The sequence below is a fragment of the Nocardiopsis sp. M1B1 genome (assembly GCF_052466615.1).
Map to the genome: position 1 here is coordinate 2,463,908 of NZ_CP196194.1, position 461,373 is coordinate 2,925,280.

Sequence of the window (461,373 nt, forward strand, 5' to 3'; positions counted from 1 at the left end):
ACGAGTTCAGCGAGCTGCTGGCCGCCCACCGCGACTTCATGGACCTGTTCGTCATGATCGGCCGCCTGGGCCGCAGCCTCGGCGTCCACCTGCTGCTGGCCTCCCAGCGCCTGGACGAGGGCCGCATGCACCAGCTGGAGGGCCACCTGTCCTACCGGATCGCGCTGCGCACCTTCTCCGCCATCGAGAGCCGCGGCGTGCTCGGCGTGCCCGACGCCCACCAGCTCCCCTCCGCCCCGGGCAACGGCTACCTCAAGACCGACACCGAGACCCTCACCCGGTTCAAGGCCGCCTACGTCTCCGGGCCCTACCGCGTCAAGCGCCGCGCCACCCGCAGGAGCACGGTCGGCGGCGAGGTGGTGCTCTTCGCCGACACCGCCGTGGCCGCAGCCGCCCCCGAACCCGAGGAGCCCGAGGTCCAGGAGGAGGAGACCAGCGAGTCCCTCCTGGCGACCGCGCTGGCGCGGATGGACGACCTCGGCCCCGCGGCCCGCGAGGTGTGGCTGCCCCCGCTGGAGGTGCCGCTGCTGGTGGACGAGCTGCTCGCCATGGTCGGCACCCGCCTGCCCGAGGGCGGCCTGGCCTGGAGGAAGGAGACGGTCCTGCGCGTGCCGCTGGGGATCATCGACCGCCCCTTCGAGCACAAGCGCCTGCCCCTGGTCGCGGACCTGTCCGGAGCCGGGGGACACGTCGGCATCGCGGGCGGCCCCCAGAGCGGCAAGAGCACCATGCTGGCCTCGCTCATCCTCACCCTGGCGGTGTGCAACACCCCCGCCCAGGCCCAGTTCTACGGGATCGACTGCGGCGGCGGCGTGCTCACCTCGCTCAAGGACCTGCCGCACATGGGCAGTGTCGTCACGCGCACCGACGAGCGGCGCATCACCCGCACCATCATGGAGATGAACGAGATCCTCACCAAGCGTGAGGTCTTCTTCGCCGAGAACGGCATCGACTCCATGGGCACCTACCGCAGGCGCCGCGCCGCCGGGGAGTTCGCCGACCAGCCCCACGGCGACGTCTTCCTCGTCATCGACGGCTGGGGCACCATCCGCCAGGACTACGCGGACCTGGTGGGCTCCATCGTCCAGATCGTGCAGCGCGGCCTCAACTACGGCGTGCACGTCGTGGTCGCCTCCCCGCGCTGGGCCGACTTCCACACCGGCGTCCGCGACCTGATGGGCACCCGCTTCGAGCTGCGGATGGGCGACCCCGTGGACTCCATGGTCCACATGCGCGCCGCGCAGACCGTGCCCCGCGTGCCCGGACGCGGCATCACCGACACCAAGCACCACTTCCTCACCGGTCTGCCCCGCGCCGACGGCCACGCCGACTCGGTCACCCTGTCCGAGGGCATGAACGAAATCGTCAACCGCGTGCGCGCGGCCTGGGACGGGCCCTCCGCCCCGGCGGTGCGCACCCTGCCCGCGATCCTGCACGCCCGTGAGCTGCCCGGGTCCGAACTCACCAAGGCCAACGGCCTCAAGGTGCCGATGGGCCTGGAGAGCCGCCGGATGCAGCCGTTCTGGCACGACTTCGGCGTCACCCCGCACATGCTCGTGGTCGGTGACACCGAGACGGGCAAGACCACGCTGCTGCGCCACATCACCAACGCGATCCGCAGCCACTACGGCCCCACCACCGCCCGGGTCGTGCTGGCCGACCAGCGCCGCCAGCTCTACGACGCGGTCCCCAAGGAGATGCAGCTGGGCTACGCGGTGTCGGGCGAGAACGTCAAGGAGATGATGGCCGCCGCCGCGCAGGCCATGAAGGCGCGCCTGCCCGGGCCCGACATCACCCCCGACCGCATTCGCAAGCGCGACTGGTGGACCGGTCCCGAACTGTTCATCCTCATCGACGACTTCGAGATGGTCTCCGGAAGCGGGCCCAGCCCGCTGGCCCCGCTCCTGCCGATGCTCGGCCAGGGCGCGGAGATCGGCCTGCACGTGGTCCTCGTGCACGCCGCGGGCGGTTTCAGCCGGGCCTCCAGCGACCCCGTCATCCGGACGCTCATCGACTCCAACACGCCCAGCATCCTGCTGTCCGCCCCGCCCTCGGAGGGCATGATGTTCGGCAGTGTCCGGGCGAGGACGATGCCCGCGGGACGCGCCCTGTGGATCGCGCGCCGCGACCCGATCGAGGTGCAGTTGGCCATCGCCGAGGGCGCCGAGGAGTGATACGCCGGGCCCGCCCGCGCCGCGCGGGCGGGCCCCCGAACGGGTTGGGGGGCGTCCGGTGCGCCGGACGCCCCCTTCCGCGTCGGTCCGGTGTCAGCGCACCGGTTCGTCGGAGCGCATGGGCACCGGCTCGCCCGCGGCGGCGGGTCGCCACCCGCGCGCGCGTCCGAGCTTGAACACCGCTCCGCCCAGGACGCACAGCACGATGAGCAGGAGCCCGACGGACACCACGACCGCCGTGGACGGCGCGTCCACCGAGCCCTCGGGGGAGGGGTCGGGGACGAACCCCTCGCCCACCACTCCGGCGGGGGCGCCGCCCGGGGCGATGGCCATCGCCGCCAGCGGGTCCACCCTGCCGTGCCCCGACAGCGGGTCCGCGTCCCCCCGCGGCGACGCGTAGGCCGTGGTGGTCAGCCGCTCGCGCACCTGTTCGGCGCTCAGGTCCGGCTCCCGCGCCATGAGCAGGGCCGCGGTCCCCGCGACGAAGGCCGCGGCCACGCCGTCGCCCGCCGTGGCCACGTGGCCGTCGCCCGGGCCGGTCCCCACCACCCGGTCGCCCGGCGCGGTCAGGTCCACGCGGGCCAGGTCCCCGCTGGGCAGGACCAGCGGACCCTGGGCCACGGGCAGGCCCTCCACGTCGTGCGCGGCCACGCTCAGCACCGACGCGTGCTGGGCGGGCTGGCCCGGCAGCGGCCCCCGGGAGGTGGGGACCGTCGCGGGGGCCACGACCACGGCGCCGGCCTCCTCGGCGGCGGCCACCGCCGACTCCAGGGCTGAAGACGCCTCCCACGTGCCGGTGCCCACCAGGACCACGCGGGCCCCCGCGTCCACCGCGCTCCCGATCCCGGCGGCGATCTCCTGGGCCGAGGCCAGGCCGGTCTGCGGGCTGCCGGTGGCCACTGCCGTCACCGCCGAGTCCGGAGCCACCCCGACCAGGCCGCTGCCCTCCACGGACCGGGCGGCGACCACTCCGGCCAGCGACGTGCCGAACCCCAGGCAGTCGGCGGACTGCCCTCCCTCCACGGCGTCGGCCAGCGCGGGGACGCCGCCGTCCACCTCCGGGGCCAGCAGCGCCACGCCCACCCCCTCGCCGGTGCTCAGGTCGTGGGCCCGCGACAGGCCCAGGAAGTGGTGCGTCCAGGGCCTCTGCTCCACGACGTCCCCGCCGGTGGCCGCGCACGGCTGGTTGTCGGCCTTGAAGGGGTGGACCTGCGCGAGCGAGACGGGGTCCCGGGGGGCCTCGGCCGCCGCCGGAGCAGCCGGGAGGGGGGCGAGGAGCCCGAGGGCCAGCGCCGCGGCGGCGGTGCGGCGGCGCCGGGACCGGGCGGTCCCCGGATCGGTGTGTGCGGTCACCTGACGTGTGCTCCAGACTCTCTGGGGGTGTCCTGGGGGCGCTTGGCGCCCGGCGGTGCGGCCGGGGCGGTGGCGTCCTCCCGTGCGGATCCCCTCTCCAGTCCCGACGGGTGCGTCCCGGCGAACCCCTGTGGTCATCGCGCGGGCCGCCCCGGGACGTTCCGGGCCCCGGGCGGCAGCCGTTCGGGGCCGTCTGCCGGGGCGGGGTCGCCCGTCGCCGTGCCGTGGGGGCCTTCCGCGCGGGGGACGGGGCCGCGACCGTCGTCGTGGGGGCCGCCGTCCGTGCGGCCGGGGCCTCGGACGGGAGGGCCGACTGCGGTAGCGTACTCGGTTTCCCGTGTACGTTCCATGAGCGTCCGGTGACCGGTCCGCGTCGTTTCCTCCGGAGCGGGCTCCACGGAGGCGGGTACGCGGCTCCGCGGCCCCGGTACGGGAGCCCCGCCGCGCCTTTCAGAGCCAGGGGGCGGGGTGCTCCCGGCCGGTTTCGGGGTCGCGGGCCAGGCGTGCGGGGGGTCTGCGCTCCTCGCGGGCGATGTTTCCGGCCTCGTCGAGTTGGCGGACGATGATGCGGTTGCCCAGGGCGTCGTGGACGACCTCGCGGAGGAGGCGTCCCTGTTCGTCCCACTGGTGCCAGGGGCCGACGGGGCCGTGGGGGCGCTGGGTGATTCCCTGGATGACGAGTTTGCCGCTGGGCGCCCAGGTCAGGGTGGGGCCGTCCTCGACGCCCTCGACGAAGGTGTGCATCTCGGTCCTGCCGTGGCGGTCGCGGGTGACGGCCTCCCCGGTGAAGGGCGCGCCGTCGTACAGGACCCGGCGGCCGAGCCCCTCCACGTCTTCGACGGTGAGGTCGTTGACGTCGGGCACGACCAGGAGTTCCTGGTGGGCGGGGTGGCGCATGGCCGAGGAGACCCGTAGTCGGTGCCAGGCCAGGAACACTTTCCGGCCGGTGCGGGGATCGTGGGAGGCGAACAGCCTCTGGTGTCGTTCCTCGCTGATGAGGCGGCCTGAGGTATCCCAGTTGCGGATGACGCGCTGGTTCGCGAACGGGTCGTTGACGTGTTCGTACGTGAGTCTGCCTTCGGTGTCCCAGTGGTGCAGTGGTCCTACGGGCATCCCTCCGGGGGAGGTGTGGTTCAGGGAGAGGAGCTGTCCGTCGTTGTGCCAGGAGAGTTCGGGTCCGCTCTCGATGCCCTCGATGAACGTCTGGGCGCTGGTTCCGGTTGTTCCTTCGGTGATGGCTTGTCCGGTGAAGGGACGGCCGAGGAGCGTTGTCCTTCCTCCTTCCGGGAATTCGAGTTCCCTGTGGTCAACCCTGCGCATAAGGGGGAGTCCAATCGGTGTCCACCACTCTGCGGTCGGGGTGGCCGGAGGCGTAGGTGGATTTTCCGGAGCGCGGTGCGGGTGCTCCCCAGGTGATCCGGGTGCAGTTCGCGCAGCACGGGCAGCCCTCGCGCTCCCAGGGGTCCATTTTGAGGGTGAACAGGTTGTCGATCTGGAAGTCGCTGATCCTGGCGTTGTTCCTGGCTCTGAGCAGTGCGTTGATCGCCTTGATCTCGGCGTGGCGATGGGGGGCGTCCGCCATGGGGTGGGGGTTCATCTGTCCGGTGGGCCTCTTGTTCCTGTATATCTCGTAGGGCCCGGCTTCACGCATCGCGTTGATTCTTCTGGTGATTTCTGAGTGCAGTCTGTTCGTCGGGATGAGCGAGGCGCCCTTCCTTCCGTTCATGCCTTCTGCGACGAGTCCGCTCACTCTGTCGACGACGATGGAGTTCACCGCTCCCGCTTCTCCTCCCAGATCGTTTTCGTTGAGGGTGGTCATGCCGTCGCGTCCGGGTTTCCACCATGGCTGGTTGGCGAGGTCGAATTTGACCTTGGTCTGGTTTTCGAGTAGGTCACGGACCTCTTGGGCGCGTGCGTCCACGAGATTGAACTGGAATTCTTCCAGGGGTTTCCCGTCGACGGTGACGATTTTTCCTGTGCTGTCTTTTGTGACGCGTGAGTCGGGGATTTTTCCGAGGATTCTTCCGTCTGTGAGGTTACGGGAGAGGAGGTGGTTCTCCGTGGTCGTGTTCTCGAGACCGAAGCGGTTGATGGCCGAGTCGGGGTCGCCTCTGAGGGCGGGAGTGCTGCTGCTTCGGGCGGCCGGTGGTGGGTCGGCCATCGGTCCGGGGCGCTGGGCGCCGGTGTCGCCGAAGAGGTTCTTGGAGGTGTTGCCGCCGCCCCAGGCGGGGCGCGGGGGCGCGCTGGCGGGAGGCTGGTCGCCGCCTTGGGAACTGGTGGGGGCGGGCGCGGTGGGCTGGTCGCCGCTGGGCGCCGCAGGGGTCTGGGTGGTCTTCGATGTCGGGTTCGGGGGCGTGCCGGTGGGCTGCGGGGTGCCGGTGTCGCCGAAGAGGCGTTGGGAGGCGCCGCCGCCCCAGACGGAGCGCGGGGGCGCGCTGGCGGAGGGCTGGTCGCTCGCGCCCGCCACGGGGGGCCGGGGGGCGTCGCCGCTCCGGGCGGGTGACTGTGCCGGTCCGGACGCGGGCGGAGGACCGCCGCGCCCGCCCCGGTCACGGAAGGGGAGGCTGCCGCCGCGCCCGCCCCGGCTGGTCCCGCGTTCGCCGCCTCGGCTGCCGCCGCGTCCGCGGGGTCGCTCGTCGCCGTCCCGGTCGGCGGAGTCGGCGGGTGTGCTCGAAGGCGCCTGGTTGTTTCCCCACGGGTTGCGGGGCGGGTCACCCTGCGGGTCCCCCGAGCGGCCGTTGTCCCCGAACACGGGCATGACCAGCAGGTCGGTCATCGAGCTGGGCAGCGGCTGGTCGAAGCCGGACTCGGGGTTGAGCAGCCCCGGGAAGTCGTAGGGGAAGGGCTTGGCGCCGAGGGCGTCGGGGGAGCCGTTCTCCTTGTCCGGGGACTTCGGGTCCACGGAGTCGGAGGGGGAACCGTCCTCGTCACGCGGCGGTCGGACCCGCGGTTCGTCGAACGTCGATCCGCGGGGCCGCTGTACCGGTGTGTCGGGGACGTCGTACAGGGGCAGGTCGTCGTCGCTGTCGTAGCCGTCCGAGTCGGTGTCCGGGATCAGGTCCGGAACCGGGTCCGCGTCGGGGTCGGTCTCGGGACGGGCCGGGTTCCCCCCGCGGCCGTGGTTCGTGCCGCCCTGTCGGCCTCCATGCGGGGAGCGGTCCTCCTCCTGCTTCCCGCGGTCCTTCTCCTCGGAACGGTCCCGGTTCCCGGAGCGGTCGGCCGAACGGTCACCCTCACCGGTCCTGTCGCTGCCACCGCTGCCGCCCTGCTCGCCTCCGCCTCCGGAGCGGTCCTGGCCGGAGCCTCCGTTGCCGCCGGTCCGGTCTCCGCTCCTCCCCCCGGAGCCGTCCTTGTCGGGACCGCCGTCGTCGCCCTCGTCCTTGCGCTGGTCCTTGGTGTCGGTGGGGGCGTCCTCGGTCTCCTCCTCGGTGTCCTTCTCCTCCTCCTTCTTCTCGTCCTGCGTGTGATCGGGGTCCTTCGCCGTCTCCCCGTCCTCGGGCTCGGGCTGCTTCCGGGACGGGGCGGGCTCGGTCACCGCGGGCGCTGTCTCGGGGGCCGGGGTCTTCTGGCCCTCGTCGTCGGCGGCGGTCGGGGCGGGACCGGTGGCCGTCTCCTGCCCGGAGGGGGTGTGCGTGGTGTCCTGCGCGGAGCGGTCGTCGCCGCTGTTCGCGGGACCGTTCAGCTCCTGCTCGAAGAACGCGAACAGGTCGGACGCCGGATCGGAGGCCGGGGGAGTCTGTTCCGCCGGGGGCGCGGTTCCCTCCTGCCGGGAGGTGTCCGCGCGGTCCCGGGGCGGGGTGGAGGAACCCTCGTCGTCCCGGTTCCGGGTGAGGGGCTGGGGGGCGGGGGTCTGTTCGGGTGCCGGTTGGGTCTGGGGGCTGGAGGTTTCCTCGGTGGCCGGTCGGGTTCGGGCGGTGGGGGTCTGTTCAGGGGACGGTCGGGTCGGTTGCGTGGTCGCCTGGCTCTGCGGCGGGCTGTGGGGATCCGGGTTCGTCTCGGCCTGGGCGGGGGAGCGCGGTTCCTCCCCGGCAGGGGCGGTCTCCGTTCTCGGGGCTGGCTGGCTCTCCGGGGCGCGATCCGCCTCGGTCTGGCCAGGGGAGCGCTGGGGACTGTGGCCGTCCGTCGGGCCGGTGTCGTCCTGGGAGGTTCCGTTCCCGCTCGGCCGAGTCGTCGCCGGTAGCGACCACTTGGCCCTCCAGTCCTCTCGTAGACGCTCCCTCTCCTCCGGTGTCCGCGCCTCGTGCTCCCAGTTGGTCCGCCAGTCCTGGATGGCCTGGAGCCGGTTGTTCCACTCGTTCCGGTCCGGGTTTGCGGAGGGGACGCGCAGGACACGGGGCTGCGGACGGCGGAGGGCGGGCCGGTCCTCGGGAGCGCGGTCGGTCTCGATCCGGTCGGGGGAGCGCTGTCCCTCCGGTGCGGGGTCGGTCTCCGGCGGCTGGGGAGCGCGTTCGTCTCCGGGGCCGGTGGATGACGCCTCGGGGTGACGGTTCAGCTGGCTGACGTGTATCACGCTCTGCGGCGCCTCGGTGGACAGCGGCTGCTGTCCGTCCTGGTCCCTACGTGTACGGAGCCAATCCTCCAGCCCCTGCGGCTCCGTCTGGTCGGGGGAGCGCTGCTGGACGCGGTCGCCCGTCAGACCGGTGGCGGCTGGGGACGGCTGGTCGCCCTCGGAGGGGGCCGGGTCCGACGACATCAGCCGCTCCAGCCGCAGCCGCATGTCCCTGAGCGTGTCCGAGTCCACTGAGGACACCTCGGAGAGGGTGTCCTGGTCCGGCTGGGGGAGGGTGTCGTGGTCGGGTTCGGTCCGCGTGTGGAGGGGGAGGCGCTGCCCGTCGAAGGTGGACACCGCGTCCTCGGCGCCCTGGGCCAGCGCGTCCTCTTCGGACGGCGTCGGCTGCGGCCGCTGGTCCTGGCCTTCGACGGGCCGGTCCTGTTGCTGCGGTGCGCTCGGGACCGTTGAGGGCCCGGGCGGGACGGTGGTGTCGGACTCCCAGGGAAAGCCCTGTGCTCTCTGGGTTTGGAGCCAGGCGACGTCGTCGGGCCCGCCCAGGTCCATGTCGTACCGGAACCCTTCGGGGACGGGCGGGCCCACCGCCAGGGACCGTTCCATGAGCGACCGCATCAGCTCTGTGCGCTCCTCCTCGCTGAGCGAGGCCGCCTCCGGGTAGTGCCTGTCGAGCCAACGGACGCGCGGCGCCTCCTCCTCGTCGCTGGACTCCTGGTCGGTGGCGTCGTACAGGTTCTCCTCGTCGTTCGCCGTGTACCTGTCGGCGGGGTCGTCGACGCGCTCCGGGGCGGGGCCGCGACGGGTCCCGGTCAGCTCGGTGGTCGCGGTGTCCGGGGTGTTCCGCTGCGGGGTCTGGGGAGGCGCTTCCTCCGGCGCGGCCTCCCGCGGCCGGATGTTGAGGTCCGCGCCGAGGGTGTCCATGAGGTTCGGGGCGGTGCCGGGCTGTCGGGTGCCCCGCTCGGGCTGTCGGCCCTCCTGCCCGGGCTGCCGGTTGTTCCGTTCGGGCAACTCGATGGCCTCGGGGTCGGCTGCGGGGTCGTCGGCGTTCCGCTGCGGAGCCGGGGGAGGAGGCGGTTCCTCCTGGATGGTGTCGAGGTCCGGTGCGGTCGCGGTGCGCGGCCTGGGCAGGGACGACAGGTCGCCCAGGCCGTCACGCAGTTCCCGGAGCGCCGTCACCCAGTCGCGTACCGCCTCCTCGAAGTCCTGCCGCCGGTCCTCGTAGGCGTCCTCCAGGTTCCTGTAACGATCCCGGACCTGCGGGTCGTCGGGTGCGGCGATACGGTCGGAGGCCGCCTGGTCCAGAGGCCAGCGCGCGTCGAGGTAGGCCTTCTCCGCGTCTCCGAGCGCCTTCTGGATCCGGGCGAAACGCTCGGTCAGGGGGGCCATCCGGGTGGCGTGGTCGGGCGTGATGACGCCCATCCTCACCGCGTCGCCGTGGGAGACCCACCGGGTCGTCTTCACGGTGGTCTGGCCCTGCTGCCACCGGGCGGGGCGGGTCGGGACGGACGAGGGGGTGCTCCGTCCGCCGAAGGCGCCGCGCACCGCCCGGCCCGCGGACGCGGCCTTGTCCCCGACGTAACGCGCTGAGCGCTTGTACCAGGGGCCGCTCAGCTCGCTCCTGGCCCCGATGAACACGTCGGTGTCCATCTCCACCAGGTAGCCGGGGCCGGTTCGGACGCGGTCGGAGTGGGGAGGCTCCTTCGGCCTGCTCCCCCGTGCGGTGTCGCCTCCCGAGGTGGACGATCCCGTGTTGTTGGCCGCGCCGTAGTGGGTGGCCGTCGTCGGGGGTCCCGTTCCGGTGCGTCCGGAGGGGCGCGCCTCGAAACCCATGGTCGTCGTGGACGACTCGTTGTGGAACGGGGAGAAGGTCCTGCTCGTCTCCGAGGAGTCGGTCAGGCGCATGCTCGGGTTGTAGTCCTTGATCTGCGCCGTCTCCGGGTGGGGTATGGCACGCATCATCCACGTGGTCGCGCCCAACTCGGGCAGTTCGGCGCCCGTCTCCGAACTGGCCTCGGCGAAGGAGGCCTTGATGCCGAGTTCGGTGAGCGCGTGGTCGATGGCGTTGTTGCGGGAGTTCAGTTTGAGCTTGTCCGCCGCGTAGCCGGCCGCCTTCTCGATGGCCTCCTGGGTGTAGCGCCCGTCGTGGACCGAGTCCGCGGGCGGGTTCCAGCCCAACGACTTCGCCAGGACGATCCGGCCGAGGTCGAGGACGTCCTTGCCCTTGTTCTCCACGGAGGCGAGCAGGGTCACGGCGTCGTTGAAGGCGTCTCGGGTCCGCGGATCCATGTCGCGTGTCAGGGAGCGCGCCATGTCGGTCAGCGAGGCGTGGTTGTCGTTGGAGGGGTTCTCCGGCGCGGGCTGGTTCCCCGTCCGCTGCCCGCCGGGCTGTCTGTTGTTGCCCTGAGCGGTCGTCTGGGTGGTGTTGGCGGCCTCGGGAGTGGTGCGGGGGACGCTGTTTCCGTCGGTGGTCGTCTGGGGGGCGTTGTTTCCCTCGGGAGTGCTGCGGGTGGTGTCGCTGCCCTCGGGTGTGGCGCGGGGGTTGTTGTCGCCCTCGGTGGTCGTCCGGGGGGTGTTGTTTCCCTCGGGGGTGGTGCGGGGGTTGTTGTTTCCGTCGGTGGAGGTCTGGGGGTTGTCGTTCCCCCGGGTCGTGCCCGCCTCGTTGCCCAGGTCGAGGGAGAAGGCCGGGTACATCTCCTGCGCCCGGCCCGAGTTCCCCGTGCCGGTGAAGTCGCGCGTGCGCGAGCCCGGGGTCTCCCCCAGGAGGGAGTTGGCCGTGCCCTGCTTCTCCGAGATGTGCAGGTCGAGCGTCAGCATGGTGTCCGACGACACCCGCGCGTAGGGCGTCTCCATGGTCAGCTGGGTGGAGCGCTTGTCCGTGTCCCGGACGACCCCGCCCTCGCCGTGAGCGTTCGTCGTGGTGCCGTCGCCCTGCAGGCCCATCAGGTAGGGGCGGCTCGACGGGGGGGTGCCCCCGGGCTGGTCGCCCCCCGACTGGGGCAGCGGTGTCAGGAGTGAGCCGTGGGCTCCCTGGAAGGCGGAGCTCTCGTTGCCCTGCTGGAGCCTGTCCCCTTCCTCCGAACCCTGGCGCTGGCGGTACTCCGTCTTACCGCCCAGGTACTCGACCTTCGCGTTGCTCCTGTCCAGCCGCAGCTTCACGGTGGCGTCCAGGGACAGCGGCGCGGTCGTCGGGGCGTTGAGGTTCCCGATCGAGTGGTCGATGGGGCTGATCTTCACCGTCACCGGCACCCCGGTGTTGGGGTTGAGCCCGGTGTGGGAGTCGAGGGCCTTCAGGATGATCTCCCGGCTGCCCTTGGTCAGCTGCCAGCCCTGCGAGGCCAGGTCGTCGACGAGGCTCTGGATGGCCTCGTCGGGGTTGACCGGGTCGAGCATCATGCCGGAGTCCTCGAAACCCGGGCGCGGTCTCACGGACCCGGGCGTCTCCGGCTCCGGCTGGGGAGAGCGGACCAGCCCGCCGTCGACCTCCTCAACCTTGTCCTCGACCATGCCCGACGCGTGGGCGTCGCGGATGTGGATCAGCCCGGTCTCCAGGTTGTCGGAGTCGGCCTGCCACCCCCGGTAACGCGCGGAGCGGGGGAAGGTCGGCCCGATGCTCCAGTTCTTGACGAACTCCAGCGCCTGCGTGATGCGCCCCGAGGCCGAGTAGGAGTACGACATCGGGATCTTGGGGTGGAACTCGACCGACTCGTTGAACCTCGACGTGGGCTTGGTCATGGTGTAGCGGTCGAACAGGCTCTTGCCAGCGGAGGGGCCGAGCTGGATCAGGGGGGCGCTCGCGGAGTTGGGCGCGGGCGCGGTCCCGCCCGCGGGCTGCTCGGCAGGCTGGATGGGGTTGGGGTTGACCCGGCCGCCGCCCGTGGCCAGGAGGGTCAGGTCGGTCCTCTTCCCGTCCCTGGAGAACGTCTCCAGGGTGTTCTTGCTCTTGAAGACGACCGCGCCGTCGGACTGCTCGAAGCGGTCGACCGAGTCGATGTCGAACCGGGTGGACGACGTCGTGCGGAGGTGCATCGGGGAGAGCAGGCCACCGCTCGTCTCCGTGCGGGTGCGCGCGCCGCCGGAGGAGCGCGCCGCCGGGTTGTCCGCGAGATTCTCCGGGGAGAGCGCGTTCTCGTAGAACCGTCGGCTTCCCTCGCCCCGCCTCAGGAAGTGCCGCAGCTTGCGCTCGAAGCCGAGTCCCCTGGAGGGGCGCTGGCCGCCCGTGCCCCTCTCCCAGGGCGCGATGGAGGAGAAGCTCTCGTAGGTGGCTTCGAGCAGGCTGCTCACCCGGTTGCCGTCGCCCGTGTTGAACCGGGTGTTGACGTTCTCGACGGTGGTGGGGGTGTCGCGGAGCTTCTCGGCACGGCGCTGTTCGACGGGGCGGGTGTCGGGGGCGTTCTCCGCGGGGTTCTGCTGTCCGCTGGTGGTCTGCGCGGTCTCGGTGTTCGGCGCCGGGGCGGTGTCGGTGTTCTGCTGTCCCGTGGTGTCGCCGGTGGTTTCCGTCGCCGGTGGTGTCCGGACGTCGCCGTTGGTTTCCGTCGTCGGCGGTCTCCGGACGCCGTCGTTCTGGGAGCCGGTGTCCTGTTGCCCGGTGGTGTCCGCAGCGGTGTCGGTGTTCTGTTGGCCGGTGGTGGTCTGCGCGGCCTCGGAGGTCTGCGCGGTTTCCGTGTTCGGCGCGGTCTCGGTGTTCGGCGCCGGGGTGGTGGTCTGCGCGGTTCCGGTGTTCGGCTGGTTGGTGTTGGTGTTGGTGTTGGTGTTGGTGTTGGTGTTGGTGTCGGGGGCGGGTGTCCGCTGACCGTCACCGGTCTGGGAGCCGGTGTTCTGCTGCCCGGTGTTGTTCTGCTGGCCGTTGGTCTGCGCGGTCTGCGTGTTCGGCGCAGGGGTCGTGCCCTCTTCGGCCCGGGGGCGCTGGCTCTGCCCTCCGCCGAACAGCCTCTTGACACCGCCGGTCAGGTCGCGCGTCTTGCGGACCCTGTCCGGCGTCGGCCTCGTGGGGCCGTCGATCATCTCCTGGGCCCGGTCGACCGGTATCGGCCGGATCCGGGTGACCTGCGGCGCGGAGGCGGTGCCGTTCCTGCCGCCGCGTTCCCCGCCCGGCACCGCCTTGGCCGTGTCCATCGTGGCCATCGCGTGGATCGGTCCGCTGAGCAGGTCCTGTCCGCGTTCGGCCAGCGGTGTGTCGCCGCCCAGGACCATGCCGAGGTCGTCGTCCTGGTAGAGCCTCGCCTTGAACCGGACCCCGGAGTTCCAGACGCTGGAGTCCTCCGCGTACTGGATGGTCCTCTCGCTCTGGGTCTTCATGCCCAGGCCCCGGCTCTTCCCCTTGGTGTCGTTCAGCTGGAGGGAGACCGAGAACACGCCGCCGTCGCTCGGGTTGTCGGCCGCGTCGACGGCGTCGATCCGGCGGATGTAGCCGCCGGAGGAGAACCGGACCGTCTTGCGCTTCTGCGAGCCGTCCGCGGTGCTGATCTCGGACGAGCCCGAGTACTCGCCTCCGGTGCCCCTCGTGGTCTCTCCCGCGTGCCTGAGCGAGGAGAAGTCCGCGCTGACGCGTACCGCGACGAACGGCGAGCGCATCACCTTCTGGCCGGACTTGAAGAGCGCGCTGGGGTCGAACCTTCCCGTGTCGATCAGGTGGACGGGCTGGCCGTGCAGTGTCAGGCCGTCCGTGCCGCTCTTGAACTCGGACGCGGCGATCGCGTCGATGATCCTGTGCGTGTTGAAGACGGCGATCTCGTGGTCGCGCCGGAAGGGGCGGTGCTCGCGCGTGGAACCGGTGAACGGGCCGCTGTTCTCGTGGCCGGGCCGTTTGGCGAAGTTCTTCGGGTCGCGGGCCATGTCGGGCAGGACTATGCCGGGCAGCTTGTCGGCCAGCCCGGTCAGCACCTGGTGCGCGATGTGCTGGTAGATGCTGCGCTGCTGCCCGTCGACGTCGCGGTACTGGCTGCCGTCGGGCCAGGTGAAGTCGCGGGGCACGGCCCCGTGGAAGGTGACCGGGTTCTCCTGGGCCAGGTTCGGGCGGGGAGGCCGCAGGGTCTCGGGGCGCCCCTCCGGGGGCTGTTGCCCGGGCGGTCGTTCCTGTTCCGGGGCGTTCTCCCGCTGCTGGCCGCGCTCCTCGGTTCCGGTGTTCCGGTTCCGGTCCTCGCCGTCCGGTGCGTTCCGGTTCCCGTCGGTCCCGGTCTGCTGGCCCTCGGTGGTGTCGGGCTGCCGGTCCCCGGTGTTCCCGGGCTGCTGGTTCCCCGTGGTGCCGGGAGGGTTCACCGTCCCGGGCGCCGTGCCGCTCCCCTCGGTCCGAACGGGGGCCGGGGGCGCGGGCACCTTGTCCGAGGGCTCGTCCCCGTTCAGGATGCGGGCCTCCTGGACGGTGAGGATCTCGACGGTGTCGCCCTGGAAGCGGTACACCTCGGATTCGCCGTCGAAGTGCACGTAGTAGTTGCGCTGCACGTCGTAGGCGGACGACTCGGTCTTGCCGTAGTTCATGCGGTTGACCGCTCCCGACGACACCTGCGCACTCTCCGCGGTCGACCGGCCCCGCACACCCCCCTCCACGGCGAACGCGTCCACACGGGCCTTGTGGGTGCCGCCCACGGCCCCCGCGTCGACGCTGACGCCCGCGCCCAGGGTGCCGCCGAGGAAGTCGCTGTGCCGGACGGAGCTCCCGCTCTCGCGTTCGGCCTTGTTGCCCTTGATGTACTTCGCGGGCGGGATGGTGTGGGACTTGGCGTCGTAGGCGGTGGGCACGGACTGGATGCTCACCAGCCGGGGCCTGCCCGAGGGGTCGGTGACCGTGAAGACCGCGGGTGCCGAGGTCATCTCCGGCAGGTTGTTGCGGACGGACTTCTTGGAGAAGGTCCCCCCGACCTGGTCGTGGAAGGCGTCCAGCTTCTGCTGCCTGCGCCTGTCGACGAACCCGGGCGTCACCTTGTCGACCGCGGACTTCCACCACCCGCGGTCCTGCTCCGGGGACCACAGGTGGTCGGCGATCCAGTCGGAGAAGGACTTGTCGGAGGACCCGTCGCTCAGTCGGATGTCGCCCACCGACACGGGGTGGCCCTTGTCCGCGTGCGGTCCCACGGGCCTGTGGTCGTTGTTCCGGCCGCGCTGGTGGTCCTGGGTCGCGAATGGGTCGCGCAGGCGGATCGTCTCCGGACCGGTGTTGGCCGAGACCTCGCCCGGAAGGACCAGGATCACCCCGTTGTCGGACTCGGCCCGGGAGTTCACGGGCCGGTCCGGCGGGGTGGTGTTGTTCGGGGTGGTGTTGGTGTTGTCGGCGGGGACGGTGTTGTTCGGAGCGGTGTTGGTGTTGTCGGCCGGGGTGGTGCCGCTGGCCGGGGCCTGCCTCGGGGGGACGTGGACGGGCGTCAGCTCGAAGGACATGGTCAGGTCGGAGGCGTAGACCTCGGGCTTGCCCTTGATCTCGTAGCTGCTGTAGCCGTCGTGGAGGCTGACCGCCGTGTCCACGGTCTGCCGTTGGCGTGTTCCCCCCGAGAAGCTGAACGTGAAGCGGGGGCCGATGTCGGCGCCGCCCACCGTCCCGAGGAGCAGGGGGGAGACCTGGAACCCCATTCCGATGAACTTGGTGCCGCCGTGGCTGCCGCTGCCCTCGGCCGGGTTGGCCTCCCCGGCCTCGTCCACCAGCTTCAGGTCCGTGGGGGCCGAGCCCTCCTTCGGCTGGGTGGGCGCGTGGTGGAAACCCCCACGTGAGGGGTTCAGCCGCAATTTCGCCTGCCACGTGGAGCCGTCGGCCCCGTTGACCGTCGTGGAGAACCCCTCCGGCTGGAAGAACACGCCCGTCTGCTCGCGCACCTGGGCGTCGATCCGTTCCCTGACCGTGTCGCGCACCGTGGCGTCGACGTGTCCGGCGTCGTTGGTGAGGGTGTCGTCCACGAACGAACGCAGGTGCTCGGCGTGGATCATGCTGGAGTTGACCAGGTTGGACGTCAGCAGGTAGCCGAGGTCGTAGGGGTTGTCCGTTCGGACCGGCTGCACGGTACCCGGGTAGTTCCGCGGCGGGGGCTCCTCGCGTCGCCGGGTGTCGCCGGTGTCGGTCTGCGGGAGCTCCGTCTCCGTGCCGTCGGTGGTGGTGCGGGAGTCCTCCTCCGGAAGCGGGGGAGGGGGCGTGCGTTCCGTCTCCTCGGTGCGCGTGGTGTGCGTGATTACGTCGGTGTTCTCCTGCTGGGGCGGCGGAGGTTGTTCCGTGCCCGTGGTGTCCACCGTCTCGACGTGCTCTGTGGTGGTGTCGTGCTCGTGCTGCGGGGACGGTGGTGGCGCGTGCTCCGTGTCCTCGATGTGCGTGGTGGCGTCGGTGTTCTCCTGCTGGGGCGGCGGAAGCTGCTCCGTGCCCTCGGTGTGCGTGCCCTCGGTGTTCTCCCGCGGGGACAGCGGAGGTTGTTCCGTGCCCTCGGGGTTCGCGGTGCGCGTGGTTGTGTCGGTGTTCTGCTGCTGGGGCGGCGGAAGCTGCTCCGTGCCCTCGGTGTGCGTGGTGGTGCCGGTGTCCTCCTGCGGGGACAGCGGAGGCTGCTCTGTGCCGGTGGTGTCCACCGTCTCGACGGGTTCTGTGGTGGTGTTGTGCTGTGGGGACGGCGGTGGTGCCTGCTCCGTGTCCGTGACGTCGGTGTCGACGGGCCGCACCGACGGCTCCTGTTCGGTGCCGTCGTTCTCGGTCGGAGCGGGTGCGGGAGGCGGGGGAGGCGCGCCCTCCTCGTGTTCTCCGCTCCTGGTCCGCGCCTCCTCCGTGGGCACGCGCGTCTCGGCCTCGGGCGGCGCGGGCGGGCGCACCGTCTCCTCCGTCGTCTCCCCGGTGCCGGTGGTCAGCGGGTCCGGCGGTGTCTCCTGTTCCCGCGAAACGTCGGTGCCGGCAGGGGCGGCCCCTGTGGTCTCGGTGCCCGTGTTCGGTTCGGGCGCCGACTGGGTCGGAACCGGTTGCGGGGACGGTTCGGCCGCGGATTCGGAGGACTCCTCCCCGGTCACCGGTCCGCTCCGGACGGGCGGGGTCTGCGTGTTGGGGGTGCTGTGGAACGTTTCCGGGAGCGAGTCCGCCGCGGGGTCCGCCCCCGGCTTCCGCTCTGTCCGGTCGCTCTGGGGTGTGCCGGTCACGGGGCCGGGTGCCTCCGACAGGGCCGACTCCGTGTCGTCGGTGCCGGTCAGCCCCAGGCCGCGGGCCAGGGAGCCGAGGTCGGCGCCGCTCGTCCCGGTGTCGTCCCCGTCGGGGTCCCGTACCTCTCCGGCGATGTCGGTCAAGGCGAAGACGAAGGGGTTGTTGGAGCCGGCCGGGCCGGAGAGCCCCATCGCGTTCATGCGCATGTTCAGTCTCGCGCGCGCCGTGGAGCCCGGAGGGGTCAGGTCGGCGATGGATCGTGCCCGGTCGAGTGCGGCCGCCCTCGCGGCGGCGTCGCCGCGGGAGGCGGCCGCGTCGCTGAGGGCGATACCGACGGCGATGCTCGCGGCCACGTTGACGTCGTGGACGAGGCGCCCGTGCCGGTCGGCCGCTTCCTCGGCGGCCGTGATCGCGTCGCGGCGGTGGGTGTCCGCCCTCTGGGCGGCCGCGCGGGCCTCCTCGGCCCGGGGTCCGGTGTCGTGCCCGGTGGTCCGTGCGGTGCGGGCGGCGGTGTCGGCGGCCTCGTAGGCGATGTGGGAGGCGCGTTCGGCGTCGGCGCGCGCGGCGTCGGCGTCCGAGACCCCTGTGAGGGCCGTGTCTCGCTCTCGCGCGGCGTCGGCGATCCGGTCCGGGTTCTCCGGGTCCACCTCGGACGGCTCGGGGACCCCGTCCCGGGCCGCGGCCGCGTCGGCGGCACCGCGCGCGGCGACGCTCTCCGCGGCGGCGGCGAGGTCCGCGGCCAGGTCGACCGCGGCCGCGACCGCCTCCGGGGCGGTGTCGGCGATCTCCGAGGCCCGGTCCGCCAGATGCTCGGCCGCGTCCCGTAGTTGTTCGAGGCGGCCGATCGTCGCGGTCCGGTCGGGGCCGTCGGCATCCCGGAGAGTGGATGCCAGGTCCTCGGTGAAGCGTTCCGCCGCCCCGCGTATCCCGTCCAGGGCCGCTGCCGTGTCGTCCGCGTCCAGGGCCCGGTCGATGCGGTCCAGCACCTCGCCCGTCCAGGCCGGGGGCGCCGCGGCGCCCCCGTCGTCGTGCGCGGGGGGCAGGATCTCGGCGTGGAAGAGGTAACCGTGCCTCCCCCAGGGCTCGACCGAGGTGATCCGGTAGCGGGTCCCCCGGGCGAGGATCACCTCGCGCTCGTGGGGGTGGTGGCTCCGGTCGCCGACCCACAGCCCCCGGGAGCCTTCCGGCACGGTCAGCCGCATCAAGTCGATGGGGGAGCCGCCCGACGCGGACGGAACGGTACCGAGGGAGGCCGAGAAATACCCCGGGCTCACGTGCGTGGTCCCCGCGAGGGTGCGGGGATCGGTGTTGCCCTCGCCCAGTAGGTGCTGGTACTCGTACGTGCCGCGCACGGCCTCGAAACCCTCGGGGAAGGGCTGGCCGGTGGCGCGGTCCAGGCGTCGGAACAACGCCAGGGCTTCCGAGGCGTCGGGGAAGTGCGCCGGTTCCCCGCCCAGGGCGAGGGATTCGGCGATCCGGCCCGCGCGTCCGGCGTGTTCGCGGAGGTTCTCCAGCGCCGCCTCCGGGTACGGGTTGCCGAGGACGCCTCGCACGATCCGCTCCTGCTCGGGACTCAGACCGCCCCGCTCCACGGCTTCCTCCAGCCGTGCCAGGTCGGGCCACCGGCCGCCGCCGATCTCGTAGACCTGCCATCCGGGGTGGGACCGGCTCTCCTCCCGGATCCGGTCCAGTTCGGCCTGCACCGTCGCCTCGTTCAACGGGTGCAGGCGCGCGAAGCTGTTCAGCCAGGAGGACCTGGTGTAGGAGAAGACCGCGTCCTGGGTCGCGATGGGGAGCGTGTCGAAGGCGTTGGGGTTGTAGTCGGGGTCGTGCAGGAGGTCGCCGTAGCGATTGGTTTCGGCACCGGTCGGCAGTCGGCGGATCGTCCCGGTCCCGGACGCGGCGGGGCCGTCGGTGTCCGTCGTTGTCCGGACCGGCGCCGACGACTCCCCGGACCGTCCTTGCGAGGCCGATGCGTCTCCGTCGCCGTCCACCAGCGCCATGTTGACGGTCTGTACCGTGTCCGGTGCGCCGTAGGGGAAGGGCCCCCGGTCCGCGGGGTCCTGCATCGCGTAGCGGACGTAGTCCGTCGTGAGCTGCCCGCCGGGCTGCCAGAGCCGGGCGCGGACCGGGTCGTGGCGGTCCCGGAGATGGCGGTCGATGCCGCGGGCCAGGACCTCGGCGTCCTGGACGCGTTGGGGAGGGGCGGACTCGCTGCTCAGCGGGACGCGCCTGTCCGACGGGTCGGAGACGGTGTACACCAGTGCCTGCGCCAGCTCGCGTGCATCGCGGATGGAGCGGTTCTCCGGGGTCGGACCGTCGACCGGTCGCAGCAGCCTCCAGAACTCGGCTCCCAGCGCCCGCGCCCTGGGAATGTCCTTGTCCGCGAGGGCCCGGGTGAGTTCGGGCAGGCGGTCCAGGACCGACGCGGCGCGGGCGTCGGCCCTCGGATCGATCCCGGAAGCGGTGGGGTCGGTGCGCGTCCCTCCGGGGGTGCCGGAGCCGCTGTCCGCCGCGCGCTCGGGTCCGGCGGCGGACGGTGCCGGAGGCGCGTCCGCGTCCGCGGGAGCGTCTGTGTCCGTGTGCTGCGTGGGGACCGGCGTGCCCTCGGTCGTGTCGGGCGTCGTGACCTCGGCGGCGGGCGGGGCGTCCCCGGTGCCCGGTACCGGCGCCCCGCTGTTCTCCGTCGGCGGGGCTGGGGTCTCCCGGCTGTCGGCCGTGGCTGAGGGCTCCACGGTGGAGGGAGAGGGAGAGCCGTTCCGCTCCGGACCGGCCTCCCCGTCGGGGAGCGGTTCCGGCCGGGGCCGCGGCGTCTCCTGATCCTGCGGGACACCGTCCGTGTTCCGGGGCAGGGCCGCTCCGGACGTCTCGGCCTCGGGCGGCGCGGGCGGGCGCACCGTCTCCTCCGCCGTCTCCCCGGTCCCGGTGGTCAGCGGGTCCGGCGGTGTCTCCTGTTCCCGCGAAACGCCGGTCTCGGCGGGGGTGACCTCGGGGGCCTGCTCACCGCCCTGCTCCTGGCCGTCCTTCGCGTCGGTGGACTCCTCCTCGGGCGCGGACTCGGCGTCGTCGTCCGCGCGTTCGCCGTCCTTGTCCTTGCCGTCGGATCCGTCGCCCTTCTCCTCCCCGGAGCGGTCTCCGTCGCCCCGGTTCCCGCCGTCTCCGGAGCGGTCGCCGCTCTCCTCGCCCGATCGCTCGTTTCCGTCGCCGGACCGGTCCCTCTCGCCGTCCCGGGAGCGGTCGTCGTCGCGGGAGGTGTCCTCGTCGCGGCCCTCGGGCCGTTCGCCGTCACGTTCGGACGGGCTGTGCCCGGTGTCCTCCGTGTCCTGGGGCTGCCCGCTCTCGGTGACGGGGGGCGGGGGCAGCGGGACGTCGGCAGGGGAGGGCGCGCCGGAGGCGGTCGGGGTGTGGGGGGTCGCCCGCTGTTCGTCCGTCGAGGTGACCTGGTCGTCCTGCCCGGTGGTGTCGCCGGTGGTCGCGGTCTCCGTGGCGGGAGGCGCGCTCTCCGTGGAAATCTGGGGGCCGTTGCCGGTCGTCTGTCGGGTGGACGGGTCCTGGGTGCGGGCGTCACCGGTGCTCGGGGACGGACGTCCACCGCCGCTGCGTTCGGTGGGTGCGGAGCGCTGGCCGGTGTCGGGGGCCGGGTTCTGCGGGGCGGACGCGGGTGGCGGAGTCGCCTGGCCGACCGGGGGCGCCACGGCGGCGGGAGCGGGGTCGTGCTGCCGCTCCGGTCCGGGAGCGGAGCGGTCGGCCGGGTTCGCGGTGTCGCGGTCGCCGGTGTTCCCCGTGTCCGATGCGGCCTGTTCGGCGCCGGGGGGCACGGCTGCCATGGGGTTGTCGGGGACGATGGCGTTGAGGAAGTTGACGCTCAGGGGGCCGTCGTTCATGCCCGGCGGGAAGGGGTCGTCGCCGGATCTGGGGGCGGGGGAGTCGGCTCCTCGCGGCTCGTCCCTCGGCCCTGGGACGGAGGGCGCGTCGGGGCCGGGTTCCTTGTCCGCCTTGGTGGCGGTGGTGTCCTGCTGGGGGGCGGTCTCGTCGGTGTCGAACAGCGAGGTCTCGTCGTCGCTGTCGTAGGGCGAGGAGTTCTCGTCCCGGTCGAAGACGGACGATGTGTCGCTGTCGTAGTCGGAGTCGCTGTCGTACAGGGACTCCGTGTCCGCTGGCCTTTCCGGCGGGGGCGTGGTGCGGACGTTCGTCTGGTCGTCCGCGCCGTTGCTTTCGGTCCGGGGCTGTGACGGCGGTGTGTCGAGGTCGGGTTTGTCCTTGTCCTTGAACAGGTCGGCGCCGTGCAGGATGCCGTCGGTGGCCCCCTGCTGGATACCCGCCTGGGAGGCGCCCGCGGTGGCGGACCAGACGGAGGCCTCCCAGCCGCGTCCGTCGGCCATGCTGCCCAGGCCCTCGCCGAGGTAGCCCTCCAGGGCTCCGGTGCCGATGCTGCCGCCGGTCTGCTGGGCGTAGGTGCTGGCCTTGGAGAAGTAGTCGTTGAGGGGTTGTTGCAGGGTGACCGGCACATCGGAGAGGTGATCGCGGGTGGTGGGGGGCAGGCGGTCGCCGATGGTGTCGCGCAGGTGCTGGCCCAGGTTGGGGTCGGTCCAGTTGCGGGCGAGGGTGTCGGCGTAGTCGCGGCCCAGATCGCGTGCTGCTGTTTGGCCGATGTGGTCGCCGAAGTGGCGGGCGAACAGGTCACCGAACTCGTTGCGCGCGGCGGCTGCTTTCGCGGCGTTGTCGAAGACACCCGCGCCGATGGGGCTGGCGGGGTTGTAGGGGACCAGGAACTCGTCCTTGTGGCGGACGAAGACCTCGGCCAGGTCCTTGTTGAGCGAGGGCCCGGGCAGATCCGCGCCCGGTGTGTCCTTGGGCGCGGGGGAGTCCGGTCCCCGGTCGGGGTTCGTCGCCGGCGGGTCGTCCTTGACCGGTCCGGTGGGCGGCCCGTCGGGTCCTCCGCCGGGCGGTGGTGGCGTGTCGGTGTCGCGGTTGGGGTTGCCGGGGGGCGGGGTGTCGTTGACGGGCCCTCTGGGGTCGGGCGGGGGCCCGGTGGGCGGTCCGGTGGGCGGCCCGTCGGGGGTCTCCCGGGTGGGGGGTCCGGTGGGGGGTCCGCCGGGCCCTGGTTCGGGGTCGGGTCTGGTCAGGGGCGGGGGGTCGGGGAGGTCGGTGATGCGGGCGACGCGGTCGCTGAACAGGTCGGTGAGTTGTTTGCTGAAGAGGCCGTCGAGTCCGGCGGAGAAGACGGCGGACAGGGCGCCTTCGATGGTGGCGCCGATGTGGGCGCTGCGGGTGAGGTTGGGGTCTTTGTGGTGGCGGGTGCCGCGTCCGATCTGGATGCGTTGGATGATGCTGTCCATGCTGGCGAAGATCTGGCTGATGATCTGGTGGCCGGGCACGGTGATGAGGAGCCAGGTGAGGATGCGGCGCATGGCCAGGCTGCGGATGGCCTTGAAGATGGGGATCCACTTCAAGGAGGCGCCGAAGGTGAACTTGGCGGTGGCGATGGCCCAGGCGATCTCGGCCAGGAGTTGGACGAACTGGCCGATGACCATCATGTGCATGTACTCGACGTTGGCGCGGGCCTTGAAGAGTTCGCTGGACATGGTGGCGGCGTTGGAGCGGGCGGAGCCGACGTAGTCGTTGTCGCCGGTGGTGAACTGGTCCAGGGAGCGTTCGTAGTTTCGGGCGGTGCGGCCGTCGAAGTGGCGTCGGGCGTGGACGCGGCTGAGGTCGAACAGGTCGTCCAGGGCCTGGATGCGTTTTTCGAGGGCGGCGTAGACCTCCGAACCGCGACCCAGCGTGGCCAGTCCGGCTTTGGGGACCTCGATGCCGGTGAGGACTTTGATCGCGCCGCGTGAGGAGTCGGACATGTTGTGGTCCAACGGCATACGCGTCTCCCCCTCTACCCCCTGGTGCCGCTGCGCGGCCACGAAGGTAACACCGGAGAAAACGCGCGAATCGGTGGTTCGTTACCCGGAACGGAACCCTCGTCCAAGGGTTCCCCGGTGAATTGCCGGAGGTCACGGGCGGGCTATGGGGGTGGCGGAAGTTTTCTGTAACATGTTCCACCCCGTTGGCGCGCTGAGTATTTCCGCAACGGTTCTCCTGGAGCCGGGTGGATATTCTCTTCCCGTTCCCCTCGCGTCGGGGGTCGGCTCGCGGGGAGGCCGCTCCGGCGCGCGGACGCGAGGCCTGGTGGGGGCGGGTCGAAGGCCCGGCGCCGCCGACCGCGAGCCGGTGCCGACCGGCCCGGTCCACCGCGTTCGCGGAAGGGTTTCCGTGCCCGGAAAGGGGTGGCGGCGTGCGGAGCGGATCGCGCGAGGGCATGGGGCCCGCGATCGGCCCCGGGGAAAGGGGTGTTCATTCCCTGTTCTGCGGGAATTCGCCTCCTGCTTTCGAGGAGTACATCCATTCCTGTCGGAGCCGAGCCCGGTCACTCCGGTTCTTCGAAGTAGCGGACGTAGGCGTTGGACTGCGCGGCGCACTCGTCGAATATCCGCTCGCCGGACCAGCCGCGCGTGGCGCGCAGGCGCGGGATCGCGTCGGCCGTCTCCGGGTCGTGGGCGGTGAGGGTGCCGTCGTCGTGCAGTGTCAGAAACGGCCGTGTCCGCTGCGTGCGGCGGTCCTGGGCGTAGAGCACACGGGTCACCGGCGTCCCCCTGAGAACAGGCCGGTGGTTCCCCGCGCGTTGCGGGCCAGCATGTCGAAGCGCTCCATCATCTCGTCGAACCAGTCGGACCGGCCCAGGCGGGCGAACTCGCCGGAGAGCCCGGCGAGTCGGGACCGCAGGAACCGGATGTCGGCCCGGGTCAGCGGGTTGGCGATCCACGCGTTGGCGTCGAAGTCGTAGAAGGGCCGCATGCCGTTGGTGTAGGCCAGCCCCTCCAGGTCGGTGGGGTCCTCCGGCGTGTACTCGTACTTGAACCAGGCCTTGCCGTGGTCGATGCCCGCGACGCGCCCCCGGCCCTGGTCCAGCCAGTTGCCGGGGTTGCGGTCGCCGTTGGCGATCAGCAGGTCCAGCAGGCCCAGCACGTGTCCGTCCCGTGTGTTCAGGAGCGGGGATCGCGGGTTGTCCAGGTGGGCGAACCCGGATTCGCCGTTCATGAAGTGCATGAACACCTCGGTCTCACCGATGCGCAGGACACCGGGCACGTTGGCGCCGATGGCGCGTCCCACCAGCGAGGCGAGCTGTTCGGCGTCGGCGCGGTCACGGGCGAAGGTGGCCCCCTCGGTGTCCTTGTAGACCGCCTGCGCGCCGTTGGCGAAGCGCATGAGCGTGGTACTGCCGTCGGAGCCGTCCTCGACGAGCGCCTGCTGGCTCACCACGTCGAATCCGGTGGTTTCGGCGAGGTCCTCGACACCGGCGAAGGTCCCGTTCCACAGCGTGAGCGCCGCGATCCGCTCGTCCCGGTCCCCGTCCCGGTCCTGCGCGGCCTCCTCGGCCGAAGCCACGGGCTGCTCGTCGTACGCCACCGCGGAGGGGTCCTGGAACCCGGTGCCGTACTGGTCGTCATCACGGGGGTCGGCGGAAGCGCTCGCGGAAGGCTGGCCGTCCTCCCCGTCCACGGACGTGTTCTCCCACCGGCCCGAGCCCCCGATCACGGGGTAGGCCACGATGTCGGTCAGCGAGCTGGGCAGGGGGCGGTCGCTTCCGAAACCGGGGTCCAGGAGGCCCAGGGGGGTGTCCAGGGATTTGGGGTTGAGGAAGCCGAGGGGATCGCTTCCGTAACCGGGGTGCTTGGGGTGCAGGGAGTCGAAGCCGTGGTCGTCCCGGGGCCACGGGGGCTTGAACGGGTGGTCGTCGTCGAACGGGGTGCGGAAGGGCCGGTCCTGGACCGGTGTGTCGGGGGAGTCGTACAGGGACAGGTCGTCGTCGGAGACCAGGTCCGGAACCGCGTCCAGGTCCGGGGCTGAGTCCGTGTCCGAATCGGTGTCCGAGTCCGAGTCGGAGAACGGGTCGCGCCGGTCCGTGGGCGCGCTGTCGCGGGGGCCCCGGCCGCCCTGGCCGCCTCGGCGCGAGGAACGGCCGTCGTCCCCGCCTCTTCCGCGGTTCCCGCCGTCGCCCCCGGAACCGCGCCCGGTGCCGGAGCCGCCCCTGCCGTCGGAACGGTCGTCGCCGCTGCCGGACCGGTCGCCCTCGCCGCGGGAGCGGCCGCTTCCGCCGTCTCCGGTGCGGCCCTTGCCCGAGCCGCCGCCGGTGCCGTCCTCGTCCCCGCGCCCGTCCTTCGGGGGGCCGTCGTCGGAGGACGTCCTCCCCGGCTCCACGGCCGCGTTGATCCTCTCCAACAGCCTCCGTACGCTGTCGGCGCGCTTGCGGGCGCTGTCGGCGATCTTCTCGGCGTCGTCGCGGGCCTCCCGCGCGGTCTCCGCGGCCTCCTCCGCGCGCTCGGCCGCGGTCTCCGCCTTCTGGGCGGCCTGCTGCGCGTACTCATGGGCACGGCGGGCGTCGGCGGCGGCCGAGTCGGCCGTCTTCACGGCCGCGTCGGCGGCGTCCCGGGTGCTCTGGGCGATCCCGCCTGCCTCGTTCGCGCGTACGGCGGCCTCCCGGGCCTCCCGTGCGGTGGTCTCCGCCCTGGTGCGCAGGTCCTGTGCCTGCCGGGCCAGCCGGTCCGCGTCGTCGGTGGCCCGGGCGGCGCGCTCCGCCGCGTCGCGCGCGGTCTGCCGGGCCTCCTGGGCCCGTGCCCGCGCGTCCTGCGCGGCCCGGCGGGCGGCGTCCTGCCGGGTGTCCGTCGCCCTCGCGCGGTCGTCGGCCGTGTTCGGCGCGGTCCGCGTCCCCGTGTCGCCGGGGGCCCTGTTCGGCGGGTTCGTCGTCCCCCGGGTGCCGGTGCCGACCGGCGCGGTCCGCCCGCCGGAGGAGGTCCGGGAGGCGTTCGCGGCCTGGGACGCGAGGTCCGCGGTGGTGCGGGCCGTGCGGGCGTCGGTCTCGGCCCGCGCCGCGTCCTCAGCGGCGTCCGCGGCGCGGGTGCGCACCTCGTCGGCCCTGGCCGCCGCCGCGTCCGCGGCGGTGCGGGCCTCCCCGGCCGCGCCAGCGGCTCGCCGGGCCGTCTCATGGGCGTTGCGCGCGTCCCGGACGGCCCGGTCCGCGCTGTCCCGGTGGTTGGACGCGCGGGTGTTGAGCCCCTCGGCCCAGGACCGCAGGCTCTCGGCGTCCGCGGTGGTCCGGTCGGCCTTCGCCTTCGCGGCGTCGGCCTCCGACTTCGCCGTCCCGGCGTCGGTCCGCGCCGTCTCCGCCGCCTCACGGGCGGTGTCGGCCCGCTCGGCGATCCCCACCAGGTCGGAGATCAGGCTGTCGGCCTCCTCGCGCGCCTCCCGCGCGGCCCTGTCCCGGGCGTCCTGGGCGGCCGGGTCGCCGCCGACGGGCCGGTCCCGCCCGGACAGGCCGTCCACGGCGGTGTTGAGTGCCTGGTACCGCTCGGGGGTCTCGTCGAGTTCGTCCACGAGATCGGCGACGGCGTCCTCCTGCTCGCCTGCGGCCTCCCGGGCGCTGGTCGCCGAGGTGTCCGCGTCCGCCGCCTCGGAGACGGCCGTCCGGACCCGTTCGATGAAGGCATCACGGTCGGGTTCGGGCATCCTCGCGCGGGCGTCGTCGCGGTCGGTGGTGAAGGCGTCGCGGGCGGCGGTGGCGTCGGTGTGCGCCGTGTCCGCCGCCGTGCGCGCGTCCCGTACTTGCCGTTCGGCCCCTGGCGAGGGGGCGCCGTCGGTCCCGGAAGCGGGGGCCCCTCCTTCCGTCCCGGCGGCGGGTGTTTCGCCGTCGGAGCCGGTGAGGACGCGGGTGCCCTGCTGGATGTCGGCCCTGCCGCGGTCCAGGGAGGTGGAGAGGCCGTTCGCGGCGTCGCGTGCGTCACGGGCCTCCCGGGCCGCCGTGTCCGCGGCGTCGGAGGCCTGCTGGGCCCGCGCGTCCACGGTGTCCGTGTCCTGCTCCCGGCCGTCCCGGAGTCCGCTGGAGCCGCCGGGGTCCCGGACGGGGGTGTCGGGCTCCGGCGCACGCAGGTTCAGCTCCGACATGAACCGGTCGACCAGCGCCTGGCTCGGCCCCGCGGGTGCGGGCGACGGGTCCGGCGGGGTCACGGTGACGGTCGGCCGGGGCTCTCTCGCGGTCGTGGTGGTGCCATCGGTGTCGCCGGTGGTCGTGGTGCTTCCGGAGGTGACGCCCGCGTCGCCGGTGGTCGTTTGGCCAGCGGTCGTGTTTCCGGTCGTGCCCGTGGTCCTGTTTCCGGTCGTGCCGGTCGTCGTGCTCCCGGTGTTCCCGGTGGTCGTGTTCCCGCTGCCCGGTGTGCGGGCGGTCGTCCCGTCGCCGCGCCCCGCGCGCACGGGGGGAGTGGTACCGCCGTCCGGTCCCTGCCCGGCCTCCCCCAGCGTGGTGCGCGTGGTGTTCACGGTCTCGACCAGGGAGTCGATCCGGCGGTCGAAGTCGCGCAGCGCCTCCTTGTACCTGTCCTCCTGCTCCTTGTAGGCGTTCTCGGCGCTCTCATCGTCCGGCTCGGCGGCGAACCTCTCGGCCAGGCCCTCCAGCGGTGCCCGGGTGTCGGCGTACGCGGTCTCCGCCTTGCCGAACTCCTCCCGCGCCTGGTTGAGCCGGTCCATGGCGGGGGCCATGCCCTTGGCCTGGTCCGGCGTGAGGAAGCCCATCGCGACGGCGTCGGCCTCCGAGAACCAGCCGGCCATCCTGACCGTGACGTCGTCCACGCCCCAGCGGGTGGGCCGGGAGTAGAACGGGGCCGGCGCCAGCTTCGGGTCCTTCTGGTGGAAGACGGAGGGCGCCCTGAGCTTGCTGCCCGCGGCGAACGCCCAGGTGGCGTCGTACTCCACCAGGTAGACGGGACCCTGGCGGAGCTTGTCGGACTCCTGGTAGCCCTTGACGGCCTGGTTGGAGCCCCTCTCGGTTCCCTGGGACGAGCTGGTGTTCACGGCCGCCGAACCGGTGTGGATGCCCTCGTGGCTGTCGTAGGGGATGCCGCCGGTGGTCAGCCCGGACGGGCGGAACTCCCCGCCGCGGCCCTGGCTCCCGCCGTGGGAGTCGCCGGCGCTGTTCGTCCGGGGCTGGACGCGGGAGTCGCTGAGCTGGCTGCCCGGCAGCGCGTCCAGGATCTTCGCCCCGCGGCTGCTCGGCACGACCTTGGCGCCCCACTCCGTGCGGCTGATGTCGGTGAACCGCACCCCGTCGGAGTTGCGCGAGGCCGACGGGTACACCCCCTTGAGGGCCTTGTCGCTGAGGCTGTGGTCGATCTCGTTGTACACCGGGTCCTGGCCGTAGACGTCGGCGAGGTAGGCGCGCGCCGCGTCCGCCGCGGCCCGGGTGGGCTGTCCCCCTTCGTCCGTGCCGTGGGGCGGCTGCCAGCCGAGGGACCGCGCGATGACGACGTTGGCCTTGTCGCGCAGCGCCTGTCCGCCGTCCTGCACCATGGCCGGTTTGGTGACGGCGCCGTCGTTGCCGGGCCGGGGACCGGCGTCGTTCGTCCAGGCGCGAAGGGCCTCGGACACGGACGCGTGGACGGGGGCTTCGGGCTGCCGCGTGGTGCCGCCGTCCTCCGCGGGCGCGGGGGCGCGGTCGTCGCCGGTCGTGTCGGTTGCGGTCCGGTCGCCGGTGGTGCCGGTGGTGTCGCCGCCCTCCGGGGCCGGAGCGGTGCTCCGGTCGGCGGGGGCGGTCCCGGTGGAGCCGGTGCCGTCCGTGGACGTGGTGACGGTGGGGGGAGGCGCCGACAGGCCGGTGCCGGTGCTCCGCGCGCCGTCCCCCGTGGTGGTCGTGGTGGTGGTCGTCGCCGGGGGGTCGAAGGTCATGTACGCGAACGGGTACAGCGTCTCGACCCGCCCGCTGTCGGCGGTGCCCGTGTACGTCGATCTCGGCGGGTTGCCGTTCTCCCCGCCCTTGGGTTCGCCGAGTTCGAGGGTGAGGGTCAGCCTCGTGTCCGCGCCGACCTTGGCGTACGGGGTGTTCAGGTGCAGCTCGGTGGTGCGGGCGTCGTCCTGGGACTGCCCGGAGGAGCGCCCGTCGTTGCTGGAGGAGGACACCGCCCCGGCGGGGGCGCCGAACAGCGGGCGGTGCTCCGGCTGCCCCTCCGAGCCCTGGTCGTCCTGGGCGTAGGGGAGGGGTTGCAGCAGCACGCCGTCCGCGCCCACCGTCGTCCCGGTCCCCCTGCTCCGGGAGTCCGCGTCGGTCGCCTTCCACGTGTGCGACTCGATGTAGTAGCCGGACTGGCCGACGTACGAGACCTCGGTGCGGCTCGGGTCCCTGGTCAGGTTCACGTAGACCTTCGCCGGGGTGGCCGAGCGCATGGCGTGCGGATGCGTGTCCGGGCCGGGCTCCGGACCCAGCGCGCGGACCTTGACCGGCACCGGGACGGTGGAGTCCGGGTTCTGGCCCAGGTGCGTGGTCAGCTTCTGGAGCAGGGCCTCCCGGCCGCCGCCCGTCAGCTCCAGCCCGTTGCGGGCGAGGTCGTTCACCAGCTCCTGGATGGCGGCCTCGGGGTCGGCGGGCTGGATCTGCCTGCCGTTGTCCTCGAAACCGGGCCGCACCCGCGCGGTGTCGGGCTTCTTGGGGTTGGGCTGCGGGCTCAGGTCCACCCCCGTCCCGCTCTCGTCGCGGGTCGCCCGGTCCATCACCAGCCCCTCCTGCTGGGCGTCGCGGGAGTGCACGTAGCCCGCGAGCAGGTTCTGGACGGGAGCGGTCCAGCCGTGGAACAGGGTCTTCCAGTTCAGGGGCGGGCCGATGCTCCAGTTCTTCGTGAACTCGATCGCCTGGGTGAGGCGGCCGGAGGCGCGGAAGGCGTACACCCTCGTGTTGTCCGGGATGAACAGCACCGACGACGTGAACGAGGTCGACTGGGTGTGCGAGGTGCCGCGGGAGAAGAACGTGCGGGAGAGGGAGGTTCCGAACACCGGGATCGGTCTGACGGCCTCGTTCGGCAGTGAGTTGTCGGAGGGGTGCGGGTTCGGGTTGCGGGTCCCGCTCCCGCCGAACCTGAGTCCGAGGCCGCCGGTCAGGGAGGAGACGGTGGACAGGGTCACCTCGCTGCCGCCGTTCCACCGCATCTGGGCGCCGACGGGCCGGAAGTCGGTGACGCTGTCGATGTCGACCCTGGTGGCGACGGTGGCGCGGACGTCGTGCGGTGACCAGAGGCCGCCGCTCATCTCCTGGCGGATGCGGGAGCCCGACGGCGTGGTCGCGCTCCTGCTCGCGGCCAGTTCCTCCGCCGACAGGTGGTTCTCGAACTGCCGACCGCCCCCGGAGGACTGGGAGAGGAACGTCTCCAGCTTGCGCCGGTATCCGTCGTGGAGGCCGCTGCGCGTGTCGGAGAAGGTCCGGTAGGTCTCCTCCAGCAGCCCGCGCATGCCCCGGCTTCCGGCGTCGAAGTGGGTGTTCACGCGTTCGAAGGTGCCGCCGATGCGGCGGATCGCCTGGGCGCGGGCCTGGTCCAGGGTCAGCGGGCCCTGCTGGGGACGGTTGGACGGGGCGCCGTCTCCGTTCCGGTCGCCTCCTGCCGGGGTGTTCTCCGGTGTCGTCCCGGTGGCGGTGTTCGTGGTGCCGCCGGGGGGAGGCGGTGAGGTGAGCGCGGCGGGCTGGTCGGTGCCGGTGGTCGTGTCGGCGGTGTTGCCGGGGGGAGCCGGTGCGGTCAGGGTGGCGGGCTGGCCGGTGCCCGTGACAGTGGTGGTGCCCGCGGGAGGCGCGGTGGTGGTCTGGGAGGTGGTGACGACCTCGGTGCCCCCGCCGAACAGGCGTCCCCAGGTCTGCACGACCCCGTCCCGCACGACGGTCCACCGGCCTCCCCGGTCGTCGCCGGCCGTACCGTCGGCGGTGGTCCGCGGGACGAAGTTCCGGACGATCATGTCCCGTGCCTGCTCGGGCGTGAGCGGTTGCCGCACGCCCGTCGTGGCGGGCGCTGTGTTCCCGGTGGTGTCCGTCCGCGCGGAGTCCCCCTCCCGTGTGGCGGTGGTGGCGGTGGTCTCGGGGGCGTCCCGCGTCTCCCGCCCGTCGGAGGAGGCGGCGGTCTCGCCGTCGCGGGTCGTGCCCGTGGGGTCGGACACGGTGGGCGGGGAGTCGGAGGCGGTCGGCGGCATCTTGGGGGTGAGGAGGACCGTCTGGGCGTCCACCCCCTTGCCCAGGAGCGGGATGCCGTGTTCGCGCTGGGGCCGGTCGTCGCGCGCCATACCGATGTCGTCGTGCTCGAACAGCCGCGCGGTGAAGCGGGTGCGGGACGTCCACACGTCGGAGTCCCCGTTGAACAGCACCGTCTCCTCGGAGCTGTGCGAGAGCCCCTGGCTGGACCCCTTGCCCTTGTTCAGGGACGCGTTCAACGAGACCGAGGGGTTCCCCATCACCCGGGGGACGCCGCGTGCGTCGGCGCCCGCGTCGGTGCGCACGCTGGCGCCGACGTTGACGCCGACCGAGTGGTTGACGCTCGACCCCTTCGTGGTGGTGATCCCCGCCGAGCCCGCGAACCGGGCGCCTCCGCTGGCGGTCGTGTCGAACTGGTGCTCCAGGCGGTCGAAGTCGCCGTAGACGCGCACGGTCACCGTCTCGGGGCGGCCGCCCCTGTCCTTGCGGATCATCTTCGGGTCGATGACGGCGGATTCCTTGAGGCGGACCGGGATGCCGTTGCCGGGCAGGTCGGACGCACCGCTCCTGAGCCCGGACTCGGAGAGCGCGTTGATGACCTTCAGGGTGTTCTCCCGCGCCACGTCCACGTTGCGGCGCAGGCCCCAGCGCTCGCGGAAGCTGCGGACCGCGTCCGGGGCCGTGTGACTGGGGCGGAGGGCGTAGTCCTTGCCGGTCCGCGCGAGGTCCGGGATGACCATGCCGGGACGCTTCTCGGAGATGCCCTTGAGTACTCCGTACGCCAGGTCGTCGTAGAACGGGTCCCGTGGTGCGGGAGGCGTCCGGGTGTCGCCGTCGGCGCCGCTGTCCCCGGTGGTTCCCGTCGTCCCGCTGTTGTCCGCCGGAGCGGGTGAGGGGAGGTGGCCGAAGCCGCGTACGGTGGCCCCGCTCAGGTCCGTGGGGTGGTCCACCGCGAGGTTGGGGAACGGGGGGCGGGGCGGCGCGGTCGGGCCGTCGGTCGAGGACGGGGGCTTGGGGAGTCCACCTTTGAGCTGGCGGGCGTCCTCGACCGTGAGCAGTTCGACGGAGCCGCCCTCGAAGCGGTGCGGCCGCGGCTCGCCCTGGATGTGGACGTAGTAGTCGCGCTTGACGTCGTAGGCCGCGTGGCCCGACGGGGCGTGCACGACGTGGCTGCTCGTCCCCGAGGTGTTGAGCGTGGTCCCCGTGCTCTTCTCGAAGGCCGCCGAGTACTCCACGAAGGGCACGTCGAGCCGGACGCTCTTGCCGCCCGGCAGTTCGAGCCAGATGCCGAAGCCGCCGCCGATCGAGCCGGACGCCACGCTGGAGTGCTTCACGCTGGAGGAGTCGCTCTTGACCGCGGTGTTGCTGTGCACGAAGTCGGCCAGGCCGGGGGCGAAGTCCTTGCGGTCGTACTCGGTCGCCACCGACCACATCCGCATGATGCGGGGGTGACTGCCGGGGATCTCGATCCGGATGTGCGCGGAACTGTTGGACATCTGCGGCAGGTACTGCTGCAACCGGTCGTTGTCGAAGGTGGCCTCGATCCGCGCGCGGTAGTCGTCGTCGCGCCGTTCCCTCCGGGAGGGGGTGTGGTCGCCGCCCCGGTTCCCCTTGGGGCGGGGGAGGAGGTGGTCGGCGAGCCAGGTGCCGAGGGTGCTCCCGCCCGGCCTGCCGCCGCCTCCCGTCGTGGCGGTGGTGGTGCCGTCTTCGCGGTCGCCTCCGCCCCTGCGGTCGGTCCCGTTCCCGCGTTCGCCTTCACCGCCGCGGCCGGTTCCGCCGTCGCCGGACGCGGTGCTCCCGCCGGTTCCGGTGCCGGACACCGCCGGGACCGGGGAGAAGCGGGTGATCTCCAACGGGTGGCCGGTACCCGTGAACGGCCGGTTCACTGGCTTGTGGTGTCCGTTGGCGTCCGCCCTTCCGTTGTCGGGCACGATGCGCAGGGGGGCGTCGGAGGTCACCACCTCGCCGGGCAGGTTCATGGCCAGCCCGTTGTACGCGGTCCCCTCCTGGACGCGCGGCGCGGTGAGGCCGGGCCCGGTGACCGACGCCCTCATGCCCAGGTCACCGACGTAGACGTTCGGGGCGCCGAGCAGTTCGATGCCGCTGGCGGCGTTGGCGCTGGCCGAGGCCGACCCGGAGGTGCCCCGGACCCTGGCGCCGCCGCGCCCGCCGACGGCCGCGATCGGTCCGGCGTCGTTGCCGTCGACACCGGTCATGTAGAAGGGGCTCATCGTGAACTTGCCGCCGACGGTCTTGCCCGCGCCGCGCGACCCGCCGTCGCTGGAGTCCACCCCGGGCCCCGCGTCGTTGAGCCGCAGGAACCTGGAGTCCCCGCCGCCGCTCAGGGCCTCGGCGTCGACGTGGTAGAAGTCGTCGCCGAGGGAGCGCAGGTCGATGTCGGCGCTCCACGTCTGCCCGTTGTGGGTGGTGCTGACGGTGCGCCCGCCCTCGCGCAGGAAGGGCCGCGGCCCCTCCCTCGTGAGGATGGCGGCCACGCCGTCCACGATCCCCCGCCGCGCGGTGTCGGGCATGCCCGGCGTGTTGGTCAGGACGTCGTCGACGAACCCGGGCAGGTGCTCGGCGAAGAGCATGTGCGGTCCGAGGAGGTTGGACGTGGTCAGGTAGCCCAGGTCGTAGCTCTGACCGCTCCGGTCCGGCACGAAGCCGCCGTCGTAGGTGAGGGTCGGAAGCGGCCGCGGGGGTGGCGGTGCGCCCTCCGGCGGGGCTCCCTCCGGTGATGCGTCCTCCCGGCGGACGGGTGGGTCGGTGTTGAGGGGGCCGAGCGGAATGTCCCTGCTGGTCCCGCCCAGGGGGACGGGGCCGGTGTCGCCGCTCGGGCCCGCGGGGTCCGTCATGACGGTCATGACGGTGATCGGGTTCCTGGGGCGCAGCAGGTCGGCCTGCATCCGGGCGAAGTCGTGGTAGTTGAGGTAGGCCTCGTTGGCTTCGCGCTGCGTCTGGTAGGCGCGGGCGCGCAGGTCGGCGGCGTCGGGGCGGCCCTGGCTCTCGGCCGCCCGGCTCTGGCCGACCAGCTCCTGGGCGCGCTGGTAGCCGCTGAGCGCCTCCTTGATGCTGGCCGAGGCCAGCTCCTGGAGCCGGGTGGCGGCGGCGATCCCGTCCGACACGGCCCGGGGGGAGGGGCGCCCCCGACCACCGGTGTTCGCGGGAGCGGAACCGTCCTGGTCGCCCCCGCCCCGGGAGCGGTTGCCGTGGTCCGGTTCCGTGCCGCGGCCCCTGTCACCGCCTTCGGTGCCGGAGCCGTCCTGGTCGTCGGAGCGGTCACTGTCCTGGCCACTCCGGTCGCCGCCGTCGGCGCTGTTGCCGCTGTCGCCCGAACCGTCCTCGCCCTGGCTGCCGTCCTCGTCGTCGTCCTTCTTCCGGCCGTCGTCGGAGGAGGTCCTCCCCGACTCCACGGCCGCGTTGATCCCCTCCAAGAGGTTCCGTACGCTTTCGGCGCCTTCGCGGGCGCTGGTGGCGATGCTCGCTGCGTCGTCGCGGGCCTTCTCAGCGGTCTTCGCGGCTGCCTCGGCGCCCTCGGCCGCTGTCTGCGCCTTCTGGGCGGCCTCTTGGGCGGACTCGTGTGCGCGTCGGGCGTCGGCGGCGGCCGAGTCGGCCGTCTTCACGGTCGCGTCGGCGGCGTCGCGGGTGCTCTGGGCGATCCCGCCTGCCTCGTCCGCGCGGGCGGCGGCCTCCTCAGCCTCCCGTGCGGTGGTCTCCGCCCTGGTGTGCAGGTCCTGTGCCTGCTTGGCCAGTCGGTTCGCGTCCTCGGTGGCCCGGGTCGCGGTCCGCACCGCCTCGCGTGTGGTCTGCCGGGCCTGCTGGGACCGGGCCCGTGCGTCCTCCGCGGCCCGGCGAGCGGTGTCCTGCCGGGTGTCCGTCGTCCCCCGGGGATCAATGCCGTCCGATGTCGTCTGCCCGCCGGGGGAGGGCTGGGGGGCGTTCACCGACGCCCGGACCGCGCGGTCCGCGGCGGCGCGGGCCGCGCGGGCGACGCCATCGGCCTGCTCGGCCTTACCGGTGACGTCCGCGGCGCGGGTGCTCACCTCGGCGGCCCTGTCCGCGGCGGCACGGGCGTCCTTGGCCGCGCCGGCGGCCCGCTGGGCCGCCTCATGGGCGTTGCGCGCGTCCCGGGCGGCCCGGTCAGCGCTGTCCCGGTGGTCGGACGCGCTGGTGCTGAGCCCCTCGGCCCAGGTCCGCAGGGCCTGGGCGTCCGCGGCCGTCCGGTCGGCCGTCGCCTTCGCGGTGTCGGCGTTCGCCTTCGCGGCGTCGGCGTCGGTCCGCGCTCTCTCGGCGTCGCTCCGCGCGGTGTCGGCGCGCTGGGCGATCCCCTCCAGGTCGGAGACCAGGCTGTCGGCCTCGTCTCGCGCCTCCCGCACGGCCCTGTCCCGCGCGTCCCGGGCGGCCGGGTCCCCGCTGGCGGGCCGGTCCTGCCCGGACAGGCCGTCCACGGCGGTGCTGAGCGCCCGGTGCCGTGCCAGGGCCCCGTCGAGGTCGTTCCCGAGCCCGGTGACGGTGTCCTTGTGCTTGCCGGCGGTCTCCTGAACGGCGGCGGTCGCGCTCTCGGCCACCGTGGCGGCCGCCTCGGCCTGTTCGACGGAGGCGTCCCCACGGGGTTCGGGTCTCTTGGTGAGGGCGTCGTCGCGGGTGGTGGTGAAGTTGTCGCGGGCGGTGGTGGCATCGCCGTGCGCCGTGTTCGCCACCTCCCGCGCGTCACGCGCCTGCCGTTCGGCCCCCGGTGAGGGGGTGCCGTCGGTCCCGGCGGCGGGTGCCCCGCCGTCGGTGCCCGTGAGGACGCGGGTGCCGTTCCCCAGTTCGGTCGTGCCGCTCTCCAGGTCGGTGGAGAGGCTGTTCGCGGCATCGCGTGCTTCACGGGCCTCCCGGACAGCGGTGTCCGCGGCGTCGGAGGCCTGCCGGATCCGCGCGTCCACGGTGTCCGTGTCCCGGTCGGGGGTGTCGGACTCCGCGGCGACGAGGTTCAGTTCCGCACGGAAGCGGTCGGCCAGCGCCTGGCTCGGCCCCGTGGGCGCGGGCGCCGGGTCCGGCGGCGGGGGCGGGGCGTTGGTCGGCTGGGGCGCGCTGGTGGTCGTGGTGGCGCCATCGGTGGTGCCGGTGGTCGTGGTGTTCCCGGAAGTGTCACCCCTGTCGCCGGTGGTGCCGCTGGTGCCGGTGGTCGTGTTTCCGGTCGTGCTGGTGGTCGAGGTGGTGTTGGCGGGGGCCGGTGCACGGGACGTCGTCCCTCTGCTGGTGTCGCCGCTCGGCGTACGCCCGGGGGGAACGGTGCCGCCGTCCGTCCCCTGGCCGACGCCCTCCAGGGCGGTGCGCGTGTCGTTCAGGGTCTGGACCAGGGCCCTGATCTTCTGGTTGAAGCCGGCCAGCGCCTTCGTGTACTCCTTCTCCTGGTCCTCGTAGGCCTTCCTGGCGCTCTGCTCGTCCGGCTTGTCGGCGTACTTCTGGGCCAGGCCCTCCATCGGGGCCCGGGTGTCGGCGTACTCGGCCTCCGCCTTGCTGAACTCCTCCTGCGCCTTGTTGATGCCGTCCTTGACGGGGCCCAGGCCCTTGACCTGGTCCGGAGTGAGGAAGCCCATCGCGATCGCGTCGGCCTCCGAGTACCACTTGGCCATCCGGATCGTGGCCTGGTCCACGATCCAGCGGGTGGGCCGGGAGTGGAGCGGGGTCTGCGGAAGGCTCGGGTCGTTCAGGTGGAAGGCTGCGGGCGCCGTGAGCTTGCTGCCCGCGGCGAACGCCCAGGTGACGTCGTGCTCCACGAGGTAGAAGGGCCCCTGGCGGAGCTGGTCGGACTCCTGGTAGCCCTTGACCGCCTGGTTGGAGCCCGACGCGGCCCCGTGGGACGGGCCGGTGCTCCCAGACGCCGCACCGGTGTGGATGCCCTCGTGGCGATCGTAGGCGGGACTCTCGGTGGTGATCCCGGCGGGGCGGAACCCGCCCCCGAAGCCCTGGCCCCCGCCGTGGGAGTGTCCGGAACTGTCCGTCCGGGGCCGGGCGCGGGAGTCGCTGAGCTGGCCGTCCGGCCGCGCGTCCAGGATCTTCGCCCCGCGGCTGCTCGGCAGGGCCTTGGCACCCCACTCGGTGTGGTTGCTCCGCACGACCCTGTCGATCCAGTCGGGGAGTTCGATGTCCTTGAAACGCACCCCCTCGGGGTTGAGCGAGGCCGACGGGTCCATCGCCTTGATGGCCTCGTCGCTGAGGCTGGCGTCGATCTCGTTGTAGACCGGGTCCAGTCCGTAGACGTCGGCGAGGTGGGCCCGCGCCGCGTTCGCCGTGTCCTCGGCCGACCGCCCCTCGGGCGGCTTCCAGCCGGCGGACCGCGCGATGACGATGTTGGCCTGTTCGCGCAGCGCCTTTCCGTAGTCCTGCACCATGGTCGTCAGTGCGAGGGAGGAGTCGCTGCCGGGGCGGGGACCCGCGTCACGGGTCCACGTGCGCAACGCGTCGGCCTGGGAGGCGTAGATGGGGGCTCCGGGCCGCCGCGTGGTGCCGCCGTCCTCCGCGGGCGCGGGGGCGCGGTCGTCGCCGGTCGTGTCGGTGGTGTCGCCGTTTCCCGGGGCCGAAGTGGTGTTCCGGTCGGCGGGGGCGGTCCCGGTGGAGCCGGTGCCGTCCGTGGACGTGGTGACGGCGGGGGCGGGCGGAGGCGCCAGCGTGTCGGTTCCGGTCCCCTGTGTGTCGCCTTCCGGGGTGTCCGTCGCCGGGGGGTCGAAGGTCATGTACGCGAGCGAGTACAGCGTGTCGACCCGTCCGCTGTCAGCGGTGACCTCGAAGGTCGATTTCGGCTTGCTGCCGTTCTCCCCGCCCTTGGGCTCGTCGAACTGGAGTTTGAGCTTGAGGGACGTGTCCGTGCTGACCTTCGCGTACGGGGTTTTCAGGTGCAGCTCGATGGTGCGGGCGTCGTCCTGGGACCGCCCGGAGGAGCGCCCGTCGTTGCTGGACCCGGAGATCTCCCCGGCAGGAGTGGTGAACAGGGCTCGGTGTCCCGGCTGTCCGTCCGGCCCCTGGTCGTCCTGGGGGTAGGGCGGAGGTATCAGCAACGCGCCGTCCGAGCTCACCGTGCTTCTGGTCTCGGTGCTCCGCGAGTGCGCGTCGGTCGCCTTCACCGTGTGCGACTCGATGTAGTAGTCGGCCTGGTCGACGTGCGAGACCCTGGTGCTCTTCGGGTCCCTGACCAGTTCCACGTAGAGCTTCCCCGTGGAGCTCGAACGCTGCGACCGCGGCTTCGAGTCCGGGGCGGGCTCCGGCCCCAGCGCGCGGACGTTGAGCGGCAGCGGGGCGGTGGGGTCCGGGTTCTGGGCCAGGTGCGTGGTCAGCTGCTTCAGCAGGGCCTCCCGGCCGCCGCCGATCGTCAGCTCCAGTCCGTTGCGGGCGAGCGTGTCCACCAGGGCCTGGGCGGCGGCCTCGGGGTCGGCGGGCTGGATCTGCCTGCCGTTGTTTTCGAACCCCGGGCGCACCCGCGCGTTCTCGGGCTTCTCCGGGTTGTCGTGGGGGCTCAGGTCCACCCTGTCGCCGTTGCGGGTCGCCCGGTCCCGGACCATCCCCTCCTCTTGGGCGTCGCGGGAGTGCACGTAGCCCGAGGCCAGGTCCGTGACCGGACGGGTCCAGCCGCGGAACAGGGTCTTCCAGTCCAGGGTCGGGCCGATGCTCCAGTTCTTCAGGGACTCGGTGAGGAGGGTGAGGCGGCCGGAGGCGCGGAAGGCGTACGCCTTGGTGTTGTTCGGGATGAACAGCACCGACGAGGAGAAGGTGGACGCCTGGGTGTGCGAGGTGCCGCGGGAGAAGAACGTGCGGGAGAAGGAGGTTCCGAACACGGGGATCGGTTTGACGGCCTCGTTGGGCAGGGAGCCGTCGGAGGGGTGCGGGTTCGGGTTGCGCGTCCCGCCTCCGCCGAACTTGAGTCCGAGGCTGCCGGTCAGGGAGGAGGTGGCGGACAGGACCGACTCGCTGCCGCCGCCGTACCGCATCTGGGCGTCGACGGGGCGGAAGTCGGTGACGGCTTCCAACTCGGCTCTGGTGACGCTGGTCATCCGGACCTTGTGCGGTGACCAGAGACGGCTGCTCATCTCGGTGCGGAAGCGGGAGCCGAACCGGCCGGTCGTGCTCCTGTCCGCGGAGATCACCTCCGACGACAGGGACTGCTCGATCCGCTGACCGTTCCCGGGAGACCGGGAGAGGTGCGACACGCGCTTGCGCGTGAATCCGTTCTCGGAGAGGGTCCGGTACACCTGCTCCCGCAGCCCGGGACTCTGGTCCCTGGCGCCGAAATGGGTTCTCATGTGCTCGATGAAGGCACCGGCGGGGCGGAGCGCCTGGGCGCGGCGCTGTCCCAGGGTCGGCGGCGGGTCCTGCGACGACCCGTCGTTCGGGGAGTCGTCCCCGCCCCGCTCGCCTTCGGGAGGAGCGGTCTCCGGCGTCGTGCCGGTGGTGGTGTTCGTGGTGCCTTCGGCGGGAGGCGGTGGGGCGGGGAGGGCCGTCTGGTCGCCGTCGGTGCCCGTGACCGTGGTGGTGCCGGCGGGAGGCGCGGTGGTGTTCTGGGAGGGGGTGGCGGTGTCAGCGCCTCCGCCCAACAGGCGTCCCCAGGTGTGCACGGCCCCGTCGCGGACGGAGGTCCACAGGCCGCCCCGCCTGCCGCCCGCCGTGGTGGACCTCAGGGTGAGCATGTCCCGTACCTGCTGGGGCGGGACCGCCTGCCAGTCGCCGGTCGTGTCGGTGTCCGTCTGTGCGGGGTCCGAGGCCGTCGGGGTCGCCTTGGGCGTGAGGAGGACCATCTGGGTGTCCATCCCCCCGTCCTTCAGGAGCGGTGTCCCGTGTTCGTGCTGGGACCTGCCGTCGCGCGTCATCCCGAGGTCGTCGTTCTCGAACAGCCGTGCGGTGAAGCGGGTGCGGGACGTCCACACGTCGGAGTCCCCGTTGAACAGGACCGTCTCCTCGACGCTGTGGGAGATGCTCTGGGCGGATTCCCTGCCGAAGCCCAAGGAGGTGAGCAGCGCGACCATCGGGTTTCCCATCACCCGGGGGACGCCGCGTGCGTCGGCGTTGGCGTCGTCGCGCACGCTGCCGCCGACGGTGACGTTCAGCGAGTGGTTGAGGTTCGACCCCTTCGTGGTGGCGGTGCCGGACGAGCCCGCGATCCGGACGCCGCCGCTGGCCGTCGTCTCGAAGCGGTGTTCGAGTTTTCCGAATTCGCCGTAGACGCGCAGGGTCACGTGGTCGGGGCGCAGACCCTTGTCCGTGAGGACCGTCTTCCCGTCGATCACGGCGGTTTCCTGGAGGGAGACCGGGATGCCGTCGTAGGGCAGGTCGAACTTGCTGCTCTTGATGCGGGACTCGGAGAGCGCGTCCCTGACCTTCTGGGTGTTCTCCCGTGCCACGTCCGCGTTGCGGCGCAGGCCCCAGCGCTCGCGGAAGCTGCGGACCGCGTCCGGCTCCATGTGGCTGGGGCGGAGGGCGTAGTCCTTCCTCGTCCGCGCCAGATCCGGGATGACCATTCCGGGGTGCTTCTCGGAGATGCCTTTGAGTACTTCGTACGCCAGGTCGTCGTAGAACGAGCTCTCCGGTGAGTCGTACGTCCTGGTGTCGCCGTCGGTGCCGTCGTTCCCGGTGGTGTCCGTCGTGTTCGTGGTCCCGGTGTTGCCGGTCCCTGTGTTTCCAGTGGTGTCGCTTGTGGTGTTGGTGTTTCCGGTGGTGTCAGTGGTTCCACCGTTGTTCGCCGGGGCGAGCGGGGGGACGTGGCCGAACCCGAGCACGGTGGACCCGCTCAGATTCGTGGGGCGGTCCACCGCGAGGTTCGGGAACGGGGGACGGGGCGGCGCGGTCGGGCCGTCGGCCGAGGACGGGGGCTTGGGGAGTCCGCCTTTGAGCTGGCGGGCGTCCTCGACCGTGAGCAGCTCGACGGAGTCGCCCTCGAAGCGGTGCGGCCGCGGCTCGCCCTGGATGTGGACGTAGAAGTCGCGCTTCACGTCGTAGGCCGCGTGGCCGGAGGGGGCGTGCACGATATCGCTGATCGTCCCCGAGGTGTTCAGGGCGATGCCCGTGCTCTTCTTGAGCGTCGCCGAGTACTCCACTGCGGGAGCTTCGAGCCGGATGCTCTTGCCGTCCGGAAGTTCGATCCAGATGCCGAAGCCGGAGCCGATCGAACCGGACACCGTGGTGGCGTGCTGCACGTTGGAGGAGACGCTCTTGACCGTGGTGTTGCTGTGCACGAAGTCGACCAGGCCGGGGGCGAAGTCCTTGCGGTCGTACCGGGTCGACACCGACCACATCCGCATGTACCGGGAAGGGCTTCCGGGGATGTCGATCCGGATGTGCGCGGAACCGTTGGACATCTGCGGCAGGTACTGCTGCACCTGGTCGTTGTCGAAGGCGGCCTTGATCCGTGCCCGGTAGTCGTCGTTGCGCCGTTCCCTCCGGGACGGGGTGTGGTCGCCGCCCCGGTTCCCCTTGGGAGGGGGGAGGAGGTGGTCGGCCAGCCAGGCGCCGAGGCTGTTCTCGTCCGATCGGCCGCCGCCCGTCGTCGCCGTGGTGGTAGTCCCGTCGGACGTGGTGTTCCCACCGGTCCCGCCGTCGGACGCCGGTGGGACCGGGGAGAAACGGGTGATCTCCAGCGGGTGGCCGGTACCCGTGAACGGGCGGTTCACCGGCTTGTGGTGCCCGTTCGCGTCCGCCGTTCCGTTGTCGGGCGTGATCTGCCGGGGGCCGTCGGAGGAGACCACCTCGCCCGGCAGGTTCATGAGCAGCCCGTCGTACGCGGTCCCCTCCCGCACGCGCGGCGCGGTGAGGCCGGGCCCGGTGACGGACGCCCGCATGCGCAGGTCGCTGACGTAGACGTTCGGGGGGCCGAGCAGCTCGATGCCGGTACCGGAATTGGCGCTGACCGAGGCCGATCCGCCGGTGCTCCGGACCTGGGAGCCGCCGCGTACGCCGATGGAGAAGATTGGCCCGGCGTCGCTGCCGCTGATGTTGCCCAGGTAGACGGGGCTCGCCGTGAACTTGACGCCGAAGGACCCGCTCCCGTCCTGTGAACCGGCTTCGCTGGAGGCCACCCCGGGACCGGCGTTGTTGAGCCTCAGATACCTGGAGTCCTCGCCGCTCAGGGACTCGGTCTTGAAGTGGTAGAAATCGCCGTCGAGCAGGCCCAGGTCGATGTCGACGTTCCAGGTCTGCCCGTTGTGGGTGGTGCTGACGGTGCGCCCGCCCTCGCGGAGGAAGGGCCGCGGCCCCTCCCTCGTGAGGATGGCGGCCACGCCGTCCACGATCCCCTGCCGTGCGGTGTCGGGCATGCCCGGCGTGCCGGTCAGGACGTCGTTGACGAACCCGTGCAGGTGCTCGGCGAAGAGCATGTTCGGACCGAGGAGGTTGGACGTGGTCAGGTAGCCCAGGTCGTACGGCTTGTCCCGGTCCGGGGTGAAGGCGCCGTTGTAGGTGGGGGCCGAGGGCTGCTGCGGCGGGGCTCCCTCCGGCGGTGCGCCCTCTGCCGGGGTCTCCTCGGGTGGTGCGCCCTCCGGCGGGGTCCCCTCCTGCTGGACTGGGGAGTCGGTGTCGATGGGACCGAGCGGTATGTCCCCGTCGGCCCCGCCGAGGGGGACGGGGCCGGTGTCGTCGCTCGGACCCGCGGGACTCTCCCGGACGGTCATGACGGTGACCGGCTGGTCGGTGCGCAGCAGGTCGGCCTGCGTCTGGGCGAGGAAGTCGTAGGTGCGGTAGGCCTCGTTGGCCTTGCGCTGCGCCTCGTGGGCCTGGGATCGCAGGTCGGCGGCGTCGGGGCGGCCCTGACTCTCGGCCTCCCGGGTCTGACCGACCAGGTCCTGGGCGCGCTGGTAGCCGCTGATCGCCTCCTTGATGCTGGCCGAGGCCATCTCCCCGAGCCGGGTGGCGGTGGTGATCCTGTCCGGCGCGGTCTGGGGGGAGGGGGTCCTCTGCCCGTTGGCGGGAGCGGGGGTGGACGGATCGCCCTGAACGGGCGGGGTCGGCGGGACGGGCGCGGTGGGAGGAGCGCCGTCCTGCTCCTCCGCGCGGGGCGGCGGAACGGCGTCCTTGTCGTCCTGGGAGTCGACCGGAGGGGCGGGCTCGGGGGAGCGGTCGTCCAGCGCCCCGGAGAGGGGGGCGATGTCCTGGGCCTGCGGCGGCGGCCCGCTCTCCGTCCTGACGGCGGTATCGCTGTGGTCGGCGCGTTCTTCGGCGGCGGGCGGTGAGGGCGGAGGGCCGTCCTCCGACTCCGTCCGCTGCTCGGAAACGCTCACGGTGTCGGGGTTCGCGCGCTGTTCGTCCGTCGAGTCGTCGTGGTCGTCCTGCCCGGTGGTGTTCCCGGCGGTCTCGGTCTCCGTGGCGGGAGGCGCGCTCTCGGCGGCGCTGCGCACGTCGTCGCTGGCCGACGGGTCGGCGGCGGTGTCCGGGGTGGTGGTGTCGTTGGTGCGCTGGGGTGAGCGTTCGCCGCTGTTGCGCTCGGTGGGTGCGGAGCGCTGGCCGGTGTCGGGGGCCGGGTTCTGCGGGGCGGACGCGGGCGGCGGAGTCGCCTGGCCGATCGGGGGCGCCACGGCGACGGGAGCGGTGTTCTGCTGCTCCTGTTCGGGGACGGAGCGGTCGGCGGTATCGCGGTCGCCGGTGTCCCCCGTGTCCTGTGTGGTCTGTTCTGTTCCGGGGGGCGCGGCCGCCATGGGGTTGTCGGGAGCGATGGCGTTGAGGAAGTCGGCGGTCAGAGGGTCGTCGTTCGCGCCGATCCGGAAGGGGTCGTCGCCGGACTCGGGGGCGGGGGAGTCGGTTCCCCGCGGCTCGTCCCTCGGCCCCGGGACGGAGGGCGCGTCGGGGCCGGGTTCCTTGTCCGCCTTGGTGGCGGTGGTGTCCTGCTGGGGGGCGACCTCGTCGGTGTCGAACAGCGAGGCCTCGTCGTCGCTGTCGTAGGGCGAGGAGTTCTCGTCCCGGTCGAAGACGGACGATACGTCGCTGTCGTAGTCGCTGCCGTAGTCGGAGTCGCTGTCGTACAGGAACTGCTCGTCGTCCTGTGAGGACGGGGCCGGTCCGTCGTCGCGGTCGTCTCCCCGCTGGGACCCGTCGCCGCCGCGCTCGGAGGTCCGGTCGCCGGACACGGGCGAGGGGGAGCTGTCGACACCGCGTTCGGGGGTCCGGCCGCCGCCCTGACCGGGGTCGTCGTCCCCGCGCCACCAAGGGTCGGTTTCGTCGGGGTCGGTGCGGTCGTCGGTCCGGTTGCCGGAACCGTTGCTCTCGGTCTGGGGCGGGGATGTGTCGAGGTCGGGTTTGTCCCTGTCCTTGAACAGGTCGACGCCGTGCAGGATGCCGTCGGTGGCGCCCTGCTGGATGCCCGCCTGGGTGGCGCCCGCGGTGGCGGAGTAGCCGGAGGCCTCCCAGCCTTTGCCGTCGGCCATGCTGCCCAGGCCCTCGCCGAGGTAGCCCTCCAGGGCTCCGGTGACGATGTTGCCGCCGACCTGTTGGGCGTAGGTGCTGGCCTTGGAGAAGTAGTCGTTGAGGGGCTGCTGGAGGGTGACCGGCACATCGGAGAGGTGGTCGCGCATGTGCGGCGGCAGGCGGTCGCCGATGGTGTCGCGCAGGTGCTGGCCGAGGTTGGGGTCGGTCCAGTTGCGGGCGAGGGTGTCGGCGTAGTCGCGTCCGAGGTCGCGTGCCGCGCTGTCTCCGATGTGGTCGCCGAAGTGGCGGGCGAACAGGTCGGCGAAGTCGTTGCGCGCGGCGGCTGCTTTCGCGGCGTTGTCGAAGACGCCCGCGCCGATGGGGCTGGCGGGGTTGTAGGGGGCCAGGAGTTCGTCGTTGTGGCGGCCGAAGACCTCGGCCAGGTCCTTGTTCAACGAGGGCGGGGGCAGCGGCCCGTCCTTGGGGGCGGGTGTGGTTTCGGGTGTGGTTTTGGGCGCGGGGGAGTCCGGTCCCCGGTCGGGGTTCGTCGCCGACGGGTCGTCCTTGACCGGTCCGGTGGGCGGCCCGTCGGGCCCTCCGCCCGGCGGTGGTGGTGCGTCGGTGTCGCGGTTGGGGCCGCCCGGGGGCGGAGTGTCCTTGACGGGCCCGGTGGGCGGCCCGTCGGGTCCGCCCCCGGAGGGGGGCCCGGGCGGCGGAGCGTCGGGGGTGTCGTTGAGGGGGCCGCTCGGGGGCGGACCTCCACCGTCGGGACCGGTCCGGACCAGAGGGGGCGGATCGGGCAGCAGGTTGAGGTCTTTGAGGCCGTTCCTGAACAGGTCGGTGAGTTGTTTGCTGAAGAGTCCGTCCATGCCCGCGGAGAAGACGGCGGACAGGGCGCCTTCGATGGTGGCGCCGATGTGGGCGCTGCGGGTGAGGTTGGGGTCCTTGTGGTGGCGGGTGCCGCGTCCGATCTGGATGCGTTGGATGATGCTGTCCATGCTGGCGAAGATCTGGCTGATGATCTGGTGGCCGGGCACGGTGATGAGGAGCCAGGTCAGGATGCGGCGGATCGCCAGGCTGCGGATGGCCTTGAAGATGGGGATCCACTTCAAGGAGGCGCCGAAGGTGAACTTGGCGGTGGCGATGGCCCAGGCGATCTCGGCCAGGAGTTGGACGAACTGGCCGATGACCATCATGTGCATGTACTCGACGTTGGCGCGGGCCTTGAAGAGTTCGCTGGACATGGTGGCGGCGTTGGAGCGGGCGGAGCCGACGTAGTCGTTGTCGCCGGTGGTGAACTGGTCCAGGGAGCGTTCGTAGTTTCGGGCGGTGCGGCCGTCGAAGTGGCGTCGGGCGTGGACGCGGCTGAGGTCGAACAGGTCGTCCAGGGCCTGGATGCGTTTTTCGAGGGCGGCGTAGACCTCCGAACCGCGACCCAGGGTGTTGATGCCCGCCTTGGGGATGGGGATGCCGGTGAGGACCTCGATCGCCTTGCGCTGGGAGCCGCTCATGTTCTCGTCGAACGGCATGCGAGCCCTCCCCCCTCCACGACCGCTCCCCCAGGAGAGATGAAAATAACACCATTGCGGTCAGATGTGGAAGCAGTTGCACTTATGTTTCCGTTCCCGTCCGTGTGCGTTGCCTTGTGTCCTCTTCGGCTGTGGTAGGCGGCCCTGTTGCGGATTCCTCTCCGTCCCGCCGCCGCTCCGCCGCCGCCGCGGTGCCCGACCCGCAGGTCGGCGGCTCCCGTGCGAGGCCCGCACCCAGGGTGACGTTGCCATTTCGCAACGGTTTTCCCCGAACAGCGGGGGTATTCGCATACCGTTCCCCTTCGGCCGGGATGCTCTCTTCGTGAGGAAGCAGAGGACCCGATCGAATTCACTCGCCGGGCCGGGGCCCGTCGCCCCCTCGGCCAAGGGGTTGACCATCGACGGATCGGAGGACCTTGTGAGTGGTCTCAGCGGTGGCGCCACGGTTGTCAGGCAGACAGCGGGAGTGAGCGCCACGACGACACCGTCCGGAACGGGGCGGCTCTCGGCCGCCGAGGGCAGGATCGCCAGGGCCGCCCTGGCGGAACTGCCGAGGGACGGGGTGATCATGCTCGACGCCGGGCTGATGGCGGAGCGGATCGCGTGGTTGCTGCCCGCCGGGTGCGGGCTGAGCGTCCTGACCAACTCGGTCCCGGCCGCGCTGGGGCTGGCCTCGCGCCGCGACCTCTCCGTGCACCTCCTGGGGGGCCGGGTGAGCGCGGCGGCCGGGACCACTCTCGCCTCCGTGCGCCTGCTGGAGCAGCTCCACGTCGACGTGGCCTTCATCGTCGCCGACGGCGTGTCCCCCGGGCGGGGCCTGACCTGTGCCGACCCCGCGGAGGTGATGACCAGGCAGGCCATGGTGCGGGCCTCGTCCAGGACCGTGCTGCTGGCCGACCACACCAGGATCGGCGGCGACCGCATCTCCCGCTTCGCGCGGCTGCACGAGGTGGACTGCCTCATCACCGACACCGGCACCGACCCCGAGGACGTCCGGAGGCTGCGCGGACGCGGACCGCGCGTGCGCGTGGTCTGAACCCCGTCCGGGGCCGGACACGTCCGGTGACGAACGCGTCGGCCGCCGGACGCGTCCGGCGGCCGACGGATGTGTCGCGCTCCACACCGCGGCGCCCTCCCCGCCCCGTCTCCGACCAGTTCCGCGGGTCGGAGGCGGGGGAACCGGCTCCGAAAGCGGTGTCGTTCAGATGTTGTTTTGCGTGTGTTTGTCGCAGGGCTGCGGATGCGTGGTCTTCTCGGGTTGCTGTGAGGCTGATGTCCGGAAGCTCCGCCGGTCCACAGTCACAGAAGGGGCACGGGGGGTTGTTACGGCAGGCGACTTCTCTATAAGCTCACGCAAGGACAGATAAAACCCAACCAATACCACGTGGTTTCGGTCAGTCCTCGGGCTCCGCCCCGCGCGACCCAGGTCACGCCGGCCCGCGGCGGACCGCAACCCGGGCGAGGGGTCCCCTCCTCCGCCCGTTCCACTCAACGGCCTCCGCGTCCGGTCCCGTGACCTCCCGGCGCAGGAGACCGCCCCCGCCCCTCGTCGGAAGGGAAAGGGCCCGTTCACCGGGTCGGTTCCGCCATGCTGCACCACCCCTCCCCCTCCCCGGCAGTGGAGAACGCACCGATGACGACAGCCGCGAGAAGAACCGGCGCCGTCCCGCGCGCGGCCGCGATCGCGGGATTCTGCGCGGTCTTCGCCTTGACAGCGGGCTGCTCATCCTCCGGAAGCGGGGTCTCCGAGGGCGCGGTCTCCGGGGCGGAGGCCGCACCGAGCTCCCCGGCAGCCCCGTCCGGCGACGAGGAGGCCGCGGCGCTCGCCGCCTACACCGGCATGTGGGACACGGTCGTGGCCGCCTCCCACGAGGGCGGCGAGGTCCCCTCCGAACTCCGGGACTACGCCGTGGGCGGCGCCTACGCCCTCATGAGCGCGGCCCTGGAGGGGGCCCGCACCTCCGGTGCGCAGGTCACCGGCGAACCCGTCCTCCAACCCGTCGCCGCGGTCGAGGGACCCGACAGCGCGACGGTCGAGGACTGCCTCGACGACTCCGGCTGGAACCTCGGCATGGGCGGCTCCTCCTCCGGGCAGGGCCCGCGCCTCGTCGAGGCCACACTCGTTCACGACGGACTCGCCTGGCGCGTGTCCGACCTCAGGATCTGGGAAGCGGGATCATGCTGAGACTCGTACGACCCGCGGCCACGGCCGCGGTACTGACCCTGCTGGCGGCCGGAGCCGTCGCCACCCCGGCGCAGGCCGACGAGGGCTCCTTCCTCGGCCAGGTCGAGTGCGGCAGCTCGGGCGGCCTGGGCTGCTCGATCCTGCTGCGCTGGTGGCAGACCCACGCCGGTCAGCAGGGCTCCGGCGGCTCGGGGGGCTCCGGCGACCCGGGCGCCCCGGCCGCCCCCTCCGACGGCGTCGACTGGAACGCCATCGACTGGGACGCGATCGACTGGTCCCAGGTGGACTGGGACGCCATCGACTGGGAGGCGATCGACTACACCGGCGAGGGGGAGACCCCCACCGACCCGGTCACCCTCATCCAGGAGTCCATGGCCGACTTCGAGCTGCCCCCGCCCCGGATCGAGACCTCCCCGGGCAGCGACTCCCTGGTCCTGGTCAACACCCCCGTGTGGCTGTGGGTGGAGTCCCAGGACTGGGAGGCCGCCGAGGCCTCCGCCGAGGTCCAGGACTGGTCCCTCACGGTCACCGCCACGCCCACGGCCACCGTCTGGAACCTGGGCGACGGCACGCAGATCCGCTGCGAGGGCCCCGGAACCCCCTTCGACCCGGCCGTGCACGACCCCGAGTCGGCCTCTCCCGACTGCGGGCACGTCTACACCCTGCCCTCCGCCAGCCAGCCCGGCGGCGTCTATCCCGTCTCCGTCGAGGTCGGCTGGGACGTGGGCTGGGAGCTCTCCGAGGGCGAGTTCGCCGGGGGCGAGACGGGCGCGCTCGACTCGGTCACCACGACCTCGCAGGTCGAACTCCAGGTGGACGAATCCCAGGGCCTGGTCACCGGCACCGGCAACCGCTAACACCGAAAGAAGACGACAGACGTGGTGGACACGAAGACGGCACCGGCCCCCGCGGCCTCCCCGCGGCAGGGGGAGACCCCTCCGGTGCGGCTCCTGGGCAGCGGACCCCGCCGCTGGCGGTGGCTGGTCCTGGCCCTGGGCATGATGACCGCGGGCGGCCTGACCGGAGTGGTGGCCCTTGAGCAGATGGACGACCGGCAGGGTGTGCTCGTCGCCGACACCGACCTGCCCGCGGGCCACGTGGTGACCGCGGAGGACCTGCGGGTCGCGCGGATCTCTGTCGCCGACGGGGTCTCCTTCGTCGGCGCCGACCGCCTGGAGGCGACCGTCGGCCAGACCCTCACCGTGCCCGTCACCGAGGGCGGCCTCCTCCCCGAGGCGGCCCTGGGCACCGAGGCCGCCTTCCCCGAGCGCGACCGCGCCGTGCTCGGCGTGGCCCTGCGCGTGGGCCGCTTCCCCGCCTCGATCGGCCCCGGCGCCGCGGTCTCCGTGGTGGTCCACCCCGAGGAGGGCGCCACGGGCGGCGGCGTGGAGGCCTACCGCGCGCTCGTGCGCGACGTCCAGCCCTCCGCCGCCGAGGACGGCTCGGTGGAACTCGAACTCGTCGCCTCCTCCGCCGACGCCGCCGCCATCGCCTCGGCCGCCGCCGTCGAGCGGGTCAGCGTCGTCCAGGTCAACCCCCGGGGAGGCGCGTGATGCCCCGGACCGTGGCGCTCTTCTCCCTGGGCGGAGCACCCGGCGTCACCTGCGCGGCCATGGCGCTGGCCGCGGTCTGGCCCGACGGGGCCGGAGCCGTCCTGGTGGAGACCGACGCCTCCGGCGGCGACGTCGCCACCTGGCGCCGCCTCCAGCCCGACCCCGGTCTGACCGGCCTGGCCGCCGCCGCCCGGCACGGCGGGGCCTCCGCCGACCTGGCCGCGCACACCCAGGTCCTCCCCGGAGGGCTGTCGGTGTGCCACGCGCCCGTCACCGCCGACCGCGCCGAGGGCGCCGTGCGCCTGCTCGCCCAGAACCCCGGCGTGCTCGTCTCCGCCGACGGGCCCGCGGTCGTCCTGGACCTGGGCCGCCTGACCCCCGGCGCGTCCGCCGCCGCACTGGCCACCTGGGCCGACGAGGCCCTGCTGCTCGTCGCCGACGACCTGGCGCAGCTGCGCCGGGCCAAGGAGGCCTCCGAGGCCCTGACCCGCAGCCTGCCGCGCCTGCGCACCGTCGTCGTCGGCGGCTCCGGCAACGTCCGCGAGATCGAGGGCGCGCTGGGCCCGGGCGTGTGGGGGCGACTCCCCGACGACGCGCGCTCCGCGGCCTTCCTGCGCGGGGAGACCAACCTCCGCAAGCCGCAGCGCAGGCCCCTGCTCAAGGCGGCGGCACGCCTGGCGAAGGACCTCGCCGAGGGCGTGCGCCCCGCTGAGCCGGCCGACGGCACCGGAGTCCCGGTGCCCGCGCCCGAGGCGACGGGGGTCCACGCATGAGCAGCGGACACGACGCCGGATACGACATCACCGACGGCTACTTCCTGGACACCGACCGGGCCCGCACCGTGGCCGACCGCGTGGAGCGGACCGTCACCGAGGCCACCCGGCGGCTGAGCGAGGAGACCCGCGGCCAACCCGAGGACACGCCCGAGGAGTACCGCGCCCGCGCCGAACGCGTCATCGCCCAGATCCTCGACGAGGACGCCAGCCGCGCCCTGTCCGAGGGCAGGCAGGTGCTCGACGCCACCACCGAGGCCTCCGTCGCCGCCGGTGCCCTGGCCCGGGTGTGCGGGCTCGGCCCCCTCCAGCCGCTCCTGGACGACCCCGGGATCGAGAACATCAACATCAACGGCGTGCACGTGTGGGTGCGCCGCGCCGACGGCAGCCGCGAGCGGCACGACTCCCTCTTCGCCGACCCCGACGAGGTCGTCGCCCTGGTCCGGCGCCTGGCGTCGGAGTCCGCCACGGGCGAGCGCCGCTTCGACCCGGGCGCGCCCATCCTCGACATGCAGCTGCCCGGCGGCGAGCGCCTCAACGCGGTCATGGAGGTCGCCCGGCAGCCCTCGGTGTCCATCCGCCGCCACCGCTACGGCCGCACCACCCTCGAACAGCTCCACGGACTGGGCACGATCGACGACATCCTGGTCGCCCTGCTGCGCGCGGGGGTGCGCTCCCGCCGCAACATGGTCATCACCGGCGGCACCGGCGCGGGCAAGACCACCCTGCTGCGGGCCCTGGCCGCCGAGATCCCCGTGGACGAACGCCTCGTCACCATCGAGGACGTCTTCGAACTCGGGCTGGACCGCGACCGCGACGCCCACCCCGACTGCGTCGCCCTCCAGGCCCGACCGGCCAACGTCGAGGGCGTCGGCGAGATCACCATCGCCGACCTGGTGCGCACGGCCCTGCGCATGTCGCCGGACCGGGTCATCGTCGGTGAGACGCGCGGCCACGAGACCGTTCCGCTGCTCAACGCCATGAGCCAGGGCAACGACGGCAGCCTCACCACCCTGCACGCCGCCAACTCCGCGGGCGCCTTCACCAAGCTGGGCGCCTACGCCGCCCAGTCCGCCGAGCGCCTGCCCCTGGACGCCACCGCGTCCCTGGTGGCCGCCGCCGTGCACCTGGTCGTGCACGTGTCGGCGCTGCCCACGGGCGGGCGCATGGTCACGAGCGTGCGCGAGGTGGTGGGCGCCGAGGGGCAGAACGTGGTCTCCAACGAGGTCTACCGGCGCGACCGCAACGGGCCCCTGCCCGCGGCGCCGCCCAGCCCCAACACGCTCGACGCCCTGGCCGAGGCCGGGTTCGACCCGGCGATGCTGAGCCCGGACACGGTGGGGTGGGCGCGGTGACGACTCCTGTTCTGCTCGTCGCCGCAGCGGGCGTCCTGCTCGGCGCGGGGCTGTGGCTGGCCCTGGCGTCGCTGGCGGCGTCCGGCGGCTCGCGTACCTCGCGGGTTCCGCAGTGGCGGGCGCTCCTGTTCGGCCAGCAGCGGCCGTTGAGGTTGGTCGCCGCGATCGTCGGCGGCCTGCTGGTCTGGTTCGTCACCGGGTGGCCGGTGGCCGGTGTGCTCGCCGCCGCGGGCTGCTGGTGGGGCCCGGCGGTGCTGGGTCCCGACCGCGGTCATGAGAAACAGGTGGCGGGGGTCGAGGCCGTCGCGGCCTGGACCGAGATGCTGCGCGACCTGATGGCCGGTGCGGCCGGTCTGCACCAGGCCGTGGCCGCCACGGTGCCCATCGCGCCGGAGCCGGTGAGGGAACCGGTCGCCAGACTGGCGGAGCGGCTGCGGGCCGGTCAGCCCACGCAGGGTGCGTTGCGGGCCTTCGCGGACGAGGTGGACAACCCCACTGCGGATTTGGTAACCGCAGCGCTGAGTACGGCTGCTACAAGGCACGCCACCGATCTGGGGACGCTGCTCGGCAGCTTGGCCGAGGCCGCACGTGAACAGGCGGCGATGCTGGTGAGGGTGGCCGCCAGCCGCGCACGTTTGCGTACGTCCACCCGGATCATCGTTGGCACGACTCTGGGTATGGCCGCGCTTCTGCTGGTGTTCAACCGCGAATACATGGAGCCCTTTGACGGGTTCATCGGTCAGACGATGCTTGCGGGTGTCGGCGTGTTGTGGGCGTCCGCGCTTGTGTGGCTGCAACGCATGTCTCGCTTCGACCTGGGGCCTAGGGTGCTCGCGCCCGCCTCTTCCCCTGCCCGTGCCTCGGAGGCCGTCCGATGACCCCCGTCCTGGCCGCAACGCTCGCTGGTGCTGCACTTGGGCTTGCCCTGTGGGCGCTCTTCGCTGCCCGCTGGGCTCGGCCCACTCTCGCGGAACGCCTGGCTGCCCCGCCCCCGCCTCGACCCGTCATGGTGGCGAGCCCTGATACGGGGGTACTGACACGCCTGGGAAGGATCGGTGTTCCGATCCTGGATGGATTCGGCATGCCGGGCCCTCGCGTTCGCCGTGACCTGCGTGTATGCGAGCGCGATTCTGCGTCCTACCTTGCCGAGAAGTTCACCGCGTTACTCCTAGGCCTGGCTTTTCCCCCGTTGCTGGGTGGCATGCTTTCCCTGCTTGGATTCTTTCCGTCCACCGCCTTGGCTGTTGCGCTATGGGCGCTGTTCGCCGTGGTCGCCTGGTTCGCCCCTGACTTGTCTCTGCGCGATGAGGCGAACAAGCGTCGAGAGCAGATGCGCCGAGCCTTGGCGAGTTTCGCTGATCTGGTCGTGGTGTCCCTGGCTGGGGGAGCAGGCGTCAACGGTGCTCTTGCCGATGCTGGGGCTGCGGGCAATGGGTGGGCCATGGTCCGAATCCGGGACAGTCTGCGCGAAGCGGTGCTCAGGAGGCAGCCGCCCTGGACCGCCTTGCGCGACCTCGGTGAGCGCTACGACACTTCTGAGTTTGCCGAGCTTTCAGCCAGCCTTCAGCTCGCAGGAGCGGACGGCGCGCGCATTCGTAGTTCTCTGGCTTCTAAATCCAAGACACTGCGCACTCAGTTCCTGTCTGAAATGGACGCCGAGGCACAGTCCGCCACCGAGCGGATGAGCCTGCCGGTGGTTCTGCTCTTCGTTGGTTTCCTGGCCCTGCTGGGTTACCCGGCGATGAGCCACATCCTGTTCAGCTCATGAGATATCAACACGATCTGGAGAACTCTGATGCAACGCATCACGGCCTACCTCAGTTCCCTGCTGCTCAGTCGAAGGGACGATGGCTACTCCACCGAGACCGTCATGATCACCGCAGTACTGATCGGCCTCGCCCTTGCTGCGACAGTTGCCATCGGTGGTTTCGTGAGAGCCGAGATCGACAAGATTCCCACGGGCTGAGCGTGCAACCTCCTCGGGACGACCGCGGCAGTGCAGAGTTGGCCGTGGCCGCTCCTACGCTGCTGCTCTTGGTCCTGCTTGTCGTCCAGACGGCCCTATGGATGCACGGCGACCATGTCGTGGCCGACATCGCACGCAGGACCGCTGAGCAGTCTCGGACAGCGGGAGGTGGCACGTCGGTGGCTGAGGTAGGGGGAAGCTCTTTCCTCTCCGGCCTCGACGTGTCCGTCAACCGTAGTGCGGAGGAGGTACGCGTGGTGGTGGACGCTGAGGTGCCCAGCATCGTCCCCGGCTTCAGCTGGCCGGTGGGCCATGAGGTCACCGCGCCCGTGGAGCGTTTCGTCCCCTCGGAGGCAGCTCCGTGAACCTTGTTCACCCGGCGGAGTCCGGACGTGCCGACCATGGCTCAGCGTCGGTGGAACTGGTACTCCTCACCCCCGCCCTCCTGGCGTTCGCACTTCTCATGGTGCTCGCCGGGAGGGTGGCGGACGCCAACTCCACCGCCGACCAGGTGGCGCACTCCGCCGCCCGGGCGGCCTCCCTCGAACGCAGTGTGGCCGCTGCAGAGGGGGCTGCATCGAGCACCGCCGCGAGTTCCCTCGCCGAGAACGGCCTGGCCTGCGGCGACCACTCCGTCAGCCTCGACCACGGCGGCCTGACCCCCGGAGGGGCGGTCACCGCCGTGGTCGAGTGCCGCGTCGGACTGAGCGATCTGACCGGACTAGGTGTCCCTGGGACGCTCACGGTCACCGGAGATGCCACCGTCGTCGTCGACACCTTCAGGGGGCAGCCGTGAGACGCACGGACGACAGGGGCCAGACAACAGCGTTCGTCGCCATTCTGGCCTCGGCCTTCATCCTCTGCCTGGGTCTGGTCACCGACGGCGGCGGCCTGCTGCGTGCCCGCAACGAGGCCGCCACCCTGGCCCAGGAGGCCGCCCGGGCGGGCGTGCAGCAGCTCGACTGGGCCTCCTACCGCGAGGGCACGAGCGAGGTCGCCCTCGACCCCTCGGCGGCCTCCGCCGCCGCGCAGTCCTTCCTCAGCGCCGCCGGTGCCACCGGGACGGTCGCGGTCAGCGGCGACACCGTGACCGTGACCTGTTCGGTGGACTACTCCTTCACCCTCCTACCGATGGGCTCGACCACCGTCGACGCCACGGCCACCGCACGTCCCCACACCCAGCCGACTCCCTAGCTCCAGTGAGGCGGACATGACCCAGATCCGACGGCTGAGCGCCCTCCTGCTCGCGGCAGCGATCCTGCTCGGCATCCCCTACCTGCTCCTGTGGCATCTGCCCTGGCCGGAGCTGCCGGACTCCTGGGCCGTGGCCGCGGCCCACCTGCGCGGCTGGCGCCTGCCGCCGGGTGTGTTCACCGCCCTGCTCATCACCGTGCTGTGGGCCCTGTGGGGCCTGTACGCGGCCGGACTGGTCGTGGAGACCTTCGCCCGCCTGCGCGGCATGCCCCGCAGGCTGCGCCCCCTCGGACCGCTCCAGGTGGTGGCGGCGGCCGCCGTGGGAACCGTGGCGGTCGCCCCGGCCACCGCGTTCGCCGACACCGTCACCACGCAGGAGGACCGCGAGGCGGACGGCGAGCAGGACGCCGACGCGCCCCCCGCTCCCGAGGAGGCCCCGTCCGCGCAGCCCGTCGAGCGGGTGCGCACCGTCTCCGGCTTCGGCGTCGGCTCTGCCGAGCTCACCGAGCAGATGCGCGACGACCTCGCGCCGGTCGCGGACATGATCGACTCCTACGGCGACACCGAGACGCCCGTGCGCATCACCGGTCACACCGACCCCAGCGGGAACGCCCAGGTCAACCAGGAGCTGTCCGAGCGCCGGGCCCAGGCGGTCGCGGACCACCTCGACGAGGTCCTGGGCGAGGAGGCCCCGGAGATGACGGTGGAGGGCGTCGGCTCCGAGCAGCCCCGCGAGGGCGGCGCCGCCGCCCAGCGCAGGGCCGAGGTCGCCTACACCGTCGTCCCGCAGCCGACCTCCCTCCAGTCGCGTGTGATGGCCGCCGAGACGCCGGACACCGGTGCCGGGGAGACCGCTGCCCCCGTCGAGGAGGATGACCCCGTGGAGGCGGCGGCCGTTGCCGCGGCCGAGGCCGCCGAGGACGGCGAGAACGTGCTGGTCGTGGAGATCCCCGACGGCGCCGTCACCGGAGCGGTGGCCTTCGCTGGCCTGGCCGGGGGATACCTGCTGGGCAAGCGGGGCGTCCGTATGCCCGGCGTCAGCCTGAGCCTGCCCCGCCTGCCGCGTGCGCCCCGCCGCCTGGCCCTGACCGCTCCGCCGCCCCGGCCCACCCCCGGGGACGAGATCGACGAGCGGGTGACGGTGGAACTCGACCACGTGCCCGGCCTCGGCATCACCGGCCCGGGCGCGGCGGGTGCCGCCCGGCGCCTCATCGTCAACGCGCTCGACCGCCTCAACGACGACTCCGTGCGCGTGCTGCTCACCGAGGCCGAGGCCGCCCGCCTGGTGGGCGACCGGGGCCGAGACCTGCTGCGCGCGCACCCCTGCGAGCCCGTGCGGATGGTCGGCACGATGGAGGAGGCCCTGACCGTCCTCCAGCGCGAGCTGCACCAGATCGTCGAGGAGCCGGGAGAGCGGCCGCACACGCCCCTGGCCCTGGTGACCTCACCCACCTCCGAGCACGAGACCGCGCTGTCGGGTCTGCTGCTGCACGGGCAGCAGCAGGGCATCACGGCCGTGGTCCTCGGACGCTGGCCGCTCGGCGGAAGCTGCGTCATCGAGGAGGACGGCCTCATCACCGAGACCAGTCCTCCGCTCAACCCGGTCTTCCACTGCTCCTGGCCCGGCGCGACAGCCGAGGAGGTCATGGACGCCGTCCGCGCCTACCGCCACTCCTCGCCCGCCCTGGAGGAGACCGGCGAGCGGGTGCCGAGCCAGGGGGCCGCCGAGGCCGTGGAAGAAGAGGCCGTCGAAGAGGAGGCCGGTTCCTTCGCGGAGCCGTTCCTCGGCGCCCTGGGGGAGCAGGTCGCCGCTGAGACGGCGGAGACGAACGAGGCGATCGAGACGGCTGAGCCGACCGAGTCGGTCGATACGGTCGATGCCGCTGTGAGCGAGGAGAAGGAGCGCAAGGCCGAGACGGCCGCGAAGCCCAGGAGGACCAAGGGGATCAGGAAGGCCAAGGCGGCCGACGCCTCGGAGGAGAGCTTCTGGGACGCCGACGTCTGGAACACCGACTTCTGGGAGACCGACGCGCCCGCGGCCGGGAAGGCCGACACCGCCCGGTCCGCGACCGAGTCGGCTGACGCCGCGCCGTCCGTACCCGAGCGGGCCGGTGCCCTGTGGTCCGGGGCCGAGCCGGACGACACCGCGCTGACCACGGCCGCGTCGGAGGTTTCCGCGCGGTCGGACACCCGGTCGGACGGTTCCGTCATCGGGCGGCCCGCCGTGGAGGAGGGCGCGACGCGGCCTTCCCCGTCCGCACCGTCCGTTTCCGAGGAGGCGGTTTCCGGGTCGTCCGCAGTTGCGGAGGCCGCGCCCGAGGCGGCGGTTTCCGCGCCGCCCACCGCCGCCCATTCCGTTCCGGAGGCGGCGGAGTCCCGGAAGGAGGCGTCCGAGCCTTCCGAGTCCGAGCGCGCGGCCACCGCGCGGACGGACGCGGAATCCCCGGACACCGGGGCGGGCCGCTCCACCCCCGAGCCGTCCGCGGCCGAGGAGGCCGTGCCCGACCTGTCCGCGTTCGAGCAGCTCGCCTCCGAGGCACGGGTCTCCCGGGAGACCGCGCCGGAACCGTCCGGGGCCGCGCGGCCCGCCGTCTCCGAACCCGCTCCGGAGAAGGCCGCCGCCGAGGAGGCCGTGCCCGGGCAGCGTGCGCCGGAACGGGCAGCCCAGGAGGAGGGCGCTCCCACGGCGGACGCCTCCGAACGGCCCTCCGCCGAGCAGTACGCCTCCGAGCTGTCCGCGCCCGCGCCGTCCGCGGCCCGGGAGCAGCGCGCGCCCGAGGAGACCGCTCCCGAGCCCGCCGCGGCCCGGGCCGACGCCTCCGCTCAGGTCACCGCCCCGGCACGGACGGAGCAGCCGAAGGAGAACGCACCCGCGGAGCCCGCAGCCCAGCGCCCCGCGTCCGAGGAGACAGCCCCCGCGAGGCCCGCCGCCGAGCACCCCGCACCCGAGCAGCGTGAGCCCGAGCCCGAGCCCGAGCCCGCCAGGCCCGCCCCCGGGCGTCCGAGCACCGGCACGGTCCCGTCGGTGGTCGCCTCTCCCGCTCGCGCTCAACGCCCGTCCCAGCAGACGCGCACGGCGCCCGCCCAGCAGGAGCGGACCCCCGAGGAAGAGGCCGCCCCCGTCCGCAAGGCCGCCAAGCGCGCCGTGCGCTCCCGTCTACCGAAGCCGAGCGGGACCGCGCCCGCTTCGCCTGCCCCGTCCACCCCGTCCGCTCCGGCGGCGCGGTCCGAGCAGCCCGCGCCCCCGGACCAGCCCGCACGCCCCGAACGGGCCCGCGCCCGTGCCCAGAACGCGGCCGCGTCCGGCGCGGACCCCCTCACCAGCCGCGCGGAGCGCCTGGAGAGGCGCACCAGGGCCGAACGCAGGAACGCCACCGCCCCCGCCGGAGCCGTCGCCGAGCACCCCGTGCCGAACGCCGAGGGCGGGGAGTCGGACGAGTCCCAGCCGTCCCGGCCCCTGCTCCGCAAACCCAAGAAGGCGGGGCGCGGAAGGACCTGGCGTCCCCGGGACAACTCCTGACCCGGGGCCCGACCCCAGGTGTCGTGGCGCGGACGGCCGGAGCCGACTCCGTACACTGCACGGACAGTGTGCGCGGCTCCGGCCGCGTCCCGCCAGCGTGACGAGGGGGTCGCAGATGAGGGCCAACCAGATGCCCACCGAGGAGATCACCCGCGACCCGGCGGCCTTCGCCGACCGGGTCACCGCAGACGGCCGCTTCGGCCGCCGGGCCGAGCCCGGCCGCTATCGCCTGGTCGTCAGCCGCGCCTGTCCCTGGGCGCACCGGGTCGTCATCACCCGCAGGCTCATGGGCCTGGAACAGGCCGTCTCCCTGGCGGTCACCGACCCCCGCCAGGAGGTCATCGAGGGCGACCCGCACTGGGTGTTCACCGAGGCGACCGGCAGCCCCGGCGACAGGGACCCCGTCCTGGGCATCCACGCCCTGCGCGAGGCCTACCTGGCGCGCGACCCCTCCTACGACGGCGGGGTCAGCGTCCCCGGCCTGGTCGACGTGGAGAGCGGCCACCTGGTGACCAACGACTTCGACCAGCTGGTCCGGGACATGGACACCGAGTGGGGCGGCCTGGTCAGGGACGGCGCCCCGGACCTGTACCCGTCCGCGCTGCGCGACGAGATCGACGCCCTCTCCCGGGAGGTCTACACCGACCTCAACAACGGCGTGTACCGGGCCGGGTTCGCCCCCGACCAGAGGCGCTACGACGCCGCGGTCGCCGCCGTCTTCGCCAGGCTCGACGCGCTGGAGGAGCGCCTCTCCGGTCGGCGCTACCTGGTCGGGGACTCGATCACCGAGGCCGACATCAAGCTCTTCCCGACCCTGGTGCGCTTCGACGCGGCCTACCACGGCCACTTCAAGTGCAACATCCGCAAGCTGTCGGAGTACCCGGCGCTGTGGGCCTACGCCCGCGACCTGTTCCAGACGCCGGGGTTCGGCGACACCACGAACCTCGATCACGTCCGGATCCACTACTACTGGGTCCACACGGGGATCAACCCCACGCGGATCATCGCCGCCGGGCCCGATCCGCGCGGCTGGCTCACCCCGCACCACCGCGAGGAGTTGGGCGGCAGCCCCTTCGGCGTCGGGACCGCCCCGGGGCCGGTCCCGAGGGGCGAGCGCGTCCCCGACATCTCCTGACCCTCGCGCCCCGGCCGCGCCCCTCCTGATGCGCCCCTGCCCGCTGGCGGACCGGCCGGAACCGTTGCTGGTGTGACGCCAGGGTTCCGGCCTGGGACGAGCTTGTGCTTATAGTGCGTCTCGACCGTCCAACCTCGCTATAAGCACAAGTTCACGGCGGAGGGAGTGGGCCACCGCCCCTACCGGCCCACCACTTCTACCGGGTCGCGCGTGCGGGGCCGCGGCGGGCGAAGCCCGGTATGTGCTCGGGGCGCAGGCCCTTGCCGATGAGGTAGGCGGGCACGAAAGACAGCCAGGGCGCGCGGTCCAGGGCCGCCAGCACGGGCTTGGGCGGGCCCTGCCGCTCACCCCTGATGATCGGTTCGGCCAGCCCCCGGTGCATGATGCGCTGGAGCGTCTGGACGGCGACCGTCGGCACGATCCGCCGCCTGCGCACCGCGGCCAGGTCGCGGGAGGTGAGCGAACGCCCCTTCAACGGCCGGGCCAGCAGCGTCGCGGCGGCCACGGCGTCCTGCACGGCGAGGTTGATCCCCACACCTCCGAGGGGGGACATCGCGTGGGCCGCGTCGCCGATGCACAGCAGGCCCTCCACGTGCCAGCGGCGCAGCCGGTTGAGCCGCACGTCCAGGTGCTTGACCTCGTCCATGGACCGCAGAGCCCCCACCCGGTCGGCCAGCTCCGGCATGAGTTCGGCGAGGTCGCGCCGGAAGGCCCCGATCCCGCGTGCGCGCAGTTCGCGGTCGGCGCCCTTGGGTCCGATGTAGGCGATCTGGAGGTAGCCCTCACGGGGGATGACCACGGCGAACCTGCCCGGGGCCGCACGCGGGGTCAGGGTCGCGAGGTCCCCCGCCTCGCGGGGCAGACGGAACCACCACGCGTCGATTCCCACCGGGAACTCCCGGGACACCAGGCCCGTCTCGCGGCGGGCCAGCGACCACCGCCCGTCGCAGGCCACCGTCAGGTCGGCGCGGATCTCCCCGTCGCCGTCGAGGTCCCGGTAGCGCACGCCCGCGACCCGGCCGGACTCGTGCAGCAGCCCCGTCACCTCGGTGTCCATCCGCAGCGTGAAGGCCGCCTCCTCGCCTCCCGCCTCGGCGATGAGGTTGAGGAAGTCCCACTGCGGGACCATCGCGATGTAGGGGTGGGCGAGCCCCCGCAGCCTGCGGAAGTCGGCGATGGTCACCGTACGGCCCCCGCCCAGCGGGAAGGCCACCTCGTCCAGCCTGCTGTGCGGCAGCCGGGCGAACCGCTCGTACAGGCCCAGTTCCTCCAGCAGTTCCAGGGTGGAGGGGTGCACGGTGTCCCCGCGGAAGTCCCGCAGGAAGTCGGCGTGCTTCTCCAGCACGGTGACCTCGACGCCGGCCCTGGCCAGCAGCAGGCCCAGCACCATTCCGGCGGGGCCGCCGCCGACGACCACGCAGGTCGTACGCTCGCTCGTTCGTTCATTCATCTGTTTGTTGGGCGTGGATACCCCGTCCTTCAGGGCGGGGAGGAAACGCCCGCTCCCTTCTCGTGACTTTCTGTTGGATTTCCCTCACGCGACCACAGTGCGGTCGCTACGGTGTGTTCCATGACCAGGAAGAGCGTGAAGCGGGCGTTCAAATACCGCTTCTACCCCACCGATGCGCAGGCGGCTGGGCTGTCGCGCACGTTCGGGTGCATACGCCTGGTCTACAACCGTGCTTTGGCCGAACGCAGCACCGCCTGGCAGCAGCACCAGGAGCGGGTGGGCTACTCCCACACCTCGGCCATGCTCACCGCGTGGAAGAGGACGGAGGAACTGTCCTTTCTCACCGAGATCTCTTCCGTCCCGCTCCAGCAGACACTGCGCCACCTGCACACGGTCTTCCGGAACTTCTTCGACCAGCGTGCGCGGTACCCGCGGTTCAAGTCGCGTAAGAAGTCCCGGGCCTCGGCGGAGTACACCGCGAGCGCGTTCCGCTACCGCGACGGCCACCTGACCCTGGCCAAAATGAGCGAACCCCTGGACATCGTGTGGTCGCGCCCCCTGCCCGAAGGGGCACGGCCGTCCACGGTGACGGTCTCGCGTGATGCCGCCGGGCGCTGGTTCGTCTCGCTCCTGTGCGAGGACGCCGTCGAGTCGACTCCAGCTGCCAACGATGCGGTCGGTGTCGACATGGGTGTGACGTCGCTGGTGGCGTTGTCCACGGGGGAGAAGGCGGCCAACCCCCGCCACGAGCGGCGCGACCGGACGAAGCTGGCTCGGGCGCAGCGGGCGCTGTCGCGTAAGGCCAAGGGCAGCGCCAACCGGGACAGGGCCCGCCGCAATGTGGCGCGGGTGCACGCCCGCATCACCGACCGCAGGCGCGACTTCCTGCACAAACTCACTACTCGACTCGTCCGCGAGAACCAAGCGGTCGTGATCGAGGACCTGTCCGTGAGCAACATGGTCAAGAACAGGAGGCTGTCCCGGGCGATCTCGGACGCGGCCTGGCGGGAGCTGCGCACCATGCTGGAGTACAAGTGCACCTGGTACGGGCGAGACCTGGTCGTGGTGGACCGATTCTTCCCCTCTTCCAAGTTGTGCTCGACGCCCGGGTGCGGGTACGTGCACGCGTCGTTGCCGCTGCGTGTACGGATGTGGACGTGCCCCAGCTGTGGGGTGGCCCATGACCGTGATGTGAACGCGGCGAACAACCTCAGGGCCGCCGGGCTGGCGGCATCTGCCTGCGGAGCTGGTGTGAGATCTCAACGGGAGTCCTCCCGGACGGGGCGACCGGCGACGAAACAGGAAGGCCACGGGGCGACCCGTGACGAGGCGTTGGCCTCGAACCACCGGTAGGTGGTTCCGGAATCTCCTGCCTTCGGGCAGGGAAGGAAGTCAAGGCAACTCCGCTCACTCAGGGCGATTCCGGTGACGTGTCGGCGATGTTCGGATCGGTCGCGACGGCGCGCAGGAAGGACTCGGCCAGCACCGCGCCGACGTCCTCGATCGGGGGGAACGCGATCTCCTCCACCTTGTCCAGCGCCGGGCGCAGCATGCAGTGCACGGCGATCGGGGCGAGCATCTGCTGGGCCAGCAGGGGGACCGGCAGGTCGCGGACGCGGCCCGCGGCCACCTCCTCGGCCAGCCACCCGCCCAGTCCGGCGAGCATGCGGGGCAGGAAGAGCCGGATGAGCAGGTCGGAGGTGGGGCCCTCGGGGCGGGCGAACACGTCGGCGAGTATGGCGGGCAGCACCCGGGGTTCGCGGCTGAAGGCGTCGCCCATCAGGCGGTAGATCGTCCGGACCCGGTCGGCCAGGTCCCCCGCCGGTCCGCTGAGCACCGCCTCCAGGTCCAGGATCGGGCCGTAGCGCTCGAAGACCGCGCGCAGCAGCTCGTCCCGTCCGCCGAAGGTCGCGTAGAGGCTGTGCACCGAGCACCCGGCGGAGGCGGCGACCGCCTCCAGGGTCGCCGCGGCCAGGCCCTGTCCACTGATGAGGCCGCCCGCCGCCTCGACCGCGCGCTCCCGGACGGGGCGCTGCCCGCCCGGGTCCACGCCCGAGGCGCGCACCGCCTCGTCCAGGGCCCGGCGCGAACCCCCCACGCGGCGCAGGAGGGTGCTGCGGGAGATCCCCGCCTCCTCCGCGATGGCGATCAGGGGCACGTCGGCCACGTCCTTTCCGAGGTTCTCCGAGGCGCGGACCGCCGCGCTCACGAGGTCGGCCGGAATCCGGGGACTGTTGAACTCTGACATCGCGACAAAGGTAACACGTAATCGAGTGTCAGAAAAGGGTGGAACCCCGTCGTCCTCGGAGCGCAGGAGCCGGTCCGACCCGCGTCCCCGGCGGGCCCCGGTTGAGGGATCGACCGGAAGCGCCACCGGTGTGCTCCGCGAACCCCGAGCCGCGGTGCGGCCCCGTGCCCGTGCGGCGGGTCCGGGGCCGCGGCCTTCCAGCCCGTGGCCGTGAACGGCCACCGCCCGCACCCGCCGTCGGAGAACCGGGTGTGCGCGGGGGCCCCGCGCGCGGGCAAGGACGCGTCGCCGGACCCCCTCGGGTGGACGTGCCCTAGTGTTGGCCGCTGGGGGAGGTCCCGTGCGCGGGGGCCGGTGCGGACACCGGCGACCGCCGCCCTCGCCCCGCCGGTCGAGCGGCCGGTCCGACGCCGACAGGGAGAGAGAAGTGAGCGGCCGGTGCTGAGACTGCGCGGTCGGGAGTACGACGCGGACACGACGCTGGTCATGGCGATCGTCAACCGCACCCCCGACTCCTTCTACGACAGCGGTGCCACCTGGGACGACGGTCCCGCCTTCGAACGCGTGCGCAGGGTCGTGGCCGAGGGCGCCGACATCGTGGACATCGGCGGCGTCACCGCGGGCTACGGCCAGCCGGTCGGCGCCGACGAGGAGAAGCGCCGCGTGGTCGACTTCGTGGCCGCCGTCCGCGCCGAGTTCCCCCAGCTGGTGATCAGCGTGGACACCTGGCGCGCGTCCGTGGGCCGGGCGGTGTGCGAGGCGGGCGCCGACCTGCTCAACGACGCCTGGGGCGGGTACGACCCGGAGCTGGCCGAGGTCGCCGCCGAGTTCGACGCCGCCCTGGTGTGCACCCACACCGGCGGCATGGCCCCGCGCACCCCGCCGCACCGCACGCGCTACGAGGACGTGGTGCGCTCGGCGGTCGAGGACACGGTCGCCCTGGCCGAGCGCGCGGTCTCCCTCGGCGTGCACCCGGCGTCGGCGATCATCGACCCCGCGCACGACTTCGGCAAGAACACCTGGCACTCGCTGGAGCTGACCCGGCGCCTGGACGAGATGACCGCCACCGGCCGGCCGGTCCTGGTGTCGCTGTCGAACAAGAACTTCGTCGGCGAGACCCTGGACCTGCCCGTCGGTGAGCGCCTGACCGGCACGCTCGCCGCGACCGCCGTGTGCGCCTGGCACGGGGCGCAGGTCTACCGCGTGCACGAGGTGGCCCAGACGCGGCAGACGCTGGACATGGTCGCCAGCATCCGCGGAGTCCGTCCCCCCGCGCGGGCCGTCCGGGGACTGGTGTGAGGGAGGGGAAAGCGTGATCGTCGCGACCGCCGTCTGTCCGCACCCGCCGCTGCTCCTGCGCGAGCTCGGCGGCGGCCTGGACCCGCTGGCCGAACTGCGCAAGGAGTGCGCTTCGGCGGTGGAGGCCCTGGCCGCGGCCGAACCGGACGTCCTCGTCGTCGTCGGCGGGCACGACGTCTCGGCGGAGCACGCTGAGGCGCTCGTGCCGGTCCGCGAGTTCGGCGGAACGGGGGAGCGGGTGCCCCGGGAGCGGACGCTGCCGCCCAGCCTGGGCGTGGCGCGGCGCCTGCTCGACACCGTCGGCTACCGGGGGCGCGTGGAGATGCTCACCGTGGCCTGGGACGCCTCCGCCGCCGAGGTGGAGGAGCTGGGGCGGCGGATCGCCGCCCGCACCGGACGGATCGGCCTGCTCGTGCTGGGCGACGGCAGCGCCCGGCGCGGCGACAGGGCCCTCGTGCGGCCGGACGAGCGCGCCTTCGCCTTCGACGAGGAGGTCCGCCGCTGCCTGTCCGAGGGCGACTGGCGGGGACTCGCCCGGCTGGACCCGGCCCGGGCCGCCGAGCTGATGGCGCAGGGCCGGGCCGCACTCCAGGTCATGGCGCACGCGCTCACCCCCGACGCCGCTGCCGATGCCGCCGACGACGGCCGCGGCGGCGGACCGGCGCGGCCGCGGGTGCTCTACGCCGACGACCCCTTCGGGGTCATGTACTTCGTGGCGGTGTGGCCGTGCGACTGCTGATGAACGACGCCGCCCCCGGCGCCGCCTCCCCGGGCGACGCCCTGGACGCCTCCGCCCTTGAACGGCTCTACGCCTACCCCGACCGGCCCTGGCTGCGCGCCAACATGGTCGCCAGCCTGGACGGGGCGGCGGCCGGGAACGACGGCCGCACCGAAGCCCTCAACACCCCCGCCGACCTGGTGGTGTTCACGCTCCTGCGCGACCTGGCCGACGTGGTCCTGGTCGGAGCCGGAACCGCGCGCGAGGCGGGCTACCGCAGGACGGGCCCGCGCACCGGCGACCGGGCGGCCCGCGCCGTCGCCGAGGGCCGCGCGGACCGGGCCGAGATCGCCGTGGTCAGCGGCAGCGGACGCGTTCCGCCGCTGCTGGCCGAGCCGGCCGGGGACGGCGGCGGAGTGCTGCTGGTGACCTGTGCGGCGGCCGGGGACGAGGCCCTGGACCGGGCCCGCCTCGCCCTGGGCGAGGACCGGGTGCTGGTGTGCGGGCGCGAGCGCGTGGACCTGCGCGCGGCGGTCGGGGCCCTGGCACGGCGCGGCCTGCCCCGGATCCTGTGCGAGGGAGGGCCCCGGCTGCTGGCCGACGTGGCCGCGGCCGGTCTGCTGGACGAGATGTGCCTGACGGTCGTTCCGCTGATGGCCGGGGGAGTCCAGCAGCGCGTCGCGGTCGGCACGGCGGCCGACGCGCCGCTCGTGCCCGGTGTGCTCATCGAGTCCGAGGGCACCCTGCTCCAGCGCTGGCTGCGCCCACCGGGCTGACCGACGGGCGGTCCCTGCGCGGGACGGAGCCCGTCGCGCTCGCCTCCCTCGCGGTCGGCCGGCCGGGGCGCGGCCGCCCGGTCACCGGCCTTTCCCGCGGCCGGTGGTCCCCGCCCCGCCCCCGGAAGCGCCTCCGGCCGCGTCCACCAGCGGGGCCAGCACGAAGTCGGCCAGCGGGAACGCGTGCTCGTCCACGTGCTCGCGGGCGCGTTCGCGCTGGCCGGGGCCCATGGTCAGCGCGTGCACCAGGACCGTCCCGTACAGCGCCTCGCTGAAGGGCGCGGTGTCGGCGCCCGGCGCCAGTTCGCCGCGTTCGACGGCCCTGCGCACCATGTCCGCCATCCCGTCGCGGTGCACGCGCACCAGCCGTTCCTGGAGGCCCACGAAGGTCTCCATCCCCGTGGTGGCGTCCACGGCCACGCGCAGGGTGACCCAGCCCGACGGGGCCAGGAAGTGGCCGAGCAGGGCGGAGGCCAGCGCGCGGGTGTCGCCGCGCAGGCTGCCGGTGTCGGCCGCGGCGGGCGGCCGGGTGTGCTGCTCGATGGCGTCGGCGAGCAGGCGTTCCTTGGTCGGCCAGCGCCGGTACAGGGCGGCCTTGCCCACCCCCGCCCGGCGGGCCACCGCGTCCAGGGTGAACGCGGCCCAACCCGCCCTGCCGTACTCGGCCAGCGCCGCCGCCATCGCCCGCGGCGTGAGGCTGGGGTCGCGTGTGCGCCCCCGCCCGGTCCTCGGCGGTGTCGTTCCCGTGCCCCTCCGTGCTCGCTCACCCATGGGGCACGTTATGCCCAGGTAACGGCCGATGAAAATCCGCGGTGCCGTCCGCGCGGGCGTTCGCGGCGGGACCGCCGCCGTCCGCGTGCTCCACGGCCCGCCCGACATCCGGTCGGCCCGCTGTCGGATCCGCCCCGTCCGGTCGGCCCGTGCCCGCCGGTCACGGCGTCCGGCGCACCGCCCGGTCCTCGGCGATCGCCAGCATCTGCTCCTGGCGCCTCTCCACGGCGGGCCGCTCCGGTTCGGCCACGTGGCGCAGCTCCCCGACGCGGCCGCGCCGGTCGGCCAGGGCCACCGCCGCCGACCGCCGCATGCCCAGCGCCCCGCCCTCGGAGGCCAGCGTCGCGCGCACCCGGCGCCGGTAGGCGTGCCGGACGGTGAAGTACACGGCCATCGTGGTCAGGAAGACCACCGCGACCTTGAACACGACGCCGCCGAACCCGCCGAACAGCGGCGAGTCCAGCAGCCAGTGCAGCGCCATCGCCAGGACCACCAGCAGGACGGCGGCCACGGCCCTGCGCCTGCCGGGCCGCCACGCCACCGCCGCCAGCAGGCCCACGGCGGTGCCCGCGACCGCCGACATCGCCCAGTGCGAGCCCAGCCCGGTCAGGACCAGCCGCACCACGGTCGTCTGCACCACCGGCACCAGCCCGCCGGTGCCGCCCGACTGGACGATCGCGTTCATCGAGTAGACGAAGTTCTCCGTCACCTCGAAGCCCAGACCCACCAGTGACCCGATCACGAACCCGTCCACCGGGCCGCGCACCGCGGCGGGGAAGGCCACCGCCACCAGCACGATCCCGGCGAGCTTGAGCACCTCCTCGTTGAGCGGCGCGGTCATGGCCGCCCCCCAGACCTCGGAGAAGGGCAGCCCCAGGCTCTTGGACCAGATCGAGCCCAGGCCCGCGTTGGCCACGACCCCGCCCGCCGTCGCGGCGGTCAGACCCCAGGCCACCGCGGCCACGGAGGCGTCCAGGGCGGGGTCGCGCACCGGACGGATGCGGCGCAGCACCCAGAACCCGAAGGCCAGGGTCACCAGCCCCAGGAACACCGCCAGCGCCGCCTCGGAGAAGAAGACGCGCACCAGCCCGGTGAACCGCACCGCCAGGTAGCCCAGGCCCACCGCGCACAGAACCCCGATCAGGACGAGCGCGGCCAGCGCGGGCAGCCGCTGCCCGCGGGCGTGCCCGCCCCCGGTCGGCCGTTTCCACGCGTGCCGGGGCTCGGAGTCCTCCTGACGGGCGCGGCGCGGCGAGGGCACGGAGCCCCGGTCGGTCGCGGCCGGACGGTTCTCGGGTTCGGGGTTCACGAGCCCTCCCGGGTGAAGGAGACCGAGCGCACGACGTCGGCGACCGCGCTGAGGTCGGCCGGGGTGGCCTCGCGCCCGGCCAGGGTCATCTCCACGGCCAGCTGTCCGTCGGGGGAGGGGTAGACCACCGCGGAGCCGTCCCCCTCCCGGCTCTCCAGGGCCCCGGCGAGCCCCTCGACGCCGCCCCGGGTGGAGATGGCCTCGGGGTCGCCCAGCCTCGCCGTCGCCTCACCGGCGCGCACGATACGCCGCAGGCCCGCCCACAGTTCCTCCAGACTGGGCGGCGGCGAGGTCACGGGGGTGACCGAACTGAGCGTCAGCTCCACGGGCCCCCGGGTGAAGCGGTAGATCTGCCCGGCCTGGCTGGAGCCGGTGTTGAGGTGCCAGCCCTCCTGGGGGAAGGTGAGGGAGGCCCGGTAGCCGCCCGCGGACCCCACGGGCACCGGTTCGCCGGAGGGGACGGACTCCGAGCCGGGCAGGAGCGCGTTGACCAGCGGCCAGGCCACCACCAGCAGCGCGATCGCCGCCGCGGCCACGCCCAGTGGCACCCAGTTGCTGCGGGGGCCGCGCCGCCGTGCGCGCGCGTCCTCCCCGGTCGCCTCCGCCATGGCGTTCCCCCTCGTCGCCCACGGTGATGCCCTGTCACGGCAAGCGAAACATCCGGGGGTGCGTGCGTTGGTGGAGCGACGTCGACTTGGCACACGTTTACGGTGATTTCACCAATCCGAGGGATCGGTGCGGGGGCGCGGTGACCGGCCGGGAGCGCTCAGAGGCCGGTGGGCATCAGGCCCCCGTTCCACTCGACGGCGTCGGACAGTGCCGCCACCAGGTCCATGTCGGTGCCGGTGAGGTCGGCGTGGGCGCGGTGCAGGTTGAGCACGATGCGCTCGGCGTCGTCCCAGTCGCGGAACCCGCCCAGGTCGCAGGCCCTGGCGTTCTCCAGCGGGGTGAGCCCCCGGGCGACCCCGTCCCTGGCGGTCTCCAGCACGAACCTGTAGTAGCGCTCGTGGTCGCCCAGGACCGCGTCCAGGTCGGCGGCGCCCAGCAGCGGGCCGTGCCCTGGGACCACGTGATCGGGGCCGAACGCGTGCAGCCACTCCAGCGAGCGCAGCGCGCCCTCCAGCGAACCCATGAACACCAGCGGGGTCAGCCCGTGGAAGACCAGGTCGCCGGTGAACAGCACCCGCTCCTCGGGCAGCCAGGCCACCACGTCGCCGGGGGTGTGCGCCGTGTGGCCGGGGTGGCGCAGCTCCACGCGCCGCCCGCCGACGTGGACGGTCAGCTCCCGGTCGAACACGATCGACGGCAGGCGCCGGGTGACGTCCCCCCAGTCCGGCGGGGGAGACCAGAACGGCGGGCAGGCGTCCATGATCGGGTCGCGCGCGAGCGCCTCGCGCATGGTGGCATGTCCGATGAGCACGGCGGACCCGGGCAGCAGGCTGTTGCCGTACGCGTGGTCGCCGTGGTGGTGCGTGTTGACCGCCCACCGGACGGGCGCGCCGCCGGTGGCGCGCGCCAGGGCGCTGAGGAACGCCCGGGTGCGGGCCTCGGACGCGCAGGTGTCCACCACCAGGAGCCCGTCGTCCCCGGCGACGGCTCCCGCGTTGTTGACCCACCAGGTGCCGTCCGGCTGCACCCAGGCGTACACGCCGTCCACGACCTCGGTCAGGCTCGCCGCCTCCGGCCCGGTCCGGTCCATGGGGGACCTCCCTCGCGCTTGCTGACTCCAGGGAAAGAAAGAAGGAAGAGGGTACAGCGTCCCCGGGGTCGTCACCGCCTACGACCGGGACGAGGGCACCACCGTGTACGGCCTGGTGCCCTGACCCGGCACCTCCGCCACCCCTCCGGAGCTTCGTCGGAACCGGGCCCGCCCGCCTCCTCGGGGAACCCCCGAAAGCATGTACGGGCCTCCAGGGGCTCGTGTAGCGTCGCGGGCCATGGACACCTCCCACTACATCTCCGCCCTCCGCGAGAACGGCGCCGCCCTCGCCGACGCGGCCGAGGGCGACCTGGACCGCCCCGTCCCCAGCTGCCCGGAGTGGAACGTCGCCGACCTGGTGTGGCACACCGGCGAGGTCCACCGCTTCTGGCTCGCGATCACCGTGGGCGACATCAGCGGCCCGCAGGACTACACCGAGCCCGACCGGCCCGCCGACGACGACCTCCTGGGCTGGTACCGCGACGGCCTGGAGGAGACGGCCCGGGCCCTGTCCGGGGTGGACCCCTCCGCCGAGCGGTGGACGTGGGCCGCGCAGAAGAACGCCGGGTTCATCCAGCGGCGCATGGCCCAGGAGACCCTCGTGCACGCCTGGGACGCCCGCAACGCCGTGGGACGGGCACCCGAGCTGCCCGCGGACCTGGCCGCCGACGGGGTGGACGAGTTCCTGGCGTTCATGCTGGCCCTGGGCGACGGACCGCCCGAGGGCTTCGAGGCGGTGGTGTGCCTGCGGGCCGCCGACTCCGGGCGGGCCTGGACGGTGGACCCCTCGGCGGGAACCTGGCGGACGCGGCCCGTCGCTGAGCACGGTGCGACGACCACGGTCGAGGGCACAGCCTCCGACCTGCTGCTCCTTCTGTGGGGGCGCACCGACACCTCCCGGGTGCGGGTCTACGGGGACGGGGACGCCCTCGCGACCCTCCTCGCCGCCGCCGGAACCGAGTAGGCCGAGCGGTCCGAGGGCGCCGCGCCCGGGCGGAAACGCGGCGGTCCGCTCATCCCTCCCCGGTCCGCGCCCCGGGAGGCGCCCCCGAAACGGGGGTCCCCGGGGAGGAGGTTCCCGGCCGCGGCGCGGACCGGCTGGTAGTTTCGCCGCATGCGCGAACGGCTGACGAACCTGGAACCACGCCTGCACGACGCGCTGGCGGCGTGGGGCATCCACGCGACCGCGATCGACCACGTCCCCCTGGGCTTCGGCGACCACCACTGGAGCGTCACCGACACCGCGGGCCGCCGCTGGTTCACCACCGTGGCCGACCTCGCCCACAAGTCCTTCCTCGGCCCGGACCCGGCCGCCGTGCGGCGGCGCCTCACCCGGGCCATGGACACCGCCGCCCGGCTGCACGACGACGAGGGGCTCGGGTTCGTCGTCGCGCCCCTGCGCACCCCGGGCGGGGACACCGTCGTCCCGGTCGGCGACGGGTACGCGCTCAGCGTCTTCCCCCGCGTGGAGGGCGAGTCCGGCGACTTCGGCCAGGGGCTGGCCGCCGACCGGCGGGCCCGGCTCCTGGACACCCTCGCCCAGCTGCACCGCAGCGCACCGGGCGACGCGCCCGCCGTCGAGACCCGCCTCCCCGGCCAGGACCGGCTCGCCGCGCTGCTGGACCGCCCCGCCGCGGTCGGCGACGCGGGCCCCCACGCCGCGCCCACCGCCGACCTGCTCGCCGAGCACGCCCCGGTGCTGCGCGAGCGCCTGGCCGAGTCCGACCGGGGCGCGGCCGCCCTGGAGGGCGCGCCGGCGGTCCTCACCCACGGCGAACCCCACCCCGGCAACCTGCTGTGGCACGGCGACCGCCCGCTGCTGGTCGACTGGGACACCGTCGGCCTGGCCGCCCCCGAACGCGACCTGTGGCTGGTCACCGACGACCCCGCCGAACTGGACCGCTACGCCCGGGCCAGTGGGCACGAGCCCGACCGCGCCCTGATGGACCTGTACCGGCTGCGCTGGGACCTGCGCGACGTGGTCGAGTTCGTCGACTGGTTCCGCGCGCCCCACGAGGGCGGCCCCGACACCTCCCAGGCCTGGCGGGACCTGGTCCGCATCGTCGAACGCCTCGGCGCGGGGGAGCGGTCCGGCACCCGCTGACACCGCCCGGATCCGGGCGGCCCGGCGGGTCGCGGCCCGCCCACGCGGTTATCGGTCGGTAACATCTCCCTGACTCTTGGCGACCGGAAAAGACCTGTTGCCGGTGCGGCCGGGCCGGAACCGGCCGACCGGGCACGCCACGGACCCGACCAGCTGTTGGAGCGACATGAACCTGCCCCTGAGCACCCGCGACCTGCCGCTGCGCGTCATCACGGGGGCGTTCGTCCTCAACTCCGGGCTGGAGAAGCGCGGCGCCGACGAGGAGGCCGCGCAGGGCCTGCACGGGATGGCGGCGGGGACCTACCCCTTCCTCAAGGACGTGGACCCGGTCACCTTCGCCCGGCTGCTGTCGGCCGGTGAGATCGCCCTGGGCGCCGCCCTGCTGATCCCCGTCGTGCCGAGCCGCGTCGCGGGCGCGGGCCTGACCGCGTTCGCCGCCGGTCTGCTCGGCCTGTACCTGCGCACCCCGGGCATGCGGCGCCCCCAGAGCCTGCGCCCGACCGAACAGGGGCTGCCCCTGTCCAAGGACGCGTGGCTGCTGGGGGCGGGGCTCAGCCTCCTGCTGGGCGGTGACACCGGTCGGGAGCCCTCCCGCGGCTCCCGGCGGTGCCGCCGCTGACGGTCGGGCCGACGCCGCTTCCGGGTTTCACCGGTTGGTCTCGACAGCGGGCACGAACACCCGCAGGGCCGCGTGCCGCTTGGTGAAGACCACCGTGCGCGAGCCCTCCACGACCTCGCCGTCCACGGCCAGCAGCCTGGGCTCGCCCGGGATGGTCAGCGTCAGCCCCGTGGTCAGCCGCTCGGAGTAGCCCTCGCCGTGCGCGAACTTGCCCAGCAGCACGTCCGCGACGGCACGCAGCCTCGGGAAGGGCGCCCGCGCGGTGAGCACCCGCACGTCCAGCCGCCCGTCGTCCAGCTGCTCGCGCAGCGCGGGCACCCGGCCGTGCGTGCGGTACTGGCAGTTGCCCACGAACGCCCACCACACCTTGGTGGGCTCGCCGTCCACCACCGCGGAGATCGGGCTCACCTCCCGCAGGTCCTGCCACAGGGCCAGCGCGAACGCGGGCCACTTGCCGATCCGCTCGGCCCACTTGTCGCGCCGGTCCACCATGCGCGGGTAGGAGCCGAAGGAGGACGTGTTGAGGAAGATCCGGCCGTCCACCTCGCCCACGTCCACCCGGGCCAGCCGTCCGTCGTCGAAGGCCCGCAGCGCGATGTCCACCGAGGACAGCCCGAGCGTGCGGGCGAAGTTGTTGAGGGTGCCGTCCGGCAGCACCAGCAGCGGGCGGTCGTGGTCCAGCGCCGCCTGCGCCCCGGCGTTGACGGTGCCGTCGCCGCCCGCCACCGCGAGCACGTCGCTGGTGCGCGCGGCCTGGTCCATGACCCCGACCACGTCGTCGTCGGCGGACAGCGGGATGATCCGCGCCTTGGGCAGCGCCCGCGCCACCCTGCTCGTGACGTCGGCCGCGGTCAGCCCGGGCATCGTGCCCGAGGCAGAGCGCGGGTTGACGACCACCGTCACCCCGGAGCCCTCGCGGTCCACGTCGGTCTCCCCGTCGGCGACGGTGCGCGCGCCGAAGACCAGTTCGGGTCGGGGCGGCACCACCGTCCCGGCGAGCAGGGCCGCGCCGCACCCGATGGCCACCCCGGCGAGCACGTCGCCGGGGTAGTGGACGCCGCTGTGCACGCGTGAGAACGCCACCCCGCCCGCCAGGAGGGCGACCAGCCCGGCCAGCGGCTTGGGCGCGTCGGTCATGACCCCGGCCGCGTAGGCCGCGGCCGCGGCGGTGTGCCCGGAGGGGAAGGAGGTGCTGGGGTAGGAGCGGTAGGGGCTGCGCGCGGTCGGGACGGCCGAGTTGTCCGGGCGGGTGCGCCCCGAGAGCTGCTTGATCCCCGCCGAGACCAGGTTGGCGGTGCCCGCGGCCAGGATCGCGCGCAGGGCGGTGCGCCGCAGCCTGGGGCCGCCGGTGGCGGCGAGGGTGGCCGACATCAGGAACCACGGCGCCATGTTGTCCGTCGCCTGCACGAACTTGGGGGTGTAGGCGTCCAGGGACGGGGGCCCCAACCCCGTTACGTGGTCGTAGACCTTCTTGTCAGCCCGTTGGAGTCGACTCATAAGGCTCATTGCCCCAGATTGGGCAAAGCGCCGTCAGATGTCCATAAGGGCGCGCCCGCAGGAGAAGCTTCAGTGTGTTGATGACATCACACACGATGTTGGTTTTGGCCGGACGCGGTCGCCGGTTCGCCTGGGCGGCCGGGCCCGGTGCACGCGGGTCACGGTCGACGCCGGGGCGCTCGGACCCCGGTCCTCACCTCCTCTCTTTCGAGACCTTTTCGTGATTTTGCGGACCAATCCGCCTGGTTCCCGGTACCGAATCACCTCCGCCACACAACCCCCGGAAGTGAAGAGGACGCATTGGGTACAGGGCAGCACACCCTCCGTCGGCGCAGGGTCGCGGTCATCGGCTCCGGCGTCTCCGGACTGACGGCGGCGCACGTCCTGCACCGGGACGACGACGTCACCCTGTTCGAGGCCGACGACCGCCTGGGCGGACACGCCCACACCCACCGGATCGACGGCGGACCGGGCGGCGAGCTGGGGGTCGACAGCGGCTTCATCGTGCACAACAGGCGCACCTACCCCCACCTGCTGCGCCTGTTCGACGAACTCGGCGTGCACACCCAGCCCACCGAGATGAGCATGTCGGTCAGCTGCCGGGGCTGCGGCCTGGAGTACGCGGGCGCGCGCGGCATGCGGGCCATGCTCCCCAACCGGTCCCGGCGCAGCCCCGCCTACCTGCGCATGCTCACCGAGATCCCCCGCTTCCACCGGGCCGCCCGGCGCCTGCTCGCCGCGACCCCGCCCCCCGGCGCGGCCGAGCCCACCCTCGGCGCCTTCATCCGCCACCACCGGTTCACGCCCTACACGGTCGCGCACTTCCTGCTCCCGCTGGTGTCGGCGGTGTGGTCCTGCCCGCCCGGCACCGCCACCGACTACCCCGCCCGCTACCTGTTCTCCTTCCTGGCCAACCACGGCATGCTCAGCGTGTGGGGCTCGCCCCGCTGGCGCACCGTCACCGGCGGCTCGCACACCTACGTCGAGCGCGTCGCCAAGAACCTGCACGCGGTGCGCACCGGCACCCCGGTCACCTCGCTGGCCCGCACGGCCCAGGGGGTGCGCCTGCGCGCCGGGGGAGAGGCCCTGGACTTCGACGCCGCGGTCGTGGCCACCCACGCCGACCAGGCCCTCGCCCTGCTCGCCGACCCCACCGACGCCGAGCGCGAGGTCCTCGGCGCCTTCGGCTACTCGCGCAACCGCACCCTGCTGCACACCGACGCCTCCGTCCTGCCCGCCGACCGCGACGTCTGGGCCAGCTGGAACCACCGCCTGGCCTCCTGCGAGCCCGACACCGAGCCCGTGCGCGTGAGCTACCACATGAACCGCCTCCAGCGCCTGGACGCCGACGAGCAGTACGTGGTCACCCTCAACGGAGCCGACGAGGTCGACCCCGACCGGGTCGTGGCCGCCATGGACTACGCGCACCCCGTCTACACCCCCGCCTCCCTGGCCGCGCAGCGGCGGCTGCCCGAACTCAGCGACCGGGCCGTCGCCTTCGCCGGGGCCCACCACGGTTGGGGCTTCCACGAGGACGGGTGCCGCTCGGGCGTCCGGGCCGCCGCGAGCCTGGGGGTGCACTGGTGACGCCCTCCCCGGCGCCCGCGCTGTACGAGGCCACCGTCCGCCACGTCCGCTCCGAACCCGTCCGCAACGCCTTCGCCTACGGCACCTACTACTGGCTGGTGGACCTGGACGACCCGCCGCGCCTGCGCTGGCCGCTGCGCGCCCTGGCCGGGTTCCGCGCGAAGGACCACGCGGTGGACGGCGACCGCTCACCGGCCGTCACCCGCGCCTCCGCCGAAGCCGGGGCCCCGGCCGACACCCGCGTTCCGACAGTCGCCTGCGCTTCTGCTGACACTGGAGCCCCGACCAGCACCCGCGCCTCTGCTGACACCGGAGTCCTGGCTGACGCTCATGCCTCGGCGGACACCCGGGCCTCCGCTGAAGCCGGTGCCCCGACCGGCACCTGCACCTCAGCTGACACCGAAGCCCCGACCGGCACTCGCGCCCGCACCGCGCGCCGCGACCGCGCCGACGGCTGGGCGCGCGAACTGCGCGCCGACATCGACGCCCTCCTGGCCGAGCACGGCGTGGACCTCGACGGCGGCCGGGTGCTCATGCTCGCCCACGCCCGCGTCCTGGGCCACGTGTTCAACCCCCTGACCGTCTACTGGTGCCACCACCGCGACGGCCGCCTCAGCCGCGTCGTCGCCGAGGTCCACAACACCTACGGCCAGCGCCACCGCTACGTCCTGGACGTGGACGGCCGCGGCCGGGCCGAGGCGGACAAGGCCATGTACGTCTCCCCGTTCAACGCGGTGGACGGCCGCTACCGCCTCAGCCTCCCCGAGCCCGGTGAACGCCTCGCGCTCACCGTCGCCCTGCACCGCGACGGGCGCCCGCCCCTCACCGCCTCGGTGCACGGCCTCCGACGCCCCGCCACCACCGCGTCCCTGCTGCGCAGGGCGCTGCGCCACCCCCTCGCGCCGCTGGTCGACGCGCTGCGCATCCGGCGCCAGGGCATCGGCCTCTACCTGCGCGGGCTCCCCGTCCAGCCGCGCGGGCACACGCACACACCAGCGACCGAACGGAAGACCAGGACACGGCCATGACCACGACCAGCCCCCACACCCATCCGCCCCTGGACGCACGGCGCTGGCCCGACGTGGCCCGGGTGCCCGGCGGACGCCTGCGCGCGGCCGTCGCCCGCGCCATCGTCCGCCACGCCACCGCGCGTTCGGGCGTGCGCGTGCGAACCGGCTCCGCCGCGCCCGCCGCCGACGACGGCGCGCCCACCCTGGAGTTGCGCGACCCCGACGCCTTCCACCGCCGTCTGGCCGCGGGCGGCCTCATCGGCTTCGGCGAGTCCTACATGGCCGGGGAGTGGGACTCGCCCGACATCGTCGCCCTGCTCACCCGCCTGGCCGCGGACTACGAGAACCTCGTGCCGCGCCCCCTCCAGCCCCTGCGCCACGTCACCCTGCCCCGCAGGCCCGCCTCGGACCGCAACACCCGCGCCGGGTCCAGACGCCACATCAGCCACCACTACGACCTGTCCAACGACCTGTTCGGCCTCTTCCTCGACCGGACGATGACCTACTCCTCCGCGCTGTTCGAGGACGGCGAGGCCCGCGACCGCGACACCCTGCCCCGCGCCCAGGAGCGCAAGATCGACCGCCTCCTGGACGCCGCGGGCGTGGCCGAGGGCGTCGAGCTGCTGGAGATCGGCACCGGCTGGGGCGAGCTGGCCGTGCGCGCCGCCCGCCGCGGCGCCCGCGTCACCACCGTCACCCTCTCCGCCGAGCAGCGCGACCTGGCCGTCGAACGCGTCGCCGCCGCCGGGCTCTGCGACCTGGTCGACGTCCGCCTGTGCGACTACCGCGACGTCACCGGAACCTACGACGCCGTGGTCAGCGTGGAGATGATCGAGGCCGTCGGCGAACGCTACTGGCCCGCCTACTTCGCCGCCCTGGACCGGCTCGTGCGCCCCGGCGGACGCGTGGGCCTCCAGAGCATCACCATGGAGCACGCCCTGATGCGCGCCTCGCGCGGCTCCTACACCTGGATGCACAAGTACGTCTTCCCCGGCGGACTCATCCCCTCGGTCACCGCCGTCGAGGAGCAGCTGCGGGCGGGCACCTCCCTGCGCGTCACCGACCGCCTCTCCTTCGGCCGCGACTACGCCGACACCCTGCGCGTGTGGCGCGAGGACTTCACCGGCGCCGCCGAACAGGTGGAGGCCCTCGGCTTCGACGCCACCTTCCGCCGCATGTGGTCCTTCTACCTCGCCTACTGCGAGGCCGGTTTCCTGTCCGGAATCATCGACGTCGAGCAGATCACCATGGAGAAGGCCCGATGAGCACCACCGCGACCCCCGCCCCGCCCCGCGGGGCCGCCCACTTCCTCGCGCCCCTGGCCGCCGGGCTGTTCAACGGCGTGCTCCCCGTCCGGCTGCGCGCCTGGGACGGCAGCGAGGCCGGTCCCGCCGACGCCCCGCTGGCGGTGATGCGCGACCGCGACGCCCTGCGCCACATCCTGGCCCGCCCCGGCGAGCTGGGCCTGGCCCGCGCCTACGTCACCGGATCGCTGGACGTGGAGGGCGACCTCACCGACGCCCTGAGCCGGGTGTGGGCGAGCGTGCGCGAGAACGGCACCTCGCTGCCCGGCCCCGCCGAGTGGGCCCGCGCGGCCCGCACCCTCCTGGCCCTGGGCGTGGTGGGCACCCCGCCGCCCGTCCCGACGGCCGAGGCGCGCCTGCGCGGACGCCTCCACTCCAGCGAGCGCGACGCCGCGGCCGTCTCCCACCACTACGACGCCGGGAACGACCTGTACGAGCTGCTCCTGGACGAGTCCATGGCCTACTCGTGCGCCTACTGGACCAGCGACGACCCCGGCTACACCCTCGCCGACGCCCAGCGCGACAAGCTCGACCTGATCTGCCGCGAACTGCGCCTGGACGAGGGCGACCGCCTGCTCGACGTGGGGTGCGGCTGGGGATCGCTCACCCTGCACGCCGCCCGCCACCACGGCGCGCGCGTCACCGCCGTCACCCTCTCCGCGCGCCAGCGCGACCACGTCGCGGCCCGCGTCCGCGAGGAGGGCCTGTCCGACCTGGTCGAGGTGCGCCTCCAGCACTACCGCGACGTCACCGACGACGGCTTCGACGCCGTGGCCTCCATCGAGATGGGAGAGCACGTGGGCCACGACGAGTACGCGCCCTTCGCCCGCCGCCTGTACGACCGGCTGCGCCCCGGCGGGCGCCTGCTGGTCCAGCAGATGTCGCGGCGCGGCGCCCAGCCCGGAGGCGGTCCCTTCATCGAGCGCTACATCGCCCCCGACATGCACATGCGCCCCCTGGGCGAGACGGTCGGGCTGCTGGAGGACGCCGGACTGGAGGTGCGCGGCGTGCGGGCCATGCGCGAGCACTACGTGCGCACCGCCCGCGCCTGGCTGGAGGTGCTGGAGAGCCGCTTCGACGAGCTGGTGGCCCTGGCCGGACCCGAGACCGCCCGCGTGTGGCGGCTCTACCTGGCCGGGGGCGCGCTCGCCTTCGAGGAGGGGCGCATGGGCGTGGACCAGATCACGGCCGTGCGCCCGGACCGCGCCGGGAGCCGCTGATGGACGCCTCCGCGCTCGCCCTCACCCTGGGGCTGTCCGCCCTGGCCGTGCTGGCGCTCATGCTCGCGACCTTCGCCCTGGCGCTGCGCCTGGGCAGGCACAGCGTGGTGGACGCGGCCTGGGGGCTCGGGTTCACCGCCGTGGCGGCGGTCGGCGCCCTGACCGCCTCGGGCGACCCCGCCCGCGCCTGGCTGCTGGCCGGGCTCACCGCCGTGTGGGGGCTGCGCCTGGCCGTGCACATCGGGCTGCGCTCCCGGGGCAAGGGCGAGGACCCCCGCTACGAGCGCCTGCTGGCCGGGGCGCCCGGGAACCGGAACGCCTACGCCCTGCGCGTGGTCTACCTGCTCCAGGGGTTCCTGGTGTGGCTGGTCGCCATGCCGGTCCAGGTGGCGGTGCACGCCGGTGCGCCCCTGCTCGGCTCCCCGCAGGTGTGGCTCGCCGTCGCCGGTGCGGCCGTGTGGCTGCTGGGGTTCGTGTTCGAGACGGTGGGCGACGCCCAGCTGGCCCGGTTCAAGCGCGACCCCGCCAACAGCGGGCGGATCATGGACCGCGGCCTGTGGGCGTGGACCCGCCACCCCAACTACTTCGGCGACGCCTGCGTGTGGTGGGGGCTGTTCCTGGTCGCGCTGTCGGGGTCGTGGTGGGTGCTGCTCACCCTGCCCGCGCCCGTGGTGATGACCTGCCTGCTGACCCGGGGGTCGGGCCAGCGGCTGCTGGACGAGCACATGTCCGGTCGGCCCGGCTGGGCGGAGTACGCCCGGCGCACCAGTGCGTTCGTGCCGATGCCGCCCGGCAGGGGCTGAGGACCCCGGGCACGGGTTCCCGTCCCGGGGCCCTCGCGGAAGGGGGAGGGCCCCGGGGCGGTCCGCACACGGGCACGGCGCCCCGGCGGCCCGCCGCTTCCATCGCGCCTTCGCGGTCGGCCCCGGCGCGCCACCCGGAGGCCCGCCGGTCGCGCGAACGCCCTGAGCGGTCGGCCCCGGTGCGCGTCGCGCTGGCCCGCCGCCCGCGCGGAGGCGCCCGGGGCGGTCAGCTCTGGTGCGGCACGACCACGGCGCGGCCGAAGACCTCCCCGGCCTCCAGCCTCCGGTAGGCCTCCAGGGCGTCCTCCAGACCGAACCTCTCGACCTCCGGACGGATCTGCCCCGCCTTGTACATGTCCACCACCTCCCACAGCTCTCCCACCGTCCCCCAGTAGGTGTTGGTGATGTAGGACTCGTAGGGGTTGGTGAAGAACGAGAACTCGTGCGTGCCGCCCGCGATCCCGACCACGGTCAGCCGCCCGCCCCGGGCCATCGACGCCGCCGCGGTCGCGATCGTGGGGGTCACGCCCACGAAGTCGAAGGCCGCGTCCACGCCCCGGCCGCCGGTGATCTCGCGGATCTCCTCGACCTGGTGCGCGCCCGCCCCCACGGTGACCGCGCCGTTGCGCTCGGCCCAGGCCCGCGGCTCGGCCTTGACGTCGGTGGCGATCACCGTCGCGCCGGTCAGCGCCCTGAGGATCTGCACGCCGATCTGCCCCAGCCCGCCCAGGCCGATCACCAGGGCGTGCCGACCGCCGCCCTCCAGGTGCGGCAGCGCCTCCTTGATCGCGTGGTACGGGGTCAGACCCGCGTCCGACAGCGGCGCGGCCTCCACCGGGTCGGCGTCGCCCAGCGGAACCAGGTGGTGGGCGGGCACGGTCACGTACTCGGCCATGCCGCCGTCGCGCCCCAGGCCCACCGCCAGGTAGGGCATGGTCGCCGCGTTCTCGCAGTAGGTGTCCTGGCCCCGGACGCACATGCGGCAGTGTCCGCAGCCGATCGGGCCGTAGGCCATGTAGGCGTCGCCGACCCGTACGCGCTCGCTCACGCCGTCGCCGAGCGCCTCCACCCATCCGGAGTTCTCGTGCCCCAGGACGAACGGCGGTTTCTGGGCCCCGGTCTGCCCCTCCTTGAAGTGGCGGTACACGCTGACGTCGGAATGGCAGGCGCCCGCTCCCGCCACCCGCAGCAGGACTTCGCCCGGTCCCGGTTCGGGCTTGGGAACGTCGGTGAGTGACGGGAACCGCTCGTAGTTCTCGAAGACCACTGCTCGCATGGAGTACCCCCAGGCTCTCGCGGAGAGCGGGCACCGGCGCGCGACGACCGCGTTCTTGGCGCCCGTATGGCCGCTCGACACTGTCCGTCCAGTTCACGGCTGTCCGCCCACCACCTACCCGAAAGCCTTTCGTCTTATTTGTCGCTTTAGTCGGAATTTGACCGTGCGCCGTACGGCCGGGAGTGGTGCCACCACTACCGAACCGGGTGGTCAACGCCAGACCCGGTTCGGGGGGACAGCGCCATGGAGGCCGACCCCGCCGCGGACCTAGCGTGAAAAGGGTCCGTTTCCCCCACCTGTCGGCACTCGAACTTCCCCAGGAGAGTCATGATCGCGGCGGGCCCACGTCACGCTTCGCCCCCCACCCCCCTGCGCTACGAGGAGCGCGAGTGGCACGGCCTGCGGCTCCTGGCCCACGACGAGACCGGAGACGGGCGCATCGTCGAGGCGCTGGGGGACGTGGCCGCGGCCGACCACATCGTGGTCCTGGTCCCGGGCAACGACAACTACCTGGGCAACTACTTCGACGCCAACCGCCCCACCCGGCCCCGGGTCAACGGGGGGACGGTCCTGCGCACCATGCGGGCCCTCGCCCCCGAGGAGCGCTCCGCCGTCGTGGTCTGGGTCGGCTACGACACCCCGCGCGGCTTCGCCGAGGCCGCCTTCCGGGGACCGGCCGAACGCGGCGCCGAGGACCTGGCCCGCCTGACGGCCTTCCTGCCCCGCACCGCCCGCATCACGCTGGTGGGGCACAGCTACGGCACCGTCGTGTGCGGGCTGGCCCTGCGGCACGGGCGCGTGGACGAGTGCGTGGCCCTGGGCAGCCCCGGCATGGGCGGGAACTCCGTCGCCGACCTGGGCTTCACCGGGAACCTGTGGGCGGCGCTGGGCCCCGCGGACTGGATCCGCTTCTTCCCCCGGGGACGCTGGCGGGACCTGGGCCACGGGCCCTCGCCGCTGCGCCCCGGGTTCGGCGCCACCGCCTTCGCCACCGGCCCCATCCCCGGCCACTGCTCCTACTACACCGAGGGCAGCGAGTCGGTGCGCAACATCGCCCGTATCGGCCTGGGCCGCCACGCCGAGGTCACCCGGCCGGACGTGCCCGCCCAGCGCACGCGCCCGGGCTGGCTCCCGGCCGCCGGGGCCCCGGTCGAGGAGGCCGCGCCGTGAGACCCGCTCCCGCCGTCGACGACCGTGTAACCGAGCACCGCACCGCCGACCCGGTGATCCTGGCCCGCGACGTGCGCAAGGCCTACCCCGGAGCCCGCGGCCGCGCCGCCCTGGACGGCTTCGACCTGGAGGTGCCCCCCGGCGCGGTGCACGCGCTGCTGGGGCCCAACGGCGCGGGCAAGACCACCGCCGTGCGGGTCATGTCCACCCTGCTGCGCTTCGACTCCGGACAGGTGCGCGTCGCCGGGTTCGACGTGGCGCGCCAGAGCGCGCGGGTGCGCTCGCGCATCGGCTTCGCCGGACAGTACGCGGCCCTCGACGAGGTCCTCAGCGGGCGGCGCAACCTGGAGATGTTCGCCCGCCTGCACCACCTGCGCGCGCGGGCGGCGCGGGCGCGGGCCGCCGAACTCCTGGAGCGGTTCGGCCTCACCGACGCCGCCCACCGCCCGGTGCGCGAGTACTCGGGCGGCATGCGCCGCCGCCTGGACCTGGCCGCGAGCCTGATCCCCGACCCCGCCGTGCTGTTCCTGGACGAGCCCACCACGGGCCTGGACCCGCGCAGCCGCGCCGAGGTCTGGCGGGCTGTACGCGACCTGGCCGAGGGCGGCACGACCGTGCTGCTGACCACCCAGTACCTGGAGGAGGCCGACCGCCTGGCCGACCGGATCTCGGTGGTCGACGCCGGAAGGATCATCGCCGAGGGCGCCCCCGAGGAGCTCAAGTCCCGGGTCGGGGGCGGCCGGGTGGAGGCCGTGGTCGCCGACGCCGACGCGCTCCCGCCGGTCGCGGAGGTCCTGGGCCGCGTGGCCGGGGCCCTGCCCGAGGTGGACGCCGACGCCCTGCGGGTGTCGGTGCCCTTCAACGGCCGGGGCGCGGGACTGGCCAAGGCGGTGCGCGCCCTGGACGAGGCCGGGCTGGACGTGGAGGACATCGCCCTGCGCCGACCGACCCTGGACGACGTCTTCCTGGGGCTGACCGGCCGTCAGGGCACGCGCGGGGAGGGGTCATGATGTCCGTGACCGAGGCGGGGCCGTCGGCCCCGGAGGAGGGAGGCGTCATGGCGTCCGTGACCGAGGCGCGACGTCCGGTTCCGGAGGAGCCCGGACCCCTGGCGCGGGCACGCTGGGCGGTGGCCGACACCTGGGTGGTGGCGCGCCGCTACCTGCTGCACCTGGTCTACAAGCCCGACGAACTCGTCGGCACGCTGATGGTCCCCGTCCTGGCCGTGCTGCTGTTCGGCTTCGTCTTCGGCGAGGCCATGGGCGCGGTCATGGACGCTCCCGGCGAGGAGTACCGCGAGTTCCTGATGCCGGGGCTGTTCGCGCTGACCATGGCCTTCGGGATCGGCAACACCACGATCGCGGTGGTCACCGACGCCGGACGCGGCGTGGTGGACCGGTTCCGCACGCTGCCGATGGCCCCCGCCTCGCTACTGGCCGGGCGCAGCCTGGCCGACGTGCTCTCCGCGGTGGTGGACCTGGCGGTGCTGGCCGGAATGGGGCTGCTGGTCGGCTGGCGGTGGCACGAGGGCCCGCTCTCCGCGCTGGCGGCCCTGGGGCTGCTGTTGCTGCTGCGCCTGGCCTTCACCTGGATCGGCATCTACCTGGGACTGGTGGTGCGCAGTCCGGAGGCGGCGATGAAGTTCTTCTCGCTGGTCTTCCCGCTGGCCATGGTCGCGGACACCTTCGTGCCCACCGACACCATGCCGGACTGGCTGGTGCCGGTGGCCGAGTGGAACCCGCTGTCGGCGACGGTGATCGCGGCCCGCGACCTGTTCGGCAACCCGGTGGCGGCCAACGACTCCTGGATCGCGCAGAACGCGCTGCTCATGGCGGTGGTGTGGCCGCTGGTGCTGATGATGGTCTTCGTGCCGCTGGCGCTGCGGCGCTTCCGGAGGCTGAGCCGCTGAGGCACCGGACGGGGCCGATTCCCGCGATGCGCGGGGCCCGGCCCCACCGGCGTGTCCGGCGCCGACCGCTCCGGTGACCGGGACGGGGCCCGAACGGGCCGAGGGGCGGTCCCTTCCACCGCCCCGCGCCACGGCGCCGCCCGGAACATCTCCGCTTCTCCGGTCCGGGCCGATGATTTCCCGCCGCCTTCGGAGTCCGTACACACGAACGAACCGCACCGTGCGGATCCAACGGACGAGGAAGACCACGATGAACGGCGCGAAGCCGACCCCCGCACGCGCGGGAGGGCGCGAGTGGCTCGGGCTCGGGGTGCTGGCCCTGCCCACCCTGCTGCTCTCTCTCGACATGAGCGTGCTCTACCTGGCGCTGCCCCACCTGGCCGCCGACCTGCGGCCCTCCGGCAGCCAGCTGCTGTGGATCATGGACGTCTACGGCTTCATGATCGCCGGGTTCCTCATCACCATGGGCACCCTCGGCGACCGCATCGGCCGCAGGCGCCTGCTCATGATCGGCGCCGCCGTCTTCGGCCTGGCCTCCGTGGCCGCGGCCTTCGCGCCCAGCTCCGCCGCGCTCATCGCCACCCGCGCCCTCATGGGCGTGGCCGGAGCCACCCTCATGCCCTCCACCCTGGCCCTGATCAGCAACATGTTCACCGACCCGCGCCAGCGCGCGGTGGCCATCTCGGTGTGGACGAGCTGCTTCATGGGCGGCACCGCCATCGGCCCGGTCGTGGGCGGACTCCTCCTGGAGTGGTTCTGGTGGGGGTCGGTGTTCCTGCTCGGCGTCCCCGTCATGCTGCTGCTCCTGGTGTGCGCCCCCCTGCTGCTCCCCGAGCACCGCGCGCCCGAACCCGGTCGGCTGGACCTGGTCAGCGTCGCCCTGTCCCTGGCCGCCATCCTGCCGGTCGTCTACGGCCTCAAGGCCGTCGCCGAGGGCGGGCCGCTCCTCGGGCCGCTCGCCTCCCTCGCCTTCGGGCTGGTCATGGGCGCGGTGTTCTCCCGCCGCCAACTGCGCCTGCCCGACCCGCTGCTGGACCTCACCCTGTTCCGCCAGCCCTCCTTCGGGGTCGCGCTGGGCGTGATGATGGCGGGAGCGGTCACCATGGGCGGCACGTTCCTGCTGATCAGCCAGTACCTCCAGATGGTCGCCGGGCACTCCTCGCTGGTCGCGGGGATGTGGCAGGTGCCCCCGGCGCTGGCGATGATCGCCGCCACCATGGCCGGAGGACCGCTGGCCGCGCGCGTGGGCCGGGCCAACGTCATCGGCGGCGGCATGCTGGTGACCGCGTCGGGGTTCGCCCTGCTGTTCCTGGTCCCCGTCGAGGGCGGAACGGCGCTCGTGGTCGCCGGGCTGCTGCTGGCCTCGGTGGGACTGGGGCCCGGCGCCGCACTAGTCACCGACATCGTGGTGGGCTCCGCGCCCCGGGAGAGGGCCGGGGCCGCCGCGTCGATGTCCGAGACCAGCGGGGAGTTCGGCGTCGCCATGGGCGTGGCCCTGCTGGGCAGCCTGGCCTCGGCGGTCTACCGCGCCGAGGTCAGCGTTCCCGAGGGCCTGCCAGAGGAGGCGGGCCAGACCCTGCCCGCCGCCGTGGCCGTGGCCGCGGAGCTGCCCGCGGGCCCGGCCGAGAGCCTGCTCGGCCCGGCGCGCGAGGCCTTCACCTCCGGCATCAACCTGGTCGGGGTGATCGGCTGCCTGGCCATGGCCGTGTTCGGGGTGGCCGCCGTGGTCCTGCTGCGCCCCGCGCCGTCGGGGACACCGCCGGAGCGCGAACCGGCGGAGGCACCGGTGGACGCCGAGGGGGAGGGCGCCGCGGACACGCCCGAGGCCGGGGCCGAGAGCGCCCCGGCGCCCGGACCGGCGGGCGGCTGACGGGAGGGGAACCGGTGGCGGCGGACCCCGCCCGGAAAACGGTGGCATGAGAACCGCCGAAGGCCGATGAGTCCGCGCACGCCGGCGAGTCGGTACGGGTGAGCGGCACAGGGCACCGGACCGGGGACCGCCCGGGACCGGAGGCCCCCGGCAGGGGCCCCGGACCCGGCGGGCCCGGGACCGGCGGTGCCGACCGGCACTGGGGCCCGCACCCGATGACGCGGACCCGGACACCACACCACCCGGAGGACACCATGGAACGCCCCAACCTCGACGGCATGCTCCTCGCCACCACCGACCCCGACCGCCTGCACGACTGGTACGCCGATGTCCTCTCACCCCAGGACGACATCGACATGGACGGCTACCGCGTCCTGCGCCTGGGCACCTTCCACCTGCTGATCGACCGCCGTGACGACGTCGCGCCCAAGGCCGGCGACCCGACCCGCATGATCCTCAACGTCGACGTGGACGACGCCCGCGCCGTCGCCGCCCGCGTGGACGCGCGGGGCACCGGATGGCTGGCGCCGCTGGAGGACCGCGACGGCAGCCTGTTCGGCACCGCCGTCGACCCCGACGGCAACCACGTCCAGATCATCCAGCTCAGCGACGAGCACCGCGCCGCCATGGCGCGCGAGAGTTAGGAGAGGACCGTGTTCGACACCACCAGGGCCTTCGGCTCCTTCGCCGTCCGCGACCCCGACCGGGCCAGGGAGTTCTACGGAACCACCCTCGGGCTCACGGTCGGGCCCGTGGAGGGCATGGAGGAGCACGGCCTGCTCAGCATCGACCTGGGGGAGGGGCGGGCGGTTCTCGTATACCCCAAGCCCGACCACGAGCCCGCGGGCTTCACCGTGCTCAACCTCCCCGTGGACGACATCGACGCCGTCGTGGACGAGTTCGCCCGCCGCGGCGTCGGGATGCTCCGCTACGAGGGCTTCGACCAGGACGGCAAGGGGATCTCGCGGGGCGTCCCGACGGTGGCGTGGTTCGCCGACCCGTTCGGGAACGTGTGTTCTGTCATACAGGAGGCGTAACGTGACGGTCGTGGTGGAACACGCGTCCGACCAGGACTTCATGAGTCTCGCCGACCCCTACCGGCGCGAGCTGTTCGCGCACTGCTACCGCATGCTGGGGTCGGTGCACGACGCCGAGGACCTGGTGCAGGAGACCTATCTGCGCGCCTGGAAGGCCTACGACCGGTTCGAGGGCCGCTCCAGCCTGCGCACCTGGCTCCACCGGATCGCCACCACGGCCTGCCTGACCGCCCTGGACAGGCGTCGGCGGCGGCCCCTGCCCACAGGGCTCGGCGGGCCCACCGCCGAGCCCGAGGGCGAACTGGCCGACCGCCCGGAGCTGCCCTGGCTGGAGCCGGTGCCCGACGCCCTGGTCGGCGCGGACGACCCCGGCGCGGTCGTGGCCGCGCGCGAGAGCGTGCGCCTGGCCCTGGTCGCCGCGCTCCAGCACCTGCAACCCAGGCAGCGGGCGGTGCTGATCCTGCGCGACGTGCTGCGCTACAGCGCGGCCGAGGTCGCCGACACCATCGGTGTCTCCGTCCCCGCGGTCAACAGCCTGCTCCAGCGGGCCCGCGCCCAGCTGGCCCGGGTCACCCCCACCGAGGAGGAGGTGGCCGAGCCCCGGCCGGAACAGCGCGAGGTCCTGAACCGCTACGTCGACGCGTTCGAGTCCTACGACATCTCGGCGATCACCGAGCTGTTCACCGCCGACGCGGTGTTCGAGATGCCGCCCTTCGCCACGTGGGTGCGCGGCGCCGAGCACATCGGCCGCCTCATCGCCGCCCACTGCCCGGCCAGCGGTCCGGGCGACATGGCGCTGGTGCCGACCGGGGCCAACGGACAGCCCGCCTTCGCGCTGTACATGCGGGGCGGCGACGGCGTCCACCGGGCGTTCGGCATCCAGGTGCTGGAGCTGGCGCCCGGGGCGGGCGCGGTCGCCCACACGGTGATGTTCTTCGACACCTCGCTCTTCCGGCACTTCGGGCTGCCCGCCGTGCTGTCCCCGCGCCGCTGAGGCGGCGGGGCGCGCGTGCGCCCGTCGCGGCGGTCGCCGGGGCCGAGGACAGGGGCCGGGACCAACGTGTTTTCCGGGTGGATCCTTACCACGTTTTCCGGTGCCATGTGACACACGGTATTTCTGTGGCGCAGGGGAGAAGGTGTGCTAGGTTCAGTGGAGTTGCAGTCGTGATTCCCGTTGGATGTACATCTTTTTCGGGTTATTGCCGCAGTGACGGGAAAATCGTCAGACCGCGGTTTTCTTCATACTCCCGAACGAGAGGAACACCCATGGCGACCGGCAAGGTCAAGTGGTTCAACGGCGAAAAGGGCTTCGGCTTCATCGAGCAGGACGGCGGCGGCCCCGACGTCTTCGCCCACTACTCCGCCATCCAGGGCAGCGGCTACCGCGAGCTCGCGGAGGGCCAGGCCGTGGACTTCGACATCACCCAGGGTGCCAAGGGCCTCCAGGCCGACAACATCACCCTGATCTGACCCAGCTCAGACTTCTTCCGGGGCAGGGGCCCGCCCTCGCGGCGGCGGCCCCTCCCCGGTTCTGCTTTTCCCGGACCGTTTCTCTGGCCGTCGTTCTCCGACAGGCGCTGGTCCGGCTACTCCGCCACGACCCCGGGTTCTCCGTGCCGGCCGTGGATCCTCGAAGACTCTTTCCGGCGCACACCCGGTGTCACACGCCGAAGCCCCCGAGGGCTTCCCGCCAGGCACGCGTCGGCGGCGAAAGGCCCCATATGAACCAACCCCGTACCGACGCGCGCCGCGGCCGCCCCTCCGGCGGCTACGGCCGTCAGCGGCCCCGCCCGTCCGGCGGACGCCCCCAGCGCGGCGGCTCCGGCGGGCGCCAGGCAGGACGCTCCTCCGGAGAGTTCGCGCTCCCCGTCTCGACCACCCCCGCGCTCGACCCGGTCCACGCCTTCCAGGACCTGGAGATGCCCGCGCCGCTGAAGTCGACGCTGGCCCGCCAGGGCCTGACCACACCGTCGGCCATCCAGGCGGCGACGCTGCCCAACTCGCTGGCCGGACGCGACGTCCTGGGCCGCAGCCAGACGGGTTCGGGCAAGACCCTGGCCTTCGGGCTGGCGCTGCTCGCCCGGCTGGAGGGTCGCGTGGCCGAGCCCCGCCACCCCCTGGCCGTGGTGCTCGCGCCGACCCGCGAACTCGCCCAGCAGGTGAACGACTCGCTCGCCCCCTACGCCCGTTCGCTGCGCGTGCGCACGACGACCGTGGTGGGCGGCATGCCCATCGGCCGCCAGTCCCGCGCCCTGGGGCAGGGCGTGGAGCTGGTCGTGGCCACCCCGGGCCGTCTGCGCGACCTGATGGAGCGCGGCGACTGCGTCCTGGACCAGGTGGACGTCACCGTCCTGGACGAGGCCGACCAGATGACCGACATGGGCTTCATGCCGCAGGTCACCGCGATCCTGACGGAGGTGCCGACCGGGGGCCAGCGCATGCTGTTCTCGGCCACCCTGGACCGCAACGTCGACACGTTGGTCCGCCGGTTCCTGGACGACCCGGTGGTCCACTCGGTGGACCCGTCCGAGGGCGCCGTCTCCACCATGGAGCACCACGTCCTGCACGTGTCGCACATGGACAAGCAGGACACCGCCACCCGCATCGCGGCCCGCGAGGGGCAGGTCATCCTGTTCCTGGACACCAAGCACGCAGTGGACCGGATGGCCAAGCACCTGCTCAACAGCGGCGTCCGGGCGGCGCCGCTGCACGGCGGCCGGTCCCAGCCCCAGCGCACCCGCACCCTCAAGCAGTTCAAGGACGGCACGGTCACCGCGCTGGTCGCCACCAACGTCGCCGCGCGCGGCATCCACGTGGACGGGCTGGACCTGGTGGTCAACATCGATCCGCCCACCGACCACAAGGACTACCTGCACCGGGGCGGGCGCACCGCGCGCGCGGGCGAGACGGGCAGCGTGGTCACGCTCGTGCTGCCCAGCGAGCGGCGGGACATGGCCAGGCTGATGCAGCGGGCCCGGATCGACGCGCACGTCGCACAGGTGAGCGCCGACGACCCCGAGCTGGCCCGGGTGACCGGCGCCCGCGAACCCTCCGGCGTTCCGGTGACCCTGCCCAGCGCTCCCCGGGAGGAGCAGCGCCGCCAGGGCGGTCGCGGAGCGGGCTCGCGCGGCGGATCGCGTGGGTCGGCTGCGCGCGGCGGGTCGGCTGGCCGTGGTGCGGCCTCGGGTGGTGGGTCGGCCTCGCGCCGCCGCGGTCCGCGCCGTCCGGCCTGAGGACCGCTCGTGTGCGCCGGGCCCGGGACCTGATGCTCCGGTCGCTCGGGACCTGATGCCCAGGTCGCTCGTCCCCGGGAGCCTGTCCCCGGTCGTTCGTTCCCGGGAACCCGTTCCGGGAGTCCGTTCCAGGGGTCCTGTCCCCGGTCGCTTGTCCCTGGGAACACGTTCCGGAAGCCTGTCCCCGGTCGCTCTTCTCCGGGAGCTAGCCCCCGGGCGTCTGTCCACAGGGACGGATCGGGGCTTGGCCGGGTAGGGCGGGCCGGGGGACACTGGATTCGGGGGCGCGTGGCGCGCTCATGGGCGGCGCGACAGCCCCCGAATTCGAGCCTACGTCCCCCGGTCGTCACCCCACCAGTCCGTACCATCCGCCTGTGCAAAAGCGTCCGCCCCGCCCACGAGCGTCCGCCCCACTCACGCGGGGCGTGACCGGGCTCCACGAAACGACGGATCGTCCGGGCGATATCCGCCCCGCTCATGAGGGTCCGCCCCGCTCACGCGAGGCTTGATCGGGCACCGTGCCGCCCGGCCGCGCGACTCCCGGTCGGGTGCGCGGTCCTCGGCCCACGACGACCGGACACGCGGTACGGGCCGCGGACCGATTGGTCTGCACTAGCGTTCCCGGTGGAGCGAAGGTCGCCGGACCGTGAGCGCGGAGGGAACGTCATGGCGTGGAGCACCCGTCAACTGGCCGAACTGGCCGGAACGACCCTGCGGACGGTGCGGCACTACCACGAGGTCGGTCTGCTGGCCGAGCCCGAACGCGGCGCCAACGGCTACAAGCGCTACAAGGTCGAGCACCTGGTGCGGGTCCTGCGCGTCAAACGGCTGTCGGACCTGGGGTTCTCCCTGGTGCAGATCGCCGAGATGGGGGAGGCCGACGCCTACCCCGAACAGGAGCTGCGGGCCCTGGACGACGAACTCGCCCAGGCCATCGAACGCCTGCGGCGGATGCGCGAGGAGCTGGCCCTGGCACTGCGCGGGTCCGGGCCGACCGAACTACCGCCCGACATGGCCCTGGCCACCGCCGGGATCGCCATGACCGAGGCCGACCGCTCGCTGGCCGCGGTCATGGCGCGCCTGTTCACGCCGCAGACGCAGCGGGCCCTCACGGAGTTGGCGCGCGCCTACGGCTCCGGTGCCTCCGACGAGGAGTTCGACAACCTGTCGGCCGACGCCGACGAGCGGACCCGGCAGGAGCTCACCGAACGGCTGTGGCGCGCCTCCCGCGACCTCCTGTCCGACCGTCCGGAGCTGCGCATCTCCCAGGCCACGACGGCCATCGACCGGCACAAGGCCGCGCAGGCGTTCACCACGGCGCTGAACGACCTGTACAACCCCGCCCAGCTCGACGTCCTCAACCGCCTCTCCCGCGCGGCGATGGCGGACCAGCAGGCCGAAGAGCGGACGAGCCAGCAAGCCGGCCAGCAGGCCGAAGAGCGGACAGACCAGCAAGCTGATCGGCAGGCCGAAGAGCAGGCCGACCAGCGGCCCTGACCGGTCGGGTGGCCCGCGGGGTCTGCGATCGCCGCTCCCGCCCGACCGGGACACGGTGGAGGGCTGGGCCCCGGCCGCACCCGTGCGGCCGGGGCCCAGCCTGGCTCAGTCCCGGCGTCCGCCGAGGTGGCGGGCGAGGAAGCGCTCGGCCGTGCGGTGGAGGTCGAGCTGGTTCTCCGGGTTGACGAACCCGTGCCCCTCGTCCTCCTTGAGCAGGTACTCCACGTCCACTCCGCGCTCGCGCAGCGCGGCGACGATGTTGTCGGACTCGGCCTTGACGACCCGGGCGTCGTTGGCCCCCTGCGCCACCATCAGCGGCGCGGTGATCCGGTCCACCCGGCTGATCGGTGAGCGGGCGAGCATGTCGGCCTCCTGCTCGGGGACGGCCGGGTCGCCCACGTAGCGGTACCAGTTGTTGGCCAGCGCGGGCCGGACGAACGCCGGTTGGTTGCGCATGAAGTTGGCCAGGTCGGAGATGCCGACGTAGTCGACGGCGGCGGCGAAGCGGTCGGGGGTGAAGGCGACCCCGACCAGGGCGGCGTAGCCGCCGTAGGAGCCGCCGAAGATCGCGACCCGGTCCGGGTCGGCGTAACCCTGGGCGGCGGCCCAGTCCACGGCGTCGATGAGGTCGTCGTGCATCTTCCCGGCGAACTCGCCGATCGCGGCCTTCATGTGGGCCTTGCCGAATCCGACGGAGCCGCGGAAGTTGACCTGGAGCACCGCGTAGCCCCGGTTGGCCAACAACTGGACGGTCGGGTCGAAGCCCCAGGCGTCCCTCGCCCACGGGCCGCCGTGCACCATCAGCACCATCGGCAGGTTCTCGGGCTCCACGCCCACCGGCAGGGTCAGGTACGAGGGCATTTCCAGCCCGTCCCGGGCGGTGATGGTGACCGGCCGCATGGGGGCCATCGCCTCGGGGGCCAGGTGCGGGTGGGGGCGGAACAGCAACCGTGACTCCCCGGTGGAGTGGTCGTAGAACCAGGTCACGCCCGGGTCGCGGTCGTGGGTGAAGCCCACGATCCACCGCCGCCCGTCGGCGTCGGATGACAGTCCCGCCACATCCCCCTCGGACAGCTTCTCCAGCTCGGCCAGCACCTCGGCGAAGTGCGGGTCCAGGGCGTGGATGACCTGGCGCTCGCCCAGGTAGCGCACGCCCAACAGCTCGCCCCGGTGGTCGAGGATCAGCGGCGGGGGAAGGGTGGAGACCTGCGCGCGCGTGTCGATGTCGAAGTCCGGGTGGCTGTCGACCTCGGTCTCCTCACCCGTGGCCATGTCGGCGCGTACCAGGCGGGTGCGGTCGGTGCCCCGGCTGGAGCCGACCCACATCCCGGTCCCGTCCGGTGTGACCTGTGCCGGGAAGACGCCCAGCGGATAGTCGGCGCCCTCGTACACCAGGACGCTGCTCGTGGTGCCCGTCGCGGAGTCGTGACGGGAGATCTCGAAGTCGTTGTTCTCGTTGAGAGTGGTGGAGAGCAGCTCGCCCTCCCTGCCCCGCGTCCAGATCCTCGCGGCGCCGGGGCTCTGGGCCAGCATGGTGAGCTCGCCGGTGGCCACGTCCAGCTCGTGCAGGTCGAACTCCGCGATGTCGCGGGCGTTGAGCGAGACGGTCATCCTCCCCGGCCGCCCCCGGGAGGGCTCGAAGCTCACCACCCGGGCGCCGGGGAAGGGGGTCAGGTCCACCGCCGTGGGTTCGGCGGCGTCCAGGTCGACCCGGAACAGGTGCCAGTTCTCGTCCCCGCCGCTGTCCTGGAGGTAGAGCAGCCAGCGCGGGTCGTCGGTCCACTGGTAGCTCTGCACGCTGCGGGTCTCGTCTGCGGTCACGCAGCGCGGTTCGCCGTCGAAGTTCCCGGCCGGGTCGAGGTCCTGGACCCAGACGTTGAGCCGTTCCTTCCACGGCGCCAGGTAGGCGATGCGGGTTCCGTCCGGCGAGATCGTCGCATCAGAGCGCTCCGGTGGGCTGAAGAAGTCCTCGACCGGGATCAGGTCGGGCAGTGCCATGTCGTTCCTCTCGTTCGTGCCCGGTGAGACCGGGGAGCCGAAGATCATGAGAAACCATGCCGACACGGCACACTCAAGAATCCGCGAGTGTGACGGGGGACACTTCTCGCGCGTGCGGGGGACGTTCGCCGGGAGCGGTGTCGAGGTGAGGGCCAGCCGAAGGCCGGGGGACTGCGGTGGTGACGAGCCCTCTGCGCGGGGCGCGGCCGTTCACCGCGTGCTCGGTCCCGGGGCTTCCGGCCGGGTACACGGCTCTCGGCCCGTAGCGACCGGGCACGCTGCCCGGTTCACAGCGATCGGGCGAGCCGGAATCCCAGGTCGTCGACGCGCAGGGTCGGGTGGCTCTTGCGGCGGCATGAGGCCCGGCAGCCCCGGGGGTGGTCGTTCCACCCTCCGCCGCGGAACACGCGGTACGGGCCGTAGACCGCGGGATCGTAGACGTCCCAGCACCACTCCCACACGTTGCCGATCGTGTCGTACAGCCCCCAGGCGTTGGGCGCCCGCGTCGCGACGTCACGCGCCCCGTCGCCGGAGTTGGCCCGGTACCAACCTGTGTCGTCGAGTTCTCCGTAGCGAACGTCGCGGCTCCCCGCCCGGCACGCGTACTCCCACTCCGCCTCGGAGGGCAGACGGTAGCCCCCGGCGTTCCAGTCGCAGACCACGTCCAGCGCGTCGGGGTCGTCGCCAACGGAGTAGCAGGGCCCGAGCCCCTCCGCCCGCGAGAGCAGGTTGCAGAACCGGACGGCGTCCAGCCAGGAGACCTCGGTCACCGGCGTCCTCGGTCCGGCGGCGCCCGCAGTGCCCGCCTCGTTCGCGACACCTGACCCACTCGCGGTACCAGCCGTACCTGCGACACCCGCGGACGCTCCACCGTCACGCGTCCCACGAATCCCAGTGCTCCCGAACACCCCTCCCACAACAGCGGCGTACAGATCGCGGGTCACGGGATACGGCGCCAGCCGGAAGGCGGCGACCTCGACCTTCCATTCCGTCCTCGTTCCCTCGTCCCGCAGAACGATCTCTCCGGCGGGGATTCCGATCATGTGCTCCGCGAACGCGTGGTAGGGGGCGGTTCCAGGACTCGTCACAGGGTCCTTCCTACACGACCGCCGTGCGTCGGCGGCCAGCAGGTACGTCAGAGGCGACGGCCGGACCCGACCGACCCTTCCCCGGTCAGGTCCGCTCCGGAGCGGCGCTCGTTCCCGCTCCGGCGCCGGTCCGCGGTCGCGGTCGGGTCGTGCGTCGGGCCCCGGCCTTCCCCCGCCGGGGCCCGTCCGCCAGCCCGCCTCCAGGGCCGGTCCGCGTGCTCGTCCACCGGCCCGCCTTCGGGTCCGGTCGGCGCGCCCGTCCACGAGCCCGCTTCAGGGCCTGGTCCGCGCGCCTGCCTCCGGACCCGGTCACCGCGCCCGTCCGCGAGCCCGGCCCCGGGCCCAGCTCCAACCCGGGGCCCGAACCGCCTACGCCGCCACCCGGCGCGGGCTCCACCGCGGCGCGAGGTCGAACTCGGCCCAGATCACACGGCCCCCGTCCTCGCCCGGCGCACCGGCCCGACGGGTCCCCCAGCGGGCGGAGAAGTGGCCGATGAGCAGCAGCCCCTGCCCCAGCGCGAGTTCCCGCCAGTCCTGGTCCGCCTCCGGACCCGGCACGCTCGCCAGGGCTCCCGGAATCCACCGGTCCGCCACCGACAGCCGCAGGACGCGGCGGCCGCCGGGGTCATGGCGCAGCACGAGCGTGCGCACCACCTCCGCCCCGCTTCCGCTGGGCAGGACACGCCCCATGGTGCTGGTCAGCATCTCGCTGGCGCACAGCACCACGGCCGCGACCAGTTCCTCGTCGGCGCCCGAGACCCGCGACAGGTCGGCGCGCAGGTCGGCCCGGGCTCTTCGGATGGCTGCCAGGTTGGCGGGGTAGCTGCGGCGCTTCCAGCGCCTGTCCAGGTCGAGCGGTCGCCGCGGGCGTGGTAGGACGGTCATCTGTCTTCTCCTCGGTTCGTGCGACGGCCGCACGGGCGGTTCCCACGGGAACGGCCTCCGCGGTCCGTCGGGTCCTGGTGTTCTCTCGTGTCTGTGTGCCTTCATGCCTCGGCGTCCTCGGAGGCCCCGGGAGCACGCGGCCCCGGCGCTCCGCCCGCCCCGTCACCTCATCGCGGCGAAGATCGTGGCCTCGTCGTCCAGCCACACCAGCTGGTGTTCGGCCGACACCGTCAGTCCGAACCGGGTGTGGACGGGACGCCCCGCCTCCACCCACAGCAGGTGGGCCGCCTCCAACTCGTCGAACAGCCTGCGGGGGCCGTGCTGGCGCACCTCGTAGCCCTGGTCCCGGTGCCCGGGGTCGATGTGCCAGGAGGCCCACGACCAGGTCGAGGAGTCCAGCAGGTACACCGTGAACCGCGGGTCCTCGGGGCCGCCCCCGAGCCGGACGATCCGGTGCACGTCCGGCATCTGCAACCCCACCGCGAAGGCTCCGTCGGAGTCGCCGACCACCTCTCCCGGGTGCAGCCGGGAGCACGTCGTGGTGTGCTCGTCGTCGTCCGGGCGGACGTAGGTCTCCAGCAGGTGGCGCGGGGTGCGGTCCGCGCGCGCCCACATGCGGTCGGTGTGCCCGGTGAACCGGCCGTGCGCCGTCCCGTGCGGGCCGACCACGAGATCGGCCGTTACCCCGTGGTGGAAGGCGGTGCCCCACGGAGTCAGGACGCGTCCGCCGGGCTGGCACTGCGCCACCCAGGCGTAGGGGACGCGCTGCACGGTCACCGCGCTGACCACCCGGTCGTAGGGCGCGCGCCCGGCCCAGCCGCGCATGCCGTCCCCGCTGACCACCAGCGGTGTGAGCCCCGCGCTCATCAGCCGCACCCGCGCCTGTTCGGCCAGCTCGAAGTCGATCTCCACCGAGGTGACGGCGTCGTCGCCCAGGAACCGCGCGAGCAGGGCGGCGGTGTACCCGCTGCCGGTGCCCACCTCCAGCACCCGCATACCCGGCGCCAACCGCAGCCGCTTCACCGTCTCGGCCACCGAGGACGGCGCCGGGGACGAGGACGTGGGCTCTCCGGGGCCGTAGCGGGCACCGTCGTCGACCTGGGTGACGACGGGAACGTCGGCGTAGGCCGCCTCCAGCCACCGCAGTTCGCCGCGGTAGCGGTCCACGGGCACGCCCGTGTCGGGGTCGGCGATCTCGTCGGGCAGGAACAGGTGCCGCGGCACCGCCGCGAAGGCCCCGCGCCACTCCGCGGCCAGAGCGCCCTCCTCGACGAGGCGTTCGACCATCCTCTCGTGCGGGGGGATCATCTGCCGCACCTCCCGCACCGTCTGACGCACTGTGCGCTGACGCCCCGGGCACGCCGGGCGTGCCAGGCGTGCCCGACGCGTCCGCCGTACCTGATGCGCTCGCCGTATCTGACAGGTCCGGAGTGTCCGGCGGACGGAGCACGCCCGGCGTGCCCGGGGTGTTCGACGTTCCCGACGCGGCCGGGACCATCAGAGGTTCTGGTGTGGCTGATTCGCCCAACAAGCCCGATGTGTCCGGGCTGCTCGACGTCTTCGACGTGTCCGGGGCGCCCGCTCCGGTCGTGCCTTCCGCGCCGCCGGACGGGCCTATCACTCGTGTGAACAGCACCGACACCGGCTCCGGACCCGTGGCCCGTGCCGCCGCCGTGCCCTGCCTGTGGGGTGGAGGTCACCGCTCTTCTCCTCGGGGGTGCCCCCGGCATGGACGAACCAGGGTCTTGCGTCCATTACGGGGACGGGAGTTTCCGGGTAAGGATTACTACGGAAGATGTAACGCCGTTCGTCCACGAGGACGGAATTCCGTGCCGATATACACCGGCGGTATGCATGACGAAATCCCAGGTCGGTCCACGTCTTTCCCCGTCACGGGCTTTCTGGGCCCGTGCCGACGTCCTGCGGTCGCTGGCCGAGCACGACGCCGGAGCCCTGTTCGGGCTCGTCCGACAGCACACCGGTGCCAGCCAGCAGACGATCGGCTCCGCCGTCGACATGGCCCAGCCACACGTGAGTGCGATCATGGCGGGAAGACGCCTGGTCACCGCGCTCAGCACGTGGCAGCGCATCGCCGACGGCCTGGCCATGCCGTCCGAGGCCCGCCGGACCCTCGGCCTCGCGGATTCGGGTGACGAGTATTCGAAGGGCGTTTCCTGGACAGAATCCTCTCTGCAAGAAGGCGATTTATGGTCCGCGTCCAGAACGGCGCAGGACATCGTCGACATCACGCTGAAGGACCTGATGAAACGCAGAGACGCATTCGCGGTCGGCGGCGCGCTCCTGATGGGCGCCGCGCTGACGGAGACGCTGGAACACTGGCTGCTGCCCGGCCCGGCCGCCCCCGGCCTGGTCCGCGGCACCATCGGAGAGGCCGAGCTGGGGCGCATCGAGGCCGCCACCGTGGCGCTGCGGCACTGGAACGACCGGTGGCGCCTGGGCGTGCGCCGCAAGGCCGTCGTCGGACAGCTCTCGGAGGTGTCCGAACTCGTGGAGACCCCCCAGCCCGCCTCCGTGCAGAACCGGCTGTTCGCGGTGATGGCCGAACTGTCCAAGACCGTCGCCTCGATGTCCTTCGACGCCGGGGACCACCCCACCGCGCAGCGGTACTACACCCTCTCCCTGCGCGCGCTCCACCAGGCCGGACCCGAGCACCGCCCCTACGGCGTCGGGGTCCTGGCCGACATGGCCCGGCAGATGCTCGACCTGCACCGGCCCGAGGACGCCCTGGACATCTCCCGCCTCGCGCTCGACAGCGCGGACTCCACCGGCGCGCCCGCGCTCGTCCGGGCGATGCTGCGCACGCGCGAGGGCTGGTCCTACGCGCGGATGGGCAGGTCGGAGGCCTACCGCCGCACCGTCATCCAGGCCGAGGACCTCCTGGAGGGCGCCAACGGCGAGGAGGTGCCCGACTGGGTGGGCGGCTTCGACCACGCCGAACTGGCCGGGGTGGTCGGCGCCCGCTACCGCGACCTCGCGGTGCTCCAGGAGGACCCGGGCGCGCGCCGCAGGCACGCCGAGTCCTCCGCCGCCTACATCACCAAGGCGCTCCAGCTGCGCGCGCCCTCCGGCAAGCGCGGCCGCGCCTTCGACCTCATCGGGCTGGGCCGCACCTACCTGCTGCTCGACGAGCCCGCCGAGGCCGCCCGGGTGGTGCGCCAGGCCGCGGCCCTCGAACCCTCCCTGGGCTCGGGCAGGGTACGCAGACGCCTGCGCGACTGGTACACCGAGTCCGCCACGCACCACCGCGACCCGCACGTGGCCGCGGTCCGCGATGAGTTATCACATACGCTGCTGCACCATCAGCGAAATGTGAAAGGGATGACGTGACTCGTATCGGAATCACCGGTCATTCGAATCTTTCCGGCGACAGCGTCACTTTGGTGCGCAAAGCGCTGGTGGCGGCACTCGATCCCCACGCCGACGACAGGCTGGTCGGCGTCTCCTGCCTGGCGCGCGGCGCGGATCAGCTCTTCGCCGAGGCCGTGCTGGATGTCGGGGGCAGACTGGAGGTGGTGCTGCCCTCGGCCGACTACCGCGAGGCCAAGGTCAAACCCGCCAACCTCGACCGCTTCGACGACCTGCTCGTACGCTCCTCACTGGTGCGCTACATGCCGCACCGGCGGGCGGGCCGCGCCGCCTACGAGGACGCCAACGAGGCCGTCCTGGACTGGGTGGAGCTGATGTTCGCGGTTTGGGACGGCCAGCCCGCCGACGGCAGAGGCGGGACCGCCGACGCGGTCGAGGCGGCGCGGGTGAGGGGCGTGCCCGTGGAGGTCATCTGGCCGGAGGGAGTCCGGCGGGACTGAACCCGGCGCCTGGCACACCGCCCCGCCTTGCGCGTGGAGTGGCGTGGCGCGGCGGGGCGGCACGGGCCGGTTCCGGGGCGCGTGCCGGAGCGGACAGGCCGGACCACCCGGTCGTGTGCGTCCGAAACCCCGGTCGGTGTCGGGAGAGGGCGTGGTCGGGACCGGGCGGTCCCGACCACATCCGGCCAACTTCACTCCGGTCGGCCGGTGTTTCCCCGGTCGGTCAGCGCCGCTCCGGTGCGCCGTCCAGCGCGCCGTGCAGTGCTTCGGCGAAGGCGCGGGGATGGGTTCCGAAGCCCGTGTGGTCACCCGGGAAGGCGACCGGCTCCGTGCCCAGGAGCCGCACCAGCGCGAGCCCGATGTCGTGGATGGGCTTCCCGGCGGAGGCGTCGCCCAGACCCACCGTCACCGGGACCCCGCCCGCCCGCAACGCCTCCACGTCCGGCCGGTACAGCGACAGCGGCATCAGCCCGTGGGCCAGGAAGTACCCGAAGTTGCCGCTGACCCGCTCGAAGGTCTCGGGGTCCTCGTGCATCGGCCCTTCCGTCGCGGCGCCCTCCGGCTCCCGCCCGTCATCCTCCTGTGCCTCCCCGTCCTCCTCGTCCAGGCCGTTGAGCGTCATGAACTTGTCGATCGCCGCCTCCACGCCCTCGCGCCGGTAGGTGTCGTAGACGTCCCTGTCGCGGGCGAGCACCTCGGAGGGGTCGTCCAGCAGCATGAGGCAGGGCGGCTCGTGTGCGAGCAGCGCGCGCACCGCCTCGGGGTGGCGCACGGCCATGTCGAGCCCGATCTGGGCGCCCGCGCTGTTGCCGAACACGTAGGCCGGGCCCCCGCCCACCTCGGCGACCAGCCTGGCGGCGTCGTCGCTGTGCACCTCCACCCGCTGGTCCTCGGGTTCGCCGTCCAGCGTGCTGCGCGAGTTGCCGCGGGGATCGTAGGCCACGGTCGTGTAGCGGTCGGCCAGGTGCTCGGCCAGGGCGGTGTAGACGCCCGCGTCCTGCGGGCCGCCGGGGATCATCAGCAGCACGGGGCCCGAACCGCGGACCTCGTAGTGGATGCTGGCGCCCGGCACCTTCAGCGTGTGCGCTCCCGGTGAGTGGCGCGAGTGGTGCGACATGTCTGCGTCTCCCTGCCTCTTCCGTCGTGTCCGGCGGTCAGCTGTCGCTGAGCACCATGCGGTTGCCCTCGCTGTCGCGGAACTCGGCGGCCGTGACCCCCGGCTGCCACATCGCCTCCCCCGGTTCGGTGACGATCTCCACGCCCGCGGCGCGCAGGGCCTCGACCGTGCCCTCGACGTCCTCCGTCACCAGGACCATGACCGGCTCCGCGGACGGGTTCTCGTCCGCGCGGCGCTGGAAGTGCAGGCGGGTCCGCGAGCCGGGGAAGCCGAGCTCGATCCACCGCCACCCGTCGTCGGACATGGGCGCGTCGGTCGCCACGGTGCAGCCGAGGCGGTCGGTGTAGAAGGCCTTGGCCCGCTCCTGGTCGAAGACGGGGAGTTCAGCGAACTTGACGTACATGTGGTTTTTCCGTTCCCTCTGACGCGCTACCGCGTTCGGTCCGACTTCAAACTGGACCGTCCAGTACCGCATGTGGTGTGGAACTAGACCGTACGGTACCCATAGGACAAAAGGGTCGAAACGAAACCTGGAACCACGAAGACGAGGTGTTGAACAGCGTGAACCCGCCAGCGGAGGAGGAGCTGAGCCGCTCGGCCCGCAAGCGCCGGGCCATCCTGGGCGCCGCGGAGGAGGTCTTTCTGAGGGGCGGTTACCTCGGGACCAACATGGACGAGATCGCCGCGCTGTCGGGGGTGTCGAAGCAGACGGTCTACAAGCACTTCGGCAGCAAGGAGGGGCTGTTCGTCGAGATCGTCACCAGCATGACCTCGGGCGCGGGGGACGCGGTGCGCGACGAGACGCCCGAACCCGACCGGATCGAGGACGTGGAGGCCTACCTGCGGGACTACGCGCGGCGGCAGCTTGCCGTGGTGCTCACGCCACGGCTGATGCGGTTGAGGCGGATGGTGATCGGTGAGGTCGCGCGGTTCCCGGAGTTGGCGCGGGTGCTGTACGAGTGCGGGCCGCAGCGGGCGATCGAGGGGCTGGCGGAGAGCTTCGCCCGGCTGGGGGAGAGGGGGCTGCTGGTGGTGGAGGAGCCACTGCGGGCGGCGTCCCACTTCAACTGGCTGGTGATGTCGGAGCCGGTGAACCGGGCGATGCTGCTGGGGGACGAGGCCATTCCGACGGAGCGGGAAGTGTGCCAGCATGCGGAGGAGGGCGTGCGGGTGTTCCTCGCTGCTTATGGGGTCGGCGTTCGTTAGGGGAGTCGTGGGTCTTATGGGTTTTATGGGTCCGTTGTCTGTTTTTCGAGAAGTTGGAAAAACGGCTGCTTGTCGCTGGTAAGTTTGCAGGTCGCTGACTGTGCTCCCCGCGCACGCGGGGATGGTCCGCAGAGGACGGAGAAAAGGCCCTAATCGCGGAGGTGCTCCCCGCGCACGCGGGGATGGTCCTCGACCTGGGGTCCGCACCCATCGTCGGCCTGGGTGCTCCCCGCGCACGCGGGGATGGTCCCCAAGGAGAACCCTCGAACCGGCTTCTCGGCACGTGCTCCCCGCGCACGCGGGGATGGTCCCCACCAGGTCCCCGACACCACGTGCGAGGGCGAGTGCTCCCCGCGCACACGGGGATGGTCCCAGGTCCTCGTCCAGGCGCGCATCCACGGGGATGTGCTCCCCGCACACGCGGGGATGGTTCTGGGTCACAAGCTTTTGACGTGACCCGCCGGGAAGGTGAAGAACCACGCCAGATTGACGTCTTTTTAGGGCCTGACGGAGAACATGAACGCCGACACCAGCCATACGCAAGAACTGTCTGTGACCGAGGCTCGCAATCACTTCTCCGAACGCGTCAACCGCGCCGCCTACGGCGGAGAGGTCACCTTCATCACTCGCGGATGTCGTCACCAACGGGCCGCTGCAATCGTTCCGGCTGACATGGTCGATCACTACGAGGAGCTGTTGGACGAGCGCGACGCCCGTATCGCCGCCGAGCGCTTGGCTGACATCGAAGCGGGACGATCGACGGTCGTTCCCTTCGATGAAGCGATGCGCCAGCTCGGGCTGACCGAAGGCGAGCTGGGCCGGTGAACGAGCCCTACGCTGTTTCCTTTGCTGCCCCAACGCTTCAGTAGCTCGGCAAGCTCGACGAACCGATCCGCCTTCGAATCGCGCGCAAGGTCCGAGAGCTGGCAGTGGACCCACGCCCGGCCGGGAGTATCCCGCTCAAGGGAGATACCGAATCCTGGCGCATACGGGTAGGCGACTACCGGATCGTGTACGCGATTCACGACGGTCGGTTGGTGGTCCTTGTGCTGAGTGTCGCTCATCGCCGTGAGGTCTACCGGGACCTGTAACATCTCTCCCCGCGCACGCGGGGATGGTCCCGAGCACCGGCCCGCCTGGGAGGCGCTTGTTGCATGCTCCCCGCGCACGCGGGGATGGTTGCAGTTCACGCCGCTTTACGGGAGCGAAGCCTTCTCAGCCGCACCGCGGTTCGCCTTCTCCAAGGCCGCGTCGATCAGTACCTCGGCGGCCTCGCGCGCCCGGTCGGCCGCTTCCGCCTGGCCGGTGATCGCGGCGGTGGTCTGCGCGCCCTCCGCCAGCAGAGCGAGCTGCGCGGCCAGGGAGGAGTCCACGCCGATCCGTTCCACCAGTTCGCCCAGGTAGCGCTGGAAGGACAGTTTGTGCTCGCGGGCGATATCGGCGACGTCGGAGTTGACCGCCCCCAGTTCGGCGAAGGCGTTGATGAACCCGCACCCCCGGAAGTCCTCCTCGCAGAACCAGTCGGACAGGAACGCGTAGACCGCCAGCAGCTTCTCCCGGGGTGTCCCGGCCGCGTTCACGTGCTCGTCCAACCCCTCGGCCCATATGCGCCTGCGCCTGCGCAGCACCGCCATGACGATGTCGTCCTTGGAGGGGAAGAGCTGGTAGAGGCGGCGCAGCGAGACCCCGGCGGCGTCCCGGAGCTGGTCCATGCCCACGGACGAAAAGCCCCGCGTGTAGTAGAGCTGGTCGGCCGCCGCGACGATCTGCTGTCGGTACTCCTCGTTGTCCATGCCACCAGTGTACTTGCGCCGAGAACGATCGTTCTCTATGGTGTGGAGCAGGCGAGAACGATCGTTCTCGCACACGGCTTCGGATGAGAACGACCGTTCTCGTCGAAGGAGGGAGTTCACCATGGGCCGCATCACCATCGGGACTGAGAACAGCACCCCGATCGAGCTGCACTACGAGGACCAGGGCAGTGGCCAGCCCGTCGTCCTCATCCACGGCTACCCGCTCGACGGTCACTCCTGGGAGAAGCAGACCGCCGCCCTGCTGGACGCCGGTTACCGGGTCATCACCTACGACCGCAGGGGTTTCGGCCAGTCCTCCCAGCCCTCCACCGGCTACGACTACGACACTTTCGCCGCCGACCTCAACACGGTCCTGCAGACCCTCGACCTCACCGACGTCGTCCTGGTCGGCTTCTCCATGGGCACCGGCGAGGTCGGTCGCTACCTGGGTACCTACGGCTCCGCCCGCGTCGCCAAGGCGGCCTTCCTGGCCTCCCTTGAGCCGTTCCTGCTCCAGACCGAGGACAACCCCGCAGGGGCCGCGCCCCGGGAGTTCTTCGAGGGTGTCGTCGCGGCGGTCAAGGCGGACCGGTACGCCTACTTCACCGACTTCTACAAGAACTTCTACAACCTGGACGAGAACCTGGGCACCCGCATCAGCGAGGAGGCCGTCCGCAACAGTTGGGACGTCGCGGCGGGCTCGGGCGCGGTCGCCTCGGCGGCGGCCCCGCTGACCTGGTTCACCGACTTCCGCGCGGACATCCCCAAGATCGACGTCCCCGCGCTGATCCTGCACGGCACCGCGGACAACATCCTGCCGATCGACGCCACCGGCCGCGCGTTCTCGGCGCTGCTGCCCTCGGCGGACTACGTCGAGATCGAGGGGGCGCCGCACGGCCTGCTGTGGACGCATGCGGAGGAGGTCACCGAGGCCCTGCTGGCCTTCCTGGCCAAGTAAGGCGGGAGGCTGTCAGGGGGCATGCCGTGCCCCACGACGAGCAGTGCGCAGATCCTGTGGATCGGACTCGGGAGCACGTACCTTCCCGGGGGCGATCGATAGGCCACCTCGTCGAAAGCCCTGAGACGCTCTCGGCGTGAGCAGCCTCAGCCGATCCGCGGAAGCCGGGAGGATCTTCAGGCACTCATGCGCCGTATGTGCAGGTGGCCATCGCGGGGGAAGGAGGGCGGTGCCGCGGGCAGGATGGTGGCGAAGTCGTAGCGGCTCTTCCGCGCGACCCGGCACGATGCCAGATTGTCCACCTGGTGCAGGAGTTCGAGACGCTCCAGCCCGTCGGCGCCGAAGGTGTCGAAGGCCCAGCTGGTGAGTGCCTCCAGAGCACGGGAGGCCACTCCCCGCCCGCGAGCGTGCGCCGCGGTCCAGTAGCCCACTTCGGCCGCAGGTTTGCCGGGGGCGACTTCCTTGAGGACCACATTGCCCGCCAACTGTTCGCGAGCCGAACCTGGTCGTACCTCAAGGACGGCGAAGCCGAAGCGGTTCCCAGCTGCCCAGCCCCGCTGCTGGGCCCGCACCCAGCGTGCCCCGTCGGCATCGTTGTCCACGACGGAGTTCACCCACTGGCGCAGCGCGGGATCTCGGCTCACCTCGACCAACGCGGCAACGTCCCCCATGTGCCAGGGACGAAGGAGGAGGGCGGGAGAGACCGGCGACGCGGCTACCTGGAGTTCGATCGGGGCACCCATCAACCGATCATATGGGGCGGCGTTTTCGCCCGATGCCGACCACGTCCGCCCCATACCGCCTTGCGGCCGCCCCGCCATTGCTGTGCCCGGACCCGCAGAGCTTGGACGGACCAGTTGAACAGCCGGAGCCAGACTCTCCGGGGCAGGCCAGTCGTCTACTACTGTGAGTAGCTGAAGGTAGCGCTCTTAGCGGAGGTCGTTCACGCTCTCCAGTCGGGTCGCCAGGCGGCGGCGAAGCTCCACGTCTTGACAATTCCTCCCTCACGATCTCGGGGGCGCGTTAACGGGGGCGCTCCCGAGGGCGTCATCTGTGTCAGGACCGATAAACCGCGTTATGTTGCTGTGGGGCGAGGCTGCTGTGGGATGACAAAGTGACACGGTTCGTCTCATGGAACGTGGCTTGTTGGCTTTTAAGGTTTTTGTACCCTATGGGATTTTGGTGGCTAGTGTCTGTTTTTCAAGAAGTTAGAAATTCGGCTGCTTGCCGCTGGTAAGTTCGCAGTTCGTTGACTGTGCTCCCCGCGCACGCGGGGATGGTCCCGGGTCGCACCGTCGCTCGCGACCACGGACACGGTGCTCCCCGCGCACGCGGGGATGGCCCCCCGGCAGGGGCCCCGTCCCCGCGCGGTCGTGTGCTCCCCGCGCACGCGGGGCTGGCCCCGGATATTCGGATATCTGATTCGGTACAGAGTTGTGCTCCCCGCGCACGCGGGGATGGCCCCATCGACCTGCCCGACAGCGCCCTGGCCGCGGTGTGCTCCCCGCGCACGCGGGGATGGCCCCCGCTGCACCGGGCCGGGGAACACTCCCCCGTTGTGCTCCCCGCGCACGCGGGGATGGTCCCTGGCCCGGGATGTACGTCGACAGCGTGGAGGAGTGCTCCCCGCGCACGCGGGGATGGTTCAAGACCAGACGAAGAGAGAACGTCATGAGCGCGATGTCCATGGAACCTGAGAACGGCCCCGGAATCGGTCACGACCTCAGCGGATACGTGCTCGTTCCTGCAAGATGGGTCGAACACTACGAACGACTTCGCGAAGAGCATGACGACGCCGAAGCAGCCCAGATCTTGGCAGACGTCCGAGCAGGTCGGGAACAGGTCTTCGCTCATGACGAGGTGTGGGGAAACGACGATTGAGCCGCAGCTACGAGCTTCAGCGAGCGCGGCCAGCCAGCGCTCTGCACGCACGCGGGGATGACCCCGTCGGCTGACGAGCCCTGCCGCCCGCTGGTTCCCCAGCCCGTCCGGGCCCAAGGGAAAAGCCCCCGCGCGACAAGAGCTGTCGCGCGGGGGCTCCCGCGTCTCGCCGGACCGTCGCGGATCCCCCGAACCGCCGGTCCGGCGCGGGTCGTGCGCGCTCACCCCCGAGAGGCGCCGACCCGGCACCTGCGCCGCGTCATCCCGGGCCGTACGGCCGTGGAGGCCGTCCCCGCGGCCCGAGGAGCGCGCAGGTGCACACCCACCTCTCTACCCGCCCAACGGCGGGTAAACATGGTCAATCCCGACCCCGGCCGGGCGCACGGTATGGCCAAACCCCCCATCAAAGGGGGACGGTACCGCTGAAGAACACCGCGTCGTCCCCTTCGGGTTCGACCGCGATCAGCACCTGCTCGTGGTCGGGATCCACGTTGAACCCGTAGGTGAGTGTCGCCTCCTCGCCGTCGGGAAGCGGTTCGTCGAAGTGGGCCGAGCGCCCGGAGCCGTTCTCGTCGAACTCCAGGATGGTCGGAGGCGCCTCCTGGGTGTCGGGGCCGTGGAAGGCGAACACGGCCACGCGGGTCGCGTCGAAGGTCTGGCCGGTGGCGTTGGTGAGCGTGAGGTCGAAGGTCAGCGCCGGTTCCCCCTGGGCGTCCTGGGTGCGCTCGAAGTTCTCCACGGCCACGGTGAGTCCTTCGGTGATCTGGGCCCGCGTGGTGCCTTCGGGGTCCAGGCCGGTGACCCGGGAGGAGGACTCGCTGACACCGGTACCGGCATCGGCACTGGCACTTGCGCTGGCGGAAGGCGTCGGCTCGCTCGCGGCGGGGCGCTGTTCCTCCTGCGGAGCGGAGGGGGAGCAGGCGCCGACCGCCAGGACCGCGGCGGCCGACACCAGGGTCCGGGCCACGCTGACGGGGCGGAGGGCAGGCGTGTCGTTCATGGGTTCCAGCATGGATCACGACTCGACCGGTGTCCCTGGAAAACGAACACGATCCTACGCGGGAACGCGTCGAGCTTCCGCGTACGCCGAGGCGGACCGCCCGACACTGTCGGCGGCCCGGGAAGGGGCCCGTCGCCGGGTCACCGCCTCCGGCTTTCCGTCACCTTGTCCTCACGATCCGTGTTACTGGTCTTGACAGGTCTAGACCACCCTTGCTTTGGTGACGGCACCCCCAGCGGCGCGCGGTCGGACGACGCGCCGCACCCTAGGAGTGTGAACACGTGATCCGTCGTCTCCTGAGCAAGCTGGCCGCGCTCGGCGCGCTCGCGGCTGTGCTCGTCGTCCTCCCCGTGACCGTCGCGCAGGCCGCCGCCACCTGCGCGCCGGCCTGGAGCTCCTCCGCCGTCTACACCGGCGGCGGGCAGGTCTCCTACGACGGCCGCAACTACACCGCCAGGTGGTGGACGCAGAACGAGCGTCCCGGCACCTCCGAGGTCTGGACCGACCAGGGCCCCTGCGGCACCGACGGTGGCGGTGAGGAGCCCGGCCCCAGCGGGTTCGTCGTCACCGAGGCCCAGTTCAACCAGATGTTCCCGAACCGGAACCCCTTCTACACCTACAGCGGCCTCACCGCCGCCCTCAGCTCCTACCCGGCCTTCGCCAACACCGGCAGCACCGAGGTGAGGAAGCGAGAGGCGGCCGCCTTCCTGGCCAACGTCAGCCACGAGACCGGCGGGCTGGTGCACATCAGGGAGACCAACGAGGCCAACTACCCGCACTACTGCGACTGGAACCAGCCCTTCGGCTGCCCGGCCGGTCAGGCCGCCTACTACGGGCGCGGCCCGATCCAGCTCAGCTGGAACTACAACTACAAGGCCGCCGGTGACGCCCTCGGCATCGACCTGCTGAACAACCCCTACCTGGTCGAGCAGAACGCCTCGGTCGCCTGGCGGACCGGCCTCTGGTACTGGAACACCCAGTCCGGACCCGGCACGATCACGCCGCACAACGCCATCGTCAACGGCCACGGCTTCGGCGAGACGATCCGTGCGATCAACGGCTCGATCGAGTGCAACGGGGGCAACCCGGCGCAGGTCCAGAGCCGCATCAACAAGTTCACGCAGTTCACCCAGATCCTCGGCACCACCACCGGATCGAACCTGAGCTGCTGATCCCCGGACGCGGCTGAGCGCCCGCCGGACACATCCGGGCGGGGGCGCGCCCGGCCATCGCGGCCGGGAGCGCCTCCGCCCGGCGCTCCGTGAGCGCGGGGCCGGGTCACGACGGCCTCAAGCAGCCGAAGCGCGGGAAGTCAGCCGCGCGAGGAACTCACCGAACGATCGCGCTATCCGCCGGGGGACGCGGTCTTCGTCGATGTAGGCGATGGCGGGTTCTCCCGCGGGACCACAACCGGAGTAGTCGAGCATGACCGTGTCATGGCCACCGGAAGGCGTGTCGCAGACCACCACGCCGATTTCCGGATACCCCCATTCGGTGACGAGGTACGGGCTTCCCCCGTCGGACGCGGAGTCGATCCCCCAGTCTCCGCCGATTCCACGGATCCCGCTGATCTCGAAATGGTCGTCGGCCCAGGACGTCGGAAACGGCGTGGGGTAGCAGCGGCGTCGCGGGGTCCCTCCGTTCCGTAGCAGCAGCACCTCCACGTAGCCGCGAGGAAGCCGCACGCCGAGGTCCGCCTCGGCACGGCGGACCATTTCCCCGTCGAGAGGAGGGCCGGTGTAGTAGTCGCTGTCCTCGAACAGCTCTGTCATCAGCAACCTCCGGTGTGTCCGGTGCCGACACGGACTCGCCCCTCGACGAGTTGCCCAGGCCCGGGGTATCGATGATGCCGGTAGGACAGCCGGAACCCCCGTCCGGGGTTGTGGCAGTGCCCGTCCTTCGGCTCACGTACTGCGGATCCTGGCGCGGCGGCTCCTCCCGTCCACGCGGACCGTAATCGAAGGCTGTCCGGCGGGCCGTGCGCACACTAGGCTCCAGCGATGGACCGAGTCACCGATGTACCCCACACCCCCGCCCAGGCCGTGGATGCGGCCCGGACGAACGACTACGACAGCTTCGCCGAGGCGTACGCGGCGGACAACGAGAACAACATCCAGAACGCCTACTACGAACGGCCCGCGATGCTGGCCCTGGCCGGGGACGTGACCGGCCGCCGCATCCTGGACGCGGGCTGCGGCGCGGGCCCCCTGTCCGCCGCCCTGCGCGACCGCGGCGCCGACGTCACCGGTGTCGACGCCAGCGCCGGAATGCTGGCGTTGGCCCGGCGGCGGCTCGGGGACGACGCGGACCTGCGCGTGGCCGACCTGAGCGATCCCCTCCCGTTCGAGGACGGCGCGTTCGACGACGTGGTCGCGTCTCTGGTGCTGCACTACCTGGAGGACTGGGGCCCGACGCTGGCCGAGTTCCGGCGCGTGCTCAGGCCCGGCGGTCGGCTGATCGCGTCGGTGCAGCACCCGTTCACGGACTACGCGATCCAGGACCCCCGGCCCGACTACTTCGCGACCACCAGCTACAGTGCCGAGTTCGCGTTCGGCGGGCAGACCGTTCCGCTGAGGTTCTGGCGCAGGCCGCTGCACGCGATGACCGACGCCTTCACCGCCACCGGTCTGCGCCTGTGCGCCATCAGCGAGCCGCAGCCCGATCCGGCCGCCCGTGAGCTGTTCCCCGACGAGTTCCACGCCCTGTCGACCAGGATCGGCTTCCTCTTCTTCGTCCTGGAGGCACCGCCGTCGCCCGCCGGTGCGTGACGACCGCGACCACCGCGCGGCCCCGGCGCGGGTCAGCCGACGCGTAGCGCCTCGATGACCGGACGTTCGACCGGAGTGGGCCGCCGCGCGTCGAGGTCGAGTTCCCCCATGGGCAGCAGCGGCGGCTGGGCCAGAAAGCGCGGGGCGGCGCCCCGGTGCGGCTGGGCGGCGTGCACGAGGAACGGGTGGCACAGGAAGACGTCTCCGGCCGCGCCGGTGGCCAGCGCCTCGGGGCGGCCCTCGCTGGCCGGGACAGCGGCACCGCACAGGTCCATGAACTCGCGGCCTTCGTCACCGGCGTCGGCCAGCAGCGGCGGCACGTCGCGGTGCGAGCCCACCCGGATGCGGGTGGGCGCGTCGTCGGGGCCGACGTCGGAGAACAGGAAGAGCATCAGCAGGGCGCGCCCGCGCGAGCGGAGGTTGACGCGGGGCTCCCCCCGGGTTCCGGCGAACGAGGCGTCGAGGTGCCACCCGGCGTCGCCGGGGTCCTCATCGCTGGGGAAGCGTACGGGGAAGGTGCCGAGCCCTCCCGGGCGCTGCCAGCGGCCCTCGCCCACCAACTGGTCGAACGCCTCGTGCAGCGCGGGGGCGGTGGCGGCCTCCCGGAACGGCGGATCGTGGTAACCGCCGAGGCGGACGACCGGCCGGGTCCAGGTGGCGGGGTCGTCGGGGTCGCAGCCGAGGTCGGCCCACAGCCGTTCCCGGCCCCGGTCGGCGAGTTCGCGCGGAAACGCCCCGCGCAGGGCGACGAACCCGTCCTCGACGAAGGACCTGATGTCGTGATCGGTCAGCATGAACCGGTTCCCCTCTCGTTCACCGGCCACGTTAGGGAGCCTTCCGGGGGAGCGGCCCGACAGTTGCGGTTCGCCTTCGGTCGGGAACTCCGGCCTCCGGCCGCTCGCGACGCACGGAGTCCGCCCCTGCCCCGGTGGAGCCCCGGGTACGGCCCGGCGTCAGCCGAGCTTCTGCGTTCCGATGACCGACAGCATCTGGAGCTTCTCGTGGCTCTCGCTGCCGGGAACGGCGGTGTAGACCCTCAGCGAGTGGGCCTGGCCCGGATCGACCAGCCGCTGGCAGGTCAGCTCCAGCGCGCCGACCTCGGGGTGGACGAAGTGCTTGACCTCGTGGGGACGTATCCCGATCTCGTGGTCGCTCCACACCCGCCGGAACTCCTCGCTGCGGGTCAGCAGCAGGTCGGCCAGTTCGGCGGCGCGCGACCGCGGACCGCGCAGGGTGACGAGCCCACGCAGCCCCGCGGCGTAGGTCCGGGTCAGGAACGGGTGCTCCTGCGGCGCGTAGATCCTCCGGGAGGCGGGGTCGGTGAACCACCGGTACCCCGCGCTGCGGGCGGGCCCCGTGAACCGCGTCGTGTCCCCGGTCAGCGCCACGCCCATCCGGGACTGGCGCAGGGTCTCGCCCAACTCGGTGGTGATCTCGGCGGGAGTGTCGTCCAGGCGGTCGAGCACACGCAGGAGACCGGGGCCTATGTGCTCGTTGGACCCGCCCCGGGGCGGCGGGTTGTGTCCGGCGAGGCGGAACAGGTGGTCGCGCTCGTCGAGCGACAGGTGCAGCCCCTGGGCGATCGAGGCGAGCATCCGGTGCGAGGGCTGGGGGCCGCGTTCGCGCTCTAAACGGGAGTAGTAGTCGGTCGACATGTGGCACAACGACGCGACCTCCTCGCGCCGTAGCCCGCTGGTCCTGCGGCGCTGCCCGCGCGGCAGGCCGACGTCCTCCGGTTGCAGGGCCTGACGCCGGTTGCGCAGGAACTCCGCCAGCCCGGTGCGATCGATCACGACGTCCCTCTCCTCGGGTGCTGCCTGGTCCGTAGGGCCTGTCTACCGCCCGCGGACGGCGCCAGCCACGACCCGCCGATCCCCCCGTGAACGGCGCAGAGGCGGCCCGGCGAGCCTGTGATCGGGAGGTCCTGGATAGGTCCGCGCCGTGCGCCCAGGATCGGTGCCAAGGCCCGAGCGGGACCCCGGAAGGCGAGCGGACGCATGCTCGCCCACCGCCCCGACGTGCCGTCGCCGACCGCCCCGCAGCGGTCACCGGCGAACGCGACCGGCGCCCCCGCCGGTGGCACGACCACCCGCACGACCGCCCGCTCCGGGACCAATCCGCACCGTGACCAACCCGCTTCGGGGCCACCCGATCCGAAACCGCCCGCACCGGGACCACCCGCGCGGACCGGGGACACCGGATCGGCCCGGCGACGGGCCTCCGGTGACGGGGACCCGGCGGCCGACATCCAGACACGACATGAGGGAGAACGACCATGCCACGTCGAACCATCGACATCACCGTGCCCGACCTGACCGGCAAGCGCACCGTCGTCACCGGCGCCAGCGACGGGATGGGCCTGGCGATGGCCAGGCGGCTGGCCGCCGCGGGCGCCGAGGTGATCATGCCCGTCCGCAACGAGCGCAAGGGCGAGGACGCGATCGCCACGATCCGGCGGACGGTGCCCCGAGCGAACGTCTCGCTGCGCCGCCTCGACCTGTCCTCCCTCGCCTCGGTCGCCGCCCTCGGCGACACCCTGCGGGAGGAGGGCCTGCCGATCCACATCCTCATCAACAACGCGGGCGTGATGAGACCCCCGAACCAGCAGACCACCACCGACGGCCACGAGCTCCAGTTCGGCACCAACCACCTCGGCCACTTCGCCCTGGTGGGCCACATCCTCCCGCTGCTGCGCGCGGGCCGGGCACGGGTGACCTCTCAGATCAGCGTCTCCGCGCGCCGCGGCTCCATCAACTGGGAGGACCTGAACTGGGAGCGCTCCTACAACGAGATGCGCGCCTACAGCCAGTCCAAGATCGCGTTCGGGCTCTTCGGCCTCGAACTGGACCGCCGCAGCACGGCGCACGGGTGGGGCATCACCAGCAACCTCTCCCACCCCGGGGTGGCCCCGACCAGCCTCCTGGCCGCCCGCCCCGAGATCGGCCGCGGCGAGGACACCCCCTACATCCGCCGGATCCGGGCCCTGTCTGCCCGCGGAATCCTGCTGGGCACCCTCGAAACGTCCAAGCTGCCCGCGCTCATGGCCGCGACCGACCCGGCCGCCAAACCCGGCGCGCTCTACAGCCCCAGCGGCCTCGGGAGGCTGGGTGGCCCGCCGTCCGAGCAGCGGCTGTACCCGCCGCTGCGCAGCGCGCTGGAGGCCGCGCGCGTCTGGCAGGTCTCCGAGGAACTGACCAGGGTCTCCTTCCCCGCCGCCGTCTGACCGCCGTCGTCCGTCCGCCACCGCCTGCCCGACCGCCCCACGACCCACGGAGACCGCATGAGTACAGTCGCCCCCCGCACGCCCAGACCCAGGAGCCCCTGGTGGGTGCTTATCGGCAGCGGCACCGCCAACGCCGTCGGCCCCCAGATGTACCTGGCCACCATCGGCCTGTTCGTACTGCCGATCGTCGAGGACACCGGCTTCAGCCGCACGACCGTCACCGGGGCCTTCTCGGTCGCGGCGGTCGGTATGGCGATCGGCCTGGTCATCGTCGCCCAGCTCGTGGACCGCTTCGCCGCGCGGTACATCCTCGTGCCGGGGTTCGTGCTGTTCGCGGCCTCGATGGCGCTGATCGGGCTGGTGCCGCCGGTCGAGTGGGTCTACCTCATCCCGTGCTTCTTCGTGGGCTTCTTCGGGGCCGGGACGGCCGTGCCCGCCACCAGGGCGGTGGTGAGCTGGTTCGACAACAACCGCGCCCTCGCCGTCGGAGTGGTGACGGGCATCATCGGGCTGGGCTCGGCCCTGGCCCCGCTGCTGGCCGGAGCGCTCATCGAAGGCGTCGGATGGCGGACGGCCTACGGCCTCATGGCGCTGATCTCGGTCCTGGTGTCGGTCACGATGGTCACCCTGTTCGTGCGCGCCCGCGCCGAACGGCACGTCCGCGGACGACTCGTCCGGGAGACCCGGGTGGAGGGTCGCGAGGTCAGCCTCGAACTCCCCGGCCTGACGGTCGGCGAGGCGGTCCGCACCCGGCAGTTCTGGGCCATCGCGCTCGGACTGGGACTGGTCGGCGTCGTCGTCTACGGTCTCCAGGTCCACCTCGTGCCGATGATGACCGACCGCGGGCTGAGCGCCGACCAGGCCGCCACCCTGCTGGTCGTCTTCGGCCTCGCCTCGCTGGTGGGCCGGGTGGCGGGCGGCCTCATCCTCGACCGGGTGCACGCGTGCGTCATCGGTCCGATCGTGATGATCGCCCCCATCGCCGGGATGTTCTTCCTGGAACCGCCGTTCGGTGGCGCCGCCGTCGCGGTCGCCTTCATCGGCGTCGCCTTCGGCATCGAGGGCGACCTGCTCGCCCTGCTCATCACCCGCTACCTGGGCACGCGCTACTTCGGCCGCATCCTGGGCCTGGTCCAGGCCGCGTTCCTCCTGGGCAGCGCGCTGGGGCCGCTGCTCCTCGGGCTGGGGTACGACCTGCTGGGCTCCTACGACCCCGTCATCCCCGTCCTGATGGGCGTCCTCGTCGTCGGCGCGGTCCTCATCGCGACCCTGGGCCGCTACGTCTACCCCGCCGTCAACGGCTTCGACCGCCTCGCCGCCCGCGACGAACTCGCCGCCTCCGAGGTGCTGAGCGACATCGCCGGGAGCGGCGACACCCACGGTTCCCCGGGCAGGCCGCGGGCCGAGGCCCACGGCTGAGCCGCCCCGGACCCGTACACCACCGGGCCGTCGCGGGCCCGGGGACCACGGTCCCGTTCGCCCGGGTCAGAACCCGTGGGCACACCACCTGGCCCGGGCGGACGGCCGACACCGGAGCGCCGGGCGGCCGAGCTCCTCCAGCCCCGTCCGCAGCAGAACCATGTCAGCCGTACCTGGCACTACCGGGGGCCTTCCGGCCCCACGGACGGTCAGGGACGAATTCTCAGAAGAAAGGTGAGGAGACCATGACCGAGCAGAACCCGTGGCCGACGCGCAGGGCGGGGCGGTCGACCGTCCTGGCCCAGTTCGGCCAGGCCCGAGCCGACCTGATGCAGTGGGCGCTGACCACCGGTGACGTGCTCGCCGACGCGGTCGTCGCCGAGATGCACGAGATCGGGATGCGGCAGGCCAGGCCGGTGGTGAACCAGGGCATCCGGGAGGGCCTGGCCTCCCTCACCGACCCGCCTCCGGCACTGGCGGCGCTGCTGCGGCAGGCCGAGAGCCCGCCCGACTACGTGGACGACGCCCTGCTCGACCAGGGCCCCATGCCGTTCTACACCTCGCCGCCGCCGGTGCACATCATCGCGCTCAACGCGGGCTCCCTGATCCGGGTCTACGAGTCGCCGTCGATCTCCAAGGTGCTGACGACGACGGGACGGCTGGTCGAGTCCGCGCAGCGGCGCATCCAGGAGACCGGGGCGTGGCTCACCCAGACCATGCTGCCCGGCGGCCTCCGGGTCGGACAGCCGGGCTACGTGGCGACCCTGGAGGTGCGGATGCTGCACGCGCACATGCGAAGGCTCGCGCTGGAGCGCGGCTACGACAGCTCGGCGGACGGCTGCCCGATCAACCAGGTCGACCTGGGGCGGACCTGGATGGACTTCACCCTGACCGCCTACACCGCCGAGGGGCTCCTGGGGTTCGGACTGAGCAGCCGCGAGCAGGCCGACCTGTACCGCTACTGGTGGTACGTCGCCCACCTGCTGGGGATCGACGCGCGCCTGGTCGAGGGGATCACGGGCAACGAGGCCGCCGCACGCCTGGACGCCGTGTTCCAGACCGTGACCGGACCGGCCACGGAGGAGTCGGCCGTGCTGGCGGACGCGACGCTGGCCTCGGCGACCTCCGCCCTGCACGCGATGCTCAAGGTCCCCGGCGAGCTGGCCCGACCGGCGCTGAACGCGATCGCCCGCCGCATCCACGGCGACGGAGCGTGCCAGGACCTGCGGATACCTCCGGCCCCGATCGCCGACGCGTGGCTGGGACCGGTGCTGTCCGGGCTCGCGCTGGCGCGCGAACGCCGCCGCCGGGACCCGGGGCGGTGGCAGGCCGCGATCGACCAGAACCTGGCGGCCGCCCGCGAACTGGCGGCCAGGCCAGGACAGCCGACCGCCTACCAGCGCGGCGCGACCGGTTCCGAGGACTGAGGGGCCGAGGCCGTGCCCGCACACCGGCCCCGCCGGAACCGGAACGCCGACCCTGCCGGGCAGTCGACCCACCAGAGCAGCCGAGCAGCAGAAGGAACCCGATGCAGACCAACGGCTACACGAACATGTTCTATGTCAACGGGCGCTGGATCCGCTCGCACAGCACGCGACAGGTCGTGGTGACCAACCCGGCCACCGAGGAGAGCCTGGGCCAGGTGACGCTGGGGGACGTCACCGACGTCGAGGCGGTGGTCGACGCCGCCCGCCGGGCCGCGCCGGGCTGGGCCCGGACTCCCGTGTCCGAGCGTGCGGCGCTGCTGCGGGCCGTCGCGGCCGAACTGACCCTGCGCCAGGAGGAGATCGCGCAGATGGAGACGGCGGAAGTCGGTTCCCCGATCACCCTGTCCCGCCGAGCGCACGCGCAGAGCCCGATCGACCTCTTCACCGCGGCCGCCGACCTGATCGAGCAGGCCGGACCGGACGAAACGATCCCCGGCGCGACGGTGCTGCGCGAGCCCTACGGGGTGGTCGGCGCGATCACCCCGTGGAACTACCCGCTGCACCAGAGCGCGGCCAAGACAGCCCCGGCACTGGCGGCCGGGAACACCGTCGTGTACAAGCCCAGCGAGGTCGCCCCGCTGGGGGCCTACGCCCTGGCTGAGGCGATCGACTCGGTGAGCCTGCCGCCCGGTGTGTTCAACATGGTCATGGGTGACGGGACGACCGTCGGAGCGCGCGTCGCCGCTCACCCGGACGTCGACCTCGTGTCGTTCACCGGTTCCACCCGGGCCGGTGTCCAGGTCGCGACCGCGGCGGCGGCCACCGTCAAGAAGGTGTCCCTGGAACTGGGCGGCAAGAGCCCCGCCGTCATTCTTCCGGACGCGCCGCTGCGCCCGGCCTTGCGGCGGGCACTGCGCTCGGGTTTCCTCAACTCCGGCCAGACGTGCATGGCCCTGACCCGGATCCTCGTGGATCGGGCGCGCCTGGCCGAGACCGAGGAGATCGTCCGCGCCACGGTCGCCGACTACGTCGTGGGCGATCCGACCGACCCGGACACCGAGTACGGCCCGCTCGTCTCGAAGGCGCAGCGGGACCGCGTGCGCGACTACGTCCGCCGGGGACAGCGGGAGGGCCTGCGCCTGATCACCGGTGGCCCCGACCGCCCGGCCGCGCTGGAGCGCGGCTACTACCTGCCACTGACGGTCTTCTCCGACGTCCCGCCCGCCTCGGCCCTGGTGACCGACGAGATCTTCGGTCCCGTGCTGGTGATCCAGGTCTACGACTCGGTCCACGAGGCCGTCGACCTGGCCAACCGCACGCCCTACGGTCTGTGCGCCGGGGTGTGGGGCGCAGACCGCGCCGAGGCCGTCGAGGTGGCGGGGCGGCTTCAGGCCGGTCAGGTCTTCGTCAACGGTGCCGGGTTCAACCCTGCCGTCCCCTTCGGCGGCTACAAGCGGTCGGGGGTCGGCCGCGAGTACGGACGCTACGGGCTGGAGGAGTTCCAGCAGACCAAGGGGCTGGTGTTCGGCGCCGACACCGCCGGTTCCGGTTGAGGCCGCTGACGGAGGCGGTGCGGTCAGGCGGCCGCCGTCGGGACACGACAGGAAGGGCGGTCCGTCCCGCCCCGTCTCCTGGAGGCCGTGCGGCCCCGGAACCCAGGGATCCGACTCCGCAGAACGCGGAACACACCGCTCACCAGGAGGACAGCGGGCCCGGCCGCCCGCGCGGGGTGGCCGGGCCCCTGCCGTGCTCGGCGCACGCACCGACACGCCACGGACTACTGCTGGCGGGGGTACTGGTCCCAGGAGCCGTTCTGCGGCGGCTGCTGCTCGAAGCCCTGCTGCGGATACTGCTGGGGCGGGTAGTAGCCCTGGTTCATCTGGTGGTGCGGGTCATAGGCCGCGTGCTGCTGCGCGTACCCCTGGTTGGCGGCCTGGTCGCGGACCGTGAAGAACCACTGGGACAGGGGCCGGTGCAGCAGGACCACTCCGGTGACGGCCAGCGGGAGCAGGAACAGCGCCCAGAGGACACTGGTCCCGCTGAACAGCATCAACGACTGCAGGACGATCTGAATGATGAGGACGACCTTGGCCATGGTCCGCGCCCAGGAACGGCCACGGACGACCGGGATCGCCACCACGGCCAGGAGCGCGCCGATGAAGGTATGGGGCAGCGAGTAGCCGAACGCGTACCCGGGCTCGACGCCGAACATGGGCGCGGTGGTCATGTTGAGGACGAGCACGGCCAACGAGATGGCAGCGGAGATCCAGAGCACCACGGCCAGGCCACGCACCGGTCCGGGAGCGCGGAGCTGTTCCGGGTGGGCGGTCGGGCCGGGCTGTGGGGGGTGGGGTTGCATGGAGGCCTTTTCGGTGGGGAGGAAGGGCGGGCCGAGAAACGGCCGGGGAAGGAGTTTCGCCACGGTCGGCTCGTACCGTGCCCGGCAGGACCGAAACCAACGGGGACGGAACAGCCGAAGCGGAACCAGGACGCAGTTTAGTGGCCGTTCGGACACGCATCGTGTCGGATTGTCTGGCCACATGTGGCCGTGTGTGTTTCCCGGGGACGGCAGGGGTTGTCGCCCGCCTCGCCGAATGCCTGTGCGTTTGCCCGGGCGAACTCCGAGGTCCGAACTCGAACAGTGCGCGAAGGCAAGGGATTGTTGTTTTACCGATGTGCCCGACACGTGCGGTGCAGGAATGTGCTGCCCCGGAGCCGAGTGTTTTCGAGGAGCTGTTGAGAACGCGTCACACGGACTCCGGAGGAGTGGTGGATGCGGTCAACGAGGCCCGCGTCGAGCCAGGGCGGATCGACGCCCCTGATCATGCTCGACGCGGCTTGCCCGGTAGGAACCCCGCCGGCAGGAGGCGGATCGCCGTTCGGTCGAACCCCTCGTGCGACGACCGTACTCCGTGGTGTGCTGGAGGCTCTGGTGGCGCGGGGACCGCCTCCCACCACGAACCAGAGCCTCCGTCATATCCGGGCCGCGGGTGCGGGGCGGCCGCTGCCCCCGCTCCACCGGCGATCCGTCGAGCGCGGACCCGATACCAGCACCGGACCGCCCTGGGCGTCACCGCGTGCGAAGGGTCACCTCGCAGCCGGGGTCGGCGGGGACGGAGGCGTGTCCAGTCCCGGTTCCTTCCCCCGATCCGGGTCGAGACCGGGCTCGGCCCCTGAACCGGTCCCGGGCCCGGTATCAGGGCTCGGAGCACTGGAACGGTATCTGTCGTCCTCGCGGAGCCAGCGCACCAGGGAGGCGGCGACCAGGCTCAGGATGAAGATCAGCGGGAAGGCGGTCACGACCGACAGGGTCTGCAAAGCGTCGGTGCCTCCGGCCGACATCACCGACACCGACACCGCCGCGAGGACGACGGCCCAGAGCACGCGGTTGGACCGGGAGGGCTCGACCTCGTTGGGCAGGTCACGGGAGGTTGCCGAGCCCATGATGTAGGACGCGGAGTCCAGCGTGGTGGCCAGGAAGACCAGCAACAGCAGCAGGAACAGCGGGGTGATGATCCAGCTGAGCGGGAACGCCTCCAGCGTGGCGAAGATGGCCGAGACCGCGCCCTCGGACTCCAGGGTGTCGACGATGGGCGCCTGCCCGCTCAGCTCGAAGGCCATGCTGGAGTTGCCGAGCAGCGCGAACGAGAGCCAGCAGCCCAGGCTGCCGAAGCCGCACATGCCCACGATGATCTGCCGGACGGTGCGCCCCTTGGAGATCTTGGCGCAGAACATGCCGACGAAGGGTCCGTAGGAGATCCACCAGCCCCAGTAGAAGACCGTCCAGATCTCCTCGAAGCCGGACCCGCCGACCGGGTCGGTGTAGGTGCTCATCCGGACGATGTTCTGGGCGAGCATGCCGACGCTGTTGGTGAAGGTGTCGATGACGAAGACCGCCGGGCCCAGCACCAGGACCAGGACGCCCAGGGCGGCGGCCAGGTAGAGGTTGAGGTTGGCCAGGCGCTTGAGGCCGCGGTGCAGGCCCAGGGCGACGCTTCCCCCGAACAGTACGGTCCACAGACCGATGACGATGGTGTTGAGGGTGGCGCCCGGCTCGAAGCCCAGCATGCGGGAGGCGCCCTCGGCGACGGTGGGCACGGCCAGGGCCAGCGAGGTTCCCGCAGCCCCGATCATCCCGAGGATGAAGAAGACGTCGATCAGGCGCCCCGGCCAGCGGTCGACGCGGTCGCCGAGCACCCCGCGGCAGGCCTCGCTCAGGCGCAGTCGGCGGATCCTGCGCACGTGGTAGGCGTAGGCCAGGGCCAGGGTCGGGACGCAGAAGACCGCCCAGGCGGTGGGGCCCCAGTGGAAGAGGGGGTAGGTGGCCGACCACTCGGCGGCCTCGGCGCTGTGCGGTTCGAGTTGGAACGGGGGATCCACGTGGTAGTGCGCCCACTCGATGATCCCCCAGTACATGAGGCCGCCGCCGATCGCGGCGGTGAAGATCATCGCGAGCCAGGTGGGGGTGGAGAACTCGGGGCGGTCGTCGGGGCCGCCCATCCTGATGCGGCCGTACCTGCTGAAGAGCAGCCAGCCGAGCAGTACCGCGAGTCCGACGACGAACCACATGTACACCCAGCCCAGATCGGACTGGAGCCAGGACAGGACCTCGCCGAGCAGGCGTTCACCCGTCTGCGGCGCGATCACGAACGGCGCGCTGAAGCCGATCACCATGATCAGCGCGGGCCAGAAGACTTTGTTGTCGATGTTCCAGCGGATAGCTCGGGTCACCTCCGGGGTCGAGGGCGTGGACCATCCAGTTACTACTGTGTTGCGCTTGACTAATCAACCAGTCAGAATCGCCTCACCGCTGTTCTCCGCCCGCTGCCGTGCGCTGCTGTTATGAGGAAAAGCGTTTGGTAGCAAGGGTTTCCCGGGTAGTGGGGCGCTCGGGACGATGCCTGTGTAACGAAGTGACAACCACGTCCGCGTTGCGAAAATCGCCATCGTGCTGTTACGTTCCCACCGTGAGCGACAACGTGGCCGACGACGTGCGCGGCAGGGCCCGCGAGGCGATCCGCCGATCCGGCCTCTCCCAGCGCCAGTTCGCGACCAGACTCGGCATCGACCCCAGCAAACTCTCCAAGTCCCTGACCGGCACCCGGCGCTTCACCGCCCTGGAACTGGCCGGTATCGCCGACGAGACCGGGGTGACGGTCAACTGGCTGCTCAACGGCAAGGACGACGCCGAGACGGTCTCGGCGGTACCGCGCGACTCGTCGGCGGTGCGGCCGACCTCCGCGAGCCTGGCGGACCACCCCACGGCCGCCCGGGAGCACAGCCGCAGACTCCAGATCATCGAGGCGGCGTGGACCCTCATCGCCGAACGCGGCTTCCACTCGGTCCGCGTCGCCCAGGTCGCCCAGGCCTGCGGGACGTCCAGCGCCACCGTCCACTACTACTTCCCGACCCTCAACGACCTGCTGGTGGAGGCGCTGCGCCACTCGGTGAAGCAGGCCTTCGACCGCCAGGTCGCGGGGCTGCACACCATCGAGGACCCCTACGAGCGCCTCCTGCGGCTCATCGAACTCCAGCTCCCCGACTCCGAGCGCCTGCGGTTGGAATGGTCGATCTGGCTCCAGGTCTGGACGGCGGCGGCGCTGGACCCGGGGATGCGCGGGCTACACACCGACTCCTACCTGCGCTGGCACGAGACCATCGCCCGCACCCTGCGCGAGGGCCGGGAGAGCGGGGTCTTCGCCGACTTCGACGTCGAGGAGATGACCAGGCGCCTCACCGCCCTCATCGACGGCATGGGCATCCAGGTCATGACCGGGATGCCCGGGCGGTCGGTCGCCCACATGCGTGACACCCTGCGCTCGGTCATCGACAGCGACGTCCTGGGCCGTCGCGACACCCCGGGGGACAGCGACGCCCCGAGGGACTGAGCCGGCCCGCACCCGACCCAGCCCGCACCCGATCCAGACCCTTCCGGAGCCCCGACCTCGGTTCCGCGCGCCCGAAAACGCCCCTGAGACGCCCGACGGCCACCCGTTCACAGAACCCGCGACGCCGCACACACACGGAGACGGAGCACCGCCATGAGCGACACCATGAACCCCAAACCCATCCTGACCTGCGCCCTCACCGGCGCCGGGGACACCGTCGGCCGCAGCGAGCACGTGCCGGTGACACCCGAGCAGATCGCCGCAGCCGCGGTCGAGGCCGCCGGGGCCGGCGCCAGCGTGGTGCACATCCACGTCCGCGACCCCGAGACGGGCGCCCCCTCCCGGGACAACGCCCTCTACCGGGAGGTCGTCGACCGCATCCGCCAGACCGGCGTGGACATCGTCATCAACCTCACCGCGGGCATGGGCGGCGACCTGGTCATCGGCCAGGAGGACCCGCTCAAGTTCGAGGAGGGCACCGACCTCGTCAACGGCCTGGACCGCCTGCCGCACGTGGAGGAACTGCTGCCCGACATCTGCACCCTGGACTGCGGCAGCCTGAACTTCGGTGACGGGAGCCAGGTCTACATCTCCACCCCGGACATGCTGCGCGCGGGCGCCAAGCGCATCCAGGAACTCGGGGTCCGCCCGGAGCTGGAGATCTTCGACACCGGCCAGCTGTGGTTCGCCAAGACCATGCACGCCGAGGGCCTCATCGACGACCCGTCGCTGTTCCAGCTGTGCACCGGCATCCCCTACGGGGCGCCGTCGGACCCCGGTGTCCTCCAGTCGATGGTGAACCTGCTCCCCGAGGGCGCGCAGTGGGCGAGCTTCTCCATCGGCCGCAAGCAGATGCCGTGGGTGGCGCAGTCGGTGCTGCTCGGCGGGCACGCCCGGGTGGGGCTGGAGGACAACCTCTACCTCAGCCGCGGGGTGAAGGCCACCAACGGCCAGCTCACCGAGAAGGCCGTCAACATCATCGAGCAGCTCGGCGCCCGGGTGGCCACACCGGCCGAGGCCCGCACCATGCTCGGGCTCCGCAGCGCCGCCTAGCCGCAGCCCCACACGAACCGCCGACCACACGAGGAGCACGATGACGGAGAACGCGAGAACCATCCCCGAGGCCGTGCGCACGGTCGCCTGCGTCGGAGCGGGTGTCATCGGGGGCGGCTGGGTGGCCCACTTCCTGGGCCGCGGCTACCGGGTGGTGGCCTGGGACCCCGCCCCGGACGCCGAGAGCAAGCTGCGCGGGCTGGTCTCCTCGGCCTGGCCCGCCCTGGAGGAGTTGGGCCTGGCCGAGGGGGCCGACACGGCGAACCTGCGGGTCGTGGACACGCTGGCCGAGGCCGTAGCCGACGCGGACTTCGTCCAGGAGAGCGCCCCCGAGCGCCTCGACCTGAAGATCGACCTGCTGGCCGAGATCGACGCCGCCGCCCCCGAGGGCGTGGTCATCGCCTCGTCCACCTCCGGCTACAGCATGAGCGAGATGCAGGTGGGGGCCCGCACGCCGGGGCGGCTCGTCGTCGGGCACCCGTTCAACCCGCCCTACCTGGTGCCCCTGGTCGAGGTGGTCGGGGGCGAGCGCAGCGAACGGTGGGCCGTCGACTGGGCCTCGGACTTCTACCGCGCCGCGGGCAAGTCGGTGATCACCATGGAGCGGGAGCTGCCGGGGTTCATCGGCAACCGGATCCAGGAGGCCGCCTGGCGCGAGGCCCTGCACATGGTCGCCGAGGGGGAGGCGACCGTCGAGCAGATCGACCTGGCGATGACCAGCGGACCCGGGCTGCGCTGGGCCTTCTTCGGCCCCTGCCTGACCTTCCACCTGGCCGGGGGAGAGGGCGGCATGGCGCACATGCTCGACCACTTCGGCCCGTCCCTGAAGTCCCCGTGGACCCGCCTGGAGGCGCCCGAACTCACCGCCGACCTGCGCGACCGCATGGTCGCGGGCACGGACGAGGTCGTGGCCGGGCGCTCCACCGCCGAGCTGATCGCCCAGCGCGACCGTCGCCTGATCGCGGTGGCCCGCGCGCTGGAGGAGGTCGAACGCGCCGAGGCCGCCGAGGCCGCCGAGCGGGCGGGGGCGGACGCGTGAGCGCGACGCTCACCCAGCGGCTGCGGCCCGAGTGGATCGACTACAACGGCCACCTCAGCGAGGCCTACTACGTCTTGGTCTTCGGGTTCGCGACGGACGCGCTGATGGACCGGGTCGGTCTGGACGCCGCCTACCGCGAGCGGTCCGGCTGCTCGCTGTACACGGTGGAGGCGCACGTGCGCTATCTGCGCGAGGTCGCCGCGGACGACGAGGTCGAGGTCCGCACCCGGGTGGTCGGTCCGGGCCCGGACCGACCCGGCGCCAAGAAGGCGCGGATCTGCCACGAGATGCGGGTCGGCGAGGTCCTGGTGGCGACCGAGGAGCTGATGGCGCTCCACGTCGACCAGGCGCTGGGCCGGGCGGTCCCCTTCCCCGAGGAGGCCGCCGCACGCCTGGCCGCCCTCGCCGAACCCGCGCCCGACTACGCGGGCCGCGCCGTCGGGGGGTAGTCCGCCGTCGGGGCGCGGGCGTCGAGGACGACGACCATGCCGCGTCCGGCGTCCGGGAAGCCGTCGCGCGGTGTGGTCCGGCGTCCCCTGGGGCGGCCGCGTCCGGCGTCCGGGAAGCCGTCGCGCGGTGTGGCCCGGCGTCCCCTGGGACGGCGGGGACCGGCTCGGCGGCACCGACGCGCGAGCACCCGGTCGCCGTGGGCGGCCGGGTGCTCCGCTGGTGGTCCCCCGTCCCGCTGACGCTCCGGGATCAGCCCGCGAGCATGCGGGGGACGAGGTAGACGAGCTCGAAGGCCTCGTAGGCCGCGCCGACGACGAGCAGCGCCAGCGCGGGCAGGCTCAACCAGCCGGCCTGCCGGAGGCCGTGGAGGTAGCCGCGGCGGCGGTCGGGGGCGCCGACCGCCGCGGGGTGCAGCCAGGCCCTTCCGACGAGGTAGGCGCCGAGCATGAACAGGGCGTAGGCCTGGAACTCGATGAGGACCGCCAGCGAGTGCGGGATCATCAGCGTGGCCGTGGCCGCGTCGACGGGGGCGAGGATCACGCCGGTCTCGTACGCCTTGTAGGCGAAGAGGGGTATCCCGGCGAAGGGCACGATCATCGAGGGCAGCAGAATCCTCAGCACGGCGACGGTCAGCACGTTGACCCCGAGGATGATCAGGCCGAACAGCCAGGGGTTCGCGAACAGCTCACCCACCAGGTCGGCCGTCCCGTCCTCCTGCTGGGAACCGACCTGGGCGGCGTTCAGCTCGGGGAAGGCCAGGGCCGCCCCCATGCCGACGAGGAACACGCCGTAGGCGATCGCGTTCATCACGAGGTAGGCGCCGAGGTTCGCGCGGATGATCCGGAAGGGCTTGCGAAGGCTTCGCATGTGTCTGGCTCCGTGTTCGACGGGGTCGGTTCGATGGGGTCGGGTGAGCCGCCGGGGCTCGCGGTACTCGGCGCCGCGCCGCGCGAACACGCGCCCGCGGCGTCGGCGGTCAGCCGCTGCCGTCCAGCAACGCGTTCCAGCGCAGCCGGGTCGCCCGCTCCACGCTGGAGGTCGAGGCGCACAGCCCGAGCGCGACGTTGAGCCATAGCGGCAGGTCGACGGGTGAGGTGAAGGTGCCGAAGCGCTCGGCCACCGGCGGCACCCGCGAGACCGCCTCGGCGATCTGCGGGACGACGAGAAGGATCGGCACGACCAGCAGGACCAGCGACACCGCCCTGACCAGGTGGCTCAGCGCCGGGTGCTCGCGGTCCAGGCGGGCGCGGCGGCCCTCCGCCGAGCGTTCGTCCGGAACGAGCTGGCGCTCGTCGCCCCCGGCGGTCACGTAGTGGCAGCGTTTGAGTCCGAAGGCCGTCGACTCCACCTCGACCGCCCCTCCCGGCACCGGGAGGACCGCCGGGAGCGTGGACTCCAGGTGGTGCCTGCCGTCCAGGTAGAGGTGAGCCCTGCCCTTGCCGTCCTCGGTCATGACCCGCTGCCAGTAGGGCACGTCGACGGAGTAGACCGCGCGGTGTCCGTCTCCGTCGGTCAGGTGCAGGTGGAACAGGGCGCGGGAGAGCGGCTGCCACCAGCGGAAGCGTTTGAGCGGACGGCCGTTCCCGTCCTTGACCCGCTTGGCCGCCTCGCGCCGTCGGCGTTCCTTGATCACTTCGGGCTCCCTGTCCACTCGTGAGGGCCGGTGGCCGACCTGGCGCGGAACCGGGACCGCCGCATGCCCGTCGCCGCTGGAGGCGCACCCGGCATGCTCGGTCGCGAACCGGTCACGATCGGCGTTCGTCCCCATTCCAGAGGCTGCCCTCGGGGCAGGGTCAAGCCGGGGAGCCGTCCGGTGTCGGGGACGGCGGACGAACGGGGGCGAACGAGGGGACGCCGCTTGACCCTGCCCCCGGGGCAGGGTGTGGACTGTGTGTCCGCGTGGGGCGCGGCGCCGCCCGCGGTCGCGGCGGAGGAGGAGGCATCGCGTGGCCTGGAGTACTCAGCAGCTCGCCGAGCTGGCCAACACCACGGTGAAAGCCGTCCGGTACTACCACGAGGTCGGCCTGCTGGACGTGCCGGAGCGGACGGCGAACGGCTACAAGCAGTACCAGGTCCCGCACCTGGTCCGTCTGCTCCAGATCAAGCGGTTGAGCGATCTGGGCGTCCCGCTGTCGGAGGTGGCGTCGATGGGACGGGCGGACGAGGACCCGGACGAGGCGATCCGCGTGCTGGACAAGGAGCTGGAGGCGACGGTCGACCGGCTCAACCGCGTGCGGGCGGAGCTGGCCGTCATCCTGCGCCACCGCGCACCGGCCTACGTTCCCCCCGCGTTCGCGCCGGTCTCCCACGAGTTCTCCGACCGGCAGCGGTCGTTGCTGATGGTCTACTCGACCGTTCTCAGCGAGAAGTCCGTCGAGAAGTTCCGCGAACTGATCAACGACCCCGACGAGACGGACGAGGAGTTCGAGGCCCTTCCCGAGGACGCCGACGACGACGCGATCGACCGCCTCGCCGCGCGCATGCTGCCGGTCGTGCGCAGACGGAGTGAGGAGAACCCGTGGTCGGCCGACCCCGCCGGTGACGCGCCGGGCGGCGCGGAGCGCGCCGAACGCACGATGGCCGAGGCCATGGTGCAGTTGTACAACCCCGCGCAGCTGCGGGTGCTGAAGCGTCTGAGCGACCTCCTCCGGGAGGAGGCTCCGGGCGGGGGCGGCGACGCGCCCTGACGCGGTGTCGGGGGTGGCCCGGAGCCCGGGGCGGTCAGCGCTCGTGCCCGTACCCCTGGCGGGTCCGGGCCGGAGCGGACCCGTTCGCGGCCGGCCGTCGGACCCTCACCAGCTGCGCGAGCAGGGCCAGCACGGGCAGCTCCACCAGCGGTCCCACCACCAGCGCGACCGCGATCAGGGGCCGGTCGGGGAAGGCCGCGACCGCGATGGCCAGCGCGATGGGCGAGTTGCGGGCCGTGGTGGTCATGACCAGGGTGACCCCCTGGTCGGCCGGGAGGCGCAGCAGCCGGGACAGGCCGGTGGCGATCAGGGGCAGCGCCACGAAGAAGACCGCCAGCGGCGGTAGCAGGGCGAGCAGGTCGGCGCCGTGTTCCAGGACGGTGCGGGCCTGCCAGGCGAACATCGCCAGCACGGCCGCGTACAGCAGCGGCAGGACCAGGCGCGAGGCCGGTCCGGTGACGTACCGCTCGCGCCAGGCGGCCCCCTTGAACCGGTACGAGACCCACCGCAGCACCGCGGCCAGGGCCAGCGGGACGACGAGGACGAGCAGGACCGACTCGGCCAGGGTGGCGGCGTCGACCATGGCGGCCCGCCCGCCCAGCAGCAGCACGTACACCGGCAGCAGCGCGAGCTGGAGGACGAGGTTGACCGGCAGCAGTGCGGCGGCGATGCCGGTGTGCCCGCGCGCCATGGCGGTGAAGACCAGGTACCAGTCCGTGCACGGGGTCACCAGCAGCAACAGCAGACCGATGCGCAGGTCCGGTTCGCCTCCGAGCAGCCCCGCTCCCAGGGCCCAGGCCAGGGCCGGGGTGAACACGAAGTTGAGCACCAGGCTGACGGCGACCAGGGTCCTGGCGCGCCCGACCTCGCCCACGTGCGCGGCGTCCATCTGCACGAACACGGCGGTGAGCATGGCCAGCAGGGCGGGCAGCACCACGTGCTCGGCCGCCGGGCCGACGGGCAGCAGCAGGCCCGCGGCCAGTCCCGCCACGGCTGCCACGGCCACGAACAGGCTCTGGAGGCGTTCGGCCAGCGACATCGGGTCAGTTCTCCTCGACGGGGACGAGGGCGCCGAGCAGGCGGGCGGCCTGCCCGGCCGGGGTGTCGGGGGCGGGGCGGTGGCCGGGGTGGACCCCCACGTGCAGGTGCACCCGCTGCGGGGTGAAGTCGATGCGCAGGTCCAAGAAGGCGCAGCACTGCTGTTCGGCCGCGGCCAGCTCGGCGACCTGTCCGGCCCGCTCCGAAGGCAGGCTCCAGGAGCTGCCGTGGGTGCGTTGAGTGTGGGCGGCCCCGGTCAGTAGCCCGCGCCAGGCGTCCAGGCGGCGTTCGTGGTCGCCTGTCCCCAGCAGGCAGATGGCACCGCTGGTCTGGGCCAGGGGCAGGGCGCGCGGGTGCGTCGCCCGGCTCGGCGGTGCCAGGTCGGCCAGGAAGGCGCACCCCGGATCGCAGGGGGCTTCGCGGTCGGGGAGCTGGTGCAGGCGGGTGTGCGCGGCGCGCAGCAGCGCCTGGAAGTCCGCCAGTTCGGCGGCTTGGGCGCGGGCCTGTTCCAGGCGTTGCTCCAGGCGCGGGCTCAGAGCGGCCTTGACGCGCGAGCAGGGGTGGGCCGCCCACAGTGCGGTGAGCTCGCCGATCTCCTCCAAGGCCAAGCCCAGGTGTTTGGCGGTGGTGATGAACGTGAGCCGGTCCAGGGCGCGCTCGTCGTAGAGGCGGTACCCGGCCGAAGACCGCTGCGCCGGGAGCAACCCGCGCTCCTCGTAGTAGCGCAGGGTGGTGGCCGCCACGCCGGAGCGTTCGGCCAGTTCGGAGACCCGCATCAACACCATGGGCACACGGTAGACCTTCGAGTCGACTCGAAGGTCAAGCCCGGGACGCGCACGTGCCGTGGACGGCGCTTCCCGTGGCCGGACCGCCGTCCGCTCCGGCCACGGCGGTGGCCGCGTCCGCCGACCCCCGGGTGCGGGTGCCGGGGCCGCGCGCCGCATCCGTGTCGCCTCGCCCCTCAAGCGCCCGGGGCAGCGGGCAGCGGACACGCGCGGGCCTGCTTCAGGCGCGTCCTGAGTGCGACCGACAGCAGTACGACGCCCGCGACCGCGAGCAGTGGTTGCAGGGGCGCGAACCAGGACAGGGCGCCCGAGGTGCCCAGGGCCAACAGGACGAGTTTGTTGCACACCGGGCAGCCGATGGCGAACCACGTCAGGACGACGCCGGTGACGCTCCTGGCCTCATCGGCCCTCTCCGGGGAGTTTCCGTTCCTGACGTAGGTGGCCGCCAGGAGGCCGCACAGCACGGCGGTGACGCCCCACACGGGATAGGACCACCACGTCGGTTCGATCTCCCTGGTGAAGAGGCTGTTGGGCAACAGCACCGTCGGCACTCCCAGCAGTACCAGCGCCCCCAGGGAACCGCCTGCCGCCACCAGCCACTGCCTGTGCGTCCACCGCGTCATCGCTTCGTCATCCTCTGCTGAACAGTCCGCCCGCCGGTCAGCGCGTTCACGCTCCTCCTCCGGCGGTCTCGGAGCGCGTGCCCCGGGCAGGCCCCTCCTGCCCCTCCTGAGCGGGGCCCCTCCCCTCGGAGCCCTTCGGCCCGCGCGACCGGCTCCACTGCCAGACGCCCGCCGAGAGCAGGGCGATCCCGGCCGCGGCGAGGACGAACACGTCGATCCCCGCCCCGCCGACGGCGAAGAGCCACTCCTGGACCCGGTAGCTCTGGTCGTCGAACGCCCCGACGCCGCCGAAGAGGGACGCCGTTCCGTCATAGCGCAGGAACACGATGCCGATGGCGACGAACAACAGGCCCGACAGCGTGCTCGTGGTGTGGACGCGTACGGGGCCGAGGGAGACGGCGCGTCCGCGCAGCCAGCGCTTCTCTCCCAGGTCGTAGCGGTCCCACAGCAGCGCCAGCACGAACAGCGGACCGGCCATCCCCAGCGCGTAGACCGCCAGGAGCACGGCACCGCGCAGGGGCCCGCCGGTGGCCGCGACGGTCAGGACCGCGCCGAGGATCGGCCCGGAGCAGAAACCGGCGAATCCGTACACCGCGCCCAGCCCGAAGACCGAGACGGTGTTCGTGCGCCCGGAGAAGCGCCCCTGGAGGCGCTGGGCCAGCCGCGAGGAGAACCCGAAGCCCACGATCTGCGCCACGCCGAAGGCGATGACGAGCGAGCCCGCGACGGTGATGAGGAGTTCGCGCTCTCCGTAGAACAGGCGGCTGACCGCGGCCGACCCCGCGCCGAGCGGAACCAGCGTGGTGCACAGGCCCAGGTAGAACACGCCGGTGCGGGCCAGGAGGCGGCGCGGGTCGCGGAACGCGTACCCGAAGAAGGAGGGGAGCAGCAGGGCGCTGCACGGGCTGAACAGGGCGAGCACGCCGCCCGCCAGGGCCGCGACGAGACCGACGTCAGCCATCGCCGTCCCTCCCGGCGTCCGCCAGCGCGTCCTCGACCGCCGACACGAACACGGAGAGCGGCTGGGCGCCCATGAGGGGCTGGCCGTTGACGAGGAAGGCGGGGGTGGAGGTGACCCCGATCCTCTGCGCCTCCGCGAAGTCGCGGCTCACCATCGCGGCGGCCTCGTCGCCGTGCCGGTCCTCCTCGAAGCGCCCGGGGTCCATGCCCAGCTCCGCGACGATCCCGTCCAGCACCTCTTCGAGGGCCTCGCCCTCGAACTTCTCCCCGTGGGCGAAGTAGGCCTCGTGGAACTCCCAGAACCCGCCCTGCATCCCGGCGGCCCGGGCGGCGTGGGAGACCGTCTCCGAGGAACCGGTGATGATGGGGAAGTCCCGCCACTCGATGCGCAGGTCCCCCCGTTCGACGTAGTGCATCAGCTCGGGTTGGGTCTCCCGGGCCCAGCGGCCGCAGTAGGGGCAGTTGTAGTCGGAGTAGGCCACCATGACCACGGGGGCGTCGACCTCGCCCATCGCGGCGGGGTCCCCGGGGTCCCGGCGGGCCAGCAGGGCCCCGAACTCCCGCTGGTCGGGGGTCTGGCCGTCGGCTCCGGCGGCGTGGGGAGCGGAGTCGGCCGCCGGCTCCCGCGCCGCCGGTTCCCGCGCACGGTCGTCCATGGCCCGGTTGGCCACGAGCAGACCCGCGACGACCACCAGGGCGAGGCCGGCGAACAGGAGGCCCCGCCAGGAACCGCCGCCGCCCCCGTCCGGGGTGCGCCCCCGCCCGCGCTCCGCGCCCGGCGAGGGCCGGGCGTTCACCTGCTTCTTCCCGTGGCCGGGTACGGACCCGGATGAGCTGGACATGTGGGTGCCCCTCGGTCGACTCACGCTGTTTCTATCCAGCTTAGTACAGTTTCTATGCCGGATAGAAGAAGCGTGCGGGGAACGGTGAGCGGTGTCTCCTCGGGGGCGGGCCCGCGGCGGTGGCCCCGACCGGGAAGCACGTGGACCGCCCCCAGAGAGCCGCGCGCGGGGACGGGCACGGCGCACCGGGTGTGCTCCGGTCGGGGCGGCCGGGGCGCCTTCCGGTGCGGACCGCGGACGGAGGAGTCAGTAGGCCGCGCAGTCGCAGTACGGGAGGAGGACCCCGGCCAGCGCCGAGGCGACCGTGATCACCAGGGGAGCCGAGACCAGGGCGGCGACCAGCGCGGTGCGCGCACGCGTCCTCCACCGTCGGCATCCGGCGAGCGGTGCGACCTGGCGCCGGACCCGGTCGACCGGACAGGCGCCGCCGATGGACAGGACCTGCGGGGAACGGCTCCGACCGGCCTCCGCCAGGGCTCCCAGGGCGTGCACCAGCGGGCGCACGCCGACCTCGCGCACGGCCCGGTCGTCGGCGGCCCACTCCACGAGGACGGGCACCTCGGACGCCGCCGCCCGGAAGAGGGGGACCCGGGGGAAGGCGGAGTCGAGCAGGCGCACCCACCCGACCACGAGGTGGTGGCGTTGGCGCAGGTGGGCCCTCTCGTGGGCCAGGACGGCGCGTACCTGGGGCCCGCTCAGCACCGCCAGGGCGCCACGGGTGATGACCACGCCACCCCGCGCGCCGGGGACGCAGTAGGCCCCGCTCTCGGCGGAGTCGACCAGCCACACCCGCTGACCGTGCAGGAGGCGGCGCCGCGCGCGGGAGAGCAGGTCACGGTGGTGGGAGCGCCTCCAGGAGCTGCCCGCCCTCCCGCGCCGCACTCCCGTCCACAGCAGGCGCAGCGCCGCCGCCAGGACCAGCGCGGCGCTGACGCCCACGCCCCACCCGGCGTTGCCGCGCTCCAGGGCCTGCAACACGCTCAGGCACGCGGCCAGGACGGCCTTGACCGAGGGCCCCAGGAGTTCGGCTGCGAACACGGCTGCCAGAGCCGCGCAGGAGGCCGTCCAGACCGCGGTCGCCAGGGTCCACAGCGCCAGCATCGCCCCCGGCCCGGGGCCGCAGGAGCGGGAGGCGCGGCGCAGGAGGTCCGGCCCTCTGACGCCGAGTGCGACGACAGAGCAGACGGCGGCCAACGGCCAGATCACGCCTCCTCCTCGGGAGGGAGGCCGTCGAGCAGGGTGCGCAGGGCGCGCACGTCCTGGGGGCTCATGCCGTCCACGAACCGCAGCAGCGTGGCCTCGGAGTCACGGCTGCCGGTCAGCGCCTCGTGCATCACGTCGGCGGCGTGCGCCGAACGGTCCCGCACGGGGCGGTAGAACCACACGCGGCCGAGCTGTTCGCGGTCGACCCACCCCTTGCGCCTGAGGTTCTCCAGAACGGTGGAGATGGTGGTGTAGGCGGTCGCGTGGTCGGTGAGGCGCTCGCGCACCTGCCGCACCGCCAAGGGTTCGGACGCCTCCCACAGGACCTCCATGACCGCCGCCTCCAACGGTCCGAGTCCAGGAATCATGACGACCGTGTCCCACCTTTCGCCGCGCGGATCGGGTTCAGCATAGTGGTGCCCCCTCTCAGTCCCGTTCGGCCTCGGAGCGGGCCACGGCGACGTAGGAGCCGTCGCCGTCGCCCGCCTCCACCAGTACCGGGCCGCGCTCCGGCCCCGCCACGGGGATCTCCCACGCTCCCTCCTCCAGGGGCCGCCCGTCGGCCGTGGACAGGACGCGGTTCCCGTCGTCGGCGGCGGTGTACAGCAGGCCGCCGACGACGCGCACGGGGCGTTCGCCGGAACGGGCCCCCACCGACCAGAGCTCTTCCTGGGAGGGTCCCCCGCGGCCCAGGAGCACGGGCGCGTTCGTCGCCGCGGAGACGCCCGCGACCGCCGCGCGCCCGGAGCCGTCCCCGATCGTGACGGGTTCGGTGTGCGAGGACAGCTCCGCCAGGAGGCGGCCGTCGCGTATGTCGTGCACCGTGTACACCGCCGCCCCGCCGCGTTCCCAGCGCAGGGTCACGAGCCCGGCGGAGTCGCTCGCGGGACGGCGGCCGTAGGTCAGGGTGCTCTCTCCCGGCTCGTGGGCCAGGGAGTCGGGGACGGGGAGTCCGGCACCCCGCCACAGCTGTTCGCCCGAGGAGGTGTCGATCGCGCGGAGCCCGCCGTCGCGGTGGACCAGGAGGGTTCCCTGGTATTCGTGGAGCACCGCGTCACCGTCCTCCTCGTCGGCCGCCACCGCCCCGGTGTCCGCGGCCAGGGCGACCTTGGGACCGGTCTCCTCGCTCATGACCGTGTGCGAGACCCGGGCGAAGACCAGGCCGGGGCCCACCCACGTGCCCGGCACCTCGGTGGGCCCCCAGACCCTACGCCCGGTGGAGGGGTCGTAGGCCGCGGCGGTGACCGTGGCGGCCAACAGGCCGCGTTCGGGCGCGGCGTCGCTGTCCAGGAGTACGACCAGCTCCCCGCCCCGGCCGTCGCGGGTCGTGGTGAACCCCGTGCAGCTCGGGTTGCGCGGCGTCGACCAGCGGGTGCGCCCTCGGGCGTCCACCCCGAGGAAGCGCAGGTCCCCGCCCCCGTCGTCGGCGACCAGACCGACGAAACCGTCGTCGGTGGCCTTGGGCTCGGAGGAGTAGGGGGAGGTCCACAGCCCCCGGTCGCCGAGCACGCCGGGGACGCGCGCGGCGTCCACGGCCACCGGGGGAGCGGGCGGTTCGTCCAGGGGCCGTGCGTCCCGGGGAGCGGCGAGTTCGGGCCTGCCGCAGGCGGTGAGCACCAGCAGCAGGCACGCCGCGGCGGCCGTGCGCACCGGGTTGCGTGACCGTCGCGTTCGGCCCGGTCCGGGGGCGTTCCGGCGGGGCAGGGGCCGTCCGGGAGTCTGGAGGGGGGTCATGGTCACCGCCCGGCCGCGCGCAGTGCAGCGTCGATGCTGTCGGTGAAGGCCTCCAGGGGCTGGGCGCCCAGCACGGGGTCGCCGTTGACGAGGAAGGCCGGTGCGCCGCTCATCCCCATGTCCTGCCCCTCGGTGAAGTCCCGTTCCACGGCCGCCGCGGCCCCGGCGGAGTCCAGGTCGCGGGCGAAGGCGTCGGTGTCCAGGCCGATTTCCCCGGCGGCGCCGCGCATGCTCGCGCGCACCTCGTCCGCGTCGCCGGTGAAGTCCTCCGGGGCGGCGTAGACGCGGGCGTGGTACTCCCAGAAGCGGTCCTGGTTCCCGGCGGCGACCGCCCCCCGGGCGAGCAGGCGGGAGCCCTCTCCGAGGTAGGGGAACTCGCGCCATTCGATCCGGACCAGCCCCGGGTCGACGTAGGCCCCGACCAGTTCGGGCTGGGTCCGGTGGACCCAGTCGGCGCAGAACGGGCAGAGGTAGTCGGAGTAGACGATGAGCACCACCGGGGCGTCGGCGGCCCCCATCGCGTGCGGGTCGGCCGGGTTCCGGCGGGCCAGTTCCTCTCCCGCGGCCCGTGTCTCCTCGCTGACCGTGTCGGCGGCGGTCCCGCTGGGAGAGCCCGCGGCCCCGGAGCCCTCGGCGTTCACGAAGAGGGCCGTGAGCAGTAGCAGCGCACAGGCGGCCCCGGCCAGCAGGAGGGCCGGGGCGCTGTTGCGTCGGGATGGCTCGGACATGGTCGGGGGCCTCGCACGCGGTAGCTTCTATGGACGATAGTTTTTATTCTATTCAGGATAGAACAACGTCCGTCGGCGGGCCGGGCTCCGGTGCGCGCCGAGCCGCGGGCGGGGCGGGGACCGGTCGACGGGGACGCCGACGCCCGGGGCGCTGCTCGGGGCGCTTCGGCCCGCGCCCGCTCCGGTCCGGGGTGAGCGCGCCCGCGCGTGCTTCCCCGCCGCCGTGACCGTCGGGGAAGCCCCCATTCGTGCGCGTTCGGGATGCCCCTGTGGACGTCAGGCGTCGTCGAGATCGACGGTGGGCAGGGGCGTGACCGCCGGGCCGTTGAGCACGCTGCCGTCGGTGTCGTACCGGGAGCCGTGGCAGGGGCAGTCCCAGCTGGTCTCCGCCGCGTTCCAGGCCAGTCGGCAGCCCAGGTGGGTGCAGTTCAGGCTGACGGCGTGGAGCCCGCCCCGCTCGTCGCGGTACGCGCCTACGGAGTCGCCGTCGATCTCGATGACGCCGCCCTGACCCCGGTCCAGGTGGCTGCCGTGGTGGGGGCGCAGTCGGCCCAGGTGTCCGCCGACCATGTCCGCACCGACCTTGAGGTTGTCCTTGATCAGCCGTCCCACGGCCTTGGCGTCACCGACGCGGGTCGCGTCGAACATCGCCAGCCAGGGGTTGTCGCGGCCCTGCAGGAGGTCGCTCAGGATGACGGCGGCGGCGGTGCCGTTGCTCAGGCCCCACTTGTTGAACCCGGTCGCCACCAGGATCCGGTCGTTCATCGACGAACGACCGATGTAGGGCACCTGGTCGGCCGTGGTGTAGTCCTGGCCCGACCAGCGGTACTCCACCGCATCCACGTCGAAGGTGGACCTGGTCCACTGTTCCAGGTCGTCCCACAACGCCCGGGTGTCCTGCCCGGTGCCGACCTCGTGACCGCCGCCCACCACGATCAGCCCGTTGGGGCCGCGGTCCAGCCACGGGCGTGTGGACCTGCTGGGCGAGTCGATCGAGATCGCCATCTCCTGGGGCGCCGGACCGTGGAGCCGAGCCGCCAGCCCGAAGGACCGGAAGGGGCGCGTCCTGGCGAAGTACCCCCCGATCATGTTGATCGGCAACAGCGTCGCCACCACCACGGAGCCTGCGCGGACCGTCGCGTCGTCGGTGCGCACGCGCACGGTGCCGTCCCGGTCCTCATCCACCTCCAGCACGCGGGTGTGCTCGAACACCTGACCGCCGGCCGCCGAGAGCGCCTCGGCCAGCCCGGCGACGTAGCGGCCCGAGTGGAAGTGCAGCTGGTGGTCGAACCGTACCGCCGCCTCGATCCCGAAGGGCAGGTCGGTCGTCTCCACCAGCGACGCCGGAAGGCGCAGGCGCTGGGCCGCGGCCGCCTCCTCCTCCAGGGTCCGGCGCTGCTCGGGGTCACGGGTGTAGGCCACGGCGGGCGCGCGGGTGAGGTCGCAGTCGATGCCGTACTCACCGGCCAGTTCCGCGACCAGTTCCACCCCGGCCTGGTTGGCGTCGGCGTACACGCGGGCCCGATCCTGGCCGTAGCGGTCGACCAGCCCCGCGTAGACCAGCCCGTGCTGGGAGGTGACCTTGCCGGTGGTGTGCCCCGTCGTGCCCTGTCCCAGGCGCCCCGCCTCCAGCACCGCGACGCTGCCCGCACCGGCCCGCCGCGCCAGCAGCGCCGTGGTCAGCCCGACGATGCCGCCTCCCACCACCGCTACGTCGACCTCCACGTCTTGGTCCAGACGGGGAAACTCCGGTCGGTTCTCCACGACCGTCCACACGCTCCTGTGCTGCATCCTCTGCCCCTCCCGTTCAGGTCCAGACGCCGTCGGCCCCCGTGCGACGGACAGCGCCTACACCAGCTACCCAGCGTTCCCGGTCGCTACCGCCGGGGTCCTGGGAAGGGCGTTGGCCCGTGCCACTTTCAGAACCGGGGGAGGGAGGACGGCGAACCAACCGGAATCCATTCCGGAGAGTCCCCCGGCGACACCGCTGAAGCCGACCGGGCGGTGTCGCCGCCGAAGCCGCGGTCCGGGATGTTGGTGTGACCAGTGCCCGGGACCCCGTGTTGGGGAAGGCCGTCTGGTCAGTCACCGAGTGCGTCGGCCATGGCGTCGAGGTCGGTGAGCAGCGTCGCCAGGCGGCCTGCGGGAACACCGCTGATCATGCGTTCCTCGACGGCGTAGACGGCTCTGCGGGCGGAGTGCAGGCGTTCCCGACCCGCCGGGGTCAGGTGCACGGGCAGGGTGCGGCCGTGTTCCGCGGACACCGGCCGGGTGACCAGACCGGAGCCCTCCAGACCACGCAGGACGACATTGGCGGACTGCCGGGTGACGAAGGTGCCGCGGGCGAGGTCGGCGTTGGACAGTCCGGGCCGCTGGTCGAGGAGTTCCAGGCAGGAGTACTGCGGAACGGTCAGCCCGTGCTCGCGCAGCGCCTTGTCCATGGCGTTGCGCAGAGCGGACGAGGTGCGTTTGAGGCGGTATCCCACATGTTCGGTGACGTCCCGGGCCGGATGCGGCGGCGGGACGGGTGTCCGATCTTCCATGTCAGTATTTTGACATAAGCGGCGGCGGTCGCCTACAGTCGCCTATGTCAAAGTCCTGACATAAGAATCCCTGGAGGAGTCATGACCGCCACCGTCGAGGGCCCCGACTTCGTCGCCCTGCAAGTCACGGACGTGCCCGCCGCCGCGGCCTTCTTCGAGGAGCACCTCGGCCTGCGCCGCGCCCCCGTCTCCCCGCCTCACGCGGTGGTCTTCGCCACCGCTCCGATCCCCTTCGCCGTCCGGGAGCCGCTCCCGGGCACCGACCTGACCGGCGACCGTGCCCCGGGCCTGGGCGTGGTGCTGTGGCTGCGCACCGACGACGCCGTCGAGTTGCACGCGCGGCTCGTCGAGGCGGGGGTCGAGGTGGCCGGTCCGGTGCAGGACAGCCCCTTCGGTCCGAAGTTCACCTTCACCGGCCCCGAGGGTTACCAGCTCACCGTCCACGGAGGCTGACCGCGTTCGATGTCCGGCCCGGCTGTGTCGGCGATGGGTGGTGCGCTCCCCGTGCGCGGGGATGGGGCGCGACCACTGCTGACTTCCGCGTTCGGCGGCCACGGAAAACCGCTCGACGGCTTCGCGGCGTCCTGACACAGTGGCGCACCATGACGAGTTCCGAACTTGTGACCGCCGCGGACGTGCGGCTCATGCAGGGGCTGGCGCAGCGCGTCACCGCGATCCGCCCGGACCTGGTGAACAGCGACGCCTCGTTCGGTGAGCTGGCCTGGAACTGGGGCAGGGGGCACGCCAGCGACGGCGCGACCTGGCCGCGTCGCCTGTGGTTCTCCGGCGGGGAACTGGTGGCGTGGGGCTGGGTCCGCCTTCCGCGCCGGGTGAGGCTGAGCGACGGCTCGGTCAGGGACGTCACCGGCGCCTACCTGATGCACCAGGTCCACCCCGACCACGCCGAACTGGTCGACGAGGTGATCGCCTGGTACGACGCCACGGCGGCGGGCCTCGAACGCACGGTGCTGCCCAGCGCCGCCGACGGGTTCGCCCTGGAACGGTGGGCGGCGCACGGCTACGGGACCGACCCCGAATCACTCGGCGACGACGGGACCTGGACCCAGCTCAACGAACGCGACCTCACCGACGTGGAACAGCCGGTGCTGCCGACCGGGTTCCGGTTCCGCACCGCCGACGAGGCCGGGCCGGAAGCCGCGGTCCGGGCCCATCTGGACGCCTGGGCACCCTCGGCGTACACGGCCGAGGCCTACCGGGGCGTCCGGCGGACGCCGGGGTACCGCGGCGACCTGCACGTCCTGGTGGAGGCGCCGGACGGGACGATGGCGTCCTCGACGATCATGTGGCTCGACGAGGCCAACGGGGCCGTCGAGTTCGAGCCGGTCGGCACGCATCCGGACTACCGGCGCCTGGGGCTGGGCAGGGCGATGCTGCTGCACGGGATGCACCTGGCGAGGGCGGCCGGGGCCACCCACGCGACGGTCGCCTGCCTGGGCGCGCCGGGGCACCCCGAGGCGCGCGGGCTGTACTACGGCGTCGGGTTCCGGATGCTCGTGCGCGACGCGCCGCTCGCCAAGGCCGCGACCGAGAAGTGACGTCCGTGTGACTCCTGATGCATGAGATGGGCGTGTGGTCCCTGGTGTCCTCGGGTAGGGGCGGGCCAGTCATCCGACAGGGAGGAGACCGGACATGAGCGTTCCGGAGGAGTCCAGGCCCAAGACCACGGACACCGACCAGGTCGTCGACGCCGATCACAGCGACGACGCCCGCGAGCCGGACACCCGAGGAGAACTGGAGGCCGAGCTCCAGGACAGGATGGAGGAGCAGGACCTCAGCCGCGAGGACTTCGGCAGGGAGTGAACCGGCCACGGTCCCGGGGCCGCACCGACCGACGGCGGCTCCGGGACCGGCCTGTCCGCGCGGCGAATGGATAGGCTCCCCGAATGAGCGACCCCTCCGCGCACGCCGCTCCCGAACCGCGGGACCCCCTCACCCGTCTCCGCCTCCGCGCCAACCGGAGCGAACGCAGCAGGAAGGTCTTCTACGGTCTCTACCAGGGCCTTTCCTTCGGCTGCGTCATGGGCCTCGCCCATTTCCTACTGCGCGATTCCGACCCGTGGACCTCGCTCCTGTACGGGGTCGGCTTCGGCGCGTTCTTCGGCTCGTCCATGGCCCTGTTCACCACCCCGCCGCGACCGCGGGTGTCCCGCGACCCGGCGGTGCAGGCCGCCATCGCCCCCGAGACCCTGCGCGCCGCCACCGAGCGGCTGATCCTCGGTCGGCCCGGCGCCGACCCCGAAACCAACCGTGTGGCCGCCCTCCAGGCCGAACAGGTGCTCAACGCCCCCTCCGTGAAGATCCCGGTGGCGGTGGCGGCCCTCGTCGCGGCCGCCTGCGCCCTGGGCGCCCTCGCGCTGCCCTCCGGTGGGACACTGGACTTTCCGCGCGCACTGCTGGGGACGATCGCCCTCGCCTGTGTCCTGATCCCGTGCCTCATGTTTCCGGCGCGGCTCCTCCACCGGCGGCGCAGCAGGGAGTTCCTGGCGCTGCACACCCCGCCCGACCGCGACCGCTCCGACTCCGGCCGCGACTGACCCGAGGCCCCGTCCGGGACCGCGCGTCGGCCCCGACCGACCCCGCCCACAGGCGGATACGCTGTCCCGGTCCGCGCGAGGCGCGCGCGGACCCGCGAACAGCGAAAGCGAGAAGATGAGCCCTTCGATCGCCACCAACACCCGTGTCGACCTCGATGGCCTGCTGGAGTTCGTGCGCCCCCGCCACCACGCGCTCCTCATCACCCGCCGCGCGGACGGCGGGCCCCAGGCCTCCCCGGTGACCTGCGGCGTCGACACCCAGGGCCGGATCGTGGTCTCCACCTATCCCGAGCGGGCCAAGACCCGCAACGCCCGGCGCGACCCCCGGGTCAGCGTCGTGGTCCTGTCCGACGACTTCGACGGCGCCTGGGTCCAGGTCGACGGCGAGGCCGAGGTCATCGACGGGGAGGACGCGGTCGAGCCCCTGGTCGAGTACTTCCGCGTGATCTCCGGCGAGCACCCCGACTGGGACGAGTACCGCGAGGCGATGCGCCGCCAGGGCAAGTCCCTCGTCCGCGTCACCCCGAAGCGGTGGGGCCCGGTCGCCACCGGCGGCTTCCCCGCCGACCGGGTCTGAGCCCGACCGCCGAGCGCGGCCCCGGCCCGGGACGGGGTTCCGCCGACCGGACCCGGGCCCGAACCCGGCAGCCCGGCCGCCGCGGCCTCCGGGTCACCGCCCCGCGGGCGGCGGCCGCCAGTCGTCGTCCGGAGGCGCGGCCCCGCGGTCCGGCGGATCCCCGCCCTCGGGCGGCGGCTTCCAGTCCTCACCGGAGGAGGCTCCCGTGGTTCCCTCCCCGGGCCGGGCGGTCCCCAGGCCAGGCATGCTGCCCCTGTCCCAGCCGGTCGGGTACCGCCTGCCCTCGGGCCGCTCCTTCCAGTAGTCCGGCGAGCGCACGGCCTCCTGCTTGCGGATCGTGTCCCTGCGGATGATCCACAGCACGAGGAGGATCACCCCGATCGGGATCACGAGGGCCATCAGGATTCCGAACAGCGCGCCGGGTGACGTCCACTCCATCGCCTTCCTCCTTCAGTTGGGGGTGCGGCCCTCACAGGGCCGCGAGAAGCTCGCGGCACGCGCACTCGCAGCGGCGGCACGCCTCGGCGCACACCCAGCAGTGCTCGTGCCGGGCGGCGTGCCGGTCGCACTCCTCGCCGCACAGGCGGCAGGCCTCCGCGCACGCCTTGACCAGCGTCCGGACGAGGGTGTCGTCCTCCCCGGTCCGGCGCGAGAGCACCCGCTGGGTGGACTCGCACACGTCGGCGCAGTCCAGGTCCAGGCGCACGCAGGCGACCAGGTCGGCCACCGCCCGTTCGGCCAGGCAGGAGTCCGCGCACAGCACGCACGCCTGAGCGCACGTCCCGCAGGCCTCGATGCAGGCCCGCACCTTCTCCTCGACACCGTCGCCCCGGCGGCCGGAGCGGGTGTCCAGCATCTGTTCGACGACGCTCATGACTCCTCCTCGAACGTTTCCGGTCCGGACCCGGGGCGGGACCGGACCGGGACCTTCAGAGCGTGAACCGCAGTGCGAAGTGGTTCAGCGAGGCGGGAAGTCCCGACGCGGGCAGCGGCCCGCCCGCGTCCACGCGGGTCAGGTCCCGGCCCCGGAGCAGGGCGCGCAGGAACAGCGACACCGTCAGCGGCACCAGGTCGCGCGCCGCGCACCCGGCGGGGCCGTAGCTGAAGGGCACGATCCCCGGTTCCGCCTCGGCGCGCCCGTCGAGCCAGACCTCCGGCTCGAACGCGTCCGCGTACGGAAGCCGGGAGGAGTCCCGGTGGAAGTAGGAGCTCGCGATGAGGAAGGCCGTTCCCGCCTCGAACACCTCCTGCCGCCAGGCCGTCTCCCGCGTGCTCTCCCGGATCACCATGAGCGTGGTCGGCCACAGCCGCACCGACTCGCGCACCGTCGCCCGCAGCAGCGGCAGGTCGAGCCCCTCACGGCCGTCCGCCTCCTCGCGGGCCGCGTGGGCGCCGGGGCTGAGCGAGGTCAGCAGCGCCAGGGAGCGGAACGCGGCGACGGCGGCCGCGTCGAAGGCGAACAGCCAGTGCGCCACCTGGTCCTCCGGGTGTACGTCCCCGCCCTTACCGTCCGCGCCCTGGCCCTCCCCGCCGGGCCCGCTCCCGCCGGGGGCCGTCGCGCCGCGCTCCCGCCCGCTCTCCCCGCCCCCGCCGTGAGGGCACCCGGCGGACGACTTCGCGGCGGCCGATCCCGCGACCAGACGGGCGGCGAGGCTGCCAGGTTCGGCGCGTTCGATGTTGGCGCGCACCCGCCCGAGGAACTCCTCCCTCGCCGCGTGGTCGGTCGGGGCCGCGTAGGCCCAGTTCGCGCGCGAGCGCAGGGCGTGCAGGAGTTCGGTCGTGCGGCGGTCCTCCGCGGCGAACGAGCCGAAGACCACGCGCCTGGCCATGGCGTGGAAGGAGTCGGCGAACCTGCGCCAGTCCAGGACCTCCCCGCCGCGCAGGGCCAGCCTGAGCGCCAGCGCCTCGTCGTCCGCCTGCCCGGCGACGACGTCCCCGTCGGGGTGGATCGTCTGGCCCGGCACCAGGGCGGCGACGTTGGCCGCGCGGCGCCCGGATCGGGCGTCGTGATCGGAGACCAGCACCCCGTGCGGCTGGAAGTGGGAGAGCGCGCCGTGCTTCTCCATGCCGCCGGGGGAGAAGGGTTCGGGCGTCTCCCGCAGGAGGCGGCCCACGTCCTCCGGGGACAGGACCAGGGCGAGCCGCCGTCCCGCCAGGCGCAGCGGCAGCGGGTCGTCGCCGTGGCGCTCGCGCAGGCCCCGCAGGAGCGAGACCGCCCTGCGGTCGGCGTCCAGACCTGCGACCAGGCCCGTCATCAGCGGGCGGCGCACGATCACGCCCCGCGCCAGGTTGGGCAGCAGAACCGAGGACAGCACGCGCGCCGCCTCCGCGGCGGTGGGGCGGCGCGCCCCCCGCCGGAGTTCCGCCTCCGGCCGGGAGCCCGCGTCCTGCGGCGGGTGCGCTCCCTGTCGCCGGTGCGCCTCCTGGTGTTCTGTGGGCATCGAGACCGTCCCCTCGATCGGTTCGCTCCGGTGGATCGCTGTTCTCGGCTTCGGGCCCTTGCGGTTCCGGCTCCGTACCGGTCCCCGCAGCTCTCATGGCTCCCGCGGGTCCCACGGCCCTCATGAGTGCCGGTGATCCGGTTACCGTGTTCCCGGCCCGGGTGAGGTGCGGGCCTTCCGGACCCGGTTTTCTCCGCCTTGGCCGCTCACTTGCCGGTTCCAGGCTCTACTCCGTCCCCTGCCCCGGTCCGGGCGTGTCCGAACGGGGACGCATGGGACTTCTGTGACTTACGGGGTCGCCGTGCGCCGTTCGGCCCCACCGGTCCGGCCGTTTCGGGGCCGGGACGCCCCCGCGCACACGGGCGCCCCGGTCCGCACAGGACCGGGGCGCCCGCCGTTCCCCGACCGCGAACGGCCGCGGGTCACCGGCCGCGGATCACAGGTGGTCCCGGGGCAGAGTCTCGGTCCACTGCCGGGAGAAGACCCGCTCGTCGTTCTCGAACGCGTCCAGCGTCGCGTACACCCGGAACTCGGTCTCGGTGCACTCCAGCGACGTGTGGGTCTCGGTCCGGGTCCGCCACCCGTCCCGCACGAAGCGCATCGTCCACGTCGACTCACCGCGCGCGGACGTGAAGTCGCCAGCCACCGACTCGTAGTACTCGTAGGCGCGCCGACCGACGTCCAGGTCGATGTCGTCGAAGTGCAGGATGCCGCCGTCCTTGACGATCTCCAGGGCCGACCGGGTGTCCACCAGGTCCCTGTAGACGGTCCAGCTGTGGTCCGGCTTCTCCCGGCGCGTGGTGGAGATCTCCGGCGAGCCCTCCGGCTCCCCGAAGGGCTCCGGGTGCGGATCGTCGGCCTCCGAGCGCGGACGGACCGGCAGCAGCAGCCTGCTCTCCTCCGGGTGCACGGTCAGCAGGGCGGGCTTGGGCGGCGGCCAGGCCAGAGGCCAGTAGGAGGTGGACAGCGACAGCCGGATGCGGTGCCCCACCGGGAACGCCTGCGCGACACCGTTCATCGTCACCCTCACCCGGTAGATCTCACCGGGTTCGAGCTTCTCGGGGTGTTCGTGGCTGTCGCGGTGGGTGAGGTTGAGCAGCCCGTAGGTCACCCGCGTGGCGCTGCCGTCCGGCGCGACGTCCACCAGCCGGGCGGCGACCATGGCCACCGGTTCGGTGACCGACACGTCCAGCTCCACCTCGGCGGCGCCCAGGATCTCCACGTCCTCCGACAGCACGTCGCTGTCGAAGACCAGGGAACCGCCGTCCTCCTCGCGCTGGTCGTAGGGCAGGTCCGGCGGGGCGTTGTAGGAGGCCCACTTGCCCGCGAACTGGCCCACGGTCAGCGGCGACCGCACGGTCAGCGACTCCGAGTGCACCTCCTCGCCGGGGCGGCCGATCCGGTACTTGGCCAGCGGGTACCCGCGGTACTCCACGTTCGGCGAGGGCCACTCGTCCTCGCGCACCCACCGGCCGGGGCGCTCGGTGTAGGCGGTGGAGGGGGGCACGCTGTCCTGCATCCACGCCCACAGGGACGGGCCCTCGTCGACGCCGTTCTCCTTGCCCTTGAGCCAGCGGTCCAGCCAGCGCACGACCTCCTGGAGGTAGCCGATCGCCGGGCCGGGGGCTCCCATGTGCGGGTAGCGGTGCGACCAGGGGCCGATCAGCCCACGGCTGGGCGCCTGCAGGTTCTCCAGCAGCCGGAAGACGGCGTTGGAGTAGCCGTCCGCCCACCCGCTGGAGGCCAGCACCGGGCAGCGCACCTCGGAGTAGTCCTCGCTCACCGACGCGTGCCGCCAGTAGTCGTCGCGCCGCTGGTGGCGCAGCCACTCCAGGACCCACGGTTCGGTGGCCTCCAGCCTCTCGTGCCACATCCGCCGCCAGTCGTCGCCGACGGTCACCGGGTCCGGCGGGCAGGTGCCCGCGGAGAACATCGTTCCCGCCTCGGCGAGGTTGTCCGACAGCAGACAGCCGCCCATGTAGTGGAAGTCGTCGCCGTACCGGTCGTCGGTGAAGGAGCTGATGACGATCGCGCCCAGGCTCGGGGGCTGGCGGGCGGCCACCTGGAGCGCGGCGAACCCTCCCCAGGACAGCCCCATCATGCTGGTCTTCCCGTTGCACCAGGGCTGCTCGGCCAGCCAGGCCAGCACCTCCTCGGCGTCCAGCTGCTCGCGCTCCAGGTACTCGTCGGTGAGCACGCCCTCGGAGTCACCGGTGCCCCGCAGGTCCACGCGGACGCAGGCGTAGCCGTGCCCCGCGATGTAGGGGTGGTGCATGGAGTCGCGCACCGACGTCAGGTCGCGTCTGCGGTAGGGGATGTACTCCAGGACCGCGGGGACGGGGGACACGTCGGAGGAGGTCGCCCGCCACACCCTGGCGGCCAGGTGCACACCGTCCGACATCGGTATCCACAGGTGCTCGTCCTCCTGGACGGCGTTGGGCAGGTTGTTGACCACGTGCATGGACCGGGGCCCCTCCTAGTGTTCGGCCAGCTTGTCCTTCGTGCCGTGCTCGTCCTCGAACTCGAACGCGAGTTCGTCCACGCAGCGCTCGTACTTCGCGCGCATCTCGGTCTCGTCCTCGGCGCCGATGGTGATCTTGGCGAGCTCGTAGCTGTAGCTGTCCTGGGCGGTCATGTCCGAGAGCCGCTGCCCCCGCTTGGGGACGATCTCGATCGTCACGCCGGGCAGGGACTCCTCCAGCGCGGACACCTCCTCGGGGGTGGGCACGCGCGCGGCGACGCCGTCCTCGAAGCGGCGGTGGTACCACTCCGCGGCCACCCGGTACTCGCCCCGGGCGTCCTCGTCCAGGGCGGGATCCTGCCCGAAGCCCAGCCGCAGCATGCGCTCGTGGTTGGCGACCCCGTCCACCAGCTCGAAGAGCTCGGCGTGGGACTGGGAGTGGCGCGTGTTCACCTCAAGCAGGCCCAGCTTCTCCTCCACGGGGTCGTAGAAGAACTCGACGCTGAACGTGGAGTTGTCCATCCCCACCCGCTCGATGACCTTGACGGCCACCTCGGACATCCACCGGCACACGTTCTCGGGGAGGCCGGAGGGGTACTGGTGGCGCAGGAACACCGAGCTGCCCGGGTAGTCGACCGAGTCCAGGGCGCCGTAGACCACGACCTCGCCCTTGTACACGTAGCCCTCGACGGCCGCCTGCACGCCCTGCATCGCGGCCTCGGCGAGGGCCGTGCGCCCGCCCACGGAGGAGACCTCGGGAGGCAGGTCCACCATCTCCAGGATCTGCTCGAAGGGGCGGCCGATGCGGTCGACGCCGTCGCGGAGCAGGGACACCGCCTGCTGGAACGCCTCGTCGTCGCCGACCTTGTAGGCCAGCTCGGAGGAGGCCGACTTCACCGGCTTGAGCCACATCGGGTACTCCGGGCTCTCGGGGGGAGTCGGGTCGTCCTCGGACAGCTCGACCAGGCCGAAGGCGGGGTACTCGTCGATGACCTTCTGCTGTTCCAGCCTGCTCCAGTACTTGTGCTCACACTTGACGAAGGACTCCAGGGAGGACGAGGGGAGGCCGCGGCGGGAGCAGAGGATGGGCACGAACAGGGTCACCGGGAAGTCCCAGTAGCCCACGATCGCGTCGACGCTCCCGTCGAAGTCGTCCAGGATCCTCTCCGCCTTGGCCAGGAGTTCCTGGATGTCGACCTCGCCTACCTGGAGTTCGTCCAGGTTCAGCAGCTGGTGGAACTCACAGTGCCGACCTGTGGGGGTCCTGCGCAGGATCTCCAGGTTGTGCTCGTCCAGGCCGACCACGAACACGTTCTTCACGGCTACCTGCACCGCCTTCCTCTTCTGGTGCTCTTCCGAGCGGGGATGCATACGCATCGCCTAACCCGTGCCGGGTGCTCCAAACGCGGGCGTGTCGCGCCTCACGCCGCGGAATCGCTGGTCGTCGCGCCGCGACGGCGCGCGGCGCGCACGCGCGGGCCCCGCCGCGGACGGTCGGAAGTCCGCGGCGGGGCCGGTGGTGCGGTGGGAGAGGTCAGCGCGTGCGGGGGGCGTACCGGTCGATCTCGGCCAGCTCCTCGGCGTCGAACTCCAGGTTGGCGACCGCCGCCACGTTGTCCTCCAGCTGCGCGACGCTGCTCGCGCCGATGACGGCGGAGGTCAGCCTGCCGCCGCGCAGCACCCAGGCCAGCGCCATCTGCGCCAGCGACTGCCCGCGCCGCCGGGCGACCGCGTCGAGCCCGCGCACCCGCTCCAGCACCTCCTCGGTGATGCCCTCGGCGTTCAGGAACGGGCTGCTCCCGGCTGCCCGCGAACCCTCCGGCACTCCGTGGAGGTAGCGGTCGGTCAGCAGCCCCTGCGCCAGCGGGGAGTAGGCGATGGAGCCCGCGCCGACCTCGTCGAGCACGTCGAGCAGCCCGTCCTCCACCCATCGGTTGAACATCGAGTAGGAGGGCTGGTGGATGAGCATCGGCGTGCCCAGGTCGCGCAGGATCGCCGCGGCCTCGCGCGTCTGCTCGGGCGAGTAGTTGGACACGCCCGCGTACAGGGCCTTGCCCTGGCGCACGGCCGTGTCCAGCGCCCCCATGGACTCCTCCAGCGGGGTGTCGGGGTCGGGCCGGTGGTGGTAGAACACGTCCACGTACTCCAGGCCCATGCGCTCCAGGCTCTGGTCCAGGCTGGACAGCAGGTACTTGCGCGAGCCCCACTCGCCGTAGGGGCCGGGCCACATCAGGTACCCGGCCTTGGTCGAGACCACGATCTCGTCGCGGTAGCGGCGCAGGTCCCGGGCCATGACCCGCCCGAAGTTCTCCTCCGCCGAGCCGGGCGGGGGACCGTAGTTGTTGGCCAGGTCGAAGTGGGTCACCCCCAGGTCGAACGCGCGCAGCAGGACGGCGCTCTGGTCCTCGATGGCGCGCTCGTGGCCGAAGTTGTGCCACAGTCCCAGGGACAGGGCGGGCAGCCGCAGCCCGCTGCGTCCGCACCGCCGGTAGGGCATCGTCTCGTACCGCTCGGGGGCGGCGACGTAGGTCATGGCATCTCTCCCTCGTGTGGCTGTGCGCCGGGCCGTCGCGCGGGGGCGGGCCGACCGGCGTGCGGAGAGTACAGCGCGCGGGGCGGGCGCACCAACAGCGCCCCCGCCTCGGCGGTTCGGGGCGTCCGGGGCTGTGTCGGCCACGACCGTCCCCTGTCGCCCCCGCGCGTGCCGAGCAGTCCCGCCGCCAGGGGCCTGAACCCGCCCCCGCCACGGCCACCTGCGGTTTCGCGTGGGGGCTCACGGGTAGCCCGTACGCCTGTCACCCCGGTTCCGTACCGACAGAAGAGGGAGTGAACGTCGATGCACCACGAGACCCAGCCCCCGATCGAGGGCTACGAGGGCCTTCCGCTGGGGACGCTCCAGCACCGTGTCCGCTCGCTCGACGCCGACCAGATGCGCCAGCTCATCCACTACGAGTCCGAACACGCCAACCGGATCAACGTCCTGGAGATCCTGGAGCACCGCCTGATGGAGCTGGAGCAGGGCGCCGAACCCTCCGGGGGCTCGCAGGACTTCCAGCCCGAGCGCCCGGGTCCGCCCACCGGCGGCTCACCGGTGAGCGAGGACACCGCGGCTCCCGCGTTCAGCCCGCCGCCGAACGGCGTCCCCAACCAGCCCGCCAAACCCAAGGGCGACTACCGGCCCGGCGGCCAGTGAGGCGGTCCCCGGCCCCGTCGGGACACGGGGGCGCGCGACACCGTTCCCGTGTTCGCGGCGGTGCCCGCCGTCCCCGCCGCCGTTGACGGGGACCCGGCCCGGGGAGGCGGACCGGAGTGCGGCCACCGGCCGTTTTCGCTCCGCCGCCTCGGGTAGCCGTACACCCACATCCCCCTGGAACGCTCTTCTCCGACGCACAGGGAGTGACATGGCGCTGGCATCCACCGCGGGCCCGGCCCGCGGCCACGGCGGACGGGGCGGCCGGTGATCCGCGGCAGGGCGCCCCTGGTCCTGGCCGGTGCGGGCTGGGCGGCGTCCCGACTCCGGGACAGGCGTGACCGGTGGGACGAACCCGAACCGCGGCGGCGCCGTCGACGCGGAGGGACGGTCCCCTGGATGGTGGCCGGTGTCGCCCTGGGCCTGGGGGCGGCGGCGCTGGCCGGTCCGCGGCGGCCCGCCCTGCTGGACGGCAGGGTCGCGCTCATCACCGGCGGCTCGCGCGGGCTCGGCCTCCAGTTGGCCCGCGAGTTCGGCCAGCGCGGCGCGTCCGTCGTGATCTGCGCCCGCGAACAGGACGAGATCGACCGGGCGGTGGCCGACCTGGAGAGGCGGGGCGTGCGGGCGCGCGGCGTCCGCTGCGACGTCCGCGACCCCGAGTGCGCCGAGGGCCTGGTCGAGGAGGCCACCGCGGCCTTCGGCCACCTGGACTTCGTCGTCAACAACGCGGGCATCATCCAGGTGGGGCCGCACGAGACGCTCTCGGAGGACCACTTCCGCGACGCCATGGAGACCATGTTCTGGGCGCCGCTGCGCATCTCGCGGGCCGCGATCGGCCCGCTGGAGCGCACCCGCGGCTCCCTGGTCACCATCACCTCGATCGGCGGCCACCTGAGCGTGCCGCACCTGCTGCCCTACTCCTGCGCCAAGTTCGCCGAGGTCGGCCTCTCCGAGGGGCTGGGGGCGGAGGTCGCGCGCCGGGGCGTGCGGACCACCACGGTGGTCCCGGGGCTGATGCGCACCGGCTCCCACAAGGCCGCCGTCTTCTCCGGGGACCCCGAACACGAGTACACCTGGTTCTCCCTGGGCGCCGGGCTGCCCCTGGTCTCGGTGAGCGGGGAGCGCGCGGCGCGCCGGATCGTGGAGGCGGCCGCGCGGGGGCGCAGCTACCTGGTGCTCACACCGCTGGCCCGGGCGGCCATCGCCGCGCGGGGGCTGTGCCCCTCTTTCGTCCAGGGCGCCATGCGCGTCATGGACCGGGTCCTGCCGGACCCCGGCGGACCGGTGGAGCACAAGCCCGGGCGCGAGGCGGACGACACCGCGGTCAACCGGGTGCTGAAGCTGCCCACGGCGCTCAACGAGCGCGCGGGCAGGCGCCTCAACCAGAGGGACGACGAGGGCGGCGGCGCCTCCGGGGACCGGGGGCCGGACGCCGACGGACCGGAGGGACCCGGGTCGGGACCGGGCGGGCCCGGCCGCTGACCGGAGGCCGCCGCTGCGGACGGCGGCCCGCGACCGCGAATCGGGAGAACACGACGTGACGCGTTTCGGATACTTTCTCGCCAGCGAGGAGCACGGGCCCCGGGAACTGGTCCGCCAGGCGCGGGCCGCCGAGGAGGCCGGGTTCGACTCCCTGTGGATCTCCGACCACTACCACCCCTGGCTGGACGCGCAGGGGCAGAGCCCCTTCGTGTGGTCGGTGGTCGGCGCCATCGGGCAGGTGACGTCCCTGCCGGTCACCACGGCGGTGACCTGCCCGACCACGCGTGTGCACCCGGCGGTGGTCGCGCAGGCCGCGGCGACCGCCGCGTCGATGGTCCGGGGCGGGTTCACCCTGGGAGTGGGCACCGGCGAGGCGCTCAACGAGCACATCCTCGGCCAGCCCTGGCCGCCCGCGGCCCGGCGCCTGGAGATGCTGGAGGAGGCCATGGAGGTGATGCGCAAGCTGTGGACCGGCAAGCTCGTCACCCACCGCGGCCGCCACTACGAGGTGGACACCGCGCGCCTGTACACGCTGCCCGAGGAGCCGCCGAGCATCTACATGTCGGCGTTCGGCCCCAAGGCCACGGGGCTCGCGGCCAGGGAGGCCGACGGCCTGATCCAGGTGGCGCCCAGCGACGAGACGGTCGAGAACTTTCGCTCCTGGGGCGGCGACGGCAAGCCCGTCCAGGGCGGGCTCAAGGTCTGCTGGGCGCCGAGCGAGGCCGAGGCCCGGCGGGTGGCGCACGAGCGCTGGCCCAACGAGGCGCTGGCGGGGGAGGCGCCCCAGCTGCTGCCGCTGCCCCGCCACTTCGAACAGCTCACCCAGGGCCTGGTCACGGAGGACATGGTGGCGGAGGAGATCGCCTGCGGACCCGACCCGGAGGTGCACGTGGCGGCGATCCGCCCGTACCTGGAGGCCGGTGTGGACGAGGTCTACGTCTGCCAGGTGGGCGACGACCAGGACGGCTTCTTCGCGTTCTACGCGGAGGAGGTTCTGCCCCGGCTGCGGGCCGGGGCCTGACGAGCGGTGCGGCGCGCGGGCGGCGTAGTCCGCGGGCCGCGCCCGTGAGGAGGACAGATGCACACCCGTACCCGTGACGGCACCCTGCGCGAACCGGGGCCGATGCCGCCGGATCCGTTCCCTCCGACCCCGATGCCGCCTCCCTCACCGCCCGAGCCCGTGCCCGAGCCGGAACCGCCCGGCCCGGGGCCGCTCCCCGAACCGCCGGGACCGGAGCCCCAGCCCGAACCCGCCTGAGACACCCGCCGGACCTCCGCGCGGGTAGGACCGTGGGGCGCGCACCGCGGGTGACCCGCGCGCCCCACGGGTTCGACGTGCGCGGGGAGGGGTCGCCCGGCCCGCGTGCGCCGCCGGGCGAGTCCGCTGGGCGGGACGACTGAGCGGGACCACTGGGCGGGTCCGCTGAGCGGGGCCACCGGGCGGGGGACACCTACCGGACGCCCGGCGCGGGCGTGCGCGGATGTGAATCCGTGGCGTCAGGGGGATTGTCCCGTGCGTGACGGTCGGCCTAGGTTGCACGGGAAAGACTCCTTCCGGTCCGGACCGCCCGCCCGGGCGGCTCCGGGCCGCCACCTGCTGGAGGAACCACAGTGGCGCAACCCCCCGCCCCCGCCCGACGGCGACCCGCCCCCGTCCGCACCGCCCTCGCGGGCGCGCTCCTGCTCGCACCCCTCGCGCTCGTCGCCGCGCAGGGCCCGGCCGCGGCCGCCCCCGCCGCCCCCGCCTCCGCGGTGGCCGAGGCGCCGGCCCGGGCCGCCGCCAGCCCCGTCGAGACCCACGGCCAGCTGCGGGTCTGCGGCCTCAAGCTCTGCGACGAGAGCGGCGAGACCGTCCAGCTCACCGGGATGAGCTCCCACGGCCTCCAGTGGTACAGCGACTGCCTCACCGACGGCTCCCTGGACGCGCTCGCCCACGACTGGAACGCCGACGTCCTGCGCGTGTCCATGTACATCCAGGAGGGCGGCTACGAGACCGACCCGCGCGGTTTCACCGACCGGGTCCACGAGCTGATCGAGGAGGGCACCGCGCGCGGCATGTACGTCATCGTCGACTGGCACATGCTCACGCCCGGCGACCCGAACCACAACACCGACATGGCACGCACCTTCTTCTCCGAGATCGCCTCCGTCCACGCCGACAAGGACAACGTCCTGTACGAGATCGCCAACGAGCCCCACGGGGTCTCCTGGGACGCGATCCGCGGCTACGCGGAGGAGATCATCCCGGTCGTGCGCGCCGGGGACCCCGAGGCCGTCGTGCTCGTCGGCACCCGCGGCTGGTCCTCCCTCGGCCTGTCCGAGGGCTCCGACCACACCGAGATCACCGCCGACCCGGTGGACGCCGACAACATCATGTACGTCTTCCACTTCTACGCCGCCACGCACGACGACTTCCACCGGGAGGGCCTGCGGGCCGCGGCGCGGGACCTGCCGCTGTTCGTCACCGAGTTCGGCACCCAGGAGGCCACCGGCGACGGGCCCAACGACTTCGCCTCGGCCCAGGCCTACCTCGACCTCCTGGCCGAGGAGCAGATCAGCTGGGTGAACTGGAACTTCTCCGACGACTTCCGCTCCGGCGCGGTGTTCGAGACGGGCACCTGCGCCGCCGACGGCCCCTGGACCGGGACCGAGTCGCTCAAGCCCGCGGGGGAGTGGATCCGCGACCGCATCCGTGAGAGCGGGGTCGCCCCGACCGACCCCACCGACCCGACGGACCCCGCCGACCCGGACGCGTGCGAGACCCCGGCCTGGTCCTCGGGAGAGGTGTACACCGGCGGCGACCAGGTCAGCCACGGCGGACGCCTGTACCGGGCCCAGTGGTGGACGCGGGGGGAGGAGCCCGGGACCACGGGTGAGTGGGGCGTCTGGAGGGACCTCGGCGCCTGCTGACCGACCCGGGTCCGGCGGTCGGACCCGGGCCCTGAAGCGGATACCCTTCCGGCCCGGCCGGAGCCGCGGACACCCGCCCCCAGCCGGAGCCGCGGCCCCGGCACCGGCGCCCGGCCCGTCCACGGAGAACACGGGGGCCGCCCGCGCCGAGTGCGGGCGGCCCCCCGCCGTCCCTGGACGAGGCCCCCACCGGAGTCCGGTCGCGGGCGGGTCCGCCCCCTGGGGGCCGTCGTCCGGCCGCGAAGAGCCCGCCCAGGCCCCGCCGTGCACGGCGGGGCCCTCCGTCAGTACGACTGCACGGTGGAGATGCGCAGCTCACCCTGTTCGTCCACGTCCACCAGCACGTGGTCGCCCGCCACGAGCTGCTGGTCCAGCACCATGCGCGACAGCCTGTTGCCGACGTTGCGCTGGATGGTGCGCGCCAGCGGCCGGGCGCCGTAGGCGGGCTGGTAGCCGCGCTCGGACAGCCACCCCACCGCCTCGTCGGTGAACCGCACGGTGATGTCCTGCGCCTTGAGCCGCTCCTCGGTGCGCTCCAGCAGCAGACGGGTGATCCGGCCCAGCTGCTCCTCGCCGAGCTGCTTGAAGACGATGACCTCGTCGATGCGGTTGATGAACTCGGGGCGGAACTCCTCGCGCAGCCGCCGCATCACCCGCTGCTCGGTGTCGGGGTCCATCTGGCCGTCGGCGGTGAAGCCCATCGGCGCGCCCCCGGTGATCGCCTCCGACCCCAGGTTGCTGGTCATGATGACCACCGTGTTGCGAAAGTCCACGGTCCGTCCCTGCCCGTCGGTCAGGCGCCCGTCGTCCAGCAGCTGGAGCAGCAGGTTGAACACGTCCGGGTGGGCCTTCTCCACCTCGTCCAGCAGCAGCACCGAGTACGGGTGGCGGCGCACCGCCTCGGTGAGCTGGCCCGCCTCCTCGTAGCCCACGAACCCCGGGGGCGCCCCGGTCAGGCGGCTGGCGGTGTGCCGTTCCTGGAACTCGCTCATGTCGATGCGGACCATGGAGTCCTCGGACCCGAACAGGGCCTCGGCCAGCGCTCGCGCCAGCTCCGTCTTGCCCACGCCGGTCGGACCCAGGAACAGGAAGCTGCCCACCGGCCGGTCGGGGTCGCCCAGACCGGCCCGCGAGCGGCGGATCGCCTCCGAGACGGCCGTGACCGCCTCGTCCTGGCCGATCACCCGCTCGTGCAGCACCTCCTCCAGGTTGACCAGCCGGTCCCGCTCCTCCTGGGTCAGCTGGGAGACCGGGATGCCGGTGCTGCGGGAGACGACCTCGGCGATGTCGGCGCTGGTCACCTCGGGAACCGACGAACCGGTTCCGCGCGCCTGGTGGATCGAGCCCCGGGCGGCGGCGATCTCGTCGCGCAGCGCCGAGGCGCGCTCGTAGTCCTCCTGCTGGACCGCCTTCTCCTTCTCCTCCTCCAGGCCCTTGAGCCTGCCCTCCAGCTCGCGCAGCCCGGAGCTGGAGGACTTCAGGCGCAGGCGCACCCGCGCGCCCGCCTGGTCGATGAGGTCGATGGCCTTGTCGGGCAGGAAGCGGTCGGTGACGTAGCGGTCCGACAGCTCGGCCGCCGCCACCAGGCTCTCGTCGGCGAACCGCACCTGGTGGTGGGCCTCGTAGCGGTCGCGCAGCCCGCGCAGGATCTCGACGGTGTCCTCCACCGACGGCTCGGGCACCTGGATCGGCTGGAAGCGGCGCTCCAGGGCCGCGTCCTTCTCGATGTTCTTGCGGTACTCGTCCACGGTGGTCGCGCCGATGATGTGCAGCTCGCCGCGGGCCAGCGCGGGCTTGAGCATGTTCCCGGCGTTCATGGACCCCTCGGCGGCGCCCGCGCCGACGATGGTGTGGATCTCGTCGATGAAGACGAGCAGCTGGTCGGACTGGGCGCGGATCTCGTCCACGATGGCGTTCAGGCGCTCCTCGAAGTCGCCCCGGTAGCGCGTGCCCGCCACCACCCCGGCCAGGTCGAGCTGGACCAGGCGGCGCCCGAGCAGGGTCTCGGGGACGTCCTCGTCGAAGATGCGCTGGGCGATGCCCTCCACGATCGCGGTCTTGCCCACGCCCGGGTCGCCGATGAGCACCGGGTTGTTCTTGCGCCTCCTGGCGAGCACCTCGATGCACTGCTCGACCTCGTCGTCGCGGCCGACCACCGGGTCCAGGCGGCCCTCGCGGGCCAGCCCGGTCATGTCGGTGCCGTACTCGTCCAGGGTCGGGGTGGCGGAGGGCTCGCCCTCGCCCTGGTCGGCGGCGGGCGGCGCCCCGGCGGCCTTCTGGAGCGACTGCGGGGTGATCCCCGAGCCGCGCAGGAGCTGGCCGACGGCGCTGTCGGTGTTGACCGCCAGCGCGAAGAGCAGGTGTTCGGGAGTGATGCTGGAGCTGCCCGTGGCGCGGGCGATCTGGAGGGCGTCGAGGAGGGCGCGCTTGGCGGCGGGGGTGAGCCGGGCGGACCCGCGCACCGACCTCGGGGTCTGCGACACCGCCTGGTCGATCACGTCGATGATCTGCTGGGTGTCGGAACCGCTGTTCTGCACCATCTCCCGCGTGGGCGGGTAGCGCAGCAGGGCCCACAGCAGGTGGACCGTGTCGACGTCGGCGCTGCCGGCCTCCAGGGCGCGGCGCACCGCGGCGTCTGCCACCTGCTGGGCCTCGGGGCTCATCAGCTTGGACAGGTCCACGCGGCGTACCGGTCCCCGGGCCCCCAGGAAGCGTGCCAGGAACTCGTCGAAGGAACCCGGGTCGCTGCCGCGGTCGTCGGGAAGGTCGTGTGTCATGTCGTCTTCGTCCCCCGTGCGTGCGGTAGTGGCTTGTTCACTCTAAGTGAGTGCCCGGAGTTTGTTCGGTAGCGGTGGTCGGCGTGGGGACCGAACACGCGCGGGGCGGCCGGTCCGCCCCGGCCGCGCTGAATGCTCCCGCCGAGGGCCGCTCCGGGCCAGGTCGTCCTCCGTCCCGGCCCGCTACCCGGCCCGGCGCGGGGATAACACCCGGCGAGGGGACGCGGGAGGCCCGTCACACCCGGTGAGTGGCCCGTTCCCGCCGACCCCGCACGGGCCCCGGCACGTGTGCGCGCCGGAGCCGCGCACGGGCCCCGGCGCGCACACGCGCCGACCGCCGGTCAGTCGGGGCGGTACCGCCACAGCCGCACCGACACCACGACGACCGTGCAGGCCAGCACCACCGCGCCGACCACGGAGACCGTCTGGAGCGCGTCGCCCAGCGCCGTCTCGGCGGCCTCGCGCAGCGCGGCCCCCACCGCGCCGCCCAGGTCACCGGCGACGGCCGCGGCGGCGCCGACGCCCTCACCCGCGGTCTCGGCCGCGTCCGAGGGGACACCGGCGGGCAGGGAACCCTTCAGGACGCCCCGGTACACCGCCAGCCCCAGCCCGCCCAGCAGCGCCAGGCTCAGCGTCTGCCCCATGCCCGAGGCCACGTCCGTCACCGCCGAGGCCGTCCCCGCCCGCTCCCGCGGCGCGGAGGACAGCGCCAGCTGGCTGCCCAGCGTCATCGCCGGGCCGCCGCCGAGGGAGAGCAGGACGGTACCCGTGACCAGCCCCCACAGGGAACCGGGACCGGCGGACGCCGCCATGGACACCAGCCCGACGAAGGCGACGGGCATCGACAGCGCCAGTACCTGGCCCGCGGTCGCCCACCGCAGCAGCAGCGGGGTGAGCATGGTGCCCGCCAGGCCCGCCACGGCGGGAAGGACCAGCAGCAGGCCCACCAGACCCGGCGGCACCTCCAGGGCGGACTGGAGGAACTGCACGAGGAACAGGTTCGGGCCGCCCGCGACCAGCAGCATCAGCAGGGACAGGGACACCGCCGCGCCGAACCCCCGCGCGGAGAACAGGCCCGGGGGCAGCAGCGGGTCGTCCAGCCGCCGCTGGCGGCGCCAGAACAGCCAGCCCAGCGCCAGACCCCCGGCCACGGCGGCCAGCAGCGGCGGCTCCGGCCCGCGCGACACGGCCTCCTGGAGGCCGAACACGGTCAGCACCAGGGCGGCCGTGGACAGCAGGACGCTCGCGGGGTCCAGCCGCCCCGCGCCGGGGTCGCGGAACTCCGGCAGCAGGAACGGCAGGGTCACCAGCGCGAACAGGGCCACGGGCACGTTCACCAGGAACACCGACCCCCACCAGAGGAACTCCAGCAACAGGCCGCCCAGCGGAGGGCCCAGCGCCATCCCCACCGAGAACGCGCTCAGGTACAGCGCCACGGCGGTGGCGAACTGCCGGGAGTCGGGGAACATCTGCCGCAGCAGCGCCAGCGCGGACGGCGAGATCACCGCCACGGACGCGCCCAGCACGGCGCGGGCCGCGATGAGCGTCACGGGATCGGGGGCGAAGGCGGCCGCCGCCGAGGCGACCGCGTACACGGCCAGGCCGGTCAGGAGCAGCAGGCGCCGCCCCACCCGGTCGCCCAGGCGCCCCATGGTCAGCACCAGCCCGGCGCCCAGCAGTTCGCCCACGTGCAGGATCCACAGCGACTGGGCGGCCGAGGGCAGCAGGTCGGCGCCGATCCGAGGAAGCGCCAGGTAGAGCACCGACACGTCGTTGGCCATCATGAACACGGGCAGGGTCAGGATCGTCAGCCCGAGCCACTCGCGCCACGTCGCGCGGCGGTGCGGGGCCTGGATGGTCATGGGTTCTCCGTGGGTCGTCGGGCGGCTCGGAGGGGTCGGCCGCGGGTGTGGGGTCCTCCGCCCCGGCGACGGCGGGGGATCGGCCGCTCGTGCCGGGGCGGAAGTGCGGGCTTCAGGCCGGGTAGGGGACGGCCGCGCGGTGGGCGCGCAGGGCCCGCGCCCACCAGGTGAGCTCGTCGAGCATGCGCGCGGCGGCCTCCTCGGCGGCCTTGGGCTCGGAGGGCCAGCCGCCTTCGGCGTCGAACCGGTCCCAGAAGTCGGCGAAGGACACCGAGTCGCGCACCGTGACGGCACGCAGCTCGGCGAAGACCTGGCGCAACTGCTCCACCGCACGCAGGCCGCCGGAGACGCCGCCGTAGGACACGAAGCCGACCGGTTTGGCCCGCCACTCGGCGACGAACCAGTCGATCGCGGTCTTGAGCGGGGCCGGGAAGCTGTGGTTGTACTCGGGGGTGACGACGACGAACGCGTCGGCGGCGGCCAGGCGCGGCGCCAGCGCCGCCACGGCGGCCGGGGGCTCGCCCTCCGTCAGGCGTTCGGGCAGACGGGTCCCGGCCAGGTCGACCGGGTCCACCGCGACGCCGCCGTGCTCGCGGGCGCGCTCCCGGAACCACGCGGCGGCGGTCGGACCGAAGCGGCCCTCCCGGGTGCTGGCGACGATGACGCACACGCGGACGGGCGCGTCACCGGGAACGTTGGCGGTGGTGTCGGCGGACACGGGAACCACTCTCCTTCGGGGTCGGTGTGTCGTCGGGTCCCACGCTCGCCGCCCCCGCACTCGGTCCGGCCCCGGTCCGCACTCGGTCCGGCCCCGGGCGGCCCCGGTCAGGGCGTTCGCGTATACGGCCGGTATCCGGCCGGGGGTTTCCGGGCCCGGCCCGTACCGGGTCGGCGTCCGCGCCCTCGGCTACGGTGAGGCCATGCGCTTCGGTGTCCTGGGTCCCGTCCGCGCGTTCACGGACGGCGGCCGGGCCGTGCCGATCCCCGAACGCAAGGCCCGCGTCCTGCTGGCGGCCCTGCTCGCCCACCGGGGCTGGCCGGTGTCGGCGGACCGGCTCGTGGAGTGGCTGTGGGCGGACGGGCCCCGGCCCGGCAGCCCCGAACGCGCCCTGCAACGCAAGGTGTGGGCCCTGCGCCGGGCACTGGAGGAGGCCGAACCCGGCGCCCGCGACCTGGTCCGCCACCGCCCGCCCGGCTACCTCCTCGACGTGCCCCCCGCCTCCGTGGACGCCGAGCGCTTCCACCTGCTGGCGGACGCGGCCCAGGGCGCCGCCGGTCCCCGCGAACGGGTCCGGCTGCTCAGCGAGGCCCTGGAACTGTGGCGAGGCCCCGCCTACGCCGACGTGGCCGACGAGGAGTTCGCCCGGCCGACGGCCGCACGGCTGGAGGAGCGCCGCCTGGGCGCGCTGGAGGAACACGCCCTGGCCCGGCTCGACCTGGGCGAGCACCGCGGGGTGACCGGTGCGCTGGGCGCCCTCGTGGCCGAGCACCCCCTGCGCGAGCGGCTGGTGGCCGCGTACATGCGCGCCCTGTACGAGGGCGGACGCCAGGCCGAGGCATTGGCCGCGCACACGGCTCTGGCCGGGCGCCTGCGCGAGGAGCTGGGGGTGGACCCCGGCCCCGAGGTGGCCGAGCTGCACGGCCGCATCCTGCGGCACCAGCCGACCCCACCGGTTTCCGGGGGCGTCTCCGGGCCCGGAACACCGGCGGAACCCGCGTCCGCGACGGCACGCGCCTTCCGAGTTCCGACGGAACCCGCGCCGCGCGCGGGGGCCGTCCGTGCGACGCCGGGAGCGCCTGTGCCAGGGGCGGGAGGCGCCGCCGTGGCACCGGGGGAACCGTTCCCGAAGGCGGGGAGCTTCCACGGGACGCCGGAGGAGCCCTTTTCCGCGCCGGGGATCGCCTCCGGAGTTCCGGGGGAGCCGTTCCCGCAGGCGGGGAGCGGCCACGGAACACCGGAGGCGCCTGCCTCCGGTACGGGGAACACGCCTGGAACGGTTTCGAACGTTCCTCCCCGAGCGGGGAACGCACATGGAACACCGGAGGTGTCCGCCCCCGGACCGGGGACCGCGCCCGGAACCCGGGTCGCGCCCTCCGCCGGTGCAGCCCCGGCGCACGCGGTCACCGGCCGGGCCTTCCCGCCGCTGCCGCTGACCGCGCTCGTGGGCCGCGAAGAGGAACAGCGGCGGGTGGCACGGCTGCTGGCCGAGGTCCGGCTGGTCACCCTCACCGGGATCGGCGGGGTCGGCAAGACCCGCCTGGCCCTCGCTCTCGCGCACCAGCTCGCCCCCGGCTTCGGCGGCGGGGCGCACGTGGTGGAGTTCGCCGCCCAGCGGGCCGTGCCGGGCTCCTCCGCCTCCGAACCGGACCCGGTCACGGCCCTGGCCCGGGCGCTCGGAGTCCGCGACGGCGGCGGCGCGGACCCCCTGCGCCACGTGCTGGGCGCGCTGGAGGGCAGGCACGCCCTGCTCGTCCTGGACAACTGCGAGCACATCGCGGGCGAGGTCGCCGACCTGGTCGGAGCCCTGCTCGGCCGCCTGCCGGACCTGCGCGTCCTGGCCACCAGCCGCGAACCCCTCGGCGTGCCCGGTGAGGTCCTGTTCGGCGTCGAACCCCTGCCCGTGCCCTCCGCCGACACCCCGGCCGACCGCGTCGGCGACTCCGGGGCGGTGCGCCTGTTCGCCGAACGCGCCGCCGCCTCCGCCCCCGGGTTCGCCCTGACCCCGGACAACGCCGCCGACGTCGCCCTGCTGTGCCGCCGCCTCGACGGCATCCCCCTGGCCCTGGAGCTGGCCGCCACCCGCGTGCGCGCCCTCGGCGTCACCGGTGTGCTCTCGCGCCTGGACGACCGCTTCCGGCTGCTGGCCACCGCCCGCCGCCACCTGCCCCCGCGCCAGCGGACCCTGCGCGCCATGGTCGACTGGAGCTGGGAACTGCTCGACGAGCGCGAGCGCGTCCTGCTGCGCCGCCTCGCCGTGTTCACCGGCGGGTGCGCCCCCGAGGACGCCGAGGCCGTCTGCTCGGGCGGGGGCATCGACGCCGCCGACGTCGTCGACCTGCTCACGAGCCTGGTCGACCGCTCCCTCGTCGTGGCCGTGGACGACCCCCTCACCGGCCGCCGCCACCGGCTCCTGGAGTCCATCGCCGACTACGCCTGCCAGCGCCTGTCCGAGGCCGGGGAGGCGCACGTCCTGCGCGGGCGCCACCTGGACCACTACACCGCCCTCGCCCGCCGGTACGCGGGGCGGATACTGGGCTCCTCCCAGGGGGAGGCGCTCCGGCGCCTGGACGCGGAGGCGTCCAACCTGCGCGCGGCCCTGGACGAGGCCGTCGGGCGCGGAGCCGCGGGGCACGCCGCCCGCCTCGTCAACTCCCTGGGCTGGTACTGGTACATGTGCGGCCGCTACCGGGAGGGCCGCCGCCTCACCCGGCGCGTGCGCGACGCGGTGCGCGGGTCCGCCTCCGCGGAGGCGGCCATGGCCGGGGCGACCGCCGCGGTGTTCGAGATCCTGGCCGGGGACGGGGACGACCACACCGCCCTGGCCCGCACCGCGCTCAGGGCCTTCGACGACCTGCCCGGGGCGTCCGGCGACACCGTGCTCGAACGCGCCCGCGCCGCCTGGACGATCGGGTTCGTGCTGTACAGCCGCGGGGACCGGGCCGTCAGCGAGGACCTGGTCGCCCAGGCGCTGGCCGTCTTCCGCGAGCGCGACGACCGCTGGGGGCTGGCCGCGGCCCTGACCGCGCGGGCCTCGCACGCCCTGGGACGCGGAGACCTGGACGCGGCGGGCGTCCGCGCGCGTGAGGCGCTGGAACTCTTCCGCGGGCTCGGGGACCGCTGGGGCCAGCTCAACGCCCTGTCCGTCCTGGCGATGCCCGCCGAGGCCACCGGCCGCCTCGCCGACGCGGCCCGCTTCCGCGCCGAGGCCCTGGGCATGGCCGAGGAGCTGGAGCTGTGGTCCGAGGCCGCCGGGGCGATGGCCGGGCTGGGCCGGATCGCCCTGTTGGAGGGGGACCTCGACCGCGCCGACGAACTCCACCGCAGGGCGCTGGAGCTGGTGCGGGGGCAGGGCGACGTGCCGGGGGAGCAGTACGCCCAGCTCGGTCTGGGGCTCAGCGCGCGGCGCCGGGGAAGGCTGGAGGAGGCCGAGCGGCACGTGCGCCCGATCGCGGAGTGGTCGGCCCGGGTGGGCTGGCTGCCGGGCGCCGCCCTGGCCCTGGCCGAACTGGGCTTCTCCGCGGAACTGCGGGGCGATGCGGCCGAGGCGCTGCGCCTGCACCGGGAGGGGCTGGCCGCGGCCCGCCTCAGCGGCGACCCGCGCGCGCTGGCGCTGGCCCTGGAGGGCGTGGCCGCCGCGCACACGCTCACCGGCCGCCACGGCGAGGCCGCCGGGCTCCTGGGCGCCGCCGAGGCCCTGCGTGAGGGCACGGGCGCGCCGGTGCCCGCCGGTGAACGGGGCGACGTGGACCGCGCGGCGGCGCGCGCACGGGCGGCCCTGGGCGAGGCGGAGTTCGCGCGGGCGTTCGCCCGGGGTCGGACGCGCCCGCCCGCGGACCTCCTCGCCGGCGGGGAATCGCGCCCCGACCCGGCCTGAGCGCCTGAACACGCGCGCGGCGGGGACGGCCCGAGGGCCGGTTCCCGTACCCCGGGGCGGTGCGCGTGCTCCTTGACCGACCCGCTCCCGCGCGGCCGCGGCCTGTGTCCGTCCCCGCCGGCGCGCCCGTCTCCGGGCTCCCTCCGCGTCGCCGCCCCCTGCCGCCGTGACCTTCTCCAGACGGCCGCAACGCCCTGTCCGCAAGGGATGCGGTGTGCCCCGCGCCACTCGAAAAATAATTAATTACTATTTATTCTTGACGTTACCTGAGTCACTCTGGCATGCTCTCCTGCAGTTGAGGAAGGCGTCCGCGCAGGTGAGCGCGTACGCCCTACGCCAAGGAGGACCCCATGGGCAGACGACCGCCGCGCCCCCCGGGCCGCGCGCTCGCCGCTCTCACCGCCGCCCTGTGCGTGCTGCTGCTCGCCGGATGCGGCGCCAGGCTCGGCGAGGACGGCCGCATCGGCGTCGTCTACATGGACGCGCAGGGCTTCTACGCCGGAGTCCGCGAGGGCATGCAGGACTACGCCGAGGACTCCGGCCGCGAGCTCCAGCTCCTTGAGCTCAACGCCCGCGGCGACGCCTCCGAGGAGAGCACCTTCGTGGACGTCGTCTCCTCGGCCGACGTCGACGCCCTGGTGCTGTCCCCCGTCTCGGCCACCGCCTCGGTCCCCGCCGTGCGCTTGGCGCACGAGAGCGGCATCCCGGTGATCTGCTACAACACCTGCATCGAGGACGAGGCCGCCAAGGAGTACGTGACCTCCTACATCCTGGGCGACCCCCACGAGTTCGGCCACCTGCTCGGCGACGCCGCCGCCGACCACTTCGAGGACGAGGGAGTCGAGGACCCCCGGATCGGCGTCCTCAACTGCGAGTTCGTCGAGGTCTGCGTGCAGCGCCGCGAGGGCTTCGAGGAGGCGCTCTTCGCCCGCCTGCCCGACGCCCGGATCGTCGCCAACCAGGAGGGCGCCACCATCGACGAGGCCGTCAACGTGGGCGAGCGCCTGCTCACCGCCCACCCCGACCTCGACGCCTTCTACGGGGAGGCGGGCGGCGCCACCATGGGCGCGGTCCGCGCCGTCACCAACCGCGGCCTGGCCGGGGAGGTCGTGGTCTTCGGCAGCGACATGTCCACCGACGCGGCCCGCGCCCTGTCAGACCACCGCATCCTCAAGGCCAACGTCGACATCTCCGGAATCGCGGTCGGCCTGCTGGCCGGGGAGACGGTCGAGCGCATCATCGCGGGCGAGGCGCCCGAGGAGTTCGTCACCGAGGCGCCCATCGACCTCTACACCACGCCCGAGGACGGCGAGGAGTGGCTGGAGGAGCACCCGGACGGCGTCCCCTAGACCGGCCGTCCGAGCACGTCCGCCCCCTTCGTCCCACCTGTGGAGTACCCATGAGCGACACCTCCGCCCCGGCACCGGCCGACACCGACGTCGTGGCCCGCGTCCGCGGCGCGACCAAGAGCTACCCCGGCGTCCGGGCGCTGGACCACGCCGACTTCGAGATCCGCGCCGGAGAGGTCCGCGCGCTGCTCGGACGCAACGGCGCCGGAAAGTCCACCCTGATCCGCCTGCTGTCCGGCGTGGAGGCGCCCGACGAGGGCGAGATCGAGATCGGCGGCCAGCCGCTCGGCCAGGGCGGCATCCGCCGGGCGGCCAAGCTCGGCGTGGGCACCGTCTACCAGGAGCTCAGCCTGGTCCCGGAGCTGTCGGCGGCCGAGAACCTCTACCTCGGCACCTGGCCCAAGGCCGCCGGGCGCATCGACTACGGCCGGATCAGGGCCGGGGCCGAGGAGGTCTTCGCCGAACTCGGCGTCGACATCGCCCCCGACACCCGGGTCGGCGAACTGCCCCTGGCCCAGCAGCAGCTCGTGGAGATCGCGCGGGCCTTCCGCGCCCGGCCGCGCCTGCTCATCCTCGACGAACCCACCAGCGCGCTCGCCGCCGGTGAGGCCGAGACCGTCCTCAAGGCCGTCGAGCGCGTCGCCTCCCGAGGCGTCGGCGTCATCTACGTCAGCCACCGCCTGGACGAGATCCGCCGGGTCGCCGACACGGTCACCGTCATGCGCGACGGCGCCGTCGTGGAGACCACGCCGGTCCGCGGCGCCACCACCCGGCACATCGTCTCCCTCATGCTCGGAGGCGAGGCCAAGGAGGAGAACAGGCCGGTGCGCCGCGCCGCCGCCTCCGGAACGCCGCTCCTGTCGGTCCGCGACCTGGCGGTCCCGCCCAAGGTCGACGGCGTCTCCTTCGACCTGCGCCCCGGCGAGGTCCTGGGCCTGGGCGGCCTCATGGGCTCGGGCCGGACCGAGATCCTGCGCGCGCTGGCGGGCTTCACCCCCTCCCGGGGGACCGTGGAGGTGGACGGCTCGCCGGTGGCCCGCCCCACCCCCCGCGCGATGAAGCGCCTGGGCGTGGGCATCACCCCCGAGGACCGCAAGGGAGAGGGCGTCGTCCCCCTCCTTGGCGTCTCCGAGAACATGGTCATGACCTGGTTCGGCGGCGCCTCCAAGGCGGGGACCGTGCTCCCCTCCCGCGTCTCGGGCATCGGCCGGGGCCTCATCGACCGGCTCTCGATCAAGGCCGCCGCGACCGACACCCCCATCGTCAACCTCAGCGGCGGCAACCAGCAGAAGGCCGTCATCGGCCGCTGGCTGCACGCCGGGAGCCGCATCCTGCTGCTGGACGAGCCCACCCGGGGCGTGGACGTCGAGGCCAAGGCCCAGATCTACGCCATTGTGCGCGAGCTGGCCGAGCAGGGGGCCGCGGTCCTCTTCGTCTCCAGCGAACTGGAGGAACTGCCGCTCGTGTGCGACCGCGTGCTCGCCCTGCGCGGAGGACGCCTGCAAGGCGAGTTCACCGGCGACGACATCACCCTGGACAACATCATGGCCGCCGCGATGGCGGCGTGAACGGCGAGGTAGAGCAATGACCACCACCACCAAGGTCACCGGCGAGGCGGTCCCCGCCCGCGGCGACCTCATCGGCCGCTACGGCCACCGCCTCAACGAGATCGGCCTCCTGGCCGCCATCCTGATCCTCTACGTCGTCCTCGGGCTCTCCGCCTCCGGGTTCCTGAGCCTGGACAACCAGCTCGGCCTGCTGCGCAACGCCGCCACGATCGGCATCGCGGCCTGGGGCGTCACCCTGGTGATCATCGCCGGGGAGATCGACATCAGCATCGGCCCGGCCGTCGCCTTCGCCTCGGTCATCGTCGCCAAGGGCGCCACCGAGTGGAACCTGGGCGTGATCGGCGCCATCATGCTCACCCTGGCCATGGGCGTGCTGTGGGGCGCCCTCGCCGGCTGGCTCCGGGCCCGGTTCAACGTGCCCTCCTTCATCACCACGCTGGGGCTGTGGAGCGTCCTGGGCGGCCTGGCGCTCTACATGACCGACGCGCTCCCCGTGCCGCTGCCCGAGAGCGGCCTGCTCGACGTGCTCGGCGGCTCCGTCCTGGGCATCCCCACCGCCGCGCTGGTCATGCTCGTGCTCTTCGCGGTCTTCGCCTACGTCGCCAAGTACACCGCCTACGGCCGCTCGGTCTACGCCACCGGCGGCAACGCCGCCGCCGCGCAGCTCGCCGGGCTCAACGTGGCCCGGGTGCGCGTGCTGCTGTTCGCCACCACCGGCCTGCTCTCCGCCATCACCGGCGTGCTGCTCGCCGCCCGCCTGGGCTCGGGCAACGGCGGCGCCGCCGCGGGGCTGGAGTTCGACGTGATCGCCGCCGTGGTCATCGGCGGTACCGCCCTGGCCGGCGGACGCGGTTCGCTCGGCGGTACCTTCCTCGGGGTCGTCTTCATCACGGTCATCGCCAACGGCCTGGTGCTGCTCGGCGTCAACTCCTTCTTCCAGGACGTGGTGCGCGGCCTCATCATCGTGGGCGCCGTCCTGATCAACGTCGTCATCAGCAGGCGCAGCGCCGCCAACCGCCTCGCCTAGCCGCTCCGAACGGGGGAAACACAGTCATGAACACCACGGACGCCGCCACCGCACTCCCCGAGACCATGCGCGGGGTGCGCCTGCCCGGGGACTCGACCGCGGTCCTGGACACCCTGCCCGTGCCCGAGCCGGGCCCCGGACAGGTGCTGATCCGGGTCGGCGCGTCGGGCATCTGCGGCAGCGACATCGGCTTCATCTACCACGAGCACAAGACGCACCGGGGGGTCGAGGGCCCCGCCTACCAGGGCGTCGTCGCGGGCCACGAGCCCTCGGGCACGGTCGTGCAGGCCGGGCCGGGGTGCCGCAGGTTCGGCCCCGGCGACCGCGTCATCGTGTACCACATCGCCGGGTGCGGGCTGTGCGACAACTGCCGCCGCGGCTTCATGATCAGCTGCACGGACCCCTCCCGGGCGGCCTACGGCTGGCAGCGCGACGGGGGCCACGCCGAGTACCTGCTGGCGGAGGAGTCCACCTGCGTCCCCCTGCCCGACGAGCTGTCCTTCGTGGACGGCGCGCTCATCGCCTGCGGGTTCGGCACCGCCTACGAGGGGCTGCGGCGCATCGGGGTCAACGGCGACGGCGACCTGCTCGTCGTGGGCCTGGGCCCGGTGGGGCTGGCGGCCGGGATGATCGGCCGGGGCATGGGCGCGGCCCGCGTGATCGGGGTGGAGCCCAACCAGCGCCGCCGCGAGTGGGCCGCCGGCCTGGACGTCTTCGACGCCCTGGCCTCGCCCGAGGAGGCGGCCGACGAGATCGCCCGGGTCACCTCCGGCCGGGGCGCGGCCACGGCCATCGACTGCTCCGGGTCGCGCCCGGGCCGCTCCCTGGTCCTGGAGAACGCCGCCGAGTGGGGCCGCGTCTCCCTCGTCGGCGAGGGCGGCACCCTGGAGACCGAGGTGTCGGACACCCTCCTGCACAAGCAGCTCACCCTGTACGCCTCCTGGGTGACCTCGCTGCCCGCCATGGCGGAGCTGTCGGTGAACCTGGTGCGGTGGGGCCTGTCCCCGGAACGGGTGGTCTCCGACCGCTTCGACCTCGCCGACGCCGACGCCGCCTACCGCCTGGCCGCGGGCGAGAGCCGCGGCAAGGTGTGCCTGGTCAACGGAGCCGAGCGGTGAGCCGCCCCGTCGAGGTGCGGCGCGACGCCTCCGGGGCGCACGAACTCGTGGTCCTGGACAACGGCGTGCTGCGGTTGACCGCCGCCCCCGCGCTGGGCGGGCGGCTCCTGTCGGTGCGCCACCGCGGCCGCGAGCACCTGTACCGCAACCCCCGCCTGCTGGGCGACGACCTCCAGCCGGTGGAGGGCGTGGTCCTGGGGCCGGTGGACGGACCCATGAGCGCGTGGAACAACGTCGGCGGCGACAAGACCTGGCCCGCGCCCCAGGGGTGGGACGGACCCGACGAGTGGGCGGGGCCGCCCGACTCCGTCCTGGACTCGGGCCCCTACACCGCCGAGACCTCGACCGACCCCGACGGCTCCGCCGTGCTCACCCTCACCAGCGGGGACGACCCGCGCTCGGGGCTGCGGCTCACCCGCCGCCTGACCCTGGCGCCCGACAGCGCCGCCTACCGGCTGGACCTGGAGGCGGTCAACGTCTCCGGCACCGCGCGCCGGTGGGCGCTGTGGAACGTCACCCAGCTCGACGGCGGTCCCGGAGAGACTGGCGGCCCCGGCGGCCCCGGCGGGCAGCAGGACGGGCCTGACGGACCGGACGGAGCACGCGGGGTCTACGTGGGCGTCAGCGGCCCGGGCCCGCACACGGTTCCGCTCGTCGCGGGCAACGGCCGCCCCCGGGTGGTGGAGCACACGCCCTCCGTGGTGCGGGTCCCCCTCCAGGACGTGGTCGGCAAGGTCGGCTTCCCCACGGCCTCCGGATGGCTGGCCGACGTGGGCGCCGAGGGCACCCTCACCCAGCGCTTCGCCGTGCGGGAGGGTGCCGAGTACCCGGACGGCGGCTCCCGGGCCGAGGTGTGGCTCGAATGCCCCGTGGACCGGCCCCTGGAGCACCTGGGCGGGCTGCGCCCGGTGGACCGCGTCACCGAGGTCGAGGCGCTGGGTCCGCTCACCGGGCTCGAACCGGGGCAGTCCACGTCCCTCGCCGTCGAGTTCGGCTTCGGCACGGGCACGGGGCCGGTGGCCGAGGTGACCCCCGACGGCTTCTGGAGCGAGGAGCCCCGCTGGGGCGCCCCCGAGCCGGGAGGGCAGCGCCTGAGCGGGGTCTTCACGTCCTCGCGCGCGGGCGCGCTGGTCCACCGGGAGTCCGGCCGCACGGTCGCGCGGACCCTGCCGGGCGAGCCCGCGCGCTTCGACGCCGTGGTCCCCGAACCCGACACCGACACCGCGCCCGCCGTCGTGTTCGCGCCCGACCGGGCCTGAGCACCACGGCGCCGCAGAGCGACGACGCTCCCCGGCCCGGCCGGGGACGCAGCAGAGGACGGAACGATATGACACACACCAGGCACCGCGGAGTCACCGCCGTGGTCACCGGCGCGGCCCGCGGCATCGGGGAGGCCACCGCCCGCCGCCTGGCCGCCGAGGGCGCCTCGGTGGTGCTCACCGACCTGTCCCCGAGCCTGGAGGAGGCCGCCGAACGCATCCGCGCCGAGGGCGGGCGCGCCCTGGCGGTGCGGGCCGACGTGAGCGACGAGGCCTCCTGGGACGGGGTCGTGGCGGCGGCCCGGGACGCCTTCGGGCCGGTGGGCGTCCTGGTCTCCAACGCCTACACCTTCGAGCAGGCGCCCGCCCACGAGACCACGCTCGGTTCCTGGGAGCGCCAGCTCGCCGTCAACCTCACGGGCGCGTTCCTGGGGGTGCGCGCCTGCCTGGACGACCTGTCCGCCAGCGGCGGCAGCGTCGTCATCACCTCCTCGGTCCACGCCTGGTTCGGGCTCCCCGGCCGACCGGCCTACGCCACCACCAAGGGCGGGCTCACCGCCCTGACCCGCCAGCTCGCCGTCGAGTACGGGCCGCGGGTGCGCGTCAACTGCGTGCTGCCCGGTCCCATCCTCACCGCCGCCTGGGAGGGCGTGGGCGAGGAGGACCGCCGCGACAGCGTCGCCCAGACCGCCGCGGGCCGCTTCGGCGACCCCGACGAGGTGGCCTCCGTCATCTCCTTCCTCGCCTCCGAGGAGGCCTCCTACGTCACCGGGACGAGCCTGCCGGTCGACGGAGGGTGGAGTATCTACAAGGCGTCGTCGTGACGGGACGCCCGGAACGGAGGAAGTGATGGCGGCCTACTCGGGGCGCGGTGTGCACGGCCAGACGGTGCGGTTGCTGGGAGAACGCGTGCTCTCCGGACGGATCGGCGAGGGGGAGACGATCGACCTGGCCGCGCTCAGCGGCGAACTCGACCTGAGCCTGACCGCGATCCGCGAGGCGATCAAGGTCCTGGCGGCCAAGGGTCTGGTCGGCTCCCGGCAGAAGAAGGGGACGTTCGTGCGCCCCCGCGGTGACTGGAACCTGCTCGACCCGGACGTGGTCCGGTGGCGGATCGCCGCGGGCGCGGGGGACGTCTTCTTCGGCGAGCTGGCCGAACTGCGCGACGCCCTCGAACCCGCCGCGGCGCGCCTGGCCGCGCTGCGCCGCACCGACGCCGACGTCGCCGAACTGCGCGCGGCGCTCACCGACATCGCCGACTCCGGCCGCGGCCCGGCCGAGGAGGCCGCGCGGGCCGACCTGCGCTGGCACCGCGCGCTGCTGGCGGCCACGCACAACGAGCTGTTCACCCGCACCGACGTCTTCTTCGCCGCGGGGCTCTCCGAACGCGACCGCCTGGTCCACGGGGGCGCCCACGACGACCCGGTGCCCACCCACGGCGCGGTCACCGAGGCCGTCGCCGCGGGCGACCCGCGCGCCGCCGAGTCCGCCATGCGCTCCCTGCTGGAGCAGGCCCGGGAAGACCTCCTCCGCGTCACCGAGGACGACGCGGCCGTAGACGATCTGGAGACACCTCAGTGAGAATCACCCGTATCGAGACCTTCCTGGTCCCGCCCCGGTGGCTGATGTGCCGGGTGGAGACCGACGACGGCGTCGTGGGCTGGGGCGAGCCCGTGGTGGAGGGGCGCGCGGAGACCGTGCGCGCCGCGGTCGAGGAGCTGTCCGAACTCCTCCTGGGCCAGGACCCCGCGCCCATCGAGTACCACTGGCAGCGCCTCACCAAGGCCGCGTTCTACCGGGGCGGGCCCATCCTGTCCAGCGCCGTCGCGGGGCTGGACCAGGCGCTGTGGGACATCGCGGGCAAGCGCCTGGGCGTCCCCGTCCACCGGCTCCTCGGCGGCCCCGTCCGCGACCGGGTGCGCGTGTACGGCTGGGTCGGCGGCGACGACCCCGCCGAGCTGTCGGAGGCGGTCGCGGCCCGCGTGGAGTCCGGGCTCACCGCCGTGAAGATGAACGCGTCCGGGGTGATGGGGCGCTCGGCCACCGTGCGCGAGATCGACGGCGTCGTGGAGCGCCTGGCCGGGGTGCGCGACGTGCTCGGCCCGGACCGGGACGTCGCGGTGGACTTCCACGGCCGCTTCAACGCGGCCACCGCCCGCCGGGTCCTGCCCCTGCTGGAGCCCCTGCGCCCCATGTTCGTGGAGGAGCCGGTCCTGCCCGAGTACGGGCACCTGCTCGGCGACGTCGTACGGTCCAGCCCGGTGCCCATCGCCACCGGCGAGCGCCTGTTCGGCCGGAGCGAGTTCCTGCCCGCGCTCCAGGCGGGGGTCGCCGTCGTCCAGCCCGACCTCTCCCACGCGGGCGGGGTCTCCGAGGTGCGCCGGATCGCCTCCCTGGCCGAGACCTACGACGCCCTGCTGGCACCGCACTGCCCGCTCGGCCCCGTGGCCCTGGCCGCGAGCCTGCAGGTCGCCTTCGCCACGCCCAACTTCCTCATCCAGGAACAGAGCATGGGCATCCACTACAACCGGGACGCCGAACTGCTCGACTACGTCCTGGACACCGAGGTCTTCGCCTTCCCGGACGGGCACATCCACCGCTCCGAGGCCCCCGGCCTGGGCGTGAGCGTGGACGAGGACGCCGTGCGCGCGGCGGACCGGATCGGCCACCGCTGGAGGCCGCCGGTGTGGAGCCACCAGGACGGGTCCTTCGCGGAGTGGTGAGGAAGGAAGTGACGCGCATGCTGTGCGAACCGTGGAGCACCGACCGCTTCGAACTGGGTGAGGGGCTGCGCCTGCGGGGCCGCGACCTGCTCATGGTGGACATCCTCACCGGCCGCCTCCTGCGGCTCGACCCCCGCACACCGGGCCCGGCCCAGGTGGTCGCCGCCCTCGACGTCCCCCTGGGCGCGGTCGCCCCCGTCCGGGGCGAACCGGGGAGGTTCGTCGCGGCGGCGGGCACGGGCGTGGCGCTGCTGTCCGAGGGCGGCGCACCGGAGTGGCTGGCCAGGCCCGAGGACGGCGCGGCCACGCCGATGCGGATGAACGACGGCTGCTGCGACCCCGACGGGAGGTTCTGGGCCGGGACGATGGCCTACGACGGCACCCCCGGGGCCGGTTCGCTCTACCGCGCCGACCCCGACGGCCGGGTCACCCGGGTCCTGGAGGGCTACACCGTCCCCAACGGCCCCGCCTTCACCGCCGACGGCGCCCGCATGTACCTCGCCGACAGCGCCGAGGGCCGCATCGACGCCTACGAGATCTCCCCGGACGGCACCCCCGGTGCGCGGACCGTCTTCGCCCGGGTCGGGGAAGGCAGCCCCGACGGGATGCAGGTCGACGCCCGGGGGCACCTGTGGGTCGCGGTCTGGGGCGCGGGGAGGGTGCACCGCTACGACCCGGACGGAACCCTGGAGCGCGTGGTGGAGCTGCCCGCCGCCCAGCCCACCAGCGTGTGCGTCGTCGACGCCCCCGACCCGCGGCTGTTCGTCACCTCAGCCGCGACCGGCCTCGACCGCCCCGGGCCCGGCGACGGCGCCCTCTTCTCGGTTCCCGTGGACGTGTCCGCCCCGGCGGCCCAGCCCTTCGGAGGAAACCCGTGACGCCCCAGGTCGCCTGTGTCGGCGAGACCATGCTGCTGCTCACCGCGGCCGAACCGGCCCCCCTGGACGGCGCCCCGCTCCTGTCCATGGGCACCGCCGGCGCGGAGTCCAACGTCGCGTGCGCCCTGGCCGCCCTCGGGCACCGGGCCGCCTGGCTCAGCGGCGTGGGCGACGACCCCTTCGGGCGGGTGGTCACCCGGAGCCTGCGCGAACGCGGCGTGGACGTGTCCGGCGTGCGGACCGACCCCGACCGGCCCACCGGCCTGCTGTTCAAGGACCCCTCGCCCTCGGGCAGCGCGGTCCACTACTACCGCGCGGGGTCGGCCGCCTCGGCCCTGGGCCCCGAACTGGCCGCGCACCCCCTCGTCCGGACGGCGCGGGCGGTGCACCTGTCGGGGGTCACCCCGGCGCTCTCGCCCGGCTGCGACGCCCTCGCCGAGCGCCTGCTGTCCGACCCCGCCCTGACGGTGAGCTTCGACGTCAACCACCGGCCCCGCCTGTGGAAGGAGGGGCAGGCGGCACCCCGCCTGCTGGAGCTGGCCCGGCTCGCCGACGTCGTACTCGTCGGCAGGGACGAGGCCGAGGAGCTGTGGGGCACCCCCACCGCCCGCGACGTCCGCGCCCTCCTGCCCGACGTGGACCGCCTCGTGGTCAAGGACGCCGAGCACGGCGCCACCGAGTTCCGCGGCGGCGACGAGGCGTACGTGCCCGCTCCGGTGGTGGAGGTGGTCGATCCGGTGGGAGCCGGGGACGCCTTCGCCGCCGGGTACCTGGCGGGAGGGCTGCGCGGCCTCGACGCGCGGGGCCGCCTGCGGCTGGGGCACCTGTGCGCCGGGCGCGTCCTGCGCGTGGTGGGCGACCTGGCCGACCCGCCCCCGGCGGAGTCGGTGGACGAACTGCTCGCGGTCCCCGACGACCGGTGGACCGACCGGGCTTCGGCGGCCGTGGCCGCAGTGAGAGGAGACGGACATGAGTGACCAGGGACTGGACGGACTGTTCGGGGGGCAGCGCGTACTGGCGATCCTGCGGGGCATGCCCGTGGACACCACGGTCGCGCTGGCCGAGCGCGCGTGGGACCTGGGCGTCACCGCGGTCGAGGTGCCCGCCCGCGACGCCCTCGGCCTGGAGGCGCTGCGCGCGACCGTCAGGGCCGGGGCCGAGCGCGGCCACCCCGTGGGCGCGGGCACGGTGATCACCCCCGAGCAGGTGCGCGACGTGGCCGGGGCCGGTGCCGCCTTCACCGTCGCGCCGGGCTTCGACGCCGAGGTCATGGCCGCCTCGGAGGCGGCGGGGATGCCCCACCTGCCAGGCGTGGCCACCCCCAGCGACATCCAGGGCGTGCTCAGGGCGGGCGGCCGCTGGGTGAAGGCCTTCCCCGCAACGTCGCTCGGCTCGGCGTGGTTCCGCGCCATGCACGGGCCCTTCCCCGACGTGCGGATCGTGGCCACCGGCGGCATGGACGCCCGCAACGCGCGCGAGTACCTCGACGCGGGGGCGCGGATGGTGGCGGTCGGCTCGGCGCTGGCCGACCCCGAGCAGATCCCCCTGCTGGCCGAACTCGTCTGACCGCGCCCGGAACCCGGAACCCGGAGCCCCGGGGCCCGGTGGGCCCGAAGCCCCGGCCCGCTGACCAGCGGGCCGGGGCCTGTGGAGTCCCGGGACTCAGGCGTCCTCGGGCGGCTCCGGGTCGGTGGCCCTGGTCAGCAGGGCCGCGGACTCCTCGTCCAGCCGCAGGTGGTTGGCGGGCAGGAGGTCGGCCAGCTGGCCGGTGTCGCGGGCGCTGGCCAGCACCGAAGCCACGGACGGCCGGTCCGCCAGCCACGCCAGCGCCACGGCCGCAGGGGAGGCCCCGCACCGCTCGGCGACCGTGTCCAGGGCGTCCAGCACCCGCCGGCCGCGCGGTTCGTCCAGGTAGGCGCGGGCCTTCCCGGCGCGCGGGCTGTCCACGTCGGTCGAACCCGGCCGGTACTTGCCGGTGAGGAAGCCCCGGGCCAGGCCGAAGTAGGGCAGCAGCGCCAGACCGCGCTCGCGCGCCAGCGGCACCAGATCGGCCTCGATCCCGCGTTCCACCAGGTTGTACAGGGGCTGGACGCACACCGGGGCGTGCAGCCCCCGCTCCTCGCACACCTCCAGCCACGCCCGGATGCGGCCGGGCTTGTGGTTGGACAGCCCCACGTGGCGCACCACGCCCTCGTCCACCAGCTCGGAGAAGGCCTCGGCGCTCTCGGCCAGCGGTGTCTCGGCGTCGTCGAAGTGCGCGTAGTACAGGTCGATGGTCTCCACGCCCAGCCGTTCGAGCGAGGCCTTCGCGGCGGCCTTGACGTTGGACGCGGACAGGCCGCGAAAGTCCGGGTGCTCGCTGACCTTCGTGGCGATCACCATGTCGTCGGGGCGTCCGCGCGAGGCGAGCCAGCGGCCGATGACCGTCTCGGACTCGCCGCCCCGGTGCCCCTCGACCCACGCGGAGTAGGAGTCGGCGGTGTCGAGGAAGTTCCCGCCCGCCGCGGTGTAGGCGTCCAGGATCTGGAAGGAGGCGTGCTCGTCCGCGGTCCAGCCGAAGACGTTCCCGCCCAGGCACAGGGGAGACACGCGCAGGGATGACTCCCCCAGTTGGCGAAGCCGTACGTGGTCCATGTTCGCCCCGCTTTCGTCGAGTGGTGGATGCGCCGACAGGCTAGACCCGAGGGTGCCGGAGAACCGGTGTTTCCTCCCTTCTCGGGGTGTCACACCCGGCGGCCGTGGCCGGAACCGGCCACCTTCCGGCCGCGCGGCCGGGTCGTCCGCGGGCCGCTGGGTAGGCTTCCCGTGCCCCAGCAGCGACGCGGCCGTGAGGTGTGACCCTTGAGCGACGACAGGCGTGACGACGAGCGGTCCGAGGGCACCCGCAGCACCGCGGGGGGCGTCTCCGGCCACGGGGCGCTGCTCCAGGGCAGGGACTTCTCGTTCACCGTCCTCCAGGGAGGGGAGCGGGGAGGGGCCGGGGCCGCGGCTCCGCCGCGCTACGCGGTCCCCGCCCCGCCGCTGTTCGTCAACCGCGTCCGCCAGCTGTCCCGGGCCCGCGCCTTCATCGCCGACGGCGGCGCCCACGCCCGGGTCCTGGTCGTCCAGGCCTCGCACCGGGGCGGCGGGGCCAGCGCGTTCGGGCTCAAGGCCCTGCACGACTCCTACTCCGAGGACCCCCACCGGTTTCCCGGCGGCTACTTCTTCGCCGACGTCGAGCGCGATGGGGTCATGGAGTCCGTCAGCGAGATCCTGCGCCGGGCCGAGGTCCCCGAGGAGGAGATCCCGGCCGCCCAGGACCGGCGGCGCCAGCGGTTGCGCGGCGAGTTCGACCGGCGCGGCGCCGTCGCCGTCATGGTCGACGGCCCCGGTTCGGTGAACGACGTCCTGCCCTTCGTCGCCACCAGCCCGGGGAGCATGACCCTGGTCGCCACCGCGCACGACCTCGACCTCGGCGAGGTCCTGCCCCACGTCCACGACGAGCTGGTCGAACTCGACGCGCTGGACGAGGAGCACTCCGCCGAACTGCTGTGCGCGAAGGCGCGCCTGACCCCCGGCCGCGACGACGAGCGGGCGGCGGTGGCCGCGCTGGTCCGGCTCGCCGGAGGAAGGCCCGAACTGCTGCTGCGCTACGGGCGCAGGCTCTTCCGGGCCCGCCGACGGATGGGCGTACCGGAGGCGCTGGAGGCCGTGTACCGGGAGGCGGTCGGGGAGGAGGCCCTGCCCGGGAATCCTCCGGGTCCGGGGCCGCGCGGCCCCGAGGAGGGGTGGGGCTGGCCCCGGCCGGTCGGGGCGGGGAACGACGCCGGTCCGGGGCGGCCGTCCGGTGGCGCGACCTCCGGCAGGGGACCGGAGACGGGGCACGGGGGTCCGTCCGGGGACGGAGCCGTTCACAGGTGGACGCACAACGCGGACGCGGTTCCGGGCACACCGTCCGACGAGGCCTCCGGGGACGTCGTGGACCGCGTGGGGCCCACGACAGAGGTGGCCCCCGGGGCTCTGGCCGTCGCGCTGGCCTGCCACCCCGACACCGACTTCGGGGAGGCGCTCGCCCTGCGGCTGGCCCGCCTCGGACCTCCGGCGGAGTGGGGTCGGGAGCCCGCGACGCCGCGCGGGAGCGGCCCCGGGGCCGACGTCGACGCGGTGCGCGAGGCGCTGGCCGCGCTGGTCGAGGAGGAGGTCCTGACCGTGTCCGGGGAGGGCTCCGGGCGCCGCCACCGGTTCCTGTCCGCGCGCGTGCGGCGGGCCTGCGCCGCGCGGGCGCTCGACCGGGACCGGTTCCTCCGGGAGGTGCTCACCCACTACTTCGAGCGGGCCGCAGCGGCGCACCGGCTGCTGCTGCCCGGCCGCTGGCTCCAGGCCGACCTCGACGGACGGTCGGCCTTCCCGGCGGGCGCCGCCACCGCGCACGCCTTCGCGGACAGGGAGGCCGCCCGCGCCTTCCTGGACGCCGACCGCGCGGCCCTGCGCGCCACCGTCATCGAGGCGGCCGTGCGCGGCGAGTACGAGCGCGCCGCCGAACTGTGCGAGCACCTGTGGGCCCTGTGGTTCACCTCCGGCCGCTTCGCCGACGTGGTCGACACCCACACCGAACTCCTCGACCAGACCCTGGGCACCCACCGCCTGTCCCCGGCCCGGCTCTCGCGGCTGTGCGTGCAGCGCTCCATCGCCTACCGGCGCGACGACAGCCTCGCGCGGGCCCGCGAGGACGCCGAACGGGCCCTGGAGCTGGCCCGCGCCGTCGCGCCGCCGCAGCCGCTGGTGCTGCTCACCGCGCTGGAGGCGGTCGGCGACGCGGCGCTGCGCGGCGGCGGGACCGAGGAGGCGGCCGACCGCTTCGCGGAGGCGCTGGAAGTCGCCGGGACCGCGGGCGACCCGCGTGCGGTCCGCAACGCGCTGCGCAAACTCGGCGGGGTGCGGCTGGAACAGGGCAGGGAAGCGGAGGCCGAGGAGCTGCTGGTCCGGGCGCTGGAGCTGGCCGCCGGGGACCCGGTGGACGACCTCCAGAACCGGGCGCGGCTCGGCGCGGCCCTGGGCGACCTGCTGCTGCGGCGCGGCCGCCGGGACGAGGCCCTCCACCGGTGGGCGCGGGCCGCCGAACTGCACGGGCGCCTCGGTGACCACCGCAGGGTCGGCGACATGCACCTCAGGCGGGCCGACGCCCTGGAAGCGGTGGACGCCGCGGCGGCGCGCGCCGCGCTGGAGGAGGCACTGGCCGGATACGAGGCGGCCGAGGACCGGCGGCAGGCCGAGCGGGTGCGCGCCCGCCTGGAAGCGGGATCGGGGCGCTGAGGGCCGCCGGTCCCCGCAGCGGAACGGGAACGCCGTACCTCAGCGGGACTGCTCCCGCACCGCCCGGACCCGGACGGCGCGGTCGCCCAGCAGCACGGTGAAGACGAACCCTTCGGCGGGACCGGTTCCGGCGGCCCGGAGACGGGGATCGCGCCGCAGCCGCCAGAACGCCGAGGCGAACACCGCCGGGTCCACGTCCCGCGCGTCCTCCTCGGGGGAGAGCCGGTGGCGCAGGGCGGCGCGGTCACCCACCAGGCAGTCGGCACCGTCCACGGCCGCGGCCAGGCGGGCGCCGGGATGGGCCTCCAGCGCCTCGCCGATCCGCCGCCACGGATCGCCGCGGTCCGGCCCGCACACCACGACGTCCGCGGCGTCGCGCCAGCGGGTCTGGGGTTCGTCGGCGTGCGTGACCGTGTGCGGTCGGCGCAGGGACAGCCGGCCCGTGACCGCCGGTTCGGCCGGGTGGCGGGCCACCCGGATGCCGCCGTCCTCCTCCTCGGCGGTGGCCAGAAGCGGGGCGCAGTCGGCCGTGTCCGGCCATCCGCGCCGGTGGGGGACCGGCGGGTCGGGCGGGGCCACCCGCACCTCGTGGACGGGTTCGGGCAAACCGAGGACGCGATAGAACGCGGACCGGAGAACGGCTCCGGATCTCCCGGGAACGGAGGTGAGCATTCGCGTGGTGTGCGCGAACCTTTCCGCGGTGTGCTTCTCCGCGTCCGCCGCGATCTGGGAAAGGAGCGGTTCGTCCGGGCGCAGGAGCGTCGCGTTCCTTCCGAAGGCGGCGATGGGGGGAGTCGCTGGCCATTTCGTGGTGGGGGAACGCGCCGAGAACCGTGTGGGTGCCCAGGGCGGCACCGTAGAAGGTGACCGAGCCGTGGTCGCCGACGACGTGGTCGGCCGCGACGAGGGCCGCCTGCCAGCCCTGCCGGGGCGGCAGGACGCGCAACCCGGCGCGTTCGGCGTCGGCGAGCCAGGCACGCACCTGCCAGGGGCCGTGGCCGTGCCAGACGTTGGGGTGCAGGGCCAACGCCACCCGGTACTCGTCCACCGGGAGTTCCTCCAGCAGGCGGAGGGGCAGGTCGGGCCAGCGGCCGAGCAGGGAGGTCGGACCCCAGGTGGAGCTGATCAGCACGAGTCTGCGCCGTCCGGTCTCCAGGTGGTCGCGGTAGCGCTCACGCCAGGGGAGCCCGGCCAGGACGCGGTCGTAGGTGGGGTCCCCGGCGACGAGGGCCGCGCCCACCGCCTCGGGGCAGGCGGCGTTCAGCCGGTCGAGCTGCTCGGTGTGGGAGAGCACCAGGGTCTGCGGGACGAGTGCGCCGTCGCGGAGCAGGGTCTGGCGTGAGAGGCCGAAGACCGCCTCGTCCTCCGGTGGGAGCTCGGCCGCGGGCGCGCCCGCGGTTTCCGGTTTCGCCAACTTGTTGTATCCGGCGCCGTGGGAGAACACCACCATGGGTGCTTTGATCCGGTGCAGATCGTCGCCGTAACTCGCGGAGAGGGCGAGGTCGAACTCCTCCTCCACGGCCTGCTCCCACGGCGCGACGACGGCGCCGATGTCACTGAGGAACTCGGTGACGCCCTCACGGAAGTTGGAGGTCCGCGCCCGGGTGAAGACGACCTGCACGCGGGGGTCGGACTCCAGCAGGGGGAGGATGTCGAGCAGCCGGGTCAGCGCGGTCACGGTGTGGGCCACCACGAGGACCCGGCGGCTGTCGGGAGCGGTGGACCAGGCCGGTGCCGACCCGATGGGCACCCGCAGCCGCTCCTCCACCGACATGCGCCCTCCCGACACCGCTCGCGTCTATTCCGCCCCGCCCCGCGACGGGACAGCGTACCCAAGGGCCCCGCCCGCCCCGCGCCCCGGTACCGTCCGCCAGGGGCGGCCGCGGGGACGGCCCTGCCACCGGTGTCACCGCCGGTCCACAGCGGCACCGGCGGCGGGACCACCGGTGGGGGAACCCCGTGCGTCACACCGTCAACGGTCCCGGTCAGTGCGCCGGAGCGACGGCGGCGGGCACGCGCCTACCGCGGCCCGTTCCTGCCGCCCGGTGTTCGTCGTCCGCTCCTCCTGCCCGTCGCCCGCTCGCCGGGGCGATGCGCGCGACCCCGGCGATCCCTGTCCGTAAGCGGACTCGGTGCCTAGAGGCCGTGGGCGGAGCGGCGCGCCTCGGCGTAGCGTTCGCGCACGTGCGGCGCGTCCACGGGCTCGGCGGAGGCCTCCGGCTCGCCCAGGTCCCAGGTCGGCGCCTCGGCGGTCCCCGCCAGCGCCCACGCCGCCTGCCGGGCCGCGCCCACGGCCACGTACTCGGCGGGCCGCGGCACGACCACCCGCGCGCCCAGGACGGTCGGCGCCACCGCGCGCACGGCGGCCGACTGCGCCGCCCCGCCCACGAGCAGCACCCGGTTGACCGGGATACCGGTGTCGGTCATCGCGGACAGCCCGTCGGCCAGTCCGCACAGCATGCCCTCCACCGCCGCGCGGGCGATGTTCTCCGGGCGCATGTTGGACCGGCGCAGCCCGTGCAGCGACCCCGCGGCGTCGGGCAGCACCGGCGTGCGCTCGCCGTCCAGGTAGGGCAGCAGCACGACGCCCTCGGCGCCCGGCTCGGCCGCCAGCGCCAGCTCGTCCAGCCCCGCCAGGTCCACGCCCAGCATCGCGGCGGTGGCGCCGAGCACCCGCGCCGCGTTGAGGGTGCACACCAGCGGCAGGTACCGGCCGGTCGCGTCGGCGTACCCGCAGATGATGCCGCTGGGGTCCTGCGTGGGGCCCTCGCTCACGGCGAACACGGTGCCGCTGGTGCCCAGCGAGACCACCGCGTCCCCAGGGCGCAGACCCAGGCCCAGGGCGCTGCCCATGTTGTCCCCGGTGCCCGGGGCCACCAGCGCGCCCGAGGGCGTGCGCCCCACGGCCTCGGCCGGTTCGGCCACGCGTGGCACCCGGATCTCGCGTCCGAACGCCCGCGCCAGCAGGTCGGGGCGGTAGGCGTTGTCGGTCGCCGACCAGTAACCGGTGCCCGAGGCGTCGCCGCGGTCCGTGGTGGGCTCGGACCCGGCTCCGGTCAGCCGCCAGGTGAGCCAGTCGTGGGGGAGCATCACCGCGGTCGTGCGGTCGGCGTGCTCCGGCTCGTGCCGGGCCAGCCAGCGCAGCTTGCTCACGGTCAGGCTGGCGTTGGGCACGTTGTCCACGGCCTTGGCCCACTCGGCGGGGCCGCCCAGCTCCTCGATCAGGTCCAGGGCCGTTCCGGCCGAACGGGTGTCGTTCCACAGCAGCGCCGGGCGGACCACCGCGCCGACCTCGTCCACGGCGACCATGCCGTGCTGCTGTCCGGCGACGGAGACGGCGGCCACGTCGTCGAGCAGGCCGGAGGAGGCCTGTTCCAGGGCCGACCACCAGGCGTCGGGGTGGACCTCGGTCCCGTCGGGATGCGGGGCGCGGGCCTCGCGCACCACCGCGCCGCTGTCGGCGTCGCAGACCACGACCTTGCAGGACTGGGTCGAGCTGTCGATTCCGGCGACCAGGGGCATGGTTCTCGCTCCGTGAGGGCAGGGTGGGGTGGCAACTCCCACAACCTAGAGGATCGGGGCCGGTGCTGGAAAGCGTTGTCACTGTCCGTTGTCCCGTTGTGACCGTTTTCCGCCGCGGTGCTCGGCGGCGCGTCGGCCTTAAGGTAACTAAACAAGTAGGGAATGTGGTTAACTGCGGTCATGGCAGTCAGCGCACCACCACCGCACCCGCGGGCGACCGTCTTCGACGAGCGGTGTCAGCGGCCCGTGTGACCGACCGGGGACCGCTCACGACCTTCCGAAGGACCACGCCATGACCGACACCGCAGCGGCGCCCGCCGCGGCGCCCACCCCGCTCACCCTGGACCGCCTGTCCGAGCTGACCGCCGAGGTCGCCCGGGAGGTCCGCGAGGGGCTCCACGAGGTCCGCTTCGACGCCGGGAACCGCTGGTCGGTCCGGCTGCGCGCCGACGACCACACCGACGTCTGGCTGATCTCCTGGACCCCCGACCAGTCCACGCGCCTGCACGACCACGCGGGTTCGCTCGGCGCGCTCACGGTCGTCGCCGGAGACCTGGTCGAGCGGTACTGGGACGCCGGGCTGCGCGAGCGCGCCCTGCCCGACGGCGGGGGAGGCCGCTTCCCGCTCGGCCACGTGCACGACGTCGTCAACGCCTCCGAATCGCCCGCCGTGAGCGTGCACGCCTACTCGCCGCCGCTGACCGCCATGCATTACTACGAGGTGGGCGGCGACGGGGCGCTGCGCCGGACCCGGAGCGTCCTGACCACCGCCCCCGAGCCGGACGCCCCCGCCCTGGAGGACGTGTCCGCCGGGGGAGGCCGCCGGTGAGCGCCGTCGAACGGCTCCTGGAGAGGGGGCGCGCCCGCCTGGACCGGCTCTCGCCCGCCGAGGCGCTGGCGGCCCAGCGCGCGGGCGCCCTGCTGGTCGACACCCGCCCCGCCGCCAACCGCGAGGCCGAGGGGGAGATCCCCGGCGCGCTGGTGATCGACCGCAACGTGCTGGAGTGGCGGCTGGACCCCACCAGCCCGGACCGGGTCCCCGAGGCCGACTCCGCCGACCGGCTCGTCGTGCTCTTCTGCAACGAGGGCTACGCCTCCAGCCTGGCGGCCGTCCAGCTCCAGGAGCTGGGCCTGTCCCGGGCCACCGACATGGTCGGCGGCTACCGCGCCTGGCGGGCCCGGGGGCTGCCCGTCACCGGGCCCGCGCTCGGCGGCTGACGCCCCGGACCCCGGCCCGGAACGCGCCGCGCGGCCCCGCTCCCGGGGCCGCGCGCGGGCGTCTCAGCCTCCGGCGGCGGACACCGACGCCGGAGGCCCCTCGTAGACGTAGCCGACCCTGCGCACGGTGGTGATGAGACCCCCGGCGGGGCCGAGCTTGCGGCGCAGCCGGTGGACGTGCACGTCGATCGTGCGCGTGCTCTGTCCCCTGCGCGCGCTCCACACCCGCTCCAACAGCTCCTCGCGGGGGATGGCGCGCCCGGGCGAGGCGGTCAGGCAGTCCAGCAGCTCGTACTCCTGGTACGTCAGCTCGATCTCCCGGCCGCCGGACCAGACCCGGCGGGCGCCGCGGTCCACGAGCAGCCCGGCGCGCACGCGGGGCAGCGGCCGGTCGGGTGCGCGCGGCTCGTCCACGACGACGCCGTAGACCAGCATGTACCTGTCGCCGTCGGGCAGCGGCAGCACGCCGAGGAGCGAGTGCTCGGAGCCGGGTTCACCGGCCGGGGGCGGCGGGTTCCAGGGCGGTGCGGGGGCGGGTGGTGCGCCGAGAGGGCTGTGTGCGCTGGGCATGCCACCATGATGCGCGCATAACCCTATAATTTCTACCGCTTTAGTAGGTAATATCGCGCGTGTGGCCGATGCCACGTGTCCGGAGTCCCAGAAGTGATAATTCCTACCAATTCGGTGGATTAGGCTCTGATCAGCCCCGCGGTACCCCACAGGGTCCGCGGAGCCGCACCCTCGCCGGCACCCGTACCGGCCGCCGCGGGGCCCGTCCCCGCGATCCTCCATCCACGATCACGAAGGAGCGCACCATGCGCACGACTCCAGCCGCACTCGGAGCAGCCGCCCTCACCCTGGCGCTCGCCGCCTGCGGCGCGCCCAGCGAGCAGGCCGCCGAGTCCGGCGGCGAGGGGGACGTGCTGCGGGTGGGCGTCAGCCCGGTGCCGCACGGCGACATCCTCGCCTTCATCGAGGAGAACCTCGCCGAGGAGGCCGGACTGAACCTGGAGATCGAGGAGATCTCCGACTACAACATCCCCAACACCGCCCTGGTCGAGGGTGAGCTGGACGCCAACTACTTCCAGCACCGCGCCTTCCTCAACGAGTGGACGGCCAACGGCCCCGACGCCGAGCTGACCTACCTGACCGACGTCCACATCGAGCGGCTCGGCCTGTACTCCGAGAGCGTCGAGAGCATCGACGACCTGCCCGACGGCGCCGAGATCGCGGTCCCCAACGACCCGGCCAACCTCGCCCGCGCCCTGGGCATCCTGGAGGCCGAGGGCCTGGTGACCGTCGACCCCGAGGCCGGGGAGTCCGCCACCGAGAAGGACATCGTCGACAACCCGCGCGACATCACGGTGACCCCGCTGGAGGCCGCGCAGCTGCCCCGCTCGATCTCCGACGTGGACGCCGCGGTGGTCAACGGCAACTACGCCATCGAGGTCGACCTGCCCGAGCAGTCCAACGTCCTGGCCTGGGAGCCCGAGGGCGACGACTACGTCGAGTCCTACGCCAACGGCCTGGTGACCCTGGCCGAGAACGCCGAGGACGAGCGCGTCCAGCTGCTCGCCGAGCTGCTGCACGACGAGCGGGTCCTGGAGTTCATCCAGGAGTCCTGGCAGGGCGTGGTCCTGGCCGTGGACGCCGAGGGCAACATCGTCGAGACCGCCGCCGACGACGCGGCCGAGAGCCCCGAGGCCAGCGCTGACGACGCCGCCGAGGAGAGCCCCGAGGCCGACCAGGAGTAGCCGGGTCCACGGGTACCGGCGGACCCCCGACGGGGACCGCCGCCCGCACACCCCGTCCGTTCGCGAGGGCGGTGGAGCAGTCGGCTCCGCCGCCCTTCGCCGTGTCCGGCCGCCGGGGCCGGGGTCAGTGTCCCCGCGCGGTGCGCTCCGTGCGCTCCCGCACCGGGTTCCACCCGTCGTCCCCGGCCAGGTAGGCCTCGGCGGTGTGCCGGGCCGCCTCGGCCGGGTCCATCTGCGGCCGGTCCGCGGTGACCAGCGCGCCTGGACCGGAGTTGCGGTACTCCAGCATCCGGAACCGCCGCCAGTCGTGGCCGGAGGCCATCGCGATCCAGCCCTGCCCGCGGAAGTGGCGGTCCATCCAGGAGTCGCGCACCAGCACCCGCGGCTCGGCGTCCGGATGCGAGCTGGGCACCCACGGGCGGCCCAGGTAGACGGTCCCGGCGGGAGCGTCACCGGTGAAGCGGCCGCGGGTGACCAGGAAGCCGAACTCCCGGCCGGGCCGGGTGCTCGGCGCGGTCACGTAGCCGTTGTCGGTGTCGCTGCCCCGGTCCAGGGAGTGGAACACGCACCCGTCGAACACGGCCGTGGCCCGGCCGAAGACGAAGTCCACGTCGCCCTCGGCATAGCAGCCGCGGTAGTACTGCCGCGCGGGGGCGTCCGCGTCCGGCGAGTCCGCGTACAGCGTGTCCTGGTGGCCCAGGAAGCGCACGTTGTCGAAGACCAGCCGGTCCCCGGTGGCGCGCACCGCGACCGCCTGGGTCCCGGTGACGCCGGGGTGCTCCTCGCGCAGCCAGGAGTTCTCGAAGGTCAGGTCGCGGACGTGCGTGTCATCCCCGCGGACGAGGACGCTGGCGCTGCCGGACGTGCCGTAGGTTCCTCCGCCGGGCCTCGGGGTGCCCGCCGCGCGGTCGTGGGTGAGGACCACGTCGCGGGGGTCGCCGGTCGCGCCGAGCAGGGTGATCCCGGGCCTGTCCTCGGGAAGCACCACCGGCCCGCGGTAGACGCCCGCCCCGACGCGGATGGTGACGCGTTCGGCGCCGCCCGGGGGAACGGAATCGACCGCGGCCTGGACCCCGGTGTGGTCGCCGGAGCCGTCGGCGGCCACGGTGATCACCCTGCCCTCCGCTGAGGATGGCCGGGCGCCCGACCCGGGGTCGGCGGGGGAGCTGCGGCGGACCATGGGGAGGCCCCTCTCCTGTGGTAAGCGCTTGCTTCAAGGGCGCGATGGTGCTGCAACCGATTGCAGAACTGTCCCCGACCCGGCCGCGCCCCGTCAACCCCCGAGCGCGTCGAGGGGTCCGGCGCGACCGCCGGACCCCTCGTCACGTGTGTTCCGTCCTAGGTGCGCACCAGCGGGGTGTCCACCAGGTGCTCTGCCACGAACCAGGCCTGGAGCTCGTTGGTGCGGATCACGTCCGACACCAGCAGGTCGTTCGTGCCGTCGTCCCCCAGCTCCTGCGTGCGCGCGGCGGCGTCGTGGCAGTCCTCCAGGATCGTCTCGTGCGCCTCCAGCAGGCGGGAGAGCATCGCGGGCACCTCCTCTGCGCCGTTGGGCGGGCGCGGGATGTTGGTGATCTCCGCGACGTGCCTGGGGTCGCCGACCGCCACGCCGCCGAGGGTCTGCACGCGCTCGGCCAGGTCGTCGATCAGCGCGGTCTGCTCGCCGGCGTGCTTGTCCATCAGCAGGTGCAGCTGGTAGAAGGTGTGCCCGCGCATGAGCCAGTGGTGCTTCTTGTACAGGTCGTGCAGGATGCGCGTGTCGCACAGCACCTGGTTGAGCCGCTGGCACGAGTACATCCGGGTGTCGTAGGACAGCCCGACCGGGAACTGGCGGACCGTCCCGAACTCCTGGATCTCCTCGCCGCTCTGGTGCAGCCACGGCTGGCTGCTCCTGGGCTTGGGCGCTCCGGTCTTGCGCTCTGCGGTCGTCACTCTGGTCCCCCTCCAGTCGCTGTGACCCGTGTCGCGGGGAGCGCGCGCGGTGGTCGCGCTCCGCCTGCCAGTCTCGGCTACCCACCGCTCCCGGGGGCCTAACCCCGCGCCAACCGAGGGTAAGTTTCGTGTGCTTTCGCCGGTCGGAGTGCTCCGACGGACCCGGGGCGGCGCGCGCCGGGCCCCCGGTGCGCCGGGACCGTCGCAGGCGCCCGCTAGTGTCCGGCCCGAGCACCCCCGTGAGAGAGGAGTCCCATGAGCTGGGACGTGCTGCTGACGCCGGCGCCCGCGGACGCGAGGTCCGTCGACGACATCCCCGAGGGCCCCGGGACCGGGTCCATAGCGCCGCTGGCCCGGCTCCTGGAGACGCTGCGCGAGGCCTTCCCCGAGGCGGACCTGTCCGATCCGGCCTGGGGCCACCTCCGGGACGAGGAACAGGGCTGGGACATGGAGCTCAACATCGGTACCGGGGACCCGGTCACAAGCGTGATGCTCCACGTCCGCGGCGGCGACCCCGTGCCCGCCATCCTCCGGATGGCCGGGGTGCTCGGCTGCCGCGCCCTCGACTGCTCGACCGGCGACTTCCTGAGCGAGGACGGCGGCGACGGATGGGAGTCCTTCCAGGAGTACCGCGACCAGGTCCTGCTCCGGGCGGCACCGGAGGAGACCGGGCCGTCCGCGGCGCCCTGAACCCGTCCGTGCGGGAGCGGGTCAGGGCGCGATCGCGCAGGCGGTCTCCAGCACGAACCGCTGCCAGGGCCGGTGCGGGTCGTGCCCGGTCAGCTCCCGCACCCGGCGCAGCCGGTAGCGCAGCGTCTGGGCGTGCACGTGCAGCGCCTGCGCGGCGGTGGTCGCCGCGCCCTCGCGCAGGTAGGCCCGCAGCGTCTCCAGCAGGTGGGCGTTGCCCTCGGCCAGCAGCGGTCCCAGTACGGTGCGGCGGACCGCGGCCGGGGTGACCGGGCCGCCGTTGAGCAGCGCCAGCACGCACGCGTCGGAGGTCCCGAGCAGCCCCCGGGAGTCGAAGGCGTGCGGGGGCGCGGTCTCCAGGGCGTCGTCGGCCAGCCGGTAGGCGGCCGACATGTCGGTCAGCGCCCGCGGCTCCAGCACGCACCCGCGCCAGGGGCGTGTGCCGAGCACGGAGGCCACCCGGTCGGCGTCGTCGGGGCGGACCAGCAGCACCACCCGTCCCGAGCGCGTGGTGACCAGCGGGTCGCCGCCCGCCGGTTCCACCAGGCCCAGAAGCTCCATCCCGGCGGCGAGCGCGGCCGACCGCGGCGCCCCGTCGGAGGGACCGCCGTCGGCCTCGGCCACCACCAGCACAGCCGGGTCGGGCGGGGCGATGCCCAGGGTCCGCGCCCGGTCGCGGATGGCCCCGCGCGAGGCCTGTCGGCCGATCAGCAGGTCGTCCAGGAAGGCCCTGCGGGCCCGCTCCAGGTCCGCGTCCAGGCGGTGCGCGGCCTCGGCGTGGCCCGCGGACAGGCTCTCGGAGATCTGGTCGATCGAGGTCAACCACAGTTCGCCCAGAGCGAACACGTCGGCGGCGTCGAGCCGGTCGGAGGCCAGTTCGGCGACCAGGCGCACCGCCGCCGCCGAGCCCACCCGGTGCGCGCGCACCACCGCGCCGATCGAACGCCCGTCGGCCGCCCGCGACCGGCCGATCCCGCGCAGCCGCTCCACGTCCTCCGGCGGCAGCCGCGTCGCCCCGGCCGCCCACAGCTCCAGCGAACGGCCCATCAGCCACCCGGTGATCGCCCGCACCTCGGTGAGCTGGGACCCGTGCAGCGCGCGGTAGGCCGGGACCTCGGCGTGCACCTCGGCGACGATGCGCTCGACCAGCCCGGCCCGCTCCCGCGCCAGCTCGGCGCCGACACGGGCACGCTGTTCGTGTCCCATCGCCCCACCTCCGAAACGGCCAGGGCAGCCTATCGGCGGCGGCCCCTCGGGCACAGGGGAGCGAAGGGCGTGTGGGCACGACCGGTTCCACGGGGTAGGGGGAGAGAAGAGAGAGCACAGTGACGCGTGGGAGGTGCCGCCAAGGTGGAGAGGAAGAAACCGGAGGGAACCCCGCGCCGCTCCCGCCGGGGCTCCCTCCGTCCGTGCGGCGACCTCGGTGTCCGGGATGTCCCCACACGTCGGCTGTCACCGGGCGTGAACGGTAAAAAGCCCGCACAGTCACGGCGCATCTGGGACCGCGACCCGCGCGGACGTGGCAGTATGCGACTGCGGTGGGGGAAGACCGCACGCTGGAAGAGCAAGGCAGACCGTTCGGCGCTGACGGGGGATGAGACAGATGCAGCAGATGACCGTTCCAGAACTCACTCTGGGTAATGGCCTGCGCATTCCGCAGCTGGGCTTCGGCGTGTGGCAGGTGCCCCAGGAGGAGGTCGTGGCGGCCGTCTCCACCGCACTGGAGACGGGCTACCGCAGCATCGACACCGCGGCCGCCTACGGCAACGAGGAGGGGGTGGGCGAGGCGCTGCGCCGCTCCGGCCTGGAGCGCGGCGAGCTGTTCGTGACGACCAAGCTGGCCAACCCCGACCAGGGCTACGACGCCACCCTGCGCGCCTTCGAGGCCAGCCTGGGCCGCCTGAACCTGGACACCGTGGACCTGTACCTCGTGCACTGGCCCATGCCCCGCAGGAACCTGTACGTGCCGACCTGGAAGGCGCTGGAGCGCCTCTACGCCGAGGGCCGCGTCCGCGCCATCGGCGTGTCCAACTTCCAGCGCCCGCACCTGGAGCGGGTCATGGAGGAGGGCGGCATCACGCCCATGGTCAACCAGATCGAGCTGCACCCGCTGCTCACACAGGCGGACATGCGCTCCTTCGACGCCAAGCACGGCATCGTCACCGAGGCGTGGAGCCCCCTGGGGCAGGGCAAGCTGCTCGGCCACCCGACCGTCGTCGCGGTCGCCGAGGAGCACGGGCGCACGCCCGCCCAGGTGCTGCTGCGCTGGCACATCCAGCTCGGCAACGTGGTGATCCCCAAGTCGGTGACCCCCGAGCGCATCCGCTCCAACTTCCAGGTCTTCGACTTCGAGCTCTCCCGCGCGGAGATGGACCGGATCAGCGGGCTCAACACCGACAGCAGGTTCGGCCCCGACCCCGACGACTTCGACGGCGCCTGAACCTCCCCGTCGCCCGCCGGGGCGCCCGGACGGGCCCTCCTAGCCGCGCAGCTCCCGGTGCCTGCGGGCCCCGGCCAGGACGGCCTCGGTGCCGTTGCGGCGCACGCGGCCGACGTAGACGGCGCCGCCGACGAAGATGGCGGCGAAGACCCCCAGCGCGGCGACGAGGGCGAGGGCGGACAGCAGCACAGTGATCGACATGCGCTCATCGTAGCCGCACGCGCGGCGGGTTCCCAAGGGGGCCGTCCGGGACGGGCGGCGGGCGCGACACGGGCAGGAGGGGCCGCCGATGGGCCGCACACCGCACGAGATCGTCAACCCGCTCACCCTCGCCGAGCCGACGGGCTCCTCCCACGCGCTCGTGGTCAGCCCCGGGCGGGTGGTCCACGTCGGTGGGCAGCGCGCGTACCGTCCCGACGGCAGGATCGTCGGGACGGGCCTGGCGGAGCAGTTCGACCGCGCGCTCGCCAACGCGGTGGAGGCGCTGCGCGCGGCGGGCGCAGCGCCCGCCCACGTGGTGGACATGCGCGTCTTCACCACGTCCATGGCGGCCTACCGGGCCCAGAGCCAGAGCGTCGGCGCGGTCTACCGGCGCCACATGGGCCGCTTCCACCCGCCGATGACGGTCCTGGGGGTGGTCGACCTCCTGGACCCCGACGCCGTGGTGGAGGTGGTGTGCACCGCCGTGGTCCCCGACGCGGCCGGGAGCGGGCCCCCGCTCGCGGAGCAGGTGTGGAAGCCGGTCGAGGAGGGCGGACGGCCCGGGGTCACCGTCTCCGCGGACGGGGTCGGCCCGCTTCCGGCCCGGGAGCGTCCGTAGCGTCACCGGCCCCGCGTTCCGGCGCCCCAGCGGGAGCACCGGCGGCGGCCTCGGCCCGCCGTTCCGGTCCCCGGTCGGGGGTGCTCGTGGTGGTCGCGGCCGTGTGCTCCGGTTCCCGGCCGGGAGCGCCGGTAGCCTTCGCGTCCGTCCGGGCGGCGCGGCTTCCGGTTCCCCCGGCGCTCACCAGCACCACGGCCACCGCGCACACCGCCATCCCCGCCAGGGCGGCCGGGCCCACCGGGTCGCCGAACATCAGCCACGACCACACCAGCGTGGTGGGCGGGGTCAGGTACAGCAGGGCCGACACCCGGGCCACGCCCGAGCGGGCCAGGACGGCCCAGTACAGGCCGTAACCGCCCAGGGTGGAGAGCCCCACCACCCACGCCACCGCAGCCCAGAAACCGGGGTCGGCGGGCGGGGCCAGCGTTCCGGTGGCCGCGGCCAGCCCCGTGAACAGCACCGCGCTCACCGCGCACTGCACCGCCAGGGCCTGCACCACCGAACCCCCGGGCCGCGCGCGGCGCTCCAGCAGGGTCGCGGCCACCAGGGACAGCATCGCCCCGAACGGCAGCAGGTAGCCCCACCACGGCGCCGCGCCCGACCGGAACAGGTCCGCGCCCACCACCAGGCCGACCCCGGCCAGCCCCAGTGCGAGGCCCGCCAACTGGCGCGGCCGCACCCGCTCGCCCAGCAGCGGGACGGCCAGCGCGGTCGCCACCAGGGGCTGGAGGGCGGCCACCAGCGCGCTCGTCCCGGCGGCCACACCCGCCTGCGCGGCGGCGAACACCCCGTACAGGTACCCGGACTGGGCCAGCAGGCCCAGCACGGCGTGCGCGGCCAGGTCCCGCCGCGGCATCCGCGGGCCGCGCCACAGCCACCACCCCGCCAGCAGGGCGGCCACGACCAGGAAGCGCCAGGCCAGCAGCGTGGTCGCGGGCGCGTGCCGGGTGCCCAGCTCCGCGCCGACGAAGCCGGAGCTCCACATCACCACCAGTCCGGCGGCGAGCAGGAGGAACGGTACGGAACGGGAGGTGCGTGTCTCTGTGTGTTCCATGCGGGCAGGTAAACACACCGGTCGGTATACTCACAATGTAGTCCGAACGATGCGCCCCCGACGGCGGGGCGCGAAGGAGGGGGTGGGCACCGTGCCCGGTACCGCGACGAGACCGCTGACCCCGGCCGCGCGCCGCGTCCTGGACGTGGCGACCGAGCTGTTCTACACCCGCGGGATCAACACCGTGGGCATGGAGCTGGTCGCCGAGCGGGCGGGGGTGACCAAGAAGACCATCTACGACCGCTTCGGCTCCAAGCAGCAGCTCGTCGTCCACTACCTGCGCGCCCGCGACGCCCGCTGGCGCGCCTACCTGGACGGCTACCTGGAGCGGGCCCGGACCCCGAGGGAGCTGGTGGCCGCCACGTTCGACGCCCTGGACGCGTGGATGGGCGAGGAGAACCCGCGCGGCTGCGCCATGGTCAACGCCTACGCCGAGCTCTCCGACCCCGAGCACCCCGGCCGCGCCGTCGCCGAGGAGCAGAAGCGGTGGCTGCGCGGCCTCTACGCCGACCTCGCCGAGCGGTCGGGGGCACGGGACGCGGGGGCGCTCGGCGACGCGCTGGCCATGCTCCACGAGGGTGCCGTGGTGGCCCGCAACGTCACCGGGGTCGCCGACGCCGCGCGCACCGCCCGCGCCGCCGCGGACGCCCTGATGACCGTGCACGGTGCCGACTGAGGGCGCCGGGGTCGGGGCGTGTTCAGCCGCTTCGGACGGGGGCCGGGGCCCGAGGGGTGGTGCCGGAGCCCGTCCGGGCCCGCGAACAGGGGACCGGGGCCGCCATGGGCGCGCGCCGGTCCCGCCGGGGCTCAGGTGTAACCGAGCCGGGACAGCTCCGTGCCCGCCACCTCGCGCACGTCGCCGTACTGGTCGCGGGTCAGGCGCTCGCGCCACGACCCCACGCCCCAGGACTCCGAGGTCAGCAGCTCCGAGGCCGACACCCGCGCCCCGGTGAACTCCCGCAGCCGCTCGGCCGCCTCCACCTCGCCGCCGTGCACGTCCTCGTAGCGCAGGGTCAGCAACTGCTCGGCGCCGATGGAGCGGCGCAGCAGCGCCGACATGCGGATCGCCCCGCGCCAGCGCATCGCGCACTTGGCGGCGGTGGAGCCCTCGGTGAACGAGGACAGGTCCGACTCCTCCTCCAGGCCGAAGAAGTGGTTGGGGAACTCGTGGTCGAGCTTCATGAAGCTCGGCTTGAGCCAGGCCAGCGAGCGCTCGTCCTCCATCATGTCCGCGATGACGTCGCGGCCGTCCCGGATGACCTGCACGAACAGGGCGTCGGGGAAGGCCGCGTGCAGGGCGGTGGCGCAGAACAGCAGGTCGGGGCTGGCGTCGCCGTAGCGGCGCACCTCCGCGCTGTGCTCGCACGGCTCGGCGGCGGCGTTGGCGGGCACGCGCGCCCACGGCCCCGGACAGCGCGGGCAGGTCAGCGGCGTGAGCTGCCAGGCCTCGGCGTAGGCCTCGCGCAGCAGGCTCGCCGTCCCGGCGACCTTCTCCAGCGCGAGGGAGGGGCGTCTGGCCACGGCGTAGACGGCGTTGAGCACGCCCGACGAGCCCGCGCCCAGGTGCAGGCCGGGCACGCGCGACAGGGCACGGGCGACCTCGGCCACTCCCGAGTGGGGAGCGCCCAGGACGAACACCGGGCGCTCGACCTTGGTCCCGTTGACCACGAGGATGTAGGACGGCTGCTTCATGACGGTGTCGATTTTCGCACCCTTTGCCCACCTCGTGTGCATCGGCAGGGATGTGGCCCCCGTGCCCTTCCTGTACCCCCGAGATTACGCCCCGGGTCGGACCGGCGCCGCGCGCCGTTCCGGCCCGGGGCGGGGCCGGGCGGGGCGGCACGGCACCGGCGGGCGGGCGGCACGAGGCGGCGGGGCGGAGCGCCGCGGGGCGCGCCGCACGGAGCGGTGGGCGCGGTGGGGCGAACGGTGCCCCGACCGCGTAAGAATGGGGGGTATGGCCTCGACGACCACCGAATCAGCGCCCTTCTCCGACCCGGCGGAGTTCGAACGGGCCGCCGAACTCCTGGAGTCCGCCGAACGCGTCACGGTCCTCACCGGGGCGGGGGTGTCCACCGACTCCGGCATCCCCGACTTCCGCGGACCGCACGGGGTGTGGACCACCGACCCGGACGCGCAGGCCCTGTCCGACATCGACATCTACATGGGCGACGCGGACGTGCGCCGCCGGGTGTGGGCCCAGCGCCGCACCCACCCGGTGTGGCGCGCCCGGCCCAACGCCGCCCACCGCGCCCTGGCCGACCTGGAGGCCACCGGACGGCTGCGCGCCCTGATCACCCAGAACATCGACGGCCTGCACCAGCGGGGCGGGACGTCCGAGGACGCGGTCATCGAGGTGCACGGCACCATGCTGCGGGTGGTGTGCATGGCCTGCGGCCTGCGCACGCCGAGCGGGACGGTGCTGGCGCGCCTGGACGAGGAGTCCGACCCCCGCTGCCCGGAGTGCGGGGGCATCCAGAAGTCGGACACCATCTCCTTCGGGCAACGGCTCGACGCGGAGGTCGTCGACGCGGCCAGCCGGGCGGCCCGCGAGTGCGACGTGTTCCTGGCCGTGGGCACGTCGCTGACGGTCCACCCGGTGGCGGGGCTGTGCGACGTGGCCATGATGGCGCGGGCCGCCCTGGTCGTCGTCAACGCCGAGCCCACGCCCTACGACGACTTCGCCGGCGCCGTGGTCCGCGACCCCATCGGCACGGCGCTGCCCGCCCTGGTGGAGCGGGTGCGCGCGGCCGGGTAGGGGCGGCGAAGGCCGTCTCGGCCGTGCCGGAATCCGGCACGGCCGGTGGTCGGGGCGGCGCTCAGCCGCCGCTGTTGTACTGGCCCGTCGGGGAAGGCTTCCGGCGCAGCCCGGGGACGGTGTCGGCGGCCTGTTCCCCGATTTCCCCGATCCGCCCGACACCGCCGACGGCGCGGGGGCCGTGCTCCGTTGCCCACGAGGCCCGGGCGAGTCCGAGGACCCGCTCGAAGACGTCCTCGTGCGTGTGCGGGGCCAGGACCCGCAGGACCGGCACGACCGTCTCCTCCCGGAGCTGGGGTCCGACCACGACCGTCCGCACACCGTTGAGGTAGAGGTTGACGATCTCCACGAGTTCGGTGCCGAACGCGGACGCCTCGGGCACGAGGGCCAGGTCCTCCGCCGCCTGCCTGAGCACCACCAGTTCGAGGCGTCCGAGGGCCCGCTGCGCGAGCAGGCGCCGGTAGGTGTGCAGGCGCTCCCCGGGGCGTTCGGCGGCGGGCTCCAGCCGTAGCCGCATGACCTCGTGGGCCTCCGTCCACGCCGCCTCGGAGTGGACGTCCGAGTACCAGGTGCCCAGGTCCTCCGACACGTGGTTCAGGTAGGGCAGAAGCCCGAACATGAAGCGCGCGGCCGTGCCGTTGACGCGCATCGCCATGGACCGGAGCAGACGGGAGGCGACCGTGTCGTAGGACACGGAGATGTCGTAGGGGTCGGTCACGGAGGGCACGGCGTCGTTGTTCTTGCGCAGTTCGAACCCCATGCACTCCCCGACGTTGACCGGTGTGCCGTCCTCCCTGCCGACGACCGTCACGGGGCCGTCGGCCTCCCAGCCGTCCAGGTGGCGGACGCGGAGCACGGACACGATGCTGAACCACTCGGCGCCGGGCAGGGTGCGCCACATCGTGGTGGTGCCCTGGAGGGTCTGGTCGGGCTCGTGCGCCTCCGGGAAGAGCTCGCGCGCGTCCACCGGCTCCTCGCGCACCAGGCACAGCAGGATCATGAGGTTGCTGGTGTAGTTGGCCTCGCGCTGGGTCAGCGGCAGCCGCGTGGGCTCGTAGGCACCGTAGGAGCGGTTGGGGGCGGGGAAGGGCGCCTCCTGGAACAGCTCCACGAGCAGCCGCGCGTAGTCCTCGCGGGCCTCCGGTTCCTCGGTGAACCGCCGCTCCAGGAGTTCGGCGAGGAAGTCCACGACCTTCTCCCTGCCCGCGTAGCTGGCGAAGGAGGACAGGGCGTACAGCTCGCCGTCGTCGGGACGCGTGCTCCGCACCCGGCGCCGCGAGGAGCGCGCGCGTGAGGCGTCCAGCTCGTCCAGGGCGACGATCACCGCCCTGGCCACCAGGTACTCGCCGAAGGTGGCGTGCAGGAACTCGAACACGCTCGCGGTGCCCTCGCCGCGCCTGGCCCGGGACTCGTGGACGAAGAAGAACCTGCCCAGCACCTGGTGGGCGGGGTCGATCCGTCCGTGCAGGTCGGTCTCGGTCGCGCGCACCGCGGCGTCGGGCATGAGGACCGCGAGGTCCCGGTCCAGCTCGTCGGCGCCCACACTCTGCTTGCGCCGGGTGAACATCGCCAGCGCGGCGATCTCCAGGCGGCGCAGCTCCTCCTCGACCGCGTCGTCGAAGTCGTTCCTGCCCAGGCCGGAGTGGTGCTTGTCCACCTCGCGCCTGGCGAACATCGTCAGCAGCCGTTCGTACAGCTCCCCGTGGGACAGGGCGTGCGAGGCGCGCCGCAGACCGTTGTCCCCGGCGTCGTAGATGAGCAGCATGAGCAGCAGCAGGGGCTGCTCGGCCAGCTCGCGGTAGGGCAGGAGGGAGTCGACGGTCAGCGGTTCGAGGCCCCGGGAGGCCAGGGTCCGCGCGTTCGCTTCGTTCCACACCCGGACCATCTGCCCGATCTGGGCCTCGGTGAAGGGTTCCAGCCGGACCACGGTGGTGCCCTCGGGGAAGCGCGCCCGGTCCGCCACGACCGTGCGGCTGGTGACGATGACCGCCACGGGTTGACCCAGGGCCTCCTGCTTGTGCTGGAACTCCTGCACCCGCTCCAGGTAGTCGGAGCGGTCCACACCGGTCGCCTGGAGGAGCTCGTCGAAGCCGTCCAGGATGATGACGGGCAGCGCGCCGTCCGCCGACTCGGCGAGTTCACGCCAGGACACGCGGGTGTGGAGCGTCGCGGCGAGGCCTTCCTCGATCTGCGCGTGGATGGGCGCGTTCGGCTGGACCGAGCGCAGCTCCACCCGGATGGTGAGGAAGTCGGCGGCGGGCAGATTGGCCGCGAGCATCTCGGTGAACTTGGACTTGCCCGCGCCCGGGTGGCCCAGGACGACCGTGGGCGCCTCGGCGGAGCTCGAATGGATCAGGTGCAGGGCGAAGAAGCGCCGGAGGTCGTCCACGAGCACGGCCTCCTGCCACGCCTCCTCCGTGGAGGGGGAGCCGTGTGCGCCGGCCCTCAGCACACGGCCGCACGGCGCAACGTAGGCGTCCTCCAGCGCGGGCAGGACCAGCCCCGACGACGCCTCCTCCGAGCGCAGCACGGGCTGGCGCAGCACCGCCCGGTAGGAGGCGGCGAGTTCCCGCCTGCGCTGGTCCACCGGTCGGCCGGAGCCCGCCAGCTCCAGCAGTCTGCCCAGCTCCCCGAACCCGTGGGCGAGGGTCTGGCGGGTGCGGTCGTGCTCGTACAGGTGCACCCACATGCCGAACTCGGGGACCTCGGCGGCGAGCTGGCGCAGGTACTCGGTGAGCCGCCGGGCGGCGTCCTCGGGGACCTCGTCGACCAGCCGCGTCATGAGGGGGTGATCGTGGTCCACACCGTGTTCGACGGCCTCGGGGTGGCTCACCAGGATGTCGCTGAAGCTGCCCGTGAGGAGGTGGAAGACCTGGAGGATCTCGTAGGGGGCCACGGCCTCGGTGTGCACCTCGGTGGGGGAGGGGAGCGCCCCCAGGTCCTGGAGCGCCGAGTCGAAGTACGTGAACGGTTCGGCCTCGGTGAGCCTGAGCGCGTCCAGGGAGAAGGGCGCCTCGGCCCTGGCCATGCACTCCTCCACGGCCTCGAAGAACGAGATGACGACCAGTACCTTGTGCGCCGCCTCGATCTTCTCCGTCCGGGACAGGCGGCTCTCACCGCTGATCTTGTCCCGGATGCCCTCGATGGCCTGGCGGCCCTTGCTCACCAGGAACCCGCGCAGCCCGAAGAGGTCGGGCACCCCCACCAGCCCCAGTCCGCCGTCCGTGAGCCTCTCGGCGAGGTTCATCACCTCCGAGTCGTTCTGGCCGAGGATCTTGAGCGCGTCCGCGTAGGTGAGCCGTTTCGCCATCGGGGGTGCCTCTTCCCGCTTCGAGGGAGGTTGTGGAAACACGGTCGGACCCGGCACCGGGAGCGGTGCCGAGTCCGCAGGTCAGCATGGGTGTCGGGGGTCGGGGAGGAGTGAGCGTGCTCCCGTGGTGGGATCCGCTAGGGCAGCTCCCAGTCCACCAGGTCGGAGTTCTGCTCCTTGAGCATCTCGTTGGCGCGGCTGAACGGCTTCGAGCCGAAGAACCCGTTCCGTGCCGAGAGCGGGCTCGGGTGCGCGGACTCCACGCACGGCACGCCCGGCATCAGCGGGCGCAGGTTGCGGGCGTCGCGCCCCCACAGGATCGCCACCATCGGCTTGTCGCGCTCGGCGAGCGCCCGGATGGCCTGCTCGGTGACGGCCTCCCAGCCCTTGCCCCGGTGCGAACCGGCCTTGCCCGGCTCCACCGACAGCACCCTGTTGAGCAGCAGCACGCCCTGCCGGGTCCACGGGGTCAGGTCGCCGTTGGAGGGCATGGGCACGCCCAGGTCGTCGACCATCTCCTTGTAGATGTTGCGCAGGCTCGCGGGCAGGCGCACGTCCGGGGCGACCGAGAAGCTCAGGCCCACAGCGTTGCCCGGGGTCGGGTAGGGGTCCTGGCCCACGATGAGCACGCGCACGTCCTCGAAGGGCTGCTTGAAGGCGCGCAGGACGTTCTCGCCGGCGGGGAGGTAGGTGCGGCCCTCCGAGACCTCCTGGCGCAGGAAGTCGCCCATCGCGGCGATCTGCGGCGCGACCGGCTCCAGGGCCTCGGCCCAACCGCTGTCCATGATTTCTTTCAGGTCCTTCGGCATGGCCAGAACACTAGCGGCAGCGGGCGACATCCACGTCCGCTTCGGGCCCGTCCCGCTCCCGGGAGCCGGGTTTCTCACCCGAGGACGCGGAGCCGCGAGCCCGTCTCGTCCATCCGACCGGCCGATCGCCGACACGGCGGCGCGGGTGGCGGAGCCGTCCGGAGCGCCGGCCTCACGCGTCGGGGACGAGCACGACCTTCCCGACGACGGTGCGGGACTCGGCGAGGGTCATCGCGCGGGAGGCCTCCGAGAGCGGGACGCGGGCGGCCACCCGCGGCGCCAGGACCCCGTCGGCGAGCAGCCGCAGCACCTCGGTCAGGTCCTCGCGCAGGCGGGCGCGGAAGGCGTCGGCGCGGCGGCCGCGTCCGGCCCAGAAGTTGTAGAAGTGGGCGCCGCGGCCGTTGGGCAGGGCGTTCCACACCAGGAGACGGCCGAAGAGCGCGAGCACGGGCAGCCGGGAGTCGCCCTCGACGTCCTTCGTCGACGCCGTGCCGTAGGAGACGAGCGTGCCGCCGCGCCGCAGCAGGCGCCACGAGCGGATCAGGCCGCCGCCGCCGACGTGGTCGAACACCGCGTCCACGCCCTCGGGTGCCAGGTCCCGGATCCTGTCGTACACGTGCGGGTCGCGGTAGTCGACGGGGGTCGCGCCGAGCGCGCGCACGGCCTCGTGGTGGCGCGGCGCGGCCGTGCCGATCACGGTGATCCCGGCGTGCCGGGCGAGCTGCACCAGGACCGTGCCGACGCCGCCGTTGGCGCCCAGCACGACGACGGTGCCGCCCCGTCGCACGCGGGCCGTGCGGTGCAGCATCTGCCAGGCGGTGATGCCGTTGACGAGCAGCGCCTCGACCTCCGCCGGGTCCGTCCCCTCCGGCACCGCCACGAGGTCGCGCGCGTCCAGCAGCAGGTGGCTGGCCCAGGCGCCGGTCTTGGTGACGGCGGCGAAGCGGCGCCCGACGAAGGAGGCGTCCACGCCCGGACCGGCGGCCTCGACGGTGCCGACGACGTCGTAGCCCGGCACGAACGGGAACGGGGGCTGGTCGAAGTACTTGCCCCGGCGCATCTGCTGCTCGGCGAACGAGACCCCGGTCGCCTCCATCCGCAGCAGGACGTGTCCGGGTCCGGGAGCGGGCAGGGCTCGGGTCCGCACCCGGAGGCCGGAGGGTTCGACCCTGCCGGGCAGCAGGACCTGGGTGGCGGTGGTGGCGGCGACGGCGTTCATGGGGCCTCCTGTCGGAGCAGTCTTGGTAACACTCGTAAACTTACACGCGTAAACTCAAGGGTGCAAGACGGGCCCGTCGACTTCCAGCCGTAAGGTGACACCTTGACTTCCTCTCCTGCCTGAAGGCGGGAGATTCCGGAACCACCTACCGGTGGTTCGAGGCCAACGCCTCGTCACGGGTCGCCCCGTGGCCTTCCTGTTTCACCGCCGGTCGCCCCGTCCGGGAGGACTCCCGTTGAGGTCTCACACCAGCTCCGCAGGCAACAACCGCCAGCCCGGCGGCTTCGAGATTGAGCGCCGCGTTCACATCACGGTCATGGGCCACCCCACAACCGGGACACGTCCATTCCCGTGCAGGCAGCGGCAACGACATGTGCACGTACCCGCACCCGGGGGTCGAGCACAACTTGGAGGAGGGGAAGAACCGGTCCACCACGACCAGATCGCGTCCGTACCAGGCGCACTTGTACTCCAGCATGGTGCGCAGCTCACGCCAGGCCACATCGGAGATCGCCCGGGACAGCCTCCTGTTCTTGACCAGATTGCGCACCGTCAAATCCTCGATCACGACCGCTTGGTTCTCGCGGACGAGTCGAGAGGTGAGCTTGTGCAAAAAGTCCCGACGCCGGTCGGTGATACGGGCGCACACCCGCGCCACCCTGCGACGCGCCTTGTCCCGGTTGGCGCTGCCCCTGGCCTTACGGGCCAGCGCCCGCTGCGCCCGGGCCAACTTCTTCCGGTCGCGTCGCTCGTGGCGGGGATTGGCCACCTTCTCCCCCGTCGACAAGGTCACCACCGAGGTGATTCCGACATCGACGCCAACCGCGTCGCGAGTGGCCGGGACCTGCTCGATGGTGTCCTCGCACAGCAGCGAGACGAACCAGCGCCCGGCCGCGTCGCGCGAGACCGTGACCGTGGAGGGGCGTGCTCCTTCGGGCAGGGGGCGCGACCACACGATGTCCAGGGGTTCGCTCATTTTGGCCAGGGTCAGGTGGCCGTCGCGGTAGCGGAACGCGCTTGCGGTGTACTCCGCCGAGGCCCGGGAGGTCTTCTTGGACTTGAATCGCGGGTACTTCGCGCGGCGGTCGAAGAAGTTGCGAAAGGCGGTGTGCAGGTGGCGCAGCGTCTGCTGGAGCGGAACGGAAGAGACCTCGGCGAGGAAGGACAGCTCCTCGGTCCTCTTCCAGGCGGTGAGCATGGCCGAGGTGTGGGAGTAGCCCACCCGCTCCCGGCGCTGCTGCCAGGCGGCGGTGCGTTCGGCCAGGGCGCGGTTGTAGACCAGGCGCACGCACCCGAACGTGCGCGACAGCTCAGCCGCCTGCACATCGGTCGGGTAGAAGCGGTACCGAAACGCCCGCTTCACGTTCTTCCTGGTCATGGCACACACCGTAGCGACCACTCTGCGATCGCGTGAGCCAAATCCAACAGAAAGTCACAGAAAGGAGAGGGCGTGTTCTTCCCGCCCTGAAGGACGGGGTGTCCACGCCCAACAAACAGATGAAGGACACGAAGGAGGCCTCCGCGCCGCGCACCCGTAACCGCCGGGGCCAGGGCGGCCGCCTGCGCGAGGAGATCGTCGACGCCGCGGTGGAGATGCTCGACGAGACGGGGGACGAGCGCGCCATCACCCTGCGCTCCCTCGCGCGCCGCGTCGGGATCGCGGCGCCGTCGATCTACCCGCACTTCGCGGACCAGCCCGCCATCATGCTGGCCGTGGTCCGCCGGGCCTTCGACGAGCTGGAGGCGGCGCTGAACGCGGCGGTGGCGCAGGCGGGCGACGACCCCCGCGCGCGCCTGTACGCCACGTGCCACGCCTACCTCGGCTTCGCCCGCTCACGCCCCGAGCGCTACCGCACCATGTTCGGCGGCCTGTGGATGCCCACGCTCGGAGACTCCTCGGTGACCGAGCAGGACCTCGTCAGCCTCGGGGACGCGAGCCTGCGCGTGCTCGGTGAGGCGCTCGCCGCCTGCGTCGAGGCCGGGGTCTCCACCAGCACCGACCCCGGCGCCGACGCGGTCGGGCTGTGGCTGGGCCTGCACGGGCTCGCCCACCAGCGCGCCGTGACCCGGGTGTTCCCCGGACCGGAGGACATCGGCGAGCGGATGATCCCGGCGCTGGCCCGCCTCCGCGAGGACTGAAGACCCCCGCGTACCGGTCCCGGGAACTCGGGACAGGAGCGCGGGGGCGTGCGTCCGCTCTGGTGCGCGTCCGCTCCGGCGGGGACGGGAGCGGACGGGGGGAGGGCGTCGGGGGAGACGGATCGGTGCGGGGGCGGCCGGGCGGCGCGGTCTACTCGGCGCGCCATCCCCCCTGGCGGGTGGACAGGTTCAGCGCGGTGGTCACCAGCGGCACGTGGCTGAACGCCTGGGGGAAGTTGCCGACCTGGCGGTTCTCGCGCGGGTCCCACTCCTCGGCCAGCAGGCCCACGTCGTTGCGCAGGGACAGCAGCCGCTCGAACAGCTCGCGGGCCTCGTCCTGGCGGCCGATCGACAGCAGCGCGTTGGCCATCCAGAAGCTGCACGCCAGGAACGCGCCCTCGTTGCCGGGCAGCTGGTCGGCGGAGTCGTCCAGGTCGGTGCGGTAGCGCAGCACGAACCCGTCCACCATCAGGTCCTTGCGCACCGCCTCGATCGTGCCGACCACGCGCGGGTCGTCGTAGGGCAGGAAGCCCACCTCGGGGATCAGCAGCAGCGCCGCGTCCAGCTCCTTGCTGCCGTAGTACTGGGTGAACGTGTTGCGCTGGGGGTCGTAGCCGTACTCGCACACCTCGGCGTGGATCGTGTCGCGCAGGGCCTTCCAGCGTTCGATGGGCCCCTCCTTGCCGAACTCCTCGATGCTGCGCACCGCGCGGTCGGCCGCCACCCAGGCCATCACCTTGGAGTGCACGAAGTGCTGGCGCGGCCCGCGCACCTCCCACAGGCCCTCGTCCGGCTCGTCCCAGCACCACTCCAGGTAGTTGACCAGCGAGCGCTGGAGGCCCCACAGGTAGTCGCCGCCGCGGATGTTGTGGCGGCGGGCCAGGTGCAGCACGTCCATGACCTCGCCGTAGACGTCGAGCTGGTACTGGCCCACGGCGGCGTTGCCGATCCGGACCGGGCGGGAGGCCTCGTAGCCCGGCAGCCACTCGGCCTCCCACTCGGTGAGCCTGCGCTCGCCGCGGATGCCGTACATGATCTGCATGAGCTGGGGTTCGCCCGCGATCGCCCGCACCAGCCACTCGCGCCAGGCCAGCGCCTCGTCCTTGTAGCCGGAGCGGATCATCGCCTCCAGCGTGATGGTGGCGTCGCGCAGCCAGCAGTAGCGGTAGTCCCAGTTGCGCACCCCGCCGATCTCCTCGGGCAGGGAGGTGGTGGGGGCGGCGACGATCCCGCCGGTGGGGCGGTAGGTCAGGGCCTTGAGCACGATGAGGGAGCGGATCACCGCCTCGCGGTAGGGGCCCTCGTAGGTGCACTGGTTGACCCACTTCTCCCAGAAGCGCTCGGTGCGCGAGAGCGCCTTCTCCGCGTCCAGGTGGTCGGACTCCTCCACCTGGGAGGGGTGCCAGGTCATCACGAAGGGCACCCGCTGGCCCGCGGTGACGGTGAAGGTGGCGTCGTGGGTGAAGTTGTGGCCCTGGAGGGGGATGGGGGTGCTGAGCCAGATGGCGTCGGGTCCGGCGATGGCCACCAGTTCGGCCCCGGTCCGGTGCACCCACGGCACGACGTGGCCGTAGTCGAAGCGGATGCGCATGGTCGTCTCCATGCGCACGGAGCCGCTCAGCCCCTCGACGATGCGCACGATGTGCGGGGCGCCGCCGCGCGGCGGCATGAAGTCGATGACCCGGACCGATCCGGAGGGGGTGTCCCACTCCGACTCCAGGATGAGCGTGTCGCCCCGGTAGCGGCGGCGGGTGGCGCGCGGATCGCCCTCGGCGGGGCGCAGGGTCCAGCAGCCGTTCTGCTCGTCGCCCAGCAGCGCGGCGAAACAGGCCGAGGAGTCGAAGTCGGGAAGGCACGCCCAGTCGATGGACCCGTCGCGCCCGACCAGCGCGGCGGTCTGCATGTCGCCGATCATTGCGTAGTCCTCGATCCAGCCGGGCACGCGGCTCACCCCCATCAGGTCGTCATGGTCTCTGCGGTCGGCGCCTCGTGGGGTGCGCGGTGTCCTGCGACGGCCGCCCGCGCGCGCACCCGTGTGCGCGTCCCGCCGGGGTCCCGTCTCCTGCCCGTCATGGGGGGCGGCACCGCCGCCAGGCGCCGTTCGGGCCACGTTCCGCCTCCGCACCAGCCGCCGCTCGCCTTCCACCCGGTAATGTGCCCAGGTGAAGGCAGCCGAAAAGGCCGGTGCCCAGGAACCGTCCCGAACACGGTCCTTTCCGTTCACCGCGGTCCCCATCTTCCCTTCTCCTCCGGAGGGGCGCCACCCGCAGTTGCACGTGCACCGGCAGGTGCAGCGAAGTATGTGGCGGAATGGGGGAGTTTGTTGGACCAGAAGTTATGACGCGGTGATCAAGATCCGGTGACGGGAAGGCCAAGGTCAGCCGGAATGGGCATACTCGGCGCGTCCACAACCCCTCCGGGCCGCCGGAGCCGCGCGCCCGGCGGTACCGTGCGGTACCGCCGCCCCTCCACACGGGTCCGCTCTCGGGCGGCTCACTCCCGGGCGGCTCACTCCGGGTGGACGGCTCCCGGCGCACTCCCGTGTTCCGCTCTTGGGGACCGGCGGGGACCTGGCCGCCCGGCGACCGGATCGGGCACGCGCATCAGGGGCAGGAAGACCTGGGCCAGCGGCCCGATCGCCACCGCGAACACCAGCGTGCCCACCCCCACGGTTCCGCCCAGGAGGAAGCCGGTGACCACGACGGTCACCTCGATCACGGTCCTGGCCAGGCGCACCGACCACCCCCGGGCCGCCAGGCCGGTCATCAGCCCGTCCCGGGGGCCCGGGCCCAGCTGGGCGCCGATGTAGCAGCCGGTCGCGACCGCGCACACCACCACCCCGAGCCCCAGCAGCAGCACCCGCACCAGCAGCGAATCCGCATCGGGCAGCAGCCACAGGAACAGGTCCACCGTCATGCCCACGACGACCACGTTGCTCAGCGTGCCCAGGCCCGGCTTCTGGCGCAGCGGAATCCACAGCAGCATCAGCATCGCGCCCACCAGCACGCTCCACGTGCCGATGGACAAACCCGTCTGGCGGGACAGCCCCTGGTGCAGCACGTCCCAGGGCATCGCGCCCAGCCCCGCGTGCACCAGCAGCGCGCCGCTCAGTCCGTAGAGGACCAGGCCCGCGTACAGCTGCGCCAGGCGGCGCCGCCGGGGCCGGGGCAGGGCGGGGGTGACCAGCACCCGGCCCAGCAGGGCGGCGGCCGCGTCACGGGCGGGACGGGGCTGTGCGGTCACGGAGACACCTGTCTTTCCTGGGATCATCGGACGAGAACCCGCGCGGAGGCACGGGCACGCGGTCCCGGCGGGGCGCGGCCGGTGGCGGCGGCCCGGGGCGGGAGCGTACGCGGCACCCGGCCGGACCGTCCGCCGTCCCCCGTGGCTCCCGCGCCGGGCGCGGGTCCAGTAAGGGGGCCACCTGGGTATCGTGGCGGATGTGGCGCCTGGAATGAAGAGCCAATCCAGGTAACTGGCCCTTTCAACGCGGCGGCAGGGGACGGCATGGCGAGACAGAGCGCTCACCGCGCGGCGGAGCGTTCCGGGGGCGGCACCCGGCGGATCAACGGGCGTCTGCTGGCGCGCCTCATCGGTGAGGCGCCCGTGGAGCGCCCCTTCTACCTGGCCATCGCCCGCGCCGTCAGCGGACTGGTCCTGGACGGCCGCGTGCCCACCAACACCCGCCTCCCGGCCGAACGCGACCTCGCCGCCGCCCTCGGGGTCAGCCGCAACACCGTCACCGCCGCCTACGCCTGGCTGCGCGACAACCGCTTCCTGGAGAGCAGACAGGGCGCGGGCAGCTGGACCGTCCTACCCGACTCCGCGACCAGCGAGCCCTCGCCCTTCGTCCCCACCGCCGAGCACATCGACCTGGGGGTGGCCGCGCCCCCGGCGGTGGAGGGGCTGCGCGCCGCCGCGTTCCGGGCCGCCGAACAGCTCGCCGCGCACGTGGGAGGGCTCGGCTACTACCCCTACGGGCTGCCCGAGCTGCGGCACGCCATCGCCCGGCGCTACGTCGAGCGCGGGCTGCCCACCACCCCGGAGCAGATCTTCGTCACCAACGGCGCCCAGCAGGGCGTGGCGCTGGCCGTGGACATGCTCGTGCAGTCCGGCGACGAGGTCCTGGTGGAGTCGCCCACCTACCCGCACGCGCTGGACGCCATCCGGCGGGCCGGGGCGCGGGTGCGCACGGTCGGGGTGACCCCGCAGGGCTGGGACATGGAGTACCTGGTCGACGCGTTCCGCCAGTGGAAACCCCGGCTGGCCTACCTGATCCCCGACTTCCACAACCCCACCGGCGCCCTGATGGACGACGAGGAGCGCCGGGTCCTGGTGCGCGAGGCGCGCCGGGCGGGAACCCATCTGATCGTCGACGAGACCGTCGCCGAACTGGCCATCGACTCCGGCGACCTGCCCGCGCCGGTGGCCGCCCACGACACCGACGGCCGGGTGCTGACGGTGGGGTCGGTGGCCAAGCTGCTGTGGGGCGGCCTGCGGGTGGGGTGGGTGCGCACCACGCCGCCGATGGTGGCCCGGCTCATGGCCACCCGGCAGCGCTTCGACCTGGCCGGGGCGGTGCTGGACCAGCTCACCGCCACCCACCTGCTCGCCGACGTGCTGCGCATCCGGGCCGAGCGCAGCCGCCAGCTGCGCCGCAACCGCGACGCGCTGCTGCACGCGCTGCGCGAGCGCCTCCCCGACTGGCGGCCCAGCGTGCCCGGGGGCGGGATGGTGCTGTGGGCGACCCTGCCCCACCCCGTGGCCAGCGCGCTGGCCACGGCCGCGATCCGGCACGGGGTGCACCCGGCAGCCGGGCCGGTGTTCGGCGCCGACGGAACCCTGGAGCGCTACCTGCGCCTGGCCTACACCCAGCCGCCGGACGTGCTCGTGGACGCCGTGGAGCGCCTGGCCGCCGCCTACACCGAGACCCTGGTCCACCCGGCGCAGCCCCGGGGGCAGCTGTACGTGTGAGGGCACACCGAGGGGAGGGGAAGGTACGAGGTCCCCTTGCCAACAGCTCACCACGCCCGGCCGCCCCGGCACCACCCTCGATCCGCGCCTGTGGACAAGTCGGTGCCGGGTTACCGTCCGCTCCGGCACGCCCCTCAGGCGTCGCCCGCGGGCACGGCGAAGCGCTGGGCGAAGCGGACCACCTCGCCCAGCACCTCGTCCCGGTTGGTCTCGTTGAACACCTCGTGCCGGGCGCCGGGGAAGACCCGCGCGGTGAAGTCCTCGCCCATGATCGCCATCACGCCCACCCGGGTGCCCTCCAGCGGTACCAGCCGGTCGTCGGAGCCGTGCACCCACAGCAGCGGCAGCGGCCCCACGCTCCCGGCGGCCAGGCCCCGCTCGATCTCGGTGAGCATGGCGTTCACCGTGGCGCGCTTGAAGGGTCCGTGCCAGACCAGTTCATCGGCCACGTACGCCTCGCCCACGGCCGGGTCCCGCGAGAGCGTGGACGGGTCGATGGGGGCGTCGGGGATCTCCTCGGCGGCGGCGATCCGCTCCAGGGCCTCCCACCGGCCCAGCACCGGCCCGGACAGCACCAGCGCGCTCAGCCGCTCGGGGTGGGTCTGGGCGTAGCGGGAGGCGATGAGCCCGCCCATGGAGTGGCCGATGAGCACGAGCGGCAGCGTCCGGTAGGCGGTGCGCGCCTGGGTGATGAGCCGGTGCACGTCCTCGACCACGCCCGCGTAGTCCTCGATCAGGACCCGCTCACCGGAGGAGCCCCCGTGTCCGCGGTGGTCGGCGCCGTAGACCACCGCGCCCGCCCGGACCAGGTCCTCGGCCACCGCGTGGTACCTGCCCAGGTGTTCGCCGTAGCCGTGCACCAGCACCGCGAGCCAGGTCGGCTCGCCCTCGGCCGGGGCCCACGCCCGCGCCGCCAGCTTCCCCGAACCGTCCGGTCCGCCCGCCAGGGCCCACTCGCGTGTGGTGATCACCGTGTCCCGCCTCCTCGCCCGAGCCTTCGTCTGCGACGATCGAAGCCGTGTACGACCGTCGGATGGTCACCCTACGGCGGGCCGGGGCCGGTGCGCAGCAGGGCGGAGCGGGTCCGCGCGGCCCGTGGCCCCGGGGGAGTGTGGGATCAGCCGATACGCCGACCGGTTTCTCGTGTCAGCCCACGAAAAACGGCATATGGCACGATCGGGACTGCCCGCCGCTTAAAGGGATCTTCTACGCTTATCTATGGGTACCCCTCGGGCCGGGTACACCTCCGTACACGGACCGCCCGACAACCCGGACTGGAGAGGGTGACGCCCGTGCTGGCCGACTCCTACGGACGAGTGGCGACCGACCTGCGGGTCTCGCTCACCGACCGCTGCAACCTCAGGTGCACCTACTGCATGCCACCGGAGGGGTTGGAGTGGTTGCCCAAGCCGGAACTACTCACCGACGACGAACTCCTGCGCCTCATCCGCATCGGTGTCACCCGCCTCGGTATCACCGAGGTGCGCTTCACCGGCGGAGAACCCCTGCTCCGCCGAGGCCTGCCCGGCCTCGTCGCCGGGACCACCGCGCTGGAGCCCCGCCCCCAGACCGCCCTGACCACCAACGGCATCGGGCTGGCCCGGATGGCCCCCGCCCTCGCCGAGGCCGGGCTCGACCGGGTCAACGTCTCCCTTGACACCCTGCGCCCCGACGTGTTCGAGACCCTCGCCCGCCGCCGCAGGCTCGACGACGTCCTCGACGGCCTGGCGGGCGCCGCCCGGGCCGGGCTCACCCCCGTCAAGGTCAACGCCGTGCTCATGCGCGGCGTCAACGACGACGACGCCCCCGACCTGCTGCGTTTCTGCGTCGAACACGGCTACGAGCTGCGGTTCATCGAGCAGATGCCGCTGGACGCCCAGCACGGCTGGCGGCGCGACACCATGATCACCGCCGAGGAGATCCTCGCCACCCTCGAAACCGAGTTCACCCTCGACCCGGCCGACGCCGACACGCGCGGCAGCGCCCCGGCCGAGCTCTTCCACGTGCGCGGAGCCCGCTTCCCCAACGGGGAGCAGGCCACCGTCGGCGTCATCGGATCGGTCACCCGGCCCTTCTGCGGCGCCTGCGACCGCGTCCGCCTCACCGCCGACGGACAGGTGCGCAACTGCCTGTTCGCCCGCGAGGAGTCCGACCTGCGCTCCCTGTTGCGGGGCGGCGCCACCGACGACGAGATCGCCCGGAGCTGGACCGCCGCGGTGTCCGCCAAACTGCCCGGACACGGCATCAACGACCCCAGCTTCCTCCAGCCCTCCCGGCCGATGTCGGCGATCGGCGGCTGAGCCCCGGCCGGGGCAGGTCACCGGTGCGCCCTGATCCCGCGCCCGCCCCGGCCGAAAACCCGTTGCCTCCTCCGGCCGGCTCTGGCTTGATGTTCCGGGGGCGCGACCGCGTACGCGCCCCGTACGAACGAATCCACAGGCCGTGCCGGGAAAGGGAGGTGGCCTGAACATGTCCTACACCGAGGTTTCCGGGGAACGCGTCCCCATCCGCATGTGGGCCGCACCCGACGGGGTCGAGGCCGCGGCCATGGAGCAGCTGCGCAACGTCACCCGCATGCCGTGGGTGCACGGACTGGCCGTCATGCCCGACGTGCACTACGGCAAGGGCGCCACCGTCGGGTCGGTCATCGCCATGCGCGACGCGGTCAGCCCCGCCGCCGTCGGCGTGGACATCGGCTGCGGTATGACCGCCGTGCGCACCGACCTGACCGCCGAGCGCCTGCCCGACGACCTCCGGCGGCTGCGCTCCGCCCTGGAGGCCGTGATCCCGGTCGGTTACCACGCCCACGACGAACCGGTCGACCCCGCCGCCGTCCCCACCCTGCGCGAGGCCGACTGGTCCGGCTTCTGGGCGGGGTTCGACGCCCTGGCCGACGCCGTGCACCCCCGCCGCGAGCGCGCCCTGCGCCAGATGGGCACCCTCGGCGGCGGCAACCACTTCCTGGAGGTGTGCCTGGACGACGGCGGCGCCGTGTGGCTGGTGCTGCACTCCGGGTCGCGCAACATCGGCAAGGAACTGGCCTCCCACCACATCGAGCGGGCCCAGGCGCTGCCGCACAACCAGGACCTGCCCGACCGCGACCTGGCGGTGTTCGTCACCGGCACGCCCGAGATGGACGCCTACCGCCGGGACCTGTTCTGGGCCCAGGAGTACGCGCGGCGCAACCGCGACGTCATGATGGGCCTGGCCTGCCGCACCCTGGCCGAGCAGGTCCCGGGCACCCGCTTCGAGCAGTGGATCTCCTGCCACCACAACTACGTGGCCGAGGAGACCTACGACGGGGTGGACGTGCTCGTCACCCGCAAGGGCGCCATCCGCGCCGGTGCGGGCGACCTCGGGATCATCCCGGGTTCCATGGCGACGGGCACCTACATCGTCCGCGGACTGGGCAACCCGGCCTCGTTCAACTCCGCCTCGCACGGCGCCGGGCGGCGGATGAGCCGCAACAAGGCCCGCAAGACCTTCACCGAGGCCGACCTGGTCGAGCAGACCAGGGGAGTGGAGTGCCGCAAGGACCGGGGCGTCGTGGACGAGATCCCCGCCGCCTACAAGGACCTGGAGTCGGTGATCGAGGCCCAGACCGACCTGGTCGAGGTGGTCGCCCACCTGCGCCAGGTGGTGTGCGTCAAGGGCTGAGGCGGTGCGCGGGACCGGCCCCCGGGGTGCCCGCTCCCGGAGCGCTCCGTCCGCACGGACGGAACCCCGGGAGCGGCGTACCCTTCCCTGCATGGGACACCGACACCCGAGCAAACTCAAGAACTCCGAGGTGAGCCACGCCCGCGCCCGCTGGCTGCTGCGGGCGGAACTGGACGGCTGCGACGAGTGCCGCCGGGAGGGGGACCGCGAGGCCCTGGCCGACCTCGCCACCGGCGGCGTGTTCGACTCGCTCCTCACCGGGTTCGTGCTGTCCCGCACCCAGCACTGGTACTCCCCGAGCAGGCCGGTCACGTACCCGGCCACGGTGTACCGCATCGCCCCCGTCGACGAGCGCGACTTCTGGCGCCAGCCCACCCAGCACTGCATGCGGGTGTGCACGGTGCGCGGCTCGGAGGGCACCAGCGTGGACACCGTCCCCGCGCTCAAGGAGCTGCGGCTGATGTCGATGGACCACCGCCGGACCGTCCTGGACGACGTGATGGACGGGCTCGCCGAGACGGAGGGGTGAGCGCGCCGCCGGCGCCGTGGTCCATGCTGGGACCATGAACGAGACCCTGGACGCCGTCGTCCTCGCCGGGGGCGCGGCCCGCCGCATGGGCGGCGCCGACAAGCCCGGCCTGTCCGTGGCCGGACGCACCCTGCTGGAGCGGGTCACCGACGCCGTCCGCGCCCACAACGCCGAAGCGGGGGACGGCGGACGGGTGATCGTGGTCGGCCCGCCCCGCGAGAGCCCGCGCGCGCTCTACGTCCGTGAGGACCCGCCCGGCTCCGGCCCCGTCCCCGCGCTGCGCGCCGGTCTGCCGCACGTGCGCACCCCCCGGTTCGCGCTGCTGGCCGCCGACCTGCCCCACCTGGACCCCGGACACCTGGCCGCCCTGAGCGCCGCCGCCGACCAGGACGCCGACGGCGCGGGCGCGGTGTTCGTGGACTCGACCGGACGCGAGCAGTGGCTCACCGGCGTGTGGCGCACCGAGGCCGTGCGCGCCGCCCTCGCCGACCACCGGGGGCGCTCCCTGTACGGGCTGCTCGGCCCCCTCGCCCCCCGCGCGGTGGCCCTGGCCGACGACCTGGCCGTGGCCGACTGCGACACCCCCGACGACCTCGACCGCGCCCGCCGGATCCTGGAGCCGCCGACCGGCTGAGGGCCGCACCGGGGTTGCGCGGGCGCGTCGCGGTGGTCCATGATGTGCGCCATGACGATCAGGAAGGGCGGATTCCGCCCGGGCCGTTGAGCCCCACCGCGCCGACGTACGGGTCGGCCACCTCACTCCTCCGCTCCGTGGAGGACCGCGCCGTCTCCCGGCGCATGCGCGCTCTGGCGCTCCACGCCCGCGACCACGCGGGCACACCCCACCTCACCGGAATCCTCCGGCAGCTCGAAACCTCCGGTCACGGGCGCCTCGCCGTGCACATGGCCGCGGCCGCGCGCGACACCGACACCCTGGCCCTGCATCTGGCCGGACCCGACCCCGAACTGCGCCGGGCCGCCCTGCGTGCCCTTCGCGAGCCCTCCCTGCCCGACGAGGCCGTGCCGCCCGTTCTGGACGACGCGCCCACCGGTCTGCGCCGGGCCCTCTACCGGACCCTGTACCACACACGGCGCACCAGCCTCGCCGACTCCCTCCTGTCCCGGGTGCGCGCGGAGTACGGCGACGCCGAAGCCGCCGCCCTCCTGCCCGCGTGCTCACCCGGCCGGGTCGCCGAACACCTGCCCGGCCTCCGCCACGCCGTGCGCTCCTGGCGTCGGCTGGCCCGGCGCCACCCCGACGCACTCCTGGACCTGCTCCGAAGGACGCACGCCCGGGGCGGGTGGACCTTCGAGCGCTTCCGCGACCTGAGGCGCGTCCTCCAGGCGCTCGACCCCGTCCGACCGGCCGAACTCGGATCCCTGCTCGGCGAACTCGGCGAGGAGCGCCGCGACCTCGCGCTCCTCGCACCCCACACCCACCGACTGCTGTACCGCGACGGCGACGAACGCCGCTACTCCACCCGCTATCCCGCCGGACCCGGCGGTACCCGCGACACCCGTCGCCTGCTCAGGCACGCCAGGCACACCCCCGCGCAGGTCCTGCCCGTCCTGCGGGCCATGCCCCGGCCCGTGCGCACCGCCCACCTGGACCGGATCGCCCGGCGCGGGGACGGCCGCGGGGCGCTGCTCCTGCTGCCCTACCTGGACCTGCTGCCCCGCGACCGCGCCGAGGCCGAGGCCCGCCGCGCGCTGGCGGAGATCACCGCCTTCCAGAGCCGCAGCGCCCGCTACGGCGACCCCGACCAGGACCTGGACGCGATCGCCCACCTCCCCTACGGGGAGGCGGTCGGACCGCTGGAGGATGCCGCCTCGGCCGGAGACCCCGTCCGCCGTGCACGCGGCCTGGCCCGGCTGGTGGAGGCCACCGCCCGCACCGGCGACCCGCACCTGCTGGCCCGCGTGCTCACCGAGCGGGCCGAGCGCTCCCGGGCCGAACGCGACCCGGTCCGCCGCTCCCTGTTGTGCTCCCTCTCCCGGGTCGCCCCCGCGCTGCTCGCTCGGGCGTCCCTGCCCGCCCTGCACCGCGTGCTCGCCGACACCCTGGGCTCACGCGACACCTCGGCCGACACCCGCCGCGCCCTGCGCGACCTGGCCGCCGCCCTGCTGCGCCACCCCCTGACCAGGCGGGAAGCGGAGGCGACGGACTGGGCGCTGGAGGCCTACACCGGCCTGGTCGCGCGCTTCGGCGCGCGGGGGCTGGGCGAACCGGGCCGTCCGCGCTCGCTCCCCCCGTGGTGGAGCGCGCCGCGCCACCGGGCCGACCTGGACCCCGCCCTGGACCAGGTGCTGCCCCGGGGGCTGGAGCGGGAGCTGTACCGGCGGCTCGCCCCGGCGCTCGACGACGCCCGCGCCCGGGACGACTTCGGCCCCGCCGTCGCCCTGGCCCGCGAACTCGGCCGCCGCGTGCACGGCGTTCCGGAACTGCGCGAGCACCTGGCGGCCGCCCTCGGCCACGACGCGTCCGCTACGGGTTCCACAGACACCACGGGCCCTTCCGGTATCAGGGGTGCCGCGCCTCCCAGCGGGACCGGGGACACCACGGTCCCTTCCGGTATCAGGGGCACCGCGGCTCCTACCGGAACCGAGGACACCACGGGCCCTTCTGGTATCAGGGAAGCTGTGGTTCCCGGCGGGGCAGGGGGCACTACCGGCCCTTCCGGTATCAGGGGCACCGCGGCTCCCACCGGGACCTGGGGCACCACCGGCCCCTCCGGTCTCCGGTTCACCGGCGCCCCCACCACCGCGGAGGCCGAGGCCACCGCGCGCGAGGCGGCGCGGCTGTACCTGACCGGCCCCGGCGCCCGCGCCGACGCGCGGGCGCTGTTCGGTGCCGACCCGTCCGCGGCCCGCGTTCCCCGGGTGTGGAGCCTCCTCGTGCGCCACGCAGAGCCGTCCGCGCTCCGCGCCGCGTTCGACGCGGCCGGGGAGCGCCGCGCCGCCGACGCGGGTGCCTGGGTGCCCGACCTCGACCGGCGGATCGTGCGGGACTGGCCGGAGGCACTGCGGGCCCGGGCCGCCGACCACCTGGCGGGGATCGCCGACGACCCCTCCCAGGCCATCGACGACCGCGAACGCGCCCTGCGCGCCCTGGCCGCGCTGCCCGGCGCGGCCGACCGACTGGCCCCCTACCTCGACGGTCCCGACACCGTCCTGCGCGAGGCCGCCCTGGGCGCCCTCGGCCGCTGCGACGAGCCCGAACGCGCCCTGGACCTGGTCCTGGCGCACGCCGACGGCCCCCGGTCCCGGACCGCCGGACCGGCGATGTCGCGCTGCGCGATGGGCGTCGCCCCCTCCCGCCTCGGTCCGGCGCTGTGCCGGGTCCTGGACGGTCCGGCCAAGGTCACCGTCCGCAGGACGGCCGCCCGGCTGCTGGAGCACCACCGCCCGCCCGGCGGGATCGAGCACCTCGCCCGCGTCCTGGACACCGGCGACGGACTGCACCGGGACGTGCGCGCGGCCGTGGCGGGCGCGCTCGTGCGCGCCCTGGACCACCCCGCCGCGCTGCCCGCCCTGACCCGTCACGCGCCCGGGTTCACGCCGGTGGAGATCCAGTTCGCCGTGTTGCGGGTCTCTCCGCTCGCCTGTCCGCCGTCGCGGAGGAAGGGGGCCGCCAGGGTGGTGGCCTCGCTGCCGGAGCCCTCCCGCGACCACTGGCGGTTCCCCGGCTGGACCGGCCGCTGGGCGCCCTGGACCGACCACGACCTCGACGCGCTGGCCGAGGCCGTGTGCGACATGGAGAGGGACGGCGAGCGGGCGATCCGCGCCTTCGAACAGCTGATCGCGGACGGGCGGGGGACCGGCCGGATCAGCGGGATGCTGGCCCGGCTCCTGTCGGCCCTTCCCGGGCCCGGGCACGGGGTGCCCGCACGCGGGCCCCTGCGCACGTCGGAGGACTCCGCCCACCGGAGGGTGCGCAGGCTGGTCGGGCTCCTCCAGAGCCGGATGTCGTGGGACGGGGACCGCGACCCCGTGCTCCGGGAGCAGGTGGACGCGGTGCTCGGCATGCTCGGAACCCGTAAGGAGTTCGCCCCCGAGGCGCTCCTCCTCGTCCAGCGCAGGATCGCGAACGAGTGCGAGGCACCGGACGGCGCTCCCCGGGCGCGGCGGCTCGTGGACCTGCTCCTGGCCGGTGCCCACCTGCTGGCCCGGGGGACCGTCGGCCGGTGGGAGCTGGACGGGCTCCTCATGCCGGTCCAGTCCTCCTACGGCGAGTCGGATATCGAACCGCGGACGCGGGAGGAGGTGGTGCGCCGCCTGTTCGCCGCGGCCTCGGTGACCCAGGGCGCGGCGGGGGAGACGGCGGCCCTCGTGGGGCTGCGCCTGGTGGAGAGGGCGGGCGGGGAGACCGGCTGGGCCGGGCCCTGGCCGGAACTGCTCTCCCGCGCGGGCGACCTCGGCCACGAGAGGGTGCGCGACGCGGCCTGGCGGATGGTGGTGTAGCGCGGTCCTTCCGGGCAGGGCGGGCGCGGTCTCCGGCCGTCCCGCCCGGAGGGCGACCCGCCGCGGAGGCTTCCGCCGGGCCCGGTCCCCGGAGGGCCGGACGACGGGTCCCGGCGGCCGGTCAGCCCTCGAACTCGTCCATGGGGACGGTCTCGCGCAGGAACCCCCGCATGTCCAGGAAGGAGGACAGGTACTCGCGGTGCTCGTCGCAGGCCGTCCACACCTTGCGCCGGTCGGGGGTGTGCAGCTTGGGGTTGTTCCACACCAGCGCCCACGTCGCCTCGGCGCGGCACCCGCGCCGCGAGCACTGCGCCTCCACCGGTTTGCCCAATGCTGACCCCCAAGCCGGGAAACTGCCTCCATGGTCAAGCCAGGGGCACGTTCGGGTCTTCGCCTCCGGCCGCCCGCGCGGGCGGCCCGGGGCCGGACACAAGGCGACGCCGGGTGGTTACGGGGGCAAACCACCCGGCGTCGCAGGCGGTGCTCCAACGGGGGCTCGGAACACCGCTCCCGCGCTCCGACGGGGGACCGAAGCGCTAGACCCAATGTACACCGATGCCCCCCGGTGTACGTCAAGAGTCAGTTACGACGTTGTCTCGGGAGAGTCCCGCCGATAAGAGGCCTTAAGTCCCATATCAGTACTCACCTGGCTTTTCGCTCATAACTCCTGGCTCGTGGGGCGCGACCACGGGTCAAGCCGGTCCCAACGGCGTCCCCCGAGAGCCCCCGCCGACGGCAAAGCGCCCGGCCCCCGCACGTCGGCGCGAGGCGGGTGCGCCGGGAGGGCTCCGTGTGGCTCCAGGGGATTAAGGGGAGGCAGAAAGCGGGGGGTCGCGCTCCGCGCGGCCGAGAACCGACCACGCAGGGGGTCCCGCATGTCCCACAACACCTACCGCGTCACGGAGATCGTCGGCACTTCGCCGCAGGGAATCGACCAGGCCATCCGCAACGGCATCGACCGCGCCTCGGCCACGCTGCGCGCACTCGACTGGTTCGAGGTCACCGAGATACGCGGCCACATCGAGGAGGGCGACGTCGCCCACTTCCAGGTCGGCCTCAAGGTGGGCTTCCGCCTGGAGGAGTGAGGACGGGCGGCCGCGGTCACGGCCCGTGTCCGCCGTGACCGCGGCCGCCTCACCCCCGTGCCGACAGCGGTTTTCCCCGCCGCCCTCCCCCGAGACCGCGCCGGGTCCGGGGCCGCCTCACCCGCCCTCGGGGGCCTCCCGCCCGCGCTGCACGTCCACGTGCACGTGGTCCAGGTGGCGCAGGATCTCGTTGTCGGGGTCGGCCTCGTAGTCGCGCCACCCCAGCGACGGGAAGCTCGTGCTCCAGATCCGGTCGTCGAAGATGATCACGTCGATCTCGTAGTCGGGCGCGTGCGCGATCAGCCAGTGCGCCATCACCCAGCCCGCGCGGCGGTTGTCCTCGTTGACCGGCCGGTAGAAGACGTCGATCGCGCGGCCGTCGTAGTGCGCCGAGTCGTCGCCGTGGCCGGTGTCGAAGCCGCCCGGCTCGTAACCGCCCAGGCTCAGACCGGAGAAGTGCTCCTCCATGCCCTCCAGCAGGCGCTGGGCGCGCGGCCTCAGGCCCGAGGGCTCAAGCCCCTCCTCCACCGCGAGGTCCGGGTTCTTGGTGGAACGGCAGGTCAGCGAGGGCCCGGCGTCCTCCTCCGGTCCCTCCTCCAGCAGCGTCATCGCCGTCTCGGGGATGTCGCTGGTGTCGGGCGCCCCGATCGGGGCGCTGTCGCCCTGCACGGCGACGGCGGCCGCGGTGGTCGCCCGCCGGGCCTGGTCCCGGTCCAGGCGGACGTCCACCTCGCCCGTCCACACCGAGCACTCCGGCCCCCAGGGCGTCGAGGCGGGGAACAGGTCGGTGTTGCGCGCCACCCAGCGTGCGCTCACGACGGCGACGACGGCCAGCACCAACAGAACGGCCACGGCCATGAGCGCGCCGGTCCACCGGCGCTCGGGCCGCGAGCTGCTGTGTGTCATGCCCCGCTCCTCCGTGTTCGTGCCGGGCGGTGCCGTCACCGCCGACGCGTTTTCAGAGAGACAACTCCCGGGAGGACCCCCGGGTTTCCGGCACCGCGGACATTTTTCCCCCTGCCGGGGCGGCTCTACCGTCCCCGGAGGCCGTCGTCGCGGGTCACCGGATCGACCACAGGACGAACAATCCGCCCAGGACCAGGGTCAGCGCCCAGATCCGGTCCATGGTCACACCGCGCCAGCGCAGCGCGTGCACCCCCAGGAAGTCGTGCGCGAGCAGCGCCGCGACCCCCGCCGCGCCCAGCATCGCCAGCGTGTGCACGCCGGTCGCGGCCAGGCCGACCAGCGTCGCGTCCCAGAGGGTCCAGGCCCCCTCGGCCACCGCCCCGCCCGCCGCCTCCGCGCCGGCGCCTCCGGCCGCCTCCGCCGCCGGGCCCTCCCCGCCGCCGACCGGGGCCGCGCCCTCCTCCACGTCCTCCGCCGCGGCCCCCTCCGCCCCGGCGCCGTGTCCTCCGTGCCCGCCGGAGTGCGTGTGCGCGAGCTGCCCCGCCAGCACCGGCAGCACCATCAGCCCGGCACCGTGCGCCGACGACATCAGGAACGACCACGCCGACAGCTGCCACAGCGGCAGCCGCACCTCGCGCCACTGGAAGTGCCGGTGCGACAGCAGCATCACCAGCCCCACCAGAACGATCAGCGTGCCGCCCGCCACCGGGAAGAGCACCGAAGCGGTGACCGAGCCGGTCGCGGTGACGGCCACGGCCGCCACCGCCACGCTCGCGGCGTGCCCGGCGGCGATGGCGGGCAGCGACCGCAGCACTTCCGCGCGACCGCCCTCCTGGAGGCCGCGGCCCACGGCCAGCAGCCAGCCCATGCCCGGGTGCAGGCCGTGGAAGGCGCCCAACGCGACGAGGGTCCAGATCTGCGCGGGGGTCACCGCGTCAGGGTCACACGGCGGTGAGCGGCCCGCAACGGTCCGCGTTCTTCTGACCGACACCGGTCACGCGGGGTTGCGCGCGGCCCCCGCGGGGGAGCGGGGGCCGCGCACCGGGTTCAGCGCCCGGTCAGGGGCACAGGGCCTCCAGGCTGCTGGGCTCCTCGCCCACCTGGCGGCCCGGCTCCTCGGGCTCCTCCTCGTCGAGGCCCGTGTACTCCTGCCACTCGGTCAGCCCGTCGTCCTCCGTGGGCTCGGCCGGCTCCGAGGGCGCGGCGGACTCCTCCGCGGAGGGGGCGCCGGAGGGCTCGGCGGCCACGTCGTCGCCCTCGGACCCGCTGCCGGCGATCGCCTCGGCGACCAGGGCCTTGACCTGCTCCCAGTCCGGGTTGGCCGTGTTGACCTGGGGCGGCGACAGCTGGAACGTGCTCATGCTCCCGGTGTCGGTGACCCTGTCGGCCAGCTCGACGAACGCGGGCACCTTGGCCTGGGGGATGTCCGTGCTCAGGGTGCGCTCGGTGGCGCCCGCGAGCCTGCGGTAGCTCGTCAGGACGGTCATCGGGTCGACCTGCTCGGCCACGTACTTGATCAGGCAGCCCTGGCGGCCCATCCGGCCGTAGTCGTCGCTGTTGGTCCGCGAGCGGCCGTACCAGAGCGCGTCGTGGCCGTCGAGGCGGCGCAGGCCCGGCTCCAGTACCCCGCCGTGCACGCCGTAGGGGATGGGCTCCTCGATGAGCACCTCCACGCCGCCGATCGCGTCGATCAGGTCGCGGAAGCCCATCATGTCGACCATCGCGTAGTAGCCGATCTCCAGGTCGAGGTTGTACCCGATGACCCTCTTGAGGGTGTCGGCGGAGGGGTCGGCCGCGTCCGGGTTGAGCGCCAGCTCCTCGGGCTCCTCGGCCACCGTCTGGTACACGTCGTTGAGCAGCAGGTCGAAGCCGTAGGGCTCGGGGTAGCGCTCGGCCAGGGCGCTGTCCTCGGGGAAGTGCACGTTCTCCAGGTTGCGCGGCAGCCCCACCAACACGGTGTCGCCGGTGGCGGTGTCCATGCTGGCCACCATCATGCTGTCGGTGCGCACCCCGTAGCGGTTGTCCGCCGAGTCCGAGCCGATCAACAGCACGTTGACCCGCTCCTGGCCGTTCCACGGGTCGGCCTCGTCGTGCGGGGGCAGGAGGGGGTCCTCCTCGGCGTGGAAGACGCTGTTCAGCGTCTGGTAGGCGGTGTAGCCGCCGTGCAGGGCCAGCGCCGAGGGCGCCGCGACGGTCAGGCACAGCAGCAGCACCACGGCCGCGCCGAGCACCCGCGAGTTCCGGGGCGCCCCCGCGGGCCGGGTGATCACCCACGAGTGCACGATCACCGTCAGCCACAGCACCGCCACGACGAACACCACGCCCATGGCTCTCAGTAGCCACTGGTCCTGGAGCGCCATCGTGGCCAGCCGCGCCATGGTGTTCGCCTCGTCGGCGCCCAGCCGCCACGCCCACACGACCAGCCCCACGATCGCAGCCAGGTAGACCCCCAGGATCACGGCGCCCGCGACCCTGCGGCGCATCCGCAGGTGGGCCAGCCCGGGGAGGGGAACCGACGCCGCGGTCCACAGCAGCGCCCGGCCCGTACCCGGGCGCGCGGGCGCCTCGTCCCGCTGATCGTCCTCCGCTGTCACCGGTGGTTCCTCTCAAGCCGCGGGGCGGGACCGCCCCGTTGTCTTCGCCGTTCCCGCCGCGGTCGCCGTGCGGTGCCACGCCGCGGGCACGGACTCGTGTCCGAAACCTCTGATATGTACACGCCGGAGAAGGGTCGTTCGATTCCCCTACGGGCCTACCCGTGCTTTTCGGACGTACCGTGCGGGCCGTCCTCCTCCGGGCGTGGAGAGCCCGCGGGGTGCGTGTGCGGGCCCGACAGTTCTCAGTGTGGCGCTTTGCGCGGGTTTGTGTGCACCGCTACTCAGTCATGAGGGATGTTCTATACAAGTCTGTTATGTGTCTCGCACGCGGCGGATGGGGCGTTGGTCGACCCCTCCCACGACGCCAAAGGGGGAGATCAACCGATTTCTTTGGCGATCAGTAGTGCGAGCACGCCGCAGCTGCGATGATCTGGCCGCAGGAGGGGGCGTCGTCCGGGGGAAGGGCGGCGTCATGGGAACGAAAGGCAAGCCATCGTGCTCGATGCGGTTGACACCGCGCTCATGCGCGCGCTGCAAGGGGACGGCCGAGCGACGTTCCAGGCACTGGCCGACGGGGTCGGTCTGTCGAGGACCGCGGTACGCGCCAGAGTGCGCCAGCTCGTGCAGTCCGGGGCGATCAGGATCGTCGGGGTGCTGCACGCCGGGGTCGTGGGAATGGAGGTCCTCAGCCACGTGTCGTTCCGCGTCAGCGGCCCCGTGGGGCCGATGCTGGACGCGCTGGGGGAGAGGGAGGCGGTGACCTTCGCCGCGCACTCGGCCGGGCGTTTCCCGGCCGTGGCGCAGGTGCGGGTGGCCGACGACGCGGCCCTGACCAAGGAGCTCTCGGAGCTGCGCGCGCTGCCCGGTGTGGACGGCGCGGAGGTCTTCCGCGCCAACTCGGTGTTCAAGGACGCCCACAGCAGCGTCCGGGAGCTGCGCGACATCGAACTGGACGCCCTGGACTGGCGCCTGGTGCGGCAGCTGCTCAGGGACGGCAGGTCCTCCTACGCGGACCTGGCCCGCCAGGTGGGGCTGTCGCAGGCCGCGGCCCGCTCGCGGGTGGTGCGGCTGCTCGACTCCGGAGTGGTGCACGTGACCGCCTTGGTGGAGCCCACGGCGGTGGGGGCCAACGAGCGGCTGGGCTTCGGCCTGCGCTGCCGGGGCGACGCCGAACTGCTGGGGGCCGCGCTGGCGAACATGCCCAGGATCTCCTTCCTGGCCAGCGGTTTCGGGCGCTACGACGTCATCGGCACCCTCACCGCGCCCGACCGCTGCCAGCTGGTGGAGGCCCTGGAGGGGGTGCGCGCCACCCCGGGGGTCGGCTACGTGGAGTCCTGGGACCACCTGTCGGTGCGCAAGGAGCGCAAGGGGGGCGACCGTCCCCTGGAGTGGGTCGCGCCCTAGAGGGACCGGTGATCCGCGGCGCGACGGACGGAGAGGAGCGCGCCGCGGACCGGCGGTCCCCGGCGGCGGGCACGCTGGGTAGGCGCGGGCGGCCTCTTCCGTCCGTATCTGTAACCAGCGGTAGCATTTTTACGTGTTTCCGGCGTGCATGGCTTGCGTCACGCTTAAGTTACCGGTGAGTATGGGAAGGGGTCGGTCCGTACCGGCCGCACCGGGCGCGGGTGTAGTGGGAGGCTGACGTGGCACTGGCGGATACGTTGACGGCTGTGGGCACGGTGGCGCTCGCGCGGTGCGGCGGCCGACCGTTCGGGACGCACCTGTTCTCCGTCTGGCCGGGGGCCGCCTTCGCGGCGACCGCCTTCCCGGTCCGCTGCACGCCGGGGGACAACCTCGCCATCCACGTTGCCGTGGCCCAGGCTCCGCCCGGCTCCGCCCTGGTGGTGGACGTGGCGGGGGAGGCCGAGTACGGCTACGTCGACGAGATCCTCGCCGTGGCCGCCAGCACCCGCGGGGTCGCGGGCATCGTCCTGGACGGCTGCGTCCGCGACATCGCGGCCATCGCCCGCTGCGCGCTGCCGGTCTTCGGGGCCGGGGTCGCGGTCCGCGAGGCCGCGCACGAGGCGGGCGGCTCGGTGGGCCGCCAGATCAGCATGACGCCGGGCGGCCCCGCGCCCCTGCCGGTGCGCCGGGGCGACTGGATCGTCGCCGACGACGACGGCGTGGTGTGCCTGCCCCGGGGGCAGGTCGGCTCCATCATCGCCGCGACCGTGGACAGCGTCTCGCGCGAACGCGAGATCATCGACGCCGTCTACGCGGGGGAGAGCACCCTGGACCTGCTCGGCCTGGACCCCTCGCGGGTCGCGGGCTGGGAGGACCACTCCGAGCACCGCTCGCGGCGCTCCGGGCGCCCGCGGACCCTGGGCGCCCTGCGCGACACCGCCGCGCGCGGCGCCGAGGGCCACCCTGCGGCCCGTTCGCGGGTCTGGCCGCGCTCGGCCGTGGGCGACCCCCGGGAGTGAGCCGTGGGCCCTCTCGGCGGCGGCCGGAGGCGGAGCCGGAAGGCGTCGCCCGGACCCGGGGCACCGCGGTCGCGCGGCGCACCCGCAGGGCCCGCACGGACTCCGCGGCGGCGGGCCGGACCCGGCGCGTGCGCACCGGCCCGGAAGCGTGTGGGAACGCTCCCAGGCCTTCGAGGCGCCGCTCGGCCGGACCGGGTCCGACGCGGGCCGCTCAGTCCTCGGTGAACGAGAGCAGCTCGTCGATGTAGCAGGTGGCCTCCCGCGCGGCCCCGGCCGCGTCGGCGTCGCGGATCGCCTCGGTCAGCTTGGAGTGGTCCACGCCGTCGGTGGCCGAGGAGGGCCGGTCGGTCGCCTCGGCGCCCTGCTCGTAGGCCGTGTGCGCGATGCTCGCGTACACCACCTGCGCGATGTCGTCGTACAGGTCGATGAGCAGGGTGTTGTGGGTGGCGTTGACCACCGCGCGGTGGAACGTGAAGTCCGCCTCCACGAACGCGCCCATGTCGCGCTCGCGCCAGGCGGCCTCGCGCAGCGCCATGGCGCGGTCGATGTCGGCCATGTCCTCGTCGCTGTGGCGCAGCGCGGCCAGCCGGGCCGCCTCCACCTCCAGCGCGCGGCGCACCTCCAGGTTCTCCCGCAGGCGGGAGCGCTCCAGACGGCGCCGCAGGGCGCCGCCGAGTTCGCTGGAGGCCCGCACGAAGGTGCCCGCCCCCTGGCGGATCTCCAGCAGCCCGGCGTGGGCCAGGGCGCGCACCGCCTCGCGGACGGTGTTGCGGCCCACCTCAAGCTGGTCGGAGAGCTCCGACTCGGTGGGGATGCGGTCGCCCACGCCCCACTCGCCCGAGTCGATCTGTGCTCGTAACTGACTGATGACCTGGTCGACGAGACCGGTCCGGCGTGTCGAGGCGAGGGGCACGCGTATACCTCCTAGGGGCGGGTCGCCGGATGACTGGGCCAGCGCACAGGTACGGAACGGTTAAGGCCGGAGCTTAGACCAGTTACCGTCGGGAATTGGCTTTGAAGGGTAATGCGTTATCCTCATGAAGTACATCGGGTCATCCTATGAATTTATGCGAGTCGCCTCCATGAGCGCCGGACCAGCCCCCCGCACACCCGTGACGAGCGGCCCCGCCGCAGGCCGGACCGCCCCGAGCCGTCCCCCGCGCGCGGCACTGCTGCTGCTCGCCGCCGGGATCGCCCTGGCGGCCCTGAACCTGCGCACCGCCATCACCAGCGTCGGCCCCGTGCTCGACGAGGTGACCGCCGGGTTGGGCATGACCGCCGTCGGCGCGGGGATCCTCACCACCCTGCCCGTGCTGTGCTTCGCGCTCTTCGGCGGCCTGACCCCCGTCCTGGGACGCCGCCTGGGCGAGCACCACCTGCTGGTCTACGCGCTCGTCGCCCTAACCGTCGGCCTCGCCGCCCGCGCCGCGGCCCCCGAGCCGTGGATGTTCCTGGCCCTGAGCGTGGTGGCCCTGTCCGGTGGCGCGGTCGGCAACGTCATCCTGCCCGCCCTGGTCAAGGAGCACTTCCCCGACCGCGTGGGCCTCATGACCACCGTGTACACCACCGGCCTGGCGCTGGGCACCACCATCGCCGCCGCGGCCACCGTGCCCCTGGAGCAGTCCACCGGGGAGTGGCGCGCGGCGCTGGGCGCCTACGCGCTCTTCGGCGTCGTGGCCGCCGTCCCCTGGCTGCTGGTGCTGCGCCACGAGCCCGCGCGCGGCGACGCCTCCCAGGCGCTGGGCTTCGGCCAGGTGCTGCGCACCGGCCTGGGCTGGCAGTCCGTCCTCTACTTCGGCACCCAGTCCTCGGTCGCCTACATCATGTTCGGCTGGTACGCGCAGATGCTGCGCGACCAGGGCATGGACGCCCAGACCGCGGGCCTGGCGCTGTCCTACCTCACCGTCCTGGGCATCCCCATGTCCCTGGTGCTGCCCACGCTGCTGACCCGGACCAGCGACCAGCGCCCCTTCGTGCTGGCCTTCTCCGCCGCCTACCTCGCGGGGCTGGCCGGGCTGTGGTTCGCCCCGCTGTCGGGGGTGTGGGCCTGGACCACGCTCGTGGGGATCGGCATGGGCAGCTTCGTCTTCGCCCTGACCGCCTTCGCGCTGCGCACCCGCACCGGGGCGGGTACGGCGGCGCTCTCGGCCGTCAGCCAGAGCCTGGGCTACCTCATGGGCGGGGCGGGGCCCTTCCTGTTCGGGCTGCTGCGCGAGGTCAGCGGCGGCTGGCACGCGCCCCTGCTCCTGCTGGCGGCGCTGGTCGTGGTCAACCTGGCCACGGGCCTGTTCCTGGGCCGCCCCCGCTACCTGGAGGACGCCATCGCCGCCCGCGGCCTCACGAGGGCAGCCAGTCCAGACGGCCGATGAGGTAGACCGAGCCGACGAAGGCCACGACGTCGATGACCGTGTGCGCCACCACCAGGGGCATCACACGTCCGTGGCGCAGGTAGAACCAGCCGAAGACCAGCCCCATCACCAGGTTGCCGAAGAACATCCCGACGCCCTGGTAGAGGTGGTAGAAGGCGCGCAGCACCGAGCTGGCCAGCACCGCCTTCCACGGCGTCCACCCCAGCTGCCCCAGCCGGTGCAGCAGGTAGCCGACCACGATCACCTCCTCCAGGATCCCGTTCTTGGCCGCCTGGAGCACCAGGACGGGCACGTCCCACCAGTTCCCGGCCAGGGTGCTGGGCCTGATCGTGACCGTCAGCCCCAGCTGCCAGGAGACCACGTACAGCGCCAGGCCGCTGAAGCCGATCAGCGCGGCCAGCAGGGCGCCGGTGCCCAGGTCGAAGCCGGGACGGCGCACGTCGAAGCCGATCGTGGCTGAGGAGTCGCCCGAGCGGCGCAGGAGGTAGGCCACCAGCAGGACCGGGACCAGGGCGCTGGCCAGCGCGAACAGCTGCCAGGACAGGTCCAGCCAGGGGCGCTCCTGTTCCGCGCGGGGGCGCACCAGGCTGGCGGTCTGCTCGGCCAGGGACTGGGGCTCGGTGAGCACGCCGAGGAAGGAGATGGTCGCCGAGACCGCCGCGGCGCCCAGGGACAGGGCGAGCACGCACAGGATCTCCCAGCGCAGCAGGCCCCGCTCGACGGGGGCGGAGGGGGCGGGCGGCGCCCCGGAGGGCAGTCCGGCGTCCGGGGTGTGGGTCTTGTCGGTCACGCGTTGCAATGTACGCGCTGTCGGCGGGGGCCGGTGGCCTGGGGGAGCGGGGCGGGCCGAGGACGCGCCGGGGCGGGCCCTCGGGCCGCGCCCCGGTCCGGGCGGTCGTGCCGACGCCGACGCCGGGGGCGGTCAGTCGGTGTCGTTGTTCTCCATGTCGCCCTCGCCGCCGTTGTCCTCGTTCCCGCCGTCGTCGTCCTCGCCGCCGTCCTGGTTGTTCTCCTGGCCGCCGTCGTCCTCGTCACCCTGGTCGTCGCCCGGGGTGTCCACGGTCGGGGCGTCGGCCCCCTCGGGGTCCTCGCAGGCCGCGACGCCGAACACGGCCACGGCGGCGATCGCCGAGCCCGCCAGCGCCCGGCGCAGGGCGGTCATGGTCTGCCTGCTGATGTCCTCGAAGCTCATCGCTGACTCCCTCGGGTCGCGGCTGGTGCCGGGGGACCGCCCGATTCAGGGCGGCGGGCACGAGCCGGGTGTTATCCGTCCGTGACCCACCCTAGGGTGTGCTCCGCGTCCGTGGCCAGGAAAGCGCGGAGAGTGACGGGCCGCGGTGCGGCGCGGGTGCGCCGTCCGGTGGGTGGTGGGAGGGGGCGGATGCGCGCGGGGGAGGAGGGGGAGACCGACCCGCGCCGCCGTCCGGGGCGTGCCCGGCGGCGGCGCGGGTCAGCGGGGCGCGGGCTCAGTCCTCGCCGTCGTCGCCACCGTCATCGTCGCCGCCGTCATCGTCCCCGTCGTCGCCGTCATCACCGCCGTCGTCTCCGTCGTCCCCGCCGTCGTCGCCCTGTTCGACGTCCACGTTCGGCATGAGGTCGTCGCAGGCCGCGGTGCCCAGGACCACGACGGTGGCCAGGGCACCCACGGCGAGCACCCGACGCAGTGCGGCCAGGGCGGTGAGGAGCGGTTCGAACATCTTCAAGACCAGACCTCCGGATCTGCGGGCGGGCCGCGGGGGCGCGGCCCCGTGCAGCGGCCAGCCTAGGGCCCGGCCGCGCGGGCGGGCAGGGCGCCCCCGTCCCTCCGGGGGCCGGGCCCGCGCCCGGGGCGGCCGGGGGCGTCCGGGGGCGGACGCGGCGGACACCGCGCACGGGACAAGCCGCCGGCCATGCGCGTGTGACACGGAGCGCGCATGGCCGACGGCTAGGGGGCGGAGGCCGCCCGCCCCGCCCCAGCCACGAAAGCGGGGAGGGACGGCCTCCTGGGAACGAAGACCAGTGTCAGTGAGCCGCTGAGAACTGGTCTTCCTCGGTGGAGCCGGTGAGAGCCGTGGTGCTGCCCTCGGGGGAGATGGTCGTGCTGATGGAGTCGAAGTAGCCGGTGCCGACCTCGCGCTGGTGGCGGGTGGCGGTGTAGCCCCGCGACTCGGCCGCGAACTCGGCCTCCTGGAGCTCGACGTACGAGGTCATCCCGTTCTGGGCGTAGCCCTTGGCCAGGTCGAACATCGAGTAGTTGAGCGAGTGGAAGCCCGCCAGGGTGATGAACTGGAACTTGTAGCCCATGTGGCCCAGTTCGCGCTGGAACTTGGCGATGGTCGCGTCGTCCAGGTGGCGCTTCCAGTTGAAGGACGGCGAGCAGTTGTAGGCCAGCATCTGGTCCGGGTACTCGGCCTTGATCCGCTCGGCGAAGTCGCGGGCCACCTCCAGGTCCGGGGTGGCGGTCTCCATCCACAGCAGGTCCGAGTGCGGGGCGTAGGCCAGGCCGCGCGCCACGCAGGCCTCGACGCCGTTGCGGAAGCGGTAGAAGCCCTCGGCGGTGCGCTCGCCCGTGATGAAGGGCTGGTCGCGCTCGTCGACGTCGCTGGTGATCAGGGTCGCGGCTTGGGCGTCGGTCCGCGCGATGACCAGGGACGGGACGCCGGCGACGTCCGCGGCCAGGCGGGCGGCGTTGAGCGTCTTGACGTGCTGCCCGGTGGGGATGAGGACCTTGCCGCCCAGGTGGCCGCACTTCTTCTCGGAGGCCAGCTGGTCCTCCCAGTGCACGCCCGCCGCGCCGGAGGCGATCATGCCCCGCATCAGCTCGTAGGCGTTGAGGACGCCGCCGAACCCGGCCTCGGCGTCGGCCACGATCGGCGCGAGCCACTCGGGCGCGCTGTCGTCGCCCTCGGCCCAGGTGATCTGGTCGGCGCGCATCAGCGCGTTGTTGATGCGGCGGACCACGGCCGGGACCGAGTTGGCCGGGTACAGGCTCTGGTCGGGGTAGGTGTTGCCCGAGAGGTTGGCGTCGGCCGCGACCTGCCAGCCGGAGAGGTAGATGGCCTTCAGCCCGGCGCGGACCTGCTGGACCGCCTGGTTGCCGGTGAGGGCGCCGAGGCTGTTGACGTAGTCCTCGGTGTGGAGCAGGTCCCACAGGCGCTCGGCGCCGCGACGGGCCAGGGTGTGCTCCTCGGTGACCGAACCGCGGAGCTTGACCACGTCGTCGGCGGAGTAGGTGCGCTCGATACCGGCCCACCGCGGGTTGGTCTCCCAGTCGCGCTGGAGTTCGGCGCTGGCTTCCTGTCGTCGAGCGCTGGTGCCCATGTTCGATCCCGCCTTACGTGTAGTCCCCAAGTGTTCACACCGGTCGAGAAGGCCGGGTCAGAGCCAGGGGGTGAGCCCTGAGCGGTAAGTTCCCCGCCGGTAACTAGATTCTTGGGCAACTTCCGAGGCTTTTCCACTCGAAATCTTGTGAAGATCGACGTTTCTTTCCGTACTATGAAGCCATGGCGTACTTTGGTGCTGAAGAAATACCGTCTTTGACGGGTGACCTGGATCTCGTCACCTTTGGTCAGCGGCTCCGCCACCTGCGGCGGGCGCGCGGCCTCACCCTCTCCGACCTGGGCGAACGCGTCGGCCGGGCCCCCTCCCAGCTCTCCCTGCTGGAGAACGGCAAGCGCGAGCCCAAGCTCTCCCTCCTCACCTCCCTGGCCTCGGCACTGGGCGTCTCGGTGGAGGAGTTGCTGTCCAAACAGCCCCCGAGCCGCCGCGCGCAACTGGAGATCGCGGTCGAGGAGGCCCAGCGCGACACCCTCTACCAGGACCTGAACCTGCCGCACCTGAGGATCGGCAAGCGGGTCCCCAACGACGTGCTCGAACACATCGTCGGCCTGTACGGGGAGCTGCGGCGGCGCACCGCCAAGCCGACGGCCACCCCCGAGGAGGCCCGCCGGGCCAACGCCGACCTGCGGCGCCAGATGCGCGAGCGCGGCAACTACTTCGAGCACATCGAGAAGGCGGCGGCCCAGACCCTCGATGCCGTCAACTACACCGCGGGCGCCCTGTCCCAGGGGCAGATCCTGGCCATCGCCACCCACCACGGGTTCTCCCTCAAGTACGTGCAGGACCTGCCCCGCTCGGTGCGCTCCCTCACCGACCACGTCAACCGGCGCATCTACCTCAAGCGCGAGACCACGCTGGGCATGCACAGCCCGCGCACGATCCTGCTCCAGACCCTGGGCCACGTCGTGCTGGGCCACGGCAGGCCGCGCGACTTCGGCGACTTCCTGCGCCAGCGGGTGGAGGCCAACTACTTCGCCGCCGCCGTCCTCATCCCCGAGACCACCGCGGTGCGCTACCTCCAGGAGGCCAAGCAGGCCCGCGACCTGTCGGTGGAGGACCTGCGCGACGTGTACTCGGTCTCCTACGAGATGGCCGCGCACCGGTTCACCAACCTGGCCCACCGCCACCTGGACCTGGTCTGCCACTTCATCCGCAACGACGAGACCGGCATCATCTACAAGGCCTACGAGAACGACGGCCTCGTCTTCCCCACCGACGACACCGGGGCCATCGAGGGCCAGCGCATGTGCCGCCAGTGGTCGGGGCGCCAGGTCTTCGCCTCACCGGACCGCTACTCGATCTACTACCAGTACACGGACAAGCCCAACGGCACCCACTGGTGCGTGGCGCACGTGGACCCCAGCCGCGAGCGCAACTTCGCCATCACCCTGGGCGTGCCCTACAAGGAGTCGCGCTGGTTCCGCGGGCGCGAGACCACCAACCGCACCAAGTCCAACTGCCCCAGCGGCGAGTGCTGCGTGCACCCGCCCGCGGACCTGGCCGCGCGCTGGGAGGGCAACGTGTGGCCCTCGGCCCGCGCGCACTCCCACGTGCTCTCGGCGCTGCCCTCGGGGAGCTTCCCGGGCGTGGACGAGCACGACGTCTACACCTTCCTGGAGAAGCACAGCGTCGACTGAGCGGCGGGTCCGGCGGGGTACGCCGAGGAAGGGGGTCGGCGCGCGCCGACCCCCTTCCTCCGCGCGTGCCGCCGCACGGCGGCACACCGGTGCGTCAGCGCACCGGCAGGCCGGTGACGGCGCGGCCGATGATGAGCTTCTGGATCTCGCTGGCCCCTTCGAAGATCGTGAAGATGGTGGCGTCGCGGTGCCAGCGCTCCACGGGGTACTCCCTCGTGTAGCCGTTGCCGCCCAGGATGCGCACCGCGTTCTGGGTGACGAACGTGGCGGTCTCGCTCGCGTAGAGCTTGCTCATCGAGCCCTGCGCGCTGTCGAAGTCCTTGTCGTTGCGCGCCATCCACGCCGCGCGCCACACCAGCAGGCGGGCCGCGTCGATGCGGGTGGCCATCTCGGCCAGGGTGAAGGCCACGCCCTGGTTCTCGCCGATCGGGCGGCCGAACTGCTCGCGCTGGGTGGAGTAGTCGCGGGCGTACTCGTAGGCCGCGCGGGCGCAGCCCACCGCCATCGCGCCGACCGTCGGGCGGGAGGCCTCGAAGGTCTTCATGGCGGCCTGGCCCTTGGACCCCCTGCCCTCGCGGGCGCGGGCCAGGCGCTCGTCGAGTTTCTCCTTGCCGCCCAGCAGGCACGAGCCGGGCACGCGCACGTCGTCCAGGACCACCTCGGCGGTGTGCGAGGCGCGGATGCCGTGCTTGGCGAACTTCTGCCCCTGGCTCAGCCCCGGCGTGTTCGGCGGCACGATGAACGTGGCCTGCCCGCGCGAGCCGAGCTCGGGCTCCACCGAGGCGACCACGACGTGGATGTCGGCGATACCGCCGTTGGTCGCCCAGGTCTTGGTGCCGTTGAGCACCCACTCGTCCTTGGCCTGATCGTGGACGGCGCGGGTCCGGATGGCCGAGACGTCGCTGCCCGCGTCGGGCTCGGAGGAGCAGAACGCGGCGAGGCGGATGTCGTCGGGGGTGCCGAACATCTGCGGTGTCCACTCGAAGAGCTGCTCCTGGGTGCCGTTGGCGGCGACGGACACAGCGGCCAGTCCGGTGCCGGTGATGGCCAGGGCTATGCCCGGGTCGCCCCAGTACAGCTCCTCGAAGGCCACGGGGATGCCGACGCCGCTGGGCTCCAGCCACTGGTTGGCGAAGAAGTCGAGGGAGTACAGGCCGATCTTGGCCGCCTCCTGGATGATCGGCCAGGGGGTCTCCTCCCGCTCGTCCCACTCGGCGGCGGCGGGGCGGATGACGTCGGCGGCGAACCCGTGGGTCCAGTCCCGGACCTCGCGGACGTCCTCGCTCAGTTCCAGGCTGAAGCCGGGCGCGGTGGCCTCGCTCATGCGCTCACATCCTTTGTCGGGGGCCCTCCGGGGGAGGGGGCCAGTATGTGTTACCAACGGTAACAGCTGGCTTCGCCTGCCACAACGCCGTGCCCGCGCGCGGGGCGCCCCGGGCGCCCGCCGGTGCCCGCCTGGCCCTGACGGCGGCCGGTGGCGGATCGGCCCTTCCGGCCCGGGTGCCCTCCGGTGCGCTCCGGAGCGTGACCGGGCGGTTTCGGCGGCCGAAACCCCTGCACCGGCGGGGGTTCGCGGCCTAGACTGAGGGCATGGACCTACCCTTCCCCCGGGTTCGAGTTCCTTCCACGCCCCCTCGGACGGCCCCCGTCCGCCTCCTCCTCGCGCTCCCCCTGTTCCTGTGCCTGGGCGCCTCCTGCCTCCCCTCCGCCGACGACGGGACCGCGGACGCCCCGCCCCGCTCGGTGTCGGACCTGGACGCCGGGGAGCGCGAGCGCCTGGCCGACGCCCTCGCCGCCCGCTCCCTCGACACCGCGGCCGAGGACCCCCGGCTGTCCAGCGCGCTCGCGCTGGAGGCGGCGGGCCTGGCCCGCACCGACACCTCGGCGGCGGCGATGGCACGCCTGGCCGAGCCGCACCAGATCATGGAGTTCGACAGCGGTGGCGAGGGCCTGACCTCGCTGCTCTTCTCCGCCCATGGCCGGTTCCTCGCCGGGAGTACCGAGCGCGGACGGGTGCTGGTGTGGGACGTCTACACGGGCGACACCGTGTTCGACGAACAGGCTCCCGGACCCGTCCAGGAGCTGACCCTGGACTGGCGTTCGCTCCTGGTGGCGGCGCGCACCGGGGATGACGTCATCGTGTGGGACGTCGACTCCGGCGAGGAGGAGGCGCGGATCGACGCGGCCGGGGGGCGGGGAACGGCCTTCGTCAGCAGCATTCGGAGTTCGCTCATCGAAGCCCATTTCCTGGCGCTGGGGTCTGAGACGGGAGAGGTGGCCCTCTGGAACACCCAGGGCTGGGAGTTCGACGCCGAGATCACCGTCGCGGAGGAACCCGTCTCCCTGATGGCGTCCTCGTACTCTGCCGCGCTGGCCACCCTGACCGACGAGGGAACACTCGGACTGTGGGACGTCGCCACCCGCCAGCCGCTCGGCAGAGCCGACCTGCGCGACAGCGGCCTGACAGGACGTGACTTCCGGTTCGCCCCCTCCGCGTTGGGCCCGGAGGACATCGCCGTGGCCAGCGACGAGGGAGTCTTCATCGTCTCCTCCGACGCGGTGCGGTCCGGAGACGGTCCGGTGAACATGCCCCAGTACTGCTCGGGCGTCTTCTGCGACAAACCCTCGACCCGGCCCAGCGCCCACCAGAGGCTGGACACGCCCCCGGGCCCGGCGGCGCAGGGCAACGTCCGCTTCCTCGTCACCGCGGACCGCGAGAGCGGTTTCGAGGAACTGACCCTGTGGGAGACGCCTCCCGGGACGGTCGCGGACTACCGGCCGGTGGAGAGCCTGCCCACGGCGCGCGCGGTGGAGCTGGTCGCGGCCGCCAGCACGACCACGGGCCTGCACGTCGTGGCGGTCGCCTCATCCGGCTCGGGCCCCGCGCTGTGGGATCTGAGCCGCGACCCCTACGCCCCCTACCTGGACGAGGGGTCGCTCACCATCGCGCTGGAAGCGCGCTGTGTGGGCGCGCCCGTCCTCCTCGGGCCGCGGGAGTGGGAACGCGAACTCCCGGACCTGGCCTACGAGCCCGTGTGCGTCAGGATCCGGGACGAGCAGACCACCGACACGCACGGGACGACCACCGGCCCTACCCCGCCGACCCCGGGCCCCGCGGCGCCGACCGCCGACTGAACCCGCCCCGCACCGGGGCACACCGATCCGGCGGCCGGGAGCCGCCCTCAGACCGGGAGCGCACATGGCACCGACCGACGGGCAGGGCGCCTCCGCGGGCCGCGGACGGCGCGGGCGCGGCGGAGCGCGCGACTGGAAGCAGCACGCGCAGGTCGTGGGCTGCCTGGCGGGCGTCCTGGGCGCCCTCCTGGCGGCCGTCCCCCTCATCTGGGGCGGGGGCGCCTGGTTCGGCCGGGGAGCCTTCGAGGTCGTTGAGCTGTCCGCCGACGGCTCGCAGGTCGTCGACGGTCAGGCCACCGACCCGCTCCAGGGGGCAGCCCAGGACGTGGAGGTGCACGCCACCGTGCTCACCGTGGTCCTCAAGAACGACTCCGACGACCTGAAGGTGTTCGAGCGGATCACCGTCGAGACCGAGGACTTCGTCCCGGTCACCGACTGCGTCGACGGCGTCGGCGGACCCGTCGGGGTGACGGGCTCCTACGAGGTCGACCTGCCCGCCGTGGGCGAGGAGTCCTCCACCGACATCGCCTACGCCCTGGAACCCAAGAAGGCGGAGGCGCTCGAACTCCCCGTGGGCGGCAACGACCTGGGCGGCGGCGTGGCCCTCGTCCGCGTCACCCTGCACGAGAGCGGGGGCGACGCCGAGGAGGTGGGCAGCATCGCCGTGCTGACCGTCCCGGGCACCTGGAACCTGTATCCCCGCCCCCTGCACCGGCTCGACATGGGGAGTATGCCCTCGCCCCGGTGCGTGCACGAGACCCACGACGGCCTCCTCGCCCTCATCGAGGACGCCCCCGAGGTCGCCGACAACGTCCGCACGCTCACCGAGAACGTCGGCGAGACCTCCCGGCAACTGGGCGGCTGAGCGGCCCGGACACCGGCCCCGGGGCGTCCCGGAGCCCGATCCCACAGCCGGGCGCTCGATCTCCGCGGCACCCGCCGACCGGGGCCGAGGCGGGAGGCGGACCGCCCGGTCTCCGCCTCCACGGCACACGCCGACCGGGAGGGGCGACGGCGGCGGAACGGGCCGCCCCGACCGGTCCGAACGTGCGACCCCTACCCTGGCTCGCATGGACACCACCGCGGGCAACGGCGCCCCCACCCTCACCATCCCCACCGGATACAACGGCCCCGACGGGTCGGGCAACGGCGGCTACACCGCCGGACTGCTCGCCGCGCGGCTCACCTCCGTCGGCGGACCGGCCGTCCAGGTCACCCTGCGCACCCCGCCGCCCCTGGGCCGCCCGCTGATGGTGGAGAGCGGCCCCGGGGGCGCCCTGCACCTGACCGACCCCGACGCCGGGGAGGGCGCCCGCCTGGTGGCCGAAGCGGTGACCGCCGACCTCCCCGGCGCCTCCACCGTCCCCGGCGGTCCCGTCACCGTGCCCGAGGCCCGCGAGGCCGGGGAACGCTACGCGGGCCTGACCGACCACCCCTTCCCGCGCTGCTACAGCTGCGGCCCCGAACGCGCCGAGGGCGAGGGCCTGCGCCTGTTCGCCGGTTCCGTGCGCCCGGGCACCGGCCCCGACGGGATCGGCAACACCGTCGCCTGCGCCTGGACCCCGCACCCGTCCCTGGACGAGGGTTCCGGCATGGTCGACCCCGCCCAGGTGTGGGCCGCCCTGGACTGCCCCGGCGGCTGGTCCAGCGCCATCTCCGGCCGCCCCGCCCTCCTGGGCCGCATCACCGTCCGCGTGGACGGGACGCCCCGGACCGGTGAGGCCCACGTGGTGACGGGGTACCTGGAGGCGGTCGACGGCCGCAAGATCACCACCGCCAGCGCCCTCCACGACGGCGCGGGCCGCCTCCTGGCCCTGGCGAGGGCCACCTGGATCGCGCTCCGGGCCTGATCCGGGGCTCCGCGAGCCGCTACGGTGAACCCTTGTGGCACTCGAACGCGCGCGGCCGACCGCGCTGACCGACAGCAGTGACGCCTCCGGCGCGCCCGTGCCGGAGGCCCCGGCCGCCCCGCGCGGGGGGCGGGGCGCGCGCGGGCGCGACCCCGAGCGGCGCCGCGCCATCCTGGACGCGGCCGACCGGGTGATCCAGCGCGACGGACCGGACGCGTCGATGGTGGTCATCGCGGCCGAGGCCGGGATCAGCAAGCCGATCCTGTACCGGCACTTCGGGGACAAGGGCGGCCTGTACCGGGCGCTCGCCCGCCGCCACGTGGACCCGCTCATCGAGCGCATCCGCGAGGAGCTGCACCAGCACACCGGGTTCGAGGTCCGGGCCCGCGCCACGGTCGGCGCCTACCTGTCGATGATCTCCCAGAACCTCAACCTCTACCGGTTCCTGATGGACCGGGCCACCTCCGAGGACTCCCGGACCCGCGGCGACCTGGGCATGATGGTCCGCCGCCTGGGCGAGGAACTCGCCGACCAACTCGTCGCCGAAGGGCGCGTCGGCGACCGCCCGCGCTCCCAGATCGTCGCGCACGCCGTCGTGGGCATGGTGCAGGCGGCGGGGGAGTGGTGGCTGGAGCACCCCGGGGTCGGGGAGGAGGAGATCATCGACGACCTCACCGCCGCGGTGGTCGGCGCGATCCGCGCCAGCGAGACCTAGACGGCTTTTTCCCTTTCTCCCTTGACCTGGAGTGCGCTCCAGGTCCCATGCTTGCTGTCCATGAGGGACTACTACACGCCGGGTCAGGTCGCGCAGCGCTTCGACCTCACCCTGGACACCCTGCGCTACTACGAGAAGGCGGGGCTGCTGCGCCGGGTCGAGCGCTCCCCCAGCGGGCACCGCCGCTACCGGGCCGACGACGTCGAGCTGCTGGACATGATCCGGTGCCTGCGCGAGACCGACATGCCCATCGTCCGGCTGCGCGAGTTCGCCGAACTCATCCGCGAGGGCGAGCACACCGTTCCCGACCGCCTGGACCTGCTCCAGGGCCACCAGGAGCGGTTGGACGAGCGCATGGAGGAGATGCGCCGGTGCCAGACGGTGATCCAGCACAAGATCGACCACTACCGCGGCGTGCTCGCCGCCCGCGCCCCCGAACCCCTCAAGGAGACCTCCTGATGCGCTACACCACCATCGGCGACCGCCGCGTCAGCGCCCTGTGCCTGGGGGCGATGAAGTTCGGCAGCGAGACCGACGACGCCACCTCCGCCGCGCTGCTCGACCGCTTCGTGGCGGCCGGGGGCACCTTCGTGGACACCGCCGACTGCTACCAGTTCTGGGTGGAGGGCTTCGAGGGGCACGAGAGCGAGACCTTCCTGGGCCGGTGGCGGCGCGAGCGCGGCGTCACCGACGAGGTGGTCATCGCCACCAAGCTCGGCGCGCAGCCCACCGTGCCCGGCACCGGGATGGAGACCAAGGAGGGGCTGTCGGCGCGGGCCGTGGCGACGGCCGCCGAGCGCAGCCGCGAGCGCCTGGGAATGGAACGCCTGGACGTGCTCTACGCCCACAACGAGGACCCCGGGACCCCGCTGCCGGAGACCCTGGAGGCCTTCGCCGCGCTGGTCGACGGGGGCGCCGTCTCCCACCTGGGGCTGAGCAACCACCGCACCTGGAAGCTGGAGAGGGCCCGCGCCGTCACCGAGGCCCGGGGCTGGCCGCGCCCCCGGGTGCTCCAGTACCGGTACAGCTACCTCCAGCCCCGCCTGGACGTGCCGCTGCGGTCCGCGGGCCACATGCACGCCACGCCCGAACTCCTGGACTTCGTCCGCGCCGAGACCGCCGAGGGCCGCGACTACACGCTGGTCGCCTACACCTCCCTGCTGTGGGGCGCCTACACCCGGCCGGAGAAGGCCGCCGGGCTGGACCGGGCCTACGACCACCCGGGGACCCCCGCACGCCTGGCCGTCCTGGACGAGGTCGCCCGCGAGACCGGCGCCACCCGCAACCAGGTCGTGCTCGCCTGGCTGATGGGCGGCGACCCGAAGGTGGTGCCGCTGGTGGGTGTGAGCTCCCTGGAACAGCTGGACGAGGCGATCGAGGCCACCGACCTGGTGCTCAGCGACGAGCAGTGGAGGCGCATGGCCGAGGCGGGGTAGCTCGGCGGAGGGCGTGGCCGGGGCCGGTCACCAGTCCCGGACAAACCACGTGTAACACCTCATATGTATTCATGCGCGGTTTTCACCATCCTTTGACCGGATACCTTCCCTAGTGGCGGCGGAGCGGCCGCGCCGCATCGGTCCGCGAACCCGTGGGAGGGGCGACTTGCCCGACAGCACGTACCACCAGATCCACTTCGCCTGGGCCGAACCCACCCTCCTCGGCCGGTTCGGCCCCGGGCCGGCCGCCTCCTCCCTCCCCGAGGCCGAGCAGCCCGTCCTGCGCTCCTGGCGTGACCGCCTCCTCCCCGCGCTCACCGCCGACTACCGCTCCGCGCTGCCCGACACCGACCCGGGGGAGTACCCCGAGACCCTCTGGGCGCGCGCCTACCCCGACGGGCAGGCCGCACTGGTCTACCGCTGGCCCGGCGACGTCCGGTCCGCGCACGCCTGGGCCATCGTGGGGCCCGCGCACGGCCTGACCCCGCCGCGGCTGCTCTCCCTGCACGAGAACCCCCACACCCGCCCGGCCTCGCGCCGCCCCCCGGAGCCGGGCTGGGCGACCATGGACACCCTGCCCACGCCCGAGCCCTGGGAGCGCACCGCCGCGCCCGGGGCCGTGCGCACCCGCGACCGGCGCGCCGCCGAGACCACCGTCGGGGACGAACCCCTCCTGGTGGGCGCGGTGGCCGCCGCCCTGTACCGGCCCGACGCGCCGATCCACATCGCCCTGGCGCCCGAACGGGCCGACCTGTGGCAGGCGGTGCAGCTGCGCTTCCTGTGGGGCGTGCACCGGGTGCTGCACGACGTGCTCACCCCGCCCCGCGCCATCCCCGCGGCCGGGTGGAGCTGGTCGTTCTCCACCTACGACCCGGTGCTGGGCACCTCGGACGGCCAGCACCTGGCCTTCGGCCCGCCGGTCGCCGACGCGCCCGGGCCCTTCCTGCGACCCCCGGCCCCCGACTACCGCGCGGTCGCCGAAGGGCTCGTGTCCGTCCTGCGGGAGGAGGGCGGGGACGCGCTCGCCCGCCACCTGGCCGAACGCGGCATCGCCGAGGCCCCGACCTTCGCCGACCGCCGCGCGCTGCTGCGCGACTGGCTCGACCCGCGGCCCCGGCGGTTCGACGACGTCCCCGTCCCCGAACGGCTGCCGGACGAGGACGCCGTCTACGGCGGGGAGCCCCTGCCCGACCTGCCCGAGGCCGAGGCCCCGGGGGAGGAGGAGACCGGCCCGTGGCCGCTCCCCGTGTCCCGCGTCCCAGTGGGCCGCCCGGGCCTGGAGGCGGAGGCGGTTCCGGGTGTGCCCGGCGGCCAGCGCTCCCTGAAGGGGATCACCGACGAGGGCGTGGAGTCCTCCGCCGCCGGAGCGGGCGGCGGACGGTTCGGGGACGGCCGCGCGGACCCCGCCGTACCCGGGGCCGAGGGGACCCACGGAGGCGACGGGGCACACCGGGAGCGCGGGACACGCGGGGGCGGTGAGCCGCACGGGGACGAGGAGGCCCACGGACGGAGCCGGACGCGCGGGGACGGCGGGGCGGACGGGGACAACGAGGCGCTCTGGCCCGAACCCGCGTCCGAACCCCCGCCGCGGGAACCGCAAGGCGACGGCCCCGGTGACGCCCCGCCGCGCCCGCACCCGCGCATCGCGCCTGCCCGGGGGCAGGCGTCCGCGGCCCCAGAGGCCCCCTCCGCGCGGTCCGGTGTCTTCGGGGCGCCCGAACCCCACCGCAGGCCGCGTCTGGTCCCGGACACCGGCGGACCGGCTGACCGTGCCTTCGAACCCGGTGACCCCGGGCCCCGCCGGTCCGCCTCCGCGGGCGAGGAGGCGGAGCGGAGCGGGTTCCGGTCCGCCGGTGCGCCGATGCCGGACGGACCGGAGGAGGAACCGTCCCGCGAGGGCGGACAGCCCGCCTTCCGGAGCGGCCGGGAGACCTTCCGGTTCCTCGGCCGCGGCAGACGCGCCGTTCCGGAGCCGGACGAGCCCCCGACCCGGGATGAGGAGCCACGGGACGAGGCCGCGCCCGCCCACGGAGCACCCGAGAGCGGGCCCGTTCCCGCGTCCCCGAGCGGGACGCCGGGAGACCACGCCGCCCACCCGTTCGAGTTCGCGGGCGGAGCGGAACGGAACGGGGACGCGGAGGAGGCCGCGTCCCGGAGCGGGTCGCGGGAGGACGCGGTCGCGACGGCGCCCCTGTTCGCGGACGGAGCGCGGCCGGAGGCGGCCGTGCCCGCGCCCGAGGACGGAGCGCCCCCGGGCGGGTCCGGCCCCCGGGCCGGAGCCCCGCGCGAGGAGAGCGCGCAAGCGCCACCGGCCCCGGCCCAGGACACCTTCGGAACGGGCGGCACGGTGAGCCTCGCCGGCGAGTCCGCCCCGCCCCCCGAATCCCTCCTCCAGCCCCCCGCCCCCGCGGACGAGTGGACCATCGCCGCCTCCCCCAGAACGCGGGGGACGTCACCGGACCGAAGGACCGCGGACCCCGACCCGGCTCCGGGGCCCGGCCTCACGGACGGCCCCGAGGACCGCGCCCCCGCCGACGCGCCGCCCCTGCCCGTGGTCCCCGACCCGGAGACCGGACCCCCACCGCCTGCGCCCCTCGACTACGCGACCGAGACCGAACCCGACCCGGAGCACTTCCCCGACGGCGAGGTCCCCGAGGACAACTGGCCCACCCAGTACGTCGACCTCCCCCTGGCCCGGCTGGAGCGCTGGCACTCCCGGCACGGACCCGAGGGCGCCCGCGTCGACATCCTCGACGCCCGCGCCGCCGTCCGGGCCGAACGCTCCGAACTCCAACGGGTCCGCGAGGAGCGCGACCACTACCACGCGGAGGTCCAGGACCTGCGCCGCGAGGTGGCCCGCCTGGACCGGCCCTGGCTGGACCGGGCGGACGAGGAGGAGGACGCCCCCGAGGCGCCCCGTCCCCGCCGCTGGCCCTCCCGCGCCCTGGCCCTGATCCTCCTGGCGGCCTTCCTGGCCACCGGACTGGAGGCGGGAGCCCGCTTCGGCCTGGGCACCCTGGACCTGTTCGGGCTGCTGGGCGCCGCGATCACCGGCGCCTCCTGGTGGCCCCTCTGACCAACTGACCGGCGTCACCGGAGCCCGGCCCGCCGGCCGGGCTCCCCGCGTGCCCGCCACCGTGCGCGGGTCCGTCCCGGCGCGCCCGCCGCCGGGTGCGGACCGCCCCGGCCTCACCCCTCGGCGGCCCCGGCCAGGCGTCCCAGCACCCGCGGGAGCTCCCCGGTGTGGGCCACCGCCAGCCGCCGCGTGGCCCGGGTGACCGCCACGTACAGGTCGTTGCCGCCGCGCGGCTGCGCCATTACCGCCCCCGGTTCCACGACCACCACCGCGTCGAACTCCAGCCCCTTGGACTCGGTCGCGGTCAGCACCACCACCACCGCCTCCTCCAGGGGGTCGCGCACTCGCCCCGGGGCCGCCGTCCCCGGCCGCGCGGCCCCCGGCAGCGCCGCCGCCACCGCGTCCGCGTGCCGGTCCGCGGTGACCACCGCGACCCGGCCGTCACCGACCGCGGCCGCCTCCTCGGCCACCAGCGCGGGCAGATCCGCCAGCGACGCCAGCCGCACCGCGCGCGGCGGGTCGCCCTCCTCGCGCACCGACTCCGGCACCTCCTCGCCCGGAGCGGCCACCCGCAGCACGTCGGCGGCCACCGCCATGATCGGCTCCGGCGTCCGGTAGTTCACCCGCAGCCGCTCCACGTGCACCTTGCCGGGCGCGTAGGGTTCCAGCGCCTCCGTCCACGAACGGGCCCCCGACGCGCTGCCGGTCTGCGCCACGTCCCCCACCACGGTCAACGACCGGGTCGGCACGCGCCGCATCACCGTGCGCCAGGCCATCGGAGACAGCTCCTGGGCCTCGTCCACGATCACGTGTCCGTACGTCCACTCCCGGTCCATGCCCGCCCGGTCCGCGGTGGTGCGCGCGGCCCCGGCGTCCCGGTGGCGCGCCGCCAGCGCCGCCGCGTCCATCATCCGGTCCTCGAACAGGCCGGTGAACTCCAGCACCCCCTGCGCGTACCGCTCCTCCTCGGCCCGCTCGGCGTCCTCGCGGCGCTCGCGCGCCCGCGCGGCGCCGTCGTCCTGCCCGAGCAGGTCCGCGGCCTCGTCCAGCAGCGGCACGTCCTCCACGGTCCACGGCTCCCCTGCGGAGCGCGCCAGGAGCGCGCACGCGTCCCCGCCGAACCCGGCCCGCGCGCCCACCCGCTCCAGCGCGGCCGGGTCGGCGAACAGCTCCCGCAGCAGCCGCTGCGGGGTCAGGTGCGGCCACAGGGCCTCCAGCGCCTCCCGCACCGGGTCCTCCGACCACAGCCGCGCGCCCGCGAACTCCAGGTCCTCCTCGTCCGCGGGCCGCCCGAGCAGGCGCGACTCGGCCCGGGCCAGCTCCGTGAGCAGGGAACCGACCGCGTACTTGCGCGCGGTGTTGTGCGGCAGGCGCAGCCCCCGAGCGGTCCGCAGCACCCGTTCGCACAGCGCCCCCGGCACGCGGAGCGCGCCCGCGTCGGTCTCCACGACCAGGTCCGCGCCGCCGAACGCCTCCAGCGGCGTGCGCTGGCGGTCGGCCACGGCCGCGTGCAGCAGGTCGGCCATCGCCAGGCAGCCCTTCACCGCCGCCGCGGCGTGCGCGTCGCGGCGGGTGGCCGCCACCCCCGGGAACAGCTCCCCGACCGTGCGCATCACCGCGTCGGTCTCCCCGAGGGAGGGCAGCACGTCGCCCACGTAGCGCAGGAACGCCGGGTTGGGCCCCACCACCAGCACACCGCGCCGCTCCAGCACGGCGCGGTGGGTGTAGAGCAGGTAGGCGGCGCGGTGCAGGGCCGCCACGGTCTTGCCGGTGCCGGGCCCGCCCTGGACCACCAGCACCCCGGCCAGCCGGGCGCGGATGACGCGGTCCTGTTCGGCCTGGATGGTGGCCACGATGTCGCCCATCCGCCCGGTCCGGCCCCGGCGCAGCGACGCCAGGAGCGCGGCCTCCCCGACCAGTTGGCGGCGGTCGGTCTCGCTCAGCCCGTCGGGGTCGAACACCTCGTCGTCGAGCCCGAGCACCCTGCGGCGGCGCACCCGCAGGTGGCGGCGGCGGGTGACCCCGTGCGGGTCCCCGGGCGTGGCGGCGTAGAAGGGGCGTGCGGCCGGCGCCCGCCAGTCCACCAGGATGGTCTCGTACTCGGCGTCGCGCAGCCCGATCCGGCCCACGTACCGGGTCTCGGGCCCGTCGCCCTCAGGGGAGAGGTCGACGCGGCCGAAGCACAGGCCCTCCTCGACCGCCCCCAGCTGGGCGCGTCGGCGCGCCTGCTCGTAGGAGCGGGTCTCGCGCTCCACGAGGGCCGCGTACCCCCCGCGCTCCTGGAGGTGGGCGGAGGCGAGCTGCTCGGAGGTGTGGGCGCGCAGGGCGTCCAGGCGCTCGTACATCGCGCTGACCCTGGCCTGTTCCGCGGTCAGGGCCGACGATGCGCCCCCGTCGGCGCCGGTTTGACAGAACTCCATCGGCTTGCTATGCTCCATATGTTGGATTTTTTGTGGGCGAATCCAAAAAGCGACAATGGGCTACGCACCCTAGCACAGCGCCGCGCGCCCGCGCGAGAGCGCTTTCGCGTCATCCCCCTCGACGCGCCGCCGCACGCCCCCACCCTCCGCTCCGCGCGAGTTCCCCGCACGTCGCGACCGGAAAACCTCCGCGTCGGCCTCCCCAGCACACACCGCACCCGCTACACTCGTGCCCATGCGACAGACGACCACCCAGGCTCAGTGGTGGCGCCGCCCCTAGGCGGTGCTCCGAGTTCGCATACCCATGCAGCGACCGCCCCGGACCGGCGGTCGTTTCGTGTTCCACGGCCCCGGACGGTGCGGCCCATCCGACCGCGCAGCCAAAAGGACCGGCCGTGAACCCCAGCGACGCACAGACCAGCACGTACCTCACCGAGGGCGGCGTCACCGTCCACCGCAGCGCCACCGCCTGCGACCCCGAGATCCTCACCGAGCTCGTCCGCTCGGTCGAGCTGCGCCGCGGCGGAGTGCTCTCCTCCGGCATGGAGTACCCGGGCCGGTACGACCGCTGGCACCTGGGCTACGTCGACCCGTGCCTGGAGATCACCACGCGCGGGCGCCGCGTCACCGCCACCGCCCTCAACGCCCGCGGCCGCGTCCTGCTGCCCGTCCTGGCCGGGGCCCTGTACTCCGTCGGCCTGCCCGACCCCGACAGCACCCTTGCCGACCTCCGGCACGGCAGTGTCGCCGTCACCGTCCCCGAACCCGACCCGGGGGAGTTCTTCACCGAGGAGGAGCGCAGCCGCCGCCCCAGCGTCTTCACCGCGCTGCGCGCCGTCATGGCCGCCCTGCGCAGCCCCGAGGACGCCAACCTGGGCCTGTACGGCGCCTTCGGCTACGACCTGGCCTTCCAGTTCGAGCCCATCGAGCAGCACATCGACCGCGACCCCGATGACCGCGACCTGGTCCTGCACCTGCCCGACGCCGTCATCGTCCGCGACCGCAAGCGCGAGACCTGCGTGCGCTACACCTACGACTTCACCGTCCCCGCCGACGGCGACCGCGCCGAGGCCACCACGCGCGGCCTGCCGCGCGAGACCGAACCCACCCCGCCCGTGGTCGCCGCCGAGGTGCCCGAGGGCCCCGAACCCGGCTCCTACGCCCGCGTCGTGGCCGAGGCCAAGGAGAAGTTCCGGCGCGGCGACCTGTTCGAGGTCGTCCCCGGGCACCGCACCTACGCCCGCTGCTCCTCGCCCGCCCGCTTCTACGAGCTGCTGCGCGAGCGCAACCCCGCCCCCTACGAGTTCTTCTTCAACCTCGGCGGGGGCGAGTACCTGGTCGGCGCCTCCCCGGAGATGTTCGTCCGCGTCACCGGCGAGCCCGGCACCGGCCAGCGCGTGGAGACCTGCCCCATCTCGGGCACCATCCGCCGCGGCGAGGACGCCCTGGGCGACGCCGAGAACATCCAGGAGCTGCTCTCCTCGGTCAAGGAGAAGTCCGAGCTCACCATGTGCACGGACGTGGACCGCAACGACAAGTCGCGCGTGTGCGAGCCGGGCAGCGTCCGCGTGATCGGCCGCCGCCAGATCGAGATGTACTCGCGCCTGATCCACACCGTGGACCACATCGAGGGCACCCTGCGCCGCGACTTCGACGCCCTGGACGCCTTCCTCACCCACATGTGGGCGGTCACCGTCACCGGCGCGCCCAAGACCTGGGCGATGCGGTTCATCGAGCAGCACGAGACCAGCCCACGCCGCTGGTACGGCGGCGCCGTCGGCGTGCTCAACTTCGACGGCTCCATGAACACCGGCCTGACCCTGCGCACCGCGCACATCCGCGACGGCGTGGCCGCCGTGCGCGTGGGCGCCACCCTGCTCTACGACTCCGACCCCGAGGCCGAGGAGCGCGAGACCTTCCTCAAGGCGCGCGCCCTGCTGGAGACCCTCGCCCTGGGCGAGCGGGAGGACTCCCCGGCGCGGGCGGACAGTGAGACCGCGGCCGGGCCCGCCCAGCTCCCGGGGGAGGGCATGCGGGTGCTCCTGGTCGACCACGAGGACTCCTTCGTCAACACCCTCGCCGACTACGTGCGCCGCCACGGGGCCGAGGTGACCACGGTCCGCTACGGGTTCGACCCGGCCCTGCTCGACCGGCTCGCCCCCGACCTGGTCGTGCTCTCGCCCGGACCCGGCCTGCCCGAGGACTTCGGGATGTCGGCCCTGCTGGACGCGCTCGCCGTCCGCGGCCTGCCGGTGTTCGGGGTGTGCCTGGGCCTCCAGGGGATGGTGGAGCACGCCGGGGGAGAACTGCGCACCCTGGACGAGCCGGTGCACGGCAAGCCGGGCCGTGTGCGGGTCCACGGCGGACGGCTCCTCAGCGGTCTGGACGAGGCGGACGCCTTCCCGGCCGCCCGCTACCACTCCACCTACACCCTCCCCGAGCTGGTCAAGCACTTCGAGGTCACCGCCGTCCTGGAGGGCGGGGCGGACGAGGAACCCGTCGTCATGGCCGTGGAGGACCCGGCCGCGCGGTGGTACGCGGTCCAGTTCCACCCCGAGTCGATCCTCACCGCGACGGTCGGCGAGGGCATCGTGGCGCGGGTCCTGCGCCTGGCCCGCGGCTGAGGGCCGCGGCGGCGCCCCGGGGACCGTCCCCGGGGGCCGCGGACCCCCGCGCCGAGGTCGTGTGCGGAGGGTCACGCGGGCATTTCGAGGAGTGCGGAGATATCCGGTGCACGGGCACCCACCTGCACCAAGACGCCTTTCCCAAATCACATCCAACCGAAAAGTTTGATCAACCCGTTACGGGACAGTGGTTGTGTATGGGTATTCTGCTGACAATCCTCGGAATCATTCTCATCGTCGCCGGTGTTCTCGGGGTGCTGCGCGGGCAGCTCCTGTGGGGCATCATCGCCATCGTCGTCGGGCTCTTCGTGGCCCCCGGCTACTTCTACGGCTTCTAGCGGGTTGTCCCTCCTCTCCACGACAGGAACGCACGACCAGGAAGCACGCACGGCACAGATCGCGGGCCGGGCGCCCGACCGGGAACACCCGGCGGGCGCCCGGCCCGCACCCTGTCCCCGGCCGACCCCCGCCGACCCCGTGTACCCTCGGGGAGGGCTGGTCAGCCCCCGCCCCCGTCACGCCCTCCGCGCCCCGCGCCGCCCGTCGGCCGCGGTGCTCAGGCGTGCGCACGGGGAGCCGGGAACACGAACGGGAGGCATGCTGTGAAGAGGGTCGAGCCGCAGGTCCGTCTGGTGGCGCGTCCGCAGGTGGACTACGACGCCGTCGCCGACTACCTCAAGGAGGTCGGCGGGGAGGCGTGGCTGGAGCGGTTCGACCGCGGTGAGCTCGACGCCCACCTCAACGACCCCCAGAATCTCGCCGAGTTCGCCGGGCGGCTGTGCTACCGCTCCTGGGAACCGGGCCTGAACCCCAACGTGACCCGGGTGCGCACCGACCAGGACGCCTACCTCGGCAACATCCTGGCCAGCATGCACGGCTCCGTCCTGGAGCACATCAGCTTCAGCTTCGTCCTGCACAACGTCTCGCGCGTGCTCACCCACGAGCTGATCCGGCACCGTCCGGGCGTGGCCGTCTCCCAGGAGTCCCTGCGGTTCGTGCGCCTGTCCGACCTGCCGTTCTGGTTCCCCGACTGGGCCGAGGAGGACCCCGAGCTGATGGAGCGCGCCACCGCGATGCTCCGCCAGATGGAGGAGTTCCAGCTCTGGATGGCCGACCACTTCGGCCTGGACGACGAGGGCGTCAAGTTCGCGGAGAAGAAGCACAAGACCTCCTTCATGCGCCGCTTCGCCCCCGAGGGCGTGGCCACCGGCCTGGTGTGGACCGCCAACGTGCGCACCCTGCGCCACACCCTGGAGGCGCGCACCGCCCCCGGCGCGGAGGAGGAGATCCGCCTGCTGTTCCACCTCATCGGCCGGACCCTCCAGGAGGAGGCCCCGGCGCTCTTCGGCGACTACGAGGTCCAGGACGGCGCCTGGGTGCCCAGGTACCGCAAGGTCTGAGCGCCGTGCGACACTGCGGCCCGCCCCTCGGGGCGGGCTTTTTTGTGCGCGCAGGAAACCGGGACTTCTCCCCTTCCGGCGGGTGCGCGGCCCGCCGCGCCCGGCGCGGGGCGGGGGAGCGTCCGGGCAGCCGTTCCCGCGCCTGACCCGCCGTCACAGAGGGCTTCCCGGCCTCTCGTGCCCCCTGCGCACCCCGGAGAAACCGCCCGTTCCGGACCCCCTCCCTTCCGGAGAACGCACCTTTTCTTCGATAACGCTATCTAAGCCGCGAGCGGTACACATCTCAGCGAAGGCATGGAAAGCATTCTTTTCGGTATTTTCCTCCCCTGATGCTTTCTCTCCGGTTCGGCTCCGGGTAGCGGCTGCCCGAAATCCTCCGCTGGACCGCACCGGCTCTGGCCTTTGCGGTGACGACGGGCCAGGATGTCCGGGTCGGCTTCGCCGTATCGGTGATATGCGCGGGCCGATCCTTCGGAAAAGGTGCGGAACGAAAATGGAGGCAATCGGAATGAGGGCTCTCGTGTCCGCCGCGGCGGCACTCGCGTTCGCGGCGGGCGGGTCCGTGGCGGGCGCCGCTCCGGCCCACGCCGCGACCGGTGAGGTCGTCGTCTTCACGACCGAGTTCGAGGAGCTGCGCCGCTACCCCGAACCCCCGTCGGGCACCTGCCAGCGGCTCCCCGAGACCGCACACGTGCTGGTCAACCTCACCGACGCGGACGTGCGCATGCACGCCGGCACGACCTGCTTCGGGCCGTCGGTCCTGGTCGCGCCGGACCACGGCTGGCACGCTCCGCCCAGCGGGCTGTTCAGCTTCTCGGTGGCCTGACCCCGACCGGTCCCGCGGCTCCCTTCCGGCGGTCGCGGGGCCGTCCGGTGTTCCGGCGGCGGTGTGGCCGCCGGGGAGAAAACACCACGAAAGTACGCATTTCCTTCTCGCAGTGCGGACGGCAACATGTCCGTTTCCGAGTTTTCGGACCCAGGGACATGTTCTCTGCTTTGACGCTTTCGGCGCGATGTCCCAGTGTGGTCGGAAAGCGCGTGGCCGCTGCGCCCCGGGATTCGGCAGCGCACCGCCGTGAAAGCAGAAGGGAAAGGTGCCCGTACGTTATGCTGCACACCCTCATCGTCGGCCTGGGCAGATCGGGAGAAGGGCTGCACCTGCCGTCCCTGGCCAAGGCACGGGCCCAGGCCCCCGCCCTGTTCGCCCCGGGGCCGGTGATGGGGTTCGACCCGTTCCGGGGCCCCGTCGAGGGGGTCCTCACGGCCGACTCCCTGGAGGAGGCGACCCGCTGCGCGCCGCCCCCGCGCACCGTGGTCCACCTGTGCACGCCTCCGCACCTGCGCTCCGGCCCGCTGGAGCATCTGGCCCGCCTCGGCTACCGCATGGTCGTCGTGGAGAAGCCGCTGGCCTTGGACCTGGTGGAGCTGGCCGCCGTCGCCCGGCTGCGGCGGCGCTGGGACCTGGACCTGACCGTCACCACCCAGTGGCTGGACAGCGCGCTCACGCGGCGCCTGCGCGCCGCGGTGCGGGGCCGCGTCTTCGGCGACCTGCGCGCCATCACGGTCCTGCAGAACAAGCCCCGCTTCACCCGCACCGCCCAGACGCCGGGCCACCCCACCGCCTTCGACGTGGAGGTCCCGCACGCGCTGGCCGTGGTGATCAGCCTGGCCGGGGGAGCGGACGTCACCGCGGCCTGTCTGGAGGACATGGTCACCGAGCAGACCCGGCTGCCCGGACTGGGCCGCGCCCGCCTCGACCTCGCCCACCACGGCGGGGTGCGCAGCCGGATCGACTCGGACCTGACCTCCCCCGTCCGCGAGCGCCGCATCGCGCTGGAGTTCGACCGCGCCGTGCTCACCGGCCACTACCCGTGCAGCGCGGCCGACCACACCGCCCAGCTGTCGGTGGACGCCACCGGACACCGGGCCTCCCACTCGGTCTTCGCCGACGACGCCCTCCCCGCCTTCCTCCGCGCCGCCTACGCCCGCTACGCCCGCTCCTTCCGCGGTCCCGGCACGCTCCCGGTCCAGGTCGAGGCGGTCCGGCTGCTCACCGAGGCCAAGCGGATGTGCGCGGCCCCCGGCCGCAGGCAGGAGGTGGGCAGTGCCGTCGGCGCCTGAACACACCGCTCCGCCGCTCGCCGGGATCGGCGACGAGGCGGCACCCGACCTCGACGGACAGCTCGCCGCCCTCGCCGAACTCGGCTGGAACCGCCTGGAACTGCGCACCGTCGACGGGACCGCGCTGGCCGCCCTGGACGAGCGGACCTTCGACCGCGCCGCCGGACGGATACGCGAGGCCGGGACCGACGTGGTCGCCGTCGCCTCCCGAATCGCCGACTGGTCCAGGCCCGCCACCGGCGACTTCGCCCCCGACCTGGCCGAACTGGACGTCCTGGCCCGGCGCTGCGCGGCGCTGGGCACCCGGATGGTACGGGTCATGTCCTACCCCCGCGACGGGCTCCCCGAGGTCGAGTGGGGGCGGCGCGTCCGCGCCCGCCTGCGCGAACTGGCCCGCCGGGCCGAGGACGCGGGCCTGGTGCTGGTGCACGAGAACTGCGCGGGCTGGGCCGGGGACCGCGCCGACCGCGCCCTGGAACTGCTGGCCGAGGTGGACAGCCCGGCCCTGCGGCTTCTGTTCGACACCGGCAACGGCGTCGCCCACGGCTACCGGGCCCCGGAGATGCTGCGCCACCTCCTCGACCACGTGGAGCACGTGCACGTCAAGGACGCCGTCACCGCGCCCGACGGCGGGGTCGACTACGTCCTGCCCGGTCAGGGGGAGGCCGGAACCGCCGAGTGCCTGCGGCTGCTGGCCGCCGACGGCTACACCGGAACGCTGTCCATCGAGCCCCACCTGCACCTGCGCCCGCACCTGCGGGTCTCGGGCGCCGACCCCGGCCGCGGCGACCGGCCCGCCTTCGTCGCCTACGGGCGCGCACTGGAGGACCTCCTGGCCCGCACCTGGCACACCGGGGACGACCCCCACAGCGGCGGGGACACGGACCCCCACGTCGCGACCGGGGCCGCCCGTACCGCTGACGGTCTCCGCCGCACCGAGGGGGTCCGGTGACCGCCGTGCTCAACCCCGCCGACCACGACCTGCTGCTGCGGCTGCTCGAACTGCCCACCGCGGGCCCGCTGGAGACCGGCCCCGACGGGCCCCCGCCGCTGCTGCGCGAGGCCCAGCTCCTCTACGCCCGCGCCGCCGCCGAAGCCGGGTTCGACGTCGTGCACCACGCCCCGGCCCGGCCCGCCGACATGGACCGGCCGGACGTCCCGGCCCCGGTCCGCGAGGCCCTGGCCCGCCCCGGCTTCCTCGGCTGCCAGCCCAGCCTCGTGCTCCGGCTGGGCCCCGACCTGCCCGCCGAGCGCACCGTGATGTTCAACGTGCACCTGGACACGGTCGCCGGGCGGCAGCCGGTCGGCTTCGACGGCGAACGCTTCCACGGGCGCGGCGCCATCGACGCCAAGGGCCCGGCGGTGGCGCTGCTGGCCGGGGTGCGGGCCGCCCGCGAACGCGACCCGGCCGTCGGCCGCGACGTCGCGGTGCTCGTCCAGGCCGTGGCCGGGGAGGAGGGCGGAGCCATGGGCACCCTCGGCACCCGGCCGCTGGTCGAACGCGGCCACACCGGCCGCCTCAACATCTTCTGCGAGCCCACCCGGATGCGGTTCCTCACACGCAGCACCGCGGCGATGACCGCCCGGATCTCGGTCCGCGGGGACGACGCCATCGACGACCGCCCGCACACCGGGCACAACGCCTCCGTCCTGCTGGGCCACCTGGCCCGGCACCTGGGCCGCGCCCTGGACGCGTACGCCCGATCCGGCGCGGTGTGCCTGGCCGGGCTGCACACCGGCACCCTGCACAACAGGGTCTACGGCAGCGGGTCGCTGCTGCTCAACCTCGCCTACGCGGACGCCGCCGCCGGACGCGCCCTGGAACGCGCCCTGACCGACGCGCTCGACGCGGGACTGGACGCCTTCACCAAGGACTTCGCCGACACCGCGCTGTTCGCCCGCACCGCCGCCGACGCCCGCGCCCTCACCCGCCTGGAGTGGACCAAGCGCGGCCTGCCCGCGCTGGACGACCGCGACCCCTGGGGGCCCGCCCTGCTGCGCCGCGCCGGAATCGCACCGTGGCCCGCGGACGAACCCGCCTTCACCTGTGACGCGATCTGGATGTCCGGGGTCGCCGGAGCCAGCACCGCCGTGCTGGGCCCCGGCGACCTGGCCGCCAACAACGCGCACGCCGACGGCGAGTTCGCGCGCGTCGACGAACTCGACGGGTTCGCCGACGCGGTCGCCCGCGTCCTGGCCGCCTTCACCGACCAGATCCCGCGTCGGGCCCCCGGGCCCGACGACCCGCCCGAGGCCCGAGAGCCGCACACCGACGAAGAGCCCCACACCACCGACGAGGAAGGCGACGAGGACATGCGCGCACACCACAACCCCGCCCGGGAGGCCCGGTGACCACCGCGGCCCCCACCCAGGCCCCGCCGGAACACGAGGCCGTGCGGGTACGCCACGACGACCTGGTCGCGTTCGCCGCCGGGGTGTTCGCCGACCGAGGCCTGCCCCCCGACCGGGCGGCCGAGGCGGCGCGCGCCCTGTGCCACGGAGACCTCGCCGGTCCGCGCTCGCACGGCCTGGCCAACCTGACCCGCCTCTACCTGCCGCTCCTCGACGAGGGCAGGGCCGACCCCGCCGCCGAGCCGCGCGTCCTCGCCGACCTCGGCGCCGCCGTGCTCTGGGACTCCCGGAGGGCCCTGGGCCTGTGGGCGGCCAGCGAGGCCATGGACCTGGCCGCCGAGCGCGCCGCGCGCCACGGCATCGGACTGGTGTCCGTGCGCGGCGCCACCCACCTGGGCTGCGCCGGGTACCACGCGCTGCGCGCGGCCGAACGCGGCATGGTGGGCCTGGTGGCCAGCAACTGCGGACGCCAGCGCATCGCCCGTCCGCCCGGCGGCGCGGTCGCGATGCTGGGCACCAACCCGCTCAGCGTCGCCGCCCCGGCGGGGGAGCACCCCCCGTTCCTGCTCGACATGAGCACCACGGCCGCGCCCACCGGCCGGGTCCGCCAGGCCGCCCGCGAGGGCCTCACCCTGCCCGAGGGCCTGCTGTGCGACGACACCGGCGCGCCCGTCACCGACCCCGCCGCCTTCGACGCCGGGCGCGCGCACCTGATGTGGCTGGGCGGCGACGCGGGACGCTACAAGGGCTTCGGCCTCGGGCTCATGGTCGAGGTGCTCTCCGCGCTGGTCCCGGGGGCCGGGACGGGCCCGCACCCCGACGCCCTGGACGGGGACGGCGGCCCGAGCGGACGCGACGACGACATCGGCTTCTTCGTGGCCGCGATCGCGCCCGACGCCCTGCGGCAGGGGGCCGAGGACGACGCGCGCGAGCTGTTCGGCGCGCTGCTGGACTGCCCGCCCACCGACCCGGACGCGCCGGTGCGCTACCCCGGCTGGCACGAGCACCACCGGGCGCGGGAACTGCGACTGACGGGCGTGCCGCTGGAGGCGGAGCTGTACGCCGAGCTGGCGGAGCTGGCCGACCGGACCGGCCTGCCCCTCCAGGCGATGCGGGAGGAGACCCGATGAGCGCCCCGCTGCGCACCGGGCTGGTCGGCCTCGGCGTGATCTCCCGCTTCTACCTGGAGGCCCTGCGCACCGCGCCCGGCCTGGACCTGGTCGCGGTGTGCGACCGCGACCCCGGCGTGCTCGCCGCCCACCCGGTCGGGGCGCGGGGCTACACCGACCACGTCAGGATGCTCGACGAGACCGGACTGGACGCGCTGGTGGTCACCGCGCCCAACGACGCCCACGCTCCCATCTGCGCCGACGCGCTGCGGCGCGGGGTGGCCGTGTGCGTGGAGAAGCCGCTCGCGCTGGACGCCGTCCAGGGGGAGGCGCTGGCCGCGCTCGCCCGCGACCGGGACACGGTGCTGTTCACCGCCTTCCACCGCCGGTACAACTCCGCGCTCGCGCGGCTGCGCCGGGACCTGGCCGGACGGCGGGTGGAGGAGCTGACCGTGCGCTACCTGGAACGGATCGAGGAGCACGCCGGGACCGACACCTGGTACCTGGACCCGGCCCGCTGCGGCGGCGGGTGCGTGGCCGACAACGGACCCAACGCCTTCGACCTGGTGGAGTGGCTGCTCGGCCCCGCCGAGGCCGAGTCGGCGCGCGTCACGCGCGACGCCGCGGGCACCGACCGCCGGGCCGAGGTCGTGCTGCGCGCCGCGGGGGCGCGCGCACGCGTCCTGCTCGACTGGTCCCACCCCGGCGAGCGCAAGGACGTCGAGGCGCGCACCGCCGACGGGGAGGTGCTCACGGCGGACATGCTGGAGGGCCACCCCGGGTTCAAGGACTCCCTGTGGCACGAGTACGTGGGCGTGCTCGCCGAGTTCGAGCGGCGGGTGCGCGGCGGCGTGGTCGAGGACCCCGGCGGGCCGTCCGCGCTGCGGCTGGTCGGGGACGCCTACCGCCTGGCGGAGGCCGCGGAGCCGACGAGGGAGGGGGCGCGGTGAACCCCCGTGAGGACGGTCCCAAACGGGACGTCACCGCGACGCTGGTCAAGGTCCTGGTGCACCGCAGGAGCGAGCGGGGCATGCGGCTCGAACCCCACGCCAGCCGGTGCGTGCGCGCTGGGGAGGTGCACGAGCTGGTCGCCACCGACCACACCGAGACCGCCGAGGGGGCCCGGATCGACCGGGTGGGCTTCCTCGGGTTCGCCGAGATCACCGGCGCCGGGGTGGTGGACCGGGGCGACGAGGTGTGGATCGGCCCGCGCCGGGTGGGGACGGTGCTCGGCTTCGACGCCTGCCACATGCCCAACCACTACAACGTGCTCGTCCACGCCGACCCGCTGCCGACCGGGCGGGACCTGGGTCTGGCCGCGGGTGAGTGTCTGGTGTTCCGGCAGGGGGAGCCGGTCGGCGCCGACCCGGCCGCCGCAACGGTTTCCGAAGAATCTGGCATTTGCTGAAAGATGTCCGATATAAAAAATCAATTACCCCCGTGGATTCTTCTGAACCCCTTTTGTGGGACACGCTCGCAGGCTAATGTTCTGGGTGTGGGGAGGGTCCGGCCGGACTCGGCCGGAGGGTCCTTTCCTGTGCTCGGAGAGAGCATCGTACGTCTGTTTTTCCATGGGAACTGAGAGGGAAAATAAATGACGACCGCAACCAAGGCCAACAGCCGCCTCGAAGAGCGCTTCCGCCTCTGGGACTCCAACGGCAACGGGACCATCGAGCGCTCGGACTTCGAGACCGAGGCGAACGACATCGTCTCGCGCCTGGGAGCCGAGGGCACCGCTCAGGGCAACGAGCTCAAGACCGCCTACCTGGCGATGTTCGACCACCTGGCCGCCGCCGCCGGCACCCAGGAGATGAGCCAGGAGCAGTTCGTCCAGGCCGCCGAGCAGGAGATCATCAGCAAGGGCGACGCCGGCTTCGCCTCGGTCGTCCAGCCGACCATCCAGGCCATCGTCAACGTGCTGGACACGAGCGGCGACGGTGAGATCAGCCCCTCCGAGATGCAGAAGTGGTTCGCCGCCATCGGTCTCCAGGGCGCCGAGGCCGACCGTGCCTTCGCCGAGCTGGACACCGACGGCAGCGGCAAGCTGTCCACCACCGAGCTGGTCGACGCGGTCCGCGACTACCACCTCGGCCGCAACGACATCCCCCTCCTCGGGAGCTGAGACCCCTCGTCCCGGCCGCGGCCGACCGCCGCGGCCGGGACCACTTCCCGCCCCTCTCCCCTCCGCGGTGCGAGAAGGCGGGAAAACGAAGTGCACCGGCCCTCCCGTTCCGTCTTTCCCGAGGCGCACGGGAAGGGCTTTATTCGGCGTGGAAAACGGTCGGAGTCCGGTTTGCGGCGCCCTTTTCGAATGCCGGTATGACGTCGTGCTTCTGTTGTTCCACGGAAGTTGTTCCACAGAAGAAGTGAGGGAAAGCCCATGACGACCGCGACCAAGACCGCCAGCCGCCTGGAGGAGCGTTTCCGCCTCTGGGACGTCGACGGCAACGGGGTGATCGAGCGCTCGGACCTCGCGGCCGAGGCCGACGGCATCGTCTCGCGCCTGGGGGCCGAGGGCACCGCCCGTGGCGACGCGCTCAAGGCCGCCTACCTGGGCATGTTCGACCGCCTGGCGGCGGCCGCGGGCACCGACCGGATGAACCGCGACCAGTTCATGGAGGTCGCCGGGCGCGAGATGGTCGGCAGCGAGGACGGCTTCGCCGAGATCGCCCGGCCGACGCTCCAGGCCACCATGGACGTGCTCGACACCGACGGCGACGGCGAGGTCAGCCGGAGCGAGATGCGCCAGTGGCTCGACGCCGTCGGCGTCAGTGCGCGGGACGCCGACCGCGTCTTCGACGAACTCGACACCGACGGCAGCGGCACGCTCTCCGCCTCCGAACTGGTCGACGCGGTCCGCGACTACCACCTCGGCCGCAACGACATCCCCCTCCTCGGCGGCTGAGCCCCCGATCCGGCCGGGGCCCGCCGCCCCGGCCGCCGACCGCCCCCCTCCCGCAGCGTAGAAACGTGGAGAAGTTGAAGAGAACGCTCCAACCCCCCGAGGCGGCGCCCCCCGGCAGAACACGCCTCCCCGTCCCCTTCTTCGACCAGTCCCGGAGCTTCGCGCAACTGTGGCCGCGCATCCGGGAGAACTGCCTCCGGGTCATGGACCGGGGCAAGTTCTCGCACGGGGCCATGGTCGCCGAGTTCGAGGACGCCCTGGCCCGCTGGACCGGCGCCCGGCACGTGGTCGGCGTCAACTCCGGAACCGACGCCCTCGTCATCCTGCTGCGCGCCGCCGGGCTGCGCCCCGGCGACGAGGTGATCGTCCCCGCCTACTCCTTCGTCGCCACCGCCAGCTCCGTCGTCCTCGCCGGGGGCGTCCCGGTCTTCGCCGACATCGAGGAGCACGGGTACGGCATCGACCCGGCCTCGGTGGACGCGGTGGCCACCTCCCGCACCCGGATGGTCATGCCGGTCCACCTGTTCGACCGCTTGGCCGACATGGAGGGCGTGCGCGAGGTCGCCCGGCGCCGCGGCCTGACCGTGCTGGAGGACAGCGCCGAGGCCATCGGCATGCGGCTGCGCGGCGTGCACGCCGGACTGCTCGGCACCGGCGGCGTGCTGTCCTTCTTCCCCTCCAAGACCCTCGGCGCCATCGGCGACGCGGGCGCGCTGCTCACCGACGACGACGCCGTCGCCGAGACCGCGCGGGCACTGCGCCACCACGGCCGCTCCGGGCGGACCCTGGACGACTTCCCCGGCATCGCCAACCCGACGGTCGTCGCGGGCTGCAACAGCAAGATGGACGACATCCAGGCCGCCGTGCTGCTGGCCAAGCTCTCCCGGCTCGACGCCGACATCGCCCGCCGGGCCGAGCTGTCCGCGCGCTACGACGCCCGCCTGCGCGACCTGCCCGGGATACGCGCCGTGCCCGGCGCCGTCGCGCCCCATCCCGGCGGCGACCGCGTCGTCTACGTCCACCTCGTCGAGGCCGACGACCGCGACGCCCTGGTCGCCCACCTGGCCGGGGCCGGGATCGGCACCGAGACCTACTACCCGATCCCGCTGCACCTGCAGCCCTGCTTCACCCACCTGGGATACGCGCCCGGCGACTTCCCGCGCGCCGAGGCGGCCTGCGAGGCGGCGGTGGCCCTGCCGCTCTACCCCGACCTGACCGACGCCCAGGCGGACCGGGTCTGCGAGGAGATCGAGGACTTCTGCGTTCGGAGGCACCGATGACCACGGCGACCGGGCAGCGCATCCCCTTCTTCGCCCCCGACCTGTTCGACGCCGACCGCGACGTCCTGCTGGAGGCCGTCCACGCCACCGGCACCGGCGGCGCGCAGAAGTTCATCCTCGGCGAGCGCACCGCCCGCCTCGAACGCCAACTGCGCGACCGCCTCGCCGCCGCCGACGTCGTCGCCTGCTCCAGCGGCACCTCCGCGCTCACCCTGGTCCTGGCCGCCATGGAGATCGGCCCCGGAGACGAGGTGGTGGTACCGGCCTTCGGCTGCGCGCCGCTGGCCAGCACCGTCGTCGAACGCGGCGCGCGCCCGGTCTTCGCCGACATCGACCCGGTCTCCCTGACCCTGGACCCGGACGCCGCCGAGGCCGCCCTCACCGCGCGCACCCGCGCGGTCATGCCCGCGCACGTGTTCTCGATGATGGCCGCCATGCCCCGGTTCCGGGACCTGGCCGACCAGTACGCGCTGCGCCTGGTCGAGGACTCCGCGCTGGCCCAGGGCGGAACCCTCGGCGGCCGCCCCGCCGGGCTGTGGGGCGACGCCGGGGTCTACTCCTTCGTCCAGGTCAAGACCTTCGGCATGCCCGGCGAGGGCGGCGTGGTGGTCACCGCGGACGCCGAACTCGCCGTGCGCGTGCGGATGCTGCGCAACCACGGCCAGGACGGCACGCACCGCTTCCTGCACCACCGGATCGGCTTCAACAGCCGCTTCGACGAGGTGATGGCCGAGTTCCAGCTGCACCGGCTGAGCGGGCTGGAGGAGCGGCTCGCCCGACGGGCCGAGATCTCCACCTACTACTCCAGCCGGTTCGCGCAACTGGCCGGAGCCGGGATCACGGCGCCGCCCACGGGCGGCGACGGGCGCTGCCACTACGTCTACACGCTCCTGGCCGAGGAGCGCGACGACCTGCGTGTCCACCTGTCCGCGCACGGGGTCGACACCCACGTGTACTACCCGCGCGCCCTGCCCGCCCAGCCCGCGTTCGCCCCGTACGCCCGGGCCGGGGCCCGCTGGCCCAACGCGGAGTCGGCGGCCCGGCGCAACATCTCCCTGCCGCTGTACCCGCACCTGGACGACGCCCAGGTGGAGCACATCGCCGACACCGTGTGCGCGTTCGCCGACCGTTCCAGGAGAACAAGATGACCGACCACACCGCCGCGCCCCCCGCCGGACCGGCGACCGCGGCAGCGCCGCCCCGGGGCACCCCGGCCGCCTACGCCCGGCTGGCCAAGCTCGACATCTACGACTACTACATCGGCCTGCCCCTGGTACTGGCCATGCTCGCGCCCGCGCTGCGCTGGGAGCCGGGCACGCTGGGGCTGCTCCTGCTCATCCTGCTCGCCGAGGTGGCCGTGGTGGCCGCCATGGTCGCCTTCGACGACGTCACCGGCTACCGCGACGGCAGCGACGCGGCCAACTACGGCTCGGACGCGGCCCGCCGCCGACTGGCCCGCAAACCCCTCGTCGCCGGGACGCTCACCGAACCGCAGGCGCTGCGCTTCGCCTGGGCGGCGACCGCGGTGAGCGCCCTGCTCTGGGGCCTGGTCGTCCTGGCCGCCCCGCACCGGCCCGCCTGGGCGGTCGCCCTGGCCGCCCTGTGCGTGGTCGCCTCGGTCCAGTACTCCTGGGGCCTCAAGATCAGCTACCGGGGCTTCCAGGAGATCTTCCTCATCGGCCTGGGCGTGGGCTGGGTCCTGGTGCCCTACGGGCTGCTCACCGGGGAGCTGAACGGCTTCGTCGTGGTCCAGGCACTGCTGTTCGGCTTCGGCCCGATGCTCTTCGGCCTGTACTCCAACACCAACGACGCCGCGGGCGACCGCGCCGCAGGGCGGATCACCGTGGCCGCGCTGGTGCCCAGGCGCCTCAACACCGCCTTCATCATCGCGGCGACCGCGGCGGAGAGCCTGCTCATCAGCGGCTCCACCCTGGCCGGGATCTCCCCGTGGTGGTTCCCGATCGTCCTGGCCCCCGTCTTCCTGATGCGGGTGGCCCAGCTCTTCATCGGGTTCGTCCAGAACGACATCCTGCGCGCCCGCCGCCTGGCCATCCACACCCACCGGGTCACCGTGGTCCTGCTCATCGCCGCCCACCTGCTGGCGCCCGTGCTCCTGGGAGGCGCCGTATGAGCGAGGTGCTCGACGTCGCCGTGGTCGGAGCGGGCCCCGCCGGACTGGCCGCCGCCCACGCGCTGGCCCGCGCGGGCCGCTCGGTCCGCGTCCTGGAGGCCGCCGAGGCCGTGGGCGGACGCATGCGCACCCTGCGCGAGCACGGCTGCCTCATCGACACCGGCGCGGAGATGCTGCCCCCGGCGAAGGCCTACCCGGCCACCTGGAAGCTGATCCGCGAGGTCGGCCTGGACGCCGACCGCGGCGCGGTGCCCCGCATCCGCGGCGCCCTGGCGTCCTGGCGCGGGGGCCGGGCCCGACCGCACGTGGGCCGCCCCCTGGGCCTGCTCACCGGCGCCGGGCTGTCCCCGCGCGCGCGGGCCGACCTGCTGCGCCTCCAGCTCCAGTTGGCCCGCCTCGGCCTGGACCCCGAACACCCCGAGCGCTCCCCGCTGGGCGCGCGCACCCTGGCCGAACTGCTCCGCCCCTACCACCCGGAGCTGCGGTACCGGCTGCTCGGCGCCCTGGCCGCCGGGTTCTTCGGCTGGGACCCCGAGCACACGGCCGCCGCCCCCTTCGCCGCGCACCTGGTCTCCGCGGGCAGCAGCGCGCGCTGGCGCACCTACCGCGACGGCATGGACACCCTCGCGCGGGCCCTGGCCGACCGGCTCGACGTGGTCACCGCCCACCCGGTGACCGGCGTGTCCGCGGGCCCCGACGGGGTCAGGCTGGAGTCCCCGGCGGGCACGGTCAACGCCCGCGCGGCCGTGCTGGCCGTGCCCGCCCCGCTCGCGGCCGTGCTCCACCCCGGCGCGTCCGGCGTCGAGCGCGCCTACCTGGAGGCCTGCGAGTACGCGCCCATGCTCCGCGTCTCCCTGGTCCTGGACCGCCCGATGGAACCGGCCGGGGCGCGCGGCGGCTTCGCCACCCTGGTGCCCGCCCTGGAGGACCCGCTGCTCAACGTGGTCACCGCCGACCACAACAAGCACCCGGGCCGGGCGCCGTCCGGCCGGGGCCTGGTCTCCCTGGTCGCCTCGCCGCGCGGCGCGGCCGAACTCCTGGACGCCTCCGACGCGCTGGTGGCGGAGCGGCTCACCGCCCGCGCCGAACTCCTGCTGCCCGGCCTGTCCCAGCACGTGGAGGCCGTGCGCGTGCACCGCTTCCGCCACGGCCTGCCCGCCGCGGGGCCGCGCGCCCTGCGCGAGCGCGCCGCCTTCGCCGTACGCCCGCCCGCGGCCGTGGACTACGCCGGGGACTGGATCTCGCTGCGCCCGTGCAGCGAGGGCGCGGTCTCCTCCGGGGCCACGGCCGCCGCGCGGGTCCTGGCCTTCCTCGCCTCGACGGCCCAGACCCCCGTTCCCGCCTCCAGTGAGGACCGACGACGATGACGCTGTTCACCAAGCCCCTGCACCTGGGCACACTCTTCGACGACCTGGTCGAGCGCGGCTCCACGACCGCCGTGCACCTGAGCAGGCCGCTGGACATCGCCCCCGGCCTGGGCACCGAGCTGGACGTGCCCCGGGTGGCCGAACTGGTGCGCGAGGCGGCCGGGTGGCTCGCGGCGGCCGGTGTGCGGCCCGGCGACCGCGTCGCGATCGCCAAGCGCAACCACTGGGACTACGTACTGCTCAACTGCGCCGCGGCCCGGCTGGGCGCGGTGCCCGCGTCGCTGTCGGCGCACCTGGAGCCGGACGCGCTGGAGGTCCTGCTCAAGCGGCTGGACCCGGCGCTGCTGGTCACCGACGCCGCCCTGCTCGCCGCGTCCCGGGAGGCGGGGGCCGACCCCGCCGTGCACGCGGCCCGCACCCTGGTCATCGACGGTTCGACAGGGGGCGCGGGTCCGGTCGGGGACGGGGTCCCCGTCGGGGGAGGGGGCCCGGCCGGGAGCGTCCTGCGCCTGGACGACGTGCGCGGCACCGAGGCACCGCCGCCGCGCAGGCCGCACCTGGACGCGCCCCTGGCGATCATGCACACCTCCGGCACCACGGGCGTGCCCAAGCTGGTCCCGCACTCCACCCGCACGATCATGCGCCGCCTGGCCGGGTTCGAGGCGCACCGCTGGCCCGTGCTGAGCAGCCGCCCCGACGACACGGTGACCGGCGCGTACTCCTTCGCGCACGGGCGCGCGCTCGCCTGGACCGCCAGCGTGCTGTGGCTGTCCCCGGGCGGGCTGTCCGTGGTCACCGGCGCCGACTGGGCCGAGGCCGGACCGCTGCTGGAGCGGCACCGCCCCACCACCCTGGAGGCCGCGCCCGCGGTCTTCGCGCGCTGGCAGAACCGGGCGGAGCGGGAGGACGCCCCGTTCGACCGGGTGCGGCTCTACGTCAGCACCTTCGACGCCGTGCACCCGCCGACCGTGCGCGCCTTCCTGGGCGCCACCGGCCACCGGCGCCCGGTGTGGATGCAGGGCTGGGGCCAGAGCGAGACCGGGCCGCTGACCTTCCGGTTCCTCACCCGGCGGGCGATGGCCGCGGAGAACGAGCGCCACCCGACCACCCGTCACCTGGGCCGCGCCATCCCCACCCGCACCAAACTGCGCGCGGTCGACCCGCACACCACGCGCCCCGTCCCGGCCGGTACGCCCGGCCTGATCTTCTGCCGCACCGAGGCCCTGTGCCTGGGCTACGTCGGCGAGGAGGGCCGGTGGCGGTCCAAGCTGGTGGGCGAGTGGTGGAACACCGGCGACATCGGCGTCCTCAGCCGCACCGGCGCGCTGCGGTTGGTGGACCGCGAGGTGGACGCCCTGCGCGAGGGCGGCTGCCTGGAGGTGGAGGACGTCGTGGACGACCGCCTGCCCGAGGTGCTGGAGTGCGTCGTCCTGAGCGTTCCGGACGGGCCCCCGGTGCCGGTGGTGGCCACCGAGAGCGGGGGCCTGGACATCGTGGCCTGGCGCGGCGCCGTCGCCGACCTGCCCGAACTCGCCGACCCGGTGGTGCTGACCTGGGACGAGCTGCCGCGCACCGGCACCGGCAAGGTCCGCCGCTCCGTGCTGCGCGAGCACCTGGGCCTGCGCCCCGACACCTGCGGAACGGGGAAGTGGACGTGACCGCCCCGCCGGTGGACGCGGCCCCGCTCCCGCTGGCCGGGGCCGCCGCGCGGGCGGTGGGCGACTCGGTCGCGTTGCGGATCGCGGCGGCGCGCCTGGAGGCGCTCGGCTGCGCGGTCTCCCGGGTCGAGGGGCCCCTGCCCCCGCAGGCGCCGGCCGGGTGGATCGGCCTGGTGGCCGTCCCGGGCGAGTGGGGCCCGGGCGGGAACGGCTCCGGCGCGGCCCCGGGCGCTGACGGCTCCGGCGGAGGGGGAACCCGGGTGCTGCCGGTACCGGTCGGCTGCGCCATCGGCTGGTCCGGGCCGGTCGCGGCGCCCCTGGCGGGGGAGCGCGACGTCCAGGCCGCCTGCGGGCTGGCGCACCTGCACGGCCGGGCCCGCGGGGCGGCCCGGTTCCTGGGGGTGGACTACGCGTCGGTGTGCGCGGGGGTGCTGGCCGCTCAGGCGGTGGCGGCCTGCGCGCTGGCCCTGGCGCGCGGCGGCCCGGCGCTGTCGGCGTCGGTCTCCGCGGCCCAGGCCGCCCTGCTCGCGGCGGGGCCCTACGTCGCCGCGGCCACCGCCCCGGGCCGGGAAGCCGCGGCGGGCGCGTCCGTGCCCGGCAGGGCAGGAGCCGCGCCCGGTGCCGGAGCGCCGGTGACCGGTGAGGCCGACCCCCGCCGGAGCGCTCCCGGGCCCGGCACGGGCTCGTCCGCGCTCGACGCGGGAGGCGCTGGTGCCGGTGGTGGCCGTGGTGCTGTCGTGCCCGGAACCGTTCCGCCCTTCCGCTCCGCCGACGGAGCGCGCTTCGAGATCGAGACCCTGGACGCCGAGGTCTGGCTGCGGTTCTGGACCGACCTGGGCGCTGCCCCGGCCGCGATCGCCGCCGGGTGGCCGCCCTTCCAGAGGCGCTTCGCCACCGCGGTGTGCCCGCTGCCGCCCGAGCTGCCCGCCGCGATCGCGGCCGTGGACCTCGCCCGGGTCCGCCTGGCCGCCCGCGACGCGGGCATGAGCCTGGCCCTCGTCCGCGCCGTCCGGGAGGCCGAGGAGCCCGACCCGGCCTCGGAGTGGCGGCTGCGCGCGCGGGACGCCGCCGGGACCCCGGCCGCCCCCCTGGCAGCGCTCGGGCCCGATGCCGCCGCGCCCCTGGCCGGACTGCGGGTGGTGGAGGCCACCAACCGCGTGCAGGGCCCGCTCGCCGGGCTGCTGCTCGCCATGCTCGGCGCCGAGGTCGTGCGGATCGAACCCCCGGGCGGCGACCCCATGCGCGGGGTGGCGCCGATGGCGGGGGACAGCTCCGCCCGGTTCCTGGCCCTGAACCGGGGCAAGGGCGCGGTCGAGACCGACCTCAAGTCCGCGGCCGGGCGCCGGGCCGCCCGTGACCTGGCCGCCACGGCCGACGTCCTGCTCTACAACTGGCCGCCCGGGCGCGCCGAGGGGTTCGGCCTGGGCCCCGACGACCTCGCCGGCCCCGCCCCCGGCCTGGTCCACGTGCACGCCGACGGATGGGGCGGCCGGGCTCCCGAACCCGGCGCGCTGGCCACCGACTACCTGGTCCAGGCGCACGGCGGGGTGGCCGACCTCCTGGCCGGTCCCGGGCGGGAGCCCGCGCCGTCCCTGCTCACCCTCACCGACGTGCTCGGCGGAATCCTCGCCGCCGAGGGGGCGGTGGCCGCGCTGCTGCTGCGCGCCCGCACCGGCGCCGGGGTCCGCGCCCGGACCGCCCTGTCGGACGCGGCCCGGCTGCTGCGCCGCGCCGGACGCGGCACCGCGGCCGAAGAGGGGGAGCGGAGCGCCCCCGTTCCCGGGGAGCGGAGCGCCCCCGTTCCCGGGCGACGGAGCGGTACCGGACCCGGCCAGCGCGACGGCGCCGTGCCCCAGCGGTGGGACCGCACCCGGACCGGACCACGAGGCGGCACCGCGCCGGGGGAACGCGGCGGCCTCGTCGCCGTGGAGCACGACGGCGCCGCGTCGCGGACGGGAGGCGTCACCGCGCCCCTGGAGAGCGGCGGCCCGGCTCCCGGTGGGCGGAGCGGTCCCGTACCCGTGGAGGACCTGGCGGCGATGGCCGCCGCACCGGCGTTCGCGGCGGCCTTCGACACGGTCGGCGGCGCTTCCTGCGTCCGTGCCCCGTGGAGCTTCGCGCCCGCCGCCGACGCCCCGAGCGCCGGGACGGGGCCGCGTGACGGCGCCGCGCGCCGGGGCGCGCCCGTACGGAACGAACCCGCTCCCGGCGGCACCAGCGGCGCCCACGACGGCGCCGGCGGCGGCACCAGCGGCAGGACCACCGGCCCGGACATCCCACACGCCGCACCGTCGACGTCTCCGGACGGCGCCGTGGCCGCCCACACGCCCGCGGAGAACCGATGACCTGGACCTCCTCCAACGGCCTGGAACTGCGCGACCTGGTCCCGGCCGACCTGCGCGCGCGGTGGACCGCGCGCGGCTGGTGCCCGGGCCGGGACCTGTACACCCTCTTCCACGAGCACGCGCTCGCCCACCCCGGACGCGACGCCGTCGTCGACGACCACGGCACGCTCGACTACGCCGGGCTGGACGCCGCCGTGCGCCGCGCCGCCGCCTCGCTGGCCGCAGGGGGAACGGGGGAACGCGACGTCGTCGGCGTCCTGCTGCCCAACGGACGCGAGGCCGTCGTGGCCGAACTCGCCGTCGCCGCCGTCGGCGCGGTCGCGCTGCCGATTCCCGACGGCCGGTCCCCGGCCGACGTGCGCAGCCTGCTCGCCCGCTCCCGGGCCGCCGACCTCGTCACCACCCCGGAGCGCGCCCGACGGATCCGCCGCGCGGACCCGCCGCCGACCCTGCGCCGGACGTGGGCGTTCGGCCCGGCCCGCCCCGGGACGCGCAGCCTGGACCGGCCCGACGCCGGGACGCTGCGGGACTGGCGTCCCGCCCGGCCCGACCCCGAGTCCCCGGCCCGCGTCCTGGTCTCCTCCGGCTCGGAGGGCGAACCCGGCATGGTCGCCTACAGCCACAACGCCATGGCGGGCGGCCGGGCCAACTACGTGGCGGCGCTGCACACCGGACCCGGACCCATGCGCAACCTGGTCCTGGTGTCGCTGGCCTCCTCCTTCGGCTCCTGCGGGGTGCCGGTGACCCTGGCCGGGCTCGGCGCGACCCTGGTGGTCCTGCCCCGCTTCGACCCGGCCGCCGCGCTGCGCGCGATCGAGCTGCACCGCCCCACCCACCTGATCGGCGTGCCCACCATGCTGCGGCGGATCACCGCGCTGCCCGAGCGGGCCGACACCTCGTCCCTGCGCGCGGTGGTGGCCAGCGGCGCCCCGCTGCACCGGGAGGTCCGCGACGCCTGCGCCGCCCGCTTCGGGCGGCCCGTGGTCAACGTCTACGGCTCCACCGACGGGGTCAACTGCCACACCGCCCGCCGCCCCGAGGCGTGGGAGCCGGGCCTGGCCGGAGACCCCGCCCCCGAGGTGGCCGAGGTGAGCATCCGCGACCCTCGGGGGCGCCCGGTTCCGCGGGGGGAGACCGGCGAGATCTGGGCCCTGGGCCCGATGACACCGCTGTGCCGCGTCGCCGCGCCCGAGCTGGACGCCGAGCGGCGGGCCCCGGGCGGGTGGGTGCGCACCGGCGACCTGGGCCGCCTGGACCCCGACGGCGCGCTGCGGGTGGTGGACCGCCTGCGCCGGACGGTGATCCGGGGCGGCGTCAACATCTTCCCGGCCGAGGTGGAGCGCGAACTCGGCGCCCACCCCGCCCTCGCGGAGGCCCACTGCGTCCCCGTCCCCGACCCCGACCTGGGCGAGCGCATGTGCGCCTGCGTGTCCCCCGCGGAGGGGGCCGCCGCGCCCTCCGCGAAGGAGCTCATCGCCTTCCTGCGCGACGAACGCGGCCTGGACGTGCGCGCGCTGCCCGAGCACGTGGTCGTGCTGCCCGAACTGCCGCTCGGCCCGACCGGGAAGGTGTGCACGGCCACCCTGACCCGCGTAGCCGCCGAGGCCGTCGGCGCGCACCGACCGCCGGGCCGGGCCGCGGCCGAGGGCGGTCGCGCTCCGTCAGACCCCGTAGTCCGACCGGCCGGACCGGCCCGACCGGCCCCGACGATCCGACCGACCCGACCGACCCCCGAGGAGACACCGGTGACCGACGCCGCCGAGGACCAGCGCTACGTCTTCGACAACCACAGCGAGCACGCCTTCGACCAGCACCGCTTCCTGGCCGCCGCCTACGACCCCGTGACCACCGAACGCCTGGAGCAGACCGGTGTCGGGCCGGGGTGGGACTGCCTGGAGGTGGGCGCCGGGGGCGGCAGCGTCGCGCTCTGGCTGGCCGACCGGGTCTCCCCGGGCGGGAGCGTGCTGGCCACCGACATCAAGCCCGAGCGCATCCCCGCCGTCGAGGGTCTGGAGGTCCTCCGCCACGACGTGGTCCGCGACCCGTTGCCCGAGGCCGCCTTCGACCTCATCCACTCCCGGCTGGTCCTGTTGCACATCCCGGAGCGGATCGCGGTCCTGGAACGCCTGGTGCGCGCGCTCAAGCCCGGCGGCGTGCTCCAGCTCGACGAGTTCGACATCACCTACGGCCCGGCGCTGCTCATGCCCGACGCCGAGTCCCAGAAGCTCTACGAGGAGTTCCAGGAGGCCAAGACCAGGCTGATGGTCCGCGCCGGGGCCGACCCGGCCTGGGGGCGCAACGCCGCCGAGGCGATGCGCGGCGCGGGTCTGGTGGACATCGACCCCCGGCCCCGGCTGGAGCTGTGGGACGCCGACTCCCCCGGCGTGCACCTGATCGCGCACCACACCCGTCACCTGCGCGACGCCTTCGTGCGCGAGGGGATGAGCGACGAGCGGCTCGCCCGGGTGCGCGCGCTCCTGGCGGACCCGTCCTTCCGGGCCAGCTCCTGCGCGATCTACTCGGTCCAGGGCCGCCGCCCCCTCTGAGCGCGTGGACCGCGTCCGCTGAAGCGGGTGACACCGGCCGGAAACGTCGCTGGTGTGACGCGAGTGTCTTGACCTGCGGTGATCTTGTACTTATGGCGAGGTTCGGTGCTCCGAACTCGCTATGAGTACAAGACCACGCGGGTGAAACCGGCCTGCCCGGGGCGCACGCCTTCTGTCGGGAGCGTCGGCTAGGTTGCCCGCGTACACGCACAGCAGTGGCCGGGAGGGTGACCATGACATCGAGAGCACCGCGCACCGACCGGGGGAGCAGGACCGTCCGAGCCTCCGCGGCGGCGGTCTACGCGGCGATGACCGAACCGGACGCCCTCGCGGCCTGGCTGCCGCCGGAGGGCATGACGGGCAGGATCGACCGCTTCGAGCCGTGGCCCGGGGGCGGGTACCGCATGGTGCTGACCTACCTCGACCCGCGGGAGGGGCGGGGCAAGACCTCGGAGACGGAGGACGTCACCGAGGTCGCCTTCGCCGAGCTGGTGCCCGGGGAGCGGGTCGTGCAGCGGATCGGCTTCGAGTCGCCCGACCCCGACTTCGCCGGGACGATGACCATGACCTGGACCCTCGCGGCGGCGCCGGAGGGCACCCTGGTCACCGTCGAGGCCGCCGACGTGCCCCGGGGCATCGATCACGCCGTCCACGAGGAGGCCCTCGCCTCGTCCCTGGCCAACCTCGCGGCCCACGTCGAACGGTGACGCGCCGAGCGGTGACGCGCCGAGCGGTGACATGCTGAACGGTGGCACACGGGCGGTGAGGCACCCGCCCCGGCGGGCGGGCGCCCCGGTCTCCCGAGGCCGGGCCCGGCCCTTCGAGGTCAGTCCCGACCGATCGCGGCCGGTCCCGCGGCTCCCGACCGCGCCGGCGTCCTCCGGCCCCTCACCCGCGCCCCGGTCCGGCTGTCCGCGGCCGCTCGCGGCCCGCTCCGGCCCCTCACCCGTGTTCCGGCCCGGCGGCCCCGGCGCCCAGGTAGGCCAGGATTCCGGCGACGGCCGCCCGGGTCCCCGTGGCCAGCGTCGGCTCCATGAGCGGGCCGAAGTACGGGGAGTGGTTCACCGGGGGCTCCCCCGCGTCGAGGTCGAACCCGCCGAACATCCAGTAGACGGAGGGCACGCCGATGGAGTCGGCGAGGTGCCCGAAGTCCTCGCTGCCCATCACCGGCTGGCCGACGGCCACGTTCTCCTCCCCGAGAGCGGCGCGCAGCGCCGCCTCCACCCGCCCGGCCGCCACCGGGTCGTTGTGGCAGCGGGGAAAGGTGTAGATCTCCTCGACCAGCGGTTCGGGGGCGTTGGAGGCGGCCGCCTCGGCGGCGATGATCCGCCGCACCGCGGCGAGCACCGTCTCACGCACCGGCTGCTCGAACGTGCGGATGTTGAGGGTGAACTCCGCCCGGTCCGGGATGATGTTCTCCTTCAACCCGGCGTGGAAGGTGCCAGAGGTGATCACGGCGGGCGAACGCGGGTCCAGCTCGCGCGACACGACCGTCTGCAACCGGGTGATGACGTGCGCGCCGAGCACGATCGGGTCGATCGAGGACTGCGGCTGCGAACCGTGGGACTGCTTGCCGTACAGCGTCACCCGCAGCGCGTCGGCCATGGCCATGGCGGTTCCGTGGCTGATCGTCACCGTTCCGGCCGCCAGCGGCATCACGTGCTGGCCGAGGACCACCTCGGGACGGGGCGCGCGCTCCCACAGGCCGTCGTCGACCATCGCCCGGGCGCCCGCCGCGGTCTCCTCACCCGGCTGGAACACCAGCACCAGGGTTCCCGCCCACGCGTCGGCGCCCTCCAGCAGCACCCGGGCCGCCGTGAGCAGGGAGGTGACGTGGGTGTCGTGCCCGCAGCCGTGCATCACGGGCACCACGGTGCCGTCGTCGAGGGTGCCGGTGGCCGTGCTGGCGTAGTCGAGCCCGGTGTCCTCGGCGATGGGCAGTGCGTCGGTGTCGGCGCGGAAGGCCACCACCGGCCCCCGGCCGTTGCGGATGACGCCGACGACGCCGGTGCCGCCGCAGCGGAAGTTCTCCACGCCCAGATCGTCCAGTTCGGCGGCGATGAAGTCGGCGGTGGCGTGTTCGCGCATGGACAGTTCGGGGTGGGAGTGCAGGTGCCGGTAGATCCGGTGCATGCGTTCGGTGTCCGGAGCGGCCGGGAGGGGGCAGGGTGCGGTCTCGGGTCGGGCGGTCATTCAGCGGCCTTCCTCGGAGTGGGCGGTGCCTCGGGCGACGGGGTCGTCCGTGCCTGAGACGTCGGTGCGGGGGACTTCGGTGTCGCGGGCGTTCGTGCCGGGAATCTCGGTGTCGCGGTTCGTCGTGCCGTGGGTGTTCGTGTCGGGGGCGTCGGCCCCGCCGGTTCCCGTGGCGGTGGGGCCCGCCTCGGGAGCGGGTCCGTTCCCGCCCGGCGCCCCGTGGACGACGCGGCGGTCCCGTAGGAACCAGGACAGCACGATCGTCACCCCCACGCACAGGGCGGTGGAGAACAGGGCCAGACCCGGGACCAGGGCGAGCACGCAGAACTGGATGCCCAGCGCGGTCACGACGGCCACGGCGGCGGTCCGGGGCTGGCGCATCGTGGCGAAGCATTGCACCAGCACCGCCCCCATGACGGCGGGGAGGATGTACAGCCGCGACACCTCGATCAGCGCGGGCGGCAGCACCGAGACCAGCCAGGTGCCCAGCAGCCCCACGCCGACCAGGAGGGAGGTCAGGTGCACGGTCGCGGCGCCGCAGATGGCCAGGACCGCGGTCAGATCCCCGCGGCGCGTCCCGGGTCTGGCGTCCACGCTGGCCTGGGCGACGACGGCCGCGGGCAGCAGCTTGTTGGAGATGTTGCCGACCATGAAGGCCTGGTACATCGCCGCCGGGCCGAGGATGGGGAAGTAGGTCAGCGGTTCCAGCACCCAGAACACGCCGAACGTGGCGGCGACGGCGATGAACGCCACCCAGATCCGGGACGCGTCGAGGTCCAGTCCGCCGAACACCACCAGGTAGGCGGGTCCGGCCAGGGACAGCAGCAGGCCGGCGGACATGGTCAACCGGCCCCACCGGGAGGTGGTGTCCTCGAACCTCGCCATGCTGGCCTCGGCCCGTCCGGAGGCGTCCGTGCTCATACTCTCTCCTTCTCCGTTGCCGGGGTTCGGACGGTCGGGGTTCACGCCGGGTGGAGCAGGTAGGCGACCGCGAGGGCCGCGATGATGGAGAAGCCCAGGGCCCACTCCTTGAGCCAGCGCGCGTCGATGAGCCTGGCCAGGTACAGGCAGGCGGCCATGACGGCGGCCGACGCCAGGACGGTGACCGCGTGGACGGCGGACTTGGGCACCTCGGTGACCGCCAGCATGCTGAACGCCCCGAGCAGGGCGGCGCACGGGACGACCGCCATGACGGCGGGGTTCACCGCGCCCAGCCTCTCGCCGCCGCGCCTGAGCAGGGGGGTGAGCACCAGGGTGGCGAGCATCCACATCCCGCCGGACAGGCTCATGGCGACGAAGGCCAGGGCGAAGACGGAGGGGTCGTAGCCGTTGCCGCCCAGGGTCGCCCCGGCGGTGCCCGCGGCGATACCGGCCGAGGCGACCTCGGTGCTCGCCGACCCGATCAGCCCGATGCGCACGAGCACGGCGGGCGTGCCGAAGAGCGCCAGCAGGGCGACGGCCACCAGGACGACGGCGAGTGAGGGGCCGATCGAGGCCACGGCACCGGCGCGGTAGGCGTTCCTGAGGTCGGCCCGGCTCATCCCGACCCCGGGTCCGGCGGTGCGGGCGGCCCGCATGTAGACGAGGCTCTGGGCGAAGATGGCGGCGAAGACGCCGAGCGCGCACAACCAGATCACCGGGGAGTTGGCGACCGCCAGGATGTCGGCGGGTCCGTCGGCGCTCGGGGCGGCCGTGTTCGGGGGTGCCATGGCTTCGAACGCTCCTTCTCGCGTATGACGCAGAACACACTTTCGGGCCCTGATTTCGACAACCCTCAGGTAGGCGCGTCGGAGGTGGCAATACCTGCCAGAAAACGACACGAAGATGGCCGTTTCCCCCGAAGTGCGCCGCATCACCCGGGCGCTGTTCCGGAACGCCCGGCCGCGGCGCAGACTGGGGCGCGGCAGTCCGGAAGGCACCGGAGCGGCGAGGAAGTCGGAGAACGGCCCATGAACGAGATTCAGCAGATGACGGCGACGGCCCTGGTCGGCGCGATCCGCCGCCGGGAGGTCTCCGCCCGGGAGGCCGTGGCCGCGCACCTGGAGCGGATCGGGGAGGTCAACCCGGCCGTGAACGCCGTGGTCACCGTCGCTGCCGAACAGGCCCGCGCCGCCGCCGAGGCCGCGGACCGGCTCACCGTCTCCGGCGCCGACCTGCCGCCCCTGCACGGGCTGCCCATGACCCACAAGGACACCCACGCGGTGGCCGGGATGCGCAGCACCAACGGCTCGCGCGTGTTCGCCGACCACGTGCCCGCCGAGGACGACCCGGTCGTCGCCCGCCTGCGCGCCGCGGGCGCGGTCGCCACGGGCAAGTCCAACGTCCCCGAGTTCGGGGCCGGGTCGCACACCTTCAACGAGGTCTTCGGCACCACCACCAACCCCTACGACCCCGCGCGCAGCGCGGGCGGCTCCTCCGGCGGGGTGGCCGCGGCCGTCGCCGCCGGGATCCAGCCGCTGGGGGAGGGCTCGGACATGGGCGGCTCGCTGCGCATCCCGGCCTCGTTCTGCAACGTGGTGGGCCTGCGCCCGTCCTACGGGGTGATCCCCGCCCCCTCTCCGGGCAACGACGGGGCCTGGTTGGGCCGCACGGGACCGATGGCCCGTGAGGTGTCCGACATCGCCCTGTTCATGTCCGCGGTCGCCGGGCCCTCGGACCGGGTCCGGCCCCCGGCCCCGCTGACGGGCGCGGACTTCTCCGGCCCGCTGGAGGGGGACCTGCGGGGTGTGCGGGTGGCCTGGAGCCCGGACCTGGGGCTCGGCATCCCCGTGGAGTCCGAGGTGCTGGAGGTGCTGACGCGGCGGTTGGCCGTCTTCGAGGAGGCCGGGGCCGTAGTGGAGGAGGCCGCTCCGGACCTCACCGGAGCCGACGAGGTCTTCCGCGTCACCCGCGCCCTCGACTTCGCCGCCAACCTGGGCCCGCTCGTGCGCGAGCACCGCGACCTCATCAAGCCCGAGGTGGTCTGGAACGTCGAGGCGGGCTGGGAGCTGAGCGCGCAGCGGATCATCGACGCCACCGCCGCGCGGACCCGGCTGGCCGCGGCCGTCCGGGACTTCCACGCGCGCTACGACCTCCTCCTCAGCCCGGCCGCGCAGGTGCTGCCCTTCGACGCCCGGCTGCGCTACCCCTCCGCGATCAACGGCGTCGAGCCCGCGACCTACCTGGACTGGATGCGCGCGGCCTGCGTGCTCTCGGCCACGGGACTGCCGGTGCTGGCGATGCCCGCGGGGTTCACCCCGTCCGGGCTCCCGGCGGGGTTCCAGATGTCGGTGGACCACTACCGGGACGTGGCGCTGCTGCGCTACGCCAAGGCCTTCGAGGACCGCACCCGGTGCGTGGACCGGCGGCCGGAGGTCGGTGCGGGCACGGGCCAGGACGTGCGCCCGGTGACGACGGTGGCCGCGGGGTAGGCGGAGGGACCGGGGGAGACTGCCGGGGTGTCCGTCGGGAGTGCCCGTCGGGACCGTTCGGCCCCGGCGGACCCCGGCGGGGCCTGCTCCGGGGGCCGGCCCCCTCAGCCGACGCCGAGCATCCTGCCGCCGCGTTTGCGGGCGTGCAGCACCAGGGTGGTCTCCACGGAGTCGACCCCGGCGGCCCAGGGCGACCCGGTGATGAACCGGTAGAGCGAGGCGCTGTCCGGAACGGTCACGTTGGCCACGATCTGGTGGTCGCCCGCCAGCGCTGCCGCGTACCGGACCTCCCGCGTCCCGGCCAGTTCCCGGCCGATCTCGTCCACGCGGCTCGGCAGTGCCCGGATCCAGAGCACGGCCTCCACCGGGAGTCCCACCAGAGCGGGCTCCACCAGGGCGCGCAGGTGCACGTGGCCACGGCGCAGCAGCCAGTCGGTACGGCGGCTCGCCGTGGTCTCGGAGACCCCCGTGCGCCGGGCGATCTCCTCGAAACCGGCCCGGCCGTTCTCGGCCAGCACCCCGGCGATCCGCAGGTCCTGGGCCGTGAGCTCGTCGCCGTCCGGGAAGTCGGTGTGGTCGGCTGCGTGGTCGGCGGTCAGGGCGGTGGTCTGGGCCGCGGTGAGGGGACCGAAACGCCAGCCGCGGATGGTGCGGAAGTAGCGCAGGATCGGATAGGTCACCGCGGCGCGCAGCCCGACCGTGGCGGGGATCTCGGTGCCGAGCACCTTCGGCAGCATTCCGGCGTCGAACATCAGCTCGGCGACGCAGTCGGTGGCGCCGGTGGTCATGTAGGCGAAGGTGCAGTCGGCGCGCTGGGCCAGCGCCTCGGTGGTGGTGCGCGCGGTCCCGGGCGCGCAGCGCACCCGCAGCACCACGGAGTCGGCGTGGGGGAGCATCCCGGCGACGGTGACGTCTCCCGAGGCCAGCATCTGGTTGCCGCGCCGGGCGACGGTGCGCTCGGGCTCGCCGAGCACCGAGGCGATCCTGCGCCAGGAGGCGCGTCCGTCGACCTGTAGGGCGGCGGCGATGCGCCGCTCCAGTCCGTCCAGGACGCGAGTCATCTCAGCACGCCTTTCGCGGGGTCCGACCAGGTGAGGACGACCGTACCGGGTCGGCTCCGCGCGGCGGCGGCCGGGGATCTCCTGCGTCACACTCCGCGCCCCCCGCCCCTCGCTTCCCTTCCTTCGCCTGAATCCGGAGCCCAGGGAATCCGGTTTCGGTCCTACGCGTGTGCCCGGTGCCGATTTCGCCTCTCGGGTGTGGTGGGTGTTCACGGCGCGGCGGAGGCGGCGAGGGTCCTCGCCAGGCCTTCGAGGATCAGGTCCAGACCGCGTTCGAACTCGTTGGCGTAGTCATAGCCCGGCCGCAGGGCGTGGTCGGTCATCATCTCGGTCAGATGGGGGTAGCGGTCGGCGGGCATTCCCTCGCGGATCGCGCCTGCCACGTCCTCCAACTCCTCGGACGTCCGGAAGGGCAGGCTCGCCTCCTGTAGGACGAACCCGTAGACGTAGCTGTCCAGGGTCGAGAACGCCTGGGCCGCCAACGCGATGGGGAACCCCGCACGCCGCAGGCACCCGATCACCCGGTCGTGGTGGTTCAGCGTGGCCGGGCCGGGGTTGCGGCGGGAGTCCATCAGCCCCAGCGCCCAGGTGTGGCGCGAGAGCGCCTCCCGGGCCGAGAGCGCGCGCAGGCGCATGGCGGCCCTCCAGTCGGCCGCCTCGTCCGGTAGTTCGATCTCGCCGAAGACCAGGTCGACGACCCCGTCCAGGATCTCGTCCTTGCTGGCCACGTGGTGGTACAGCGACATCGCCTCCACCCCCAGGTGCTCGGCCACCTTGCGCATGCTCACCGAGGCCACGCCGCGCTCGTCGGCCACGCTCGCGGCCGCCTGGAAGATGCGCTCCCGGCTCAGTGGGGGGCGCTGCCGTTGGGGACTCGGTGCCACGTGGACTCTCCGTGAACTGTTCGGTGTTCCGCCGTCTCTCCTTGACGGCCTTACTGGTGTAAGGCTAGCCTTCAAGTGCAGCCTTACAGGTGTAAGGGAGAGGTTCGCGGCCGTGCCGGTTCCCCGGGGCGTTCGCCGGACGATCGGAAGGGAACGGGTATGGACACGGAACAGGGGAGGCCGGGAGGCGCGCGCCGGTCGCGGGTCTGCGTCATCGGGGCCTCCGGCAAGCTCGGACGGTACATGGTCCAACACGCTCTGGACCGCGACTACGAGGTCGTGGCCGTGTGCCGGGCCAGGAGCGTGGAGAAGCTGGCGGACTTCGGGGACCGCGTCACCGTGGTCCCGGGGCAGACGGACGACCGTGAGGTCGTCGCCCGCGCGGTCGCCGGATGCGACGCGGTGCTCACGGTCCTGGTCCCTTGGGGGGTCCACGGCTACTCCTCGGGCACCGCCCAGGCAGTGCTGGACCTGGCGCCGAAGGGCGCACGACTGGTGTTCTCCTGCGGCTGGCACATCACCCGCGACGGCCGGGACGTGTACTCGCGCCGCTTCCTCGCCACCGTCCGGATCATGACCGTGCTGGCGCGGCTGGTCCGCGCCGTCGACATCGACGACCAGGTGGAGGCGTGCCGCAGGATCTTCCGCAGCGGCACACGGTGGACGGTCGTGCGCGGCAGCGACCTGGAGGAGGGGGAGAGCCAGGGGCTTCCGGTGTGGAGCAGGCACATCGGGGACCCGGTGCTGGCCAGCAACGTCACCCGGCGCACCGACTTCGCGCTGTTCATGGTCGAGGCGGTCACCGACGACGCGCTGGTCCGCGAGGCCCCGGCGATCGTCGGTCGCGAAACTCCCTCGGCGCGCGCCCACGCCCGTCCGGCAGCGCCGCGGAGCGGAGAGGAGCCTCGCTGAGGGCGTCCGCCCGGTGCGACGAGCGCCTCAACCGCTGGCGGTGAGGCGCTCCAGGCGTTCCTCCACCTCGTCCGCGCGCGGGTCGTCGTGGTCGCGCAGGTACTCCAGGGCCGCGTTCCACACCTCCCGGGCCCCGACCGCGTCGCCCAGTTCGGCTCGGGCGTCGCCCAGGCCCAGCAGTGCGACCGCCCGGCTGTCCCGGTCGTCTCGCTCCTCGAAGACGCGCAGGGCCTGCCGGTATGCGTTCACCGCTTCGTCCGCCCTGCCCGAACCGGTCAGGCTCCGGCCCAGGGTGCACCGCGCCCACGCCACGCTCCAGTCGGCGCCGATGGCCTCGAAGGCCTCGATCGCCGCCCTGCTGTGGTCGAGGGCCTCGTTCCAACGGCCGAGGTCCACGCCGAAGTCGGCCAGGCTGAGCAGTCCCATCGCCGCTCCGCGCCGTTCGCCCGCCTCACGGAAGACCGCGATGGCCCGCTCGACGTGTTCGGCGGCGGTTCCGTCGCGCTCGCCGCGCTGCCAGGCCACCACACCCAGTTGGCGCAGTGCGAACCCCTCCACCCACGGGTCACCGGCCTCCCGGTTGGCCTCCAGGGCGGACTCGTAGTGCCGCACGGCTGCGTCGAGATCGTCCAGCAGCCACTGGGCGTCGCCCATGCCCAGATGGTTGCGGGCGAGTCCGAAGGCGGTGCCCGCGTTCTCGGCCGCCCGGAGGCCGACCGCGTGCAGGTCGCGCCACTCGTGCCAGTGCCGGTGCAGCTCGAACAGTGGGTAGATCGTCGCGGGCAGCCGCCAGGCGGTGTCGTGGTGGCCGTGGTCCAGGGCGGCCCGCACCACGGCCACGAGGTTCGCGCGCTCGGTTTCGAACCAGGCCAGCGCCTCACCCACTGAGCCGAAAACCGGCAGTTCCTCGGGCTGCCCGTCACCCGGGACGACGGGGAAGTTCGGGTGTTCCACGCGCTGGGCCCGCGCAGCGGCGTGCGTGTACCACCGGGCCACCCTCCCGACGGCTTCGCCCGCCGCCTCCGGTCCTTCCTCAGCGCGGACCCGCTCGACCGCGTACAGGCGAACCAGGTCGTGCAGCCGGTAGCGGTCCGCGCGCGGGCGCTCCACGAGGTTCGCACGGGCCAGGCGGTCCAGGAGCCTTCGGGCCTCCGCCTGCGGGGTGTCGGTGAGCGCGGCGGCGGCCCCGTAGGAGAACTCCGGCCCCGGGTGCAGGCCCAGACGCCGGAAGAAGCGGGCGGTGTCGTCGTCCAGGGCCCGGTAGGAAGCCGTCATCACGGCGCGCAGATCACTCAACTCGTCCTCCTCGGCAAGGGCGTCCAGACGGGAATCCTCGGCGGCCAGTTCGCGTACCAGGTCGCTCAGCGCCGCGTCCGGCCGGTCGAGCAGCCGCTCGGCCGCCACCCGCAGGGCCAGAGGGAGGCGTGCACAGTGCTCCGCCAGTTCATGGGCCGCACGCGGTTCGGAGTCCACGCGGGGGCCGACCGTACTCCGTAGCAGGGCCACTGAGTCAGCCACCGGAAGAACGTCCAGGGCCAGGCGCCGAGCCCCGTCGCGTGCCACAAGACCGGGCAGCGTGTTCCGGCTGGTCACCACGACCATGCAGCCGGGCGAGGCGGGCAACAGGGGACGGACCTGCGCTGGGTCGAGCACGTCGTCGATGACGACCAGGAGACGCTTGCCATCGACCTCGGAGCGGTAGAGGGCCGAGCGGCCGTCTAGATCCAGGGGGACGCGCTCAGGAGGAACACCGAGGGCCCGCAGGATCGCGTCGAGTGCTTGTGAGGCCTCGGCACGCGGACCGGGAGCGTGCCCGTGCACGCTGGCGTACAGAGCTCCGTCGGGGAAGAGGTCTCGCGTCCCGTGCGCCCAGTGGACGGCCAGAGCGGTTTTACCAACGCCCGGAGGCCCGGCCAGCACCGCGACCGGGACGCCCGTCTGCGCCTCGGCTGCCAGCGCGTCCAGCTGTCGCAGGTGAGCTGAGCGGTCCACGAAGCCGGTGACCGCCAGTGGTAGCTGGCGCGGCACGGCGGCGGGCCTGGCGGAGCCGGAGACGATGTGGACGTCGCCGTGCACGACACCCGCCTGCACCAGCGCTTCAGGACTGCCGTGCACGGTGTTCGTGGCCTGGTGGTGATCGGTGTCTGTCACAGGGGGCGCATGTCCGCGTCGAAACGTTTTTCGTACTCAGGAAAGGGAGTGGCCAGGTGCAGGGCCCGGTCACGTACCGCGTTGGCCCGCACGATCTGCTCGGGATCGGTCACCAGTTCGGGGGTGAGCATGGTGCCGTCGGACGCGTAGTTCATCTTCACCAGTTGCTCGGAGTCGAACAGCCAGTAGTCGGACCGGGGGACGCCCTCGGGCCAGGAACCCTTGCTCACGGGCAGGATGTTGACGTCCTCGCCCGCCTTGACGTTGGAGCGGTAGGCCCACACGGACTCGAACCGCAGGTAGTCCGTCAGGGGTTCGACGACGACGTGGACCCGGCGGAACCGTCGCCCGCTGCCGACGATGCGGGCCCAGTCATCGTGAGAGTCGGTAGTGATCACCTCACCGTTGGTTAGGAAGCGGTGGAACGCCTCTTCCTCGTAGCCGACGTCGTAGACCTGGAGGGTTTCCAGCCGAAAGGCCGTGTAGCGGCATTCCTCGAAGAAGCGGTCGAACTCCTCCTCGCTGACGGGCCGGGACCCACCGCTTTCAGGGGTCACACGCCCCTCCGCCGGTAGCGCTCGACGGCGGCGAGAACGATCTCGGGGGAGATACGGACCGCGGTCTCACCGGGCAGGGGGTCGGCCAGCTTCGCGAAGTCGGCATCGTCGAGACCAATACCCTGGACGACGAACTCGCCCGTGTCGCTGAGGTAGACGGAGGGGCATCCTCCGTGTCCGGACTTGTCGTCCTTGGCGAGCAGTTCCAGTTCCATGGCTCTCCGATCAGGCCTCTCAGGAACGTTCCTCAGGCCTCGAAGCTAACACGGAAGCCCTGTCCCGTAGGGCTTGTGGCCGTCTTCGGCCTATCCGCCCACGTACCTTCTCCGTATCTGCTCCACTTCGTCCCCGTCGCCCTCACGGGACGCGCGCACGAGCCGTTTGATGTCCGCCGCGGCGAGTGCGTCGAGCAGGGCTTGAATCTCTTCCCCGGAGACGGCTGGTTCGTTGCTCTCGTCCTCGTTCACGGTTTCCACTCCATCACGTCAGCCTGTTCTCTCCATGGTGGTTCCTGCCCGTTGCGGAAGAAAGCCTGACGGTTGGGATCGTTGCTGGTGTAGTGGGGCGCCGCGTCCGGCCACCGGTCGCGGCGCCCCTGAGGGTCAGGGGTTCCGGCGGAACCCAGGGAAGGGCGAGGTACCAGATGCTCCTGCGACGGCGGTGACCGAGCGGATCAGCTCCTCGGGACTGTCGGCGCAGACCAGCCGCATGCGGCCGGTGTGCGCGGCCCAGTACTGGTGGGTGTGCTGGCCGAACCAGACCGTCCAGCCGTGGTGGGGCAGCGCCGCGAGCCCGCCTCGGGGGTCACCGCCCGGGCCGGTCCTGGGCGCTGGAGGGCTGGAACCGCGTCCGGGGTCCGGACGGGTGACGGGGCTGGGCCACCTGGGGAAGGCCTCCGGTCGCGGTGCCTCTGCCACGGCGGTCACCGGGCGCTCTTCCGCTGCGGAGGCAGATGCGGAGACAGAGCCAGGGCCCGGCGTAGCTCGGTCGGGTCGCTGGCGGTGACCAGGTCGGCCGGGCAGGGGCAGCACCGGCGGGCCAGTGTGGCGACGAGGACCGGGCGCCCCGACTCGTCGTGGAGTTCGCAGATGAGGTGGTCGGGGAAGTCGCCGCGCAGGCGACGGATCTCCGGGCTGGGATAGAGGCCGTAGCCGGGCACGGTTCACCACCCGCTCTGGTTCCGCAGGGCCGCGCGGGGTGTTGGAACCGCAGGTGGCTGCTGCGGCGTCTGGGACTGCGCGGTCCGCTGCCTGGGCAGCCTGAGCGGCCTGACGGGGCCCGGCGGCTGGTCAGGCTGGTCCGGGTTCCATCCCAGGGTGAAGAAGACGGCCGGTCCGTGCGGTGTGCGTTCGACGCCCCAGGTGTCGGCCAGGGCGTTGACGAGGAAGAGGCCGCGCCCGTGCTCGGGTTCGGGGTCGGCCGGAACCGCTTGGAGGGCGGGAATCCGGGTGTCGTCGCAGCCGCGCACGGAGACACGGAGGCAGTGGGCGGAGACGAACACCGACACGAGGAACGCCCCGCCGCGTGCTCCGGCGGGGGAGTGCAGCAGGGCGTTCGTGGCGAGTTCGCTCAGGATCAGGAGGGCGTCCTGGGCGGGGAAGTCGGGGGTCCGCGCCAGTTCCAGACGGCGGGAAAGCCAGTCGCGCGCGTCCTTGACGGCGGACAGCGCCCCGGGGAAGCGCCCGAGGTAGCGCCGAAGCTCGGGCCGCCGAGGGGGTTCGGGCATGGGAGTACTACGGTTGTCCAAGGTCCTCACCTGCTCCTACAGGTTGTGGGCTCAGGTCCTGGCCAGGTGTGTCCGCACCCGACCAGGGCCGTTTTTCGTAGGCACGGCATCCGGCGACTTCACCAAGTCACCTCTGAGCTGTGCTCTTGGTCTCTATCATCAACACTACAGAGGGTTAACGCAAGGGATCTTTAATAGTTCATCGCATTTTTAGTCCTCGTGATGGAGCTGGAGGCTGGCAAGATGGGCCGACGTACACCGGACGACGCCATGAGTGGAGTGACTATGAGGACGCGGCTCAGCCTGTCGGTGCGGGGGAAGCGCCTGCTGCGCGAGCTACGGCGTCTTCGCGACGAACGGCGGATGAGCCCTGAGGACGTCGCCGGGCAGCTCGGGTGGCACAAGACGAAGCTGTACCGGATCGAGCGTGGCGAGAGTCGGCTCATCCTTGACGATCTGGACGAGTTGCTGGAGCTGTACGGGGTGCGCTCGCCCGAGCGCGAGTCGCTCTTCCAGTTGGGCAAGGACGCGTGGAAACGCGGGTGGTGGTTGGCCTACCGGGACCTCTACCAGGGCGAAAGCTTCTTCGTCATGGAGAACGACGCGGCGCGTATTGGTATCTATTCGCCTAGTCAGCTTCCTGGTTTGTTCCAAACTGAGGATTACGCCCGGGTCGTGATCCGTACCATGCTTCCGGAAGCTTCGGCCGAGGAAGTCGAACGTCAGGCCGCAGCGAGGATAGAGCGGCAGGGCATCCTCGCTCGTAAGGAACCTCCTCAAGTTCATGCAGTCCTTGATGAAGTTGCTCTGCTGCGAGGAGTGCAGCCTGAGTCGGTTCAGTGGGAGCAGCTTGAAAGGCTGGCCGAGCTGGGTGAGCGCCCCAACGTCACTATCCAGATCGTGCCCTTGAGTGCAGGCTTGTACATCGGCCAGTGGGGGCAGTTCACGCTCTTCGAGTTCCCTGATGTGGAGGATCCGCCTGTGGCGTACCAGGAGGGTGTCTTCGGAGATGTCTATGTGGAAGACCCTGTTGACCTGGCCCGGTATAAGGTTTCTGCCGCGCATACCCGCGATGTAGCGCTGGACCCAGTTTCGTCTCTCGCGCTCATCAAGAAGCTAGCCAAGGAGAGCCGTAGGTGAACGACTTCATGTCGAAGAATTGGCGGAAGAGCAGCTATAGCGGTGGTGGCAAGGACTGTGTCGAGGTGGCCGACACCGAGTCCGGCACCTACGTCCGCGACTCCAAGCAGCCTGAGCTGGGCCACCTGGCCTTCGCCTCCGCCGAGTGGCATCCCTTCGTCTCCTCGCTGAAGGCAGCGAACGCCACCTCCTGACACCTCCACCCCTCCCGCATCCCCACAACGTCGAGCCCCGGAAGCACCACTGCTTCCGGGGCTGCGTAGTACCCGGCCTCTTTCAGGCCTGAGCTAAGCAGGTCGCCTGGTGCGCGCAGAAGACTGTGTGGGTTCTGCACCCCTCCGCCCTTCGGAATCCAGTCCCTTCCCGACCGTAGTCGCACGGCTACCGTAAAAACGTTTTTCGTGTTAGCTTCCCGTGCAATGGGAGCGCTCCCCACCCCCACTCCTTCCGGACACCGTCGTCCGGAGTTCGCACAGAGGAGCAGCAGTGCCCATCAACCCCCCACGCCCCGGTTCCTCCGGCGCGCACCGGACCGCGCCGCCGTCCTCCCCGCCCTCGCGCAGACCCCTCTCGCACGCCTCGCGCCTGCGGCGGTTCCTCTACTCCGCCCTGGCCGTCCTCCTCTGCACGAGCGGCCTCTCCGCCGCCGCCGTCACCCCCGCCCAGGCCGCCGACATCGACACCGGCGCCTACTACGTCCTGCGCAACCAGCACAGCGGCCTGGTCGCCGACGTCGAGAGCGCCGGAACCCAGGACGGCGCGCGGATCATCCAGTGGGAGCGCACCGACCGCCCCTGGCAGCAGTTCCGCTTCGTCCCCTCCGGCGACGGCTACTACCGCCTCGTCAACCGCCACAGCGGTAAGGCCGTCGACGTCTGGGAGCACTCCACCGCCAACGGTGCCGAGATCCGCCAGTTCACCGACCTCGGCAACGCCAACCAGCAGTGGCGTCCCGTGGACACCGGCGGCGGCGTCCAGCTGATCAACCGCCTCAGCGGCAAGGCCCTGGAGGCCTGGGAGTGGAGCACCACCCCGGGCGACCGCCTGTCCCAGTACGACTCCCTCGGCGGCGCCAACCAGGTCTGGGACCTGGTCCGCGTGGACGACAACGGCGGAGGCGGGGGAGACGGCGACTGCGGCAGCGGTTCCCACCACGCCGAGGCCGTCCAGAACGGCTCCACCTGGACCGCCCGCAACGGCGGCAGCACCGTCTACACCGGCGGCGACATGCTCGCCGCCATGCGCGCTGCCGTCGGCAGCCTCGACTCCGGCCGCACCTCGCAGCAGAGCGTGGTGGTGCGCGGATCCGGTTCCATGCCGGGCAACACCTCGCTCGACCTGCCCAGCCACACCTCGCTGGAGGTCTGCGGCACGATCAACGTCACCGGATCGGCGACCGGCAACAACGCCGCCGTGCGCGTCAGGCACGCCGAGAACGTCTCCGTGCCGCACCTGACGGTCACCGGATCCCCGTACTTCGGCGTCTACGTCCGCACGTCCCAGAACGTGCACTTCGGCCAGATCGACCTGCGCCTGTCCGGCGGGCTGGGCATGCGCATCGACAGCCGTGACAACGACGCGGTCCGCGAGGCCCGCGACATTCGCATCGACGACGTGTACGTGTCCGGTGCCGGCAACCACGGCGTGGAGACCTACGGCGTGGACGGGCTGACCATCGGCACCGTCACGGCGCGCGACACCGCCTACTCGGGTCTGCTGCTCAACGACACCGTCAACGCCACGATCGGCCTGGTCGACGCCGAGGGGGCCGGAACCGGAACCGGCTACGCGGCCTTCCGCATGGCCAACCGCAACGGGCGCGTCGGTAGCTCCTACCCCACCAACATCCGGGTCGGGGAGGTCCGCGCCCGCGGTGGCGGCCGGGGGATCTTCTGCGTCTCCGAGAGCGGCGGCGCGGTCATCGACCGCGTGGACATCGCCCAGACCGGCAACAACGCGGTACTGGTCGAGAACTGCCACAACGTCACCATCTCCGGGGGCACGATCGCGGGTCCGGGCAGCGTCCGGATCGCGGCCCGCTCGGAGTTCGCCAACACCTCGAACATCACGTTCCAGAACCTGACACTGGCCAACACCTCGCTCGTGGAGAACCCGTGCTCGGTCAACCTGACCGTCCGCAACGTCACCTTCCAGAACAGCAGCGACCAGACCTGCTGACTGCGGTCTGAGCCGCTGACCACGGTCTGACCGCGCGTGACGCCGGGGCCCGACCCCCTGGGGCCCCGGCGTCGCCCACCCCGGCCCTGCCCGGCCCTGCTCCGCCCGGCGCTCAGCCCCGCCCGGCGCTCAGCCGCGCGCGGCGGCCAGGCGCTCCGCCAGCCAGGCCGGGACGTGCTCCCGCGAACGCGGGTAGTACGCCTGGTCCAGGGCGTAGTCGAAGTCCAGCGGGGCCATGTCGAAGGCGGGCTCGGAGTCGTGGTCGGCCTCCACCAGGCTCGCGTCCCGGCCCACGGTGTACCGGAGGCCGAACCAGGTGCCCCGGCCCGGCCGGTACATGCCCTCCCGCAGGTTGCGCACCAGGTCGGGGAGCCGGTAGTGCCCGCGCCCCTCGCGCACGGTCCCGTCCTCCAGGACCACCCTCACCCGCAGCCGTTCGTAGCCCACCAGGAACCGGGCGTCCAGCACGGCCTCCCGCCAGCCCTCCGGCCTCGGCAGGAACCCCGCGATCCTCCCGAGCAGCTCACGCTGCTCCTCCTCGTCCAAGGCGGCCACCGGGCGGCTCGGCCGTTCGGACGGAGCCGGGGCGGGCGGACGCACGAGGGCCCCGTCCTCCAGCAGCTCCGCCCACGCGGGCCGCCATTCCGGAGCCCGCAGGGCGCCCTCCCCGTTCAGCAGGTACGCCGTCTCCGGCAGGTAGCCGACGAGGTGTTCGTGAGCCTCCTCGGGCCAGCGGTCGTAGCGGCGCCGGGCGTCGTACCCCTCCTCCGACACCGCCAGCCGCAGGTACAGCCACCGGCCGCGCCCCCGGACGTCCTCGGCCGCGCGCAGGGCGTCGAGGCGGTCCATCAGGTCCGTGTCGTAGTCCTTGAACTCCTCGCCGGACGCGTCGAGGACCCTGCGTTCCCCCGCGAAGGTGTACTCCACGACGGCCTCGCCGCCCTCGGCCAGGCCCAGCGCGCGTACCCGTTCCAGGACCCGGAGGAGCTCGTCGGTCTCGGGGACCGGGGGCCGGTCCCGTTCCGGCTCCCGGCGGAGCGCGTCCCACAGCAGCAGCGACCGCGTCCTCTCACTGATGACCGGACGCGCGGGGCGTTCGGGCCCGTCTCCGCCGAGGGGGAGGAAGGGGCGGTGCGACCCCGGGGTCAGGCCGAGCCGCTCGGCCGCCGCCAGCGCGGTTCCGGCGTCCCACCCGGGTGCCTCGTACCCGTCGTCCTCGTCCGTGTACTGGGTGTCGAGGACACTCAGCACCGCCGCGAGCGAGTCCGCGTCCACCGCGCGCTCCCACGCGCGCCGCATGAGGGCGGCGCCCGGCTCCGGAAGCAGCGGCTCCCCGTGCTCGTCCTCGGGAGCGAACCCCCCGAAGACCAGCCCGACGGCCGCGTCCACGGCCGCCTCCACCGACGCGTACCGGTCCAGGCGCAGCCCGTCGCCCTCCCAGTCGTCGGGGTAGGGGCCGCGCGCCCACGCCCGCCCGTCCCACCAGTAGGCGAACCCGACGTTCGCGCGCGCCTCGTGGGCCGCGATCCACTCCCAGGGCAGCCAGTCGGGCGCCTCGGCGAACAGGTCGACGGGGCGCTTGTCGTTCTGTGTGCTGTCGCTGGTGTCGCTGTCGTAGCCGACGATCACGGCCCGACCGTCACCGCCGCACCAGGCCAGGTACCAGTCGCTGCCGCCGTCGTGGTAGCGCAGCACCCCGTCCGCCAGGGAGAGGAGCCCGAGTTCGTCCTCCAGCCCGGCGTCCAACGCGGCGAGCGCCCCCGCGTGGGCCCACAGCACCTCAGGGCGGGGCAGGTCCTCGGGGCGTCCGGGGCTGTGGCTCATGGGGCGGCCTCTCCTGTCGGGAACACTGGTGCCGGGGCAGGGGTTCCCGTTCTAGCGGACGCTCCCGACAGATCCTCCTCCCGGGCCGCGGAACGCGGCGGCCGGTCCGCCGGTACGGCGTCCGCGCCCACGAACCCCCGCCAGGACGAGATGTCGGCCGAGCGAAGCCTTCGACGGTGCCGCTCCGCTCAGAGCGGTGACCCGCCCCATGTCTCCTGGCGTCCGGGCCGTCTGTTCACGCCGTCCGTCCCACGCCTCCCCACGCCTTCTGACCTCCGGGCCGACCGCTGACGCCGCCCGACCCCTGGGGCCCGGCGCCGCCCGCCCCGGGGTCGGCCCCGCCCGTGCCCGCCGTGCGCGGTCCCGGGTCACCGGCTCAGACGCAGACCGACTCCAGCGCGCCGGACAGGGCGGCCGACGACAACCGGTCGAGTCCGCGCGCGGCCGCGGTCTCGTCCGTGCTCCCCGCGAGCCGAGCCGCGCAGCCGGGGGCGGTGCGCTCCTCCTCGGCGGCGGCCAGCGCCTCCACCAGCGCGGGGGTGATCCGGTCCAGCTCGGCGCGCACCCCGGCCAGGTCCGGCGCCTGCTCCGGTCGCCGGTCGGCCTGCGCGTACCACTGGGCGTGCAGGCCGCGCTGGACCACCTTGTTGGCCTCCATCTGGTCGCGCGTGACCGCCACGGCGGAGGCCGGGTCCGCGCCGAGTTCGGACGCCCGCCGCTCGACGGCGGCCAGGACCCGCGCCTCGCGCTCGGGGGCCTCGACGGGGTCGCCGGTGTGCCACTTGGCCGCGGCCACCAGCGGAGCGGTGGCGAGGCGGTCGGCGGACAGGAGCACGACCGCCTCCAGGCCGTTCGGCGGTGCGGACGCGGCGGCGGTGGAGGAGGCCAGGAGCAGGGCCGCGACGGCGGCGGCGAGGGCGGCTGCGGTGCGCATGGACGAGGTCCTCGGGGCGACGGCGGGAACGGCGGGACCCCCGTATCCTAGCCCTGTGTGCCGAGCCGAACGCAAAGGGTCACAGCCCGGTGTGAATTCCCTTTCCCGACGCGCCGTGTCCGTCTATCCTTCGGGCAGCGGTAACCGCCGCGACGCCGGGTAGTGGCGGCCCCCGCGGTCGCCGGACCGCCGCCGTCCCCGTGATTCCCGAGCCCCCCCGCGACCGCCGAACCCCCGTGACCCCCCGCCCCGGCGGACCGACCTTGAGGGCCGAACCCGTGCAGATCCTCGAACCCGTCACCCCCGACACCGTCCTCCGGCGCTTCCGCGCCACCCACCCGTTGGAGGACGAGGTCTCCCGCGCCACCAACACATACGCCGAGAGCGCCCTGACCCTGGCCACCCGCCAGCTCGGCGGGACGTGGCACCGGGTCGCCCTGGACCGCGCGGACGTCCTGTCCGTGCTCCTGCCCTGGCACACGGGCGAGTACGGGGAGCGCGAACTCGTCCCCCCGGCCGGGGCGACCGTCGCCGAGACCCTGGGCACGCTCACCGACTGGCGCCGGGAGTACCCCGCCAGCAACCCGGTGTGCTGGGGCAAACTGGACTGGCACACCGGCGCGGCCCACGCACCGCTGTTCCTGAGTTCGCGCGCCCTCGACCACCCCTTCTACGAGCGGCTCGAACGCACGGACGCGGTGACCCACCTGGACGGCCTGCACCGCATGCTCGCCTGGGCGCTGGCGGACCGGCTCCCCTCGCGCCCCGCCCTTGAGGCCTACCTGGCCGGCCCCCTGCCCGACCCGCGCGGTTCGGACGCCCCCTCCGCGGCCCGTCCCGCCGCGGCGGCCCCGGTCGAGGCCACCGCCGACACCAAGGACGCTTGACCCCGAGGGGTCGAACCTCCCGGTTCCGTCAAGGCGCGACCGTCCGGGGCAAGGGGCGCGCCAACACTCGCCCCGGACTCGTTAGCGGCTTGGGGGAGCCGTTAGTCCGCGCAGCTCACGGCGGGTAGGGGGTGGGCGGACAGCGTTGGGGCACCCGCCCCTCGACCACGCCAACCACTAGGGGGACATCGTGGCACGCGATCGCACACCCGCAGACCTGATCGGGCACCACGTCCTCGATCGGGAGGGCCACAACGTCGGCAAGATCAACCAGGTCTACCTCGACGACAACACCGACCAGCCGAGCTGGGTGTCCGTGCACACCGGCCTGTTCGGCAGGCACGAGACCCTCGTTCCGCTCCAGGGCTCCCAGCCCGTGGAGGAGGACATCCGGGTCCCCTACGACAAGTCCGTCGTCAAGGACGCCCCGCACGTCGACGCCGACCGGCACATCTCCCCTGAGGAGGAGCAGACGGTCCGCCGGTACTACGCCGAGCACGGCGGCCCCCCGATGCGGGGCGAGGAGACTGAGATGGGCCGCGGCCCCGGGCCGCAGACCACCGGCCGGGAGGACATGGCCGGGGGAGCCGCAGGAGGCGCGGCGGGGGGCATGGCCGGCGGTATGGCCGGTGACGCCGCCATGCGCGACCGCGACCCGGCGATGGCGGACGAGCGCGACGACATCTCGATGACGCGTTCGGAGGAGCGCGTGGACATCGGCGTGGAGCGGCGCGAGGCCGGTCACGCCCGCATGCACAAGTACGTCGAGACCGAGCAGTTCGACGAGACGGTCCCGCTGCACCACGACGAGCTCCAGGTCGAGCGCCGCCCGGTGGACGACCCCTCCGCGGTGCGCGAGCCCCGGGAGATGGGCGAGGACGAGCAGACCTTCACGCTCTACGAGGAGCGCCCGGTCGTCTCCAAGGAGCAGGTACCCGTCGAGGAGATCCACGTCCGCAAGCGCGACGTGACCCGCGACGAGCACGTCCAGGGCCAGCGCCGCCGTGAGCGGGTCGAGCTGGAGGACGACGAGGGGGAGCCGCCCGCCAACGCCTGACCCGGACGCACGGCCGGGCCCGGCCGGGGCCGGAGTCGTCCCCGGACACACGGTCCGGGGACGACGCGTGCGCACCGCTGTCGCGCGCCCACACGGAGGGGGAGGTACATGACTGAGCCGGGGGACGTCAGCGAGGAGACCACCGAGGGCGGGGACGAGGAGAGGGAACAGGCCGCGGTGTCCCCGCCGCGCGGGCGCGAGGCCGGGCCCGGGCGCGGCCACACCATCGTGGTGGGCGCGGGCGTCGCCGGGCTGGCCGCCGCCGACCGGCTCGCCGAGGAGGGCGAGCGCGTCACCGTCGTGGAGGCCCGTGACCGCCTGGGCGGGCGCGTCCACTCCCTGCGCGAGTGGGACGGCACGACGGCCACCCTGGACGTGGGCGCCTCCTGGATACGCGGCGAGGAGAACAACCCCTTCGCGCGTCTGGTCCGCGAGATCGGCGTCCGCACGACCGTGTTCAACCGCTCCACCGAGACCGCCTACGACCCCAAGGGCCGCAGGCTGCTCTTCGACCGCCACCGCCGCAACATGGAGGACGTCAACCTCCTGCACGAGCACATGTACTGGGACAACGTCGGGGCCACGCCGCAGGAGTCGATGGAGGAGGGCATCAAGCAGGCCCTCTACGACGCCAACCTGGTACGGGCCAGGGCCCGCGACGCCAACGAGATCGTGCACCGCCTCGTGGAGGGCGACCACGGCGCCGACGCCGACGAGGTCGCCTTCACCGCGGTGGCGGCCCTGCACGAGTTCAGCGGTGACGACGTGGTCTTCCCGGACGGCATGGCCCAGGTCACCGACCACCTGGCCCGGGGGCTGGACGTGCGCCTGGAGCACGTGGTGCTGTCGGTCTTCCACGACGGGGACGGCGCGGGCGTGCGCGTGGACACACCCGACGGGGAGGAGACCCTGACCGCCGACCGGGTCCTGGTGACGCTGCCCCTGGGCGTGCTCAAGGCCGGAGGGGTCGACTTCGACCCGGCGCTGCCCGAGGACAAGGCCGGTGCCGTCCGACGCCTGGGCAGCGGCCGCTTGGAGAAGCTGTTCCTGCGCTTCGAGGAGGTCTTCTGGGGGGACGCCGAGGTCCTGGTGCACCTGGGGACCGAGGAGGGGACGTGGTTCCACTGGTACGCGGGGCAGCGGGTCATGGGGGCGCCGATCCTGGTCTGCCGCAACGGCGGCAACGCGGCCCGGTTCCTGGAGGAGAAGGACGAGGCCGACGTGGTCGGGCACGCGATGGACTCGCTGCGCGGGCTGTTCCGCAAGGTGCCCGAACCCGTCGGCCACCACCTCACCCACTGGATGGACGACCCGTTCGCCCGGGGCAGCTTCTCCTTCACCGCCGTGGGGTCGGGGGACGAGGACCGGACGGCGCTGGGCGAGCCGGTCGGCGAACGGCTGTTCTTCGGGGGAGAGGCGACCGAGACCGAGCACACGGCCACCGTGCACGGCGCCCTGCTCTCGGGCCGGAGGGAGGCCGAGCGCATCCTGGAGCTGTGAGCCCGCCACGGCGCATCCGCGTGCGGACCGGGGGCCTGAGCCGGGGCACCGGTCAGAGCCCCAGGCGGCTCTCCACGGTCCGGATCCCCGCGCGGCAGGCGCGTTCCACCTCGCGGTGGTTGCGCAGCCGCTCCAGCAGGCGGAAGGGCCGCGGGTCCGCTTCGGGACCGCCGTCGGAGCCGGTGACTTCCAGGACCTGCCGCGTCAGCCTTCCGGTGCGCGTCCAGCGCTCCCAGCGCTCGAAGTCGGGGCTGGCCTGGTGCCCCATCACCAGGGCCCGGCCGCCCCGGCCGGACAGGTCGCCGCCGTCGCGCGACCACAGTTCCACGCTCCGCCCCGGACCGGCCGACCAGTCCCGTGCGGTGACCACGTCCACGCGCACGTCCGCGCCGCGGCCCGCGCCCATGCCGTCGTCAGCACCCGTGTCCGCGCGCGGCCCGCCATCCGTGGCGGGCGTACCCGGGTCCGCTCCGGTGCGCGCGCCCGAGCCGGTGTCCGCGTCGACGTTCGTCCCAGCGCCCGCGCCCCACTCGCGCACCAGCAGGGCGTCCTCAGAGCGGTCGCGCCTGCGCACCGCCTCCACCCGATCGGCCCCGACCAGGGTCACCAGGGCGCGCGCCATCCACCACCAGTTCTCCTTGCGCGCCATCAGGCTCCCCGCGCGCAACCGGGTCGGCGGGTGCTTGGCCGCCTCCTGCTCCACCAGGTCACGGCCGAACAGGCGGCCTCCCGGGTCCAGCCGCACCCGCACCGGACCCACCCCCACCAGGCCGGTGTCCGTCCCCGGCACGGGCGAGGTCAGGCTGAACGCGGCGCGCGCGCCGAGCGAGTCCACCAGGTCCAGGTGGGCCAGGGGAAGGGCCGCGCACGGAGTCCCGCCGTCCGAAAGCGGCACCACCGGGACGCTCACCGGCAAACCCAGCGGAGTCACCCAGGAGAGCTCACCGACGGCCGAACGCCGCCAGACCGTGGCGAAATCTTCCACATACTTCCTTTTCTGTGATGTGTGACTCATGTTAATTTCTCGGGACTGTACCCGAACCGCCTGGACAGAGCACCCGCAGGTCCCGCCCACCCGGTCCGCACACCGGAAAGAAGGAACTCCCCGATGCCCGCTGTAGCAGTACTGCTCGGCACCCTGGCGATCTTCGCGCTGGCGTACCGCTTCTACTCGGCCTACCTGGCCAAACGGGTCTACGCCCTCGACCCCTCCTTCACCACGCCCGCGCACACGCTCCAGGACGGTGTGGACTACGTCCCCACCAACAAGCACATCGTCCTCGCGCACCACTTCATCTCCGTGGCGGGCGCCGCGCCCATCGTCGGCCCGGCGATCGGTGTGTTCTGGGGCTGGGGACCCGCCCTGCTCTGGGTCATCCTGGGCACCATCTTCGGGTCGGGCGCCCACGACTTCGGTTCGATCGTGGTCTCGCTGCGCAGCAAGGGCCGCAGCATCGGCACCCTGGCGGGCGACGTCATCGGTTCCCGGGCGCGCATCCTGTTCCTGCTGATCATCTTCTTCCTGGTGACCCTGGTGAACGCGGTGTTCGCCATCGTCATCGCCGGGTTGTTCGTGAGCACGCCCGAGGCGGTGCTGCCCACCCTGGTCACCATCCCGCTGGCCATCGCCGTGGGCCAGGTGGTCTACCGCCGCCGCACCGCCGCGCTGCTCCCCTCGATCATCGCGCTGCTCCTGGTCTACGCCTGCATCCCGCTGGGTCAGATCCTGCCGATCAGCCTCGCGCCGGTCGCCGAGGCCACGGGGATCGCGGAGAACCTGCTGTGGATCGTGATCGTGTTCGCCTACGCGTTCGTGGCCTCCCGCCTGCCGGTGTGGCTGCTGCTCCAGCCGCGCGACTACATCAACCAGCAGCAGATGGTCGTGGCGCTGCTGGTCATCATGGGCGGTGTGATCGTGGGCATGGACACGATCGCGGCACCGCTCTTCCGCGACACCCCGGCCGGCTCCCCGCCCATCTTCCCGCTGCTGTTCATCACCATCGCCTGCGGCGCGGTCTCGGGTTTCCACAGCCTGGTCGCCTCCGGGACCACCTCCAAGCAGATCGACAAGGAGACCGACGCGCGCTACGTCGGCTACCTCAGCTCCCTGGGCGAGGGCACGCTGGCGCTGTGCTCGATCCTGGCCTGCACCGCGGGCGTCATGGTCTACTCCGCCAACACCGGCGCCGAGTGGGGCACCCTCTACGTCGACTGGGAGGCCGCCTCCGCCGACCCGCAGGGCATGTTCGTCCAGGGCGTGGCGGGCTTCGCCTCCAACATCGGCGTCCCCGAGGCCACCGCCCTGGTCTTCGGCGCCCTGGTGATCGTCAGCTTCGCCGTCACCACCCTGGACACCGCGGTCCGGCTCAAGCGCTACATCATCCAGGAGATCGCCACGATCGCAGCCGACCGCTTCTCCACCGGCACCGCGCCGCACCGGGCGATGTCCTTCCTGGCCCGCAACATCACCGTCGCCACGCTCATCGCGGTGCTCATCCCCCTCGCCCTGACCCTGGTCCCGGGCGACTTCGCCGTGGGCACCCTGTGGCTGCTGTTCGGCACCACCAACCAGCTCACCGCGGGCCTGGCCCTGTCGGTCATCGCCGTGTGGGTCACCAAGCGCCACCGCAACCCGGTCATGATCCTCGTCCCGCTGGTGTTCCTGGTCGTCATGACCGTCTGGGCGCTGGTCATCCAGCTCCGCGACTTCGCGGTCTCGGGCGACGCGATGCAGACCTTCCTGCTCGCGCCGCTGGACGGCGTCATCCTGCTGCTGGCCCTGTGGATGATGGCCGAGGCCGCCATCGCCCTGAACAAGGCGCGCAAGAGCCCGCCGGTCGCCGAGGCCGCGACCGAGGAGACCACCGCCGGGAGGGACGAGGGTGAGGTCAGGTAACCGCCGCGCCCTGGGCGCCGCCCCGTGAGCGCACCGGGCACCGGCGCCGGGCCCCCGCCGGGGGCCTGGCGCCGCGCCGTCGCCGCCTGGCGCCGCTTCGAGGACTTCCACCAGCAGGTCTTCGAGGCGCGCTGGGGGCACGCGCGCCGACGCGAGGCCCGCACCCAGCAGGACACCCTGCGGGCCCTGCTCATGCTGGAGAGCCTGGGAGTGGACAACCCCGTCGCCTACGAGACCCTCGACCTCATCCCGTACATGGTCGCCGACCTGCACGAGTGGCACCAGAGGATGGGCCGCAGGGACTTCGGAGCCCCCGGAGGCTGCTGTTGACCGAGTCCGCGACCGGCCCCGCCGCGCCGATCACCTTCTTCGGCGGCAAGGGCGGGGTCGGCAAGACCACCCTGGCCGCCGCGCACGCGCTGGCCCTGGCCGACGCCGGGCAGCGGGTGCTGGTGCTCTCCACCGACCCCGCCCACTCGCTCGGCGACGCCCTGGAGGCACCGCTCGGGGACGAGCCCGTCCCGGTCGCCCCCGGCCTGTGGGCCGCCGAGCCCGACGCCGACGCCGCCGTGCGCCGCCGGATCGCCCAGGTGCTCCGGGACGCCGAGCGGGCCGTCCCGCCCGAGGTGATGCCCGCCGTGCGCCGCCACCTGGAGCAGGCCGGGGCCAGTCCCGGCATGGCCGAGTCCGCCCTGGCCGACCTGCTCGTGGACCGCATGGAGGAGGTGGGGCGGCGCTGGGACGCCCTGGTCGTGGACAGCGCCCCCACCGGGCACCTGCTGCGCCTGCTCAACCTGCCGACGCTCCTGACCCCCTGGGTGGTGGGCCTGACCCGCCAACGCGAGCGGGCCCGCCGCGCCGAGGCCTTCGCCGACGTCGTCGGCGGCTCGCAGGAGGAGGCCGACCCCCTCACCGAGCGCCTGCACGCGCGCCGCCACCGCCTGGAGCGCGCCGCCGAACGCCTGCGCCAGGACGCCCGGGTGCGCCTGGTGACCCTGCCCCGCCGCATGGTGCTGGCCGAGACCGCCCGCGCCGTCGAACAGCTCACCGGGGCCGGGTTCCGGCTCGCCCCCGTGGTCGTCAACCAGATCCCGCGCGGGGACGCCGCGGGACCCGACACCGCCGAGGCCCTGGCCGCCACCCGCGAGCGCTTCGCCCGCCTGGGAACGGTGGAGGTCCCGCTCCAGGACGCCGAGCCCACCGGTCCCGAACGCCTGCGCCTCCTGGCCGCCCTGCTCGCCGCCCGCTGAGGGGGAGCCCGAGGTCGGGGAGAGGCGGCCGGAACCGCCCCGGCCGGGGAACCCCGCCGGGCCGCCCCGCGTTGGACGGTGGTGAGGGGTCGCGGCCGGGGAGGCCGCAAAGCGTACACGGTACGATCGGGGTGCGGCCGCCCTCCGACCAGGGCGGGTGGACCCACGATGGCGGGAAACGACCCTCCCGCCCGTTATCGTTGGCGCCATGGGGCGATCCGCGCAAGAAGGCAGACACACGGCGGGGGGCGATGTGGTCAGCCCGGCGGTCAGTGACCGCGTCTGGACGGTTCCCAACCTACTGAGCATGCTCCGGCTTCTGGGCGTGCCCCTGTTCCTGTGGCTCGTGCTGGTGCCCCAGGCCGACTGGTGGGCCCTGCTCGTGCTGGCCCTGGCGGGCCTGAGCGACTGGCTCGACGGCAAGATCGCCCGCGCCTGGAACCAGACCTCGCGCCTGGGGACCGTGCTCGACCCCCTCGCGGACCGGCTCTACATCTTCGCCGCCCTGCTCGGCCTGGTCATCCGCGGCATCGTGCCCTGGTGGCTCATGGGCATCCTCGTGCTGCGCGACGTCCTCATCCTGGGCGCCCTGCCGCTCCTGCGCCACTTCGGCTACGGGCCCCTGCCGGTCAACTTCGCGGGCAAGGCCGCCACGCTGTGCCTCCTGTACTCGTTCCCGCTGCTGTTCCTCGCTGGTTACGCCACGATCGCCGCAGATGTGGCGAGAATTATAGGTTGGGCCTTCGCGCTCTGGGGAACTGCTCTGTACTGGTGGGCCGGACTGCTCTACGCCGTACAGGGACTGCGCCTGATGGCCCAGACCCGCCGCGACGAAGGCGCTGATCGCACCGGCGGCCCCAGGGCCGTGGGCGACAGCGACCCCGTACGCGGTCACGCCCAGGACCGACCCGGTCCAGCCGCACCGGCGACCGCTGACGGCGACCCCGGCGCGGCCGCCGAGGGAGCGGACCGACCGAGCCGCCCGGACCAGGGGCGGACCGGCCCCTGATCCGCACGCGGACCGGCTCACCACGAGTCCTGTCGGATCGAGAGGGAGTGTCGTCTCCGCATGAGAACATGTCCCGCCGCCCGCAACGGCGTGCGCTCCGAATACCGTCCCCCCGCGGCGCGCACCGGCGGCCCAGCGGTACGGAGGTACCGGCGATGAGCCAGGCCGCAGACACCACCCCGGAGGTCGCCGCGCCTCCGATGAAGGCCGTCGTGATGGCGGGCGGCGAGGGAACCCGCCTGCGCCCCATGACCGCCAACCAGCCCAAACCGCTTCTGCCGGTGGTCAACAAGCCCATCATGGAGCACGTGCTGCGCCTGCTGCGCAAGCACGGCTTCACCGAGACCGTGGTCACCGTGCAGTTCCTGGCCACCCTCATCCGCAACTACTTCGGCGACGGCGAGGACCTGGGCATGAAGCTCAGCTACGTCGCCGAGGAGGTGCCGCTCGGCACGGCGGGCAGCGTCAAGAACGCCGAGGAGCACCTGCGCGGCGAGCCCTTCATCGTCATCTCCGGCGACGCCCTGACCGACATCGACCTGACCGACATGGTCCGCTTCCACCGCGAGAGCGGCGCCAAGGTCACCATCGGACTCAAGCGGGTGGAGAACCCGCTGGAGTTCGGCATCATCATCGTCGACGAGCAGGGGCGCGTCCAGCGCTTCCTGGAGAAGCCCACCTGGGGCCAGGTCTTCTCCGACACCGTCAACACCGGCATCTACATCATGGAGCCGGAGGTCCTCGAACGCGTCGCCGCGGGCGAGGTCGTCGACTGGTCCGGCGACGTCTTCCCCCAGCTGCTGGAGGAGGGCGAGCCCCTCTACGGCTACATCGCCGACGGCTACTGGGAGGACGTGGGCACCCACGAGAGCTACCTCAGCGCCCAGGCCGACGTGCTCTCGGGCAAGGTGGACGTGGACATCGACGGCTTCGAGGTCTCCCCGGGGGTGTGGGTCGGCGAGGGCGCCGAGGTCCACCCCGAGGCCGTCCTCAAGGGCCCGCTCTACATCGGCGACTACGCCAAGGTCGAGGCGGGCGCCGAGCTGCGCGAGTTCACCGTGGTCGGCAGCAACACCGTCGTGCGCTCGGAGGCCTTCGCCCACCGCACCGTCCTGCACGACAACGTGTTCATCGGCCGCGGCGCCAACCTGCGCGGCGCCGTCATCGGCAAGAACACCGACGTCATGGCGGCCGCCCGGATCGAGGAGGGCGCGGTCGTGGGCGAGGACTGCGTCGTCGAGTCCGAGGCCTACCTGCACAACGACGTCAAGGTCTACCCGTTCAAGACCATCGAGGCCGGTGCGGTGGTCAGCACCAACGTCATCTGGGAGTCGCGCGGTCAGCGTTCGCTGTTCGGCCCCAGGGGCGTGTCCGGCCTGATCAACGTGGAGATCACCCCGGAACTGGCGGTGCGCCTGGCCAACGCCTACGCCACCACCCTGAAGAAGGGCGCGATCGTCACCACCTCGCGTGACGTCTCGCGCGCCGCCCGCACGCTCAAGCGCGCGATCATCAGCGCGCTCACGGCGGCCGCCATCGAGGTGCGCGACCTGGAGGTGGTGCCGCTGCCCGTGGCCCGCTTCCACACCTCCCAGAGCGGCGTCAGCGGCGGCATCACGGTGCGCACCACCCCGGGGGACCCCGAGTCGGTCGACATCCTGTTCCTGGACGGCGACGGCGCCGACCTGTCGCCCGGCGCCCAGCGCAAGCTCGACCGGGTCTTCTCCCGCGCCGAGTACCGCCGGGCCTTCCCCGGCGAGATCGGCGAGCTGACCTTCCCGTCGCGCAACGTGGAGAGCTACTCCCACGAGCTGCTGCGCAAGGTGGACACCTCCGGCGTCGCCGAGGCCGAGCTCAAGGTCGTGGTGGACTGCGCCGGGGGCAGCGGCTCGCTCATCCTGCCCTCCCTGCTGGGCCGGATCGGCGTGGACGTGCTCACCGTCAACAACCGGCTGGACGAGTCCTCGCCCACCGACACCGTCGCCAAGCAGAACCGCGACCTGGCCCGGCTGGGCGAGCTGGTCTCGGGGTCGGGCGCCGACTTCGGCGTGCGCTTCGACCCCGTGGCCGAACGGCTCTCCATCGTGGACGAGAGCGGCGACCTGGTCCACAACGACCGGGCCCTGCTGGTCGTCCTGGAGCTGGTCTGCGCCGAGTACGGGACCGGGACGGTGGCCCTGCCCGTCACCACCACCCGCGTCGCCGAGACCGTGGCCGCCTCGCACGGGGTCAAGGTCCACTGGACGGCCACGGCCACCGACGAGCTGACCAAGGCGGTCCAGGCCCAGGACGACGTCATCTTCGCGGGCGACGGCCGCGGCGGGTTCATCGTGCCGCGGTTCAGCCCCACCAGCGACGCCATCGCCGCCTTCGTGCGGCTGCTGGCGCTGGTGGCCAGGACCCGCCGCTCGCTGAGCCAGATCGACCGCACGATCCCCCAGGCGCACCTGCTGCGCCGTTCGGTGCCCACCCCGTGGGCGGTCAAGGGGAGCGTGATGCGCGCCGTCGTGGAGGCGGCTGGCGGCCGCGAACTCGACACCACCGACGGCGTCCGGGTGATCGAGCCGGACGGAAGCTGGGCCCTGGTCCTCCCCGACACCGCGGAGGCCGTCACCCATCTTTGGGCCGAAGGTCCCAACTCCGACACCGCGCACCGTCTGCTGGACGAGTGGGCGGCCGTCGTGGAACGGGCCGAGGGCTGAGGCGGGCAGCGCGGGCGCGGACAGGTCCTCCGTCCGCGCCCGCGCGGCGTGTGCCCGCTGTGTCACGATCCGTGCCCGGGTGCGGGTCCCTACCGTGCGTGACTCTGCGGGTTAAAATGGGCATACAGGCAGGTCGTGGCGGTTCGGTGAAGTCGGTGCGAATCCAGGGGGATCCGTGGAGAACCAAACCCGCCGACACGGCATCAGCACCAGGACAGGCGTGTTGCCCCGACCCGGCCCTCCGTTGTCGCCGGACACCCTCCGCGACGACGGGCGCACCGCTCGGCGATCCGTTCCAGGCGGGTCGTCCACAGCGGGCGGGGGAGGAGCAAAACCCTTCCTGGACAGGGATATGGTTTAAAGTCGAGTGTTCCCCGAAGCGCCGCGTCGCCCACCGGACCGGGTATCCCGGCAACGGCGGACACCCTCGCCGGTGGTGACAAGGAGTGCGACACGGGGGATGAGACCTAGCGACCGACCGCGTGAGGCGCACCGCTGCCGCGACAGCGGGCCGTCTCACCGCGTACCGGACGGCGTGCGGGCCCAGTGCCCGCCCGACGCCCGGTACGTGCCACCGATCAGCCCAATCAAGCACCGCCCCGTGCGGTAGGAGGCCGAGCCGACCTATGTCGAGCGTTTACTGCACGCAGTGCGGTCACGCCGTTGCGGATGATGCCCGTTTCTGCTCCCACTGCGGAACTCCGATCCGCAGAGCCGAACAGCAGGGCCCCCGACCCGGCACTGGCAGGGACTCCGGCGGAGACGTCACGTCCACCATCTCCCTCTCGGGCATACAGGCCCTGGAAGAGGAGGAGTCCGGCGACGAGCTGGGCGGCGACGACCCCGCCAACCCCGACGCTCTGCCGCCGGGCACGGCGCTGCTGGTGGTCAGGCGCGGCCCCAACGCCGGGAGCCGTTTCCTGCTGGACAGTGACGTGACCACCGCCGGCCGCCACCCCAACAGCGACATCTTCCTGGACGACGTCACCGTCTCCCGGCGCCACGTGGAGTTCTTCCGCCGCGGCGACGGGTTCGGAGTCCGCGACGTGGGCAGCCTCAACGGCACCTACGTCAACCGCGAGCCGGTCGACGAGGCCCAGCTCGGCGGAGGAGACGAGATCCAGATCGGCAAGTTCCGGATGGTCCTGCTGACCAAACCGCGCCGCTGACCGGCGCGGGGACGACCGCGGGAGCGGCGGGTGGGCCGATGAGGTTTGCGGCCCCCCGCCGCCGGAGAGCTTTGTAACGAAGGGTGCCGATTTCGCCCTCGGGTCCTGATCCGCAGCGGGAGCAGGGACGAGCGCCCATCCGGCATCACGACTCGTGGGACGGAGACGCTGTGAAGCACATGGAGGTCGTCGGCGTCCGTGTTGAGATGCCCTCGAACCAGCCGATTGTCCTGCTCAAGGAATCCGAAGGCGACCGCTACCTGCCGATCTGGATCGGCGGTGTGGAGGCCACCGCGATCGCGCTGGCCCAACAGGGCGTCGCACCGGCCAGACCGCTCACCCACGACCTGTTCCGGGACGTCCTCGACGCCCTGGACACCGGGCTCAAGACGGTGAACATCACCGGCCTCAGCGACGGCATCTTCTACGCCCAGCTGGTCTTCAGCAACGGCGTGGAGGTGAGCGCGCGCCCCTCCGACTCGATCGCCCTGGCGTTACGGACGGGCACGCCCATCTACGCGCACGAGGACGTGATCGACGAGGCCGGGATGCCCATCCCGGACGAGCAGGAGGACCAGGTCGAGGCGTTCCGGGAGTTCCTGGACAACATCTCGCCCGAGGACTTCGGCAGGCGCGCGGAGTAGGGGCCCGTGGCGCACGTGCACTCCCCCGGGGCCCGCGCCCAGGCGCGGGTCCCGTGCCGCGGTGGTGGCGCGCGCCGGGGAGGACACGCCCCGACCTGCGACTTCGCCCGCGGAGCCGGTGATAGATTGGGTAACGGAAGTGGTCGTGATGATCAGGGCCGAAACCCCCGCTTGCGCGTCGGGCGCCACCGGGGAGGCCCCGGCACACCGGCGCCGCGCGCACTTGGCGACGCGCCGCGCGGTGTCGTTGACGCTGCCGGTCGGCCGTCCTACCTTCAGTGCAGTGGAACCCACGGCGCACCCGTTCCCTGAGTGGACATCCCCTGTCGAGACCGCCGTGGGACGAGAAGCCGGAGGTCGGCGTGGCGGTAGCGAGCGGCAAGCGGGATCCCCATGACAGGCGGTCCGCGCTGCGGCTAGCGGGGCAGCAGGGCCTACTGTGCGAAGAAGACTTGGTGGCGCTGCCTATGGACGTCGGGTATCGGGGCCCCGCGGCGTGTACGGCCGCCGGGATCAGCTACCGCCAGCTCGACTACTGGGCCAGGACCGGCCTGGTGGAGCCGAGCGTGCTCACCGGAGCCCACAACGCCCCCCTGTACAGCCTCCCCGACATCCTGTTGCTCAAGGTCGCCAAACGGCTCCTGGACACCGGGATATCCCTCCAGCAGATCCGCACCGCGGTCGACCACCTGCGCGGCCGACCCGCCCCCGACCTGGCCCGCATCACCCTCATGAGCGACGGCGTCAGCGTCTACGAGTGCACCTCCCCGGAGGAGGTCGTGGACCTCATGCAGCGCGGTCAGGGCATGTTCGGCCTGGCGCTGGGCAACGTCTGGCGCGAGGTGGAGGAGGCCCTGGGCGTGGTGCCCGCGGAGGAGCGGGCCGACCTGCCCGCCGCCGCGCCCCAGCCCGTGGACGAGCTGGCCAGGCGCCGCCGGGAGCGCCGCACCGGCTGAGACCGGCAGGCGCCGCCCGCAGCCCAGGGGCGGCCGTGCGTCGGCCGGGGGCGCGGGCACTTCGGGCCCGCGGCTACTTGGAGGAACCTCCAGGCTCTCGGTGTGATGTGGGCGAAACGCCTGCCCGGGAGCGCTACCCCAGGCGACGATCGAGTACGGTCGTAGTCACAACAGGGATGAAAAACGACATTCACCCTGCTTGTACACACGTACAGATCGTCAGCTGGCTGTCGACACCGCGCGAGAGAGACCCCGCAACGGGGCGCCGACGGGGCAATACTCCCCAGTAACCTCTCAGGCACCATGGACCGCGTGGAGGAGGCCGCTCTGAAGCCTGGGCACCCTCGTGCCCGGTGACAGAGGGGGAGACCGTGAGGAACACCGCCGACCCGACTCGGCCCTGTCACCAGGAGGTCTCCGTGCCAGACCAGCCCGTGCACACCCCGGGCGCGCCCGCCCGGGTGTTCGCCGACCGCCACATCGGCCCCACGCCCGCCGAGGTCCAGGAGATGCTCAAGGCGGTCGGCTACGGCTCCACCGCCGAACTCATGGCCGACGCCGTGCCCGAGTCCATCCTCACCGGCCCCGGTCGCAGCGCGCCGCTGGATCTGCCCCCGGCGCTCAGCGAGGCCGAGGCCCTGGCCGAGCTGCGCGACCTGGCCTCCCGCAACCAGGTGCGCACCTCGCTGATCGGCCAGGGCTACTACGGCACCCTCACCCCGCCGGCCATCCTGCGCAACATCATGGAGAACCCCGCCTGGTACACGGCCTACACGCCCTACCAGCCCGAGATCTCCCAGGGCCGCCTGGAGGCCCTGCTCAACTTCCAGACCATGGTCTCGGACCTGACCGGCCTGCCCGTCTCGGGCTCCTCCCTGCTCGACGAGGCCACCGCCGCCGCCGAGGCCATGACCCTGGCCCGCCGCGCCTCCAAGAGCAAGGCCGACGTCTTCGTCGTCGACGCCGACGTCTTCCCCCAGACCCTGCACGTGCTGCGCACCCGCGCCGAACCCCTGGGCATCGAGGTCGTGGTCGCCGACCTGTCCCGGGGCCTGCCCGAGGGCGACGCCTTCGGCGTCCTGGTGCAGTACCCGGCCTCCAGCGGAGCCGTGCGCGACCCGGGCCCGGTCGTCGCCCAGGCCCACGAGCGCGGCGCCCTCGCGGTGGTGGCCGCCGACATCCTGGCCCTGGCTCTGCTGCGCAGCCCCGGCGACCTGGGCGCCGACATCGCCGTCGGCTCCACCCAGCGCTTCGGCGTCCCGCTCGGCTTCGGCGGCCCGCACGCCGGTTACATGGCCGTGGGCGAGAAGCTGCGCCGCCAGCTGCCCGGCCGCCTGGTCGGCGTCTCGGTGGACAACGCGGGCAAGCCCGCCTACCGCCTGGCGCTGCAGACCCGCGAGCAGCACATCCGCCGCGAGAAGGCCACCAGCAACATCTGCACCGCGCAGGTCCTGCTCGCCGTCATGGCCGGGATGTACGCGGTCTACCACGGCCCCGACGGCCTGCGTGCGATCGCCCGCCAGGTGCACACCCGCACCGCCGCCCTGGCCGACGCCCTCGCCGAGCGCGGCTTCGAGGTCCTGCACCACGCCTACTTCGACACCCTGCGCGTGCGCGTGCCCAGCGCCGCCCGCGTCGTGGAGTCCGCCCTGGAGGCCGGGTACAACCTGCTGGCCGCGGACGAGTACACGGTCGGCGTGAGCGTGGACGAGACCACCACCGAGGCCGACCTGGAGAAGGTCCTGGCCGCCTTCGGCGAGGCCGAGCGCGGCTCCTCGCGCGTGCGCCTGAGCGTGGACGAGGACGCCGACCGCCTGCCCGCCGAGCTGGCCCGCCAGGTGGACTACCTCACCCACCCGGTGTTCGGCACCCACCGCAGCGAGACCTCGCTGCTGCGCTACATGCGCCGCCTCTCCGACCGCGACCTGGCCCTGGACCGCACGATGATCCCGCTGGGCTCGTGCACCATGAAGCTCAACGCCACGGCGGAGATGGAGCCCGTCACCTGGCCCGAGTTCGCCGGACTGCACCCGCTGGCGCCGCTGGACCAGGCCGCCGGAAGCGTGGCCCTCATCCGCCAGCTGGAGGCCTGGCTGGCCGAGGTCACCGGCTACGACGCGGTGTCCCTCCAGCCCAACGCCGGGTCCCAGGGCGAGTTCGCCGGACTGCTGGCCATCCGCGGCTACCACCGCTCGCGCGGCGAGGCCCACCGCGACGTGTGCCTGATCCCCAGCTCCGCGCACGGCACCAACGCCGCCAGCGCCGTGATGGCCGGTATGCGCGTGGCCGTGGTGGCCTGCGACGACAACGGCAACGTCGACCTGGAGGACCTGCGCGCCAAGACCGACAAGCACGCCGGCGACCTGGCCGCCATCATGATCACCTACCCGTCCACGCACGGCGTGTACGAGGACACCGTCACCGAGGTGTGCCGCCTGGTCCACGAGGCGGGCGGCCAGGTGTACGTGGACGGCGCCAACCTCAACGCGCTGCTGGGCTGGGCCAAGCCGGGCGAGTTCGGGGCCGACGTCAGCCACCTCAACCTGCACAAGACCTTCTGCATCCCGCACGGCGGCGGCGGTCCGGGCGTGGGCCCGGTCGCGGTCCGCTCGCACCTGGCCGGTTTCCTGCCCAACCACCCGGGCCAGCCCGAGGCGGGCCCGCACACGGGGGTCGGCCCGGTCTCGGCGGCCCCGTTCGGCTCGGCGGGCATCCTGCCCATCTCCTGGGCCTACGTGCGCATGATGGGTGAGGAGGGGCTGCGCTCGGCCACCGAGACCGCGGTGCTGTCGGCGAACTACCTGGCCAAGCGGCTGGAGCCCTACTTCCCGGTGCTCTACACCGGCGCGGGCGGCCTGGTGGCGCACGAGTGCGTCGTGGACATCCGCCCGCTCCAGAAGGCCAGCGGCATCAGCAACGAGGACCTCGCCAAGCGGCTCATGGACTACGGCTTCCACGCGCCGACGATGTCGTTCCCGGTCAACGGCACCCTGATGGTCGAGCCGACCGAGAGCGAGAACCTCGCCGAGCTGGACCGCTTCGTGGAGGCGATGGTCGCGATCCGCGGCGAGATCGACAAGGTGGCCTCGGGGGAGTGGGACGCGCAGGACAACCCGCTGCGCAACGCCCCGCACACCGCTGAGGCCGTGACCGCCGACGAGTGGTCGCACGGCTACACGCGCGCCGAGGCGGCCTACCCGCTGGCGTCGCTGCGCACGGACAAGTACTGGCCGCCGGTCGGCCGGATCGACCAGGCCTACGGGGACCGCAACCTGGTCTGCTCCTGCCCGCCGCCGGAGGCCTTCGAGTTGTAGGGCGGCCCGGGCCGCGGTGAGGGGCGCCGGTCCGAGGACCGGCGCCCCTTCTTCTGTCCCTTTGGAGATCTACGTCGTAAAAGTCCGTTTTGTTCTCCACGCCCGTCAGGAGAGGGGCGGGGAACGGGGCGGTGCCCACGGCCGCGGCGCGGGCCCCGGTCCCCGGCCGCCGCAGGCGTTAGAGTTGCGGCGACACGGATCGCGTTCCCACCACGCGGACCGCCACCCCGCCACCCCCATGGAAAGCGGAGACCATGACCACGACGTCCGGACCTTCCGCGCGCTCTGGCCCCGCCGACCCGCCCCCGGCCACCGATCCCCGGGACACGGACGAGGCCGAGGCGCCGACCGGGCAGGGCGCCGCCGAACTGTGCGACCAGGCCCAGGACCTCGCCGGGAGCGGCCACCTCAAACGCGCGGCCAGGCTCTACCAGCAGGCGGTGGCCGCCAACCCCCACCCGCGGGTGCAGGCCCGAGCCCTGCTCGGCCTGGCCGTGGTCGAGGACCAGCGGGGCGACCTGGCCGCCGCCCGTGAGGCCGCCCGCCGCGCCCTGGCCACCGGCGACCCGCGCTACGCCCCGCGCGCCGCCTACCACCTGGCGCTCTCCCTCGAACAGGACGGCGACCACGCCGAGGCCGACCGCGTCTGGCACCGCCTGCTCGACCTGGGCGGCTCCGACTACACGGCGGTGGCGCACTACGGGCTGGCCCGCTCCGCCGAGGGCCGCGGCGACACCGGCGGGGCCGAGGAGCACTGGGAGGCGGCGCTGGCCCTGCCGCCCGATCCCGGTTCGCTCGGCCGCCTGCACGCCGCCACCGTCGTGGACGCCTCCCGGGACCTGGCCGAACGCCTGCTGGGTCGGGGGTTGCCGGGCGCCGCCGCGGCCGCGGTCGAACGCGGCCTGTCGGTCGCGGACGATCCCGGTCTGCGCCTGCTGCGCGCCGCCGCCCACCTGGAGCACGCCATCGCCGACGTCGGCGCCATCGTGGACCCGGACCCGGACGCGGTCTCCGAGGACGCCGAGGGGCCGGGGGCCGAGCCGGGCACCTTCGCCGCGGCCGTGGAACTCCTGGCGGGGCTGCTGGCCCTGCGCGGGGACCCCGGCGCGGCCGAGCGGGTCTGGCGGCTGGGCTTGGGGGGCCGGGACCAGGACACCGCGGGGCAGGTGCGCCGGAGGCTGCGCAGGGGCTTCGCCGCGCCCGAGGAGGACGGGGACGGCGGGGCCGGGGAGGCGTGGTGGGACCCCTACCTGGAGGAGGCCGCGGCGACCGCGAGCGCGCCCGCGCTGGCGGGGGAGCTGTTCGCCGTGGTCACCCAGATGCACGCCCTGCTGGCGCTGCCGGTGGCCGAGGGGGAGGCGCGCCCGGCGGCGCTGCGGGCCGCCATGGAGCAGGCGCTGCGCACGCCGAGCGGACTGGTGTGGGGGCCCGGTGTGCACGCCGACTTCCGGCGTCGGCTGAGTGAGGCGATGGGGGGCCAGGACGTGCTGCCGGAGGGGTGGCCCGACCCGGTCCGGGAGTGAGGGCCGGGGACGGGCCCCGGCGCTCGCGCGGTCACCGGGGGCCGTCGGGGGACACGTCGCCGCCCGGGGGTGCTTGCCGGGCGGGGTACGTCGGCCTCGCGGCCGGGGTGTGTCGGTGCGGTCGGGCGTCAGGCGGCGACGCGGGGCCGGTGCGGGGCGACGACCGCCCCGTCGGGAAGCAGCTCACCGGTGTCGTCGAAGAGGACGACACCGTTGCAGAGCAGGCTCCAGCCCTGTTCGGGGTGGCTGGAGACGACCCGGGCCGCTTCGCGGTCGGTGTCCTCGAAGGACGGGCAGGCAGGTTCGTGGCTGCACATGGGACAGGCCTTTCGGTCCAGAGGTGCTCGTCGTTGAGCTGACGCCAAGAGTAGTGGTTCACATCACATGCTTGTCGCGGTTTAACACGGATGTGTTCGCCCCGCCGCTGTCGTCCGCTCTCGGTAAGTGAGACACCCCCAGGCCAGCAATGGTTCTGCCCTGTCCGGCCTCGGACACGAGGAACTCAGTACCCGCCGCGTGTCCGGCGCGCCGCCGGGCGGCTGCGCATCCCCGCGCCGGCCAGTCCGCCGTGCTGGAAGGCCCTGACCAGCTCGCCGCCGAGGTTGACCCCAGCGCCCAGCGCCAGGCCCACCGTGACCGCCTCCGCGAGGCTGAGCAGCCCGGCTGAGGGGTCGCCCTGCGTGATCTCGATCAGGCCCCGGTACAGGATGCTGCCGGGCAGCAGCGGGGCGATCGACGGGACCAGGTAGGGCAGCACCGGTCTGCGCGTGCGCCGCGCCAGCCAGTGGCCCACCACGCCCACCGCGACCGCGCCCGCGACCGTGCCCACCACCGCGGGCACGTGCAGCAGGTCGCGCATGCTCGCGTAGATCACCCAGATCATCACGCCGAGCACGCCGATCATCGGCAGCATCCGGGGCGGTACGGCGAGCGAGATCGCGAAGGCGACCGCGATCCCCGCCGCGCCGATCAGCACGGGGACCTCCATCGAGGTTCCCGCGGAGGGGAGGTCCTCCAGGTTGATGCTCACGCCCAGGCGCTGGGCGGTGTAGGCGACCGCGCCCACGCCGGACACGATCGCGCCCAGGATGAAGAAGGTCTCCAGCAGGCGTGCCGCCGCCGAGACGTAGGTGCCGCTGATGCCGTCCTGGAGGCTGGAGACCAGCGGGCGTCCGGGCAGCAGGGCCATGATGTTGCCGGTGATGATCGCCCCGGCCTGGAGGCCGAGGTCCAGCGTGGTGCTGGCCCACAGCAGCGCCACGCCGATCGTGGCGGCCACCACCGCCGCGCCCGCCATCTGGTAGAACTCCGCGACGCCACGCTTGGCCAGGAACACCGACGTGCGGTCGCCCATGACGGTGGCCAGGAAGGCCGCGGTCGCCACGATCAGTCCGCCGCCCACCATGAGGCTCGCGCTGGAGGCGATGAGGCCGAACCCGACCGCGATGAGCCAGTTGGGGTAGGGCATGCGGGCGCGCCTGATCTGGGTCAGGCGGGCGGTGGCGTCCTCCAGTTCCAGCAGGCCGAGCGCGCACTGCTGCACCAGGGTGTGCAGTTCGTTGACGCGGAAGTAGTCCAGGGTGCGGCGGCGCACCACACGTTCGCCGGTGATCGGGGGGTGTTCGCCCCCGGGGTGGGTGGACAGGGTGATGGTGGTGAAGGTGACCGAGACCTCCGAGCGGGGCAGGTCGAAGGCGACCGAGAGGCTGAGCATCGCCTCGCTGACGGCCTCCGTGCCCTCTCCGCTGGCGAGCATCAGCTCGCCCACCCGCAGCACCAGGTCGATGGCGCGGGCGTCGGGGAGGTTGACGTCCTCGGTCTCGTCGAAGCCGTCCGGGGTCAGCTCCCGCTCGTGCGCCTCCCGCCAGTCCCGCATCCTGCTGAGCAGGCGGTCCTCGCTCGGGGGCACGGGCCGCTCCCGCTTGCTTGGCATTCCTGTCTCCGTCTCCTCCCCGCCTGTACCCGTGGTGACCGGCGTGCTGTGGACAACCCATGAGGGGACGCGGCCCCCGGGGGCGGGGTTCGCCCGGAACGGGGTTCGTGGCCGGTGAGTTCGATCACCGGATCATCCTGTCAAGGCCGGGGGCCCGTCCACAGCGACGCGCCGGGGTCCTCGGCGCCGCGCCCGGGGCCCGTGCGCGGGGGGTCGGGGCCGGGACCTGATCGGGCCGCAGCCCCGGCGGGGCGGGGCCTGGCGCGCCGGGGCCGTGTGTCGGCGCAGGCCGGTGAACCTGGTGGCCCGGTGCGCGTGTCGGGGGCAGGGGGCGCGGCACCTGGTGGCCAGGTCCTCCCGGAACGCGGGTCGGCGGTGTCAGCCGGGGCCGTTGTCGCGCTCGCCGGGGCGGACCAGGCCGTGCTCGTAGGCGTAGACCACGGCCTGGACCCGGTCGCGCAGTTCCAGCTTGGTGAGGATGCTGCCGACGTGGGACTTGACGGTGGTCTCGCCCAGGACCAGGTGGGCGGCGATCTCGGCGTTGGACCACCCGCGCGCGAGCAGGCGCAGGACCTCGTGTTCGCGGGCGGTCAGGGTGTCCCCGGCGGGTTCGGCGCCGGGGGAGGCGGAGGGCAGGAGCGGTGCGAAGCGGTCGAGCAGGCGGTTGAGCACGGTGGGGGAGACGGCCGCCGCCCCGTCCGCGACCACCTCGACGGCCGAGACGAGTTCGGCGGGCGGCGCGTCCTTGAGCAGGAACCCGGAGGCGCCCGCGCGCAGCACCTCGACGGCGTACTCGTCCAGGTCGAAGGTGGTCAGCGCCAGGACCCGCACCCGGTGGCCCAGGGGCCGCGCCCACGACACGATCTGCCGGGTGGCCTCGATCCCGTCCATGCCGGGCATGCGCACGTCCATGAGGACGACGTCGGGCAGCAGGCTGCGGGTCGCTCGGACCGCCTCGCGGCCGTCGGAGGCCTCGCCCACGACGGACAGGTGCGGGGCGGACTCCAGGATCATGCGGAAACCGGCGCGGACGAGGGGCTGGTCGTCGACCAGCAGTACTGAGACGGGCACAGGGGGAATTGTGCCGTATCCCGGACGGCGCGCGGGCGGGGTCACCCGCGCGGGCGGTCCGTCGGCGCGGGCAGGGGCGGCGGGGTGCCGCCGAACTCCGGGCACAGCGCCTGGTGCTCGCACCAGCCGCAGAGCTTGCTCCTGCGGGGCTCCCACACCCCGGCGCGTCCTGCGGCCTCGATCCGCGCCCAGATGTCGGCGATCTCGGTCTCCGCGGCCCGGAGTTCGTCCTCGGTGGGGTCGTACCAGCGCACTGCTCCGTCGCCGCCCAGGTAGACGAGTTGGAGGCGGGTGGGGACGACGCCGAGGTCGCGCCAGATCATGACCGCGTAGAAGAAGATCTGGAACCGGGCCTTGTCCTCGAAGCGGGGCGCGGGGGACTTGCCGGTCTTGTAGTCCACGATCCGGATCTGGCCGGAGGGGGTGACGTCGATGCGGTCCACGTAGCCGCGCAGCCGCAGGCCGGTGGGCAGGGACACGTCCAGGCGCATCTCGCGGTCGCGGGGCTCCAGGGCGGTGGGGTTCTCCAGGTCGAAGTAGCGGCGGACCAGGTCGCGGGCGGACTCCAGCCAGGTGTCGCGCTCGGCGTCGTCGGCGAACAGTTCGTCCAGCTCGGGCTTCCTCTCGCGCAGCTTCTTCCACTGGGGCTCGACGAGGCCGACGGCGTTGCGCGGGTTGCGCGACTCGGCGGGCAGCTCGTACAGGCGCTCCAGGCAGGCGTGGACGAGGGTGCCGCGCAGGGCCGCCGCGCTGGGCGCCTCGGGGAGGCGGTCGATGGTGCGGAAGCGGAACAGCAGCGGGCACTGGAGGAAGTCGGAGGCCCGGGAGGGGGAGAGGGCGGACGGGAGGAGCGCGGTGGTCATGGATCGAGCCTATGAGAAGGTCGCGACAGGCCGCGAGGGGAGAGGGCGGCCTGTGGACGGGCGGGCGGTGCGGCGCGGAGCACGTTCGTGGGCACCGCGGGGTCGGGGCGGGCGGGCCGTAGGCTGGGGGTGTGACGACCGGTAGTGACCCATCCGCGCCCAGACCCCGCGAGCGTTCCGCCAGACCGGGGTTACTGATCGGCCGCCCCTTCGGCATCCCCGTGTACGTGACCTCCTCGTGGCTGATCGTCGCGGCGCTGATCACCCTGGTCTACGGCGGCGTGGTCCAGGGGCGCCTGGCGCTGGGGCCGGCCGCCTACCTGCTGGCCTTCGTCTTCGCCGTGCTGCTCTACGCGTCGGTGCTGGTGCACGAGCTGGCGCACGCGGTGGTCGCGCGCATGTACGGCCTGCCGGTCCGGCGCATCGTGCTGTACGTGCTGGGCGGGGTCTCCGAGATCGAGCGCGAGGCGCCCACGCCGGGGCGTGAGTTCTGGATCGCGTTCGCCGGTCCGCTGTTCTCCCTGCTGCTGGCGGCGGGCGGGTTCGGTCTGTACCTGTTCACCGAGCCGCGCACGGTGGTGGGTGAGCTGCTGTTCCAGCTGTGGATCGCCAACCTGCTGGTGGGCGCGTTCAACCTGCTGCCGGGGCTTCCGCTGGACGGCGGGCGGCTGCTGCGCGCCGGTGTGTGGAAGGTGACGGGTCGGCCCTTCGCGGGGAGTGTGGCCGCGGCCTGGGGCGGTCGGGTGCTGGCGCTGCTGGTGGTGGCGCTGCCGTTCCTGATCACGTGGTGGGCGGGTGGACGGCTCAGCCCGTGGAGCGTGGTGTGGGGCTTCGTCCTGGGCGGTTTCATGTGGATGGGCGCCTCCGACGCGCTGCGCTCCGCCCGGGTGCGTGAGCGCATCCCGCGTCTGCGTGCCCGGGACCTGGCCCGGCCCTCGGTGACGGTGTCGGCCGACACGCCGCTGGCCGAGGCCGAGCGCCGGGCGCGGGAGGCGGAGGCGGTGGAGGTCGTGGTGACCGACGCCCAGGGCGCTCCCACGGCGGTGGTGCACCCGGCGGCGGCCGGGGCGATCGAGCCGGAGCGCCGGGCGTGGGTGCCGGTGTCGAGCGTGTCCCGGGCGGTGACCGAGCATTCTCTGGTGCCGGTGGGGTTGGAGGGTGAGGAGTTGCTGCGGGAGCTGACGGGGCATCCGCTGCCGGAGTACGTGGTGGTGGACGAGGTCGGCGGGGTGCGCGGGGTGCTCAGGGCCGCGGACGTCAACGCGGTGGTCTCGGACGGACGCTGAACCGGGTCAGCGGCGGGCGCCCTCGGGCCACAGCACCGAGACCGGGCGAAAGAGCGAGCGCGCGTAGGCCACCACGTCGGCGGTGCCGCCGGGGCCGCGCGCGGGCTGGCCGTCCCAGACGGCCACGAGCTGGTCGCAGCGCCGTACGAGCAGCCTTCCGGCCTCCAGGTGCGCCTCGGGCGTGGACTCGGTGTGGGGCAGCGTGTGCACGAGGACGGCCCGTCGCAGGAGGCGGTCGTAGACGGGGTGGTGCTCCTCGGGCAGCGCCTCGCGGTAGCCGGAGGCGGGGATGACCGCCTCCAGCGGGGCTCCGGCGGCGACGACCGTCTGGGCGAAGACGGCGTCGGCGCCGTCGGCCAGGCAGGACAGGCCCACCATCTCGCAGCCGTAGGGCTCCAGGTGGGCGGTGAGCAGAGCGGTGACGGTGCGTCGCACCTCCGGGGCCAGGTCGCGGTGACCGGTGACCGCGATGTGGATCACGGGACCTCCCTGATGGTCGCTTCGCGGTTTTCCTACCCCTGTGCGGCGGCGCCCCTCACCAGGGACAGGAGCCGGTCGTCCAGGGCGGCCGCGCAGCGCGCCCGCGTTCCCGAGTAGCGGCGGCGAAAGGCCCGGACCCGGCCGATGATCCGCTCGGACTCGTAGCGCACGCCCGTGTTCAGCGCCTCGTTGACCAGGCGGAAGGCCTCGTCCACGTCCCCCGCCTCGGCGTGCGCCGAGGCCAGTTCCACCTGGAGGACCGCGGACTGCTTGGGGTTGCCCCCGTGGGGCGCGAAGGCCTCGGAGAAGGCCCGCCGGGCGTCGTGCGGCTGGCGCAGCCGCACGCCCACCCGGGCGCGGTAGCCGGCGACCTTGGCCTCGTCGAAGGCGAACACCCACGGCCAGGGCGGGTCGGTGTTGGCGGAGCGGGCCACCTCCCGCTCCGCCCGGCCCAGGGCGCGGGCGGCCGCCGTGCCGTCCCCGTTCCCGGCGTGCGCGAGCGCCCCCACGCAGGCCAGCCAGGCGCGCGCGGTGGGGTGGGCGGCCGGGCCCAGGACGCGTTCGGCCTCCTGGACCAGCCCCAGGCCCAGGTGGTGGTCCTCGGCGGTGTCGGTCTCGAAGGCGGCCAGGGAGCCCAGCATGTACACGTCGAGCAGGCGCATGTCCGCCTGGCGGGCGCGCGTCACGGCGGTGCGGTAGTGCGCCCTGGCCGATCCCATGTCTCCCCGGTCGGCGTGCAGCCAGGCGGCGAAGCCGGAGGCCTCGCTGGCCGCGGCGCTCAACTCGCCGTGGAACGGCGTCCCGTGCGCCTGCCCACGCATGTGCTCGGCCAGATGCACGTGCGCCACAGCACTGGGCAGCAGGTGGCGGGAGGGGGAGGTGGCGTCCATGCGGCGCTGGCCCCCGGTGATGGCGCGCAGGGAGTGCGCGGTCGTCTCGTTGACGGTGTCGGGGCACGGGTCCGACGCCACCGGGGCCGGAGCCGCACCGGTGGTGGCGGTGGTGGCGGTGAGCAGGGCTCCCGCGGCCACCGCGCGTCCGAAGTCGCGGCGCCTCGTGGTGTCCACCCCCTTCTCTGCGGGACGGGCCTGGGGCGCGGTGCCGCCGAAACGCAGCAGGTGCAGCGGGATGTCCAGGCGTCGGGCGAGGTCGTGTACCTGGCTGATGGTCAGCGACTGCTGGCCGTTGACCACGCGCGAGACCCAGCTCTGGGAGTAGTCGATCGCGCGGGCGAGGTCACCCTGGGACCAGCCGTGCGCCGCGCGCACTCCCTCGATGACCGTCGCCATGTCGCAGGTGGCCAGGGCACCCGCCATGCGGGGACGTGTCCACAGGTCCGCTGGAAGAACGCCGTCTGGTTGGGGCATGAGCTTAGGTTAGGGACTCCGGGCGCCGCTGGTGGCTATGTGTAAGAAAGAAGTACGTATGCGTGATCCGCATAGGACCGGCGGTTTTCCTTCCGGATACGGCAGAGTGCAAGGGTCGTTGGTCCCAGAGGCGTCTGGGAAGGGGAGGGGAGTCCCGTTGACCGTTGAGACCCCGCCGGCGGGGAGTCCGAGCCTGAGGTGTGACCCGGGTACGGCCGGGCTGGTGGACCGCGTGGAGCTGACGAACCTCGCCCTGCGCGGGCTGGTCGCCGAGTTGCGCTCACGCGGGGTGGAGGCCCGTGAGGACGGGTCGTGCGGGGCGGTGGACGCCGGTCCCCGCGCCCGGCCCCACCGCGCCCTGCTGCGGCCCCACCGCGGGGACCTGTGGTGGTGGATGCGCTGGCCGCTCCAGGACGGGCTGCCCACGGCGCTGGCGGGTGTGCCCATCTCACCGGTGGCGCACACCTCCGCCGCCGCGCGGCGGATCGTGGTCGCCCTGTCCCTGTCCGTCGGCGAGGGCTGAGCGGGGGCGGTCCGCCGCGCGGAAGGCCCCCGGCGTGATCCCGTAGGAGCGGCCGAACCACCGTGTCAGGTGGCTCTGGTCGGTGAACCCCGAGCGCGCCGAGGCCTCCGACAGCGGCACCCCCGCCGCGATCAGTTCGCGGGCCCGCCGCAGCCGCAGCTGCCGTTGGTACTCGCTGGGCGCCATCCCCCGCACCGCGCGGAAGGCCCGGTAGACCGCGAACCGGCTCCGGCCCGCCGCCGCGGCCAGTTCGCCGGCGCCCACGTCCTCGGTGAACCGCTCGCGCAGCACCGCCTCCACCCGGGCCGCCACCCGCGACGCGTCCGGGTCAGACACCGGCGCCAGCGCCGGCCGTCCGACCGCCCCGCGGCGGGCCATCGCCACCACCGCGCCGCGCAGGGCCTCGTCCACGGCCAGCCGCGGACTGCCCCGCCACAGCGCCGAGTGCAGCCCCAGCAGCGCCCGGGCCAGGCGGGGGTCCCCCACCAGCGGGTCGGCGAACAGCGGCAGTGCGGCCCGGCCCTCGGCGGCGTCGGCCAGCACCTCCCGCACCAGCTCCGGTCCGATGTGCACGATCCGGTAGGTGAACCCCGGTTCGGCTCCGGCGTGTCCGTCGTGCGGGTCGTCCGGGTTGAAGGCCAGCACCGTCCCGGACACGCTCGCGTGCGCGCCGCCCCGGCAGTTGAACGCCTGCACGCCCGACTCGGTCACCCCGAACGAGTACGCGTCGTGGCTGTGCCGGTGGTAGGCGTGCCGCTCGAAGTGGGCGTGCATCGCCTCCAGCGGCCGGTCGGGCGAACGCCAGTACCTGGCCCAGTCCCCTGTCACGCCTCCATTGTCCGCCGCCCGCGGCCCCGGGCGGTAGCCGCGGGCGGGCACCCGTTCACGCGAGCCAGGGCGCCACCCGCGCGCACCAGCGTCCAAGACGGCGGTGCCGCGGGCGCGGCATCCTCGCACCCATGCGTTTCGACACCAAGATCGCCGTCGCCGTGCGCGAGGACCTGGCACCCTGGCAGAAGCTCAACGTCACGGCCTTCCTCAGCAGCGGCGTCGCGCACGCACGTCCCGGCTCCATGGGCAGGCCCTACGAGGACGCCTCGGGCAACACCTACCTCGCGATGTTCCGCGAACCCGTCCTGGTCTACGGGGCCGACGCGCGCACGCTGGCCCGCACGCTGGAGCGCGCCCGCTCTCGGGGCCTGGCCGCCGCGCTGTACACCGAGCAGCTGTTCGCCACCGGCAACGACGACGACAACCGCGCCGCCGTGCGCGGGGTGGCCGCCGCGGACCTGGACCTGGTGGGCGTGGCCGTGCACGGGCCCAGGGCGGACGTGGACAAGGCGCTCAGGGGGTTGCGCCCGCACTCCTAGGTCCGGCCGCCCGGGCCGCCTCAGCCCGCCTCGGACTCGGCGGCGGCCAGGGCGGCGCCGACGATCCCGGCCGTGTTGAGCAGCGAGGCGGCCACGACGGGCGTGCGGATGTCCAGCAGCGGCAGGAACTTCTCCGCCTTGCGGCTGACCCCGCCGCCGACCACGATCAGGTCCGGCCACAGCAGGTCCTCCACGACCCGGTAGTAGCGCTGGAGCCGCTCGGTCGCCCACTCGCGGTAGGACAGCTCCTCGCGTTCCTTGGCGCCCGAGGAGGCCCGCGTCTCGGCGTCGTGGCCGTCGATCTCCAGGTGCCCGAACTCGGTGTTGGGCACCAGGCGCCCGTCCACCACCAGGGCGGTGCCGATCCCCGTGCCCAGGGTGGTCATCAGCACCACCCCCGGCACGTCCTTGGCCGCGCCGTAGCGGGTCTCGGCCACGGCGGCGGCGTCGGCGTCGTTGAGCACGCGCACCGGGCGGCCGGTGGCCTCGGCGAACAGCGACCGCGCGTCGGTGTCGATCCAGCTCTTGTCCAGGTTGGCCGCGGTGCGCACCACGCCGCCCTGCACCACGCCGGGGAAGGTCACGCCCAGGGGCATGCCCGCCGCCTCGGGGAAGTGCTCGGCGATCCCGTGCACGATCTCGGCCACCGCCTCGGGGTCGGAGCGGTCGGGGGTGAGGACCTTCGTCCGCTCCTTGAGGAACTCGCCGGTGGTCAGGTCGACCGGCGCGCCCTTGATCCCGCTGCCGCCGATGTCGATTCCCAGCCCCGTGGTCAGCTGTGACATGGGTCGTCTTCTCCCGTGGTCCTCGTGTGGTGGTCGGGCGCTGTCAGGGGCCCGTCAGGCTGAATACTGCCCTGGGGGCGGGGATTTCGCACGCGCGGGCGCCCCGTGCGCGTTCGCCGCGGTACCGGGGGGCCGATACCCTGGGCGATCGCCCTGCCAACCAATAGCGACGTGGGAAGACGAGAGCGACGTTGACCGGTATCCATGGCCGCCGCGGCCCCTTCACCGACGGCGACACCGTGCAGTTGACCGACCCCAAGGGTCGCATGCACACCATCACCCTGCGAGAGGGCGCCGCCTTCCACTCCCACAAGGGCAAGGTCGACCACGACGACCTCATCGGACAGCCCGAGGGCAGTGTGGTGCGCTCCAACACCGGCACGGCCTACGTGGCGCTGCGCCCCCTGCTGATCGACTACACCCTGTCGATGAAGCGGGGCGCGACCATCGTCTACCCCAAGGACGCCGCCCAGGTGCTCGTGGAGGCCGACATCTTCCCCGGCGCGCGCGTGGTGGAGGCCGGGGCGGGCTCGGGGGCCATGTCCAACTGGCTGCTGCGCGCGGTCGGTGAGAACGGCATGGTGCACTCCTACGAGCGCCGCGCCGACTTCGCCGAGATCGCCCGCAAGAACGTGGAGAGGTTCCACGGCGGTCCGCATCCGGCCTGGAAGCTCACCGTCGGCGACCTGGTGGAGGAGCTGGACGAGACCGACGTCGACCGCGTCTTCCTGGACATGCTCGCGCCCTGGGAGTGCCTGGACGCGGTCGCCGACGCCCTCATCCCGGGCGGGCTGGTGTGCTGCTACGTCGCCACCACCACCCAGCTCTCGCGCGTGGTGGAGCAGCTGCGCGAGGACCCCCGCTTCTACGAGCCGCGCTCGTGGGAGACCATGCTGCGCACCTGGCACGTGGAGGGCCTGGCGGTGCGCCCGGACCACCGCATGATCGGGCACACCGGTTTCCTGGTGGTCGCGCGCCGCCTGGCCGACGGGGCCGAGGCCCCCGAGCGCCGCCGCCGTCCGGCCAAGGGCGCCTACGGCAAGGACTTCACCGCCGCGCGCGAGCAGGACCGGCGCGCGGACGGAGCGGGGGAGGCGGTCCCGGCCGAGGAGGTCCGGGCGCTGGCCACCGACGCGGCGGTTCCCGAGGCGCCCCGCGGTGACGGTGGGACCGTCGGGGCGGCCGACGCCTCCGGCCCGCGGGCCCCGGAGGGCGCCGCCGACTCGCAGGCCCCGCGGGACGGCGCCGACGGCTGAGTCCGCGGCCCCTCACCCGAGCCCGTCTTCTGAGCCCGCCCTTCTGAGCCCGCCCGCGTAGGCCGCACGCCGCTCCTCACCGTGCGTCCTCGGCGCGGTCCCCACGGGGACCCGCCCGGGCGGGCTCCGGCGTGTGCGGGCGGGTCCGCTGACGTGCGCGGGGAGGGATCGCCCGAAGGGGGCGGACTCCTTGCCCGCGGCCGGACCCAGAGGTTACGTTCTCATTACGTCGGGTCATCCGGTAGCACTCTGACCTGTACTGACGCAAGACCTGGAAATGAGGCCTACGACACTCTGTGGCCTTGGGAGGTTAGGAATAGGGCGAGGGTAGGTAGGCTCCGATGTAGTTCCTCATAGGGAGGTGGCGGACGTGGCTGAGCGCGACGACGAGCGTCAGAGCGACCGGGACCGTGAAGTCGAAGAACTCACGGCCCAGGTCTCCTACATGGAAAAGGAACTCAGCGTTGTTCGGCGCAAGCTCGCCGATTCGCCCCGGCATGTACGCCTGCTGGAGGAGCGGCTGAGGGAGGCACAGGCCAACCTCGCCGCCGCCAACGGCCAGAACGAACGGCTCGTCTCCACTTTGAAGGAGGCGCGCGAGCAGATCGTGGCGCTCAAGGAGGAGGTCGACCGGCTGGCCCAGCCGCCGTCGGGCTTCGGCGTCTACCTCGGTTCGCGCGAGGACGAGACCGTCGAGATCTTCACCAACGGCCGCAAGATGCGGGTCAACGTCAGTCCCTCGGTGGACCTGGACAACCTGCGCCCCGGCCAGGAGGTCATGCTCAACGAGGCCTTCAACGTCGTCGAGGTGGAGTCCTTCGAGACCGTCGGCGAGGTCGTCATGCTCAAGGAGATCCTTGAGGACGGCGAGCGCGCCCTGGTGATCTCCCACCACGACGAGGAGCGGATCGTCCGCCTGGCCGAGCCGCTGCGCGACCAGGCGATCCGCCCCGGCGACTCGCTGCTGCTGGAGCCGCGCTCTGGCTACGTCTACGAGCGCATCCCCAAGTCCGAGGTCGAGGAGCTCATCCTCGAAGAGGTCCCCGACATCGCCTACACCGACATCGGCGGCCTCTCCGGGCAGATCGAGATGATCCGCGACGCGGTCGAGCTGCCCTACCTGTACAAGGAGCTCTTCTACGAGCACCAGCTGCGCCCGCCCAAGGGCGTGCTGCTCTACGGCCCTCCCGGGTGCGGTAAGACGCTCATCGCGAAGGCGGTCGCCAACTCGCTGGCCAAGCAGGTCGCCGAGCGCACCGGCCGCGACGTCGGCAAGAGCTTCTTCCTCAACATCAAGGGCCCCGAGCTGCTCAACAAGTACGTGGGCGAGACCGAGCGGCACATCCGCCTGGTCTTCCAGCGCGCACGGGAGAAGGCCTCCGAGGGCACCCCGGTCATCGTCTTCTTCGACGAGATGGACTCGATCTTCCGCACCCGCGGCTCGGGTGTGTCCTCCGACGTGGAGAACACGATCGTGCCCCAGCTCCTGAGCGAGATCGACGGTGTGGAGGGCCTGGAGAACGTCATCGTCATCGGCGCCTCCAACCGCGAGGACATGATCGACCCGGCGATCCTGCGGCCCGGCCGCCTGGACGTCAAGATCAAGATCGAGCGGCCCGACGCCGAGGCGGCCCGCGACATCTTCGGCAAGTACATCACCACGGACCTGCCGCTGCACGACGAGGACCTCGTCGAGCACGGCGGTTCGGCCAGGGCCACGGTGGACGCCATGATCCAGCGGGTCGTGGAGCGCATGTACACCGAGGGCGAGGAGAACCGCTTCCTGGAGGTCACCTACGCCAACGGTGACAAGGAGGTCCTGTACTTCAAGGACTTCAACTCCGGCGCGATGATCGAGAACATCGTCTCCCGGGCCAAGAAGATGGCGATCAAGGACTTCATCGACCAGCAGTCCAAGGGCATCCGGGTCTCGCACCTGATGCAGGCCTGCGTCGACGAGTTCAGCGAGAACGAGGACCTGCCCAACACCACCAACCCCGACGACTGGGCGCGCATCTCCGGCAAGAAGGGCGAGCGCATCGTCTACATCCGGACCCTGGTCACGGGCAAGAAGGGCGCGGACTCCGGGCGGAGCATCGACACGGTGCCCAACACCGGCCAGTACCTGTAGGAACACGGCTGTAGGAGCGCTCTGAGGGGCCGACCGGACCACCGGTCGGCCCCTTCTCGTACCGTTCGTCTCCGGTCCCCGTGATGGCAGGGTGATGGCGCTTTTTCGGGGTCCGAGCGGGCCGAGGAACGTCCCTGCCGACATCCGCCCGAATCCGGCCGACAAGCCGGGGGCGGTCCCCGGGCGGGGTTGTGAGAGGCTCTGGTGCCACGGCCCGAACGGATCGGGCCGGAGCACTACAGCATCGGAGACGACAGCAGTTATGGAAAGCTACGGGGTTCAACTCGGCCTCGTCCTTGTCCTCGTTCTCGTCAACGCCCTGTTCGCGGGGAGCGAGATCGCCCTGATCACCCTCAGGGAAGGGCAGATCAAACAGTTGGCGGCACGGGGGCCCGGCGGCCGTGCGGTGGCTCGCCTGGCACGGGACCCCAACCGTTTCCTGGCCACCATCCAGATCGGCATCACCCTCGCGGGCTTCCTGGCCTCGGCCACCGCGGCCGTGTCCCTGGCCCAGCCCCTCATCGAGCCCCTGGGCTTCCTGGGCTCGGCCGCCAGCCCGGTGGCGATCGTCCTGGTCACGGTGCTCCTGTCCTTCGTCACACTGGTCTTCGGTGAACTGGCGCCCAAGCGCATCGCCATGCAGCGGGCCGAGACGTGGGCGGTGCTGGTCGCCCGGCCGCTGGACCTGCTCGCCATGCTCTCCCGCCCCGTGGTGTGGCTGTTGAGCGTCTCCACCAACCTCGTGGTGCGCCTGACGGGCGGTGACCCCTCCGCGGCCAAGGAGGAGGTCAGCGAGGAGGAGTTGCGCGACATGCTCGCCACCCAGCGGGGCATGACCCGGGAGCAGCGCACCATCATCTCCGGGGCCTTCGAGATCGACGACCGGCGCCTGCGCCAGGTCGTCGTCCCCCGTGGCGAGGTGTTCACCATCCCCGCCCGCACGCCCGCGGCCCAGGCGGCGCAGATGCTCGCCGAACACGGGCACTCCCGGGCCCCGGTGGTGAACGACGACGACCTGGACGACGTGCTCGGCGTCGTGCACTGGTCCGACCTGGTGCGCGGTGAGTCCGACGCCGGGGAGCTGGCCCGCGAACCGCTGCTCCTGCCCGATTCCCTGGTGGTGTCGTTGGCCCTGCGCCGCATGATCGCCGAACACCAGCAGTTGGGCGTGGTCATCAACGAGGTCGGCGGCGTCGACGGCATCGTGAGCCTGGAGGACCTGCTGGAGGAGATCGTCGGGGAGATCTACGACGAGACCGATTCCGACATCCGCACCGTGGCCCGCAACGCCGACGGGTCCTTCACCCTGCCCGGGACCTATCCCGTGCACGACCTGCCCGACATCGACGTCCATCTGGACGACCTGCCCGAGGGGGACTACGTCACCGTCGCCGGACTGGTCATCGCCGTGCTGGGCCACATCCCCCGGGAGCCGGGGGAGGAGGTGGTGCTGAACTCCTGGAAGGCCAGGATCGACCAGGCCAACGGGCGCACCGTCACCCAGGTGACCATGTACCCCGCCGCGACCTGACACCGCGCGGCCCGCACGGACGCGCCGTACCGCTGCCTCACCCGCTTCCGGAGGGCGCCGTGTGGGCCGCCCTTCGGAAAGCGGGCCCGTCACCCGCTCGCGGCCGCCCGGGCCTCCCCCAGGCTCGTGTAGAGGGGAACGGCCTTCTCCAGGCCCACCAGGTCGAAGACGCGGCGCACACTCCGGTGGGACACGACCACGCTCATCGTCGAACCGCTGGCGGAGGCGCGGCGCAGCGCCCGAGCCAGTGCGCTGAGACCGGAGGAGTCGCAGAAGGTGGTCGAGGACATGTCCACGATCACGTGCCCGGGCTCGCACGTCACGGCTCTTTCCAGGCCCCGGGTGAGGTGGTCGCGCACGCTCAGGTCGATCTCGCGCGGAGTGGTCAGCACGCGTACGGGCCGGGACACGGGTGTGACGGTCATGAGTGGCTTTCCCCGGGTGTGTTGGCGGGTGGGGAGGAGGGGGCCTGCCGCGCAGGCGGACAGGTGCGGGCACGGGAGCCTCCACCCTGCCGTGCCCTGCTACCCGCTCTTGGAGGGAGGAAACCCGCGACCGCCGGAAGCAGGTCCTCGTGTGCCGTGACCTGCGAGGGAACGGCGCGCCGCGGTACCGCGCAACGCCCCAGAACACGGCACTTGGGCCACAATTGGCGCGGAAGCGTTCAAGACCACGCCTCGGTGGATAACCTCTCACCATGAGTGTGCGGCGGATTATGGGTATCGAGACCGAGTACGGGATCTCCGTACCAGGCAACCCCGGGGCCAACGCGATGGTCACCTCCACCCAGGTGGTCAACGCCTATCTGGCCGCCTCGGCGGCCCGGGCGCGGCGTGCCCGCTGGGACTTCGAGGAGGAGAACCCGCTGCGCGACGCGCGCGGCTTCGACCTGGCACGTGAGGTCGCCGATCCCACGCAGCTCACCGACGAGGACCTGGGCCTGGCCAACGTCATCCTCACCAACGGCGCCCGCCTGTACGTGGACCACGCCCACCCCGAGTACTCGGCGCCCGAGGTCACCAACCCGCGCGACGCGGTGCTGTGGGACAAGGCGGGGGAGCGGGTGATGGCCGACGCCGCCGCGCGGGCGGGGGCCACCCCGGGCATCGAGCCGATCCAGCTCTACAAGAACAACACCGACAACAAGGGCGCCTCCTACGGTTGCCACGAGAACTACCTGATGCACCGGTCGACGCCGTTCGGCGACATCGTCCGGCACCTGATCCCGTTCTTCGTCTCCCGCCAGGTGGTGTGCGGGGCGGGCAAGGTCGGCATCGGCTCCGACGGGCAGGGCAGCGGGTTCCAGATCTCCCAGCGCGCCGACTTCTTCGAGGTCGAGGTGGGGCTGGAGACCACCCTCAAGCGCCCCATCATCAACACCAGGGACGAACCGCACGCCGACCCCGACCAGTACCGGCGGCTGCACGTCATCATCGGCGACGCCAACATGAGCGAGATCTCCACCTACCTCAAGCTGGGGACGACGGCGCTGGTCCTGTCGATGATCGAGGACGGGTTCCTGAGCGCGGACCTGTCCCTGGAGACCCCGGTGGCCGACCTTCGGGAGGTCTCGCACGACCCCGGCCTCACCCACCGGGTGCGGCTGCGCGACGGGCGGCGGATGACCGCGCTGGAACTCCAGTGCGAGTACCTGGACCAGGCCCGCAAGTACGTGGAGGACCGCTTCGGCACCGACGTGGACCCCGACACCGCCGACGTCCTGGACCGCTGGGAGTCGGTGCTCGACCGGCTGGGCGCCGACCCGATGAGCCTGGCCGACGAGCTGGACTGGGTGGCCAAGCTCAAGGTGCTGGAGGGCTACCGCTCCCGGGACTCCCTGGAGTGGTCGCACCCGCGCCTGCAACTGGTGGACCTGCAGTACTCCGACGTGCGGGCGGACAAGGGCATCTACAACCGGCTGGTGGCGCGCGGGCGGATGAAGCGCCTGCTGGAGGAGGCGCGGGTGGACCGGGCGGTCACCGAGCCGCCGGAGGACACGCGCGCCTACTTCCGCGGGCGCTGCCTGGCCAAGTACGCCGACGAGGTGGCCGCCGCCTCCTGGGACTCGGTGATCTTCGATCTGCCGGGCTACGACTCGCTCCAGCGGGTGCCGACCCTGGAGCCGCGCCGGGGCACCAAGGAGCACGTGGGGGAGCTGCTGGACGCCTCCCCGACCGCGGCCGACCTGGTGGCGGTGCTCACCGGGGGCCGCTGACCCGGCGGGCGCCGAGGCCCCGGGGCCGTGTGCGCCCGCCCGCCGCCCGGGGCCCGCGTCCCGGTCGGCGGAGGGGCGCCTCAGGTGTGCCAGGTGCCGTCGTGGCAGCGGACGGGCTCCAGGCTCAGGGCGGTCCACAGCTCCAGGCGGGTGCGGGGCTCGTCCAGGCGGCGGCCCATGACCCGCTCGGCGGCGCGCAGCCGCGAGCGCAGGGTGTTGCGGTGCACGCCCAGGTCCCGGGCGGTCGCCTCCACCTGGGCGCTGTTGTCCAGGTAGTGGCGCAGGGTGTGCGCCAGCTCCGTGCCGTTGCGGGCGTCGTGGGCGCGCAGCCTGCCCAGGACCGCCTGGTCGAAGGCGCGCGCCCCCTCGGCCGGGACCGCCGAGCGCAGCAGCGCCCAGGCGTCGGTCTCGTCCACGTGCCGGTACCCCTCCGTCGCGGCCTGGCGCGCCCGCTCCACGGCCGAGGACAGGTCGTCGGGTCCCCGGGCGGTGCAGGCCCCGGCCGCGACCGGGCCCCCGTCCGGGGCGGACAGCGCCTCGAACAGGCGCCTGCCCGGGCGCGGCGCGCCCCCGCTGTCGGGCAGGACCGCCACCAGCACGTCCTCCAGGGGGCACAGGCCGCCGTTGCGCGCGGCACCGGTGTCGCCGAGCACGTCGGTCAGCGCGTCCGCCGCGCGGTCCAGCAGCCGGCCGGGCGAGGGGGTGCGCAGGCACACCACCTCCCAGGGCGGGGCGGGCAGGGGCGGCGGCACCCGGGGCCGTCCCGTCACCGCGGCGAGCAGGACCGGGGCGCGTTCGCGGTACAGCGCCCGCCGGGCGTCGCGCGAGTGCAGCAGGTCCACCGCCAGCAGTGAGGCCGCGTGGTTGGCGAGCATCCGCACGTGCGGCGTCACCGGGGACGGGCAGCGCAGCGCCAGCCAGCCCAGCGTCCGGCCCGCGGGGCCCAGGGTCTGGAGGAGGACGCTCGCCTCCCCGTCGGCCAGCACCGTCATCCCGCGCGGGCGCCCCGCCAGGGCCGAGCGCACCAGCGCGTGCCAGGGGGGTTCGGTGTCGGGCACGGCCGCGCTCGTCATCCCGTTGCGGTCCAGCAGCAGCGACGCCCCCGAGGTGGCCGAGGACAGCTCGCCCATCACCCCGGCCGGGCCCGAGCGCAGCGACGCGCGCGCCATCGCGTCCTGCGCGGTGAGCACCCGGTGCTGTTCGCGCGTGCGCTCGGCCGCGTAGTGGTCGGCCACCGCCTCCACCACCGCGACGAAGGGGGTCTCGCCCTCCACGCGCAGGATCGGCAGGCCCAGGGCGTCGCCCTCCTCCAGCACCTCGGGCGGAACCTCGCGCCGCCACACGTCCACGGCCATCCCCAGGCCGACGCACCCGGCCCCGTGCAGTCGGCGCACGTAGGCGCGGCGCGCCCGCTCGTCGGCGCCCAGCCCCAGCCCGACCGTGAGCACCAGTTCCCCGCCGCGCAGCCAGCGCACGGGGTCGTGCAGCTCGATCACGTGCGCCCAGCGGATCGCCCGGTCCAGGCCGGACCGGCCCGCCGCCACCCGCACCTCCAGGTCCGGGTCGGCCGTGATGTCGCGGACCGTGATCGCCAACGCCCCTCCTCCCGCCTCGCGGATTGTGCACTGTGCACATGTGTAACAGCTTGTCCGGTGCACACCGTCCCGGCGTGGACGGCCGGGGAGTGTCTACGGTCACAACAACACCCGAACCACGGGCTGCGGCCCGCGGTGGCGCCCGTCCGCGACGTGTCGGCGGCGAAGGCCGCCGACCGCGGGCGGGCCCCGCCACGGCGGAGCCGCGCCGGTCCGCGGTGCCGGTCCGCGGCGCCCGCCGACCGGACGACCCGGTTCGGGGCCGCACCGAACGCGCAACGGAGTACACATGTCAGAGCGGACCGCCCCCACGTCCTCGCACCCCGCGCGTGCGGCCGTGGCGGCCTTCGTCGGCACCACCATCGAGTGGTTCGACTTCTACGTCTACGCCACGGCCGCCAGCCTGGTGTTCGGCACCCTGTTCTTCCCGCCCGGCACCGACCCGGTGATCGGCCTGATGGCCTCCTTCGCCACCTTCTCGGTGGGCTTCTTCGCCCGCCCGCTGGGCGGCCTGGTCTTCGGCCACTTCGGTGACCGCCTGGGCCGCAAGTCCGCGCTGGTCATCACCCTGCTGATGATGGGCGCGGCCACGTTCTGCGTCGGCCTGCTGCCCACCTACGAGCAGGCGGGGTTCATCGCCCCGGCGCTGCTGGTCCTGCTGCGCTTCGTGCAGGGCATCGCCGTGGGCGGGGAGTGGGGCGGCGCCGTCCTGATGGCGGTCGAACACGCCCCCGAGAACCGCAAGACCTTCTACGGCTCCTTCGCCCAGCTCGGCAATCCGGCCGGTGCGCTGCTGGCTACGGGCTCGTTCGGGCTCATCGCCGCCTGGGACGCCGACCTGCTCCACACCTGGGGCTGGCGCCTGCCCTTCCTCGCCTCGGTCCTGCTGGTCCTGGTGGGCCTGTTCATCCGCCTGAAGGTGGAGGAGTCGCCGGTCTTCGAGGCCATGCGCGAGGACACCGGCCAGCCGCGGGAGCTGCCGCTGCGCGAGGCCGTGCGCGGCTCCTGGCGCCCCCTGCTGCTGGGCATCGGCGTCCTGCCGGTGGCCGTCGGCGGCTACTACGTCGTCACCACCTTCCTCCAGGCCTACGGCGTCACCGAGGTCGGGATCAGCGAGCAGGTCATCCTCAGCGGCCTGAGCCTGGCCGCGTTCGTCGAACTCGTCGCGACCCTGGGCGTGTCCTGGCTGGGCGACCGCTTCGGCACCGTCCGCGTGGTCACCATCGGGCTGGTCGGCGTCATCGTGCTGGCGCTTCCCCAGTTCCTGGTGCTGGAGACCGGCAGCACCGTGCTGATCTTCGCGGTGCTGTGCGTGATGCGCCTGGCCATGGCCGCGGTCTACGGGCCCATCGCCCGCGTGCTCGCCCAGATGTTCCCGCCGCGCACCCGTTACACCAGCATCTCCATCGCCTACCAGGTCGCGGGGGCGGTCTTCGGCGGCCTCTCGCCGATCGTGTGCACCGCCCTGCTCGCCGCGACCGGCAGCATCCTCCCGGTGGCGGCCCTGCTCATGGCCATGTCGGTGGTGAGCATCCTGTGCCTTGCCAGGGCGCCGCGCCACCGCGACGACGAGCTCGCCGCCGCTTGAGGACCCCCGTACCACGAGCGCCGCGGGGAACCGGGGAGCGCCCCGGGCCCCGCGGCCCGTGACCGCCGCGGCCCGTACCACCGCACCCGCGAGCGGTGGCCCGACCACCGCGCGTCCCCCCGCACCGCCGCCGGGCCGACCGGCCCGGCGCCAGCCCACCGAGGAGGAACCCCACCCGTGTCCGGTCTGCTCATCCACAACGCCAACGTCCTGACCATGGACGACGCCAACCCCCGGGCCCGCGCCGTGGCCGTGCGCGAGGGCCGGGTCCGCCTGGCCGCGGACACCGAGGCCGCCCGCGCCGCCGCGGGCCCGGGCGCGGTGGAGGTGGACGCGGGCGGACGGACCGTCCTGCCCGGGTTCATCGACCCGCACAACCACCTGCTCTCCACCGCCGAGTCGCTGGCCGCCGTCGACGCCGGGTACCCCCGGGTGGGCAGCGCCGCCGACCTGGTCGCCGTCATCGGGGCCGAGGCCGAGCGCACCCCGCCCGGCCAGTGGATCCGCGCCTTCCACATGGACGACGCCAAGTTCCCGGGAGGGCGGCCCACCCGCCGCGACCTGGACGGGGCCACCGGGGAGCACCCGGTCATCGTCTACCACGTCTCGGGCCACCAGGCCGTGGTCAACTCCGCCGCCCTGGCCTGGAGCGGCATCGGCGAGGACGTCCCCGATCCGGCGGGCGGCTCCTTCGTGCGCGACGAGGGCGGGCGACTGACGGGCATGGTCCTGGACTCGGCCATGGAGCTGCTGCTGCCCCTGGCCGTGGACATCGGCTGCCACGGCCCCAACTTCCACACCGACCTGCCCGCCGAACAGCTCCTGGGCTGGCTGGCCGCGGCGGCCGACCCCTACCTGTCGGCCGGGGTCACCACCGTGTGCGACCCGCAGGTCTCGGCACGCGAGCTGCGCGTGTACCGGGCCGCCCGCGCGGCCGGGACCCTGCCGCTGCGCACGTTCGGCATGCCGCTGTCCCACCAGCTGGACGCGCTCACCTCCGCCGGGCTGGCCAGCCCCTTCGGCGACGACTGGCTGCGGCTGACCGGCATGAAGTTCTACTCCGACGGCACCCTGCTGGGCGGCACCGCCAAGTTCAGCGTCCCCTACGGCGAGCACGGCGAGTTCGCGGGCAGCCTCTACCACCACCCCGACCAGCTCGTGGACCTGGTCACGCGGGCCGCCGCGGAGGGCTGGCAGGTCGCCATCCACACCCAGGGCGACGCGGCCATGGACAACACCCTGGCCGCCATCGCCTCGGCCGCGCGGGTGTCGGGACCCGACCCGCGCCCGCGTGTGGAGCACTGCGGCTACCCCACCCCGGAACAGGCCAAGCGCTTCACCGACTACGGCGTCATCCCCGTCAACCAGCCCAACTTCCTGTACGACAGCGGCGGCGACTTCCTGCGCCGCCTGGGGGAGCGGGCCCACCGGCTCCAGCCCATGCGCGAGGAACTGGACCTGGGGCTGCGCCCGGTGCTCTCCAGCGACTCCTTCGTCTCCAGCCTGCGTCCGATGGACACCGTGGCCAACGCGGTGTGCCGCACCACCCGCGAGGGCGAGGAGATCGGCGTCGAGCAGGCCGTCACCCTGCACGAGGCCCTGCGCGCCCACACCTTGGACGCCGCGCACGCGCTGGGCGTGGAGGACCGCCTGGGCGCGCTGCGCCCCGGGCACCTGGCCGACCTGGTGGTGCTGGACCGCGACGTGGAGTCCCTGCCCGCCGAGCGGCTGCGCGAGGTCGACGCGTGGATGACAGTGCTCGACGGCCGCGTCGTCCACCGCGCCCCCTGAGTCCCGGCCGGGACCGTGCCCGGCTCGCGCCCGCCGCCCGAGCGGGCCTCGCGGTCGCACTGCCCGAGGCCCGCACACGGGCGTCCCCCGCCCGCGCCTGCGCGCGGACGGGGGACGTGCTGGAGAGTGTGTCAGCTGGTGCGGATGCGGACGCCCCAGGAGTTGATCATCGGCGTGACCTCCTGGTAGTAGGTCGTGCCGCCGACGGAGCAGTTGCCGGAGCCGCCGGAGGTGACGCCCTGGGCCTGCGAGCCGGAGATGAACGAGCCGCCGGAGTCACCGGGCTCGGCGCACACGTTGGTGCGGGTGAGCGAGTAGACGGTGCCCTGCGGGTAGCGCACGGTCTGGTTGCGGGCCTGGATGGTGCCGCAGTGCCAGCCGGTGGTGGAGCCGGAGCGGCACACGGCCGAGCCGGCCGGGGCCTGGCTGGCGCCGGACACCGACTGGTAGCCGCCGGAGTTGTAGCGCGAGACCAGGTTGGTCAGGGTGAAGTTGGAGGTACCGCGGACGAAGGCGGCGTCGTTGCCGGGGAAGACCGAGTTCTGGAAGGTGCCGCGGCCGTTGCCGATGGTCACGCTGGTGCCGACGGTGCCGCAGTGGCCGGCGGTGACGAAACCGGGCTGGCCGGCGCTGTTGGTCGCGGCGAAGCCGACGGAGCAGCGGCCGCCCATGTAGTAGGCCAGGCCGCCGATGATGTCGGCGTAGACCTGCGGGGCCTCCTCGGCCTCCTCCACCCGGACCGAGGAGGCGTCCACACCGGCGTCGGCGAGCAGGGCGGCGACGTCGGCGTCGGAGCCCTCCAGCACCTCGACCACGACGGTGTCGCTCTCCACGTCCGGGTACCAGCCGAGGACGCTCGCGGGGGCCTCGGCGCCGTTGAGGTCCTCGACGACCTCGGTCAGGCCCTCGGTGCCGTGTGAGACCACGGTGGCCTCGGCGCCGGTGGCCTCGACGGCCTCGACGGCCGAGGAGTCGGTCACCAGCACGGTGAGTTCGAGGGTCTCGGTGTCGAACAGGGAGCCGCCGTAGGCCTCGCCCGCGGCCTCGGTGGCCTCGGCGTCGGTCTCGATGGCGGCTTCCTGCGCCGAGAGCAGCTCCTCGGCCTCGGCCGAGGTGAGGTCGAGGTCGCGCTTGAGGGCCTCCGTCATGCTGGCGGCGCTGTCGTCGGCGACGGGGGTCTGGGGGACGGGGGCCGGGGCCGCGAGGGCTCCGGGGGCCATGGCCAGTGCCATACCGAAGGCCAGGGCTCCTGTGCCCACGGCGGAGATGATGCTGGAGGGTCTCATGGGGGTCCCTACTCTCCAAGGGGGATAGACGGGGGATTCGGGGCTCTGCGTTCCTGTAGGAGCGGAAAGCCCCTTTCGGGCAACGAAGTTGATCCGATTCCCGAAATTCACCGAGACGTCCGGTAAACGATCACCAACATAAGTGCACACTTTGACGCTGCAAAGACCCGTGTGGTGTGTATTCATTCAGAAGGACGAGGGATTGTCCCATGACCCTTCGTTTCGCGATGGCTACGCGTAGTCGCTCTGCGTGCGACCTTGCGATCCTCGCGTTCGCCCGGTGACGGAGCGAAGCGGTGCGGTCGTGTCAAGGGGTGCTTGATGGCCGGATGCGGACGCCGGTACCGGGTGCCATCCGTAACACCGTGGCTACAGGGGTGTAACTCCAAAGGTCAGGGGCGGCCGTCGGAGGCCTCTCGGGCGGGTGCCGGCCCGGGGCGGAACGGACGCGCCCGTGGCCGGACCCGGACACGCGAGGGGCTTGCGGGACGCCTGAGGCTTACGCGTGCGCCCTCGGAGCGGCGCCCGCGCGGCGCCGCCGCGACAGCGTGAGCGCCCTGGCGCGTGCTCGCGGAAGCGGGGGCGGGGCGCTCCGGCGCACGGCCCGGGAGCCCGCGCGGACACGGGAAAAGGGCGGCCGTGGACGCGCGCGGAGAAACGGAGAAACGGAGAACGGGCGTGCCCGCGCGAGGCGCCCCACGAGAAAAGGCGCCCCCGCCCACTGCCGTGGACGGGGGCGCCGTGGGCGCTGCCGGAGCGCTAACCGGTCACCAGGGACAGCCCCCAGCTGCTCAGCAGGGGAGTGACCTCCTGGTAGTAGGTCGTGCCGCCGACGGAGCAGTTGCCGGAGCCGCCGGAGGTGACGCCCTGGGCCTGCGAGCCGGAGATGAACGAGCCGCCGGAGTCACCGGGCTCGGCGCACACGTCCGTCCGGGTCAGGTCCTGGACCGTGCCCTGCGGGTAGCGCACCGTCTGGCCGCGGACCTCGATGGTTCCGCAGTGCCAGCCGGTGGTGGAGCCGGAGCGGCACACCGCCGAGCCGGCCGGGGCCTGGCTGGAACCCGACACGGCCTGGGGGCTGCCGGAGTCGTACCGGCTGACCAGGTTGGTCACGTTCCAGTTGGAGGTGGCCGCGACGAAGGCGCCGTCGCTGCCCGGGAAGACGGACTCCTGGAACGTTCCCGAGCCGCTGCCGTCGGAGCTCTCGGCTCCGGTGCCGACGGTGCCGCAGTGGCCCGCCGTCACGAAGCCGCCCGCGCCGGAGCCGTCGGTCACGGCGAACCCGACCGAGCAGCGTCCGCCGCCCATGTAGTACGCCTCGCCACCGACGATGTCGGCGAACAGGCGCGGCGTCTCGTCGGTCTCCTCCACCTGGACGGCGGAGGGGTCCACGCCCGCGGCCTCGATGAGGCCGTCTGCGCTGGCGCCCTCGGAGACCTGGACCACGACGGTGTCCTTCTCCACGTCCGGGTACCAGCCGACGACCCCTTCCCGGCCGCCGGTCTCGTTGAGGTCCTCGACGATCTCGGTCAGGCCCTCGGTGCCGTGTGAGACCACGGTGGCCTCGGCGCCGGTGGCCTCGACGGCCTCGACGGCCGAGGAGTCGGTCACCAGCACGGTGAGCTGGAGGGTCTCGGTGTCGAACAGGGAGCCGCCGTAGGCCTCGCCCGCGGCCTCGGTGGCCTCGGCGTCGGTCTCGATCGCCTCTTCCTGCGCCGAGAGCAGCTCCTCGGCCCCGAGCGGGGTGAGGCCGAGGTCTCTCTGCAGCGCTTCCATCATCGTCTGGGCCTCGCTCGCTGGCTCGGCCGGTACGGTCGCCGCACTGGCGCCCGGCGTCACGGAGAACGCCAGACCGAACGCGAGTGCGCCGGTGCCGATAGCGGAGATAGCGGGGGAGGGTCGCATAGATCCCTACTCTCCTCGGGGAACTGACGGGGGTTCGGGGCCCGACGCCCGCCGGCGAGGGCGTCGGACTCCGGTGGGGCCGTGCAGGGGGCCCGACCCCACGGTGTGCCTGCCGAGGGCCCTGTCGCCAAGACACTCGGTAAGCGAACACACACCATAAGTGCACAACCTGGATAGCGGAAGAGCGGATGCGGGGGTCCACCTTTCCAGGGATGATCGGGTCATCGGATGACCGAATTAATCGCAATATGTGACGCATGGTGATGATGTGTCTGACCTTGCGCTTCTCCACCGGTATCGCTTCCGCAACACGGAAGCGCGGTGTTGGCAAGGGGTACCCCGTGGCCGGATGCGGCCATCGGAAACGGATGCCATCCGTGACCATTCGGACACGTAGGAGTAACCCCGAAGGTCAGGGCGGTGACCCGCGGGTAACTCCCGTGCGCGGACCGAACAGCGGTACCTGTGGCGCTCCACCCCGGAGGGCGCGGTGCGGGTTCCCGCGGGGCGCGTGGAGGGCGGGAGCAGGCCCCTCCGCGCCTCCGTGCGGGCCGCCCCGCTCCCTCCGGACCGGAGGGAACACGGACCCGGCGGCCCTGTCGATCCCGCGCCGAGGCGGCTGTGACACGCCCGGGGCGCGGCGCACACGCGTACGAGCACGTGCGCGCGCACGTGGGACGACCCGAGGTAACTAGCGAGTATCGGGCCCCGGGAAGGGGGTTGAGGCGCCCGGTGTTGGGCCAAGATAAGGGCAAGAGCCCCGAACGGGGAGCCCGAACGGGAGGTAACAGGCTATGGCGACGAAGGACACGGGCGGCCAGAAGCACGCCTCGCGCCGCGACGAGGAGGTCGAGGAGACCGAGGCCTCGGCGGACGTTCAGGAGCGCAAGGACCAACTGGACGAGGACGTCGACGACATCCTCGACGAGATCGACGACGTGCTGGAGAGCAACGCCGAGGACTTCGTCCGACAGTTCGTGCAGAAGGGCGGCCAGTAGCCGCCCCGCGGCGGTTCGCTGACAGCGCACTCCAGCGCCGCCAGCCCCGCCGCGCACAGGACTAGGGTCAGTTCCAACGGTCGGCGCACAGCCACCGCAGACAACAAGGACAACAGGCGCCCCACCCGCCCCCATGCCGGGGTGGGGCGCGCGTGGAGGGAGTCGCGTGTTCGAAGGGTTCGAGGGCGGACGGTTGCCCGCCGCTTTCATGAGTGCGGGAACCTCGTCCTTCACCGAGTTTCTCAGTTCGGTCCGCCCCGAGATGCTGCCCGGACACAAGCTGCCCCCGGGCGGCGGGACCGAGCACCTCACCCCCGACGCCACGACCATCGTCGCGCTGACCTTCCCCGGCGGCGTGCTCCTGGCGGGCGACCGCAGGGCCACGCAGGGCAACGTCATCGCCAACCGCGACATGGAGAAGGTCTTCCGCACCGACGAGTACTCCGCCGTGGCCATCGCGGGTTCGGCCGGGTTCGGCATCGAGCTGGCCCGCCTCTACCAGGTCGAGCTGGAGCACTACGAGAAGATGGAGGGCCGCTCGCTCTCACTGGAGGGTAAGGCCAACAAGCTCGCCCAGATGGTGCGCGGCAACCTCGGCCTGGCCATGCAGGGCTTCGTCGTCGTCCCGCTGCTGGTCGGCTACGACGAGAACACCGGGCAGGGCCGCGTGTTCAGCTACGACGCCACCGGCGGCCGCTACGAGGAGCAGCGCTACCACTCCATCGGCTCCGGATCGGTCTTCGCCAGGGGCGCGATCAAGAAGCTCTACCGCGAGGACCTCGACCAGACCGGCGCCGCCAAGGTCGCCCTGGAGGCCCTCTACGACGCCGCCGACGACGACTCCGCCACCGGCGGCCCCGACCTGCACCGCAAGATCTTCCCCCTCGTCGACGTCGTCACCGAGGACGGCCACCGCCGTCTGCCCACCGAGGACGTGGCCCGCCTGGCGACCGAGGTGGTCCAGGGACGCGCGGCCGACCCCGACGGCCCCACGGCCACGCTGGGCTGAACCGGCCCCGTCCCACACCAGACATCTCCCGACTAGGTAAGGAAACGATCCGCGGTGTCGATGCCGTTCTACGTCGCCCCCGAACAGCAGATGAAGGACAAGGCGGACTACGCGCGCAAGGGCATCGCGCGCGGCCGCAGCGCCGTCGTCCTGCAGTACGAGGGCGGGATCCTCCTGGTGGCGGACAACATGTCCCGCACCCTGCACAAGATCAGCGAGCTCTACGACCGGATCGGCTTCGCCGCCGTCGGCCGCTACCCCGAGTTCGAGAACCTGCGCCTGATGGGCGTGCGCTTCGCCGACGTGCGCGGGTACCAGTACGACCGCCGCGACGTCAGCGGGCGCCAGCTCGCCAACATCTACGCCCAGACCCTGGGCACCGTGTTCAGCGAGAGCCTCAAGCCGTGGGAGGTGGAGATCGTCGTCGCCGAGGTCGGCGACACCTCCGCCGACGACGAGATCTACCGCATCACCTTCGACGGCTCCATCGTCGACGAGCAGGGCTTCGTGGCCGTGGGCGGCTCCTCCGAGCACGTGTCCGGGGTGCTCAAGGACCGCTTCGCCGCCGACGCCCCCCTCAGCGCCGCCCTCAACGCGGCCACCCACGCCCTGGCCAGGGAGAACGGCGAGGAGCGCGAACTGGAGGCCACCAACCTGGAGGTCGCGGTCCTGGAGCGCTCCAGGGAGCACCGCAAGTTCCGCCGCATCCACGGCCAGCGCCTGACCGACCTCATCGAGGAGGGCAGGGCGGCCGGAGGCGGCACCGCGAGCACCGGGAGCACCACCACGGGCGGGACCGACGAGTGACCTGGAAACGATGATTCACGGTGCGGCGCTCCCGAGGCGCCGCACCGGCCGGGCGGGTGTGGACGGCGCGGCCCCGTCGTCCGCACCCCGGTGACGGGAAGTTGGTGAGGCCGCGTGGAACGACGGATCTTCGGGCTGGAGAACGAGTACGGGGTCACGTGCACCTTCCGTGGACAGCGACGGCTGTCCCCGGACGAGGTCGCCCGCTACCTCTTCCGCAGGGTGGTCTCCTGGGGGCGCAGCAGCAACGTGTTCCTGCGCAACGGCGCCCGCCTGTACCTGGACGTGGGCAGCCACCCCGAGTACGCCACCCCCGAGTGCGACAGCCTCGTGGACCTGGTGGCCCACGACAAGGCCGGTGAGCGCATCCTGGAGGGGCTGCAGGTCGACGCCGAGCAGCGCCTGCACGAGGAGGGCATCGCCGGGGACATCTACCTGTTCAAGAACAACACCGACTCGGCGGGCAACTCCTACGGCTGCCACGAGAACTACCTCGTGGGACGGCACGGGGAGTTCGGACGCCTGGCCGACGTGCTCATCCCCTTCCTGGTCACCCGCCAGATCGTCTGCGGCGCCGGAAAGGTGCTCCAGACCCCCCGGGGCGCCCTGTTCTGCGTCAGCCAGCGCGCCGAGCACATCTGGGAGGGCGTCTCCTCGGCCACCACCCGCTCGCGCCCCATCATCAACACCCGCGACGAGCCGCACGCGGACGCCGAGCGCTTCCGGCGCCTGCACGTCATCGTCGGCGACTCCAACATGAGCGAGACCACCACCCTGCTCAAGCTGGGCTCCACCGACCTGGTGCTGCGCATGATCGAGGCCGGGGTGGTCATGCGCGACTACACGCTGGAGAACCCGATCCGGGCCATCCGCGAGGTCAGCCACGACATGACCGGCCGCCGCAAGGTGCGCCTGGCCAACGGGCGCGAGGCCAGCGCGCTGGAGATCCAGCGCGAGTACCTGGACAAGGTGCAGAGCTACGTCGACCGGCACGGCACCGACGCCACCGGAAAGCGCGTCCTGGAACTGTGGCAGCGCACCCTGGAGGCGGTCGAGACCCAGAACCTGGAGACCGTCTCCCGCGAGATCGACTGGGTGGCCAAGTACCTGCTGCTGGAGCGCTACCGCGACAAGCACGATCTGTCCCTGTCCTCGCCGCGGGTGGCCCAGCTCGACCTGACCTACCACGACATCCACCGCGACCGGGGGCTGTTCTACCTGCTCCAGAGCCGCGGCCAGATGGAGCGGGTGGTCGGCGACCTCAAGATCTTCGAGGCCAAGTCGGTGCCGCCGCAGACCACGCGGGCCCGGCTGCGCGGCGAGTTCATCCGGCGTGCCCAGGAGCAGCGCCGCGACTTCACGGTGGACTGGGTCCACCTCAAGCTCAACGACCAGGCCCAGCGCACGGTGCTGTGCAAGGACCCCTTCAAGTCGGTGGACGAGCGGGTGGAGAAGCTCATCGCCGGCATGTAGGACTTCCGGTCCCCTGCTCCCGGAGCCCCGTCCGGCGGTCGAAGGCCGTCCGCGGCGGGGCTCCGGCGTTCGTGGTGTTCCAGGGGATGGTTACGGCCCTTCTTTTCGGTAGTGTGACTCTGTCCCAAGCCGGAAATCAGAGGTTGTGACCCATGCACCGACGTGCTGCCGCCCTCGCGGTGCCGCTGACCGCGATCGCCCTGGCGGTCTCAAGCTGCGGAAACATCCCCGAAGAGTGGCGTACTCCCGCCTTCATGCGTATGGGGGAGGACCAGCTCGACCCGCGGCTTCCCGAAGTCACCGGCGAGGTCGGTGAGGAACCGGAGGTCGCCTTCCCCGACGAGGAGCCCCCGACCGAGCAGATCTCGGGCGTCGTCGACGAGGGCCCGGGCGAGAACGAGCTGGTGCGCGCCGACGACCTCCTGATCGCCAACGTCGTCCAGTTCCAGTGGACCGGCCCCGGCGAGGGCGAGCCCGTCGAGGGGCAGTCCAGCTACGAGACCGGCGCCCCGGACCTGATCCGCATGGAGCAGATGCCCGCTGAGATCAGCGACGTCCTGGTCAGCCAGCCGGTCGGCAGCCGCGCCGTGTACGTCTTCCCGCCCCTCACCGAGCAGGAGCGCCAGCAGGCCGAGATGTCGGGGCAGCCCGTCCAGGAGGGCGCGAGCGTCCTGGTCATCGACCTGATGGACCGCTTCAACAAGGGTTCGGTCGTGCAGGGCGAGCAGGTCACCGACGGCGGCGACGGCCTGCCCACGGTGACCCAGGAGGGCCACAGCGAGCCCACCATCGAGGTCCCCGACACCGACCCCCCCGAGGACCTGGAGGTCGTGCCGCTCATCGAGGGCGACGGCGCCGAGGTCGAGGAGGGCCAGCAGGTCATCGTCCAGTACAGCGGTGTGCGCTGGGAGGCCGACGAGAACGGCGAGCACCCGGTGTTCGACTCCACCTGGAGCCGCGGCGGCGACCCCTTCGACACCACGATCGGCGCTGGCGCGGTCATCGAGGGCTGGGACGAGGGCATCGTCGGCCAGCCGGTCGGCAGCCGCCTGATGCTGGTCGTGCCCGGCGACATGGCCTACGGCCAGACCGAGGAGGAGTCCGGGGGAGCCCCCGCAGGGACGCTGGTCTTCGTCATCGACATCCTGGGCGCCTACGACAACCCGCCGCCCCCCGAGCCCGCCGAGGGCGAGGGCGCCGGCGGCGAGGAGGCCGCACCGGAGGAGTCCCCCGCGCCCGAGGAGGGCGGGGAGTAGCCCACCCGGCGCGTCCCGTGCACGCCCGGGACCGGGGAGCGGTCCCCGGCCGAGCCGAGCGCGCACACCCGGACAGCCGACACCGGACGCCCCCGCGGGGAGGACACCCGCGGGGGCGTCCGCGTGTCCGGAGCGCTCCCGCCCGGGCGGACACGCCCGGGTACCGCGTTCCACTGCCCTTCCCCGGCCGGTGCGTAGAGTCGAATCCATCGGTGGACGGGCGAGGGGGAAGCTCATGTCAGACCGTCGGCGCTACTGCTACGTCTCCGGGCTGGGCCTCGGGGTCCCGGCGCTGGAGGAGCTGTGCGCCCAAGGCTTCCCGCCCAGCCTGGTGGTGTCCCACCCGGCCGAGCTGGCCCACTGCTCCGGCTACCACGACTACGGGACCCTCGCCGGCCGGCTCGGTCTGCCGCACCTGCGAGCCGCCCTCGGCTCGCCCGAGGCGCGCCAGGCCCTCACCGACCACGGCATCGACCTGATGGTCGTCGCGGGCTGGTCGGGAGACGTTCCGGAGGATGTCCTGTCCTCCCTGGCGTTGGGCGGGGTCGGACTGCACCCGGCGCCGCTGCCCGTCGGCCGGGGTCGGGCGCCCATCCCGTGGACCATCCTGCGCGACATGCGCTCCAGCGCCGTGACCCTCTTCCACATCGAGGGGGAGGAGCACAGCGGCGACATCGTCGACCAGGCCTGGTTCGACGTGGCCCCGGACGCCACCGCCGCCGGTCTGTACGAACGCGTGGGGCTCCTCCAAACGGAACTGCTCGTGCGCCACGTGGAGGGGCTGCTGGAGGGCAGCGCGCCCCGGCGGCCGCAGAGCGGCCACGCGTCGGTGTGGCCGCGTCGGCGCCCCAGCGACGGCCACCTCGACCTCACCGCCTCCGGAAGCGACGTGGACCGGATGGTGCGCGCGCTGGCCGAGCCCTACCCGGGGGCGTTCGCGATGTTCGGCAGCGCCCGGATCACGCTGTGCTCGGGCCGCCTGGTGGACGGGGTCACCGGCGGGGCGCCCGGGCAGGTGGTCGCGACCGGCCGGGGACGGGAGTGGGGGATCACCTGCGGGGACGGGGCCGTGTTCGTGCCCGAGGCGCTGCGGGTGGACGAAGGGGTGCGCGCCCGGCCGACCTCGTTGGCGATGTTTCGGCCCGGAACCTTCTTCGAGGCCCCCTCCCAGCACATGCTGGAGGGCACCCGGCGGGCGCCCCTGCCCGGCCAGGCGCCGAGCGGGCCGAACAGGGTCGTGCCCGCGGCCCGGACCGCGCCGGAGGCGCGGGTCCCTGGGGAGGGGGAGGGAGACGCGCGGTCGCGGGCTTCGGAGGAGCGGTCACGGGCACTGGAGGAGGGGGCTTCCGGGGCGGAGGTGTCGGGTGCGCCCGATGGATCGGGTGCTTCGGGTGCTTCGGGTGCGTTGGGGGTGGACGGGGCGGCCGGGGCGGAACCCCGGACCCCGGAGGCGCAGGCGGGGGACGGTACGGACCTCGCGTCCGGGATCATGGCGGGTGACCCCGGTCCGGCCGACCAGCGCTGAGGAGCGAGGCAGACCGGAGCCCGCGGCCCACGAAGGGGCGTTCGAGGCCGGAGCCTGGAACCCGTGGTTGTGGGGGGACGCGGAGCCCGGCGCTTTGGATGGACGCGATGGTGCGTGGAAGCCTTGGAACGCGGAGCCCAGCACCTTGGAAGGACACGGCGGGGGCACGGAGTTCTGGGCGGGGCGAACCGGCCGAGCCCGGGGCGGGAGGCGCGGAAGCCTTGGAGGCGGAGCCCGGAGCACGGAGCCTTGGGCGCGGAGCCCGGGGCCTTGGGGCGGACCTTCCGAAGGGCGGGCAGCACGGAGCGGTCGGGGTGGGAGCACCCCCTTTAACCAGGGTAGAAGCCCGGCCCCAGCCCGAACCAGACCGTTTTGGAGCCTGTGGACAACCCGCCCGCGCCTACAGCAGCGCGGCCGCGTGGCGGCCCGCCGCCGCGGCGCTCAGGAAGGCCGCGCGGTCCTCCTCCAGGCCCCGGCCCATCGTCGACACCTTCACCGGAAGCGTCCGCACCGCCTCCTCCAGCCCCTCCACACCCACCTCCACCAGGGTGTGCCGCTCGCCCAGAGCCCCGGCCTGCACGCGCACGCGCTCGCCGAACACCCCTGGCAGCAGCGGCACCACCACCTCCGCCCGAGCCAGCGCCACCCGCCCGTAGGCGGTCAGGCTGTGGTGCGACACCCCCCGGTGCCGCTCGCGCGCGTCGGCCTCGCTCACCCGCAGCGACGCCACCGGACGCCCGCCCAGCACCGCCGCCGCGTTCACCGCCTCACCGCACGAGACGCCCGAGAACCCCCACGGAGTCCCGGTGCCCAGGTTGCCCGGGCCCTGGCACACCACCGCCACGTCCGCGCCCAGCACGTGCCGGGCCGCCAGCAGACCCGAGTGCACGGTCACCGCCTCCAGGTCGCCGCCGAAGGACTGCCCCGTGGTCACGCACCCCGCCAGCAGCCCCTCCTCGCGCAGCGCGCCGACCAGCCGCGAGAACGCCGCGGGCAGCGCGCCCCCGTCCAGCATCACGTGGACGATCCGCGTCCCCGGCCGGTGCGCCCGCACCCCCGCCACCACCGCGGGCAGCGCCGAGTGCAGGTCGGCCACCACCACCGGCATGCCCTCCACGCCCTCGGCCGAGCGCAGCACCTCGTGGTGGGGCGAGCCCTGCTCGTCGGCGCCCAGCACGGTGGCCTGCAACGGCGTGTAGCGGGCCTTGACCAGGTGGCCGGGGCCCCGGGGGTCGGGGGGCAGCCGGTCGGGCACGGCCACCACCAGCGCGTACCCGCCCGTCCCCAGCCCCAGGTCCAGGGCGCCGGTGTTGAGCAGCACGGTGTCGCCCGCCTCGGGCGAGCCCACCAGGTCGGTGTAGGCCAGCGCGCGGCACGTCACCTCCCCGCCCGCTCCCGCGGCCCCGCGGCCTCTTCGGTCCGCTCCGGGCACGGGTTCCAGCGCCACCGCGCACAGCACGACCCCCGGCCAGGAGGGGAGGATCTGACGGACTTCACCACGGCGCCACCGGATCATGCAAGGCACGGTACCGTCGTTGCTGAACCGGTGCCCGGGCGACGCGCCAGCGTCAGCCGCCGCCGGTCCATCCACCACGGGCGAGAAGGGTGCGGACGATGTCGCGCAGGAAGACGGAACGACAGCTGAACCTGGTCATCTGTCTGTTGTCCACGCGCCGCCACCTGACCGCTCAGGAGATCAGGAAGACGGTGCACGGCTACGCCGAGGCCGAGACCGAGTCCGCCTTCAAGCGCATGTTCGAGCGCGACAAGCGCGAACTGCGCGACAGCGGCATCCCCATCCAGGTGGGCACCGGCGACGCCATCAGCGGCGAGGAGGGCTACCGCATCTCCCGCTCCGACTACGAGCTGCCCGAGATCGAACTCCTGCCCGACGAGGCCCTCGTCCTGGGCCTGGCCGCCCGCGCCTGGCGGCACGCCTCCCTCGGCGAGGCCGCCGCCAACGCCCTGTTCAAGCTGCGCTCCGCGGGGGTTCCCGTCGACAGCGAGGCCGCCCCCGGCCTCACGCCCGCCATGCGCACCGACGAGCCCTCCTTCGGCCCCGTCTGGCAGGCCGTGCGCGACCGGCGCCCCGTCTCCTTCGCCTACCGCAAGCCCGGCCAGACCGAGGCCGAGACCCGCGAGGTCGAACCCTGGGGCATCGTCAACCTGCGCGGACACTGGTACGTGGTCGGCCACGACCGCCTGCGCGACGCCCGCCGCGTCTTCCGCCTGGGCCGCATCCGCGGCGAGGTGACCGTCCTGCGCGGCGGCCCCGACGTCGTCGTCCCCGAGGGCGTGGACCTGCGCTCGGTGGTCGCGGGCCACAGCGCCGAGTCCGAGCGCACCGCCGTCCTGCGGGTGCGCACCGACTCCGCGCACGCCCTGCGCCGCAGCGCCCTGCGCGTGGTGCCCGGCGAGCGCGACAGCTCCGGCGTCGGCTGGGACACGCTCACCCTGCCCTACACCGACACCCCCGACCTGGTGCGGCGCGTGGCCTACTTCGGCTCCAACGCGGTCGTCGTCGAACCCGTCGGCGCCCGCGAGGCCATGGCCGCGCACCTGACGGCCACCGCCGAGACCGCCACCGTCGCCGAGGCCGCCGACGGTCCCGGCTCCGCGGAGGAGGCCGAGACCCCCGCCCGCGGTCCCCGCTCCGCCGACCAGCTGCGCCGCCTGCTGATGCTCGTCCCCTACGCCCTGGGCCGCGACGTGCGCGTGCCCGAGGTGGCCCGCCACTTCGGGCTCAGCGAGAAGCAGGTGGTCGCCGACCTCAGCCTGCTGTGGATGTGCGGCCTGCCCGGCTACACCCCCGGAGACCTCATCGACGTCGACCTCGACGCGGCCAGGGAGACCGGCGAGATCATCATCGCCAACGCCGACACCCTCGCCCAGCCGCTGCGCCTGACCGCCGACGAGGCGGCCAGCCTGGTCGTGGGCCTGTCCCTGCTGGAGGCGCTGCCCGAGACCGAGGGACTGGAGACCGGTGCCCTCAAGCGCGTGGGCGAGAAGCTGCGCGCCGCCGCCGGGGCCGCCCTGGGCTCGCTGGCCGACTCGGTCCAGGTGCGCCTGGAGGGTGACGAGCAGGTCGCCCAGACCCAGCGCCGCTGCGCCGACGCCCTGGAGGCGGGTCAGCGCCTGCACCTGCGCTACCTGTCGGGCTACCTGGACCAGGTCACCGAGCGCGACGTGGACCCCATGGGCCTGGTGGTCCAGGACGGCTACCCCTTCCTGGAGGGCTACTGCCACCTGCGCCGGGACGTGCGCCTGTTCCGTCTGGACCGGGTCCTGGAACTGACGGTGCTGCCCTTCGCCGCCGAGGTGCCCGCGGGAGTGGGCCGCCGCGACCTGTCCGGGGGCGTCCTCCAGCGCTCGGAGCGCGACGCCCTGGTCGTCCTGGACCTGGAGCCCGCGGCCCGCTGGGTGACCGAGGACTACGTGTGCGAGTCGGTGACCGAGCTGCCAGGGGGAGGCGTCCGCGCCACCCTGCGCACCCCCGCCCCGGCCTGGGTGGTACGGCTGGCGCTGCGCCTGGGACAGCAGGGGCGCGTGGTGTCCCCCGCGGCTCTCGCCGAGGAGGCCCGGGCCGAGGCCCGCCGTGCGCTGGAGCACTACCGGACGCCCCAAACCTCCGCGAAATTGGTCGAGACCACTTCGTCGCCCGAGTGAGGCCCAGACGTTCACCCAGGGTCAGGGGACAGGTCGGTCCGGAAAGGATAAGGTTGCAGCGTGATCGTCCTCGCTGTCCTGTTCGGTGTGGTCACGGCCGGACTCGTCGCCATCGGCGCCCTGGCGCTGCGCGCACGCCGCGCGGCGGGGGTGCTGTCCCGAGCGGTGGCACGTGCGTCGGACGAGTACCGGGCGAGCAGCGCTGACCTGCGTGAGCGCGTCGGCCGCGGTGACGCGGGGCCGTGATGGCCCCGCGTTCGAATGCGCGTACCATCGAAGGCGCTTGGTCGCGCCCCACAGAGAGGTAGAACCATGGGACCGTTCAACGGACCTACCATCGCCATCCTCATCGTCCTGGCGATCCTGCTCTTCGGAGCCAAGAAGCTCCCGGACCTGGCCCGCTCCCTGGGGCGCAGCGCGCGCATCCTCAAGGCCGAGAGCAAGGGCCTGGTCGACGACGACAACAACGAGTCCGAGGACAACGCGGACACCCGCGCCCAGACCCACCAGCAGCAGGCCCCCCAGCAGAACGCGCCGGGCCAGCCCCAGCAGGGCTACCAGCAGCCCCAGCAGCAGGGCTACCCGCAGCTGCCCCCCGGCCAGCGCATCGTCGACGAGTCCGGTGAGACCACGCACCGCACCTACGGCAACTAGGTTCCCGGAGGCCGCGCGGCGACGCCGCGCGCGCGGGCTCCGCCCCGCCCCGGAGTCCAGGGCCCCGACGCCGAGCGGTACGGGGCCGGAGCAGACGACGAGAGAGTGACCGCACGATGAGGGCACGAAGCCGGGCCACCAACCCCGAGGCCCGGATGCCGCTCATGGACCACCTGCGCGAGCTGCGCAACCGCCTGGCGAAGGCGATGATCGCCCTCGCCCTGGGCGCGGTGGTCGGCTTCCTGGTCTACGACTGGGTCTGGGCCTTCCTGGTGGAGCCCTACTGCTCCCTGCCCGTGTCCCAGGTGACCGGTCCCGACGACTGCTCCCTCATCGTCACCGGGCCCTTCGACGCCTTCTTCGTCGCCTTCAAGATCTGGATGTTCGTCGGCGCGCTCGTCTCCGCGCCGTTCTGGCTGTACCAGCTGTGGGCCTTCGTCGCCCCCGCCCTGCACGGGCGCGAGAAGCGCTACGCCTACATCTTCGCGCCCCTGGCCGCGGTCCTGTTCGCGGTGGGCGCGGCCCTGGCGTACTTCATCACCTCGTACGCGCTGACGATGCTCTTCGGGTTCCTGCCCGAGGACGCCGATCCCTTCCTCACCATCAGCGAGTACCTCAACTACATGCTCATCATGATGGGCATGTTCGGCCTGGGCTTCGTGCTGCCGCTGCTGGTGGCGCTGCTCAACATCATCGGGATCCTGCCGCACGCGGCCATCGCCAAGTGGCGCCGCGTCATCATCTTCACGGTGTTCGTGATCGCGGCCGTCATCACCCCGGCCGAGCCGATCTCGATGCTCGCGCTGGCCCTTCCGCTCGTCGTCCTCTTCGAGGTGGCCGAGCTGTTCGCCTTCCTCAACGACCGGCGCAAGAAGCGCGACGACCCCTACGCCGACCTGGACGACGACCAGATCTCCGAACTCGACGAGACGCCCTCCGAGTTGGACGAGACCCCCTCGCCGCTGGACGGCCCCGACGTCGGCGAGGAGAGCGGAAGGCGCTCCTGAGCCCCTCCGGCACACGCTAGGGTCGGGCGGTGGGACGGACCGCGGCGCCGTCCCGTCGGCCCGGGGAGCCCGGCCGACGCCGGTTGCTGGGAAGAGGAAGTGCGATGAGCGAGCGGACCGAGACCGAGCGGGAGCTCCCGCCCGAGGCCATGGGCAACGAGAAGTGGCACGACACCACCGACGCGGTCTGGATGCGGTCCTCCCTGTCCAAGGAGGAGTCCGAGGCCGTGGTCGAGGTCGCCACCTTCGACGACGGCTTCCGCGCGGTGCGCGACGGCAAGTCCCCCGAGAAGGGCACCCTGTTCTTCACCCCCGCCGAGTGGGAGGCCTTCGTCTTGGGCGCCCGTGACGGCGAGTTCGACATCCCCGAGGAGTACCTCACCGAGGAGGAGCGCCGCATCCAGCGCGGCGAGGTCGACACCGAGGTGGCCTGGGTCCCCTCGCCGCTGAACACCCCCAAGGCGATGGAGGAGTACCACCGCCGCCAGCGCGAGGAGGCCGAGCAGGGCAGCGCGGGGGCCCCAGAGTAGGCCCGGCCCTCCAGCGCGCCGGGCCCCGCCAGCACGGCGGAGCCCGGCGCGCGCCGAGCGGGGCGGAAATCCGGCCCGGAGCCGGACCCGGCCCCGAAGCGGTTCCCCGCCCGGCGGCGCGCACCCCGGAGGCCCGCCCCTACTCCTCCTCTTCCACCTCCTCGGGCTCCTCCTCGCCCTCGAAGGCGTCGCCGATCTCGTCCACGACCTCGGCCGCCACGTAGCCCGCCGCGAGGCCGCCCGCGACACCGAGCGCGACCCCGCCGACGGCGCCGAGCATGCCGCCGCCCTCCTGCTCCCCGTACTCCCCCTCGTGCCCGGAGAACCCGCGGCGCCGGTACAGCGCCTGCCCGATCCACTCGTCCACCGCCCGCGCCCAGTCGGTGTGGTCGGCGTCGGAGTGCTCGGCCCGGAACCAGCTGGGGGCGCCGCCCTCCGAGAACCCCTCGGCGTGGCGGTCGAAGGCGAAGCCCACCCCGACGCCCGCCGGGTCGGCGGAGAAGAGGACCTCCACCTCGCCCACCTCGTGCGCGTGGTGCTCGGCGGGGTGGAACACCAGTGTCTGGAGGAACCCGGCCTCCTCGTGGGGCCCGGGCGCCGGCCAGCCCTCCACTCGAACCCCGGCGAACACGGCCCCCAGCCGCAGCATCGCCTCCAGCACGCGGTCCTGGACCGGCAGCGGGTGGACGTGGACGCGGTCGAGGTCGCCCTTGTCCGCGTCCCCGTCGACGATCACCTCGGTGCGCAGACCCGCCAGGACGCCGGGCAGCGGCGAGCCCCCGGCCTCGGTGACGGGCGCCTGCCAGGGGACGGGATGGCTGAAGGGGATCGACAGGTGCTCCCCGGCGTCCAGGCTCACGCCCGCCGCCACGGGGACGCGGGTGCACTCCGCGCCGCCGGTGGCCTCCCCCTCCTCGTCCTCGGTCCGGGCGACCAGCACGAGGACGATCTCGGCGATCTCGGTGCGGCTCCCGCCGCCCGTGAGCTCGACGCTGCCCTCCAGCAGGTCCCCGGGACGGGTGTGGGGGTGCGGCAGGACGGTGTCGACGGTGGGTCCGTCGTCACCGAAGGCGGCGAGCAGGCGTTTGAAGACCATGGTTTCCTTCCGGGAGGCGTCGTGTGCGCCCCGGCGCGCGGATGGCCGGTGCGCTGGTGTCGCCCGCCCAACGCGGACGCGGTGCGCGCCGGTTCCGCGGGGACCGGGTCCGAGTTCCGGGGGAGGGCTTTGGGGGCGTCCGCAAACTCACCCGTGCTCAGTGTGGCCGGGAGTGTGCGAACGGTGTCCGGCGATGGCACCGGTGGGACCGGCGGGCTCCGCAGGTCCCCGGTGGGTCGCGTCGTGGCCGGGCAGCAGTTGGGAAGTGTTCGGGCAGGGTGGTTGTGGTCCGGCCGATGTCGTTTGGGGCGGGCCGCAACACGGCTGCCCCGTAGTAGCGCCACCCCTGCCCCGTGGTAGCGCCACCCCACCGCAGCGCCGCTTCGCTGCCGTAACCCTTGGCCGGAAGTGGCCAGGGGGTGCGCCGACCGTGGGGCGTGCCTAATCTTGTCCCCATCCTGTGGCCGACCCGACGCGCATGGTCACGGCCCTCAGTGAGCCGTGCCCGGGCGGTCCTCCCGACTCGGAAGGTGCGTGATGGTGCGATTCCTTACCGCGGTCCTCCTGCTCGCGGCGGTGACGGCGTGCGCGGGCACCGACGGAGGCGCTGACGACGGTGCCGCTCCTTCCTCTTCCCTGTCGCCCTCGGCTGCGGAGGCGGTGACGCCGTCCCCGTCTTCCTCACCTTCCCCTTCGTCCTCGGAGTCCGCGGCGGCCGGTTCCGAGGAGGACGCCACTGCCGACGTCTGCGGCAGAGCCATCGAAGCGGCCCAAGCCCGGGAGGACGGCGCCGTCCAGCTCGCGGAGAGCGGGGAGCGGCTGGCTCTGATGGCGGTGGCGGCGGCGCCCGCGATCGACGACGAGGTGCTCCAGATCTACAACGACAACTACGACCAGCCGCAGGAGGCGGTGTCGCTGATCGCGGACTGGTGCGAGGAGAACGGTTACTAGGTTGTTGAGGGGAGCCGCCCCGGAGCGCCCCGGAGCGGTCGCGGGCATGAGGCAGGCGGTCAACGCTTGCTGTGCGCGCGTGGTTGCTCGCTCCGGCGGTGGCGTCTGCTGCCGCGAAGTGGTGCGGGAGGGTGACTAACGCCCGGGGTTGGGAGATGGTCGGCCTCTGCTGCGTTGGCACCAAAGGCAGCGGGTGTCTGGGGGCGCCGTTCAACGCCCCACCTGCTGATGGTGGCCGCAGGTAGCGGCGCCTGCTGCCGCGAAATGGCCCGGGAGGGCGACCAACGCTTGCTGTTCGCGCGTGGTGGGGCTTTGCTGCGTTGGCACCAAAGGCGAGCGGGCCCTCCGGCCTTGGGCAGCGCTACCGGCCCCCGTGGCGAAGGCGGGCGACGGTGGCAGCGACGACGGCTGGCGGCGGGGCCCGGGCCGCCTGTCGGGCGCGGGCATGCCGGGGACCGGCCCGGCCGGGGTCACTCCCGGGGCGGCGGAACCGGAATTCTGTCGGGCGGATGATCTCGTCCCCGTCCCTGCTGTTGGTGTGTGCGGAGTTCGCGTTGGTACTTGGCCCGGTTATGCGGCCCGCACAGCGGTTGCAGGTTGGCCACCACCGTGCGCCCGCCTCGGGAGAAGGACTGCACATGATCGGCCTGGCAGAACGCCACCGGCACCTCACATCCGCCCGGGTGGGCGCAGGTGGTGTGCCCGTGGAAGGCGGCGGTGCGCTGGCGGGCTGAGGCCAGCCGTCGGCTGTGGCCCACGTCCAGGACCTGTCCGGTGGGTGGGGCGGTGAGCATCCGCACGACCTCAGAGTCGGCGGCAAGTTCGTGCACCACACCGGCCGGAATCACCCGACCGTTCTCGTCCAGCGCCGGAACCTCCTGACCCTGAGCGTTCAGGTAGGTCTGCACCGGCACGACGATGCGGATCTGCGCCAGCGGAGCGGGAGTGTTGTCGCACCCGGTGTGGGTGGTGGCAAAACGCAGTGCCGCGATCAGCGCGTCATGCTCACGCTGCGCACGACTGCGTGTGTCCTCGTCCGAGAGCGGGGCGTCGAAGGTCTCGATGGCCGCGCGCACGACCAACGCATCCCCGGACCCGCCCCAGGCCTGCAACTGGTAGCTGCCCTGGAAAGTCTCATGCAAGCTCAAACCACGGGCGGCGTGAGCCGCCTCGTGGTCGCGGTCCAGGCGGTGGGGGTCCAAACGATGCGCGACCTGGCGGGCCACCGCCTGGAGCTGGTTGACCGACAACGCAGGCCGTTCCGCCTTCGCGGCTACCAACGCCGCTTCGAACCCCTGCCGGTACTCCCCCTGATCGGGAAAATGGTCCTCGTCGCGAGTCTGGACGGCTTTGTCGGTGACCTTGGCGATCACCACCGCCTCACCCAACCCCACGGTGCCCTCGGCTACGGCCTGGGCGGTGACAGGCAGGGTCTCCTCGTGTACGTGCTGGGCCAGCCGCGCCAAATCCTTCGCTTGGGCGGTGGGCAGCTTGCCGTGGTGCACCAACCACTTGTCCAACGTGGAGTAGCCGCTGTAGCGGGCCACCGCACCGCGCGCGTACAGGCGCGCCATCCTCGCCAGAGCCTGGTACCGGATCTGGTCCAGCTGGGCCCACAGCGCCGCGACCTCCTCAGCGGCGGCCTCGTCCGCCCCGGGCGGCACTTCGACATTTAGCGCCTGGTCGATGATTTCGCGCGCACCGGCCAGCGCGGCCACGGCCGGGGAACATTCCCCGGGGGCCGCCTTGGGCGCTGTGATCATCATCTCCATACTTCTTATTATAGGCGAGCGCCCGCCTTTTCTCCACTATTCACAGCATCAATTGCCGACTTTTCTTCCCGGGGGCCACTTTTTCGTTGACTGAAATTGGGTTGGGTTAAAGGGTGTCCGAAAAGGCGCGCCCAGAATGGCCTCTTGCCGTTGGCGCGATCGTCGCCCGCGCCGACCACGGGAGTCGGAAGCGTTGCCCTAGGCCGGAGGGCCTGCTTGCCGTTGGTGCCGACGCAGCAGAGTCCGACCACCCTCACACCCCGGGCGTTGGTCGCCCTCCGGTGGTTGCTCCTGCCTTTGGTGCCGCTTTTCGTCGGGGCCCACACCCCCACCCGGCGCCCACCGTTTTCCGCGAACCTTGCCATTTCGCGGCAGCTGGCGCGCTTTCGTTGCCGCCAACAACCCCCAACAGGAACGGCGTAGGGGAGAGGCCTGATGGCGGTCCCTCCCTACCCCTCAACCCATTTTCCTTATTGAGCGCCGAGAGTTTCAGGGCATGCCGAAACATCCGTGGGTGGGATCCCCCCTATTTCCAGGAAACCATCACCACACCACCCACGACCACCCCCAACCCCCGCCTGTGGAAAACCCAGTACCTCCAGAAAAACCGCCCACCCCCGTCCCATCCCAACCCGCCCCGCCCCCTCCTGCCCCGCCCCCGGACCGACCCTCCCGGACCGACCCTTCCCAACCGCCCCGCCCCGCCCTGCCCCACCTCCCCCGAGACACCGAGGTGTAGGGACTCCGTTAGCGTTCGCGCCCCGCCCGCATGGAAACCGTTAGGACGCGCTCCGTCCGCTTTCGCGGGGTCTTGCATGGCTTCGGGGTCCTTCGGGGCCCGCGTCTTCCGCCCTGGAGGACGCACCCGCCCGCGCCTTCCCTGGAGTCCCGCCGTGCTCGACGCCGTCTATCTCCTCGGCGCCCTCGCCGTGTTCGCGCTCGTGGGCGTGATCGGCCGGGGGGTCGAGAAGCTGTGATCGTCCTCGACCTCCTGGCCGCCGCGCTCGCGGTGGCCGCGATCGCCTACCTCGTGTGCGCCCTCGTCAGACCGGAGTGGTTCTGATGACGGTGCTCCTCGCGGCCCTGCCCGTCGCCGCCCTGCCCGTCGTTGCCCTCGCCCTGATCCTGGCCCTGCTGTACCGGCCGGTGGGCGACTACACGGCCCGGGTCTTCACCTCGCCCAAGGACCTGCGGGTCGAGCGCGGGTTCTACCGCCTGGTCGGCGTGGACCCCCGCTCCGAGCAGTCCTGGCCCGCCTACCTGCGCGCCGTGCTCGCCTTCTCGGCCGTGGGCCTGGTCCTGCTCTACCTGCTCCAGCGCCTCCAGCACGTCCTGCCCCACGCACTGGGCCTGCCGCCGGTCCCCGAGGGGCTGGCCTTCAACACGGCCGCCTCGTTCGTGACCAACACCAACTGGCAGTCCTACTCGCCGGAACTGACCCTGGGCTACACCGTCCAGTTCGCCGGGCTCGCCGTCCAGAACTTCGTGTCGGCGAGCACGGGGATCGCCGTCGCGGTCGCCCTCGTCCGCGGCTTCGCCCGCCGCCGTTCGGGCACGATCGGCAACTTCTGGGTGGACCTGACCCGCGGCACGCTGCGCCTCCTGCTCCCCGTGTCCCTGCTGGCCGCCCTGGTGCTCGTCACGGGCGGCGTGGTGCAGAACCTCAACGGCTTCACTGAGGCCGCCACCCTCAGCGGCGCCGTCCAGACCGTCCCCGGCGGTCCGGTCGCCTCGCAGGAGGCCATCAAGATCCTGGGCACCAACGGGGGCGGGTTCTTCAACGCCAACTCGGCGCACCCCTTCGAGAACCCGGCTCCCTGGACCAGCCTGTTCCAGACCGTGCTCATGCTGGTCATCCCGTTCTCCCTGCCGCGCGCCTTCGGGCGGATGGTGGGCAGCCACCGGCAGGGCTACGCGGTCCTCGCCGCCATGGCCGTCCTGTTCACCGCCTCCCTGACCGCGCTCACCCTCCTGGAGGCCCACGGCGCGGGCACCGCGCCCGAGGCGGCCGGGGCCGCCTGGGAGGGCAAGGAGCAGCGGTTCGGCGTGTACGCCTCCACCCTGTTCGGGTCGGCGAGCACGCTGACCTCGACCGGTGCGGTGAACTCGATGTTCGACTCCTACACCGCGCTGGGCGGCATGATGCCCATGGTCAACATGATGCTCGGCGAGGTCGCGCCGGGCGGCGTGGGCTCGGGCCTGTACGGGATGCTCGTGCTGGCCGTCCTGGCGGTGTTCGTCGGCGGCCTGCTGGTCGGGCGCACCCCCGAGTACCTGGGCAAGAAGCTCGGGCCGCGGGAGGTCAAGCTCGCCAGCCTGTACATCCTGGTCACCCCGACCCTGGTGCTGGCCGGTACGGCGCTGAGCTTCGCCGTCCCCGCAGTGCGCGCCGACGTCGTGGCCACCTCCCTCCTCAACCCCGGCCCGCACGGGCTCTCGGAGGTGCTGTACGCGTTCACGTCGGCCTCCAACAACAACGGCTCCGCCTTCGCGGGGCTGACCGCCGACACGCCCTGGTTCAACACCGCCCTGGGCGTGGCCATGCTGCTGGGCCGGTTCGTGCCCGTCGTGTTCGTCCTGGCCCTGGCGGGCTCCCTCGCCGCCCAGGACAGGGTGCCCGCCACACCGGGGACCCTGCCCACCCACCGGCCGCAGTTCGTCGGCCTGCTCGTGGGCGTCACCGGCCTGGTGACCGCCCTGACCTACTTCCCCGTTCTCGCGCTGGGCCCCCTGGCGGAAGGACTGTGAACACCGTGTCCCTGACATCGCACACCTCCGGCACCGACCGGACGACCGCCGAAGTCCCCGGTTCCGGCGACGGTTCCGGCACCGGCCCGGGCAGACCCCGGCGGACCTTCGGCCCCCGCCAGCTCGCCGCGGCCCTGCCCGGCGCGCTGCGCAAGCTCGACCCCAGGTCGATGCGGCACAACCCCGTCATGTTCGTCGTCGAGGCGGGCGCGGCGCTCACCACCGTCCTGGCGGTCGCCGAGCCCTTCCTCGGCGGCCCCGAGCCCTCCGGCGGCTCCCCGGTCCCGGCCGGGTTCACCGGGGCCATCGCCGTCTGGCTGTGGCTGACCGTCCTGTTCGCGAACGTGGCCGAGTCGGTGGCCGAGGGGCGCGGCAAGGCCCAGGCCGACAGCCTGCGCCGCACGCGCACCAGCACCACGGCCAACCGGGTCCGCGACTACGACCCCGCGGCCGACCCCTCCGCCGAGCACGCCGCGACGCATCCGGTCGCCTCCTCCGAGCTGGCCCTCGGCGACGTCGTGGTGGTCTCGGCCGGTGAACTCGTCCCCGGCGACGGCGACGTCGTCTGGGGCATCGCCTCGGTGGACGAGTCGGCGATCACCGGCGAGTCGGCCCCCGTGGTCCGCGAGTCCGGCGGCGACCGCAGCGCCGTGACCGGCGGCACCCGGGTGCTGTCGGACCGGATCGTGGTGCGCGTCACCTCCCGGCCGGGGGAGACCTTCGTGGACCGGATGATCTCCCTGGTCGAGGGCGCCTCGCGTCAGCGCACCCCCAACGAGATCGCGCTCAACATCCTGCTGGCGAGCCTGTCGGTCGTCTTCGTGGTCGTCGCGCTCACCCTGAGCCCGATCGCCGCCCACGTGGGCGCGCCGGTGAGCGTGCCCGTCCTGGTCGCCCTCCTGGTGTGCCTCATCCCCACCACCATCGGCGCCCTGCTCCCGGCCGTGGGCATCGCCGGAATGGACCGGCTCGTGCGCCGCAACGTCCTGGCCGTGTCCGGCCGGGCCGTGGAGGCCGCCGGGGACGTGAGCACCCTGCTGCTCGACAAGACCGGCACCATCACCCCTTCGCCATCGACGAGTTCCTGGCGCGGGTGCGGGCCCTGACCCGCCGGGGCGCTGGCGGCGACGCCGAACCGCTCGTCAGGCTGGGGGAGCTGACCGTGGACCTGTCGGCCCGGACCGTGACCCGCGAGGGCGGCTCGGGGATGGAGGGCGTGCGGCTGACCCCCACCGAGTGGCGCATCCTGGAGATCCTCATGCGCCACGCGGGCAAGCTCGTCACACGCCAGCGGCTGCTGGCGGACGTGTGGGGTTCCGAGCACGTCACCGACACCGGTTACCTGCGCCTGTACGTCTCCCAACTGCGTAAGAAGCTCGAACCCGACCCCAAGGCGCCGCGGTTCCTCATCACCGAGCCCGGCATGGGGTACCGTTTCCAGCCCCCCGGATGACAGGCGCCGCACGCGTGGTTCATCGTTGAGTCGAGCGGCCGTGGACCCGGGGGACCGGGCACCCGAGCCGAGGAGGCCGTGCCACGGGGCACGCCGCGGAAGAAGGAAGTGAGAACGATGGGTTTCGGGGCACGTGAGATCCTGATCCTCCTGGTCATCGCGCTACTGCTGTTCGGAGCCAAGAAGCTCCCGGACCTGGCGCGCTCCCTGGGCCGCAGCGCCCGCATCCTCAAGGCCGAGACCAAGGGCATGCACGACGACGCCGACGGCGCGCGGCCCGCCGAGCCGCAGCGGGCCGCCGCGCAGCCCCAGCCCCGGCGGTCGGCCGCGCAGCCGACGCTGGAGGGCAGGATCATGACCCCCGAGGAGTACGGCACCGCGCGTCCCCACACCGCCGGGAGCTGAGGCCGCCTCGCTGGCCGGGGCCGGGTCCTCGCCTCGGCGGTTGCACGGGCGCGTGATCCGGTACGACCGAAATCCGGGGCCCTCGGTCGGCACGGCGGGGCCCGCGCGGGGCCGCCAGAAACCTGGTGGCCGGCTGGTGCGGCGGCGGGGCCGGTGTGGGTAGTGTGACCGAGCGGGTACCCCGGCAGGGCCCGAGGTCCGGGCCGGGAAGCCCGCAGCCACACCGCCGCGCGCCGTTCCCGCCCCCGTGGCCGACGGGAGACGAGCGCACCGGGCACGAGGCGCCCCGGCGCGCCCCGCGCCCCCGTTCCCGCTAGGACTCCCATGCCCCCACACATCGCCCTCCTGGTCAATCCCGACTCCGGGCGGCGCCGCGCGGCCGTCGTCGCGGTCCGCCTCAAGGAGGCGCTGCGCGAGGCGGGGGCCCGCGTGCACGTGTACACCGGCCGCTCGGCCGCCGACAGCCGCCGCATGGCCCGCCTGGCCGCCTCCGACCGTCCCGACGCGCTCGTGGCCGTGGGCGGCGACGGCCTCGTCCACCAGGCCCTCCAGGCGGTGGTGGGCACCGGGGTCCCGCTGGCCGTGATCCCCACCGGGACCGGCAACGACATCGCCCGCGCCTTCGGCCGCCCGAGAGGGTCGGCCGGGAACGTGGCCGAGGCGATCCTGCGAGGGCGCACCCGCCCCGCCGACGCCGTGCGCCTGACCCTGGCCGACGGCACCCAGCGCTACTTCCTCAGCGTCCTGGCCTGCGGCTTCGACGCCCGGGTCAACGAGCGCGTCAACGGTTTCCGCCACCGGATCGGCCGTGTCGGGTACGTGGCCGGAATCCTGGCCGAGCTGCGCTCCTTCCGCCCCATCGACTACGACATCGAGGTGGACGGGCGCCGCATCGCCGAGCCGGGGATGCTCGTCGCGGTCGGCAACACCAGCGCCTACGGCGGCGGCATGCACGTGTGCCCCGACGCCGTCCCCGACGACGGCATCCTCGACGTGGTCTTCGTCCGCCAGGCGCCGATCGGCCGCTTCCTGAGCGTGTTCCCCCGCGTCTTCAACGGCAGCCACACCGGCCTCGACGAGGTGGTGGTCGAACGCGGTCGCACCGTCACCATCCGCGGCGCGACCGGCGTCGCCTACGCCGACGGTGAACGTATCGGGGAGGCGCCCCTGGTCTGCGAGGTGGCGCCCAAAGCGGTCGAGATGTTGGAGCTGACCTCATAGGCTGGAGGCCATATGAGTAGTCACGCTGAGCGGTACGCCGCCTTCCGTCGGCGCCAGGGGTCCTCCAGCGCCGCCATCGAGGCCTTCCAGGGCCTCTACGGGTTCGAGTTCGACCCCTTCCAGATCCGGGCCTGCAAGGCGCTGGAGAACGGCCACGGGGTGCTGGTGGCCGCGCCGACCGGCTCCGGCAAGACCGTGGTGGGCGAGTTCGCCGTACACCTGGCTCTGGGCGAGGGCACCAAGTGCTTCTACACCACGCCCATCAAGGCGCTGTCCAACCAGAAGTACAACGACCTCGTCAAGCGCTACGGAGCCGACCAGGTCGGCCTGCTGACCGGTGACAACAGCGTCAACGGCGAGGCGCCCGTGGTGGTCATGACCACCGAGGTGCTGCGCAACATGCTCTACGAGGGCTCGGCCACCCTCGGCGGGCTGGCCTACGTGGTGATGGACGAGGTGCACTACCTCGCCGACCGCTTCCGCGGCGCGGTCTGGGAGGAGGTGATCATCCACCTGCCCGAGTCGGTGCGCATGGTCGCCCTCTCGGCCACCGTCAGCAACGCCGAGGAGTTCGGCGAGTGGCTCCAGCAGGTGCGCGGCGACACCACCGTCATCGTGGACGAGAAGCGGCCCGTGCCGCTGTGGCAGCACGTGATGGTCGGCAACCGCGTCCACGACCTGTTCGTGGACATGGAGGAGGACGCCGACCCCGGGTCCGAGGACGGGGAGGGGCGGGAGGGCTCCACCGGGCGCGCCAAGAAGCGAAGGCGCGAGCGCCGCCGCCAGGGCTGGCAGCCCCGCGAGATCGAGGTCGGCGGGCAGAAGCTGCGGATCAACCCCCGGCTGACCCGGTTCGCCGAGGAGGACTCGCGCGTCACCCAGCTGGCCAACCGGCGCCGCCACCCGCAGTCGCGGGCCCGCGGCAACGTGCGCCCGCGCTCGCGGTTCGCGCCGCCCTCGCGGCCCACCATCATCGAGGAGCTGGACGACGACGGCCTGCTGCCCGCGATCACCTTCATCTTCAGCCGGGCGGGGTGCGACGACGCCGTCCGCCAGTGCCTGGCGGCCGGGCTGGTGCTCACCAGCCCGGAGGAGGCCGACGAGATCCGCGAGTACGCCGAGACGCGGTGCGCCGACATCCCGCCCGCCGACTTGGCCGTGCTCGGCTTCGAGCAGTGGCTGCGCGCCCTGGAGGCGGGCATCTCCTCCCACCACGCCGGGATGCTGCCCGCCTTCAAGGAGATCGTCGAGCACCTGTTCTCGCGCGGCCTCATCCGCGCGGTGTTCGCCACCGAGACCCTGGCCCTGGGCATCAACATGCCCGCGCGCACGGTGGTCATCGAGAAACTCGACAAGTGGAACGGCGAGACCCACGCCCAGCTCACCCCCGGCGAGTACACGCAGCTCACCGGACGCGCCGGGCGGCGCGGCATCGACGTGGAGGGCCACGCGGTGGTCGTGTGGCAGGCCGGGACCGACCCCGAGTCGGTGGCCAGCCTCGCGGGCACCCGCACCTACCCCCTCAACTCCAGCTTCCAGCCCTCCTACAACATGGCGGTGAACCTGGTCGGCCAGGTCGGCCGCCAGCGCAGCCGCAACATGCTGGAGGCGTCCTTCGCCCAGTTCCAGGCCGACCGCGCCGTCGTGGGCCTGGTCAAACAGCTGCGCAAGAGCGAGGAGGCCCTGGAGGGCTACGCCCAGGCGGCCGAGTGCCACCTGGGCGACTTCATGGAGTACGCCGCGCTGCGCCGCGCCCTGAGCGACCGCGAGTCCATGCTCTCCAAGAACCGTTCGGCCCGGCGCCGCGACGAGGCCCTGGAGAGCCTGGAGAAGCTGCGCACCGGCGACATCATCCGCATCCCCTCGGGCCGCTACTCCGGGCACGCGGTCGTGCTGGACCCGGGGCTGCGCCACGACCTGCCCGCGCCCCTGGTGCTCACCGTGGACAAGCAGGTCAAGCGGGTCAACGCCAGCGACTTCACCGTGCCGGTGCACCCCTCCGGGCGTATCCGCGTGCCCAAGTCGTTCTCGGCCAAGTCGCCGCGCTCGCGCCAGGACCTGGTCTCCACGCTGCGCAACAAGCTCAAGGAGCGCGGCACCGACCCCGTCTACGAACGCGGTTCGCGCGACGCGGGGGAGGACTCCGAGGTGCTGCGCCTGCGCGGGGAGATGCGCCAGCACCCCTGCCACGGGTGCGCCGACCGCGAGGACCACGCCCGCTGGGCCGAGCGCTACTTCCGCCTGCGCCGGGAGACCGACGGCCTGCGCCGCCGGGTGGAGGGGCGCTCGCACGTCATCTCCCGCACCTTCGACCGCGTGTGCGGGGTGCTGGACGACCTGGGGTACCTGGAGGGCGACAGCGTCTCCGACGACGGGTCGCGGCTGGCCAAGGTCTACTCCGAACTGGACCTGCTCGTGGCCGAGTGCCTGCGCCGCGGCCTGTGGAAGGGGCTGACCCCGGTCGAACTGGCCGCCTGCGCCGCCTCGCTGGTCTACGAGGCGCGCCGGGGCGACGACGCCTATCCGCGCCTGCCCGGCGGGCGGGTGGACGAGACGCTCGCGGAGATGGTGCGCCTGTGGGGCGATCTGTCGGAGGTCGAGTCCCGGCACCGGGTGTCGTTCCTGCGCCAGCCCGACCTGGGCTTCGTGTGGACGGCGCACCGGTGGGCGGGCGGCGACCGGCTGGACGCCATCCTGCGCCAGGCCGACATGCCCGCCGGCGACTTCGTGCGCACCGCCAAGATGCTGGTGGACATGCTCGGCCAGATCGCCGGGGCCAGCGGCGACGCCGAGGTGCGCACCACCGCGCGCAAGGCCGGTGACCTGGTGCGGCGCGGAGTGGTGGCCTACTCCTCGCTCACCTAGCGCACCGGCCGGGACCGTCGCCGGTGGGTCAGGCGGCTGCACGGCCGCGACGGGAGGGGCGGGCCCGGGAGGGCAGTCAACGCGGGTCCGGCGGGGGGATCTCCCCGGACCCGCGCACGACGAGCGCGGTGGGTACCCGCTCCTCGCGGGGCGGGCCGTCGTCGCCCGCGATGCGCGCGAAGAGCCGCCGCACCGCCAGGGCGCCGATCCGCATCACGTCCTGGGCGATCACGGTCACCCGGGGCGTGAGCAGGTCGGCCATGGGGAAGTCGTCGAAGCCCACCACCGCGACGCGCTCGTGCAGGCCGCGTTCCTGCAGGGCCTGGATGGCGCCGATGGTCAGCAGGTTCTGGGCGGTGAACAGCGCCGTGGGCGGGTGCGCGGAGTCCAGCAGCGCACGGGCCGCCCGCGCCGCCGCTGCGGAGCCGCCCAGGTCGCACACCACGCGCCCTGGGCGCTCGGGCAGGCCCCGCTCGGCCAGGGCGGCCCGGTAGCCGGTCAGGCGCTCGCCCGCCGTGCTGACGCCGCGCTCGTGGCCCAGGAAGGCGATCTCGGTGTGCCCGTGGTCGGCCAGGTGCAGCACCGCCTCGCGGGCCCCCTCGGCGTTGGCGGCCATGACCGCGTCGGCGTCCAGGCCGCGCGGCGGGCGGTCGGCGAACACCACCGGGGTGCCGGTGCGGATCTCGCGGTGCAGGTAGCCGTGGTCGGGCGCGGCCGGGACCAGCAGGATGCCGTCCACCCGGTGCAGGGTGGCGGCCCGCACCAGCTCCAGCTCGCGCCGGGGGTCCTCGTCCAGGCTTCCGGAGAGGACCAGGGTGCCGTGCTCGCGGGCCACGTTCTCCACCGCCCGGCTCAGCGTGGCGGAGAAGGGGTTGGCCACGTTCTCCAGCAGCAGGGCGATCTGGCGGGTGGCGCCGTCGGTGCGGCGCAGGCTGGAGGCGGCCAGGTTCGGCCGGAAGTCCAGCTGCGCGACGGCCCGCATGACGCGGTCGCGCAGCTCCTCGGAGACGGTGGAGACGTCGTTGACCACGCGCGAGACCGTCTTGAGGCTCACCCCGGACAGTGCCGCGACGTCGCGCATGGTGGCCCGGCGCACCGGGTCCGCCGTGGTCCGACCGCCGTTGTGGTCCACCGCCACCAACCCCCTCGTCCCGACACCGGCCGCGGCGTCCCCGGCACGGGGCGGGGCGCGGCGTGCGGCGACCGCCCGGGGGCTCAGGGAGGTCCGGGCAGGCGCGGTCCCATTGTGCCCCAGCGACCCCGGCGGGTGAGCGCGAACGCCGCAGACGTCTCCCCTTCAGCGAAGGGGGCGGTGGGGGCGCGCGGACACGGGAGAGCGCCCGGGTGGCGCACGCCACACGCGGAACACCCCGGCCGCGGGCGCTGTTGGACGCGATGGCGTACCCCGGTGGCCGGAGCGGCACCCGGAGGGGGTCATCATGGAGAGACACGGGACCCTTGGGCCTGTAGTTCGCAAGACACCTGAAACGAGGCTTGAGCAGTGCTGCGCACCCTCATCAACGGCAAGATCCACCGCGCCACGGTCACGCAGGCCGACCTGCACTACGTCGGGTCGGTCACGATCGACGCCGACCTGATGGACGCCGCCGACATCGTCGACGGCGAGCAGGTCCACATCGTCGACATCGACAACGGCGCCCGGCTGGTCACCTACGCGATCACCGGAGAACGCGGTACCGGCGTCATCGGCATCAACGGCGCCGCCGCCCGGCTGGTCAGCCCCGGCGACCTGGTCATCATCATCTCCTACGCCCAGCTCACCGAGGCCGAGCGGGCCGAGCACGTCCCGCACATCGTGCACGTGGACCGCGACAACAGGGTCATCTCCCTGGGCGACGACCCGGCCGAGCCGGTGCCGGGCAGCACACTGGTCTCCGGGCGCTGAACCCGGCCCCCCGGAACCGGAGCGCCGACCCCGGCCCCGCCCGTCGGACCTCCCACGGTGCCCGCGCCGACGTCCCCGCGTCGGTGCGGGCACCGTCGCCGTACGGGGGCCGGCGTCCTCGCAGGCGGGACGCGCCTCCGGGGCGGGGACGCGGCGTCCGCGCGGCTCCCCGACCCGCTTCCGTGCGGCCGAAACCTGCGAACCGGGAGACCGAATCCCGTGTTCGGCAAGGGTCGCAGGTCACTGGTGCCGTGGCCGGTTCCGGCCTGATCACCCTCGCCCGTGCCGGGTATGTCCACCATCGGCATGGACAGGACTGGGGAGCAGGAACAGCGCCGGATCGCCGAACACATCGAGTGGCAGAAGCAGGGTGCGTGGGTGGTCCTGTGGGGTCCCTACACCCGCTGTTTCTGGGCGTTCGCGTGCTGGCCCGTGATCCCCGCGGGCGGCGTCGTCATCAGCGCGCGCGACCCGCACACCCTGTATTCGGAGATGCGCTACGTCGAGCGCGAGCACGACTTCCTGCGGTGGCGCTACGGACGCCACTGAGCGGTGTCCGCGAGGGTGGGTATTGCGACATAGCGGATATAACGCGCTTCTGACTAGGATTCCTCCGTTGGTAGGACCAAACAGAGGACGCACGCGTGTCGACACACACCGCTCAGCCAGGGAACCCCCTCACCGAGCCGGAACGGGCCCGGCTCCAGCGGCGCACCGTCCTGGTCCTCATGCTCGCCCAGATCGTCGGGGGCGTGGGCATGGGCGCGATGATCGCGGTGGGCGCGCTCATCGCCCTCGAACTCACCGGTTCCGACACCTGGTCCGGCATGGCCACCACCATGATCACCCTGGGCGCCGCCGTGTTCGCCCTGCCCCTGGCCTCTCTGGCCGCCCGGCGCGGCCGCCGACCCGGCCTCGCGCTGGGCTGGATGCTCGGCGCGCTCGGCGGCACCGTCGTCATCGCCGCCACGGTGCTGGAGGCGTTCGCGCTGTTCCTCGCGGGCATGGTCCTGGTCGGCGCCGGGACCGCCACCAACCTCCAGGCGCGCCACGCCGCCGCCGACCTGGCCTCCGAGCGCAGCCGCGGCCGGGACCTGTCGATCGTGGTCTGGGCGACCACCGTCGGCTCGGTGGCGGGCCCCAACCTCACCGGCCCCGGCGCGCGCGTGGCCGACCTGTTCGGCCTGCCCGACCTGCTGGGCCCGGTGCTGTTCACCACCACCGGGTTCGTCCTGGGCGGGCTGCTGATCCTGGCCCTGCTGCGCCCGGACCCGCTGCGCGCGGCCACGGCGGGCCGCCCCTCCGGCGGCGCGGCCCCCTCCGGCGACCGGCTGTCGGTGGCCGGGGCGCTGCGGGTGGTCGCGGCCAGCCCGGGGGCGCTGCTCGCTGTCGTGGGCATCGTGGCCAGCCACACGGTGATGGTCGCGGTCATGACCATGACCCCCGTGCACATGTCCCACCACGGCGCGGCGCTGACCGTGATCGGCCTGACCATCTCCCTGCACATCGCCGGTATGTACGCCCTGTCCCCGGTGGTGGGGTGGCTCACCGACCGGTTCGGGCGGGTGCCCGTGCTGCTGGCCGGTCAAGGGATCCTGGTCGCCGCCGCGGTGGTGGCGGGCACGGCCGGGCACGACGAGGCCAGGGTGACGGTCGGGCTGGTGCTGCTGGGGCTGGGGTGGTCGTTCGGGCTGGTCTCCGGGACGGCGCTGCTGGCGGAGTCCCTGGACGCGGACGTGCGCCCCCGCGTGCAGGGCGTGAGCGACCTGGTGATGAACCTGGGCGGCGCGGCGGCGGGCGCCCTGTCGGGTGTGGTGCTGGCCCAGGCGGGCTTCGGCGGCCTCAACCTGTTCGCGGCCGTGTTCACCGTGCCGGTGTTCGTGCTCGCCGTGCGCGCCCGGCTGGCCCGGGCGGACCGGCGGGAGCGGGCCGGGGAAGCGGGCTGACCGCCGGTCCGCCCGCCGCCGCGGAGTGGGCGGACCGCGCCCCTCGGCCCCTGTCGTGCGCCCTTTGCCCGGGCATTACCGAAAACGCCCCGTCACCTCCACGCGCGCACCCGTCCCCGCGGTTACCGTGCAGGCGTGAGGCGCCCGGCGGCGGTGAACCGGCGGGCGGACCGCGCTGACATGAGGGGTGTTCTCAGTGTCCGATCGGGAGTCCGAGGGTGTGCCGCCGGAGCGGTCGGGGCAGCACCCGGACCCGGTGAACCACCGTCCGCCGGAGGAGTGGCGTCCCGGCGATGCCGGTGACCCGATCGAGGGCGGGCCGCAGCCGCCGGGGGAACCGCCGCACCGCTTCCCCCACCGGGAGACGCCGCCCGGAGAGGGCCGACCCCCGCACGGCCGTCACGAGAGCCCTCCCTCCACAGGTGCCCACGCCTACGGGGAGCCCCCGGCCGGGGGAGGCGCCCCCGCGGACGTCCCCCCGGGCGGACACCCGACGGGCGCGCCGCCCGAGCCGGTGACCGGTGAACTCTCCGAGGGGCCCAACGGTCCCGGCCAGGCCGGATACGAACACGCGGGCTACGCCCCCGGATACGGGGAGTCGGACGGGCCCGCGACCGGCGCGGGCGGGCAGCCCCCCGGCGGGCCCCCGGGCAACTTCAGCTCTGGTCAGGGGCCGGGCTACGCCACGGCGGGCGGCTACCCCTCGGGACAGGGGCCGGGGTACGCGCCGGGGCAGACCGGCGGTTACGGGCAGACCGGCGGCTACGGACAGGCCTACGGCTACGGACCGGAGTCCGGCGCGGGCCAGGGCTACCCGCCCCAGGGCGGCTACGGGCCGCCGGAGACCAGACCCACCCCGTGGGGCAAGATCCTCGGGATCGGCTGCGGCGTCCTGCTGCTGCTGATGTTCGTCATCGCCGGGTGCACGACCGTCGTCCTGTTCGCGGCTGCCCACAGGCAGCCCCCGGCGCAGGAGACCGAGTCCCGGCAGGAGGGCGGCGAGGCGGCCGGGCCCCGGGTCGAGCTCACCGCCTCACCCGCCGACTTCGACCCCGGGCCGCTCTACACCGAAGGGGACTACACCAGCATCGACGTGTCGGTGACGAACACCGGCCAGGAGGACGTCGAGGTCAACCCGCTCTACTTCCGGGTCGTGGACGCCCGGGGCGACCAGCACAGCACCTCCGAGGCCGTCGGAATGGACGCCGACGAGATCGGAGCGCGCACGCTCGCCCCCGGGCAGAGCGTCTCGGGGGTCATCACGGTGGAGGGCGAGGTGGAGCCCGAGACGGTGGTCTTCTCGCCCTTCTTCGGCGAACCGGTGGAGGTGCCGGTCAGCTGACCGGGCGGCGCCGGGGGAGGTCTCAGGGGGCCAGCGCCGGGTCGCGCAGCCACTCCGACAGGTCCTGCTGGCGCTCGCCGTCGCACTTGAGCGGGCACGTGGTGCAGTACCCGTGCTCCGGGTCGCCCTTGTAGTCGAAGCAGCAGGTGCCCCGCACCGCCCAGGTCCCGCGGGGGTGGTCGGGCGCGAAGGGGAACAGGCGCGGGCGCCTGCGGGTCACCGCGCCCGCCGCGACCACCGCGTCGCCCAGGCGGGTGGCCAGATCCCAGGCCTGTTCGGGGTCGCGGCCCAGGTAGCGGGCCGGGTTGAGCATGTAGAAGTGCAGGGTGTCGAGGACCCAGCCCCACAGCGTGCGCTTACCCGAGCGCGTGTGCCCGTGCAGGGCGTCGATGATCGGCTCGAACGTGGCGAACAGGGCCTCGGCGGCCATCCGCAGCTGGGCGTCCTCGTCCTCGGCGACCACGGTGCCGGGGTGGCCGACGGCGGGGTCGTCCGGCAGGACCGCCGTGCGGGTGCCGACCGAGGCGGGCGTGCCGAAGCGCGCCAGCCCCGAGTCCCAGGGCAGGTAGAGGGTGTCCGGGCTCAGCAGCGGGGCGCGCCCGGTCAGGTACAGCGAGGCCGAGACCAGGAAGATGGGCTCGCGCAGGGTCACCCGCAGGAAGTTCGTGGCGGCGGGGAGGCGGTGGCCGGGGCCGTGCTCGCTGCGGAGGCGGTCGTACAGGACCGGCAGCCAGCCGTCCGCGGCCATGGCACCCGCCTGGTGCCACCGCACGCGGCCGCGGGGAACGGCGGAGAGCTCCTCGAAGGAGAGCAGGTCGGGCAGGGGCGCGAACTTCAGCGGCGCACAGGCGTCGCGGAACGCGTCGAGCGGGTCTGGTGTCACCGCTGAACCTGCCCTTCGTCGCACGATGTCGTCATGTCCGGGGGTCGTGTGAGTGCAGTGACCTTCGGGGGACGAGTACATCTGCGCCTCTTAAGTGAGGCTACCCTAACGAACACGTGTCCCGCAATGATCATCGCATTATCCCCTAACCGAAACGCGGGTAGAAGATGCAGGTCCGGACGGTTTTCTCCGGGTGTGTGCCGGGGGTGGCGTAGGTCACCGGTGCCGTTTCCGTTGCATGTGCGGTGTGACGTGGGTGACGTAAGAGACGACAGAGACAGGCTCACGCGTCCCTCCAGTCCCACGCGGGCGGTGTCGAACGCGGGCGCCCGGGACCGCGCACGCCGCCCGGACGCGGCAGGGCCGGACGCCGCGGGCCCGGGGGAGGCACCGGGACGGGACCCCTCCGGAGGCACTGCCCGACGCGCACGCCGCTGACACACGGAAGGGGCCCTTCCCGCGGCCGTACCGCGGGAAGGCCCTTGCGCGGGCTTCAGGCCGCGGCGCGCGGACGCCGCCCGGGCGGGCGGCGGTACTTGAGCCACCACTCCACCAGCAGCAGCGGCACGATCCAGGACAGGAAGGCGTTGGCCGGGGCGATGGCCAGCCCCAGCGCCGCGGTGTCGCCGCCGTACTCGCTCTCCAGCCGGGGCATGTTCACCATGACCAGCACGACGGTGAGCACCCGGCTGAACGCGATGCCGTAGACGAGGGCGAAGCTGCGCAGCATCCACTCGCGGTGCGGGGCGAAGCGGCGCCGACGCGCCATCCGGTACCCGATGACGGTGAAGGACAGCCACAGGAGGGCCCAGATGAGGTTGCTGATCCGGACGCTGGCGCCGAAGCCGCTGAGCGGGGCGATGAGCAGGCCGGGGACGCCCACGAGCGGGATTCCGGCCAGGACGTAGACGCGGCCGCTCCAGCGGTGGACGGCCGGGTGGCGGGCGCGCAGCCACGGCCACACCTGGAGGATCACCAGCAGCGTCAGCAGGGAGCCGCCGAAGATGTGGGTGACCAGCAGCGGGTAGTACCAGGCGACGTCCTCGGGGACGTCCGCGCGCGCCTGGGCGGGGTCCAGGCCGAGGTAGGGCGGGAGGGCGTAGACCAGGAAGGTCGCGCTGAACAGGGCCAGGGGCAGGATCCAGGGGCGCTGCCACCAGCGGGGGCCGGGGCGCTGGGCAGGCCGCTCCGGAGGGGCGGCGGCGGTCGCGGTCATGTCGGTCGTTCCTCTGGAAGAGACGGGGATACGGGCAGGGGACCGCGCCGCGGGGCCGGGCTCGCGGGGGAGAGGGGAGGTGGGCGGCCGGACTCCGGCCGCCCGGCGCCGCGGCAGGGCGGGGCCGGGCGGGCCTCCGGGCGGCTCCGCCTCCGCGGGAACCGCCCGGAGGCCGGGGGCGCCGGACCGCCGGGGCTTCGTCGGTCCGCCGGGTCAGCGGCTGAGCCGCCGGAAGCGGCGCACGGCCAGCGGGGTGACCAGGAGCATGACGGCCACCGGCAGGGCCACGGCCACGAGCAGCGCGTTCTCCGCGGGCCAGGAGTCCGAGGGCAGGGAGGGGTTGCCGAACAGGTCGCGGGTGGCGGTGACCACCGCCGACAGCGGGTTCCACTCGGCGACCGGGGCCAGCCACGAGGGCATGGCCTCGGACGGGATGAAGCTCGTCGAGAGCATGCTGAGCGGGAACGTCAGCGGGTAGACGATCATGCTCACGGAGTCGGCCGTGGGCAGCACCAGACCCAGCAGCACCCCGAGCCACACCAGAGCCAGCCGGAAGAGCAGCAGTACGCCGACGGCGGCCAGGGCCCCGGAGACCCCCTCCTCGGCACGCCAGCCCATCGCGAACCCGACCAGGAGCAGCAGGGCCACCTCCAGGCAGGCGCGCGCCATGTCCGCCAGGGCGCGGGCGCCGAGCAGGGCCGCGGGGGACATGGGCATGGACCGGAAGCGGCTCATCACGTCGCGGGCGGTGTCGCGGGCGATCCCGGAGGCGGTGCCGCCGATGCCGTAGAGCATGACCATCGCCAGCATCGCCGGGACCAGGAACTCGCGGTAGTTCTCCGTGCCCGGGGGCGCCATCACGTCACCGAACACGTAGCCGAACAGGAGCACCATCACCACCGGCATGGTGATCGCGATGGCCGGTTCGAAGGGGTCGCGGACCATGTGCCGGAAGTTGCGGCGGGTCAGCACGAGGGTGTCGGCCCCGGCCTTGCGCAGGCGCTGGGCCCGGGTGAGCTGGCGGGGCGGCAGGCTTCCGTTGGTCAGCGGACGCTGAGCGGCAGAGGGAGCGGTGGCGGCGGTCATCGGGACACCTCCTGAGGGGCTCGGCGGGCGCCTTCGCCGCCGCTGGCGGTCGTTCCGGTCAGGCCGAGAAAGACCTCGTCCAGGCTCGGGCGGCGGACGCCGACGTCCTCCACCCGCAGTCCCGAGCCGTCCAGGGCGCGTACGGCCCGGGTCAGCGCCTCCATGCGGTCCTCGGCCGGAACGCTGACTCGCTGCTCGTCGCGGTGCACGCTGGCCCGGGCGGACACCGCCGCGCCCAGGAGCCGCGCGGCGGCGTCCAGGTCGGCGGGGTCGCGCACGACCACGTCGAGGCGGTCGCCGCCCACCTGCGTCTTGAGGGAGTCGGGGGTGCCCTCGGCGATGACGCGGCCGTGGTCGATGACGGCGACGGCGTCGGCGAGCTGGTCGGCCTCCTCCAGGTACTGGGTGGTGAGCAGCACGGTCGTCCCGGAGGCGGTCAAGGCCCGCACCGATTCCCAGACCTGGAGGCGGCTGCGGGGGTCCAGCCCGGTGGTGGGCTCGTCCAGGAACAGGACGCCGGGCTTCTGGATGAGGCTGACGGCCAGGTCCAGGCGGCGGCGCATCCCGCCGGAGTAGCCGTCGGCGCGCCGGTCGGCGGCCTCGACGAGGTCGAAGCGCTCCAGCAGGGCACGGGCGCGCTCGTCGGCGCCCCGGGGGGTGAGGCCGTACAGGCGGCCGAACATGACGAGGTTCTCGCGTCCGGTGAGGAGTTCGTCGACCGAGGCGTACTGGCCGGTCAGGCCGATCTCGGCGCGCACGCGGTCTGCCTGGGTGAGCACGTCGTGCCCGGCGACGCGGGCGTGACCGGAGTCGGGGCGCAGCAGGGTGGCCAGGACGCGCACGGCGGTGGTCTTGCCCGCGCCGTTGGGGCCGAGCAGGCCGAAGACGGTTCCGGCCTCGACGGTCAGGTCGAGGCCGTCCAGGGCGCGGGTGGCGCCGTAGCTCTTGTACAACCTCTCGGCGCTGATGGCCGGGGTCGTGTGGGACATGGCAGTGTGCTCCATAAACTGTTTATGACGTACATTTATTAGTGTAAGTAACACACAGATCTAGGATGGTGTCAACGACGCAGCCGACGACGGGTGGGGTATGACGGCCGAGCACCAGGGGACGAGCCGGATGGAGCGGGATGTCGAGCTCCTGTGGGGACTGCGCCAGCCCGAACCGCGGAGGGGGCCCAAGCCCCGGCTCAGCCGGGAGGCGGTGGTGGCCGCTGCGGTCGCCCTCGCCGACGCCGAGGGCCTGGAGGCCGTGTCCATGCAGCGGGTGGCCAAGGAGCTGGGCTACACCACGATGTCGCTGTACCGGTACGTGGACAGCAAGGAGGACATGCTCGTCCTCATGAACGACGCGGCCATGGACGGCGATCCGCCCCCGCCGCGCGAGGACGGGGACTGGCGGACCGGTGTGGAGGAGTGGGTCCGCACGGCGGAGGCCATGTACCGCCGCCACCCGTGGACGGTCTACCTCACCCTGAACGGGCCGCCCAGCGGGCCCAACGGGCTGCGCTGGATGGAGGCGGGGCTGCGCGAGGTCTCCCGCTCCGGCCTGGACATCGGCTGGTCGCTCCAGATACTGACGATGCTCTCCGCCGTCCAGCGCGAGACGATCCGCATCGAGCTGGACATCAGCCGCGCGGCCCGGGCGGCGGGCGGCACGATGGCCGACACCGGCCGCGACTACAGCAGGGGCCTGCGCCGTGTCGTCACCCCGGAAAGGTTCCCCACCATCGACCGGCTGCTCCGGGAGGGGGTCCTGGAGGAGACCCCCGACATCCCGCAGGAGGGCGCGGGCGGGCCCGCGGAGGACCTGGACTTCTCCGTCCGCCGGATCCTGGACGGCATCGAGGTCTACGTGGAGCGCCAGCGCGCCGAGGGGGAACGGGAAGGCCCCGCGGGCGCGGGGGAGTAGCCGCCTCCCGGCCCCGCTGCCCGGTCTGGCGGTCGAAGACCCCCGCGCGGGGGAGCGGCGGGCCCGGCCACCGGGCCGGAGAGGCGGCGGACGCGCGCGGGTGCTAGCTTGCTGTGCCGTGACAGAGCACCAGGAACGGACCGGGTCGGCCTACGACGGGGTCGTGGAGCTGTACGCGTCGTTGTTCGCCGACCGGCTGGAGACGCAGCCGTTCTCGCGCAACATGATCGGCACCTTCGCCGAGCTGGTACGCGCGACGGGGAACCCGCGTGCGGCCGACGTCGGCTGCGGGCCCGGGCACCTGACGGCCATGCTGTGCGAGCTGGGGCTGGACGCCCGCGGGTTCGACCTCTCCCCGGGCATGGTCGAGCACGCCCGGCGGGCCCATCCGGCGCTGCGGTTCGACCAGGGGCGGATGGAGGCCCTGCCGGTCGGGGACGGCGCGCTCGGCGGCGTGCTGGCCCACTACTCGATGATCCACACCCCGCCCGGGGAGCTGCCCGCGCTGCTCGCCGAGCAGGTGCGCGTCCTGGCGCCGGGGGGCCTGCTCCTGGCCTCGTTCTTCGGGACCGAGGGACCGGAGCCGGTCCGCTTCGACCATAAGGTGGCGCCCGCCTACAGCTGGCCGGTGGACCGGTTCGCGGAGCTGCTGACCGGGGCCGGACTGGTCGTGTTCGCCCGGCTGCTCCACGACCCGGCCTCCGAGCGGGGCTTCCTGGACGCCCACGTGCTGGCGCGTCTGCCCTGAGCGGTGCCGGTCGCCCTCGGGGCGCGGGCAGCGCGAAGCGGGCGGGCCGGGGACCCCCCTACTACTACGGTAGGCGCGCGCGGGCCCGGCCCACCAGGCCCTTCGCGCGCCTGTGGACGGCTACCGCACCACCACCAGGTGGTGCCGCGACAGCGCGGACACGACCTCCGCCGTCCGCTCGACCTCCGCGCCCGCGCGCTCGGCCAGTTCGGCCACGGTCAGCTCCCGGTGCTCGGCCAGCGCCTCCAGGACCGGTCCGACCACGGCCGGGAACCGGTACCGGCGCCCGCCCACCGTCACGGCCACCCTCTCGCCGTCGTGCGACAGCGGCGGCGGCAGGATCGGCACGAACTCCACCCGCGCGTGCGCGGGCGGCGCCCCCTCCTCCACCGGCCACGGCAGCGAGAACGAGGTCCGGCGCGGGAAGCGCGCGTCCCGCTCGGCCAGGAAGCCGTCCAGGTCCAGCTCCTCGGCCAGCTCCGCCACCCGGGCCGCCAGCGCCCTCTGGTGCTTGCGCCGCACGTCCGGGTCGGCGAAACGCGGCAGGTCCCTGCGGAACACCTCCTCCTCGAACAGCCGCCGCACCAGCGCGTCCGCCCACTCCACCCCGGTCGCCCGGGTGAAGCCGAAGGTCAGGTGCATGCTCACCCCTCCGGTCCCGGTCACCGTGTGCCACCAGCCGCGCGGCACGTGGATGACCTGGCCCGGCCGCAGCACGCCCTCCCACACCAGGTGCAGCTCGCCGTCGGCGTCGCGCGGCGGCGTGTGGGCGTGGTCCACGTCGTTCTTCATCGGGTACGGGCGCGACCCCGGGCCGTGCACCTGCCAGTGCTTGGTCCCCTCCACCTGGACGATCACCGTGTCGTGGTCGTCCCAGTGGGTGTCGAAGCCGCGCGAGCCGCCCCAGATCAGGTACAGGTTGGCCTGCGCGCGCTCGCGCACCAGCCGCATGAGGTCGTCGGCCGCCGCGCCCACCGGCGGATGCATCCGGTCCACGCTGTCCAGGACCAGGCTCGCCCCCTCCCGCAGCTCCCGGTACAGCGCCTCGGGCCGCACCACCCGCCGCGCGCTGCGCGAGGAGGTCGCCGCCTCGGTGTAGCGGTCGGCCGGGACCGGGGACCCGTCCCGGTGCAGGCGCAGCCTGGGCGGCTCGGGGGAGCAGGTGGCCAGCAGGCCGTTGAGGTCGTCGAAGGTCAGCAGCGAACGCACCGCGTCCGCGCCCAGGTCGGCGAAGACGAACTCCTCGGACAGGCGCTCGGTGAGGGCCTCCCTTCCCACGACGTCGCTCAGGGTCCGGGTGAACAGGTGGCCGGGATCGGTCATGAGGGGGCGTCCTCTCCGTGCACGGGGGCTGGGCCCCGCCCGACCCGGGGGGACCGGGCCGGGCGGGACGCGATCAGATGAAGTCGGAACTGGAGTCGGTGCCGTCGCTGTCTCCACCCGCGGTGATGTCGCGGGAGGTCACCTCGGCCAGGTCCTCGGTCTCGACCTCGATCGGGTCCATACGCACCACACCTCGCTTTCTGTGTGCCGTTTCTCTTGCCAGGGCCGCCCCCCGCGCTCAGCGCGGCGACAGCCCCGTCCGGTGGGCCGCGAACGCGTGCGCGTCGGCGGCCAGTCCCACCGCCCGGCTGACCGCGCGCGGGCCGTGGCCCACGTCGCGCTCGTACCGGAGCAGGACGGGCGGGCGCCCCTCCTCCCGCGCGGCCGCCGCCAGCAGCGCCGCGCACATCTTGCGCGGGTGGGCGGCGTCGGTGCGGGTGTCACCGTGGAAGCCGGTGAGCAGGACGCCGGGGAAGCGCCGTCCGGGCCCGTCCCCGGTGCTCTCCAGCACCCGGTGGTAGGGGGAGTAGGACATCAGGGCGGCGAAGTCGTCGGGGTCGGCGGCGGTGCCGAACTCGCGGGTCCACATCCGGCCCAGGCCCATCCGCTCGAACCGGGCCATGTCCGCCAGCGGAGCGGAGGCGATCACCGCCCCGCACAGGTCCGGGCGCGCGGCCGCGGCGGCCAGGACGAGCAGCCCGCCCGCCGAGCCGCCCGACAGGCACAGCTGTTCGCGGGTGCACATCCCCGCCCCGACCAGGGCCGCCGCCGCGGCCACCAGGTCCTCCACGGCGCGCGGCTTGCCGCGGCCCGAACCGGCCAGATGCCAGTCGCGGCCCGCGTCCCCGCCGCCGCGCACGTGGGCGACGGCGTACCGGCCGCCCGAGAGCAGCCAGGCCAGCACGGTCGCGCTGAACCCGAACTGGCGCGGGCGTCCGAAGCCGCCGTAGGCGTGCAGGAGGGTCGGCTCGGGGATCAGCCCGCTGCCGGGCGCGGCGTGGTCGCGGCCCGCGGCGGTGAACACGGTCACCGGGACCCGGGTGCCGTCCGCGGAGCGGCACCAGACCACCGAGCGCTCCACGGCCGGGGAGGGCGGTGCCTCGGCGGCGCCGGGCGGCCAGGGGCGCGGAGTGCGCTCCCCGGGGGCCAGGCGCAGGACCCGCTGCTGGGTGGCCACGTCCGCGTACCCCAGGTACACCGACCCGTCGGGCGCAGTCTCCGGCGTGGAGACCATCCCCTCACCGGGCAGGTCCACCGTGTACAGGAGCCCGCCGGTGCGGGTGTCGTGGACGGCCGCGGCGCTGATCCCCAGACGGGTGCGTGCGACGAACAGGGCGGTGCCGCCCTCGGGTCCGGCGGGGCAGGGCGCGAAGGCGTCCAGGGTCGCCCCGTCCTCCTCGGGCACCACCTCGCGCCAGTGCCCCACCCCCGGCTCCTCGGGGGAGACCGCGCAGATCCGCCGCCACGGCGCGCCCAGGGTGGTGCGCAGGTACAGGAGGCCGTCCGGGCCCAGCCGGGCCTCGGTCTCGGCCTCCTCGCCCACCTGGACGGGCCGCAGCGGGGGCCGCTCGGGCAGGTCGGTCGGGCCGGTCTCACAGGTCGGGGCGCTCGGGTCGGCCGGAGCGGCGGGGCGGGTCGGGCCGGTCAGGTCGGCCAGCCACAGGTCGGTGCGGTGCCCGGTGCCGTGGCTCTCGGACACCAGCAGCCACCGGCTCCCCAGGACGCGCACCCCGGGCACGGTTCCGGACGCCGCGCAGGCGTGGACCAGAGTCTCGGTGCCGTCCAGGACCCGGCGCAGCCACACGCCGCGCACGCCCCTGGCGCCGTCGCGGCGCACGTAGTAGAAGGCGGGGACGCCCCGGGGCGCCCAGGCCACGTGGGAGTAGCGCACCTCGGGCACCTCGGGGCCCACGGGCTCCCCGCTGCCCGCGTCGATCACGCGCAGGGCGCCGCGCTCCACGCCCCCGGACGAGGTCTGCACGGCGACCAGCCCCCCGTCGGGGGAGGGTTCCCAGGCGTCCAGGGTGGTGTGTCCGGCCGGGTCCTCGGCCACGGGGTCGTAGACGGTGCGCGGCGGGCCGTCCCCGGTCAGGACCACCAGGCGGGGGTGCTCGCTCCCGGCCGGGCGCACGGTGGCGAACACCGCGCCGGGCCGGTGCACCGGCGGGCTCCACAGGTCGGTGTCCACCAGGGAGCGGATGAGTCCGGCCAGGCGGTCGCGCAGGGGCCAGGTGAGCGCCTCCGCCGCGTACTCGCGGCCCCGTTCCTCCAGCCAGCGCAGCGTCTCGGGAGAGTCGGCGGACTCCAACCACCGGTAGGGGTCGGGCACGGGACGGCCGTGCAGGACGTCGACGGCGGGCTCGGGCTCGGGCGCGGACTCGGTGACGAGAGCGGCTCCGGGGGCTCGGTTGGACACCACACAATCGTTGGGGTGCGCTCATCCGGGGGTCAAGAAACAGATGCCTTGCCCCAAGGTGCGTGACTGTGTCCTCGGAGCAAGGTTTGCCCCGGTGCGGACTGGATAAGGTCCGCGCCCCCGCCGGGCCTGTTCCCGCGGGCGCGCGACGGCGGTCGCGACCGCCGGGCCCCGCGCACGGGTGCGCCCCGCCGGGCCCCTCCCACAGGAGGGGGAGAGGGCCCGGCGGGGCGCTGTGAGACGGGCTCAGGCGTTGTCGGGGTGGCCGATGGCCAGACCGCTCTGCGGGTCGAAGAAGTGCAGCTGGCTCACGTCCACCGACAGGCTGACCGGCTGGCCCGGGCGCACGTTGCTGCGGGGGCTGACCCGGGCGGTGAACAGCGAGGTGTTGCCGCCCAGCGGCAGGCCGTCGCCCTCGCCCTCCTCGCCCGCGGCGTCCTTGGCCAGGGCGGTGGCGTCCTCGTGGCGCACCGGCGGGGCGTCCACGGTGAAGATCACGTTGATCTCCGTGCCCAGCTCCTCGGTCACGCTCGCCTTGACCTGGATCTGCGGGTCGCCGTTGCCGTCCAGGTCGGCGTCGTTGAAGTCCGAGGGGCGGATGCCCAGGATGAGGCTGCGGCCCAGGTAGTCGCGCAGGCCCTGGCGCGCCTCCAGGACGCTCGCAGGGACCGGCAGCTTGTGCTCGGCGAAGGTGAGCACCGCGCCGTCGCCCTCGGCGACCAGCTCGGCGTCGACGAAGTTCATCGCCGGGGAGCCGATGAACCCGGCCACGAACAGGTTGACGGGGGCGTCGAACAGGCGCTTGGGGGTGTCCACCTGCTGGAGGCGGCCGTCGCGCATCACCGCGACCCGGTCGCCCAGGGTCATGGCCTCGATCTGGTCGTGGGTGACGTAGATGGTGGTGACGCCCAGGCGCTCGTGGAGCTGGTTGAGGGAGGCGCGCATCTGCACGCGCAGCTTGGCGTCCAGGTTGGACAGCGGCTCGTCCATGAGGAACGCGCGCGGCTCGCGCACGATCGCGCGGCCCATGGCCACGCGCTGGCGCTGACCGCCGGAGAGGGCGCCCGGCTTGCGCTTGAGGTAGGTCTCCAGGCCCAGCATCTCGGCCGCCTCCTTGACGCGGCGCGCGATCTCGGGCTTGGCCACCTTGCGCAGCTTGAGGCCGAAGGCCAGGTTCTGCTCGACGGTCATGTGGGGGTAGAGCGCGTAGTTCTGGAAGACCATCGCGATGTCGCGGTCCTTGGGCGGGCGGTCGTTGACGATCTCGTCGCCGATGACCAGCGTGCCGCCCGTGATCTCCTCCAGACCCGCGATCATGCGCAGCGCGGTGGACTTGCCGCAGCCGGAGGGGCCGACGAGCACCATGAACTCGCCGTCCTCGATCTTCAGGTTCAGGTTGTCGACGGCCTTGACGTCGCCGCCGTAGATCTTGTCAACGCCATCGAGGACGATCTCCGCCATGGTTGTCAGCTCCCGGGCCGGGGTCGAGGTGTGGGGTGACGCGGATCATCGGGGTGTCCGCGCCGCCGACCTGGGACTTTCGCAATTGATCGAACCAGGCCGTTGTACTGATCACATCAGACACGATCTTGATCGAAAAGTCCATACTTGGGTCGATGTCGATCCGATTGCGGTCAGACACAAACCCCGTCCGCTCAGCTGGCGTGGCGGCCCCAGGTGCGTTAGCCTGTCCGACGGTTCCTTCCTTTCTCCCCTCCACGCCCTCGGGGCGGCGGCCACGACACGGCAGCCGGGTTGAGGCATCGGGTCGGGGAGTCTGGGTAACCTAACGACCAGTCCAGCACTGGACGGACCGGTTGTGCGGCCCCCACTCGTCCGATCGGACGCTGCATCACGCGCCAGGTGCAGCTGGGATCGGGTGAGGGGTGGAGTACCGCGACCGGGCGGGGGGTTGGACCCGGAAAAGGCCCGAACATCCAGTAGACAACGGTCTTCCGAGCTCGCCGCCGACGGGACGGAGCCGGTCCGAAGGGTGGCTCGGGCCTTTTCCGCGTCCCCCCATATGCTGACCGCTAGCACCTCTCACCAGCCAGCGGAAAGCGAGCACCCCACGTGGTTGCCGAGCACACCGAGCAGGGCAGCGCCCACGGCTCCGACAGATCCTCGCCGGAACCGGTGGGGCGGGAGCGGACGGCGAACCCGGCACGCTCCCTCGCCTCCGCCTTCGCGCCGGGACACCGCTGGGGACGCCACGACCTGCTGTGGCGGGTGCTCGCCGCGGTCGGCTCCGGTCTGGCCCAGCTCCTCGCGCTGCCGCCCTACGGCCTGTGGTGGCTGGGCCCGCTCAGCGCCGCGCTGCTCGCCCTCGCCGTCGCGGGGGCCCGGACGCGCCGCGCGGCCTGGCTCGGCGCCCTGTCCGGGGCCACGCTCATGGTCCCGCTGGTGCACTGGCAGGACATCTTCGGCGTCGACGTGTGGCTGCTCATCGCCGGGGCCGAGACCGTCTACTTCCTCCCCATGGCGATGGCCCTGGGCGTGGCCATGCGCCTGCCCGGCTGGCCGCTGTGGACCGCGGCCCTGTGGGTGGCCCAGGAGGCCGTGCGCGCCCGCTGGCCGCTGGGCGGCTTCCCCTGGGGCAAGCTCGCCTTCGCCCAGCCCGACACGCCCTTCGTCGGCTACGCCGCCCTCGGCTCCTCCGCCCTGGTGACCTTCGCGGTCGCCCTCACCGGCGGCCTGCTGCTGTGGAGCGCGCTGCGCCTGGCGGGCGCCCTCGGGGCCGGACGCGGTGATCGGGACGACCGAAACGATCGCGACGCCGCGCACGCGGCGGGCACGGGCCCGGGCCGCCCCGCGAACACGGGCGGCCCGCTGCGGACCGGCTGGGTCCCGGCCGTCATCGGACTGGCCGCCGCGGCGGCCGTCGTCGCCGGCGGCGCCGTGGCCCCCGCGATCGGCCGCCCCGACGTCTCGCACACCGTCACCGTCGGCATGGTCCAGGGCAACGTCCCCAACGTCGGACAGATGTCCATCGCGGGCGAGCGCATGCAGGTCCTCAACAACCACGCCGACGGGGTCCACGAACTCGCCGACGCCGTCCGCGCGGGGGAGTACCCCCAGCCGGACATGGTGCTGCTGCCGGAGAACGCCAGCGACATCGACCCCTTCCGCGACCCCCAGGCGCGCGAGATCATCGACGCCGCCGCGGCCGACGCGGGCGTCCCCCTCCTGTGGGGCATGAGCCGCTTCAACGACGACGGCACCCGCTACGTCAGCAGCGTGGTCTGGGACCCCCGGACCGGGCCGGGCGAGATCTACGACAAGCGCTACCTCGTGCCGTTCGGCGAGTACGTGCCCTTCCGCGACTTCTTCACGCGGTTCGTGGCCCGCCTCCAGCAGGTCAGCTCCGACGCCGTCCCCGGCACCGAACCCGGCGCCCTGGACGTGGGCGGCACCACCCTGGCCGTGGGCATCTGCTTCGACGTGGCCTTCGACCTGCCGGTGCGCGAGTCCGTCGCCGCGGGCGGGCAGGTCATCGTGGTCCCCACCAACAACGCCAACTACAACTTCACCGGCCAGACCAACCAGCAGCTGGCCATCACCCAGCTGCGCGCCGTCGAGCACGGCCGCCCGGCGGTGGTCGTCTCCACCAGCGGCGTCAGCGCCGTGGTCAACCCCGACGGGAGCCTGGCCTACAGCTCGCCCGAGGCGGTGCCCGACATCCACGTGGCCGAGCTGGAGGCGATGGAGGGCACCACCGTCGCCACCCGCCTGGGCGCCGCGCCGGAGGCGCTCCTGAGCGCCCTGGGGCTGGGCGCGGTGGCCGTGGCGGTGGTCCTGGGCCGCCGTCGCCGCGCCTGAGGGGGAGAGCCCGCCCCGCGCCCGGGAGGCAGGGGGCCGGCGGCAGGGCCCTGTGCGGGCGCGTGCGGACGTGCGGGAGGACGCGTCCGAGGGACGTTCACGCGGACGCCCGGCCGGGAAGCACGCGCCCGGGGGAACCCTGGAGGCCGCGCGCGCGTTCTCTCCTGTAGGGGAGCTCCCGCCGACGACCCGGAGGATGGTTACGCATGCCGCTGCTGACAGTGCTGGCGCTGATGGCGCTGCCCTTCCTGGAAGTGTGGCTGATGATCGTCGTCGGCGGCTGGATCGGCGTCCCGTGGACGCTGGCCGCGCTGGTCTCGCTGATGGTCCTGGGCGTGGCCGTGCTGCGCCGGGCCGGGACCAGGGCCTTCCGGGACGCGGACCAGGCCATGCGCTCGGGCGAGCAGCCGCGCGGGGGCCTGCTCGACCCGCTCATGCTCATGGCGGGCGGCATCCTGCTCGTGATCCCCGGGTTCATCACCGCCGTGCTCGGCCTGCTGATGGTCCTGCCCTTCACCCGCCCCGTCCTGCGCTGGGCCTTCGCCTCGTGGGCGCAGCGCCGCGTGCGCAGGATGCAGGAGCGGATGAACGAGGAGTTCGTCGTCCGCGGGTCCACCGCCCCCGGCGGCCCGGGGGCGGGCCCGGCCGCGGGGCCGTTCGGCCCCGGCCAGAACCCGTTCGGCCCCCGCGCCGACGAGGACGCCGCTCCGCGCGACCGCGGCCGCGTCATCCAGGGGCGGTTCGAACCCCGCGACGACGACAAGGACTGACGGCGTCCACCGCGTCGACCGGCCTCACGCGCTGACCGACCTCAGACGCTGACAGCGCTCACCGCACCGACGGCCCCGCCCGCGCTCAGCGCGGGCGGGGCCGTCGACGGGCTGCGGGGAAAGCGCCGGTGTCAGCTCCGGCCGTGGAAGCGGGCCTGGAGCGCCCGCACCCGCGCGACCAGGGAGTCCACCGGCCCCTCCACCGCGACCGCGGGCACGATGTCGCCGATCGGCAGCGCCCGCACCGGCGCCGGGGGCACGCCCCACTCCTCCAGCCACGAGGCGAGCTGCGCCGAGGAGGCCACGTACACGATCCGGCCCAGCCCCGCCCAGCCGTGGGCGGCCGAGCACATGGGGCAGTGCTCCCCGGAGGTGTAGACGGTCGCCGCCGCCCGTTCCCCGGGGCTCATGCGGGTGGTCGACCACCGGGCGATGGCGAACTCCGGGTGCTGCGTCGGGTCGCCGCCGGCGACGCGGTTGCGGTCCTCGAAGAGCACCGTCCCCTCCCCGGACGCCAGCACCGAGCCGAAGGGCTCGTCACCCGCCTCCAGGGACTCCTCGGCCAGATCGACCGCGCGCCGCAGGTGGCGCATGTCGGTTTCGCTCAGCATGTCCTGCCTCTCTCCCTCTCGCCCTCTCCAGGTCCCGCCCCCGGCCCCTCCGCCTCCCGGAGAACGGCTGTCACACCGGCTCCGGGGTGCGCTCCTCGGCCTCGCGCTCGTCCTCCCTCTCCGCCGCACGCGCCTCCGAGCGGGCCATCATCCGGTCGTCCACCACCCGGATCACCGTGATCACCACGATCGCCACACCCGCCACGGCCAGACCGGTCAGCACCTTGGTCGGGTCGCTCACGTCCAGGTCGAAGAACCACTGCCCCAGCGGTGTCACCATCGCCAGCGTCAACAGGCCCACCATGGAGCCCACCATCAGCACCTTCCACCACACGTACGGCTTGGCCACCAGCAGCAGCACCCACAGCGTCGTCGCGCACAGCGTGATGACCACCGCCGTCCGGTCGGCCGGGTCGGGCACCGTCCGACCGCCCAGCACCAGCAGGTAGGTCGTCACCGCGGCGAAGCCCGCCACCATGCCCGAGGGGATCGCCAGCCGCAGCGTCCGCATCACGAACCCCGGCCGGGCGATGTCGGTGTTGGGCGCCAGCGCCAGGAAGAACGACGGGATGCCGAACGTCACCGCGTTGATGAGCGTGGCGTGGCGCGGGAAGAAGGGGTAGGCCACCGCCAGCAGGCCCACGATGATCGCCAGCGTCATCGTGTACACGGTCTTGGTCAGGAACAGGTTGGCCACCCGCTCGATGTTGCCGATGACCCGGCGGCCCTCGGCCACCACGCGCGGCAGCACCGCGAACCGGTTGTCCAGCAGCACCAGCTGGGCCACCGACCGCGACGCCGGGCTCCCCGAGCCCATCGCCACGCCGATGTCGGCCTCCTTCAGCGCCAGCACGTCGTTGACGCCGTCACCGGTCATCGCCACCGTGTGCCCGCGGTCGCGCAGGCCCCTGACCATGTCGCGCTTGCGCTCGGGCGTCACCCGGCCGAAGGCCGAGCGCTCCTCCACCTCGCGGGCCAGCTCTTCGCGGTCCTCCGACAGCGCCCGCGCGTCCACCGGCTGGTCCGCGCCCGGCAGCCCCAGCTCACGGCCCACCGCGCCCACCGACGCCGCGTGGTCGCCCGAGACGATCTTGACGTCCACGCCCTGGTCCCCGAAGTAGTCCAGGGTCGGGCCGGCGTCCTCGCGCAGCCTCTGGTCCAGCACCACCAGGGCCACCGGCAGCACGGCCCCGGGCGCCTCGTCGGAGTCCACCCGCGCCGACGCGCGGGCCAGCAGCAGCACGCGGTGGCCCTGCGCGCCCAGCCGGGCCGCCTCGGCGGCAGCCGGGTCCTGCGGGGAGGCCAGCACGTCGGCCGCGCCCAGCACCCAGTGCTCCTCGCCGCCGGGGGCGAGGAAGCTGGCCCCGCTCCACTTGCGGGCGGAGGAGAACGGCGCCAGCGCCGTGACCGTCCAGTCGGGCGCGGCCTGGCCCGCGGCCTCGCACCCGCGCGCGATCGCCGCCATGCTCGCGTTGTGGTCGGGGTCGCTGGCCGCCAGCGCCGCCAGCACGAGCGACGGGGACGCCTCCCCGCCGTGCCCGCCCAGGTCGCGGATTCCGGCCAGCTTCATGCCCGCCTCGGTCAGCGTGCCCGTCTTGTCGGTGCACACCACGTCCACGCGGGCCAGGCCCTCGATCGCGGGCAGCTCCTGCACCAGGCACTTGTGCCGCCCCAGCCGGATCACCCCGACCGCGAACGCGATGCTGGTGAGCAGGACCAGGCCCTCGGGGATCATCGACACCAGGGCCGCGACCATGCTGCGCAGGGCGTCCGCCAGCGGTCCGGAGATCTGGCCGCCCGAGGTCGACTCCTCCAGGCCCACGTGCCCGCCCAGGACCAGCTGGCTGTAGATCAGCAGGGCGCCGATCGGGAACAGCGCGTAGGTGATCCAGGTCAGGATGCGGTTGATGCCCGACCGCAGCTCCGAGTGCACCAGCGAGAAGCGGCTCGCCTCCTCGGCCAGCCGCGCCGCGTAGGCGTGCCGCCCCACCTTGGTGGCCCGGAACCGGCCGGTGCCCGCCACCACGAAGCTGCCCGACATCACGGTGTCCCCGGGCCGCTTGACCACCGGGTCGGCCTCGCCGGTCAGCAGCGACTCGTCGACCTCCAGCCCCCCGGCCCAGGTGACGGTGCCGTCGACCACGATCTGGTCGCCCACGCCCACTTCCAGGACCTCGTCCAGGACGATCTCCTGCGTGGCCACGTGCACGGTGGCGCCGTCGCGCACCACCCGTGGCCGGGCGGCGTTGACGATGGCGAGCTTGTCCAGGGTGCGCTTGGCCCGCAGCTCCTGGACGATGCCGATCAGCGTGTTGAAGAGGATGACCATCGCGAACAGGCCGTCCTGCACCGGGCCGATCACGGCGATGATCGAGAACAGCACCGCGACCATGGCGTTGATCCGGGTGAACACGTTGCCGCGGATGATCTGGCCGACGGTGCGGCTCGCGCGCACCGGCACGTCGTTGGTCCGCCCCGCCGAGACCCGTTCGGCGACCTGCCGACTGCTCAGCCCCGTCTCGGGCGGAGGGCCCGCCGGGCCCCTGGGGCCTGCGGGAACGGGCTCGGCGGAGGCTCCGGCGGGAGCTGCGGGGGCTCCGGCCGCCTCGGGGGCGCCGCCGCCCGCCTGCGGTCCGGGGACGGCGGAAACCGCGTCCCGCGGCCTGTCCGCGGTGCTTTCCGCACCGTCGTCGGTCCGGTCGGGTTGCTCGGGCACGCACTACTCCTGTGTGGTCCGGGAAACTAGACGGGCGGGAAGGCGCCTCGGACGCGGCATCCGCCCCGCACACGCGAAGGGGGAGGGAGACTACAGACTAGAAGACTCCCGGACCGGGAACAGGCACACCGTCCCCCCGGCCCGGGTGGTGCCCGCACCACCCCGGGCCCGCGCGGAGCACCGCCGGGGACACCCTCCGGGTACGGTTGCGGTTACCTCCTGTCCACATCCCCGTTCCGCCCGCACCGCCGCGGGGACCGCACCACACCGGGGACCCACAGCAAAGGTCACAAGGTCGTCATGTGCACTGTCATCGTCGGCTTCGACCCCGGCGCGGACACGCCCCTGGTCATCGCCGCGCTCCGGGACGAGATGTCCTCCCGGCCCTGGGACGGGCCCGCCCGGCACTGGCCCGACCGGCCCGACCTCGTCGGCGGCCGGGACCGCCTCGCGGGCGGCACCTGGCTGGCGGTGGACCCGTCGGGCCCGCGCACGGCGGCCCTGCTCAACGGCTGGCCCTGGGACGGGCGTATGCCCTGGGAGGGCACCTACCCGGCCAGCCGGGGCGAACTGCCGCTGCGCGCCCTCGCCCACGCGGGCCGCAACCCGGGCCGCGACCCGCTGCACGGCGACGACCCCACCCTCTACGCGCCCTTCCACCTGCTGGACGCCGACGCCCGCCGAGCCGGGCTGCACAGCTGGGACGGTCGGTGCCTGGACACCCGTCCGCTGCCGGTCGGCGTGAGCATGGTGGTCAACACCGGGCTGAACCCGGACGATCCGCGCGCCGCCCGCCACACGCCCGAGTTCGCGCGCACCCGGCCCGACCCGGCCGACCTGTCCCGCGCCAAGGGGGTGGAGGAGATCTGGGGGGAGTGGCCGCGCCTGGTCAACGAGGCCGCCGGCTCCGCGCCCCGTTCGGCGGGCCCCGACGAGTCCGGCGACCCGACGGGCCTGGTCGCCCGCGCCGACCTCGGCGGGGGCAGGGTGTGGGAGACCGGGTCGGTGACCCTGCTGGCCATGGACCGCGAGACCGTGCGCTACGCCTTCACCGACGCCCCGGCCGACCCCGGGGCGTGGCGGATGATCGACACCTCGGCCCCCCGGTTCTGAGACACGGGGGGCCGAAGGCGCCGCCGACCGCCCGAGGAGTGGCGGACGGCGGTGCGCCGTCCGCCGGAGGGGGTCGGCGGGCGGCACGGGGGAGGGGTCAGTCGTTCAGGCTCCAGCGCTGGACGGCGCTGCCGTCGCAGTCGGCGATCACCATCCGGGTGCCGTCGCTCTGCGCCCGGCCCTGGGGTTGCAGGCAGCGCCCCGACTGCGGGTTGCGCAGGGCCTGCGTCCCGCTGTCGTGGGTCCACCGCTGCGCGCCGGTCCCGTTGCAGGTCCACAGCTGTACCGGGGTGCCCGCGGCGGTGGCGCCGCCCGCCACGTCCAGGCACTTGTTGAACGCCCGGAACGTGCCGTCGGAGCCCTCGGTCCACTGCTGGGCCTGGTTGCCGTTGCAGTGCGCCAGCTGGATCGGGGTCCCGTCGCCCGTCTGGGCCCCGGCCACGTCGAGGCAGATGCCGTTGGAGGCGGTGATCGTGCCGGTGCCGCCGCCGGGGCTGCCGCCGTCCGAGTAGATCCGGACGTAGTCCACGAGCATCTGCTGGGGGAACTGGGTGGTGCCGTCGGGGTAGCCGGGCCAGTTCCCGCCCACGGCGATGTTGAGGATCATGAAGAAGGGCTGGTCGTAGACCCAGGGGTTTCCGCGCGTGTCGGCGGGGGTGTAGGTCTGGTAGGCGTTGCCGTCCACGGACCAGGTGATGGAGCCGGGGCTCCAGTCGACGGCGAAGGTGTGGAAGGTGTCGGCGAAGGACCAGCCCTGCGGGTGCATGTAGGAGCCGGTCAGGGGGTTGCCCCCGGAGTAGCCGGGCCCGTGGAGGGTGCCGTGGACCAGGTGGGGTTCGCGGCCGATGTTCTCCATGATGTCGATCTCGCCGGAGTCGGGCCACGGGGTCTGGGGGAAGTCGGCGCCGAGCATCCAGAAGGCGGGCCAGATGCCCTGGCCGCGGGGGATCTGGATGCGGGCCTCGATGCGGCCGTAGGCGTGTTCGACCTTGTTCTGCGTGGTCATGCGGGCGGAGGTGTAGCCGCCGTTGGCTTCCCTGCGCGCGGTGATGACGAGGTTGCCCTGGCCGTCGAGGGCGGAGTTGGCGCGGCTGTCGGTGTAGTTCTGGAGTTCGTTGTTGCCCCAGCCGTGGGCGCCGGTCTCGTGGTTCCAGTTGGCGGGGTTGGGGGCGCTTCCGGCGGCGCCGTTGAACTCGTCGGACCACACCAGGGCCGCCGCCCGGGCGGCTTCGGCGGACGCCGGGGCCGTCGTGTCCTCGGGGACGGGGGCGGCCGAGGCGACCCCGACCGGGATCACGAGCGCGGCGGCGGTGAGGAAGGACAGTGCTGCGGAGGCGAGGGACCTGCGGGGCCGGTACGCGATGCGCATGGGCTACTCCGGGGGGAAGCCCCGCCGCGGCGGGGCGGTGACGGGCGGAGTCGGTCCCGGGCACGGGGGGCGTGCGCGGGACCAGGTGGGCGACTGCGCGCAGTCGCCGGGTTACGCAACGAATCTAATTGGTAAGTTACTGTACGTTTAGTTTTCCTTCAGCACAAGGGGTGTGAACGGGGGAAGGGCGACGCAACGGGGACGCCCGCGGCGCGGACCGCTCGGGCGGGCGGCGGCGGGTCGGCGGTTGGCGGGCGCGCTCGTGCGGGCGCGGCCGGACGCGGTCGGGCCCTGGTCCCGAAGGCGGACACGTGTGGCTTCGATGCGCCAACTCTGTGCATTCCGGACGGAACAACGGGTAGGGGACGGGAACGCCGTGGAACGCTCCCTCCTCGTTCCCCGTTGACCTGGGGTGGAGCGAAAGGATTCCGGAACCGCGCTGGAGGCGGGTTGCGGGATCGTGTTCACGGTGAACCCGGGGCGCGGAGGCAGCGTCACACCGTGACCCCGGGTACCCCACAACCGCCGACCCACCCTCGAAGGACCGCCCATGAGCGCTATGCCCGTCCGTGACCAGGCCGCCCCCTCCCACCACGCCCTCAGCCCGCGACGGGAGCGCCGCGACGTGTCCCGCGCCCGGTGGCGGCTCCGGGCGGTCCACGCCGACATCGTCGAGTTCGGCCCCGCCGGGGACCCCGAGCTGGCACGCACGGCCGAGGCGCTGGACCTGCTCGAACTCGCGGACGCGGCCCGGCCCTGACCCCGGGCGGTCGGCCGGGGGCCGACCCCGTCCGTTCCGGCTCCGTCCGCTCCGGCCCCACCTGCTCCGGTCCGGCCCCTCGGCCCTGATCAGGGCGGGCGTGCGTCACCGGTGCGCATAACCACCGTCACACCCCCGGGTCGCGACGGCGTGTCAACCCCGAGAGTGACCACGGCGTCTCAGAGAGAGACGGCGTGTGCCGTCAGGCTCGCGTGAGGGCACGCGTTCACGGCAGGGGGCACGATGGAGGGCCGTAACGGCAACCTGGTGGAGAGCGGAGCGTACTGGCTCCTCTACGTCGTCTCGGTCAGCGGCGCGCTGCTGCACTGGCGCCTGGGCAACGAGGGGATGGCCGCCCTGTGCGCCGCCGTGGCGGTGTTCGGCGCCCTGCTCATCAGCCGCAGGCACCACAACCTCGCCGCGTGAGCCCCGGCTCCGGGCCGTGCGCGCTCTCCGCCGCGCGGGTCGCGTCCGGCTTATTCCCACCTCTTCTGGGGTGATCATCACCCGCGGTGCCCACCCTCCCGCGCACGCCTCCCGCCCACCCGTCCGGATAGGCTGCGCGGTATGCGTTCATGGTCTGCGCCTGACATCGTCCCCCTGCCGGGTACCGGCGGTCCCCTTCGTGTCCACGACACCGCCACCGGCCGGATAAGGACGACGACGCCGGGCCCCCGGGCCGGGATGTACGCCTGCGGCATCACTCCCTACGACGCCGCCCACCTGGGCCACGCCTTCACCTACCTCACCTTCGACCTGGTCAACCGGGTCTGGCGCGACGCGGGCCACGACGTCAACTACGTGCAGAACACCACCGACATCGACGACCCGCTGCTGGAGCGCGCGGAGGCCACCGGCGTCGACTGGCGCGACCTCGCCCACCGCGAGATCGACGTCTTCCGCGAGGACATGGCCGCCCTGCGGATCATCCCCCCGACCTCCTACGTCGGCGTGGTGGAGTCCGTCGACCTCATCAGCGACCTCGCCGCCCGCATCCGCGACACCGGCGCCGCCTACGAGCTGGACGGGGACCTGTACTTCTCCGTCGCCGAGGCGCCCGAGTTCGGTGAGATCAGCAACCTGGACCGCGGGCAGATGCTGGAGCTGTTCGGCGAACGCGGCGGCGACCCCCAGCGCACCGGCAAGAAGGACCCGCTCGACTGGCTGCTCTGGCGCGCCGAGCGCCCCGGCGAGCCCGCCTGGGACAGCCCCCTGGGCCGCGGGCGCCCCGGCTGGCACATCGAGTGCAGCGCCATCGCCCTGGACCGGCTCGGCCCGGCCTTCGACCTCAACGGCGGCGGCAGCGACCTGATCTTCCCCCACCACGAGATGGGCGCGGCCGAGACCCGATGTGCCACGGGCGGACCCAATGCCCACAACCACCTGCACGTGGGCATGGTCGGCCTCGACGGCGAGAAGATGTCCAAGTCCCTGGGCAACCTGGTCTTCGTCTCCAAGCTGCGCCAGCAGGGCGTGGACCCGGCCGTCATCCGCCTGGCCATGCTCGCCCACCACTACCGCGCCCCGTGGGAGTGGACCGACGCCGAACTCCCCGCCGCCACCGCCCGCGCCGAGCGCTGGCGCGCCGCCCTTGCCCTGGGCGCGGCGCCCGACGCCGCCCCGGTGCTCGCCGCGGTGCGCGCGGCCCTGACCGAGGACCTGGACTCCCCGGCGGCCCTGGCCGCGGTGGACGCCTGGGCCGACACCGCCCTCACCGAGGGCGGCGCCGACACCGGCGCGCCCGCCCTGGTGCGCGCGACCGTGGACACCCTGCTGGGCGTGCGCCTGTAACCGCGGGCCGTCTGACGCCGCCGGATGCGACCGGCGACACCGAAGGCCTTCGGTGTCGCCGGTCCGCCGCTCTAGGGAGCGGAGAGGTCGGGGTGGCGCTCACCGGCGGCCCCCGCGGGGGACAACCGGATGACCGGGATGTCGTTCCCGATGTCCGCGCCCCTCCGCTCGAACCACTCCTCGCTGTCGTCCACCTCGTACCCCAGCGCGCGCAGCAGCGCCACGGCGGCGGCGGGGTGCCGCTCGGCGTAGCCCACCAGCGCCTTACCGGACTCCTGCGGCGACAGGACGGTGGCGGTGCCCCGGTGGCGCCGGTTGCCCAGCTGGAACAGCACCCGCGGCTCGTGCTCGACGTTGCGGAACCACTGCGACCGCCTTCCGTACCCGGAGGCCACCAGCACGGTCCCCGCGGCGTCGTCGCCGCCGATGACCTCCAGCACCGCCTGGCGGGCCTCTCCCGTGGCCCGCCCCCTGTGGGTGAGCAGTACGAACCGGCGGCCCATCAGCCCGCCCAACCCGGTCCGGTAGATCCAGATGGGGGCGCGGAACAGGGCCCGGCGCAGGGGTGTGGTGGGCGGCTGGGCGAACGACATGGTGTGGCCTTCCTCGGGGGGCGGCGGGGGCCCGAGTATAGCCAGACCGTTCCCAGCGCTCCCCGGCGGCACACCCGCGGACCGTCGGTGGGCGCTGCCACAATCCGGAACATGCAGACAGGACCGGACGTACTCCACAGCACCGACTGGACCCGCACCTTCCACGCCTACGGCTCCGGCGCCGACGCCCCCGGGCACCTCGCCGACCTGCTCACCGGCGACGCGCGTGAGCGCGGGCGCGCGCTGGACCACCTCCACGGCGCGCTCCTGCACCAGGGCACGGTCTACCCGGCCACCGTCCCCGCCGCCCTGTTCGTCGCCGGGATCCTGGACCGCCCCGAACTCGACGGCCCGGCCCGGGGCCCGCTCCCCGAGGCGTCGGGCGAGGACCGGGGCTCCCCGCGCCGCGTCCTGCTGGGCTTCCTGGCCGCCGCGGCCGAGGGCGCGCTGTACCAGACGCCCTCCGGCCCCGTGGCCGAACCCCCCACCGGGGCCGAGCTGGACCGGGTGTACGCCGCGCTGGCCTCCGAGGACGAGGAGGAGGCGGTCGGGGTGTGGGAGACCCCCGCCGTGGACGCGCTCATGCGGAGGGTGGGCCCGGACATGCGCGCCGCCGCGCCCGTGCTGTACGCGGCGGTCGAACCCCACCTGACCGCCCCCGACGCGCACACGCGCATGTGCGCGGTGGAGGCCGCCGCGGCCCTGGCCCGGCTCGGCGGGCTGGAGCCGGACCTGTCCGGGGCCGCCGACATGGCCGAGACCCGCGACGAGGGCGCGGTCATCGTCCTGGCCCTGGGCGCCTGCGGCGCCGACACCACCGAGTTCCTCACCCACGCCGACCCGGCCATCCGCGCCTGCGCCGCGCTGGCGCCCGGCCAGCGCGCCAACCCCGCGGCCGCCGCCGAGCTGGCCGCCGCGCTCGCGGACCCGGAGGCCGCCGACGCCTGGTTCACCAGGCGCCCCGCCCACTTCGCCGGCCACGTGCGTTTCGCCCTGGTCCGGGAACTCGCCGAGCGCTCCACCGCCGAGGACGCCGCGCGCCTGCTCCCGGTGCTGCGCGCGCTGGCCCCGCTGGCCTCGCCCCTCACCGCGGCGGCCGACGCCGGACCGCTGCTGGACCTGGCCTTCCGGGCCGCCGACCCCGCCGGGCTGACCGCCGTCCAACGCGACTACCTCCGGGTCCTGGCCGACCACGACGGCTTCTGGGACGGCCGGTTCGCCAACTTCCTGGTCGTGCTCGCCCGGCTGGGGCTGCCCCGCGAGCGCCACGGACTCCGCGCGCTGCTCGCGGCCTGAGCCGGTCGAGCGCGGAGCCCCACGGTGAGCGGACCGGGAAGCGCCGTTTCCGTTTCGTCCGCGCATGTCGTGTTATGCACGTTCGCGGTGACCACCTGTGGCCACGGACTCGCGAAAACACCGGTATCCGGGGCCCGGCCGTGGTGGGATAGCCCCCATGACGACCCCCACGCGGCACAGCGCGGCCGCCGAACTCATCGCGGACTTCGTCTCCACCGGTGCCGGGCTCGCCGACCGGGCCGACCTCGCGCGGTTCCTGCGCGAGCACCGCCTGGCCACCGAGGGAGCCATCCCCATCACCCTCGCCGACCTCGACGAGGCCATCGCCCTGCGCGACGGCATCCGGGCGGTCCTGGAGCGGCGGGCCGAACCCGACCACGAGGCCATCGCCCGTGGCCAGAAGGTCCTGGACGGCCTCCGCGTCACCGTGCGCCTCCAGGCCTCACGCGAGGCCCCCGTGCCGCTGGCCCCCGCGGTCGTGGACGAGGTCCGCCGCGGGCTGGCCCGCATCGCCGGGGCCTGGGCCGTGGTGCTGTCCACGGGGGAGTGGCGCCACATGCGGGTCTGAGGGCCCGAGGCGCGCCCGGGGCCGCCGCGGGGGCCTCAGCCCTCGTCGTGGCGGCGCAGGTAGCGCTCGAACTCCCGGGCGATCGCGTCGCCGGAGGCCTCCGGCAGGTCGGCGGTGTCCTTGGCCTCCTCCAGGCCGCGCACGTACGCCGCGATGTCCTCATCCTCGGCGGTGAGCTCGTTGACGTTGGACTCCCACGCCACCGCGTCCTCGGGCAGGTCGCCCAGCGGCACCCGCGCGCCCAGGAAGTCCTCCACCCACGCCAGCAGCGCCAGGGAGGCCTTCGGGCACGGCGGCTGGGCGACGTAGTGGGGGATGGCCGCCCACAGCGACGCGGTCTCGATCCCCACCGCGCTGAACGCCTCGTGCACCACGCCCACGATCCCGGTCGGACCAGAGTAGGTGGTCGCCTCCAGCCCCAGCCCTGCGCCCAGCTCCACGGGCGAGGCCATCCCGGTCACCGGGATCGGCCGCGTGTGCGGGGCGTCCGCCAGCAGCGAACCCAGCATCACCATCCGGGTGACGCCCAGCTCCCGCGCCACGGCCAGCAGGTCGGCGGCGTAGGAGCGCCACCGCATGTTCGGCTCGGGACCCGTCACCAGCACCACGTCGCGCTCCGACCCCGGCGGCGTCGCCACGCGGACCCGGGTCGTGGGCCACTCGACCTCACCGACCACACCGTCCACGATCGACATGCGCGGCCGGGTCACCTGGAAGTCGTAGTAGTCGTCCGGTGCCAGCGCGCACAGCTCGTAGGCGTCCCACTCCCTCGACAGGTGCTCCACGGCCAGGCTGGCCGCCTCACCGGCGTCGTTCCATCCCTCGAACGCCGCCACCATCACGGGATCAACAAGCTCCCGGACGAGCTTGGTCATGTGGCTCCTCCCTGCACGCGGACGAAGTCCACCCTACGGCGTGCCGACCCGCCCGGGGAACCGTTCGGGGCGCTCGGCCGAGGGGCACTCGGGCCGCCGCAGCGCGGGATGCCCGTCTCATCTAGTGGAACAGGCGATGGGATAACCTCACAGACAGCGACTGACAAGGACACCGCCGTCCCCGGACGACCGACCCGCCCCGCACCGCGGGTCCGCCCAGTGCCACGCGTCACGGGGACACCAACTGGGCCGCCGCGGTGCTCCGACGTAGAGTTGCCAGATATGAGAGCCAGCCCCACCTTCCGCGAAACCCTGTCCCGCCGTGTGGTCGTGGCGGACGGAGCGATGGGCACCATGCTCCAGGCGTACGATCTCGACCTCGACCAGTTCGAGGGGCACGAGGGATGCAACGACATCCTCAACCTCACCCGTCCCGACATCGTCCGCGACACCCATGCCGCCTTTCTTGCCGTGGGTTCGGACGCCATCGAGACGAACACGTTCTCGGCCAACCTCGGCGGGCTCGCCGAGTACGGCATCGAGGACCGCACCTACGAGATCGCCCAAGCCGGAGCGCAGGTGGCCCGCGAGGCCGCCGACGCCTACTCCACCCCCGACCAGCCCCGCTACGTCCTCGGGTCCGTGGGCCCGGGAAACCGGCTGCCCACCCTGGGCCACGCGCCCTACGCCCAACTGCGCGACTACTACGAGCAGTGCGCGCGCGGCCTGATCGACGGCGGATCCGACGCCATCCTCATCGAGACCTGCCAGGACCTGCTCCAGGTCAAGGCCGCCGTGGTGGCCGCCCAGCGCGCCCGCCGCGCCGCGGGCAGGGACGTGCCGATCATCGCCCAGGTCAGCATCGAGACCAACGGCACCATGCTGCTCGGCTCCGAGATCGGCGCCGCGCTGACCTCCCTGGAGCCGCTGGGCGTCGACGTCATCGGCCTCAACTGCTCCACCGGCCCCGCCGAGATGAGCGAGCACCTGCGCTACCTGTCGCACCACTCGCCCATCCCCATCTCCTGCATGCCCAACGCGGGCCTGCCCCAGCTCGGCCCCAACGGCGCGGTCTACAACCTCTCGCCCGCCGAACTGGCCGACGCCCACGACTCCTTCACCTCCGAGTTCGGCCTGAGCCTGGCCGGCGGCTGCTGCGGCACCACCCCCGAGCACCTGCGCCACGTGGTGGAGCGCGTCCAGGGGCGCGGCATCAAGAACCGCAAGCCCCTGGTGGAGGCGTCCTCCTCCTCCCTGTACCAGAGCGTGCCCTTCCGCCAGGACGCCAGCTACCTGGCCGTGGGCGAGCGCACCAACGCCAACGGCTCCAAGAAGTTCCGCGAGGCCATGCTGGAGGGCCGCTGGGACGACTGCGTGGAGATCGCGCGCGACCAGATCCGCGACGGCGCCCACCTGCTCGACCTCAACATCGACTACGTGGGCCGCGACGGGGTCAGCGACATGCGCGAGCTGGCCTCGCGCCTGGCCACCTCCTCCACGCTGCCGATCATGCTCGACTCCACCGAGCCGCCGGTCCTGGAGGCGGGCCTGGAGGCCCTCGGCGGCAGGAGCGTGGTCAACTCCGTCAACTACGAGGACGGCGACGGCCCCGACTCCCGCTTCACCCGCATCATGGGGCTGGTCAAGGAGCACGGCGCCGCCGTCGTGGGCCTGTGCATCGACGAGGAGGGCCAGGCCCGCACCGCCGAGTGGAAGGTGCGCGTCGCCACCCGCCTCATCGAGCAGATCACCGGAGAGTGGGGGCTGAACACCGGTGACATCGTCATCGACTGCTTGACCTTCCCCATCACCACCGGGCAGGAGGAGACCCGCCGGGACGGCCTGGAGACGATCAACGCCATCCGCGAGCTCAAGCGGCTCTACCCGGACGTGCAGACCACCCTGGGCCTGTCCAACCTGTCCTTCGGCCTCAACCCGGCCGCCCGCATCGTGCTGAACTCGGTGTTCCTGCACGAGGCGGTCCAGGCGGGGCTGGACTCGGCGATCGTGCACGCCTCCAAGATCGTGCCGATCAACCAGATCCCCGAGGACCAGCGCGAGGTCGCGCTCGACATGGTCTACGACCGGCGCGAGGGCGACTACGACCCCCTCTCGCGGTTCATGGAGATGTTCGAGGGCGTGGACGCCAAGTCCATGAAGGCCTCCCGCGCTGAAGAGCTGGCCGCCCTGCCGCTGTGGGAGCGCCTGGAGCGGCGCATCATCGACGGCGAGATGGCCGGGATCGAGGCCGACCTCGACGAGGCGCTGGAGTCCAAGCCCGCCCTGGCCATCGTCAACGACACCCTGCTCTCGGGCATGAAGACCGTCGGCGAGCTGTTCGGCTCCGGCCAGATGCAGCTGCCCTTCGTCCTCAAGTCCGCCGAGGTCATGAAGGGAGCCGTCGCCTACCTCGAACCCCACATGGAGAAGAGCGACGACGACGGCAAGGGCCGCATCGTCCTGGCCACCGTCAAGGGCGACGTCCACGACATCGGCAAGAACCTCGTGGACATCATCCTGTCCAACAACGGCTACGACGTGGTCAACATCGGCATCAAGCAGCCGGTGTCGGCGATCCTGGAGGCCGCAGAGGAGCAGCGCGCCGACGTGATCGGCATGTCCGGCCTGCTGGTCAAGTCCACGGTCATCATGAAGGAGAACCTGGAGGAGATGAACTCCAGGGGCCTGTCCGAGCGCTTCCCGGTCCTGCTGGGCGGTGCCGCGCTCACCCGCTCCTACGTGGAGCAGGACCTGGCCGAGGTCTTCGACGGCCACGTGCGCTACGCCAAGGACGCCTTCGAGGGCCTGCGTCTGATGGACGCGTTCATGGCGGTCAAGCGCGGTGAGGAGGGCGCCGAGCTGCCCGCCCTGCGCCAGCGCCGGGTCAAGACGGGGGCCAAGCTCAAGGTGACCGAGCCCGAGGAGGTGCCCGCCCGCAGCGACGTCTCGACCACCAACCCGGTGCCCAAGCCGCCCTTCCTGGGCGACCGGATCAGCAAGGGCATCCCGCTGGCCGACTACGCCGCCTTCCTCGATGAGCGGGCCACCTTCATGGGCCAGTGGGGACTCAAGGCCGCCCGCGGCGGCGAGGGCCCCAGCTACGAGGAGCTGGTGGAGACCGAGGGGCGGCCCCGGATGCGGATGTGGCTGGACCGCATCCAGACCGACGGCCTGCTGGAGGCGGCCGTGGTGCACGGCCACTTCCCCTGCTACAGCGAGGGCGACGACCTTGTGGTGCTGGACGAGGAGGGCGCCGAGCGCACCCGCTTCACCTTCCCGCGCCAGCGCCGGGACCGCCACCTGTGCCTGTCCGACTTCTTCCGGCCCAAGGAGTCGGGGGAGCTGGACGTGGTGTCCTTCCAGGTGGTGACCGTGGGCCCGGCGATCAGCCGCGCCACCGCCGAGCTGTTCGCCAAGAACGCCTACCGCGACTACCTGGAGCTGCACGGGTTGTCGGTGCAGCTGACCGAGGCCCTGGCCGAGTACTGGCACACCCGGGTGCGCGCGGAGCTGGGCTTCGCCGGTGAGGACCCGGCCGAGTTGGACGCGTTCTTCAAGCTCGGCTACCGGGGGGCCCGCTTCTCCCTGGGCTACGGGGCCTGCCCCGACCTGGAGGACCGCGCCAAGATCATGCGCCTGCTGGAGCCCGAGCGGGTGGGCGTGACCCTGTCGGAGGAGTTCCAGCTGGTGCCCGAGCAGGCGACCGACGCGATCGTGGTCCACCACCCGGAGGCGACCTACTTCAACGTCTGACCGGCTCGTCCGGGGCGGACCGCCCGGGGCGCGGCCCCGTCCCCCGCATGGAGGACGGGGCCGCGCGCGTGTGCGGGAGGCGCGCGGTGCCCCGCCCCGGGCCGCGCGTGCGCGGGCGCAAGTGTGGGGCAGCTCTCCACCCGCCGGCGTCCGAGTGTTCGTAGTGTGGAAAGGACGCCGACAGGTCCTCTTCACGGCGCGGGCGCCCCGCGTCCCGCACGATGATGACGCACAGCCCGGGTGTCCCGTGGGCGAGCGGGCAACCCATGACACACGAGGGGAGAGCGTGGTGCCGCCCGGTCCGGAAGGCGCCACCGAACGTATGAGCGAGCAGAGCACGCTGAGTCCCGAAGCCTCCGACACCCAGACCCCCCAGGCCAGACGCCTCCAGGCCGTACTCCTGGACATGGACGGCACCCTCATCGAGAGCGAGCACCTGTGGGGTGAGGCCGAGGCCGACCTGGTCGCCGAACTGGGCGGCGTGTGGACCGAGGAGGACCACCAGCGCAACGTCGGCAACGCCGCCGAGCCCGTGGGCCGCTACATCATCGACCTGACCGGCGCGCACCACCTCACCCCGCGCGAGGTCGCCGACCGCCTGTACGCGAGGTTCCGCGCCAGGCTCGCCGGAGGCGCCGACCTGCGCCCGGGCGCCAAGGAACTGGTCACCCTGCTGTCGGAGTCCGGCGTTCCGGTGGTCCTGGTGACCTCCACCGAGAGGACGCTGGTGCAGGCGGCGATCGGCGGGATCGGCCTGGACAACTTCGACGACTCGGTGGCCGGGGACGAGGTCGAGGCGAACAAGCCCCACCCCGACCCGTACCTGAGGGCCGCCCGGCGGCTCGGCGTGGACCCCGCGCGCTGCGTGGCCTTCGAGGACTCGGTGGTCGGCGTGACCTCGGCGGCCGACGCCGGGTGCGTCACGGTCGCGGTGCCCAACCACGTGCACATCCCGCCGCGCGAGGGCGTGGTGTTCCGCGACAGCCTGGTGGGCGTGGACCTGGACTGGCTGGAGTCCCTGGTCGCCGACCGCTGAACCCGGGTCCGCCGGTTTCCCCGCTCCCACCTGCCCCGACGCCCCCTTCCGTGCCCCGGCCGCCCGTCCGGGGTACGGGAGTAGCGTGGGTGGACAGGCCCCCGACTCCGGGGCCTGACCCAGGGCGTGTTCGGCGGACACATACCCTGCTGCGCGACGCCCCAGCACAACTCTCGCGGCGTTCTCATCAGTCGACAGCCAACCAGGATGACTCCTTCTTCGGCCTTGCGAGAGCCGCACTGGTGCGCCGCTCGCGACGGGCAGCATCCACCGAACACGCCCTAGGGGATCGACCGGATGTGCGCTCCGGCGCCGGATGGGAGACTGGGCCCATGCCTGAGAACTTGACGTGGATGACCGGTCTGGTCCTGGGAGGCGGACTCACCCTCGCGGGACTGGTGATCTCCTTCTTCGTGTGGCGCGCCAAGGGCGCCGCCTCGGGTCTGCGGGGCGTGGCGTGGTCGCTGCTGCCGCTGGCCGCCGGTCTGATCGGGCTGATGAACGCCGTCTGGCAGTTCGCCATGAACATCTTCGGCATCCTGGTCGGCCTGCTGTTCAACCCGGCGGTGTGGGCCGGTGTGGCCCTGGCGGGTCTGGCGGTGGTGCTCTACGTCGTCTCGGGCGTCATGCGCGCCCGTGACGTGGGCACCCGCCCCGGCAAGGCCAAGGCGCCCAAGGCCGGAGCCGGCGGGGCGGGCGGCGCGGCCGCGCCCGGTGCGGCCACCGCGGCCCCGGGCGCCAAGGGGAAGGTGGGCCCGGCCCCCAAGACCGGGGGTGCCGACGACCTCTCCGACCTGGGCGACATCGAGGAGCTGCTGCGCAAGCGCGGCATCGAGTGACCGACGCGGGCCCGGCCCGCACACCCTCGTGACGACGGTTCCGCAGGCGCGGGGCCGTCGTTCTCGCGTACGCCGTGACCGTCACCGTACGTGTTCGTGGCGGGGCCCTGGCCTGCCCGTGGCCGTCGCTCTGCGCTTCCAATCGGACACGCTGAGACGTATAGCACTTGCCATAGCGTGCCACTCCGGGGGTCGAACCGGTGCATATTCGGACGTATCGTGGGCGCGGCGGTGGAGGACGTCGCCGCAGCTCGCGACCGGTCCTCGGATGAATGCGAACTCTGTAGCCTTTTGTTGTTATATAGGCCTTTTAACGTTGTTTGTCACGATTTAGATACATGATCGGATATTGGACGCTATGCGTTCAGATCGCGAGTAAGTTGGTCGCTGTGTAACAGCCCGGGCGCAACGGTCCCGGTGTGTCCAACTCCTCAGGTGATGTGGCACACCCTGCGGACCGGGTCTGCGGAGGCGGGTCATCCGCCCTCCCCGCCGACACGCAAGCCCACGCCAGCCAGCGTCGAGAACCGGCCGGCCCCACCGTGCGCGAACCGCAGGTCACCCCTCCTTGCGGCCGTACGCGTGGGTTCTGTCCCGTTCCCCTCGGCCAGAAGCGTATGAGTGGAGAGTGGTGGCCTGATGAGCGCGCCCTCGCATGCCCCCGATTCGGCGGAGCAGGCGGAGCAGAACGACGCCGTGAACGTCGCTGCGCAGGCCCACGAGGTCCGCGGAGACTCCGACAACCGGTCCCTGCGCCAGATCGCCTGGCAGCGGCTGCGCAAGGACAAGGTCGCGATGATCTCCGGCGTGGTCGTGGTCCTGCTCATCCTCGCCGCGGTTCTCGCGCCCCTCCTGGCCAAGTGGTTCGGGCACCCGCCCACCCAGTTCCACCAGGACCTGATCGAGCCCAACACCGGGTTCCCGCTGAGGGACCCGTCCCTTCCGCCCCCCACCGACGGCAGCATCCCCAGCGACAACCTCGACCCGTGGGGCGGGATCAGCTCCGACCACCTGCTGGGCGTGGAGCCCAAGACCGGCCGCGACCTGTTCAGCCGCATCGTCTACGGCGCCCAGATCTCCCTGCTGGTGGCCTTCCTGTCCACGCTCCTGTGCGTGTTCATCGGCACCGTCCTCGGCATCATCGCCGGGTACAAGGGCGGCTGGGTCGACACCCTCATCAGCCGGGCCATGGACGTCTTCCTGGCCTTCCCGCTGATGCTCTTCGCCATCGCGCTCGTGGGTGTCATCCCCGACGGCGTCCTGGGCCTGAGCGGCAACGGCCTGCGCATCGGCGTCATCGTCTTCATCATCGGCTTCTTCAACTGGCCCTACATCGCCCGCATCGTCCGGGGGCAGACGCTCTCGCTGCGCGAGCGGGAGTTCGTGGAGGCCGCCAGGAGCCTGGGCGCCAGCAACCGGCACATCCTCTTCAAGGAGATCCTGCCCAACCTGGTCACGCCGATCATCGTCTACTCGACCCTGCTCATCCCCACGAACATCCTGTTCGAGGCGGCCCTGAGCTTCCTGGGCGTCGGCATCAACCCGCCCACGCCGAGCTGGGGCAAGATGCTCTCCGACGCGGTGCCGCTGTACGAGAACGCGCCCTACTTCGTCATCTTCCCGGGTCTGGCCATCTTCATCACCGTCCTGGCGTTCAACCTGTTCGGCGACGGGCTGCGCGACGCCTTCGACCCCAAGACCTCCGACTGACCCACGGTCGGTGGAGGCTGACCCGCCCGGCCTCCGCAAGGCAGGGATCCGACGACAGGTTGATCCCATCATCACCATCAGGTTCGCATGAGAGGCAGTTCCTTGAGGAAACGCACCCTCGGCTTCGTCGCGCTCGGCGCGGCGGCGTCCATCCTCCTTTCGGCTTGCGGCGGCGGTGGCTCCGCCGACGGTGGCTCCGCGTCCGGCGCCGAGTTCAACCAGGGGGCGACCGAGGTCGTCAACCCGTCCGACCAGACCGGCGGCACCCTGCGCTACGCCATCGCCACTGACTTCGACTCCACCGACCCGGGCGACACCTACTACGGGTTCAGCTGGAACTTCACCCGCTACTACGCCCGTACGCTGCTGGCCTTCACCCCGGCGCCGGCCGAGGAGTCCACCGAGCTGACCACGGACATGGCCGCGGGCATGCCCGAGCCCAACGAGGACTTCACCGAGTGGACCGTCAAGATCCAGGAGGGCCTCAAGTACGAGGACGGCTCCGAGATCACGGCGCAGGACATCAAGTACGCCATCGCGCGCTCGAACTACAACGGCGGTGAGCTGCCCAACGGTCCGCGCTACTTCGAGGCGCACCTGGACCAGGAGCCCTTCAACGTCTACGAGGTCGACAACCCGCTGGAGACCTTCACCGCGGTCGAGACCCCGGACGACCACACCCTGGTCTTCCACCTCAAGGACTCCTTCTCGGAGTTCCCCTACGTGCTGACCCAGCCGCAGACCGCCCCGGTGCCCATGGAGGCCGACCGCGGCGCGCTGTACAAGGAGAAGGTCCTCTCCTCGGGCCCGTACAAGTTCGAGGGCAACTACGAGCCCGGCGTCCAGCTCAACCTGGTCCGCAACGAGCACTGGGACGCCGAGACCGACCCGATCCGCCCGGCCCTGCCGGACGAGGTCACCGTCCAGATCGGTGTCGACCAGGACGAGATCGACCAGCGCCTGGTCAACGGCGACCTCGACGTCGACCTGGCCGGCGTCGGCGTCGGCCCGGCGATGAAGGGCACGCTGCTCACCGACGAGGACGTCCAGGCCAACCTGGACAACCCGTACTCCGGCGCGCTGCGCTACGTCAACATCCACACCCCGGTCATCGAGGACGTGTCCTGCCGCCAGGCGATCATGTACGCGGCCGACCGAGACAGCCTGCACCGCGCCTGGGGCGGCGCGACCGGTGGCGACATCGCCACCAACGTGCTCCCGCCGACCATCCCGGGCTCGAACCCGGAGTCGGACCTGTACCCCTCCGAGGACAACAAGGGCGACCTCGAGGCCGCCGAGGCCAAGCTGGAGGAGTGTGGCGAGGCCGAGGGCTTCAGCACCACCATCGCGGTCCGCGACGGCCGTCCCAACGACATCGCCACCGCGGAGTCCCTCCAGGAGTCCCTCAAGCGCGTGGGCATCGAGGTCGACATCCAGACCTTCCCGGCCGAGGACTTCTTCGCCCAGTACGCGGGCTCGCAGGACTACGTCCGTGAGAACAACATCGGTCTGAGCGTCTCCGGCTGGAGCCCCGACTGGGCCACCGGCTACGGCTTCGCCTCCAAGATCACCGACGGCGACGCCATCCAGGCCACGGGCAACTACAACACCTCCGAGCTCGACGACCCGGAGATCAACGGCCTGTGGGACGAGGCGCTGGCCACCGAGGACCCGGAGGAGCGCGCTGCCATCTACGAGCAGATCGACACCCTGGTCATGGAGCAGGCGGCCATCCTGCCGGTCGTCTTCGACCGCGCGCTGTACTACCGCTCGGACGAGCTGACCAACGTCTACCACACGTCCGCGTACGCGATGTACGACTTCATGGCCCTGGGCGTGGACCGGGGTTAGCGCTCCGACCGGCCTGAACTAGTACGAGAAGGCAGGTGATGGCGGCGGGGGTGCCACGGCCCCGTGGGTACCCCCGCCGCCGACCGCGATGCTGAACTATATTCTCCGCCGCCTCGGTGCGGGACTGCTGCTGCTCGCCGTCGTCACGGCGGTGACCTTCTGGATCTTCTACGTCCTGCCCCGCTGGGCCGGCGTGACCCCGCGCGGTATGGCCGCGTTGTACGTGGGCAAGGCCCCCACGCCCGAGGCGCTCGACGCCACGGTGGCGCGCCTGGGCCTGGACCAGCCCATCGCCGTGCAGTTCCTGGACTTCGTCAAGGGCCTGGTCCTCGGCTCCGAGTACACCTTCGGCCGGGAGACGATCGAGTGCGCGGCGCCCTGCCTGGGCTACTCCTTCACCACCAACAGCCCCGTGCTGCCCCAGCTGCTCGACCGCCTGCCGGTCACCGCCTCGCTGGCCCTGGGCGCGGCCGTCATCTGGATCATCGGCGGCGTGGCCGTCGGCGTCCTCTCCGCTGTCAAGAAGGGCAGCATCTTCGACCGCATCGCCATGAGCGCCGCGCTGGTGGGCGTGTCCATGCCGATCTACTTCACCGGTCTGCTCGCCCTGGCCTTCCTCGTGCACCAGTGGGAGCTGTTCCCGGTCTCGCGCTACGTCCCCCTCACCGAGGACCCGGTCGGCTGGTTCCAGGTGATGTTCCTGCCCTGGGTCACCCTGGCCTTCCTGCACGCGGCGCAGTACGCGCGCCAGACGCGCGCGGGCATGCTGGAGGTCCTGGGCGAGGACTACATCCGCACCGCCCGCGCCAAGGGGCTGAGCGAGCGCCGCGTGATCTTCAAGCACGCGCTGCGCCCGACGCTGACCCCCATCGTGACCATCTTCGGCCTGGACGTCGGCCTGGTCCTGGGCGGCGCCATCCTCACGGAGAAGGTCTTCTCCCTGAACGGCATCGGCGCCTACGCCATCGACGCGATCATCGGCAAGGACCTGCCCGTGGTGCTCGGCGTGACCCTGATGGGCGCTGTCTTCATCGTCGTCTGCAACCTGATCGTCGACCTGCTCTACCCGGTCGTCGACCCGCGCGTGCGCATCGCCGCCTGACGACCGACAGCGTTGAACAGAGCAGCTCTAACGAAGGAAAGTGACATGGCCTCGACCGACCCCGTCGTCCGCGTGGACGACCTGCGGGTGACGTTCCCGACCATGGACGGCGACGTTCACGCGGTGAAAGGGCTGTCCTTCGAGGTGCCCGCGGGCGGTGCCCTGGGCATCGTGGGCGAGTCGGGCTCGGGCAAGAGCGTGACCTCGCTGGCCCTGATGGGCCTGCACCGGGGCAGCAAGGCGAAGATCACCGGCTCCATCGAGGTCGCGGGCCAGGACGTGGTCAGCGCCTCGGACAAGAAGCTGCGGCGGATGCGCGGCAACGACATCGCCATGGTCTTCCAGGACCCCATGCAGTCGCTGCACCCGCAGTACACGATCGGCAACCAGCTGATCGAGGCCTACCGCATCCACCGGCCCAAGGCCACCAAGGCCGAGGCGCACGCCCGCGCGGTGGAGTCGCTGGACCGGGTGGGCATCCCCGAGCCCGGCAAGCGGGTCAACTCCTACCCGCACGAGTTCTCCGGCGGCATGCGCCAGCGCGTGGTCATCGCCATGGGTCTGATGTGCGAGCCCAAGGTGCTGCTGGCCGACGAGCCCACGACGGCGCTGGACGTGACGGTGCAGGCCCAGGTCCTGGACCTGCTGGACGAGCTGCGCCGCGACCTGGGCATGGGCCTGATCCTGGTCTCGCACGACCTGGCGGTGGTCGCGGGTTCGGTGGACGAGGTCGTGGTCATGCGCCACGGCGTCGCGGTCGAGCGCGGCGACGTGCGCAAGGTCCTCTCCGAGCCCGAGCACCCCTACACCCAGGGGCTCCTGGCCGCCGTGCCGCGCGTGGAGGTCTCCCGCGCCCAGCGGCGCGCCCAGGACCGGGCCGACCGGGTCGAGCGCGACAAGCGCGAGGGCAGGGTCACCGAGCCGGGCCAGTTCGCGGCCTTCACCCCCTCCGCCGGCGGCGAGGGCTCCTCCGAGGAGACCCCGCTCCTGCGGGTGGAGGACGTGGCGCAGCGGTTCAAGGTGCGCGGCGGCACCTGGGGCAAGGCCACGGACTTCTGGGCGGTCAAGGGGGTCTCCTTCGACCTGCACCGCGGCGAGACCCTGGGCATCGTGGGCGAGTCGGGGTCGGGCAAGTCGACGCTCTCGCGGATGGTGATGCGTCTGCTGGAGCCCACGCGGGGCCGGGTGGAGTTCGAGGGCCGCGACATCACCCACATGCCCGATCGGGCCTTGCGTCCGCTGCGCCGGGACGTGCAGATGGTCTTCCAGAACCCCTACTCCTCGCTCAACCCGCGGGTGACCGTGGGCGACGCGATCGGGACCGCGCTGCGGGTGCAGGGGGAGAGGGACACCAAGAAGGTGCGCCGTCAGGTGCAGGAGCTGTTGGAGCGGGTGGGGCTCGAACCCCACCACTACAACCGGTTCCCGCACGCGTTCTCGGGCGGTCAGCGCCAGCGGATCGCGATCGCGCGGGCGTTGATCCTCAAGCCGAAGCTGATCATCTGCGACGAGCCGGTGTCGGCGTTGGACGTGTCCACGCAGGACCAGGTGCTGCGGTTGCTGTCGGAGTTGCAGGACGACTTCGGGTTGACCTACATCTTCGTGGCCCACGACCTGGCGGTGGTGCGTCAGGTCAGTGACCGGGTCGCGGTGATGCGTGCGGGCGAGGTGGTGGAGATGGGTGACAGCGACGCGGTGTACGAGAACCCCGCCAGCGACTACACCCGCCAGTTGCTGACGGCCGCTCCGGTCCTGGACCCCGACGAGGCCCGCCGCCTGCGCGCCGGGCGCGTGGAGAAGCGCGCCGAGGGCAAGGTCGTCGCCTGACGGCCCTACGGGCCCCACAGGCCTGAACGGTCCTGACAGGCCGGTGGCCGACCGGCAGAAGGACCGACCCAGCGCCGGTGCCGCCGCGGAACCCCGCGGCGGCACCGGCGTTTCGCGTGCGAAGGGGCCGACACCTCTACCGTGATCTTGCGACACACCAGCAACGGTTCCGGCCGGTTCGCTAGGGAGTGTTCCGCGGAGGCTTTCGGATCAGCGAGCGGCCGTCCGGACAATCTCTCGCAAGACGGTTCGCGCAGGTCAGCCTGGTTGGCTTTTCAAGCGAAACCGGCGCAGCGAGAGGCAGCCCGGTGCTCGCGGAAGTACCGGAGCCGAAGGCTCTCCGTTGAGGGTGGCGGAGGGCGACGGGCGGGACCGAAATGTTCCAAGGAACACGACCTAGGCCGAGGGCCCGCGTTCGGTCGCCGCCGCGGCGAACAGGCGGGCCAGCTCCCGGGCGTACTCCTCGTGCTCCTCGACCGGTCTGCGCCGCAGTCGGCCCGGGACCGCGTTCAGGGCCGCGAAGAGGGTGTCGGTGAACACCTCCGGGTCGAAGGCGCGGAACTCCCCGTGGCCCTGCCCCTCGGTGAGGAAGCCGACCAGTTCGGCGCGCCCGGCGTCCTGGCTCCGGGCGATCCACTCGCGGACGGAGGCGGGCACGTCCGCGCCGCCGATCTCCTGGCGCACCGCCATCTCCCGGGGGTGGCGAGAGCAGTGCATGACGTGGCCGCTGATGATGCGCGTCAGGGCGTCCTCGAACCCCGCGAGCGGCTCGGGTCCGCCCTCCATCGCCCGGTCCAGACGGGCGTTGACGTACTCCAGCACCTGCCGGAGCAGCCGCTCCTTCGTCCTGAAGTGGTACGTGATCAGGCCGGGGCTGACCGAGGCACGCGCGGCGATGCGCACGAAGGACGCCCGGGCGTACCCCTCCTCGGCGATGGTCTCGACCGCCGCCCGCACGATCTGTCCGCGGCGCGCCTCCTCGATGAAGGAGCGCCGGTCCTCCCCGTCCCCACTGTCGACTGTTTGCATGTACAGAATCCTATATGCTCAACTAGGAAGGAGTTGACCACCACGGAGGACGCGTCGGAGAGCGGGTCGGGGGCGATGCCGCCACCGCTTCGCCGCGGCCGCCGAGAGGGAGAGGACTTCCCCATGACCGACACCCGCCGACCTCCGTCCGTGGTCCGTGAGCACGGCGCCACCCACGTGCTGCTGTGGACCCTCTTCCCCCTGCTCGGTGCCGGGCTCGGCTGGGTGCTGTCCCGGGTTCCGAGCTGGCTCGCCCTTCTACCGGAGTGGGTCCACCAGCTGCCGCTGGTCCCGGGCCAGGAGCAGGTCGCCCTTCTGGCGCGCCTGGACGGGCCGGTCCTCACGACCGTCCTGGTGGTCCTCGGTGTCCTCGCCGGCGGCTTCGTCGCGCTCGCCTCCTACGACGACATGGTCACCGTCGAGGCGGGCGGGGGCGGGGTGCGCGTCATCCGGTCCGGTCGGAACACGGAGTTCGCCCGCGAGCGGGTGGGGGCGGTCTTCGTCGACGGCCGGGACCTGGTCCTGCTGGGCGCGGACACCGCCGAGCTCGCCCGCGAGCGCACCGGCCACGGCGCCGACCGGCTCCGCGCCGCGTTCGAGGAGCAGGGTTACCCGTGGTGCGACGGCGACCCGTACGCGGACCGGTTCCGGCGCTGGGTCGACGGGATGCCGGGCCTGGAGCAGCACGCCCAGGCGGTCCTGCGGGCCCGCCGGGAGGCGCTGAGGTCGAAGGATGCCGACGACAGCGCCGAGTTGCGCGCCGAACTCGCCGCTCTCGGCGTGGTCGTGCGGGACGAGGGCGACCGCCAGTACTGGCGTCCGGTCCGCGGCGGTTCCGGCGGCTGAACGCCGTCGGGCGGGGGGTCGTCCACAGGGGAGAGATGACCTGGCCGGATCGGGAATGAAAACGGTTATCATTGACTTGTAACGCGTGGGAACCCTGAGGAGGCATCCATGGCACGCAACGAGATCCGGCCGATCATCAAGCTCAAGTCCACCGCGGGGACGGGCTTCACCTACGTCACCCGCAAGAACCGGCGCAACACGCCCGACCGGCTCACCCTGAAGAAGTACGACCCGCGCGTGCGCCGCCACGTCGAGTTCCGCGAGGAGCGCTGAGCCGGGCCGCGCCCCGGCCGCCCGTTCCCGCGGGGCCGGGGCCCCGGCGAACCGGCGCCCCGACCGGCGGCGGAGCCGCCGACCCCGACGGGCGCCGCCCCGTCGCGCGCCGCCGAGCAGGCGGACCGCCGCGCCCAACGACCACCCCAAGGGGGCACACATGAAGCAGGGAATCCACCCCGACTACCACCCGGTCGTCTTCCGCGACCGCGCGGCCGACTTCTCCTTCCTCACCAGGTCCACCGCCACCAGCGACAAGACCATCGAGTGGAGCGACGGCCGCACCTACCCGCTGATCGACGTCGAGATCTCCAGCGCCAGCCACCCCTTCTACACGGGCAACGCCCGCGTGGTGGACACGGCGGGCCGCGTGGAGCGCTTCCAGCGCCGCTACCAGCGCAGGGGCTGACCGACACGAGCGCGAGGCGGGGCCCGGCGCCCCGCCCCCGACCACCCGAGAAGAAGGCAGAGTTCCCATGGCCGTACCCAAGCGCAGGATGTCGCGGTCCAACACCCGCACGCGCCGCTCCCAGTGGAAGGCCGCCACCCCCGACCTGGTGCGCGTCCACATCCGCGGCCGCGAGTACCTCGTGCCGCGCAACCTCGTCCGCGCCTACGAGCGCGGGCTGCTCGCGCCGCCCGAGTAGAGGCCCGGCACGGTCCGCCGGGCCCCGTGCGCCCGGTCCGCCGCGACACAGGGCCCGGGCGCCGCTGACGCCGCCGCGCGTCCGCCCGCGCCGCCGCGCGCCGGGGCCCTCTCCCGCCCGGCGCGCGGCGGCGTGAGCACCGTCACCGGGCTCCTCTGCCGGGCAGCCGGGCGGGTCGGCCGAGCGCCGTAGGGTGGTGGGCATGCCAGCCCGAACGCCTCCCACCGCGCCCGGCGGCGACGCCCCGGGACTGCGCGCCGACGCGCTGCACAACCGCCACCGCATCGTCGAGGCCGCCCGCGCGGCCTTCTCCGAACGCGGGATCGACGTGCCGATGTCGGCCATCGCCCGCCGCGCCGGAGTGGGGGTCGCCACCCTCTACCGCCGCTTCCCCACCCGCGAGTCCCTGGTCTCCGAGGTGTTCGCCGACCAGTTGGCGGCCTGCACCTCCCTGGTGGACGACGGCCTCGCCGACCCGGACCCCTGGCGGGGCTTCTGCTCGGTGGTCGAGCGGGTGTGCGCGATGCAGGCCGCCGACCGCGGCTTCACCGGCGCGTTCCTCACCGCCTTCCCCAGTGCGGTCCCCTTCGAGGAGAAGCGCGACCGCGCCGAACGCGGCATCACCGAACTCATCCGCAGGGCCAAGGCGGCCGGGCGGCTGCGCCCCGACTTCGCGGTCGCGGACCTCACGCTGCTGTTCCTGGCCAACTGCGGGGCCGCCTCCGGCCCGCCCGAGGCGGCCGCCGCCTCCTCGCGGCGCCTGGTGGCCTATCTCCTCCAGTCCTTCGAGAACACGGAACGGCGCCGCCCCCTGCCCGCCGCCCCCGAGATCGGACTGGGCCAGATCCCCGACCTCCTCACGGGCTGAGCGCGGACGGTCCCGCGAAACGCACCGCCCCTGGTCCTTGACCCCCACGGAGTCGGGCAGTCTTGGGAGTGTGACAACGCGAACCGACGAGATCCCCCCGCCGGACCCACGGACACCGCGAGCCCCGCGCAGGCCCGTCGACCTCCTCACGGGAGCGCTCGGCCTGATCGCGGTGGCGGTGATCATGATCGCCGTCCGCATGGCCACCGACGGTGTGGAGGGGGCCGACCCCGACCGGCTCCGCGCGCTGCTGCCCTCCGGCCTGCTCCTGCTCGTCGCCGCGGGCGCCAACCTCCTGCTGATCGTCCTCGTCAGCTACGTCGTCCTGCGCACGCTGTTCACCGGGCGGCGGCGCTCCCTGGCCCGGCCGGTCGCCGCCGGGATCGCCGCCTACACGCTCGCCTCGCTGATCAACGCCACCCTCTTCGCGCTGATCGGCCCGGAGCGGTTCCCCGACGCGCTCGCCCCCGACGACGTGTTCACCAGCGCCACCCTCGGCTACGTGGCCGCCGTCCTGGCCTTCATCCGCACCATGCCCACCGGTCTGCCGCGGGTCCGCTCGGTCCTGTGGGCGGGCAACACCACGGTCGCGGTCTGCGCCCTGCTGGCCGGGGTCACCAGCTTCCTCGCCCTCGTCCTGACCGTCCTGGTCGGCCTCACCTGCGCCGCCCTGGTCCGGTACGCGCTGGGGGAGAGGCCGCCGCCGCAGACCGACAACGGCCTGGACGCCGAACTGCGCCGGTTCGGGCTGGCCGCCACCGGCGTCTCCCGCGCGGACGACGACGAGGAGGGCAACCCGCGCCACCTGGCCGAACTCGACGACGGCCGCCGGGTGGAGCTGGTCGTGCTCAGCTCCGAGAACACCGCCGGGTTCTGGCGGCGCCTGCGCGACCTGCTGTTCCTGCGCGGCCCCGTGGCTCCCCGGATGCTCTACGGCGTCCGCCGCCGCGCCGAGCACGCCGCGCTGATGAGCTTCTCCGCCCGGCAGGCGGGGGCCGCCGTCCCCCGCGTCCTGGCCGTCGGCGAACTCGGTCCCGGCACCGTCCTGCTGGTCCGCGAACTGCCCGCCTTCCGCGCCCTGGACGCACTCGACGACGAGGAGCTCACCGACGGGCTGACCGACCTGTGCTGGCGCGAACTGGGGCTGCTGCACCGGCACCGGCTCGTCCACGGCAACGTCAACGGCGCCACCATCGGTGTCCTGGACCAGCCCTCCGACCCTGCCAGCGCCTCCGCCCCGGCCAGTACTCCCACCCCGGCAGGCGCCTCCGTCCCCGAGGGCACCTCGGAACCGGCAGGCTCCGCCACCCTGGCCGACGCCTCCGAAACCGCGGCCCCGCCGGGCCCCCGCGAGTCGGCGGTCCTGCTCACCGGCCTGGACCGCGGCGGTGTGGCCGCCCCCCAGCTCCAGGTCACCCTGGACCAGGCCGCCATGCTCACCCTGCTGGCCATGCGGGTGGGGACCGGGCGCGCCGTGGACTCGGCGGTGCGCGCGCTGGGTGTGACCGCCACGGCCGCGGTCCTGCCCTTCCTCCAACCCGCCGGCCTGCCCTACGCGCTGCGCAGGGGGCTGCGCGGGGACCGCGGGCTGCTGGCGCGGCTGCGCGAGCGCGTGGTGCGCATAGCCCCGGAGGCGCCCTCCGAACCCGCCCGCCTGGAGCGCATGCGTCCGCGCACCGTGGTCAGCGTCATCGTCGCCACCGTCGTCGGCCTGGTGCTGCTGTACCAGCTCACCGGCGTGGACTTCACCGCCATCGGCCGGGCCGACCCGGTGTGGACGCTGGCCGCGCTCGCCGCGTCGGTGGTGTGCACGCTCTCCGCCGCGATGATCCTCATCGGCTTCGTGCCCGTGCCGCTGCCGTGGTGGCGCACCGTCATGGTCCAGTACGCGGGGTCGTTCGTGCGCATCGCCGCCCCCGCCGGGCTGGGGTCGCTCGCGATCAACACCCGGTTCGTCACCAGGGAGGGTGTCTCCACCTCCCTGGCCCTGTCCGCGGTGGGCCTGACCCAGCTGGTCGGGTTCCTGGTGCACGTGCCGCTGCTGCTGGTGTGCGCCTACCTCACCGGCACCTCGTACTGGACCGGGTTCACGCCCTCACCGACCGTCGTCGTGATCAGCGTCGCCGGGACGGCCGTGGTGGGGGTGGTCCTGCTGCTGCCCCGGCTGCGGCACGCCCTCGGCGCCCGGATCCGTCCCTACCTGCGCGGAGTGCTCCCGCGGCTGCTGGACATGCTCCAGAGCCCGTCCAGCCTGCTGCTGGGCTTCGGCGGAACGCTGCTGATCACCGCCGCGTTCGTGCTGTGCCTGCAGTTCTCGGTCCTGGCCTTCGCCGACCCGGGCGCCCAGGTGAGCCTGGTGGCGGTCGCGGTGGTGTTCCTGGCGGGCAACGCGATCGGCTCGGCCGCGCCCACGCCCGGAGGCCTGGGCGCGGTGGAGGCGGCCCTGATCGGCGGCCTGACCACGGTGGCGGGAGTCCCCGCCGCCGTCGCGCTGCCCGCGGTGCTCCTGTTCCGCGTGCTGACCTTCTGGCTGCCGGTCCTGCCGGGCTGGGGGGCCTTCTCCTACCTCCAGCGCCGCGAGGCCATCTGAGCGGGGCCCGCGCGTCAGGAGACGCCGGAGCGGGCGGGCACGAGCTTTCCGATCCCCCAGGCGGCCAGACCGGTGACGGCGCCGACGGCCGCGCCGGTGAACAGGCTGCTCACCACCGCGAAGCCGCGGACGACGACCGCGTGCGCGAGGGGCGGCAGGTCGCTGAGGTTGCCGCCGAGCGTCGGGGGGTTCCCCTCCCAGGCTGTGTTCCACAGCAGCTGGTGCCCCAGGGCGAGGAGGACGCCGTAGAGCAGTCCGACCACCAGCAGCGTCGGGAACGGGTTCGGGACCCGGGCCAGGACGGCCACCGCCACCCACACGAGCGGGGGGACGAACACGAACAGGGCGTTGACGAGGGTTCCCTCCTGGATGACGCCGAGGTCGTGCAGGACCACGCGGGGCGCCGCGAGCAGGGCCAGCAGGGCCATGGCGGTCCAGGACAGGCCGAGGGCGGGACGTCTGTGTTCGGTCATGGCCACGACCCTAGGGAGAGCGCCGCGCCGCCACATCCGCTTTCGGTATCGACCGTGTACGCCCGTGGTCGTTCTCCGGGGCCGCGCTCCGTCGTTTAACCGGTTGAGCCCGCCCCGCCGGATGCGCACAATGGCCGGGTGACCACAAGGAGGCGGGAACCCGTGCGCGACTTCGACGACCTGGTGGAGGAGGCCGAGCGGCGGCCGACCTCCGGATGGGACTTCCGGTTCCTGGACGGCAGGCTGGTCGAGGAGCCGCTGCCCTGGTCCTACGAGGAGCGTGCCCGGCGGCTCGTGCGCGCCGCGCGAGCGCCCGTCCTGGACCTGGGCACCGGGGGCGGCGAGTTCCTCTCGTCCCTGGCCCCGCTGCCGCCCGGCTCCCGGGCCACCGAGGGCTGGCCGCCGAACGTGCCCGTCGCCCGACGCAGGCTCGCGGCCCTGGCGGTGGACGTGGTGGAGCCGGGCCCCGACGGGGGCCTGCCCCTGCCCTCAGGGGGGTTCGGCGCGGTGCTCGACCGCCAAGAGGCCTACGACCCCGCCGAGGTCGGCCGGGTCCTGGCCCCCGGCGGTGTCTTCCTCACCCAGCAGGTCGGCGGAGACGACGGGTACGAACTCAGCGCCCTCCTGGAGGGGCCGCCCCCGGACCGGAACGCGAACTGGGACCTCGACGCCGCGGTCGCCGGCCTGGAGGGGGTGGGCCTGGCCGTCACCCGCGCCCGCCGGGCCCGGACCCTGCGCCGCTTCCACGACGTGGGCGCGCTCGTGTCCTACCTGCGCATGGTGCCGTGGCAGGTGCCGGGCTTCGACGCGCGCACACACCGCGGGCCGCTGCTGCGGCTGCACCGGGACATGGAGCGGGGGACGCCGCTCACGTGCACGGTGCACCGCTTCCTCGTCGAGGCGTGCGGGCGCTGACCGCGCCGCGTACCGGTGCTCACGCGCCCGTGGTGATCGCCTCGGCCTCGGCCCGCGCGGACTCGGGGCCGTCGTCCACCCTGCGCAGCGCCCCGCGGCCCAGGAGCACGATCCCCGCGGCCAGCGCCACCGACCCCGCCGCCGCGTACATCGGCGCGCCGGGGGACAGGGCCGCGGCGAGCGCGGAGGCGGCCGGGGGAGCGGCGGCGCCCCCGAGGAAGCGCACCGCCGAGTAGGACGAGGACGCCACCGAACGCGGCAGGTCGCTGGCCTCCATCACGCATTCGGTCAGCACCGTGTTGAGCACGCCCAGCAGCAGGCCGCCCAGCACGATGGCGGTGATGAGTCCCGCCGTGGAGGAGATGAGCGCGCCCGCGGCGACCAGGTCCGCGGCCAGCAGGAGCAGGGTCGTCCACAGCACCCGCGTGCGCGGCCACCGGCGGGTGAGCACCGGGGCCACGAAGACCGAGGTCACGGCGACCGCCAGGCCCCAGCCGAAGAAGGTGAACCCCAGGCCCATCTCGTCCAGTCCCAGCGGGAAGGGCGTGTAGGCCAGCAGGGCGAAGAAGCCGATGTTGTAGAACAGCGCGGCCAGGGCCAGCACCAGGATGCCCGGGACGCGCAGCGCCGCGAACGGGGCCGACAGCGGCACCGGCGCGGTCCGCTCCGTGGCGTCGCTCCTGAGCAGGACGGCGATCGCGACGAACCCGGCCGCCATCAGCGCGGCGGTACCGAAGAAGGGGCCGCGCCAGCTGACGCTGCCGAGCAGTCCGCCCAGGAGCGGGCCCGTGGCGATGCCCAGGCCCAGCGCCGCCTCGTAGAGCACGATCGCGGAGGAGGCCCCACCGCTGGCCGCGCCGACGATGGTGGCCAGGGCGGTGGAGATGAAGAACGCGTTGCCCAGCCCCCACCCTGCCCGGAAGCCGATGACGGACTCGACGCTGCCGCTGGCCCCGGCCGCGGCGGCGAAGACCACGATCAGCGCCAGGCCGACCAGGAGGGTGCGCTTGGCGCCCAGGCGGCTCGACACCCAGCTGGTGACGAGCATGGCCAGGCCGGTGACCAGCAGGTAGCTGGTGAACAGCAGCGAGGTCTGGGTCTGCGTGGCCTCCAGGCTGCGGGAGATCGCGGGCAGGATCGGGTCGACCAGGCCGATGCCCATGAAGGCGATCACGCAGGCGAACGCCACCGCCCACACGGCGCGCGGCTGCCGGAGGATGGACCCCTCCGGCGCGTGTCCCTGGTCCGCGCCCTCGGGCGGTGCCGTACGCGGGGTGTCGGTCTTCGCCACCATGTTCTCGTTGCTCCCTGTCGTCGCCGATGGTGGGGAGGACGGCGGCCGATCCGGTCGGGGCCCTCATTCACATAGGAAACCTATGTTAATCCCCGCGCATTCCCGACCGGCACGCGAAGGGCGCGAGGGAGGGGAGGCGTCGATCACCGCGACCGCGGCGGGCGCGAGGGCGGTGCGAGCCGAGGGTGTGACCGGGCTCCGGGAACGGAACCGCTCGCTCAGGCCCCGCCGCGGCGCAGCCGCTCGTCCAGCAGCCGCACCGACTCCGACAGCAGCTCCCGCTCACGCGCGGACAGGTCGGAGAACAGCGGCTCCAGCGCGTCGCCGATCCGGTGCCTCCAGTCCTCCAGCGCCGCCGCACCGGCCATGGTCAGCTCGTGCAGCTGGGCCCGCCGGTCGTCGGGGTCGGGACTGCGCGCCACGTACCCGGAGGAGAGCAGCGACTCCACGATCACCGTCATGGTGGGCTGCCTGACCCGGCAGTGCTCGGCCAGGACGCCCAGCCGCAGCGGCCCCTTCTCCTGGAGCACGCTCAGCGCGCGCCACGTCGCCGGGGATGTACGCTCGCCGGTCTCGTGCGCGGCGTAGCGCCCGATCCGCTGGCTGATGTTGAGGAGGCGGACCAGGAGGTGGGCGACCTCGGGGCCCCGGCCGTCCCCGGCGTCCGCGTTTGCGGCGGGCTCGTCGTCGTGGTGCACGCCGCCAGGCTAGGGCATCTTCGGCTGGCGTGCCCCGTCGCGGGGCGGGCGGTGTTCCCCCGCGGCGTACCGCGCCGCGGGGGAACACCGGTCACGGGCGCCTGCGGGCCCGCACCACGGGGTCGTGCGGGGTGCCCTCGCGGCCGCCGTGGTCGGCCGTCCCGGTCCCGGGGTCCTGGGGTGGCCAGGCCCTGTCCACATCCTCGGACGCGCCGTCCCCGCTCCCGCGACTCACAGGCCGTGGCGGCCCTCGCCCGACACCAGCTCGCTCACCCGCGCCTCGGACCCGGCCGAGAAGGCGTCCCGGTGGGCGGCGACCGCCCGGCGGGTGTCCTCGTCGACCAGGTCGGCGTTGATCTGGGCCCCGGCGGCGGCGCCCGAGGCCGCCGACGCGCCGACCTGTGCGCTCAGGTCGGTGACGTTGCCCGCGGCCCACACCCCCGGCACGTCGGTACGGCCGCGTTCGTCGGTGGGGACGTACTCGCCGACCCCCATCGGGTGCTCCCGGGTGCTCAGGCCGAGCGCCGCCAGGAAGGAGGCGCGCGCCACCATCCGTGTTCCGACGGCCACCACCTCCCGGTCGACCACCGTGCCGTCAGCCAGCCGCAGCCCCGTGATCCGACCGTCGGCGGTCTCCAGGGAGGCCACCGGACCCTCCACCACGCGGATGCCGCGGGCGGCCAGCTTCTCGGCGTCCTCCTCGCCCGGCGAGGGCATGGTGTGGGTGAACAGTGTGACGTCCTCGCTCCACTGGCGGAACAGCAGCGCCTGGTGCACCGCCATCGGCCCGCTGGCCAGCACGCCGATGGCCCGGTCGCGCACCTCCCAGCCGTGGCAGTACGGGCAGTGCACCACGCCAGAGCCCCACTGCTCGCGCACGCCCGCCACGTCCGGCAGTTCGTCCACCAGCCCGGTGGTCACCAGGATCCGGCGCGCGCGTACGCCGCGGCCGTCGGCCAGCTCCACCCGGAACCCGTCGCCGTCGCGGGTCACGGCCGTGACCTCCCCTGTGTTCACGTGGCCGCCGTAGCCGCGCACCTCCGCCCGGCCCCGCTCCAGCAGCTCGGCCGGGGACACGCCCTCCTGCGCCAGCAGTCCGTGCACGCCCGAGGCGGGCGCGTTGCGCGGGGCTCCCGAGTCGACCACCGCCACCGAGCGCCGCGCCCGGGCCAGCATGAGGGCGCCGTTCAGTCCGGCGGCGCCACCGCCGACCACCACCGCGTCGTAACCCTTCTCCAACTGATCGTTCACCGCGATCACCTCCATGCCCCCACCATGCGACCCCCTCGCCGGTTCACGCAATCTTCGTTGCCGTTATGGCAAAATGGCGGCATGGAACACGACCTCGACCAGGCGCTCGACGCGGTCGGACCCCGGCTGCGCGCGCTGCGCAAGCAGAAGGAGACCACGCTGACCGACCTGTCGGCGGCGACCGGCATCTCGGTGAGCACCCTGTCCCGGCTGGAGTCCGGTTCCCGCCGCCCCACCCTCGAACTGCTGTTCCCGCTGGCCAGGGCGTACGGAGTCACCCTGGACGAACTCGTGGACGCGCCGCCCACCGGCGATCCGCGCATCCACCTGCGGCCGGTCACCCGCCACGGCATGACCATGCTGCCCCTGACCCGCCGTCCCGGCGGCATCCAGGCGTACAAGCTGGTGATCCCGGGTAACGACCGCCCCAGCGAACCCGACCCGCAGACCCACGAGGGCTACGAGTGGCTCTACGTCCTCAACGGGCGGCTGCGGGTCGTGCTGGGCGAGCACGACCTGGTGCTCGCACCGGGGGAGGCGGCTGAGTTCGACACCCGCGTGCCGCACTGGTTCGGCTCGGCCGACTCCGGCTCGGTCGAGTTCCTCAGCCTGTTCGGCCGACAGGGCGAGCGGGCGCACCTGCGCGCCCGCCCCAGGGCGGAGGGCGCGTCCGGCGACGCCGACCCGTGACCGGGAAGGGCGTGTCGGCCCGCGTCCGCTGAGGGAACCCCGTGCGCCACACCGTCAACGCTTGCGGCCGGGGCGTCGGCACCCGGGAGCCGCGAAGAGGTCCGCGCCCCTCACCGGACGGAACCCGGTCCCACCCGGCTCCGGGGCGCGGGGGTTCAGGAGCCGCGGACGGCCTCCTCGGCGGCGGGACGGCCGGAGGCGCACACGCTCCGGCACGCGGCGACGACCTCCTCCACGCCGATCGCGTCCAGACCCGGGTCCAGTTCGGCCGAGTGCGGGTCGCCCGTGCGGCCCGCCCACAGACACACGTGGACGTCCCGGTCCACGCGCGGACCCCACAGCTCCGGGGAGACCGGTCCGAACAGGCGCACCGACGGCGTGCCGTAGGCCGTGGCCAGGTGGCCGACCCCGGTGTCCCCGCACACCACCAGCCGCGCTTCGCCGACCAGCCGCGCCAGCAGGTCCAGGGAGGTGCGCCCGGCCAGCACCGCCCGGCCGCCGAGCCCGGCGGCCTCGGCCACCCGCTCGGCCAGCGCGGTCTCGTTCTGCGAGCCGGTCACCAGCACCCGCAGCCCCGAGGCCGTCAGGTCCTCCGCCACCCGTGCGAAACGCTCCGGGGGCCAGCGCCGCGATCCGGAGGCGGCCCCCGGGTGGACGATCGCGGTGTCCCCCTCGACCACCGCGTCCTGCCCCCGTGACGGGTCCGGCCACCGCAGGTCGTCCGGGTCGGCCGCCACACCGTGCGCGAGCAGCAGGCGGCACCAGATCTCGGCGTCGTGGACCCCCTCGGGCCACTCCGGGCCCGGCCACTGCGGGGCGGACGGGTGGCCGTGCGTCCACAGCCGCCCCGGCGTCAGCGCCGCCAGGGCCGCGGTGCTCTGCGGTCCCCGGCCGTGCAGGTTGACCGCCAAGTCCGGGGAGCGCGTGTCGGGCGCGCGCAGCGGCCCGGTCGGCAGGACCTCCCAGTCCAGCCCGGCCAGCGCGACCAGGTGCCGGTACCAGAAGGGGCCCGCCAGGGTGCGGCGCCAGGACGGCAGCGCCCGCTCCAGCGCGCGCAGCGCGGGAACGGCCGTGGCGAAGTCGCCCAGCCCCAGCGCCCGCAGCGCCAGCAGGGACGGCCGTCCGTCCGTGCCGGGGACCCGGCCCCCGTCCGGGCCCCCGCGGTCGGGCGGCGGCGTCCCTCCCACCGGTTCCACCGGCGCCTCAGCGGTTGGGGTCGGCGGCGCTGACGTCGGCCAGCGCCGAGTCCTCGTCCACGGCCCGCGCCAGGTCGCCCATGGACACCACGCCCACGACGCGGTCGCCGTCCACGACGGGGAGGCGGCGCACCGCGCTGGTGCGCATGACGTGCACCGCGTCGGCGATCCCGCTCTGCGGCGGCACGGTGGCCACCTCCGCGCTGCACACGTCGCCGACGCTGCGCTCGCCCGGGTCGCCGCCCTCGGCCACGCAGCGCACCACGATGTCGCGGTCGGTCAGGATGCCCGTGATCTGCTTGTCCCGGGTCACGACGACGTCGCCCACGTCGGCGTCGCGCATGATCTCCGCGGCCTCGCGCAGGGACGTGTCCGGCGAGACCGTGCGGACCGGGCTGCTCATCACCTGGTCGATGGTTCGCACCACCATGGTCCTGCTCCTTTCGTGCCGGTCGTACCTCTCGGTTCTCACCGGTCCCATAGCCCGCATCGGTGGGGGCAAACATGACGGCTTCCCCGGTGCCGCGGGGCGGACCGCGGGCGCGCGGGCGGCGGACCCGGGGCAGTCCCCGCGCGCGTCGCTGCTGGTGAGCGGGTTCCGGTTCTCCTGGGGTCGATGTTTACGAGCCGCTGCTGCTGGTAGTCGAGTGGGTGCGCTCGGCGTCTGAGTCGCAGACCGGGCCTGAGGAGGGAGCGGTTACATGCGTGTCCTCGGTGTCAACGCCGTCTTCCACGACCCGGCGGCGGCGATCGTCGTCGACGGTCGCACGGTCGCGGCGGCGGAGGAGGAACGGTTCTCGCGGCGCAAGCACGGCAAGGCCGCGGTCCCCTTCTCCACGTGGGAGCTGCCGGAGCAGGCGATGCGCTGGTGCCTGGAACGCGCGGGGCTGCGCCCCGCCGACCTGGACGCGGTCACCTACTCCTACGACCCCGCGCTGGCCGACCCCGACGGGCCCGGGCAGGACCGCGGGTGGGAGCGCCTGCGCCTGTTCTACGTCGAGCGCGCTCCGCACTTCCTGGCCACCGCCCTGCCGGGCCTGGACCCGGCCAAGGTCACCTACGTCCCCCACCACGTCGCGCACGCGGCCTCCACCGGGCTCGCCGCCCCGCCGGAGGCCGGAGGCGGCGAGTGCGCGGTGTTCGTGGCCGACGGCCGAGGCGAGAGCACCTCGCACCTGGCGGGCGTCTACACCGGCGGGAAGCTGGACGTGCTGGCCCGCCAGCCGCTGCCCGAGTCCCTGGGACTGGTCTACGAGGAGCTCACCGAGCACGTGGGCTTCCACCGCTCCAGCGACGAGTACAAGGTGATGGCCCTGGCCTCCTACGGCGAGCCCACCATGCTCGACGCGGTGCGCAAGTGCGTGGGCTACGAGGGCGACGGCCTGGTCCGCGCCTCGGGCCTGGACTGGAACTCCCTCACCGACCCGTGCGAGCCGGGGCGGGAGCCCTCCAAGGAGCACGCGAACCTGGCCGCCAGCGTGCAGGCCGCCATGGAGGAGACCCTCCTGGCCGTCGTCGGCTGGCTGCACGAGCGGACCGGCCGCCCGCACCTGACGATGGCGGGCGGGGTCGCGCTCAACTGCGTCGCCAACAGCCGCATCGCCCGCGAGGGGCCCTTCGAGAGCGTGTGGGTGCAGCCCGCCTCCGGCGACGCGGGCACCGCGCTGGGCGGCGCCCTGCACGTGGCCTCGCTCGTGGAGGACGTGGCGCCCATGCCCGGGGCCGACCTGGGCCGCTCCTGGGACGAGGACGAACTGCACGCGATCCTGCGCGAGGCCGACGTCGCCTTCGAGCGCCCCGACGACCTGGCCGACACCGTGGCCGAGGCCCTGGAGCGGGACGCGCTGGTGGCCTGGTTCCAGGGCGCCGCGGAGTACGGTCCCCGCGCGCTGGGGCACCGCTCCCTGCTCGCCAACCCGTCCAACCCCGACAACCTCGAACGGCTCAACCGGGTCAAGGGTCGCGAGCAGTTCCGCCCCGTCGCGCCGATGGTGGCCGAGCCCAGGGCGGCGGAGATCTTCTCGGGCGGACCCCTGCCCAGCCCCTACATGCTCTTCGTCCACGAGGTGCACCCCGACTGGCGCGACCGCCTGCCCGCCGTGGTGCACGTGGACGGCACCGCACGCGTCCAGACCGTGGCCGAGCGGGACGACCCGCTCACCGCGCGCCTGCTGGACCGCTTCGAACGGCGCAGCGGCCTGCCCGTCCTGGTCAACACCAGCCTCAACACCGCCGGACGGCCCATGGTCGACTCCCCGCGCGACGCCCTGGAGTGCTTCGGGTCCGCGCCCGTGGACCTGCTGGCCATCGGCCCGTTCGTCGTGCGCCGCCGCACGGGCGAGGGGGCGCACCGGTGAGCGCTCCCCGCTACTCCGTGGTCGTGCCCACCGTGGGGCGCGACACCCTGCCCCGCGTCCTGGAACCGCTTCTGGACGCGCCGTCGCGGGAGGCGCCCGAGGAGGTCGTCGTCGTGGACGACCGGCCGCCCGACGACTCCGCGCCGCTGCCCGGGACCGACCACGCCCGCGTGCGCGTCCTGCGCACCGGCGGAGGCGGCCCCGCCGCCGCCCGTCAGGCCGGGTGGCACGCCTGCGCCACCGAGTGGATCGCCTTCCTGGACGACGATGTGGCCCCGCCCGCGGACTGGCCGAGACGCCTGTGCGCCGACCTGGCCGACCTGCCCGCCGAGGTGGGCGCCAGCCAGGGCCGCATCACCGTGCCCCGCCCGCGCGGGCACCGGCCCACGGACGCCGAACGGGCCACCCTGGCCCTGGAGGGCGCCCGCTGGATCACCGCCGACATGGCCTACCGCAGGAGCGCGCTGGAGGCGGTCGGCGGCTTCGACGCCCGCTTCCCGCGCGCCTACCGCGAGGACACCGACCTGGCCCTGCGGGTCGTGGACGCCGGGTTCGTCCTCGTGCCCGGAGAGCGCGAGTGCGTGCACCCGCTGCGCGGCGGCGGGCGCTGGGCGAGCCTGGCCGCCCAGCGCGGCAACGCCGACAACGCGCTGATGGACCGCCTCCACGGGCGCGGCTGGCGCAACCGGGTCGGCGAGGGCCCCGGCGGACTGCGCGGGCACGTCCTCACCACGGCCGCCCTGCTGGGCGCCGCCGGAGCGGCCCTGACCGGCCACCGCGCCGCGGCCGCCGCGTGCGCCGCGCTGTGGACCGCGCGCACCGCCGCGTTCGCCCGGCGCCGGATCTCCGGCGGACCCGCCACCCGCGACGAGGTCACCGACATGCTGGTGACCAGCGCGCTCATCCCGCCCCTGGCCTGTTGGCAGCGGCTGCGCGGCGAGATCCGCCACGCCGGGGCGCGGCCCGCCCCGGGAGTGGCGGCCGTGCTGTTCGACAGGGACGGCACCCTGGTCGAGGACGTCCCCTACAACGGCGACCCCGACAAGGTGCGGCCCACGCACTCGGCCGAGCGGGCGCTCGCCCTGGCCCGCCGCGCCGGACTCGCCGTCGGAGTGGTCAGCAACCAGTCGGGCATCGCCCGCGGGCTGATCACCCGCGACCAGGTGGACGCGGTCAACCGGCGCGTGGAGGAGCTTCTGGGTCCCTTCGACGTGTGGCGCGTGTGCCCGCACGGCGAGGAGGACGGCTGCGGATGCCGCAAGCCCGCGCCCGGCATGGTCCGCTCCGCCGCGGCCGAACTGGGCCTGCCGCCCTCCCGCTGCGCGCTGGTCGGCGACATCGGCGCCGACGTGGACGCCGCGCGGGCCGCGGGCGCGCGCGGGGTGCTCGTGCCCACCGCCGCCACCCTGGACGCCGAGTGCCGTTCCGCGCCCGAGACCGCGCCCGACCTGGAGGCCGCCGTCCTGCGCCTGCTCGGAGAGGACGCTTCGTGAGCGGGGGGACCGTGATCGTGGCGCGCCTGGACAGCATGGGGGACGTCCTGCTGTCCGGACCGGCCGTGCGCGCCCTCGCCCACGGAGCCGACCGGGTCGTCTACCTCGCCGGACCCCGGGGCGCCGAGACCGCCGCGGCGCTGCCGGGCGTGGACGAGGTACTGACCTGGTGCGCGCCCTGGATCGCCGCCGACCCGCCGCCGGTGGACGCCGCCGACGTCACCCGCCTCGTGGAACGCCTGTCCGGCCTCGGCGCGGACGCCGCCGTGATCCTGACCTCCTTCCACCAGTCGCCGCTGCCGCTGGCCCTGCTCCTGCGCATGGCCGGGGTGCCCCGCGTCTCGGCCGTCAGCGAGGACTACCCGGGCAGCCTGCTCGACGTGCGCCACCACGTGGCCTACGGCGTCCCCGAGGCCGAACGCATGCTGTCGCTGGCCCGCGCCGCCGGGTACCCGCCGCCGCCCGGCGACGACGGGCGCCTGGCCGTGCGCCGCCCGCTGCCGGACACCCGCGAGCTGACCGGGCCCGACGGGTACGCGGTGGTCCACGTCGGCGCGGACGCCCCCTCCCGGGAGCTGCCGCCCGCCCTGGCCGCCAAGACCGTCGCCGCGCTGGCCGAACGCGGTCACCGGGTCCTGGTCACCGGCACCGCCGGGGAGGCCGAGGCCGCCCGCGAGGTCGCCGCGCACGGCGCGGCGGACCTGGCCGGGCGCACCACCGTCACCGAACTGGCCGACGTGCTCGACCGCGCCGCCGTCCTGGTCTCGGGCAACACCGGCCCCGCCCACCTGGCCGCCGCCGTCGGCACGCCCGTGGTCTCGCTCTTCTCCCCGGTCGTGCCCGCCTCCGCGTGGGCGCCCCACGGCACCGCGGTCCGCGTCCTGGGCGACCAGTCCGCGCCCTGCGCCGACACCCGTGCCCGGGTCTGCCCCGTACCCGGCCACCCCTGCCTGAACTCCGTCTCCTCCGACGACGTCCTGACCGCCGTCGACGAACTCCTGGGGGCACGATGACCGTCCACCATCCGACACCCGCCGCCCCGGCGCGCGCACCCCGGGGCATGGCGCAGGGCCGCGCCAGGACGCCCGCGCGCGTGCTGCGGATCCTGCTCTGGCACGTCCACGGCTCGTGGACGACCGCGTTCGTCCACGGCGGACACACCTGCCTGCTGCCGGTGACCCCGGACCGGGGGCCCGACGGGCGGGGCCGCGCCCGCACCTGGGACTGGCCCGCCAACGCCGAGGAACTGCCCCCCGGGGCGGTGCGCGACAGCGAACCCGACCTGGTGGTCCTCCAGCGTCCGCACGAGATCGCCCTGGCCGAGGAGCTCCTGGGCCGCGTACCGGGACGGGACGTGCCCGCCGTCTACGTCGAGCACAACACCCCGCGCCGGGACGTGCCGGTCACCCGGCACCCCGTCGCCGACCGCGACGACATCCCCGTCGTCCACGTCACCCACTTCAACGACCTGTTCTGGGACTGCGGGCGCGCGCCCACCCGCGTGGTCGAACACGGCGTGCCCGACCCCGGGTACCGCTACACCGGCGAGGTCCCCCGCACGGGCGTGGTGCTCAACGAGCCCCTGCGCCGCTGGCGCTTCACCGGCACCGACCTGCTGCCCGCGCTCGCCGAGCGCGTGCCCCTGGACCTGTTCGGCATGGGTGTGGCCGGGGTCCCCGACCACTTGGGGCTGGCGGCCCCGCGGCTGCGCGCCCACGAGGACCTGCCCCAGGGCGCCATGCACGACGAACTGGCCCGCCGCCGCGCCTACGCCCACCCGCTGCGGTGGACCTCGCTCGGTCTGTCCCTCATCGAGGCGATGATGCTGGGCCTGCCCGTGGCCGCCCTCGGCACGACCGAGGCCTACGAGGCCGTACCGCCCGAGGCGGGCACCGTCTCGACCGACCCCCGAGTACTCGCGGAGGCGCTGCGCGCGTTCCATGAGGATCGCGACCTCGCCGTCCGCGCCGGCAAGGCCGCCCGTGCGGCGGCGCTGCGCCGCTACGGGCTCACCAGGTTCCTCGACGACTGGGACCGGGTGCTACAGGAGGTGACGTCATGAGGATCGCCATGGTCTCCGAACACGCCAGCCCGCTGGCGGCGATCACCGGAGAGGACGCGGGCGGCCAGAACGTCCACGTGGCCGAGCTGGCCGCGGCGCTCGCCGCGCGCGGGCATGAGGTCGTCGTCCACACGCGCCGCACCGACGCGGAGCGGCCCGACAGCGTCTCCCTGGGCCCGGGCGTGCGCGTGGAGCACGTGCGCGCCGGACCGGCGGCCCCGATCAGCAAGGACGAACTGCCCCAGTACATGCCCGAGTTCGCGCAGCGGCTGCGGGCGGCCTGGCGCGTCCAACGGCCCGACGTGGTCCACGCCCACTTCTGGATGAGCGGTTTCGCCTCCCTGCGGGCTGCCAGCACCCTGGACCTGCCCGTGCTGCAGACCTTCCACGCCCTGGGCACCGTCAAGCGCCGCCACCAGGGCACGGACGACACCAGCCCCGCCGAGCGCGTCCCGACCGAACGCGCCGTGGCCGGTCAGTGCGACATGGTCGTGGCCACCTCCACCGAGGAGCGGCGCGAACTCGCCGAGTGGGGGATCCCGGCCGCGCGTGTGGCGGTGGTGCCCTGCGGCGTGGACACCTCCCGCTTCACCGCGAAGGGCCCCGCCGCCGAGCGCGGCGACCGCCCGCGCCTGCTCAGCCTGGGCCGCCTGGTCAGGCGCAAGGGCGTGGACACGGTGATCCGCGCGCTGGCCCAGGTGCCCGAGGCCGAACTGGTCATCGCCGGGGGAACCGACCGCGAACGCCTGTGGACCCAGCCCGAGGCGGTGCGGCTGCGCATGGCCGCCGAGCGCGCGGGCGTGGACGAGCGGGTCCGCTTCCTGGGCTGCGTGGACCGCGCCGATGTGCCCGCCCTGCTCAGGTCGGCCGATGTGGCCGTCAACGTGCCCTGGTACGAGCCGTTCGGGATCTCCACCGTCGAGGCGATGGCCTGCGGTGTCCCCGTGGTCGCCTCCCGCGTGGGCGGCCACGTCGACACCGTCGTGCACGGGGAGACCGGACTCCTCGTCCCGGCCAGGTCGCCCGAGCGGCTGGGCCGCGCCGTGCGCTGGCTGCTCTCGGACGAGGCGACCAGGACCTCCTTCGCCGAGGCCGCGGCCGAGCGGGCGCGCGACCACTACTCGTGGGCGGAGGTGGCCCGGCGCACCGAGGAGTGCTACCTGCACGTGACCACGACCGCGACCGGCACGGCCGTCCCGGCGCCGCGCGCCGGGCTCAGCACGCCGGTCGCCACCACCACCGGGGGAGGCGAGGAGTGATGCACACCCACCTGAGACAGCTCAGCTCCGCGCTGGACGGCACGGACGCGGCCCTCGTCGAGGAGTGGGGGCGCCGCGCCGCGCGCGCCCTGAGCGGGGGACAGCGCCTGTTCGCCTGCGGCAACGGCGGCAGCGCGGCCGAGGCCCAGCACCTGACCGCCGAACTGACCGGACGCTTCGAGGACGAGCGCGAGCCCCTGTCGGCCATCGCGCTGCACGCGGAGACCTCCAGCGTCACCGCCATCGCCAACGACTACGGCTACCAGCAGGTCTTCGCGCGCCAGCTGCGCGCGCACGCCCGCCCGGGCGACCTGCTGGTGTGCATGTCCACCAGCGGCAACAGCGAGAACGTCGTCGCCGCGGCCAAGGCCGCTCGGGAACTCGGCGTCACCTGCTGGTCCCTGACCGGCCCCGGGCCCAGCGCCCTGGAGTCGCTCAGCGAGGAGACGGTCCCGGTCCCCGCGCCCAGCACCTCCACCGTGCAGGAGGTCCACCTGGCGCTGGTCCACGTGTTCTGCGCCGCGGTGGACGCCGAGGTCGCCGCCCGCGCGCACGGGGTCTTCGTCCCCGAGGGGAGGGCGGCCACATGAGCGGGGGAACCGTGGTGGTGGTCGGCGACGCCCTGCTCGACGTCGACCTGCGCGGCGTGTCCCGGCGCGACTGCCCCGACGCGCCCGCGCCCGTACTGGAGGAGCCCGAGTCCTGGTACCGACCCGGAGGCGCGGCCCTGGCCGCCCGCCGCGCCCGGCAGGACGGCCACGACGTGGTCCTGGTGACCGCCGTGGGCCGCGACGCGGCCGCCGACGACCTGGCCGCGCTCGTGGGCGAGGGCGTCCGGCTGGTGGGGCTGCCCCTGATGGAGCACACGCCCACCAAGACCCGGGTCCAGGCCAACGGCCGCACCGTCGCCCGCCTGGACCGGGGCTGCGAGGGCGTGGAACTCGACGCCCGCGCCGAGGACGTCGCCGAGGCCCTGGCCGGGGCGTCGGCCGTGCTCGTGGCCGACTACGGGCACGGGCTCACCCGCCAGCGCGCCGTGCGCCGGGCCCTGACCGCCTGCGCGCGGCGCGGCGTCCCGCTCGTGTGGGACCCGCACCCGCGCGGCGCCGACCCCGTGCCCGGAACCCGCCTGGCCACGCCCAACGCCGCCGAGGCCGGGGTCGCCGGGGGCGCCGACGGGCGGGCCCTGCGCCGGGCCGGTGAGCTGGCCGGGGCGTGGGACGTGCACTCGGTGGCCGTCACCCTCGGAGCGCGCGGCGCCGCCTGGTCGGGCACCGGGGACGAGTGCGCCCTGCTGCCGGGCACGCCGGTCGACTCGCCGACCGACACCTGCGGCGCCGGGGACGCCTTCGCCGCCGCGTGCGCCACGGCGCTCGCCGACGGCGATGACGTACGCGACGCCGTCCGGCGCGGGGTCGCCTCCGCCTCGGCCTTCGTCGCCGGGGGCGGGGCCTCGGCCTACGCCGCCCCGCGCCCCGCCGCCGGGCGGGCGCGCGACGCCGCGGTGCCCGGCCCCCGCGCGGGGGAGGGCCGCAGGGCGGAGCGGGTCGTGGCGACCGGGGGCTGCTTCGACGTCCTGCACGCGGGCCACGTCGACCTGCTGCGCCGCGCCCGCGCCCTGGGCGACCGCCTCGTGGTCCTGCTCAACAGCGACGCCTCCGTGCGCGCCCTCAAGGGCAGCGGCCGTCCGGTGGTCGCCGAACAGGACCGCGCCCGCGTGCTGGGCGCGCTCGACTGCGTGGACGAGGTGGTCGTCTTCGACGAGGACACGCCCGTGCGCGCCCTGGAGGAGCTGCGGCCCGACGTGTGGGTCAAGGGCGGCGACTACGAGGTGGAGGACCTGCCCGAGACGCCCGTCGTGCGCCGGGCCGGGGGAGAGGTGGTCACCGTGCCCCTCGTGCCCGGCCACTCCACGACCGGGCTGATCACCCGCATCCGCGGCCGGGGCCGCGACGGCGTACCCGCCCGCTGAGGCACTGGGACCGGACGCCCCCGCCCCGGCGCCCGGAAACCGCACACGAACGACCGACGACCACGGAGAACGAGGGAGACAGATGCGTCAACTCGGAAACACGCTGATCACCGGAGGGTCCTCGGGCCTGGGAGCGGCCACCGCGCGGGCCGTCGCCGACGGGGGCGGCCACCCGATCATCCTGGACCGGCAGCACCCCGGCAACGACCTGTCCTTCCACCAGGTGGACCTGGCCGACCGCGAGGCCGTCGAGCGCGTCGTGCAGCAGGTCAGCGTCCAGCACGGCCGCATCGACGCCCTGGTCAACGCGGGCGGGACCGACGCCTGCGGCACGCTCACCGACGTGGCCGCCGAGGACTGGGAGCGGGTCGTCCAGGTCAACCTCCTCGGCACCGCCGCCGTGACCCGCGCCGCCCTGCCGCACCTGCGCGCCTCCCGGGGCACCGTGGTCAACTGCGCCTCCACGCTCGGCCTGCGCGCGCTCAGCGACGCCACGGCCTACTGCGCCTCCAAGTTCGGGGTCGTGGGCTTCACCCGTGCGCTGGCCGCCGAACTCGCCGGGCAGGTCGGGGTGACGCTCCTGGTCCCCGGGGGCATGAGCACCTCCTTCTTCGACGACCGCCCCGACCAGTACAAGCCGGGCCCGGACGCCAAGCTCAACGCGCCCGAGGACGTGGCCCGCGCGGTGGTGTTCGCGCTGAGCCAGCCCCCCGGCTGCGAGGTGCGCGAGATGGTGATCTGCCCCTCGCAGGAGACGTCCTGGCCCTGATCGGTGTCTTTCGGGGCCTCCGCTTCGCTTCGGCCCGTGTTCGGGCGCCCGAAGTACGGGAACCTTCGGTGTCTCCGGTGAGACGGCTCGTTCCTCGCAGTCTCACCTCCGGCACCTCCAGAACCCCGTGGGCGCCCGAACCACCCCCCTCACGCCAAGACTCCGTTCACAAGACAGGCCCCAGGGGCCACAGAACAGCACCCAGGTAAGCGGTGAGACCATCCGAGGAGGTGGGCGACGATGCGCGAGCACGCGTCGAGAGGAAGGGCCCTGGTCACCGGTGGCGCCGGGTTTCTCGGCTCCCATCTGTGCGAACGGCTGCTGGAGAGGGGCACACGCGTGGTGTGCCTGGACAACTTCGCCACCGGCCGGGCGCAGAACGTGGCGCACCTGGCCGGGCACCCCTGGTTCGAGCTGATGGAGGCCGACCTCACCGAACCGTTCACGCTGGAGGAACCCGTGGACACGGTGTTCCACCTGGCCTCGGCCGCCTCGCCGCCGGACTACCTGCGCCTGCCGGTGGAGACGCTGGAGGTGGGCAGCCTGGGCACCCGCAACGCGCTGGAGTGCGCCGAGCGCCACGGCGCCCGCCTGGTCCTGGCCTCCACCAGCGAGGTGTACGGCGACCCGCTGGAGTACCCGCAGCGCGAGACCTACTGGGGCAACGTCAACCCGGTCGGCCCGCGCAGCGTCTACGACGAGGCCAAGCGCTACGCCGAGTCGCTGACCATGGCCCACCACCGCGCCCGCGGGGCCGACGTGGGCATCGCCCGCATCTTCAACTGCTACGGGCCGCGCATGCGCGCCGACGACGGCCGCATGGTGCCCACCTTCGTCAACCAGGCGCTGGAGGGCAGGCCGCTGACGGTGGCGGGCGACGGCCACCAGACGCGGTCGCTGTGCTACGTGGACGACACCGTACGGGGCCTGGTCGCCCTGGCCGACAGCGAGACGACGGGGCCGGTCAACATCGGCAGCGACGAGGAGCTGTCCGTGCTGAACCTGGCCCGCGTCGTCATCGGCGTCACCGGGACGAGGTCGGAGATCACCTTCGTCGAGCGCCCCGAGGACGACCCGCACTTTCGGCGCCCCGACATCCGCCTGGCCGAGCAGGCCCTGGGCTGGCGGCCGCGGGTCCGCCTGGACGAGGGGCTGCGCCGCACCGTCGCCTATTTCGTGGACCAGCGCGACCGCTACGAGGACCTGCCCGAGGGGACCGCGCCCGCCAACTGAGGGCCGGACCGCAAACGGTGCCGGTGCGACGCGAGAGGTCCTGACCCGCGGCGGCCCCGTACCCGTGGCGGGTCCGGAGCGCCGGACCCCGCCGTGAGTACGAGGCCGCGGTGAGGGGCGGGTCGGGCACGAGAGGGGAGAGAGGACCAGCGTGGGGAATCCGGAGTGCTCACGGGTCACCGTGGTGGTGGCCACCCGCGACCGGCGCGAAGAGCTGCTGCGCACGCTGGGGCACCTGGAACGGCTGGAGCCCCGACCGCCCGTGGTGGTCGTGGACAACGCCTCCACCGACGGCACCGCCGAGGCCGTGCGCGAGGGGTTCCCCGGCGTCGAACTCGTGCGCCAGGACCGCAACACCGGCTGCGTCGCCCGCAACACCGGGGTGGCGCGCGCCCGGACGCCCTACGTCGCCTTCTGCGACGACGACTCCTGGTGGGCGCCGGGGTCGCTGGAGGCGGCGGCCGACGCCCTGGACGCCCACCCGCGCCTGGGGCTGGTCGCCGCGTCGGTGTTCGTCGGCGAGGAGGGGCGGCCGGACCCGCTCAACGGGGCGCTGGCCCACAGCCCGCTGCCGGACGGCGACGGTCTGCCCGGCCCGCGCGTCCTCGGCTTCCTGGCCTGCGCCGCCGTGGTGCGGCGCGAGGCCTTCACGGAGGCGGGCGGCTTCAGCCACCTGCTGTTCTTCGCGGGGGAGGAGGCCCTCCTGGCCCAGGACCTGGCGGCCTCGGACTGGGAGCTGTGCCACCTGGAGCACGTGCGCGTGCACCACCACCCGTCCTCGGTGCGCCCGCCGGGCCTGTGGCGGCGCACGCTGGAGGAGCGCAACGCCCTGCTGACGGTCTGGCTGCGCCGCCGCCCCGGCCTGGCCCTGGCGCGCACGGCCCGGCTGGCCGGGCGCGCGCTGCGCGACCCCGTCTCGCGCGGCGCCCTGACCGGGGCGCTGCGGGTCCTGCCCGCGGCGCTGGCCCGGCGCCGCCCGGTGCCCGCGCACGTGGAACGCGACCTGGCCCTGCTGGAGGAGGCATGAACCCGAGCGCGCGCGTGGGCGTCGTGGTCATCACCCGCGACCGCCGGGAGGAGCTGCTGCGCACCCTGGACAGGCTGGCGGACCTGCCGGGACCGCCGCCGACCGTCGTCGTGGACAACGCCTCGGGCGACGGCACGGCCGCGGCCGTCGCCGAACGCCACGGGTGGGTACGGCTCGTCCGGGCGGGGGCCAACCTGGGCTCGGTGGGCCGCAACGTCGGGGTCGAGGCCCTGGACACGCCCTACGTCGCCTTCTGCGACGACGACACCTGGTGGGAGCCGGGCTCCCTGGAGCGGGCCGCCGACCTGCTGGACGCCCACCCCGGACTGGGTTCGGTGACGGCGCGGCTGATCGTGGAGCCCGCGGGCGGAGAGGACCCCATCACCCCGGAGCTGCGCCACTCGCCGGTGCCCGGGCCGGACTGGCTGCCCGGTCCCGCCCTGCTCGGGGTGCTCGCCGGGGTCACCGTGTTCCGCGTCCGCGCCTTCTGGCAGACGGGGGGCTTCTCCCGGCGCCTGTGGATGGGCGGGGAGGAGGAGCTGCTGGCGCTGGACCTGGCCGCCGCCGGGTGGTGGATGTGCTGGGACGAGGACACGGTCGCCCACCACGCCGCCTCGCCGGTGCGCGATCCCACCCGGCGGCGGTGCCTGGGCATCCGCAACACCCTGTGGACCGCGTGGCTGCGGCGCCCGGTGGACGGGGCGTGGCGGCACACGTGGTCGGTGCTGCGGTCGGTGCCGCGCGACCTGCCGAGCGCGATGGCCGTCGCCGAGGCGCTCGGGGGGCTGCCCTGGGTGCTGAGGGAGCGCGCGCCGGTCCCGCCGCGGGTGGAGCGCGGGCTGCGCGCCCTGGAGGCGCCCCGCAGGGAGTCCCGGGCGCGGCGCTACGTGGGCTGAGGCGCCCGGGGCGTGAGAGGACTGGGCCGTGAGCCGTCCGGACCGCCAGGTCCGTGAGCCGTCCGGGTCGCTGGTACGGGGCCGCCCCGGGGACGCCCGGGACGGCTCCGGGTTACGGGCGAACGCCTGCCCGCGATCCCGGGTGCGGCGTCTTCCCGGGGTCGGCGCCGTCCTCCCGTGCGCGGCGTGGAGATGGCCGGTATCCGGGGACAAAAGCTGGAATTCCAGGTAAGCGACGGATGGCCATTGGGTGAATACTCGGTGTAGTAACGCGGGTATGTACACGAACGCGTCACCTGTCCGTTCGATCCCTGGGTCTGCCCCTCCCAGGGCGAGGAGTCCCCCCGTGCAAGCGCAACGGAACCCTGCCCCCGTTCCCCCGCTTCCCCCGAACACCCGACCGGCGCCGCGCGGGCGGCGCGTATGACCCACCGACCCCTCCGCGCGTCGGGCCGGGCACCCTCCGGCACGGACGCGCGCAGGGCGTTGACCGCCCTGTGCGTCACCGTCACCGCCAGCCAGGGAGTGCTGTTCTACGCCTTCCCCGTGCTGGCGCCCGCCATCGCCGAGGACACCGGCTGGTCCCTGCCCGCCGTCATCGCCCTGTTCTCCGGCTCCCAGGTCGTGGCCGGGCTGGGCGGGCCCCTGGTGGCCCGCTGGCTGCGCGTGCGCGGCCCCCGCCCGGTCATGACCGCGGCGGCCCTGCTGGGCGCGGTCGCCGTCGCCGGACTCGCGCTGGCCCCGAACCTGTGGTTCTTCGGCGCGGCCTGGCAGGCGGCCGGAGTCGCCGTGGCCGGGCTCTCCTACCCGCCCGCCTTCGCCGCCCTGACCCGCTGGTACGGGCCGGGCAGGGTCCGGGCGCTCACCGCGCTCACCCTGGTCGGCGGGCTGGCCAGCACCGTCTTCGCCCCGCTGACCGCCGCCCTGGAGTCGCAGGTCGGCTGGCGCGGCGCCTACCTCGTCCTCGCCCTGGTCCTGGCCCTGGTGGTGCTGCCGCTGCACGCCCTGGCCCTGACCCCGCCCTGGGCTCCCGGCGGCACCGCCGACCGGGCCGGGGACCGCAGGGCGGTGCGCGGAGTGGTCCGCAGCGGCGCGTTCTGGGCGCTGACCACGGCGCTCGCCCTGGGCACTCTCACCGTGTACGCGGTCGTGGTCGGCATCGTCCCGCTCATGGAGGGACGCGGGTTCGGCACCGCCGAGGCCGCCTGGACGCTCAGCGTGGTGGGCGTGGGCCAGGTACTGGGCCGCCTCGTCTACGCACCGCTGGCGCGGCGCAGCGGGGCGGTGCACCGGATCGCCGCGGCGCTTCTGGCCTGCGCCGGGGCGACCGGACTGATCGCCCTGGTCAGCGGGCCGCTGACCTTGGTCATGGCCGCGGCGGCGCTGGTCGGCGCCGCGCGGGGCGTGCTCACCCTGCTCCAGGCCACGGCCGTGGCCGACCGCTGGGGGGAGGAGCACTACACCACGCTCAACGGCATCATGCACACCCCGCTCATGCTCACCATGGCCCTGGCGCCGGGGGCGTGCGCGCTGCTGGCCGGGCCCCTGGGCGGCTACCCGGCGGTGTTCCTGCTGCTGGCGGCCCTGTCGGTGCTCGGCGCGCTGGTCGCGCTGGCCAGCGGACCGGCCCGCCGTTAGCGCTTGGGTGTCGGCAGGGGCCTCCGGGGCGTGCCCGCCGGTCAGGCCCCGGGTGCCGACGCGGCCCGCAGCAGCCGCAGCTGCCCCAGCTCGGCCACGTTCTTCATCAGCTCGCCGTTGACCCAGGCGGCCGTGTGCTCGACCGCCAGCCCCGAGTCCGGCGGCCAGGGGAACGCGGCGGGGGCGTCCAGGTCCGCGCCGGTGAGCCCCTCCAGCACCTCCAGCACCTCCAGCCACTGCGTCCGCAACCCGCGCAGCCAGTCGGCCGCCTCCTCCGGGCCCGGCCAGCGGACCTCCTCGCGCTCGCGCGGAACGCGCCCCCGCAGGTGGTCGAGGGCGGTGGACCACCACCAGCCGATGTGCCAGGTGACCCAGGCCGCGGTGGGGACGGGCACGGGATCGGGTTCGGTGTCCGCCCAGTCGGGCACCCACCGGCCCTCGCCGTCCCGGCGCACCGTCCAGCACAGGGGGCCGGGCTCCCAGAGCAGGTCGCCGGGCTCCAGGCGCTCCAGGTGGTACTCGAACAGGGACCAGGTGAAGTCGAACTGCCAGCGCAGCAGCGCGCGACGAGGGTCGGACATGGGGCCAGCCTGGCACAGGACCCCGCCCGCGCCGAAGCGGTTTTCCCGCGTCCGCCTCCGCGCGGGCGCGGGAGAACCCGGGCGAGAACGCGTTGCGGTTGACGTAGCGTCAACGCCTAACGTCGTTCCCCGGGCCGGAGGGACCGGCCCGACGAGGGAGAGACCGCGATGTCCTGGTCGATGGGCGAGGTGTGCCGTATGAGCGGCGTCACCTCCCGCGCCCTGCGGCACTACCACCGGATCGGCCTGTTGGAGCCCGAGCGGATCGGCCCCGGCGGGATCCGCCGCGACGAGGACGGCGAGGTGCTCGGCTACCTCGAACCCGTGGGGGAGGGGCGCTACCGTCCCGTCACCCCCTTCGGCCGTCCGCTCGACGGTCCCGGTGACGAGGACTCCGCCCGCGCCGCCCTGGACGCCCGGGGACTGTCCTACCTGGCCGACCCCTGGCTGCTCAGCCTCCCCGGGCGCGAGGAGCCGATCAGGGTGCGGATCGTGGAGGTCAGCCCCGAGCGCGTGCGGGTGGCCAACGCCGACCACGGCTACCAGGAGGCCAACCTGGGCCGCGTCTTCCTTCTGGACGTGCCCGAGACCGAACGCCTCCGCCCGGCCGGGGGCTGAACGGCGCCGCCGTCCCTTCGCCGGGGTGTCCTGCGCCCGGGAACCGGCGGCCGGGAGGCCGGGGCGCACGCGCCCCGGCCTCCCGGCACCGTCCCTCAGAGGACGTCGGGCGAGACGTCCAGCACCGTGCGGTCGCGCGAGGCCACCAGGTCGAACTGCGGCCAGGTGCGCGGCAGCTCGTGGCGGAAGAAGTACGCCGCCGCGGCGCGCTTGCCCTCGTAGAAGCCGCCCTCGCGCCCGTGCGCGGCCACCAGCTGCTCCAGCCACATCCAGGCGACCACCACGTGCCCCACCGCCTCCAGGTAGGGGGTGGCGTTGGCCAGCGCCACCGCCGGGTCGCCCCCGGCCCAGGCCGCGGCGGCCGTCTCCGCGGTCCGGTCCAGGGCCTTCGACAGCAGCCCCGCGTACTCGGCCTCGCGTCCGCCCAGCTCCCGGGCACGGTCCGCCGTGGCGCGCGCGGTCTCCACCAGCAGCGACAGCCGGGAGCCGCCGTCGAGCACGGCCTTGCGGCCCAGCAGGTCCAGGGCCTGGATGCCGTGGGTCCCCTCGTGGATCGGGTTGAGCCGGTTGTCCCGGTAGTGCTGCTCCACGTCGTACTCGCGCGTGTACCCGTACCCGCCGTGCACCTGGATGGCCAGGCTGTTGGCCTCCACGCACCACTGGGAGGGCCAGCTCTTGGCGATCGGCGTGAGCACGTCCAGCAGCAGGTGGGCCCGCTCGCGCGCCTCCCCGTCCCCGGCGCTGGCGGTCTCGTCCACCAGCCGGGCGCAGTACAGCACCAGGGCGAGCGCGCCCTCGACGTAGCTCTTCTGGGCGAGCAGCATCCGGCGCACGTCGGTGTGCTCGACGATGGGGACCTGCGGCCGCTCGGGGTCCTTGCCGCCCAGCGGGCGGCCCTGGAGGCGCTCGCGGGCGTAGGCCAGCGACTTGAGGTAGCCGGTGTAGCCGACGGCGGCGGCGCCCGCGCCCACCCCGATCCGGGCCCCGTTCATCATGTGGAACATGTACTTCAGCCCCTGGTGGGGCTCGCCGACCAGGTAGCCCACCGCGCCGGGCCGCCCGCCGGGGGTGTGGCGTCCCTCGCCGAAGTTGAGCAGCGCGTTGACGGTGCCCCGGTAGCCCATCTTGTGGTTGAGCCCGGCGGGCACGACGTCGTTGCGCTCGCCGACCGACCCGTCGGCCTCCAGCAGGTACTTGGGCACCACGAACAGGGAGATGCCCCGGACCCCGGGCGGGCCGCCGGGGATCCTGGCCAGCACCAGGTGCACGATGTTCTCGGTCAGTTCGTGGTCGCCCCCGGAGATCCACATCTTGTTGCCGAACAGCCGGTAACCGCCCTGCCCGTCCTCCTCGGCGCGGGTGGTGATGTCGGCCAGCGAGCTGCCCGCCTGCGGCTCGGACAGGCACATGGTCCCGGTGAAGCGCCCCTCCACCATGGGGCGCACCCAGGTGTCGACCTGCTCGGGGCTGCCGTGCGCCAGGAGCAGGCGCGCGTTGCCCGAGGTGAGGAAGGGGTAGGCCGAGGTGCCCAGGTTGGCGGCCTGGAAGTAGGCGCCGCACGCGCTGGAGACCACATGCGGGATCTGGGCGCCGCCCACGGAGGCGGGCATCCCGGCGGCGCTCAGCCCGGTCTCGGCGTAGACCTCCAGGGCCTTCCTCACCTCGGGGATGACGTGGACGCGCTCGCCGTCGAAGCGGGGCTCGTTGGCGTCGTTGGCCTTGTTGTGCGGCGCGAAGTGGTCGGTGGCCACGCGTTCGGCCAGCTCCAGCGCGGCGTCGAGGGTCTCGCGGGAGTGGTCGGCGTAGTGTGGCCGGCTGGTGAGCGCCTCGGTGTCGAGCCACTCGTAGAGCAGGAAGTGCAGGTCGCGCGTGGACAGCAGGGCGGACGCCACGGGTCGCCTCCTCGAATCGTTGACCGACTGGTCGGTATGCTACCCCGTCCGCAGGACTCCGGGGCGACCGGGGCCGCGCCGCCTCCCGGGCCCTAAGCTTGCTGCCACCGACCCGAGAAGGAGCGCTGACCCGCATGTCCGCTGTGTCCGACCCCTCCCGCACCGTCCTGCTGCTCAACGGCCCCAACCTCAACCTGCTGGGCACCCGCGACCCCGGGCAGTACGGCACCACCACCCTGGCGGAGGTCGAACGCCGCGTGGTCTCCCTCGGAGAGGAGCTGGGTGTGCGGGTGGTGTGCGCGCAGAGCAACAGCGAGGGCGTGATGGTGGACCGGATCCACGCCGCGCGCGACTGGGCGGGGGTGGTGCTCAACCCCGGCGCCTACGCGCACTACGGCATCGCGCTGCGCGACGCGATCGACGCGGTCGAGGCGCCGGTGGTGGAGGTGCACATCTCCAACGTCTACGCGCGCGAGGAGTTCCGGCACACCTCGGTGACCGCGCCGGTGGCCGCGGGCTACGTCGCCGGGTGCGGGGTCTTCGGCTACGAACTGGCCCTGCGCGCGGTGCTGCGGCGCGACGCCGAGCGCCGGGAGGCGGGCGGCACGGGCGCTCAGCGGTAGGTCATCAGCGCGGGGCCGCCCTGCTCCAGGTGGGCGTGGTCGTTGAAGGACAGCAGCCGGGTGCCGCCCCGGCCGTGCAGCAGCTTGCTCACCGAACCGTTGACCACCACGCGGTTCAGGGCCAGGAACCCGGCGGGCGCCGTGCCCAGCAGGATCGAGCACACCGTCGCGATCACCCCGGCGGAGGTGAAGACCAGCGCCGTCTCCCCCCTGCCCAGCCCGGCGACCAGGTCGTCCAGCGCCTGCCGGACCCCGCCCCGGAAACCCTCCCAGGTGCCCGGACCGCTGCCCCCGGCCTCGATCCACGAGGTCAGGGAGGCGTCGAGCCGATCCTGGAGCGAGCCGGTCGCGACCGGGTGGGCGCCCAGCAGGCCGAGGTGGTCGTACTCGTTCCACCGCTCGTCGCCGACCGGTTCCAGGTCCAGGCCCGCCTCGGTCAGGGCCGCGGCCGCCGTCTGGCGCTGGCGGCGCAGCTCACCGGTCACCACGCGGCCGACCCGGGGGCCGCGCCGCCGGAGTTCGGCGCCCAGCAGGCGCGCCTGCTCGTAGCCGGTCGGGCTCAACTCGTCGTAGTCCTCCGCCTCGGGGGAGGCCTTCCCGTGACGGATCAGGTAGATGCTCGGCATCGCCCCAGAGTACGAGCGGCTCCGCGGGAGCCCCCGCGCCGGGGACGCGTTCGGGGGCGCGGGGCGAGGGCCCGGACCGGGTCCGGCAGAAGGCCCTGACGGGTTCGAGGGGCGGGGCGGGCGAAGGCGCCCGTCGTTCGCGAACGCCCGCGCACACGGCGTTTTCGCTTGCGTCACGCTTTCCGCAAGCAGGACAATACGGGCGCGAACCGCGTTTCCCGTGAGAGGGCACACCATGACGGACACACCCCCCATCGACACCACCGTGGCACACTCCGCCCGGGTGTGGAACTACTGGCTGGGAGGCAAGGACAACTACCCGGCCGACCGCGAGGTCGGCGACTACGTGCTCCAGGCCTACCCGGAGATGGTCACCGCGGCCCGCGCCGACCGGGAGTTCCTCATCCGCGCGGTCACCCACCTGGCCCGGGAGGAGGGCGTCCGCCAGTTCCTGGACGTGGGCACCGGGCTGCCCACGCACAACAACACCCACGAGGTCGCCCAGGCCGCCGCACCCGACGCCCGCGTGGTCTACGTGGACAACGACCCGCTGGTGCTCACGCACGCCCGCGCGCTGCTGGTCGGAGAGGGGGCGGGGGAGGTCCACTACGTCGACGCCAACCTGCACGAGCCCGAGCAGGTCCTCAAGGCGGCCGCCGCCCACCTGGACTTCGACCGGCCCATCGCGCTCACCATCCTGGGCACCATGGGACACACCCCCGACAACGCCCGGGCCTACGCCACCGTGCGCGCCTACGTGGACGCGCTGCCCCCGGGCAGCTTCCTGGCCCTGTGCGACGGGACCGACACCAGCGAACCGATGATCGAGGCGTCCCGGCGCTGGAACGAGACCGCGCCCCTGCCCTACCACCTGCGCAGCCCCGAGGAGATCGCGGGCTTCTTCGACGGGCTCGACCTGCTGGAGCCCGGCGTGGTCTCGGCGCCCTTCTGGCGGCCCGACGCCGCGGAGGTGGGCGAGATCGTCGCGGCCGACCAGTACTGCGGCGTCGCCCGCAAGGCCTGACGGCCCCGCCGGGCCCCGGGGAGCGCGCCCCGGGACCCGGTCGGCGGGACGGTCTCCGGCGGGCCGACCGGAAGGGCTCCCGGTGCGGCGCGCGGGGCCCGGCGAAGGGGCCGGGCCGGGGCGCCGCACCGGTCACGGGGTCAAACGGCCCCGGAGTCCGGCTCGAAGCGCACCACCACCGACTTCGACGTCGGCGTGTTGCTCACCTCGGCCGTGGAGTCCAGCGGCACCAGCACGTTCGTCTCCGGGAAGTAGGAGGCCGCGCACCCGCGCGCGGTCGGGTAGTGCACCACCCGGAAGTGCGCCGCGCGCCGCTCCCTGCCGTCGTGCCACTCGCTCACGAGGTCGGTGTAGGCGCCGTCGGCCAGCCCCAGCTCCCGGGCGTCCTCGGGGTTGACCAGCACCACCCGGCGGCCGTCCTTGATGCCCCGGTACCGGTCGTCCAGCCCGTAGACCGTCGTGTTGTACTGGTCGTGCGAGCGCAGCGTCTGCAACAGCAGCCGACCCTCGGGCACCTGCGGTGCGTACGTGCCGTTCACCGTGAAGTTGGCCAGCCCGGTCGCGGTCGGGAAGCGCCGGTCGTCGCGCGGCGCGTGCGGCAGGGTGAACCCGCCGGGCCTGCGCGCGCGGGCGTTGAAGTCCTCGAACCCCGGCACCACCGCGGCCACGTGCTCGCGCACCCGGTCGTAGTCGGTCAGCTCCGACCACGCCACCGGGAAGTCGCCGAGCACCCGTCCGGCCAGGTCGCAGACGATGTCCACCTCCGAGCGCATGCCCGGAGCCAGCGGGGCCAGCACGCCGTGGGAGGCGTGCACCTTGCCCATGGAGTCCTCCACCGTCACCCAGCGCGGCTCGCCGTCGCGCAGGTCGCGGTCGGTGCGCCCCAGGGCGGGCAGGATCAACGCCCGCGTCCCCGTCACCACGTGCGAGCGGTTCAGCTTGGTGGACACGTGCACCGTCAGCCCCACCCGGCGCATGGCGTCCTCGGTCACCAGCGTGTCCGGGGTGGCCGCGACGAAGTTGCCGCCCATCGCGAAGAACACCCGCACGTCACCGCGCGCCATGGCGCGGATGGCGTTGACAGTGTCGTACCCGTGCTCGCGAGGCGGCGTGAAGCCGAACTCGGCGCCCAGGGCGTCCAGGAACTCCTCGGCCGGGCGCTCGAAGATCCCCATCGTGCGGTCGCCCTGCACGTTGGAGTGGCCGCGCACCGGGCACACACCCGCGCCGGGGCGGCCCACGTTGCCGCGCAGCAGCAGGAAGTTGACCACCTCGCGGATGGTGGGCACCGAGTGCCGGTGCTGGGTCAGCCCCATCGCCCAGCACACCACGATCCGCTCCGAGGAGGTGACCATCGCGGCGATCCGCTCGATCAGCTCCCGCTCCAGGCCGGTGTCGCGCTCGGTGCGCGCCCAGAACTCCTCGTCCGGCTCGGCCAGCAGCGCCTTGGCGAACTGCTCGAAACCGTGGGTGTGGGCGGACACGAACTCCCGGTCCAGGACCGGCTCACCGCGCTCGTCGGCCTCCAGCAGCAGGCGGTTGAGGGCGGAGAACAGGGCGAGGTCGCCGCCCAGCCGCACCTGCGCGAACAGGTCGGTCAGCTCGGTGCCGCGCCCCAGCAGGCCGCCCGGGCGCTGGGGGTTGCGGAACTCGCGCATCCCCGCCTCGGGCAGCGGGTTGACGGTGACGATCCGCGTCCCGGACTTCTTGGCCCGCTCCAGGGCACTGAGCATGCGGGGGTGGTTGGTGCCGGGGTTCTGCCCGGCCACGATGATGAGGTCGGCCTCGCGCAGGTCCTCCAGGGACACGCTGCCCTTGCCCACGCCCAGGGTCTCGGTCAGGGCCGAACCGGACGACTCGTGGCACATGTTGGAGCAGTCGGGCATGTTGTTCGTCCCGAGGGCGCGGGCGAACAACTGGTAGCAGAACGCCGCCTCGTTGCTGGTGCGCCCGGAGGTGTAGAACACCGCCTGGTCCGGGGAGTCCAGCGCGCGCAGGTCCTCGGCGACCAGGTCCAGCGCCCGCTCCCAGCTGACCGGCTCGTAGTGGGTGGCGCCCTCGGCCAGGTACAGCGGCTCGGCGAGGCGGCCCTGCTGGCCCAGCCAGTACCCGGACCGCCCGGCCAGCTCGGAGACCGGGTGCTCGGCGAAGAACTCCCCGGTCAGCGCCGTGGCCGTGGCCTCCTCCGCGACGGCCTTGGCGCCGTTCTCGCAGAACTCGGCCCGGTGCCTCTTGTCCCCCTCGGGCCAGGCGCAGCCGGGGCAGTCGAAGCCGCGCTTCTGGTTGATCGCGAGCATGGCGGGCAGTCCGCGCCGCACGCCGGTGTGCTCGTTGAGGTGGCGGAGGCTGTTGAGCACGGCGGGGAGTCCGGCCGCGCTGCTCTTGGGCGGGCTGATCCGGGGGGAGTCCTGGGCGGGGTCTGCGTTGTCCGAGTGCTGGTGTCTCACACTGCGCATTCTGGCACCGACCGTCCGATGGTGGGACGTCCGGGTGAGCGTCACCGGCCCGGACGGGGTGCCGGGCGCACGGGGGCCGCCCGCGCGGGGCGCCGCGCAGCGGGCCGCCGGACCCCTCAGCGGGGGAGCGCCAGGTCGTTCTCCTCCTTGACCGCGTGCAGGTGCGTCCACGACTCCACCGCGCGGACCCCGGGAAGCCCGCGCAGCTTCTCCAGAACGATGAACACCTCCTCACATCTGGTCGCCAGACCGGCCGCTGCCACTCGATGTACTGCCGCATGGCAACGAAAAACGCGTCAGCATTGATTTCGTTGACGGCCCATGCCGGCACTTATCGAGGAAAACAAATGTGTACAAAAGTGGAAAAAACTTGCTGCTGGCCCATGTCAAGTAATTAGTTCCACGCTACGGTGGCATAAGTGAAGGGTAGGCTTATAGTCATGAGTCAGGACACCTTGGTCAAGCGTCAGTACGGGCACCGTGCCCGGCTCGCGCTGTCGCCCATGCAGGTGGCCAAGCTCGATGGCCAGGGACACGCCGCCCGTGCCCTGTGAAACCTGCTGCATGAGTGGTGGACCATGGTCGGCCAGAACCGGCGCGTGGATCTCAAGGACGCCGACACGGCCATCAGACAAGCCCGCGCGGACATCGACTTTCTATCGGTGTTGCCTGCTCAGGCTGCCCAAGCGGTCCTGAAGACCTACCACCGGGCTTGGAGAAACTGCTGGGACGGCCGGGTGAAAAAGCCCGTTTTCAAGTCCCGTATCCGGTCCACGATGTCGGTGGACGTTCCCCAGGGACGAAATTTGAACGTCGTCCGCGTGCACCGTCGGTGGGGCATGGTCAACGTTCCCAAGGTGGGTCGGGTGCGGTTCCGTTGGACCAGGGACCTGCCCGTGGGCAAGTACGCCAACGCCGAGAACCGGATCACTGGGGCACGGCTGGTCAAGGACGCGCTCGGTTGGCACATCGCCTTCCGTGTCCAGGCCTTGGAGAGTGCACCTGGTTCCCACCGTGGGGCTGAGGTCGGTATCGACGTGGGCGTCACGATTCCCTTGGCCCTGTCCGATGGCAATCACCAGGATCACGGTCGCCTTACCAAGACTGAGAGCGGCAAAGCTGATCGCGACAAGTGGCTCGACTCCAAGGAGAAGGCCAAGCTTTTGCGCCTTGAGAGACAAGCCGCCCAGCGAAAACAGCATTGCGAGCCCGGCCAGAGCGTATCGCGCCGTCTGCACCACACTTATGACCAGATCCGCGGGTTGCGCGCAAGAGCCACGCGACGCCACCAGGACTGGCAGCACAAGACCACCACTGCCCTCGCTCAGCAATACGCGATCGTGGTGGTCGAACAGCTCACCATCACGAACATGACCCGTTCCGCCAAGGGCACCGTCGCCGAGCCTGGCAGGAACGTTGCGCAAAAAGCCGGGCTGAACCGTGCCATCAGTCAGGAGGCGTGGGGACAGACGGTCACGATGTTGGCGTACAAGCTCGCCCAACGAGGCGGCACTCTGGTGAAGGTCCCTGCGCCTGGTACTTCCCAACGCTGCTCGGAGTGCGGATTCACCACGCCGGGCAGCCGGATGAGTCAGGCCACGTTCGTGTGTAAGAAGACTGGTTGTGGTTTCACGGCGAACGCCGATTGGAACGCGGCCCGTAACGTCTTGCACCTGTACCGGATCGGCCTCGTGGCGGTCCCGGCTGCCGGGAGGGCAGTCGTCAGGCGCGTTCGTCGCGTCAAGCCCGCCACCGCGAGGTAGGCGGGAGTCCTCCGGCTTCAGCCGTGAGGAACGCTTCAATACATGGGATCAGCGTCGGAGTTCCCTGCCCGGGGCGTGGCGCGGCGTTCGCCGGAGAGGGCCCGTGCGGCGGTGTGTGACATGCCGCCGACTCCGCAATGCGCTTCCCGGGCCGCCTCGCGGGGCAGACTGGCGACGCCGGTCGTCAGGAGAAACGTGGGTACGCGAACCGCATGGGTGTCTTCGAGCGCAACCTTCGGACGACCCCGGTGAGGCCGGGGCGAAACTCCGCGCGGCGGCGCGGTGACCGGAGGGCGGCGCGATGAGCGACGACGGCTGGCCGCTGGAGACCGGCCTGCTGCGCGCGGTGTTCGACAGCGTGGGCGCGGGGATGTTCGTCATCGACACCACCGGCCGCATCACCGCCGCAAACCCCTACGCGCAGCGCATCCTGGACCGGCCCAGGGAGGAGATGCTCGGCCTGGACCTGCACGACCTGCTGCACCGCGACCCGGAGGGGGAGCCGACGCCTCGGGAGGAGTGCCGCGTCCTGGCCGTGCTCGACAGCGGCCACCCGGCCGAGGGGAGCAGCGAGTCCTTCCTGCGCGGGGACGGCACGCTCGTGCCCATCATCTGGGCGACCACCCCGCTCCAGAAGGAGGGGCGCCTGGAGGGCGCGGTCATCGTCTTCCACGACTTCAGGGCGCACCGCGACGCCGCCGAGCAGACCGCGGCGCACCTGGCGGCCCTGGAGGAGCTCACCGCCCGGTTGAGCCTGGTCGCGGAGATCTCCGTGGTCCTGGTCTCCACCCAGGACGTGCCCGAGATGCTGGACAGGCTGGTCCGGCTGCTGGTGCCGGAACTGGGGGACTGGGCGGTGGTCGACATGGTCACCGACGGGCGCACCAAGGAGGTGGAGCGCGTCGCCGTGCACGCCTTCGGCGACCAGGACACGGCCGAGGCGCTCAAGGGCCCGCTGCCGCCGCTGTCGCCCGCCTCCCACGCGGCGCTGATGCGCGCCCTGTACAGCACCCAGCCCGTCCTCTTCGACGCCGGTGACCTCGCCCGCGAGCCGGACGAGCCGCTCGCCCGGGCGCACCGGCGGCTGTTCGACCGCCTGGGCGGGCACTCCGCGGTGGTGGTGCCGCTGCACACCCACCGGCAGGTCTTCGGGGCGCTGACCGTGGCCCGCACCGGGGAGCGCCCCGCCTACACCGACGCCGAGGTCCTCGTGCTGGGGGACGTCGCCCGGCGCGCCGGTCTGGTGATGGAGAGCGCCCAGCTCTTCGCGCAGCAGCGCCACGTCGCCGAGACCATGCAGCGCCAGCTCCTGACCCCGCTGCCGCAGGTCGACCACCTGCGGTTCGCCGCCCGCTACCAGCCCGCGCAGCAGGCCGCCGAGATCGGCGGGGACTGGTACGACGCCTTCCTGCTCGCCGACGGCGTCATGACCATGGTCATCGGAGACGTGGTCGGCCACGACCTCCAGGCCGCCGCGCACATGGCCGAGGTCCGCAACATGCTGCGCGCCCTGGCCTGGGACCGCCAGGAACCGCCCAGCCTGATCGTGCGGCGGCTGGACGAGGCCATGACCAACACCAGCGACGCCTCCATGGCCACCGCCGTCTTCGCCCGTATCGAGGGCCCCGAGGGAGGTCCCTGGTACTTCCACTGGGTCAACGCCGGGCACCCTCCACCGCTGCTCGTCACCGCCGACGGCCGCACCCGCTACCTGGAGGACGGCCACGGCCCCCTGCTGGGCATGAGCGCCGCCCTGCACCTGGGCCTGGAGTGGACCGACGCACGCGAGGAGCTCCCCGCGGAGTCCACCCTGCTGCTGTACACCGACGGCCTCGTCGAGAGCCGCGACCATCCCATCGACACGGGACTGGCCAACCTGCGCCGCCACGCCGCCGCCCTGGCCGACCGCGACGTCGAGGACTTCTGCGACGAACTCCTGGCCCGCATCGCCCCCGGCGGCGACGACGTCGCCCTGCTCGCCCTACGCGTTCCGGCGGCGGGCGAGGGCGCGGGCGAGGACACCGCACCGCCCCAGCACGCGCACAGCCCCGCCGCTCCCGAGCGCGGGGCGCCCGGCGCGGCCGTCGAGGACGGCCCGGTCAGGGACACCTCCGAACCGAGGTGAGCGTGGGTGGCCACCGGGTCGGGAACGGACCGGTTCCGGGGCGCCCGCGCCCCCGTTTCCGCCTGAACGGGCCGGGTAGTGGCCGAGGGTAGCCCAGGGGGCCGCGCGCTCCCCAGGCGACGACCGCGACCGTCGCGAGACCAGGGGGAACCGATGAGGGCAGTGGTGTGGAACGGCACCAGGAACGTCGACACCGTGACCGTTCCCGATCCGCGGATCGAGGAGCCCGGCGACGCCGTCGTCCGGATCACCAGCTCGGGCCTGTGCGGCTCCGACCTGCACCTGTACGAGGTGCTCGGACCGTTCATGACCCCGGGGGACATCCTCGGACACGAACCCATGGGCGTGGTCGAGGAGGTCGGTTCCGGCGTCACCTCCCTCACCCCCGGACAGCGGGTCGTCATCCCCTTCCAGATCTCCTGCGGGCACTGCCTCATGTGCGACACCGGTCTCCAGAGCCAGTGCGAGAACACCCAGGTCGAGGAGCAGGGCATGGGCGCCGCGCTCTTCGGCTACAGCAAGCTCTACGGCGCGGTGCCCGGCGGGCAGGCCGAGTACCTGCGCGTTCCGCGCGCCGAGACCACCGCGGTCCCGGTGTCCGACCAGGGCCCCGACGACCGCTACCTGTTCCTGTCCGACGTGCTGCCGACCGCCTGGCAGGCCGTCCGCTACGCCGACGTCCCCGAGGGGGGATCGGTGGCCGTCCTGGGGCTGGGGCCGATCGGCGACATGTGCTGCCGGGTCGCCCGCCACCTGGGCGCGGGCCGGGTGTTCGGCGTGGACCCGGTGCCGGAACGGCGTGCCCGTGCCGCCGCCCGGGATGTGGAGGTGTTCGACTCCTCCAAGGGCACCGACGACGTGGTCCGGGAGATCCGCGACCGCACGGACGGGCGCGGCCCGGACGCGGTCATCGACGCGGTCGGCATGGAGGCGGCCGGGCACGGCTCGGCCAAGTTCGCCCAGCGCGTGGCCAACCTCATGCCGCGCGGCGTGGCAGCCAAGATGATGGAGACGGCCGGAGTGGACCGGCTGACCGCCCTGCACACCGCCATCGACCTGGTGCGGCGCGGCGGGACCGTCTCCCTGATCGGCGTGTACGGCGGCATGGCCGACCCGATGCCGATGCTCACGCTCTTCGACAAGCAGATCCAGCTGCGGATGGGGCAGGCCAACGTGCGCCGGTGGGTGCCGGAGATCCTGCCGCTGCTGGAGGGGGCCGACCCGCTGGGGGTGGACGACTTCGCCACCCACCACGTGGGCCTGGACGCGGCCTCGATGGCCTACGAGAAGTTCCAGAAGAAGCAGGACGGCGTGTTCAAGGTCGTCTTCCGGCCCTGACCGGTCGCAGGCGGGCGCCCCGGGCCGAATCCCCGGCCCGGGGCGCCCGCCTGCGGGCCCGGGCGCCCCGGAGGCGGGCGCTGCCCGCCGCGTCGAGCGGGCACGGCCCGGGCGCGGGGCCGCTCCGGTCCCGCGCCGGACGCACGCGGACCGTTCCGTGCGCCGGGTCCGGCGCCGACGCGGCCTACCGGCCGGTCGGTCCGTGGGCCGCGTCGGCCGACGACGCCTGACGCCCGTCCCCGGGCGCCGCCAACGAGGTGATGAAGCGCTCGGCCGCGGCATCGACCTCGGCGGTCGGGGTCAGCAGCCTCTCCAGCAGGAGTCCTCGCAGGCACGCGGTCGCGATGATGCTCCGCTGCCTGGCGTCGGCCGCCGTGGCGCCGTCGCGAAGGGCCGCCGCTTCCAGAAGGTTCGCCAGGCCGTCGATGTCGAGGACGAGCTCCTGGAACGCGTCGCGTTCGTAGACCGCGAGCCCGACCAGGTGGAAGAAGGCGTGGGTGCGGTCCTCGTGCGCGGGGTCCGAGTAGAAGTCCCAGACCGCTCCGCACAGGGCCGCGAACCCGAGTTCGCCGCCGGTCGCGGCGATGACGAGGTTGTCGCGGCGGCGCGCCTCCAACAGCACCGCGCGCAGCAGTCCCGGCCGCGACCCGAAGTGGTACGTCAGCAGCGTGTGGTGCACGCCGAGCCGCTCCGCCACCTGGCGCATCGACAGGTTCGGGCTGGGGCCGTTCTCGCCGAACTCGTCGAACAGCGACTCCAGGAGACGCTTCTTCCCTTCCCCCGCCGGCGATCTCACGTTGCCTCCGTTGACGGTTTCACCACTGTTGAGGACAGTGGGCCGCGGCCCGCGGGAGGGGTTCGCTGACCGGTGCACGGCCGGTCGGCGGTGCCGTCGCGGACGGACCGGGCGCTGACCCGACCGCGGTCGACGTGTGCGTCGAGGACGGCCTGACCAAGGGAGAGACCCGTTGAGCGAGATACTGCACGGCTGTCTGCCGGACACGGAGTACCTGGAGGTGACCGCCCGGTCGGGGCACCGCTACGGCGTCTGGGTGACCACGCCCCCCGGTTACGCGGACTCCACGGACCCCCTGCCGCTGATCTACGTGCTGGACGGCAACTGGGCGGTCGGCCTCACCGCGCCCCTCATCGTCACCCAGGCGGACCCGTACCTGGCGATCGCCCCCTACGTCCAGGTCAGCGTCGGGTACGCCGGTGAGGAGGCCGCGGACTGGGCGCACATCCGCAACCGCGACCTCGTGCCGCCGGGCGAACCCGTCGGTGACGACATGCTGGCCACCCTCGCGGCGGCGCGCGAGTCGGGTGCGATGACCCGGGAGCAGGTCGACGCCTACCTCGCGGAGCTGGAGGAACCCCGGGCCGACCTCTTCCTCGACTTCCTGACCGGCGAACTCCACCCGCACCTGCGGTCGAGGCTGCGTGTCAGCGAGTCCGGACACGGCCTCTTCGGTTACTCCTACGGAGGTCTCTTCGCCCTCTACGCGTGGCTGCGCGACACAGGGCTCTTCGCGAGCGTCGGCGCGGGCAGCCCCGGTGTGGCCAGTACGGACAGCCGGGTCTTCGACCTCGTCCAAGCCCTGCCGGAACCCGGCGGGGACGCGGCCGCCCCACGGCTGCACATCACGCTGAACGAGGCCGAACTGCTGGGGGAGGTCCCCTTCTACCGCGCGATGGCCCGCAACGTCCTCACGGCGGTGGAACAGCTGCGCACCCGGGGGCGGTCGGAGCGGGTTTCGAACGCGTTGTTGCGGGAGACGCACGTCACCGGGTTGCAGGCATCGTTCCTCAGCTACCTGAAGACGTGCCACGGGCGCTGACGGCCCTTCCCGGAGTCGCGCGCGCGACTCCGGGAAGGGGCGCTCAGTTCTCGTAGATCCGGACGTAGTCGACGACCATCTGCTGGGGGAACTGGGTGGTGCCGTCGGGGTAGCCGGGCCAGTTCCCGCCCACGGCGATGTTGAGGATCATGAAGAAGGACTGGTCGTAGACCCACGGGTTGCCGCCCACGTCGGCGGTGGTGAGGGTGTGGTAGGCGTTGCCGTCCACCGACCAGGTGATCGATCCCGGGCTCCAGTCGACGGCGAAGGTGTGGAAGTCGTCGGCGAAGGACCAGCCCTGCGGGTGCGTGTAGGAGGAGCCGATGCCGTTCGCGCCCGAGTAGCCGGGACCGTGCACGGTGCCGTGCACCATGTGGGGCTCGTACCCGACGTTCTCCATGATGTCGATCTCGCCGGAGTCGGGCCAGGGGGTGTCGGGGAAGTCGGAGCCGAGCATCCAGAAGGCGGGCCAGATGCCCTGGCCGCGGGGGATCTGGATGCGGGCCTCGATGCGGCCGTAGGCGTGTTCGACCTTGTCCTGCGTGGTCATGCGGGCGGAGGTGTAGGAGCCGTCCGCCTCCTGGCGCGCGGTGATGACGAGGTTGCCCTGGCCGTCGAGGGCGGAGTTGGCGCGGCTGTCGGTGTAGTTCTGGAGTTCGTTGTTGCCCCAGCCGTGGGCGCCGGTCTCGTGGTTCCAGTTGGCGGGGTTGGGGGCGCTTCCGGCGGCGCCGTCGAACTCGTCGGACCAGACGATGTCCCCGGGCGCGGCGCTGAGTTCGGCGTTGGCCCCGTCCACGGCGCCTCCCGTCCACTGTGGTGCGGTGAGGACCGCCGCGGCCAGCGCGGCGGAGGCGGTCACCGCCGTGGCGACGGTGGCGGTGCGGCGGGTACTGCGGCGGGCGCTCTTTGTCATGGCGTACTCCGGTGAGCGGGGGGGACGGGCGCGCCCGGTGCCGTGACGCGTGCGAAATAGCGGGTTCCGCACGGGCCGCGGGGGGCGTGCCCGCGTGGGCGGGCGCCCACTGAACAAGCGTTAAGTGACTGTACGTACGCGACCGCTCGCGGACAAGGGGGGTCGGGCGAAAAGTTGGGATCGCTCCCATGGGGCTGGGGTGAAAAGTGTGTTCTGTGTTCTTTTGGGGCGGTGTCGCCTTCGCGGGGGAGTGGCCCCGACGACGACGGGCCCCGCGGAGCGCGCGCTCCGCGGGGCCCGGCAGGCGGGGGCCTCAGCCGTTCAGGGTCTCCTGGAGCAGCGGAACCAGCTCGTCCAGCGCGTGGGAGATGCCCGGGTACGAACCGCTGGAGAAGGCGTTGGCCAGCTCCATGTCGTCCAGGATGACCATGCGGCCGTCCTCGGCGGAGGGGATGCCCTGGAGCACCGGGTCCTCGCGCAGGTGGTCCGCGGTGCCGCCGATGGGGAACATGACCGTCAGGTCCGCGTCCAGGACCTCCAGCCGCTCCGGGCTCAGGTCCACGTAGAAGGCGCCGTCGGCCATCTCCTCGACCTCGGGCTTGTACTGGAAGCCCAGCTCCTGGAGCAGGTCCACCCGGGAGTCGCCGGGCACGTAGGCGCCGTACTGGCCGTCGAAGTAGGCGCCCACGGTCAGGGTCATGTCGGCGAACTCGGGGTTCTCCTCCCGGATCTGGGCGAAGCGGCCCTCCAGCTCCTCGATGAGCTCCTCGGCGCGCTCCTGCTCGCCGACCACCTGGGCGACCTGGCGGGTCTGCTGCTGCCAGGTGGTGCCATAGGTGACCTCCACGCCGGGCGGCGGGCCGACCACGGGGGCCACCGGCGAGAGCAGGTCGTAGCGGTCCTGGCTGTTGTCGGAGCGGGTGTCGAGGATGACGTCGGGCTCCAGGGAGGCGATCGCCTCCAGGTTCGGCTCCATGGTGCCGAGCTGGACCGGCTCCTCCTCGAACATGTCGGCCGCCCACGGGCCCACGCCCGTGCCGCCGTAGGCCTGCCAGTCGGCCACGCCGACCGGCTGCACGCCCAGCGCCAGTGCGGTCTCGGCGTCGGACCAGCCCATGGCGACGACGTTGGTCGGCTTGTCCGCGATCTCCACGTCGCCGAAGATGGTCTCGACGGTGACCGGGTACCCCTCGGCGACCTCGCCGTCCGAGCCGCCTTCCGCTGAGCCGGAGGTCTGGCCGCCGCAGGCGGCGAGCAGCAGGAGGGACAGCGCGCCGGCGGCGATCGCGCCGCCGCGGGTCAGCGGACCGGGGTTCATGGGGCCTCATTCGGTGGAGTGGATGAGCTTAGCCTTGCCTAAGCAAAGGTTATGGTGCTGGAGTCGGTGGTTTTGCGCAAGCCCGTGGCGGAGGGCGCGGAAAACCGCGGATGACGGTGAAGTCCGTTGTGCACGGTCGTCCGCGGGGCCGCGCGGCGCTCCTCGCGGGCCGCGGCCGTGTCGAGGGTCACACCGTCATGAGTAGGCCGCCACGCCGTGGCGCCAGTAGCCGATGAAGGCGATGTCGTCTTTGGGGATGTGGTGTTGGCGGACGAGGGTGCGGCGTAGTTCGGTGGGCAGGGCGTTCTCTCCTGCGACGAAGCAGTAGGGGCGTCCCTCGGGCAGTTCGGCGGCGCGTACGGTCTCCAGGGCGAGTTGTCCGGGGATGGTGTGGGGGTCGGTGCGGGGTAGCCAGTGCACGTCCACTCCGGGCGGGGCGGTGACGGGTCGGATGTCGGCGCTGCTGGGGACTTCGAGGTAGGCCTGTCCGCGTAGGTGGGCGGGGGCTTGTTCGAGGATGGAGAGGAGGGCGGGTACGGCGCTCTCGTCTCCGACGAGCAGGTGCCAGTCGGCCTCCTCCGGAGGCAGGTAGTAGATCCCCTCGGCGTACAGGCCCAGTTCGTCGCCGGGCCAGGCGGCCAGCGCCCACGCCGACGCCGGGCCCTCGTCCCCGTGCGCGACGAACTCGATGTCCAGCTCCAGCGCCTCGGCGTCGAAGCGGCGGACGGTGTAGTTGCGCACGTGCGGGCGCAGGTCGTCGGGCATGGCGCGGAACGCGGCCACCCACCCGTTGCCGTCGCCGCCGCTGTCGGCGACGGGCAGGTGCAGCCTCTCCTGGCCCGGTCGGGCGAAGAGGATCCGCGTGCACTGGTCCAGGCCCAGGAACTCGAACCCGGTCAGCTCCTCGCCCGTGAGCGTCACGGTGAGGAAGTGCTCGCTGGTCCGCTCGGTGCGCGCCACCCGGGTGCGGATCATGGTGCGGTGGTTCGGATGCCTGATGCGCAAGGCGCGGCCCCTTCGTTCGGGTCGGAGAGCGGCGGGTGTCGGGTTCGTCCGGTCTCGGGGTGCTGTGACCGTATGTCGACACGGGAAAGGTTAGCCTAACCAAGGTTGGTGTGGCACGGTGGTCCGGGGCCGGTCCTCCCGGTTCCGCGGGCGCTCCGCCCGCCCACTAGCCTTGCCCAGGGCACGACACAGCGGGGGGAACAGGACATCGGATGAGTAGACGTCTGTACGGGGCCGCGCGCCCCGCGCCGAGCGGACCCGCCCTGTGAGCGCCGCCCCCGCGACCGCCCCCGCCGCCGAGCGTGAACCGCGCTCCCCCGGCGTCCCCGGGCGTGAGGTCCCCGACAGCGTGCGCGCCCTGCGCCGCCGCACCCTGCGGCGCAACCGCGGCCGCGTCCTGGTCGGCGTGGTCCTGCTCTCCCTGCACCAGGTCGCCGAGGCCCTCGTGCCGGTGGCCATCGGCCTGACCATCGACTGGGCCGTCTTCTCCGGCGACGTCGGCGCCCTCGCGGTCTGCGTCGCGGGCATGGTCGTGCTCTTCACCGTCCTGGCCCAGGCCTACCGCAACGGCGCCCGCTTCACCCTGCGCGCCGTCGAGAACGAGGCGCACCTGCTGCGGGTGGAGGCCGCCCGCCGCGCCCTGGACCCGCGCGGCGAGCGCAGCGGCCTGCGCGCGGGCGAGGTCCTGTCGGTGGCCACCTCCGACGCCGAGCAGGCCGCCCTGTACGTGCGCGCCTGGTCGGCCTCGATCGCCGTGGCGGTCGCCATCATCGTCACCACCGTCGCGCTCCTGGCCGTGGACGTCCCCCTGGGGATCGGCGTCCTGGTCGGCGTCCCCCTGCTCATGCTGCTCCTGCGCCTGCCCGCCGCCCGCATCACCCGGCGCAGCGAGGCCAAGCAGGCCACCGCCGCCGGGGCCACCGCCCTGGCCACCGACCTGGTCAGCGGTCTGCGCGTCCTCATGGGCATCGGGGCGCGGCACAACGCGGCCGCCCGCTACCGCAGGGCCAGCACCCTGGCCCTGGACGCCTCGGTCGGCGCCGCCGCCAGCAACGGCGTCTACCGCGGCCTGGTCACCGCCGCCAGCGCCGTCTTCCTGGCCTGCGTGGCGGGCGTGGCCGGGTGGATGGCCCTCCAGGGCCGCCTCAGCGTCGGCGAACTCGTCACCGTCATCGGCCTCGCCCAGTTCCTGGCCGAACCCGTGCAGAGTCTGGGCATGGTCGGCCAACTGTTCGCCACCGCCCGCGCCTCCGCCCGGCGGCTGGTGCGCCTGCTCAACGCCCCCGACGCGGTCACCCCGGGCGAGCGCGCCTGCGCGGAGGAGCCCGTGGTCGCGCTGTCCGGGGTCGGCTACCGCACGCTGCGCGGGGTGGACCTCGAACTCGCCCCCGGCGAACTCGTGGGCGTGCTCACCACCGACCCCCGCGACGCCGAGGCGCTGCTGGAACTGCTCTCGGGCCGGGCCGAGCCCGCGGCCCTGGAGGGCACGTTCACGGTGGGCGGCGTCCCCGTCCCCGAACTCGCCCTGGACGCCCTGCGCGAGGCGGTCCTGGTGGAGGAGCACGGGGCCACCCTGTTCGAGGGCACCCTGCGCTCCAATCTGGACACCGGCGCGGGCGGCGACGAGGAGCGGCTGCTGGACGCCCTGCGCGCCGCCTCGGCCGCGGACCTGGTCGACGGCCACCCCGAGCGCCTGGACCGTCCGGTCGCCGACCGCGCGGCCAACCTCTCCGGCGGCCAGCGCCAGCGCGTGGCCCTGGCCCGAGCCCTGGTCGCGGACCCGCCCGTCCTGGTGCTGCACGACCCCACCACCGCCGTGGACGCGGTCACCGAGGAGGCCATCGCCCGGGGCACGGCCGCCGCCCGCGCGGGTGCGGCCAGGTCCACCCTGGTCGTGGCGAACAGCCCGGCGCTGCTGGCCCGCGCCGACCGCGTCGTGGTGCTGGCCGAGGGGCGGGTGCGGTGCACGGGCACGCACGCGCGGCTGGTCGAGGAGGACGCGGACTACCGCGAGGCGGTGCTGCGGTGACCGCCCCGCCGGGTGCGGCACCGACGCGGTGCGCCCCACGGCCGTTCGCCGCGCATCGGAGCGCCCCGCCGCCGACCGCCGCCCCGGGCCGCCGCGCCCCCCTTCCCCGCCACCACGACCCCGAGGACGACCGATGAGCACGCCGGTGGAGGACTCCGCGAGCGAACACGGGGAACTGCTCCCCACCGCCTCGGCCCGCCGCACGTGGGCCGTGCTGGGCGAGGGGGTGCGCGGCACCGGCTGGGGCGCCCCCCTGGCCCTGGCCACCGTGCTCGCGGGCAGCGCCGCCGGACTGGTCGCCCCCTGGGTGCTGGGCCGGATGGTCGACGACATCTCGGCGCAGCGGGGGCTGGACACCGTCCTGTCCTCGGTCCTGCTCATCGCCGGGGCGGGGCTGCTCGGCGGCCTGCTCACCGGTGTGGGCAGCTGGCTGGTCAGCCGGGTCGGCGAGACCGTCCTGGCCCGCCTGCGCGAACGCGTCATGGACCGCGTGCTGCGCATGCCCGCCGCCCGCCTGGAGCGGGTGCGCATCGGCGACCTGCTCTCCCGGGTCGGAGACGACGTCGCCGTGGTCACCGCCAGCATCGCCCGCAGCGGCCCCGACGCGGTCGTGGCCCTGGCCACCGTCCTGCTGACCGCGGTGGGCATCACCGCCCTGGACTGGCGCCTGGGCCTGGCCGCGATGCTCTGCGTGCCGGTCTACGTGACGGCCGTGCGCTGGTACCTGCCCCGCTCGGGCCCCTACTACGCCCGCGAGCGCGTGGCCATGGGCGAGCGCTCGCACGCGATGATGGGCGCCCTGCGCGGTCGCTCCGCCGTGCGCGCCTACCGACTGGAGGACGAGCACGAGTCCCGGGTGCGCGACCGCTCGACCGCCGCCATGGACATCACGGTGTCGGTGTTCCGGCTGTTCACCCGCTTCGGGTCGCGGCTCAACGCCGCCGAGTGCGTCGGACTGACCTCGGTGCTGGTGGCCGGGTTCTGGCTGGTGCGCGCCGACCTGGCCAGCGTCGGCATGGTCACCGCCGCCGCCCTGTACTTCCACCGCCTGTTCGGCCCGCTGATCTTCCTGGTCATGAACTTCAACGAGGTGCAGTCGGCCGGGGCGAGCCTGGCCCGCCTGGCCGGTGTGGTCGACATCCCGGTGGAGGCCGACCCCGGCGCGGAGGAGGGCCCGGCCGGTTCCTCGGTCCGCGTCGCGGGGGTCACCCACTCCTACGGCACCGGCGGCCCGGCCGCGCTGGAGGAGGTGTCGCTGGAGGTCGCCCCGGGCGAGCGCGTGGCCCTGGTCGGGGCCAGCGGCGCGGGCAAGACCACGCTGGCCGCACTGGTCAGCGGCCTGCGCACGCCCACGGCCGGAACCGTGTACCTGGGCGGGATCCCCCTGGAGGAGCTGGGGGAGCGGCGGGTGCGCGAACACGTCTTCCTGGTCAGCCAGGAGACCCACGTGTTCGCCGGAACCCTGCTGGAGGACCTGCGCCTGGCCCGCGCCGGGGCCGACGCGGCCGAGGCGGAGGCCGCCCTGGCGGCCGTCGGCGCCCTGGAGTGGGTGCGCGCCCTGCCCGAGGGGCTGGACACGGTGGTCGGCGAGGGCGGGCACGCCCTGACCGCCGAGCAGGCCCAGCACCTGGCGCTGGCCCGGCTGGTGCTGGCCGACCCGGATGTGGCCGTCCTGGACGAGGCCACAGCCGAGGCGGGCAGCTCCGGCGCCCGACGGCTGGAGCGCGCCGCCGCCGCGGCCACCGCCGGGCGCACCACGCTGGTGGTGGCGCACCGGCTGACCCAGGCGCAGACCGCCGACCGCGTGGTGGTCATGGACCGGGGCCGCGTCGTGGAGCAGGGGACGCACGCCGAGCTGGTCGCCGCCGGGGGGCGCTACGCCGACCTGTGGCGCAGCTGGCAGGGCGCGCCGGACGACGGGGAGCTGCTCTCCCGCTGACCGCGCCTCCGGTCGGTGCGCCAGCGTGCCCGGCCGCACGCGGTCGGCGCGCCGTTCGAGACGGGGCGCCGGGGCGCCGGGGCGGGAGAGCCCGCGCAGGGCCGCAGTCCGTGCCCGCGCCGCCCCGGGCGCAGGACGGGCCGGGTCAGAGCTGGAGTTCGCTCTCCACGCGCCGGAGGGTGTGGCGGGCCATGGCCAGGTTGGCGCGCTGGCGGTCCAGCGCCAGGTAGAGGAAGACGCTGCCGTGCGCCTTCTCCAGCAGGCGGATGAGGTGATACTGGCTGCTCAGCGTGATGAGGATGTCCTCGATGCGGTCGTCGAGGCCGAGCGCGCCCAGGGCGCGCGTCTTGGCGCGCACGACCTCGGTGTTGGCCGCCGCGGCCATCTCCAGGTCGAAGTGGCCGCCCCCGCCCATGGTGCCCAGGGACATGCCGCTCTCGTAGTCCACGACCGCGACGCCGATGGCGCCCTCGATCCCCATGGCTTCCTTCATCGCCGCGTCGGCGTTCATGGCGTCTCCTCACGCTCGGTGTCCACCGCAGGAGCGGCGATACATGACGAAAATTAGCGAAACGCCTGGAGGGTGCGTAAGTGGACAGTTTGTGGCTGGAGTCCATCGTTACCACAGTGTGTCCTCTTTGCTCATCTTTGACTGTTAAATGTCTTTTGGAGGCAACCAGACACCGGGGGGCACGTGTCGAGCACAGCTGTATCCACGGAGCGTTATCTGAGCTGTGACGGCGTCGTGGCCGCGATGCTCGTGGACCGCGCGACGGGCCGGGCGCACGCGCGGTCGGGGGCGGTGTCGGCGCTGCCCGACCCCGAGCACGTCGCGGACTCCCACCACCTGGCCCTCGACCTGGCCCTGGCCTCCCGCGAACCGGAGGTCCGGGAGAGCGTGGTCACCACCGGCGGGCACCACGTGCTGACCCGCCCCGTGCCCTCCCCGGGCGCGGACGAGGCCCTGCTCGTCCTGGTCTTCGACCGCGCGCGGACCAACCTCGCGCTGGCCCGCCTCCAGGCCGACGAGCACACCTCGGCGCTGCTGTCATGAGCGCCGCCGCGCCCCCGAGGGCCCTGGCCGAGGCCCTGCTCCGCGCCCGCCAGGAGGAGTTCACCGGAGCCCTGCGCCTGACCGGCCCGCCCGAGGCCCTGGTCCACCTGGCCGCCGGACGCGTCACCGCCGTCACCACACCGGCCGCTCCTACGCCCGAGACCCTCCTGGTCAGGTCCGGCGCGGTCCCCGCCGGGGTCTGGGCCGCCGCCTACGAGGCCGCCGCCCACACCGACGGCCTGGCCCGGGAACTGCTGGACCGCGGCGCGGTCTCGGCCGCGGTGCTGGAACTGGCGTGCGCCACGGCCCTGGCGGACGGCGTCCTGGCGCTGTGCCTGTCCCCTGAACCCCGCGTGGAGGCCGTGCTCTCCGACGCCGCGCCGCCGCTGCTGGGCCTGGAGCACGGCCTGGACCCGGAGGAGGTGCTGGCCGAGGCCGGGCGCCGCCTGGTCTTCCTCGCCGACCGGTGGGGCCCGCCCGCGGACCTGGCCCGCCGCCGCCCCGTGCCCGCCGGGCCGGTACACGACTCCCTGCCCTCCGCCTACCGGCTCCTGCTCACCCAGGCCAACGGCCGCCGCACCCCCCGGGACCTGGCCTTCGCCCTGGGACGGGGGCTGACCGGGGTCATGGCCGACGTCGCGCGCCTCACCGAACGCGGGCTGCTGGAGGCCGCGGCCCCCGGCGGCGCGGACGGCCTCACCCGACGCACCCCCGAGGCCACCGCCCCGGACGAGGGACCGTCCGCGCTGGCCAAGCGGCGCCCGGGCGCCAACACCGTGCGCCCCGCGCCCCCGGCCCCGTCGGTTCCGGTCCCCGGAAGCGTGCGCGAACGCCTGCGCTCGCTGGGCGCCGACCATGGGACGGCTGCGGAGGTCGGGGAAGAGGCGGTTCGATGAGCACGACCGGACGACCCCGTCCGGCCCGCGGCGGCGAACCGCCCGACGGCGGACACGAGGCGGGCGGCCTGACCGCCCTGCCCAAGCGCACCCCCTCCCCGGTTCCCCGGGGGCCGCGCCCCCGGCCGGGGCTGTTCGGCCCCAAGGAGCCCGAGCCCGGGCCGATCGCCGCCCTGCGCCGTGCGCAGCGCGCGGCGGTGCCCCTGGAGAGGGTGCGCAGCGCGCTTCAGGACCTGGACGCCCACACCGGCCGCACGACGCGGCCGACCGACGAGCACGGGAGCGAGTAGATGGTTCAGGGTCAGATCGCCGAGGAGTTGGCGCTGCTGCGCGAGCGCGTCGTCGGCGTGACCGACAGCGCCGTGGCCGCCTCCGACGGCATGCTGGTGGCCTCCGACATCCAGGGCGGCCGCCCCCACGCGCTGGCCGCGCTCGCCGCCGCCTCCCTGGGCCTGGGCAAGCGCACCGGCGACGAGACGGGGCTGGGACCGCTGCGCGAGGTCGTCACCCGCTGCCAGGGCGGCTACGCGGTCGTCTACGCGGTCGGGATGGAGGCCCTGCTCGTCGTCCTGGGCGACGAGGGCATGGACACCGCCGCCCTGCGCCGCGAGTCCCGGCTGACGGTGGAGCGCGTGGGCTCGCTGCTGGAGGTCACCGCCGCCGGCTGAGGCCCCGGCGGCGGGGCCCTTCCCGGGCCCGGCCCGCCGCCCGGTGGGCAGCGGGCCGGTCACCGTTCCGCTGCGGTGCGGGCCCGGGAACGCCCGCAACCGGTGAGGGTCCGAAAGGGCCGTGCCGGGTGGCCGTTTACGGTCAAACCCGGCGACCGACAGTGATCCCTGGGCTACTCTCGCCGGGTGTGTCCCCCGAGCGGAGGAGGTCCGGCGTTCGACATGGGCGAGAACGACCAGGAGGGCTTCCCGGGCTCGGAGCCCGCAACCCCTGAGCAACCCCCGCGCCCGCCGGGGCGACGGCCCGCGCCCCCGCCCCCGCGGCGGCCGAGACGACGGCCCCGGGCCCCGGCCCCGCGCTGGACCCGCGCCCGCGGACGGTCCAGGCCGCGCCCGGAGGAGCCGTCCGTGCTCGGCATCCTGGAACAGCGGTACTTTCCCGAGGGGCGCGGCGCGCGGCGGCGGACGCGCCTGGGAGCGTGGGCGGTATGCCTCGCGCTCCTCCTCCTGGTCTCCCTGGGCGGGTACGCCGCGGGCTACGCCTACGACCTGTGGTCCACCGAGTCGCTGCTCCGCGAGCAGCGGGCGGCCGAGGCCGAGGCGGACCGGGAGAGGGCACCGTTCACCAGCTCCGTCACCTACGACACCGCACTCCCCGAGGGTTACAAGATCGTCCTCGACCGGCCCCTGACGGAGCAGGAAGGAGAGCAGCTCCAAAGCACCGAGTCCGCCGAGGTCTGGGAGTTCCTGAGGCCCCTGGGCGGGCGGCTGGTCCGCAACCTCGACCGCATGAGCGCCGAGCCCGCGGGGGGATGGTCCTGGCGGGGGGAGGACGGGCCGCCCGCCGCCACCGTGTTCACCATGAACCTGCTGTCCGCGCGCAGCTCCCAGCTGAGCATCGTGGACATGACCCCCGTCAACATCTCCTGCACCGAACCCGCGGCCGTCACCGTCGTGGACTCCCCGCCTGCGGGCGAGGCGTCCTATCCGGGCGTGACCGTCGACCTCCACCACGACGATCCGCAGCTGTACATCGCCGACGAGGGCCCCGACCGCGAACAGCCGTACTTCAGCCGCAGGCGGATCGACCTCGGCGGCGGCCTCGACCCGGGCGGGCTGCGGGTGGAGGCGGTGGTGCACGACCGCTCGTGCGAGTGGGAGCTGAGCGCGCGCTACGTCGACGCCCGCGAGAACGAGGACGAGGTCGTCCTCCGCGACGGTGACCGGCCCTTCTTCGCCGAGGCCCTGCCCAGGCGGCCCGAGCAGTACTGGGTGGCGGGCTTCACGGTCTCCGACACCGAGGAACGCGCCTTCGTCTCGTGCGACGAGGTGCCGGAGGCGCCCAGCTGCCAGCTCGCCTTGGGAAGCGGGGGATAGCCGCCCGGCCGGTCACGGACCCGCCCCGGTACTGGACGGGCGCGGGACCGGCCGGCGCTGTTGCCGGGCGCGGGCCGGTCAGGCGCCGACGTAGGCCGCGAGGTGCTCGCCGGTGAGGGTGGAGCGGGCGGCGACGAGGTCGGCGGGCGTGCCCTCGAACACGACCCGGCCGCCGTCGTGGCCCGCCCCGGGGCCGAGGTCGATGATCCAGTCGGCGTGCGCCATGACCGCCTGGTGGTGCTCGACGACCACGACCGACTTCCCGGAGTCGACGAGCCGGTCGAGCAGACCGAGCAGCTGCTCGACGTCGGCCAGGTGCAGGCCGCTGGTCGGCTCGTCCAGGACGTAGACGCCGCCCTCCCCGGCCATGTGGACGGCCAGCTTGAGCCGCTGCCGTTCGCCGCCGGACAGGGTGGTCAGCGGCTGGCCGACCCTGAGGTAGCCCAGGCCGACGTCCTCCAACCGCCGCAGGATCCGCTCGGCCGCGGGCACCTTCGCCCCCTCGCCGCCGAAGAACGCGCGCGCCTCGGCCACCGACATCGCGAGCACCTCGCTGATGTCGCGGCCGTCGTCCGGGCCGCCCAGGCGGTACTCCAGCACCTGCGGCTGGAACCTCCTGCCCTCGCACTCCTCGCACGGCGAGGCGACCGTGTCCATCATGGCCAGGTCGGTGTAGAGCACCCCGGCGCCGTTGCAGGCCGGGCAGGCGCCCTCGGAGTTGGGGCTGAACAGCGCCGGCTTGACGCCGTTGGCCTTGGCGAAGGCCTTGCGGACGGGGTCGAGCAGCCCGGTGTAGGTGGCCGGGTTGCTGCGCCGCGAGCCGCGGATCGCGCCCTGGTCCACCGACACCACTCCCGCGCCGGCGGGCATCGACCCGTGGACCAGCGAACTCTTTCCGCTGCCCGCCACCCCGGTCACCACGCACAGCACGCCCAGCGGCACGTCCACGTCCACGCCGCGCAGGTTGTTGGCGTCGGCCCCGCGGATCTCCAGTGCGCCCCGGGGTGTGCGCGTCTTCGGCTTGAGCCGGGCCCGGTCGTCGAGGTGGCGGCCGGTGAGGGTGCCGCTGGCGCGCAGCCCCTCGACACCGCCCTCGAAGACGATCCGCCCGCCGTCGTCACCGGCGCCGGGGCCCAGGTCGACCACGTGGTCGGCGATCGCGATGGTCTCCGGCTTGTGCTCCACGACCAGTACGGTGTTGCCCTTGTCGCGCAGCCGCAGCAGCAGGCGGTTCATCCGCTCGATGTCGTGCGGGTGCAGTCCCACGGTGGGCTCGTCGAAGACGTAGGTGACGTCGGTGAGCGAGGAGCCCAGGTGGCGGATCATCTTGGTGCGCTGCGCCTCGCCGCCCGAGAGCGTGCCCGAGGAGCGGTCGAGCGAGAGGTAGCCCAGCCCGATCTCCACGAACGAGTCGAGCGTGTGCCCCAGTTTGTCCAGCAGGGGCCCCACGGACGGCTCGTCGAGGCCGCGGACCCACTCGGCCAGGTCGCTGATCTGCATCGCGCACGCGTCCGCGATGCTGATCCCGCGGATCTTGGAGGACCGGGCCGCCTCGCTCAGGCGGGTGCCGTCGCACGCGGGGCAGGCGGTGAAGGTGGCCGCCCGGTCCACGAACTCCCGGATGTGCGGCTGCATCGCCTCGCGGTCCTTGGACAGGAACGACTTCCTGATCTTGGGGATCAGCCCCTCGTAGGTGAGGTTGACGCCCTCGATCTTCACCTTGACCGGCTCCTTGTGGAGGAAGTCGGCGAGTTCCCCCTCGGTGTAGTCGCGGATCGGCTTGTGGGGGTCCACGAAGCCCGACTCGGCGTAGACCCGCACCGTCCAGAAGTTGTCCGACTTCCAGCCGGGGATGGTGAACGCGCCCTCGGCGATCGACTTGGAGTCGTCGTAGAGCTGGGTGAGATCGATGTCGGAGACCGTGCCCCGCCCCTCGCAGTGCGTGCACATGCCGCCGGTGCGGCTGAAGGTCTGCTTCACGGCCTTGCCGGTGCCCACCTTGATGGCGCCGCTGGCCTGGACCGAGGCGACGTTGAACGCGAACGCGTTGGGCGAGCCGATGCGCGGTTCCCCGAGGCGGCTGAAGAGGACGCGCAGCAGCGAGTTGGCGTCGGTGGCGGTGCCCACCGTGGAGCGGACGTTGGCGCCCATCCGCTCCTGGTCGATGATGATCGCCGTGGTCAGCCCGTCGAGGACGTCGACGTCGGGCCTGGCCATCGTCGGCATGAGGCCCTGCACGAAGGCGCTGTAGGTCTCGTTGATCATCCGCTGCGACTCCGCGGCGATGGTGTTGAACACCAGGGAGCTCTTACCCGACCCGGAGACGCCGGTGAACACGGTCAGGCGGCGTTTGGGTATCTCGACGCTGACGTCCCCGAGGTTGTTCTCGCGCGCGCCGTAGACGCGGATCAGGTCGTGGCTGTCGGCGGCGTGCGGTCCGGGCGCCCCTGCGTCCGTCCTGGTGGCCGTGCTCATCGTGATCTCCCTCGGTCGGGCGAGGCCTCTGCGTCGGTGTCGTCCGGATCGGTCCCACCGGCGCCGGGAGGCGGCCGTCGCGCGCCGGTCCGTGTGACCGGTGGGGTCCGTGGTGACAACGCTAGACGGGGGAGCGGGGGCGGCGCTTCTCGATTCCTGACCGGACCGCCGCAGGTGTCTCCTGTGTGACGCGAGGGGGCGGCTCGGGTCAGTCCATGGCGGCGCGGCCGTGGCGCCAGTAGCCGATGAAGGCGATGTCGTCTTTGGGGATGTGGTGTTGGCGGACGAGGGTGCGGCGTAGTTCGGTGGGTAGGGCGTTCTCTCCGGCGACGAAGCAGTAGGGGCGGCCTTGGGGGAACGCGGCGGTGCGTACGGTCTCCAGGGCGAGTTGTCCGGGGACGGTGTGGGGGTCGGTGCGGGGTAGCCAGTGCACGTCCACTCCGGGCGGGGCGGTGACGGGGCGGATGTCTTCGGGGCTGGGGGCTTCGAGGTAGGCCTGTCCTCGAAGGTCGGTGGGGGCTTGTTCGAGGATGGAGAGCAGGGCGGGTACGGCGCTCTCGTCTCCGACGAGCAGGTGCCAGTCGGCCTCCTCCGGAGGCAGGTAGTACACGCCGTCTGCGAGCATGCCCGCCTCGTCGCCGGGAACGGCGGCGGAGGCCCAGGCCGAGGCGGGACCGGCGTCGCCGTGGTCCACGAATTCGATGTCCATCTCCAGGGCCCCGGGGTCGAAGCGGCGCACCGAGTAGCTGCGCACGTGCGGCTGGCGGCTCGGCGGCATGGCGCGGAGTTGCTCGAACCACCGCTTGCCGGCGTCGGTGGGCATGTGCAGCCTCTCCTGGCCCGCCCGGGGCAGGAACAGGCGCACGAACTGGTCCCGGCCGAGGAAGGCGAAGTCGGCCAGCTCGGCGCCGCCCAGGGTCACCGTGACGAAGTGCTTGCTCAGGCGCTCGGTCCGCACCACGCGGGTGCGGATCATGGCGCGGTGGCCGGGCTGTTCGACGCGCACGGGGCTTCTTCCTCCTTGTACGGGGGCAGGGGGGTAGGGGCGGATCGCCTCCAGGTGAGGTTAGCCGAACCTTGCTTCGTCCGGGCCGCCCCAGCTCCGGGGCCCCTCTGCCGGCGGGGCCGAGCGCGGAGCCCGGACGCCCGGCCGGTCAGTCCCTGGGCTCAGGGCCTGCCCCGAGCCATGCCTCCTCGAAGTCGTCGCCGCTGGTCTCCAGGGACGCGTACCACGGGTCGTACAGGTCGAAGGGCGGGTTGAACGGCCAGTCCTCCGGGCCCGTCTTGACGGCGGTGCCATCCGGAGCGATCTCGACCTGCCGCGACCGCCGACCGTCCGGACCGATCTCCATCAGGAAGACCTCCGGGACGTCCTCTCCCTGCCAGCGTAGGTACACACGGTCCCGACCCGCCAGGGCGCCGAAACCGGGCTGGTCGCGCTGGGCGTCCCGTTGGGCGCGCAGACTGGACAGCGGGTTCGGGTCCGGTGCGTCGAGGTGGACCTCCTCCAGAGCCCATGTCCGCGCACATGCGAGGATGGAGGGGTCGGCGACCACCTCGACCTCGGCGCAGGCGCGCACGATCTCCTCCGCGGACACGGCCCACACCCACCACCACAGGCCGCCCATTCCGTAGTCGTGGAGGACCAGATGGCGTGTCTTCGGACCTCTGCTTCGTCGATGCACGACCCCTGAGCCTACGCCGTCCTCGAACGGTTCCGGCAGACGGACCGCTGCTCGGATTTCGCGGCTCTTGTCCGAGATGTGAATCTACGTGGTAAAGGTATCGCTTGTCCGTTTTATCTTCGGTCGGGGGCTTCTCCGGCCGAAGGCCGCATCCCACAAGCGGACACGACTGTCGGCGTCGTGCCGGAGAATCGGCGTATGACACAGCTAGCACACCGACACCACGCCATCGACTACCTGGAGCTCACGGTCACCGACCTGGACCGGGCGCGGAGCTTCTACTCCGAGGCGTTCGGGTGGCGCTTCAACGACTACGGCCCCGGCTACGCGGGAATCCAGAACCCCGAGGGGCCGGACGCCCCCGAGGTGGGCGGCCTCGCGCTGGGCGAGGAGACGCGCCCGGGCGGCCCCCTCGTCCTGCTGTACTCGGCCGACCTGGACCGCTCCGTCGAGGCCTTGGAGGGCGCGGGCGGCAGCGTGGTGCGGGGCCCCTACGCCTTCCCCGGCGGGCGCCGCTTCCACTTCACCGACCCCAGCGGCAACGAACTGGGCGTCTGGGCCGAGGCCTGATGGGCGGGCAGGCCCCCGAGGGGGGAGACCCCGCCGTGGAGCACCTGGCCGCGACCCTGCGCCGCCGCCGGGAGGAGTTGGCGGGCGCGGGCGGGGTGCGGATCGGCAGCGCCCTGGTCGTGCACGCGCTCAGTACGCACATGTGGGCGGGGGTGCCGGTCCCGGCCGTGGCCTGCCACGCCTCCGTCGACCCGCTGCGGCTGCGCGCCTCCGCCGGGCCGGTGACCTGCCGCCGGTGCCTGGCCCAGAACGGTCAGGAGCGGCAGCGGCAGGTGCCCGGGCAGACCGAGCTGGAGGTGTGACCGGCCGCCGCCCGGCTCAGGCGGGGCGGCCGGTGTGGCGGGCGACGGCCTCGTTGAGGACCGCGCAGGCGCGGCGCAGGTCGGCGGGGTGCGCCGACCCGTAGCCGAGGACCAGGCCGTGCACGGTCGGGGCGCCGTGGCTGGCCCGCGAGGTGTCGTCCACCAGCACGCCCCGTTCGGCGGCCTCGGCCATCACGGGGGCGACGGCGTCGGCGGGCAACGGGAGCAGGACGTGCAGGCCCGCGGTGTCCCCGACGGGGCGCGTGGTGAGGAGGTCGATCAGCAGCCCGCGGCGGCGGGCGTACTCCAGGCGCATGCGGCGCAGGTGCCGGTCGAGGTCGCCGCGTTCCAGCAGCAGGGCTGTGGCGGCCTGGACCGGAACGCTGGTGCGGTCCGACAGGTCGTGGCGGACGGCGGCCAGGCGTTCCAGCAGCGGGGGTTCGGCGACGATCCAGCCGATGCCCAGGTCGGGGGAGAGGGTCTTGGACAGGGTGCCGAGCAGGATGACGCGGTCGGGGTCCAGGCCGTAGAGGGCGGGCAGGGGCGCCACGTCGTAGCGGAACTCGGCGTCGTAGTCGTCCTCCACGATCATCGCCGCGTTCCGGCGGGCCCAGGCCAGGAGGCGTTCGCGGCGCGGGACGGGCAGCCGTCCGCCGAGCGGGTACTGGTGGGCGGGCGTGGTGTGGACGAGGGACAGGTCGTCGGGCAGGTGTTCGGTGAGGATGCCGTCGTGGTCGACCGGGCAGGGGAGTACGCGGGCTCCGCGGGCGGCCAGGATGGTGCGGGCCTTCTGGTAGCCGGGCTCCTCCACGCCCGCGCGGGTGCCCGCGCCGAGCAGGGCGGCCCCGACCAGGTCCAGGCCGTTGCCGGTGCCGCGGGTGACCATGACGTTCTCGGGGCCGATGCGTACTGAGCGGGTGCGGCGCAGGTGGTCGGCCAGGAGCGCGCGCAGCCGGGGCAGGCCGCGGGGGTCGGGGTCCTCGTCCAGGGGTTGTTCGGCCGCGTGCCGCCAGGCCCTGCGCCAGGCGGCGCGGTCGTGGTCGCGGACCCAGGGTGCGCCGGGGCGCAGGTCGATCATGCCCTGGCTGCGGGCCTGTTCCCGTGAGGGGCGGGGGACGGTGGTGTGCACGGCGGGGGTCGCGGTGGCGGAGGGGGCGTGGTGTCCGCCGACGTCGTCGTTTCCTCCGGCGTCGTGCCGGGTGGGGGAGGGCGGTGCGCTGTCCTGTGCGACGAAGGTGCCCGAGCCGTGGCGTCCCTCCAGCCAGCCCTCGGCGTAGAGCTGCTGGTAGGCCTCGGTGACCACGGTCCTGCTCACGCCCAGCTGCGCGGCCAGGGCGCGGCTGGAGGGCAGGCGTTCCCCGGGTGCGAGCGTTCCGCCGGACATGGCCTCCCGCAGTGCGTCGGACAGCTGTGTCGTGAGGGGGCGGGCGGCGGAACGGTCGAGGTGGAAGGCCGGTTCGGCCAGGCGGCGGGGCACAGTGGTCCTTCGTTTTCGGGCAGAAGTGGCCATGGTCGAAAGGTCCACTTGATTTCTAGGCTAACGCCATGCTCTCCACGACAGAACGCACCCGGCTGCGCCGCGGCAAGCACAAGGCCCGTACCGACCGGGCCGACCTGTACGACCTCCTGGACCAGGGGTTGGTGTGCCACCTGGGGGTGGTGGTCGACGGCGCGCCCATGGTGGTGCCCACCGCCTACGGGCGGATCGGGGACACCCTGTACCTGCACGGTTCGTCCGGGGCGCGGTCGCTGCGCGCGGGCGGTGAGGTGTGTGTGACCGTGACCCTGCTGGACGGCCTGGTGCTGGCCAGGTCGCTGTTCCACCACTCGGTCAACCACCGCTCCGCGATGGTCTACGGCGTGCCGCGGGTGGTCGAGGACGAGCGGGAGCGCCTGGAGGGGTTGCGTGCGCTGGTCGAGCAGTTGGCTCCGGGGCGGTGGGAGGAGGCCCGGGAGCCGACCGCGAAGGAGTTGGCGGCCACGCGCGTGCTGGCGCTGTCGCTGGAGGAGGCGTCGGTGAAGGTGCGGACGGGGCCGCCGGTGGACGACGAGGAGGATCTGTCCCTGCCGGTGTGGGCGGGTGTGGTGCCGGTGCGGCAGGTGTTCGGGGAGCCGGAACCCGATCCGGGTCTGGCGGCGGGGCTGGAGGTTCCGGTCGGGGTGGCGGGGCGGTCACCGGTCCCGTCGCCGCCGTCCTGAGGTCGGCCGTTCCGGGAAAACGGCGCGCGGGAAAACCTCGGCGGTCGCGCCTCGGGCATTGTTTGGCCTATTGGATAGGCCAATAGGCCTTTATTGCGGCGTGTTCACCGGGCGGACGCCGTCCTGGTCACCGCCGCCGCGGGCGGCGGCCCTCCGGTGTGGCCAAAATCGCGTGAAACGGGGGTCGGGTGGTGCCGCCGGGCGTTTTTTGTGGGGTTCCCACAACGCATCGCCTTAGCTATGCGTGGTTCGGTCCATTGGTGTACCCGGCGGTAATCCACCAGGGTAGAAAGGGTAGGTGCAGGCGACGCTCCGAGACCCGGACGTCGCCTTCTGCGCGTGGTACTTGGGAGGCTCAACCGGTGTTCAGTCGTGTCGCCATCGTCAACCGTGGAGAGGCCGCTATGCGGCTCATCCACGCTGCCCGGGACCTCTCAGCGGAAACCGGCACGCGGATCGAGACGGTGGCCCTCCACACCGACGCCGACCGCGACGCCACCTTCGTCCGCGAGGCCGACGTCGCCTACTCGCTCGGTCCCGCCTCGGCCCGTCCCTACCTCGACCACGCCGTCCTGGAGCGCGCTCTGGTCCGGACCGGCGCCGACGCGGCGTGGGTGGGCTGGGGCTTCGTCGCCGAGGACCCGGCCTTCGCCGAGCTGTGCGAGAGGATCGGCGTCACCTTCGTCGGGCCCAGCGCCGAGGCCATGCGCAAGCTCGGCGACAAGATCGGCGCCAAGCTGATCGCCGAGGAGGTCGGCGTCCCGGTCGCGCCGTGGAGCCGCGGCGAGGTCGCCACCCTGGAGGAGGCGCTGCGCGCCGGTGAGGAGATCGGCTACCCGCTGATGCTCAAGGCGACCGCGGGCGGCGGCGGTCGCGGTATCCGCATGGTCGCCTCGGGCGAGGACCTGGCCGAGGCCTACGAGCGCACCAGCCAGGAGGCGCTGCGCGCCTTCGGCTCCGGCGTGGTCTTCCTGGAGCGCCTGGTCACCGGCGCCCGCCACGTCGAGGTCCAGATCATCGCCGACGGGCAGGGCACGGCGTGGGCGCTGGGCGTGCGCGACTGCTCGGTGCAGCGGCGCAACCAGAAGATCATCGAGGAGTCGGCCTCCCCGGTCCTGGACGCGGAGCAGACCGCGCACCTGAAGGCGTCGGCCGAGCGGCTGGCGCTGGCCGTGGACTACCGCGGCGCGGGCACCGTCGAGTTCCTGTACCACCCGGGCGAGAAGCTGTTCGCGTTCCTGGAGGTCAACACCCGCCTCCAGGTCGAGCACCCGATCACCGAGCTCACCACCGGCACCGACCTGGTCCGGCTCCAGCTGCACGTGGCCGGCGGCGGGAAGCTGGAGGGCCCCCAGCCGGTCGAGTCCGGCCACGCCGTCGAGGCCCGCCTCAACGCCGAGGACCCCGACCGCGACTTCGCGCCCGCCCCGGGCCGCATCGCGCGCCTGTCCCTGCCCACCGGTCCGGGAGTGCGCGTGGACACCGGTGTGCGCGAGGGCAACACCATCCCGGCCGACTTCGACTCGATGATCGCCAAGGTCATCGCCTACGGCCGCGACCGCGAGCAGGCGCTGGGCAGGCTGCGCCGCGCGATGGCCGAGACCACGGTGATCATCGAGGGCGGCGCGACCAACAAGAGCTTCGTGCTCGACCTGCTCGACCAGCCCGAGGTGATCGACGCCAGCGCCGACACCGGCTGGATCGACCGCGTGCGCGCCCAGGGGCGCCTGGTCAGCCACCGCCACTCCGCGGTGGCGCTGGCCGCGGCCGCGATCGAGGCCTACCAGGACGAGGAGGAGGTCAGCCGCCAGCGGCTGCTGTCCACCGCGCACGGCGGCCGCCCGCAGGTGCAGCACGAGAGCGGCCGTCCGCTGGACCTGAAGCTGCGCGGCGTGGGCTACCGGGTGAGCGTGGCCCGTGTCGGGCACCGGCGGTTCCGCGTGGGCGTCTCCGGCGGCGGTGACGTGCACCCGGCGGACGTGGAGGTCGAGCGCTTCGACGCGCACAGCGGCCAGATCGTGGTCAACGGCCACCGGTTCCGGCTGGTGTCGGCCACGCACGGGCCGGTACACCTGGTCGAGGTGGACGGTGTCACGCACCGGATCAGCCGCGACGAGGGCGGTGTGCTGCGCTCCCCGGCGCCCGCCCTGGTGGTGGCGACGCCGTTGGCGGTGGGCGACGAGGTCGAGCCCGGCGCGCCCGTCCTGGTGCTGGAGAGCATGAAGATGGAGACGGTGCTGCGCGCGCCGTTCCGCGCCCGGGTGCGCGAGTGCCCCGTGTCGGTGGGCAGCCAGGTCGAGACCGGTGCGCCGCTGATGCGGTTGGAGCCGCTGTCCGACGGGGACGCCGAGGAGGCGGAGTCGGACACGGAGGCCGTGACGATCGAGCTGCCCGAGGAGGCCGGTGAGGCGTCCGCGGCCGAGCGCGTGGAGCGCGGCCTGCAGGACCTGCGCGGTCTGCTGCTGGGCTTCGACGCCGACCCGCACGACCGCGGGCGGGTGCTGGCCGACTACCTGGCCGCCCGCGCCGAGCTGGGCGGGCGTCCGGTCGAGGGTGAGCTGGACCTGTTCACCGTGTTCGCCGACCTGTGCGAGCTGAGCCGCAACAAGCCGGGCGGTGAGCTCGACACCGAGCCGCACAGCTCGGTGCACAGCCCGCGCGAGTT

At 73.4% G+C, this 461,373-nt stretch carries 368 protein-coding genes, 4 pseudogenes, 1 CRISPR repeat array and 1 riboswitch (2 of these 374 only partly in view); of the genes and pseudogenes, 231 read left to right on the plus strand and 141 right to left on the minus strand.

Annotation, left to right across the window (positions count from 1 at the left end; all coding sequences use genetic code 11):
• On the plus strand, positions 1-2,174 hold the 3' portion of the coding sequence (gene eccCa, locus ACSTA4_RS10645; RefSeq protein ID WP_444963383.1) for a type VII secretion protein EccCa. The gene continues 1,789 nt to the left of window position 1, outside the view; only the last 2,174 of its 3,963 coding nucleotides appear in the window; its start codon lies beyond the left edge, outside the window; its stop codon occupies positions 2,172-2,174.
• A 93-nt stretch (positions 2,175-2,267) separates the two neighbouring features.
• On the opposite strand, the gene ACSTA4_RS10650 is transcribed toward eccCa, so the two are convergent.
• From ACSTA4_RS10650 to ACSTA4_RS10670, 5 genes are all read right to left on the minus strand, one after another.
• Entirely contained in the window at positions 2,268-3,527 is a 1,260-nt protein-coding gene (locus ACSTA4_RS10650; protein ID WP_444963384.1) for a S8 family serine peptidase, read from the minus strand.
• A gap of 450 nt (positions 3,528-3,977) precedes the next feature.
• The gene (locus ACSTA4_RS10655; protein ID WP_444963385.1) at positions 3,978-4,847 is read right to left on the minus strand and encodes a hypothetical protein; all 870 of its coding nucleotides are present in this window, start codon (positions 4,845-4,847) and stop codon (positions 3,978-3,980) included.
• Positions 4,834-22,995: an ADP-ribosyltransferase gene (locus ACSTA4_RS10660; protein WP_444963386.1), complete on the minus strand. Its 18,162-nt coding sequence runs from the start codon at positions 22,993-22,995 to the stop codon at positions 4,834-4,836. Before ACSTA4_RS10660 ends, ACSTA4_RS10655 begins: the two co-directional genes overlap by 14 nt.
• Positions 22,996-23,540: 545 nt before the next feature.
• Entirely contained in the window at positions 23,541-23,756 is a 216-nt protein-coding gene (locus ACSTA4_RS10665; RefSeq protein ID WP_019610648.1) for a hypothetical protein, read from the minus strand.
• Positions 23,753-46,054 (minus strand): hypothetical protein, encoded by a 22,302-nt coding sequence (locus tag ACSTA4_RS10670; RefSeq protein ID WP_444963387.1) that lies wholly within the window; start codon positions 46,052-46,054, stop codon positions 23,753-23,755. The genes ACSTA4_RS10665 and ACSTA4_RS10670 overlap by 4 nt, the downstream gene beginning before the upstream one ends.
• Before the next feature lie 466 nt (positions 46,055-46,520).
• Here ACSTA4_RS10670 and ACSTA4_RS10675 point away from each other — a divergent pair, with 466 nt between their 5' ends.
• From ACSTA4_RS10675 to ACSTA4_RS10740, 14 genes and pseudogenes are all read left to right on the plus strand, one after another.
• Complete coding sequence (locus ACSTA4_RS10675) at positions 46,521-47,090, plus strand: DeoR/GlpR family DNA-binding transcription regulator (RefSeq protein ID WP_444963388.1); 570 nt, start codon at positions 46,521-46,523, stop codon at positions 47,088-47,090.
• 597 nt (positions 47,091-47,687) lie between these two features.
• Positions 47,688-48,239, plus strand: a complete 552-nt coding sequence (locus tag ACSTA4_RS10680) for a hypothetical protein (protein ID WP_444963389.1) — start codon at positions 47,688-47,690, stop codon at positions 48,237-48,239.
• On the plus strand, positions 48,233-49,096 hold the full coding sequence (locus ACSTA4_RS10685) for a hypothetical protein (RefSeq protein ID WP_444963390.1): 864 nt from the start codon (positions 48,233-48,235) through the stop codon (positions 49,094-49,096). The genes ACSTA4_RS10680 and ACSTA4_RS10685 overlap by 7 nt, the downstream gene beginning before the upstream one ends.
• 21 nt (positions 49,097-49,117) lie before the next feature.
• Positions 49,118-49,792: an SAF domain-containing protein gene (locus ACSTA4_RS10690; RefSeq protein WP_041552444.1), complete on the plus strand. Its 675-nt coding sequence runs from the start codon at positions 49,118-49,120 to the stop codon at positions 49,790-49,792.
• The gene (locus ACSTA4_RS10695) at positions 49,792-50,565 is read left to right on the plus strand and encodes a hypothetical protein (RefSeq protein ID WP_444963391.1); all 774 of its coding nucleotides are present in this window, start codon (positions 49,792-49,794) and stop codon (positions 50,563-50,565) included. The genes ACSTA4_RS10690 and ACSTA4_RS10695 overlap by 1 nt, the downstream gene beginning before the upstream one ends.
• Positions 50,562-51,920, plus strand: a complete 1,359-nt coding sequence (locus ACSTA4_RS10700; protein WP_444963392.1) for a CpaF family protein — start codon at positions 50,562-50,564, stop codon at positions 51,918-51,920. The genes ACSTA4_RS10695 and ACSTA4_RS10700 overlap by 4 nt, the downstream gene beginning before the upstream one ends.
• Positions 51,908-52,798 carry a type II secretion system F family protein gene (locus tag ACSTA4_RS10705; protein ID WP_444963393.1) on the plus strand — a complete coding sequence of 297 codons (891 nt, stop codon included), beginning with the start codon at positions 51,908-51,910 and terminating at the stop codon, positions 52,796-52,798. The genes ACSTA4_RS10700 and ACSTA4_RS10705 overlap by 13 nt, the downstream gene beginning before the upstream one ends.
• A 323-nt stretch (positions 52,799-53,121) precedes the next feature.
• A complete protein-coding gene (locus ACSTA4_RS10710; protein WP_444963394.1) occupies positions 53,122-53,688 on the plus strand; it encodes a type II secretion system F family protein in 567 nt (188 codons plus the stop codon).
• 27 nt (positions 53,689-53,715) lie between these two features.
• A complete protein-coding gene (locus ACSTA4_RS10715; RefSeq protein WP_416029253.1) occupies positions 53,716-53,886 on the plus strand; it encodes a hypothetical protein in 171 nt (56 codons plus the stop codon).
• Between the two features lie 44 nt (positions 53,887-53,930).
• A pseudogene (locus ACSTA4_RS10720) lies at positions 53,931-53,978 on the plus strand (hypothetical protein); the annotation flags it as partial.
• A gap of 323 nt (positions 53,979-54,301) precedes the next feature.
• The gene (locus tag ACSTA4_RS10725; RefSeq protein ID WP_444963395.1) at positions 54,302-54,682 is read left to right on the plus strand and encodes a TadE family protein; all 381 of its coding nucleotides are present in this window, start codon (positions 54,302-54,304) and stop codon (positions 54,680-54,682) included.
• On the plus strand, positions 54,679-55,080 hold the full coding sequence (locus ACSTA4_RS10730; protein ID WP_150253311.1) for a TadE/TadG family type IV pilus assembly protein: 402 nt from the start codon (positions 54,679-54,681) through the stop codon (positions 55,078-55,080). The genes ACSTA4_RS10725 and ACSTA4_RS10730 overlap by 4 nt, the downstream gene beginning before the upstream one ends.
• A 16-nt stretch (positions 55,081-55,096) precedes the next feature.
• Complete coding sequence (locus tag ACSTA4_RS10735; protein ID WP_444963396.1) at positions 55,097-58,600, plus strand: OmpA family protein; 3,504 nt, start codon at positions 55,097-55,099, stop codon at positions 58,598-58,600.
• 115 nt (positions 58,601-58,715) lie between these two features.
• Positions 58,716-59,735 (plus strand): glutathione S-transferase family protein, encoded by a 1,020-nt coding sequence (locus ACSTA4_RS10740; RefSeq protein ID WP_444963397.1) that lies wholly within the window; start codon positions 58,716-58,718, stop codon positions 59,733-59,735.
• Positions 59,736-59,931: 196 nt separating this feature from the next.
• Here the strand turns inward: ACSTA4_RS10740 and ACSTA4_RS10745 are convergent, their stop codons facing one another.
• Complete coding sequence (locus ACSTA4_RS10745) at positions 59,932-61,185, minus strand: FAD-dependent oxidoreductase (RefSeq protein ID WP_444963398.1); 1,254 nt, start codon at positions 61,183-61,185, stop codon at positions 59,932-59,934.
• Between the two features lie 120 nt (positions 61,186-61,305).
• Here ACSTA4_RS10745 and ACSTA4_RS10750 point away from each other — a divergent pair, with 120 nt between their 5' ends.
• Complete coding sequence (locus tag ACSTA4_RS10750) at positions 61,306-62,538, plus strand: RNA-guided endonuclease InsQ/TnpB family protein (protein WP_444963399.1); 1,233 nt, start codon at positions 61,306-61,308, stop codon at positions 62,536-62,538.
• A 58-nt stretch (positions 62,539-62,596) separates the two neighbouring features.
• Here ACSTA4_RS10750 and ACSTA4_RS10755 read toward each other — a convergent pair whose 3' ends face one another.
• The gene (locus tag ACSTA4_RS10755) at positions 62,597-63,433 is read right to left on the minus strand and encodes a TetR/AcrR family transcriptional regulator (RefSeq protein WP_444963400.1); all 837 of its coding nucleotides are present in this window, start codon (positions 63,431-63,433) and stop codon (positions 62,597-62,599) included.
• A gap of 438 nt (positions 63,434-63,871) precedes the next feature.
• On the opposite strand from ACSTA4_RS10755, the gene folP reads away from it, so the two are divergent.
• From folP to ACSTA4_RS10770, 3 genes are read left to right on the plus strand one after another with little or no spacing between them, the layout of a single operon-like run.
• Complete coding sequence (gene folP, locus ACSTA4_RS10760; RefSeq protein ID WP_416029240.1) at positions 63,872-64,732, plus strand: dihydropteroate synthase; 861 nt, start codon at positions 63,872-63,874, stop codon at positions 64,730-64,732.
• A 13-nt stretch (positions 64,733-64,745) separates the two neighbouring features.
• Positions 64,746-65,471: a hypothetical protein gene (locus ACSTA4_RS10765; protein ID WP_444963401.1), complete on the plus strand. Its 726-nt coding sequence runs from the start codon at positions 64,746-64,748 to the stop codon at positions 65,469-65,471.
• Entirely contained in the window at positions 65,453-66,226 is a 774-nt protein-coding gene (locus tag ACSTA4_RS10770; RefSeq protein WP_444963402.1) for a pyrimidine reductase family protein, read from the plus strand. Before ACSTA4_RS10765 ends, ACSTA4_RS10770 begins: the two co-directional genes overlap by 19 nt.
• A gap of 81 nt (positions 66,227-66,307) precedes the next feature.
• Here the strand turns inward: ACSTA4_RS10770 and ACSTA4_RS10775 are convergent, their stop codons facing one another.
• From ACSTA4_RS10775 to ACSTA4_RS10790, 4 genes are all read right to left on the minus strand, one after another.
• Positions 66,308-66,997 (minus strand): TetR/AcrR family transcriptional regulator, encoded by a 690-nt coding sequence (locus tag ACSTA4_RS10775; RefSeq protein WP_444963403.1) that lies wholly within the window; start codon positions 66,995-66,997, stop codon positions 66,308-66,310.
• A 160-nt stretch (positions 66,998-67,157) separates the two neighbouring features.
• Positions 67,158-68,306, minus strand: coding sequence for a PrsW family intramembrane metalloprotease (locus tag ACSTA4_RS10780; protein ID WP_444963404.1), 1,149 nt, complete (start codon positions 68,304-68,306; stop codon positions 67,158-67,160).
• The gene (locus tag ACSTA4_RS10785) at positions 68,303-68,914 is read right to left on the minus strand and encodes a hypothetical protein (RefSeq protein WP_274977280.1); all 612 of its coding nucleotides are present in this window, start codon (positions 68,912-68,914) and stop codon (positions 68,303-68,305) included. Before ACSTA4_RS10785 ends, ACSTA4_RS10780 begins: the two co-directional genes overlap by 4 nt.
• Positions 68,915-69,072: 158 nt before the next feature.
• On the minus strand, positions 69,073-70,005 hold the full coding sequence (locus ACSTA4_RS10790) for an MBL fold metallo-hydrolase (protein ID WP_444963405.1): 933 nt from the start codon (positions 70,003-70,005) through the stop codon (positions 69,073-69,075).
• A 238-nt stretch (positions 70,006-70,243) separates the two neighbouring features.
• On the opposite strand from ACSTA4_RS10790, the gene ACSTA4_RS10795 reads away from it, so the two are divergent.
• The 3 genes from ACSTA4_RS10795 to ACSTA4_RS10805 all read left to right on the plus strand — a co-directional run bounded on the left by ACSTA4_RS10795 (position 70,244) and on the right by ACSTA4_RS10805 (position 72,728).
• The gene (locus tag ACSTA4_RS10795) at positions 70,244-70,969 is read left to right on the plus strand and encodes a maleylpyruvate isomerase family mycothiol-dependent enzyme (RefSeq protein ID WP_444963406.1); all 726 of its coding nucleotides are present in this window, start codon (positions 70,244-70,246) and stop codon (positions 70,967-70,969) included.
• A gap of 150 nt (positions 70,970-71,119) precedes the next feature.
• A complete protein-coding gene (locus tag ACSTA4_RS10800) occupies positions 71,120-72,109 on the plus strand; it encodes a phosphotransferase (RefSeq protein ID WP_444963407.1) in 990 nt (329 codons plus the stop codon).
• A gap of 166 nt (positions 72,110-72,275) precedes the next feature.
• A complete protein-coding gene (locus tag ACSTA4_RS10805; protein WP_416029221.1) occupies positions 72,276-72,728 on the plus strand; it encodes a hypothetical protein in 453 nt (150 codons plus the stop codon).
• Positions 72,729-72,755: 27 nt separating this feature from the next.
• On the opposite strand, the gene ACSTA4_RS10810 is transcribed toward ACSTA4_RS10805, so the two are convergent.
• Positions 72,756-74,225: a phosphatase PAP2 family protein gene (locus ACSTA4_RS10810; protein ID WP_444964141.1), complete on the minus strand. Its 1,470-nt coding sequence runs from the start codon at positions 74,223-74,225 to the stop codon at positions 72,756-72,758.
• A gap of 300 nt (positions 74,226-74,525) precedes the next feature.
• Between ACSTA4_RS10810 and ACSTA4_RS10815 the strand changes: the two genes are divergently transcribed.
• The 5 genes from ACSTA4_RS10815 to ACSTA4_RS10835 are packed head-to-tail and all read left to right on the plus strand — an operon-like array spanning position 74,526 to position 80,149.
• Positions 74,526-75,812, plus strand: coding sequence for an NAD(P)/FAD-dependent oxidoreductase (locus ACSTA4_RS10815; RefSeq protein ID WP_444963408.1), 1,287 nt, complete (start codon positions 74,526-74,528; stop codon positions 75,810-75,812).
• Positions 75,809-76,840: a DUF1365 domain-containing protein gene (locus ACSTA4_RS10820; RefSeq protein ID WP_444963409.1), complete on the plus strand. Its 1,032-nt coding sequence runs from the start codon at positions 75,809-75,811 to the stop codon at positions 76,838-76,840. The genes ACSTA4_RS10815 and ACSTA4_RS10820 overlap by 4 nt, the downstream gene beginning before the upstream one ends.
• Positions 76,837-78,087 carry a class I SAM-dependent methyltransferase gene (locus ACSTA4_RS10825; RefSeq protein WP_444963410.1) on the plus strand — a complete coding sequence of 417 codons (1,251 nt, stop codon included), beginning with the start codon at positions 76,837-76,839 and terminating at the stop codon, positions 78,085-78,087. Before ACSTA4_RS10820 ends, ACSTA4_RS10825 begins: the two co-directional genes overlap by 4 nt.
• Positions 78,084-79,346: a class I SAM-dependent methyltransferase gene (locus ACSTA4_RS10830; protein ID WP_444963411.1), complete on the plus strand. Its 1,263-nt coding sequence runs from the start codon at positions 78,084-78,086 to the stop codon at positions 79,344-79,346. Before ACSTA4_RS10825 ends, ACSTA4_RS10830 begins: the two co-directional genes overlap by 4 nt.
• Positions 79,346-80,149: a DUF1295 domain-containing protein gene (locus ACSTA4_RS10835; protein WP_444963412.1), complete on the plus strand. Its 804-nt coding sequence runs from the start codon at positions 79,346-79,348 to the stop codon at positions 80,147-80,149. Before ACSTA4_RS10830 ends, ACSTA4_RS10835 begins: the two co-directional genes overlap by 1 nt.
• A gap of 226 nt (positions 80,150-80,375) precedes the next feature.
• Here the strand turns inward: ACSTA4_RS10835 and ACSTA4_RS10840 are convergent, their stop codons facing one another.
• A complete protein-coding gene (locus ACSTA4_RS10840; protein WP_444963413.1) occupies positions 80,376-81,425 on the minus strand; it encodes an NAD(P)-dependent alcohol dehydrogenase in 1,050 nt (349 codons plus the stop codon).
• Between the two features lie 327 nt (positions 81,426-81,752).
• Here ACSTA4_RS10840 and ACSTA4_RS10845 point away from each other — a divergent pair, with 327 nt between their 5' ends.
• The 10 genes from ACSTA4_RS10845 (at position 81,753) to ACSTA4_RS10890 (ending at position 92,141) form a co-directional block, all read left to right on the plus strand.
• Positions 81,753-82,595 carry an alpha/beta hydrolase gene (locus ACSTA4_RS10845; RefSeq protein WP_444963414.1) on the plus strand — a complete coding sequence of 281 codons (843 nt, stop codon included), beginning with the start codon at positions 81,753-81,755 and terminating at the stop codon, positions 82,593-82,595.
• Positions 82,592-83,605, plus strand: a complete 1,014-nt coding sequence (locus ACSTA4_RS10850) for an ATP-binding cassette domain-containing protein (RefSeq protein ID WP_444963415.1) — start codon at positions 82,592-82,594, stop codon at positions 83,603-83,605. The genes ACSTA4_RS10845 and ACSTA4_RS10850 overlap by 4 nt, the downstream gene beginning before the upstream one ends.
• Before the next feature lie 47 nt (positions 83,606-83,652).
• Positions 83,653-84,504: an ABC transporter permease gene (locus ACSTA4_RS10855; RefSeq protein WP_444964142.1), complete on the plus strand. Its 852-nt coding sequence runs from the start codon at positions 83,653-83,655 to the stop codon at positions 84,502-84,504.
• 250 nt (positions 84,505-84,754) lie between these two features.
• Positions 84,755-86,374 (plus strand): MFS transporter, encoded by a 1,620-nt coding sequence (locus ACSTA4_RS10860; RefSeq protein ID WP_444963416.1) that lies wholly within the window; start codon positions 84,755-84,757, stop codon positions 86,372-86,374.
• A 254-nt stretch (positions 86,375-86,628) separates the two neighbouring features.
• Positions 86,629-87,018, plus strand: coding sequence for a VOC family protein (locus ACSTA4_RS10865; RefSeq protein WP_130397329.1), 390 nt, complete (start codon positions 86,629-86,631; stop codon positions 87,016-87,018).
• A gap of 9 nt (positions 87,019-87,027) precedes the next feature.
• Complete coding sequence (locus ACSTA4_RS10870; protein WP_444963417.1) at positions 87,028-87,411, plus strand: VOC family protein; 384 nt, start codon at positions 87,028-87,030, stop codon at positions 87,409-87,411.
• Between the two features lies 1 nt (position 87,412).
• Positions 87,413-88,405, plus strand: coding sequence for a sigma-70 family RNA polymerase sigma factor (locus ACSTA4_RS10875; RefSeq protein WP_444963418.1), 993 nt, complete (start codon positions 87,413-87,415; stop codon positions 88,403-88,405).
• 272 nt (positions 88,406-88,677) lie between these two features.
• Positions 88,678-88,881 (plus strand): cold-shock protein, encoded by a 204-nt coding sequence (locus ACSTA4_RS10880; protein ID WP_444963419.1) that lies wholly within the window; start codon positions 88,678-88,680, stop codon positions 88,879-88,881.
• A 251-nt stretch (positions 88,882-89,132) separates the two neighbouring features.
• On the plus strand, positions 89,133-90,644 hold the full coding sequence (locus ACSTA4_RS10885) for a DEAD/DEAH box helicase (RefSeq protein WP_444963420.1): 1,512 nt from the start codon (positions 89,133-89,135) through the stop codon (positions 90,642-90,644).
• 666 nt (positions 90,645-91,310) lie between these two features.
• Positions 91,311-92,141, plus strand: coding sequence for a MerR family transcriptional regulator (locus ACSTA4_RS10890; RefSeq protein WP_444963421.1), 831 nt, complete (start codon positions 91,311-91,313; stop codon positions 92,139-92,141).
• A gap of 105 nt (positions 92,142-92,246) precedes the next feature.
• On the opposite strand, the gene ACSTA4_RS10895 is transcribed toward ACSTA4_RS10890, so the two are convergent.
• The 4 genes from ACSTA4_RS10895 to ACSTA4_RS10910 form a co-directional block, all read right to left on the minus strand.
• Positions 92,247-94,139, minus strand: a complete 1,893-nt coding sequence (locus ACSTA4_RS10895) for a S9 family peptidase (protein WP_444963422.1) — start codon at positions 94,137-94,139, stop codon at positions 92,247-92,249.
• A 287-nt stretch (positions 94,140-94,426) separates the two neighbouring features.
• Positions 94,427-95,182 carry a formylglycine-generating enzyme family protein gene (locus ACSTA4_RS10900; RefSeq protein ID WP_444964143.1) on the minus strand — a complete coding sequence of 252 codons (756 nt, stop codon included), beginning with the start codon at positions 95,180-95,182 and terminating at the stop codon, positions 94,427-94,429.
• A gap of 414 nt (positions 95,183-95,596) precedes the next feature.
• On the minus strand, positions 95,597-96,112 hold the full coding sequence (locus tag ACSTA4_RS10905) for an ATP-binding protein (protein WP_444963423.1): 516 nt from the start codon (positions 96,110-96,112) through the stop codon (positions 95,597-95,599).
• 162 nt (positions 96,113-96,274) lie between these two features.
• Positions 96,275-97,420, minus strand: a complete 1,146-nt coding sequence (locus ACSTA4_RS10910; protein WP_444963424.1) for a methyltransferase domain-containing protein — start codon at positions 97,418-97,420, stop codon at positions 96,275-96,277.
• 546 nt (positions 97,421-97,966) lie between these two features.
• Here ACSTA4_RS10910 and ACSTA4_RS10915 point away from each other — a divergent pair.
• Positions 97,967-99,460 (plus strand): helix-turn-helix domain-containing protein, encoded by a 1,494-nt coding sequence (locus tag ACSTA4_RS10915; RefSeq protein WP_013152316.1) that lies wholly within the window; start codon positions 97,967-97,969, stop codon positions 99,458-99,460.
• Complete coding sequence (locus tag ACSTA4_RS10920; RefSeq protein WP_013152317.1) at positions 99,457-99,939, plus strand: hypothetical protein; 483 nt, start codon at positions 99,457-99,459, stop codon at positions 99,937-99,939. Before ACSTA4_RS10915 ends, ACSTA4_RS10920 begins: the two co-directional genes overlap by 4 nt.
• Positions 99,940-100,162: 223 nt before the next feature.
• Here ACSTA4_RS10920 and ACSTA4_RS10925 read toward each other — a convergent pair whose 3' ends face one another.
• Together ACSTA4_RS10925 and ACSTA4_RS10930 are read right to left on the minus strand one after the other, a co-directional pair.
• Positions 100,163-101,056, minus strand: coding sequence for an alpha/beta fold hydrolase (locus ACSTA4_RS10925; RefSeq protein ID WP_444963425.1), 894 nt, complete (start codon positions 101,054-101,056; stop codon positions 100,163-100,165).
• A 37-nt stretch (positions 101,057-101,093) separates the two neighbouring features.
• Positions 101,094-101,459: a VOC family protein gene (locus ACSTA4_RS10930; RefSeq protein WP_117199512.1), complete on the minus strand. Its 366-nt coding sequence runs from the start codon at positions 101,457-101,459 to the stop codon at positions 101,094-101,096.
• A gap of 158 nt (positions 101,460-101,617) precedes the next feature.
• Here ACSTA4_RS10930 and ACSTA4_RS10935 point away from each other — a divergent pair, with 158 nt between their 5' ends.
• The 3 genes from ACSTA4_RS10935 (at position 101,618) to ACSTA4_RS10945 (ending at position 103,353) form a co-directional block, all read left to right on the plus strand.
• On the plus strand, positions 101,618-102,262 hold the full coding sequence (locus ACSTA4_RS10935; protein ID WP_444963426.1) for a TetR/AcrR family transcriptional regulator: 645 nt from the start codon (positions 101,618-101,620) through the stop codon (positions 102,260-102,262).
• A 516-nt stretch (positions 102,263-102,778) separates the two neighbouring features.
• A complete protein-coding gene (locus ACSTA4_RS10940; protein ID WP_444963427.1) occupies positions 102,779-103,087 on the plus strand; it encodes a type II toxin-antitoxin system prevent-host-death family antitoxin in 309 nt (102 codons plus the stop codon).
• 77 nt (positions 103,088-103,164) lie between these two features.
• The gene (locus ACSTA4_RS10945) at positions 103,165-103,353 is read left to right on the plus strand and encodes a type II toxin-antitoxin system RelE family toxin (RefSeq protein ID WP_444964144.1); all 189 of its coding nucleotides are present in this window, start codon (positions 103,165-103,167) and stop codon (positions 103,351-103,353) included.
• Positions 103,354-103,458: 105 nt separating this feature from the next.
• On the opposite strand, the gene ACSTA4_RS10950 is transcribed toward ACSTA4_RS10945, so the two are convergent.
• Positions 103,459-104,055: a TetR/AcrR family transcriptional regulator gene (locus tag ACSTA4_RS10950; RefSeq protein ID WP_444963428.1), complete on the minus strand. Its 597-nt coding sequence runs from the start codon at positions 104,053-104,055 to the stop codon at positions 103,459-103,461.
• A 121-nt stretch (positions 104,056-104,176) separates the two neighbouring features.
• Between ACSTA4_RS10950 and ACSTA4_RS10955 the strand changes: the two genes are divergently transcribed.
• A complete protein-coding gene (locus ACSTA4_RS10955) occupies positions 104,177-105,013 on the plus strand; it encodes an alpha/beta fold hydrolase (RefSeq protein ID WP_444963429.1) in 837 nt (278 codons plus the stop codon).
• Between the two features lie 176 nt (positions 105,014-105,189).
• On the opposite strand, the gene ACSTA4_RS10960 is transcribed toward ACSTA4_RS10955, so the two are convergent.
• A complete protein-coding gene (locus tag ACSTA4_RS10960; RefSeq protein ID WP_444963430.1) occupies positions 105,190-105,756 on the minus strand; it encodes a GNAT family N-acetyltransferase in 567 nt (188 codons plus the stop codon).
• Between the two features lie 512 nt (positions 105,757-106,268).
• A CRISPR array of direct repeats spans positions 106,269-106,657; the repeat unit is 25 nt; unit sequence GTGCTCCCCGCGCACGCGGGGATGG.
• 27 nt (positions 106,658-106,684) lie between these two features.
• On the opposite strand from ACSTA4_RS10960, the gene ACSTA4_RS10965 reads away from it, so the two are divergent.
• Positions 106,685-106,894: a hypothetical protein gene (locus tag ACSTA4_RS10965; RefSeq protein ID WP_444963431.1), complete on the plus strand. Its 210-nt coding sequence runs from the start codon at positions 106,685-106,687 to the stop codon at positions 106,892-106,894.
• Between the two features lie 403 nt (positions 106,895-107,297).
• On the opposite strand, the gene ACSTA4_RS10970 is transcribed toward ACSTA4_RS10965, so the two are convergent.
• The gene (locus ACSTA4_RS10970) at positions 107,298-107,894 is read right to left on the minus strand and encodes a hypothetical protein (protein WP_444963432.1); all 597 of its coding nucleotides are present in this window, start codon (positions 107,892-107,894) and stop codon (positions 107,298-107,300) included.
• Positions 107,895-108,175: 281 nt separating this feature from the next.
• Here ACSTA4_RS10970 and ACSTA4_RS10975 point away from each other — a divergent pair, with 281 nt between their 5' ends.
• Positions 108,176-109,066, plus strand: coding sequence for a glycoside hydrolase family 19 protein (locus ACSTA4_RS10975; RefSeq protein ID WP_444963433.1), 891 nt, complete (start codon positions 108,176-108,178; stop codon positions 109,064-109,066).
• Between the two features lie 117 nt (positions 109,067-109,183).
• Here ACSTA4_RS10975 and ACSTA4_RS10980 read toward each other — a convergent pair whose 3' ends face one another.
• Positions 109,184-109,666 carry an SMI1/KNR4 family protein gene (locus ACSTA4_RS10980; RefSeq protein WP_444963434.1) on the minus strand — a complete coding sequence of 161 codons (483 nt, stop codon included), beginning with the start codon at positions 109,664-109,666 and terminating at the stop codon, positions 109,184-109,186.
• A gap of 228 nt (positions 109,667-109,894) precedes the next feature.
• On the opposite strand from ACSTA4_RS10980, the gene ACSTA4_RS10985 reads away from it, so the two are divergent.
• Positions 109,895-110,662 carry a class I SAM-dependent methyltransferase gene (locus ACSTA4_RS10985; RefSeq protein ID WP_444963435.1) on the plus strand — a complete coding sequence of 256 codons (768 nt, stop codon included), beginning with the start codon at positions 109,895-109,897 and terminating at the stop codon, positions 110,660-110,662.
• 32 nt (positions 110,663-110,694) lie between these two features.
• On the opposite strand, the gene ACSTA4_RS10990 is transcribed toward ACSTA4_RS10985, so the two are convergent.
• Both ACSTA4_RS10990 and ACSTA4_RS10995 read right to left on the minus strand, forming a co-directional pair.
• On the minus strand, positions 110,695-111,456 hold the full coding sequence (locus ACSTA4_RS10990) for a phytanoyl-CoA dioxygenase family protein (RefSeq protein WP_444963436.1): 762 nt from the start codon (positions 111,454-111,456) through the stop codon (positions 110,695-110,697).
• A gap of 159 nt (positions 111,457-111,615) precedes the next feature.
• Entirely contained in the window at positions 111,616-112,455 is an 840-nt protein-coding gene (locus ACSTA4_RS10995) for a helix-turn-helix transcriptional regulator (RefSeq protein WP_444963437.1), read from the minus strand.
• 482 nt (positions 112,456-112,937) lie between these two features.
• On the opposite strand from ACSTA4_RS10995, the gene ACSTA4_RS11000 reads away from it, so the two are divergent.
• The 4 genes from ACSTA4_RS11000 (at position 112,938) to ACSTA4_RS11015 (ending at position 118,284) form a co-directional block, all read left to right on the plus strand.
• A complete protein-coding gene (locus tag ACSTA4_RS11000) occupies positions 112,938-113,885 on the plus strand; it encodes an SDR family oxidoreductase (RefSeq protein ID WP_444963438.1) in 948 nt (315 codons plus the stop codon).
• A 57-nt stretch (positions 113,886-113,942) separates the two neighbouring features.
• Positions 113,943-115,304, plus strand: a complete 1,362-nt coding sequence (locus tag ACSTA4_RS11005) for an MFS transporter (RefSeq protein ID WP_444963439.1) — start codon at positions 113,943-113,945, stop codon at positions 115,302-115,304.
• Positions 115,305-115,549: 245 nt separating this feature from the next.
• Positions 115,550-116,731, plus strand: coding sequence for an oxygenase MpaB family protein (locus ACSTA4_RS11010; RefSeq protein WP_444963440.1), 1,182 nt, complete (start codon positions 115,550-115,552; stop codon positions 116,729-116,731).
• A gap of 101 nt (positions 116,732-116,832) precedes the next feature.
• Positions 116,833-118,284, plus strand: a complete 1,452-nt coding sequence (locus ACSTA4_RS11015) for an aldehyde dehydrogenase family protein (RefSeq protein WP_444963441.1) — start codon at positions 116,833-116,835, stop codon at positions 118,282-118,284.
• A 224-nt stretch (positions 118,285-118,508) separates the two neighbouring features.
• On the opposite strand, the gene ACSTA4_RS11020 is transcribed toward ACSTA4_RS11015, so the two are convergent.
• Together ACSTA4_RS11020 and ACSTA4_RS11025 are read right to left on the minus strand one after the other, a co-directional pair.
• Positions 118,509-119,090 (minus strand): hypothetical protein, encoded by a 582-nt coding sequence (locus ACSTA4_RS11020; protein WP_444963442.1) that lies wholly within the window; start codon positions 119,088-119,090, stop codon positions 118,509-118,511.
• A 728-nt stretch (positions 119,091-119,818) separates the two neighbouring features.
• On the minus strand, positions 119,819-121,462 hold the full coding sequence (locus tag ACSTA4_RS11025) for a BCCT family transporter (protein WP_444963443.1): 1,644 nt from the start codon (positions 121,460-121,462) through the stop codon (positions 119,819-119,821).
• A 236-nt stretch (positions 121,463-121,698) separates the two neighbouring features.
• On the opposite strand from ACSTA4_RS11025, the gene ACSTA4_RS11030 reads away from it, so the two are divergent.
• From ACSTA4_RS11030 to ACSTA4_RS11045, 4 genes are all read left to right on the plus strand, one after another.
• A complete protein-coding gene (locus ACSTA4_RS11030; RefSeq protein WP_444963444.1) occupies positions 121,699-122,619 on the plus strand; it encodes a TetR family transcriptional regulator C-terminal domain-containing protein in 921 nt (306 codons plus the stop codon).
• A gap of 153 nt (positions 122,620-122,772) precedes the next feature.
• A complete protein-coding gene (locus ACSTA4_RS11035) occupies positions 122,773-123,672 on the plus strand; it encodes a 3-keto-5-aminohexanoate cleavage protein (RefSeq protein WP_274977330.1) in 900 nt (299 codons plus the stop codon).
• Between the two features lie 40 nt (positions 123,673-123,712).
• The gene (locus tag ACSTA4_RS11040; protein WP_444963445.1) at positions 123,713-124,711 is read left to right on the plus strand and encodes a 3-hydroxyacyl-CoA dehydrogenase NAD-binding domain-containing protein; all 999 of its coding nucleotides are present in this window, start codon (positions 123,713-123,715) and stop codon (positions 124,709-124,711) included.
• Positions 124,708-125,160, plus strand: a complete 453-nt coding sequence (locus tag ACSTA4_RS11045; protein ID WP_248769774.1) for a thioesterase family protein — start codon at positions 124,708-124,710, stop codon at positions 125,158-125,160. The genes ACSTA4_RS11040 and ACSTA4_RS11045 overlap by 4 nt, the downstream gene beginning before the upstream one ends.
• A gap of 250 nt (positions 125,161-125,410) precedes the next feature.
• Here the strand turns inward: ACSTA4_RS11045 and ACSTA4_RS11050 are convergent, their stop codons facing one another.
• Both ACSTA4_RS11050 and ACSTA4_RS11055 read right to left on the minus strand, forming a co-directional pair.
• On the minus strand, positions 125,411-126,028 hold the full coding sequence (locus ACSTA4_RS11050; protein ID WP_444963446.1) for a stage II sporulation protein M: 618 nt from the start codon (positions 126,026-126,028) through the stop codon (positions 125,411-125,413).
• A gap of 109 nt (positions 126,029-126,137) precedes the next feature.
• Positions 126,138-126,794, minus strand: a complete 657-nt coding sequence (locus tag ACSTA4_RS11055; RefSeq protein ID WP_444963447.1) for a hypothetical protein — start codon at positions 126,792-126,794, stop codon at positions 126,138-126,140.
• 313 nt (positions 126,795-127,107) lie between these two features.
• On the opposite strand from ACSTA4_RS11055, the gene ACSTA4_RS11060 reads away from it, so the two are divergent.
• Positions 127,108-127,848 carry a MerR family transcriptional regulator gene (locus ACSTA4_RS11060; RefSeq protein ID WP_444963448.1) on the plus strand — a complete coding sequence of 247 codons (741 nt, stop codon included), beginning with the start codon at positions 127,108-127,110 and terminating at the stop codon, positions 127,846-127,848.
• A 34-nt stretch (positions 127,849-127,882) separates the two neighbouring features.
• On the opposite strand, the gene ACSTA4_RS11065 is transcribed toward ACSTA4_RS11060, so the two are convergent.
• The 11 genes from ACSTA4_RS11065 to ACSTA4_RS11115 form a co-directional block, all read right to left on the minus strand.
• Positions 127,883-128,887, minus strand: coding sequence for an arsenic resistance protein (locus ACSTA4_RS11065; RefSeq protein ID WP_444963449.1), 1,005 nt, complete (start codon positions 128,885-128,887; stop codon positions 127,883-127,885).
• Positions 128,888-128,891: 4 nt separating this feature from the next.
• Positions 128,892-129,671: a MerR family transcriptional regulator gene (locus tag ACSTA4_RS11070; RefSeq protein WP_444963450.1), complete on the minus strand. Its 780-nt coding sequence runs from the start codon at positions 129,669-129,671 to the stop codon at positions 128,892-128,894.
• A gap of 176 nt (positions 129,672-129,847) precedes the next feature.
• Positions 129,848-130,294, minus strand: a complete 447-nt coding sequence (locus ACSTA4_RS11075; RefSeq protein ID WP_444963451.1) for a hypothetical protein — start codon at positions 130,292-130,294, stop codon at positions 129,848-129,850.
• 46 nt (positions 130,295-130,340) lie between these two features.
• Complete coding sequence (locus ACSTA4_RS11080; protein WP_444963452.1) at positions 130,341-131,255, minus strand: cytochrome c biogenesis CcdA family protein; 915 nt, start codon at positions 131,253-131,255, stop codon at positions 130,341-130,343.
• Positions 131,248-132,096, minus strand: coding sequence for a DsbA family protein (locus tag ACSTA4_RS11085; protein WP_444963453.1), 849 nt, complete (start codon positions 132,094-132,096; stop codon positions 131,248-131,250). The genes ACSTA4_RS11080 and ACSTA4_RS11085 overlap by 8 nt, the downstream gene beginning before the upstream one ends.
• Before the next feature lie 246 nt (positions 132,097-132,342).
• A complete protein-coding gene (locus ACSTA4_RS11090; protein WP_444963454.1) occupies positions 132,343-133,302 on the minus strand; it encodes a M56 family metallopeptidase in 960 nt (319 codons plus the stop codon).
• The gene (locus tag ACSTA4_RS11095; RefSeq protein WP_013152389.1) at positions 133,299-133,667 is read right to left on the minus strand and encodes a BlaI/MecI/CopY family transcriptional regulator; all 369 of its coding nucleotides are present in this window, start codon (positions 133,665-133,667) and stop codon (positions 133,299-133,301) included. Before ACSTA4_RS11095 ends, ACSTA4_RS11090 begins: the two co-directional genes overlap by 4 nt.
• A 58-nt stretch (positions 133,668-133,725) precedes the next feature.
• Positions 133,726-134,949 carry an outer membrane protein assembly factor BamB family protein gene (locus ACSTA4_RS11100; RefSeq protein ID WP_444963455.1) on the minus strand — a complete coding sequence of 408 codons (1,224 nt, stop codon included), beginning with the start codon at positions 134,947-134,949 and terminating at the stop codon, positions 133,726-133,728.
• A gap of 86 nt (positions 134,950-135,035) precedes the next feature.
• Entirely contained in the window at positions 135,036-135,761 is a 726-nt protein-coding gene (locus ACSTA4_RS11105) for a DsbA family protein (RefSeq protein WP_444963456.1), read from the minus strand.
• Positions 135,762-136,037: 276 nt separating this feature from the next.
• Entirely contained in the window at positions 136,038-137,552 is a 1,515-nt protein-coding gene (locus ACSTA4_RS11110; protein ID WP_444963457.1) for an FAD-dependent oxidoreductase, read from the minus strand.
• 290 nt (positions 137,553-137,842) lie between these two features.
• Positions 137,843-138,304 carry a MarR family winged helix-turn-helix transcriptional regulator gene (locus ACSTA4_RS11115; RefSeq protein WP_444963458.1) on the minus strand — a complete coding sequence of 154 codons (462 nt, stop codon included), beginning with the start codon at positions 138,302-138,304 and terminating at the stop codon, positions 137,843-137,845.
• A gap of 81 nt (positions 138,305-138,385) precedes the next feature.
• On the opposite strand from ACSTA4_RS11115, the gene ACSTA4_RS11120 reads away from it, so the two are divergent.
• The 5 genes from ACSTA4_RS11120 (at position 138,386) to ACSTA4_RS11140 (ending at position 141,436) form a co-directional block, all read left to right on the plus strand.
• Positions 138,386-138,757 (plus strand): VOC family protein, encoded by a 372-nt coding sequence (locus ACSTA4_RS11120; protein WP_444963459.1) that lies wholly within the window; start codon positions 138,386-138,388, stop codon positions 138,755-138,757.
• 149 nt (positions 138,758-138,906) lie between these two features.
• Positions 138,907-139,860 carry a GNAT family N-acetyltransferase gene (locus tag ACSTA4_RS11125; protein WP_444963460.1) on the plus strand — a complete coding sequence of 318 codons (954 nt, stop codon included), beginning with the start codon at positions 138,907-138,909 and terminating at the stop codon, positions 139,858-139,860.
• A gap of 94 nt (positions 139,861-139,954) precedes the next feature.
• Positions 139,955-140,125 carry a hypothetical protein gene (locus ACSTA4_RS11130; protein ID WP_378806092.1) on the plus strand — a complete coding sequence of 57 codons (171 nt, stop codon included), beginning with the start codon at positions 139,955-139,957 and terminating at the stop codon, positions 140,123-140,125.
• A gap of 83 nt (positions 140,126-140,208) precedes the next feature.
• Positions 140,209-140,859, plus strand: coding sequence for a hypothetical protein (locus ACSTA4_RS11135; RefSeq protein WP_444963461.1), 651 nt, complete (start codon positions 140,209-140,211; stop codon positions 140,857-140,859).
• A 115-nt stretch (positions 140,860-140,974) separates the two neighbouring features.
• Positions 140,975-141,436, plus strand: coding sequence for a PPOX class F420-dependent oxidoreductase (locus ACSTA4_RS11140; RefSeq protein ID WP_013152396.1), 462 nt, complete (start codon positions 140,975-140,977; stop codon positions 141,434-141,436).
• Positions 141,437-141,529: 93 nt separating this feature from the next.
• Here ACSTA4_RS11140 and ACSTA4_RS11145 read toward each other — a convergent pair whose 3' ends face one another.
• From ACSTA4_RS11145 to mgrA, 6 genes are all read right to left on the minus strand, one after another.
• Entirely contained in the window at positions 141,530-141,874 is a 345-nt protein-coding gene (locus ACSTA4_RS11145) for a hypothetical protein (RefSeq protein ID WP_444963462.1), read from the minus strand.
• 31 nt (positions 141,875-141,905) lie between these two features.
• Positions 141,906-142,310 (minus strand): four-helix bundle copper-binding protein, encoded by a 405-nt coding sequence (locus tag ACSTA4_RS11150; protein WP_444963463.1) that lies wholly within the window; start codon positions 142,308-142,310, stop codon positions 141,906-141,908.
• Between the two features lie 55 nt (positions 142,311-142,365).
• Positions 142,366-143,877, minus strand: coding sequence for a cytochrome P450 (locus ACSTA4_RS11155; RefSeq protein ID WP_444963464.1), 1,512 nt, complete (start codon positions 143,875-143,877; stop codon positions 142,366-142,368).
• A gap of 436 nt (positions 143,878-144,313) precedes the next feature.
• Positions 144,314-146,338: a CocE/NonD family hydrolase gene (locus tag ACSTA4_RS11160; protein ID WP_444963465.1), complete on the minus strand. Its 2,025-nt coding sequence runs from the start codon at positions 146,336-146,338 to the stop codon at positions 144,314-144,316.
• Positions 146,339-146,353: 15 nt separating this feature from the next.
• Complete coding sequence (locus ACSTA4_RS11165; protein WP_444963466.1) at positions 146,354-147,715, minus strand: ATP-grasp domain-containing protein; 1,362 nt, start codon at positions 147,713-147,715, stop codon at positions 146,354-146,356.
• A gap of 157 nt (positions 147,716-147,872) precedes the next feature.
• A complete protein-coding gene (gene mgrA / locus ACSTA4_RS11170; protein ID WP_444963467.1) occupies positions 147,873-148,871 on the minus strand; it encodes an L-glyceraldehyde 3-phosphate reductase in 999 nt (332 codons plus the stop codon).
• A 303-nt stretch (positions 148,872-149,174) separates the two neighbouring features.
• On the opposite strand from mgrA, the gene ACSTA4_RS11175 reads away from it, so the two are divergent.
• From ACSTA4_RS11175 to ACSTA4_RS11190, 4 genes are all read left to right on the plus strand, one after another.
• Positions 149,175-149,531, plus strand: coding sequence for a hypothetical protein (locus ACSTA4_RS11175; RefSeq protein WP_444963468.1), 357 nt, complete (start codon positions 149,175-149,177; stop codon positions 149,529-149,531).
• 264 nt (positions 149,532-149,795) lie between these two features.
• Positions 149,796-151,010: an SDR family NAD(P)-dependent oxidoreductase gene (locus tag ACSTA4_RS11180; RefSeq protein WP_444963469.1), complete on the plus strand. Its 1,215-nt coding sequence runs from the start codon at positions 149,796-149,798 to the stop codon at positions 151,008-151,010.
• Positions 151,011-151,065: 55 nt separating this feature from the next.
• The gene (locus ACSTA4_RS11185) at positions 151,066-152,031 is read left to right on the plus strand and encodes a TIGR03557 family F420-dependent LLM class oxidoreductase (RefSeq protein WP_444963470.1); all 966 of its coding nucleotides are present in this window, start codon (positions 151,066-151,068) and stop codon (positions 152,029-152,031) included.
• 590 nt (positions 152,032-152,621) lie between these two features.
• On the plus strand, positions 152,622-153,920 hold the full coding sequence (locus tag ACSTA4_RS11190) for a cellulase family glycosylhydrolase (RefSeq protein ID WP_444963471.1): 1,299 nt from the start codon (positions 152,622-152,624) through the stop codon (positions 153,918-153,920).
• Positions 153,921-154,204: 284 nt separating this feature from the next.
• Here ACSTA4_RS11190 and ACSTA4_RS11195 read toward each other — a convergent pair whose 3' ends face one another.
• The 3 genes from ACSTA4_RS11195 to ACSTA4_RS11205 form a co-directional block, all read right to left on the minus strand.
• Positions 154,205-156,697: an ATP-dependent Clp protease ATP-binding subunit gene (locus ACSTA4_RS11195; RefSeq protein WP_444963472.1), complete on the minus strand. Its 2,493-nt coding sequence runs from the start codon at positions 156,695-156,697 to the stop codon at positions 154,205-154,207.
• 341 nt (positions 156,698-157,038) lie between these two features.
• Complete coding sequence (locus ACSTA4_RS11200) at positions 157,039-158,559, minus strand: MFS transporter (protein WP_444963473.1); 1,521 nt, start codon at positions 158,557-158,559, stop codon at positions 157,039-157,041.
• A 112-nt stretch (positions 158,560-158,671) separates the two neighbouring features.
• Positions 158,672-159,277 carry an NADPH-dependent FMN reductase gene (locus tag ACSTA4_RS11205; RefSeq protein WP_444963474.1) on the minus strand — a complete coding sequence of 202 codons (606 nt, stop codon included), beginning with the start codon at positions 159,275-159,277 and terminating at the stop codon, positions 158,672-158,674.
• Positions 159,278-159,479: 202 nt separating this feature from the next.
• Here ACSTA4_RS11205 and ACSTA4_RS11210 point away from each other — a divergent pair, with 202 nt between their 5' ends.
• From ACSTA4_RS11210 to ACSTA4_RS11265, 12 genes are all read left to right on the plus strand, one after another.
• Positions 159,480-163,154: a BTAD domain-containing putative transcriptional regulator gene (locus tag ACSTA4_RS11210; RefSeq protein WP_444963475.1), complete on the plus strand. Its 3,675-nt coding sequence runs from the start codon at positions 159,480-159,482 to the stop codon at positions 163,152-163,154.
• A 350-nt stretch (positions 163,155-163,504) separates the two neighbouring features.
• Positions 163,505-164,503: a substrate-binding domain-containing protein gene (locus ACSTA4_RS11215; protein ID WP_444963476.1), complete on the plus strand. Its 999-nt coding sequence runs from the start codon at positions 163,505-163,507 to the stop codon at positions 164,501-164,503.
• Between the two features lie 50 nt (positions 164,504-164,553).
• Entirely contained in the window at positions 164,554-166,071 is a 1,518-nt protein-coding gene (locus tag ACSTA4_RS11220) for a sugar ABC transporter ATP-binding protein (RefSeq protein ID WP_444963477.1), read from the plus strand.
• A gap of 16 nt (positions 166,072-166,087) precedes the next feature.
• Positions 166,088-167,098, plus strand: coding sequence for an ABC transporter permease (locus ACSTA4_RS11225; RefSeq protein ID WP_274977355.1), 1,011 nt, complete (start codon positions 166,088-166,090; stop codon positions 167,096-167,098).
• A 26-nt stretch (positions 167,099-167,124) separates the two neighbouring features.
• Positions 167,125-168,216 (plus strand): zinc-dependent alcohol dehydrogenase family protein, encoded by a 1,092-nt coding sequence (locus tag ACSTA4_RS11230; protein WP_444963478.1) that lies wholly within the window; start codon positions 167,125-167,127, stop codon positions 168,214-168,216.
• Positions 168,213-169,475 (plus strand): hypothetical protein, encoded by a 1,263-nt coding sequence (locus ACSTA4_RS11235; protein WP_444963479.1) that lies wholly within the window; start codon positions 168,213-168,215, stop codon positions 169,473-169,475. Before ACSTA4_RS11230 ends, ACSTA4_RS11235 begins: the two co-directional genes overlap by 4 nt.
• A 68-nt stretch (positions 169,476-169,543) precedes the next feature.
• A complete protein-coding gene (locus ACSTA4_RS11240) occupies positions 169,544-170,299 on the plus strand; it encodes an SDR family NAD(P)-dependent oxidoreductase (protein ID WP_444963480.1) in 756 nt (251 codons plus the stop codon).
• Positions 170,300-170,324: 25 nt separating this feature from the next.
• Complete coding sequence (locus ACSTA4_RS11245) at positions 170,325-171,056, plus strand: FadR/GntR family transcriptional regulator (protein ID WP_274977359.1); 732 nt, start codon at positions 170,325-170,327, stop codon at positions 171,054-171,056.
• Positions 171,053-172,198 (plus strand): galactonate dehydratase, encoded by a 1,146-nt coding sequence (dgoD, locus tag ACSTA4_RS11250; RefSeq protein WP_212640451.1) that lies wholly within the window; start codon positions 171,053-171,055, stop codon positions 172,196-172,198. Before ACSTA4_RS11245 ends, dgoD begins: the two co-directional genes overlap by 4 nt.
• A gap of 17 nt (positions 172,199-172,215) precedes the next feature.
• Entirely contained in the window at positions 172,216-173,076 is an 861-nt protein-coding gene (locus ACSTA4_RS11255) for an SMP-30/gluconolactonase/LRE family protein (RefSeq protein WP_444963481.1), read from the plus strand.
• The gene (locus ACSTA4_RS11260) at positions 173,073-174,053 is read left to right on the plus strand and encodes a sugar kinase (protein WP_444963482.1); all 981 of its coding nucleotides are present in this window, start codon (positions 173,073-173,075) and stop codon (positions 174,051-174,053) included. The genes ACSTA4_RS11255 and ACSTA4_RS11260 overlap by 4 nt, the downstream gene beginning before the upstream one ends.
• Positions 174,046-174,642, plus strand: a complete 597-nt coding sequence (locus ACSTA4_RS11265) for a bifunctional 4-hydroxy-2-oxoglutarate aldolase/2-dehydro-3-deoxy-phosphogluconate aldolase (RefSeq protein WP_444963483.1) — start codon at positions 174,046-174,048, stop codon at positions 174,640-174,642. Before ACSTA4_RS11260 ends, ACSTA4_RS11265 begins: the two co-directional genes overlap by 8 nt.
• Before the next feature lie 96 nt (positions 174,643-174,738).
• Here the strand turns inward: ACSTA4_RS11265 and ACSTA4_RS11270 are convergent, their stop codons facing one another.
• The gene (locus ACSTA4_RS11270; protein ID WP_444963484.1) at positions 174,739-175,710 is read right to left on the minus strand and encodes an aldo/keto reductase; all 972 of its coding nucleotides are present in this window, start codon (positions 175,708-175,710) and stop codon (positions 174,739-174,741) included.
• A gap of 207 nt (positions 175,711-175,917) precedes the next feature.
• Between ACSTA4_RS11270 and ACSTA4_RS11275 the strand changes: the two genes are divergently transcribed.
• Entirely contained in the window at positions 175,918-178,368 is a 2,451-nt protein-coding gene (locus ACSTA4_RS11275) for a hypothetical protein (RefSeq protein WP_444963485.1), read from the plus strand.
• 39 nt (positions 178,369-178,407) lie between these two features.
• Here the strand turns inward: ACSTA4_RS11275 and ACSTA4_RS11280 are convergent, their stop codons facing one another.
• Positions 178,408-178,974 carry a hypothetical protein gene (locus ACSTA4_RS11280; protein ID WP_444963486.1) on the minus strand — a complete coding sequence of 189 codons (567 nt, stop codon included), beginning with the start codon at positions 178,972-178,974 and terminating at the stop codon, positions 178,408-178,410.
• 178 nt (positions 178,975-179,152) lie between these two features.
• Here ACSTA4_RS11280 and ACSTA4_RS11285 point away from each other — a divergent pair, with 178 nt between their 5' ends.
• Positions 179,153-179,710 (plus strand): hypothetical protein, encoded by a 558-nt coding sequence (locus ACSTA4_RS11285; protein ID WP_444963487.1) that lies wholly within the window; start codon positions 179,153-179,155, stop codon positions 179,708-179,710.
• Between the two features lie 794 nt (positions 179,711-180,504).
• Here the strand turns inward: ACSTA4_RS11285 and xylB are convergent.
• On the minus strand, positions 180,505-181,890 hold the full coding sequence (gene xylB, locus ACSTA4_RS11290) for a xylulokinase (RefSeq protein ID WP_444963488.1): 1,386 nt from the start codon (positions 181,888-181,890) through the stop codon (positions 180,505-180,507).
• A 292-nt stretch (positions 181,891-182,182) separates the two neighbouring features.
• Here xylB and ACSTA4_RS11295 point away from each other — a divergent pair, with 292 nt between their 5' ends.
• Both ACSTA4_RS11295 and ACSTA4_RS11300 read left to right on the plus strand, forming a co-directional pair.
• Positions 182,183-182,719 carry a cysteine dioxygenase gene (locus ACSTA4_RS11295; RefSeq protein WP_444963489.1) on the plus strand — a complete coding sequence of 179 codons (537 nt, stop codon included), beginning with the start codon at positions 182,183-182,185 and terminating at the stop codon, positions 182,717-182,719.
• Positions 182,716-183,108 (plus strand): rhodanese-like domain-containing protein, encoded by a 393-nt coding sequence (locus ACSTA4_RS11300; RefSeq protein ID WP_444963490.1) that lies wholly within the window; start codon positions 182,716-182,718, stop codon positions 183,106-183,108. The genes ACSTA4_RS11295 and ACSTA4_RS11300 overlap by 4 nt, the downstream gene beginning before the upstream one ends.
• 63 nt (positions 183,109-183,171) lie before the next feature.
• Here ACSTA4_RS11300 and ACSTA4_RS11305 read toward each other — a convergent pair whose 3' ends face one another.
• Positions 183,172-183,678: a winged helix-turn-helix domain-containing protein gene (locus ACSTA4_RS11305; protein ID WP_416025347.1), complete on the minus strand. Its 507-nt coding sequence runs from the start codon at positions 183,676-183,678 to the stop codon at positions 183,172-183,174.
• A gap of 245 nt (positions 183,679-183,923) precedes the next feature.
• Here ACSTA4_RS11305 and ACSTA4_RS11310 point away from each other — a divergent pair, with 245 nt between their 5' ends.
• Positions 183,924-184,862, plus strand: a complete 939-nt coding sequence (locus ACSTA4_RS11310; RefSeq protein WP_444963491.1) for a MetQ/NlpA family ABC transporter substrate-binding protein — start codon at positions 183,924-183,926, stop codon at positions 184,860-184,862.
• 124 nt (positions 184,863-184,986) lie between these two features.
• Here the strand turns inward: ACSTA4_RS11310 and ACSTA4_RS11315 are convergent, their stop codons facing one another.
• Together ACSTA4_RS11315 and ACSTA4_RS11320 are read right to left on the minus strand one after the other, a co-directional pair.
• On the minus strand, positions 184,987-186,042 hold the full coding sequence (locus ACSTA4_RS11315; RefSeq protein WP_444963492.1) for a pectinesterase family protein: 1,056 nt from the start codon (positions 186,040-186,042) through the stop codon (positions 184,987-184,989).
• A gap of 158 nt (positions 186,043-186,200) precedes the next feature.
• On the minus strand, positions 186,201-186,794 hold the full coding sequence (locus ACSTA4_RS11320) for a Dps family protein (protein WP_013152431.1): 594 nt from the start codon (positions 186,792-186,794) through the stop codon (positions 186,201-186,203).
• Between the two features lie 255 nt (positions 186,795-187,049).
• Here ACSTA4_RS11320 and ACSTA4_RS11325 point away from each other — a divergent pair, with 255 nt between their 5' ends.
• Positions 187,050-187,484, plus strand: a complete 435-nt coding sequence (locus ACSTA4_RS11325) for a hypothetical protein (protein ID WP_444963493.1) — start codon at positions 187,050-187,052, stop codon at positions 187,482-187,484.
• Positions 187,485-187,505: 21 nt separating this feature from the next.
• Here ACSTA4_RS11325 and ACSTA4_RS11330 read toward each other — a convergent pair whose 3' ends face one another.
• Positions 187,506-188,687, minus strand: a complete 1,182-nt coding sequence (locus ACSTA4_RS11330; protein WP_444963494.1) for a PucR family transcriptional regulator — start codon at positions 188,685-188,687, stop codon at positions 187,506-187,508.
• Positions 188,688-189,093: 406 nt separating this feature from the next.
• Here ACSTA4_RS11330 and ACSTA4_RS11335 point away from each other — a divergent pair, with 406 nt between their 5' ends.
• Complete coding sequence (locus ACSTA4_RS11335) at positions 189,094-189,921, plus strand: aldo/keto reductase (RefSeq protein ID WP_274978112.1); 828 nt, start codon at positions 189,094-189,096, stop codon at positions 189,919-189,921.
• 39 nt (positions 189,922-189,960) lie between these two features.
• On the opposite strand, the gene ACSTA4_RS11340 is transcribed toward ACSTA4_RS11335, so the two are convergent.
• Positions 189,961-190,122 (minus strand): hypothetical protein, encoded by a 162-nt coding sequence (locus ACSTA4_RS11340; protein ID WP_274977376.1) that lies wholly within the window; start codon positions 190,120-190,122, stop codon positions 189,961-189,963.
• Between the two features lie 88 nt (positions 190,123-190,210).
• On the opposite strand from ACSTA4_RS11340, the gene ACSTA4_RS11345 reads away from it, so the two are divergent.
• The gene (locus tag ACSTA4_RS11345) at positions 190,211-190,741 is read left to right on the plus strand and encodes a RidA family protein (RefSeq protein WP_444963495.1); all 531 of its coding nucleotides are present in this window, start codon (positions 190,211-190,213) and stop codon (positions 190,739-190,741) included.
• Here ACSTA4_RS11345 and ACSTA4_RS11350 read toward each other — a convergent pair.
• Positions 190,689-191,795 (minus strand): DMT family transporter, encoded by a 1,107-nt coding sequence (locus ACSTA4_RS11350; protein ID WP_444963496.1) that lies wholly within the window; start codon positions 191,793-191,795, stop codon positions 190,689-190,691. The two genes, ACSTA4_RS11345 and ACSTA4_RS11350, sit on opposite strands and share 53 nt — an antisense overlap.
• 82 nt (positions 191,796-191,877) lie before the next feature.
• Between ACSTA4_RS11350 and ACSTA4_RS11355 the strand changes: the two genes are divergently transcribed.
• The gene (locus tag ACSTA4_RS11355; protein ID WP_444964145.1) at positions 191,878-192,471 is read left to right on the plus strand and encodes a TetR/AcrR family transcriptional regulator; all 594 of its coding nucleotides are present in this window, start codon (positions 191,878-191,880) and stop codon (positions 192,469-192,471) included.
• A gap of 131 nt (positions 192,472-192,602) precedes the next feature.
• Here ACSTA4_RS11355 and ACSTA4_RS11360 read toward each other — a convergent pair whose 3' ends face one another.
• Positions 192,603-193,487 carry a sulfotransferase family protein gene (locus ACSTA4_RS11360; RefSeq protein ID WP_444963497.1) on the minus strand — a complete coding sequence of 295 codons (885 nt, stop codon included), beginning with the start codon at positions 193,485-193,487 and terminating at the stop codon, positions 192,603-192,605.
• A 265-nt stretch (positions 193,488-193,752) separates the two neighbouring features.
• On the opposite strand from ACSTA4_RS11360, the gene ACSTA4_RS11365 reads away from it, so the two are divergent.
• Positions 193,753-194,553 carry an SIR2 family NAD-dependent protein deacylase gene (locus ACSTA4_RS11365; RefSeq protein ID WP_444963498.1) on the plus strand — a complete coding sequence of 267 codons (801 nt, stop codon included), beginning with the start codon at positions 193,753-193,755 and terminating at the stop codon, positions 194,551-194,553.
• A 61-nt stretch (positions 194,554-194,614) separates the two neighbouring features.
• Here the strand turns inward: ACSTA4_RS11365 and ACSTA4_RS11370 are convergent, their stop codons facing one another.
• The 4 genes from ACSTA4_RS11370 to ACSTA4_RS11385 all read right to left on the minus strand — a co-directional run bounded on the left by ACSTA4_RS11370 (position 194,615) and on the right by ACSTA4_RS11385 (position 201,269).
• Positions 194,615-197,863 (minus strand): NACHT domain-containing protein, encoded by a 3,249-nt coding sequence (locus ACSTA4_RS11370; RefSeq protein ID WP_444963499.1) that lies wholly within the window; start codon positions 197,861-197,863, stop codon positions 194,615-194,617.
• A 137-nt stretch (positions 197,864-198,000) separates the two neighbouring features.
• A complete protein-coding gene (locus tag ACSTA4_RS11375) occupies positions 198,001-198,672 on the minus strand; it encodes a uracil-DNA glycosylase (RefSeq protein WP_444963500.1) in 672 nt (223 codons plus the stop codon).
• Between the two features lie 172 nt (positions 198,673-198,844).
• Positions 198,845-199,891 carry a medium chain dehydrogenase/reductase family protein gene (locus ACSTA4_RS11380; RefSeq protein ID WP_444963501.1) on the minus strand — a complete coding sequence of 349 codons (1,047 nt, stop codon included), beginning with the start codon at positions 199,889-199,891 and terminating at the stop codon, positions 198,845-198,847.
• A gap of 145 nt (positions 199,892-200,036) precedes the next feature.
• Positions 200,037-201,269, minus strand: a complete 1,233-nt coding sequence (locus ACSTA4_RS11385; RefSeq protein WP_444963502.1) for an RNA-guided endonuclease InsQ/TnpB family protein — start codon at positions 201,267-201,269, stop codon at positions 200,037-200,039.
• Between the two features lie 119 nt (positions 201,270-201,388).
• Here ACSTA4_RS11385 and ACSTA4_RS11390 point away from each other — a divergent pair, with 119 nt between their 5' ends.
• Positions 201,389-202,030, plus strand: a complete 642-nt coding sequence (locus ACSTA4_RS11390; RefSeq protein WP_444963503.1) for a TetR/AcrR family transcriptional regulator — start codon at positions 201,389-201,391, stop codon at positions 202,028-202,030.
• 151 nt (positions 202,031-202,181) lie between these two features.
• On the opposite strand, the gene ACSTA4_RS11395 is transcribed toward ACSTA4_RS11390, so the two are convergent.
• Both ACSTA4_RS11395 and yczE read right to left on the minus strand, forming a co-directional pair.
• On the minus strand, positions 202,182-203,987 hold the full coding sequence (locus tag ACSTA4_RS11395) for a glycoside hydrolase family 15 protein (RefSeq protein WP_416025319.1): 1,806 nt from the start codon (positions 203,985-203,987) through the stop codon (positions 202,182-202,184).
• Positions 203,988-204,538: 551 nt separating this feature from the next.
• Positions 204,539-205,273 carry a membrane protein YczE gene (gene yczE / locus ACSTA4_RS11400; RefSeq protein WP_444963504.1) on the minus strand — a complete coding sequence of 245 codons (735 nt, stop codon included), beginning with the start codon at positions 205,271-205,273 and terminating at the stop codon, positions 204,539-204,541.
• Between the two features lie 264 nt (positions 205,274-205,537).
• Between yczE and yczR the strand changes: the two genes are divergently transcribed.
• On the plus strand, positions 205,538-207,004 hold the full coding sequence (gene yczR / locus ACSTA4_RS11405) for a MocR-like transcription factor YczR (RefSeq protein ID WP_248769890.1): 1,467 nt from the start codon (positions 205,538-205,540) through the stop codon (positions 207,002-207,004).
• Positions 207,005-207,138: 134 nt separating this feature from the next.
• Here the strand turns inward: yczR and ACSTA4_RS11410 are convergent, their stop codons facing one another.
• On the minus strand, positions 207,139-207,975 hold the full coding sequence (locus tag ACSTA4_RS11410; protein ID WP_248769891.1) for an alpha/beta hydrolase: 837 nt from the start codon (positions 207,973-207,975) through the stop codon (positions 207,139-207,141).
• 321 nt (positions 207,976-208,296) lie between these two features.
• On the opposite strand from ACSTA4_RS11410, the gene moaA reads away from it, so the two are divergent.
• The 5 genes from moaA (at position 208,297) to ACSTA4_RS11435 (ending at position 215,651) form a co-directional block, all read left to right on the plus strand.
• Positions 208,297-209,304 carry a GTP 3',8-cyclase MoaA gene (gene moaA, locus ACSTA4_RS11415; protein WP_248774547.1) on the plus strand — a complete coding sequence of 336 codons (1,008 nt, stop codon included), beginning with the start codon at positions 208,297-208,299 and terminating at the stop codon, positions 209,302-209,304.
• A 169-nt stretch (positions 209,305-209,473) separates the two neighbouring features.
• On the plus strand, positions 209,474-210,661 hold the full coding sequence (locus tag ACSTA4_RS11420) for an RtcB family protein (RefSeq protein WP_444963505.1): 1,188 nt from the start codon (positions 209,474-209,476) through the stop codon (positions 210,659-210,661).
• 91 nt (positions 210,662-210,752) lie between these two features.
• Positions 210,753-211,190: a hypothetical protein gene (locus ACSTA4_RS11425; RefSeq protein ID WP_248769893.1), complete on the plus strand. Its 438-nt coding sequence runs from the start codon at positions 210,753-210,755 to the stop codon at positions 211,188-211,190.
• Positions 211,191-211,224: 34 nt separating this feature from the next.
• Positions 211,225-211,824: a molybdenum cofactor guanylyltransferase gene (gene mobA / locus ACSTA4_RS11430; protein WP_444963506.1), complete on the plus strand. Its 600-nt coding sequence runs from the start codon at positions 211,225-211,227 to the stop codon at positions 211,822-211,824.
• An 86-nt stretch (positions 211,825-211,910) separates the two neighbouring features.
• Entirely contained in the window at positions 211,911-215,651 is a 3,741-nt protein-coding gene (locus ACSTA4_RS11435) for a hypothetical protein (RefSeq protein WP_444963507.1), read from the plus strand.
• Positions 215,652-215,772: 121 nt separating this feature from the next.
• Here ACSTA4_RS11435 and ACSTA4_RS11440 read toward each other — a convergent pair whose 3' ends face one another.
• Positions 215,773-215,982 (minus strand): hypothetical protein, encoded by a 210-nt coding sequence (locus ACSTA4_RS11440; RefSeq protein ID WP_248769896.1) that lies wholly within the window; start codon positions 215,980-215,982, stop codon positions 215,773-215,775.
• 544 nt (positions 215,983-216,526) lie between these two features.
• Here ACSTA4_RS11440 and ACSTA4_RS11445 point away from each other — a divergent pair.
• Entirely contained in the window at positions 216,527-216,736 is a 210-nt protein-coding gene (locus tag ACSTA4_RS11445) for a dodecin (RefSeq protein WP_444963508.1), read from the plus strand.
• A 117-nt stretch (positions 216,737-216,853) separates the two neighbouring features.
• Here the strand turns inward: ACSTA4_RS11445 and ACSTA4_RS11450 are convergent, their stop codons facing one another.
• From ACSTA4_RS11450 to ACSTA4_RS11460, 3 genes are all read right to left on the minus strand, one after another.
• Positions 216,854-217,642 (minus strand): hypothetical protein, encoded by a 789-nt coding sequence (locus ACSTA4_RS11450; RefSeq protein ID WP_444963509.1) that lies wholly within the window; start codon positions 217,640-217,642, stop codon positions 216,854-216,856.
• 154 nt (positions 217,643-217,796) lie between these two features.
• Positions 217,797-218,573, minus strand: coding sequence for a cell wall anchor protein (locus ACSTA4_RS11455; protein ID WP_444963510.1), 777 nt, complete (start codon positions 218,571-218,573; stop codon positions 217,797-217,799).
• Positions 218,574-218,700: 127 nt separating this feature from the next.
• Positions 218,701-220,236 (minus strand): LCP family glycopolymer transferase, encoded by a 1,536-nt coding sequence (locus tag ACSTA4_RS11460; RefSeq protein WP_444963511.1) that lies wholly within the window; start codon positions 220,234-220,236, stop codon positions 218,701-218,703.
• A 495-nt stretch (positions 220,237-220,731) separates the two neighbouring features.
• Between ACSTA4_RS11460 and ACSTA4_RS11465 the strand changes: the two genes are divergently transcribed.
• Positions 220,732-221,640 (plus strand): Lrp/AsnC family transcriptional regulator, encoded by a 909-nt coding sequence (locus ACSTA4_RS11465; RefSeq protein ID WP_013152459.1) that lies wholly within the window; start codon positions 220,732-220,734, stop codon positions 221,638-221,640.
• Between the two features lie 266 nt (positions 221,641-221,906).
• The gene (locus ACSTA4_RS11470; protein WP_444964146.1) at positions 221,907-222,659 is read left to right on the plus strand and encodes an RraA family protein; all 753 of its coding nucleotides are present in this window, start codon (positions 221,907-221,909) and stop codon (positions 222,657-222,659) included.
• A 211-nt stretch (positions 222,660-222,870) separates the two neighbouring features.
• Here ACSTA4_RS11470 and ACSTA4_RS11475 read toward each other — a convergent pair whose 3' ends face one another.
• Positions 222,871-223,572: a FadR/GntR family transcriptional regulator gene (locus ACSTA4_RS11475; protein ID WP_047870336.1), complete on the minus strand. Its 702-nt coding sequence runs from the start codon at positions 223,570-223,572 to the stop codon at positions 222,871-222,873.
• A 169-nt stretch (positions 223,573-223,741) separates the two neighbouring features.
• Here ACSTA4_RS11475 and ACSTA4_RS11480 point away from each other — a divergent pair, with 169 nt between their 5' ends.
• Positions 223,742-225,028, plus strand: a complete 1,287-nt coding sequence (locus ACSTA4_RS11480; protein WP_248769901.1) for a CynX/NimT family MFS transporter — start codon at positions 223,742-223,744, stop codon at positions 225,026-225,028.
• On the opposite strand, the gene ACSTA4_RS11485 is transcribed toward ACSTA4_RS11480, so the two are convergent.
• The 4 genes from ACSTA4_RS11485 to aceA all read right to left on the minus strand — a co-directional run bounded on the left by ACSTA4_RS11485 (position 224,997) and on the right by aceA (position 228,328).
• Positions 224,997-225,818, minus strand: a complete 822-nt coding sequence (locus ACSTA4_RS11485) for a CPBP family intramembrane glutamic endopeptidase (RefSeq protein WP_444963512.1) — start codon at positions 225,816-225,818, stop codon at positions 224,997-224,999. The two genes, ACSTA4_RS11480 and ACSTA4_RS11485, sit on opposite strands and share 32 nt — an antisense overlap.
• Before the next feature lie 132 nt (positions 225,819-225,950).
• Positions 225,951-226,220, minus strand: coding sequence for a hypothetical protein (locus ACSTA4_RS11490; RefSeq protein WP_212640409.1), 270 nt, complete (start codon positions 226,218-226,220; stop codon positions 225,951-225,953).
• A 274-nt stretch (positions 226,221-226,494) separates the two neighbouring features.
• Positions 226,495-226,725, minus strand: coding sequence for a DNA primase (locus ACSTA4_RS11495; RefSeq protein WP_416025444.1), 231 nt, complete (start codon positions 226,723-226,725; stop codon positions 226,495-226,497).
• A 304-nt stretch (positions 226,726-227,029) separates the two neighbouring features.
• Positions 227,030-228,328 carry an isocitrate lyase gene (aceA, locus tag ACSTA4_RS11500; RefSeq protein WP_444963513.1) on the minus strand — a complete coding sequence of 433 codons (1,299 nt, stop codon included), beginning with the start codon at positions 228,326-228,328 and terminating at the stop codon, positions 227,030-227,032.
• A 215-nt stretch (positions 228,329-228,543) separates the two neighbouring features.
• Here aceA and ACSTA4_RS11505 point away from each other — a divergent pair, with 215 nt between their 5' ends.
• Positions 228,544-229,983, plus strand: coding sequence for a helix-turn-helix domain-containing protein (locus tag ACSTA4_RS11505; protein ID WP_444963514.1), 1,440 nt, complete (start codon positions 228,544-228,546; stop codon positions 229,981-229,983).
• Positions 229,984-230,077: 94 nt separating this feature from the next.
• Here ACSTA4_RS11505 and ACSTA4_RS11510 read toward each other — a convergent pair whose 3' ends face one another.
• Entirely contained in the window at positions 230,078-231,307 is a 1,230-nt protein-coding gene (locus ACSTA4_RS11510; protein ID WP_248769905.1) for an acyl-CoA dehydrogenase family protein, read from the minus strand.
• A 266-nt stretch (positions 231,308-231,573) separates the two neighbouring features.
• Here ACSTA4_RS11510 and ACSTA4_RS11515 point away from each other — a divergent pair, with 266 nt between their 5' ends.
• The 7 genes from ACSTA4_RS11515 to ACSTA4_RS11545 all read left to right on the plus strand — a co-directional run bounded on the left by ACSTA4_RS11515 (position 231,574) and on the right by ACSTA4_RS11545 (position 240,195).
• Positions 231,574-233,118 (plus strand): hypothetical protein, encoded by a 1,545-nt coding sequence (locus ACSTA4_RS11515; RefSeq protein ID WP_444963515.1) that lies wholly within the window; start codon positions 231,574-231,576, stop codon positions 233,116-233,118.
• A 64-nt stretch (positions 233,119-233,182) separates the two neighbouring features.
• On the plus strand, positions 233,183-233,983 hold the full coding sequence (locus ACSTA4_RS11520) for a hypothetical protein (protein WP_444963516.1): 801 nt from the start codon (positions 233,183-233,185) through the stop codon (positions 233,981-233,983).
• A gap of 205 nt (positions 233,984-234,188) precedes the next feature.
• Positions 234,189-234,968 (plus strand): hypothetical protein, encoded by a 780-nt coding sequence (locus tag ACSTA4_RS11525; protein WP_444963517.1) that lies wholly within the window; start codon positions 234,189-234,191, stop codon positions 234,966-234,968.
• A 34-nt stretch (positions 234,969-235,002) separates the two neighbouring features.
• The gene (locus tag ACSTA4_RS11530; RefSeq protein WP_444963518.1) at positions 235,003-235,683 is read left to right on the plus strand and encodes a TetR/AcrR family transcriptional regulator; all 681 of its coding nucleotides are present in this window, start codon (positions 235,003-235,005) and stop codon (positions 235,681-235,683) included.
• A gap of 60 nt (positions 235,684-235,743) precedes the next feature.
• A complete protein-coding gene (locus ACSTA4_RS11535) occupies positions 235,744-236,142 on the plus strand; it encodes a MerR family transcriptional regulator (RefSeq protein WP_212640401.1) in 399 nt (132 codons plus the stop codon).
• Positions 236,142-237,119: an aldo/keto reductase gene (locus ACSTA4_RS11540; protein ID WP_444963519.1), complete on the plus strand. Its 978-nt coding sequence runs from the start codon at positions 236,142-236,144 to the stop codon at positions 237,117-237,119. Before ACSTA4_RS11535 ends, ACSTA4_RS11540 begins: the two co-directional genes overlap by 1 nt.
• 166 nt (positions 237,120-237,285) lie before the next feature.
• Positions 237,286-240,195, plus strand: coding sequence for a hypothetical protein (locus tag ACSTA4_RS11545; protein WP_444963520.1), 2,910 nt, complete (start codon positions 237,286-237,288; stop codon positions 240,193-240,195).
• Positions 240,196-240,308: 113 nt separating this feature from the next.
• Here ACSTA4_RS11545 and ACSTA4_RS11550 read toward each other — a convergent pair whose 3' ends face one another.
• Positions 240,309-242,615: a HelD family protein gene (locus ACSTA4_RS11550; protein WP_444964147.1), complete on the minus strand. Its 2,307-nt coding sequence runs from the start codon at positions 242,613-242,615 to the stop codon at positions 240,309-240,311.
• Positions 242,616-243,010: 395 nt separating this feature from the next.
• Here ACSTA4_RS11550 and ACSTA4_RS11555 point away from each other — a divergent pair, with 395 nt between their 5' ends.
• From ACSTA4_RS11555 to ACSTA4_RS11650, 20 genes are all read left to right on the plus strand, one after another.
• Positions 243,011-245,239: an anthranilate synthase component I gene (locus tag ACSTA4_RS11555; RefSeq protein WP_444963521.1), complete on the plus strand. Its 2,229-nt coding sequence runs from the start codon at positions 243,011-243,013 to the stop codon at positions 245,237-245,239.
• Positions 245,240-245,436: 197 nt separating this feature from the next.
• On the plus strand, positions 245,437-245,577 hold the full coding sequence (locus tag ACSTA4_RS11560) for a GPGG-motif small membrane protein (RefSeq protein ID WP_013152479.1): 141 nt from the start codon (positions 245,437-245,439) through the stop codon (positions 245,575-245,577).
• Positions 245,578-245,841: 264 nt separating this feature from the next.
• The gene (gene thyX / locus ACSTA4_RS11565; protein ID WP_416025283.1) at positions 245,842-246,639 is read left to right on the plus strand and encodes an FAD-dependent thymidylate synthase; all 798 of its coding nucleotides are present in this window, start codon (positions 245,842-245,844) and stop codon (positions 246,637-246,639) included.
• Between the two features lie 508 nt (positions 246,640-247,147).
• On the plus strand, positions 247,148-247,465 hold the full coding sequence (locus tag ACSTA4_RS11570; protein ID WP_212640394.1) for a hypothetical protein: 318 nt from the start codon (positions 247,148-247,150) through the stop codon (positions 247,463-247,465).
• 281 nt (positions 247,466-247,746) lie between these two features.
• Entirely contained in the window at positions 247,747-248,760 is a 1,014-nt protein-coding gene (locus ACSTA4_RS11575) for an oxidoreductase (RefSeq protein WP_444963522.1), read from the plus strand.
• Positions 248,744-249,712, plus strand: a complete 969-nt coding sequence (locus tag ACSTA4_RS11580; protein ID WP_444963523.1) for a sugar phosphate isomerase/epimerase family protein — start codon at positions 248,744-248,746, stop codon at positions 249,710-249,712. Before ACSTA4_RS11575 ends, ACSTA4_RS11580 begins: the two co-directional genes overlap by 17 nt.
• Positions 249,709-251,112 carry a M20/M25/M40 family metallo-hydrolase gene (locus ACSTA4_RS11585; RefSeq protein WP_444963524.1) on the plus strand — a complete coding sequence of 468 codons (1,404 nt, stop codon included), beginning with the start codon at positions 249,709-249,711 and terminating at the stop codon, positions 251,110-251,112. Before ACSTA4_RS11580 ends, ACSTA4_RS11585 begins: the two co-directional genes overlap by 4 nt.
• On the plus strand, positions 251,109-252,242 hold the full coding sequence (locus tag ACSTA4_RS11590; RefSeq protein WP_444963525.1) for an Ldh family oxidoreductase: 1,134 nt from the start codon (positions 251,109-251,111) through the stop codon (positions 252,240-252,242). Before ACSTA4_RS11585 ends, ACSTA4_RS11590 begins: the two co-directional genes overlap by 4 nt.
• The gene (locus ACSTA4_RS11595; protein WP_444963526.1) at positions 252,239-253,171 is read left to right on the plus strand and encodes a Gfo/Idh/MocA family protein; all 933 of its coding nucleotides are present in this window, start codon (positions 252,239-252,241) and stop codon (positions 253,169-253,171) included. Before ACSTA4_RS11590 ends, ACSTA4_RS11595 begins: the two co-directional genes overlap by 4 nt.
• The gene (locus tag ACSTA4_RS11600) at positions 253,168-253,629 is read left to right on the plus strand and encodes a DUF6917 domain-containing protein (RefSeq protein ID WP_444963527.1); all 462 of its coding nucleotides are present in this window, start codon (positions 253,168-253,170) and stop codon (positions 253,627-253,629) included. The genes ACSTA4_RS11595 and ACSTA4_RS11600 overlap by 4 nt, the downstream gene beginning before the upstream one ends.
• Positions 253,630-253,815: 186 nt before the next feature.
• Positions 253,816-254,343 carry an EF-hand domain-containing protein gene (locus tag ACSTA4_RS11605; RefSeq protein ID WP_248769919.1) on the plus strand — a complete coding sequence of 176 codons (528 nt, stop codon included), beginning with the start codon at positions 253,816-253,818 and terminating at the stop codon, positions 254,341-254,343.
• Positions 254,344-254,601: 258 nt separating this feature from the next.
• Positions 254,602-255,126, plus strand: a complete 525-nt coding sequence (locus ACSTA4_RS11610) for an EF-hand domain-containing protein (RefSeq protein ID WP_444963528.1) — start codon at positions 254,602-254,604, stop codon at positions 255,124-255,126.
• Between the two features lie 74 nt (positions 255,127-255,200).
• Positions 255,201-256,406, plus strand: a complete 1,206-nt coding sequence (locus ACSTA4_RS11615; RefSeq protein WP_444964148.1) for a DegT/DnrJ/EryC1/StrS family aminotransferase — start codon at positions 255,201-255,203, stop codon at positions 256,404-256,406.
• On the plus strand, positions 256,403-257,554 hold the full coding sequence (locus ACSTA4_RS11620; protein WP_444963529.1) for a DegT/DnrJ/EryC1/StrS family aminotransferase: 1,152 nt from the start codon (positions 256,403-256,405) through the stop codon (positions 257,552-257,554). Before ACSTA4_RS11615 ends, ACSTA4_RS11620 begins: the two co-directional genes overlap by 4 nt.
• A complete protein-coding gene (locus ACSTA4_RS11625; RefSeq protein WP_444963530.1) occupies positions 257,551-258,537 on the plus strand; it encodes a UbiA family prenyltransferase in 987 nt (328 codons plus the stop codon). Before ACSTA4_RS11620 ends, ACSTA4_RS11625 begins: the two co-directional genes overlap by 4 nt.
• Positions 258,534-259,904 carry a protoporphyrinogen/coproporphyrinogen oxidase gene (locus ACSTA4_RS11630; RefSeq protein WP_444963531.1) on the plus strand — a complete coding sequence of 457 codons (1,371 nt, stop codon included), beginning with the start codon at positions 258,534-258,536 and terminating at the stop codon, positions 259,902-259,904. The genes ACSTA4_RS11625 and ACSTA4_RS11630 overlap by 4 nt, the downstream gene beginning before the upstream one ends.
• A complete protein-coding gene (locus ACSTA4_RS11635) occupies positions 259,901-261,562 on the plus strand; it encodes a class I adenylate-forming enzyme family protein (protein WP_444963532.1) in 1,662 nt (553 codons plus the stop codon). The genes ACSTA4_RS11630 and ACSTA4_RS11635 overlap by 4 nt, the downstream gene beginning before the upstream one ends.
• Positions 261,559-263,907, plus strand: coding sequence for a CoA transferase (locus ACSTA4_RS11640; RefSeq protein ID WP_444963533.1), 2,349 nt, complete (start codon positions 261,559-261,561; stop codon positions 263,905-263,907). Before ACSTA4_RS11635 ends, ACSTA4_RS11640 begins: the two co-directional genes overlap by 4 nt.
• On the plus strand, positions 263,904-266,453 hold the full coding sequence (locus ACSTA4_RS11645; RefSeq protein ID WP_444963534.1) for an AMP-binding protein: 2,550 nt from the start codon (positions 263,904-263,906) through the stop codon (positions 266,451-266,453). Before ACSTA4_RS11640 ends, ACSTA4_RS11645 begins: the two co-directional genes overlap by 4 nt.
• 233 nt (positions 266,454-266,686) lie before the next feature.
• Positions 266,687-267,160, plus strand: a complete 474-nt coding sequence (locus ACSTA4_RS11650; protein WP_444963535.1) for an SRPBCC domain-containing protein — start codon at positions 266,687-266,689, stop codon at positions 267,158-267,160.
• A gap of 235 nt (positions 267,161-267,395) precedes the next feature.
• Here ACSTA4_RS11650 and ACSTA4_RS11655 read toward each other — a convergent pair whose 3' ends face one another.
• The 3 genes from ACSTA4_RS11655 to ACSTA4_RS11665 are packed head-to-tail and all read right to left on the minus strand — an operon-like array spanning position 267,396 to position 270,355.
• On the minus strand, positions 267,396-268,646 hold the full coding sequence (locus tag ACSTA4_RS11655; protein WP_444963536.1) for an amidohydrolase: 1,251 nt from the start codon (positions 268,644-268,646) through the stop codon (positions 267,396-267,398).
• Positions 268,647-269,567: a hypothetical protein gene (locus ACSTA4_RS11660; RefSeq protein WP_444963537.1), complete on the minus strand. Its 921-nt coding sequence runs from the start codon at positions 269,565-269,567 to the stop codon at positions 268,647-268,649. It abuts the gene before it with no gap.
• Between the two features lie 41 nt (positions 269,568-269,608).
• Positions 269,609-270,355 (minus strand): DUF5058 family protein, encoded by a 747-nt coding sequence (locus tag ACSTA4_RS11665; protein ID WP_444963538.1) that lies wholly within the window; start codon positions 270,353-270,355, stop codon positions 269,609-269,611.
• A 240-nt stretch (positions 270,356-270,595) separates the two neighbouring features.
• Here ACSTA4_RS11665 and ACSTA4_RS11670 point away from each other — a divergent pair, with 240 nt between their 5' ends.
• On the plus strand, positions 270,596-272,056 hold the full coding sequence (locus ACSTA4_RS11670; RefSeq protein WP_444963539.1) for an amidase family protein: 1,461 nt from the start codon (positions 270,596-270,598) through the stop codon (positions 272,054-272,056).
• 104 nt (positions 272,057-272,160) lie between these two features.
• Here the strand turns inward: ACSTA4_RS11670 and ACSTA4_RS11675 are convergent, their stop codons facing one another.
• Both ACSTA4_RS11675 and ACSTA4_RS11680 read right to left on the minus strand, forming a co-directional pair.
• Positions 272,161-273,117, minus strand: coding sequence for an Lrp/AsnC family transcriptional regulator (locus ACSTA4_RS11675; RefSeq protein ID WP_444963540.1), 957 nt, complete (start codon positions 273,115-273,117; stop codon positions 272,161-272,163).
• A 209-nt stretch (positions 273,118-273,326) separates the two neighbouring features.
• A complete protein-coding gene (locus tag ACSTA4_RS11680) occupies positions 273,327-274,001 on the minus strand; it encodes a TetR/AcrR family transcriptional regulator (RefSeq protein WP_444963541.1) in 675 nt (224 codons plus the stop codon).
• A gap of 159 nt (positions 274,002-274,160) precedes the next feature.
• Between ACSTA4_RS11680 and ACSTA4_RS11685 the strand changes: the two genes are divergently transcribed.
• Positions 274,161-274,913, plus strand: a complete 753-nt coding sequence (locus ACSTA4_RS11685; RefSeq protein WP_444963542.1) for an NAD(P)-dependent oxidoreductase — start codon at positions 274,161-274,163, stop codon at positions 274,911-274,913.
• Between the two features lie 27 nt (positions 274,914-274,940).
• Here the strand turns inward: ACSTA4_RS11685 and ACSTA4_RS11690 are convergent, their stop codons facing one another.
• From ACSTA4_RS11690 to ACSTA4_RS11720, 7 genes are all read right to left on the minus strand, one after another.
• Positions 274,941-277,064: an ATP-binding protein gene (locus ACSTA4_RS11690; protein ID WP_444963543.1), complete on the minus strand. Its 2,124-nt coding sequence runs from the start codon at positions 277,062-277,064 to the stop codon at positions 274,941-274,943.
• The gene (locus tag ACSTA4_RS11695; protein ID WP_444963544.1) at positions 277,061-277,621 is read right to left on the minus strand and encodes a DUF6879 family protein; all 561 of its coding nucleotides are present in this window, start codon (positions 277,619-277,621) and stop codon (positions 277,061-277,063) included. The genes ACSTA4_RS11690 and ACSTA4_RS11695 overlap by 4 nt, the downstream gene beginning before the upstream one ends.
• Positions 277,618-277,836 carry a hypothetical protein gene (locus ACSTA4_RS11700; RefSeq protein WP_444963545.1) on the minus strand — a complete coding sequence of 73 codons (219 nt, stop codon included), beginning with the start codon at positions 277,834-277,836 and terminating at the stop codon, positions 277,618-277,620. Before ACSTA4_RS11700 ends, ACSTA4_RS11695 begins: the two co-directional genes overlap by 4 nt.
• A gap of 90 nt (positions 277,837-277,926) precedes the next feature.
• Entirely contained in the window at positions 277,927-278,088 is a 162-nt protein-coding gene (locus ACSTA4_RS11705) for a hypothetical protein (protein WP_444963546.1), read from the minus strand.
• Positions 278,089-278,223: 135 nt separating this feature from the next.
• A complete protein-coding gene (locus tag ACSTA4_RS11710) occupies positions 278,224-278,547 on the minus strand; it encodes a hypothetical protein (protein WP_444963547.1) in 324 nt (107 codons plus the stop codon).
• Positions 278,544-278,780, minus strand: coding sequence for a hypothetical protein (locus tag ACSTA4_RS11715; protein WP_444963548.1), 237 nt, complete (start codon positions 278,778-278,780; stop codon positions 278,544-278,546). The genes ACSTA4_RS11710 and ACSTA4_RS11715 overlap by 4 nt, the downstream gene beginning before the upstream one ends.
• Positions 278,781-278,783: 3 nt before the next feature.
• Positions 278,784-279,347: an ATP-binding protein gene (locus tag ACSTA4_RS11720; RefSeq protein ID WP_444963549.1), complete on the minus strand. Its 564-nt coding sequence runs from the start codon at positions 279,345-279,347 to the stop codon at positions 278,784-278,786.
• A gap of 222 nt (positions 279,348-279,569) precedes the next feature.
• On the opposite strand from ACSTA4_RS11720, the gene ACSTA4_RS11725 reads away from it, so the two are divergent.
• The 3 genes from ACSTA4_RS11725 (at position 279,570) to ACSTA4_RS11735 (ending at position 282,665) form a co-directional block, all read left to right on the plus strand.
• Positions 279,570-280,487: a DUF5753 domain-containing protein gene (locus ACSTA4_RS11725; RefSeq protein ID WP_444963550.1), complete on the plus strand. Its 918-nt coding sequence runs from the start codon at positions 279,570-279,572 to the stop codon at positions 280,485-280,487.
• Between the two features lie 8 nt (positions 280,488-280,495).
• The gene (locus tag ACSTA4_RS11730; RefSeq protein WP_444964149.1) at positions 280,496-280,681 is read left to right on the plus strand and encodes a DUF397 domain-containing protein; all 186 of its coding nucleotides are present in this window, start codon (positions 280,496-280,498) and stop codon (positions 280,679-280,681) included.
• A 292-nt stretch (positions 280,682-280,973) separates the two neighbouring features.
• Positions 280,974-282,665, plus strand: coding sequence for an RICIN domain-containing protein (locus ACSTA4_RS11735; RefSeq protein WP_444963551.1), 1,692 nt, complete (start codon positions 280,974-280,976; stop codon positions 282,663-282,665).
• A gap of 129 nt (positions 282,666-282,794) precedes the next feature.
• On the opposite strand, the gene ACSTA4_RS11740 is transcribed toward ACSTA4_RS11735, so the two are convergent.
• Positions 282,795-284,489: a hypothetical protein gene (locus ACSTA4_RS11740; RefSeq protein WP_444963552.1), complete on the minus strand. Its 1,695-nt coding sequence runs from the start codon at positions 284,487-284,489 to the stop codon at positions 282,795-282,797.
• A 376-nt stretch (positions 284,490-284,865) separates the two neighbouring features.
• Positions 284,866-285,423 (minus strand): gamma subclass chorismate mutase AroQ, encoded by a 558-nt coding sequence (gene aroQ, locus ACSTA4_RS11745; RefSeq protein ID WP_444963553.1) that lies wholly within the window; start codon positions 285,421-285,423, stop codon positions 284,866-284,868.
• A gap of 263 nt (positions 285,424-285,686) precedes the next feature.
• Here aroQ (ACSTA4_RS11745) and ACSTA4_RS11750 point away from each other — a divergent pair, with 263 nt between their 5' ends.
• The 3 genes from ACSTA4_RS11750 to ACSTA4_RS11760 all read left to right on the plus strand — a co-directional run bounded on the left by ACSTA4_RS11750 (position 285,687) and on the right by ACSTA4_RS11760 (position 288,867).
• Positions 285,687-286,310, plus strand: coding sequence for a DUF6309 family protein (locus tag ACSTA4_RS11750; RefSeq protein WP_444963554.1), 624 nt, complete (start codon positions 285,687-285,689; stop codon positions 286,308-286,310).
• A 190-nt stretch (positions 286,311-286,500) separates the two neighbouring features.
• Entirely contained in the window at positions 286,501-287,367 is an 867-nt protein-coding gene (locus tag ACSTA4_RS11755; RefSeq protein WP_444963555.1) for a PRC and DUF2382 domain-containing protein, read from the plus strand.
• A 108-nt stretch (positions 287,368-287,475) separates the two neighbouring features.
• Positions 287,476-288,867 carry a flavin monoamine oxidase family protein gene (locus ACSTA4_RS11760; RefSeq protein WP_444963556.1) on the plus strand — a complete coding sequence of 464 codons (1,392 nt, stop codon included), beginning with the start codon at positions 287,476-287,478 and terminating at the stop codon, positions 288,865-288,867.
• Positions 288,868-288,919: 52 nt separating this feature from the next.
• Here ACSTA4_RS11760 and ACSTA4_RS11765 read toward each other — a convergent pair whose 3' ends face one another.
• Entirely contained in the window at positions 288,920-289,852 is a 933-nt protein-coding gene (locus ACSTA4_RS11765) for a hypothetical protein (protein WP_444963557.1), read from the minus strand.
• Between the two features lie 123 nt (positions 289,853-289,975).
• Between ACSTA4_RS11765 and ACSTA4_RS11770 the strand changes: the two genes are divergently transcribed.
• The 10 genes from ACSTA4_RS11770 (at position 289,976) to ACSTA4_RS11815 (ending at position 304,330) form a co-directional block, all read left to right on the plus strand.
• Positions 289,976-291,763: a carbon starvation CstA family protein gene (locus ACSTA4_RS11770; protein WP_444963558.1), complete on the plus strand. Its 1,788-nt coding sequence runs from the start codon at positions 289,976-289,978 to the stop codon at positions 291,761-291,763.
• A gap of 24 nt (positions 291,764-291,787) precedes the next feature.
• On the plus strand, positions 291,788-292,093 hold the full coding sequence (locus tag ACSTA4_RS11775; RefSeq protein ID WP_248769944.1) for a cory-CC-star protein: 306 nt from the start codon (positions 291,788-291,790) through the stop codon (positions 292,091-292,093).
• On the plus strand, positions 292,090-293,013 hold the full coding sequence (locus ACSTA4_RS11780; RefSeq protein WP_444963559.1) for an ArsA family ATPase: 924 nt from the start codon (positions 292,090-292,092) through the stop codon (positions 293,011-293,013). Before ACSTA4_RS11775 ends, ACSTA4_RS11780 begins: the two co-directional genes overlap by 4 nt.
• Before the next feature lie 253 nt (positions 293,014-293,266).
• On the plus strand, positions 293,267-294,022 hold the full coding sequence (locus tag ACSTA4_RS11785; RefSeq protein ID WP_416025442.1) for a CDP-alcohol phosphatidyltransferase family protein: 756 nt from the start codon (positions 293,267-293,269) through the stop codon (positions 294,020-294,022).
• Between the two features lie 200 nt (positions 294,023-294,222).
• The gene (locus ACSTA4_RS11790; RefSeq protein ID WP_248774552.1) at positions 294,223-296,724 is read left to right on the plus strand and encodes a mannose-1-phosphate guanyltransferase; all 2,502 of its coding nucleotides are present in this window, start codon (positions 294,223-294,225) and stop codon (positions 296,722-296,724) included.
• A 626-nt stretch (positions 296,725-297,350) separates the two neighbouring features.
• The gene (locus tag ACSTA4_RS11795; protein WP_013152508.1) at positions 297,351-297,893 is read left to right on the plus strand and encodes an FHA domain-containing protein; all 543 of its coding nucleotides are present in this window, start codon (positions 297,351-297,353) and stop codon (positions 297,891-297,893) included.
• 170 nt (positions 297,894-298,063) lie between these two features.
• A complete protein-coding gene (locus ACSTA4_RS11800) occupies positions 298,064-298,537 on the plus strand; it encodes a bifunctional nuclease family protein (protein ID WP_047870924.1) in 474 nt (157 codons plus the stop codon).
• 467 nt (positions 298,538-299,004) lie between these two features.
• A complete protein-coding gene (locus ACSTA4_RS11805) occupies positions 299,005-299,493 on the plus strand; it encodes a MerR family transcriptional regulator (RefSeq protein WP_019609133.1) in 489 nt (162 codons plus the stop codon).
• 231 nt (positions 299,494-299,724) lie between these two features.
• Positions 299,725-299,814: riboswitch (glycine riboswitch) on the plus strand.
• Positions 299,815-299,912: 98 nt separating this feature from the next.
• Entirely contained in the window at positions 299,913-302,807 is a 2,895-nt protein-coding gene (gene gcvP, locus ACSTA4_RS11810; RefSeq protein WP_444963560.1) for an aminomethyl-transferring glycine dehydrogenase, read from the plus strand.
• Positions 302,808-303,061: 254 nt separating this feature from the next.
• Positions 303,062-304,330 carry a tetratricopeptide repeat protein gene (locus ACSTA4_RS11815; protein ID WP_444963561.1) on the plus strand — a complete coding sequence of 423 codons (1,269 nt, stop codon included), beginning with the start codon at positions 303,062-303,064 and terminating at the stop codon, positions 304,328-304,330.
• Positions 304,331-304,458: 128 nt separating this feature from the next.
• Here the strand turns inward: ACSTA4_RS11815 and ACSTA4_RS11820 are convergent, their stop codons facing one another.
• The 4 genes from ACSTA4_RS11820 to ACSTA4_RS11835 form a co-directional block, all read right to left on the minus strand.
• Positions 304,459-304,647, minus strand: a complete 189-nt coding sequence (locus tag ACSTA4_RS11820) for a DUF5999 family protein (RefSeq protein ID WP_013152513.1) — start codon at positions 304,645-304,647, stop codon at positions 304,459-304,461.
• Between the two features lie 185 nt (positions 304,648-304,832).
• Entirely contained in the window at positions 304,833-306,263 is a 1,431-nt protein-coding gene (locus tag ACSTA4_RS11825) for a threonine/serine exporter family protein (protein ID WP_249351938.1), read from the minus strand.
• A 378-nt stretch (positions 306,264-306,641) separates the two neighbouring features.
• Entirely contained in the window at positions 306,642-307,334 is a 693-nt protein-coding gene (locus ACSTA4_RS11830) for a response regulator (RefSeq protein ID WP_444963562.1), read from the minus strand.
• A gap of 41 nt (positions 307,335-307,375) precedes the next feature.
• A complete protein-coding gene (locus ACSTA4_RS11835) occupies positions 307,376-308,197 on the minus strand; it encodes a RecB family exonuclease (protein WP_444963563.1) in 822 nt (273 codons plus the stop codon).
• 221 nt (positions 308,198-308,418) lie between these two features.
• Between ACSTA4_RS11835 and ACSTA4_RS11840 the strand changes: the two genes are divergently transcribed.
• The gene (locus ACSTA4_RS11840; RefSeq protein ID WP_444964150.1) at positions 308,419-309,483 is read left to right on the plus strand and encodes a site-2 protease family protein; all 1,065 of its coding nucleotides are present in this window, start codon (positions 308,419-308,421) and stop codon (positions 309,481-309,483) included.
• Positions 309,484-309,489: 6 nt separating this feature from the next.
• On the opposite strand, the gene ACSTA4_RS11845 is transcribed toward ACSTA4_RS11840, so the two are convergent.
• Complete coding sequence (locus ACSTA4_RS11845) at positions 309,490-309,963, minus strand: hypothetical protein (protein WP_444963564.1); 474 nt, start codon at positions 309,961-309,963, stop codon at positions 309,490-309,492.
• A 32-nt stretch (positions 309,964-309,995) separates the two neighbouring features.
• Positions 309,996-311,279: a helix-turn-helix domain-containing protein gene (locus ACSTA4_RS11850; RefSeq protein WP_444964151.1), complete on the minus strand. Its 1,284-nt coding sequence runs from the start codon at positions 311,277-311,279 to the stop codon at positions 309,996-309,998.
• A 208-nt stretch (positions 311,280-311,487) separates the two neighbouring features.
• Here ACSTA4_RS11850 and ACSTA4_RS11855 point away from each other — a divergent pair, with 208 nt between their 5' ends.
• Positions 311,488-311,853 carry a hypothetical protein gene (locus tag ACSTA4_RS11855; RefSeq protein WP_308211635.1) on the plus strand — a complete coding sequence of 122 codons (366 nt, stop codon included), beginning with the start codon at positions 311,488-311,490 and terminating at the stop codon, positions 311,851-311,853.
• Here ACSTA4_RS11855 and ACSTA4_RS11860 read toward each other — a convergent pair.
• A complete protein-coding gene (locus ACSTA4_RS11860; protein ID WP_444963565.1) occupies positions 311,779-312,681 on the minus strand; it encodes an AraC family ligand binding domain-containing protein in 903 nt (300 codons plus the stop codon). The genes ACSTA4_RS11855 and ACSTA4_RS11860 overlap by 75 nt on opposite strands.
• Before the next feature lie 131 nt (positions 312,682-312,812).
• On the opposite strand from ACSTA4_RS11860, the gene ACSTA4_RS11865 reads away from it, so the two are divergent.
• Positions 312,813-313,223, plus strand: coding sequence for a DUF2000 family protein (locus tag ACSTA4_RS11865; protein ID WP_444963566.1), 411 nt, complete (start codon positions 312,813-312,815; stop codon positions 313,221-313,223).
• 20 nt (positions 313,224-313,243) lie between these two features.
• On the opposite strand, the gene ppgK is transcribed toward ACSTA4_RS11865, so the two are convergent.
• Entirely contained in the window at positions 313,244-314,008 is a 765-nt protein-coding gene (ppgK, locus tag ACSTA4_RS11870; protein WP_444963567.1) for a polyphosphate--glucose phosphotransferase, read from the minus strand.
• A 191-nt stretch (positions 314,009-314,199) separates the two neighbouring features.
• Between ppgK and ACSTA4_RS11875 the strand changes: the two genes are divergently transcribed.
• From ACSTA4_RS11875 to ACSTA4_RS11885, 3 genes are all read left to right on the plus strand, one after another.
• On the plus strand, positions 314,200-315,264 hold the full coding sequence (locus ACSTA4_RS11875; RefSeq protein ID WP_444963568.1) for a tRNA (adenine-N1)-methyltransferase: 1,065 nt from the start codon (positions 314,200-314,202) through the stop codon (positions 315,262-315,264).
• Positions 315,265-315,625: 361 nt separating this feature from the next.
• Positions 315,626-317,395 carry a proteasome ATPase gene (arc, locus tag ACSTA4_RS11880; RefSeq protein WP_212640354.1) on the plus strand — a complete coding sequence of 590 codons (1,770 nt, stop codon included), beginning with the start codon at positions 315,626-315,628 and terminating at the stop codon, positions 317,393-317,395.
• A 262-nt stretch (positions 317,396-317,657) separates the two neighbouring features.
• Positions 317,658-318,926 (plus strand): hemolysin family protein, encoded by a 1,269-nt coding sequence (locus ACSTA4_RS11885; RefSeq protein WP_444963569.1) that lies wholly within the window; start codon positions 317,658-317,660, stop codon positions 318,924-318,926.
• 89 nt (positions 318,927-319,015) lie between these two features.
• Here ACSTA4_RS11885 and ACSTA4_RS11890 read toward each other — a convergent pair whose 3' ends face one another.
• The gene (locus ACSTA4_RS11890; protein WP_444963570.1) at positions 319,016-319,351 is read right to left on the minus strand and encodes an STAS domain-containing protein; all 336 of its coding nucleotides are present in this window, start codon (positions 319,349-319,351) and stop codon (positions 319,016-319,018) included.
• Between the two features lie 272 nt (positions 319,352-319,623).
• On the opposite strand from ACSTA4_RS11890, the gene dop reads away from it, so the two are divergent.
• Complete coding sequence (gene dop / locus ACSTA4_RS11895; RefSeq protein ID WP_444963571.1) at positions 319,624-321,141, plus strand: depupylase/deamidase Dop; 1,518 nt, start codon at positions 319,624-319,626, stop codon at positions 321,139-321,141.
• An 80-nt stretch (positions 321,142-321,221) separates the two neighbouring features.
• On the opposite strand, the gene ACSTA4_RS11900 is transcribed toward dop, so the two are convergent.
• Positions 321,222-322,736 carry a PucR family transcriptional regulator gene (locus tag ACSTA4_RS11900; protein WP_444963572.1) on the minus strand — a complete coding sequence of 505 codons (1,515 nt, stop codon included), beginning with the start codon at positions 322,734-322,736 and terminating at the stop codon, positions 321,222-321,224.
• A gap of 289 nt (positions 322,737-323,025) precedes the next feature.
• Here ACSTA4_RS11900 and ACSTA4_RS11905 point away from each other — a divergent pair, with 289 nt between their 5' ends.
• Both ACSTA4_RS11905 and ACSTA4_RS11910 read left to right on the plus strand, forming a co-directional pair.
• Positions 323,026-324,324 carry an MFS transporter gene (locus ACSTA4_RS11905; protein WP_444963573.1) on the plus strand — a complete coding sequence of 433 codons (1,299 nt, stop codon included), beginning with the start codon at positions 323,026-323,028 and terminating at the stop codon, positions 324,322-324,324.
• A 177-nt stretch (positions 324,325-324,501) separates the two neighbouring features.
• Entirely contained in the window at positions 324,502-326,115 is a 1,614-nt protein-coding gene (locus ACSTA4_RS11910; RefSeq protein ID WP_444963574.1) for an amidohydrolase, read from the plus strand.
• Between the two features lie 131 nt (positions 326,116-326,246).
• Here the strand turns inward: ACSTA4_RS11910 and ACSTA4_RS11915 are convergent, their stop codons facing one another.
• Together ACSTA4_RS11915 and ACSTA4_RS11920 are read right to left on the minus strand one after the other, a co-directional pair.
• Entirely contained in the window at positions 326,247-327,401 is a 1,155-nt protein-coding gene (locus ACSTA4_RS11915; protein ID WP_444963575.1) for a S1 family peptidase, read from the minus strand.
• Between the two features lie 759 nt (positions 327,402-328,160).
• Complete coding sequence (locus ACSTA4_RS11920; protein ID WP_444963576.1) at positions 328,161-329,306, minus strand: S1 family peptidase; 1,146 nt, start codon at positions 329,304-329,306, stop codon at positions 328,161-328,163.
• Positions 329,307-330,100: 794 nt separating this feature from the next.
• Between ACSTA4_RS11920 and ACSTA4_RS11925 the strand changes: the two genes are divergently transcribed.
• From ACSTA4_RS11925 to ACSTA4_RS11950, 6 genes and pseudogenes are all read left to right on the plus strand, one after another.
• Positions 330,101-330,304, plus strand: coding sequence for a ubiquitin-like protein Pup (locus tag ACSTA4_RS11925; RefSeq protein WP_013152531.1), 204 nt, complete (start codon positions 330,101-330,103; stop codon positions 330,302-330,304).
• A 166-nt stretch (positions 330,305-330,470) separates the two neighbouring features.
• The gene (gene prcB, locus ACSTA4_RS11930) at positions 330,471-331,313 is read left to right on the plus strand and encodes a proteasome subunit beta (protein WP_444963577.1); all 843 of its coding nucleotides are present in this window, start codon (positions 330,471-330,473) and stop codon (positions 331,311-331,313) included.
• 54 nt (positions 331,314-331,367) lie between these two features.
• Positions 331,368-332,120 carry a proteasome subunit alpha gene (gene prcA / locus ACSTA4_RS11935; protein ID WP_444963578.1) on the plus strand — a complete coding sequence of 251 codons (753 nt, stop codon included), beginning with the start codon at positions 331,368-331,370 and terminating at the stop codon, positions 332,118-332,120.
• Between the two features lie 114 nt (positions 332,121-332,234).
• Positions 332,235-333,593: a Pup--protein ligase gene (pafA, locus tag ACSTA4_RS11940; protein WP_047871713.1), complete on the plus strand. Its 1,359-nt coding sequence runs from the start codon at positions 332,235-332,237 to the stop codon at positions 333,591-333,593.
• A gap of 152 nt (positions 333,594-333,745) precedes the next feature.
• On the plus strand, positions 333,746-334,849 hold the full coding sequence (locus tag ACSTA4_RS11945) for an FKBP-type peptidyl-prolyl cis-trans isomerase (RefSeq protein ID WP_444963579.1): 1,104 nt from the start codon (positions 333,746-333,748) through the stop codon (positions 334,847-334,849).
• Between the two features lie 235 nt (positions 334,850-335,084).
• Positions 335,085-336,074, plus strand: a pseudogene (locus ACSTA4_RS11950) (methionyl-tRNA formyltransferase); the annotation flags it as partial.
• Between the two features lie 700 nt (positions 336,075-336,774).
• Here ACSTA4_RS11950 and ACSTA4_RS11955 read toward each other — a convergent pair.
• Entirely contained in the window at positions 336,775-337,890 is a 1,116-nt protein-coding gene (locus tag ACSTA4_RS11955) for a DUF3866 family protein (RefSeq protein ID WP_444963580.1), read from the minus strand.
• 98 nt (positions 337,891-337,988) lie between these two features.
• On the opposite strand from ACSTA4_RS11955, the gene ACSTA4_RS11960 reads away from it, so the two are divergent.
• The 5 genes from ACSTA4_RS11960 (at position 337,989) to ACSTA4_RS11980 (ending at position 342,231) form a co-directional block, all read left to right on the plus strand.
• A complete protein-coding gene (locus ACSTA4_RS11960; RefSeq protein ID WP_444963581.1) occupies positions 337,989-340,040 on the plus strand; it encodes a helix-turn-helix transcriptional regulator in 2,052 nt (683 codons plus the stop codon).
• Between the two features lie 60 nt (positions 340,041-340,100).
• Positions 340,101-340,286: a hypothetical protein gene (locus ACSTA4_RS11965; RefSeq protein WP_212640339.1), complete on the plus strand. Its 186-nt coding sequence runs from the start codon at positions 340,101-340,103 to the stop codon at positions 340,284-340,286.
• A 66-nt stretch (positions 340,287-340,352) separates the two neighbouring features.
• A complete protein-coding gene (tatA, locus tag ACSTA4_RS11970) occupies positions 340,353-340,694 on the plus strand; it encodes a Sec-independent protein translocase subunit TatA (protein WP_444963582.1) in 342 nt (113 codons plus the stop codon).
• A 155-nt stretch (positions 340,695-340,849) separates the two neighbouring features.
• The gene (gene tatC / locus ACSTA4_RS11975) at positions 340,850-341,701 is read left to right on the plus strand and encodes a twin-arginine translocase subunit TatC (protein WP_444964152.1); all 852 of its coding nucleotides are present in this window, start codon (positions 340,850-340,852) and stop codon (positions 341,699-341,701) included.
• A 104-nt stretch (positions 341,702-341,805) separates the two neighbouring features.
• Positions 341,806-342,231, plus strand: a complete 426-nt coding sequence (locus ACSTA4_RS11980; RefSeq protein WP_444963583.1) for a DUF397 domain-containing protein — start codon at positions 341,806-341,808, stop codon at positions 342,229-342,231.
• A 139-nt stretch (positions 342,232-342,370) separates the two neighbouring features.
• Here ACSTA4_RS11980 and ACSTA4_RS11985 read toward each other — a convergent pair whose 3' ends face one another.
• Entirely contained in the window at positions 342,371-343,327 is a 957-nt protein-coding gene (locus ACSTA4_RS11985; RefSeq protein WP_444963584.1) for a sporulation protein, read from the minus strand.
• Between the two features lie 537 nt (positions 343,328-343,864).
• Here ACSTA4_RS11985 and ACSTA4_RS11990 point away from each other — a divergent pair.
• Entirely contained in the window at positions 343,865-344,278 is a 414-nt protein-coding gene (locus ACSTA4_RS11990; RefSeq protein WP_444963585.1) for a hypothetical protein, read from the plus strand.
• Between the two features lie 470 nt (positions 344,279-344,748).
• Here the strand turns inward: ACSTA4_RS11990 and ACSTA4_RS11995 are convergent, their stop codons facing one another.
• Entirely contained in the window at positions 344,749-346,041 is a 1,293-nt protein-coding gene (locus ACSTA4_RS11995; protein WP_444964153.1) for a DUF222 domain-containing protein, read from the minus strand.
• Positions 346,042-346,865: 824 nt separating this feature from the next.
• On the opposite strand from ACSTA4_RS11995, the gene ACSTA4_RS12000 reads away from it, so the two are divergent.
• The 8 genes and pseudogenes from ACSTA4_RS12000 (at position 346,866) to ACSTA4_RS12035 (ending at position 354,742) form a co-directional block, all read left to right on the plus strand.
• The gene (locus tag ACSTA4_RS12000; RefSeq protein ID WP_444963586.1) at positions 346,866-347,027 is read left to right on the plus strand and encodes a hypothetical protein; all 162 of its coding nucleotides are present in this window, start codon (positions 346,866-346,868) and stop codon (positions 347,025-347,027) included.
• The gene (locus ACSTA4_RS12005; protein ID WP_017564843.1) at positions 347,024-347,113 is read left to right on the plus strand and encodes a potassium-transporting ATPase subunit F; all 90 of its coding nucleotides are present in this window, start codon (positions 347,024-347,026) and stop codon (positions 347,111-347,113) included. The genes ACSTA4_RS12000 and ACSTA4_RS12005 overlap by 4 nt, the downstream gene beginning before the upstream one ends.
• On the plus strand, positions 347,113-348,798 hold the full coding sequence (gene kdpA / locus ACSTA4_RS12010) for a potassium-transporting ATPase subunit KdpA (protein WP_444963587.1): 1,686 nt from the start codon (positions 347,113-347,115) through the stop codon (positions 348,796-348,798). Before ACSTA4_RS12005 ends, kdpA begins: the two co-directional genes overlap by 1 nt.
• A pseudogene (locus tag ACSTA4_RS12015) lies at positions 348,795-349,862 on the plus strand (HAD-IC family P-type ATPase); the annotation flags it as partial. The gene kdpA and the pseudogene ACSTA4_RS12015, both read left to right, overlap by 4 nt.
• Positions 349,863-349,891: 29 nt before the next feature.
• Complete coding sequence (locus tag ACSTA4_RS12020; protein ID WP_444963588.1) at positions 349,892-350,251, plus strand: winged helix-turn-helix domain-containing protein; 360 nt, start codon at positions 349,892-349,894, stop codon at positions 350,249-350,251.
• Between the two features lie 117 nt (positions 350,252-350,368).
• The gene (gene tatA, locus ACSTA4_RS12025) at positions 350,369-350,656 is read left to right on the plus strand and encodes a Sec-independent protein translocase subunit TatA (protein ID WP_444963589.1); all 288 of its coding nucleotides are present in this window, start codon (positions 350,369-350,371) and stop codon (positions 350,654-350,656) included.
• Positions 350,657-350,980: 324 nt separating this feature from the next.
• Positions 350,981-351,877, plus strand: coding sequence for a diacylglycerol/lipid kinase family protein (locus ACSTA4_RS12030; protein ID WP_444963590.1), 897 nt, complete (start codon positions 350,981-350,983; stop codon positions 351,875-351,877).
• A 12-nt stretch (positions 351,878-351,889) separates the two neighbouring features.
• On the plus strand, positions 351,890-354,742 hold the full coding sequence (locus ACSTA4_RS12035) for a DEAD/DEAH box helicase (RefSeq protein WP_444963591.1): 2,853 nt from the start codon (positions 351,890-351,892) through the stop codon (positions 354,740-354,742).
• A gap of 76 nt (positions 354,743-354,818) precedes the next feature.
• Here ACSTA4_RS12035 and ACSTA4_RS12040 read toward each other — a convergent pair whose 3' ends face one another.
• Positions 354,819-355,823 (minus strand): LacI family DNA-binding transcriptional regulator, encoded by a 1,005-nt coding sequence (locus tag ACSTA4_RS12040; RefSeq protein WP_444964154.1) that lies wholly within the window; start codon positions 355,821-355,823, stop codon positions 354,819-354,821.
• 420 nt (positions 355,824-356,243) lie between these two features.
• Here ACSTA4_RS12040 and panD point away from each other — a divergent pair, with 420 nt between their 5' ends.
• The 4 genes from panD to ACSTA4_RS12060 all read left to right on the plus strand — a co-directional run bounded on the left by panD (position 356,244) and on the right by ACSTA4_RS12060 (position 359,936).
• Positions 356,244-356,648, plus strand: a complete 405-nt coding sequence (panD, locus tag ACSTA4_RS12045; RefSeq protein ID WP_444963592.1) for an aspartate 1-decarboxylase — start codon at positions 356,244-356,246, stop codon at positions 356,646-356,648.
• A gap of 291 nt (positions 356,649-356,939) precedes the next feature.
• Positions 356,940-357,197, plus strand: coding sequence for a hypothetical protein (locus ACSTA4_RS12050; RefSeq protein ID WP_212640329.1), 258 nt, complete (start codon positions 356,940-356,942; stop codon positions 357,195-357,197).
• 95 nt (positions 357,198-357,292) lie between these two features.
• A complete protein-coding gene (locus ACSTA4_RS12055; RefSeq protein ID WP_444963593.1) occupies positions 357,293-358,594 on the plus strand; it encodes an MFS transporter in 1,302 nt (433 codons plus the stop codon).
• A gap of 196 nt (positions 358,595-358,790) precedes the next feature.
• Positions 358,791-359,936: a DUF4352 domain-containing protein gene (locus ACSTA4_RS12060; RefSeq protein WP_444963594.1), complete on the plus strand. Its 1,146-nt coding sequence runs from the start codon at positions 358,791-358,793 to the stop codon at positions 359,934-359,936.
• 22 nt (positions 359,937-359,958) lie between these two features.
• On the opposite strand, the gene ACSTA4_RS12065 is transcribed toward ACSTA4_RS12060, so the two are convergent.
• From ACSTA4_RS12065 to ACSTA4_RS12080, 4 genes are all read right to left on the minus strand, one after another.
• Positions 359,959-360,819 carry a (2Fe-2S)-binding protein gene (locus ACSTA4_RS12065; RefSeq protein WP_248769987.1) on the minus strand — a complete coding sequence of 287 codons (861 nt, stop codon included), beginning with the start codon at positions 360,817-360,819 and terminating at the stop codon, positions 359,959-359,961.
• 493 nt (positions 360,820-361,312) lie between these two features.
• Complete coding sequence (locus ACSTA4_RS12070) at positions 361,313-362,035, minus strand: DUF2306 domain-containing protein (protein ID WP_444963595.1); 723 nt, start codon at positions 362,033-362,035, stop codon at positions 361,313-361,315.
• 213 nt (positions 362,036-362,248) lie between these two features.
• Positions 362,249-363,121, minus strand: coding sequence for an ABC transporter permease (locus tag ACSTA4_RS12075; protein ID WP_444963596.1), 873 nt, complete (start codon positions 363,119-363,121; stop codon positions 362,249-362,251).
• Positions 363,118-364,110, minus strand: a complete 993-nt coding sequence (locus ACSTA4_RS12080; protein ID WP_444963597.1) for an ATP-binding cassette domain-containing protein — start codon at positions 364,108-364,110, stop codon at positions 363,118-363,120. Before ACSTA4_RS12080 ends, ACSTA4_RS12075 begins: the two co-directional genes overlap by 4 nt.
• A gap of 100 nt (positions 364,111-364,210) precedes the next feature.
• Here ACSTA4_RS12080 and ACSTA4_RS12085 point away from each other — a divergent pair, with 100 nt between their 5' ends.
• Together ACSTA4_RS12085 and ACSTA4_RS12090 are read left to right on the plus strand one after the other, a co-directional pair.
• Entirely contained in the window at positions 364,211-365,032 is an 822-nt protein-coding gene (locus ACSTA4_RS12085) for a TetR/AcrR family transcriptional regulator (RefSeq protein WP_444963598.1), read from the plus strand.
• 118 nt (positions 365,033-365,150) lie between these two features.
• The gene (locus tag ACSTA4_RS12090; RefSeq protein ID WP_444963599.1) at positions 365,151-365,780 is read left to right on the plus strand and encodes a class I SAM-dependent methyltransferase; all 630 of its coding nucleotides are present in this window, start codon (positions 365,151-365,153) and stop codon (positions 365,778-365,780) included.
• 120 nt (positions 365,781-365,900) lie between these two features.
• Here the strand turns inward: ACSTA4_RS12090 and ACSTA4_RS12095 are convergent, their stop codons facing one another.
• The 3 genes from ACSTA4_RS12095 to ACSTA4_RS12105 form a co-directional block, all read right to left on the minus strand.
• Positions 365,901-367,103 carry a JmjC domain-containing protein gene (locus ACSTA4_RS12095; RefSeq protein WP_444963600.1) on the minus strand — a complete coding sequence of 401 codons (1,203 nt, stop codon included), beginning with the start codon at positions 367,101-367,103 and terminating at the stop codon, positions 365,901-365,903.
• 238 nt (positions 367,104-367,341) lie between these two features.
• Positions 367,342-369,522 carry a prolyl oligopeptidase family serine peptidase gene (locus tag ACSTA4_RS12100; RefSeq protein ID WP_444963601.1) on the minus strand — a complete coding sequence of 727 codons (2,181 nt, stop codon included), beginning with the start codon at positions 369,520-369,522 and terminating at the stop codon, positions 367,342-367,344.
• Positions 369,523-369,765: 243 nt separating this feature from the next.
• Entirely contained in the window at positions 369,766-370,980 is a 1,215-nt protein-coding gene (locus tag ACSTA4_RS12105) for an ABC transporter ATP-binding protein (RefSeq protein ID WP_444963602.1), read from the minus strand.
• Between the two features lie 612 nt (positions 370,981-371,592).
• On the opposite strand from ACSTA4_RS12105, the gene lnt reads away from it, so the two are divergent.
• Both lnt and ACSTA4_RS12115 read left to right on the plus strand, forming a co-directional pair.
• Complete coding sequence (lnt, locus tag ACSTA4_RS12110; protein ID WP_444963603.1) at positions 371,593-373,338, plus strand: apolipoprotein N-acyltransferase; 1,746 nt, start codon at positions 371,593-371,595, stop codon at positions 373,336-373,338.
• A 206-nt stretch (positions 373,339-373,544) separates the two neighbouring features.
• The gene (locus tag ACSTA4_RS12115) at positions 373,545-374,108 is read left to right on the plus strand and encodes an FxsA family protein (protein WP_444963604.1); all 564 of its coding nucleotides are present in this window, start codon (positions 373,545-373,547) and stop codon (positions 374,106-374,108) included.
• Positions 374,109-374,239: 131 nt separating this feature from the next.
• On the opposite strand, the gene ACSTA4_RS12120 is transcribed toward ACSTA4_RS12115, so the two are convergent.
• Both ACSTA4_RS12120 and ACSTA4_RS12125 read right to left on the minus strand, forming a co-directional pair.
• Positions 374,240-374,719 (minus strand): nucleoside deaminase, encoded by a 480-nt coding sequence (locus ACSTA4_RS12120; RefSeq protein WP_444963605.1) that lies wholly within the window; start codon positions 374,717-374,719, stop codon positions 374,240-374,242.
• Positions 374,720-374,789: 70 nt separating this feature from the next.
• Positions 374,790-377,435 carry an HAD-IC family P-type ATPase gene (locus tag ACSTA4_RS12125; RefSeq protein ID WP_444963606.1) on the minus strand — a complete coding sequence of 882 codons (2,646 nt, stop codon included), beginning with the start codon at positions 377,433-377,435 and terminating at the stop codon, positions 374,790-374,792.
• A gap of 300 nt (positions 377,436-377,735) precedes the next feature.
• Between ACSTA4_RS12125 and ACSTA4_RS12130 the strand changes: the two genes are divergently transcribed.
• The gene (locus ACSTA4_RS12130) at positions 377,736-378,548 is read left to right on the plus strand and encodes an NRDE family protein (protein ID WP_444963607.1); all 813 of its coding nucleotides are present in this window, start codon (positions 377,736-377,738) and stop codon (positions 378,546-378,548) included.
• 97 nt (positions 378,549-378,645) lie between these two features.
• Here the strand turns inward: ACSTA4_RS12130 and ACSTA4_RS12135 are convergent, their stop codons facing one another.
• Together ACSTA4_RS12135 and ACSTA4_RS12140 are read right to left on the minus strand one after the other, a co-directional pair.
• On the minus strand, positions 378,646-379,077 hold the full coding sequence (locus ACSTA4_RS12135; protein WP_444964155.1) for a ricin-type beta-trefoil lectin domain protein: 432 nt from the start codon (positions 379,075-379,077) through the stop codon (positions 378,646-378,648).
• Positions 379,051-379,917, minus strand: a pseudogene (locus tag ACSTA4_RS12140) (glycoside hydrolase family 16 protein); the annotation flags it as partial. The gene ACSTA4_RS12135 and the pseudogene ACSTA4_RS12140, both read right to left, overlap by 27 nt.
• Positions 379,918-380,467: 550 nt before the next feature.
• On the opposite strand from ACSTA4_RS12140, the gene ACSTA4_RS12145 reads away from it, so the two are divergent.
• The 3 genes from ACSTA4_RS12145 to mshC all read left to right on the plus strand — a co-directional run bounded on the left by ACSTA4_RS12145 (position 380,468) and on the right by mshC (position 382,468).
• Entirely contained in the window at positions 380,468-380,677 is a 210-nt protein-coding gene (locus ACSTA4_RS12145; protein ID WP_248769999.1) for a hypothetical protein, read from the plus strand.
• Positions 380,678-380,920: 243 nt separating this feature from the next.
• The gene (locus ACSTA4_RS12150) at positions 380,921-381,103 is read left to right on the plus strand and encodes a hypothetical protein (protein WP_013152576.1); all 183 of its coding nucleotides are present in this window, start codon (positions 380,921-380,923) and stop codon (positions 381,101-381,103) included.
• 141 nt (positions 381,104-381,244) lie between these two features.
• Entirely contained in the window at positions 381,245-382,468 is a 1,224-nt protein-coding gene (mshC, locus tag ACSTA4_RS12155) for a cysteine--1-D-myo-inosityl 2-amino-2-deoxy-alpha-D-glucopyranoside ligase (RefSeq protein ID WP_444963608.1), read from the plus strand.
• Between the two features lie 71 nt (positions 382,469-382,539).
• On the opposite strand, the gene ACSTA4_RS12160 is transcribed toward mshC, so the two are convergent.
• The gene (locus ACSTA4_RS12160; RefSeq protein ID WP_444963609.1) at positions 382,540-383,061 is read right to left on the minus strand and encodes a nitroreductase family deazaflavin-dependent oxidoreductase; all 522 of its coding nucleotides are present in this window, start codon (positions 383,059-383,061) and stop codon (positions 382,540-382,542) included.
• A gap of 111 nt (positions 383,062-383,172) precedes the next feature.
• Here ACSTA4_RS12160 and ACSTA4_RS12165 point away from each other — a divergent pair, with 111 nt between their 5' ends.
• Both ACSTA4_RS12165 and ACSTA4_RS12170 read left to right on the plus strand, forming a co-directional pair.
• Positions 383,173-384,357 (plus strand): hypothetical protein, encoded by a 1,185-nt coding sequence (locus tag ACSTA4_RS12165; protein WP_444963610.1) that lies wholly within the window; start codon positions 383,173-383,175, stop codon positions 384,355-384,357.
• 157 nt (positions 384,358-384,514) lie between these two features.
• Positions 384,515-384,925: an ABATE domain-containing protein gene (locus ACSTA4_RS12170; protein ID WP_212640309.1), complete on the plus strand. Its 411-nt coding sequence runs from the start codon at positions 384,515-384,517 to the stop codon at positions 384,923-384,925.
• Between the two features lie 35 nt (positions 384,926-384,960).
• On the opposite strand, the gene ACSTA4_RS12175 is transcribed toward ACSTA4_RS12170, so the two are convergent.
• A complete protein-coding gene (locus ACSTA4_RS12175) occupies positions 384,961-385,800 on the minus strand; it encodes a PAC2 family protein (RefSeq protein ID WP_248770001.1) in 840 nt (279 codons plus the stop codon).
• A gap of 282 nt (positions 385,801-386,082) precedes the next feature.
• Here ACSTA4_RS12175 and metH point away from each other — a divergent pair, with 282 nt between their 5' ends.
• The 7 genes from metH to ACSTA4_RS12210 all read left to right on the plus strand — a co-directional run bounded on the left by metH (position 386,083) and on the right by ACSTA4_RS12210 (position 397,918).
• On the plus strand, positions 386,083-389,553 hold the full coding sequence (metH, locus tag ACSTA4_RS12180) for a methionine synthase (protein WP_444963611.1): 3,471 nt from the start codon (positions 386,083-386,085) through the stop codon (positions 389,551-389,553).
• A 322-nt stretch (positions 389,554-389,875) separates the two neighbouring features.
• On the plus strand, positions 389,876-390,589 hold the full coding sequence (locus tag ACSTA4_RS12185; protein ID WP_274977507.1) for an HAD family hydrolase: 714 nt from the start codon (positions 389,876-389,878) through the stop codon (positions 390,587-390,589).
• A 332-nt stretch (positions 390,590-390,921) separates the two neighbouring features.
• A complete protein-coding gene (locus ACSTA4_RS12190; protein WP_444963612.1) occupies positions 390,922-391,428 on the plus strand; it encodes a cellulose synthase in 507 nt (168 codons plus the stop codon).
• A gap of 639 nt (positions 391,429-392,067) precedes the next feature.
• On the plus strand, positions 392,068-393,138 hold the full coding sequence (locus ACSTA4_RS12195) for an ABC transporter permease (protein ID WP_444963613.1): 1,071 nt from the start codon (positions 392,068-392,070) through the stop codon (positions 393,136-393,138).
• Positions 393,139-393,240: 102 nt separating this feature from the next.
• Positions 393,241-394,989 carry an ABC transporter substrate-binding protein gene (locus ACSTA4_RS12200; protein ID WP_444963614.1) on the plus strand — a complete coding sequence of 583 codons (1,749 nt, stop codon included), beginning with the start codon at positions 393,241-393,243 and terminating at the stop codon, positions 394,987-394,989.
• 88 nt (positions 394,990-395,077) lie between these two features.
• Complete coding sequence (locus ACSTA4_RS12205; RefSeq protein WP_444963615.1) at positions 395,078-396,091, plus strand: ABC transporter permease; 1,014 nt, start codon at positions 395,078-395,080, stop codon at positions 396,089-396,091.
• Between the two features lie 45 nt (positions 396,092-396,136).
• Positions 396,137-397,918, plus strand: a complete 1,782-nt coding sequence (locus ACSTA4_RS12210) for an ABC transporter ATP-binding protein (RefSeq protein ID WP_444963616.1) — start codon at positions 396,137-396,139, stop codon at positions 397,916-397,918.
• Between the two features lie 396 nt (positions 397,919-398,314).
• Here ACSTA4_RS12210 and ACSTA4_RS12215 read toward each other — a convergent pair whose 3' ends face one another.
• A complete protein-coding gene (locus ACSTA4_RS12215; protein WP_444963617.1) occupies positions 398,315-398,947 on the minus strand; it encodes a TetR/AcrR family transcriptional regulator in 633 nt (210 codons plus the stop codon).
• 123 nt (positions 398,948-399,070) lie between these two features.
• Between ACSTA4_RS12215 and ACSTA4_RS12220 the strand changes: the two genes are divergently transcribed.
• The 6 genes from ACSTA4_RS12220 to ACSTA4_RS12245 all read left to right on the plus strand — a co-directional run bounded on the left by ACSTA4_RS12220 (position 399,071) and on the right by ACSTA4_RS12245 (position 404,171).
• Positions 399,071-399,793, plus strand: coding sequence for a YqeB family protein (locus ACSTA4_RS12220; protein ID WP_444963618.1), 723 nt, complete (start codon positions 399,071-399,073; stop codon positions 399,791-399,793).
• A gap of 108 nt (positions 399,794-399,901) precedes the next feature.
• Positions 399,902-400,066: a 50S ribosomal protein L33 gene (gene rpmG, locus ACSTA4_RS12225; RefSeq protein WP_013152592.1), complete on the plus strand. Its 165-nt coding sequence runs from the start codon at positions 399,902-399,904 to the stop codon at positions 400,064-400,066.
• 160 nt (positions 400,067-400,226) lie between these two features.
• Entirely contained in the window at positions 400,227-400,475 is a 249-nt protein-coding gene (locus tag ACSTA4_RS12230; protein WP_047870211.1) for a type B 50S ribosomal protein L31, read from the plus strand.
• A gap of 67 nt (positions 400,476-400,542) precedes the next feature.
• The gene (gene rpmF, locus ACSTA4_RS12235) at positions 400,543-400,713 is read left to right on the plus strand and encodes a 50S ribosomal protein L32 (protein ID WP_013152594.1); all 171 of its coding nucleotides are present in this window, start codon (positions 400,543-400,545) and stop codon (positions 400,711-400,713) included.
• A gap of 202 nt (positions 400,714-400,915) precedes the next feature.
• Positions 400,916-401,581, plus strand: a complete 666-nt coding sequence (locus tag ACSTA4_RS12240) for a TetR/AcrR family transcriptional regulator (RefSeq protein WP_444963619.1) — start codon at positions 400,916-400,918, stop codon at positions 401,579-401,581.
• Positions 401,582-401,765: 184 nt separating this feature from the next.
• A complete protein-coding gene (locus ACSTA4_RS12245; RefSeq protein ID WP_444964156.1) occupies positions 401,766-404,171 on the plus strand; it encodes a flippase-like domain-containing protein in 2,406 nt (801 codons plus the stop codon).
• A 14-nt stretch (positions 404,172-404,185) separates the two neighbouring features.
• On the opposite strand, the gene ACSTA4_RS12250 is transcribed toward ACSTA4_RS12245, so the two are convergent.
• Entirely contained in the window at positions 404,186-404,644 is a 459-nt protein-coding gene (locus ACSTA4_RS12250; RefSeq protein WP_444963620.1) for a hypothetical protein, read from the minus strand.
• Between the two features lie 138 nt (positions 404,645-404,782).
• Here ACSTA4_RS12250 and ACSTA4_RS12255 point away from each other — a divergent pair, with 138 nt between their 5' ends.
• Positions 404,783-405,559 carry a class I SAM-dependent methyltransferase gene (locus ACSTA4_RS12255; protein ID WP_444963621.1) on the plus strand — a complete coding sequence of 259 codons (777 nt, stop codon included), beginning with the start codon at positions 404,783-404,785 and terminating at the stop codon, positions 405,557-405,559.
• A 19-nt stretch (positions 405,560-405,578) separates the two neighbouring features.
• Here ACSTA4_RS12255 and ACSTA4_RS12260 read toward each other — a convergent pair whose 3' ends face one another.
• The 3 genes from ACSTA4_RS12260 to ACSTA4_RS12270 all read right to left on the minus strand — a co-directional run bounded on the left by ACSTA4_RS12260 (position 405,579) and on the right by ACSTA4_RS12270 (position 408,817).
• Positions 405,579-406,853, minus strand: coding sequence for an MFS transporter (locus tag ACSTA4_RS12260; protein ID WP_444963622.1), 1,275 nt, complete (start codon positions 406,851-406,853; stop codon positions 405,579-405,581).
• A gap of 218 nt (positions 406,854-407,071) precedes the next feature.
• A complete protein-coding gene (locus tag ACSTA4_RS12265) occupies positions 407,072-407,551 on the minus strand; it encodes a MarR family winged helix-turn-helix transcriptional regulator (protein ID WP_444963623.1) in 480 nt (159 codons plus the stop codon).
• 231 nt (positions 407,552-407,782) lie between these two features.
• Positions 407,783-408,817: an NAD(P)/FAD-dependent oxidoreductase gene (locus tag ACSTA4_RS12270; protein WP_444963624.1), complete on the minus strand. Its 1,035-nt coding sequence runs from the start codon at positions 408,815-408,817 to the stop codon at positions 407,783-407,785.
• A gap of 66 nt (positions 408,818-408,883) precedes the next feature.
• Here ACSTA4_RS12270 and ACSTA4_RS12275 point away from each other — a divergent pair, with 66 nt between their 5' ends.
• A complete protein-coding gene (locus ACSTA4_RS12275) occupies positions 408,884-409,492 on the plus strand; it encodes a helix-turn-helix domain-containing protein (protein ID WP_444963625.1) in 609 nt (202 codons plus the stop codon).
• A gap of 155 nt (positions 409,493-409,647) precedes the next feature.
• Here the strand turns inward: ACSTA4_RS12275 and ACSTA4_RS12280 are convergent, their stop codons facing one another.
• Entirely contained in the window at positions 409,648-410,688 is a 1,041-nt protein-coding gene (locus tag ACSTA4_RS12280) for a glycosyltransferase family 9 protein (RefSeq protein WP_444963626.1), read from the minus strand.
• A 7-nt stretch (positions 410,689-410,695) separates the two neighbouring features.
• Positions 410,696-411,118 (minus strand): CBS domain-containing protein, encoded by a 423-nt coding sequence (locus ACSTA4_RS12285; protein ID WP_212640294.1) that lies wholly within the window; start codon positions 411,116-411,118, stop codon positions 410,696-410,698.
• A gap of 271 nt (positions 411,119-411,389) precedes the next feature.
• Between ACSTA4_RS12285 and ACSTA4_RS12290 the strand changes: the two genes are divergently transcribed.
• The 12 genes from ACSTA4_RS12290 to ACSTA4_RS12345 all read left to right on the plus strand — a co-directional run bounded on the left by ACSTA4_RS12290 (position 411,390) and on the right by ACSTA4_RS12345 (position 425,394).
• On the plus strand, positions 411,390-413,045 hold the full coding sequence (locus ACSTA4_RS12290) for a carbamoyltransferase family protein (protein ID WP_444963627.1): 1,656 nt from the start codon (positions 411,390-411,392) through the stop codon (positions 413,043-413,045).
• Positions 413,042-414,538: an HAD-IIIA family hydrolase gene (locus tag ACSTA4_RS12295; RefSeq protein WP_444963628.1), complete on the plus strand. Its 1,497-nt coding sequence runs from the start codon at positions 413,042-413,044 to the stop codon at positions 414,536-414,538. The genes ACSTA4_RS12290 and ACSTA4_RS12295 overlap by 4 nt, the downstream gene beginning before the upstream one ends.
• Positions 414,535-415,551 (plus strand): glycosyltransferase family 9 protein, encoded by a 1,017-nt coding sequence (locus ACSTA4_RS12300; RefSeq protein ID WP_444963629.1) that lies wholly within the window; start codon positions 414,535-414,537, stop codon positions 415,549-415,551. The genes ACSTA4_RS12295 and ACSTA4_RS12300 overlap by 4 nt, the downstream gene beginning before the upstream one ends.
• Positions 415,548-416,600, plus strand: coding sequence for a glycosyltransferase (locus ACSTA4_RS12305; protein ID WP_444963630.1), 1,053 nt, complete (start codon positions 415,548-415,550; stop codon positions 416,598-416,600). The genes ACSTA4_RS12300 and ACSTA4_RS12305 overlap by 4 nt, the downstream gene beginning before the upstream one ends.
• Entirely contained in the window at positions 416,597-417,859 is a 1,263-nt protein-coding gene (locus tag ACSTA4_RS12310; RefSeq protein WP_444963631.1) for a glycosyltransferase, read from the plus strand. The genes ACSTA4_RS12305 and ACSTA4_RS12310 overlap by 4 nt, the downstream gene beginning before the upstream one ends.
• The gene (locus tag ACSTA4_RS12315; protein ID WP_444963632.1) at positions 417,859-418,449 is read left to right on the plus strand and encodes a D-sedoheptulose-7-phosphate isomerase; all 591 of its coding nucleotides are present in this window, start codon (positions 417,859-417,861) and stop codon (positions 418,447-418,449) included. The genes ACSTA4_RS12310 and ACSTA4_RS12315 overlap by 1 nt, the downstream gene beginning before the upstream one ends.
• Positions 418,446-419,831, plus strand: a complete 1,386-nt coding sequence (gene rfaE2 / locus ACSTA4_RS12320; protein WP_444963633.1) for a D-glycero-beta-D-manno-heptose 1-phosphate adenylyltransferase — start codon at positions 418,446-418,448, stop codon at positions 419,829-419,831. Before ACSTA4_RS12315 ends, rfaE2 begins: the two co-directional genes overlap by 4 nt.
• 82 nt (positions 419,832-419,913) lie before the next feature.
• Positions 419,914-420,600 (plus strand): SDR family oxidoreductase, encoded by a 687-nt coding sequence (locus tag ACSTA4_RS12325; RefSeq protein ID WP_444963634.1) that lies wholly within the window; start codon positions 419,914-419,916, stop codon positions 420,598-420,600.
• A gap of 240 nt (positions 420,601-420,840) precedes the next feature.
• On the plus strand, positions 420,841-421,833 hold the full coding sequence (locus ACSTA4_RS12330) for a UDP-glucuronic acid decarboxylase family protein (protein ID WP_444963635.1): 993 nt from the start codon (positions 420,841-420,843) through the stop codon (positions 421,831-421,833).
• 151 nt (positions 421,834-421,984) lie between these two features.
• Positions 421,985-422,860: a glycosyltransferase family 2 protein gene (locus ACSTA4_RS12335; RefSeq protein WP_444963636.1), complete on the plus strand. Its 876-nt coding sequence runs from the start codon at positions 421,985-421,987 to the stop codon at positions 422,858-422,860.
• Positions 422,857-423,756 (plus strand): glycosyltransferase family 2 protein, encoded by a 900-nt coding sequence (locus ACSTA4_RS12340; protein ID WP_444963637.1) that lies wholly within the window; start codon positions 422,857-422,859, stop codon positions 423,754-423,756. Before ACSTA4_RS12335 ends, ACSTA4_RS12340 begins: the two co-directional genes overlap by 4 nt.
• Positions 423,757-424,179: 423 nt before the next feature.
• Entirely contained in the window at positions 424,180-425,394 is a 1,215-nt protein-coding gene (locus tag ACSTA4_RS12345; RefSeq protein ID WP_444963638.1) for an MFS transporter, read from the plus strand.
• Between the two features lie 41 nt (positions 425,395-425,435).
• On the opposite strand, the gene ACSTA4_RS12350 is transcribed toward ACSTA4_RS12345, so the two are convergent.
• Entirely contained in the window at positions 425,436-425,975 is a 540-nt protein-coding gene (locus tag ACSTA4_RS12350; protein WP_444963639.1) for a DinB family protein, read from the minus strand.
• A 168-nt stretch (positions 425,976-426,143) separates the two neighbouring features.
• On the opposite strand from ACSTA4_RS12350, the gene ACSTA4_RS12355 reads away from it, so the two are divergent.
• Complete coding sequence (locus ACSTA4_RS12355) at positions 426,144-426,593, plus strand: MerR family DNA-binding transcriptional regulator (RefSeq protein ID WP_444963640.1); 450 nt, start codon at positions 426,144-426,146, stop codon at positions 426,591-426,593.
• 95 nt (positions 426,594-426,688) lie between these two features.
• On the opposite strand, the gene ACSTA4_RS12360 is transcribed toward ACSTA4_RS12355, so the two are convergent.
• A complete protein-coding gene (locus tag ACSTA4_RS12360) occupies positions 426,689-428,485 on the minus strand; it encodes an acyl-CoA dehydrogenase (protein ID WP_444963641.1) in 1,797 nt (598 codons plus the stop codon).
• A 134-nt stretch (positions 428,486-428,619) separates the two neighbouring features.
• On the opposite strand from ACSTA4_RS12360, the gene aroQ (ACSTA4_RS12365) reads away from it, so the two are divergent.
• Complete coding sequence (aroQ, locus tag ACSTA4_RS12365) at positions 428,620-429,108, plus strand: type II 3-dehydroquinate dehydratase (RefSeq protein WP_444963642.1); 489 nt, start codon at positions 428,620-428,622, stop codon at positions 429,106-429,108.
• Here the strand turns inward: aroQ (ACSTA4_RS12365) and ACSTA4_RS12370 are convergent.
• Positions 429,099-429,734 (minus strand): histidine phosphatase family protein, encoded by a 636-nt coding sequence (locus tag ACSTA4_RS12370; RefSeq protein ID WP_444963643.1) that lies wholly within the window; start codon positions 429,732-429,734, stop codon positions 429,099-429,101. The two genes, aroQ (ACSTA4_RS12365) and ACSTA4_RS12370, sit on opposite strands and share 10 nt — an antisense overlap.
• A 235-nt stretch (positions 429,735-429,969) precedes the next feature.
• Here ACSTA4_RS12370 and ACSTA4_RS12375 point away from each other — a divergent pair, with 235 nt between their 5' ends.
• Positions 429,970-430,758 (plus strand): SAM-dependent methyltransferase, encoded by a 789-nt coding sequence (locus ACSTA4_RS12375; RefSeq protein WP_444963644.1) that lies wholly within the window; start codon positions 429,970-429,972, stop codon positions 430,756-430,758.
• Positions 430,759-430,898: 140 nt separating this feature from the next.
• On the opposite strand, the gene ACSTA4_RS12380 is transcribed toward ACSTA4_RS12375, so the two are convergent.
• Positions 430,899-433,214 carry an FdhF/YdeP family oxidoreductase gene (locus ACSTA4_RS12380; protein WP_444963645.1) on the minus strand — a complete coding sequence of 772 codons (2,316 nt, stop codon included), beginning with the start codon at positions 433,212-433,214 and terminating at the stop codon, positions 430,899-430,901.
• A 578-nt stretch (positions 433,215-433,792) separates the two neighbouring features.
• Between ACSTA4_RS12380 and ACSTA4_RS12385 the strand changes: the two genes are divergently transcribed.
• The 3 genes from ACSTA4_RS12385 (at position 433,793) to ACSTA4_RS12395 (ending at position 438,440) form a co-directional block, all read left to right on the plus strand.
• Positions 433,793-434,977 carry an RNA-guided endonuclease InsQ/TnpB family protein gene (locus ACSTA4_RS12385; RefSeq protein ID WP_444963646.1) on the plus strand — a complete coding sequence of 395 codons (1,185 nt, stop codon included), beginning with the start codon at positions 433,793-433,795 and terminating at the stop codon, positions 434,975-434,977.
• Positions 434,978-435,278: 301 nt separating this feature from the next.
• Positions 435,279-437,102, plus strand: a complete 1,824-nt coding sequence (locus ACSTA4_RS12390) for a SpoIIE family protein phosphatase (RefSeq protein ID WP_444963647.1) — start codon at positions 435,279-435,281, stop codon at positions 437,100-437,102.
• 153 nt (positions 437,103-437,255) lie between these two features.
• The gene (locus tag ACSTA4_RS12395) at positions 437,256-438,440 is read left to right on the plus strand and encodes an alcohol dehydrogenase catalytic domain-containing protein (protein ID WP_444963648.1); all 1,185 of its coding nucleotides are present in this window, start codon (positions 437,256-437,258) and stop codon (positions 438,438-438,440) included.
• Between the two features lie 184 nt (positions 438,441-438,624).
• Here ACSTA4_RS12395 and ACSTA4_RS12400 read toward each other — a convergent pair whose 3' ends face one another.
• A complete protein-coding gene (locus ACSTA4_RS12400) occupies positions 438,625-439,236 on the minus strand; it encodes a TetR/AcrR family transcriptional regulator (RefSeq protein ID WP_444963649.1) in 612 nt (203 codons plus the stop codon).
• Between the two features lie 172 nt (positions 439,237-439,408).
• Between ACSTA4_RS12400 and ACSTA4_RS12405 the strand changes: the two genes are divergently transcribed.
• The gene (locus tag ACSTA4_RS12405; protein WP_444963650.1) at positions 439,409-440,278 is read left to right on the plus strand and encodes an alpha/beta hydrolase; all 870 of its coding nucleotides are present in this window, start codon (positions 439,409-439,411) and stop codon (positions 440,276-440,278) included.
• Positions 440,279-440,321: 43 nt separating this feature from the next.
• On the opposite strand, the gene ACSTA4_RS12410 is transcribed toward ACSTA4_RS12405, so the two are convergent.
• From ACSTA4_RS12410 to ACSTA4_RS12420, 3 genes are all read right to left on the minus strand, one after another.
• Positions 440,322-441,191, minus strand: coding sequence for a glycoside hydrolase family 16 protein (locus ACSTA4_RS12410; protein WP_444963651.1), 870 nt, complete (start codon positions 441,189-441,191; stop codon positions 440,322-440,324).
• A 313-nt stretch (positions 441,192-441,504) separates the two neighbouring features.
• Positions 441,505-442,509 (minus strand): iron-siderophore ABC transporter substrate-binding protein, encoded by a 1,005-nt coding sequence (locus ACSTA4_RS12415; RefSeq protein ID WP_444963652.1) that lies wholly within the window; start codon positions 442,507-442,509, stop codon positions 441,505-441,507.
• 195 nt (positions 442,510-442,704) lie between these two features.
• Positions 442,705-443,484 carry a siderophore-interacting protein gene (locus tag ACSTA4_RS12420; RefSeq protein ID WP_444964157.1) on the minus strand — a complete coding sequence of 260 codons (780 nt, stop codon included), beginning with the start codon at positions 443,482-443,484 and terminating at the stop codon, positions 442,705-442,707.
• 295 nt (positions 443,485-443,779) lie between these two features.
• Here ACSTA4_RS12420 and ACSTA4_RS12425 point away from each other — a divergent pair, with 295 nt between their 5' ends.
• Complete coding sequence (locus ACSTA4_RS12425) at positions 443,780-445,543, plus strand: ABC transporter ATP-binding protein (protein WP_444963653.1); 1,764 nt, start codon at positions 443,780-443,782, stop codon at positions 445,541-445,543.
• A gap of 133 nt (positions 445,544-445,676) precedes the next feature.
• Positions 445,677-447,482, plus strand: a complete 1,806-nt coding sequence (locus ACSTA4_RS12430) for an ABC transporter ATP-binding protein (RefSeq protein ID WP_444963654.1) — start codon at positions 445,677-445,679, stop codon at positions 447,480-447,482.
• Positions 447,483-447,627: 145 nt separating this feature from the next.
• Here the strand turns inward: ACSTA4_RS12430 and ACSTA4_RS12435 are convergent, their stop codons facing one another.
• The gene (locus tag ACSTA4_RS12435; RefSeq protein ID WP_444963655.1) at positions 447,628-447,993 is read right to left on the minus strand and encodes a hypothetical protein; all 366 of its coding nucleotides are present in this window, start codon (positions 447,991-447,993) and stop codon (positions 447,628-447,630) included.
• A 183-nt stretch (positions 447,994-448,176) separates the two neighbouring features.
• Here ACSTA4_RS12435 and ACSTA4_RS12440 point away from each other — a divergent pair, with 183 nt between their 5' ends.
• The 5 genes from ACSTA4_RS12440 (at position 448,177) to ACSTA4_RS12460 (ending at position 451,477) form a co-directional block, all read left to right on the plus strand.
• Entirely contained in the window at positions 448,177-448,536 is a 360-nt protein-coding gene (locus ACSTA4_RS12440) for a hypothetical protein (protein ID WP_444963656.1), read from the plus strand.
• Positions 448,533-449,432, plus strand: coding sequence for a hypothetical protein (locus ACSTA4_RS12445; protein ID WP_444963657.1), 900 nt, complete (start codon positions 448,533-448,535; stop codon positions 449,430-449,432). Before ACSTA4_RS12440 ends, ACSTA4_RS12445 begins: the two co-directional genes overlap by 4 nt.
• Positions 449,429-449,722 (plus strand): hypothetical protein, encoded by a 294-nt coding sequence (locus ACSTA4_RS12450; protein WP_444963658.1) that lies wholly within the window; start codon positions 449,429-449,431, stop codon positions 449,720-449,722. Before ACSTA4_RS12445 ends, ACSTA4_RS12450 begins: the two co-directional genes overlap by 4 nt.
• The gene (locus ACSTA4_RS12455) at positions 449,723-450,100 is read left to right on the plus strand and encodes a roadblock/LC7 domain-containing protein (protein WP_274977556.1); all 378 of its coding nucleotides are present in this window, start codon (positions 449,723-449,725) and stop codon (positions 450,098-450,100) included.
• Positions 450,101-450,508: 408 nt separating this feature from the next.
• Positions 450,509-451,477, plus strand: coding sequence for a hypothetical protein (locus ACSTA4_RS12460; RefSeq protein WP_444963659.1), 969 nt, complete (start codon positions 450,509-450,511; stop codon positions 451,475-451,477).
• A 78-nt stretch (positions 451,478-451,555) separates the two neighbouring features.
• Here the strand turns inward: ACSTA4_RS12460 and ACSTA4_RS12465 are convergent, their stop codons facing one another.
• The 3 genes from ACSTA4_RS12465 to ACSTA4_RS12475 all read right to left on the minus strand — a co-directional run bounded on the left by ACSTA4_RS12465 (position 451,556) and on the right by ACSTA4_RS12475 (position 455,637).
• The gene (locus ACSTA4_RS12465) at positions 451,556-453,952 is read right to left on the minus strand and encodes an ATP-binding cassette domain-containing protein (protein ID WP_444963660.1); all 2,397 of its coding nucleotides are present in this window, start codon (positions 453,950-453,952) and stop codon (positions 451,556-451,558) included.
• 208 nt (positions 453,953-454,160) lie between these two features.
• Complete coding sequence (locus ACSTA4_RS12470; RefSeq protein WP_444963661.1) at positions 454,161-454,958, minus strand: siderophore-interacting protein; 798 nt, start codon at positions 454,956-454,958, stop codon at positions 454,161-454,163.
• Between the two features lie 148 nt (positions 454,959-455,106).
• The gene (locus ACSTA4_RS12475) at positions 455,107-455,637 is read right to left on the minus strand and encodes a hypothetical protein (RefSeq protein ID WP_444963662.1); all 531 of its coding nucleotides are present in this window, start codon (positions 455,635-455,637) and stop codon (positions 455,107-455,109) included.
• A gap of 198 nt (positions 455,638-455,835) precedes the next feature.
• Here ACSTA4_RS12475 and ACSTA4_RS12480 point away from each other — a divergent pair, with 198 nt between their 5' ends.
• Together ACSTA4_RS12480 and ACSTA4_RS12485 are read left to right on the plus strand one after the other, a co-directional pair.
• Positions 455,836-456,207, plus strand: coding sequence for a VOC family protein (locus ACSTA4_RS12480; RefSeq protein ID WP_444963663.1), 372 nt, complete (start codon positions 455,836-455,838; stop codon positions 456,205-456,207).
• On the plus strand, positions 456,207-456,509 hold the full coding sequence (locus ACSTA4_RS12485) for a hypothetical protein (protein WP_444963664.1): 303 nt from the start codon (positions 456,207-456,209) through the stop codon (positions 456,507-456,509). Before ACSTA4_RS12480 ends, ACSTA4_RS12485 begins: the two co-directional genes overlap by 1 nt.
• A 16-nt stretch (positions 456,510-456,525) precedes the next feature.
• Here ACSTA4_RS12485 and pdxR read toward each other — a convergent pair whose 3' ends face one another.
• Positions 456,526-457,986, minus strand: coding sequence for a MocR-like pyridoxine biosynthesis transcription factor PdxR (pdxR, locus tag ACSTA4_RS12490; RefSeq protein ID WP_444964158.1), 1,461 nt, complete (start codon positions 457,984-457,986; stop codon positions 456,526-456,528).
• A gap of 68 nt (positions 457,987-458,054) precedes the next feature.
• On the opposite strand from pdxR, the gene ACSTA4_RS12495 reads away from it, so the two are divergent.
• Together ACSTA4_RS12495 and ACSTA4_RS12500 are read left to right on the plus strand one after the other, a co-directional pair.
• Positions 458,055-458,708, plus strand: coding sequence for a pyridoxamine 5'-phosphate oxidase family protein (locus ACSTA4_RS12495; protein WP_444963665.1), 654 nt, complete (start codon positions 458,055-458,057; stop codon positions 458,706-458,708).
• Positions 458,709-459,070: 362 nt separating this feature from the next.
• Positions 459,071-461,373 carry the start of an ATP-binding protein gene (locus ACSTA4_RS12500; protein ID WP_444963666.1) on the plus strand. The gene runs 3,181 nt beyond the window's last position, so only the first 2,303 of its 5,484 coding nucleotides appear in the window; it begins with the start codon at positions 459,071-459,073; its stop codon lies off the right edge, out of view.

Excerpts from the sequence above, each read along its gene's own strand:
- ACSTA4_RS10655 (WP_444963385.1), bottom strand. The coding sequence starts at position 4,847 with ATGCGCAGGGTTGACCACAGGGAACTCGAATTCCCGGAAGGAGGAAGG.
- ACSTA4_RS10660 (WP_444963386.1), bottom strand. The coding sequence starts at position 22,995 with ATGCCGTTGGACCACAACATGTCCGACTCCTCACGCGGCGCGATCAAA.
- ACSTA4_RS10670 (WP_444963387.1), bottom strand. The coding sequence starts at position 46,054 with ATGCCGTTCGACGAGAACATGAGCGGCTCCCAGCGCAAGGCGATCGAG.
- ACSTA4_RS10680 (WP_444963389.1), top strand. The coding sequence starts at position 47,688 with ATGACGACAGCCGCGAGAAGAACCGGCGCCGTCCCGCGCGCGGCCGCG.
- ACSTA4_RS10685 (WP_444963390.1), top strand. The coding sequence starts at position 48,233 with ATGCTGAGACTCGTACGACCCGCGGCCACGGCCGCGGTACTGACCCTG.
- ACSTA4_RS10695 (WP_444963391.1), top strand. The coding sequence starts at position 49,792 with ATGCCCCGGACCGTGGCGCTCTTCTCCCTGGGCGGAGCACCCGGCGTC.
- ACSTA4_RS10700 (WP_444963392.1), top strand. The coding sequence starts at position 50,562 with ATGAGCAGCGGACACGACGCCGGATACGACATCACCGACGGCTACTTC.
- ACSTA4_RS10710 (WP_444963394.1), top strand. The coding sequence starts at position 53,122 with ATGCTTTCCCTGCTTGGATTCTTTCCGTCCACCGCCTTGGCTGTTGCG.
- ACSTA4_RS10715 (WP_416029253.1), top strand. The coding sequence starts at position 53,716 with ATGCAACGCATCACGGCCTACCTCAGTTCCCTGCTGCTCAGTCGAAGG.
- ACSTA4_RS10735 (WP_444963396.1), top strand. The coding sequence starts at position 55,097 with ATGACCCAGATCCGACGGCTGAGCGCCCTCCTGCTCGCGGCAGCGATC.
- ACSTA4_RS10740 (WP_444963397.1), top strand. The coding sequence starts at position 58,716 with ATGAGGGCCAACCAGATGCCCACCGAGGAGATCACCCGCGACCCGGCG.
- ACSTA4_RS10745 (WP_444963398.1), bottom strand. The coding sequence starts at position 61,185 with ATGAATGAACGAACGAGCGAGCGTACGACCTGCGTGGTCGTCGGCGGC.
- ACSTA4_RS10750 (WP_444963399.1), top strand. The coding sequence starts at position 61,306 with ATGACCAGGAAGAGCGTGAAGCGGGCGTTCAAATACCGCTTCTACCCC.
- ACSTA4_RS10755 (WP_444963400.1), bottom strand. The coding sequence starts at position 63,433 with ATGTCAGAGTTCAACAGTCCCCGGATTCCGGCCGACCTCGTGAGCGCG.
- ACSTA4_RS10775 (WP_444963403.1), bottom strand. The coding sequence starts at position 66,997 with ATGGGTGAGCGAGCACGGAGGGGCACGGGAACGACACCGCCGAGGACC.
- ACSTA4_RS10785 (WP_274977280.1), bottom strand. The coding sequence starts at position 68,914 with ATGGCGGAGGCGACCGGGGAGGACGCGCGCGCACGGCGGCGCGGCCCC.
- ACSTA4_RS10790 (WP_444963405.1), bottom strand. The coding sequence starts at position 70,005 with ATGGACCGGACCGGGCCGGAGGCGGCGAGCCTGACCGAGGTCGTGGAC.
- ACSTA4_RS10795 (WP_444963406.1), top strand. The coding sequence starts at position 70,244 with ATGGACACCTCCCACTACATCTCCGCCCTCCGCGAGAACGGCGCCGCC.
- ACSTA4_RS10800 (WP_444963407.1), top strand. The coding sequence starts at position 71,120 with ATGCGCGAACGGCTGACGAACCTGGAACCACGCCTGCACGACGCGCTG.
- ACSTA4_RS10805 (WP_416029221.1), top strand. The coding sequence starts at position 72,276 with ATGAACCTGCCCCTGAGCACCCGCGACCTGCCGCTGCGCGTCATCACG.
- ACSTA4_RS10810 (WP_444964141.1), bottom strand. The coding sequence starts at position 74,225 with ATGAGTCGACTCCAACGGGCTGACAAGAAGGTCTACGACCACGTAACG.
- ACSTA4_RS10825 (WP_444963410.1), top strand. The coding sequence starts at position 76,837 with ATGACCACGACCAGCCCCCACACCCATCCGCCCCTGGACGCACGGCGC.
- ACSTA4_RS10830 (WP_444963411.1), top strand. The coding sequence starts at position 78,084 with ATGAGCACCACCGCGACCCCCGCCCCGCCCCGCGGGGCCGCCCACTTC.
- ACSTA4_RS10835 (WP_444963412.1), top strand. The coding sequence starts at position 79,346 with ATGGACGCCTCCGCGCTCGCCCTCACCCTGGGGCTGTCCGCCCTGGCC.
- ACSTA4_RS10840 (WP_444963413.1), bottom strand. The coding sequence starts at position 81,425 with ATGCGAGCAGTGGTCTTCGAGAACTACGAGCGGTTCCCGTCACTCACC.
- ACSTA4_RS10845 (WP_444963414.1), top strand. The coding sequence starts at position 81,753 with ATGATCGCGGCGGGCCCACGTCACGCTTCGCCCCCCACCCCCCTGCGC.
- ACSTA4_RS10855 (WP_444964142.1), top strand. The coding sequence starts at position 83,653 with ATGGCGTCCGTGACCGAGGCGCGACGTCCGGTTCCGGAGGAGCCCGGA.
- ACSTA4_RS10860 (WP_444963416.1), top strand. The coding sequence starts at position 84,755 with ATGAACGGCGCGAAGCCGACCCCCGCACGCGCGGGAGGGCGCGAGTGG.
- ACSTA4_RS10865 (WP_130397329.1), top strand. The coding sequence starts at position 86,629 with ATGGAACGCCCCAACCTCGACGGCATGCTCCTCGCCACCACCGACCCC.
- ACSTA4_RS10880 (WP_444963419.1), top strand. The coding sequence starts at position 88,678 with ATGGCGACCGGCAAGGTCAAGTGGTTCAACGGCGAAAAGGGCTTCGGC.
- ACSTA4_RS10885 (WP_444963420.1), top strand. The coding sequence starts at position 89,133 with ATGAACCAACCCCGTACCGACGCGCGCCGCGGCCGCCCCTCCGGCGGC.
- ACSTA4_RS10890 (WP_444963421.1), top strand. The coding sequence starts at position 91,311 with ATGGCGTGGAGCACCCGTCAACTGGCCGAACTGGCCGGAACGACCCTG.
- ACSTA4_RS10895 (WP_444963422.1), bottom strand. The coding sequence starts at position 94,139 with ATGGCACTGCCCGACCTGATCCCGGTCGAGGACTTCTTCAGCCCACCG.
- ACSTA4_RS10900 (WP_444964143.1), bottom strand. The coding sequence starts at position 95,182 with ATGATCGGAATCCCCGCCGGAGAGATCGTTCTGCGGGACGAGGGAACG.
- ACSTA4_RS10905 (WP_444963423.1), bottom strand. The coding sequence starts at position 96,112 with ATGACCGTCCTACCACGCCCGCGGCGACCGCTCGACCTGGACAGGCGC.
- ACSTA4_RS10910 (WP_444963424.1), bottom strand. The coding sequence starts at position 97,420 with ATGATCCCCCCGCACGAGAGGATGGTCGAACGCCTCGTCGAGGAGGGC.
- ACSTA4_RS10915 (WP_013152316.1), top strand. The coding sequence starts at position 97,967 with ATGACGAAATCCCAGGTCGGTCCACGTCTTTCCCCGTCACGGGCTTTC.
- ACSTA4_RS10925 (WP_444963425.1), bottom strand. The coding sequence starts at position 101,056 with ATGTCGCACCACTCGCGCCACTCACCGGGAGCGCACACGCTGAAGGTG.
- ACSTA4_RS10930 (WP_117199512.1), bottom strand. The coding sequence starts at position 101,459 with ATGTACGTCAAGTTCGCTGAACTCCCCGTCTTCGACCAGGAGCGGGCC.
- ACSTA4_RS10940 (WP_444963427.1), top strand. The coding sequence starts at position 102,779 with ATGAACGCCGACACCAGCCATACGCAAGAACTGTCTGTGACCGAGGCT.
- ACSTA4_RS10950 (WP_444963428.1), bottom strand. The coding sequence starts at position 104,055 with ATGGACAACGAGGAGTACCGACAGCAGATCGTCGCGGCGGCCGACCAG.
- ACSTA4_RS10955 (WP_444963429.1), top strand. The coding sequence starts at position 104,177 with ATGGGCCGCATCACCATCGGGACTGAGAACAGCACCCCGATCGAGCTG.
- ACSTA4_RS10960 (WP_444963430.1), bottom strand. The coding sequence starts at position 105,756 with ATGGGTGCCCCGATCGAACTCCAGGTAGCCGCGTCGCCGGTCTCTCCC.
- ACSTA4_RS10965 (WP_444963431.1), top strand. The coding sequence starts at position 106,685 with ATGAGCGCGATGTCCATGGAACCTGAGAACGGCCCCGGAATCGGTCAC.
- ACSTA4_RS10970 (WP_444963432.1), bottom strand. The coding sequence starts at position 107,894 with ATGAACGACACGCCTGCCCTCCGCCCCGTCAGCGTGGCCCGGACCCTG.
- ACSTA4_RS10980 (WP_444963434.1), bottom strand. The coding sequence starts at position 109,666 with ATGACAGAGCTGTTCGAGGACAGCGACTACTACACCGGCCCTCCTCTC.
- ACSTA4_RS10985 (WP_444963435.1), top strand. The coding sequence starts at position 109,895 with ATGGACCGAGTCACCGATGTACCCCACACCCCCGCCCAGGCCGTGGAT.
- ACSTA4_RS10990 (WP_444963436.1), bottom strand. The coding sequence starts at position 111,456 with ATGCTGACCGATCACGACATCAGGTCCTTCGTCGAGGACGGGTTCGTC.
- ACSTA4_RS11000 (WP_444963438.1), top strand. The coding sequence starts at position 112,938 with ATGCCACGTCGAACCATCGACATCACCGTGCCCGACCTGACCGGCAAG.
- ACSTA4_RS11005 (WP_444963439.1), top strand. The coding sequence starts at position 113,943 with ATGAGTACAGTCGCCCCCCGCACGCCCAGACCCAGGAGCCCCTGGTGG.
- ACSTA4_RS11010 (WP_444963440.1), top strand. The coding sequence starts at position 115,550 with ATGACCGAGCAGAACCCGTGGCCGACGCGCAGGGCGGGGCGGTCGACC.
- ACSTA4_RS11015 (WP_444963441.1), top strand. The coding sequence starts at position 116,833 with ATGCAGACCAACGGCTACACGAACATGTTCTATGTCAACGGGCGCTGG.
- ACSTA4_RS11020 (WP_444963442.1), bottom strand. The coding sequence starts at position 119,090 with ATGCAACCCCACCCCCCACAGCCCGGCCCGACCGCCCACCCGGAACAG.
- ACSTA4_RS11035 (WP_274977330.1), top strand. The coding sequence starts at position 122,773 with ATGAGCGACACCATGAACCCCAAACCCATCCTGACCTGCGCCCTCACC.
- ACSTA4_RS11040 (WP_444963445.1), top strand. The coding sequence starts at position 123,713 with ATGACGGAGAACGCGAGAACCATCCCCGAGGCCGTGCGCACGGTCGCC.
- ACSTA4_RS11050 (WP_444963446.1), bottom strand. The coding sequence starts at position 126,028 with ATGCGAAGCCTTCGCAAGCCCTTCCGGATCATCCGCGCGAACCTCGGC.
- ACSTA4_RS11065 (WP_444963449.1), bottom strand. The coding sequence starts at position 128,887 with ATGTCGCTGGCCGAACGCCTCCAGAGCCTGTTCGTGGCCGTGGCAGCC.
- ACSTA4_RS11070 (WP_444963450.1), bottom strand. The coding sequence starts at position 129,671 with ATGGTGTTGATGCGGGTCTCCGAACTGGCCGAACGCTCCGGCGTGGCG.
- ACSTA4_RS11075 (WP_444963451.1), bottom strand. The coding sequence starts at position 130,294 with ATGACGCGGTGGACGCACAGGCAGTGGCTGGTGGCGGCAGGCGGTTCC.
- ACSTA4_RS11080 (WP_444963452.1), bottom strand. The coding sequence starts at position 131,255 with ATGGCTGACGTCGGTCTCGTCGCGGCCCTGGCGGGCGGCGTGCTCGCC.
- ACSTA4_RS11085 (WP_444963453.1), bottom strand. The coding sequence starts at position 132,096 with ATGTCCAGCTCATCCGGGTCCGTACCCGGCCACGGGAAGAAGCAGGTG.
- ACSTA4_RS11095 (WP_013152389.1), bottom strand. The coding sequence starts at position 133,667 with ATGATTCCTGGACTCGGACCGTTGGAGGCGGCGGTCATGGAGGTCCTG.
- ACSTA4_RS11105 (WP_444963456.1), bottom strand. The coding sequence starts at position 135,761 with ATGTCCGAGCCATCCCGACGCAACAGCGCCCCGGCCCTCCTGCTGGCC.
- ACSTA4_RS11110 (WP_444963457.1), bottom strand. The coding sequence starts at position 137,552 with ATGCAGCACAGGAGCGTGTGGACGGTCGTGGAGAACCGACCGGAGTTT.
- ACSTA4_RS11115 (WP_444963458.1), bottom strand. The coding sequence starts at position 138,304 with ATGGAAGATCGGACACCCGTCCCGCCGCCGCATCCGGCCCGGGACGTC.
- ACSTA4_RS11120 (WP_444963459.1), top strand. The coding sequence starts at position 138,386 with ATGACCGCCACCGTCGAGGGCCCCGACTTCGTCGCCCTGCAAGTCACG.
- ACSTA4_RS11125 (WP_444963460.1), top strand. The coding sequence starts at position 138,907 with ATGACGAGTTCCGAACTTGTGACCGCCGCGGACGTGCGGCTCATGCAG.
- ACSTA4_RS11130 (WP_378806092.1), top strand. The coding sequence starts at position 139,955 with ATGAGCGTTCCGGAGGAGTCCAGGCCCAAGACCACGGACACCGACCAG.
- ACSTA4_RS11135 (WP_444963461.1), top strand. The coding sequence starts at position 140,209 with ATGAGCGACCCCTCCGCGCACGCCGCTCCCGAACCGCGGGACCCCCTC.
- ACSTA4_RS11140 (WP_013152396.1), top strand. The coding sequence starts at position 140,975 with ATGAGCCCTTCGATCGCCACCAACACCCGTGTCGACCTCGATGGCCTG.
- ACSTA4_RS11145 (WP_444963462.1), bottom strand. The coding sequence starts at position 141,874 with ATGGAGTGGACGTCACCCGGCGCGCTGTTCGGAATCCTGATGGCCCTC.
- ACSTA4_RS11150 (WP_444963463.1), bottom strand. The coding sequence starts at position 142,310 with ATGAGCGTCGTCGAACAGATGCTGGACACCCGCTCCGGCCGCCGGGGC.
- ACSTA4_RS11155 (WP_444963464.1), bottom strand. The coding sequence starts at position 143,877 with ATGCCCACAGAACACCAGGAGGCGCACCGGCGACAGGGAGCGCACCCG.
- ACSTA4_RS11160 (WP_444963465.1), bottom strand. The coding sequence starts at position 146,338 with ATGCACGTGGTCAACAACCTGCCCAACGCCGTCCAGGAGGACGAGCAC.
- ACSTA4_RS11165 (WP_444963466.1), bottom strand. The coding sequence starts at position 147,715 with ATGCGTATGCATCCCCGCTCGGAAGAGCACCAGAAGAGGAAGGCGGTG.
- mgrA (WP_444963467.1), bottom strand. The coding sequence starts at position 148,871 with ATGACCTACGTCGCCGCCCCCGAGCGGTACGAGACGATGCCCTACCGG.
- ACSTA4_RS11175 (WP_444963468.1), top strand. The coding sequence starts at position 149,175 with ATGCACCACGAGACCCAGCCCCCGATCGAGGGCTACGAGGGCCTTCCG.
- ACSTA4_RS11195 (WP_444963472.1), bottom strand. The coding sequence starts at position 156,697 with ATGACACACGACCTTCCCGACGACCGCGGCAGCGACCCGGGTTCCTTC.
- ACSTA4_RS11200 (WP_444963473.1), bottom strand. The coding sequence starts at position 158,559 with ATGACCATCCAGGCCCCGCACCGCCGCGCGACGTGGCGCGAGTGGCTC.
- ACSTA4_RS11210 (WP_444963475.1), top strand. The coding sequence starts at position 159,480 with ATGCGCTTCGGTGTCCTGGGTCCCGTCCGCGCGTTCACGGACGGCGGC.
- ACSTA4_RS11215 (WP_444963476.1), top strand. The coding sequence starts at position 163,505 with ATGGGCAGACGACCGCCGCGCCCCCCGGGCCGCGCGCTCGCCGCTCTC.
- ACSTA4_RS11220 (WP_444963477.1), top strand. The coding sequence starts at position 164,554 with ATGAGCGACACCTCCGCCCCGGCACCGGCCGACACCGACGTCGTGGCC.
- ACSTA4_RS11225 (WP_274977355.1), top strand. The coding sequence starts at position 166,088 with ATGACCACCACCACCAAGGTCACCGGCGAGGCGGTCCCCGCCCGCGGC.
- ACSTA4_RS11230 (WP_444963478.1), top strand. The coding sequence starts at position 167,125 with ATGAACACCACGGACGCCGCCACCGCACTCCCCGAGACCATGCGCGGG.
- ACSTA4_RS11240 (WP_444963480.1), top strand. The coding sequence starts at position 169,544 with ATGACACACACCAGGCACCGCGGAGTCACCGCCGTGGTCACCGGCGCG.
- ACSTA4_RS11245 (WP_274977359.1), top strand. The coding sequence starts at position 170,325 with ATGGCGGCCTACTCGGGGCGCGGTGTGCACGGCCAGACGGTGCGGTTG.
- ACSTA4_RS11255 (WP_444963481.1), top strand. The coding sequence starts at position 172,216 with ATGCTGTGCGAACCGTGGAGCACCGACCGCTTCGAACTGGGTGAGGGG.
- ACSTA4_RS11265 (WP_444963483.1), top strand. The coding sequence starts at position 174,046 with ATGAGTGACCAGGGACTGGACGGACTGTTCGGGGGGCAGCGCGTACTG.
- ACSTA4_RS11270 (WP_444963484.1), bottom strand. The coding sequence starts at position 175,710 with ATGGACCACGTACGGCTTCGCCAACTGGGGGAGTCATCCCTGCGCGTG.
- ACSTA4_RS11285 (WP_444963487.1), top strand. The coding sequence starts at position 179,153 with ATGGGGGGAGTCGCTGGCCATTTCGTGGTGGGGGAACGCGCCGAGAAC.
- xylB (WP_444963488.1), bottom strand. The coding sequence starts at position 181,890 with ATGCCCCTGGTCGCCGGAATCGACAGCTCGACCCAGTCCTGCAAGGTC.
- ACSTA4_RS11295 (WP_444963489.1), top strand. The coding sequence starts at position 182,183 with ATGACCGACACCGCAGCGGCGCCCGCCGCGGCGCCCACCCCGCTCACC.
- ACSTA4_RS11305 (WP_416025347.1), bottom strand. The coding sequence starts at position 183,678 with ATGCCCAGCGCACACAGCCCTCTCGGCGCACCACCCGCCCCCGCACCG.
- ACSTA4_RS11310 (WP_444963491.1), top strand. The coding sequence starts at position 183,924 with ATGCGCACGACTCCAGCCGCACTCGGAGCAGCCGCCCTCACCCTGGCG.
- ACSTA4_RS11315 (WP_444963492.1), bottom strand. The coding sequence starts at position 186,042 with ATGGTCCGCCGCAGCTCCCCCGCCGACCCCGGGTCGGGCGCCCGGCCA.
- ACSTA4_RS11325 (WP_444963493.1), top strand. The coding sequence starts at position 187,050 with ATGAGCTGGGACGTGCTGCTGACGCCGGCGCCCGCGGACGCGAGGTCC.
- ACSTA4_RS11330 (WP_444963494.1), bottom strand. The coding sequence starts at position 188,687 with ATGGGACACGAACAGCGTGCCCGTGTCGGCGCCGAGCTGGCGCGGGAG.
- ACSTA4_RS11335 (WP_274978112.1), top strand. The coding sequence starts at position 189,094 with ATGACCGTTCCAGAACTCACTCTGGGTAATGGCCTGCGCATTCCGCAG.
- ACSTA4_RS11340 (WP_274977376.1), bottom strand. The coding sequence starts at position 190,122 with ATGTCGATCACTGTGCTGCTGTCCGCCCTCGCCCTCGTCGCCGCGCTG.
- ACSTA4_RS11345 (WP_444963495.1), top strand. The coding sequence starts at position 190,211 with ATGGGCCGCACACCGCACGAGATCGTCAACCCGCTCACCCTCGCCGAG.
- ACSTA4_RS11350 (WP_444963496.1), bottom strand. The coding sequence starts at position 191,795 with ATGGAACACACAGAGACACGCACCTCCCGTTCCGTACCGTTCCTCCTG.
- ACSTA4_RS11360 (WP_444963497.1), bottom strand. The coding sequence starts at position 193,487 with ATGAAGCAGCCGTCCTACATCCTCGTGGTCAACGGGACCAAGGTCGAG.
- ACSTA4_RS11365 (WP_444963498.1), top strand. The coding sequence starts at position 193,753 with ATGGCCTCGACGACCACCGAATCAGCGCCCTTCTCCGACCCGGCGGAG.
- ACSTA4_RS11370 (WP_444963499.1), bottom strand. The coding sequence starts at position 197,863 with ATGGCGAAACGGCTCACCTACGCGGACGCGCTCAAGATCCTCGGCCAG.
- ACSTA4_RS11375 (WP_444963500.1), bottom strand. The coding sequence starts at position 198,672 with ATGCCGAAGGACCTGAAAGAAATCATGGACAGCGGTTGGGCCGAGGCC.
- ACSTA4_RS11380 (WP_444963501.1), bottom strand. The coding sequence starts at position 199,891 with ATGAACGCCGTCGCCGCCACCACCGCCACCCAGGTCCTGCTGCCCGGC.
- ACSTA4_RS11385 (WP_444963502.1), bottom strand. The coding sequence starts at position 201,269 with ATGACCAGGAAGAACGTGAAGCGGGCGTTTCGGTACCGCTTCTACCCG.
- ACSTA4_RS11390 (WP_444963503.1), top strand. The coding sequence starts at position 201,389 with ATGAAGGACACGAAGGAGGCCTCCGCGCCGCGCACCCGTAACCGCCGG.
- ACSTA4_RS11395 (WP_416025319.1), bottom strand. The coding sequence starts at position 203,987 with ATGGGGGTGAGCCGCGTGCCCGGCTGGATCGAGGACTACGCAATGATC.
- yczR (WP_248769890.1), top strand. The coding sequence starts at position 205,538 with ATGGCGAGACAGAGCGCTCACCGCGCGGCGGAGCGTTCCGGGGGCGGC.
- ACSTA4_RS11420 (WP_444963505.1), top strand. The coding sequence starts at position 209,474 with ATGTCCTACACCGAGGTTTCCGGGGAACGCGTCCCCATCCGCATGTGG.
- ACSTA4_RS11425 (WP_248769893.1), top strand. The coding sequence starts at position 210,753 with ATGGGACACCGACACCCGAGCAAACTCAAGAACTCCGAGGTGAGCCAC.
- mobA (WP_444963506.1), top strand. The coding sequence starts at position 211,225 with ATGAACGAGACCCTGGACGCCGTCGTCCTCGCCGGGGGCGCGGCCCGC.
- ACSTA4_RS11445 (WP_444963508.1), top strand. The coding sequence starts at position 216,527 with ATGTCCCACAACACCTACCGCGTCACGGAGATCGTCGGCACTTCGCCG.
- ACSTA4_RS11450 (WP_444963509.1), bottom strand. The coding sequence starts at position 217,642 with ATGACACACAGCAGCTCGCGGCCCGAGCGCCGGTGGACCGGCGCGCTC.
- ACSTA4_RS11480 (WP_248769901.1), top strand. The coding sequence starts at position 223,742 with ATGAGCGCCGGACCAGCCCCCCGCACACCCGTGACGAGCGGCCCCGCC.
- ACSTA4_RS11490 (WP_212640409.1), bottom strand. The coding sequence starts at position 226,220 with ATGAGCTTCGAGGACATCAGCAGGCAGACCATGACCGCCCTGCGCCGG.
- ACSTA4_RS11495 (WP_416025444.1), bottom strand. The coding sequence starts at position 226,725 with ATGTTCGAACCGCTCCTCACCGCCCTGGCCGCACTGCGTCGGGTGCTC.
- aceA (WP_444963513.1), bottom strand. The coding sequence starts at position 228,328 with ATGGGCACCAGCGCTCGACGACAGGAAGCCAGCGCCGAACTCCAGCGC.
- ACSTA4_RS11510 (WP_248769905.1), bottom strand. The coding sequence starts at position 231,307 with ATGAGCGAGGCCACCGCGCCCGGCTTCAGCCTGGAACTGAGCGAGGAC.
- ACSTA4_RS11515 (WP_444963515.1), top strand. The coding sequence starts at position 231,574 with ATGGACCTACCCTTCCCCCGGGTTCGAGTTCCTTCCACGCCCCCTCGG.
- ACSTA4_RS11520 (WP_444963516.1), top strand. The coding sequence starts at position 233,183 with ATGGCACCGACCGACGGGCAGGGCGCCTCCGCGGGCCGCGGACGGCGC.
- ACSTA4_RS11525 (WP_444963517.1), top strand. The coding sequence starts at position 234,189 with ATGGACACCACCGCGGGCAACGGCGCCCCCACCCTCACCATCCCCACC.
- ACSTA4_RS11535 (WP_212640401.1), top strand. The coding sequence starts at position 235,744 with ATGAGGGACTACTACACGCCGGGTCAGGTCGCGCAGCGCTTCGACCTC.
- ACSTA4_RS11540 (WP_444963519.1), top strand. The coding sequence starts at position 236,142 with ATGCGCTACACCACCATCGGCGACCGCCGCGTCAGCGCCCTGTGCCTG.
- ACSTA4_RS11550 (WP_444964147.1), bottom strand. The coding sequence starts at position 242,615 with ATGGAGTTCTGTCAAACCGGCGCCGACGGGGGCGCATCGTCGGCCCTG.
- ACSTA4_RS11560 (WP_013152479.1), top strand. The coding sequence starts at position 245,437 with ATGGGTATTCTGCTGACAATCCTCGGAATCATTCTCATCGTCGCCGGT.
- ACSTA4_RS11570 (WP_212640394.1), top strand. The coding sequence starts at position 247,148 with ATGAGGGCTCTCGTGTCCGCCGCGGCGGCACTCGCGTTCGCGGCGGGC.
- ACSTA4_RS11575 (WP_444963522.1), top strand. The coding sequence starts at position 247,747 with ATGCTGCACACCCTCATCGTCGGCCTGGGCAGATCGGGAGAAGGGCTG.
- ACSTA4_RS11595 (WP_444963526.1), top strand. The coding sequence starts at position 252,239 with ATGAGCGCCCCGCTGCGCACCGGGCTGGTCGGCCTCGGCGTGATCTCC.
- ACSTA4_RS11605 (WP_248769919.1), top strand. The coding sequence starts at position 253,816 with ATGACGACCGCAACCAAGGCCAACAGCCGCCTCGAAGAGCGCTTCCGC.
- ACSTA4_RS11610 (WP_444963528.1), top strand. The coding sequence starts at position 254,602 with ATGACGACCGCGACCAAGACCGCCAGCCGCCTGGAGGAGCGTTTCCGC.
- ACSTA4_RS11620 (WP_444963529.1), top strand. The coding sequence starts at position 256,403 with ATGACCACGGCGACCGGGCAGCGCATCCCCTTCTTCGCCCCCGACCTG.
- ACSTA4_RS11625 (WP_444963530.1), top strand. The coding sequence starts at position 257,551 with ATGACCGACCACACCGCCGCGCCCCCCGCCGGACCGGCGACCGCGGCA.
- ACSTA4_RS11630 (WP_444963531.1), top strand. The coding sequence starts at position 258,534 with ATGAGCGAGGTGCTCGACGTCGCCGTGGTCGGAGCGGGCCCCGCCGGA.
- ACSTA4_RS11635 (WP_444963532.1), top strand. The coding sequence starts at position 259,901 with ATGACGCTGTTCACCAAGCCCCTGCACCTGGGCACACTCTTCGACGAC.
- ACSTA4_RS11645 (WP_444963534.1), top strand. The coding sequence starts at position 263,904 with ATGACCTGGACCTCCTCCAACGGCCTGGAACTGCGCGACCTGGTCCCG.
- ACSTA4_RS11650 (WP_444963535.1), top strand. The coding sequence starts at position 266,687 with ATGACATCGAGAGCACCGCGCACCGACCGGGGGAGCAGGACCGTCCGA.
- ACSTA4_RS11655 (WP_444963536.1), bottom strand. The coding sequence starts at position 268,646 with ATGACCGCCCGACCCGAGACCGCACCCTGCCCCCTCCCGGCCGCTCCG.
- ACSTA4_RS11660 (WP_444963537.1), bottom strand. The coding sequence starts at position 269,567 with ATGAGCACGGACGCCTCCGGACGGGCCGAGGCCAGCATGGCGAGGTTC.
- ACSTA4_RS11665 (WP_444963538.1), bottom strand. The coding sequence starts at position 270,355 with ATGGCACCCCCGAACACGGCCGCCCCGAGCGCCGACGGACCCGCCGAC.
- ACSTA4_RS11670 (WP_444963539.1), top strand. The coding sequence starts at position 270,596 with ATGAACGAGATTCAGCAGATGACGGCGACGGCCCTGGTCGGCGCGATC.
- ACSTA4_RS11675 (WP_444963540.1), bottom strand. The coding sequence starts at position 273,117 with ATGACTCGCGTCCTGGACGGACTGGAGCGGCGCATCGCCGCCGCCCTA.
- ACSTA4_RS11685 (WP_444963542.1), top strand. The coding sequence starts at position 274,161 with ATGGACACGGAACAGGGGAGGCCGGGAGGCGCGCGCCGGTCGCGGGTC.
- ACSTA4_RS11700 (WP_444963545.1), bottom strand. The coding sequence starts at position 277,836 with ATGGAACTGGAACTGCTCGCCAAGGACGACAAGTCCGGACACGGAGGA.
- ACSTA4_RS11720 (WP_444963549.1), bottom strand. The coding sequence starts at position 279,347 with ATGCCCGAACCCCCTCGGCGGCCCGAGCTTCGGCGCTACCTCGGGCGC.
- ACSTA4_RS11725 (WP_444963550.1), top strand. The coding sequence starts at position 279,570 with ATGGAGCTGGAGGCTGGCAAGATGGGCCGACGTACACCGGACGACGCC.
- ACSTA4_RS11730 (WP_444964149.1), top strand. The coding sequence starts at position 280,496 with ATGTCGAAGAATTGGCGGAAGAGCAGCTATAGCGGTGGTGGCAAGGAC.
- ACSTA4_RS11740 (WP_444963552.1), bottom strand. The coding sequence starts at position 284,489 with ATGAGCCACAGCCCCGGACGCCCCGAGGACCTGCCCCGCCCTGAGGTG.
- aroQ (WP_444963553.1), bottom strand. The coding sequence starts at position 285,423 with ATGCGCACCGCAGCCGCCCTCGCCGCCGCCGTCGCGGCCCTGCTCCTG.
- ACSTA4_RS11760 (WP_444963556.1), top strand. The coding sequence starts at position 287,476 with ATGACTGAGCCGGGGGACGTCAGCGAGGAGACCACCGAGGGCGGGGAC.
- ACSTA4_RS11770 (WP_444963558.1), top strand. The coding sequence starts at position 289,976 with ATGCCCGCTGTAGCAGTACTGCTCGGCACCCTGGCGATCTTCGCGCTG.
- ACSTA4_RS11790 (WP_248774552.1), top strand. The coding sequence starts at position 294,223 with ATGAAGGCCGTCGTGATGGCGGGCGGCGAGGGAACCCGCCTGCGCCCC.
- ACSTA4_RS11795 (WP_013152508.1), top strand. The coding sequence starts at position 297,351 with ATGTCGAGCGTTTACTGCACGCAGTGCGGTCACGCCGTTGCGGATGAT.
- ACSTA4_RS11805 (WP_019609133.1), top strand. The coding sequence starts at position 299,005 with ATGGACGTCGGGTATCGGGGCCCCGCGGCGTGTACGGCCGCCGGGATC.
- ACSTA4_RS11815 (WP_444963561.1), top strand. The coding sequence starts at position 303,062 with ATGACCACGACGTCCGGACCTTCCGCGCGCTCTGGCCCCGCCGACCCG.
- ACSTA4_RS11820 (WP_013152513.1), bottom strand. The coding sequence starts at position 304,647 with ATGTGCAGCCACGAACCTGCCTGCCCGTCCTTCGAGGACACCGACCGC.
- ACSTA4_RS11825 (WP_249351938.1), bottom strand. The coding sequence starts at position 306,263 with ATGCCAAGCAAGCGGGAGCGGCCCGTGCCCCCGAGCGAGGACCGCCTG.
- ACSTA4_RS11835 (WP_444963563.1), bottom strand. The coding sequence starts at position 308,197 with ATGACCACCGCGCTCCTCCCGTCCGCCCTCTCCCCCTCCCGGGCCTCC.
- ACSTA4_RS11850 (WP_444964151.1), bottom strand. The coding sequence starts at position 311,279 with ATGGCGGGTGCCCTGGCCACCTGCGACATGGCGACGGTCATCGAGGGA.
- ACSTA4_RS11865 (WP_444963566.1), top strand. The coding sequence starts at position 312,813 with ATGCGTTTCGACACCAAGATCGCCGTCGCCGTGCGCGAGGACCTGGCA.
- ppgK (WP_444963567.1), bottom strand. The coding sequence starts at position 314,008 with ATGTCACAGCTGACCACGGGGCTGGGAATCGACATCGGCGGCAGCGGG.
- ACSTA4_RS11885 (WP_444963569.1), top strand. The coding sequence starts at position 317,658 with ATGGAAAGCTACGGGGTTCAACTCGGCCTCGTCCTTGTCCTCGTTCTC.
- ACSTA4_RS11890 (WP_444963570.1), bottom strand. The coding sequence starts at position 319,351 with ATGACCGTCACACCCGTGTCCCGGCCCGTACGCGTGCTGACCACTCCG.
- dop (WP_444963571.1), top strand. The coding sequence starts at position 319,624 with ATGAGTGTGCGGCGGATTATGGGTATCGAGACCGAGTACGGGATCTCC.
- ACSTA4_RS11905 (WP_444963573.1), top strand. The coding sequence starts at position 323,026 with ATGTCAGAGCGGACCGCCCCCACGTCCTCGCACCCCGCGCGTGCGGCC.
- ACSTA4_RS11915 (WP_444963575.1), bottom strand. The coding sequence starts at position 327,401 with ATGAGACCCTCCAGCATCATCTCCGCCGTGGGCACAGGAGCCCTGGCC.
- ACSTA4_RS11920 (WP_444963576.1), bottom strand. The coding sequence starts at position 329,306 with ATGCGACCCTCCCCCGCTATCTCCGCTATCGGCACCGGCGCACTCGCG.
- ACSTA4_RS11925 (WP_013152531.1), top strand. The coding sequence starts at position 330,101 with ATGGCGACGAAGGACACGGGCGGCCAGAAGCACGCCTCGCGCCGCGAC.
- ACSTA4_RS11945 (WP_444963579.1), top strand. The coding sequence starts at position 333,746 with ATGCACCGACGTGCTGCCGCCCTCGCGGTGCCGCTGACCGCGATCGCC.
- ACSTA4_RS11955 (WP_444963580.1), bottom strand. The coding sequence starts at position 337,890 with ATGATCCGGTGGCGCCGTGGTGAAGTCCGTCAGATCCTCCCCTCCTGG.
- ACSTA4_RS11960 (WP_444963581.1), top strand. The coding sequence starts at position 337,989 with ATGTCGCGCAGGAAGACGGAACGACAGCTGAACCTGGTCATCTGTCTG.
- tatA (WP_444963582.1), top strand. The coding sequence starts at position 340,353 with ATGGGACCGTTCAACGGACCTACCATCGCCATCCTCATCGTCCTGGCG.
- tatC (WP_444964152.1), top strand. The coding sequence starts at position 340,850 with ATGCCGCTCATGGACCACCTGCGCGAGCTGCGCAACCGCCTGGCGAAG.
- ACSTA4_RS11980 (WP_444963583.1), top strand. The coding sequence starts at position 341,806 with ATGAGCGAGCGGACCGAGACCGAGCGGGAGCTCCCGCCCGAGGCCATG.
- ACSTA4_RS11985 (WP_444963584.1), bottom strand. The coding sequence starts at position 343,327 with ATGGTCTTCAAACGCCTGCTCGCCGCCTTCGGTGACGACGGACCCACC.
- ACSTA4_RS11990 (WP_444963585.1), top strand. The coding sequence starts at position 343,865 with ATGGTGCGATTCCTTACCGCGGTCCTCCTGCTCGCGGCGGTGACGGCG.
- ACSTA4_RS11995 (WP_444964153.1), bottom strand. The coding sequence starts at position 346,041 with ATGATCACAGCGCCCAAGGCGGCCCCCGGGGAATGTTCCCCGGCCGTG.
- ACSTA4_RS12000 (WP_444963586.1), top strand. The coding sequence starts at position 346,866 with ATGGCTTCGGGGTCCTTCGGGGCCCGCGTCTTCCGCCCTGGAGGACGC.
- kdpA (WP_444963587.1), top strand. The coding sequence starts at position 347,113 with ATGACGGTGCTCCTCGCGGCCCTGCCCGTCGCCGCCCTGCCCGTCGTT.
- tatA (WP_444963589.1), top strand. The coding sequence starts at position 350,369 with ATGGGTTTCGGGGCACGTGAGATCCTGATCCTCCTGGTCATCGCGCTA.
- ACSTA4_RS12030 (WP_444963590.1), top strand. The coding sequence starts at position 350,981 with ATGCCCCCACACATCGCCCTCCTGGTCAATCCCGACTCCGGGCGGCGC.
- ACSTA4_RS12035 (WP_444963591.1), top strand. The coding sequence starts at position 351,890 with ATGAGTAGTCACGCTGAGCGGTACGCCGCCTTCCGTCGGCGCCAGGGG.
- ACSTA4_RS12040 (WP_444964154.1), bottom strand. The coding sequence starts at position 355,823 with ATGCGCGACGTCGCGGCACTGTCCGGGGTGAGCCTCAAGACGGTCTCG.
- ACSTA4_RS12050 (WP_212640329.1), top strand. The coding sequence starts at position 356,940 with ATGTCCACCATCGGCATGGACAGGACTGGGGAGCAGGAACAGCGCCGG.
- ACSTA4_RS12070 (WP_444963595.1), bottom strand. The coding sequence starts at position 362,035 with ATGACCGCGACCGCCGCCGCCCCTCCGGAGCGGCCTGCCCAGCGCCCC.
- ACSTA4_RS12075 (WP_444963596.1), bottom strand. The coding sequence starts at position 363,121 with ATGACCGCCGCCACCGCTCCCTCTGCCGCTCAGCGTCCGCTGACCAAC.
- ACSTA4_RS12080 (WP_444963597.1), bottom strand. The coding sequence starts at position 364,110 with ATGTCCCACACGACCCCGGCCATCAGCGCCGAGAGGTTGTACAAGAGC.
- ACSTA4_RS12085 (WP_444963598.1), top strand. The coding sequence starts at position 364,211 with ATGACGGCCGAGCACCAGGGGACGAGCCGGATGGAGCGGGATGTCGAG.
- ACSTA4_RS12095 (WP_444963600.1), bottom strand. The coding sequence starts at position 367,103 with ATGACCGATCCCGGCCACCTGTTCACCCGGACCCTGAGCGACGTCGTG.
- ACSTA4_RS12105 (WP_444963602.1), bottom strand. The coding sequence starts at position 370,980 with ATGGCGGAGATCGTCCTCGATGGCGTTGACAAGATCTACGGCGGCGAC.
- ACSTA4_RS12115 (WP_444963604.1), top strand. The coding sequence starts at position 373,545 with ATGCCGCTGCTGACAGTGCTGGCGCTGATGGCGCTGCCCTTCCTGGAA.
- ACSTA4_RS12120 (WP_444963605.1), bottom strand. The coding sequence starts at position 374,719 with ATGCTGAGCGAAACCGACATGCGCCACCTGCGGCGCGCGGTCGATCTG.
- ACSTA4_RS12130 (WP_444963607.1), top strand. The coding sequence starts at position 377,736 with ATGTGCACTGTCATCGTCGGCTTCGACCCCGGCGCGGACACGCCCCTG.
- ACSTA4_RS12145 (WP_248769999.1), top strand. The coding sequence starts at position 380,468 with ATGAGCGCTATGCCCGTCCGTGACCAGGCCGCCCCCTCCCACCACGCC.
- ACSTA4_RS12150 (WP_013152576.1), top strand. The coding sequence starts at position 380,921 with ATGGAGGGCCGTAACGGCAACCTGGTGGAGAGCGGAGCGTACTGGCTC.
- mshC (WP_444963608.1), top strand. The coding sequence starts at position 381,245 with ATGCGTTCATGGTCTGCGCCTGACATCGTCCCCCTGCCGGGTACCGGC.
- ACSTA4_RS12160 (WP_444963609.1), bottom strand. The coding sequence starts at position 383,061 with ATGTCGTTCGCCCAGCCGCCCACCACACCCCTGCGCCGGGCCCTGTTC.
- ACSTA4_RS12165 (WP_444963610.1), top strand. The coding sequence starts at position 383,173 with ATGCAGACAGGACCGGACGTACTCCACAGCACCGACTGGACCCGCACC.
- ACSTA4_RS12170 (WP_212640309.1), top strand. The coding sequence starts at position 384,515 with ATGACGACCCCCACGCGGCACAGCGCGGCCGCCGAACTCATCGCGGAC.
- ACSTA4_RS12175 (WP_248770001.1), bottom strand. The coding sequence starts at position 385,800 with ATGACCAAGCTCGTCCGGGAGCTTGTTGATCCCGTGATGGTGGCGGCG.
- metH (WP_444963611.1), top strand. The coding sequence starts at position 386,083 with ATGAGAGCCAGCCCCACCTTCCGCGAAACCCTGTCCCGCCGTGTGGTC.
- ACSTA4_RS12185 (WP_274977507.1), top strand. The coding sequence starts at position 389,876 with ATGAGCGAGCAGAGCACGCTGAGTCCCGAAGCCTCCGACACCCAGACC.
- ACSTA4_RS12190 (WP_444963612.1), top strand. The coding sequence starts at position 390,922 with ATGCCTGAGAACTTGACGTGGATGACCGGTCTGGTCCTGGGAGGCGGA.
- ACSTA4_RS12195 (WP_444963613.1), top strand. The coding sequence starts at position 392,068 with ATGAGCGCGCCCTCGCATGCCCCCGATTCGGCGGAGCAGGCGGAGCAG.
- ACSTA4_RS12205 (WP_444963615.1), top strand. The coding sequence starts at position 395,078 with ATGCTGAACTATATTCTCCGCCGCCTCGGTGCGGGACTGCTGCTGCTC.
- ACSTA4_RS12210 (WP_444963616.1), top strand. The coding sequence starts at position 396,137 with ATGGCCTCGACCGACCCCGTCGTCCGCGTGGACGACCTGCGGGTGACG.
- ACSTA4_RS12215 (WP_444963617.1), bottom strand. The coding sequence starts at position 398,947 with ATGCAAACAGTCGACAGTGGGGACGGGGAGGACCGGCGCTCCTTCATC.
- ACSTA4_RS12220 (WP_444963618.1), top strand. The coding sequence starts at position 399,071 with ATGACCGACACCCGCCGACCTCCGTCCGTGGTCCGTGAGCACGGCGCC.
- rpmG (WP_013152592.1), top strand. The coding sequence starts at position 399,902 with ATGGCACGCAACGAGATCCGGCCGATCATCAAGCTCAAGTCCACCGCG.
- ACSTA4_RS12230 (WP_047870211.1), top strand. The coding sequence starts at position 400,227 with ATGAAGCAGGGAATCCACCCCGACTACCACCCGGTCGTCTTCCGCGAC.
- rpmF (WP_013152594.1), top strand. The coding sequence starts at position 400,543 with ATGGCCGTACCCAAGCGCAGGATGTCGCGGTCCAACACCCGCACGCGC.
- ACSTA4_RS12240 (WP_444963619.1), top strand. The coding sequence starts at position 400,916 with ATGCCAGCCCGAACGCCTCCCACCGCGCCCGGCGGCGACGCCCCGGGA.
- ACSTA4_RS12245 (WP_444964156.1), top strand. The coding sequence starts at position 401,766 with ATGATCGCCGTCCGCATGGCCACCGACGGTGTGGAGGGGGCCGACCCC.
- ACSTA4_RS12250 (WP_444963620.1), bottom strand. The coding sequence starts at position 404,644 with ATGACCGAACACAGACGTCCCGCCCTCGGCCTGTCCTGGACCGCCATG.
- ACSTA4_RS12260 (WP_444963622.1), bottom strand. The coding sequence starts at position 406,853 with ATGGTGGCGAAGACCGACACCCCGCGTACGGCACCGCCCGAGGGCGCG.
- ACSTA4_RS12270 (WP_444963624.1), bottom strand. The coding sequence starts at position 408,817 with ATGGAGGTGATCGCGGTGAACGATCAGTTGGAGAAGGGTTACGACGCG.
- ACSTA4_RS12275 (WP_444963625.1), top strand. The coding sequence starts at position 408,884 with ATGGAACACGACCTCGACCAGGCGCTCGACGCGGTCGGACCCCGGCTG.
- ACSTA4_RS12285 (WP_212640294.1), bottom strand. The coding sequence starts at position 411,118 with ATGGTGGTGCGAACCATCGACCAGGTGATGAGCAGCCCGGTCCGCACG.
- ACSTA4_RS12290 (WP_444963627.1), top strand. The coding sequence starts at position 411,390 with ATGCGTGTCCTCGGTGTCAACGCCGTCTTCCACGACCCGGCGGCGGCG.
- ACSTA4_RS12305 (WP_444963630.1), top strand. The coding sequence starts at position 415,548 with ATGACCGTCCACCATCCGACACCCGCCGCCCCGGCGCGCGCACCCCGG.
- ACSTA4_RS12310 (WP_444963631.1), top strand. The coding sequence starts at position 416,597 with ATGAGGATCGCCATGGTCTCCGAACACGCCAGCCCGCTGGCGGCGATC.
- ACSTA4_RS12315 (WP_444963632.1), top strand. The coding sequence starts at position 417,859 with ATGCACACCCACCTGAGACAGCTCAGCTCCGCGCTGGACGGCACGGAC.
- rfaE2 (WP_444963633.1), top strand. The coding sequence starts at position 418,446 with ATGAGCGGGGGAACCGTGGTGGTGGTCGGCGACGCCCTGCTCGACGTC.
- ACSTA4_RS12325 (WP_444963634.1), top strand. The coding sequence starts at position 419,914 with ATGCGTCAACTCGGAAACACGCTGATCACCGGAGGGTCCTCGGGCCTG.
- ACSTA4_RS12330 (WP_444963635.1), top strand. The coding sequence starts at position 420,841 with ATGCGCGAGCACGCGTCGAGAGGAAGGGCCCTGGTCACCGGTGGCGCC.
- ACSTA4_RS12340 (WP_444963637.1), top strand. The coding sequence starts at position 422,857 with ATGAACCCGAGCGCGCGCGTGGGCGTCGTGGTCATCACCCGCGACCGC.
- ACSTA4_RS12345 (WP_444963638.1), top strand. The coding sequence starts at position 424,180 with ATGACCCACCGACCCCTCCGCGCGTCGGGCCGGGCACCCTCCGGCACG.
- ACSTA4_RS12350 (WP_444963639.1), bottom strand. The coding sequence starts at position 425,975 with ATGTCCGACCCTCGTCGCGCGCTGCTGCGCTGGCAGTTCGACTTCACC.
- ACSTA4_RS12355 (WP_444963640.1), top strand. The coding sequence starts at position 426,144 with ATGTCCTGGTCGATGGGCGAGGTGTGCCGTATGAGCGGCGTCACCTCC.
- aroQ (WP_444963642.1), top strand. The coding sequence starts at position 428,620 with ATGTCCGCTGTGTCCGACCCCTCCCGCACCGTCCTGCTGCTCAACGGC.
- ACSTA4_RS12370 (WP_444963643.1), bottom strand. The coding sequence starts at position 429,734 with ATGCCGAGCATCTACCTGATCCGTCACGGGAAGGCCTCCCCCGAGGCG.
- ACSTA4_RS12375 (WP_444963644.1), top strand. The coding sequence starts at position 429,970 with ATGACGGACACACCCCCCATCGACACCACCGTGGCACACTCCGCCCGG.
- ACSTA4_RS12380 (WP_444963645.1), bottom strand. The coding sequence starts at position 433,214 with ATGCGCAGTGTGAGACACCAGCACTCGGACAACGCAGACCCCGCCCAG.
- ACSTA4_RS12385 (WP_444963646.1), top strand. The coding sequence starts at position 433,793 with ATGGTCGGCCAGAACCGGCGCGTGGATCTCAAGGACGCCGACACGGCC.
- ACSTA4_RS12390 (WP_444963647.1), top strand. The coding sequence starts at position 435,279 with ATGAGCGACGACGGCTGGCCGCTGGAGACCGGCCTGCTGCGCGCGGTG.
- ACSTA4_RS12395 (WP_444963648.1), top strand. The coding sequence starts at position 437,256 with ATGAGGGCAGTGGTGTGGAACGGCACCAGGAACGTCGACACCGTGACC.
- ACSTA4_RS12410 (WP_444963651.1), bottom strand. The coding sequence starts at position 441,191 with ATGACAAAGAGCGCCCGCCGCAGTACCCGCCGCACCGCCACCGTCGCC.
- ACSTA4_RS12415 (WP_444963652.1), bottom strand. The coding sequence starts at position 442,509 with ATGAACCCCGGTCCGCTGACCCGCGGCGGCGCGATCGCCGCCGGCGCG.
- ACSTA4_RS12420 (WP_444964157.1), bottom strand. The coding sequence starts at position 443,484 with ATGATCCGCACCCGGGTGGCGCGCACCGAGCGGACCAGCGAGCACTTC.
- ACSTA4_RS12430 (WP_444963654.1), top strand. The coding sequence starts at position 445,677 with ATGAGCACGCCGGTGGAGGACTCCGCGAGCGAACACGGGGAACTGCTC.
- ACSTA4_RS12435 (WP_444963655.1), bottom strand. The coding sequence starts at position 447,993 with ATGAACGCCGACGCGGCGATGAAGGAAGCCATGGGGATCGAGGGCGCC.
- ACSTA4_RS12445 (WP_444963657.1), top strand. The coding sequence starts at position 448,533 with ATGAGCGCCGCCGCGCCCCCGAGGGCCCTGGCCGAGGCCCTGCTCCGC.
- ACSTA4_RS12450 (WP_444963658.1), top strand. The coding sequence starts at position 449,429 with ATGAGCACGACCGGACGACCCCGTCCGGCCCGCGGCGGCGAACCGCCC.
- ACSTA4_RS12455 (WP_274977556.1), top strand. The coding sequence starts at position 449,723 with ATGGTTCAGGGTCAGATCGCCGAGGAGTTGGCGCTGCTGCGCGAGCGC.
- ACSTA4_RS12465 (WP_444963660.1), bottom strand. The coding sequence starts at position 453,952 with ATGAGCACGGCCACCAGGACGGACGCAGGGGCGCCCGGACCGCACGCC.
- ACSTA4_RS12480 (WP_444963663.1), top strand. The coding sequence starts at position 455,836 with ATGACACAGCTAGCACACCGACACCACGCCATCGACTACCTGGAGCTC.
- ACSTA4_RS12485 (WP_444963664.1), top strand. The coding sequence starts at position 456,207 with ATGGGCGGGCAGGCCCCCGAGGGGGGAGACCCCGCCGTGGAGCACCTG.
- ACSTA4_RS12495 (WP_444963665.1), top strand. The coding sequence starts at position 458,055 with ATGCTCTCCACGACAGAACGCACCCGGCTGCGCCGCGGCAAGCACAAG.